Genomic DNA, 461373 nt, shown 5'->3' with positions numbered 1-461373 from the left:
AATGCCGACTGAGGCTCGCTCATTCATGAAAGTATCGGTGGTCTCTCCGAAGGAGCGCTCGCAGTCGTCATGCCGGCAGTTGCGATTGCGAATCTCACGTTGGGGTGAATCTCCTTATCGATAATTTGCCGGGCCGTTGGCCCTCGAGCGGAAAACATTGAGCGATCGCCGCATTGTAAGAGTCGATAGCCTACGCATGACTACGCGCGATGATCGCGGGCGCGAATCCGCAATCGTCCAGGACGTAAGCTTCGAGGTACACCGGGTGAAGTCGTTGCCTTGATCGGTTAAACTGGTTCCGGCAAGACCACGATCGCGCTGTCACTGATGGGCTATGCCCGTACGGGCACCAAGATTGCCAGTGGCCACGTCTCCCTTGACCGACGTGACCTCGTTCAGCGTGAACTCTCATCTCTTCGCGGTCGCGACGTCGCCTATGCCGCAGAGCGCCGCCTCTTCGTGTAGTCCCGCGCATTTACTTTTGAAACAGGTGATCGAGAGCTCGCAGATCTCAGGTAGTGCCGATTGTTGAGGCCGAAGCGAAGGCGCTCTCGCTATTCCGTGAGCTCGTGTTGCCCAATCACGAGCATATTGGTGACGGCCTAGCCTCACCAAGTCTCGGGCGGTCAGCTGCAGCGCCTGCTCGCCGCAATGGCGCTCGTTAATGATCCGAAGCTCGTCATCTTCGACGAGCCGAGTACGGCGTTCGACGTCACGACGCAGATTGAGGTGCTCCGAATCGTCAAAAAAGGCGATCAGGGAGCGTGGTAAAACCGCCATCCACGTTTCGCACGATCTTGCCGTCGTCGCGCAGATGGCCGATCGGATCATCGTGCTGCGCGACGGCGTCATCCGCGAGGTCGACTCGACCAGGCGTATCCTTCAGAGCCGAAGAACGAGTAAACGAAGAGCCTCATTGCAGCCGGCGAACCGCACGATCGATTGACGATGAGCAAGCCCTCGCAGGGGACTTCCGCCCCGCCGGTGCTGGAGGTCAGGACTGTTGTTGCTGGCTACGGTGTCGCCGATCGCGATGGCGTCCCCTCCTTCCCGGTGCTGCGCGATGTCGCATTTACTATTATGGCCGGAACGACGCTTGGTGTCGTCGGGGAATCTGGATGCGGCAAGGGCACGCTTGCGCGTCGTCGCTGAGCTTCTTCCGCCTGCGTGTCGGCGAGATTCTGCTCGATGGCGCGAAGCTGCCGCGCATGGCTGCGGAGCGCTCGCGTGATCAGCTGCGCCGCATTCAGCTCATGTCCCAGATGGCAGACACCGCGTTCAACCCGGAAGGGCATCAGCCGCATACTCCGTCGCGCGCTCGAGTCCTACCACTCCCTTTCCGGTGACAAGCGGAACCGGCGCGTTGCGAACTCCTGGACATGGTCCGCCAGCCTGCAAGGATGGCCGAGCGCTTTCCAAGCGAGCTCTCGGGCGGGCAGGACGTGCGCTCGCTGTCGAGCTTCAGTCATCGTATGCGACGAGGTAACCTCTGCACTCGACACATTGGCCAGCGCGGCCATCCTCGATCTCTGCCGAATTGCAGCGCGAACTGGGCGTCGCCTACTTGTGTATCAGCCATGACCTCTCCACTGTCAAAGCCGTATGCGACGTCTGATGATCCTCTACGCGAGCCAGATCATGGAGTACGGCAGCCGGAGCGCTCTGCGCCAGCTCCGATGCATCCCTATTCGGACCTCCTCTATTCCTCGGTGCCCGAACTGCGCCAAGGTTGGCTCGATGGAATCGGCGGAGCGGTGCTAAGGGAAGCTGGTTCCGCGCTAGCCAATGAGGGGCGCGGGAAAGCCTGCAGTTTTTTCGAGCGCTGCGCGTTCCGCATCGCTGGTCGCTGCGATATCGTGCCGACGCCAGTACGTCGACTGTCCAAGGGGGCCGATATTCGTTGCCAGCGCTCCGAAATGGAGCTGACCGAGCTGAGTGCGCAGCGATACGGTGTAACAGAGTATCCGATGAAGGCCAGGATGAGGCGAGCGTTCCAATTCGTCTCATCCGGAACATCGACAGGCTTTAGGTGAGGACCTGCTCGATCTCAGCAGCTCCATCTCTTTAAGCGTTTGGAAACAGGCTGAGGGCCGAGCTGAATCCTGAGTGATCATTACTTCTGCTAGTGTGCGTTCTTGTGCGCCACTATCTCTCGCTTGAGGCCGGTTAAAGGAGTCGGATACTCCCTGCCCAGGGATGAACACTTACCAAAGTCGGTATCTGCAGCCACACTGTCCAACTCGATAGGAAGATCGCATGACCATCGCGAACGTCGGCACCTTTACAAGGGACCCAATTATACGTGGTCTGAAAGAGGACGTGCAAGCCGGGTTTGTTAACGGACAGTTCAACGCCGAGGATCTTGCGAAGGTCTGCCTCGAATATGTCCCGGGGCCGGCCTTGAAGAATAGGCAAGAGTCTGCGGTGGACCGATGAAGTGGTGATCGAGGCGGCCCGGATTAGCATGGCGGTGTCGCGGCTTATGGCACCATTCGTGGGCGGGTGATCATCGCCAATTCGTTGCAGATGAAGGCGATCGCCCAGGCTCACGTCAAGACCAACAAGATCGATGCCGGCACGTTTACCAGTCTGCAGGCGGCGGGGTACCTGCCGCAAATCTGGACGCATGACGTGAAGACCGAACGCAAGCGCAGGCCGGTGGCGCGACGCTACCTGGTCGTGCGGGATCGCACGCGGCTCAAGAACGAAGTGCATTCGATCCTGCACGCGCACCTGATACCGAAGTGCCCGCATGCTGACCTTTTCAGCGGCCGCGGGCGGGCGTGGTTGGCCGCTCAATTGTTGCCGGACGATGAACGAGCGGCCATCGATCGGCACGTCCGTGGGCTTGATCGGCTGGTGGAAGACCTAGCCCTGCTCGACCGCGAGATCACGCAGGACGCAATCGACGACTCCGCGGTCAGCACGGCGACTGCCAGATTCACGCCGGTGATCGTCATCAATCTGCGCCGGGATCGTGGCGGCGATCGGTTGCGGCAGTCGGGACTGGGAGCGGCCCCGTCAGGGTCGCATCAGTAAGATCGGCCGCAGTCACGCGCGCGCTATGCTGGTCGAGGCGGCCTGGGCAGCGGCCAAGGCGCCGTTCCACTGCATGCTTGTTTCGTGCGCATCCGCGCCCGGCGGCCATCAGATCGGTCGAGGCGTGCTTGGAGATGGATGCCATCGGCCCAGATGTAGACGCAGTGCTTCGCCGACAGATCGCCCCTCTGCCACGCGGTGTGTTCGTCAAGCCAACCGTCCTTCAGATGGCCGATGGCAGATGCCGACAGCCGGCAGCATCCTTGCCGAGCAGCGCCGCCAGGGCCTCGGAGAAGTCGCCGGTGGAGATACCCTTCAGGTAAAGATCGGCAGCAGCGTCTCGATCGATTTTGAGCGGCGCATGTAGGTTGGCAGAATCGACGGAGAGAACCGGATACGGTTGGGATCGGTAGCGAGCGCCTTGCGATCGCGTACACGCGGCCGGCGGACGGTGACCGGACCGTCATCACCTCGCGTTCCGGCAGGTGACTGTGGCGCACGACCCGCTGGTTGCCGTCCGCGGTCTTCAAATCGGTATGCTTGCCGAGAAAGTGCGCGACCTCGGCCTCGACCGCCTAGCCCAACAAAGTATCCGCCCCATTGCGCAAGATCTCGGTGATTCGGTCGTCGACCTTTCCTAGCTGAATCAGCTTGATGATGTTATCTTTGGAGACAAGCATATCGCTCCTTCGGTGGAGAAGTGGAGGCGTCAAGCACCCCCACGATATGCCGCCCTCCCGATTCTCGCCGTCACCAACTTTCAGCGATAGCTCAGGGTCATCTTGGCGCTCCTCACCAGGAGCAGGAGCTATCGAACTACTGGCGCGGCAAGCGGCGCAGCACGGGCCTGACGACCAGAACAGATTGCCCGGCGCGTAGCCGGACAAAGGCGAGGTGCATAACTAGACGATGACCCCACGGGACGAAATCCCGAGGCGAGAGAGGCCGGCGCTACAATATGCTTAGCGCGTCAGATTGATCAGCCCTCGCATCGCGAATTTCATCAACGCCAGCGGTCCACGACCGCGCTGAAGGGCCGGACACATGACCGCACCGTTCCCCGAGGACGAAATGGCAAAAAAGCACTTGCCCGCGCGGCCGTTACACATATGTCGCGCTATACTCTATGTTCACAGTGTGCGGAGATCAATGCATTGCTTGCGGCGGCGCTGGCCCTGCCGCCTGTAAACGGACTGTGGCGATGGACATACCTCCTTCCGACACCTCGTGGCTCTCCGTGTCCTACTGGAGGTCCATCAATTCGGAGGAGGTTCAGCTTGAGGAGCTTGAGGCGGCTGCAGTGAGGGTGAGCGGGTCTTGCCTACTACCGCTAGGATCTCTCGGCCGTAACTTCCTGATCTATATTCCTGTAAACAGAATGTACATTTTCAGTTTAGGGGATGCTTGCGTTCACTTAATCGATATGCGCCAATGTGCGTCCACCCGAGATGTCGGGACAGCCTTCGACCAAAAGATCCCCTAGCGAGAGGAGATCGATCGAGCAAACCACAATCGATATTATACAGGTCCAATTCTCCCTCTATTGTTAACCCCAACTGGTAACACAACTGATCCAACGCAGCCGCGCTCCGGCACTGACGGGCCGTTCGGAAATCGACGCAACTACCGGATAAAAGTCCCGTTCGTACCAAGTTTGCAAGCACCGAAAACCAGGCCCGATCCGGCCGAAACGACAGCGCATGCCTAGTTATCGCCGTGAACGTAAAGAGGCTTCGCGGATTCGTGCACGAAACAACGAATAGGCCGGTCGGCTTCAGTAAGGACAGCGAGCGCTGGATAAAAGCAGAGTGATCCTCGACATATGGCAAGACGCCGATCGCGGCAATGAGATCGAAGCGTCCTCCAAACGGCACAGATTGAGGTGCGCACACCCGGAACCGTTCTTCCGGACGATCGAGGACTCCGCGCGCGGCTTGGACCGCCATTCTGATTTGTAGAGAAGACAAATCAGCTCCGTGTACATCAAATCCGCGTCTCGCAAGATGAAAGCACAGCTGCCCTGCTCCGCACCCGATATCCAGCATTCGACCGGCTGACACATGACGGGATACGAGTTCGGCAACCAGAGCAGCTCGTCGAGCAGAAAAGGAATTCGGGTCGAGGGCACTCCTAGCAAATTGCTCGGCCCGATCATTCCAGAATTGGATGGGGTCGCTCATCTTGATGTTCCTGCTCCTCAAAAAGGCGAGTCGACTTGCTGCGGCCGGTCGACGTGGTCATTGAAAGAAATGAATGGCGACCATCTGCATTTGTCCAGGAATCGAGTTCGACTCACAGCTTTGAGCACTTGTCACTCAGGTTACCAGAGATGGTTCACTCGCACCTCGACCCGCGTCATAGCCCAACTGCCAATCGGCTGACGATGCTTTGACCGCCTCCTGAGCCCAGCCTGCAGCCGGCTGGTGATATCGGCTTGGTATGCTGGCAAACTGGTCGCGACTTTCTGACCCATCTCGGCCAGTGCGTCTAATGTCAGCGTTGGGAGCCAGACTCTCGACTCGCCCCTTGCCAAGAGGCATTTGTCTCGGTGACGCATACTATGACTCACTAAGACCGATTGCCAAAGTTTTATGGCATGCTCGTTTTTCTTTCATAGGCAGGAGCAGCGCTAAGCTCTCTGCCTCCTCGGTATCGCCTTCAATCCCGATAGCAACGATCGTGCCATCGCTTTCAATAATGTCACACTTCGGAGTTTCTCTAGAGAAAGCGTCGGGCGCAGCAAAATGCGACAATGCTTCCAACCGACAGGCTGGTGCACTGTCAGAAACGAGGCAAACTTGAGTGGTCCGTTTGCGCGCAAAAGGCCACAAGTTGTCGCGGCTGGTTCGGAAGCGGAAGCTGCTGAGCTCTTTTCCGTGGGCTGTCGACATCAGAGCGGCTCCGGAAATCTCGACAGGGCAATAAGTGGAGTTTCTGCCTGACGGCGGGCAAGATTGTCCCGCGAATCAGGAGAGACGATGAGCAGACTAGCGGCGTGAACTTTGCTTCTCGTTAGCGGATTGACGCAAAGCAGTCGGCTTTGCGGCTCATTGACCCGGTGATATTGGCGGCTGATAAGTCCCGATGATAGCCCTGTGAGGCGTCATGGGCGGATTCAAACGGTCGTCGTGACACCTGAACGAAGGAGCTCGCGGATGGACGTTCGAAAGCGGCGATCACATCGTCTGGACGAGCGCCGCTGCCGTCACTGGGACGGCCACTAGTAGAGGGACGAATTGAACTCCAGCGATTCTGGTTGGGGATCGCCCAGACAATGACAAGCGAGGATGCTTCGTTGACGGCTGGTATCTCGTAGCCTGTCAGAACCAGATTGCTCCGACAGGCGGGCGGCATGGCACCTGCGATGTTCAGATATTCGACCGAGCCGCCATCCTGCTGGTATCTTTCATTTGCGAAGCGTGAGGAGATCGCACTGCTTCGTGTGTAGGGCCTTTCGAGACGCGAGATCATGGCCGTCCGCCTCGACCATCTCCCGACAGCTACGACGCAATGCCGCGACGCGCAGCGGTGGCCTGGAGTATCGTGCATCGACAGCCCACTCGCATGCAGAGCAAACGGCCCGTCGGCCCAAGCTTGCGCTCAAGGCAACTTGCTCAGTTATGTGTAGCAGCGGCCGGCCGGCGTAGTCATGACCCCAGTGGGGCTGCCGTTCCTGGCCCTCGGTTCCATGGAGGGGCCCTCGGCTTGGCCCGCGAATGGATCGGCAATGGGGCAGGGCTTGGAGCCGGAGCAGATTGCCCGACCATTGCCGAGACGACAAGACGCGCACCAGCCACGTAGCCATTCAAGCCCGACTCGTTCAAGGTCGGGGTGCGCTACGCCTGCTTGCGAAGCGGCGCGTGTTGCAGGTTCCCAGGGTGCGCGCACGCTGGCGAGCCAAGAGCTTTGCCTCGCCAGAGATTATGATCAGTCAACTGCCCGGCTAAGCGGTCGATCGCGGAGTGCCGGGGCACTGGGAGGGAGACCTCATCCTTGGTCTTGGCAACTCGAAGATCGGCACGCGATTGAGCGTACGACACGCTTCACGATGTTGCTGCATCTTCGCCGGCTTGCAGGACATGGCGAAGCTCCGCGCATGAAGAATCGTCTCGCAGGATACGGAGCTGAGGCCGTGCGCGACGCGATTACGCGCACCATAACCACCTTGCCCGAAGAGTTTGCATCGTTCGCTGACTTAGGATCGGGGAGCCGCAATGGCTCAGCATGATTACCTCAAAATCGACGCGAGTGTCCAAGTATACTTCTGCGATCACAAAGCCACGGCAGCGTGGCATCAACGAGAACACCAATGGACTGCTGCGTCAGTACTTCCCGAAAGGCACCGACATAAGCGTTGACAGCGCCGGCTAGATCGCCGCCGTGGCCGCGTCCCTCGATCCTGACCGAGAAAGAACTATGGGCTGGAAAACGCCGGCAGAGGCGCTTGACGAATTGTTGCCGTGAGAACAATCGGTGTTGCGACGGGCGCTTGGATCGGCCGCGCCGCGATCCTCTTCCTCCCGGCCTGCGTCCGCTATCGCGACTGCGTCTCTCGGCTTGGCCATATCGATTCTGACGAATGCTTGCTTATAATCTGCCACGGCTAGTTCTCCTGAGGATCGGCTCGGTCCGCCCGCGCAAGCCACGGACGCGCAGGTAGGGCGAGCCACCTCATCAGGAGACGAACATGCGGTCTTACCCGAGAGGCACTCACCTCGGCGTTCTCGTAGACCATCGTGCACCCTCGAGAACAGCTTCGGCGTTGCATGCTGTAAGCACCGCGATACGTTTTCTGTCGGGATTCGTCTACATGGCGAAGAGGCTAAATGGGTAAGCAGTATGCGCCGATCGAAGTGGCTTAGCGATCAGCCGTACGCCGTGCCTTCGCGCCTTGGCTCCAGGGAAGCGCAAGATGATGGACACCACGGATACGGTTGAGCGCTGCAACAATCATCAAGACATATTGTCGTCGCACCTCGAAAGGACCTCTGTGATGCCCCAGTTCGCTATGCAGTCGCGAGCGCTCGCCAGGGACGCGATGATAAATCGCATACGGCGGCGGCAGTCATCACCGACCCTCGCTCCGCGACCAACGAAAGTAGTCCGCCATACAAGCTGACTTCTTGTCGTTTACTCGAAAATCCAATTTGTCCTTCACAGGGACGCCTCCGGCGGCCTGAACCATCTAAGTGTGCCTTCGTTCTGATCTCATCAAGAATCATCTGTTTGCACCGTCCTTTGGAAACGTTGAGCGTTGGAACTGCCAAAGTTGACAGTTGATATCGCTGCTTAGGATTGCATCATTGCTGATCGAGTGAACTGCGCACGAAACTGCACAGAAATCAGGCTCTGCCCGCTCAACTGGTTCGAACCTTTGCCTGCGAGAACCATTCCAAGCGTAGGTCTGATGCCACCGAGATTAATGGAGCGAATTTATGGTCATTGCCGCGTTCTCAGCAAGTCGTCGGGCCGGCGTTCCATTTCCGAGATCTGAGTACAAGCGTCGACAGCAGCAGGTGCTTCAGGCGGTCGACTGCGCAGAACTCGATGCACTCTTAGTCACTGCCCACGGGCACCTCAGGTATCTCACCGGATACCACGGGTTTGGTGGTTACTTCGCGCCCTTCGCGCTGATTCTCGTGCCGGGGCGGGCGCCGACATTTGTAGTCCGAGAGTACGACGTTGATGCAGTTCGCGCGGAGGGATGCGTAGAAGAGATCGTCCCATACACCCACGAGCACGAGTTTGCCAACGTGTGTGCCGATCTCCTCAGGCGGCTTGGACTGCAAGCCCGCAGGGTAGGTTTTGAGCTCGGTTGCTGGAACGTGGCGCCAGCCGATGTAAGTGCACTTCAGATTCTACTTCCCGGCTTGAAAATCGTCGATGCGACTCGTCTGGTCGCGTCGGTGGCGGCGGTGAAAAGCGAGTTGGAGCTCAAGATGATGCGCGAAGCGATGGCGCTAACCGATCTTGCCGTGCGCACCTTCCAGAAATCGGTGCGCGAAGAAGTCACCGAGACGGAAGTGTATGCGGCCATCCTCGAAGAAGTGAGCAAAGCGGGCGGTGAGCTTTGGCGATCTTCTACCCTGGTATTCGGTGAGCGAACTAAGGTTCCCCATGGCAGTGCGATACCTCATCAGATCCGAAAGGACGAACCTGCCATGATAGAAATTGGCGGCGTGAAACACGGGTATGCCGCAGGGTTGGTCCGAAGCGTTGTTCTTGGTCGGCATCCAGAGACAGAATCCTTGCATACCTTGTCGGTGAAGGCCCTCGAGGCTGCGATCACCGCTATCAGGCCGGGTGTAACCGCGAACGAGGTGGACGCGGCCGCTCGGAACGCGATCGCTCGATCTCGGCGTCCGCGGGTCTTTCGGCACCGAACCGGGTACCAAACCGGCATCCATTGGACGGAACGCGGTAACCTCAGCTTAGAGCCAGGTGCCGCCGACATGCTCCGGGTCGGTATGACCTTCCACATCCCGATTATTCTGTTCAGTGAAGGAGGCTATTTGTTTGGATGCAGCGAGCACGTCCTGGTAACAGACCGCGGTGCGGAAATACTCAGCAGTACACCACACACCCTCTATCGTGCGTGATTCATAACCTGGGCACAAATCTGCACACTATTGCAAGTTCTTGAAGTTTTGCAGCGCGAGGCAGCGAGTGGCGCCGCTACCCGGACTCTTTATAATGTTTTCAGCTACCGGAAGAGATAGACTCGGCGGCCAAAGAATGGTGAAGAAAGAATCATGGACATTGTCGACGTCGTCGTTTAACTTCGTCACGGAGACAAGGGGTGAGTTTAGCCGATTGGCGTTCCGCGGGATCGACCAAACTCTGCAACGCCGCCGCTGTGACGGTGTGATCGATGCAGCGGCTTAGCCGCATGACCGCGCTGCCACTTCACGAGGAGGTCGAACTCGTAAACGGTGGCCAAAACCGGGATACGCTTAATGCCAAACCGGTCAATCTCCATGCCCGCATTCTACATTTAAACACTTTAGAAGTTTCCTAGATGCTTGAGTCGTGGCTCCGGCGCTTTCAGTCTTCTTGGCAAGGGCTCGACGGGAGGCCTTGGACCACCCGAATTACGATTTCAGCGATGACGCCCTGATCTATGGTATCGGCATTGGATGAACCTGGTCGAGGCGCTCGCTGCGCGAGAGTCTCGTCCGGGGGTGCCAAATGCGTGACTCCTGCCAATTGCGCAAGGAGTGGTGCAGATAATCGGTGGTCCCCACTTGCAATCGTTTGCCAGCTTGGAGACTAGCGAGATCGCGCCTGCGCTCCCGTTGGCAAGCTCAACCGCGGGCACCTTGCGGGAGGCTGCCGAATCGATACCGATCGCGATCAGCACCGCGCGGCGCCAGCTGCGAGGAACTGGACCGAACCGTTCTCCGGGCGCATTTCAGCCGCACAGCGCTTCAGGAGGCGCCTTCGTGCGATCCGCAACTCAAATACGATTTCCCAACAAGCTTGAAATGGGCGTCTGCACCTCACTTCCCCGGGGGTTGCTCCGATGAGGGGGGCGATGGCATCCTCGTTGGGGAAGATGCTGACCACCTCGGTCCGCCGCTTGATCTCATCGTTGAGGCGTTCGATTGGGTTAGTAACCGGTATGAGAATTCTCGGTGCCAACGTTCTGCTGCGGTGTTCTTCACCGTGGCGTATGGTGCGACCACCGGGACAGAGTCTCCGGGAACACGAGTGCGGGCAGGCCGATACACACTGAGCCGAGAGCACGTGTTAGTAGCTGGCCGCCTCTGCGAATCGCCCGGTTGCGCCGAGCACGAATCCGTAGTTGTCGTGTCGCCCGCCGCTCCCACTATAATCAACGGAAGGGGGGGACGCGCAGATACGACGCGTGATTGGTACTGATGTTCACTGAACCTTCGGCGGCGTGGTAGGAACACGGCATCCTTCGACATGCGGGCCAGGTCGACATGACCTGGGCCGACCTTGAAGAATAGGCAAGAGTCTGCGGTCGACCGATGAAGTGGTGATCGAGGCGGCCCGGATTAGCATGGCGGTGTCGCGGCTTATGGCACCATTCGTGGGCGGGTGATCATCGCCAATTCGTTGCAGATGAAGGCGATCGCCCAGGCTCACGTCAAGACCAACAAGATCGATGCCGGCACGTTTACCAGTCTGCAGGCGGCGGGGTACCTGCCGCAAATCTGGACGCATGACGTGAAGACCGAACGCAAGCGCAGGCCGGTGGCGCGACGCTACCTGGTCGTGCGGGATCGCACGCGGCTCAAGAACGAAGTGCATTCGATCCTGCACGCGCACCTGATACCGAAGTGCCCGCATGCTGATCTTTTCAGCGGCCGCGGGCGGGCGTGGTTGGCCGCTCAATTGTTGCCGGACGATGAACGAGCGGCCATCGATCGGCACGTCCGTGAGCTTGATCGGCTGGTGGAAGACCTGGCCCTGCTCGACCGCGAGATCGCGCAGGACGCAATCGACGGCTCCGCGGGCAGCAGATTGATGACGATCACCGGACTACAAGCGACAATCGAAGGGAGAACAAATGCAAGAACAGTGGCCGCGAGCTGCTTAAGGTTTAAGGCGGCTGCCGTCAGGTAGGCTTAAATTTTCATGTTGGCAAGCGATGCCGCACTGCGCGCGCAAGCCCGTGCCAGGTTTTGGCCTCGCCGTGAAAGCCTTCGGAAAGCCAACGACGGCGTTGGTAGAGCCGTCGATCCTCATTGCTCCATAGCTCGCGCCGGCGGCGGGCACGGAGCAACGCAGGGTAGTCATTGCGAAGAGTGGTTACTTTGTTGACCCGAAACGGCCGGCGCCGTGCGCAAGAGACATCCTCGCGGGCACCTCAAGATTCATGCTTAACGTCGTACCGAAAAAGTTTAAGCGGTACGCAGCTCTTGACCGGCTCGGCCTTGGGCGAGATCAGAGCATCGATCAAAAGCGCCATAGACTTTGGCATAGCCGGCATCCGGCTTGACCGTTTTGATATCGATTCCAGTCACGGCTTTGACTCCGTCCACTTGGGCCTCGATCATTTCGCCCTCGTTCGTTTGGGGATCCGTAGTGCAGATCCTCATACCTGCCGCTTTGCCGGCCGTTCTTCTCGAACTCAGTCTTCTCCTCCGGCTGATTCTCGTTCTTCACATTCTCGACGTGCCGCTAGGCGACGTTCTCCCAGCTAGCTCACATTGGCGCGGATCAGCGAAGCATCGATGTGGTCCACTTCGGCCGTCGCGAACTTGGCCTTCAGGCAGGCCTCGGCTCTCCGCTTGAAGATCCGGCGGAACCGCTCTTCGTCCCAGCGCTGACGAACGCGCGCCAGACGCGAACGGTGCGGTAACTGCTCATGCAGTCGACCATTATGCCTCGGCGGACTACCGCAAGCTGATGCAATTCGCTGGCCCCTAGCCTCAGTGAGCAGCAACGGCGACTGCTAAGAGACGATGCTGCGATCGAGACTTCTTTCACACGCTCAGAAACTGCGCTCGTCCACCACTGTGCAACAGGCGTAGAGCCACATGGGAAAGATTCCCCATATCGAGGGCTTGTTATAATCGACGTCGTTTACTCAGCCAGGGGCTATATCCGCCCGATCGATAGGAGCTAATGCAGCTCGATCATTTCATTTTTGGGAAGATCACGAAGGCCATTGGGCTGCCCCTTTCGTTGAGTGGCAGCTTGCTTTAGATTGACTTTGAATAGGGGCATCGGATCGTCGGCTTGTCCGAGCACGGCCACTGGCCCCGATCAATTTCTGGCCGTTTTCGCCAAAAAATCCGGTATTCAGTTCATCCAACACGAGCTTTGAAAGACAGACGGAGATCTAGAGACAATTGTCCTCCGAAAGAGAGGCTTTATCATAAATGCTATCTCATCCGAGTAGGACCTAGCTCGTGGCGTTGCAATCCAGCGCGCATCGTCGACACGCAACGAAGCTCACAGAAAAGCGCCGCTCAACATGCTTTCTGGTGTGGCGGCCAGAGCAACAGGATCTGTCGGCCCTAGTCTTCGGCCGCATGAAAATGGGCAACGAACTGAAGCTGAACGATTTTTCGCTTGCTGTCCGTTGAGACGCCCTCAGTAAGTCTTTATCAGACGGAATAACTCGGCACGACTCCTTGTTTGGTAATCATCAGTTTCCCATGAAACTCTACGCCGTTCGCGCTGCTACGGCGCATTGTTAGCTCTCTTCTTGGCAGGTACCGAGTCGCAAGCTCCCTTCTTAGGTAGGTACCATGGGCTTGAGGACCCCGCTATGACTTGGAAAGGGGCTGATTCCTCATCCGAAAGACCCGAGCATGTCCGCCGAACTGCTTTACCTTTCGAACGCCGACATCCGGCAGCTGAAAATTTCGCCTCGTGAGGCGCGTGAAGTGGTCCTTGCTGGCTTTCGCGACAATGCGTCTGGCCGGAACATTGGCTTGCCGAAATCGGTCATCACCGCCGGCCCAAGTTCATGGTTTATCACGATGAGTGCTGCATCCGAGACTAACAGCCTGGCTGCAATGAAATGGGTGGCGGTTGCTCCAGTCGAGAAGAATCAGAGGCAGGCGACAGTAAACGGTCTAGTTTGTGTGAGCGACTACAAGACGAGCCTGCCTATCGCTGTTCTCGATGGAAATTCCATCACGTTAATAAGGACAGCGGCAATTTCAGCGGCGGCAGCCCTTTATCTCGCACCTAAGGCCCCTGCTAGCATTGGCTTGATCGGCTGCGGATTGCAGGCGCTTAGCCATCTTGACGCGTTTGTCGATTTGTTTCCGTCGCTACGCAGGATCTATCTCTTCAGTCGGAACGTCGGTTCTGCCGAGAGAACCGCAACTGTAGCATCAGAAAAAGGACTCGATCCAATCATCCCCAATGATCCCGATACGCTGTTGAGCGAAAGCGAGATCGTGGTCACCATGGTTCCGCCTTCGCCCGGATTGAAATCGTTTTTGGACGCTCGATTGTTGCCGCCTTCGTCCTTCGTTTCGGCCGTCGATGCGGGCAGGAGTTGGCGGCCGGAAACGCTGACGGCTTTCGACAAACTTGTCACAGATACTTTGGAGCATTATTCCTCACCGGTGGATGGATCAGGTCGATACGTCGAATCCGTAAGATTCCAGGATGACCTCGTACATCTTGTTTCTGATTCATCTCAGGCTACCGCCCCAACTAGGGCCTTGTTCAGCTTCCGAGGGTTTGTCATCGCAGATCTGGCATTGGCGGATTTGGCGATCCGAAAAGCTCGAGCGCTTGGGATCGGAACGACTTTGCCGCGATGAGGCGAGCCGGAGGCGCGCGTATGTATCGTATGCTGCTTATGAAGATTTGCCTGATCGTCTCCCGACGGATCCAACGGTTCTGACAGAGGTGGTGCTCGCGCCCCGGCGCCACCGCGAACACAAAACCGCATGCAGTACGACCTTGGCGACAATATATGGATGTCGTTTGGCCGTGAAGCGTACGATAGCAGAATCGAAATCACACTGATCGCGCGTCCTATTCCTCAGTCGAACATTGAAGGAGATGCGATCCACTCGACGCGGAGGGTCAAACCATGTGGAATGTCCTGCGCCGAGCTTATCCAAGATCAGAGGCAATATCTCACCGCCGACGGCAGCCCGCGCAGAAATCCGAAAGCCAGCCGCAACCCCCTTAATTATGTGGATTGCGGTATCTGGCAATGAGTCCAAGCAGGGTAAGCTTCTATCTGCTCAATCAATGCCTGTGCACAAAGCGGTAGCGGAATGTGCGGCGTCTACAGGGATCAACGCTGTTTTGTTCGCCCATATGGCTGCCAGTGGTGTATGTCTCGTGATCGGCTCTGAGCTCTTTCCCGAATGCAGCACTAGCCTGTCGCAACCTTCGTCATTGTTCCCTCGGACCAAGCCAATCCTAGGGAGGCGCACGCTCGGCACACTTTGCTTTGATCTTGTCGTCCGGGACAATATTCTGATAGCCGGTTGGCTTATGAACGACAACGGGTTTCAGTTGGACAAGTGATAGAGATCGTCGCGCCGCAACTGCGGACTGGTGCCTACGACACAAACGACAAAGCCGAATTAGAGTTTCTTGGGTCCGCGACCCAGGAAACGAGACCTTTGCATCTCCAATCAAAGATGGCGCGGAATTTTTGGCTTACAGCCTTGGTTTCTCGAACTAAAGGTCCGGCGTCGGGGAACATCAACCCGACGAGTACCGCCAAAGTGTCCTGACCGGCCGACTTGGCAAGGACCAACGCGGCAAGCGGTATGGCATCGGGGTCGCAGCGCACACTAGCCGGCCATCACGACTACTTGCGCCTCGCGGCTTGCTGCGGCGCTAAGCTTTCCAACGGCCTGAATCTCTTCAATATCCTCGATTGCAAGCTAGAACTGCTCGAAGGCAGCCCGATGCGTCAGAACATTGTCCGAACTGATCGCGCCGTCCCTCGACCAGCATCAGCTTCAGCCGTTCGGTTTCCAGCGGGCCGTCGGTGACTTCGCTCTTCACCAGTGTCGGCTGCTCGCGCTACGCCAGAATCAGCGGATACGTGGCGGCAAGGTCGGCGGGAAGCGGATCGGAGGGCGTAGTCACGATGACTTCTCCGCCAAGATCGCGCCAGATGCGCTTCACGAGTCAAGCAACCACAGCTTAGAAGACTGCGGATGTTGGGCTTCCGGCGGCATCTGCCAGTCACTTCCGGAGGGGAGATAGGACACTTGCGCAACACTGATCGTGAAAACGCCATCCGCCAGTGATGGCCACAGAAAGCGGCTCGAGAACAGAGACGCGCCTGCCAAATAAACTTGATCAGGTCTGCACCGCGCCTTCTAGGAACGTATAAGTCACCAGCGGATCCCGCTTCAAGCTCTCCTGAACGAACGCGGGATCATTCAGTGGACTCGCCGAATGATTCGTCGATCAAATGAATGCGGCTTGAATGCGCCCGATGCCGGCGCCCGGAAAACTCCGAATGATGAAATGGCCTGAGGCCGCCTTATCCAAGCAGTCGCGCAGGCTCGGCAGAGAGACGACCGGAATTACGGACTCCATTTCCCGATGCCAGCGCTGTCCGGTTAAATACGGCAATGTCCGAAATTTGACGACCAGCTGCGTCATTCTAAGAGCGGGCCATTAGATACACGTGCTTTCTCTCGCCAGGAAAACCCCGCGGGCAATTTAGCGAACGGCACGCCGCTTGCGGGTATCAGCACTGCCGCAGCCGAGGCTTGGCCTTATGGCGAGAAGCGCTCGCCTAATTCTAGCTAATGGGCTGACGTCGTTTGGCTTTCCAAAAAAGAGAACACGCCAAACGGATAAACATCAGGAGACGAAGTTGTCACAGTCGGACCATGCGTTGTCGTGGTAGCTGCAGCGAGAGGAGAAGGTGGAATGATTTCCCGAGGTGATTTATCACCTGTGGATCACAGGAGGTGGAGAGGCGCCGAGGCAGAAGAATGTCCACAGTGACCCCGGCGCAAATCGCAGACTCTGCGACGAGGCGGCGCGAGCGGGGGCCACCGTCGTGCACATCCAATGCGTGATCTCAAGTCGCGGCAGAGCTCCCGGGACCCGGTGCTATATCGAGAAGTGGTGCAACGCATTCGGAAGTCGGACGTGAATCCGGCAATTAACCGGATGCGGGGCCGGGCTGCGCCATCGTACTGGGTGGGCCGGAGTCTCCGCTGCCGCCATTACCGACTGAATGCCTGGCGCGCTTGAGCGACTCGTACATGTGGTCGACAACCTGTACGTTCCAACGGGCGGCTGGCAACGAACGCCAAGCTCGTGCAGCGGGCCGTAGTGATTCTCGAGAGGATCGGGTGCGGGTAATGCACCCAGATGACGTGCGCGAGAAGCTCATGCCGCAAAGTTTACGTCGGGCGGATAAAAGCTAAAGCTAACGGTTGAGAGTTCGGCAGGTCTGATTGACGCTACCAGGAGGATTGGCATTAGGAGCAGGCGAGCGACCCGGCTTGTTCTCAACAGAGCGGACGTGCGGCTGTACGACCGGCAGACGTGCGCAAGGTTGTGGCAGGCGCGCAAGCATGGACGCTGATCGGCTTCTCGACTCCCAGGGCCGCTGGCCTTTGTCGCAGGAGCACTTTGATAGCCGGAGAGCCTGCTGGTCGCGGATTTCGTTCCAACCGGGGTACATGCTTCAGCGCACGCGGGCGCGCGGGTGGTCGGCTAAGAGCCAGCGATTCACGTCGAGGCCGGCAACAAAGCAGGAGTAAGCAATGGAATCTGCCGGGCGATGTGGCCAACCGGCGTGCGTCTTGAATGCTCAAGAGAGGGAACAATGTCGAAGGATGTTTTGCGCGTGATCTTGACGGGGGCGGCGTCCGGCGTTGGAGCGGCCACCGCGGCACTATTGGCCAAAGGTAGGGCGTGCATCGTGTTTAACTATTCTAATAGCCAGAAGGAAGCTGAGGTCCCTCACTGCCCGGATCGTGTCCCGGCACGAAGGACTATGAAAACTTTCTCTCTGTCGTTGCTCGGGGATCTGGCATAACTCGTTTCACGGTGCCGGGCGTACCCGATTGCGGCTATTTGCGCACCAGCCGTGATGGCAGCTTCGAAGGATGTCCGTACACTTAAGCGACCGTGGTTGCGGTTGTGTTAGCCGTGTCGGTTCAAAGACCTTCATTATGTTCGGAGTGCAACGTGAAAGCCAAACTGTACCGCGGGGCTCGGCATGCAGCGGTTGGACTGACATTCTCGAAGCTGGCCCGCTGCGTTTTTGGGGCGGCACGCCGATTGCTGAGGACGGTGACGGATCGACTGTTATTGCTCGCTCCGTTCCTCTCTCGAAGTTCAAATGAACGTCTGGGTTATCCACTTCAGTGCCGTAGCTGTAGCAGCTTTGAGGCGGTTCATGAATTGAAGCTGGCTGCGTTCCGTGACGCCGATACCGAACAAATGGCCATTGCGGTGATTCGGGCGCTCAATAGAAGCGAGCCCCGTCTCAAGATGTGGGTCATAGTTGTGCCATTCGGCGGTGAAACCGACAAACTGAAGACATGTCAATGTCCAAAAGCCTGATCGACTTACTCGACATCCTCGACTTGCAATCAATCGAAGAGAACCTTTTTCGAGGCGATAGCCCTAACATCGGCTCGCAACGGGTGTTCGGAGGCCAGATCATCGGACAGGCGATGGTCGCGGCGTGCCGCACGCTGGAGAACCGGCTGCCGCACTCGCTGCATTGCTATTTCTTGCTGCCCGGCGATCCCGAGGTGCCGATCATCTACCGGGTCAAGCCCCTGCGCGATGGGAGGAGCTATTCGACGCGGCGCGTTACCGCGATCCAACGCGGCAAGGCGATTTTCTGCATCATGGTGTCGTTCCATGCGGAGGAGCAGGGTACCTTTAACCATCAGGAAAAAATCCCTGACGTGCCGCCGCCAGAAAAGATCACGGCCGAGGAGCTGCCCAAGCACCTGATGCTTGACGAAACTCCGCAATTCATCCGCCGCTATTATGCTCTGGAGTTGTACTCAGTTGAAATCGACCGTTATGTCGGCCAGGCAATCGATGATGGCCGCGTTCATTTCTGGATGAAGACCGCCGCGAGACTGCCTGATAATCCGGCGCTCCATATGTGTGCGCTGGCCTATGCCTCAGATTATTCGCTACTCGATGCGGCGATGGCACGCTATGGTCGTACGCCATTCGACAAGCGGATGATGCCCGCAAGTCTCGACCACGCGATGTGGTTTCACCGGCCGTTCCGTGCGGACGACTGGCTGCTTTACGCGCATGATTCACCGAGCGCGCAAGGCGGACGCTGTCTCACGCGCGGGATGATCTTCAAGGCCGACGGCACGCTGGTCGCCTCCGTCGCCCAAGAAGGCTCAGTGCGCGACCGGCGCTGAGCTATGATCCGCGCTTCGACCTTGCGCATCAGATGACCGCGGCACTCCAGCGAACGTCGCAGTTGCAACGCTTGACAAAGCCGAGGATCTGTCATTGTCGTCGCCCGGTGCGCCAGATCGTATCAACACTCTCGAACCGAGCCGATCGTGAAAATGGGACCGGTATGGCAAGGCCATCATGACCTAGCATGTGAACTGGGACGTCGCTGCCCACGTTCCCAGCTTGTCCGACGCGGTGACCATGAGTAGCTGCTGCGGGTGGTACTGTACAGAATCGACAATCCTCGTCATTGCGGCCCGATGTCCTTGAGCGCGGCGAACGGATCACGAGCAAGATGCGCTAGATCGCGTTTGGTCGGTTCGGCGCTTTCGCGACCGCGGCGCGGCGAGGGACGGCTGCAAATTTTGCTTGCTTAGCTTTACTTGTTACTGCGGGCGGACCCGAGAGCCGGCTCCGAGTTCGAGCCCTGACGAATGCTATCGCTTGCCAACTCCACGCATTACCCGCGAGTGGGCGCAGCCGGATAACGCGCGTTATCGTCGGAATAGCTGAGTGCGGGAAAGCCACCCGGATCTGTGCGGGCAAAGCCAATTGGCCGAGCTACTCGATTATGTAAATTTCCTAATAGAACTTACCAAAGTCTGTTCCGGCAGCTTCTGCCAGCAGCGTGAAGAACGTCGCGGCACGCTTCCGCTGTCCGGTTTGTGACAACGGGAACACCGATGTCGGGTTCAAAACAGCGGCCACTTCTTGCCGCGCCGGACCTCATCGAGCCGAATCATAGGCTTAGCGTGATGGCGCTCTGGCACGGCCGTTGCTACCTGTATCCACGACAATAGGTAGTACAGAGCAACATCCCTCCAGCGCGACAAGTCTCCTTATGGCAACAATGGCATCGGAATCTCCGCATCATTTGTCCCCGCAAGCTGCTGCCAATAGGCTTCTGGTAGACGGCATTCATCCCAAGCGCATTGGCATCATCCGACCGGTTCACGGCTGCTCCACTCCCGCGAGGGATCTCGATTCGCTACTCAGTTCCGTAGGGGACTCTGATGGATCTTGCATTCACAAATGAGGAGCAGCCATAGGCGGGATGCCAGGGTGTGCGGGCCGCCAACTTGCTACCAAGTTTGCCACACCGTTTCCGGTGCTCACCTGGCTGAACTCGAGGGACCAAGGGCGACGAAAACGCCAATTGAGATGCCATTACAACGTTATTCGATAACTCCAGAATGGCCCCAGAGTCAGACGGGTGCGCGCGCGCCACATCGGATGGAAAAAATATGTCATTGGAAATCGATTCAGGAACTGGTGAGTTGTTGACGGAGATACGCGATCGTGTCGCTATCCTGACGCTCAATCGACCGCAAACACGGAACGCTCTTTCTAAGAGGCTATTCCCTGCATTGCGCAGGTTAATAAAACGTTTTGGTGACGATCCGCAAGTTGGTTCGATCCTTGTTACCGGGGCAGGAAGAGCTTTCTGCGCGGGTGCCGACGTGAAGGGCTTTGGGCAGAATTCGGCAGAGCCAGAGCTATCATTCGATGACCGCGTCGCCGACCTGCGCTCCCAACAGCGAGCGCTTACCGGCGCTCTGGTCGCGGTGAGAAAGCCGACCGTTGCGGCTATCCCGGGGCCGGCCGCAGGCGCAGGCTTGGCGCTCGCGCTCGCCTGCGATATCCGCATTGCTGCACGATCAGCCATTCTGACAACTGCATATGCGCGGCTCGGTTTATCCGGCGACTACGGAATTGCGTGGCTGTTGACAAGGTTGGCAGGAGTTTCTCGCGCGCGCGAACTGATGTTGCTGTCTGAACGCATCGATGCGGAGAAGGCGGAAGCGATCGGCCTAGTGAACCGCGTGGTACCCGACACAGAACTACTCGAGGTCGCATTCTCGTTAGCGGCCTCGCTCGCAGCGGGGCCGTCAATCGCATTCGGCTTTATGAAGGACAATTTGGATAACGCTGTAAACTCAACATTGTTCGAGTCCTTGGACTATGAGGCCGAGAACGTGGTCAAGACAGAAGAGACGTTCGATCACAAGGAAGGTGTGCGTGCGTTCGAGGAGAAGCGAAAACCCGCTTTCAAGGGACATTGAAGCGCTGATCTCTCTGAATAATGTTAAGGGGTGCCAGAACGATCGAATAACTTGCGCACACACGGCACTCCCAGAACAGACGGGGTTAAGTTCCGCTTCGGCGAGCCGCAGTGCCTTAAAATGGCTCCTGAGCCAATCGAGAGAAGGGCCTGAGTGGGGTCGCCTAGGTTCACCTCATGCGGAAGAGGCTGAGCTGTAAACAGCTTCCCATTTGCGCTCCTAGGGGAGCCAATGAGAATCACTATGTCATGATGAACTTTGGCATTGAACTGTGTTGCGGCTAGGCTAGTTCGAGCGGTGGCGACGACGATCGCATCCAAATTGTCGATGGCTTGGTACCGAGGATTGATGCCTCGCTTCACACGCTCGATGCAAAACGTTGCCGTGACGCTTTCGCTCGCGAACTATCATGCGAGCTTGCCGGTGGCTTATCGGCTCTATTTATCAAACCGTGCACGTCGGCGCAAAGCCGGTGTCCCCAACGAAATCACCTTCAAGACCAAGCCGGAAATTGTACTTGATCATTTGCGCTGGGCCTGAGCAATGTGGCCGGCATCTTGCCACAGACCTCGGTACGGGCGCCAGGACCCGGACCGCGGCCGCCGAAGAAGCGGTCGGGGGAACGGACGAGGTCCAAACTGCTACGGCGTGATAGCAAACACCGACCGAAGAAGTCCGATCGGTCTAGCAGCGCATACTTGCTTCAAGATTACGTGGCGTGAAGGTGCATAACGCTTGTCTTCGCTCTTTGCTCGTGTGCGCGTCCGTCCGGCACATCTAGATTACTGGCTCGCCCAGGACCGGCCGGAGGAATGGCTGCTGGTCGAATACCTAGAGGGCGAGGCAGCACCGACCAAATATTGGATTTTCTACGCTTCTGGCCAACATTGGGTAAATTCGATCCTGTCCGGCCGGATGGACCTCTGCGCTACGCTTCACTTGGACGATTAAGGCAGTGGTGACACGCGAGCAGCCGCAACGACAGCGCCGTTCGGAGCTTGTTATCAGATGTCGGAGCGGCCGAGAGTGCAACCGACACACCGGTCCAAATGCGTGCTCCTTAGCGCGCCCACAAGCTACCAGCATCAGTAGGTTCGCTGGTCCGTGCTCTCGGGTAAGAGAACTGAGCCACGAGCGATTTGAGAGATGTTTTCTCTCTTGCCGCGGGCAGCTCAGTCCTTGAACCTGAATGCGGTCATTGGCCAAACGGTTGGTGAAAACTGATTTCTCGCGGACACTTCTAGTGAACCCAAATCTGTTGTCGCTAAACAGCGGCGCTGTTGAGTATGTTCTCGGCAACTGGCGCTCACCACTTCGGCGGTTGACGCGACGCTTCTATGGTAAAGACAATTGGCTATTCGAGACGTGCACAATGAGAGAGTTCTTTGCCAAGCCGATTCTTCACGTCGAAACTGTGTCTGCTAAAGCCACCACATCAGGTCGTGTAGGATGTGTAGAATGTGACCGTCACAAAGAGCGCAGAGCGAATGACCATCACCAAGGGGCCGCAAGGCTTTCCCAAGAGCGAGTATTTGCGGCGGCTCGCTGCAGTCAAATCGGAGATGGCGCGGCTCGACATCGAGACGCTCTTCGTGGTTGATGTCGCGAACCTTACATATCTGACGGGTCACTGGGGTGCGCCAACCACCATTCCGCAGGGGCTTATCGTTTCGCTTCGCGAGGAGGAGCCGGCCTTTATCGTGCGCAAGATGGATGTGCCGGCGGCCCACCATCAGACCTTCCTTCAGCGCGGCAGCGTCATTGGCTATCCGGAGAACCTCGTCGCCAATCCTGACAAGGACGGCTACGACGCGGTTATTGATTCTATCAATGAACTCGGTGTTTCAAACCGCTGCTTGGGAATTGAGCAGAGTGCTCTTCCGACGCCGACGATAGAGAAGTTCAAGGCGCGGCTGCCGAATGCGAAAATCCTCGATTGCTCAAACCTGGTCGCTTGGGTTCGCATCGTTAAGTCTGACCTAGAAATTTCAATCATGAAGGAAGCTGCCGCAATCACGGACGCGGCAATCGCGCGGGCAGTTGAAGTGATCCGTCCGGGTATGCGCGAAGCCGACGCCGCTGCGGAGATCGTGGGCACTCTCATTCGCGGCGCCAATGGCAAGGCAGGAACCGGACTGCAGCATTTCTATTTGTGTGCCTCGCCGCGGACTTCTACGGCGCATGTTTGGTGGACCGACGATGTCTTTCGTCAGGGCTCGCAGATCAATCTCGAACTTGGCGGCAAGCGTCTGGGTTACTGTGCCGCAATCATGCGCACATTCTCGATTGGCCAGCCCTCAGATCGTTTGCGTCGCATGCACGAGGCGGAGGTGGCTGGCCTCGAAGCTGCTCTTGCCACGGTTCGGCCCGGCGCAACCTGCAGCGATGTCGCAAATGCCTTCTATCGTACCATGGAGAAGCACGGCCTCGCGAAGGAGTCGCGCTGTGGCTACTCTCTCGGAATCAATTGGCTCGAGAAAACCGCAAGTCTCAGAGACGGAGACATGACGGAGCTAAAGCCGAATATGACCTTCCATCTGATGCTGGGTAACTGGGTGGACGAAGATTTCGGCTACGTCATCGGCGAATCATTCCGGGTGACTGAGACCGGGTCTGAAGTGCTTACGAGCACGCCTCGGAAGCTGTTCGAACTCTAGTTAAGTGACCTTGCCCCAAGTGTTATCCAATGCCGAGTGCGCCCTTGCGCGGCTTAATTGTCCATGACGAGGTGAAAGTCGAGCCCAGACAGCACGCTTGCTTCGATCTCGTCGAGGAACTTGCGGAACTCGGCGGCGCGATGGCGCCTGTAGCATCTGCCAACGATGCGTCCGGTGGCAATATCGAGGGCGGCGAACAGAAATGTGGTGCCATGCCTTTTGTAGTCATTTCTCCTACGGGCCGCTTGGCCGGGGCGCATTCGGCGGCGTCGGCTGGCTGCGGTCCAGCGCTTGGATTTGCGACTTCTCGGCCGCCGATATGTGAAGACGCGGATGCGGCGGATGGGGATAGGGGCGCTTTATCGCCGCCGCGCACCACCAGACCCAAGCCCGGCCACAAGATCCATCCATTACCTGCTGCGCGGCATGGCGATCACACGACCGAACTAGGTCTGGGCGATGGACATCACCTACATCCAGATGGCGAGCGGCTTCGTCTATCTCGCGGTAGTGCTGGACTAGCAACACGTCGTGTTCTGTCGTGGCGGTTATCGATCACGATGGAAGCGGTCTTCTACGTCGAGACGCTGAAGGATGCCTTGTCTCGTCACGACAAGCCGGACATCTTCAACACGGGGACCAGGGCTCGCAGTTCACCAGCTAGGCTCTTACCGACGTGCTCGCGGACAACGGCATCGCGATCAGCATGGACGAGGAGGTACACCTGCGGGCCTATGACAGCGCGAGTGAGGCCGGCAGCTCGATCGGCCGATATCTCGACTTTTAATAACAACAGGCGTCCTCATTCGAGTCTCGACGGCAGCACGCCGGGAACAAGCCTACTTCATCCCGCTGTCACTCCGCATGACAGCTTAACCCGGCGGAGGCTCACCTATCGACGCGGAAACTCTGTTCAGACAACCTGGACCAGCTCTCTTTATGCTTTGCGCGGGCAGCCATGATTCGAAGTCTTTCTTGCTTCTCAAATTGATTTCAACCAGGCTTGGGCACGACACGCGGCGGCGCTGATCTATCTGCTGTCGAGGAAGGCTTTGCGAAATCAGGTGACGGCCGCGGATTTGGCCACTCACGGCATGAGCGGATTTGACGTGGAAAAGGTGCACCGTACTCAGCGTACCCGAGGGTTTTGCGGCGGAGATCGCGGTCACGGTTGGGCGCAAGAGCAAGGTCGGACCTACCGCCGGCCTATTGCAGCGTGAACAGCCAAGCGACCGTTTACCGTTAGGAAATTTGTCGCCCGTGGTGATAGGCCAAGATATCGGCTGGACCTCGATACGGCGTTGAGAAATCATTGCGGCCTCCTCGGCGACAAATGGCAGACCATCATGTCGGCCTAGTTGTTAGTTTTCAGGAGTTTGTTCATCCGGTCCTGAACGAGGAAGCTGAAGTTGTCGAAGTTTTAGCCGATCCCCGGAGGAGGACCGAATGGAACACCCATAAGAATGCGCCTCCAACGCCGAAAGGTCGAGAGGCCATGGTGCGGAGCATGATCGAAGGCGGCTTGATGAAGGCCGCAGTGGCGCTCCAATTTCATGTTTCAGCCAAGACCTCGCCAAGTAGGTCAAGTGCTTCAGCGCGGAAGGCGTTAATGGCTTGCGCGATCGCTCCTCCACTGCCCGCCCCGTGTGCCGAAGCCGAGGCTTTGCGCCGGCAGCGCCACACAGGCAAGCAGATCGCAACCGGAGTTGGCATTTCACCGGCGACCGTCAGTCGTATCTTGCGGCGGCTGGGATTGAACCGATTGCGCAACCTGGAACCGGCCGAGCCGGCGCCGCGCTACGAGCGCGAACATCCCGGCAAGCTGATCCACATCGACATCAAAAAAGCTCGGCAAGCTCAACCGGTGTAGGCCATCGCATCACGGGTGACCGGACTGAACGGAGCAGCCTGCGTGCTCGCGGCGAAGGATCCGGCTGGGAATACGTCCACGTCTGCATCGACGATGCCTCCCGGCGCGCGCGCCGAATTGCCTTCAGCAAGGTGATGAAGAGCGAGCGACAGAGCTGCGCCGTGGCCTTCCTCAAGGCTGCGATCACCTATTACGCAATCCTCGGCATCAAGGTCGAGCGAGTGATGACTGACAACGGATCCTGCTACAAATCCTTCCTTCCGCAAAGCCTGCAACCGCCTCGGCCTCAAGCACATCCGCACCACGCAGTACACGCCGAAGACCAACGGCAAGGCCGAGCGCTTTATCCAGACAAGCCTGCGCGAATGGGCGGATGCCCGCCCTACAGCACTTCAAAAGAACGACCTGCCGAGCTGCCCAGATGGCTCCGCCGCTACAATTGGCATCGGCCGCATCCAGTATCGACTCGACGCCGCCCATCATTAGACTGGCTCTAGCCAGGAACAACCCGTTGAGACTCCTCAGCCTGCTTACGCGAACTGGTTCGGTGGCCGCATAAGTCCAAGGTTTTCCCTTAGTGTCTGCCCGGAATATCTCGATCTGAATTTGCCCCGTCGGCGCAATTCGGGCACAACGAGTTCAACGAAATCCTTGAGTTCGCCGGGAACGGTCACTGGCAGTAGGTTGAACCCGTCAGCTGCGCGTTGATCAAATGTATCCACCATGACGTCGGCAATTTCGTCGGGTGTTCCAACGACGAATAGATGACCGCGGCTGTCCGACACCAAGCGGATCAGTTGTCTCCAGGTGAACTTCTGGCGTGCGGCCAAGTCGAGCAGCAGCTTCTGACGACTCTGGATAAAATTCGTTTGCGGTAAAGTCTGGGGTACCAATGAGTCGAGATCTAATGAGCGCAAGTCGGTGACAAGCCCCAGCCAACGATCGGCTTCCGCAATTAAAACGTCGATGTGCGTATAGGATTGTAATCTTTGAAGCTTCTCAGATGCTTCCTTTTTGGTCCTTCCAACTATCGGAACAATGCCCGGCATTACCAGCACATGATCTTCCTCCCGCCCACATGCGCGCGCTTTCTCTTTGAGAGTTGTGTAGTATTGCTTACCGTGCTCTAATGAAGGTGTGGCGGTGAACACGACCTCGGCGAATTCTGCGGCGAAGGCTATTCCGGCATCGGATGCGCCGGCCTGAACCAACACTGGATACCCTTGCGGCGGCCTTGCAATGTTCAGCGGGCCTCTGACTGATAGGTAGTTCCCCCGGTGGTTAAGCCGATGCAGCTTCCTAATGTCGGCGAAGATCCCACTTTGCTTGTCACGAACGAAAGCGTCATCTTCCCACGTGTCCCAAAGACCCTTCACGACCTTAACGAACTCCCTCGCGCGAATATAGCGCGTGTCATGGTCTGGAAGTTGCTCGTCGCCGAAATTTGGGGCTTCGAACTTATTTCCCGAGGTGACAATGTTCCAGGCCGATCGCCCCCGTGATAGGTGATCAAGTGATGCGAACATGCGTGCAAGATTGTAAGGCTGCTGATATGTCGTTGTTGCTGTTCCGACAAGGCCGACATGTTGTGTTCTCGATGAAAGCGCCGACAAAAGCGTGATCGGCTCGAATCCATCGTTTCGGCTTACACGGGCTAAGCTGGTGAGATCTTGTTCTACCACGCTTGGGCTATCGGGGAGAAATACGAAGTGAAACGCTGCACTTTCGGCCAGTGCTGCAAGATTGGTATAATGCTCAATATCAACTCCGCCATTCACCGGAACGCTCGGATCACGCCATGCGGCTTCATTATATCCCGCCTGAACGAGGAATAGTCCGAGTGTCATTTCACCACTGCGCCGCATGCCGCACCTCCTTTGAACGCTCCAGACGTCCATCAATTTGATGGGGTGACATACTTCTGCTATCTAGATCAATTACCAGCATCGACAGTTGACCGGGACGCAGTATTGGATCTCAGTAGCCATTAAGTGCAATCATAACGTGGGATTCAGAAATTCGAAAATTGCGCGCTCGACCAGTCAATGCGTTTAGCGAATCGATGGCGTTGATCAACATTTATCTTGCCGTTTTCGCAGCGTTGTTGAGCCCCAATAATAAGCGCTGCGTTCCCGACCTCGGAGGGGCCTCTTCGAAGATTTTATACATGGTCGCGCAATTAAGTGCTCTGCCCGCGAGTGCGCTTCTTGCTGGATCGCAGGAGCCAGTAGGCGGGTCATTGTGGTTTCGTTTCTTGCTCAGCGGATGGTGCACTCCTGTACCTGCGTGTGGCGGCAAGCGCTGCTGTACCATTTTTAGCGGATCACACGCAAAAGCCTGCGCATCGGTCTGACCAAGCGCCTCGATCAGCAAGCAGCCGGCGCGATGTCGCCCGGAGAAAGTTCGCTTATGGCGTCGCGACGATCAGCTGCAGTTGGCCAACTAGTGCCGTGCCGTCGCTATAATGGACCACTGGATGCAGACTGATGCAATCATAGATGACTGGCTAGAACCTACTCAAGCTAGAGTCGATCGACGGTGAAAGCCTAGAAATGAAAGATGATTCTTGCTGGCGGCAATCCGGAAGCACGAGGAACACATTTCTAATGGACGACCGGCTCGAAGCCTGTTGCGACGCGCCGGATTCTGGATGCGCTTCTGTGAATTGTGAAGACGGGTGCTCAGTGGCACGTGCTGCTGCAAAGCTATCCAAATATAAGCCGCGGATTTGCGCTACTGTGATGTCGATAGTTGCGCCGTGATAAAACCCGCCATCCGCGACGCGCCAAAGGCTGCCATTTGTGCCACCTCTTCAGCCGTTGCAAACCGGCCGATGGAATTTGGCTGAGAGCAAAGCGGTTGACCGTAGAGCCCGTTGCCCTGACATCTCGCTGGGAACCCACCCAGCGCGATGCAATTGACATGATACCGTGCGTTGTCAGCTGCCGTGCAGCAGCGCGCGTTGAGACGACTAGCCGCGCCTTTCGCGGGGCATAGTGCGCTCTCCGATGAGGGGAATGGCGCGGCTCGCGAGCGCCCCGACACTGATGATGCTCCATAGCGTCTCGCAATCGTTGCTGGCCCCAGTCGTATAATGGAAGGGCCGTTGAGATTGACATTAGGCGCCTTGAGCGATCCGACTTCGATGGTCTACGAACATGTACTCGACCTCTCGCGAGTGGCGGTTGCAGCCAGGCATGATGGAATCAGCACACCGCGTTCCCAGATTGCTAATCGGGCACTGGCCCGTTTTCGGCGAAGGGCTTACGCGGCGCCGATCAACTGTCTTCTCATCACCACCTCGAACCTCGCAGTCTGCTGCCGGAGTTATGGGAACGCGGGAAGGCGACGCCCGTAACTCGAGCCGGGCCGCGTGAGGATGAGCCAGGCGACCCGCTCTACTTTTGCGGCCAGCGCCACGGTGACCTTGTTGACATGCATGGGCTTTCAAGGCCAGTCAACACGATCCCAGACGATCGGAAGTACGGTTTAGATGGTAGTTTGCAGCGAAACCTTTTGGTCTCTGATGCGGTGCAACGCCTGAGAATCAACCCGGGCTTCTGACTTATGCCGAGTGGATTCGAAGAACTGCAAAAGTGTATCGCGGCGAAACGTTGCTTTCTGAATGACGTGGCCGCCTGTGTCGATCCCGACGACATCAAAGACGTTCTTTCCGATGTCGATGCCAAAGACGGCGGCGGAATTGAGTCTTGTTGCGCAACATCGTTGTGATCCTTTCTCGGTCGTAAACCACGGCGCGGTGTGCGCGGGTTCGTCGAGGCAGACCATGCCATCAGCTATGAAGCCTAGCCGGAAGCGCAGGCTGGTCGACGAAGTCCGCAGCGAGTGGCAGGTCTCGATCCGCCGGACCTGTGCGGCGCTCGAGTTTGATAGAACGACCTGCCATTACAAATCGCGTCGCTCGGCTCGGCTGCCCTCGAACATCAGATTAAGGAGATCTGTCATGCCCGCGTACGCTACGGCTATCGCCGTGTCCAGTTTCTGCTCCGCCGCGAAGGATGGTGCCACGGTCATGTCAAGACGCGGCGAATCTATCGCGAGTTGGGCCTGCAATTTCCTGACATCCAATAGCCCTTAGCATCGCGCGTTGCACTAACAGTACACGCTGAAGACGCATTGCATGCACTCGTGCAAGTAGTATTTCCAGACCAATTTTCTCGGCGCAACGGTGTATCTTTGATTACGGCGGGGCAGAAGGTGCGTCCCCGTGCCGCTGGACGGTTGATACCTCATGATCGATTTCTAAGCGTTGTTAAAGAGCGCACCGCGCCAACGATGGGAGGACGCGCCGCGATGTCAACAGACATCGTGTGTCGTTCCGATGATATCGTCAGGCCAAGGCCAGCTCGGCTTCGTCAGGACGATCAACAAGACTCTTCAGCTCGTCGCCAGTTAGCCAGACAAGCAAATCGTCGTCCAGAATATCCTCTTCCACCAATTGTAATAATGACCCACCGGGTTCATGATGCGCATGTCCGTATTGTGCAAGGACGCCCTTATCCAATAACCAGCGTTCTGCAAGGCCAACTACGAACGTCGGAGCCCACATGGCAAACGATACACCTCGTAATGTCGCAGCCATAATCTTGGGCAAACCTTTTCCTCTGAAGTCTTCTCGCAACCAGAAATCACCATGGTAGGCGACTTTACCGGTAATTTGTTTTGCACTTGGAGCGACGCACGTACAACGATCCATAGGATGAGCATGGACTGCTGGGTCAGCGTAAAACGCCTTTAAGGATTCAAGGTGCTCTGCAAAATTGCCGTTTGAAAGATCGTACAGTCGAGCGGCTTCCACGAGCGCGACCTCGTTATCCTGGTCGCGACCTATCATCCAATATCCTTCACCGGATTTGATTGGCGAGCGGTCTGGACGGAAGTTTGGATATGTCGGCTTCTTTGTCGGAAGGTCCCGCGTGATCGAGACATACTCGTGGAAATTGAAGCCTATCGAAAGTTGGATGCCTTTGCTGACGGCGGCGTCATCATATACTCGAAGGAAGCGTGAGACTTGCAGCGGATTAACCGGGTTCGTCATTTTCGCACCGTGATCCTATCGTAACGAGCTGCGCCAGAGGGAGCTTTATGTGATGCTATAGCATCATGACTGAGTGGAAACTACCTACTCTGGTGAGGAAATCATTGGTGTGCAAAAGGGCAGTGTCGAACTAGACAGCGTTCAACGTGCTGAACTGTAGTGGATCAATCGCCACTGCGCTTGCGGATAATGCTGTCCAATTGATCCGACGAGCTTGTACTAGGTGTTTAGTCCCTTCCTCCGAAGCGTGCCATAAGGACGGACCATCAAAGTCCGGGACTAAACAATGGCAAAGCTGCGAGGCCGGTTGCGCGAATCGCCAACGAGCGGTGGCGTTTCGCCTACCACCGGCTGTTCGTCCTGCTGCGGCGGGAGGGCGACTACTCTAAGGCCGGCAAACGGGACCATTTTGGCTAGAGTTTTTCACACCGATTGCCGGCAGTGGAAGCGAAGAACGATGAAGGCCTCCAACTTTTCGGACGCTCAGAAGGCGTTTATTCTCAAGCGGGGCCATGACGGGGTCCCGGTCGCGGACATCTGCCCAAGGCCGGGATCAGCCAGGTGACCTACTTAACTGGACGAAGAGTATGACGGGCTGCTGCCGACCGAGATGTGGCGCGGCTAAAGCAGCTCGATGACAAGAACGTCAAGCTGAAGAAGCTCGTGGCGGATTTGTCGCTCGACAAGGAGATGCTCTAGGATGTGATCCGCCGAAGGCTGTGAAGCCTGGCCGGAAGCGCAAGCTGGTCGACGAAGTCCGCAGCGAGTGGCAGGTCTCGATCTACCTGACCTGTGCGGCGCTCGAGTTCGACAGATCGGCCTACCATTACAAATCGCGTCGTTCCGTCCAGGCTGCCCTCGAACATCGGATCAGGGAGATCTCTCAGTCATGCACGCGTTCGCTACGGCTGTCGCCGTGTCCACGTTCTGCTCCGCCGCGAGGGATGGCGCCACGGCCAGAATATGACGCGGCGCGTCTATCGCGAGTTGGGCCTGCAACTGCGCAACAAAACGCCGAAGCGCCGGATCAAGGCCAAGCTACGCGATGATCGCCGGCCGGCGACACGGTCGAACGAGATCTGGGCGATGGATTTTCTCCACGATCAGTTGGCAGCGGGACATAAGCTCGCGCGTGCTCACGATCATCGATATTTTCTCCCGCTTCTCACCGGCGCTGGCGCCGCGGTTCACCTTCCGCGGCAGCGACGTCGCGGTGATCCTGGAAACGGTTCCCGGCAACGATCCGCGTCAATCGGGACAGCGAATTCGTGTCGCGCGATCTTGCACCGAATATTGGGTCAAACCAACCATTACCAACACTACCGCACCGAGCCTTCTCTCCTATAGTAACACATCGGTAAACACTGACCTGCGGGCGCTACAAATTTGGGTAGGTTCGTAATGCCTGATCTTCGGGTAAGTAAAGGAGCCATTCTGAGAAACAAACCTCGTAGCCAGAAATAGGCGTACTTGCTTATGAACACTTACCTCTAGAGGAGACCACATGGGTGGCGCGATTCGTGGATCACGTAAGATGCAGGCTTTCCAAGGCCTCGAATCGAACGTCCGTTCCTACTCACGTTCCTTTCCGGTGATTTTCAGTCGAGCGCGTGGTTCTATTATGCTAACTGAGGATGGTCATAAGGTTATCGACTTCCTCTCTGGTGCGGGAACTCTGAACTACGGCCACAACAATCACGAGATCAAAGCTGCTATTATTGACTACCTAGCGTCGGACGCAGTAGTTCATGGGCTTGACATGGCCACTCCTGCGAAGCTCGAATTTATGGAGACCTTTAGGTCCATCATACTTCGCGACCGGGGACTGGAATACCGTTTCCAATTCACAGGACCAACTGGCGCGAATGCTATCGAGGCAGCGTTAAAACTCGCGCGCAAGGTCACGGGACGTCAAGCTATCATCTCGTTCACGCGTGGATATCACGGCATGAGTTTGGGAGCGATTGCAGCGAGCGGCAATCGGTTCTATCGCTCAGCCAGCGGCGTTTCTTTGTCGGGTGCAACTTTTATGCCGTATGATGGCTATCTTGGCCCAACTGTAGACACGGCCGATTACCTGCGAAAGGCATTAATGGACGAGAGCAGCGGCACAGATCGTCCAGCAGCGATTCTTGTCGAAACCGTGCAGGGAGAAGGAGGGATAAACATCGCCAGCAAGCAATGGTTGCAATCAGTTCAGAAGATAGCAAACAGTGTTGGCGCCCTTTTCATAGTCGACGATATCCAGATGGGCTGTGGTCGCACTGGCGAATTTTTTAGTTTCGAGTTCGCTGCCTTATCTCCAGATATCGTTGTACTATCGAAATCCCTAAGTGGGTACGGTCTGCCCTTATCAATGTTGTTGATCAAGGAGCAGCTCGACGCGTGGCGTCCAGGCGAGCACACGGGCACGTTTCGCGGGAACAATCTTGCGCTTGTCTCTGCGACGGCGGCTATAAATCTTTATTGGCGCTGCTCGACTTTCTCGCAAGGGGTGCACCACATGGGCAAACTTATACGGTGCCGACTAGAGGGCATTGCGTCTAAATATGCGAACGGTATGACTGTTCGGGGGAGGGGCATGGCGTTTGGCTTTGATTGCCGAGCACCCGAAATCGCGGCGACTGCCGCTCGCAAGGCATTCGAGAAGGGATTGATTGTCGAACGATGCGGACCAGGTGATGAGGTCGTGAAAGTTCTGCCTGCACTCACTATCGACCTTGAGACGCTGAATCAGGGCCTTGAGATACTCGAGGAGTCTTTGACCGAAACTGTGGAACAAATCAGGCCGCACTGAGCCGACCAATTTCTGTGTACCTTCTGAAAACGAGCAAAAAATATGGTTTACGAAACCATCAAATATGAGGTCGTCGAGCAGATCCTCACCATAACCTTGAACCGGCCGGAGAAGCTCAATGCGTGCACCGTAACGATGGAGCGCGAACTCATAAACGCCTTCGAGCGCGCCGACAAGGATAATGACGTTCGCGCCATTATCGTGACCGGCGAAGGCCGCGCTTTCTGCGCTGGAGCCGATCTCTCCCTGGGCGCCGACACATTTGACCGCGACCTGCGGCGCGGGCCGGTGAAGCGGCTATCCGATGGCAAAGTAGATTACGGCGACCCGAAGGTCAGTGACAGCGGGGGGCAGATCACGTTGCGGATCTTCAAATGCCTCAAACCCGTAATTGCCGCTGTGAACGGCCCTGCCGTCGGCATGGGCGTGACCATGCAGCTAGCGATGGATATCCGCATTGCGTCTGAGGCTGCACGCTTCGGTTTTGTATTCTCGCAGCGTGGGCTGGTATTGGAAGGGGCCTCGAGCTGGTTCCTGCCGCGCATCGTTGGGATCGCGCAGGCACTGGATTGGTGTTACAGCGGACGAGTATTTCCGGCGCACGAAGCGCTCGCCGGCCGCTTGGTCAGCAAGGTTGTGCCGCCGGATCAACTGCTGCGCACGGCGCGTGCTTTGGCGCGCGAGATCGCCGAAAAGACGGCGCCCGTATCGATCGCGCTGATCCGGCAGATGATGTGGCGGATGCTCGGCGCTGACGATCCGATGGAAGCCCAGAAGATCGAAAGCCGTGGTATGTATACGCGCGGCCGTTCCGCCGATGCTAAGGAAGGTGTGGCGGCGTTCCTGGAGAAGCGATCCCCGGTATTCAAAAGCAAAGTGCCGGCTGACATGCCGGATTACTTTCCGTGGTGGAAAGAGAGAGAGTACAAATAGTTCGTAAGTCGTCCCGGGCAACCGAAGTGCAAAGGTCGTCCGTTGTGGAGCCGATTTGAGTGCGGCCAGAGAGGACAAGACGGAGATTGTGGCACGGCGGCGAGGACGATGTTGGCGGCGTCGCTATCCGGGCTGCCGCTGCTCGTGGGAGAATCTGCGCGGTGCGGGAAAGCGGCTGCTCGAAGAAAGCCTCACTCGCCACGCACCAGACGCCGGCGAGCAGCACCAGCGCGAACACACTGTCCTTCACTTCCAGGACGAACGGCGTGTAGGTCGCCGCGATCAGCAGATAGATCGCGGAATGATCGAACCGCCGCAGCAGCCACCTGGGCTCATGGTTCCCGGCTTTGACGGCGGACGCCGCCGGCGAGCTTGGCCATGCGGGGGTCGAGGTTGACGGGGTTCTCTTCCTTGCCGTCCTCGGGCAGGCGCAGCACCTCGCCGATCTGGCCGATCAGGAGGCCGTAGGATTCGCCGCGCAGGTCAAATGGACAAGTTCGCCCCTGGACCGAGAGCCACCGCTCCGGCTTCGAGTATTGAGTTACCATGTCGCTATTTGAAGTGTTCCCTGTATGTTGCGGCAACTATTCGCCGCTGGACAAGAGCGAGCCGTGCTTCTTGGCGCTTCGCAAAAGTGCAAGGAATGCACCGAGAGACGCCGGCAGAAGACCAGCGTTTATGGCGAGCGCGTCGAGCATCAGGTCGGTCCGGAAGGTGTGGTCGATCAACAGGACCCGCATTCCCTCGAACACATAGGTCGGCGGCAGCGCCCAGCCGACAACTTGCAGCCAGATCGGCAGCACACTGATGGGGTAGTAGACGCAGGCCAGCGGCATGATCGCGAACATGAGCGTCCAAGCGATGCTTTGCGCTCCGAGCCCGTTCCGCAGGACCAGGCCGGAGACGAAGATGCCGACCGCCCAGCTCGTCAAGATCAGGTTGCAGAAGAAGGCGATCAGGGGCAGGCCGAGGCTGTAGATGTTGAATTGAAACAGAAACAGCGCGAGTAGCGTCATCGGGATCACGCCGATCGCGAGCCGGATCAGGCTCATGACCATGAGCGCGAGCAGGAACTCGATCGGCTTGAGTGGGCTCATCATGAGATTGCCGAGGTTTCGCGCCCACATCTCCTCCAGAAACGAGATGGAGAAGCCGAGCTGGCCCCGGAACAGCATGTCCCAAAGGATGACGGCGCCGATCAGCGTGCCGCCGGTCCGCGCGAAGAAATCGACGTTTTGCGCGATATGGAGCTGGATGAAACCCCAGGTTATGACCTGGAGCGCCGGCCAGTACAGCAGCTCCAGAAGCCGCGGCCAGGACGACATCAGCAAATACCAACAACGCAGGATCATCGCATTGATGCGATGCACCGACAGACCCGGATGCGGCGCGAGCTCGCTCATCGCACCGTCTTCCGCGTGATTCCGTTCACCCGGCCTCGTGCGACGTCCAGAAACACCTCTTCCAGCGTAGTCCTGTTGTAGCCGGCCATGATCGCGTCGGGCGTGTCGTCGTCCTCGATCCGGCCGCGCTTCATGATGATGAGACGGTCGCAGAGCCGCTCGACCTCGAGCATGTTGTGCGAGGCGAGCAAGATGGTCGCATTGTGCGCTTTCCGGTATGTCGCGAGATGCGCCCGCACCCAATCAGCCGTGTCAGGGTCGAGCGACGCCGTCGGCTCGTCCAGTAGCAGCAGCTCGGGCTGGTTGAGCAGTGCTTTCGCGAGTGCAACACGGGTTCTCTGCCCGGCGGAGAGCTTTCCGTTGGGCCGGTCGAGGAAATCATTAAGATCGAGATCGCTGGCTAGCTTCGCGATGCGCTCCGCGACCCACTTCACCGCATAGAGCTTGCCGAAGATGGTGAGATTCTGCCGTACCGTGAGCCGCATCGGCATGTCGACATAGGGGCTCTCGAAGTTCATCCGCCCGAGCACATCGGCGCTCTCTTCGGGCATCCGATGCCCGAACACCCGGACGCAACCGGATGTCGGCAGCACGAGGCCCATGATCATCGCGATCGTGGTGGTCTTCCCTGCGCCATTGGCGCCAAGCAGGCCCGTGATGCTGCCGTGCCGAATCGAGAAAGAGATATCGTCGACCGCGCGGGTCTGCTTGTAGATCTTGACGAGGCGGTCGACCTCGATCGCCGCGGAGTGAGTGCGGTGCGCGGCAGTAGGCCGGCTCTTGTCATTCTGGTTCATGCGATCCATTTTTGTTTGCTCTAGACAGACGATTGCTCGAAAGCGCTTATTGGTCGCCGGATCCGCGGTCTCAATGTGCGCACCAGTCACTGAGAGAGCGCTGTCAGGGGCGAACGAAATCGGCCGCCACGAAACGCCAGAGCCCGACTTCGGCGCGAGCGGCCGTTTGAGCTCCAGCCTCTGAAAGCAGCGAACACGCGATAGAGCAGAACTTGCATCAGCGGAGTTTCCCTGAATTTGAACGCTCTAGGCCACCTCCATGTGCGCGGCTTGGTGGCTTTGAGGCATCTTACAATGCTCCGGCCATGGACGCCGACGGGCGCGTCTATGTCATTGGTGGCCGCAACAGACGACGCGATGCTGGTGGTCATAATCATTGACCAAATAATGGTGCGTGGCGCAGTTGTCCCATAGCGATATCGACCTCCTTCCAGTCCCAGTGCACGGCGGTTTCGGGCCGGGTGACATGAGACAGGAATATATCAAACAGTATCCGGTCGACAAATTTGGAGATGCCACCGATACGCTGCACCAAAGCGCCGAGTAGTAGCGTCCGCTCGCCGGTCTTCGGGTGGACGCTCACCGCGGGATGCCTGGTCTCTAAGATCATTAAATGCTTCTTATCGACGTCGCGAACACCGGCCAATCCGGAGGATTCGAAGATGTTGCTGTGAACGACCCAGACCTCGTCTGCAAACCCTTGGGAGCGGTGGCGGCAGGTCGAGATACGGCCACGGGGCTCGACCAGGCCGTATCGCCGCCAAATCGTGGTGTCACGACGGCTCGCACCATCAATATCTTGGGACGGACATCGACGGCTCCATCGGCGTGCCACACTTGGACCCGGCAACCGCCGCGGGCGGAGTCAAGCCCGAGGATCGATGCTGTTCCCTTGGTAACGCCGAACATCGGATGCGGCGCCAGCTTCGTGAAGCGGACAGCAAATCGCTCCTGCTCAGATTTATCGAGACGACTCTGGTCGCGGAAGAGCATCACCTTGTGCTTGAGCAGCAAGCTTTTGATTGAAGCGGCGGACTGATCCGGCAAATCGCTTGAGAGCTTGATATTTCTGATTTCGGCGCTGATGCGCGCTGCGCCTTTGACGACGCCCGTACCTGGTGTGACTTTATCGATCAAAGCCGTCTCACTCATGATTGCATTTTCCAAGCCCTGCAGTGTCTTCGTCAAACAAACGAGTTTAGCTGCGAAACCACTCGAAAACGCGAGTTTGAGCATCAAAATTCACCGCGATCGGCCAGTAAGGCGCTTTCAGGCAAGTTCGGCATGGCTGAGCCGTGCTATTTATTCAACTGAAGCTCGCCGGTGTTCCTTGCGCGGTGCGCATCATATTGAATTGATAAGGTCGATGATCCGGCAGGTTTGACTTTGAAGACGTTCATGAGGCTGGCTCTGATCTTTGCTTTGAGCTTTCTTGGAGATCGCAGACGCGATTTCGGTCCGCCTAAGGATTTCGCTCCTCCTAAGAAGGTGCGAAGCGCTGGGGCGCCGGCGCGGCGACGTTTTGTGGCCTTTCATGCTCACTCGTGTCGCGGGAGATCTCTAGCAAACACCGTGCCAGCTGCGAAGTCCGCGCGTTGAGCGGTAGCTTCCGTCAGGTGCTAAAGAGATCGGGAAGCTCGGCGGATCGACGCCGGATCACTTCGATAAGTTAGACAGCCGGGCATCTGGATGGCGGCTGCATCTTCCAATAAGGAAGCAGAGGCCAACGAAAAGCGGGCTAGGCAGTTCTGACACGGCCGTAGCTTTTGAGATGCGGCAATGCTGAGGAAAGGTTAGGTGCATGTCGATGAGCAAGGTGAACGGCGCTCATATATCTTAGAGTCCGGGCCGAAGAAGTAGGACACATGAAGCGAGCAACACGGAAGAGCAGATTATCGCGATATTGAAGGAGCATTAGACTGTGGCGAAGACGGCTGAATTGGCTCGCAAGCGTGCGATCCTCCGAAGCGACAATCACAATTCGAAGGCCAAATTTGGTGGCATGGGTGAACGCGATTCGGAAGATGATCTGCTATCTACCCAGCCCCCCTCCGGGCAGCGCTCGGCGGCCGGTTGCAGGATCTCGCCAATGAACGGCGGCGTTTTCTGTCACCGCCGGCGCTTCGTCCTGCTGTAGCGGGAGGGCTAGCCATCAGGAATCAGCCGGATCTACCGGCTTTATCGCGAGGAAGGGCTCGCCGCCCGCAACCGCCGCGCGCCCGCCGCAAGGCTGTGGGGACCCGTGCTCTGATCCTGGTCGAGAGCCAAGCCCCAACGCGCGCTGGTCGCTGGACTTCGTTCATGGTTATTGCCAGCAGCCGGCGCTTCCGGATCCCCAACATCGTCGACGGCGTGTCCAAGGAGGGCCTAGCGGCGATCGCGGAGACGTCGATTTCCGGGCGCGTTGCTCGCGAACTCGCGAAACCGTCGAGCGGCGTGCCAAGCGGCAATGATCGTATCCGAGCACGACGGTTCACTTGCAATCCATGCTCGTCTGCAGCAAGGATACAGTCATCGATTGGCACTTCATCGCACCGCGAAAGCCCAAGCAGAACGGCTTCATTGAGAGCTTTAATGGCCGGACGTGCGATGAGCTGCTCAACGAAACCCTGTTCTTCGATCTCGATGACGCCCGCGCCAAGATCGCTGCCTGGATCGCCGACTACAATCTCCGGTGACCCCACCCGTCACTAAGATATCTGATCCCCCACTCCCTATGCCACCCACCTCAACGCAACGAACGATACGCTGCGCACCCCGACCAGCTCGGCCGATCGTCCGTTCCTACACCCGTACGACTTGCCGTACAAAGCTGCGCGCCTCAAACCCTGCGGGATGAAACTCAGTGGCAAGTTGGCTCGATTTAGAAGTCCTCACTGTAGGCCGATATTCTCCTTTGCTCTTCTAGGCTTCGGCCTCGGATCGCCTGCGGCATGGCGGGATATGAAATGCAGGACGCGATTCATCTCGGCTGAAAGTACCGCCGCATCGGCAGTAGTCGTGAGTCCGACGAAAGTGTTCGAATCTGCGCGCGCACGTGTCCGAATTAGTACCACCCGGTAGCATGATGCCGTGCTTACCCCCTTGGACTTGATCCAGTTCGAACTTCGTTCTGGCCGAGTCCAGGACCAGAGAATGAAGCGCTGCCGGTAGCGCAGAACGTTGCATATCGTCTCTCCGTTGTGAGAGCGGAATCACGACTTACGATTCAACGGAGTGTTGGTCGGTCAGGTCGGGAGCCAAAGGCGAGCCGCTATCTCTAGAGTCAGCCCGACCGGTCTCGATGCAGGTGATGCCGGCCAGCCTAAATCTGGTTCGGAGCAGTGGCGATGAAGTTGCGGTCGAGCAGATTGGGCGCGATCGTCCGGTCGTGGCGGCTGTCGGTGGTCCGCACCCGACGTGGCCGGGCCATGATGGCCCTGACATCATCATGCCGAATCAATCGCTCGGATGCGACCACGGCTCGCCCCCGACCCAGAGCCTTCAACTCGACATGGATGCGCGGGCTGCTATAACGGCCGCGGGTGTCGCGATGGACTCGTTTGATTTCGTTGACGAGGTCTCGGTTGGCAGCAGATCGTCGGCTCTCCGGGCGCGAGCGCAGGCATAATAGCCGGCCGGCGAGACGCCGACCACCTCGCACAGGAGCATCACCGGATAATGCGCGCGGCGATCTTCGATGAAACGGAATCTCATGTTCGTATTCAGGAAAGATCGCGATCGAATTCCTACGAACCGCCAATTGGCCGCCCGGATCTACTTGCAGAACGAAGCCGAGTGACTTGGCGCGTCGTCTCAGTTGGCGACGACACGGCGGCGATGTTGTTCCTCGTAGTGTCGGCACCCGGGTCCCTGTAAGTCATTCCGCGGCCTGGGCGTGTTGTAGAACAGAACCGCAATTTTCCGGCCGGTCGCCGTCAAGGCCTTTGCCAGCACGCAAAGCCATCCGTCGATAGAATGCGCAAAAGCACCGTGTCGCTCCGCTCGAACCGTCGGGGCTGCGGGCCGCAGCAGTACCGCGGCTCGACTGGACGATCGCTGCGTGCGCGAGGATACCTTGTCACCGGAGATCTTGTTGCCTGGCGCAAGGCACAGCCAGTGCTGGCTGCACTTGCCCGCCGACTGCCCACATGCACCCAACCAGCTCACGGGTGATGGAAGTGCAGACCACCGTCGTTCGTTTGCCGCGCCCAGCTTCCAATAGGGGGGCCGTCAGGCGGCTCTGAGCTTTCTACGCGCGATCTCTCCCACAGTTGGCGATGCCTAATCGAGCCAGTATAGCTTTGTCTTCGATTTTCGGCGGGTGTCGATATGTCCAGGCGCTCTCGACCAATATGTGGCGAACACGGCCGTTTCCGGCCTTGGTGATACCGCCTGCCTAACGGATTCTCGCAAGATCGTTTGCTTTTCACGAGGTCGAGAAAACCGATAAGTTGCCGTGGCCTCGCAAAACGGCTCACGTCACCAACCTCGGTCACGAACGTGACCGCGACGATCAGATCGACGTTTGAAGCGCCCGCACGAGCGGCTCCAGAGGCCAGCCCGCGACAAATTCTTCGATCCGCGCGCTCGAGCCGGTCGGCCCGCTTCCTGCCGACGCGAATTGCTTCAACCATCTCTTGTAGTGCGATTTGATGTGCCGGGTGATCGAACTGCTGTTCCTGCAGCCAACGCAAATACCGCATCGTCTAGCCCTTCTTGCGGGGATAGGTGCGGCCATGTTTGAGCATGAGGAGCGCTAACCTGCCCTCGGTAGATTCGCAGCGTTTCAACCGCTGCCGATCGCGGCGACAAGGTCGCGCATCGCCTCGTGAACCTTCATCAGGCTCCAACGCAGGCGTCAGTTCGCCAGCGCGGAGCAGCCGCGCAAGAGAAAGGGGTCCCGACGATCTCTCTTCACCCGCTCGCCCGGCTTCTTGGGATCAGCGATGGGGCCAGCACCGTGGATTCATGGTCCAGAGACCGCATCAGGCGATAGGGGCCATAACCGGTCAGGCCGGCCTCGTAACAGAAATGCACACGCCCGAACCGGTTGGCGATCCACGGTATGATGTGACGCATCTTGGTTCTCGATGCGTTGACCTCCCCAAAGAAGCGAACTTCTCCCTCCCGGCCTGTCTCCGCAATCTCGAGGGCTTTTTTGGCTTGGCCGCATCCGACAAATGCTTCCCTATAATCTGCCACGGATTGTCCTCTGCTGAGGCTCGGTCCGTCCGAGCAACCCTCGGACGACGCAGTGTAGGGCAAGCCACCTCATCGTCTGAGGCGGACATACGCACTTACGTTCAGAACGGCCAAGCGACTGCGCGTTCTGGAGCGCCCGAGCTCGCGGGCAACCCGAGCTTTCTTAAGAACAACGGCCGCGTCATCTCTATGTCCCGCGCACGCAATACACGTCTCGTAGCGATCGGGCTGCTGCCTCACCCTACTTGAGCGAAGTCACGATGGAGATGGGTGGGCTGCCTTCGGTCCAACCCGCCAATGAATGACTTCTAAACGTCTCGGCCGGAGCCCCGCTCGCGATCGGCGAGTGCCCGTCAGCTCGCGGTCGAGTCAGTTCGCGCATTCCTGACGACCTGCTAGTTGACGGCGACGGCAGGTCCCTCCGGCCCAAGCTCAGGTCATAGTTCTGTACTAACTCGCTCAGCGCGCCCAATGGCATTTTCAATCAGCCTCTGTATCAAGACCTTATATGGGAAGCCCAATTCTCTCATCATTTTCGGAAACATACTGAACGGCTTAAGGCTGGGGAAAGTGCCCACCTCGTTAATGAGAACGTCCCCGTTGGGTCGCATGAAAAAATCTACCCGTCCAAATGCCTCACAGCCGATCGCCCTGAACGCCTCGCAAGCTAAACCTCGCAGTAGATCAGCTACTGTTTCGTCCAGCTCTGCTTTTATCTTCACTATTAGTCCCTTTCCATCAATTTTCGTCCGGTGCGTGAAGAAGGCGTCCTGACCTGTAGGAATGATTTCGTTTGGCCATGAACAAAGTAATTTACTCGGCTTGATGGCATCCTCTAAAACGGCACACGCAAGCTCTCGCGCTTGCACGTACTCCTCGATTATAACCTTCCTTCCGTAGGAAAACGCGAGATCGATGGCAGCCTCAAATTCTGCTTCACAACTAACCTTACTGACGCCGATAGAAGAATGAAAGCTCGCCGGCTTTACAAATAGCGAACGGCTGCCGAGGGTTTTTTGGGCGAACTGAAAGTCTACCTCTTCTCGATCCGACGAAGCGAGAAACCGCGCGACAGAGAAGCCAGCGTCGCGCAATATCCGTTTGGTAATATGCTTATCCATACAGATCGCCGGCGCAGGAAACCGGGATCCTACAAAGGGTACCTGAGCTCTTTCCAGGAGGCCTTCTAAAATGCCTTCCTGGAACAATGGGAATACTACATCAACCTGACATGTTCTAGCACACCCGTTATCGGTATATACAAGCGCCTTGCCTCCCCCTCCGGCAAGGAACGTTATCTGCGCACCTGACGAATCCACGTGTAAGGGAAACTCCCTCGCATTCTCCTGTAGCCACCACTTGCCATCATGCGCGACACCTACCAGTATCGGGTTATAGCGTTGCCGGTCTAAGGCTTCATAGATATAGCGAGCAGACCTCATTGATATATCGCGATCGGCAGATCGGCCGCCAAATATGAGCGCCACGTTTAGCATAGTCATGACCAACATCTCTGTTTGGTTCGAACGAACTTATGTGCGAGCGTCAATGGGAAAAATCCGCAACGCGAAAAGACCACTAATAACGGCCCCCTGCAACTACCAAGAAAAAGGGGCTCACGAATATGGTGGCTGACCTAGGGCTCACCGAACCCGCCGTAGCATCCGGCAAGAAGTCGAGCGTGACCGCTGCCTCGCGTTCGCAACCAAGTTGTCGAAAAGCGTGCCTGGAGACTCTTTATTTGCCGCCGATACGCACCTTCCTCGATCGTACCATCAGAGTCGCAAGCCGCTGAAATTTGAAAGGAAGAATGTGATCCACTGCGTCCGTGCAAGAGCTCGTAACAGCGAATTGACCAGTTGCATAAATGCATCCAGGCTTCGCGAGTGATCCGTAGTGCAGCCAAGCCACGATAATCCGCACACGTTCCCGATAACTGGCTAATGCACAAACCCGCTTTTTGCACAGGAATGACTGCAGCATGTTGATGCATGTTTCGTCGTCACTGTTCTCGAGTCTTGCAATCGCTCATGGATCAAAGCGGGACTCTGCCTTCGTAGAGTGCTCTGGCTTGTTCAAGACTAGCGAGGACGCCTTGTGTGCGTAATTTTTGAAGCGATAGCCAAGCCCGGCAAAGATGCCGTCGCGCTGTCGCTCGTCTCGACCTCGATCAAAGCTCACCGGTGTGCCTCCGGCGACTCAGAGAGGAGGTCGCCGATCGCTATTGCGCCAACGACGGCCCACTCGGGACCGATGCCAAAGCTGCGGTGCGGCTGATGGTCGCCGATCTAATCGCCGGATTTGTCCACGATCGCAGACTGATCCGCGAAGCCCAGGTCAAAATCGCTATTCGTGGTTTGCTTTTACGGGCTGCAAGAGCAATTGCCGCACCATTTGAGCCTGACGGGCATTCGTCAGCGCCGGGGCGAAGAGCGGTTCCGCCGGACCTTCAAGCACAGTCGAGGATGATCCGCGTCAATGTGAGTTGGGAGAGCCTAGCCGAGCGGCGCGTGGAGAATCGAGGACGAGAATCAGCCGGAGGAGGAGACTGAGGTCGAGAAAAAGGCCGGCAAAGCGGCAAGTATAAGAACGTCTGCACGACCAATCCCGATGCAACGATGGCTACGAATGCCCGGACCCGACGACTGGAGCCTGCCTACAAGCGGCACACTATAGCCGATGACAGGGTCGGGGTCCATCCTGGACGTGGCGGTCACGACTAGACAAACGAAGGAGGGCGAGATAACCGAGCCTCAAGTGGGCGAAATCGAAGCCGTGACTGGAATCGATATCAAGACGTCACGGCGGATGCTGGCTATGCCTATGCCAAGGTCTATGACGCTCTTGAGTGGCGAGGCATCGATGCTCTGATCTCGGCCAAGGCTGAGCCGATCAAGAGCCCGCGTACCGCTCAGAAGCTTTCGGTACGAGACCAAGCACGAATTTGAGGGGCCCCGAGCGCGTATCTTGCACCCGGCGCGGCCCATCAAACACGGCCGTTTCTTTTATTCGGCGAAGGATTGTGCCCGGTGTCCGCTCAAGGGCGACTGCCTGTCGAAGGGGCGGGTCAATAGGCAGTCGTTCTCGGCAACGACTAATCCTGCGTTGCTCCGTGCCCGCCACCGGCGCCATCGTTGGCGTTCCGAAGTCATCCACGGCTAGGCCACGCAAAAAGCGTCGGTTGCATTTTATGAAGTGAATGAAGACTGGTTTGCCCAGATGGAGATATTTGGGGAGGTTAGAGGCGTAGTCGTCGCGCTCCTTCGTCGCGGTGATGGCATCTTACGGCGCACTGCGCTATCAACAGCACCAGGCTGTCCTTTCGGCGCAAGCGTTTGCCCCACTTCTCTGCGAGGCACGGCGTTAGCCCAAGTGATCGGGCATGGAATTAGTCCCGCATGCAGTGGGGCACATAAGTCCGCGTTGATGCCACCACTACCTGATTTCATAGCTGCCCGTCCGACGTAGTCATGGTCTAGTTCGGGTGAACATGGCGGCTGACGATTGAGCAACCCCCGTCCAGTTTGGCAGCCTCCCAAGATGCGCTGTCGTATCGACTCATCCGGGCGGTCGGACGCGTGTGTGTCGGAATGGAGAAAAAATGCAACATCGGCTCGCGCACAGTGCTGGCTCGCCCGGACACGTTCTGAATGCTGAGGTCTGGGAGGCTGCGTCATCGCAGGGGAGCACGCGTCGATCAGCATGGGGGCCCAACCACTTCGCCGGGATTCGTGACAAGGCTGAAAGCGTGGCTCACGTCTTCCGAATGCTTCGTTATCCGCAGGAGACTAGCGGTGCTGCTCTTCAGTATTGTTCAAGGGCCACGGCCTATGTGCGCGCTCAACAATCGCGGCGGAGTTTTCGTCTCCATCGTTTACCGCGGCGTGCAGGGAGGTTCCGTAGGTCTATGGCAGCGGCGTCGCCGTATCGACTGTCTCCTTGTTTGAGAGCGATCGGAGACGAGGTGTTGAGTCAAAGCACTCTGCGCTCGCTCCCTATATTGTCTCCCGAAAGCTGCAAAGCACTCGTGTATCAATGTTTGGTAGACAGCGCCACCACCATAGCGGCCCATTACATCGGGTGGCCCAGCATGTTTCGGAGTGTGCCTAAGAAATGGAGCCACTGATGGGAGTATTATCGCATCTGCGGGTCGTTGAGATCGGCAGTTCGGCCGCAACTAGCTTCTGCGCGCGGTTGTTTGCCGATTTCGGTGCCGATGTTCAGAAGGTCGAGCCGCCAGCAGGCGATCCACTTCGTCGAAGCGCGCCACTAACCTCTGGGGGGCAGAGCGCGTGGTTCGCGTTCCTGAACTTCAACAAGTCAAGCATCCTCATGGACGCTGCCGACCCGGACGCGATCACGCGGTTGACGGCACTGATTGAGGATTGCGACATTCTGCTCGATGGCCGCGATGTTGATTCTGCGGAATGCCCGTCCGTTGATCTCACCGCGATCCGACAGCGACGTCCTGGGTTGATCTTCCTCGAAGCAAGCTGGTTCAGCCCAAAGGGGCCCTATGCGGGATTCGCGGCAACGGATTCAACCGTCCGCGCGCTCGCCGGCCTTGTCAAGCTGGTTGGGCCGGTCGAGGGCCCACCGTTGCACGCGCCAGACTTCCAAACTGGTATCCTTGCTGGCCTGTGGGGATTCATCGCCGCGGCTTCTTCGACCGTCGCGCGAATGGAAGGTGCGCCGGGGCGGTCGTGGTCGCTCAGCATTTTCGAATCGAGCCTCGCTCTTAGCGAGGAATCGATGTTTGAGGCGTTTGCGCGCGGCAACGCGGTGCGTCGTATCGGCATCAACCGCTTCTGGTTGACCTTTCCGGCCGGCATTTACGAAACCAAGGAAGGTTGGCTTGGCGTTACTACAATTACGCCGGCACAATGGCGGTCGTTCTGTGATATGCTCGGCCTAACCGAGTTACGTGATGATCCAACTCTAGTCCTTAGCGCCGATCGTATGCAACATATCGAGCAGATCGAACGAAAGTTCATGCCGAGGCTGAAGACGCGTACCGCGCGGGAATGGTTTGCGGAGGGCCTGAAGCGCAAGATTCCGATCGTGCCGGTGCCCGAAATATCAGATCTGCTCCAAGACGCAGAGAAAAAGGTTCGCGGCGCAATCGTTCCGGTCCTGCTTGGCGAAGAAGAAGCACTGACGGCTGGCTCGATGCAGCGGCTAACATTGACGCCGCCGCTCCGGGGCGGCAAGGTTCCGACTCCCGGCGAACAGCAGGCTCTCGCGGGTAAGCGAAGACCTCTGACTCGCAGTGCTTCGGCATCGTCGGGCTGCCTTGAGGCCGGTCGGCGCCCATTGCAGGGAGTTCAAGTCGTCGACTTCTCGATGGGCTGGGCCGGCCCGTTGTGTACCCGCACACTGGCTGATCTCGGTGCGGACGTCATCAAGATCGAGGCCATCCAGTATCCGGACTGGTGGCGCGGCGTTGACCGGCGCCGTGCTTACGTCGAAGACCAGATGTACGAAAAGACAGTGCGCTTCTGCATCATGAACCGCAACAAGCGCGGTCTCACCCTGGACCTGGCGCGGCCGCAGGGTGTTGCTCTTGCCAAACGGCTGATAACGGGAGCCGATATTGTCGTCAACAACTATTCGGTCGATGTGCTGCCGAAGCTCGGGCTCGGCTACGATGTGCTCCGAACGCTCAACCCCCGGCTCGTCATGTTATCGATGTCAGCCTTTGGTGCGGACAGCATTCATCGCGATTGCCGGGCCTACGGCTCGACTCTCGAGCAGGGCTCGGGGTTGCCGAGCGTGATCGGAAGTACTGATGGGCCGCCGGTGATGAGCCACATCGCGTTCGGTGATGCGGTCGGCGGCTTGAACGGCTGCGCTGCAGTTCTGGTTGCACTGATTCACGCTCGCAATACGGGGCAGGGACAGTTCATTGACCTTGCACAGATCGAATGCATGATGCCGTTCGCGGCTCCATGGATCACCATTCGCTCGATCGACAGTATGCCACCGCCAAGGTATGGGAATCGCCATCCGCAATTCGTGCCGCATGGCTGCTTCCGGTGTGCGGCTGAGGACGAATGGATTGTTGTAGCCGCGACCGATACGGACATGTGGCAGAGGCTTGCCATTCTTATTGGCCGGCCTAACTGGGCCGCGGACGTATCACTTAAATCTGCGGGAGCTCGCCGCGGCATTGAGGAAGAGATAGAGCGAGGTATCGAAGCTTGGACGATCAACCGCGATGCGGATCAGGCCATGGCCGAGTTACAAGCCGAGGGGATTGCGGCCGGCGTGGCCCGCTCGCCAATTGACCTACTGAAGGATTCGCATCTGCGATCACGCGCATTTGTGCAGGAAGTCGAACGCACTTTCATCGGCTTGCATCCGCAACCCTCAATGCCGATTCGAGAAGGTGCGCGGCCCCATGCGATCCACACAGCGGCGCCCACTCTGGGGCAACACAACAGAGAGATCCTGTCGGGTTGTCTCGGGCTCTCCGACGCCGAAATCACGCATTTGATGAGGCAAGGCATCATCGGCACGAAAATGCTCTCGGAAGAAGAGCTTGCTAGACAAAGAGAAGTTCGTGATGCAGAGAAGTCAGCGCGGTGACCGTCACGGCGCCGCCTTTGAAGCTGTGCCAGAGTGGGCCGCATGGCATCAGTCGCTGCAATCGTCGCGATCGGCGTTGACGGGGAGGCCCGGTATGAAGGCCAACGGCCTGAGCCGCATCGCGGCGTAGAATCCCTGACACCAGGGTCGCGGTTCGACGCCACCATTGGCTTTCCGCCGATGCATCGGCGCAAACCGGTCGGGCGCGGTCGTAAGGATTTTGCTGATCTCGTTATAGCGCAGCGCGAGGGCGGAGATCGCGGCAAGCTCCGAAAGCACCGGCATCCGCGAGCAGCGGGCAGATCCAGAGTGGGCTTATCGACACCCGGTCTCGCCACGATCACCGCAACGTAGCTGTCGAGCACGGGGAGACTGGTGGCGGGCTGCTGATCAATGCAAGCCCGAAGCCATTGCTCGAGCTCAGCAAGCGGCATCGTGGCTGCCGCCCTCGACGATGAAGCTTTAGGGAGACGTAGGCTCATACTGCAGCCTGTGCGATGTGCTTAGGACAGCCTTCCAGTTCCAGCCAGCAGCTCGTGGAGCTGATGGCTCTTGGTTCGGCCGGACACGGTGCGTTCCATCACGTCAGTCGGATAGGCCTGCGGATCGACGTCGTGGAAATGTCGTGTTCACGATGGACGCCAGGATCGCCCAGCTCCCGGCACCGCCTTCGCTGCCGCTGAACAATGAGTTGCGCCTTCAGCGGTGCGCTCCTGGTGCGCCGGACGGCAAGCCACTGCTCGGCACTAGTGTCGCGGATCTCCGTCTCGATAGCGTAGACCGCCTGCAAGCGTTCGATACGTCACACGCGAATGGCGAGTGGGTCGCCTTGTAGAGCTCGACGAATTTTGAGGCGGGCATGTGCGAGACAAAAAACAAGCGGATCGCGCCGTCATGACCGCGGGCAAGCGCGCGCCTTGTAGGCAGCAGAACCATTCACCTGCAGAATGCCGGAAAACCCTTCAGTTGTCCGGCGATCTCCTCGGTGCCGCGGCCGTCAGCAACCGCCGGCGGCGGGCGCCGCCCCATGGCCGGTAATCCATGTCATGAGACCAGAATTGGCAGCTGCGGGGGCGATTTGATCCGGGATCGAGCACCGGCATTGATGTCTCGCCGCAGAACACGCGCGGCGAGGCCTGGATCGTGCGCAGCTAGAGCTCATAGAGGATCTTAAGCCACTAGGCCGCACGCTTCGCCCACTCGGCCAGCATCAAAGCGGCAGATACCAGGCGAACTTCGAAATCACCACGTGGCTCCCGAATGCTGTCGATGCCATGCCGCTCTCGATCAGGCGCGGCAACGCTTTCTGCTGGCAGCTGCGGCAGCCATACTTGGGACGAATCGTGCGTAGCATTCGTAAGATCGCCGGCATAATGTCCAGCACCTCGCTGACGTCCTCACCGATCTTGTGGAGCTGACCCTGGCAGCACGGGCAGGCCGTCGCATCCCGCTCCAGCACCTGCTCGCAGCGCGGCAGGTGCTTTGGGAGTGTGCCGATATTGCGGCGGACCTTCTTTGCGCGGCTTGTCGGACGGGCTCGGCGCGGACGTATCGTGTTGGCCTGCGCGGTGGCGTCGGTGTCGAGATGGCCCAGCTCGAGCCGCCAACTGGGCCATGACAATCACCGCAAGCCATTCTGAGCGCTCCCCGAAGATCATCTCCTTGATCGTTTGCATGGTAGCTTTTCGCTCTCGGCGTCAAGCGGCTGCTTCACGGGCTCGCGAGAAAACGCGTCACTCAAGTCCGTCAAGCAGCATCGCGAGCTGTGTCGCACTGAGATACACCACGCCGTCCGCGGATCGGCGGCCAAGCGAAGTGCCCCTCGTGCAGCCATTTCGTAACCAGCACGATGCCGCTGCCGTCCCGGGCTGAAACTTCGCTCTGTCCATGGGCTTGCTGCGGAACACGAAGACGTTGCCGCAATATGGGTTCGCACTCGGCACTTCGCTCACCTTCACCGAGCGCGTATGCATCGACTTGCGAAAATCGATCGGCTGTGCCGCCAGCACCACCTTGAGGTCAGACCGCAGTGCAATCTCCGGATGCCTCAGAGCGCCAAAGCACCGTTCAAAGCGTCGCCACCTTAGCTCCCAGCTCGATCTGGATACGTGCCCCACCCATCTCGATCTCGATTACCCCGGAGAGCTTCGTGGCCGGTGCAGCGATCTCCAATGGCTTCGTCTGTGTCGACGAAACAGGCTCGGACTCGCCAGCTATCCCACGACTGCTCTCGGCACAAATTTGGATTGGCATGAAGCTCGGCGCCTTGCCAGCTACCGCCGCCGTAACCTGGTGTCGCACACCGTGATTAGCCCGCGGGCGAAGCCATTGCGCCGCGCCACCTCGGAGATGTTCACCCCCTCCGCCGCGACTCGGCCCTTCTCCTCGCCCGTCCATCGCCGCCGTCGGCGCTGCCCGGGGATCACCTCAACACGACGATAGGACTGCCCAGCAACAGCATGGCATTTACCATCGTTGCACCTCCTCAGTCAGCTCATGCCAGGCGTATCGCAGGCGAATCTCGCAATGCCGAGGCGGGGGATGTCGTTTACCTTCATCGTGCCAGGAAGCCGATGCAGAACGGCTTCATCGAGAGTTTCCGGACGGATGCGCGATGAGCTGCTCAATGACCTCTTCGATCTAGACGACACCTGCACCCCAAAATCGCTAACTGGTTGCGGTTGATCAAGAATCAGTTTTGCGAGCAAGACGGGCCTTGAGATTGCCGGCTCTCGTGCTTTAAAGGGGCCAAGGGTTGCAGTCGGATTGAACGAAGCCGCTAGCGCGCCGACGACCCAACGATCGAATCTCAACCGATTTCCAAAGTTCAGCCGATATTCTGGCCGATCGCCCGACTAATTGGGCTTGGAGGACGTTCACGCGTTCCAGGTTCATCTGGTGGCGGCGGCGATGTCGTGGCCTGCACTTAACCAGATCGTCTGTGCGTCTACGGGGGTGAGACGCCGTAACGCCCCGCCAAAGCGGACTTCAATTTTCCTTGCGCGTCGCCATACTCAATCGCCTCACCGCTGCCCCCTGCGCTGGGAAGCAATTTACGTGGGGCAACAACTCAGCATTCAGTAACATTTCTGGCGATGCAATGCGCTTCCCAGCCAGCTTGTCGGGCTATACCCGAGCGCGTGGCGCAGCGCAATGGCTACCGCGACCGGATCTGTGAGATCCGCGCCTTCGCAGTCGAACTGCGCACTTCCAAGCTGCACTTCCTGGAGCCGCGCCGGATGGCCGAGAAAGCCGCTTCTCGACTTCGATGAGGACTTCGTACAAGAGCATTCCAGCCTGTATTTCTGCTGGTTAGGCCCGCTTTCCAGGTAGTCGTAAGGCGGACGCCAAACGCAAGCAAGCGACCGCTCCCTTTTTGACGTCGCATGCGAGCGGTAGATCAGTGCCTTCAAGTTCGTCTCGCCCAGAAATCGTATGATCGCATCAGGAAGCTTCTGGGTGCGCGCGGTCGAGAGTGGCAACCCTTTCGCCTCGGAGCGGGTTGATGAGAACGGATGCCTGACATGTAGTGGCAATGACGAGCGTAGTGGATCCGCTGCAGGTCTCGCGTTTCCTTCAACTATATGACGCCGCTGGAGTTCAGAAGGGCATGAAGCTCTCGAGATTCCGGCCGTGGGCCTGCTCAGGAACAACGAGGTCGTGCTTGAGAGGCTGCTCGATTGTACGATCTTTCGCAGAGCAGTATTGCAGGACACCTTTTTATCCATCGTCACGACAGAAGCGAACTCGCTTCAGCTTGGTGAGTTTCGTCGGCAGCCTTGAGGTAGCAAAATCCTGCTTTATTCGAGAAGCGGCTACGATGTGGTAGGATGGAAGCATGCGGCGGCGCCGCGATTACGCGCTGTCGCAGCTCTCGGTCATGAAGTAAGGCTCATTCCGCCGTCTAATGTCGAACACTTCGTCAATCTGTTCAAAAACGGATGGAGCGGAAACAGAGGCCATCCACGAGCCGGTAATCCGAAAGGACCGTGCGCTTCGTCCCGATCTAGACGGCCGAGCAGCAGGTCTGTTACGACGGCGCCGACGAGCCGCGCCGTTCTGCTTCGCAGCGGAGACCTCAATGGCCAGCGTGCGCATCCACCCGAGTTCGGCTCAACTTCGCCACGGCATTGATGGGATTGCTGCGTCGCCGGTGACAGATGGCGGACCGTAATGTCATCAATCAAGCGCGGCGAAGTGGGCTAATCTCAGCCATCGGAAACCTCCTGTCCAAAGGATTGGGCTTCGAAAACCGGCAATTCTCTACAGATAGGAGGCCATCCTTGCTATGCCTCCCCGCTGATCACTCGGCGGTCGAGTACCCGCTCCTCGCCGCGCACTCTGTCGGCAAATAAGGCGCGATCTGCCGCCAATGATCGTCGTTTAGTCAGAATAAGATGCTCGCATCGCTGTTGCCCCCGAATGGCACAGCAAAGGAAATCAGTAAGCGATTCAATCGGCAATGATTTTATTGGGTGTCGGCCCTAGCCTATCGTACTTGGTAGCTGCCCAAGCGAACTCGCCAATGGTTAAGTCGCTTTTGAAGTAGGGAGGCGGCTGAGCTGCGCAAAAAAGTCCAATGCGAGCGGCCGTCGAAGTACCTGCAGTGCTACTCAGCCTACTCGTCGGATCTGCATGTAACGGGGTATCAGATGCCACAGCGGAGCCCGCTCTCTGAAGATGGTCGGCCGGCCGGACAGTTTCGGAACACCACTTATATGATCAATAAGAGCCGTCCCTATTTCGATGCAGCGCATGAGGCTGGTCTCATGGCCGTCCATGGACGTTCGACGACTGGACGTGCCTTTGCTTTGGGCTCGGGGCCGCTTGAAGGTCGGCCGGAAAAAATTGATTTCGTGCGATGTTCCTATCTTGGCTTGGACAATCACCCCGTGATTGTCGCTGGTGCGATCGACGCGATCGAGGCGCATCGGTCATTGCACTGGTCATGCGCGCGAACGCGACTCAATTTCGATCTCCTGGCAGAACTTGAAACGATTCTGTCGCAGATGTTCTGCGCGCGCGTGATTGCGTTTTCCACTGTCATGCTCGCCAATCTAGGTGCAATGCCCCTCCTTGCATCGGGCGAACTGACGGGGGGGAGGAAGCCGCTTGTCGTGTTCGACCGCCTTGCGCACTTATCGCTGGCCTATCACAAGCCGGTTCTGGCCGATGAAACGAGCGTGGAAACAATTGCGCACAACGACCTCGACGCTCTCGAACGCTTGTGCCGCAACCATCCAACGATCGCCTATGTATGCGATGGTGTTTATTCCATGGGAGGAAATGCCCCGCTCAAGGAGCTGCGTCAACTCCAGGAACGGTACGGGCTTTTTCTCTATATCGACGATGCTCACGGCATATCAATCTTCGGACGCCAGGGTGAAGGATTTGCTCGCTCTCAGTTTCCGGAAGTTCTGGGCGATCGCACGATCATCGTAGCATCCCTGGCCAAGGGATTTGGCGCATCAGGCGGCATGGTGATGCTCGGAGCGGCCGATCAAGAAGCTCTCTTTCGAAGGTACTGCATTCCCTACGCGTTTTCGGTACCACCCAATCTGGCGGCAGTTGGGGCGGCGCTTGGATCGTGCAAGATTCACCGCTCGACCGAACTCGGCGATCGGCAGAGCCGGTTAGCGCAACGTATCAAGGTCTTCGATCATCATGTTGCAACCGCTCAGCAAGGCAATCCATTTCCAATTAGAATGATTGCAATAGGAGCGGAAACCAAGGCCATTGCCATTGCAAAAGCAATCCTCGATGCCGGCTTCTACACCTCGGTGACGTTCTTTCCGACGGTCTCGCAAGGAAAGGCAGGGATCCGAGTGTGTATCACGGCCGATCATGAAAGCAACGATATTGAGGGATTGTGCGAATGCATCCTTGAAGCAGTGGCCGAAACGACGGGAAAGCCGTACCATCAGGTGACGTGATGTGTCAGCCGACGAATTCATCGAGCAGCCCGGTACGGTTGCTAATACCTTGTGTCGAAAAGGATGATGGAAGCTTGTCCCGTCGCGAGCCAATATCCGTTGCCGAAGGCGCTTTTGGTCAGCTTAGGCCGATTTCTTTGTCCGGACTGCACTCGCTACCTACGCCGTTTGCGACCGTCTGATTATGCTGAACCCAGCCAAACTCGGGAGCCAAAGCGATCAGCGCGTTGCGCTTGTGACTGGAGGAGCGCGCGGAATTGGTCTGGAGATCGTCCGCCGGTTCTTGGTCGACGGCTATCGCGTCGCCTTTGTGGCGACGAAAGCAGATCATGTGGACCGCGCGCTCACTCTTCTCGGCTGCCCTGAAGAACAGGTCTATGCTGAGAGGATTGACGTAACTCGACACAATGATGTGCAGGGATTTGTTGAACACGTCCGGGAACGCTGGGGTGAGATCGAGATCTTGGTGAACAATGCTGGCATCTCCCCTAAGCGCGTGGACCAAAACGCACCTTGGCTTTCGCAGACATCGCTCGATGAATGGGCGCGGGTCATTGATGTCAATCTCAGCGGTGCCTTCATTCTCATAAGGCTCTTGGCGCCAGCAATGATCGCGAAAGGGAATGGGCGCATCATTAATGTCGGGTCACTCGCGGGGCGTGCCGTGCCCTTGATCGCAGGGCCACATTATGCGGCCTCGAAGGCGGGACTGGTCGGATTAACCCGCGCTGCCGCTCGGGATCTCGCGCCATACGGTATCACAGTCAACTGCATCGCTCCTGGACGGATTCTCAGCGATCTGACTGGACCACCCGAAGCCGCGGTCAACCTCGCGGCTCTCAGCAGGATTCCGGTCGGCCGTTTTGGAACTGCTGAAGAGGTGGCGCACGTCATAAGCTTTCTAGCCTCGCCGATGGCAGGGTTTATCACCGGCGCAACCATCGACATCACAGGCGGCGAGTTCGCCGCGTAAGCCGATGCAAATCGCATTTGACCGGCGATAATAGAAATGTGGTCACGCTCAATTTTATCGCAGCGCAAACGGCATCCAGTCCCGCGGGAGCGTGAAGAACATGGATCGATTGGAGCGGATAGGCCTAACGAATGGGGATCTTCTCCTGGCGGCTTTCATACTTCTTACGCGCTGTTCAGTATCGACCAGTCCACCGTTTCCGGGAAGATGCTAAGATTTGCTTGTATGCCTTGGCTCGCAGGCCGGGCACCTCCGCTATAGCCTGGTAAACCGCGCCACGCTCGGCTCGTCAGCAGGCAGGCTGATGCGAGCAAGTAACATTTGCGGAGTGTCAGATAGCGGGAAAAATGGAGACCCCAATGGAGGTGTTTTCGCATCTTCGCGTCGTCGAGATCGGTAGCTCGGCGGCGACCAGCTATTGCGCTCGGTTGTTTGCTGACTTCGGTGCCGATGTTCAGAAGGTCGAGCCGCCAGGTGGAGATCCACTCCGCGGTAGCGCGCCGCTCACGCCTTCTGGCCACAGCGCGTGGTTTGCATTCCTGAACTTCGGCAAGTCGAGCCTTATCATCGATGCCACAAACCCGGATGCGGTTGCGCAGCTGACGGCTGTGATAGAAGACTGCAACATTCTGATCGATGGCCGCGATATTGATCCCGCAGAGTGCCCTTCCATTAATATCGCCGCGATCCGGCAGAAATGCCCCGCGTTGATTTACCTCGAAGCAAGCTGGTTTGGTCGCGAAGGGCCTTATTCAGGATTCGCCGCAACCGATTCGACTGTTCGCGCGCTCGCCGGCCTCATCAAGCTGGCTGGACCGGCCGAGGGCCCGCCATCGCACGCACCGGATTTCCAAACTGGTATCCTGGCTGGCCTGTGGGGCTTTATCGCGGCGGCTTCTTCGTCGGTTCCGGGAATAAGGCGCGGTGGGTCGTGGTCGCTCAGCGTTTTTGAATCGAGCCTCGCCCTCAGCGAGTATCAAATGTTCGAGGCGTATGAGCACGGGGATGTAATGCGCCGAATTGGCATAAACCGCTTCTGGCCGAACTTTCCGATTGGCATTTACCAAACAAGAGATGGCTGGCTCGGCATTACAACAATCACTCCAGCGCAATGGCGCGCGTTCTGCGATATGCTTGGGCTGTCTGAACTGCGCGACGATCCGTCTTTCGTCATGGGGGCCGATCGTCTGCAACACGTGCAACGGATCGAACGGCAGTTCATTCCGAGGCTGAAAACGCAGACCACAAACGAGTGGTTTGTGGAAGGACTGAAACGCAAGATCCCGATCGTACCAGTGCCCGAAATGTCCGATCTGCTGCAGGACGCGGAGAAGAGCGAGCGAGGCGCAATCGTGCCTGTCCTGATGGGCGAAGAAGAGGGCCAGACGGCTGGCTCGATGCAGAGGCTGACACTGACACCACCGCGCCGGGGCGGCAAGGTTCCGGCGCCAGCCGAGCAGCAAAGTTTAGCGCATATGGGAAGGCGTTTAACCGGCACTATGTCATCATCGCCCGACCGCATCGATGCAGGACGGCCACCATTGCAGGGAATTCGGGTTCTCGACTTCTCGATGGGCTGGGCGGGACCCTTGTGTACGCGTACACTGGCTGACCTTGGTGCGGACGTCATCAAGATAGAGGCCATCCAGTATCCGGATTGGTGGCGTGGTGTTGACCGACGACCTGCCTATATCGAGGACCGGCTGTATGAAAAGAGGGCGCGCTTCTGCATGGCAAACCGGAACAAGCGCGGTGTCACCCTTGATCTGACGCGACAGCAGGGCCTCACTCTTGCAAAGCGGCTTGCTGCGGGAGCTGATATTGTCGTCGACAACTATTCGGTCGATGTGCTGCCCAAGCTCGGGCTTGGCTATGACGTCCTCGGAAAACTCAATCCTCGCCTTGTCATGATGTCGATGTCAGCCTTTGGCACGAACAGCAGCAGGCGCGCTTGCCGGGCTTATGGTTCAACGCTCGAGCAGGGCTCCGGGTTGCCGGGTCTGATCGGCAAAGCCGGCGCGCCACCCGTGATGAGTCACATCGCGTTTGGAGATGCCGTCGGTGGCTTGAACGGCTGCGCTGCAGTTCTGGTTGCGGCGATCCACGCTCGTACCACCGGGCGGGGGCAGTTCATTGATCTTGCGCAGATCGAATGCATGATCCCCTTTGCAGCTCCATGGATGACCCTCCATTCGATCGACGGTGCGTCGCCAGTAAAATACGGCAATCGACATCCGCAGTTCGTGCCACATGGCTGCTTCCGATGTGCCGGTGAGGACAATTGGGTCATGGTAGCCGCGACCGACCAACACATGTGGCAGAGTCTCGCCAGACTCATCGGGCGGCCAGACTGGGCCACGGACGTTTCGCTGGAATTTGCAGAAGCTCGCCGTGATAGCGAGGATTTGATTGAGCAAGCCATCGAAGCTTGGACGATCACGCGTGACGCGGACCAGGCGATGTCCGAGTTGCAGTCCGCAGGGATAGCGGCCGGCGTGGCCCGCCTGCCAATCGATCTGCTAAGGGATCGGCATCTCAGGGCGCGCGGCTATCTGCAAGAAGTCGATCGCGCTTTCATTGGCGGGCATCCACAGCCCTCCATGCCGATTCGGGAAGGTGAGAGGCCCAATGCGATCCGCTCAGCGGCACCGACACTTGGACAACATAATAGAGAGATTCTATCAGGACTTCTTGGGCTTTCCGACTCAGAGATCGCGCACTTGGCTAGAGAGGGTATTATCGGTGCGGTGATGCTTTCCGAAGTCGAGCTCGCGAGAACAAACAGGCTATAGTCAGTCTGATAAATCAACACTATGCCCCAGGTTGCTGCTCCTCTTGGCAATCCAAGCCCGTTCGGCTAGCAAGTCTTGATAGACTTTTCATTGTTCCGCACATGCTAAGGCGCAACTATGCTCTCTTGCTATTGCTGTGATCGCCTGACGGCATCAAACGCGGTGCGCTTATGATGCCTGATAGTATGTGTTCCGGAAAGGCCTGGCACAAGTCTCTTCCGACAAGGCCGATTTGCGATCACCCAGGCGTCAGCGAGAAGTGTGTTTGTCCTGCGCAGTAGCGCAGCTCAGGCCCGCAATCGTTATATTTAGCTCCGGATCAGTGTGGAGGCCTAAGCAGCCATTGGCGTGATGAGAGCTGGGGGTAAAACGTCGCGACGAGAAAAGAGACTGTCGCGTGTCCGAACTATCCACCCGGCCGCATAAAACCAGTCGGCGGACCCTTGTATGGCGCATCCTCAAATTGATGCACGCGAGACGGTTCTCAAAGGCGCACCTCTCATCAGAGTAGGTAGTATCGCAATCCAATATGAGTGCTACCGTCTATTAGCAACTCGCCGTCCCTTTTGATGCTGCTGATCTGAGGTATCAGCAGAGGCCGCCAAACGCGGCCGTCAATAATGACATCTCCGATCCTCAGGCGGTCGTTGCGGCGCATGCGCCACGCGCCTGCAAGCAAGCTCGTTACCGTGTGATCCCGAATACTAGCAAAAACCAAACCAGGAAAGTCGCCTGAGTCGGCAGCGGTTCGGCACGAGGGCAGCTAATCTAGTTCAAGTGTGTCGCTGCGATGCGCAACTGGCTTTCGACGGTACTCAAAAGCGCAGCAGCAGGACCGGCAAGTTGTGGCATTGAAGCGGCTGTTTGCGGCCTAGTCAGAAAACGAAGGCGATGAGGATGTTGTGAATCGAGAAAACGACGCAGGTTCAAATACGGCTGGATTCTCTCGCGCTGGCAGGCGGTCCAACGAAAGCTTCGCACGAGCTCAAGAAGTGTTCCCGGATGGCACCTCGCGAGTAACGATTGGGCGAGATCCAACTCCACTCTACATCGAGCGCGGGTTAGGCAGCTATCTTTTCGATGTCGACGGCCGCCGGTTTCTCGACCTCAATTGCAACTTCACGACATTGATCCATGGACATGCCTTCGGCCCCGTTGTGGAAGCACTAACCCATCAAATTCAGCGCGGCAGTTGCTTTGCAAATCCGACGGAGAGCGAGATTGAACTCGCTGAACTACTTTGCGAGCGCATTCCGCGGATTGACCGAGTTCGCTTCGTGAATACCGGGACCGAGGCCGTGCTCTTTGCGATCAAAGCTGCACGTGCCTTCACTGGACGTTCGAAAATTGCTAAGCTCGAGGGCGCCTATCATGGTGCCTATGATTGGGTGGAGGTCAGCCAAGCGGCGACACCGGAAAATTGGGGTGACGCCATCCGGCCCAATTCTACGGCCTTCTATCGCGGGATGCCTGCAAGCGTGCTCGACGAGGTGGTTGTGCTCCGCTTCAATGACGCTGAAGGCGCACGCCGCTTGATATCATCGAATGCGCACGATCTTGCCGCCGTCGTTCTGGATCCGATGCCGAGCCGCGGCGGGCTCGTTGCGCCGAAGCCTGAATTCTTGGCGGTGGTGCAGGAATCTGCCCGCAAGAACGGGATCCTAGTGATCGCCGATGAGGTCCTCAATCTCAGGCAGGGGTTTCAGGGCGCTTCTGCACGTTACGGCCTTGTTCCAGACGTCATCACGATGGGCAAGATCATCGGCGGAGGTTTGCCGATTGGAGCAATCGGCGGTCGCGAGGACGTGATGGAGGTATTCGATGCCTCAGGGGGACGGCCACTTCTGCCGCAGGGCGGTACGTTCTCTGCCAATCCCCTATCCATGACAGCGGGGCTGGCTGCGATGCGTCATCTCGATCATGCGGCTTTTGCACATCTGGAGATCCTTGGAGACATTGTCCGGGGCGGGATCGGCCGGGCCATCTCGAAGCTGGGAGCGCCGCTCTGTGTCACCGGTGCCGCCTCACTCTTCCGCATTCACGCGCGGGCAGAAAACCCGACTGACTATCGCGACATCTATCTAAGACCTGACGACGCAACTCTAATGAAGGAGCTCACACGCTTCTTCGCGGAGAACGGCATCATCGTGCCGTATGGTGCTGCCGCATCGATTCCGTCACCGATGACGCGTGCCGACGCTGAGTTCATCGTCGACGTGTTCGCAGGCTTTCTCGAGAGCCGTCAAGACATATTGGGCGCGATAAGGGTAGGCGAGTGAACGACACTGTGTCGGAGTTCGTTTCGGTCTCAAGCCGCTAAGATGACCTTCCAGAGCCTACCGTCCGCAATGACCCCGGTTTGGCGAGGAGGGCCGGCGATACTCAGCTGGGACAGTAGTCGTAATGACCTCTGTCCATCGGCCGGTGGTCGCTCCTCTACGCTCCGCTGCACAGGTTGAGCGTCCCGACCAGGACGTCGTTACGAGGCCTCCGTTCACAGGTCCGATTGCGTATCACACCTCAGCCCGCCCGCAACCTTTTCGTCCCCGGCCAACTGTGACGAGCAAGAGCGGTACCCTCGTGCCTTTGATTGCTCCGCAAATTGAGGGCCGATATTACCAATTGGGTTTAAGGTCGGAGGGCTCAATTTGGCGGGCCAAAAAGTGTTCAGAATGCCTGCCTAGATATAGCCATGGGTGAACTCGCCGCGCGCGGTCAACCAAGACCCGACTTGATTCTTGTCCTCTAAAGCGCGAGGATCCCCGTCCTTGTTTCGCTTCTCGTGATCGCCCTACAGCCAACCCGCATGTTCAGAGGGCTTGGCGGTCTACTTTCGTGGGCTGCAGCAAGCCAAATAACCACTCAATTAAGCCGATCGTTCCCCACGCGCCTCAGGATCGTGGGGGACATCGAGCTCGATCTCGCGGGAGACCTCGAGAATAGCCTCTGGATGTTGGCCATTCTGGCGGAGCGCGTATTTGAGCGCTTGTGCCCGGCTCGCGAACAGGCCGCCAAAAATACCGTTCTGTTCGCGGACGACCCAGTTTCCAAAACGGTTCTTGCCAACAAAGACGGTCGACCTGGTGGAGCTTCCGGATGGATATTCGACAAGCTTCATGACTAACGTCCATAAGTCTGCGGCTTACATTTGGGAATTCCGCATTATTTGATGCAATTGGCTCGCTCCGATGCATGCGCGGATCGACTACTGCCCATCCTGGTCGCGCGACGGCATCGCCGTCTTCGGCTGCGAGACATCGCCGGAAAGTCTTGCTAAGTGTGCCTGCCTTTGAGTTATCCGTTAGCGTCTTCGCTATGGTTCTGTTTCTTGTTTAGATCTCTGCACTTTCCTTGCGCGCATGAGGTGCGCGGCGAACTCCACATCGAGTGTTTACCGCCGAAGCGCTGCCAGGCGCAGGGTGGCTGTTGCGGTTGTGATTGTCATCCTAGCTCGCTTGGCGCTTCCAGGCGCGAACTGCACCGCTTCTGGGACGCAGCCGTACGTAGAATTTATGGGCGTTCGTGGGATAAGTGGATTACCTGTCGGGCTTGGCATCTACAGCTTCGTTCTTGGTTCGCGCTTCAGGAATGGCGCGGTCCATACCACGTTGAGAGAACTGTCACGATTTCAGCCATCTCGCATGATCGCGCAGATCGCGGCAACCATTTGCGAAGCTCGAGCGCGAATCGTTCGTCCTTTCCAACGGCCAAATCTACAGCAAACACCGGGCGAGTAATGCTACCAATTCTAGGGAAAGGCAGTCGCACGCCCAGAGAAAATCATTCTGCGTGATAGTTGTTTTTTTCTGCAGCTTGGCAAGCCTATGACTCTGAAACTTACCGTGCGTTCAACTCAGGCAAACTATCGCCAAGCCCGCGCCTATCACGCCTGACTCTTATAGGAGAGTGCTAGTTCTGTTTGCGCCGCGGATGCGCCGGCTTGGGACCTCTGCGCAAGGTCATGGGAGGCGTCGCGCCTTTAGGCGGCTGAACAAAGAATTCAGACAAATCAACATCAAGCGCTCCCGCAATACGGTCAAGAACATCAATTGTGGGGTTCGCCGATTGCTGCTCAATGCCGCCCATATAGGAGCGGTTTATCCTCGCATCGTGTGCCAATAGCTCTTGTGGGATACCGCGATTGACGCGGATCCGGCGCACATTCCAGGCGACAAGCGCACGAGCTTTCATGCGCTAAAGCAGCCATTCCACGGGCGATCAAACCACCTGATATAGACGTACAATTGTACAATTGCGGTGGGTTCGTCCAGAATGTGGATAAGCGGGCCCGTACCTAAAGCTGGCACGGTCCATATGTGGCCGATGTCGTGCAACAAACGCTGTTGCCCGCCAAGACGGCTCTCATCCCTCGCATAAAAAGGAAGTGAAGCTACCGCACGCTAGACGGCAGTTTGGCTGAACGAGCGCAACAGACTGCTATCAGATGCATTCTGGCGATGTTCGGGGCGGACGAGTTAAAGTAAATGACGAGAGTAGCCGCTGCCAGCCGGTCGTTGACTTGGGAAGGATTATTCCCGCAGGCCGCGACAATCGATTCTCTACGAAGAGGCGCTGAATAGGGCTGCCGCCGCTTAGACGACGTCTCTCGACAAGGTGGCGCTAAGTTATAAGACAACTCGTTTGATTATCGTGTTGTTTTTGATCAAAAGCCGACGGTCCACTGTGTTGATGCCGGTCGGACCCACTTCTGCGCAAGTAGCGTCTCATCCTATATATATCCGTAAGAATCACTCTTTTTGGAAATGGAGAAAATTGCAGACGTCATGATGCTCTGCGTTGTTTAGGCGCAAGCCATAAGCAGATATGCGATTTTCCAAAAAGAGCGGATTGAAAGCGAACGCTTGGAAGCCATTCGAGCAGTCTAAGCGGACATGATTATCCGTGCGGTCTACACTCCGAACCTCGATGCCGCAAAGATCATAGTACTTCAGACGCGCTGCGGTTGCCCGATCGCTGGTTGAAAAGAGGGACAGGGCGAGATCAAAGGGCGTCTGGCCGACCAGCGTGAGGAATTCCAGTGGCGCATCCATCGTACCAAGAAAATTGAATGGCAGTATGCAAAGTATCTTTCCTTGGTATCGCCTCTTGATCTCATTGATCAGTCGCTTCCTTGCGAAGAATTTGTTTGCATCACAGCGGATGATTGCTCCGTTCCAATTTTTCAACCGTCGTGCGCGAGGTGGGCTTATGTCGATGCCAAGGTAGTCATTGTCATCGTTCTTGATATCGATGAGTCGGTAGGAACTACAGCCAACCTCGATGATCAGCTCGTACGGGGTCGAGCGCAGGAGATCGTGAAGGAAGAATCTTTCCCGCTCATGGAAATAGCGTACTTCAGGCGTGAAGTAGTCCGGACGCATGAGGCGCATGCCCTCATCGGCCAAATAGACTGATCGATTGAATTGCTTGGATTGAGGGGAGGAGGAGGTCATCGGTCATCTCGTCAACACTGAACATAATGCCTGCGGCACCTAGGCCCGATCCCGGTGGTCAGTTCATCGCTCAGCATATTCGCGGCTGAAGCCAAATCCTCTACGGTTTGCTCTGGGCAGATCAGATCCACCAAGGTGCCGGGCAGAGTCCAGCTTGTGGGCAGCTCCGTTACGTCGATGGTCATAAGGTCCATGGACACGAATCCGACGATTGCCACACGAGTACCACGTATGAAGACATAGCCCCGATTGCCCAGAATACGTGGAAATCCATCGGCATAACCAAAAGATGCGGTAGCGACACGCATCCGCGTCTTCACCTTGTACGACATGTGGTACCCGATAGCTTCCCCATGCGTCAGTTCACGGCATTGAATGATCTGCGTTCGCAGACTGACGACTTGCGACGGCTTGAAGCAGGGGTGATCGGATGTGGAAAAGCCGAAAATTCCTCCCCCGAGTCTTATGAGGTCGAAATGAAATTGGCGTCCGGCGAATAGTCCGGCCGAGTTCGAGAGAGAAAGAATAGCTTTCGGAAACAAATGGGTCAGTGTGCGAAAACGACGTAATTGTTGACGACTGACCTCGTTTTTCCACTCTGCGCAAGCAAGCTGACTCATGAATAGCGCTGTGGTTAGTTCGGACAACCCCGTTTCTTTCTCGGCGAGTGTCTGCAACTCATCTATGGGAAAACCTAGTCGAGAAAGGCCAGTATCAACATGAATACCGGCTGGCAACGCTTGATTGCGACGTCGGCAATGCCGTAGCCATCCATCCAACTGTTCCCTGCTGTTCAAGATTGGCATCAAGTTGTGGTGCTCGGCAGCCTTTTCCATGCCGGGCATAGCGCCGTGAAGCACGTAGATTGTGGCAGACGATGGTAGCACTCCGCGCATGGCAATGCCTTCGTCAACATCGGTTACGAAGAATTGCGTACAGCCAAGGCGAGCAAGAAATGGCGCTATACGTGCCGCGCCAAGACCGTAGGCGTCTGCCTTGACGACAGCGCCGCAACTGCTGCGCGGCGCAAGCGCCTGAAGTGTCCGATAATTGGATTGAATGGCGCTTAGATCGACAATCATGGTCGATCTCGAGGTGTCGCCATAGACTGTGTCTACAAGATTATGGGAGAGGTTGGCGCCGATATTGATCGTATCAGGCATAGCCTTTCACCTCATGTCGTTGTGACGACACTGCGATCCGGCGAATACAGGGACCTTATTGCCTCTTCCGCACACGCAGGTCCAAAACGAAACCCATTGCCTGCACCACCCCCAATAACGTGCAGACCAGCGATAGTTTTAGCTGGGAGGGAGAACGGGACGCCATCGTCGGAATAGCAATCGCAGAACACACGCACCGACGCCACCGCCGGCACGTCGCACGAGAACCACTTTGCCAATATCGCGGTTGCGCGCGCTAGATCATCCGAACTGACATGCAGCTCATCGGTGTCCGCCCTCACATCCCATTCCTGCGAGGTAAAGCTGAATAGCCAATACCCTTCCTCGATCATGGGAATGAGAAAGGCGTAGTCATCGAACAAGCCGATCATTGGACAGTTGGGGGTAGGGCGCGCTGCGAGATGAAGCGAGACGACCTTCTTGACCCGCAATCGCGGTCTATCTGTGAGATGCGCTACCAATGGGGAATCTGGTAGCCATGGGCCAATTGCAAGGAGGGCCCGTCTCGTCAAATGTTCTCTAGCATCCGAAGTCTGCAGAAGAATATTGCTTGGCCCCCGCCGGATCCTTTCAACAGACGTCCGTTCGCATATGGAAATCCCAAGGGCCTTGAGCCTTTGGACCATATCCTGAACAATGGGAGCTACCGGACTGTAAGACCCCCGATCCAGTTCCACGGCCGTATCGCTGGGAATTAAGAAATGCGGCAGTGACGCAAGCCGCTCTGTCAGCGCGGAAGCGGTTGATGGGGTCGTGCCGCCCACGCTAGTCGCCCGCGCGAGATCTTTGGGATGACGTGTCAGCCAAAACACATCGCAGTCGCGGCCGACCGGCCAAAGCCCATGGGGATAGATCCTTCGCCAGAATGTCGAACTAGGATTGATGAGTTGTCTTTCCCTCTCGTTACGACAGATGTTGATCTGGATTCCGGGCGCAAACCGACTGGCGCCTGCCCCAACGATATCTCGTTCGAAGATGGCGATCTTGTCCCGCGGATGGTTGCTCGCTGCGATGAAGGCCGCACTAAGGCCCATGACGCCTGCGCCAACGATCGCGAGGTCATAAATCTGATCCGTCATCGCGTGTCCTTCCAGGAGATGGACAGGGCGCTCAGAACCTCATTGCCGAGATTTTCCAAATGATGGGTTCGATCTGGTCGCAGAAACACAAGGTCGCCCGCCGTGACTGGCAACGCACCATCGTCAGTTATGACCCGGCCGTGGCCGCTCGTGATGCGCCAGATCTCCGTGGCAGCATGAGAATGGGGTCTCGAGGCCGCGAACGGCTCTAGCCAGAATTCAATGAGGTCGACGGGGCAAGTAGACTTGGAGTCACCTATTCCTTTGACGTTCTGCATCAGTACACCGGGGCTGTAGAACGTTATTTCATCCAAGGCAATCAGCTGTGCATGCTTCATAGGTACTCTCAATCGACACAGGCGGGACCGGGGGGCGCCGCTGACTTCTTCTCCGATGAACGGGAGCCCTCAAAGCCCGAGCAATACCAGTCGACGGCGCCCCTTGCAGGCCCGCAATCGTAAGCTATGCGTCCGAGGATAGAATTGAGGACTGCCGAAGCGCGCCAAGGGGTCAAACTGAGATTTGTATCAGCGATGCCATGTTGAAAGCGTGCGCCGTTCTGTACGTACAAACGACATTCTTCCGGGCCGTCGAAACGAGCCGAGAAATCTTTCCCGACCACGATCTCTTGAGAGCCGCCAGGCGCACTCACAACCATGAGACGGTTTGCGATCGGTTCCAGGAAGGAGGGGACTTCGGTGCGGTAACCTGTGGCTAAGACGACAATGTCCGTAACATGTTCTGAACAGATGCCCGTCATCTGCTGACGCAAGCCCAAGAGGAAGGGAGACGCGCCGCTCAACTTGTATGCCGTGGTATCGACGCGTATGCCTACGTGAGCCGGGTGGGAGCCCTGATCAAGCTCGCGATTGTAAAGTGCGTTGTAGATTGCGCGAAGCGTCGAAGGGTTGACGCCATCGCTTGCCAACAACTGTCGTTCAAGAAGGTGCTTGCGAGCAGCTTTGCCTTGCTCAAAGAACCAGCCGCCATATTGCGGAAAGAACCACTCATTGACGAAAGGGCTATCCTCGAGCGCTAATATGTTTGCGCGTCGGGTTGCCCAGGTCAGCGATCGCAGCGCGCCGCATGCGCCACGCAGGAGATGAAGAAATACCTCGGCGCCGCTTTGGCCGCCGCCGACGACCACAACGCGCTTGCTCGAAAGTTCGCGGCGTTGAGCGAGAAGGGTGCTTGCGTGAAACACCTCATTCGGCGGTGCATTCCTGCCCCAATCAGGAATGAAGGGCATTCTACCCACACCAAGGACGGCCGTGGGCGTTTGATACTGGCGACAACTGGTTGTGATATTGAAGGACTTGCCCCGTAGTTCGACTGCAACGACCTGTTCGCCAAATTGAATGTTGGCCAACTTTTCCGCTACCCATCGCAAATAGTCGCCAAATTCACGCCGGCTAACATGCTCCAGTCCACGGGCGATTGCCTGATATAGGCGCCGCTTTTCATGCAAGTAGGCGAGAAAGCTGTATGCGCTCGTCGGGTCCGCCGGTGTGACCAGGTCCTTGAGGGGGCTGGTTTGCATAACGGCGCCTCCTACGAGCAGACCGGAATGCCAGTTAACCGACCCGGATCTTTCGAGTATGCGCAGAGAAAGTTCCGGTATCGGAGCCGAGAGCGCTGCCAAGCTTAGATTTGCAGGTCCTGCACCGATCGCGATGACGTCATGGCTATCGCTGTGAGCCAGCGTCGCATCATCCCTACAAGGAGCCACTCAATGCTTCCTGATGGTTGAGAACACTTGAATTGCAAGAAGGACACCGTTGGCTGTGATGAGCATGACCATGCTGATCAGCAGGCAATCGACACTGCTGACTTTCACGACTTGCCCAGCGATGTATGGAAAGCCGAACAGGCCGATAAAGTATGAGAGCGTAAAGACCTGAGAATAAATGGCAAAAGATGCCTCATCATTGCCTGCAATGTGAAGGACCATACTATTCAGAGTCGAATAGCTGAGACCGTATCCTAGCGCAAAGAAGGCTGTCCCGAGGATGTAGATCGTCGTACTGCCGACATTGACGAAGAGAATGACTAGCCCTGCAATAGTGCATGCAAAGAGAAGTGCGGCTACGCGTTCAAGGCGAAATCTTCCGATGATCGGCGCAACTGCGAACCGGAATAAGACGGCTGTCACCGTGAAGGCCAAAAAGAACGTATCGGGAGACAGCGCTCGCGAAGTGGCGTAGAGCGATTGAAACGTGGAAAGACCGGCGAAAACGCAGGCTCCGATGCCAATCATCATTATCGGGTATCGCGCGTTCGATTTGAAGGCTCTTAGCACGCCTTTAAAGGTCAAACGTACAGAAGGTACTTTGATCTGAGGAGCCTGCGCCAGTGCTCTCCCGGCGAACTCCAAAAGCATGGTACCAAGGACACATGCAACCGCAAAAAAAGAGTAAACTGCAATGTAGGATCCAATGGCCTCCGCGACGGTTCGGGCGAGGGGGGCTGCAAGCCCGATGCCCAGCATTTGAGACCCGGAAAGTAAGGTGAGATACTTGATCCGGGTCTCGGCTTGCACGTGATACAACACCTGAAGCGGCGCCAGTATATAGAATACCGACCATCCGATGCCAAGAAGCAGTCCGCCGACGTAGGCGAGTAGCGGCAAGATCGATGCTGATGCGAAACATATCATCGCCGCTGCAATCATTGCCGCGGCAGAGGTGATGGTTCGCATCAAGCCTAGTAGATCCGCGATGCGGCCAGCTACAAGAGAACTCAGGATTGTCGCGATCGTACCTGTCGAAATAACTGCCCCGGCGGTCGTGGCGCTTTGTCCAATGGACCGCAGAGCTTCAACGAGGAAGAAGCTTGACCCATAGGAAGCGGCCAAGCTGGCACTGCCAAGCATAAAGGGAATTGACACCTCCAAAGAGACTGCACTGGGCAGTTTGTCCACGAGGGCCGCTTCAGGGGAGGGGGGCATGCTACGATGTTTCCTGGAAAGCTGCGATCAGTTCTGCAGTCGCCAACCTGCGGCCCTCGATCTTTGGTACTGGTCCGCTTCGCTGGGAGGAGGGCGTGGAAGCGCATGCGGCAAGCGGATGCCCCTCATGACCGAGCCAGTGCCACAAGGCTCCTGTTATTCTGGGCATCAGTGGCCATGCCAGTACGCTGAACCCCATCAACCATGTATAAGCGGTCTGAAGGTCTGGTGTGGCCTCAAGATAATCGACCCATTCGATAACCGACCTTGAGGCTCGCGATACTCGCAGATGGTCTAGCGAAAGGACGGCGCATTGTTTGCCGTAGAGCCGATCCAACGTGATCATCATCGTGCCATCGATGGAGCACTCCGTGAGTGCCGGCATTGCGTTTATGCACGCGGTGCAACGATCGATGGCTGCAGATATCCTGTCGAGAAGTGCATTGTAACGGTCGACCAACTGGCTCGGCACTAAGTTGGTCTGGGTATCTTCTGGGCAAATTTCGGACAGATACACTCTAAGTACATCGACTGACATGTTTGGAGTGCGAGCGATTGCACCCGCCCAGATCACGTGGCCTCGACTGGTGGAGAACTTCGATCCGTCCAAAAGAAGGAAATGATTAAAGAAGACCCGATCAAACGGACGAAACGAGTTCTGGCCCAATGCGCAGCCGGCGACACCGACAAGCATCGGAAGCGTGTTATCGATACCGGTAGCACTAATGAGGAACACATCGGAGTCCCGGGAAAAGGGACTCGGATTCCCGGAGCCCTCTGCATCTTTATCGCCGCAATAGAGAGAATGCGCGTAGAGCAAAGAGGAGTAGCTAAACAATATCTGCCTTGTATCGAAATGCCGCGAGGACCAAGGCAGTCCATGCAGTCCCGGTACCGTCACCCGGATTTGCTGTCCTTTGTGGACGACATACCGCCTTCCTATCTCCAGAAAGCGGGATTCGACGGCCGCGTCGTACCACGACCGTAGAAGTCGATCCGTTCCCAAAATTGAAAGGTGGGCAGAAATGTTGTCCGCCCAGTCTACGATCCGCCCTCGCTTCGATACTGGTTTCAGCGCTTCATCGGGCTCGAAATGATGGCCGCATTGTTCGCAGAAGAAGCTACCCGCAGATGCCCCGCAGACAGGACAAGTTGCACCAAGCCAGGCGCCAATGCAAAATCGTTCTTCTTTTGGTGTGGCGGCAGAACCCGCATCGTCCATTGGCAAGCGCACTGCGCGGAACTGTAGGGAGCCAGCTGCATACAGCGCATCCATCAGGGCTTTGCTGACATTCGTAAAGCGCCGCAGATTATTGCCATGCGCTGGATCGTCGAAATGATCGAACACGATGCTTAGCGAGGCGAGATCATCAAGAATTTCGACATGGAAGCCATGTGCCATGTCCGACGGGTCAATGTTCTCACGAGCCGCTCGGACCAGAACATGGTTTTCGAAACCATCTGTCGTCAGCCCAGAACGGACATGATGCCCCGCGCGCTTCAGGTGCCTTTGTAAAACGTCCATTCTGAGAAATGGTCCAGCAGCGTGCCCCAGGTGTGCTCTGCCATTGGCCGTCAAGTTGACAGGGGAGATATACACATCAGCAGGATACGGATTGGCTACATCTAACCGTGGAATAGGTGGGCTTCTGTTCATGTCTATTCATCCATTCATCCCACAAATATCCACGAAGACATGATGACGCTCGCGAGCGGCGTGAGAGCCGTCCTGCACCCAACGTCAACTGTCTCGAGGCAGACCGTTGCTTCGTGTGGTAGTGGACGGCGTAACGGCGTAAATGGACCAGCGTTCACTTCGAGGATCAATTACCAGGATTGGTAGTTGATCGGAGCGTATCTGGTGATGAGGGTGCAGGAGGTGCGGCGGGTCCCCTTAACGGAATCTCTTATGGGCCGCTTCGAAACTTAAAAGCTGTCCATCGTATAGAGTCGGTCAACTCCAGTGTGTAGCTTGCAACGACTCGCGTCCTCCTGAGGTCGCGAGGGGGCATCCTACGAGCCCAACGTATGCTAAGAGCGTTTGACGGGGGACTACTCGCGCAACTGCCGCATCAACTCCTGCCCTTCGGCCCGTGTCGTTCGCAGATGCGCGGACACGCTGACCGGTCGCCGATCTCGAGCGGAGCGGATCTCCACGAAGACGAGGACCGTCTGTCAGACGTCACCTATGGAGTTGACCCGCGGTCGGCCTCATCTGGCTCTTTGATCTCGGGGACCATTCATCATGGCGTTCAGCGACTTCGGCATCGAAAAGCTGGTAGAGCTCATCAGGATGCACAAGGAAAACCCGGAACTCTTCAAGCGGTGAAATCGTTGGGTTCGCCGTAGGCCGCTAGCTCGTGATAATCTCGATCCGCGCTGGTCTTGTTGGGCATCCTCGGGAGTTGTGGCGGCCCTGCAATTCGGCTCCCAAATGGAAGACGAGGCGGGAGGAAGAGCTAAAATGGCACGGCTGAGGTGATCCGACCGCAAGAGCTTGTTACGGTTCACGGCTGGAGTTTTCTGAAGGGGGCAGCAACTTCTGTCAGGCCGATGAGGTTTGCGGCATTTGCGAAAGTGATGTGAGCCGCTTGGACAGCAAGTACAAAGATCGTGCCTGCGAAGTGTTATTTCTTTCTGCCACGTGGGGGCACGGGCTTGCGACCCTTACGCAGGGTCTTGGGAGCCGTGGCCCCTTTAGGTGGCTGAAGAAAGAATTCAGACAAATGAACCCCAAGCGTTTCCGCAATACGGTCGAGGAGATCGATTGTCGGGTTCTCCGATTGCTGCTCTATGCCGCCCATATAGGAGCGGTCGATCCTGGCATCGTATGCCAATCGCTCTTGCGAAATACCGTGTTCTACGCGTATCCGGCGCACATTCCAGGCGACAAGCGCACGAGCTTTCATGCGCTAAGGCAGCCATTCAGACGCCCATCAAACCACTGGCTATAGCCATACTATTGCGGTACGTTCGTCCAAATGCAGATGAGCAAAGGCCGCGCGTAAGCCGAATGAAACAGCCGGCAACGATCCAGATCTCGCGCCGAATGAGCCTGTGCTGACGAGCTTCTGCGCTCCGATGTCGATCTTTTGGTTCGGAGGCTGGACGCAGTCTGCGGATCGAGCGGAACGGACGGCGATCAAATGCATTCTGGGGATGGTAGGAGCGAAGGAATTGAAGGGAACGAACGAGGGCCGCCAGCGCCTTTAGGTATTCATTGACTATGGCCAGAATACTCCTGCAGGCCGCGACAATCGGTTCTCTACGAAGAGGCTGTGAATACGGCTACCGTCCCTGAAATCGAGGATTCTCAATCTGGTAGGACATTCAAGCAGTGCCGTCCGATCCCAAGATCGCAGATTTCGCGCCTGACGCGCCCCAGCTCACGCCATATGACGAGCAACATGCCGTCACGTATATGCGTCTCTTGGATGCCGAGGCCGATAACGCTGATTGGCGGGACGTTGCGCGCATTGTGCTGGGTATTGATGCTGCCCTGGATCCGGATCGCGCCCGCCGTACTTTTGAAAGTCATCTGGCTCGCGCCAAGTGGGCGGCGGCTCACGGATTTCGGCATCTGCTGCAACGCGGTTGGCCGAAAAGTGAGGAATAAGTGCGTCCGAAACGGACGTCACCTCTGGTGATCACCAATCGCAAAATTTGATCGTATCATCACGTAACTGCATCGATCGCGAAGTATCTGCATCCACGCAACCAGAAATAGTCATATTCGTCGGGCGCAATTCCCTTTAGTTGTGTTAAAACAGGGAAAGTGATGCGATGCCAAGTGCTGACTGGAGATCGGCGAAAGCCTATCCTGACGCTAAGGATGCCGAAGCTGTGGACATAGCCTGGGAGTGGCTGCGCCGCAATGGCGAGTACCAACGGGACTATATGGCCCTGGCTATGAGTGAACGATCCGGCGCGATGGCGGATCATTTCCGGCAGCAGTGGGGACTGTCTTTTCGCGGCTGATCCCCAAAAGACGTTCGACCAACAAGCCATTTTCTGGGCGCCCGAAGTGCTGGCGACCGTGCTGCCCGTGCGCGCGGCTGTCCGCTCGCCAGCGTGTTACGATCTGGACCTAAGAAAACTGGCGGGTAGCGAGCTTCGCCATGCGCCGGATGGATGGCATGCCATCGTGGCACTCGGAGGAGAAAAACATCGCCTGTGGCTAACAGAACTTCCGCCGAGCAGTTCATCTCTTGCCCTCGACCTGCCGTTCGACCGCAATTTCGAGGTTCGTTTGCGGGCAGCTCATCGATTTTGGCTGGCGCTCGAGCGGCGGCCCCTCGGACCACCCGCTCTGGCGCTACCAATCTCGAGCCGTCATCAGCTCATCCTCGCCATGCGTGCAGTCGATGGGTCCGTAGAAGGACACAGCTATCGAGAAATCGCACAAGGCTTGTTCGGCAAGCATCGCATTCCCGATCGCGGCTGGAAAACGCATGATCTGCGTAGCCGGACCATTCGCCTGGTCAAGTCCGGGCTGCGCCTCATGCGGGGCGGCTATCGCACACTGCTCCGTCGCAATCGTAAAGGCAGGGGAGATACGACCTGAGCTTTTGGTATCGGCTGGCCGGGGATCTCACAAACGAAGGGCAAGTTTGAAGGCGAAGGGTTGTGGCAGGGGGCCAACGTCTTGGACTGCGGGCTGACGGCGACGCTTGCTAACGACGAGCTCGTCCGCGATCGGAACAGTCTGCATGTGCAAATGGCACGCTAGGAGCCAAAAGATCCATCAGACATCTGCTATGACCCAATACGCGATTAGGTGGCGTCCGGAATGGCGGCCTTTTTACAGAGCCGCGCGACCCATCGGCAAAAGGCGCGAGCGACCTCGAGATTGTCGCTTCGATCCATCGCATAAGCTCGATACTGCATGCCGCTTGAAGTACGCGATCCCGGTATGACATGGAGCGCCCCTGTACGCACGAGATCACTGACAATGATTTCCGGCGCCACCAGCAGGCATTTCCCGGTTATGACCGCCGGCAAAGCAAGATAATTATGATCGTATCGCGCCCCCGATTTGATGTCCTTTGCAGTCAGGTTCATGGCCCTGAGCCAAGTGGGCAGTATGTCGGGCCGCGATGTGATGTTCAGAATCGGCATCGAACGGACAGTTGAGAGCGTTTTTCCCATGACGTGATTTGGAGACCCTACGCATACGAGCATCTCATTGTGGATTGCCCAATCGTCGGCTGGTTCAGCGACACAAAGATCGCGGGTAAGCAGAATATCGAAATTGTCGGAAGATCTCGGCGGAGACAATGAGCTGATCACGTCGACGACGACACCGCCCATCTCGGCAGAGAACGCCTGGAGATTCGGTATCAGGAAGGAGTAGGCGAAGGTGGAAAGAGACGTGTGGACTACGAGCCGATTGGCATCCGTTCGGTTCCCGCGCCGCATTCTCTTCGCAGTGAAACACACTGTATCAAGCGGTTCGGCCACGGCATTCGCAAACAGCCTTCCGAATTCTGTCAATTCACTCCGCCGGCCTCGACGTTGAACAAGATCGGTGCCAAAGTAGTCCTGTAACACAGCCAGATAACGACTGACCGAACTCTGTGTCGTTCCCAATGTGCTCGCCGCGCGCGTTACGCTTCCCTCGCGCGCGATGGTCACAAAGACCCGGATAGCATTGAGCGGCACTTCATTGTGTTCGGCAGCCATTGTGTGCTCCGGTAGCTTCTGGGGCGTCCGCTGATTGTCGCGGCAGGCAGGCCATTGCCAGAAGCTCCATCACATTATTCGATGTCTATCGCCGGATTGCCGCTTATAAGCGACGTCTGGTGCACAAAATCCGCCTTCTTGACGATTCGTGGGATCTGGCGCGCCGACTTCGATTTATCGCTGGCATCTTGAAAGGTATCTCCGGGAAGGAAGGCGACCGCTGATGTCGCAATCGACATCGAGGGTCGTCGAGCTGACAGGCCCCGGACCTTTAAAGATCTAAGGACCATGCTTGAGGAGAGCTCGGTTGAGTGCGGTTTCCCGTTAGCAGGTAGCAATCGCAGCGTTCAGCGAAGAAAGCGAGCTTCCGCCGCTTTGACCTCGTGCATGTTCTGAATTCTGAAAATCTCATCCACCGGCACAATATCCTTGTGGACATTCTGGACGCCGCCGTCAGCGATGATCCGGCGGAAGGTCTCCTGCATGGCGGTTGCAGCAGCACGAATACCGTAATTGCCATAAATCATCATGCGGATATTGCCAAGCATTTTGACCCGTTCGGCGTCGAGGTCAGGATAGGCGTTCGGCACGATCACCAGCGGCACCGTTCCGGTCCAGGCGCGCGAAAAGCTTTCGATCTCGCAAGGAGTCGTGCTTTTCGAATGGATCAGGATCATGTCCGCGCCAGCCTCCCTGTAAGCGTGTGCCCGATGCAAGGCTTCCGCTTCGCCGAGGCTGGCGATCAAGGCTTCCGTACGGGCGATGACGAGGAAATCCGGGTCCGATCTCGCCGTGATCGCTGCCTCGATCTTCCCCTGGAATTCTTCAGTGCGCAACAGATCCTGGCGGCCCCCGGCAAAAAGGCTCGTGACTTTTGGAAAGGTCTTGTCCTCAATGACAACGGCACTGGCGCCGGCCCGCTCATATTCGCTGATAGCGTGAATGACGTTAAGCGCATTGCCATAGCCTGTATCAATGTCCGCGACGATCGGCAGCTTCGTGCGTCCGGCGATCGCCCGCAGCATGTCGAGGTGCTGTGTCATCGAGATTAGGCTCATGTCGGCCAGCCCATAAAGCGCAGACAGCTCAAAACCGGAGGCCCACACTCCGTCGAATCCGGCTTCTTCAGCGAGAATCGCTGAGAATGGGCTGTGGGCTGCCATGATGTGGACAAGGCCAGTCTCGGCCATGCGCGCACGGAGGCGTTTAGCAGAGGACATCGAAGTATCCTTCAGGACAGGCTGGCGCAGGCAGCGATGATCCGGTCACAGGCGCGGGTGAGGTCCTCGGCCGAGGAAGCATAGGAGATGCGAATATAGGGCGAGACCATGAAGCCGCTGCCAGGCACGACGGCCACGGCGAAAGCGTCGAGCAGATACATGGCAAAATCACTGTCAGTCTCTAACATCTTGCCGTCCGGCGTTCGCTTTCCAATGACCCCCGCGCATGAAGGGAAAACATAAAAGGCACCGTCCGGCACACGGCAAGCAAGCCCCTTGGCCTGGTTTAGTTTGGCGATGACAAGATCGCGGCGCTTCAAAAACGCGCGCGCGAACTCCTTGATATGGTCCCGTCTCCCTGACAACGCCTCGAGCGCGGCATATTGAGAAACAGAGCTGGTGTGCGAAGTGGTCTGGCCCTGGATGAGGTTCATGGCCTTGATCAGCGCCAGAGGCCCGGCACCGTAGCCGACGCGCCAGCCGGTCATTGCGTCTGCCTTGGACACGCCGTTGACTGTTAAGGTGCGATCGTAGAGGTCCGGCGCGACTGCGGCCATCGTTGCAAAGCCACCGTCATAGGTGAGCTTTTCATAGATGTCGTCGGAAAGCACATGGACCTGGGCATGCTTGCGCAACACCACCGCGAGCGCGAGCAAATCACTTCGGCTGTAGACCGCACCGGTCGGATTACATGGCGAATTCAACATCAACCATTTGGTGCGCGGCGTGATCGCCTTCTCGAGCGCGTCGGGGCGCAGCTTGAAGCCATCGCGTTCACTGCAGGCGACGAGCAACGGCTTGCCGCCGGCCAGGGCCACCATGTCGGGATAGGAGACCCAGCATGGGGTCGGGATCACAACCTCGTCGCCCGGATCGAGGCTGGCAAACAGTGCATTGAATACGACCTGCTTGGCGCCGCAGCCCACCGTGATCTGATCAATTCCGTAGTCGAGCCCATGATCGCGGCGCAGGCTCTCGCCGATTGCGGCCCGCAGTGGCTTGATTCCGGCGACCGCCGTGTACCTCGTTTGCCCGGCACGGATGGCGCGGATGCCAGCTTCACAGATCATCGACGGCGTATCGAAATCGGGCTCGCCTTGGCTGAGCGTAATGACATCGGCGCCCTGATCTCGCAGCTCGGCGGCGCGAGCCGTCATGACCTTGGTTTGGGAGGGACGGACGACCTTGAGTCGTTCTGAAATGAGAGACAAGTCACGATTTCCTGCGCGTTCGGATGAACAGTTTCTTGCGATCTATCCGAACTCGAACGATCAAACGAACCAGGTGATCAAGGCTTTCGATAAAATCATCGAACATTACGATGATTGTATCGCTTTCCCCGTGCGGCGCTGTTGGGAGTCCGCATGAAGCGTTGCGGCTTGGTCTTTCCCTCTTCAGCCCACGACGCGAGTGCCAAACATCGCATCTTTGCAGGTTGGCATCGACTTATTCGATGGATGTCATCCTGCCGTAGCAGTTCAGGCTTTTAAGGTCGCGCACAATCGCAAATTGAACGACATAAGCGTTCAATTTCGTTGATTGGCGAAGGTCCGTGCCGGTCTAAGAATTCGCGGGCGTGGCATTGGTATGAATTGATGTGGAACCGGAGGCGGAGATGACTATCGATCTGACGCGGCGGCAAGCCATTGCAGCTAGTCTTGCCGCAGGCGTGCTCGCCAGCACAAGCGCCAGCGCTGTGGAGAGTGAGCCTAAGACCTTGACGCGTCGCCGCCTCAAAGTCGGCATGTCCGGATATCCGCGATCCTTCGACCCGGTCATCGCGACCGATACGGCCATTCGCCGCATCATGCCGCAGCTTTTCGATACGCTGATCACCTTCGACCACGCCCGCGACATGGCGCTGCGGCCCGGCTTGGCCGAGCGTTGGGAGCGGATCAACGCGCAGTCGCTGCGGCTATTCTTGCGCAAGGAAGTCGTTTTCCACGATGGGACGCCTTTGACGGCTCAAGATGTTGCCTTCAGCCTTGGTCCTGACCATCTGCTGGGACCTGGACGCAGCGGGATGTCCGATGCGCTTCAGTCGCTTGACCGGCTCGAGAAGGTCGAAATCGTTGATCCTCACACCGTCATCGTGCATGCAAAGGGCGGCGATGGGCTCCTCGAGCAGCGTTTGGCTGCTTGGGGTTCGGAGATCGTGGGCCAGCGCGCCTTCCTGGCGGCGGGTTCCTGGGAGCGCTGGTCCACGGCCCCTGTCGGAAGCGGTCCCTACAAGCTCGTCGATCACAAACTCGATATTCATGTCTCGTTGACCGCCCACGATGCGTATTGGGCCGGGCGGCCGCCATTCGATGGCATCGAATACCGCATCATTCCCGAACTTTCCGCGCGCGTGAACGGCCTGCTCGCCAGCGAGCTCGACATCGCCACTGACATTCCGCCGGACCAGTTCGCGGGCATCCAGAAGCGTGCTGATCTCGAGGTCGTGGGTGGTGCCGTGCAGAACATCCGCTCGCTCGCCCTCGATCAGACCGATCCCGTTCTGAAAGATGCGCGTGTTCGCCGTGCGATGAGCCTTGCGCTCGATCGCAAGCTGATCGTGCAAAGCTTGTGGGAGAACCGGGTCCCGATTCCGAACGGCTACCAGCTGCCGAGCTACGGGGAAGGCTACATCAACGAATTCCCCTCGCTTGCTTATGATCCCGGCAAAGCCAAGGAGTTGCTGGCTGATGCCGGCTATAAGGGAGAGCAGATCACCTATCGTCTGCTCAACAATTACTACCCCAATCAGGTCTCTGGCGCGCAAACGATGATCGAGATGTGGCGTGCGGTTGGCCTGAACGTCAAAATTCAGATGATGGAAAACTTCGCGCAAGTTCAGCGCCAGCCGGTCCGTGCCATCTTCGATACATCAAATACGGCGCTGTTCCTGGATCATCTTGGCCATCCCTGGCGTGAATTCGGTCCGAGCGGCACTCTGCCAAAGTCGATCGGAGTCTGGAGGAACGAGGAATATTTTGCGCTCGGCGCCAAGCTCCTGGACACCGTGCAGAGCGATCAGCGTCGGCCGATCATCCGTCGCATGCTCGAGATCATCAGCGAGGTCGATCCACCTTGCGTGGTCCTGCACGTCTCAGGCCAATTCTATGGCAAGCGCCGCGATGTGCCATGGCTGCCGGGACTGACGCTCGACCTCAATTTCGGCCCATTCAACAGAGCTCTGATCCGGACCTGATCGCGATGAGGCATACCTTGAATTGGCCTAAGCCGTTGCGGCCTCTCTGATGAGGGACGAGCAGGGATCTTGCAGGGAGGCGATTCTTCAGATCGCCGGTTTGCGTGTCGCGTTCGACGGTGTGCCGACGCTGCGCGGAATCAATCTCGCGCTCGCGCGCGGCGAGTCGCTGGGCATGGTCGGTGAAAGCGGTTGCGGCAAATCGGTGACTTGGCTTGCTGCGCTTGGACTGTTGACGCACCGCGCTAAAGTAACGGGCAGCGTACGCTTGGCCGGAGAGGAGTTGCTCCAAGCACCAGCCTCTCGCCTCGACAAGGTACGCGGCGGACAGATCGCCATGATCTTCCAGGACCCAGCGAGCGCGCTTAATCCTGTGCACAGGGTGGGCGATCAGATCATAGAGTCCTTGCGGCTTCATCGTGGTATGGATCACCGCACGGCCCTTGCCGAAGCGCGGCGTCTGCTCGACCAGGTCGGCATACCCGATGCAGCGCGCCGGCTTGGCACTTATCCGCACGAATTCTCCGGGGGACAGAACCAGCGCGTCATGATCGCCATGGCGCTCGCAGGACAGCCCGACATCTTGATCGCTGATGAACCCACCACCGCCCTGGACGTCACTATTCAAGCGCAGATCCTTGAGCTTCTGCGGCAAATCCAGCGCGAGACAGGCATGGCGCTGGTCTTGATCTCGCATGATCTCGGCGTCGTCAGCGAAATCTGTGAACGTGTCATGGTCCTTTATGGGGGGCACATCGTCGAAGAATTGCCCGCCTACCGTCTCTTCGACCAAGCTGCTCACCCATATACGAGAGGCCTTCTTGCGGCTCTTCCAAGTCTGGATGGACCGCGGCAACGCCTCTTCGCTATTCCCGGTGTCGTGCCAAACGCAGCCGCGTTTCCCTCAGGCTGTCCTTTCGCTCCTCGATGCGATCGGCGGATCGGACGCTGCACCGAATGGGCGATTGAGCTCGCCTCGCTGGATGGCGACATCAGACACAGGTCTGCCTGCTTGCATATCTCGAGTGAGCCGCCCGCGGCTGAGGTCGTGGCTGCATGACGAGGACTGCGCCGATCCTCCAAGCAGACGGGCTTGTCCGCAGCTATCGATTGCCCCAGGGTCTTTTCCACCCTCCAGCGATGGTCCACGCGGTCAACGGGCTTTCCCTTCAGCTGGCTCCAGGCGAAACCCTCGGACTGGTCGGCGAATCCGGCTGCGGCAAGTCGACTACGGGCCGTCTCCTGATCGGCCTGGATCGGCCGGATGCTGGCAAGGTGAGTTTCGGCGGAGAAGCTTTGCCTGCTATCGACGACAGTCGATGGCGCCGGCTCAGGATGCGAATCCAGATGGTGTTCCAGGATCCGCTAGCTGCGCTCGATCCCCGTCTGACGATCGGCGCGCAAATAGCCGAGCCGCTCGAAATTCATGGGCTTGGCAGCAAGTCGGAACGAGAGGGGCGGGTCAATGCGCTTCTTGCCGATGTGGGGCTCAGGACCGATCACCTCAGGCGCTTTCCGCATGAGCTTTCAGGCGGCCAGCGCCAGCGCGCCGTCCTGGCTCGGGCGCTGGCCACCGATCCAGATCTCATTGTCTGTGACGAGCCAGTATCGGCACTCGACGTCTCGATCCAGGCGCAAGTGATCAATCTTCTGCGGGACCTGCAGGAGCGGCGGCGCATGGCGATGATCTTCATCAGCCATGATTTGCGAGTGGTCCGGCTGATCAGCAATCGGATTGCTGTGATGTATCTCGGTAGCATCGTCGAGGAAGGGGCGTCCGAGGCGGTTCTTCTGGATCCCTTGCATCCATATTCGCGGGCGCTCGTTTCAGCGGTGCCAAGACCAGGCAGACATCGCTCTCGCGCCATCCTTCAAGGAGATCCGCCCGATCCGGCTGCGCGGCCGAGCGGCTGCGCATTTCATCCTCGCTGTCCGGTCGCTCTTCCGCTTTGCGCGCGGTTCGCCCCAGAGCTCAGATCCGCTCCTGGCGGGCGGCGCGTCGCCTGCCATCTGGTCGGCGATCGCAGTGCCGAATTCGACAAGGAGACATGATGGCTCGCTTCATATTGGTCCGCTTGGCACGCGCGCTCCTGACCATCGCAATCGTGGTCACATTCGCATTCGCGGTGCTTCGCGCCTCTGGCGATCCCGCCCTGGCCTTGTTGTCGCCGGAAACCCCGGCGGAAGCGATCGAGGCTTTCCGAAAGGCTTGGGGGCTCGATGCGCCACTCTGGGTGCAATACGTCAGATACATCTTTGCGGTGGTTCATGGAGATCTCGGCCAGTCGATGCGTGACGGGCGTGCCGCGATCACCGTCGTTGCCGAGCGCATTCCTGTCACGCTGACGCTGACTGCGCCTGCACTTATCCTCAACCTGATGATCGGCATTCCGGCAGGCATCTACGCCGCCCTCAAGCGGGATAGTCTCGCGGACCGATTGGTGATGCTGGCTGCCGTCTTGGGCTTCACGGTGCCATCTTTCGTGCTCGGCCTCGTGTTCGTACTCGCTTTCGCAGTCGAGCTCCCGTGGTTCCCCTCGGGCGGCGCGGGCACTTGGCGCCATTTGATTCTGCCCGTCATCACGCTCGGTCTGGGCGGCGCGGCCGTTTTGGCGCGCTTCAGCCGCAGCGCCATGCTCGAGGTGCTCGGACAGCCCTACATTCGTACCGCGAGCGCCAAGGGCGTGCCTTGGGCCAGGGTCGTGGCCGGTCACGCTCTGCCCAATGCCGCGATAGCCCTGTTGACCATCGTCGGCTTCATGGTCGGAAATCTCATTGCGGGAACGGTGCTCGTTGAAAGTGTATATTCGTGGCCAGGCCTTGGCAGCCTGCTGGTCGTCTCGGTCGCCAGTCGCGATTTGGCTGTCGTCCAATGCATCCTGCTCGTCGTGGCCGCCGCCATGATCACCACCAATCTTACGATCGATCTGCTTTACGGCATGCTCGATCCGCGTTTGCGCCAGTTGCGCTCTGGGAGACGATAATTGTCGAGCACTTCCGCAGACCAGGTTCTGCCGTCTTCAAAGACGCGAAAGGTGTGGTGGTGGTGGCGCGACCGAGCGATCGGAATGGCAGTTGCCTGGCTGGTTCTCATGCTTCTTGTCGCAATCTTTGCTGATCACCTCGCTCCTTATGACTATGCAGCCCTCGACCTTCATCATCGCCTCGCTGCACCTCTTGGCCTAGGCGGAACCATGGCGCATCCCTTCGGTTCAGATGAGCTCGGCCGGGACGTGCTGGCGCGCCTGCTCATATCCATCCGCATCAGCCTACTTATTGCTTTCGGGGCGACGTTGATCGGGGCCGTCCTTGGCATCACGCTTGGCTTTTTGGCCGCTCACTTCCGCGGCTGGGTAGAGCAGGTCATCCTCGGCTGTGTCGATTTCCAGGCAAGCATGCCCTTTCTCGTTTTGGCGCTCGCGGTGCTTGCTTTCTTCGGTAACTCGCTTCTCCTCTTCGTGGGGCTCATTGGCCTGCACGGATGGGAGCGCTACGCTCGCATCACCCGCGCGCTTGCGATGAGTGCGAACGAGCAAACCTATGTGATCGCCGTACGGCAGCTTGGTGCAAGTCCATGGCGCGTCTACCTGCGCCACATCATGCCGAACATCGCCTCGAGCTTGATCGTCACCATGACGCTCGCCTTTCCGGACATCATCCTGCTCGAGAGCGGCCTTAGCTTTCTTGGACTTGGGGTGCAGCCGCCGCTTACATCGCTTGGCAATATGGTCGGCTATGGTCGTGACTATCTGACCCGTGCTCCCTGGGTCCTTGTGCTCCCTTCGCTCGTCATCTCGCTCACGACTTTGTCGATTTCGCTCGTCGGCGATTGGCTGCGCGACCGGATCGACAAGACATTGTCGTGAGCTCCGGAGTCCCGGCGGCTGATCGCTTCGCACAGCAACATTGCCTTGCGACCAGCTGCACCGATCTGGCGCCTGTGGCAGTCGGACAGGGAAGGGCGCTTCGTTGACCCGGGGCAGGATCGGCAGCGGCCCGAGCGGCTGGGCTTAATGGACCGCCTCGGCATTTGAGCTATGCTGCCAGCGGCAAAGCCGTCTGCGCGCGTTTCGGAAACGTGGCGATATCGTTGATCGGGTGCATGATTAGTCATGAGATGGCATAAATGCGTACCATCGTCTTGAGCGTGAAGGCGAGACTTCAAAGCGGCCCGTAATCATCTGCCGGCGGCATACGGCGTCCACGATGAGCTCGGGACAACTTCACTAGGACGAGACCGCCGCGCGCGAGCATCATTCGTTAAGTTCCTGAACTTGAATCTCTAGCTCGCGGCACAACCGCGCTGTTCATCTCTTTGGTCGGAAACTAAGAGAGTTACGGATCGAGCTGGTCGCGGGATCGGGAAGTCAGCCCGACCATGCAGACCAATTCCAGCGGCGCGACATACATCGGTGCTCGTGGAAGGCAGTCTGTGTCTGATGTCGTGCGTGCAGTTTGCATTGAGCTTACGCCCGACTTGAGGCCTGGCCACCCGACGCCAACAGGTCGCGTTTGGCGGTCTGATCGAGCACATGCCTGTCTCAAGGGCATGACTGGCCGGAAGTCGGCAGGCGGAAGAAGCCGCATTTGACTTTCCGCATGTTTTTGGTGAGCCGATTTCCGGTGACCGCCGCCTTTGCCGCTCACTCTGCTCTCTTGATCACGATCGATTCAGCTTCGAGCTCGTTCGTTTGGCATTCAGCGCGACCGGCAATAACAGAGCTCCATGCCTTTCTCATCGTGCCCACGTTAAGCATCAGCCAACGCGGCTTTTAGCTTCGAATGAGCCTTCTCGGCACACAGGCGCAGCTTAACAGGACAAAGGCGGCTGAGAGTTTGGATGAAGGTGGCCATGTACTCTCCGCTCGCACCAAAAAAGCGCACCAGGAGAAGTCATGAAGCTCCGTCAAGCCATCAATGGAGTTTATTGGGTGAGTGTGGATATCGACCAAGGGGTCGATAGTGCGCCTGTTGTTCAAGCCGATCTGTTTTGTTTGGAATGCATCATCAAATCAGAACGCGCCATCGCATGATTTGATGTCCGTCACCAAAGGTTTGCGTGCCGCCGATACAGCCTCGCCCGCACAAGTTCTGACCTAGAGGATCGGGCAATGACATTCTCAAATTTGAGATCTCCATATCGAATGATCGAGCGGATTGGACTGACGTCGGCGGCAGGCCTATTTGCGTTGGGCGCTGCACAAGCAGCAGATCTTCCCGTTAAGTCCAAGGCGATCGAGTACGTGAAGGTTTGCGCGCTATATGGCGCCGGCTTCTACTATATTCCCGGCACTGACACATGCATCAAGCTCGGCGGCTACTTGCGCGCTGACTTGGTCTTGAATAGCAATAGCGACTTTGACCCAGCAGCGAATGGTGTGGCCGGAGCTCGAAACCGTCTGAGTAATTACTACACCTGGCGATCGCGGGAGAGCTTAAATATCGACACGCGTAGTGCGACCGAGTACGGCGCGGTTCGCACCTACTTCCAAGGCGTGTTCAGCTGGACATCGGGCGGCTACGTCGGTGCCGGTGCAGGCGACGGAGGAGGCGCAACCACCTATAACGCAGCTGTGTCCGGAGGACAGGGCAGTGGAGCGATCGCACAGGGATCGCTCGGCGTCTACTCCGCGTTCATCCAGTTCGCCGGTTTCACCGTAGGAAAGGCGGTCTCGCAGTTCTCCGCGCCTTGGACCAACTATCCCGCGAACGAATATGACGATCTACCCGGTGGTGGCGGCTGGGTCACGGGCGTGAACCAGTTGACCTATACCGCCGACTTTGGCCAAGGCATCACAGCGTCGCTATCAGCGCAGGACCAGGTCGTCTATGGTACAACCAACATCTGGAACGTGAGCGGTGCCACGGCCGCCGGCCTTGCGACCGGAGCCTACGGTGCCAACGACATCGGCGCTTCGCGCTCCCCCGACCTTATCGCGATGGCCCGCATCGATCAGGCCTGGGGCCTCTTTCAGGCGTCACTTGCTGCGCATGATAACCATGCGGCCTATTACGGCGTTGACGAAACAAGCGGCCATCCAAGCGACAAGTGGGGCTGGGCTGCTCAGGTGGCCTTATCACTCAAAAATATCCCGACAGGGATAGGTGACACGATCAACTTGTCCGCCGCGTATACGAATGGTGCGAGCCGTTACAACTTCAACGATCTGATGCCGACAACGTACGCGATGTACGGAGGTACGGGCTTGACGAGCGGCTACCAGAGCGTCGGCCTGGCTGGTCTGTCCGACTCCGTGTTCGTTTCCGGCGCTCGTCAGGAGTTGACCACGACCTACGGCTTCCGTGGTGGCTACACCCATAACTGGAATCCAATGTGGAATACCGCCATTTACGGCGGTTGGGCTGCCGTTCGGTATGGAAGTACTGCCAAGGGCTACATCTGCAATGCTTTCGTTGCAGGACTTGCGCTTTCGACCGGCATGGCCGGCTGTAATCCCGACTTCAACTTCGCGGCTGTTGGCGTCGTCAGCCGCTGGACTCCGGTCAGGAATCTGACTTTTACGGCCGACCTCGCCTACACCATGCTCGACCAAAAATACGCGAGCGGAAGCACGGCTACATTGCCGCTGCAGTCGGCCGTCGCCAAACCCGCTGCGACCTACGCGTTAAAAGACCAGAACACGCTGACGCTGCTGCTACGCGCTCAGCGCAACTGGTGAGTCTCAGCCAAACCCAGCAAAAGGAGATACGAAAAAGGCTCTGTGCATTGAAGCTAGCCTCCAAGGAGGCCTCCGGCATGCCCGCCGGGGGCCTTCCTCATCTATGGCCAAACTTTTGGTCAGTGCGGCGCCTCCGTCTTTTGCGCAGATAGCCACCCCGCCAGTTGCGTTGCGCTTGAGGCCCTAGGGCTGCCTCGCCCTTGGTGGTCGGTCGAGCCCCGATAGTAGGCGACAAATTTCCCCTTCGAGACCATGCCGGCGGACTCCGGGTTCGTTTCCGCGCGTGTGTATTAGAGCGTTGACATATGAAGTGTGCATTTATACGCCAAGGCAGTCCTGAAGGCAGCCACATTCAGTTCAAGCATTCGACCAAACCGGTCGCGTGACAGTCCCTCACCCTAAGAAAGACATTCCGATTGGAACGGTCCGGAGCATCGAAAAGCAGTCCGCACTGAAGCTGAGATAAGCGGGCGCTGGATACCGCCCGGGAGAGCCACTGGGGCTCACTGGAGAGCATCATGTGATACGACATCGCCCTAATTCACAAGGATGCAGATAGCGACTACGGCGTCTCGTTTCCTGATCTTCCGGGCGTGATCAGCGCAGGAAGTACTTTGGACGGAGCTCGCGCGATGGCGGGGGAAGCGTTGGCCCTTCATCTTCGGGGGTGGCTGAGCACGGTGAAGCCGTTCCAGAGCCCTCGTCTCTCGAACAGATCTTGGCCAATGCAGAGAACAGGGATGGCGTTGCCGTCTTGATCCCGGCCCCAGCCGAAGAGGTAAATAGCGTTCGCGTGAACATCACCCTCCCCGCCGACGTTTTGAACGAAATTGACCGGCGCGCGGAGCAGCAAGGCTTCGCGCGTTCTGGCTTCCTTGCTCAGGCAGCGAAGAAGGCGTTGGCAGCCTAAAGGCCGGTTGAACGTTGATGTTGATCGCTTCCTTTACCGGGGCGCGTAGAGGCTTCCTCGAAACTTACCGCAAGCGGCGCCTTCCGTTCGATCAACGCACGGCCGCACGGACGAGGATCTGCTCCGCCCTTGCTCGATTGCACGGCCGGCTGTATCGAGGAAGCACAGCTGTACGAGGAGCTATGCGGGGCTTTGAGCGGCATGCATGAGAGCTGGCGAGTTCTTTTCGCGATCGCGGCAACGGCGATCGTGGTCAGCGGCGCGTTCCTCGCTATCCGGTTCCTCATCGGATTTTACGGCTGATCTGCCGTCGCTTTCGCGACGCTGAATCCCTTGTCGGTTGGTGACGGCGAGCAGGAGGCGGCGGACGCCGCGTCTCGGCTCTGGAAATCACCCGCGCGTGCCGGTGGCGGGATAGACGTTAAGCATCACGGTTGATGGCAGCGGTAATCAGGGAAGTCTCTACAAACGGTTCAGGTGCGATCTTTGACGAAGACCACGAGGGCAGTCAGCCCGATGGCGGGAAGGAGCAAGAAGATCACGAGCCGTCGCTAGGATAGACGTCAGAAAGAACTGGGCGCGGAAGGTACGCCGGTTGTTTTGGGGCGCACGACCTTCAGGAGCAGTGCTAAGACGAAAGCGACTGAAGCGACACGGCGTCGGCGACACCGACGGACTGATGGAGCAGATCGGCAACGTCAACGGGCACGAAATCGCTGATTACGGCTCCAGCGGCTTCGCTCGTTCAGTCCTGTGACCGGACACTATTGCCATCGTAATCACAGGCTGAACAATTGGACTGTCGCGTGATCAGCGTCGTCACGCCGCCTTCCGGATTGCAGCCAATTTGCATCCCTGTTGTTTTGGCGGTCCTGCCAAAAGCCCCCGAGGATCCCGCACCGATCTGGCGCGTCCCCACCGCTGCTGCCGCCAGAGATAGTTATTCCGCCAAATGCAGATCGTTGCCCCATGCTCAATCAAAATGTGCTGAATGCACGGCATTTCAGACGTAAGTGCATCTTGTGGCAGAGGACCGAACTAGGCCGCGCGGCGCCTTCCGCGAGATTAGTGTAGCCGGCCTTCTCAACCGCGCTGATGTGTACGAAGGCGTCAGCTCCCCCGTCTTCCGTCCGGATGAAACGTATTCCTTTGTTGCGTTCAACCACTTCACAACCCCATTGCCACTGCATTATTTCCAAACGGAACTTTCAAAGAAATTATCGAAGAGTTGCGTGTAAGGACTTGCCGCGATAGGTACGTCTCACACTGAGCGTCCCTCACGCCTCCATAATCCTTTACGCGGAGGACGAATCCTGCGGGCGATCGATCGTGGCGGCGCAGCCGGCAAAGGTGGTCGCTCATCGCCGGCTGGCGGTTCGACCTGTGCCTCGGGCTGGCCCTGGGCAACAGATTGATCGAGCTTCTCAGAGGCATCAAGGACCTCAAGCATCTCCAGAATCTTCCGTCCCTGCGCAGTGATGATCCAATATCCTTCCTGCCGCTCGATCAGCTTTTGTCCGAAGATATCGAGGTTCGGCTCGCGGCTCGCGATGCGCTTCATGCGAGCCGGCCACTCGGGCCCGCTGGTGTAAAAGATCGCCAAGTGCTGTTTGATGAGTTCAAGCCTGGCTCGGCCGCCAGGTTGCCCGGCAAGTATCTTCAGTATGGATAGCTGAAAGCTCATGTGGGCGCGTAACGATTCAATGAAAGCACGACAATGCCGTAGCGCACATCATCGGTTTTAAAGCGGAAACCTTGCCGGAGCGGCTAATCAACAGACCAGAGTACCGCATTTCATATGCAGCTTTCGAGCTTTCATGTGCCCTTGCAGCTCGAAATCGTGCTGCCTGTCCGAGCCGAGCTGCGCGTCGCCTCACGAGACGGTCGATCCGAGGGGTCGATTGTTTGTTCTTATTACGTTCTCGCACTCGCTGACCCGCAAGCTGGCGGGTGCCATCCCCCGGAGGGCGCGAGATCGTCGGGGCGCTATGAAGCATGCGGCCATCGCAGCAAGCGCTACTTGGTTTCATGGAGCTGCTTCGCATCGAGCCGGACAGCGCCACCACCAAACTAATATCAACGGCGCGCATTGGAGGCGTTGACGAGGTCAGGAGCACCGGTATCTCGTGCAGTTCAACAGATTCCAGCCAGTAAGATGCGATTGGCGACGGGAAACCGCTGGTCCGGTTTGCTCCAGACAAGACCTGTCTATTGCTCGCCTTCGCTTGGGCGCAGACGAACGCGGCTAGCCGTGCGCAAAACCCAGGGAAGGGGAAGTCACCGTCCATTCTATGCCTTCTGACGTGCGTGCCCAATGCCGAGAGCTCCCTCATCTTTCAAGGTGCCAAGTCCGGAATCGAGTCCGCGTGGCTCATCAATGTGATTGCACATCGGTAAATCAAGTCGAGCAGGCGAGCTTTCAGCGTTCGTGATGATCTTCCCGCCCGGACTTCATAAACCATAAAATCGGCACTCATCGTGCGGTCGCATTGGCGTCCACTTGGGCTGAGCGTGCGATACCGATCGTCCTTTTTGCGACAGGCTGTCGATCCCCCGACAGGTCCGTTTCGGATGAAAGCAAGCATCCAGCTGTCGCAGTTGGCACGCGCCTTGAAGGGTGGGCCTCATCGATTGCGCAGCAATGCAGGGTTTGCTTACGGGATGATGAGCCTTCAGTTCGTGGCGTGGATCAGGTCCGAGTTTGGGTCGTCAAACCTGCAGCGTCAACGCAGTCTCACGCATGAACTCGACTCTTTGATCAGCCTCGCTCAGCGATGATGCGTCGCCATCATTGCGTGAATGATGATCGGCAATTTTGCGACGGCATCCGCGAGCTCTCCTCCACTTATTGCATGCGACAATCGCGGCCACACTCGTTGAAGCCCAGCTTTCAAGCCGTGGTCCATTTTGGAACTTATGCACTTGAGGCCGAACGAGGCTGCAGTTGAGCCAGTATCGCGGACCGACCACGAGTTCACGTCAGGACGGGGATGCTGTCGTGAAGAAGCAGTTCTTCGCTCGCCGAGGCCAGCGGCAGCATGATGACATGAACAAGACAGCAGCAAGCTGGCATCGAATTCGCGCCCAGAAGTGACGAGAAGGGCGGCTAAGCATTGTTTCGCTGTCGAGCTCGCCGAAATCGCGAAACTCGCGTTGCCAATGGTGCTGGCGCAGGTTGGGCAGATCGTGATGATCACAACTGATCTTGTCTTGATCGGGCGCATCAGCGCTGAGGCGCTCGCCGCGGCCGCGCTGGCAGGCCGGTTCTATTTCATTAGTCTCACTTTCGGCGTGGGGCTACTCAGTGCCATCGCGCCTATTACAGCGCGCGCGTTTGGGGCGAATAATCTAGCTGCCGTGCGGGGTGCGTTGCGCATGGGGTTCTGGGCGGCCCTGATCCTATCTTTCCCAATCATCTTTGTGACGCTGCGAGCAGAGCAAATACTGCTTGCGTTGGGCCAAGCCCCCGATGTGGCGCGGCTCGCCCAGCAATACCTCCTCGGATTAGGCTTCGGCGCGGCGCCGGCACTTTCGTTCTTGGCCATCCGCGGTTTCATGGGCGGGGTCAATCGGCCACAGCCCATCTTGTGGATTACGCTATCAGCAACTCCCCTGAATGCCTTGCTGGTCTATATGCTGGCTTACGGGCCGTTCGGGCTGCCTCGGCTGGAGCTTTTCGGGGCAGGTCTTGCGACCACGCTGGTGAACTGCAGCATGTGTTTGGCCGGCTTGTGGTTCGCTGCACTGCGTCGTCCTTTCCGTAACTATCATGTGCTTGCGCATCTCTCGCGTTTCGATTGCCGCGCAATGCGACAGCTCATCGCAATCGGCACGCCAATATCAATGGCTTCATTGATCGAGTCGGGACTATTTTGGGCCACGTCGCTCCTGGCGGGCTTGATCAGCACCAGTGCACTGGCCGCTCATCAGATCGCTGTACAGATCGCGGCGATCCTGTTCATGATATATTTGGGCGTTGGCACGGCCGCAGCCGTGCGCGTCGGCTATGCGGCCGGCCGCAACGACTGTGCAGGCGCCAAGCAGGCACATCTGGCGGCGATGCTGATCGGTATTGTCATAGCGGCATCGCTAACGCTCGCGCTAATCGCCGCGCGTTTTGAGATCGTCGAGCTCTTTCTGGGCAGATCGGCCGGTTCGGAGGCAACGATTAGTCTTGCTGCGGAGCTCCTCGTGGTCGGCGCAACGCTCTTTATCACTGACGCTGTCCAGTGCATTGCGGCAGGCAGCCTGCGCGGACTGAGGGACTCGCGGACGCCGCTTCTGTTTGCGGTCATTGGTTGGTGGCTGATCGGCTTTTCCCTCAGCTATTGGCTCGGACTGAAGGTCTGTCTTGGCGCCACTGGTATATGGATTGGCTTGTCGGCCGGAACGACAATCTATGCGGCACTTCTCGTCCTCAGGTTCCGCATCCTGACAAGCCGCACTCACTGATGCGCCCATCATCACTGATCCTAAACGGCCACGACAGGCGGGATACTTATCCGGGCCGCTGCGGGCGAGTCGAAACTCAAGTTTGACTGAAAATTGGACGATGCTCTACAAGCGTAGAGAGACGCTTAGCATCGTATTATTCGATCATTCCATTGTAAAAATCGGATAACCGAAGTGGTTAGCTCGTTCGTAAGCAGGTAGGACTCCTCAAGGCGTCTTTCGCAATTTTCGAGCTTTCCAACTTGTCATCCGCGGCAGAATGGCTCAACGGGTCCTTTCCCTTCGAAAGCGACGCTGTGACAGGTCGCGCGGCTCAGCCACATGCGAAACGCGCTGACGCGACGACTCTCAATCAGGCCATATCGAGTTTTCACCCGCGGACCGGTGTCTGCGAGCGCCCCAGCCGCGCTACTCTGGCCACGGGCCAGCGATATATCGGAATCAAGCCGCCACATGAACAGCAGCCACGGCTCCAGGCTCAACCGCAACGTCGATCAGATCAGGATCGGCTACTGCGCAGGGCAGGTTCAATCGGACCAAGCATTTGTTATTTTTGTTCGCGAGGCAAGGCTGCCCGTGGATCGCTGGATGTCTCACCTGACGTCGCTCAGAAGCCGCTAGCGCTGCAGTCGCGGTCCAATCTCGCCGGGCCTCGTCTGCGACCGGGGAGAGCTGCTGGCGCTCGCTCGCCAGTGATCCCGACACGGCATCAGTCGGTGTGCGGGCCAGGCTTTGGTGACTGGGGGCTCCTTCTCGGCATCACCCTCGCGCAAGCGATCAGCGTCCGTCCGCAAAGACAAGGCGTTGGGCTGCGTCAGGTCAGCCACGCCCCGGCCAATCCTGATCCACTACTTCCCAGTTAGACGAAAGCTTACGTTATGTTCAACCGACCGGACCGGTATCGGGCTCTCATCGTGCTATTTGATGGGCTTCGGCCCGATCTCGTCAAACCATCACTGACGCCGAATCTGGTCAGGCTTCAGCGCCGTGGTGCGGTGTTGACCCGGCAGCGCACCGTCTATCCCAGCGAAACACGAATAGCACTCACGAGCCTCATCACGGGAGCAACGCCGGATCGCCACGGCATTGTTGGAAATGAGTATCTCGACCGGCACCTTCCGGCAGCGCGCTTGGTCGACACCAGTGACGCGCGTCTGATCGAGGATCTCGATGCCGCGAGCGGCGGCCATCTACTCGGTGTGCCATCACTTGGCGAGATTCTCGCGGCGAACGGCATGACCTTGTCAGTCCTGGCCTCCAACTCGGCGGGGGCAACCCGCCTGCTGAACCATAAGGCGCGAAAGTTTGGCCAGGTGACCCTCTCCGGCCATTTTCCTTGCATTGCGACCTCGGCCGAGATGCTCAGACAGGTGGAGTGCCTGCTGGGGCCAACGCCTGCGCCGCCGCCTCCTGGCACCCCGGATCTCGCCTCTCAAGCCTTTCTGACTTCAGCGTTCCTGGACGTCGTCTGGCCTCAAATTCGGCCCGACGTCGCAATCCTCTCGTTCGGCGAGCCAGATAGTTCCTCCCACGATTGTGGAACCGGCGCGCTAAAAACTCTGGAAGCGATCAGCTTTGTCGATCGGCAGTTCGGCCGCGTGCTCGATTGGTGGGAAGCTGAAGGCGTGTGCCAAGGCGTGCACCTGATCGCAGCCTCCGATCATGGGCACGTGACGGTGCACGAGCGGGCCGATCTCTTCGAGACGCTTGAGGGTGCGGGGCTGCGTTGCGGCCCGGCACCGGCGGCCGGGATCGATGCCATCGTCATACCTGGGCAGGTCGGAGCAATTTACCTCGCCAAGCCATCGCAGTCCGTTATCCGCCGTGCCGTCGGGGCAATGATCGAAAGGGCCTGGTGCGGTCCAGTGTTCACTGCGGGCGGCGCAGTCGATGGCATTGCACCAGGCAGTTTCGCGCGCCGTTTGGTGTTCGCCGAAAATGTGCGATCGGCGGACATCCTCTTTTCTTTTCTTTCGGATGGCGGCCTCGATCCATTTGGTCTTATCGGTCGCAGTTGGAGTGCGGATGGGCCAGTCGGCTTCGGAGTGCATGGCGGGTTGCATGCCAAGGAGATGTCGTCTGTCGGCATTTTGGCAGGACCGCTCGTCAAAGGCGGCTTCGTCTCAAAAGTCCCTTCAAGCATTTGCGATTTTGCGCCGACAGTGCTCAGTCTTCTGGGAATCCCACGGCCAGCAACGATGACGGGTCGCGCCCTCACTGAGGTCTTCATCGACGAGGGAGGGGACGTGCATCGGACGATCGAAAGGGTATACGAGACCAGCAGCGGCGCGTATCGTCAGCAGCTTCGTCGTGTACAGATCGGTGAGGCGGTCTACCTTGATTCCGCTGACGTGGTGGGTCGTCCCAACAACCTGACATAAATCAAGCATCGATCCGCAGGCCTCATCAGGGGGATAAAACCGCAGAAGCTTCTCTTTTTGCTGATTGGTAGCCATGCGGCAAGCGTGGCGCGTAGGTGTCGCCATTCAAAGGCGCACAAGAAACTGACGTTGGGCACGCGTTGACCAGACAGATGCCTGCCTGAAGGGGCGGCCGCTTGGGACGGCAAGTAGGACGCCCGATCGCGCTGGGTCTCTCGTCGCGATGTCTCTTCAGCGCGACACGCAACGACCTCTTCTCCCGAAGGTGGGCGATCCGGTTTTTCCCGTTTTCAGATCTCCGGGGTCTGCTATCGCAGGCTGTGAAGAAGGTACCGTCCGTTCCGTACGAGCTAGGCGCTGCCGGGGCGGTGCCAAGCCTAGGGACCTCGAGCAAGAGAAGGGCCCTTATAAGAGCATTCCTTTATTTCAATCGGTCGACGCCGTGCAGCATGAGCTTCGCGTCCGATCCTAGACGCGCAGCCTGCTTCAAAGTTCACCGATCTTGTTGCGAAGACAACACCGCGATCGAAAACCGCAGGGAATGCGCATGGCGTCCGCTGGCCTAGATCCTGCAAACCACATCCGCCGTGGAAGCTGCGCCAACAACGTCGGCCCTTCGGTCTTCTTTGCAAGGTGGCGCGCGATCTGTGTTCGTGAGGCGAAATGCGATTCCAACTTCTTTTTTACAGCGTCACAACAGCTGCGCTCGCAGGCGGTGCCGTCAATTCGGCCGATCTTAAGCCGGCAGTGAAGGTCCCACCCGCCATCTGGAGCTGGACCGGAGGGTATATCGGCGGGCACATCGGCGGGGGCTACGGGGGAACATCATTCAGCGATCCCTATGGCCGGTCACTCTATGGGGACGTTGTCGACACCCCTGTGTTCTTGGCCGGAGGTCAGATCGGCTACAACTGGCAGAGGGAGCGCTGGGTTCTTGGCGTCGAACTGGATGCCAGTCGCGCTGTCTCCGACGGTAAAAACACCTGTCTTGCCGCCTCGAGCTCTGTCATCAGCGCAAACTGCAACGCCAGTCCAAGCGTGTTTGTCACCGGGACGGGTCGCCTTGGGTATGCGTTCGGCCCGCATGGCCAAACGCTTGTTTATCTCAAGGGGGGCTTGGCCTGGCAGCACAATAGCGGGGTTGTCGCCAACAACAACGAATTCGCTGGCCCAACTAGCCCATTTGGCTTGGCGCCACAGAATGCCACCCCTTTCGACTATGATCGTGTCGGTGGCACAATCGGCCTGGGCGTCGAGCAAGCCCTCACGAACGCATGGTCCTTGACGCTAGGGTACGACTATTTGAGGTTCAACGGACCAAGTGTCGCGACCCCTCCGACCCTGCAGGTTCCGCCGCTGGCAACCGTCCCCGCCAACACGACCAGCTTGTCCAGTAGCTATCACATCGGAAAGCTTGGACTGAACTACCATTTTGACGCAGACCCACGAGCACCAGTATCGTCGGATAGCCCGCTATACGCAACGAAACGGACGGTCAGCGCCTCGCCCAGTGGCTTTACTGACGGGTGGTCGCTGGAAGGCGGCACACGGCTGTGGCTAAGCCGAGGAAGGTTTCAATGGGACGTCGGAAGAAGTGATCTTATATCAAGGCTCACCTATCATAGGCTGGACGGGATTTCTGGTGAGTTGTTCGAACGGCTGGACAGCCCCTGGGGGATCTTCCTCAAGGGCAATATCGGCTTCGGGCGCTTCAACAACGGAAATATGAACGATGAAGATTGGGGCGTGGACCCGCTCGCTTATCGCAACACAAGATCGGGTCAGGCCAACGGAAGGTTCACGTACTACACCGCCGATGCCGGCTACGATTTCCTGCGCGGCAGCACCTTCAAGGTCGGTGGGTTCATGGGCTGGAGCTACTACGGCCAGAAGTCTGATACGATAGGCTGCGTTCAGATCGCCTCGCCCTACGCTGCATGTCTGGCGCCAGGTGATAAAAGGATAGTGGGCAGCCAGGACACTGATTGGAACGCGCTGCGTATTGGCCTTAGCGTTGAGACCATGTTGCTCGATCGTTGGCGAATGAGTGCCGATGTTGCTTACCTGCCTTGGACGGATTTCCAGGGGCGCGACAACCATCTGCTGCGCCATTTCACGACCTTCGCCGATCAACGCGCAAGTGGTGGCGGTGGTGTACAGGTCGAGGCAGTCTTATCCTACTTCATCACCAAGAACTTCAGCGTCGGCGTCGGTGGCCGTTACTGGGCCATGTGGACGTCAAACCAGCGAATGCAACTCTCCACCGAAGCCGAGGAAGGCGACTACTTTCCTGTTACCCACGGCCCCTTTCCCGCCGACTATCGCATGGAACGATGGGGCACGTTCTTACAGGGCTCCTACAAATTTGACTAAAACGGCTTGCTCCTCGCTCTAAGCTTCGAACGGCATTATGGCCCGGAAGATGTTGAGCGGGACCGGCGGATGGATGGGGCCGATCTCCATCACGATCGTCGTCTCGATACCGAACCAGATCAGGTCAAAGCCGGCGTCCTTCAGCGGCGGCAGGATAATCGGCGCTATAACCTTCTTAGCGAGCGCGAAGCCAGATGTTCCAGCAATCTTAATGGCGAATTTCGCAATTGAGCGCGCCGAGCGAAGGGCATGTGAGACTGCAGGTGGCGGACTTGGCCGCCACCGCACAGTCCACTGTCCCGGTAGCTGCGGGAAGGCGAGCTGAAATACCTAATCCACCCTGAGCATAGCGTTTCTGGCCTCTCGATGCCGACCGAATTGGGCTCTAGCTCGCGGAGCGAGTAGGGATGGTCACTATGGAGACGTGAAAACGGTGGGCCCAAAACATCTATCGCACCGCGTATCCTGCAACCCTGGTGTAGCAGCGTTTGTATATGGCTCAAACTCCATGTCCGTCTTTGAAGCACAACCCGCGAGTCCGTCGATGTGACATCGCTATTTCGTACGTCCTAGTGCTCTTAAGCTTCCATGTTTATCAATCATGGACGTTAGGTTGATGGCGCGGATGTCGCGAGCCCGACAAAGTGTAGCGGCCATTCGAGGATACATTCCAGCACGTAGGCATTTAAGCAAGCGGGCATCATATCTACGGGTGGCACGCCGATTGCTGCGATGATCAGTAAGAGCCGTCCCGGCAGACCAGTCCTGGCGGCCTTGCACCAAGATCCCACATTACATTGGAGGGTAAGCCTGCCCATGTTGTCCGAGTTTGAAAACAGGTCCATAAACCGAGAGATCGATAGGCTGAACATTCCGAACTCTCGGATCGAGCACTTCGCCCCGGTCAGCTACGCACAAGCCGGAGAAGACGTCATTGTTGAAGGAATCTTGGCTGCAAGACTCTACAAAAGCCAAAGAACTTGGGACAGCGTGTTCTATGTTGAGATTGGCGCAAATCATCCCGTTTCTACCTCGAGTACGTATCTTATGTACCAAAGAGGCGCGCGAGGCGTTCTAGTCGAACCCAATCCCGAACTGGGTGCGCTGATCAGGGCTGTGCGTCCGAAAGACGTTCTCGTGCCATCTATTGTCTTGCCAGCTCCGCAAGCGTCTGCCACGCTCTTCATCGGAAACGCGCATGAGCTTTCCTCAGTGGATGAAGCGCATGTCAAAAGTTTCGGCGATTTCGACGGCTTGGGAGGTGTCCGAGAACATATCGAGGTAAGCGCTCTCGGTATCAATGAGCTATTGACCCCCTATACCAACAAGATCGATTTCTTGTCGATCGATTGCGAAGGGCTTGATCACGATCTCGTCAAGGCCATCGACTACGAGCGCATCAGGCCGAGCGTCATCCAGTGCGAGCCGAGTGAGCATTTTCTAAAGGGCAACAGCGCTCGGATTATTAATCTGATGGAATGCAGATCATACCGGCTTGCTGCAATGACTGATATCAACGTCATCTTCGAGCGAGCGACCTAGAACAGCCGCCCAAATCAACGGCATGAGGCGCTCCCACTCGCCCGCTATGCCACTCTAATCGCCGCTTAGCGATTGCCTACTCGGCGTCGAAGTTCTTGGCTCCGAGCAGAGCGGCGTCGGCATTCTCGCCACGATAGGTCGCCTCGATCAAGGGGAGGATCGGCCTTGGTATCCTTTCAGGAAAGCTAGAGCCGTTCCTAACGAGACTACGGAGCGGGGCTGCGCCAACGTTTGCGACCGGGGCGCTTGCGCGGCACAGCTTCTTCGATCTCGATTTCGCTCCGGAGAGGTGGCCTCGCAAAATGCGTCCATCGCGATAGAGGCGGCCCATGCGCGCGCCAGCATCGGTGAGCTGCTTGCCATCGAGCGCGAGATCAATTGCTGACACCACAGGAGCGGATTTGCGTGCGCAGCGAACGCAGTCGTCCGCACATGCAACATAAGCGACCGCGTGAGCACCGTGCAAAGCTCGCTTAACCTGATAGGGCATTCTCGACGACGTGCGGCTGTTCATGAGCTGAGCGCGAGAACCGGCCTATTGCCGTCGGTCGCGGTAACTGGACGTTTTGCGGATTGCGAAGAAGGTTGCCGCACGTCTACACGTTTCACATCCCCCAGATCAATGACGTCGATCCTCAGCCTGGCGCGCCGGGCGTCCTCGCCCGCTTGCAGGACCCCCGCCAAGCGCCTCAACTAGCTTCTGCGCTGGAATTCGGAAGGCCGGCGCCGGTACAAGGCCGCTGCATAATCCTCGTCAGACCGGCCACCGTAATCCGATATGTCCGCGGCCTTCACCGGATGCGTGCCATCTTCGCGATGGTGCTCACACGAGTTGGCCTCGGCTCGGTCCAAATCTCAACCGATTACGAGTTGGAGACAGCGCGCAATCGAATGCCTCCTCTTGGCTGCCGCTTAAGCGCGTTTCGTCCGACTCCCTTCCAAACTCCCAAATACCAGGGCACATACTTGGCGGCGCTCCCGTCCATAGGACTTCCACGCTCGACATGCGGCTTGACGGACGCTTTCCGGATGATCTGGAGCCAAGAACGATGAGGCCGGCTCGGTGAAGCGAGCGTCGAAATATGTCGAGCGCGGCCGCCGCGGTGAGGCCTCCATAGCCGATTGCCATATTCCAGTGTCTTCGCGGCCCTGCGCCTCTCGGCAAAGTCGCTCCTTACGCTGGCGCGCTCGTTGAGACCTGCTCGATGGTGAGGATGCCGATTCGCCTCGCGTGCAATATCTTGATCGCCGGCCTCATCAATTGCCTTTGATGGATTTTGATCAGCACGGAACGGGATTGTAAGCAGCTGCTTCTGTATCACAAGAGTTGGCGCTTCCGATCTTCGGAAGAGCTGAAACGACTAAATACAAGAATGGGAGGGCAGACCACAGGCGTCCCTTTGCGGGGCCGATCGATGTTCGAGCGACGAGCCTCGCTCTCTATTCAACCCGATTGACTGCTGCGGATAGCTGCGAGACTGCGCGTCTTGGAGCCGGGGAAGTGCTGCGCCCGCCCGGACTGATGGCTGTCTGCAATTGTCGATTGCTCGGCTCGCAAGCCATCAACGCGCGACCTGGAGGAGGTCTGGAGATGAGTATTGAGCTTACGATAAACAAGAGATCGTACACGGTCGACGTGCCCTCGGATACGCCGCTGTTGTGGGTGCTTCGCGATGTGATCGGGCTCACGGGCACTAAATACGGGTGCGGCATTGCTCAGTGTGGCGCCTGCACGGTGCACGTAGGCGGCGATGCAATCCGGTCGTGCATTACGGCCGTAGGTGACGTTACGAAACCAGTCATCACCATCGAAGGATTGGATGCAGAGGGCAATCACCCCGTTCAGAGGGCATGGCGCGAGGAGCGCGTCCCGCAATGCGGTTATTGCCAGGCAGGACAAATCATGCAGGCCGCCGCACTCCTAGCCGAGATCAAGAACCCTTCCGATCAGCAGATCAGCGATGCAATGGCGGGGAATATTTGCCGCTGCGGCTGCTACCAGCGGATCCAGTCTGCGGTGCGCGTAGCCTCGAGGGGGGTCTAAGGATGACCATGCATGCGCTGAGGACCTCATCCGATCCTTGCATAAGAATCGAAAACGTTAGCCGCCGTCAATTCCTTCGCTCGACGGCTGCCGTGGCCGCCTTTGCTCTAGCCGTTGAGATTTTGGGCCTTGAGCCGGGTCAAGCTTATGAAACCGGGGCCGCGCAAATGCCGCACGGGGTTGTCACCGATCCGCATGTCTTCGTCTCAATTGATTCGTCGGGCATTGTATCGATTACTGCCCATCGGTCCGAAATGGGCACGGGAATTCGAACTTCACTTCCGATGGTGGTGGCAGACGAATTGGAGGCTGATTGGTCGAAGGTTCGTATAGTCCAAGCGCTTGCCGACGAGCCGCGGTACGGCAATCAAGACACCGACGGCTCTCGTAGCATGCGTCACTTCCTCCAGCCGATGAGACAAGTCGGCGCAGCGATGCGCCAGATGCTGGAGCAAGCGGCGGCGAAGAGGTGGGGAGTTTCCTCATCGGAAGTTCAAGCCACAAATCACGAGGTCATGCATCGACGGACCGGCCGCAAGCTTGGTTATGGTGAACTCGCAAAAGCCGCGATGGACTTGCCGACCCCGCCAGTAGAGTCCCTGAAGTTCAAGTCCGACGATGCTTTCCGGTATGTCGGCCATGGCAACGTTCCAATCTATGACCTGTTCGACATCACAGTCGGGAGGGCACAGTACGGATACGATGTTCGGCTGCCCGGCATGAAATACGCCGTGATTGCTCGCCCTCCCGTTGTTGGCGGGAGGATTAGATCCTTCGATGCAACCGATGCCCTCAAGATTCCAGGCGTCGAAAAGGTGCTTGAGCTCAAGGCCAGTTGGGCGCCGCCTGCCGCATTCTCACCTCTCGGAGGGATCGCTGTGGTGGCTACGAACACGTGGGCGGCTATTAAGGGTCGAGAAGCTTTGAAGCTCGACTGGGAAGAGGGCGAAAATGGCGGCTACGATTCTGCCGCATATCGACGGCAGATGGCTGAAGTCGCAAGTAAGACGGGTCGCGTTGAGCGCGATCAGGGAGATTTCGAGCGGGCGTTCGCCGCCGCATCAAAGATTCTATCCGCCGAATATTACGTGCCACACCTCGCTCAAGCCTCGATGGAACCGCCGGTTGCGACGGCCACGATTCGCGATGGGGAGTGCGAAGTCTGGGCTCCCTTGCAATATCCGTTTGGCGCGCGCGAAGCATTCGCCAAGCTGCTCGATCTTCCGATCGAGAGGGTGAAAGTGAACGTCACACTTCTTGGTGGTGGCTTTGGCAGAAAGTGCCAATCGGATTTCGCGCAGGAAGCCGTACTGCTTTCCAAGGCACTCGATGGTGCGCCGGTTAAGCTCGCCTGGACGCGAGAGGACGACCTGCATCATGGCTTCTATCATACGGTCACCTATTCGCGTTTGGACGCAGGCGTTGACTCATCGGGAAAAGTGATTGCATGGCGGCATCGCTCTGTCGCACCAACCTTGTTTGCGAATTTCAAGCCTGATCCAAAGCGCGAGCAGGTTGTTGAACTCGGGTTAGGACTTGCAGATGTCGCGCTGGACATCCCGAATGTCCGCGTCGAGACCGGCGAAGCGCCGGCACTGACGCGAATCGGCTGGTTTCGATCCGTCAACAACATACCTCATGCGTTCGCCGTACAATCCTTCATTGCCGAGATCGCGCAAGCCCTGGGGAAGGATCCCAAAGACTTCCTCCTCGAAATCATCGGACCTTCGCGAAAGCTTGAGCTTGAAACACTCGGTTTGACGGATCCGCTTTGGAACTACGGCGATCCGTATTCGACCTATCCCATCGATACTGAACGCCTCAGGAACGTGGTCAACTTGGCGGCCTCGCGCGCAAACTGGGGAAGATCGCTTCCGAAGGGAAGCGGCCTCGGAATCGCGGCACACCGAAGCTTCCTGTCCTACGTGGCGACAGTTGTTGAAGTTGGGGTGGATCGCCAAGGAAAGCTGATCATTCCGCGGGTGGAGACTGCGATCGACTGCGGTTTTGCCGTCAACCCGGAGCGGATTCGGTCCCAGATTGAGGGAGCAGCAGTCATGGGGCTGAGCAACTTCATCGGCGAGATCTCGTTCGCGAAGGGGCGCGCCGAACAGAGCAATTTTGATAACTATCCGGTGGCCCGCATCGACAATGCACCGATAAACGTGCGTGTTCACATCGTTCCGAACGGTTCTGACGTGCCCGCGGGCGGTGTCGGGGAGCCGGGAGTGCCGCCGTTTCTGCCGGCGCTGTGCAATGCGATCTTCGCCGCGACGGGGAAACGCATTCGTTCGCTTCCAGCAGGAGGCGATCAGATCCGCGTCTAGACGATCGCCCAGAGCCGCGACTGAGTTCGAGTACAATCACCAAAAAATTGGCCACTAGAGGAGTGAAGGGATGTCCAAGGTAAGCAGGACGCGAGTTGGAGTATGGCGGACCGTCAGCACGATCGTGGGGATTGGCCTAATGGCAGGCGTCCTCGGCAGTGCGGCGGCTACTGCCGATGAAACGACCCAAGCGCGGCTTCTCGATGCGACGCAGGAAACGAACAACTGGCTGCATCACCACCGCGATTACACGGCACAGCGTTACTCACCGCTCAGTCAGATCAACCTCAATAGCGTCAAGGGGCTGCACGTTGCCTGGACAATGGCGCTGGGCGGTATCGAGGGGGGCGGTATTTGGAGCCATGGCGGTCTCGAAGGAACTCCGATTGTCGAGAACGGATTCATGTATGTGACCGACGGGTGGGGATCCGTCTACAAAATCGATCTCCACGGCGGGAACGGGAATCTGGTCTGGAAGATGGACCCGAAGACCGACCACGACTGGGCAGGCGCGATTGCTTGTTGCGGCGTCAACAATCGAGGCGCTGCGCTATGGGGCAATTTTGTAATCTCCCACACCCTTGATGGGCGTTTGGTTGCCACCAATAAGGACGATGGCAAAGTCGCTTGGGAGCGCAGAGTGGCCGATCCCGACAAGGGCGAAGTGATCACTGGCGCGCCTTTAATCGTCAAGAACATGGCCATTACCGGCGTCGCGGGTGCCGAGTACGGTATCCGAGGTTGGATTGCTGCCACCGACTTGAAGTCTCAAAAGGAAGTGTGGCGCACCTACACGATTCCAGCAAAGGGTGAACCGGGGAACGAAACTTGGAAGGATGGTCACGACGCCTGGAAGACGGGCGGGGGATCAACCTGGGTGACTGGGTCGTACGACCCTCAAGCTCACTTGATTTATTGGGGCGTCGGAAATCCCGGGCCGGATTTTGATTCCGAATACCGTCAAGGCGATAACCTTTTTACTGATAGCACCCTCGCATTGGATCCGGACACCGGCAAGGTCAAATGGCACTTCCAGCACACACCAAATGATCCATTTGATTATGATAGTGTTGCCGAGAGAGTCCTCGTCGACCTTCCGTTCAAGGGAAAGACGCGCAAGGTTGTGCTTGAAGCCGATCGCAACGGCTTCGGCTATGCCCTCGATCGCACCGACGGCTCTTTTCTTTGGGCCACCCCGTTCGTGAAGAAGGTGACCTGGACCAAGGGCCTCAATCCTGAGACCGGAAAACCGATCGAGTATGATTCCAGCAAAGCGGTGCAGACTTACGATCCTCAGGCGACGCTGAACCGGAAGAATACGCATGTCACCATTTGTCCTGGACATAACGGTGGCAAGAACTGGCCGCCGACCGCCTACCATCCGGACTTGAAGACCTGGTACATCCCGGTCATCGAGAGCTGTGACGAGTTGGATAACAAGGAGACCAAGCCTGGCGATTGGAAGCCTCGTGAATTTTTCACAGGGGGCGGTCCAGTCGTGAAGATGCCCATAACAGGAAGCGTGACTGCTATTGATGTGACCACAGGTAAGGTCACAGGCAAGTATGAGACCAAGTATCCAATGCTGGGCGGGCTACTTGCAACACCCGAGTTGGTATTCGCTGGCCACCCCTCCGGAGAGCTCTACGCTCTCGATGCCAAGACCCTGAACAAGGTATGGGAGTTCAACACTGGCGGCGGCGTCAATGCTCCCCCCATGACGTTCTCGGTCGACGGAAAGCAATATATCGCGATCCTCGTGGGACTGGGCGGCGCATGGGACAAGTGGAACCTCGATTCCACAAAGGGCCTTGAGAAGGTGCCCCCGGGCTCCATGCTCTACGTTTTTTCATTGTGATCAGCTGGGCGGCGGAGTGGGGCGCCCAGCGCGCCCCACGTCGTCAACGTTCAAGAGGAAAGAATGGAATCGACGGTTGAGCGCGAGAACCAGAAGGCTAACAGCGCGCAGCGCCTTGGCGCAATAGGTTTGATTTTGATCGCAGGTAGCGGCTTGGCGCTTGTCGCGACGCCAAATTTGGCTCGAGGTGAAGGTGGCACACCCGTACCGGGGCCGGTAATCAACGGAGTGCACCGTGCGCTTGATGAAGGGCAGCGCATCTACGAAAAGGCAAATTGCGTCGGCTGCCACAAATGGCATGGCGGTGGAGGCGGCGGTTATGGTGGCGCAGCGCTCTCATTGCGAGCAACACAGCTCACCCGCGATGAAATCATCGAGGTCGTCCATTGCGGGCGGCCAGGAACCGGAATGCCGCGTTTTGATCGTGACGCCTACAAGGACTACCCATGCTATTCGGGCATCACGGCCCAAGATCTCGGCAAGGATCTGCCTCCGGATGCGGCTACATTTCTCCGGCCGATGGAGGTCGAGAAAGTCGTTGACTACGTTCTGGAACATATCAAGGGCAAGGGGCCAACAAGCTATCAAGACTGCACTGACTTTTACGGAGAGGGCTCAAGGGCCTGCGAAGTCTACAAGAACATCTCGATAAACTCGCAGGCAGCCGAGACGGAAAAGAAGCGATGACCCGAACACCATCGATCTGGGTGATGCCACTGTTACTTCTGTTAGCCGCTCGTGGCGCTGCCAACGCAGGCCAGGTGGCCGACTTTCGCGACCTGAGCCTTGGGATGTCGGTCGCCAGCATCCCGCCTGAAGAGTATATCAACCTTGCTTGTGCCGACAAAGAAGGAGCCAAGCTGGCTGGTTGGAACGACTTTCAGGCGTGTCCGGCTGATCAAATGGGTTTGCACGGACTCTCGTTTCGATTCAATGACGACCTCAATCCACTGGCGGCTCTAAGCGATAAATATCAGGGTACGAAGCTCGGCGGTCACCCCGTACTGCTGACGGGACTCGTCGACAGCAGCGGCGCGTTGCAAGGTATTCGGATCGACACGGATCCGAACGCACGTCCCTTCTGGCGTAAGAAAGCATATCTGTTGGCACTCATCGTGAGAGCTCGATATGGGGAAGGAGGGTGGACTTGTCGAGAGGCGGAGCCTCACGAAGGCGAAACTCCGGTGGGCGGTTTGCTTATCAAGGAGCGCTGCGAGAAGCGCTCAGAGCGCCGTCACTTGGTTTTAGATCGGGAAGTCTACCGCCGTGCCGGCCAGCCTCTGTCGGACTTTGTCAATGCGACACGATTCATCATTGAACAGACGACATACCGATGAAGAAGGATTGCGAAAGGCCAGATTAAACCTGCCAGGCGATCTGCGGTGCCTCCAGACCAAGATTTTTTGCGATGAGTGGTGAGCGGAATCCGTGATCAGCCGGCATCAGTGATCCGCTGGCAGACCGGGCTCGTCTGCTTCCTCCCTGCACCTTAGCCGCTGTTGGACAGTCCAGCAGCGGCTTTTTTTTGTTCTCCGGCCAGGGCGTACGACGCGCAAGCCTGCGGGCCGCACGACAGCCTCTCCTCTACGCGCGGAGCAAGTTCGTTGAAACGCTCAGATGCTGATCGAAAGATTCTGCGCGGTGATGGTGAGAAACTGAACAGGTGCGTTGCTCACATCGACTTCGATTAGCCCGAGGCGGCGAAGCACCGTATCAAGCGAGCGGCGCGCCTGGGTCTCCGGCGCACCATCGATGCAGATATCCATCAAACCAGACCGGAGACATTTTGCCGTGCTCTGACTGAGAGCGTGGCCAATCCAGAATACCTTAGCAGGATGCGCATGCAAAGCCGCCGCGATCCCGTCCCTGCCAGCGCCCACAGTGTATAGTCCGATAACGCGATTGTCGTCCCGCAATGCTTGCGCGAGCCTTTCTGCCGAAAGCAAATTGTCATCATGTCCGAAAATGACAAGGTAGAAATGGTGATCGCGCTTCGTGTGCTGCGTGAGATAGTCGGAGAAGCCGCGTATTCGCTCCCTATGTGCCCGGTAGGCTCCGCTGTGGCACATGGCGAGCAACGTGCCGCTGCGTCCTTGTAGCATGTGCGACATATAGTAGGCGGCGGTCCTTCCCGCTGCGTAGTTGTCGATACCGATATAGGGCACATCTTCGCCGGCACTTCCCGTCAGCAACTGCACAACTTCCACGCCCGACAGGCGGACTTGGCGGATGCTCTCTGTAATTTCCGGATGGTCTGGAGCCAGAACGATGAGACCGGCCCGGCGAACAGGAGGTTGTGCAATATGCCGGGCAATGGCGGCGATATCGTCCTCGCGAACGAACGTTCGGTGAACCAAAATTGCTGGATCCAGCGAGGCAGAAATTCGCTGGAAAGTAGTGTTGAGGTCGGCATAAAACATCTCGGCCTCCGGTTGGACCAGAAGCACCTCAATCCGGATGATGCCGCTGTGAGGCCTCAATCTCCGATCGCCATATTTCAGTTTCTTTGCAGCCTTGATAACTCTTTCGGCTAGCTCGGTCCTCACGCCACCGCGGTCGTTGAGGACCCGCTCGACGGTTGCAGTACCGACATTTGCTTCCCGCGCAATGTCTCTGATCGTCGGACTACTCAAGTGCCTGTCTCCGGCGTGACTTTGGTCAACTCGGATGGGAACCTGCCGCTTTGACACTTACATCTTCGAGTTGGCCTTGTGGACGTAAGGACCGTTGCCGTCGAAAGTGTAGGCCGTCTTCACAGTTGTATAGAATTCCTGCGCATAACGGCCTTGCTCGCGCGATCCATAACTCGAGCCTTTGCGGCCGCCGAATGGCACGTGATAGTCCACGCCGGCGGTCGGCAGATTGACCATCACCATGCCGGCTTCTGCGTTGCGCTTGAAATGACCGGAGTATTTTAAGCTCGTGGTGCAGATCCCCGACGAAAGGCCGAATGGTGTGTCATTGGCGAGTTCAAGCGCCTCGTCGTAGTCCTTGGCCCGGATCACGGTGGCGACTGGTCCGAAAATCTCCTCGCGCGCTACGCGCATTTGGTTGCTCACTTCCGTGAGCAGCGCCGGTGCGAGATAGAATCCGGGCGCCTCGCGTTTCAGGAGCTTGCCCCCGGCAACAAGCTTGGCGCCTTCCGCCTGGCCTATGCTGATATATTTCAGGTCCTGGTCGAGTTGGCCCTGGTCGACGACCGGGCCAACCTCCGTGCCGGCTTTCAAGGCATCGTCAATGACGAGCCCCTGCATCCGCTCCTGCATGGCGGCCACGAATCGATCGTGGATGCCATTTGTCACAATCAGCCGCGACGAGGCCGTGCAGCGCTGGCCAGTGGAGAAAAAGGCACTGTTCACCGCGCATTCCACTGCCAGCTTCAGATCGGCATCATCAAGGACCACCATAGGATTTTTGCCGCCCATCTCCAGCTGAAGCTTCTTCATCGGTTCAGAGGTGATGCAGGTCTGGGCGATGTTGCGACCCGTCGGCACTGAGCCGGTAAAGGAGATGGCGGAAACCTTCGAGCTGGTCAGCATGGCCTCGCCGACGACCGCTCCGCGGCCCATGACGAGATTGAACACACCTGCCGGCACTCCGGCGCGGACGATGATCTCGGCTAGCGCATGAGCCGACCCCGGCACGAGCTCGGCAGGCTTGAACACGACGGTGTTGCCGTAGGCAAGCGCCGGCGCGATCTTCCACGCTGGAATAGCGATTGGAAAGTTCCAGGGAGTGATGAGCCCGATGACCCCGACTGGCTCGCGGGTGATCTCCACCTCCACAGACGGCCGTACCGATGGCAGCTTCTCGCCCGCCATGCGGAGGCACTCGCCGGCGAAAAATTGGAAGATTTGTGCGGCGCGCGCGACCTCGCCGATGCCTTCCGGCAAGGTCTTTCCCTCCTCGCGGGAGAGTAGGTGGCCGAGCTCGTCCTTGCGAGCTTGGATCTCGTCGCCGACGGCCTTTAAGATGTCATGCCGGGCCTGTATGGTGGAGCGCGACCAAGCAGGAAAAGCATCAAAAGCGGCAGCAACCGCCCGCTCAGTCTCGATGGCCGAGGCGCGGGCATACTCGCCCACAACGTCGTTGGTGTTCGACGGGTTGATGTTTGGAGCGGCCTCCGCCGCAGCAAGCCACTCGCCGGCAATAAAGTTCTTTGTCATCGATAAGCTCTAAACTCGGGTTGGATTTTGTAGGTGGCACAAACGCTCGGCCTTGCAGATCGTGTCGCCGGGTGAGTTTCTCAGCAGAACGATTCAGCGTCCCCAGCGGAGGGCCAACGGGTTGACCCTGCGGGCAAGCTCAATCAGCCCTGCTTTCGTCTGGGGATGAATTTGCTCGAGAGGATGCCGCACAGCATCCCACTTGATGACGTTGCCTTCCCGCATTACGCTCTTGGCAGCGCGCAAGCCGCATTGACGGTTCTCGTAGTTGATCAACGGCAGCACTTTTGCATACGCAGCGGCCGCGTCCGCGCTCCGACCCGCCTTGTGATGATCGAAAACCGGGCGCAACAAATCGGGGCACAGCGCGCTCGACATCGTCCCGGTCGCGCCGGCTTCGAGGTCAGCCATCATGGTGATGGCTTCCTCTCCGTCAAACGGACCAGCTATGGCAGCCTCTCCGGCCTCAACTAGGTCCCGCAGCTTCGCTGCAGCGAACGGCACTTCGATCTTGAAATAACTAACGAGCGGCACCTCGCGTGCCAGCCGCACTAGAAACGGTACCGAAAGCGTTACGCCGCTGAGCGGAGCGTCCTGAACCATGATCGGGATTCTTGCCGCATCGGCCACACGAGCGAAATGCTCGATCATGTGCGCTTCGTCGGCCTTGAGTCCTGAGCCGTGGTAAGGCGGCATCAGCATGAGAAGGCTTGCGCCTCGTTCGGCCGCATAGCGCGCGCGCTCCACTGCGATACGAGTGCTGAAATGGCTGCATGTCACCATGACCGGCTTGCGGCCGGCCACATGTGATAGGCAGAGGTCAACGAGCAATCTGCGTTCTTCGTCTGACAAGAGAAACTGCTCGGAATAGTTTGCCAGAATGCAAATTCCGTCGACCTTCTGATCGATCATGCAATCCAGAACACGCCGTTGTCCCTCAACGTCGAGATCGCCAGAGTCCGTGAATGGCGTTGGCGCGACGGGAAACAGGCCGTTATAGAGCGCGCTTTTTTGGACTTGCATGAGTCAGGATCTCTTTTCGGGGACGAGGAGCATTGGCGGAGCAGTTGGTGTAGTGCGTATCGATCTGGTATCGCGAATGTTCTATGGCTCGAACAGTATGTGAGACATGTCCTCGGCCTTGCTCGCCGAGCAATCTGCCAGGCATCACTACGGCCGATGATTGGACAATGAGGTCAGCCCTCCTGCTGTTCGGCCGCGATGGGCCACGGATCGGCGCGAACGTCGATAAACGACTGTCGTTCGACGCGTGAGTTTAGTGGCAGGTGCATTCCGCTTCGGCTGGCCAGACAACAAGCGGATGCGTTTTTTGTCATTGCCTATCTCGCGCAGGCGCAGTTGATTCTCGAACGATTAGCCGCGTTTCGAGCTCCACTCTGGAATGTATATCCAGCGCATTTTGATCTGCCAAAAAGTAGTTAGCTGCCTGTTCGCCCATCAGTCGAGCCGGGACGTCAACCGTCGTAAGGCCGGGAGTGAGGTATTCGGCAATGTCGAGATTATCAAAACCAATCATCGATATGTCTTGAGGGACGCGTAATCCTGCATCCTTGCAGCCGCGCAAAGCTCCGACAGCAAGTAGGTCGCTGCCGCAAAATATTGCCGTTACATGCCTATTTTGATTGAGAATGATCTTAGCTGCGGCTCGGCCACGGCTGAATTCGTACGGCGATTCCACAACGACAATGTTGGAGCGGTCTATTCCACGACGTTCAGCCATGGCCAGAAAGCCCTCAAGACGACCAGATGCACGATCGTTCTCGCGAGTTACACCAGCTATGACTGCAAGATTCTTATGACCGAGATCTGCAAGGTAATTTGCTGCCAAAGCCCCGCCACTGCGATTGTCAAAACCCATGCTCGGAATCGAAACATCTTCCGAGAGGGCGTAGGTGATAGCAAATCTTACCTTGTGTTCGCGCAGCAGCTTGAGGGTTTCCTTTCGATGGCAAGAGCCCACGAGAACAATGCCGTCGACACCTTTTTCGATAAGGTTGCGGACAACGCGAATCTCTCGGTCCAGATCGTAACCTGTTGCAGAGTAGACCAGCGACGCACCCGCCGGCGCCAGGCGGCTCTCGAGGCCCTCCAGCATTCGCGTGAAGATCGCGCTGTCCAGTGTCGGAACGATCAAGCCGATCAGTCGGGAGCGCGAGGATCGCAGCGCGCGAGCTGATCCGTTGGGAACGTAGCCGAGCTCGTCAACGATCCGCAGGATGCGCTCTCTCAAATCGATCGCGACGGTTTCCGGTCGATTCAAAACACGCGAAACAGTGGCGATAGAACAGCCGGCCCGCTCAGCTATTTCGACGACGGTCGTTGATTGCCTTTGGTCCCCACGGGCCCTTTTTTCCAAAGCCATGAGCCTATTTCTTCCCCACCGGCAGCCCTGAGAGGCTACGTCAGATCAATTTGTGAAATCGTTACCATACAAGATCAAGGAATGGAAATCGAAAAGCGACGCAAAATGCAGAGAAAACCGGCAAAAGTGAGCTGAATTTGTCGTCACTGACTTTTTCACTTGCGAAGCTAAGGAGTATAATGTAAACCTTTTCATAGATCGAGATCCTCGCGCGGCCCTTGCGTTCCGCAAGGGCATTCGGTGCGAAGCAAATGATTGGTGGTCAGACGAATGAGCCGGCTGTTGGGCAGTGGAGAAGTCATGCAAGCGAAGGACAAGCGGACAGGCGAGGTGCCAATCATAACGGCAAGGCAGGCCGTATCGCTGATCTCCGATGGCGATTGCGTCTATTTCGGCGGTTCAGCCGGAGTTGCCATTCCCGAGTTGATCATTGACGCGCTCCGCGACGTTCATTCCGAGCAGGCGTCTCCTAAGAACTTGATGCTGGTGGGTACGGTGGCCATTGGCGATTGGGCCGCGACCGGATTCAACAAATTGGCTGCCCCGGGGCTGGTTCGCCGAGTTGTGGCGAGCGGTTTGAACAATTGCCCTGCGCTTGGACGGCGGGCGCTGGCCAATGAAATAGAAGCCTACACCATTCCCCAGGGGGTTTTGGCGCAGCTTGCTCGTGAAAACGCAGCCGGGCGCCCCGGCGTGATTACGAAAGTTGGGCTCCGCACATTCGCCGATCCTCGCATCGGCGGCTGCAGGCAGAGCGAGTGCAGCAAAGAGGATATGGTCTCTGTTGTCGATATCGAAGGAGAGGAGCACCTCCTCTATAAGACCTTCCCAATCCAGGTCGCGATCCTGAGAGGCAGCATTGCCGACGAGAAGGGAAATATCTCGCTTGAGGACGAGGCGTATGTTGGCGAAAGCATGTCGATCGCGGCTGCAGCGCGCCGCTCGGGTGGAATAGTCATCGTCCAGGTCAAGCGGGTCGCCGCCTCCAACACGCTAAACCAACGAGAAGTAAGAATACCCGGCGTTCTGGTCGACTACCTCGTCGTCGATCCTAATCAGCGACAGACTTATGCCACGGAGTATAGCCCGGCCTATGCGGGAAAAATGCGCGTGCCGGATGGCAAAATCGCCTCTCTGCCGTTCGATGTGAGAAAGGTAATTGCACGCCGCGCGGCACTTGAATTGACCCCCGGAGCGACCGTCAACATCGGCTATGGTATTTCGAACGGAATTGCGGTCGTGGCCGCTGAAGAAGGCATATATCGCGCAGTCACGCTGACGGCTGAGCAAGGGGTGATTGGCGGCATTCCTGCGCCCGGACAGGATGCTGGCGCCGGTACAAACTACGACATGATAGCGCCGCAACCGGATCAATTCGATTTCTACGATGGCGGCGGGCTTGATGTCGCATTCCTGTCTTCTGCGGAAGTCGATCGGCACGGCAACGTCAATGTGAGTCGCTTCGGCGACAAGATCATAGGGCCTGGCGGGTTCATAAACATCAGTCAGGGCGCTCGAAAAGTCGTCTTCTCCGGCACCCTCACGGCATCGGGACTGAAGGCCTTCCCGGACAGCGGTTCTCTCGTCATTGCGAATGAGGGAACGGTCAGAAAATGGGTGAAGGATGTCTACCAGATCACATTCAGTGGCGCTTTTGCAAAAGAACGTCGGCAAGAGGTCGTATTCATTACCGAGCGAGCTGTGTTCAAGCTTACACCGAACGGCCTGATGCTGATCGAAGTCGCGCCCGGCATATCGGTCGAAAAGCACGTGCTGCCGAACATTGAATTCGAGATAGCCATCTCGCCCGAGCTGAAGCTGATGGATGCAAGAATTTTCAAGAATGAGCCGATGAATTTGGCAGTGCGGTTTCACGATAGCGCCGGACAGTTGTAAGGGAGGGGCCGACGTGAAGTTCGTTGCAAGAGATTACGTGGACAAGGTCGAGATCCTCGCAATGAATAGGCCAGAGCGACGCAACGCTCTGGGCCAAGAAATCCTGAAAGATCTGCTTGAATCGGTGGGCAGGGCGGCCAACGATAAAAACGTCAATGTGATATTGCTCGCTGGGAACGGCCCTGGTTTCTCAGCCGGTGCGGACCTTAAGGATTTTTCAGCCGGCGACACCAACGACACCTTTGATCTGAATAGCCGACTGGGCGCCTTTGTACGCTCCCTTGCTCTTGTCAGAAAACCTGTCGTGTGTGCTGTCGATGGGTTTGCGTTGGGCGGTGGCTTCATGCTCGCAGCGTCGTGCGACGTTGTGGTAACGGCTCCAGTGACGCGCTGGCATTTGCCGGAGGTTTCTCTAGGTTGGTTGCCGGGTTTCGGGCTGGACACCTTAGCTGCCCGCGTTGGACCGTTTGCAGCTCGCTCCTTGAGCTGGAGCCCGACTGCGATCGATGGCGTCGAGGCTCATAGGTTGCGGCTTGCTGACATTCTGTCGCCTCCGACTGAAACTGCTCGCGAGGCGGCGCTCCGCTATGCCAAAGGCCTGGCGGCAATGCCGCCTCACGCCGTGCTGACCACGAAACAGTTTTTTTCAACATCGGTAACCGCGAGGGCAGAAGTCATGGATGACTTGGCAAATCGCTACTTTGCTCAGGATATCCTGCACGAGACCGCACGAGCGAATATGCAACGCTTTCTTCCGAAGAAGACCGCCCGCGCCTAAATTGTTTGCAAGGAATGAAATGAACCACCTTACCCAGTCCCTCATCTTCGCCGAGCGGCCTGACCCAACCATACTGCTGCTGCGCCTCAATCGCCCAAGGCAAAGAAATGCACTGAGTGCGGTTCTCCTGGGCCAGCTTGCGGATGCCCTTCGTGCGGCTCGTTCGGATGAGTCTGTGCGATGCGTAGTTCTCAGTGGTGATGAACGTGCTTTCTCCGCTGGTGCTGACATCAAGGAGATGCAGCAGGACGGCTTCGCGGCGCTGAGCGATCCCTCACGGCAGGTTGCATGGGATATCATCGCCGGCTTCCCCAAGCCGCTCATTGCGGCCGTTCGAGGCGTGTGCCTGGGTGGCGGCCTAGAGCTCGCAATGCTCGCTGACATCCTGCTGGTCGCGGAAGACAGCGTGCTCGCGCAACCGGAAATCACGATCGGGATCATTCCTGGTGATGGCGCTACGCAGCGGTTGACGCGGATAGTCGGCAAGTCGCTCGCCATGCAGATGGTGTTGACAGGTGAGCCAATCAGCGCGCAACAGGCGGTGGCTGCGGGGCTCGCGTCCGAAATGCTGCCAGCATCCGAGTTGCTCGGACGCGCGCTCGCGATAGCGCGTGTCATCTCCAATCGTGCGCCGATCGCCGCCCGTTTAGCCAAGGAATCGATTCAAGCAGCCTACGAAACCCCGCTGTCGGCCGGCTTGGCGATCGAGCGGCGCGCAGTCCGATATGCATTCACCACCGATGATCAAAAGGAGGGCATGGCTGCCTTCGTCGAAAAGCGGCCACCACTATTCTCCGGGCGTTGACCACGAGCAGTCCTCAGATCGCCCCTGACTTAGCAATCGTCCGTGCGGCAACACTCAACGCGGGTTGTTCGCACCAAAATGTAAACGTTTTCATCATAAAAGGAGGGAATGAATGACCACTATCGTTGAGCAGATAGGTCCAGCCACGCAGCAGGCGATGGCGCCGGGCGCCTCGCAGGAAAAACAAGTTGCTACCAGGAGCATGACCATTGCTCTGGGCGGTGGCGTAGCCCTGGAGTGGTACGACTGGACCGTCTACGGAATGATGGCATCTTTTCTGTCGCCTCTCTTCTTTCCCTCCAGCGATCCCACGACTTCGCTGCTCGCCGCACTTGCCGTATACGGCGCAGGCTTCTTCGCGCGACCGGTGGGAGCAGCGATACTCGGTCCCATTGCCGACCGCATCAGCCATAAGCGGGTGATGATGATCTCCATCACCGCAATGGCGTTGTGCTCGCTCCTGATTTCCGTCTTGCCCGGCTATAATGAGCTTGGTGTCGCAGCGGCGGTGATATTGCTGCTCGTCCGGCTCATCCAAGGACTGGCCACCGGAGCTGAAGCGGGCGTAGCCAACTCCATTGCGATCGAACTTGCACCGCCGGGCAGGGAGGGACGGTATCTTGGTCTGATCAGTGGCACATTTATCCAGCTCGGCGTCTTCGCCTCCAGCTTGGTCGCCTTTCTCGTGAGTGCCTCTGTAGCTCCCGAGACCATGCACGAATGGGCTTGGCGGCTGCCCTTTGCGTTCGGTGGAGCACTCGGCCTGCTGATCATCTATTTGCGTAGCAAACTGCCGGAGACCTTGATCAAGCACGTCATGCATCGAGATGAACTGTCGCGCACTCAGGAGACCACAGGCGACGTGTGGAAGACGCTCTGGAGCGTACGGCTTTCGCTGCTCGCTGTCGTCCTGGTCGTTGGAGCGGTGCAGATCGCGAATTATGCCTGGAATGCCGGTTTGCCGAACCTGGCCAACGGAGTGTTCAAGGAGAACAGCACCTGGGTGTACGGCATCACGACTCTCATGGGCTTGATCTGGATCATCACAGCGCCGTTCGTGGGCGCCTTTGCAGACAAGATCAGACCCTCGCGCGCATTCACGCTGCTCCGGCTGCTGCTCGTCGCGTGCTTCTTCCTCACCTTAGCTTACTCGGAGAAGAGCATTTCGACGTTCTTCTTCGTCATGGTGTTTGGCGGCGCAGTCGTCGGCTTCAACATGGCCCTCTACAATTTCATCGCCACTACATTGATGCCACGCGCGGTGCGTACGACCGGCATCGCTGTCGGGTATGCGCTCGGGGTGTCGCTGTTTGGCGGAACGTCACCCTATTTGCTGGTGTGGTTGCAGCATGCGCAGATGGCCTGGATGTTTCCCGTCTATGGATCAGTGATCGCGGTGCTGAGCGTGGTCGTTTATCACATCGCGAAGAAACGCGGCCACGTCTACATCGGCGACTGATATGAGAGTCCTGTGTCCACAGTTCGGACTCCACGAGGAGTCCAACAGTTTTCTCGCGAGGAGCCATGTCGAGAAGCGATTTCTTATCCGCGCGTGAGCGCATGTTGAGGCGCATCGCGCAAACGCGGGATGCTTCCACAGCGGGCCTGCCGCATTGGGCCCGCACCGAAGATGGAAAATGGACGTTTACGTCCGATGGTGATTGGACCGGAGGAGCCTTCGTCGGCCAACTCTGGCTCGCCCATCTGGCAGATCCGCTGGGCTTCCCGATATCTGATGCCGATGCTGCGCTGGCCCGGATGCTGCCTCGCGCCGAGCGCCGGACGGCATTCAAGGGCTTTGGTTTCTACCACGGTGCGGCACTTGGAAGTATCCTCTTCGGGGATGAAAGGGCCCGTGACGCCGCGCTCACGGCAGCTAGATCTCTAGCGCAGATGTTCGACTCGAAACTGGGCTTGATCCCGCTGGGCCAGGATGCTGAGGAGGCCAGTGCCGTGGGGATAGCCGAAAGCAGCATCGACTCCCTCCAGGCCACCGGCCTGCTTTACTGGGCCGCGGACCAGTTGGGTGACTCGCACTTGGAAGAAGTCGCCAATGCCCACATGCGGAGGGTATTAGAGATCCATGTGCGCTCCGATAATTCGGTGATCCAATCGTCAACGCTCGATCCGCAAACGGGCAAGGTGCTGAGAACCCATACGCATAAGGGATATAGCGATGATAGCACCTGGGGACGAGCCCAGGGTTGGGCGATGCTCTATACCGCTCATGCTGCCATGGTTCGTCCAAAGGAGTCTTTGTGGCGCGAATATGCCGTGCGCGTGCTGAACTGGTGGATTGACCACGCTCCCGCGGACCTCGTTGCGTACTGGGACTTTGATGACCCTGCAATTCCGATGACCAGCAGGGACACCGCGGCCACTGCTATCGCCGCGGCAGCGTCCTTGCGGCTTGCGTCCGCACTCGGACCGGTTGATGGCGCCAAGTACCGAGACTTCGCGGAACGTACCGTGGCTCAGTTGGTCTGCGGATATCTGACGCCCATAGGCCCTGGCGACCAGCGGCCGCTTGGAATGCTTACTGGGGGGTGCTTCACCCGAAAAGCCCACGCACGCGATATTGACGCAGCGCCGGACGCAGAACTGATTTTTGGCAGTTACTTCCTGTTTGAGTCTCTTGTGATCCTCACCGGCCTCGTCTCTGCGGGCCGGATCTAATGGGAAGGACTAGCTATGTCAAAAGCGAGGGCGATCTCCCGGGTGCGGTCGAGGCCATCGCAGCCCAACACGAACCCATCCTGAGCAGTACATGCCTCCCGGTCGGTTGCTTTGCGGTCTCGGTTCGCTGGGCTGTCGAGCCTCGAATCGATGCGACGAAGCGACCCACCCCTTCCGCCACGCGACACGCTGGACGTCTTGCCAATCCGAAAGGAACCGCACTTTCATCGGTCTTTATGCGGTTTCGATACCGACGGGACCGCTCCCCGAACGAACTACTCGATCAACTGCTGTAATCAAGAGAGATCGGTGCCGACGATTCCTACAAGTTGACGTCCAAAACAGCGCTTCAGCGGCCAATTCAATCTATGACAGGTCGTTCGACGCAAGCCGGCCAGGGCATTCAGGCACACGGTCGACCCGACTGGTTAGTCGCCGCGCGCTAAGAGTTGAGCCTTTCAATCCGCCGGTGCGCGGATTGTCAGCTGAATAGTACATTCGTAGAGGTGCTCGGGAGGAGGTTTTGAATTGGCAGGCTCGCACAACGGAACGATGTCGCACGCTTTAACCAGGCGCTCGCACTCCATGGTCCACCATGCAGCCATGGAAATCGACAAAATCGATGCTCGTCTTCTTGATCTCGTTCAACAGAACAATCGCCTAAGCAGTGAAGAACTCGGCGCGAAGGTAGGCTTATCTGCATCCGGAGTTCAGCGCCGACTGAAGCGGCTACGAAGGGAAGGCGTGATAGAGTCTGACGTCTCAATCATTTCGCCGAAAGCGATCGGTCGAAACGTAAGTATGCTGGTCGTCATTTTCTTCGAGCGCGATCGCGCGGACATCATTGATCGCTTTAAGCGGGCAGTCCGCAAGATGACTGAGGTCATGAGCGGATTCTACGTCACCGGCCAAGCCGATTTCATCCTTCTAGTAACTGCAAACAATATGGAGGAATACGAGCAGTTCACCCGACGCTTGATAAGCGAAAATCCAGATATAAAGCGCCTTGAGACTGTCGTCGTCCTGGACCGGATCAAAGCCGGTTTCACGTTACCAATGGGATGCCTGGCATGCTGGTGACCTATCTTGCCGTGCCCGCGGCGGTTTGGTCTCGCATCAAGCATGAATATTATAGCGCTCTCGGATCGGTCTAACGACGATCTCGGACGCTCGGTCCGATGCGCATGCAGCCTAATTGGAATGAGATCTTGTTCCTGCATACCTGGCTCGACGCATGCTCCTCAACATCAATGCGCGGAACTGACCCCAAGGCCCTTGCGTGCTGCGCGACTTTCATCATCTGCGGCTACAGAGGGCGAGCCGTTTGTGGTCGTGGAAATCAAACAATTGCGTGACAGCACGCATCCATGACTGCTGCGTGTCCATATTTACGACGATATCGACAGGGCCGCGTCACATGACGCGCAAGATCCATGTCCGGCCGCTCACCTTTCTTGCTCGGAAGCCGCAAGAAGGTATTGATGCAAACGGACGCGCCGCATTTGCATACATCATCGCGCAACCGCGTATCTAGATTGCGTCTTGCATGCCGCACGGGCGCTAATGCGCTGGCCCAGCGTCAATCCGGGCCGGCTTTCAATTTCCTTGAAAGCGACTGCGAAGGAATTTCGCTGCGAAGTCGTGCGCCAATTCGCTATGCTTTCTTTGCACGACTGGCCGCGCGTTCACTCGGTCCTTCGTGCCTCAAACGGAAAGGAAAGCGTCATGAAAAAGAAGATCGCTGAAATCGGGACCACCATCCGCACGACCACTCCTTACATTGGCTGGTGATGGGTGCCTTGAAGGCATCTACCTGATGAGAGCATAGCGGCATCGGAGGGTGGTTCTTTCGACCACCCTCCTTTGTACAGGTTTGCGGAGAGTAGAATGGTTGATTTGATCCAGCAGCGCATTGCTCCGGCCATATCATCGTCCGTCGAGATCAGTCCGATCACGATCTTGAAAGCAGAAGCCGGCATGGCACCCGTGCCGACGATCAAGTCGGCGCTCGCGGGCTCTAGTTCCCACCTTTCAGTCACTGACGGCGACTGGCGGGCCGGCGGTTATCTTGCCGGCCTGCAAAAGCTGATCGACGCCGAAGTGAGGTGGGCTGCTGAAAACGTGCCAAAACTGGTTGAGGCGGCACAACAATCCTTGAAGCGGCTGTTTCCTCTCCTGGTCTGCGATGCGTTTACCGTGCCGAAGGATCTGACCAATACCTCGAGCAGGGAGGAACGTACACGCTTCTATCATCATGAATACCAAAACAAGCTCCTGGTCGGGCTAGCCGAATTCTTGCTGAAGTGTGCCCGGGAGCGCGACGAACGTCACATCATCGTCATCGACCGGGGGGCTGCTCTGTCCAATCCGACCAGGAATCTGATCAAGCTGCTCGTCAGGCTGGACGACGATGCGCGTCTGTTTCGGTTCGTCCTCATCGATTACGAACAACGCCTCTATTTCTCCGACGCCAACGAAGTCCATTTCGGCAGATATAGCTCGCAGGAATTGGCGCCGATCCTTGACCGGGATCTCACTGTGGAGAAGCAACGGCAGATCTATGAGGCAAGCGGCGGAAATCCGCTGATCGCGCAAGCGCTAAGCAAATGTGATGCAGCCGGATTGCCGGTCATCGGCTATCTCGACCCGACTGCGACCGCGGACCTCTATCTAGCCAGCCTCAACATCGGTGAAAGACGCAGTCTTCTCAAGTCGTACATCGAGTCAGATTGCACGACGCCTGATCTGATTGCGCAACGAAACTACGCAGTCTTTGAGCACGCGACTGCGGATCATCTGCACGAGCAGCTGCACCGTGCTTGCCTGGACCGCTATAAGGCGGGCGAAGCGCCGCTCGTCATGCTTCATGCGCTCGCGGTACGAGACAAATACAAGCGGCTGGAATTGCTCGCAGAACCGAGTGAGATCCTCCAGAGCATCGGGCTCTATGATTTGTGGTTTGGCTACTTCGGCGAAATTGTTGCCGATCCTGCGCTTCGCACCTACGGGTCGGGAGATGCTCCGGTAAACGCCGCCTTCATCAGCGCGGCTTTTGTGCTGTACTCGCTGGGCTGCGGGCGGGTGTCGGTTCCCTATCTGGATGAATTCTACAAGACATTCCCAAAGAGCCAATACACACCGACCGTTCTCTACGCCCAATCGATGACGTACGGACGGTATCAGCAGCCGGTCAACCTCACGGTGGCGGAAGAGTATGCTGTGCGCAATCTTGAGACCATCGAACGAGATTTCAAAGCGCACGACAAATATCATTATATTAAGGTGTTTGCAGAGAACGCGTATGCCTACATCAAAGCCAAGCAGCAGAAGTATGACGAAGCGCTAACTCTTTGCGCGGAAGGCCATGGCAAGATGCTGGAAGTCTATGGCAGCGAGCGCTTCAAGCTGCACCAATCGATTCTTATCTACAATACCAGTCAAATCTATGAGCTCGTCGGTGATCTCCATCGTGCCGAGAAGCAGTTGGGCGAGGCTATCGCCTACGATCCCTATTACGGAGAGTATTATAATGACCTGGGGAACCTGCTTTCGAAGGTGCCGGGAAGGGAAGCTGACGCTCTAAAGGCATATGCTCGCGCCATTGAGCTTTGCCCACCCTATTACGAGGCCCATCTTAACAGGGCCGCCCTGCGCAACAGAATGGGAGATGCCGCTTGGGCTTTGGACGATCTCGACAGAACGCTTGTTATCAAGCCAAAGGAATGGCGAGCTCACTTCGAGAAGGGCAACATCTTCATGCGGCAAGACAGGCCTAACGCAGCTTTGGAGTCCTATCTAGCTGCAGCCGAGATCAATTCCAAGAACCCCGATTTGCAAAGTAATCTTGGTCTCGCCTATTCTGACCTCGGGAAGGCGAACGAAAGCATTGTACACTATCTTCGAGCCCTTGAAATAAACCCCCGGCACGCCCTCACGCATAACAATCTGGCCATAGAGTACTTCAACCTTGGCCAACCAGATATATCGCTGAACCACGCGACGGTCGCCGTGGAGATCGGTGGCGATCCAGACTACCTCCTCACCCGTGAGCATATACAGACGAGTCTGAAAGCTGATCTGGCTTCACGGCGAAACATAGCGCCCGGCTCCTCCCATTGAGCCGGCATCAACAAGCGGTTCAATAGCGCTAATTGCCGGCTCACTAAGGCGGTTTGCAACACGGCTCGACAGGAATGGTAAATACAAGTCAAAACCTCATGGGTATGTCTGGCGGACCCGATAGAGCGCTCGTCGTGCTCTCGCGAGATCGCACCGGAGGGCGGGGCACAATGACCTGGTCATCTTCGCTCCCGGATCAAGCAATATCCACCCGCGAGCGTGCTCGGTGAGCCAGGTCATAATGAGCGAGACGAGCACACGGCAGCTGGTCTATCTTTCGCATCTGATAATTCAGATCGGCAGCTGGGCGTTCAGAATCGGCATCCTGATCGGCCTCGTTCAATCCGGTATGAGCGCCGCGGGTCTTGGCGTCGCGGTCATTTTTGCTCCCATCATATTCGGAAGCCTCTTCTTGTCCCCACTCGTCGACAGAAGTGATCCGATCACCGCGATGATGATCATCAATGCGATTCGAATATGCGCGCTACTCGCGATCTTCTACACGGACGGAGCCGATGCCGTTTTGAGCTATACTGCAATCGCCGTCCTGAGCTTGGTCCAGCCCGTCTACGTCTCCGCAGAAGTAGCTTTCTTCCGTCGTATCACATCTAAAGATGGCATGATCTCGGTGCTGCGCAACATTGCCAATATCGACTGGGTCACCTATCTGCTTGGAATGTTTGCAGGTGCCGTGCTCTCCGATAGATTGCACTTGCCAGGCGTTCTAGCGCTCAACATATCGGCGGTCTGGCTATCCCTGATGATGCTCTTTGGCATCAAGCAGCGCTCCAAAACAGTTTGGTCAACCCCTGAACCGCCGTCCTCCGGAACCATTCTGGATTTGACACCGCTCTATCCCACGTTCTTTGCGGTCTTTCTTCTCAATCTCGGCGCGGGAATCATCAATGTTTACCCTGCAATACGTGCCACAGCTCGAGGGGTTCTGGACAAAGATGTTTTATTGACGATCGTCATGATCAATGGCCTTTTGGCCCTGCTGGGGGCCCTGGCTGCAAAGCCGGTTTTCAACTGGTTGGGGGCCTTGGTAACCATCGCAGGGGCCGCAGTGCTGCTTGCCGCATGCCTTGGCGTCATGTCGCTCGATGCCGGCCTGCCTATGGTGATCGCGTCAAGCAGCGCAATGCTTGGCTTCGGCCAAATATTTTCGGCTGCCGCTCAGACGCACATGGTTTCGTCAGTGGCCCCGGATCGAGCCGCTCGCCTTTCCGGGCTATTTCAATGTTGTACCTGTAGCGGCGTGGCGGGAAATGGCATTGCATTCTTGCTTTTGGGTGATCGGCTCCCATTCGGCATGATCGTGCTGATATGTGCGGCGAGCGCATTTCTCGCTTTTGCGGTTGCGACCTTCGCCGTGGTCAGATCAGGTCATTCTCAAGTTTCGGGTCCTGTCGATCACTAACTTCGAGATCAACATGACGCCAAAAGATCGGCTGTTCCTTCTCGAACGACCCTTTTTGGATCCGGCGTTTCCGGGACAGAAATTCTATTGCTGGCAATGTTCGCTGCTGGAGGGTGTCCTGTCCGGGTTTCCCAGCTGCGCTGCGAGACTGGACGTTCATCGAATTGCGTGGGGCAAGCCACGAGCGGCACTCATCGAGAGGCTCGGCCAGGATCATCAGTCAGCGCCCGTTCTCATTTTCGACAAGGGAGGCCCGTCGCCGGAAAACGCGAAGTACGCTAACGGGTTCGCCTATGTGGACGATCTGTTTGCGATCCTCGATCTCTTAGCTGTACGCCACGGATTTCCGGCCGCTCATCCATGAAGAGTCTGCCTTTTAACCCGTGATGGCGATGAACGGGCTGACTCCAGCCCCGGCGGGAACTTCACTTGACTGGGCTGCTCGGCCTTTCGTGTTGCGCCTTGAAAATGCGATAGCGGATCATCCCGGGTGAGTAGTTCTGACAGTACCCAGTGTTGAAACGTTTTGACAGCTGCCAAATTTCGAGCGCGCTCATTGACGAACATGTAAATTGAGCGATCGACAGGTACAAAACCAAACGGAGCCACAAGCTCTCCCTTCTCAAGGTTGCCTCTGACCAGAAGTCGCGAGGATATCGCCGCTCCAAGTCCACTTTTTGTGGCCTCGATAGCGAGGGAAAATGTATCGAACACGACGTGGCGCGATCCCTGCAAGCATATCGCAGCTGCGCCCGCCCATTCGTTCCAAGCATCCAATTTGGCGGACTCGTGCAGCAGAGGAATAGACAAGAGATCTTCCGGGCGTTTTATCGCCTCGAGCGTGGCGGGCGCACACACAGGCCCAATCATCTCGTTTGATACGTGTACCTCACGGAAGGGAAGCGGTCGCTTCAGCAGACCAGAAACGAACAACACATCGACCGAACCAACAGACAGCAAGTCTAGATCGGAAGCGGTCTCAAAGACAAAATCAATATCCGAATGGCGTTGACGGAACGCACCAATGCGGGGCAAGAGACCGTGTGACAGAAATGTAGTTGAGCACCCCACCACCAATGATCGTCCCGCATCGCGCTTTCGTAGCGCGTAGCATTCTTTCTCGAGCATTGTGAACGCGCTCGCGCAGCTGTGCTTCAGCTGTGCGCCGTCGGATGTCAGCCGCACACCCGAGCTGTGGCGAACGAACAGTCTCTTCCCAAACCAGTCCTCAAGGAGGCGCATCTGGTAACTTACCGCTCCGGTCGATATGTTTAATCGCTCAGACGCCTTTGAAAAGCTCGAAAATTCGCTCACCGCCTCAAACAAATGAAGGCTTTTCAAAATCGGTAGCTTGCGCATCTGACTTATTTCTTTCTCTACTCTAGCTACAATGGTTGTTGTTGGGTCATGCCATGTGCCACGCCTGTCCCCAGCACCGACATTGATGACTGGCGGGAACGCTGACCGGGACCTCTTTCGGCGCCGGCTCGTCACTGGCCGGCCCGGCTCCCTGCCGCGGTTTCGACCAAATCTCGGTTGAGGCGCCGCAGGCGCTTCGGATCTTGCGGCCTCTGAGGCAGGTCGGCGTTGCCAAACGCCCGCCCAGCAGCGCGATCTCTTCGATGAAACGTGGTCGAGGTTGGAGTAGCAATTCCTGGGCCAACGAGGCTTTGCGAACGTCGGCGACCGACGAGATGCCGGCCGGCTAGCCATACTGCGTGATGAGCAGAGCTTGGGAGGGCTGTGTTCGAACGCTTGGGTAAAGCGGTGCGAATTCCTAAAGCCTCCGTCAAGATCCGGCGCCGCATCTTGCCCGCCGGTCGGTTGGCTCGGCGACCTAGCATTGGGTGCCTGAACAAAGTCGGCTAACGAACGTGTGACATGTGCTCCATATAATGCCGCATGTCGGTGTGGCCGGTGGCGACCACGCTCACACGCCCGATGAATAACTTCGATGCGCAGCACGTTTTGGTCGAGACGGCACGCAAAAGGTCATGTTCGCCGAAGTTGGACATGCGACATCGCTGTTCTGGCTGCCTCCTCGTATTTAAACCCTTTCTTTGGCGCGACCAATGCTCTGGGTTCTGCCCAACGAACTGCTATGGAAGTCTTAGAAGACCGTGCCGATCAAGCAGCTGACGAACCTTATCGATGACACGCCGGGGTCTATGCCCGATGCCCTATCGCGCTTTCTTTCGTGACGTTTGGGTCCCGGCCTCTACAAGGATTACGATGTCTTCATCCTGGTCGCGGCTCGCCTTGTTTGCGCGCTGCTTACAACTTGCGCGCGCCGTCGCGCAGTTTGTCAGGACGTCATTTCAAGTTGAACGTTCAACACCGCGATTTTCAGGGTTGAGTGACAATAGCTGCCATTTCGCCGTTGGTGCTCGAAACAGAATGCACCCACGAAAAAGCTCTCTTAAACTTTAAAAGAGAACCGTCACCTTGTCCGCCGCGGGCTCTTGCCGAAGAGAGCAGACAGCTTGAGAAGGCGTTTTCAGGAGTTTGGCTCATGCGGACAAAATAATAGGGCGAGTGAGCATCTTGCACAATCGCGGGCTGCTGGAGGCCGCTCCCCTGGCTATGCCGAATTGATCGAAGCTTACGACCTGTCCGATCCACTTCACGCGCGCTGCCCGCCATCGGAACAAAGCATCGAATCATCGAGGGAGGAGGATGGCGTATCTATACGCCGCGCCATGGACCCCGCCACTCGAAGGCGGTTCACTGTCGCGCTCAAGAGGGAGGGACCCGACGTCGCAATCCTGAAACGACTTATCCTCGCGGGCCATACGCTCGAGCCAGTTACAAGCCGTGCGTCGTATCCGTCGTCATTCGTGTAGCAGCCTATATTGGCTCGACCAGGCTGATCGACAATGTCGTTTTTGACGAGCTCGGAACCAGCATAATCTCGCTCTGAGCAGCGCACGCGTAGATCAAAGTCGCGCGCATTTCCATCGGCCCGTCACTGAGATGATGAGGATGGTCGCTCCGATTTTGCGGTTTGAGCGCACGACCCTTCATCGTGGCTGAGTTTCTTTGTGCTTGATCGACGGGACGCTTTAGTGGCGGGGCTTCCGGGGCTTGATGGTTGCCCCGTCCCGGTCTGCTTCATGACATTCCCCTTTGAATTTTTATCGACGACCTGGGGCAAGCCGGGGCAACTAACGCCTGGAGCAAAGCCGCTCGTAGGGGTGGCGCGGTATGGCGAACCGCTCAGCAGCAAAAACAGTGCCCGGTTCGCTTCATAAATGGCGGCCGCCCGACGGCGTTTGGAACCTGCCATCACCAGGGAGCCGGTGTGCGTAGAGAGAGCCCACGACCAGCTCCGTCCGCGGCGCTCAAGCAAAATCTGATAGTATGAGAAACGGTCCAACATCGACAATCATCGAATTTCTATGCGCGGCCAGGCGGGCTCGTCTCCTCTGCTCAGCAGGCGGGGTGTATAGTAGAGTGTGGTGTGAGGCTGCTGAGCAGCTCTATTGACAGTTTTGCATATCGACAGCGGTGAAAATCATCAAAATGTGTCAGACAGCGCTGGATTTCCGCAGGGCCGCCGCTCTGTAGCGCTGGCGTTCTGGGAAGAGCAGCGCGTTCACCGGGGAAGAGGCGTCGGAGATCGAGCGACCAACTCACAGCACAATCTCCGCTGGGCTGTACGCTCAGCTTGGACTTCTCAGCTAAACGCTCGTATTCAGAAGTATTCGGTGCCTTCTCCTCCGATTGTGAACTCTTTGTAGTCGCAGAGTGTTGGACCCAGCCACGAGCCCTTCTGCTATCCTCGATGAGATCTGCGAGGTCGTATCCCGCAACGAAATTGGCCTTCGCGCCCATGTCGGCATCCAAGATGCTGGGCGCCGCCAGAAATTGTGAAACGACCGCGGAGCGGCTGAAACAGTTGGCCATGGAGGCACTTCGCTCTAACGAGGTGGCGCTGGGCCTCGGCCGCACCTGAAGTGAAACTCAAGCTTACGATCTTACTCATCAGAGCCGGGTAGATTCGCATCCCTGGCCGACCTCAGCGACATCGCCGTGCCGGCTGCGGGCGGACCCGATAGGGCTGAGCGTACGAAGAGGATGGGTGTGCGGGTCGTCCCATCCACGGAGCAAGGCCAAACGAGTTGCTCTAATCAGCGATCCCTTTCAGTGCTTCCACCAAAAGCTTATTGTCTGCTTCGGTGCGGCATGCGATGCGCAAGAACCGTTTGCCATTGCGAAGTGTCTTGCCGCCATTATGCCTGATCAATATACGTCGATCATTCAAAAGTGTAGAGGCGATCACGTCCCCATCCGACCAGTGGGGCGGCAGTTCGCAGAACACGAAATTCGCGTCAGGCTTTAGAACTCTCATTCCGTCGATGCTGCGCAGGTCTGCGTATAGTTTGTCTCTGTCGATGCGCACCCTCGTCCAACTCTGTTGTGCCGCGTCCGCGAGGTGAGGGAGCTTGCTGAGAAAAAACTCGCCAAACGTATTGACATTCCACGTGGGGATGGCCGCCCTAATTTCCGTCATTATCTGTTCGTTGGCTGATGCCGCATACCCGATCCGCAAACCGCATGCCCCGTAAATCTTCCCTAAGCTTTTAAGAACGATCACATTGGGAAACTCGAGCAAGTGATTCTCGAAGCTCGCACTTCGTCCGAGTTCACTAAACTCGATGAATGACTCGTCTATCAGTAGAAGTTGCCGTTGAGCTCGAAGCGCGGAGGCGAGATATAGCAAATCCGGATAAGGTACCATCCGCGAAGTAGGATTATTCGGTGATATTACGATGGCCGCATCGACACCGTTTGCGCGCGCAAATGCTGCATAAGCGTGCACATCGAGTTCAAAATCGGGCGATGACAGGAAAAAGCGCGATAACCGCCCGGGCAAGGCAGTGGTTTCATAGGGATTGAAGGTTGGGACCGGGACAGCAATCCTCATGCCCAGTCGACCAAGGAGGATGGGGATTAGCTCAGCCACGCCATTGCAGATGACGAGGTTGTTCGCTGGAGTCTTCACCGCATCCGCAAGAAGTTGGACCATTTGCGCATTAGGGGAGGGATAGCAGGTGATAAGCCGCGGCAGAGCCTCCTTCAATTCGTCAAGGAACGCTTGCGGAGGAAAATAAGGATTTACCAGAAGGACGAAGTCCGTAATGTCATATTTCCAATAACCGCCTGGGAATCTGTTGACGAGGTCAGAGATATTGTCATGCCCAAGGGCAGCGTCGATTTGTGCTGAGCTGTTCATCAGTGCGCGGAAGAGGCAAATTTCGGAACAATCGTGATTTCTCGGCGATGAAGCATCGAGCAGTGCCGATCCGTGGATAAAGTTACCTGACGACGAGTATGGTACATACTGAAGTTGACGAGATTCCACGTCATCAGATGACCTGCATGGTGTCGAAGACTGCAACACGAAGCTGCGTACGCTGGGTCATAGTTCCGTCCGTAGTTAAAGAGAACGACTGACTAAAGCTACCGATGATGCGACGGCGAAGATGCTGATTGCCGTATACATTGTTGCGCTGGGTGGTGGCACACGAACAGGCGCGACATGCGCGATAGCGAGCAGCAGGAAGCCGATATTCACGACGTCGGGAAATGCTTGAGCAGGAATGACGTGCTTAAAAAGAAATAGGAGCGCCAGGAGCGGCACGTCGTATGACAGGGGAAGGCCCAAGAATCGTCCATCGTGCGATCTGCCGAAGTTCGCAAAGTAGCTAAGCCTCAATGCTCCAGCCAGCAATAGCGAGGTTGCGGTCGCAAGGGCGAGAATTGAGGCTTCGCTGACCTGTACCACAATTACCGCGGGCAGAACGGCCCCATAGACGATATCGGAAAACCCGTCGAGGCTCGCTCCCATCTTTGCAACATCTGGATCTCGACCTTTCGTGCGACCTGCCACAAACCCGTCGAGATGGTCCGCTAGAACAGCCCAAAGCGCTACTGCCACAGATAGCTCGAGGCGCTCCGAGAGCGCAAGAAACAGGCTGGTGGAAGAAAAGAGTAGACCCGCGATGGTTATAGCATTCGCTGGATCCCAAAGGTATCTTAGCATGGACTCTTACCTCTTTTGCAGATCACGTCTCGGCGTATAGGCGTTCGTTCGGCCCCTGAAAATGCGTTCGGCAATTTGCAAATCCTCAGCATTGTCAATTTCGTACCAGCTGAGACCATCGCATCGCGCCGCTGAGAGGCGCAGATCTCGTTTTTTTATCAGATACCCAAAAAGTTCTTCGGTATAGGTCTGTCTGGCTCCGGCGGAGATGATATCGTTCAGGGTGGGCACGATCGTAGCCGTGAGTGTTGGTGCCGAAAGACGTAGCAGGTTCATCGTCTTGAAAAGTCTTGGTCCATCCGCAACCAGATCTGATGCAGTTTGATTCATTCGAAAGCCTGTGATGAAGCCGTCTTGCGACAGCAGAACGGCTGACCCTTCCATTGAATCATCGAAGGGAACGACTGCAGCTACGTCAGTCCCGCCGCATCGTATCAAAGAGTGTAGCGCATCCTCTTCGAAGAAGACGTCGCCCTCCAGAAGGAAGCAATCTCCGCAAAGAAGGGCGTCGCGAGCCAGCCACAAGGAATAGGCGCTTCCTGTGCTCTCAAAGGCGGTCGACTCGACATACTTGATGTTGATTTGGCCAAATCGGCGGCCGCAGGCATATTGAATGGCGTCTTTGCGGTAACCCACTACGATCGTGACATCGCCCACGCCGACAGCTTCCAGACTGCGCAGAGCGTTGTGAAGGATCGAAGTGCCGTTGACCTCAACCAGTGGCTTCGGTCGCAGATCGGTCAAAGGACGCAGGCGAGAGCCGCAGCCAGCGGCGAGAATCACGGCGTTCTTGGGAGCAATGGTCACCATTTAGTTCCTTTTTCATCGCCGCTAAGTCGAAACACCGACGAGCTATTTGGCCGCTGCGTACGGTTGATGAAGCGACTTCTGGCTCGCTAGAGCCATTGAAAGGAAGCCCAAGCGTGACACCAGGCAAACACTCCTGCGCCGGTCCTAGATGGAGGCCCGGATCCGATGCCTCAACCTGCCCAAGATGCCGAAATCCGTAGTTCGAGTAAGGCGTGCTACGTCATCTGAGGACATCTCGGGCAATGACAGACATTCGAGATCGCAGTGGGACCTTGCCAACTAAAACGAAAGTCAAGGACGTGAGGTCTTTGAAAAGGAGATAGGATCCTGTTTTGACTCCCTGTTTGCGCGGTTCAGCATCGTGCCGCAGTATTCCGCTTCGGCCCTGGCGAGCTCGTCGTATTTGAACAATTCAAAGACGTCCTCGAGCGTGGCAATATCCGGTTCAATATTCACGGTGCTTTCCTCCGCCATAATGCGACGGCAGACCTCACGCATTGCCGCTATTGCCGCTCGCATGGAGTGGTTGGCCCAAATGACCGTGGAGACGCGAGCTTTGCGGTATACGGAGATCGGTGTTCGGTAGTATTTTGTTGGAACGATCACGACGGGCAATCTGTTCTGCCATGCGCGAGTGAACGAAAGGATTTCGTCCGCGGTGCTCCTTCGCGAATGAATAAGGATCGCATCGGCGCCCGCGTCCGCATAGGCGTGAGCGCGCGAGAGTGCTTCATCCATCCCATGCCCGGCGATCAATGCTTCGGTCCTTGCCACGAGCACCAAGTCGTCCGCGACCGTATCCTTCACCGCCCGAAGGCGGCCAGAGAACTCGTGGATATCGGCAAGGGGATGCCGATCCCCAACAAATGAGTTCATTTTCGGAAAACAGCTGTCCTCGATTGCGACTCCGGCGGCGCCACGCTGGCGGAGCTTGCGGGTCACAAGGCGCGCATTGTTGAAGTTACCGAAGCCGCCATCTCCGTCAAAGAGCACGGGCAATTCGCTCGCGTCCACGATCCGCTCGACCACGTCTACGAGTTGGCTCCATGACGCTTCGTTGGCATCGCGATAACCCAGGGAGCAGGCAATAGACAGGCCCGACGCCCAGAGGCCTGTGAAGCGAGCGCGTTTCGCGATCGCGGCAGAGAGACCATCATGCGCCTCCATGAGAAACGATAGTTCTCTTCTGTTGCAGATTTCACCACGCAAGATCTCAGCAAGAGAGGAACAGGCGGGTTGTTCGGCGATGACATATGCGGATTGATCTTGCATGCCGCTTCCTTGGGACGACTGACCGACTTGTATCTGCGGGCTATTTCATCAGGCGATAGGTGACATGCTGCGTCATCTAGATCAATTGCGAGGGTTGGTAGTTGACTTGGCCTTAGACCTACTTTGTCCCGGAGTGCCTTGGGAACGTTGGCCGCGCTCGTGCCTCATTGAGAGGCTCAACTCGATAACGTACCGATCTCCGGGTGGATGCGCGATAGAACACTTGAATAATCGATCATGCATTTGGCTGCGCACGTCGCGACGGGTGGCATACCGACAAGAGTGGTGTCTCGTTGCCACCTGTAGAACCGAGCTCGTCAGCCATCCGAGTTTCGAATAATGTTTCCGCTGGACCTATTGTTTGCGCCTACTCGCGAAGTGTGTTGTGGCGGCTTAAAACCTCGGAGCTGCTTACGGACTCGCGACGGATGACAATCGCAGAAAAATGTCAGCAGCAGACCAGGGGCAAGACCTGATCGAAAGATGTCCTTTGATGTACACCGGTGCGTTGACAAAGCGATGAAAGTGGAGGCGCCATCCATCATGTCCACTCGGCGTCTTCCTCTGGGTGGTAAACCCGCGCCGAGCTTCAAGATCGCTGGTTCCCGCGCCGGGCTGAGGCGATTTTGACCCATGAACTGAAATTGGCGGCAACGCGACCATGCGCTAGGTCAAGCGAGGCGCTGGGTGTCACGCGCCGCCAATTTCATGGCCAGCCTTACTGCCCTGAAAGCAAAGTTGACCAGCCACTCCCCGAGCGTTGAGATAGCGGGGGTGGTGCTGAGTTGTATCTTTGAAGCAGCCTGCGGAGCACCTACCAAAACTGGTCGTCAATCAGCGCGTGTGTGCGAGGCCGAATGATAGCTTCGAGAAGCCACTAGCCGCAATTTGCGAGGAGCGGGTCGAGGCCGGGTATCGCTCACGGTCTCACGCCTTGCCCGCAAAAAGATTTGCGCAATTGCTGACTCGCGGCTTTGGTCCATTGTGGCTGAGGAATCAATCTGTGATCCACCAATCCAATGATCGGATGTTGCTCGGCATAGGGCACCATGAGAAAGATGGAGTTATCGATCTTACGGCAACAGTCCGTCGAAAGCAGGCGGCGGAAAGCGGACGGGACCAACTCCATTGATGGTCGACTGCGTGAAAACGGAGGACGACCATGTCGAGAAGATCCTGATCGACGCGTCCATGACGACGTCTTGTTCATCTTCCGCAAATTGGTGGAGCTCAAGTCATCCGGCGTGTGCTGCTTTGGTTCGGGCATGAGGCCGTTGCAGTCCGCCCAAGGTCGCGGTAAACGCGCGATCCAATGGAAGGCACCAGCATGTCACTGCACGACAGGCGACGCTTCGCTTTTCGCTCAATAATCACGCGGCTGGCTGACGCCTTACTGCCGAGTGTTTCTTCTCCAGCGGGAATTCGCCGACCTTGACATGCAGCGACTTGATCGTTGGCACGGCGATCCGACTTCCTGCTTGGGCCGAACGCATGACAGCGCCGCCTTCGAGTTGCGCCTTTCATGATGTTGATCTGAAGAGGAACGCTGCATTATTCGCCCGCGAAGGCTAACGTGCGATCAACGTTGACTGCAGCCAGCGCCGCTTTCGACTTGAGTTCCGGTGCGTGGTTCGGACGCGCTCGTCTCCTCATCTTCTTTCCAAATCGCGGTCAAGCTTGCCCTCCGTCAGGCACGAGCCCGACTGATCGCGCTGTTCAAATTTGTGAGGCAGGCTCTGCTTAAACCATTTCCTTGGTAGGCCAATGTAGTAGCCGCGCCTGCGAAGCTCTGGCTCGGACCTGTTGAGCGTTTCGCAGATGGATTTCACAGGCGCGCCTGCATCAACAAGCTCGCGCAGCAGTTCGTCTTCTCGCTTGGTCCAGCGAGAGGAGCGGGGAGTTAAGCTCAAGCTAGCTCCTTAGCTTCGATTTATAGTATTCTGGAGAAGAGTTATCCTGAGGCCAGGCCCTGGCCAGGGCCGTGCTAATCGCGCTGCCAAGCTTTATCTGCGATCTACGTGTTCGTGTTCTGGAATGCGCAGTGCAGTCCCAACTTGGATGGAAAACTTCGCGACTCGCAATAGTGTTTGTGCGGATTGCGGAAGACCCTGATATGTGTGGCGTGTTTGATAGGCTCGCTGGCCGTGCCGCGATTGGAGGCGCACACGTATCGTTGCGTCGCATCAGGTCGTCGAGCAACCATTTGAGCCACAAGACTATGGTCCAGTGCTTCGCACGACTTCTGTGGGGGACGCTTCGCAAACGATGCTCACGGGGGAGAAACAGCCGGTCCTATCTCATAAACCGAAGTCCCAAAGCTGCTCCTCGCCTGTCCTGGTCATCGCGTCGATCCGAAAAGGAATGCCAGGGAAGCCGTTCCTTGAATAGCTATACGTTGGCATAGTCGGCGTTCCGCAGGTCTTCTGCCAACGAGATCTTGAGCCACTAGGACTCAGCCGTCCTGGCGGGTGACCTGCGAGACGGTGCTGCGGACCCGGGGCGGTTCGAAACACGGAAAGTAAGTGACCAAATTGAGAAGGAGCCGTCCTGGTTGACGAAGAACCCAGACGTCGCCTACCACTCGCGCATTTCGCCTACCAAGAACCCGCAATCACCTTCGCAAAAGCCGGACGGTCCGCCGACGGAGCAGGCGCACAACCGCATCTTGAGGCTCCATGCTTGATCACGCTACGCTTTCAACCAGGCAGTGCTCGCAGTCAGCCGAAGCGGTTAGCCGAGACCTGAGGTTCGATTTTGCCAAGGGCTTGCTCATCATCTTCGTTGTAATCGGACATTTAGCCCAGTACGTCATCTACGGAGATAACGACTATTGGAATTCGCCGTACTACAAGTCGATCTACATGTTTCATATGCCGCTTTTTATGGCGATAAGCGGATATTTGTCTTCCGGAGCCCTCCTGCGAAAATCGCTCGCGCGCAGCGTCAGCGATCGTGCAATGCAATTATTGCTGCCAACACTATTTTGGTGCACGTTTATGGAGATTATCAAGTTGGCCGCGCTCAAGTTGGCCGGAGCCTTATCTTTGAACAGCGTAAGTGGCGGAGTGTCGGACTTTGCCGCTGATCTCATTGGCTCATATTGGTTCGTATGGGCAGCATTTGCTTCCTTCCTGGCCATTAGGCTTCTTCTGGCGGTCTGCGGGCGCCTATCGATGTGGATCATATGCATTTCAGTCATCGTGGTTGCAATCGTGCCCATAACATTTTCGATAGTGCCTTTGCTAAGATACACTTATCCGTTCTTCTGCCTGGGATTCGTTTTCGCTCAGGCGAGCAAATGGCGTACGCGCATAAACTCACGTTACAAACCTCTCTTGATCTTCTTACTCGCCGCGATTACTTGCGCGTGCTATCTTAGCTGGCGCAAAGAGACCTATGTCTACAACAATCTTGTTCTAATTCACGATATAGCGTCCGCTAGGCAAGTATTGCTCATGTTCCTCGGCTCTGCGGCGGCCTCTGCGGTCGTGATGAAGTTAGTGCTGCAGTTGTGGAACGTTAGCTGTCCAAATCGTGTGGCTGGCTTTGTTGCCGTGGAGCTTGGCCAGAGCACTCTACTTCTCTATCTGATCCAGGGTACCGTGTTTCGCCTTATGGATCTGGTCCCGTTAGAAGAAACTTGGGATTTGTCGACCAGAGTTGCAGTCGCCGGCATGATCGGAGTGGGGATTGTTGTAGTCGCCATGGCAATTCGGCGGATTGTGCACGACCTTGGATGGGTGTCTCGGATTGTTCTCGGAACGCCGCAGTGAAACGATAATTGTAACTGAACAGGGACCGGATGCTTGGCGACCTTCTCGACCGCTTCGAAGCCGGTGCCGCGAGTCCGATCGCGCATCCAGACTATGCGGCGTTCCCGTCCGTCGTCGCCGCCGACGTTTTCCTGAAACAGATCCAGGAGGCCGAAACTGCTGGCGCGGTCTCCCTCGGGTGGGGCCGCGGCGCCAAGCGGGACCAGGTCGCACACGTGCGGCTGGTCTCGGCGGAGACCCTGTACCGATACCTCGGTCGCACCCCGGCGCCACAGATGGCCGAGGACGCCGCTGCGCGGCTGGTCGCCGGATCGGCGCTGCACGACTCGCTGAAAGTCAGCGCCTCTCAGATCGCCGAAGTGTGGGGGCGCGGGAAGACGTGGCATGGGTTCGCTTCGTCCGACGTCGACACACTTCGTCACGCTTTCGATCTCGCCCAGGCGATCCTGGACAAGAAGCATCTCGACGTCGACTACAAGACGTTCTCGCGACGGACGGTGAAGCACAGCAAGACGCTGGAACGCCTTGAGGGCGTCGTGGTCCGGCTGCTGAGCGGCATTATGGAGTTTCCTCCGGGCGCGCGGCCCCGCGAGGCACTGCGGGCGATCGGACTGGAGCGTTTTGCGCCGCCGCTGCTGATCGCGGGCAAGATCGACCTTCAAGGAGCCGACCTCTCCGGAGCGGCTCCGCTTTATCTCGGGATCGCGCCCAAGGAGGCTGATCGTGTCCGCTTCCGGGAACCGCCGGCCTACCTTTTGACGATCGAAAACTTCGCAAGCTTCAACAGGCACATCGCCGAGGCTGACCCCGGTCGGCTGGGAACGACGATGTATGTTGGCGGATATCCCTCGCTCGCCACCCAACACGCCCTGCGCACGATCTCGGGTTTGGTGTCCGAACAAACCCCGATCTTCCACTGGTCGGACATCGATCCGGACGGCACCTGGATATTCCACACAATCGAGCGCGCGGTCGGCCGTCCGATACTTCCGCATCTCATGAGCATCGAAATCGCCGAACGATCCGGTGAGGTGCCGTCGAAAAAGTCTGCTCCGGCGCGATGCCCGCCGGAGTCCGGAATTGCAGCTCTGGCAGCGTACCTGGCCGAAGACGGCGCCAAGATACTGGAGCAGGAGGAGTTGGATCCAGTGCTGCCGTCCGCGAAGCCTGGTCTCCCGGTGGTCAGATGATCTCATTGCTATGAGCCTTGATCCGGGCGGACGTCGTCGAAGGTGTAGGCTTGGTGGCCGAGCGGGTCCTTCCGGAAACTCCGTGAGGTAGCTCTTTGCCACGATTTATGGCTTTTGACTCGGGCTCGGCGATGGTGCGGGCGGCGGGACCGCTTGTGGTGAGGGTGTAGCGGGTTGAATGTCTAGAGACGTAATGGGCTGGTCCGTCCCTGTGTGCGGTACGCAGGTTCCAGCGTTGGTCGGTCTCCTTCTCTCGGCTTCCCGGGCGCGGCGATAGTCGCGACGGCTACGCCTTTCCGATTGATCCCCATCAGCCCTAAAGCTTCGGTTCAAAGCGCCGTAGGCTTCGGCATACGTCTGCTGCAGCTGCTCCTCGGCAGTCAGACAGTCCGAGAGCTTCTCGAACACAAGATCGGTCTGAACCGGTGCCACGCCGCCAACCAGCACCACCAGAATCCATTTCATGTCTTTTCGATCCCAATATTTTCGAGCCGAAGAACGCAGGGGGATCGCAGAGTTTCGGTTGGCTTGGGTCGTCGCAGCGTCGAAGTTCGCCCGCAGCATGCTCTTTCGCTCCATCGCGGAGCGAAAAAAATCGGGGCGGGGTGCCTTAGGTAAATCAATGACTTATGAGCGGCGACCCAATCCTATTGTCAAACGTGCCCGATCGCCCCGTTCCTAGAGTCAACGTCGACTCGTTCTGTCGGAGCGGCATCAAGCGATTTCAGATGCTTAGCAGCCCCGTTCTTAATGTGGTGGCATACAGACGCGCGATCGCCCAATCGAATCGCCCGGCAAGGGGTTGAAGATTGAATCGATTGTCACACCTCATTCCTGAATGCTGCCTCCAAAGATCGAGGCTGACCATGGAGGCTTCGGGCAAGATCAGCAAAATCAATTGTTTCGATGGAACGCATTCAAGCGGCGGATAGGCCTAGCGTGCGGCGCCGCTTGCCATGGCTAATGCCGAGTCTACTGGGCGGCTTGGTGATGCGACCGCATGTAGCGCTCTTGACAAGTATGGCCAGCCTGAGACCGAGCCAGCCATGAGTGGAAGCGGCTGTCTGGGTCTCGTGCCACCGAGCCCCTGACGAATTGACTGAGGCGATCGAAGGGATGCTAAGCAGTTCGCCAGAAAAGTCGTTCGCGTACACTTCAGGGAGTGGCGCAGCCTCTCGATCTTACCAACGCTGTTGGACGAGGCGACCGTTGCCATTGGGCTTCTAGGTCGCCCGCGCTCGATCAATGCTCGGGCGACGGTGCACTGGAAAAACTGGCTTAGCCAAAACGGACCTAGTTGTTGAGGTCGGATCAGCCCTCGCGACCACTTGCGCGTTGTGACAAGTTGTTGTTGTCGCAAACACGACCGCGCTTGATGTCTGGAATCAGCCAATCGGCTTGCGAAGACGTCATCATGCGAGTTTCAGCTTGTCCGATCTGTGGTTCTTATGGGGGAGAAGAGCATATGAAGTGTACTGGCAAAAACGTGGCGATCCTGTGGTCCCTGTTTTAGGTGGCAAGCGTGAGCACGAACGCCAGAGCCAATGAGCCCTCGCCGATATACACCGAGGTGCTCAGTGCCCTCCAGACCGGCAAGAATGTGAAGCTCATACTGGACGTGAGCCGCTACCCCCCGCGGAGGGTGCAAGCCCGCGTCGGCGACGCAAGCCGGTCTGGGCCTTAGTGCCTTCAGGGTCACCGCCCAGAACGGCATCAGCTTCGCTAATGTGAACCAAACGGTGGATAGCACAGGACATGCCGTGATCAAATCATTCGCCATAGTCTCAGCCGCGAAGGTAACCTCACGGTGCGCGCCTCCAAGCTTGTCGTCGGGACGACTGAACTCGCGAACCAGGGCGAATTCATCTGCGACCATCCCTGATGGCGCAAAGTTCATCTGGCAAACGAAGAGCACCGCATGTGCTTCGAAACCTCGATCCCTTAACCGTGTGGATCGGCTTCGCAAGCCATGACACATGGTCTCGCTCGTGACGTCGGCCAGATTGTTTCTGGCCATTTAAGGCTCGCAGCTCTTTTCGCGGTGGTTCGTGCGAGAATGCTCGTGGATAAACCAGTTCATGGAAAGCCTTGCCGCGCAAGACCTCCGAGCAGGAACTGGCCGGTACGCTGAAGTGTTCCCACATTCAAAGCCGCATGCTGAGCAACGGATTTATGGCGCCATTTGAGCGCCTCGTTCCACAGCTACCTCGGTAGCCTCATAGAAAAAAGACCGCTCGGAGCGCAGTTTGGCTTCGGTCTGGCCGTCTCCAGTTGGATGTAGCAACGCTCTCCATCACGGGCGCTCCAGTGATCGAGGGACGGCTCTTGCTCGTCGCGATCACGTCGTCCAGCGCGGAGCGCGCAATACCAATGCCAACGACCGCATGCACCTGGGCGGCGAAGGCCACTGACGGAAAACGGTAGATCGGCCGGTCGAGTGTCGGAGAACCGCCGCGGATCAGGGTCTATTCCTCCGGCACAATGACATCTTCGAAAGCCACGTCGTGGCTGCCGGCTCCCTGCAGGCCAATGACATCCCATTTGGGGCGGATGGTTGCCTTTTCGGCCGGCAGCCGATCAAAGCCGCGTCGCGCGAGCGGCGTTAGGCGGCGTCTGTGTAGCGATGATGGCCCATCGATCCTCTGGAGCAGCTCGAGTTGGAAAGTCAAATGCGATCCTTGCCTGTCGGAACTGGTAGGGGGGGCAGCCCGCGCTTTGGGATACTCTGTTGGGGCGACGACCCGCTCGCAACCAAAACGCCACGGCAGCTCGAAACTATGGATCGCTACCTGTGGATCCCTTAGCTCTCGAGAGAGCAAAATCTGCGGAGACGATCATGAAACCACGATTGGCAGACTATAGAGCCGACGATTTGCGCGGTATCCCGCTATGCAATCTGGATGTAAGCGAAGCCCAACGCTTCCAGGATGACAGCATATGGGGCTGCTTCGAGCGGCTGCGAAGGGAAGACCCCGTTCACTACTGTCAAGACAGCCCCTATGGTCCATATTGGTCCGTAACGAAATACCGAGATATCGTAGAGGTAGATACTAATCACAAAACATTCTCGTCGCAGCAGGGTGTCACCATTGTCGATGTGCCCGACAAGCACTGGACTCAAAGCTTCATCAAGATGGGTCCTCCTAAGCATCGCGAGCAGCGTGATACGGTAAGTCCGATCGTGGCGCCGGAAAACCTGGCGAAGCTCGAGAGCTTGATCCGCCGTCGGGTCACGACGATTCTGAACGACTTGCCGCGCAATGATGCCTTCAATTGGGTGGATAGGGTCTCCATCGAGTTGACGACGCAGATGCTTGCGACGCTATTCGACTTTCCATTTGAGGATCGGCGGCTCTTGACCTACTGGTCGGATGTAGCTGTGGCAATCCCGAAAGCTGGCCAGCCCATCGACAGCTGGGACAAGCGAAGTGCGATCTTGTCCGAGTGTTTGGCGTATTTCGCGCGGCTTTGGAACGAGCGCATCAATGCGGAGCCGCATCTCGACCTGATTTCCATGATGGCGCACTCGCCTGCAACTCGACACATGGAGCCGAGTGAGTTTCTCGGCAATCTGATTCTGCTGATAGTAGGTGGGAATGACACCACCCGCAATTCGATTACCGGGGGGCTCCTGTTCATGAATCGGCATCCCTCGGAGCTGCGAAAACTACGCGATAATCCCAAGCTGGTCTCGAGCGCCGTGTCGGAGATTATTCGGTATCAGACGCCCATCTCACATATGCGGCGCAACGCCGCGGCCGATGTCGTGTTAGGCGGGAAACAAATCAGGAAGGGCGACAAGGTCGTCATGTGGTACATCTCTGGTAACCGGGACGAAGAGGTCATCGACAACGCTAACAGCTTCGTCATCGACCGCAAGCACGTGCGGCAGCATCTTTCGTTTGGATTCGGGATCCATCGCTGCGTCGGACGGCATCTTGCGGAGCTACAATTGAAGATCCTCTGGGAAGAAATCTTGAAGTCGCGGCTGGAGATCAAGCTTGTCGGCGAACCCGAGCGAATTGCGTCCAACTTTGTGCGCGGCTATTCCGCTCTTCCTGTGCAGATTGCAGCTTAGGCTGTGATGCTCCGGCTTGGCAGGCGCCAAGAGCTACGCGGTTTCGTCTTGCTCTTTGATCTCTCGTCGGGGGACAGCACAGGGTTGATCGGCGTGAGGAATGTCTTCATCGCGGGAACTGGACAGCGTTCAGCAGGCGTTGAAGCGCCTGCGAGGAGCGATGACCAGTGGTGCCCGACCAAAAGCCTTTGCATTTCCAGCTGTCAACGGCAGCCGAGAGATGAGTCCAGTACTGGAAGTTTCCTTTGACCTAGCGTTTTCGATACGTCGGCGATGAGCTTAACATTGAAGATTGTAGCGGTCGGAGCGATTTTCTTTGGAGAAACGCTTTCGATCATCGCAGAGTTGATTGCCTCAAAGCAGTTTGGAAAGGCCGGCGGAGACCTGGCAACGCTCCTGCCGATGTTCCTGCTGATATCCTTCGGCGGCGTTCTGCTCGTCTTCGGATATGCACTGGGATACATGCATCTCGAGAATATCTGGATAATTATCGCGATATCGGTGGGAGCAATTTTAGTGGTGGAGCCGGTTCTCACGCTTCTGCTGTTTCGAGACGTGCCGACGGCAGGTTCGCTGATCGGGTTGACGCTCGGTGTGCTCGGCACGATCGCTGCGGTATTTTTATGATCGTATTCTGCGTACACTTAAATGGACGGCATCTTCAGCACACAATTTCGAAATGAGTTGCGCAACAATCGGTTCCGCTAGATCATTTTGGCGGGCGCTCCACATCGAGCCAGGATCCGCGGATCGTTGGATTCGCAAACTCTCAGTATCTTCTTCCCGGACAACAAGACGCTTGCGGCTCACGAAAGTCTGCAAATCGACATCCGCCAGTACGTTCCTTCACCACAATCCTGCAGTCCGCTCCAAGATGGAGGCCTCCTTGTGGCGGCTCTCCGTACTCGGAACGGCCCTCGGCAAACCTATTCGATAGATAAAGCTGCCAGCATCGGCCGAGTTCTTAAGGATCGCCGGCACGATCGATACAGGCGCAGCCCGCCAGCGCAAATCTCCATGGTGGTTACGGCGAGGCAGCGCCAGGCTGCGGTCATGCAGTGCGCTGACTATCCTGCAGCTGTCGCGGTCTTTCCAGCGTCGGTCTCCAGCACGACAGCAACTTCTATGGAATTGGAACCCCGGCGACTTGGGTTTTCTTTTGCGTCCGGAGACCGCGCTTCGTCAGCAGGCGGTCTATTCAGTGAGGCTGCGTATTGTCGACTCTATGGGAGACGGAACATGGCGTGGATTTGTCGACCTGGCGAACTGCACGTTGGAGCTGCAGAAGCCGATAGCACGTCGGACGAGCAGTTTGCGCGCGGAACCCGGCCTCATCCCATCGGAAGGCAGCCAGTTCTTCGACCCCGTCGTGGAGCGGCTGCGCTCTGCGTCTGAAGATAGAATGGCGATGCTCGCGCGCCAACCGTCAGGTTCGCGTGTGGCAGTCCTCTTTTACTGAAGCGGTGAGGGGATCAACACAGCAAAGCGAAAGATGAACAGCCGGCTTGAGGAACTTGATGCCTGGCTTATGCGCCTTCAATCGCCGGAAGCCCTTGTTGGCCTCGATCATACCGGCAGCGACTCATCGTAAGGCCGTATCGAATCCCGCCAGCCTCCGACGTTCTGCGGACGCGCCGAATGTTGCGCATGATATTCTCGGCGATATTGGCACAGGTGAGCGATCGACGAACCTCCCGGCATCTTCAGCCGGACTACAGTATGGATTTCGTCGAGACCTTCGAGGATGCCGGCCACTATGCCGAGCCATTACTCGTCGGGCGACGGGCGAGCTTGCGGATCAATTTGGCAGCCTTGTCAGCATCATAAAGCTCCCAGGGCTAGCCCAGCACTAGACGTGTCGCGGTATGATGCTCTTTGCGCAAACGTTTCATGATGTTGCGCGCCTCGCGGATCTGGCAGCGCTGGATCGCAACCGCCGAACCGAAAGTGCGGCGGATCACCTTCGACAACGCTTTCACGCCGTCGGCGATGACCAGGGTTGTGTAGCAGGGCCTGAACCGTTGCAGCATTCTCGGTGCACTCCCACGCAGAGCCAGCGGATGCTTGTTGCCTTCATCCGAGCCGACTGGCTCAAGGTGGCCTATGCCGATCTCTCCAGGAATTCACACAACCCGGGTACATCCAGGCATTCAAGATGCAACAGATCATGTTTTGCCAGGCGTGGTACGTCGGAAGAAACCGAAAGTGTTGGCGATTGCGGTCAGGCAGGAACACAGAGTTTCATCGGCGTGATCGGGCCTTCAATCGAACTCGTAGTGAACGATGAAGCCGGTTGATCCGGTCATGACAACGCCTTGCGACGACGTCGGAGGAAGATTCATCTCTATTCCCGTGCACAAAGTGCTGCTGCCGATCGCAACTTCAACGGCTTTGCCGTCTTATAAATGTCATCTTGCACGAGCCAGTGAGGCGACGGCCGATCTGGCCAACGTTCAGCTCCATACAAAACAGCTCAAAGATGGTGCGCAGTAAGCACGAGGAGATCGATGATAGGGTGTTTCCGCCATTGGGCGCGGGTGTTCATAATTGCCTCGGTGGCGCTTTGTCCGGCCGCCAAAGCACAGGACCGCCGCATTGTTGTCGAACCCGTTGCGCCTCGTACTGTCTGCGATCGTCCCGTGGCGTCCGGGAAGAACGATACGGCCAACCTACAGGACGCCATCGACCATTGCCCCGTAGGCGACGCGGTGTATTTGACACGCGGCGAGTTCCTGTCGGGACCACTCGAGATGAAATCAGGCGTGACCTTATGGATCGGACGCAGTGCCACGCTAACGGCGATTCCTGAACCAACGGCTTATGACAAGGGGTGGGGACATTGCGGTCGCATCGCTGGCAAAGGCGACGGTTGCCGGCCCTTTATTAGCTTTTCCAAAACGCGCGGCGGCGGCATTTATGGCGAGGGCACTATCGATGGCCATGGCGGAGAGCCTATGGCCCGCAGCGCCGAATCTTGGTGGCACCTGGCGCGCCGCGCACAGGTTGAGGGCGGCAACCAGAACGCGCCGCGTTTGATCCAGCTCGACCACGCGCAGGACATTACCCTGTACGGCGTGACCTTGCGCAATGCGCCAAATTTCCATGTGGCGATGAACCAAGTCCAGGGAGCCACCCTTTGGGGCCTCACTATCGATGCACCAGCCGATGCCCGCAACACGGATGGAATTGACCCGGGCGCTAGTCAAGACGTCACCATCGCCCACAGCGTGATCCGCACTGGAGACGACAATGTCGCGATCAAGGCCGGCAATAATGGTGCGACCCGCCATATCTCCATCACTGATAACTATTTTGGCTGGGGACATGGGCTTTCGATTGGCAGCGAGGTGAACTCCGGTGTCAGCGACATCCTGGTGCGCGGCCTTACCTTGGACGGCACCACCTCAGGGCTGCGCATCAAGAGCGATGTCAGCCGAGGCGGTCTGGTGGAGCGGGTGACCTATGAGGATGTTTGTCTGCGCGGAAACCGATGGCCGATCATGTTTGATACAAGCTACGATTCCCGCGCCCGGGGCGATAACATTCCACTCTATCGCCAAATCGTTCTGCGTCATGTCCGCGGCGATACGGGGATGCTGCTGATGCGCGGGCTCGACCGATCGCACGCTCTCGCGATTAGCCTGGACGATCTTAGATTTGACGATTCCGCGATCTGGTACATTGAGAATGCAAATCTGACAGTGGGACCTTCCGGCGTGTCGCCGCCGCTGCCGGGTCGTCGAGCTGAGGGTCCTCTGCCCCGCGGATGGGGGAGGTGTGCAAAAGCCTTCCCCAGCCGGTAGAGAGAATCAGAACATACTGGCCCCGAGCACTATCTCGAATTTCTGAGCCATGATCGTAGAAGTCAGAACTCGGTAGCATTGAACTGAAACTGCTGCGCAGCAGGTCGACGAGGTTCCACCGTTGATCGCTGCAGACCGCGGTACGATGCCGCGTAATCAGCTGCGCGTTCCATCACGTCAAAGCTGCCCTGGGTTCGATGAAAGTATAACCATGATGAAAGCATGCGTATTTTCCGCTGCCGTTATCGCCGCTTGTTTTCGTTTTCCGCAATCGCACGCTCAGCCCTTATTGGTCTCACAATCTAACGACATGGCCTATCACTCTCTACAGGCAGCCATAGATGCACTATCCGCCCAAGGCGGCGATATTCTAATCGCGCCGGGCATCTATCGCGAGAAAGTCAGAGTCGTCAAACCTGGTGTTCACATCAAAGGCACTGGCAAGAGGCCGGATGAAACGGTAGTCGTCTACGGCGATGGCGCGATCTATGTGGGGGGAACAACCCGTTCCGCGACGCTGGAGGCGTCGGGAGACGATTTCCAGCTCGACAATCTAACGATTCAAAACGATTACTCGCTCGATCCGGCTCATCCGCCTTCGCAGGCCGTGGCACTGTCCATTACTGGAGACAAGGACGTTCTCACTCGGGTCCGCCTTCTCGGTGCACAGGACACACTGTTCGCCAATAAGGGACCGAACGGACGCTTGTCGCGACAATACTTCGCGGACTGCTACATTGAGGGACATGTCGATTTCATATTTGGCGACGCCAAAGCCTATTTCCGGCAATGTGAGTTGCATGGTCTCGCCCATCAAACGGTTGTGTATACAGCACAAGGCAAAGCGGCGCCGGACGAGGACAGCGCCTTTGTGTTCGATCATTGCACCTTGACTGCCAATCCTGGAATAGGCGAGATTGCCCTCGGCCGCGCTTGGCGCCCTTTCGCTGCAGTGGTTTTCTTGTCGTCAAAAATGGATGCGCCGGTGATCGCGGAAGGGTGGCGCGAATGGATTCCGGGCAAGACCGACACGCTGAGGACGGCGTACTATGCTGAGTACAAATCCACGGGCCGGGGGGGCGATTCGACGCGACGCGAGCCTTACTCCCATCAACTGTCCGATAGTGAGACCAGGCAGTGGTCACTGAAAATGTTCTTCGGAAACACGAGCTGGCTGCCGCATGAAACGTCACATAAATAAAATGTGCATTCGTGAAACGAAGTTTGTGGCATCAAATGCGCCGTTCTTGATGATAACGGCTGCAAGGTAGGTCAGCAGCGTCGGCTTTGGTCGGACGACACGGTCTGTTTCATTCTCGGACCTTGCGGAAGCTTCCTGCCGCGCGGTAACTCAGCCAGGAGGTTTTACGCAGAATCGTCTCCCCTTGTGTCCCGCACATGCGGAAGGTCCACGTGTCTGCCGGATACCCCATGCTACCGCGCCTGCTCCAACGCGGCCAGGTACTGAAGACTGTTTGAGAATGGTTCGAAGCTCCATGTTTCGCGAACGTCGCCTTTCGGCCCATTGCGATATACTGCGCTGTGGCAAGAACTATGTCGCTGTAGGAGCCAAGCGGACGTCATCACCCGTCACATGACGCTGCCGAGATTATAGATACACGGCTAAGTTCTCGCTCTCCCTGAGCTGGCAGGTCAACCTGCGCTCAATCATCCGCAGCGCGACCAAAATCGAATCTCCGCAAGGATTAGAAAAATATCGACGTCGACACTAGTAAATTCAAAGCATGGTCTGTCTCCCGAGTGTGTGTGACGCTTGTTGGCTTGTTGATGTATGTTAGTCCCAGGCTTGCATAGACTCCAGGTGCCAGATGCGCAGTGTAGGTTCCGGAAATCGCTGTAGTGTTGTGATGCGCGAGATGTCCTTTAACCAAGGCAGCGTCTACCGCAAAGTTACTCCAGACTGCGTTAGTCGCAACGATAGCAATTTGGTCACTGGGCCGGCTATCGAACAGCCCTTTCGCATAAAGACGAAGCTCGTAATACTGACTGACGTTGTTCAGGTCGGGCGGCGCGTACATTACAGAGAAGCCGCCATAGATTCCCCGAGATGCCAAGCCGTCAACGTCAGACTGCCAGAGTTGCCTGTCGGCAGCAACGTAGTAGACGCTGTTCCCATTGGTTAGCTGGTGATTCGGATACGCCAAACTCTTAAAGTTGCTGGTGTTGTAACCGATGCCTCCCCGCAGCCAGGTCTCGGGTACGCCCGGAGCAGCTTTGTTCTTGTAGCCGGTCTCATTTAGCCAAAGGATGCGTGCGTTAGTCGTACTCCAATTTAGGCCAGTGGGATTCTCGGTGATCTGCGCATACTGCCCGTCTGGACTGAGGGAGCGCTGGATCGATACCCGATTATACAGGCGATCATCGAGATTGTACTTTAGGTTGAGAGCTGGCGTGGGTGCAGCATTGTTACTCATGCCTGCCTGATATAAAATGTTTGATGAGGGTCCCAAAACGGTTGCTGCTGCACTGCCGCCGACCAAAGTCCCCGCGAACTCATTTTGATTTCTAAGATAACCCATTTTGAGCTCGAGCTTACCGCCGAAAAGCGTCTGGTAGTAGGCAATGATGTTGATTCCTAGCCTGTCTGGCCCGCCGGCTTCCCATGACCAGTATTGCTGCTCGGCTCCCACGATAATCTGACCGTCGGGCACTCCGAAGCGGCTCAAATCGTATGTCACGATCAGAAAATTCACAGTCCCAAATGTCGGATTCTGTCCCATATAGAGTTGATTGGCGACTCGGGTTCTGCCCGCATTTGGCAATTGATTGTTTATGAGGCTATTTACTGTTCCTCCCACATAACCAATCCCGACGTCTGCCAAGGCCGATCTAACGCCGCCCCTATCTAGATCTATCGTATCGGCGGGGCCAGGTATAATGAGCCACATGCCTTTTTCACGAAGAGTCTCGAACTTTGTGAACGGTGTGACCTTCTTTTGAGTTCGTATCCGGGCAACCTCGTTCGCCCTGACGCGCTTTGCCAATTCCATAGTGCTAGAAGTCGTTGCGCTATTGTTGAATCGCGCTGCTCGCGGAGCGGCTTCTTGATGTATCCACCCTCCGGTAAGCTCATTCGGGATGCCGGTCTTCTTAAGTACGTCGTGACTTTGTGCCAGCGCCGAACCAGGCATGAGGATCGCTGCGAGGAAGAGAGCGATTGCAAGTCCTCGTTTCGTCGAACGTTGACGAAAGCTCGAAACGAGGGCCGCAGTCGATCGTGACCAAACCGACATCGCTACAGTGGTGCAACTGCGCATAGTGAACTCCGCATCCAGATCGCTGGCCTTGATTGCGCTCCAGCCTGACTGGTCTTGAGCCGATCTGTCGTTTTGGTGTGTGTGAAGGGTCTGGGTGACGCCGCTTGAGGGAAGATCGACTTAGCCCGGCGAGGCGTTTGGCTTGACGGGCATCGTCGAACCCGCGATCGCCCGCGTGGGCGACGTGCGTGCCGCTCCTTTCTGTGTGGTCCTCGTTCTATCGAGCCAATGGTGGTGCGCGCTACTTGCCGCCTTCGCTACCAATACGCCGCGAACAATCCCATTGCCTTCCTCCAATTGAGTAAGGATCTCGGGCGATGCCGAGCATCCTTGCCGGAGAAGGGCACTTGTTCGAGAAGGTGGTAACCTTCACAAAAGAAAGGCACTTGTTCGAGAGGGTGGTTACCTTCATAAGAATACCCTCGCCACGTACCTTGCATTGCTTTAGGCGTAGGTGGCGATTTCAGGGTTGGCAACCTAGCCCTAAGCGAGCGACATTTAAGCCGCGCAACATCTGACAATTGGATGCCGCGCAATCGTGCTAGAACGAAAGCCGCGGACTTCCATGAGAGAGTCGAGATCGCACTTCCAGCCGATTTGATAGCTCCAAGCCAAAAGTTGGCCAATCCATTAGATCCGATGACGCGGCACAATCTATATTGCATCTTGATTCCTTGGCGTGTGATCGGCGCGGCGATTGTTGGCAATCAATGCCATTTGCCAATCGCCGTCGCCAATCACCAAGATAAGTAGTTGACTGGATCGGGGCGGCTGTCTGCGGGGATCAAGACATTGGCATCGCTCGGGAGCCCCCCCGGTCAAACGTATGGGGGTAATACTACAATCACCCGAACAGCTCCGGTGAGTGCTGCTGCCGCCCAGTTTACGTCGCAGCCGCATGCGCCGAAAATCTCGCCAATTTGCTGCATATACCCTCACCCCGGCACGCTAGCGAGCGCAGCGGGTGGGGCTGTCGATGGCCTTACACCAAAGCCCAGCGGAATGAGGTGGTCGATGTCACTGCCACCGGATGGTTTTCTGAGAGGGCGGCTGTGCTAATAAGGTGAGCGGTCAAGATAAGCGTCGAAGGCGGCTGCAACAGCGCGCATTACAAACCGATGTTCCCGCCTTACGCGGATTGTTCCCTGGTTGATGTCCACTATTCCGTCTTCGGCCAGCATCGGCAAGCTTTCAGCCGAATCAAGAAAAGGAATTGGATCAAATCCGTGGGCGGTGCAAATTGCCGAAACATCTACCTCCAAATCGCACATCAGGCGCTCAATGATTGCCGCTCGCAGGCGGTCTTCGTCGCTCAGACAATAACCCTTCGAGGTCGGCAGACGGCCGGCGCTGACATGCTCGCTGTAGGCGCTTATTACGACTTCGTTCTGGACGTAACCGAGACCGAGACGTCCGATCGCCGAAGTGCCGAAGCCGATCACGGTGCTACAAGTGTCAGCCGAGTAACCCAAGGAATTGCGCCGCAAGCGACCAGCTTTCTGCGCCAGTGCGAGCTCGTCGTCTGGCAAGGAGAAATGGTCGAGCCCGATTTGCAGGTAGCCAGCGGCGGCCAGAGTATTGGCGATAGCCGAAGCCTGTTCAGCGCGAGCAGCAACGTCTGGCAGCGCCGTCTCATCAATCATGCGCTGACGCTTCATATACGAAGGAACATGCGAATAGGCGAAAACCGCAAGTCTGTTGGGGCGCATGGCCACTGCCGTCATAGCGCTCTCAACGCAGGACCGCACCGTCTGGTTCGGAAGACCGAAGATGAGGTCGAAGTTGATACGGCTGATTCCATGCTGGCGAAGGGTTTCAACCGCCATGGTCGTCTGCGCCTCGGTCTGGATCCGATTGATCGACCTTTGAACGTCGGGATCGAAACTTTGCACGCCGATGCTCGCGCGGTTGACGCCGGCTTCTCCAAGGGCTTCGGCTATTCGGATCGTGAACGTGCGTGGGTCGATCTCGATAGCGAGTGTTGCCGCCTTCGTGAACGCGAAGCAGCGGCGTAAGTATGTCATCAAGGCCAGGAACTGCGCTGGCTCGATAAGCGTCGGCGTGCCGCCGCCAAAGTGTACGTCGCTGACAGGCAGCGCTTGCGGTGTTTTTTCAGCAACCAGGTCGATCTCCTTGCGCAGGACCTCTAAGTATCCAAGAACAGGGGCATCCCCGTGGCAGAGGGCTGTACTGAAGCCGCAATACCAGCAGATCGATCGGCAGAATGGAATGTGAAGATAGAGCGATACGGGCTCGTCCGGCAGCCGGCTCAACCAGTTGTTACAAGTGTTCGCGCCGACTGTCTCCGAGAAGTCGGGTACAGTTGGATAGATAGTATACCAAGGTAGCCGGGCATTGCCATACGTGCTCAGGAGTGAAGTTTTCAACGTTTCAGTCCCATGCTGCTGGAAGGCTCATCTTAGTCGCGGCCACGCTCGTATCTTTGCGCTAAGTCAATCAACCGGCTTTAGCCCTTCGCTCCTTCGACAGTACAAGGGCAGTTGGGGGAGGAGAAGGCTCATGATTAGCGAAGAAGCGGCGGGTGTAAAAGACGGGTCTTCGTTGTCGACCGCAATCACGAGAGTTGGCTCACGGATTCGGCGACGCTGATAGAAGAAGCTCGGCAACGCGATCGGCGAACGTTGACGGAGAAAGATGCGGGCATGCTTCTGAAGCCTCAGCGGCTGCGCCAGGAACGAGAGCACGACGGCGAGCGAATGAGAGCTAAAGACCATGTGACCCAAGGGTTGGCAGCTTAGTAAAGCGAGCTGCTCGACTGCAAGCGAAGAACGCTCAGGAATCTGCGGAGATGATTGATGTCCTCCCTCCGAGACCGATCGCTGTCCTGCTCGCGCTGCAAGTCCGTGTCGCAACCTGCGCCACATCTGGCTGCGCCACGAGGGGGGAAGCGCGATCATACAATCTGACGTAACGTTCGTTTCAAGGCTCTTCTGTGCTGCGCGTGAAATACTTCAATCGTGATCCGATGAAGTGATGAGCCTCAATTCCGCCACGCTGGTTGTTTCATTCTGCGAGAGCGTCATCACGGATGTACTGATGATGTTGGGGTAGACCCGGCGCACTTTTAACCCCCCGGTCAAGTGCGTCGGGGCACCTTGGTTCGGGCGTCAGATCTTGGACATCCAACAATCATGTCACTTGGGACGCTCTTATGACGCGAGCCGGCTCTTCAGGCTGCACCACTTGCACGGAGCTCGCGTGCGCTTGCATTCCTGACGGCGTCTTCTTGCACCGAAATGCTCGCGTGTCGATTAGCGCACTCACCTCCAAGCAATAGACAACGTACCGTGGCTAATGATGAGACGGTTATAGCGACGCGGCAATCTGGGACTGATTATCCTTTGTCAGCCAGGCATGAAGGTTGGCGAGTACGAGCGATACCGATAAAGAAACCTGCGATCGATTGATGAGGTTGGCCGAGGAAAATAGCTCCGGACAAGTTATGTTCAGGTTCGGTTGCGTGGTCGCGATATCGATATATCAACGTCGATAAAGTTGTTTTGGAAAAGTCAGCTTGCTGCGACGAAGGGGGCCGGCAAATAGTCGCAACATCATGGCGCCAGAAGTGGTCTCTGGAATGAGGAGCGGGTTCTCCGCTCATCCAGCCTGTTGGCTTCGGCGGCGCGCTGCTCGGTCGACCAAATTGTCCATGAACAAACAATCCTCTCCTTCGGCTCGTGCGCAAAGAATGCCGGTCAGCTTGTTCGAAGTATCGAGTGCTGGAATGACGCGCGCCACAAAACGTCTTGGTTTCGCTTCGCAGCGCAGTCCAATCTCGCGGGAGAATTCTAAACTCCAGAGACTTGCTCAGCTGTTCGGCCGCGGCAGAAGCGTACGAAGGAGGAGCGCTCGCAAGTGCAGCGTCTAGTTAGGGGTCCGCTGATCCCGCGCATTCAGGTCGTTCTGGACGCAGAGGTGGGTTGTCTCAAGAGGCATATAAAGCCTCCCTGCCATGCAGTTAGCGGTTCTGTTGTCGTTGCTTCCGTTGTCTCTACCGTCAACCGGGTAATCACGGCGCTGCGATGCGATCGAGCAATGGCATCTGTGGTGTTTAGCTCCAGCGGCCGACTATCAAAAGTCTCGGTCTGACTGACTTCGAGCACTCGTATCCCAATACACAGCCGAACGGATAGCGACTTGGACACACAGCCGATAGTGGGAGGGGCCTTTCACGACTCTGAACTTCCGGATCACCGTTCCGTTCCCGAACTCGAGGTCGATGAATCGACTATCTTAGAGAGAGGTGCGAAATAGAAAGCGAGTGCACTTCGGAATATACACCACACTCGCGCTGGCAAATCTTTGACGATGCCGCGAAGAACCTTTGTTGATTAACGCGAGTCTAAATGAGTTTTATGAGTTTCTTCCTGAATTGCCACCAGAACAGGGAGGGCGACACCATGCTTGGTGTTCAGCAAATATGCTTCCAGCATTCGTCAAGCAATCCACTCAAGGGAGGACATTCAGATGATTACGCCTATTCGACGGAACTGGGATCCAAGAGATTTTTTCGATGAGTTGAAACCTGCGATGTTCACTGCCGGACCGGCCACTTTGCGCGCGCGCCGGAACAAGCTGTGGCCAGAGTTGTATACCGAATACGACGCGAGGCATTTGAAGCAAGAGCTGTTTAAGCGAAATCTGATCGCCAGCAGCGAAGCTGAGGCGTTCTTCGGTGCCTGGTCCGCGGATGAAGAGCGTCACACCGATAGTTTCATCCAGATCATGGAGCTTGTCGCTGGCGAATCCGAAAGGGATCTTCGAGACAGATTGGAGGCTCGATCGCATGATTTCTCTGCAATCGATGAATACTTAGAAGACGAATTCTCTTTGCTAGTTATGATCGCGTTTGACGAGATGTGTACTTGCCGCGCCTATGCTGCGGATCGAGAGTTCTACGCCGGCCTCGGGACCAATTTCCTTCGCTGGCTGAGAGAGGTGGTTGCCGACGAGGCCGTTCACTCGATAAACGCCGTTAACGTTATCCGGACCCGGCACTGCGATCGCATCCCCGAAGCCGGCACAATTCTCGATAACTTGATCGGCGGCGTGGGCGAGGATCCGGAGTATACCGGCACCTTCGTATTGGATTACTTCGACAAAAATTATACCAAGAAGATGTTCGCGAACTGCCGCGCCACAGTCTTGAGAAACGTCGCTAAACCGCTCACAGCCGCACCGGCGGATTGAACGCTTGGGTGCGCAGGCGAAGACGAGCTTTGGCGCGTCATCGACTATCGGCGCCTCACAATTTGATGTGTTGAGGCTCAGGCCGGAGTCCGCGGGGGGGGTCCAAAATCTAAGATGCGCCGGCCTTGACTTCGTTCCACGTGACCAATCAGTGATGGCCTGCAAACAGGGTGTACGGATCGCGGCTTCAATTAGAAGGAACCAACCTAGGGATTAAGAAGAACAATTGAGCCAAATGGCACTGTCGGCTTTCCTCCTGATGTCTCGAGTCCTTAATTCCCGCATCAACTATCTCAAGTCGCTCATCCCATTTGTCGTATGCCCGATTTTGAGAGCGACCGGAGAATTGGTACGACAATTGCTGTGCTGATCCGACAGGTTTTCACTTGCGGAGCTGCGCATGCAAAGTGCCCGCTGCACCAAAAAGATCCCCCGACTGCGGGCATATCGGGGGCGCCCTCTGACGACCATCCTCGTGGGCCACGAGGATCGATCAGCCTCAACGCTCAAGAACTGTTCGCGTCGGAGATACCCGACCCAAGCACTTAGACGCCATGCACTGTTTATGCATGGACTAAGAATTGCGCGAAGAGCGTGCCGGGCTGCTCATCGACCACGTTCTCGCCGCCGGCGATGCGGTGAGAACCAGTTGCGGACTGACGATGCAGATTCGTAGGACCATGCAAGATCGTGACCTACCTCATTTCATGCTCGCCGCCAAACCGGACGTCGACGGTGACACCGCGCTCGTTGAGCTCGGCATCACGGAGGGCTCGGCGACGGATGGGAACTTGCCTCCGCTTGATACAAGCTCAATCGAGCGGCGCAATACCGACCTTTTGAGCCAGCCTGCTGAGGCGCCTCAAATGGATCTTTTCAGCTTCACCGAATGCGCGACGCGAACGCAATCCCTCAGAGCGGTTTTCGAGCTTCTTGTGAGCTGTGCAAGTGACGAAGGCTTCAGCGAAGTGTCTTACGGAGCACTCAATTTCGCGGAGCCACTTCGCTTACCGGAGTATCCACCGCCGGCGGTTGCCGTAAAGTGGCCGCCTGACTGGTGTGAACGCTATTTTAAGCACAAATACCACCAGATTGATCCCGTGGTCCGACGGACACCGATGCTTGCACGGCCATTTCTGTGGGATCAACTCGCCGAGCAATATCAACTACAGCCTAACGAAAGGCGCGTACTTGATGAGGCCAGGGAGGCTGGTCTGAAGCACGGCATGAGTGTGCCTTTGTTTGGGCCATTGGGCCGAATATCTGTCATATCGTTTGCGTCTCGGTTCGACGATGCCGATCCTCAACATTCTAAAGGCCACCTCAACGCATTAGCCTGGCACTTTCATACCGCTTGTGTAGAGATCACACGTCCAGTGGAAGAAAACTGCATTAAGAGAGTTGCGCTATCGGAGCGCGAACTAGATTGTATCCGGTGGGTGGCAGAGGGTAAATCGTCGTGGGAAATCGGCAAGATATTGCAAATTAGCGAAAATACGGTCAACTTTCATCTGAAGAACGCGATGCGGAAGTTGGGCGCAACCAGCCGAATCCAAGCCGCCATTGTGGCGATCCGCCTCAATCTTATCTTTGATGTCCATGTCGAGTGAGACATTCTGCGGGCTTCGGATGGTCGGGTCGAAGCAATTGGCGGCTGGAAGTTGTTGAGGACAGAAAGTCGCTTTTAGGGGCAATCGTTCGAGGAGGACATCGTAAAATCGACCTACTATGTGACCGCACCAATTGCTGCTGGGAGTGAGCAATTGTCACCCAGCATCCATTCGCTCCGACACACGTCTTCTCACAAGATTACTCTGAAAAGGACGAGAAAGACGCGCTCGCCAATTTCTGTCGACGGCTGCAGCGCGTCGGGGCTCCGCGGCTGGGTCCGCTGTAGGTTACCTCAAATGAGCTTGTCGACGGCGACGCTATGACACAGGAAGACAATTTTGATGATCAGTCTACGCCACGCGTGGCGGCGACAGATTTGCGGCGCGGATGAATCCCATCGCTAGCAAGCCCGAGAGAGCATAGCCGAGGCCTGGCAGGATCAGTGTGACTCTGTAGCCGAATTTCGCCGCGATCAACCCGCTCGCCGCGAAGCCCGTCAATGCGAACGCCGACATCACCGAAGTCAGGAACGTGACATCTGTTCCCGCCTTGCCTAGCCGGGCGAGCGCGAGAAACCAGTTTGTGAATGTAACGTGCTGGACTGCGAGGGCCGCGAACACGATCCCGACGCTCGCGACGGCGCTCACACGATCGGTGACATAGCAATCAATAATCGCAAACGCTCCAAAACCGATGGCCAGGACTGCACAGCCCAACATCACGCCTCGATTCGGCGCCATTCGCCCCAGGATCGCGGTGGTCAGCGGCGCAACGATAGTATACGTTAATACGTTCGAGATCGCTCCGATCCATCCAATGTCTGCCGCAGCAAAGCCGAGATCAACGAGTCGCAACTGCACCATTGCGAACGCCAGTGCGATTCCGGCAACGCCGGGCGCTATCAATGCGGCGGTTGTCCACAGACCATTGTTGCGCAGGAAGATCGACTGTCGCTGCGGTGAACGCGACTTGTTCTTGGAATGGAGCGGTTCAGGAATCGCGAACACCCATCCAGCGAAAACGGCTAGCAGTAGCGCTAATCCCAACAAGGCCGTACGCCAACCGACAATCTCGATCAGCTGGAGGCAGACCGCGCCGCCGATCACGTGGCCAATGACCCGCCCCCAGCCTAGCAGCGTGGCCCCGAGCGGACGCTCGCTGGAATCGAGGGCTTCGGCTATGTAGCCCAATGTTGCGATCCGCTGTGTGGCAGCAACGCTCGCAAGGGCGACAGAAACAAGAAAGACCTGCATGAAATCGGTCTTTGGATTCAAGAATGCCATCACTGTCAGCACAGCGGTCGTGGCGACTTGGGTCAACAGGATCCATGATCGCCTAAGCCCTAGACGATTGAGACTCCATCGATCCACGATGGGGGCCCAAAGAATGCTAACCGTGAAGGCAAAGAATGCCGTGCTGTACAATCCAACCAGTTGCAAGCTGGCGCCGTTGGCGCGGAGAATCACCGGAATGGCCGAATAGATCAACGCGATCGACAGATACTGCTGACTGGCCAACGCAACCATTCCGATATGTGACAGGTAGCGAATTGCGATCAGCCTCTTCTGTTTAGGGAGCAGTTTCGCGCCTTCCTCAAGAGATGGTTTGAACAAGAAGCGGATCTGTCCAGCGCAACAGCGCGCCTAAACGGGGAAGGGGGATAAGAAGGTTTTGACAAATGTGGAGTAGGCGCTGGGGCGGCAAATAGCTCATCCATTCAATTGTTCTTTGAGGTCACCTTGCAACGTCTTCCGTTTCAAGCACCCGCTATGTGGTTGAGGAGGAGCAGGAGGTTGACCCATAGCGAACTCATGGCGCGAGAATCATAACTGCACACTCCAAGATTGGAGCAGCTGTTGAGCAATATGGTTGTTCCCCTCGGCCGCGTTCAGAGCCGTCGCCGTTGCGGTCACGGACTAGCTCCGTGGAGACGAGCATCGGCGGCACCAAGCCGCCTGGGCGCCAAGTTATCCTCTGACCAGCTCCACAGAGCGGGCATCAGCTTAATTTGCTGGGCTAAAGGCTGCCGAATTGACATCGCAGGTGCTGTCCTCGCGGCTCCCCTAGGCCAAACTCCAGATCGCATCGAACACTCCGCTGCGCTCATCGGCTTTCGCCAAGCGCTGTCAAACTGGCATCGTTGGCGACGGTTCGAGTGAAGCAAGCAGCGTGCCGCCTGATAATTGAGGTTATCGCGTCGCCTTATTTGCTCGGGCGCGACAGTTCTGAGACATCGTTGTCCTTAATCCGACAATCGCGTCGTCAGCCTAGAAGGTGCGCATTGCGCCAGACTACGCGCAGTCCAGAGGCGAAAAGCTGGTATCTGGAACGCGCACCCGGTGGGCTGGTTCCGACAGGGCGCCGGCGCGTGTGCAGCGGGAGGTGGCGCTTAAGAAAAATGGGCCAGTAAGGTGGGGAGAGTACTCCGACGAAAAAACCCCGACCCTAAGGTCGGGGCTCCTCGATCCGCCGCAAGAGCGTCGAAATCGCTATTTTGCGGTCCCCGGAAACAATTTGTAGTTAAGCCGAAGGGTTACCATATCGACATCCTGGTGAATCCGATCCGACCCGTTTGCAGGAAAGGTTACGTTGCTCTCCGGCATGAATAGGTGGTCATACTCGATGCCAGCTGACCAGCTAGGGGCGAAGTTGACTTCCAGGCCAGCGCCTACGACACCACCCCAACGGACATTGTCGCTTTTGACCTCAACGCCAGTGGCGGTCGAGTTGATCTGGTATGTGTTGCTCGTCACCGCAGCACCGCCCTTGGCGTAAAGCAGCACGGTATTGAAAGCGTAGCCGATCTGGCCGGTGAGCAAGCCGAACGCATCCGTTCTGGTGCGATTGATGTTCGACGGGAGGACGGCGCTGACATTGGAGCCGCTGAAATCTGCCCAATTGCCCTGGCCTTCAACGCCGTAGACCATGTTGAAGATCTGCCAGCGATAGCCAATCTGTCCGCCGACCGTGCCGCCGGCCCTACCATGACATCCTTCTGGGGTCCTTCCTGCCAAATCCCAGCAGTTATGGCTCGAGCCCCAGCCGCCGTTAACGCCCAAATAGTAGCCGGTCCAGTCATAGAGCGGGGGAGCGATCGGCTGCTGCGGCGCCTTGGTTAGGACAGGCTGCGGAGCGAGATCCGCGCCAAAAGCGGGCACCGCCGCGTTGATTGCGGCGATGCTTGCAGTCAGAAGCAGAAAATTCTTCATTGGAGTGTTGTTCCTTTCTTGACCCCGGCTCTGCGCGTCTTAGCAACATCAATGTGAATTGCTGTAACTTCAGGACAACATTCCTCAGGAAGAAATCGCTCAAATCTCACGGTGCGTTAGGTGCTGGAGCCAAAGATCCCGTCATGTCCAGAGATTGGCTTGATGCGTGTATTGGCTCAGATTCGCGCGAACTCGCATCACAAGCGGGGTAGGCGGCTCGGACCAAGATTCTCGGCTAATGCGGATCTTCGCAAAGCACCCGAGAGCTAAACTGGGCCTCTATGATCCGTGAGATTGGCGTTCCGGTCTTGCATCGACTAACATCTAATCGCCTTGCAAGCGTCATACGCTTATGAAGCGTGGTTGTGGGAGGCCACCGAGTGGAGCAATCGTGATCGTGGCGCTCCGATGGATGATCACCGGTCGGATACAGACTGCGCAAATAGTGCCCCGGGATACGCCGCGGCGAGTTGCAGAGGAAAAATAGCCAATCGATCTTCTAGGAAAATCTCGGCGCCGGTCGGTAAGAAGGTCCTCGTTTCGGACGGACCGGGTTAAGAACCAAAAGAGCCTAGCAAAATGCCTGGCTTCGTCGGTCTCAACAGCGACATGGAGTGGCTTCTGCTGTGTCAACCACGGTGCCAACACCACACTGCAATGAAATTGAGGAAGTCTGTGCTCCTTCATGGAAGCCAACACAACCAGGGCCTCGCCGCTGCCAGCAAGCCACAAGGTCGTATCTTGTGGAACTTGCCAGCCAGCACCGATTATGCGCCGCAGCATGGAGTGGAAGTCCGCCTCATCAGTTCGCAAAAGTATAGCGCATCATTAACTGCATGAAAGGCGTCTGGGCGGCCATTGGTGGCGACCGCCCGAGCCAGAATAAGCTTGGCGATTATCGCCCGGTTGTCAGGTGTCTGCATCGCTGACGGCAGGGCCGCGACTGCTTGATCAAAAAGCCCGCCCAAAACCTGAAGGTCCTCTGGATAGAAAATACCAGCTTCTATGTCAGGCAGTCGGGTGCTCTGCCGTTGGACGGCTGCGGTCCCGTCGCTCGTGTTGCTGCGGTCGCTGTCCACTTGCGCTGACATCAAAGAGCGCGTGATGTTGCCGAGCAATTGAATCGGGTCGAGCGGTTTTTTCTCTTCGCAGATCAGGCCTGCAACAGCCCCGACCTGCTGCTTGAATCCATGTTGAGGGTGCGGCACACTCGAATTGCAATGATCACAGTCCACAGCGCTTTCTCTCTCGATTACATAACGATAAGTAAGAATGACGTGATGTCACCCCGTTGGTGGTTCCTTGCCTTGCCCCTAGCCAAACTACGGCGCCGCCACTGTCGCTGTTTGCGACCAAGACGTGAGGCACGTGTCGCTCTCTGGCGTGCTGATTTGTCAACCGAAATGCCATGAGGTGCACGGATGACGCGTAGAGCGATGGCGAATGAGCAGCAGTCCCGCTTGCTTGCGTCTCAGGCGCCGATCGTCATTGACGGCACCTGGAGCGTGTCCGCAGACCAGCAAAGTGCGAAGCGGCCCATCCTGAACGATGAGTTCGTCTTACCTTCGGGCAACATGCGGTCGCCAAGGGTGAATTCGCATGCATCGCTTCCGACGAGAGAGAAATCCATTGTCATACGACCTTTCTGATCGCTGATTCCAAATCCGGCGATTGAATATGGGGATTGAGGCAGATCCGGTAAAATCGATTGTTTTTATGATAACCATCCAGGCCGCCGATTGGCCACGTTGGATGCGACCGTCGGCAACATAAGACTAGGCTCGACCATCGTGATGCGCGCGACCTGAGCCGCACGAAGAGCTTGATCGGCGCCCTACCGAGTAACGCTAGAGAGTTGAGAGCAGAAGTCTCTGGCGGCAAGCTGCCAAAGCGGGTAGTTGGCACTAGCCTCATCGATGTGGTCAAGTGGAGCTGTTGCACTGGGGTTGGCATTCAGACGATGCGCAATTCGCCATCAAGTAGCGGATCGAACCGTCAGACGCAGTTAAGCGGTGTCGAAACGGCGTTAAGTTCGTAGCAAAATTGTGTTGAGCTATTAAACGTAATCCATTTACGAATGTCGAATGGGCCTGTTGGTGAGACCGCTCGATCACTACAATGCGGAGCAATCACAGGAACGCTTCGCGATCTTCAACGTGACGCAGCCGGCTCGATGGCGCTGAAGACATCCAGATTGTTTGAGGGAGGGGCGAAGGACAGGAGGTTTGCGCCGTCGGCGGCGGCCATACCTGCCACTCGGTCGATTGCATAGCGATCCATGTCGGCGGATGGACGTTGAGTTGGCAGGTACCCTCGGTCGTTTGTCGAGGGCCGAAGCTCGACATGGTCATTGCGAGGCGTGGTGTGGTGAGTAATCAGGCCGTCTGACCTCAGGGGCGCAGATGTCAGCGTGCGCCAAGAAGCATTCGCCGACGGAACCATGGACGTGCGGAGCGGCCATGCGACCTGGGTCAATGCGGTTGAGGCCCGAGCGCGACAAGAGCGCTGTCGAGATACTGCATGAGATGCGGGTCCCACCCTGCCAGGCTGCGAGGATCGCTCAATCGTGCCAGGACCTTCAAGATGGTTGAACCGGTCGAATCATTTCCGGCAATCTCGCCGATCAGCAAGCGTGCCTCAAGCGCCACGGCTTTTGTGCGGTCGCTGTGCGGACGCTCGTTCTGGTCCATACAATCGCGCAAGTCGTTGCGGATCCGCCGCCACCGCTCTTCCCGTTCCGCTGCAAGAGCGCATGTGCATGGACGAGCCTGAGGACGTCTCTCAACCCTCGACATCGCATCAAGCGCGGCGGGCAGCTCATCAACGCTCACTCGTGCGTCACCGTCGGTCGTCATATTGCGCAAACGATCTCGCAACTGAGTTGCACGAGCGACTTGATCCTCAATCCGCTGCAGGTGCTTGCGTAGAAGGTCGGTGAGAGAGGTGCGACCGTCCATCGCTTTGCGGATCTCCTGAAGTGAAAAGCCGAGCTCGCGGAGGGCTCGAATCTGATGCACTCGTTGAATGCTTTCGCGGTCGTACATCCGGTGACCGCCCCCGGTGCGCTCCGACGCGGCAAGCAGTCCCGTGTGCTCATAGTGATGCAGAGTGCGTACCGTTACTCCGGTCGCCCCTGCAAGTTCGCCTATGCGCCATCGACGCCTTCGTGGTGTAGCTTTGGTCATGATTTCCATTTCAAAGCCTACAACCTGACGCCACGTGAGATTCAAGCCATTTCAGTGGTCTAGCTGAATCATATTGCACTTCGGCGCACGCGCGGGGCTTATCGTGAGTGGCGCTTAATCAAACGGCGGAGGAAATGGCGTCCATCAGAATTAGTAGGGAAGCCAGCTCGGTTGCGCTTGCAGATCCGAGGTGCAGGACGAGCTGCGCGATTGCTGAGCGATTTTCCGGAGTGCGCATTGCTACGGGCAAGACCGCAATTGCCCCGTCAAAAATCCTTCCCAAGGTTGAAAGCTCCTCCGATTCAAAGATGCGATGCTTTCGTTGCAACGTTCAGCTCCTTGAGTAGTTCGAGCGCGCGTGAGGTCGCAGGCGCAGCTCCAATCGCGACTTGAGGCCGTTGCCGACGCGGCTCGGCTCGATAGCAATTTGCAATCGTCGGCACAATAGTGTCAGGAGCGATCGAAGAGGGCTACAAACCGCCGCGAGTCCGCAGTACCGGATTGCTCGAGGCGGTAGATCTAGGCTGGAACACAGGTAAAATGCTTTACTCATTCCGCAGATATGGGTGTGGCATCGTTGCCGATATGACGAACGAGGCTCGGCTAGTCGCGATGCTTCGATGGTGAGCGCATCGCTCTAAGATTGGATGACGAACGTTTTTGATCGAAATTGGGGCGCCTGGAATCGTTCTTTTCCTCACCCTGAGAGCCGATGCGGGAGGACTCCTGCAATAGTATCTCCCGCATCCATATGCTTGCCGGGTCGGTGTTGTGAAAGGCAGGCCATTGCACGGCTTCGGTAAAGGCTGGAAGTGACAATGGTAGGTCAACGGTCTGCAGCGGGATCGTTTCCTCGAAGTGTTTAACTAGCCTTAACGGCATTAGGCCGATTCGATCAGTGCCTGATAGCATGGGCGGGATCATGCAAAAGCTCTGCACGACAAGATCGATGCGCCGCTTAAGCCCATGTTGAAGCAGGAACTGTTCCTCAATTGACGGGTTGTGTGCAAGATTCCACCTGACTGCAACTTGTCCTAGGGACATATATTCCTCGAATGTCAGCCGACGCGGCATTCGTTTGTTCGTGCGGCAGCCTGCACACACAAGCCTTTCACCGAAAAGTGCCGCCTTTGGATGAGCGCTCGACATGAATGGCTCCGGCATGATTAGAAAGTCGATTTCACCTCGCCGGAGAAGCTCATCGTGGTTCTCGCTGAGCGGTAGCAGTTCGAACCTGACTGCTGGAGCGTCTCGCGCCACACGATCTACGATCTGTCGAAAAAAGATCAGTGTAACGCAATCGGAAATACTGACTCGGAAACGACGACGCGATTCGGCGGGATTGAACACGTCCCGGGCAATAATGGTGAGTTGTATGTCGAGTAGCGCCTTGCGTACGGGGGAGGCGAGGCTTTCAGCACGCGATGTCGGGACAAGCGTCCGGCCTCTCATCGTAAACAACTCATCGCCGAAATAGGCGCGCAGCCGGGCGACGGCGGCGCTCATGGCCGGCTGACTGAGGTTGATGCTGCGAGCTGCGGCGGTCAGGTTGCGCGCGGTCATCAGGGAATCGAGTACGACCAGAAGATTCAGATCAAGGCCCTTGAAGCGCATACTTATCCTACTGAAGGCGCTTGGGTGGGTCTAAACACCCGCGGCTCTATGATATCCTCCACCTGAGATCGCTCCATCCGAGTGTTGACGGTATAAATCCGTCAGGATGCGGCTCGCTGCGAGCAGATGATCGCAGCGTAGAACTCGTCGGCGGTGCGGAGTCGACCATGATGGCGATCCAGCAATCACTCGCAGCATCGCATCGATCTTCTAGAGACCACAGCAGCCCAGCCTCAGCACGGCGCCGTCGATGCGAAAGTCTGCGAGGCGTTGCCGATAACTGCGTATGTTACCCTGGGTCCACCGGGTGCGACCCTACAACCTGACGCAGTGTGAGATTCAAGCGAATTGTATTCCGGGGGCAGGCTCTTGGGACTGTATCGACTGGGTCGCCCCAACTTCTGGCATTCCTTCGCGGCGATTGCAGTGCGAAATCGTTCGTGGCTGCCAGCGTGACGATTGAGACGTGGCATTATCCGTAACGAAGCGCCATCGATCTTTGAGGTGCCTTTCAGTCCTTAAAGCACCTGCGGAAGAGCTGCGGGCGAATTGGAGGCAGTTGAGAGCGTCATGCTCTGCGTGAGGTACCTTAGCAATGCCTACGACGTCGGGCCGCCTCCTGCGCAGGAGCCATGTTGGCGGCCTCCTGCAACATAATCCGCCTCATCCAAACACTTGCTGGATCAGTATTCTTGGCGGCAGGCCATTGGATGGCTTCGGTAAAAGACGGAAGTGCGAGCGGTGGCTCGACGATCTTCAGGAGCATCTGCTTCTCGAAATGCTTAGCCAATCTTAACGGCATAGTCCCAATGCGGCCAGTGTCAACGATGACGGTCGGAATCATACCAAAGCCCTGTACAACGACCTCGATGCGTCTCTTCAGGCCGTGTTCAAGCAAGAACCACTCTTCAATGTTAGGCCTCAATGCTCGTCCAAACTTGGCCGCGACGTGTCCCATTGACATGTATCTCTCAACCGTAAGCTGACGTGATAGCTGCTTGTTTGTGCGGCAGCCTACGCATACAAGCGTCTCCTCGAACAGCGTCGCCTTGGGGTGCGCGCTCGACATGAATATCTCCGGAAAAACAAGAAAGTCGACGTCGCCGCGCCTGAGAAGCTCGTCGTGCTCATCAGAGAAGGGCAGCAACTCGAAGCGCACGGCGGGAGCTTCACGCGCGACTCGATCAATGATTCGTCGAAAGAAGACGATCGTCATGAAATCGGAGAGGATGATCCTGAAGCGGCGGCTCGACTGAGCCGGGTCGAAGGCATCCCGGGAGATAATGGAGAGTTGAATGTGCAGCAGAGCCTCACGAATCGGCGCCGCTAGCCCTTCGGCTCGAGGTGTTGGGACGAGTTCGCGGCCCTTCATCGTAAATAGGTCATCACCGAAATAGGTGCGTAGCCGGGCAATGGCGGCGCTCATGGCCGGCTGGCTCAGGTGGATTTTGCGTGCCGCCGCGGTGAGATTGCGTTCGGTCATCAGAGCATCGAGCGCAACAAGAAGATTTAGATCAAGGCCCTTGAACCGCATAGCTTTGGTCAATCCATCGTGTGGATGTGTTCTATCGAAACAATCGATTTTACCTAACTGTGGAATATTGGATAGCAAACTTCAGTTTGGAAAATTGAAACAGGCATATCACCATGGCTGCCATTTGTAGCGTCAGCCCCCAAATGAAGTGGACGTTCGATGCCCATGTTCGCTCGCAGCATCAGCCAAGCCACATCGGGGCGCGGCTCCCTGCGGTTCGAAGCGAGCTGCAGTGCTTGGGGCTTGCGCGGCGAGTGCGCGATAGAACTTGTTGGACCTCGCTAGCGATAAACCTTTGTATAGGTCTGCCAATCCTTTCAATATCGGGCGCTTACCCGCGTACAATTGAGGCATTGCGCGAGGTTGCATTAGTTTCACGACGAAACGGCAGATGTGGATTGCCGGTGCCAAAGCTGGCGGCGACTTACTAGAGGCGTCGCGCGGCATCGCATTGAGAGGTCAATCGAAGATGCAAGAGACGCTGGTAGACCCAATGCAGGTGTTTCGCGCCTTACAGGTGATGGCCGCCCTCAATCGCTGCGCGTTGAGCGAGAGGGGCGAACTCATGCGATACACATCCCGTCGCGTTGAGCATCCCATTCCAGTCAGTGAGCAGCCATCGAGTGAGCGAGTGTCTCCGGAGGCCAGGCCGCTCAATCAGGTTGGTGGTTTGCCATGAACATTGCCGTGTCCACAGCTGCAGAAGGTCTCTCGATGCGTCCGCAGGTTCAGTGGAGGGTGCGCTGGGAGAGTGAGCTGTGCCTCACCGACCATGTCGAACTGTCCGAGTTCTTCCGGAAGAGCTACGGACCAACTGGCGCCTTCAATGCGCAGCCGTTCCAGAATAATCGCAGTTGGGCCGGTGCGAGGCCCGAGGTCCGCGCGATCGGTTATGATGCTCGCGGTATAGCCGCTCATATTGGTCTACTGCGCCGGTTCATCAAGGTCGGCGAAGTCGATCTACTCGTAGGCGAATTGGGATTGTACGCGGTACGCCCTGATCTTGAGGGCCTCGGGATTACCCATTCGATGCGCGTTATGTACCCGGTTCTGCATGAGCTTGGTGTTCCCTTTGGCTTTGGTACAGTTCGGCCCGCGCTGGAGAAACATATCACAAGATTGCTTGGCCGGCAGGGGCTCGCGACACTCATTCACGGTATACGACTGCGATCGACCCTTCCAGATGTGTATCTGAATCTTTCGACTACCCGCATCGACGATGCTCTCGTTTTGGTGTTGCCGATTGCGCGATCAATCGGCGAGTGGCCAACCGGTGCGACTATCGATCGGAACGGGCCAGAGCTGTGAGGCATGCCGATAACCAGCCATCGGTGCGTACTGAGTACGCTGCAGCGGACGGAAGTCGCTGTGTTTATCTGACGTTTGACGACGGTCCAAATCCACTCTGCACACCAGATGTCCTGGACCTGCTGGCAGAACGTAAGATCCAGGCGACGTTTTTTGTCATCGGTGCCTACGCGGCGCAGCAGCCGGCGCTAATACGGCGGATGATCGCTGACGGGCATGAGGTCGGAAATCACACGATGACCCATCCGGACCTGTCCAGTTGCGAACCGGCCGAAGTGCAAAGTGAAATACTAGGAGCCAGCGATGTCATTCGTGCAGCCTGCCCGCAAGCCTCGCTGCGGCACGTGCGAGCCCCCTACGGGCGGTGGACCGAAGAGGTGCTCGCGACAGCCGCGATGGCCGGACTTGGCATGGTGCACTGGTCGGTGGATCCACGAGATTGGTCGCGCCCTGGCGTCGATGCGATTGTGAACTCGGTGCTGGCCTCCATCCGACCGGGGGCAATCGTGCTCTTGCACGACGGATGTCCTCCTAGCGAGCTGGGACAGAGCGCCAATGCTGGTCTGCGCGACCAGACGCTCAGGGCGCTTTCACAGCTGATTCCCGCACTGCAAGAGCGGGGCTTCGCAATCTCTTCCCTTCCTCAAATTCACTGAAAATTGGCTCCTATGGATTTGCTTGCGACCACCAGCACCGTCGCCGTCTCGTGTTATGCGCTGCTCTCGACTGTCTACAAGAGCTTACAGGCGCTCTATGCTACACCGCCGAATGCGCCGACGCCATCGGGCGAGCCGACCTACACTGCTGCCACTCTTCCGAGCGTGGATGTCATCGTCCCGTGTTTCAACGAGGATCCGGACACGCTCGCGGCTTGTCTACAATCCATCTCTACCCAGGACTACAGTGGTGAATTGCGGGTCTATGTGATCGATGACGGTTCGGCAAATCGTGCCCTTCTGGAGCCCGTTCACACCATCTTCGCGACCGACGCTCGGTTTAGCTTCATTCTGCTCGGCAAGAACGTTGGGAAGCGCAAGGCGCAGATAGCCGCAATACGGCGCTCAACCGGAGATCTGGTGCTCAACGTCGACTCCGACACGATGCTCGCCGCCGGCGTGGTCACAAAGCTCGCGCTGAAGATGCAGAATCCGGAAGTCGGGGCGGCCATGGGGCAACTGACTGCCAGCAACCGAAACGACACCTGGCTGACCAGATTGATCGATATGGAATATTGGTTGGCTTGCAATGAAGAACGCGCGGCACAGGCGCGCTTCGGCGCCGTCATGTGTTGCTGCGGCCCGTGCGCCATGTATCGCAGGTCTGCACTTCTGTTGCTGCTAGATCAATACGAATCGCAGTTCTTTCGCGGTAAGCCGAGTGACTTCGGTGAGGATCGTCATCTTACGATGCTCATGCTGAAGGCAGGCTTTCGAACCGAGTACGTCCCGGACGCCATTGCGGCAACAGTGGTCCCGGACAAGATGGGCCCTTATTTGCGTCAACAATTGCGTTGGGCGCGCAGCACCTTCCGCGACACCTTCGTCGGCCTGCGCCTGCTGCGAGACCTTGATAGCTATCTGACGCTCGACGTAGTTGGACAGAATATCGGTCCCTTGCTTCTCGCCCTGTCGTCCATAATGGCGTTCGCTCAGCTCGCTATAACGGGCACAGTGCCGTGGTGGACGATCGTGACGATCGCATCAATGACCATCATTCGCTGCGGTGTTGCAGCGTTTCGTGCTCGCCAACTGCGATTCATCGGCTTTTCGTTGCACACACCAATCAACATTGCTCTTTTGCTGCCCTTGAAAGCTTATGCACTGTGTACGTTGAGCAATAGCGATTGGCTATCGCGCAAGGTCGCGAGCGTACCGGCTGCAGAAGAGGAACAGGCTGCTGTCAAGAACCCGAGCGTTCGGCGGAGCGCTGCAGAAGGTGCGCACTTTGCTCCGGCGGTTCGCGCTGCCGATCTTTCGCGCAGGGCCGGGAGGCTGGCCGCGACCGACAGCGCATGCGGCGGCGAGTGAGCGGATACATCAAATAGAGGCTGCGTACAGCAATGCCGGACAAGAAGTACGAGTTGTTAGAGCGCGAGTTGGCCGCCGGGGACCCGTGGCGCCTTGACAGTAATCCGTTCGAACAGGAGCGATACGCCAAGATGCTCCGAATGTCACGTTCCAAAGAGGCCATTCGGAATGCGCTCGAAGTGGGATGCGCGGCCGGCACGTTCACGGAAAGGCTCGCCCCCCATTGCCAACGCCTCATGGTGGTCGATGTCATGCGGCGGGCGATAAATCGGGCCCACCAACGGACGAATGGGGCGTCGCACATCACCTGGATCGTCGCGGACATTCAACGGTTTTGGACCGCGGAGCCGTTCGATCTGATCGTGGTGACGGAAGTTCTCTACTACCTCGCGGATATGGCCGAACTGCGTGCGGCGATCCGGAACCTCATCGACATGCTAGCGCCAGACGGGCGCCTGGTTTTCGGATCGGCGCTTGATGAGACATGCAGGCGCTGGGGACACCCTGCCGGTGCTGAGACAGCCATCGACATCTTGAAAGAGGCGTTGACCGAGGTCGAACGCATGCAATGCCGGGCGGACTCGGGTGACGAAGAGTGCCTCCTCGTTCTCTTCCGAAAACCGGTTCAATCGTCAGGAAATTGAATTTCCGCCATAGGCAAGGAGAAAGTATGCGCATCTGCGGTATCAAGCTAACCCATGACGGTTCGATCGCTGTTGTCGATGACGGGCGACTTGTTTTCTGCACCGAGCAGGAGAAGCGCGGCAATAATCCCCGGTACCAAGCCATCGACAATCTCGATGCAATCGTCGCCGCGCTGGCGGAGCATGGTCTGGATCCTCAGGATATTGATCAGTTTGTTATTGATGGTTGGGACGGAGAGGTCGAGTCGCATTTCCAGGTTCTGAGCGGGATGGTACCTATCGTTCTCAAAGGCGCCCCGTATGTTGAACGCCGTGCCGAGGGTCTTCTCGATGCCGTTGAGGGCTTTGGCCTGATTCTCGGCAGTAAGGCGTTCTCGTATCGCAGCTATCCGCACGTCACGGGACACGTCGCATCGGCATACTGCACCAGCCCCTTCGCCCACGCCGGGCAACCCGCGTTATGCCTGGTATGGGACGGCTCCATCTTTCCACGATTGTACTATGTTGAACGCCAAAGCGTGCGGTTCATTGAATGCTTATTTCCAATGGTCGGTCACGCTTATGCTGCCGCCGGCCACCATTTCGGACCTTATCGGCAGGCCAACCGTACCAGTTGGGACCTGGGCGTGGCCGGCAAGCTGATGGCCTACATCGCGCTCGGATCTGTTGATGAAGACATCGTTGCAGTGTTTCAGGAGGTCTATGAAAGGCGCTTCGCAGCAGATACGGAGCAGGCTCGCCGTTATCGCGCCGATATCTATAATGCGGACTCGTCGCTTCGCGCTTTGCACGACTTCTTTGACGCGAGCGCGATGCGACTGAACTCCAAGCGGCCGGAAGACGTGCTCGCATCGTTTCATGTGTTTCTGGAGCGACTCCTCGTCAAGGAAATCGCATTGGTGCTGCTGCGGCATTCCTCGCTTCCGGGAGCGCGGAACCTATGTGTAGCCGGCGGTTGCGGCCTCAATATCAAATGGAACAGCGCACTACGCGCGTCTGGTTTGTTCGACCATGTATGGGTGCCGCCCTTTCCGAACGACAGCGGATCCGCGATTGGTGCCGCTTGCTCCGCCATCGCGGCGGAGAAAGGATTCGTTCCGCTTGAGTGGTCCATCTACAGCGGTCCGCCCCTGCAAGATAGCGAGATCCCGAAAGAATGGTGGGCCGAACCATGCAGTTTGCGCGAGCTTGCGGCGATTCTCGCCAGCAACAAGCCCGTCATCTTTCTGGCCGGACGGGCTGAGCTCGGTCCGCGTGCGTTGGGCGGCAGGAGTATTCTTGCAGCCGCGACGTCGCCAGAGATGAAGGATCTTCTCAACGACATCAAACGCCGCGAGCACTTCCGACCGGTGGCACCGATATGCTTGGAAGATCGAGCGCCGACCATTTTCAGCCCTGGAACGCCCGATCCTTACATGCTCTTCGATCACCAGACACGGGAGGAATGGCGAGACAAAATACCGGCTGTTGTCCATCTGGACGGCTCTGCGCGATTGCAGACAATCCCCAGAACGTCTCAGCACAAGGTCGCCGAGCTCCTGGTCGAGTATGAACGGATCACGGGAATTCCACTGCTGTGCAATACAAGCGCCAACCACCACGGACGCGGGTTCTTCCCGGATGCCGCTGCAGCGTGCCATTGGGCGCGCGTTGACCATGTATGGTGCGACGGCCTGCTCTGGACCAAAACGGCCGTAAAGGAGCCATCGTCGGCCGAACAACTTCTTCCAGCCTAGTATAGACATGTCCACCGCAGCAATCGACCTTGCCGGCATAAGAAAGTCGTTTGGTGGCAAGCTTGTTGTCAACGAGCTGTCGTTCACCGTGGCTCGTGGAGAGTGCTTCGGCTTGCTGGGGCCGAACGGCGCCGGCAAGAGCACAACCGCGCGTATGATTCTCGGCATGATGTCGCCCGATGCAGGAGAGATAAGGGTACTTGGTGAGCCTGTGCCGACTCGAGCTCGCTGGGCACGTAAGCGCCTCGGCGTGGTCCCGCAGTTCGATAATCTCGAACTCGAGTTTACCGTCCGAGAGAACCTGCTGGTTTTCGGCCGATACTTCGGAATGGGCGCGCGCAAGATCGAGAGTATGATCCCGTCACTGCTTGATTTCGCTCGCCTCGAGAGCAAGGCGGGCACCCGCGTCTCCGAACTGTCGGGCGGGATGAAGCGGCGGCTGACTCTGGCGCGTGCCCTCATCAACGATCCCGATCTCCTGGTCATGGACGAGCCGACCACTGGCCTCGATCCGCACGCGCGGCACTTGATCTGGGAGCGCCTGCGATTGCTGCTGGCGCGCGGAAAAACGATTCTTTTGACCACGCACTTCATGGAAGAGGCGGAGCGGTTATGCGATCGGCTGTGCGTGCTTGAGAATGGAATCAAGATCGCCGAAGGCAAGCCTCACGCGCTGATCGAAGAGCAGATTGGCTGTAACGTAATCGAGATCTACGGGGGCAATCCTCAGGAGCTGTGTGCTTTGATCAGGCCCTTTGCGCGGCACCTGGAAATAAGCGGCGAGACTGTATTTTGTTATACGCCCGAACCAGAGCAGGTCCTCATGCAATTGCGCGGGCGCGCCGCCCTTCGCCTTATGCAGCGCCCTCCAAATCTCGAGGACGTCTTTTTGCGACTGACCGGGCGCGAAATGGAGAAATGAGCGATGGGTGAGGGTTATGCAGCGACCATGCCCGTCAATGCGTACAACTGGATCGCGGTGTGGCTTCGCAATTTCTTGGCGTGGAGGAAAATTGCGCTTGCATCGATTCTCGGCAATCTCGCCGATCCGATAACCAATATGTTTGGCCTCGGGTTCGGTCTCGGGATCATCGTCGGGCGCGTTGACGGTACTTCATACATCTCGTTTGTGGCGGCCGGCATGGTCGCAACGAGCGCCATGACGGCTGCGACCTTTGAAACCATGTACGCGGCTTTTGCCCGCATGGAAACAAAGCGCACCTGGGAAGCAATCCTGTCCACACAGCTCACGTTGGGAGATATCATCCTAGGTGAATTGGTCTGGGCAGCCAGCAAGGCTGTTTTGGCCGGGACGGCGATCGGGGTTGTCGCCGCCGTGCTGGGCTATGCGCCATGGACGTCCATTCTCTATGCGATGCCAATAATTGCTCTGACTGGCCTCGCTTTCGCCAGCCTGGCAATGGTCGTCATATCGCTTGCGCCCACGTATGACTATTTCGTGTTTTACCAAATGCTTGTTGTCACACCCATGGTGTTTCTATGCGGCGCAGTCTTCCCGGTGAGCCAAATGCCGAGCTCATTTCAGCATTTGGCGGCCTTGTTGCCGCTGGCTCATTCGGTCGACCTCATCCGTCCAACGATGCTCGGCCGCCCGACGCTCGACATCGGCGTACATATAGGTGCGCTCTGCATTTACGCGGTATTGCCGTTTTTTGTGTCGACGGCACTGTTTCGTCGACGTCTGATGCGTTGACGCATCATTACGAACAACAAGAGACAAATGATGCAATACCCGAAGGTAACGGCTCGACACGAGGGGGCATCCGGCGATCGGTTCGAGGCGGTCCTCGGCAGGACCAAGTCAGGCAACAGTAGCGCGGCGCAATTCGAGTTATCGCGTTTAAGTGCCAACACCACTTTAGCTGATCGCATGTCATCGATCCAGACCGACCTCAAATAATCTCAATTGAATATCCGACCCGCGCTCTCAGGAAGGAGCAAAAGTATGGCTTCGAATGGCACTTGGGTCGTCCTGTCATGACGAAATGGAGAACGAAATGCTGTGTCTAGGATTGAGCGGTGGGCTGGATAAGGTCTATGAAAATCCACTGGAGCTGCCTAAGACGTTTCTGCACGACGGCGCTGCGGTGCTTGTCCGGGACGGGCGCGTCATAGCAGCCGTCGAGGAGGAACGCCTCAATCGGATCAAGCACTCCAACAAGTTCCCAAGCAGCGCGATCCGATACTGCCTTGCAACTGCCGGAGTGCAGCTCCACGACATCGATCGGATCGCGTTCTACGCTACCGAGGGCTATTGCAATACCATGCTGGAGCGGCTGCTCGTGTCTCAGCCGAATGTCTCCATTCCATTGGATGCCAGACTGTTGCTGAGGACGTTGCTGGCGCAGGAGTTCGGCGCTGAGGTCGAAGAATCTCGGCTCTCGTTCGTGCACCACCATCATGCGCACGCCGCGAGCGCATTTGCGATGTCAGGCTTCGAGCAAAGTCTGATTTTTGCCGTCGATGGCGGTGGCGATTTTCTCTCGGGGGTATTGGCTGTAGGGTCGGGCACGGAAATGGCGGAACTCGCAAGTTTCCCGGAGCGTAACTCTTTAGGGCTATTTTATCTCGAGGCCATCCGATATCTCGGATATGATTTGTTCGACGAGTATAAGATTATGGGACTTGCTCCCTACGGAGACCCTGCACCCTTTCGCGAGCTCTTCGAACAGTTCTACGAACTCTTGGACAATGGTGACTATCGTGTTCACCTAGATCGAATCGGGCCGACGTTGCTCCGCAGCATCCAGGTTCGAACAAAGGGAATGCCATTCACACAGCAGCATCGAGATGTGAGTGCTTCCTTGCAGGAAGCGCTAGAGCGGATCGTGTTTCACATCCTGCGGCACTATCGGAAGACGACTGGAATGAAGCGTTTGTGCCTGGCTGGAGGGGTAGCCCACAACTGCACCGTGAATGGTAAGCTGCTCTACTCCGGATTGTTCGAAGACATATTCGTCCAACCTGCTGCGCATGACGCCGGCTGCGCATTAGGCGCGGCTTTAATGGTGTCCGGCGATTTGGGCATGCCGGCCCCAGTTGAGCGACTTCAAGATGTCTATTGGGGCCCCGACATCGGAAGCGAGCGAGCCGTAGAGCGCGAGCTGAGTGCATGGGCGGGGCACCTCGACGTTGAACGTCATGATGACATAGCAGCGAGTGCAGCCGGTTGGATGGCTGATGGTGCTGTGATCGGCTGGGTCCAGGGGCGTTCCGAGTTCGGGCCACGTGCGCTTGGCAATCGCAGCATTCTTGCTGATCCTCGACCGGCTTCAAACAAGGGCCGGATCAACGCGATGGTAAAAAAGCGCGAGGGCTATCGGCCGTTCGCGCCGTCAGTGCTGGAGGAGGACGCGAACGAATTTTTCGAGCTCCCAGAAGGCAAACGCGAATTCCCATTCATGAATTTCGTGGTTCGCGTGCGCGATTCCAAACGTAGTGTGCTCGGCGCAATCACGCATGTCGATGGTACTGCTCGGCTGCAGACCGTGTCGCGCAAATCAAACCCGGTTTACTGGGAGGTGATCAGTGCCTTCAAAGAGCGGACAGGCATTCCGGTGCTGCTCAATACGTCGTTCAACAACAATGCCGAGCCGATCGTGGATTCCGTTTCTGACGCGATCACCACATTCTTGACGACCGATCTGGATGGACTTGTGGTTGGGCCGTTCCTCGTCAAAAAGCGGACTACAGGGCTGGACGACTGGACCGCGCTCACCGTTTCATTACCCGCTTATGCGTCTCTTCATCGAGTCCGCGCCTTTACTGCAGAAGATCGTCAGGAGACTGCATGCGAGATCCGCAGGGGACATTCGAACCGTGACGGCGTGCGTATTTCGCATGGCTTGTTCGATCTTCTGATGCAGATCGAGGGAGAGACGGTGCTTGGAGCGCTTCTCAATACGATTACTCTAGACCGATCCAAACACGAAGCTCTTGTGAACGAATTGTTGGGATTGTGGGAGCAGCGTTGTGTTCGGCTGCATCCGCCTCGCGCTACCCGCACGGCCAATGGTGGCAGTGCAGGGCACCCCGCAGCAGAACCGGAAAACGTCAATATAGACTTTGTCTAGAGTCCCGCCGGCGGGCGCGGCAAAGGAGAGACGGCGCAACGATCAGGATGCCAGCCGCACTGACACAAGTGTTGGGTTGGCAACTTCCTGATCCGGCGCGTGAATGTCCGGAGGTTCATGCGTCCAGGCGCACGGAGCTATGAAGCTCTTTCACCGCGAGCTTCCGCAGATCCGGATCCTCAGTTTGCCATCGGGCGGCACCTTAGATCGGCGTTCTGTAGTAAGTTCTCCTATCCAACCTCTTACTGAGACAGGCAACGCAAAAATGCTCGTCAGTGACTCGATGAATGATCGGTTCGTGGTTTCTCGACGACGAACCGGATTCGGTGACTGCTTATGGTCGTTGGCATCAGCTTGGCATTACGCAAAGCGGACCGGGCGGACGTTGGCGATCGATTGGCGTGGCTCATGTTATATCGATCAACCATTCACTAACGCCTTTCCAGTGTTCTTCGAGCCAATTCAAGCGATCGACGGAGTACCAGTCATTTGCGATGACCAGATCAATCAGGTATCATTTCCAGGGCCGTTCTTCCCACGCTGGTGGAATAGGGCGCCGATAGATTGCGTTTATCGGCCAGATGAACAGATTTTCCAAGAGCGTGACGAACTGGATCGACTCTTCCAAAGCCCGGAAGATGTTGACGCTAACACTGTGGTGTGCGACGCCTGCTTAATGTGGCGCTGCGATCCGGATGCCGAACGGCAGATATTTCGGACGATCAGACCCCAACCCGAAATTCGGGCTCGAATTGATGCCATTTACCAGGAGCACTTTCAGGGACACAGCATAATCGGAGTGCATGTTCGTCACGGCAACGGCGAAGATATCATGGGACATAAGCCCTATTGGGCGGATCCAGAATTGGCGTTTCGGCAGGTATGTACTGCCATCCATAAGGCGAAAGCGATACCGCATAGAAGCCCGATAAAGGTGTTCTTGTGTACGGACAGCGCGCTGATTGTCGAAAAGCTATCTGGAGTATTCCCCGATCTCTTCGTTATCCCAAAGCATTTCCAAGCACCTCATGCTGGACCTTTACACAATGGAGAACTTGGCGCCGAAGGCGGGTTTTCTGCTCTGATTGAGATGTATCTCCTCGGCCGATGCGATACCGTCATTCGGTTTCCACCGACGAGCGCTTTCACGCGCTATGCTCGCCTCGTCGCGCCACGGGTTATGGAGTTCGATTTGAATAACCCATCGCGGTTGATTTTGATTGAAGGGTCGTCTGAACGGCTCGTGACGTCATGAACGCCCAGAGAGCTGCTCAATCTCATCGAAACATCATCTGCTATTAGCTACGGGGATTAACGGCATCCATTCAGATGCCAGTCCGCTGGCGACTGCAAGACGTCGAACGTCTCTGAGGCACACAAGAGTGGAAACGGCGGGGGACGTCGTTTGCGATTGAAGTGGCTTCGAGAGGCTGCGTTGGGCGTGGTGATCACGTGGTCGATGAGTGTTGCGCCTGGATGGGTGCGCAACTCAATGTAGAAGTTAAGACATATTCACACATCGAACCGAAGGGCTTGAATCGCACGTAGCGTTAGATTGTACGATCGTCGCAATTGGTGCCTACAGCGGTTCTGAGACGTCCTCAAAGTCGTCGCTTTGGTTGAGCGGTTTTCTGCCCAGAGCTCTCGGCGAATGAGGAGAAGCTAACACGTGCATCAGTGTAGGAAGAACGAATGCCATGAGACAATCGTTGCTCGAATGCAACACTGCCTATCGCAGATCACATGTTAATGCTCCGCAGCCCCGGAGAGTCTGCAACAACGGGCTGATTGCAGCGCTTCTATACAATGCGCTGCTCTGGGCTGGAATATGGTGGACAGTCGCGATGCTCTTTCACTGAATTGCACTCGTCAAAGCATGCATCCCTGCATGTTCGTGAAGCTGTCAACGTGGCAGCCGGAGGCCGTCGAGGCGTCGCCCTTCCGCATGCCGGGGCTTCATTCCTTTTTCTGCAGCGGTGCCGTAGGCCAAAGATGCCCTGTAGAGGTTCAGACATCTTCACACATCGAACTACGAAAGGGCTTGAAGCGCACGTTACGTTAGATTGTACGATCCTCCTCGAAAGTGGTGCCTCACCGACACTGAAAACTCCTAAAAAATTGGGCGCTTTTCACCTACAGCTCTACGCGAGTGAGGCGAAGCCAACAGGGGTGTGTCAGTGTAGGAAGGCGCAAACTCGGACGACGACATTTCGCTACGCCAGTTGTGATTGTCGTCTAATGGAGCCTTTGTTTCACATGTACAAGACAGGCGCTTGCCTCCGCCATTAACGGCTTCGAACGTTTCAGCCTTCTTCTCTGGGCTACAAGCTGGATCACGCCTGCGTAGGATCACCAATTACCGCCAACGTACTCTTGAAGGGGATATCGTGACTCGCACCCAAACAATGCACTGGTATTTGCTATCCAAGACGATCTGCTATGCAACCGTCTTTACTGTCAGCGTTGCAGCCGCATCTCTATGCCCCGAACTGGCTGCTGCGGGAGATCAACCGCCGACCGACGCGGAAAAGGACGCTTGCATAAATGACGTGTTTCGCCTGTGTAGCAACCACATCCCGGATCCCGCTGCGATTACAGCGTGTCTCAGAGCCAGGCAGGCGAGCTTGAGTCATCAATGTCGCTACGTGATCTCCGCTCGCGATGGTGCCAGAGCAAAACCAAACTCGAAGTGAGATATGGCGAACCGCCATGCACGCCCAATTGGCTCCCATATGGTGCCTCTCGTAACCCGAGGTGCACGACCGCCGTCCTGCGGATCTCACATGCAAGCACGGACGAGTGTAGCAATAGAGAGCCAGCCGAACCAACCCCGCTCGCAGACCAATCTGTTTCAGATGCGTGCCTCTCGGTACAGTCCCGATCGCCAAGGCGCGTGAGATGGCCGCCTGCATCATCAAGGCATTGCGCAAGCGGTGTATTCGTCTGTTTGTTTGCCATCAGTCATCCGCGAGCCCTGGCCGTCTGTGTGGCCGACAGCTTCTAGACTATGATCTACCTGCGTGTGGGTTGGCACACTCCGGCAGTTGGCCTCAATGAACAAAGGGCTTTATCGATCATCGATGACAACACTCCTCAACAGAGGGCATGCAACCCGTCACGGCGAGCACAGTGAAGCTATCGGCGCCGTGCGGCATGTAGCGGAAGTGGGAGTGGCCGATTGGAGGAAACTGTACGCACGCACTGCAGTCAAAACCGCTGAATTGAGTCGAGCAGAGACATCTTCTTGGCATGAGAATGCCATGGAGGCCTTGAATCTGACGTAGCGTCAGGTTGTAAGATCGCAAAGTGAAGCTGGCGCCGCGCAGACATCACGACTAACAGGGGCCGAGCGGATAGCGGTGAATCTACTGATAGCCCTCCAATCGATCATTGGCAAAGCTGCCACTGAGGTCAAGCTGACGCGCGAGGAACCCGCGACAGCCTTCGACAGTATAGCGTCGGCCCGGGCGCCCTCCAGATGGTGGGATTATCGATGACGATGCGCGTGCGTGGCGAAACCGTCGAAGAAGTCGTTGGCGCGGTCTGCGCGATGTGGGGGTCGTCTCAGTGAGCCACCCGATCTCGTTGACATCGTTGGCACAAGCGCGAGACGCGTGCGGCTCGCTCAACGTTTCGGCATGCCTCCTCCATCGGAGCCGGGGCTGGCGTGCCTGTGGCCAAACAAGGTGGCCGCGGTTTCCTCAGGACCGGGCGCCGCGGGAGTCTTGGCGCCCGAGATGGTCGGCAAAAGGATGGCCGAAGCTTAGGCTCTCAACATACTTTTCGCTCCGCGTCGAGGAATAGGCCATGACTACGTCACGAATGGAAGAAGCACTCGCGTCGGTGGCAAAAATAGAAAACATCATTCGGAAATTTCGGGTGGTGATCGACACAGACAGCTCGATCCCTCCAGATCTGCGGGATACGCTTCACGCAACGCTCGATAAGCATCTTCTCGCTGCGAAAAGGCGGGCGCTCAACCATTTATGATGGGGATGTCTGATCGCGGCTGAGACGCCAAGTATTCAATCTTGTTGAGGAGGCCGCCGGGTGAATGGTTGTCTTCGATCGACATGAACCGCTGCTGCTTTCACCTTGGGAGAAGCCCTGCCTTCAATCGCCAATATTCCAGGTGGATCGCATTGATTTCCGCTCCTGAGTTCAGCATCCGGAAATTTTGGGTCTTTGTAAGTCCTTATCCATGTCATGCCAGCTTCATGTCTGATTTTGCGTCCACCTCCTGAACATCGAGACGTTCGCGAGGTGAGCGGGACGATTTCAGCAACAGATAGCTGAGCGCTGCGTCCGCGCATGAGCGCCTCCCATTGCCAGAGCATGCTCCTGGCCGCGACCTGTTCTGCTCAGGAGGGCACGTCCCCCTGTCGCTGAATCTTCAATTGATTGTCGTGATAGCCAGTCACCCTCAAACTTCCTCCTTCTGCGCGTAGCTTTGCGGCGGCAAGCTCACTTCGGGCAGCTCGCCACCTTATTCTGAGAGGCGACTGACAGACTGATGCGCGCTCCTGTCGCCCCGTGGCGTGACGATCGGCAGTCTCGTGATTGCAAATCCTGGGTTCCTCTCTAGTGAGCACGAGACTGCGCTTGACGAGGTGTCTCGCCAGAAGGAATGTGGATTCATACGGATACAGCCGCCGTTCCGTTCCGCTGAAACGCGTTTGAAGGGCAACCGTGAGTACCTCACGCCAGTTAGTTGAAAAACGGCACGTCGTGGCAATCGTGCCGGCTTGATCGAAGCTCAGAAGCCGAATGCCGGTCAAACGGGCTGCAGGCTGAGCATGACGACACCCGGCATCGTCTGGTTGGATATAATCGGGTAGAGGCGGTGAAGCCGACATTTTTCGGTAGGCGCGGCACTCAACTAGCAGCCGAACCCCAGGGCGCCTTCCTGGAAATCCACGCGCCCTCATTGCACAACCTTCCGGCGGGCTCCATGCTCGTGATGGCAACCTTGTCTGTCATTGATTGGAACGACTCACCTTTTGCGAAACTTGCGCAATATTCATAAGACCGCATCTGCGCAGGTTTCCCTAGCGATGGTGATGATCGATCCGTTCGTTTGCTCGCGAGATTGTGTCGACGCACTGAACGATGCTGGCATATCTGGCGTCATAAACGTCCCACCAGCGGCAATCGTCGAATGCTGGATAGCCGCATGAGGCCAGACAGGAGCTCGAGCATGGTCGTATGTGGAATGGTTGGGCAGCCTGGGCGTAAGGACAGTGTTCGCGGCTACATGCACTTGTGAGACGACGGCCGTGGAGAGCCGCCTGGAGTCCTGTTCCGGCAGAATTCCATATTTGCCGCCAGAAGCCCTGACCGCGATGGTCGGCTCCGACATGGAGTCGGTGCACATCAGTGGCCGCCACGGATTGTCGGTGCCGAAGCCGACGCTCTCGATCTAGCTGTAGTGTGATCTGTTATACCTGCTTTCCTTCGCCAAGGCCTCGAGTGCCCGTAGTCTTCGGCCGCCGTCAATTTCGTTTTCGCCCACTAGCGCTCCGACAACGGACCGCCGGGAGTTGACGTCGCGCTCAGCATTGGCCTCTCTATTTCCGCGTAAAGACGTCCTCAAGGCTGTTCTTCCGTTCTTGGCTCGCACCGGCCGCAAATAGCACAGCAGTTATGTTAGCGCTTGCAGCGCTCCAGGCTGGACGTCACGGGCGTAACGTATCAAAACCTGCCCATCGCGACGAAAATCCTGCGACCACACACCGTCGCCCGAGCTCGCTAGTCCAGATAAGCATAACGCGCCATAAGGGCCTTGGTACGAGCCTTGCTTGTTGAGGTGCAAGACGATGCGTTTCGCGCCGGCCGAGCGGCTTACCTCCGCTCGGTGTCTAGTTCGACACATGGATGTCTGCGACCAAACAGCGGTGAAATCAATAAGACCCGACGCATGCATCACTCATAGTCTAGGAGACAAAGTATGTCCGGTGTTGCAGGCGCGTTTGTGTTGCCTTCAAGCCGCTCAAAAAAGACCGCTTATGATCAACTCAAGCACATGGTGCCGAAGCTAGAGAACCGAGGGCAGGCCGGGTTCGGCGTTGCCGCGTTTATGCATGAAGGAGGCTTTCAATATACGAAGTCATGTCGGCCGCCAGGCAAACTGGCAAGGATTGGTCATGATGAGCAGGATGCGCGTTTCAGAGCGAATGTAGCGATTGCACACGTTCGTACGCCATCTTTTACAGTAAAGAGCTACGCTGACTTGCAGCCGCTTGACAATCACAAGGCCGGATTGCGCCATTTGGCGGTTTGTTTGAACGGGGCGTTGGTCAACGCTGATGAACTAAGGGAAGAGCTGCGCACCGAAGGTCATCCGTTCAGCAGCAAGTTGGATGCGGAGGTCTTGCTCAGGCTGACCGATCGCATTTGCCAGAGAGATTACTGGCAGCACGCTTTGCCTGTTGACTACGAGAAAGTCTTTCAAGAAATCGACCGCCTCGTTGACGGTGCTGTCAGCGCACTCATGCTGGACGGCCTCGGAAATCTCACCGCCTTCCGCAATCGCAGTGGTTTGCGACCTTTGGAATTTATGCAAACCGAGGACGGCTTTCTACTTTTTGCCTCGGAGAACAGTGCGTTTTATGGACTAAAAGGCCAAATCGACGAAATCCGACCAAGTCACATTAAGCATGTGAACGGCAGAACGGGTGATTGCCTTGACCGCTTTGTGGGCCGCGATCGCCATAGTCCCAAGCTTTGCGCCTACGAAACGCTCTATTTGGCAAACGCAAGAACGATGGTACGTGGACAATCTAATCTGACAACCCGTCGTAATATAGGCTTGAACTTGGGGCGCGTTCTCTGGCCGCAATTGCCAGTCGAAACAAGCTCCGCGCCGATAATCGTAGCGTCCATGCCGCGTACCGGGGCGCCATATGCTGACGGCTTATTTTCATCTCTGCTCAAACAGAAGGCTGTCCTGGTCGAACGAGATGAAGTCGTCGCGATAGGCTGTCATCAGCGGACGCTTATCGGTGTGCTTGGTGAGCGCAAATCACTTATTTCGCAAAAGTACCGTCTCAACGGAAGGAACGTGCGAAATAGAAACATCATCGTAGCCGACGAAGCTCTCATTCGTGGCGATACAAGCCGGGCAATCACGAAAATGCTCCTTGGCGCCGGTGCCAAAGCTGTGCATTGGGCAATCGGTTCGCCGCCAATCGTTGCGCCGAATTACTACGGTATGGGTATAGAGACCATAGATGAGTTAGCGTTCTGGCGCATCTGGAAAACTCTACCAACCGAAATGCGGCAGGAAAGCTTGCGCTTTCATAGGATCGCGCCGCAAACCCTAGAGGTGATTCAGCGCAAAATAGCTCTATCGATCAACGCTGCCACTGTCACGTATCTGCCCTTTCAAACTTTCCTTACATTGCTGCCGCAGGGACATGATGGAATCGATCTATCTGCGTTTACGTTCGAGATGCCGACTCCTGCTGGGCAAAAGCGCGCAAACGAAAACTTGAGCAGGTTCATTTCTGATCAGCTCGAAAAGAAGTCTAGTGAATGAGGCCACGATGAAACCTGCTCTTGTATTCGATTGGAATGGAACACTCCTCGACGACTCCGACGCATTGCTGCAAACCGCGAACATCATACTTGGCCGCCTCGGCCGCGCTGCTATCGATGTAAAGACGTTTCGCGACAGCTTCGACGTCCCACTTTCCGCGTTCTTTCGTAACCTAGGAATGTCGGACAGGGATATCGAGACTGTCGACCGAGATGATTGTGCTATGTTTCACGACACCTATGAACCCTTGGCGGACAAGGCCGTTATGCGCGGTGGCGCGCGATGCATTTTGGAAACAGCACGAGAACAGGGCGTTTCTAGCATTATCGTCAGTAACCATATCCTCGATCCCCTTCGCAACCAATTACGAAGACATGGCATCGATGATTGCATCACGGAAGTGCTGGCATTTGAAAGCCGCGCTACTCAATTCAAGAGCATGAGCAAAGGGGAGCGGCTTCGTCGATATATGCAGGCATACAATCTGAACCCAAGCTCAACTGTCATCGTCGGGGACATGCCTGTCGAAACGGATATTGCACGCGATCTTGGCTTGATCAGCATAGCCATTACCGGCGGATGTGTGTCCGCGTCACGTTTGCAAGCGGCGCAACCAGATTATCTCATTGAGGACCATCATACACTAATGACCATTTTGCAGGACCGCGGTCTTTTTGAAGCCTCATAATGGCGTATGGTATGACTCGTTTATCAGCAGCAACGCCAGGGACGGCACGACAAAGAATTGGCTTGATCGGCGCAGGACGCATGGGAACGGGGATGGGAATCAGCCTTTTGCGTCATGGCGCCGAGCTGCATATCAAAGCCAACAAAAGCCGTGTTGGCGCGGAACGCCTGATTGGCATGGGTGCCTACGAGCACACCGCAATTTCCGAATTGGCTCGGCATGTAAGTGCCGTCGTTTTATCCCTGCCCTCAAGCTGCGAGGTTGAGGCAGTCTGCCTTGGGCAACATGGGCTATTTGCACATTTGGCTCGACAGAGCTTGATACTTGACTGCACAACATCCTATCCCGCTTCAACACTTGCTTTGGCAGAGCAGGCTCTAAAGCGTGACTTACACTTCGTTGATGCTCCCGTAACACGAAGCCCCGAACAAGCAGAGGAAGGACATCTCAACGCCATCGTTGGGTCGAGTGAAAACACCTTTGCCGCCGCTGCTCGTGTTCTTACCGCATTTTGCGAGAACATTGTCCATGTGGGTGATGTTGGGCAAGGCCATAAGCTCAAGCTTGTCTACAATAGCATGACGATGGGCATTGCGGCAGTGGCTGCCGAAGCTTGCCAGTTTGCCGAAGCCATTGATGTTGACCTTGCAACCTTACGCTGTTTGGTCAGTCGCGGTGCCACCAACAGCGGGATATTTCAAAATTTCGCAGCCTTTTTGTTGGGCGAAAAGCGGAATGCTTTGGCGATATCGATTGCAAATGCCAGGAAGGATATCGACTGCGGCGTGCGATTGGCAAACGAGACGGCGTTGAGGGTCCCGGTTCTGACTGCCGCCGCGCAAAAGCTCCACACTTCTGTTGCAGAAGGCAAAGGTGAATTGACGTTGCCCCATCTCGCGCTATCCGAAGAACATAGATCTTAGCCCAATGGCCCGAAAGGGCCTTGATTTAACTGTGCCGTCCATGTCTTCCCGCCGCCTGCGAAACTGCGGATGGCGGTACCATCACCGTCTTTTCTGCACTACCGGTTCGGCGCTCGGGCTCGCAGATTGCACATGGCAACATCATTGGACCTTGCGGTCACTCGAGTGCCACCGCGATATCGGGACATGGAGTTGCGCTCGATGATCACGAAGCGCCCCGGGAATTGGCTTTGTCGGTGCGAATTCCAAATTGACCTGAGACTTGACTACGTGGTTCAATCGATGATGCTTTAGGAAAACATCGATCTTTCTCTGGATAGGCCTTCCGCTGTCGTTCATAGCGCCACGGTCCGCCCGGCGGGGATTTCGTGTAACACGGGCTCGGACAATGCGTCTTCCCCCGCTTTGACCGACAAATTGGCGTCTTCTTACCGGCGACCGTCGATGTACATCGACAGCCTAACGTCATGTCGCTACTCAGGAGCGCTGACGGCCCGAGGGCGTTTACGTCGTGCTTGCACTGGCATCGCCTGCTTGGGCTGCGGCCCGCGTTCGACCTGAAATGCGGGTGCTGTGGCCGCCCAGTTCATCGCAGAACGCTCTAGATTCCTCGCGGATCAGTGCGGCAAGGTCCGCTTCGAGCTTGGGTTGATGCTCGAAAATCGCCTCGATCAAGGCTTGCGCCGGCTGCTCGGGAGCCTCCACCAGCGTCGCTCTCCCCGTGCGCCCCGGGGGAGCGAACACCCGCTTGACAACTGTCGGTGAGCCTTTGAGACCGCATTTGGAGAGATCCTCGACGCCGGCGTCCTGCGCGTTCCATTTCAAGATTGGCGCGCGGGCGGCCCGCAGCGCATCCGCCATGCCGCCGCGGCGAATCTCGTTGGTGGCCTCGAGCATGGTAACAAGACACGGCAGTCTAGTGAGCAGAACCTGGACGCCGCCTTCAGCCCGCCGTTCCGCTTTAAGCGTGCGCGCGGTAAGGTCTAGCGCTCTAATCTTTGCGACGTAGGTCAGTTGCAGAATGCCAAGCCGCTTTGCGATGCCCGGTCCCACCTGCGCTGTGTCACCGTCGATGGTTTGCTTGCCGGTAAAGATGAGATCTGGCGGCCCATATTCCTCGGCGACTTTTCGGATCGCGGCTGCCAACGCATAGGTTGTTGCCAGTGTATCGGAGCCTGCGAAGTAGCGGTCGGTGAGCAAAACGGCTCGGTCGGCTCCAAATGTAAGCGCCTTACGTAAGGAGTCTTCGGCCGACATTGGTCCCATTGTAAGCACTGTTATCTCGCCGCCAAACTTGTCGCGCAGCTCCAGCGCTGCCTCGAGCGCGAAGAGATCGTATGGATTGATGATCGTCGGCACGCCCTGACGCATGATGGTGTTGGTCACCGGATGCACACGAATCTGTGCGGAGTCAGGAACCTGTTTGATGCAGACGACGATGTGCATATTCTTCTCCATGTGGTGCAACGGTTGGCAAAGCTATCAGCAAGTGTCGTACCATGGCGTCAGCGTTCTAAAGGCACCCGACCGGTACAAGGGCTGGGTACGGCGTTGGTGATGCTATCCTGACGTTTGGCAGGCGACAGAACTCCGACATTGTCGTGGGTGTGACAGCGCGCTAGAGTTGTCGTTGATCTGATCCTGAGAGCGGCATGGTATAGACCAGATACGCTTTTCTTGGGTTGCCGGCTGCGGATCGAATTTTCTGCAGCGAGGATAGCAAAGTCCATGCTCCTGCTACCGGCCGATTTACATTAGATCTCGTTCGCAGCATCGAAAACAAATCGATCTCTCTTAGGGCAGCTATTGTCTCTCTCTTGCGGCAGCAGGTCTGTGATTGACCGCGGTAAGTTAAGGCAATGTACTGTCGTCGATCATGATGACAGTGAAGCCGGCGGACTGCATTGCAGTCGATCGTATTCAGGTTCGGCGGAAGCCCAATGTCTGGCGTCTGTTCTTGCAAAGTTTTGCCGGTCCGCTTCCCGGTGAGTGCCAGCTTGGCCAGGCCATAGACATAGTTCGAGGCGCATCCGCGATTAGCTACGCCGACGCCGGTGACACGCATCGGCGTCCTGCTGTTCTGATTCTTAGCGATACTGCTTTAGAAGCGCTTGATCTCGATCCCGTATTTTCTCAGTGCGTACCCGATTTGACGCGGCGTCAATCCAAGCAGGCGCGCCGCCTTTGCCTGTACCCAGCCGGACCTTTCCATTGCCGCAATGACGCGCTCGCGATCGGCAATCCTCGGGCCACCTGCGAGAGCTGCGCCGGCAGGTGTGAGCGGAGCCAGCGCGCCGCCGTAGGGCGGCACCGGATCGGCAGCGTCAGTCGCCTCTGTGGAGGGATTAACAGGCAGCGGTACATCCAGCCCCCGCAGAAGTCCTGTCTCGTGCGGCTTGCTCTTCCATAGCTTCGAGGAAAGGCACTGACCTTGCCAGCACGCAAAATCACTTTTGACGATTGACGGTCCGGGCGCCAACGTTGCCGTCCGTTGGACACAGTTTTCAAGCTCGCGCACATTGCCGGGAAATTCACAGTTCATCAGGGTCTCAACCGCACTCGGATCGAAAGCCAACGAACGGCCATTTTCGCTGTTGAAACTTCTAAGAAACTGAGTAGCCAGCAGCGCAATATCATCCCGCCTTTCGCGCAAGGGCGGAAGCAGCAAGGGAACCACGCTAATGCGGTAGTACAGGTCGGCGCGGAACTCATTTCGTGCCACAGCGTCTTCAAGGTTCTTGTTCGTCGCGGCAATTACACGAACGTCGACCTTGATTGTTTGGTTGCTACCAACACGCTCGAACTCCTGTTCTTGCAAGACGCGCAGCAACTTCGCCTGAAACGAGGGCGATATTTCTCCGATTTCATCGAGAAAGAGAGTTCCTTTGTCAGCCAGTTCGAAGCGCCCCTTGCGCGAGCTGAAGGCGCCGGTGAAGGCACCCTTCTCATGACCGAACAACTCCGATTCCAGAACCGTCTCGGAGAGCGCAGCGCAATTCAGCTTTATAAAGGGCCTCTTTGCGCGTGATGACAGCTCGTGAATGGCTTTTGCAACCAGCTCCTTGCCGGTGCCTGATTCGCCGCGCAGCAACACTGAGCTGTTCGATTTGGAGACCACAGCGATCTTCTCCAACATGGCGCGCAATGGCGGGCTATCACCAATGATCCCCGGGATCCGAACTGTCTTCCGCTCCCTCGCAGGCTGCTTGAGCTCGACTGATTGCTTTTCCTGCGTGTCCTTCTCAGCCATCCGCCGGTTGCGGTCAAACGTCAACAGGCGATGCAGCTTGATGGTCTGGCCAATCAGATTGGCGATCATGGTCAGAAGCCGCACGTCATGATCGAGTCGAACACTCGACCTGTGGTCGACGACGCGATCGATAGTTAGCGTGCCAGCGACTTTCGCATCAATGCGAATGGGAACGCCGATGAACGACACTACGACATCATTCGACGCGCCGAGCATATCCATTTCCGCGGCAGTAAAGGCGGGCTCAATTGCTACATTTTCGGCAATGAGCGGGCTGTCCGTCGCCACGATCTGGTCAATTGCCTTGAGCGGTAGACGCATCCGGTAACGCTCGTCACTGCCCTCGCTCCAGCCGGGGCCGACGGTAATGTCCGGCATTCCATCATCGTCGAAGAGCGAGACGATGCCGTGTCGCATGTGCACAAACGATTGCAGAAGGTCGACGACGTTCGCCAATGTGACCTCTAGGTCGCATGGGGACGTAATTACTTTCGTAATTTCAAGGATGCCGGTCAGCGCACTCTCGCGCAACGGCTCTATGAACACCCGTGGGGCCGCCTCCGATTCCGAGTGAAGTCTTTCGCGTGCGGAAACAACATGCAGCATAAGGAGGTCTTCCTTGTCAAGATCGCCCTCCCTGGCACCTTGTTCGGTTTTACGAGATTCGTGTTGCATGTCGTCTCGCTCTAAGCGCCATATTGACGAGATGACATAGAAGAATAGCAGGTTTTCATTGCATAACGGCGCTTACGGCACCGTTTCTTGTTCTTGTGGCGGAGTTACCCGGGCCCTGACGCGAGTGAGACAGGAGTCAGGTTGATAGGGCCCCAACTGCGGATTGTCATAACCAACTATAGATGTTGGCCTCCGTTGATCGGCACCTCGGTGCCCGTGACATAACTCGCAGCATCCGAGCATAGGAAGAAGAGAACCTTCGCGACCTCTTCGGTGTTGCCCAACCGGCTCAATGGGATGCTCGGCAAGAGACGCGCTTCCGTTTCTGGTGACAACATGTCCGTCTTGATTTCTCCCGGCGCGATTGCGTTCACGCGTATTCCATGCGGAGCGTAATCATGCGCCATTTCACGTGTCAGACAGGCGAGCGCCGCCTTCGAAGTCGCGTAGGCACTGCCAGCAAACGGGTGCACCCTCGAGCCTGCGATTGAGGTCACATTGACAATTGATCCTGATGCGGCTTTTAGCTCGTCAAAAAACCCCTGCGCAAGCAGGATCGGAGCCACCATGTTAAGGTGAAACACCTTCATCCAGGTTTCGAGTGACGTCGTCAACGACGTCAACCGCGCGCCATTCTGCCCTTTTGGCGAAACGCCGGCATTGTTGATTAATGCGTGTAAGGGTCCACCTGCGAGGCGCTTCTTCACCTCGGCAATTGCACGCGGCAGCATGCGATGGTTACTGAGATCCACCTGGATATGGTCGCCCGGTCGTGAGTCCCATGGGCACCGCTCGTCATCAAATGGCTGGCGCGCGCAAGATATGATGCGCCAGCCAGCTTCCGAAAACAGCTTTGCGGTAGCGTGACCAATGCCACGCGTCGCCCCAGTCAGCAACAGCGTCCTCCGTTCTCCCCGCTGGGAACCGGCTTCAACGCCTGAAAGCGGGATGTCCACGTCCGACGCCGCATCGCCATTTAGTAGATCAAGACTCAACCGCGCCTCCTATCCTCTCGCCTCGCCCGAGAAACCGTTGCAGGATTTGGGCCACACCAACGAAGCGGGCGGTCCAAGTGGGGTGAGCGATCCAGCGGCAGGTCCGGAGACAGTTTCGCAGCTTTCAAACATTGCGCGTATGCTTTCTGACAACAACGCATGTTCATTACAAGGCCAATTAGAGGACCTGCGCATGTGGTCGGCCTCCTGTTCAGGGTTCACACGATCCGCAACGGCTAATAGAATCCTGAAGACTCTGGGCGTGCGGACAGACGATGAGCCGCGTCATGATCCTGATCGAATTGGCCCCCGCCTAATTGAGGCCGATCCACAGCGATGCGCCTCATTGACGCTGCAAGAATACTCTCAGAACGCCTTCCGGGAAGCCCAGCCCGCGCTTGAACGATCGCAAATCAGACGTAACCCGCCTCGTACGTTAGGTTCATCTACGATTTGCGTTGGACACCATGTCCGTTCTGCCTGGCCGATCAAGCATAGGCACTTGGCGCATCATGCATCATGACGCAATCAAACAGTTGGGCTGTTTGTAGGCGTCGGCGTCGCGCGGAATGATGATCCTGCGGGTGCGGCTTGATGGGATCACCGCCGTGGCGCCGCTCTCCGCGATGGTCGCGCGCAGGGCGTTGCAGTCATAGTCTTTGTCGGCGAGCACGGCATCGCCGCTCTGGCCATCGAGCAGTGCGGGCGCCTGGGTGATGTTATTAACCTGTCCAACCGTGACGATGAAGCGCAGCGGATGGCCGAGCGCATCGGCCAGCATGTGGATCTTGGTCAGTCCGCCTCGGGAGCGCCCCAGCGCCCGATCTTTGGCCCCCTTTTCCGCTCGTCGCCTGCTGATGGGCACGAACGATGGTGCTGTCGATCATCAGATACTGGTTGTCATGACCGGGGGACAGAGCAGAGAACACGCGCTCCCAGACACCAGCATGGCACCAGCGGTTGAAGCGCTGATGCACCGTTCTCCACTTGCCGTACCGCTCCGGCAGGTCGCACCAGTGGGCGCCCGACCGCAAAACCCACAAACATCCGTTGACGAACGGACGGTTCTCCGCAGCTGACCGTCTCGATCGCCAGCTTCCCCAGGCAGAAGCGGCGAAATCCTCGCCCATTGCGCCTTGGTCAGCTCATATCGCCTCCATCATCCGCACCGTGTCGAATCACGGTGCTCTATGAATCAGCTATCAACCGATTGGGAATCCTGAATGTCGATCGGCCCTAGGCGGGAGCATCGTTGCCAGTGATGCGCAGCCGGCTAGCTATGATCCGACGGTCACCCTCAATGACGAGCGTCGCGTGTTCGTCAAAATCGGCGCCAGCGAGGAATTGCCGTCGCCGAGTTCGCGCCTCTGGTGTGCCGCGGCATTTGTAGTGCGAGACCAGCGTCGACCGCCGTCCTACCGCACGCCGCGGAAGGAGCTCGATGTCCGCCCCGTGACAAGATCCCGTTCACGTGAAGGCGTAGTGCTTTTCAGTCGGTCTAATGATCGCGAAGCGCCGGGTTTTTCTCGTGAACGGAAGGGTAAAGTTCGATCCGCAGAGATCAGGTTGCCGCTCGTAGCTCCCGGGCAGCTGCGACCATGTTAACCAAGGCCGGACGCACTTCCTCCCACTTTCGGGTTTTCAGGCCGCAATCGGGATTAATCCATAGTTGAGAGTCGGAGAGCTGTTGGCGCGCGAGCGTCAGGAGGTGTTTCATCTCGGCCGTATCAGGAACGCGCGGCGAATGGATGTCATAGACGCCCGGACCGATCTGATTTGGGTACTTGTAGCTCCTGAAGGCGTCCAGCAGTTCCATCTTCGATCGCGACGTCTCGATCGAAATGACGTCGGCATCCATATCCGCGATAGCATCAATGATGTCGTTAAATTCGGAATAACACATATGAGTATGAATCTGCGTTTCGTCTGCAACGACTGAAGAGCAAATGCGAAAGCTGTCTACGGCCCAATCGAGATAGCTTTTCCACTGTGACTTGCGCAGCGGCAATCCTTCACGCAACGCCGCCTCGTCTATCTGAATGATTTTTGCTCCGGCGTTCTGAAGGTCGGCCACCTCGTCCCGGATCGCGAGCGCGATCTGTACGCAAGCCTTGCTCCGGGGGATATCATCACGAACAAACGACCAGTTCAGAATGGTCACCGGCCCAGTTAACATTGCCTTCACCGGCTTCTCGGTCATCGACTGCGCATAGCGCCACCAGTCGACCGTCATCGGCCTCGGACGGGAGACGTCTCCAAACAGAATCGGCGGACGGACGTAGCGTGAGCCATAGGACTGAACCCAGCCGTGTTTCGTGAAGGCGAAGCCCGATAGCTTCTCACCGAAATACTGCACCATGTCATTTCGCTCGAACTCGCCATGCACGAGCACATCGAGCCCTATGTCGTCCTGCCATCTCACTGCACGCGCCGTTTCCGCTTTGAGAAACTGCTCGTACTGCGCGTCACTCAACGTTCCCTGCGCGTGGGACGCACGGGCACGACGAATCTCCGCAGTCTGCGGGAATGATCCAATCGTCGTCGTTGGGTACGCTGGGAAGGCGAATCGCGCGCGCTGAAGCTCGACACGCTCAGCGTACGGCCTGTCGCGGCGACGCATTGTTTGGCCAATCGTCGTCATACGTCGGGTGACATCGGCGTTGTGAATCTTAGACGACTTCTCGCGAGCCACGGCCGCCCGTTTGGAAGCCGCAAGGCGGCGAGATACATGGGCATGATTGCCGGCGAGCGCACTTCCCAATGTGGCCAGTTCCTTGATTTTCTGGACCGAGAACGACAGCCAACTCTTTACATCGAAATCGAGATCGCTTTCGAGCTCCAGGTCGACTGGGACATGAAGCAGCGAACATGAAGGAGCGATCTCGACGCGGTCATGACCCAGCTTTGCGATAGTGGGCGCCAGCTTGTTGAACAAGTCCGGCAGATTGGAGCGCCAGACATTTCGCCCATCAATGACTCCAAGTGAGAGAACGAGATCGCTCCGGGCTATGGCGGCGATGAGGCTCAACTGATCTGAGCCCCGAACCAGGTCGACGTGAACGCCAGCCACGGGCAAGGCCAAGGCTGTATCGAGATTGTCGCCGAGGCTCCCGAAATAGGTAGCCAGCATGATTTTGAGGCCGGGTACCTGCTTTGCGAAATGGGTATATGCCCGCCGCAATGAGCCGCGTGATGCTTCGTCTAGGTCAAGGACTAGGCAGGGCTCGTCGAGCTGAACCCATTCCGCACCTCGCGCGGCTAGTTCACGAAGGACATCGACATAGACCGGTAGAAGCTGGTCCAGCAGCAACAGTGGATTGAACGCTGGATCTGCGCTCTTGCCGAGTTTCAGGAAGGTGACGGGTCCAACCAGCACGGAGCGCGTCTGGTATCCAAGGCTCTTTGCCTCCTCGTATTCCTCAATCGGCTTACGCGAGGAAAGCTTGAAGGTTTGGTCCTTGCGAAGTTCCGGGACCATGTAATGGTAGTTGGTGTCGAACCACTTTGTCATTTCCTGCGCTGCCGCGCCGTGTCGATGATCGGCATGCCCACGATCTGCATATTCTTCTGCGCCGCGCGCCATGGCGAAGTAGGTCTTGAGTGACACCGGCCCTGCCACCCAACCGTAAACGTCGGGAATCGCGCCGACCATCACGCTGGTATCGAGCACATGGTCATAGAGCGAGAAGTCGTTCGAAGGAATGACGGTCGCGCCGAGCGACTTTTGCCGGGCCCAGTTGGCGAGACGAAGTCCGGCCGCAGCCTCCAAGAGCTGCGCTTCGCTTGACTTACCGGCCCAGTAGCTCTCAACCGCGAATTTGAGTTCGCGGCGCGGACCGATGCGCGGCATACCCAGCGTTGCAACGCGAACTGAAATGTTGGACATCGCTTCAACCCCATGTTTGGAGGCGAGGCGAAGGTGGATGCGCGCAGGTACAGGCCGCCGCAGTGGCAACTGCTTGACGCACCACCGGGACACCCCGCCCGTGGACGAAATCGTTGCCGGGGCAGGTCTCCTGGCTCGCGGATCATCGCTGCTGTCCGGCCTTCCCGAAGCCAACCGGCCTCAGTGACAATATTGGACAGCGGCTCGCCGCTTACAGTTGCGGGGGCAGCGCCGGCATCACACCGGCTTCCCTCTTAGCTCCGGATCAAGCGAGACCCAGAGAACCTCGGACGGAATCAACTTCCTGCAAAACAATCGTTTCGTCAACCCTTCAACATCGCGGCCGCATCCTCCTGGCCGATTGGACACACGCCAAATGGGGAGACATCTGATCCGAGCCGCAACGCATGGCCAAGCCTCGTGACGTCCGCCCGAGTGGATTGTAAATATCTGCCGACCATTTGTGCGCGCGCGGGCTTCACACGTCTCCGGTACCGTTTGCCATCGGCTGGCTGCTGGCGACCGCCAGATCATGGTCGCGAAGTGTGGTCATCGGAAACAGTGGGTGCGCAGGCAGAGGCGTCTGGTCTTCGACTTCGGAGTCTCGATCAATTCGGGGCGTCGCGACGCGGCTTATCCGACGAAGCCGTGGAGGACCTTTTAAAAGAGCGTTCCGGCGCGAATCTGAGGCGGCATGTGCCTGCTGGGCGATTTCATCTCACTTTGACGGAACGGCAATGAAGCCTGGCGCGCTCTGTCGGACTGGGGGCAGGGCGTTGTGGCGATCTCGTGTCGAAAAGCCGTGATGCTATCGAGAGCGTCGCGAAGTACACATAGCATTTGATCAGAACGCGACGGAATGTTGCGATCACTACGAGGGAGAGTGTTTGCGCCGAGCGCATCTCGGACGGAGTCGCGTTGCGGCAAACCAGATTATGTAAAGGTACGGAGCACCGGCGTCGCATTTGTTGCATGCACAGCGCCATAAAGAGTAAGTTGTAAATCGCGATCATTGGCGCGGCCGTGCGGAAGCAACGCGAACTGATGGCATCTTTGTTGGGAGCGAAGATCGAGAGTGGCTGTTCAAGTTCGCCAAAGAGTATGACGTGCTAGTGCGGCCGCCCAAAACTGGTAGCGTGCATGAAGTGGCGCGAGCCAGACCTAAGCCCAGAGTTCTAGTGCTCCGCAGCTTCCCGACAGAGCCTCGAGCGGGTCGCCGACGACGGCGAGGTTGGCGCCCTGGCTCACGACCGCGGAACTGACCGGTGATCAGACTTCCGCCGCTAGCTGGTCGCGCCCTCGGTTTGTGCCCTCCGACCGGAATTGGATGGTGAACCAGTCGCTTAATCGACCGTTTGCTGGCTACGTACGCACCTTCTTCCAAGAGGCGTGAAGCCTTGGCATCCGGAAAAGCGGCGCGTCGACCAACTCGGGCCTTGAGGCCGCTAGCAGTTTGGCAGCTTCACGGACATCCGGGCTGCAAGTTTTGAAGAGCATTTCAGTGAAAGAGCATCGCGACTGCCCGCCATATCCCAGCCCAGAGCAGCGCATTAAAAAGGAGCGCTGCAATCAGCCCGTAGTTCCAAACCCTCCTCGGTCGCGAATCATTGCCATGTGATCTGCAATAGGCGGTGTTGCGTTTGAGCGTCGGTTGTCTCATGGGGCAGCGTTCTTCCTACACTGATCAAGAGCCATGGCGACATATGCTGCTGAGTTGGCTCCAGCGAGACCTGCGTCGCATTGGCGGCTACGGTCATCATCGGCAATCGGCATGCCATGCGAAGAACGTCACAGCGCTGAGAAAAGCGGCGTCTGAGCCGGCCGGCAGAGTGATTTAGCTACGCCATTGTCGGGTTATCGACATAGACGTCCTAAGCCGGACATCACCGACACGAGAAGGCGTCCTTTCAAACAGAAGTATGCCTGCACGGCTTAGCTTCTCCTCATTCGCTGGGAGCTATCGGCCGAAAGGCGCTCAAGCAATGCGGCAATGTTTAAGGATGTTCTCGCAGCTTGATGGCGGCTGGGCGAGAAGTCTGCTGGTGAGACATTCCAGGAAGGTGTCCTCGAGCGCCAAAGGCTGCAGGACATTCTTGGTCAAGGCTCCGTAGCACGGCGCACTTGTTCAGCATCACATCAGTTGTCCCCCGTCAGGTATTCGAGCATCCTATTGCAAGCCCCCTCAGCCGTGGCGAACGTTCGGAAGGGCGAACCACCGATTTTTATGGCGCCACGGCTATCGCCAAGCGGTCGCCACGACGCCACATAGCCGGAACGTCCGTGAAAGCCGGGGCCGGTCGGGGTCGCATAGGTGATCACAAATGAGAAACTACGGCCAGTTGCGCTCCATACTTCCAGGTGCTCGACGGCTCGGTGAAATTGAAGGGTCATCGCCAGTCGTTCACCTGTAGTTGGGAGCTCCACGCCAGAATGAAATGGACCGTGTTGTGGGGCCGTAGAGATCGCCACTGCCGCCTCGGATATATCGGTAAGTGACGCTTGCGTCGTGCATCGGCGATCGCTGCAGGATAAGTCAACGTTCGAACTCAATCACACTCGACAGGTTAGTCGACGCTCCTGCGAGAATCGGGCCAGTTGCAGTATTGCCCCTCAAAGATATAGCCGCGCTCAATTTGAGCATGCCAAGCAAGTTACAGTCTGAGGCCGGGCGAACGCATCAACAGCCGGCTATACCCGGCCGAGCGTTGGCTATTAGAGCGATCAGTTGCGGTTAAACACTTCTTGTGAATACTCAACGCGCGGTCTTGTCACACTGCAGCGCGGTGCCGAAATCCAACGGCTTTACTACTGATCTGCGCGCAATCTTGCGCCACATTACTCTGGACACGGTTGGCGATCGGAGACGATAAACTTGGAGGGATGCGTTTCCAGAGCGACTCATGAGTTACTGCGCGGGGTCGCGACGAGTCGGTCGGACAAGAAGTTAAAGCTGAGGCGATCCTCCCTATCCTGGAAAGTCTCGCGTCAAGGCAGAGCAAATCTTCAAGGAGCTAGTGACTGTCTGCACAGACGATGGAAGCGCTCGTCGGCACCAAGCGTAAAATATTCGTGGCGCCACACAGATGACTTATTGTCACTGTTTCAGGCTCGGGGGGGCAGCGAGGGCATTCGAACGACCAACTTACATTGGGAGGCACGATCGATGAGCTATCATCGTGTTTGCGACCAAACTGGGTGAGGGGACCAGATAGGAGTTCCGTTGCTACCAATTACGTTGCCAGGTCTTGAATGGACCAGGGATGGTTAGCGACATAATGTAGCGTCTCTCTCTACTACTGAACCGGTAGGCGCTCGTCGGTCACGCTCATTGTATGACAAAAGCCCCATCAAGCTCACGCTGTCGTGCAGCAACTGGCACCTGACAGCAGGCGATGTGGCGCAAACGTGCAAGCACCGTCTCGGTGTGACGATGAGAGGCTTCGTGGAATGTGGAGAGAAGCCATCAGAGTTCGATAGACGTCATTGGAGTGGGTGATGATCGACATCAACCACTCTTAGCTGGTGGTTTAAGATGCGTCGGTATCCCGGGCGATAGTGCCTGAGTTTGGGGCTGAGGCGCAGCCGGAGCCTCTTGGTAAGATGGCGAATAACGTCATCTATGCGGGATTCAACGATATGCGCCGACCAAAGGAGCGAGTGTGCGATCGCAGATCATAGAAAAGCTTGAGACGGGGCGCATACGATCTGGCCGACTTGCGAGTGCTCCTGGATCAGGTCCTTGTGGCCATTTTCTTGTGCAAGGGCCCTGTGGCTGTAAGCTCAACATCACCGCACTGGTCCGCCCAGGCTGGGAGCATGTCTCCGTCTCGACGCCACGGCGTTGTCCAAATTGGGACGAGATGTGTTTCGTTAAGGACCTGTTTTGGGACGAAGAGGAATGTGTGATGCAGCTGCATCCGCCCCATTCGCAATACGTGAATAACAGTCGGTACTGCCTGCATCTTTGGAAGCCCATTAATCGGGATATTCCGATGCCGCCACCCGGCTTCGTAGGCATCGTTGGGTTGGGACCTTCCGAGGCAGCTATCTTGCTTGCACAGATGCAGGCGCGATCGTGATGTGCTGGAGAGATAATCCAGTGCGCAATTCTGCTTCGCGTAACACCTCCGCCAATCCATACGCAAAGCAAACGCTTTTGATGGAAGTACAGGCAGGCGTCGATTGGCTCGATGTCGCCGATTAGTCGGCACGTCGCCTTGCAATTGTGGCATTGCATTGGCCGCGGTTGGGCTGGCCTCACGTTCACGCGCCACTGACACATCATGCCTGTCGAGCTGCGGCTTCAGCATGCCGGTGATTGACCTTGATCGGGATAGATGGGGTGGATCGACCATTTGAGTTGCGCGCTGGCGGGTATCGTCGATAACGCCGCGCGGCCGTAGGAACAAATCGCCTTCTTGCGCGGCATCCGCGCCGGTGGGCAGGTTATGATGGCCTTTGTCGTACTGAGCACAGGCCTTCTGGTCAATGCGGTTGTCCGGCGCGTGAAATCGGTGCTGTCAATGACTTGATGTCACGATAGATAAATCGCCAGCGCGCAACTCGACCTTGGCTTCTCGAAAACAGGTGACGTAGCTACAAGGACCATGCTGGGCTGTCAGGCCGACATTGCGATCATATACGTTGATATAGACTATATACGTTGATATGCGTTGCATCGTGGCGCATCGCGTGTGATTCCGCTTTAGAAGAGGGAAGCTTCAGTGGATCACCGCGCCAATGGAAAAAGTCGACGAACATCAGCATATCCTTTCGCTGCTTCAGAAGCCAAATCCGGTTATCCTGGACATCGGTTGCAACGATGGAACGGACGCGAAACAGTTTCTCGAACTGTGTTCAGGCGCCCAACTATACTGCTTTGAGCCGGATCCCCGAGCGAGCGCTCGATTCAAGAAGAACATGGGTCCGTATCTCGACAAGGTCAATCTCTTCGAAATCGCGGTCAGCCATCGAAATGGGAAGGTGGATTTCCATCCAAGTAATGGAGAAGGAGATGCAAAAGAATGGGACCTCTCTGGCTCAATTCGCCGACCCAAAAACCATCTCACTGAATATGATTGGGTCCGCTTCGACAACCCCATCTCAGTTGAAACGCGAAGGCTGGACGACTGGTGCAGCGAAGCCGGGCTGCACAATATTGATTTGATCTGGATGGATGTGCAAGGAGCCGAGTCTGATGTCATCGCTGGAGGGACGCAGACGTTGAGCAACACGCGCTTCCTCTACACGGAATACAGCGACCGGGAGCTCTACGAAGGGCAGTTGTCCTTGCGAGCCATTCTCGATCTATTACCTCTCTTCGAAGTGGCGACTCACTATCCACGCGAAGTTGAGGGCGACGTCTTGCTCAAGAATAAGCGTTTTTGAGCGAAATTCCATCTCTGAATTGGTGCAGAAGTTTCGTCCTCTAACGTCTCGAGGCGTGACAGAAGGGCTGAAACTTGCTTGAGGCTGCCTTCTCTGATGGCGGCTTTATCGTGCTAGTGAAACGTTGCGCGGAACAATGACGACCCGCTCCAGCCATGGTGATAGCCCTTGCGCGGGCTTGCTAGACTGCTCCGACAGAGGTTCGATGATGCGCTCCCCTGGCGGTTTACTGCTGAGGGCGAAGGGATGGGTGGTACAGCCAAGCTGGCAATAGCCGGGCTGCTCAGCTGCGTCCTTTAACTCTTGCGGGAGTCTTTTGCGGCGCCGTAAGCCAACGAAGCGGAGCGACCCTTTCGCGAACTCGCCGCTGTAAGCCCAACCTGGAGAGCAGTTGCGGCGTCGACATAGGAAGCATCGTACCGCCAGTAAGCAAAAAAGGCCCGGCCTCATTTTCTGAGGCCGGGCTAAAGTCAGTCTGGAACGGAGCGATGCTGCTACACATCGCACCAAGCGTCGGCAAAGAGAGGGCTGCCAACGGCTTATTTGCGGTCAGGAGGTGCCGCAAATTCTAATGCCAAATCGACATTCGACTTAAATTTGGTATCGCCTCCATCGCTGCTGAAGACGAGAATAGCCTTCGCAATCGGCACACGCGACAAGGCGGGCAACTTGGTCAGTATTCGCTCGCGTGTCTGGCGCCGCGCAGACTACTCCTTAGCGTCAGGGCATGGCATGCTTCGCTGAGGATTTTCAGTTTTTGCGTCATATGCTTTCGAGTTCCGTCCAACGCCATCTCGCTTCGCATAGCCCGCTCTCCTCGATGTTCGCGACTTCGTTCAAGATTGTACAATGTGACGTTACGTGTGATTCAAGGCCTTTCGCGAGCGGCTGCACAAAATTACTAAACGTACTGGCGCTCAGAGTCGCCAAGATCGTCTGTAACTTCCTAGCTAATCTGTTCTGGAAGCTCGCGCGGTTTGCTTAGTCGACATGAACCTTCACACTATATCGAACCTTCTCGTTTGCTATACCAATGCCAGGTATATTCGGCGATCTTGAGCGAGACAGGGCCCTTTTGGCCAAGAACGGCATCAGATGGTCCGAGCGAACAGGCGACTTACCGGCAAGGTCTCCGATTGAAGAATTGTCGTGAGGGGCATGACGAGCTCTGCTCATCTGGATGGTACATCACGAGAACGGTCGTGCCGCGCTGACGACTGGCTGGCCCGTGCTCTAGGAAGCGGCCAGCCCTTCGTAACATTCTCGTCTAAAGCGATTTGTCAGGTCAATCCAATGGACGCTGCGCTATACATTGATTTCAGTTGGCTCGATATCTTGGCCACCTGCGGCGGCTCGACTTGCACGACCGTCAGCTCAGCAGATCGACTCTGCCGGTCTCGAGCCGATAAAGACCCCCGACCACCTTCAGCCTGTTCTGTTCGATTGCCATCTTCAGAAGCGGGGCTGCTGACATGAGCTTATAGACGTTCTCAGCCACATTTTGCCGGATCGCATTGGCGAGTGCATCCCCGCTCTCCTGCGAAGAAGCCTTTACCGCGGGCGCAAGTGCAGCAACGAGCGATGGAATGTGCCCGGGCAGAATAGTGTCATCCTCTAAGGATTCGATGGCGGCACCGATGGCGCCGCAGCGATCATGGCCGAGGACCAGGATTAGCGGCGTCTTCAGCACGTGCACCGCATATTCCATGCTGGCGATGGTCTCATCGTTGGCGCAATTGCCAGCCACGCGGCAAACGAACAGATCGCCAAGCCCGCTATTGAAAACATACTCAGGGACAATTCGTGAATCGGCGCAGGTTAGGACTGCCGCATATGGATTTTGACCGCCGACCAGAGCTTTGCGTTCGTGCCTGAAGTCGCCGCCACGCGCCACGCCTCGAACATAGCGCGTATTGCCTTCCATTAGTCGCTTCAGCGCAGCCTTTGGCGAGAGCAAGTTGCATGGTTTGGGCGGCGCTGTTGGGTCCGCCGCGCTCGCAATCTTGCCGCCAAGCAGTATGCCCGCCGCCGAAGCAGCGAACAGCATTAGAGAACGGCGGGATGGCGCCGTCGGACGACGCAGGAAGGGGAGGCAGTCTTCGCACATGTATTTCCTCTCAGCGCGCTTCGCAAGCGCGTTGCGTGACCTTCGGGCTCCGCCTCGCTGCAGAACCAGCGACTAACAAAATTGCGCTGCGCCAACCGAGTGACACAGGTAAGTGATCGAAGCGCTCGCCCTCGGACCAGTAGCACTCTCATCGAGCGTGGTTCCGAAACGGCTCCGATCAGAATCTGAAGGGTGGCCGCGACCTTCATCACGAATTTCAGACTACGTCCTGACGCAGCGTCAGGTTCAAGCGCTTTGTTCCCATTCGGGTCTTGCGCCGTATGCCAGGACACCGGTAGCCTCTCTCCAATGCAGTATTTGGCGGCATATTCGCAGCGCAGTTTCTGCCGAGTGCGGAACGAAGTTGGATAGCCAGAATGTATTCCGCCGATTCCCTTGACGAGCAGGACCTCACGACCACTGTCGCGGCGCGAGAGGCCCCCGGGGCAAGACCAATCTGGCCTAGGCACGCCGCATCATCCGCCAAGGTCAGTGAATAGCGAGCCCACAATAGGGCTCCGCTCCTGGTGAATAGCTAAAGCACGTTGGCCCTGATGCGGGAGAGAGAATGCACCCGCGAGATTGCACGAAATGATCATTGAGCCGGCGGAGTGCGAGCTTTTACCCGGAAATGTTTGCGACTGTATGGATGGCTGTTTCTGAATATGAGCCGTTCAACTGGGACAAGCCGAGAGTCCATTTGGCGCAATCACGGGCGAATTTGTAAAACAGAGCGGACAAACGTTGCCAAGTTCGGCAGAAGCGTAGAACTTGCGACAATACTGTCGGAGCCAACACCGCAGTGTCAGGTCTAAGCCGACCTGCTACAGCTGAGCTACGGGGGACCTTCAAATCTCTTACGGCACGCCGCTTGCTTCGATGCGGCCGGGCACGGTCCGGCGCGCATCTGTTGTCGTGACCGAATGCACATTGTCCGTTCGCTCTGGCCAGCTTCAAATTGCGCCAGCCGCACCGCTCAAGCAGTTCAGGATACGTTCTATGAAGCAGTCACTCCTCGCCGCCGCGTTGCTCTCAATGGCATGTTTGGGCGCTCCGGCGTTGCCCCAGAAGCGGGTCCCTACCACTGAGGTGGAGGATCCGTTCCTTTGGCTCGAGGAGATCGACGGACCACGCGCACTCGCTTGGGCGCGCGCCGAGAACGATAAAACGCTCGCAGCGCTCCAATCAGATCCCCGGTATCACCGATTCTATGAAGAGGCGCTGGGCATCCTTCAAGCCAAGGACCGGATCCCGTATGTTTCGTTGGAGCGGCAGGGGCTCGACAATTTTTGGCAGGACGAAAGCCACGTGCGAGGCATCTGGCGGCATACCACATTCAACAGCTATCGCAGCCCGGAGCCACACTGGGAGACTATTCTCAGCATTGACGAGCTGGCCGTCACGGAGAAGAAGAACTGGGTCTTCAAGGGCGTTAGCTGCCTGCCGCCCGAAGAGCGCCTCTGCCTCGTGGAGCTTTCTGACGGCGGAAAAGACGCCGTGTTCATTCGCGAGTTCGATCGGTATGCCAAGGCCTTCGTACCAACGGGGTTCGATCTTCCGGAGGGAAAGCAGAGCGTCAGCTGGGTCGACCGCGACACCATACTCATTGCGCGAGATTGGGGCGAAGGGACCATGACGCCGGGGGGCTATCCCTTCATCGTGAAGGAGCTCAAGCGCGCTCAGCCGCTCGTTCAAGCGCGCGAGGTGTTTCGTGGGGAGCCGAACGATGCGATGACGGCGCCATTCGTGCTGCGGGACAGTGAAGGCAAGATTCATGCGATCGGCGCCATGCGCGCCATCAGCTTCTTCGAGCAGGAGTATGTGCTCTTCGGGCCCGACGGACCGATCAAGCTTAACTTGCCAAAAAGGGCGAACATCGTTGGCATCGCCAGTGACCGCCTGATAGTGACGCTCGACGAAGACTGGGCGCCGTCCGGCAGCACCGACTTTGCTGCCGGATCGATTGTCTCGTATGACCTGGCCGAGTGGAAGCAGGATCCGCTGCGCGCGACGCCGTCGGTGGTCTTCCAGCCCGAGGCTCGGCATGCGCTCAGCGGGCTCGCGGTCACCAAGAACGTTTTGATCCTAACGATCCTTGACAATGTTCAAAGCAAGGCTTTCACCTATAGCTACGACCAGGGAACGTGGCGGGCCGCGCCGATCCCGCTCTCTGTCAACAAAAACGTCAGCCTGTCAGCCGCTCGCGCTGAAACGGACGAGGTGCTGTTCACGGTCTCCAGCTATCTCGTGCCGACTTCCCTCTGGCACTTTGACGCGGCAACCAAACGTCTCGAGATTCTGAAGACGACACCTCCTCGGTTCAACGCGTCCAGCCACGTTGTGGAGCAGTTCGAGGCAGCTTCGCTCGATGGGACTCGGATTCCCTACTTTCTGGTGCGTCCAAAGAACGCAACGCTCGGGGAGCCGATCCCAACCCTTCTCACCGGTTATGGTGGGTTTCAAGCTTCGCTCCTGCCATCGTATGCCGGAGCGATGGGGCGCCTCTGGCTTGAGCAGGGCAATGCATATGTTGTTGCAAACCTGCGCGGCGGCGGCGAGTTTGGACCGCGATGGCACAAGGCCGCCCAGGGGGCAACAAAGCAGCGGACGTGGGATGATTTCATCGCTGTTGCCGAGGACCTGATTCGCCGGAAGATCACCTCTCCGGGCCGGTTGGGCGTGATCGGCGGCAGCCAGGGAGGTCTGCTGGTAGGCACCGCAATTACTCAGCGACCCGACCTTTTCAACGCTGCGATCGTGGAGGTGCCGCTGCTCGACATGCTTCGGTTTACAAAGTTGGGCGCGGGCGCCTCCTACATCGGTGAATATGGTGATCCCGCCGTGACCGAGCAGCGCGGATGGCTGGAGGCCTACTCGCCTTATCAGAAACTGGCCCAGGGCAAAAACTACCCGGTACCTTTCATTCTCACCTCCACAAAGGATGATCGCGTGCACCCGGCGCACGGCCGCAAGGCAGCCGCCAGGCTTGCTGCCCTCGGCCAGCCGTATTTCTACTTTGAGAATTTCGAGGGCGGACACAGCGCGGGCGCCAATCTCTTGGAACAGGCTCGCCGGCTGGCACTCGAATACACTTATGCATCCAAGAGGCTTGTGGATTGAGTAATGTCGGCGGGGCAGTTCGTTCAGGCCGCGCAGCTGGTGGCCTGTCAGCATCAGCGCGTTTGAGCGGGGCAGATCACGGAGCGGTCCTGCTTGTACCCTAAAGAATGACGAAACTTGAAGCGAGCGAGGTTCACGTAACGGCAGATTATCGCGATTTCATTTTCGCAGTGATAGCCCCATCTCGGGCTAACTTGCGCTCTATGACTCCATCCAGTTATTCGCAAGTCCGCGTGAGCTCTGACGGCGGCAAGAGCTCTCCTCAAAGGAGCTTTCGCGGGATTCGGGACGACATGGAGCGGAAATCGGCTAGCCTTCAGTGGTGAAGACGCAGCCTGAGGCATGAAGCTGGCGCTTTCCCAGCAGCAAGGCTCTGAGGGTAAACGCGATCTCCCGCCGATCCACCAACGCTGGTTCCGAATACGGCTGCTTGTAGGAGCCGTGTTCCGCATCATCAGCCGCAAAGAATGCGTGCGCCTTGCGCTCCCATTGAGGGGAAAGAAAATGGCAGAGCAGATTCAATCGCACGCGGTAGTGTGGATCGAGAACCCTATCGCCAAGATATTCTTCATAGGACTAACAGGCGTTGGCGCCGCGACCGTGCGCGCTCATAAAGTGTGTACGATTGGAGCTTCCGGCGTGAATGACGATTCAACTTTTCTCGTCAGGGTAGGTAGCGCCCTGAGTAGCTGTACCGATCTGCTGATCGTCGGACCGGAGACCGAAAAGACCAAGCTGACGCACTTTCTGAGAACGAACAGGCGCGACCTCACCATCCGCCTTGAGACAAGCCATCCCTCGACCGACCGGGAAATCGTAGCGCTTGGGCGAAAGCGCTTCCGGCTCGATTGAGCTCTTCTGATTGTCGACCGTGCAACAGATCGGCTCAAATAGAAGAGATGAGGATCGTTTTCACGAAAGACCACCACCCAGTACATGCGCATCCGTTTAGCTCGGTCAGTAAGCGCCGGTGCAGATGGTGATTCTGCAGTTGGCGGACGATCGCTGGCTTGCTTTGCTCCTAGCGCCGTCCAACCTCTGGCCAATAGTGCTGTTAGCCGGCTCCGCGTACGGTTGCCGATTGCGCAGAGGCGATAGGACGATGCGACATTTTCGCTTGGCGGTTCTCATTGCGCCTGGATACGCTCAGTTCGTAATCATTCCAGTGAGATTCGCATTGCCTGCGATGCTGCTTGTTCCACGACCGCAAGCCCGGGATCTCTTAGGGCGCTCGGGTTGATCCGAGGTTCCAGCGCCACGGCAGCTGCTGATCGTCATATCCGGGAGCACTAGCGCACCAGAACCGCGATGTGGACAAGAGCTCTGCGCCGAAGAGAAGACCCCGGCATTTGCTGCCGGGGTCCCATTTTGAGATAGCTGGTCAGAAGTCCATGCCGCCCATGCCCCCCATGCCGCCGCCCGGCGGCATGGCGGGGATGGCCCCGTTCTTCTTCGGCAGCTCGGCGACCATGGCTTCCGTGGTGATCAGGAGCGCGGCAACCGAGGCAGCGTTCTGGATCGCGGTGCGCACGACCTTAGTCGGATCAATGATGCCCTTCGTAACCAAATTGCCATACTCGCCGGTTTGCGAGTCGAAACCGTAGGCGTATTGCTCTTTCTCCAGGATCTTGCCAACGATCACCGAGCCGTCTTCACCGGCGTTGATCGCGATCTGGCGAGCGGGAGCCGACAGCGCCTTGCGCACGATCTCGACGCCGGTCTTCTGGTCCTCGTTCTTGGTGCGCAGGCCCTTGAGCTGCTCGGAGGCACGGAGCAGGGCGACGCCGCCGCCCGGGACAATGCCTTCTTCCACGGCCGCGCGGGTCGCATGCATCGCGTCATCAACGCGATCCTTGCGCTCCTTCACCTCGACCTCGGTCGCGCCGCCGACGCGGATCACCGCGACGCCGCCCGCGAGCTTGGCGAGACGCTCCTGGAGCTTCTCACGGTCGTAGTCCGAGGTGGTTTCCTCGATCTGCGCCTTGATCTGGGCCACGCGCGCCTCGATGTCGGCCTTCTTGCCGGCGCCGTTGACGATCGTGGTGTTCTCCTTGTCGATCATCACCTTCTTGGCGCGGCCGAGCATGTTGAGCGTGACGTTCTCGAGCTTGATGCCGAGATCTTCCGAGATCGCCTGGCCGCCGGTCAGGATCGCGATGTCCTGCAGCATGGCCTTGCGGCGATCGCCGAAGCCCGGAGCCTTGACGGCCGCAACCTTGAGGCCGCCGCGCAGACGGTTCACGACGAGGGTCGCGAGGGCTTCGCCTTCGACGTCCTCGGCGACGATGACCAGCGGCTTGCCGGTTTGCACCACGGCCTCGAGCAACGGCAGCAGCTCGTTCAGCGAGGAGAGCTTCTTCTCGTTGATGAGGATGTAGGCGTCCTCCATCTCAACGCGCATCTTGTCGGCGTTGGTGACGAAGTACGGCGAGATGTAGCCGCGGTCGAACTGCATGCCCTCGACGACGTCGAGCTCGGTCTCGAGCGACTTGGCTTCCTCGACGGTGATGACACCCTCGTTGCCGACCTTCTTCATGGCGTCGGAGAGGAACTTGCCGATCTCGGCGTCGCCATTGGCGGAGATGGTGCCGACCTGGGCGATCTCGTCGTTGGACGTGACCTTCTTGGAGTTATTCTGGAGGTCCGCAACCACGGCCTCGACAGCGAGGTCGATACCGCGCTTGAGGTCCATCGGGTTCATGCCGGCGGCGACCGACTTGGCGCCCTCGCGGACAATCGCAGCAGCGAGCACCGTGGCGGTGGTGGTGCCGTCACCAGCCGCGTCAGCGGACTTGGAAGCGACTTCGCGCACCATCTGGGCGCCCATGTTCTCGAACTTGTCGTCGAGCTCGATCTCCTTGGCGACGGTGACGCCGTCCTTGGTGATGCGGGGAGCGCCGAACGACTTGTCGAGCACGACGTTGCGGCCCTTCGGGCCGAGGGTGACCTTCACGGCATTGGCGAGGATGTCCACGCCGCGCAGCATCTTGTCGCGGGCGTCCACGCCGAACTTAACTTCTTTGGCAGACATGTGAGTTTTCCTGAGTGTTTTACTTGGTCTCACCCATGTCGGCGCGCGGCATGCGCTCCTCAGGATGAGTCCTGCGAGCGGTGATTTAGGCGGCCTTCTTCTTGGCGAACGGATCCGTGAGAACGCCCAAGATGTCGCTCTCCTTCATGATCAACAGCTCCTCACCGTCGATCTTGACCTCAGTGCCTGACCACTTCCCGAACAGGATGCGATCGCCGACCTGGACGTCGATCGGGACCAGCTTGCCGGACTCATCGCGGCCACCCGGGCCCACGGCGATGACTTCGCCCTGTGAAGGCTTTTCCTTCGCAGTGTCCGGAATGATAATGCCGCCAGCGGTCTTTTCTTCTGCGTCGATGCGCTTGACCACGACGCGGTCGTGAAGCGGACGGAATTCCATGCAGATCTCTCCTAAGCATTTACACAAATTGAGGATTTCCCGATTGTTAGCAATCGGAGCCAGTGAGTGCCAATCTTGGCGCACCTGAGATAGGACTGATTTGTTGGGGAACAAGTGCTTGTAGGAGGAAAATCCTGACTCACCGCGATGCTGTAGTCCGCTCCGGGCCAGATCACCTCGCGAGCTTGCGGCCGAGTGCCCGACGCTATTCTCAGTGAGCTCTGTCTCTCGACCCAATATCGCTTTCCAATTCGAACTCTTTCCGCCTTGCCTTGCAACCATGATCTCAAAGCGAATGGTAAAGCAGTGCCGGTCTGGCGTAGTTTCGAATGATCAGGTGAGTCGCCCTGGCGCGAGCGAGCGGTTTGGGCATTCTGCGCCGAGATTGGGGTTGCCCTTCTTGGATCGATGATCCGCTAGCCCTCGCACCCGATCCGCTAGGTTCGCGCCAGAATGCCTCTGCCCGCATTGCGGCGGACTGGCGCTGGAGCAAATCGACAGCAGCGTATTTCCTCTCACAATAGCCCCCTTCATACGATCGCGCCGGGTAGCGCCCACAAGCGGAAAGCGGCTCCCCTTGAGTTGCCGTCGCGCCGCCCGTGCGGATTCGGCCTCGGAATAAATCGGCTGAAAACCTTCTTGGATTGCTACCTCGATCAGAGGCGCGAAGATCGCAGCGGCAACTCGGAGGTCGTACTTGACGGAGAGATAGTGGGGCTTGGCATCGCAAGCGCTGTTCTGCCAAGCTACGCCCATCTGAATGGTGCCGCAAAAATGCGACAGGGTGTGCTCGAGCTTGCCAAGTTGAGCGAGCGCCACGTCTCAGCGCTTAGGTCACGGCGACGAGAAAGCCGAATGTCGGGCCAAGTTCGCCCTCGGCCTTCGCCGAGCTGTATGCCCGCATCAAAACGCGGCAATGTTCTTTCAGCGCCTCCTGCTCGGCATTGGAGGCGACTTCCTTCTGCTGCCAGCTTGGGCGTAGCGCTTGAAGTAAACTGCGCTTCGCCGCGTGCGAATGATGCCCTCTGCTCGAAAGGGGAGCGATGGGAAACTCTCGGCAAAAGGGCGCAAAGTTTTAAGCCCAAGGCGGATTGGCCGGTCCATTCCAGCTTTGGCTTCCGCCTCCTTAGCCCAGCCGAGCACGACGACGAGACTTCTACGAGGGTGGCGCAGGTCCAGCGCAAAGCTGAGCGAGACCACATCACGTTTCTTCCAGCTACGGTCAATCACCGCATATCATTGCCGGCACGGAAGGTGAGGGCACACGCGCTGAGCGCATCGCGTTGGACTGTTGACCGGCCGGGCATGCGCAGACCGCCAATGAGCCTGTTCCGCTTCATGGCATCGAGACGTGACCTGCCGTTCGACCGGAATAAGTATTCGGCATCAGGCATGGGTGCGAAGCTCTTGGCTCTCCACTGTGGATACAACTTAGAAATTTGACAAAGAGCTGCGCCCCAGACGCGATAAGTGCCTCGCCTGGCGATAAACGTTAGTATAGTCTTTTCAACCCTTCCCATATCAGCTGTTTATCTTCGTACGATTGAGCTCACCTTCGACTTTGTCTCACGTCTGCTAGGGGCCGCGGGGGGCCAATTGGAGTGTTAAAAGCTCCGGATCCTGTCATATGGATCGAATTCGATAGGTCTTAGACGATGAGCAAGCGACATCCTTCCCACAAGATGCTGCGCAAGGGGTCAATGCTGATAGAACCGCAGCGCTGCCGTTACTTTGTTCGAGCGACGACGACGCCGATGGCCGCTCAGCTTGTGCACGCTTAGGAGGACACATGGTCGACATTACTAATCATTCGCCCGCAGTATGCTTTCTCCTCGGCCTTCCGCGCTCCGGGACGACACTCCTCGCCCATTTGCTGCAGCAACATCCGGATATCACAGCTCCCCCTGAGCCCTGGCTGATGCTGGCACTAAACGAATTGGGCAGGGTAGACCACCGTCACCCGGCAGGCGCATCAATGATCAAGACCGCGACCTCTGAATTCTTGGCTCGTATAGATCGTACGATCGTCAGCCGCGCTTTTGCCAATGCGGCGTACGGCCAATACTTGGCAGCGGCGCGCAAGCGTATCGTCATAGATAAGACGCCGCGCTATTGGATGGTACTTGAGTTTCTGGAAACTCTCTATCCAAAGGCACCACACATCCTTCTGATGCGCAATCCCTATGCTATTGCCGCCTCCCTGAAATCGACGTGGGGGATCCCTCTCCAAGCAGAACCCTCCTATTCCATCAGCATATCGTCTCTCGCCGATCTCCTGATCCGTTTACCCGACAGCATTGCATCTGCGCTTGCTGATCTGGTCCTGGGTCTTCCTAAACTTGCAGCGCACCGGGCTCGACCGCACACCCAGCTAGTGCAGTACGAGCGCCTTGTCGCGCAACCCGAGGCGGAAGTCTGCCGCGTGATCGCCGGCCTCGGTTGTGATCCAACAATCTCCGCGCCAGCCACGACTGAGGAAACCGAGTATCTTCAATCAAGTAGCTTCGGAGATCGGAAGATCCTGGATAGACAGGCGGTTGATGAACGCTCTGTCCAAACCTGGCAAAAACAACTGAGCATCGAAGAGATGCAAACAGTTACCGATCTAATCGGCGCCGATCTGTTGGTGGAGCTCGGATATGAGCAAGAACTACGACAGGCACAGCAAGCTGGAGTTGTGGACAAAGGGCGAGAGGTAACCGAACTTTATCGTCGGATCTTTGAAATTTGGTGGAATTTGCGCTGCTCTGACGGAGGAGCAACGCGCCTGGACTCATCCAGCGCTGCGGCACCAACCCATAGTGTCCGCCAGCCGACTGAGAGCTCTTACCGCAGCTCTGAGCTCCCGAAAAATGCGGAGGCGCAACATTTGTCCGGGTCCGAAACTGAGGACGGTGTGCCATTGGCAACGCGGGCTCTATTGAGCCAAGCGCTGTTGGCCTCGGAGGATGATCGTGCCGCGCAGCTGGACGCTATGCGTGATCGCGATGCCGTTATTGAGACGCTGCGAAAAGAGATCGCGCGGCTTGAGGTCGCTCTCAACGATGGCGTGCCATGACTTGCAGTGTGGAGCAAAAGCCCTGCTCTCACTGTACTAGTCTGCTATTGAACAGAATCAGGGTAGCAGAAGCTTTCGAGCCTAGCTGCGCGACCAGCCTTCGAGTGGCATATGACTCTGTGCATTGCTGCTCGCCGCACGTTTGCGCCGACGGAAACGCTATTCAGCCGCCTGGTAACCGGCCGAATCAAGGCGGCACCCTTAGTCGATAGAGAGCCTTCATCGGAAAGAACTTATGCTGCCGATACATCTGCGCCGCCTCGAAGCTGAATCAATCGAAATCATGCGAGAAGTAGTCGCCGAGTTCAATAAGCCGGTCATGCTCTATTCGATCGGAAAAGACTCGAGCGTTATGCTTCACATTGCAATCAAGGCCTTCTTTCCCGCTAGGTTGCCGTTCCCATTGCTGCACGTGGACACAACCTGGAAGTTTCGCGAGATGATCGCATTTCGGGATCAGACGGCCAAGCGGCTTGGCGTGGAGCTGATCGTGCACGTGAATAACGAAGGCATCGAACGGGGGGTGAACCCGGTCGATTCGGGGGCAACACTTCACACTCAAGTGATGAAGACAGACGCCCTGAAGCAAGCGCTCGATTTCCATCAGTTTGATGCGGCCTTCGGCGGAGCGCGACGTGACGAGGAAAAGAGTCGCGCGAAAGAACGGATCTTCTCCCTTCGTTCGACCGGGCATGCCTGGGATCCCCGTAACCAGCGGCCGGAGCTTTGGAATCTTTTCAACACCCGAATTCGGCAGGGCGAAACTATGCGTGTGTTCGCAATGTCGAATTGGACCGAGCTCGACATCTGGGAATACGCCATGATCGAGCAGATCCCGGTTGTGCCTCTGTACTTTGCAAAACAAAGACCCGTCGTACGACGAAGCGGCGCAACGATCATGGTGGACGACGAAAGATTTCCGCTTGAGCCCAATGAAACACCTCAGATGAGGATGGTCCGCTTCCGCACTCTGGGATGCTATCCTCTGAGCGGAGCCATCGATTCCAACGCGACCACGATCCAGGAAGTCGTAGAGGAAATGCGGAATGCGACGGTATCTGAGCGCCAAGGACGCTTGATTGATACCGATGAAGCCGCTTCGATGGAGAAGAAAAAGCGAGAAGGTTACTTTTAATGACTTTCATAGCGACGAATCTGGTTGGGGCCGGAACAAAGGACCAGATGCGATTCATCACCTGCGGCTCCGTGGATGACGGGAAGTCGACACTGATCGGCCGGCTGTTGCATGACAGCAAGATGATCTGCGAAGATCAGCTCACGACGCTGGAACGGGACAGCGCTAGACACGGCACCACGGGCACCGACATTGATTTCGCGCTGCTCGTCGATGGGCTTGAAGCTGAACGAGAACAGGGTATCACGATCGATGTGGCCTACCGGTTCTTTAGCACCGGGCGACGCTCGTTCATTGTGGCCGACACTCCCGGCCACGAGCAATACACTCGTAACATGGCAACTGGTGCCTCGAAGGCCGAGCTCGCCATCATCCTGATCGATGCTCGAAAGGGCGTGCTGGTCCAAACCAAGCGCCACTCCTTCATCTGTTCCCTGCTGGGCATTCGTCATGTCGTGCTAGCTGTGAACAAGATCGATCTCGTCGATTACCAGAAGAAGAGTTTTGATCAGACAGTTGACCAATATTTGACCTTTGCGGCCGGTCTCGGCTTCGCCTCTATCGTTCCGATCCCGATCTCCGCCCGTTACGGCGACAATCTTGTCAGCCGTTCAGATCATACCGGGTGGTATACTGGTCCTTGCCTGCTCGACCATTTGAACAACATCGATATCCGACCCGACGCGGCTACTGCGTTCCGTTTTCCGGTCCAGTGGGTGAACCGGCCCAACCAGGATTTCCGCGGTTATGCCGGCTCTGTGGCTTCTGGAAGCATCTCGGCAGGCGAGGAGATCGTTGTCGCGGCCTCCGGGCAAACTACACGAATCAAGCGGATCGTGACCCAAAAGGCTGATCTTCCCAGCGCCGAGGCTGGCGATGCTGTCACCATCACCTTGGAGGACGAGATCGACATCAGTCGCGGCGATCTTCTGGCGCGCCCGAACGAGCGTCCGAAGGTCGCCACCCAGTTCACCGCCCATCTAATCTGGATGGACAAGGACCCACTCGTTCCCGGCCGCAATTATATCCTGCGTGTTGGATCACAGACCAAAACCGGCAGCATCACCGCAATCGAGCACCGGATCGACGTCAACACACGTAAGCACGTGGCGGCGAGAAGGCTTAATCTAAACGAGATCGGTTTTTGCAACGTGGCGACCGCACTGCCCGTGGCGTTCGATCCTTTCGATATCAATCCGAAGACGGGATCACTTATCGTTATCGATCCCTATACGAATCGCACGGTCGGAGCCGGCATGATCGCCTTTGGGCTGCGGCGGACGACCAACATCGCTTTGCAATCGCTGTTGGTAGATAAAAGGCAACGTGCCGCACTCAAGAACCAGAGGCCTTGCGTCATCTGGTTCACCGGGCTGTCTGGCGCGGGCAAATCAACCATTGCCAACATCGTCGATCAAAAGCTGTTTGCAATGTCGTGCCACACCATGATGTTGGACGGAGATAACCTCCGGCACGGACTAAATCGGGATCTTGGTTTCTCCGAGGCCGACCGCGCTGAAAATATTCGGCGTGTCGGCGAGGTCGCCAAGTTGATGGCGGACAGCGGGTTGATCGTAATTTGCTCGTTCATCGCGCCCTACAGGGCTGAACGCGACCTGATACGCAATCTGTTTGATGAGGGGGAGTTCATCGAAGTGTTTGTCGACACGCCACTCGAAGAATGCGCCCGGCGGGATCCCAAGGGTCTATATTCCAAGGTGAATTCCGGTGGGATCAAGGGCTTCACCGGAATCGATGCGCCATACGAAAGGCCGATAAGGCCTGAACTGCAACTCAGGACTGTGGGACAAGAGCCCGAGCAGCTAGCGGATACGGTTCTCGATCTCTTGGTGGCGCGCGGGGTCGTTGGCGATCACTAGCGTGCCCTTCTCCCATGCCTCATTGCAGCTGCGTTCCAGTGAAAGGCGATCGGCAGACGCTTAGCGGAGCAGGGGCGCATTGAAGTCTCTGGGGTCGATACAGGGCAGCCAACATGACGGCTGGCAGTGCGACGCGCCGCCAACAGTGCCGATGCGGGATTGCCGCCGAATCTCTCTCGCGCTGAATTGTCACGCCTCCGTTCAATCAGGCGACGTGAGCCAGATCCAAGCCGCTTCGGGAAGGAAAGACAACGCGGGGTTTCATGTGCGACGCGCAGCAAACCCTTCCAAACGGAAGCCAGATGCGACCAGCATGTGCTGCAAGGGAGCCAGCCGCGAGCGGAACGGCTCAGAGGTGCCATCCGTCGCCACAGCGCGCAGACTCATGAGATCCGGTCGTTCCGAAACGCGCGACCCGAATCTACAGTTAGCCATATAAGCCCGCTTGGGGCCTCGTTGCAGAACCGTTTCGCGCGAAACCAGATTGGGACTGCGGATTGTTCAGCGTGAGATGGACGCGGTGATGTGGCCGATAGGCGAGCCACGCTTTCAAGCTGATTCGTGCGTGGCGCCGGTATCATTGGCGATGGGGATGTCCAGGCGTTCAGAAGCTGGGGTCGACTATTCGGAAGCTTCAAGAGCTCAAATGTCGGTAGCGCCTGTAGCCTTTGGCGCGGCAGAGCGAGAGCATGCCGCAGATGAAATTCTCGTATGCCGGGCACCATCGGGCAGATGGGCTGCTCGCGATCGTGCCGAACCTGACGTTTCTCATCGATACCGATCACAAGTGCTAGGTTTGGCTGGATAGTAGGGCCGCCGATAGCGCGTATCCAATCGATAAACAGCGGTTCGCTCGACGCCTTGAATGCTACGGTGCGGCTGCAAGTCGAACGGCGCCCACATTCGGTATATCATGGTGGAAGAACCGCTTTCCGTCGAGCGGACCGAGCAGTGTTTCGCGTCGGCTAGCGTCGTTCGTTGTCCGCCGGGCAGCCTGATCGTCGTCGATGGTGCAAGGCCGGACAGGGCGGGTCGTCAAGCAGGCCATCACAGCGATCCTTTAAGAATTGCCGGCGCCATTGTCTACGGCGTGTTCATCGAAGGCAGGTTCGCCAGCCGCGGGCTTGTTTGGCAGCTTCCGTACACAGCAAAGTCGCGCTGCACCGCTCGGGTAGCCGCTAAGCCCGCTCGTCGATCGCATTCCGCCACAAGCTTTCTCTTCAGAGGCCCGATGTCATTTGTCCTCTAGACGCTTGGGGTCGTCTTACCTTTGGAGTTTCATGACAGTCATCTTGGAAATCGTACACAGACGGAAGCCGCCCCGAATTAAATGCGACACAGCTGCGTTGTCCGAAAAAAATATCTCGGCTAGCGATCTGAGAGGGTTGAATCGAACCTTACGTCAAGTTGTAAGATATCAAAATAGGAGGTGACGGGCTTCGGCACTAGAAGCCTTCCAAACGAGTGACAAAGAGTGCGAACGTCCGAGGCGCAAGCGCCATGACTCCGGTCATCAGCGACTATCGTGAAGTTGGATGTGTCTGGGGCGCTATCAATGCGCGTCCGACAGACGCCCTTCTCACTGTGGATGGTTGATTACACGTAAGCAGACTGGCGGACTGCCGACGACGCGAGTGCTGACCCTCGACCCGCATCTCATGCGAAAAGAGACTGATGCGCCGCTGCAACGGTGCGAGCGCCAATGCGATTGGGCCAAGTCCTCCGAGAGCTGAATGACTTAGGTGCGCGCTACGGAGACAGGTCTGAATCGGCGAGAGGCTCGAGCGTGCCGTTTACCGGTGCTTGGCCAACGTCAGGCGAAACACATCGTGTGCGTCTGCCGAATCTTAATGAGTGCAACATAAAGGGGATGGTGTGACGAGAGAACGTTCTTTGCTGACGCCTGGCCCAATGTCGTTATCACCGGCAGTGAAGGCCGAGATGCAGCTCGACCTTGCATCGCGCGATTGCGAGTTCAAGGAAGTGACCGCGCGCATGAGGCGGCTTATGCTCAATGTGTCGGGCAATGCGGAAGGCTATTCGGTCGTTCCTATCCAGGGGGGCGGCTCCTTTGGAATGGAGGCCGCTCTCTCTTCCTTCCTCACCCGGGCCGATCGGCCGCTCGTTTGCATAAACGGCATTTATGGAGAGCGCATTCTCAAAATTCTTCGGCTATGGGGCGTCGAGGCGGTGAAGCTTATCAAGCGAGCCACCGATCCCTTGGACCCTGAGGAAATCGCCGAGCGCTTGAGCCGAGAGTCAGGTATCACGCACGTATGCGTCGTCCATTGCGAGACGACGACCGGAATTGTGAATCCGCTCGAGCCGATCATGGAAGTGACTAGGCGACGTGGCGTGAAGACTATCGTTGACGCGATGAGTTCTTTCGGCGGCGTCAACATCGATCTGAGTCGTGGCGGACCAGACGTCATTGTTACGTCGAGCAACAAGTGCATCGAAGGTCCACCGGGATTGGCTTTTGTCATTGCCTCCCGCGAGCTCCTTGAGAATGCTCTCCAAGAGCCACGATCGTTTGTTCTCGACGTCAGAGATCAATGGCGGTCGCTTGAACGCACAGGTGAATGGCGATCAACCCCTCCAACACACATCGTTCAGGCAGTTACAAAGGCATTGGAGATCCTGAGCATCGAAGGCACTGATGCCAGGCGCAGCAGGTATGAGAAGATAAAGGACAGCATCATCCGAGAGCTGGAAGGGGTGGTGCCCCCATTGCTTGCGGAGCACCTGCAGTCGCCGGTTTGCGTGGCGTTCACCGCTCCAGCTGGAATCTCTGACCAGGTGGCGTTTGATGGGCTATACCGCCATCTGGCAGCCCATAATCTCTACATCTACTCTAAGCTGCACCTTCCTACCCGCAGTTTTAGGATCGGCTGTATTGGCGAGATTCGATACGATTGGATCGAGCGGTTGGGCTGTGCCTTTCGCACTTACTTCCGGTCCGGTCGGCCTAGGTCTGTGGGGCAAGCGTCAGCCCAGGAGACTCGCGACAGCAGCGCAGAGATCTCGGGCCCAACGGCAGCCATCGCGCAGCTTCCATATTCAACCGAAACTGCTGCTCTCCACGCAGGATACCGCCGTGATCCGGCGACGAAAGCTGTGGCAGTGCCGATCTATCAGAGCACGGCCTATGAGCTCGATGGCGATTTGAACCATATTGCTGACGTCTACAACGTAAAGGCTGATGGTTTCACCTATACCAGGATCATCAATCCGACGACCCGCGCACTGGAAAAAAGGTATGCCGCCGTCGACATGGGAAGCGACTCGCTGGCTGTTGCATCGGGCCAAGCGGCGACGTTTCTCGCGATCGTAAACTTATCAAGCGGTGAGGTGGGAGATAACGTCGTCGCTTCTCCGTATCTATACGGAAATACATGGAATCTGCTCCACAACACCTTGAAGCGTCTTGGGATCAGCGTAAGGACGGCCGACCCTCGAGACCCCGAGACCTTCGAACGTGCCATTGACGATCGGACAATATGTCTGTTCGGGGAGGTGATCTCGAATCCCTGTCTGATTCCGCTTCCTGTACGACAGCTAGCGGAGATCGGCAGAAGGCACGGCGTCCCCCTGGTCGTGGACAATACGACAACCCCCCTGGTATGCCGGCCGTCAGCTCTCGGCGCTGCGATTACGACGTACTCTGCCACGAAGTACATTTGCGGTCATGGGACGACGCTCGGCGGACTGATCGTCGACAATTGTGAGTTCGACTATCGGGGAAGGTCTCGCTTTCCGCTGTTCAACGGTCCGGACGATGCGCACGGCGGAATCATCTGGCGCAATGCGTTGGTGGAGGTCGATGACCTCGGAAAGAGCGAGTTTCTTCTCAAGGCGCGCATGACTTGGTTGCGCGATACTGGCGCGGCCATTTCGCCATTTGCAAGCTTCCAGCTCATTCAAGGATTGGAAACCCTGCATCTTCGCATGAAGGAGCACTGCGAGAACGCCAGAATTGTAGCCAACTTTCTGAATGAACATCCAAAAGTGCGTCGGGTCTACTACCCGAGCTTGTTTGAAGGAGCTGACCGGGAAATCATCGATCAGACGCTCGATAGCGGGTACGGGCATGGAGCGATGATCATGTTTGAGGTGGAGAACGAGCAAGCCGGCCGCAAGTTCATCCAGAACGTCAGCTTGATGTATCACGTATCGAATGTGGGGGATGCCCGCACGCTAGTAACCCATCCTGTCTCTACGACCCACACCACTGTCCCGCGGGAAAAGCGCGAGGCTGCCGGCATATTCGGCGGCTCCATCCGGCTTTGCGTCGGCATCGAAGATATTACCGACATCATCAAGGACTTGGAAAAGGCGCTTTCCGCAATCTGACAACCTGAAAGCCGATCCAGGAAGGGGTTCTCATGAAACAGGCAGATGCTTGGAAACTGAGGTCGTCGCGTTTTGAGCCGGTTCAATTTGATCGCGAGATCAACCAGCAGCTCTCCGCGCTGAGACCTGATAACATCACGGGGGCCGTTTACATCGTGAAAGACTACGCTGTGATCGCAGCTTGCGTCCTTACGACGGTCCATGTCTCCTATTGGCTCTATCCAATCGCAGTTCTCTTGATTGGGGCCTACCAGCGCGGATTGACGACGATCGCTCACGATGCCGCGCACCGCACGCTCGCGAAGAATACGACCTGGAACTACATCCTGGGCATCTTGTTCGCGGCATATCCCTTGTTCCAGCGCCACTGGGCCTACCGCATTTCACACGTATATCTGCATCACCCATATCTCGGCGATCCGGAGAAGGATCCCGACTTGAAATTCTTCCTGTCCAGCGGCGTTTACGATGTCCTGCCCCCTAAGCAGTACGCTTTCAACATGATCTGGAAGCCGATATTGGGCGGCGCGACAGTCGTGTATCTGAAGTACCTATGGACCAATCGGTTCTCGATAAGTGTCGAGGACCAGAGCCGGTCGGGGATCCTCGTCGACAAATATGGCTTTTATCTCTTCTGGATACTCATACTCGGTGGGGCATATCTCGTTGGACTGCTCCACATCGTCGTCCTGTTTTGGATCGTGCCCTACCTCACAACGTTTCAGGTTCTCGGCTGGTTCATCGAGCTCGCCGAGCACTCACCAATGTGCGAGACCGAGACAAAGAATGTCTACCTGACCCGGAATAGAAAGGGAAATTTTATCGAGCGCGCCATTTTGGGTCAGAATTTGGACGAATACCACCTTGAGCACCACCTATCCCCCGGTATTCCTTTCTGGCTCTTGCACAAAGCTCAGAAAATTCGAATGCAGGATCCTCACTACGCAAGTGTTGCCGCAACGTGGGGAGGGCTCTTCGTCAAGGGACCTCAAGGTCAACCTAGCGTCATTGCCCAGTTGATGGACCGAAATCGGCGCTTGTATCAACAGTCTCTGGCGTGTCGCGATGCGAAGGAGCGGTCGGCTTGATATCGCAACGGACAGAAGCACGAGCCGTGGTGGGCGTAACCTCAAACCGTCTTTTGGCAGATGGCGTGCACCGGGACTGGTTGCGGCGCAAATACGTCCAAGCTCTCGTCCGCTATGCGGGCGTGGCTTGCGCGATATTGCCGACAATCGATGCTGAGGATGCCGAACTCGACAATGATCTGACGATCATGAACAGGCTCGACGGTTTGATGTTGACGGGGGATGAATCGAATATTGATCCAGTCATCCTCACCTCGTCCGCTTCGGGCAGGCTGAGGGCGACAAGTCAGCACGACATTCAAGCTGGCGTGAGAGATCGTCCTCGTGACAGACTGTCGGCGGCAGCCATTGAGAAGGCCGTTGCCCTTGGGATGCCGATACTGGGCATTTGCCGCGGCCTTCAGGAGCTTAACGTCTATTTTGGCGGCACACTTTACCCATCCCTGTCCGAATGGGGGCTGCAAAGCGGACAAATGCATGCTGAGAAGGCCGGTTTGCCGAGGGATCGCCAGTACGATACAGCGCACACCGTGAAATTTTGTCCGGACGGCGTTCTCCTTCCTATCGCTGGCGCGGCCGAAGCACACGTTAACTCCTTGCATAATCAGGGCATAGAAAGGCTTGCGGCTGCGCTAAAGCCTGAAGCCTGGGCGTCCGACGGTCTGATCGAGGCGGCCTCGGTAACAGGCGGGCCGACGCTGCAGATTGGGGTGCAGTGGCACCCCGAATGGCACGTCGAAACTGATCCCCTGAGCAAGCAGCTTTTCAGCGCATTTGGAGCGGCGTGCGTCACGTACCGCTCAGAAAGTGGCAGAGGCCGCTTGTGAAACTCCAATCGAAAAGGGACCCTTTAGGATCGAAAGAGCGAGATCCATCTAAAACGTCCGCGACATCACGGTTCTGGTTTCGCGCAGTTCTGCAGCCTTTGCACAGGCCGAGCGGGCAATTCGCTGCAGGAGTGCTCCTTGTTGCGCTCTATGTTCTCGTTAGCGCCGCAGGTGACGTCTATGCAGCAGCGTATTTCCAGCAAGCAAATGTATGGATCACTCTCCTGCTATCCTTTGCTATTGTAAGCGTGACATTCAACGTCTTGGCTCACCGCGAAGGCGTTGCAGTGAGAGTGGGGAAGTCATCGAGTCTTGCCTTTGTGTCGCTCAATTGTGTCACCGCGATAAGCTGGATCGGCTTGTTTGTCGGACTGAAATATGCCGAGCCCGCTATCGTCGTCACGTTCATGGTGGCATTAGGACCCACTGCAACAGCATGGTTGAATGCACTGATCAGGGGGCAGGGACGTCTCCCCAAATCAGATGTCGTCGCGAGCGTTCTGATTGCGGCTGTCGGTAGTTACATGGTCTGGATCGCGGCCAGCGGCAACGCTGGAATCGAATGGGGCCCACGATCATCCCTTGGGATCTTCCTGGCAATCGTAGCTGGGCTGTCGCTTTCGCTGACCAGTATCCTCGTGAAACTGCTGTTTGATCGTGGATTATCTAGCCGACAAGTACTGGCTCATCGTTTCTACGGAGCAATCCTCTTGTTGCTGGGATTGAGCGATCATTCCAGTATCTTACAAGAACTCTCACAGCATTGGCTTGCAATCGTCATGATTGCCCTTTCAACGATCGTTGTTCCCTTGCTCCTGGTGCAAGAGGGCATTCGCCGCGTAGAGCCATTCACCGTCAACATGGTCTTGTCCACGGCACCTATCATTACGTTTCTGTTCCAGTACTTCGATTCTCGCATCGTGCCGTCATTTTATACGCTCGTGGGAAATGTTCTCATTTCGGCTATCGCCGTGGGTAACCTCTACTTCCAGTACCGGAGATCCGCATGAAGGAACGTGTTTGTGTCATAGTCGACGCATACTCAACAGGCCGATACCTCCCGGAAGAGTTCAAAGGTTATGGAATAAAGACTGTGCACGCGATGTCGAGTGCGCAGATTCCGCCAATCTTTCAGTCGCACTTCAACGCCGACGTCTATGATGAAGTCCTTAGGCCGGGCGAGCGCATGAGTGACGAGGAGGTCGTGCAGTTTCATCTGGAGGCCCTTCGAGGTAGAGAGCTGGAATTCATCATAGCCGGATGCGAATCAGGAGTTGAGCTTGCCGATTCGTTATCCGAACGGATCGGGCTGCCTTCGAATGGGACCGCGTTGTCAGCTGCAAGGCGCGACAAGTCACGCTTGTCTGACGCGTTGACGTCTGCAGGGGTGCGATCGATCAGACAAGTTGTATCCGACAACGCCGAAAACGTCACAACCTGGATGCGTCAACAGCGCTTCGACGAAATCGTGATAAAGCCCTTGAACAGCGCTGGTACGGAGGACGTGTTCTTTTGCTCGACCGATGCTGATGTTCGCAGGGCTGTGAATGCTATTGTCGGGAAAACAAATTGCCTCGGAGTGATGAATCGCTTTGCACTTGGCCAAGAGAAGATAAACGGTCAACAGTACACCGTGAACGCTGTATCGATCGATGGCGAAACGTTCATCACGGAGGTGTGGACTTATGACACTGTTCTCGTCAAGGGCGCGGCATCCGTCTGCTCGCTTGAGCAGCTGCTGGAAGGCGAGGAGCCGGTTGTTCAAGAGCTGTCGGACTATTTGGTGCAGGCATTAAAGGCGCTTGAGATCGTCAACGGACCTGCTCATGCCGAGATCATCGTAGATCGCATGGGGCCGGTTCTGGTGGACTGTGGAGCGCGGCTTCAAGGGACAATGTCCGCAAAAGCCCGGACCATGGCTTTGGGCCACAATCATATAACATCGACGGCGTGGCGCTACGCAGATCCCATCGGCTTCACTGAGTATATGAGGCGACGCGGCCCTTACAGGCGGAAGGCTCACGCACTGTGCGTCTCACTCGTCTCCGATATGGATGGTGTTGTCAACGGCTATCCCGGACTCGAATCAATCCGCAAGCTGCCCAGCTTCGCCGATGCGATAGCATTTGTTCCGATAGGTCAAAACCTGGTCCGGACGACCGACTTAGCATCTACTCCGGGAATCGTGTATCTCGTGAGCAATGACTTGACTGAGCTTGATAACGACTATCGCAAGCTGAGAGCAATGCGTATGGACCAGGTGTTCGAGTTGAGGGCGCAGGGTCAGAGTTGATGGCAAGCGAACGACAGGTGGGTCCCTTGCATGAGTCGCGTAAGGCCTTGATTGGCGTATGCGACTTTGATGGTGTTCTTCGAGGCAAGCTTGTTCTGTCCGACGATGTCTCGGCTGGTGACAGGATAATCAAGTTCTCCGAAGCCGTGCTGGCGTGGGATTGCTCGGACCGAGTGATACAAGCCAATTCTGCGCAAGAGCTGCCTTCAGTATTCGGAGACGCCGATCTGCGTGTTTTGTCGGCCACCGCGCGCGCGGTACCTACTTGCCATGACCGTTTTCTTTACCTCGCGGAGTTTGCAGGTGCGCATGAGAGCATCTGCCCACGTGGTGTTTTGCGGAAGGTTTTACGCAGAGCTGCTGACCACGGATACAGTTGCACTGCTGGATTCGAGTTTGAGTTCACGCTGTTTAATGAGAGCGCGGAGACAATTCATAAGAAACCATATGATCAATGGGTCCCCCTAACGCGAGGCCCATTCGGCTACTCAGTAGCGCGCACCCTCGCCAGCAATGAGCTGTTCGACGAGATTTTGGCCTTTTGTGATGATGCTAGACTACCCCTCAGCGGGCTCCACTTTGAAACCGGCCCTGGCGCGATTGAGGCTTCGCTTCGTCATTGCGATGCCCTCGAGGCTGCGGATCGGGCAGTCTTACTCAAATCGATTGTGAAATCCTGGGCTCAGACTCGGGGCATGATGGCAACGTTTATGGCCAAGGTTTCGGAGAATTGGCCAGGACAGTCGGGACATATTCACATTTCAATGTCGTCGAATGGTCAGAATGCATTCTACGACGGCAAGGCGAGCCGCAACATCTCGGGAACTATGAACCAATTCGTCGGCGGACAGCTGAAATACATGAACGACTTTTGTGTCCTCGCTGCGCCCAACGTGAATAGCTATAAGAGGCTGCTGCCCGGCTTTTGGGCTCCAACCTGTCCGAGTTGGGGAGTTGATAATCGCTCTTGTGCAGTACGGGTCATTCCGGGCAACGAGTCCGCGCACCGTCTTGAATACAGATTGAGCGGCGCAGATATAAACCCCTATCTCGCGCTCGCCGGTGCCATCGGCTCCGGTATTCTGGGCGTTGAAGAGAATGCTGTGTTGGCAACTCCAATTGCTGGTGATGCAAGCGAAGAAAGACACGCTGCCTATGAGCCGCTTCCTCAGAACTTGGCTGAGGCCACATCCCGGTTTGCGCAGTCTCAAGAAGCGATTGACGTTTTCGGCGACAGGTTTGTTGAAGCGTTTTCCCGCTCCCGGCGGTGGGAGTGGGATGCTGTTCAACATCGAGTGTCCGACTGTGAACGAGAGCGGTACTTTGAGGTCATTTAGCCGCGATCGGCCGTTCGGATGCGGTGCATCTGGATGATCACAGAAGGCGGACTGTCACTTTGGTCCGGCTCCCATTATCGGTAGAAGCTGTCGTAGACACATAGCAGGCGCGATCACCGCCTCGTTCACGTAGAGGAAGAGCTCCGCTTCGCCCGCCTTGTATGTTGTTTTATATGTTTGTGGCGTTGGCGCCCATCAGAGTACAGTCAGGGCAAAACTGGGAGAGGACGCAGTCAGCCTCTCTTCCTCGATGACGCGTTAGCGGCACATTGACATGGCTCGAGGCTTCGCAATCTACCTAATGTTGGACCGATGGTTTTGTTGAACCCTACGCTACCAGCTTCAATCTTGAAGCCCAGCTGGCGTGGGCCATCTCCGAGGATTGCACTCAGGACTCCATGGCGATTCTCAAGCGAGCTCTCTCCGGCCCTACGCGTAATCAGGGACTGCACGCTGGAGCTTAGTCAGGCCTGTCAACCCTAGCCTCGCACAAACGCTGTAGTGAATTTAGTCGAAAACGGCTGCGCACTAACGTGGAATTCAGGCGCTACATCGGTGTCTGCCGCTTCCGATTGTCGATAGTCGGCTTCCTTGTGGCTGGAGAACACAGGAGATGTGCCCGTTTGCGCCAATCGCCGGCAGGGACGCAAACACCTTACGCGGACTTGCCCCTAGTGCTGCGATTGGAGGGCAGCAACGCGCAGCTTGGAATTATCAGACACAAGAGAGACGAATATCGGGCAAAGCTTGTTACCAGCTGCGGTTTCACTCACTGAATGTCGGCCTGCGCGGCTCTATGCTTCAAGTTCGCGCGGGGGCTGCGTGCAAGTGATGTAGGCCCAATCACCGAAGGGGGCCTCCGCCTTTCGACACGGAATCTTAAATAGGGACACGTGCGACAACTCCGCCGGACAACCATCAATGGGACGTTCGAACGAAACTCGGGAAAGGGGCGCGCCAGGCAACTTCAATGGGGCAGCTGCTTGTTGATCTCCAGGCTCTTTACACTGCAGCGCCCGTCGACACCGACGGGCACGTCCCCCTGGATCGTGGCGCGACGAACGATGCGATGCTGGTCCCCGTAATCATTTACGGCATAGTGATGTGTTGCGCGGTTGTCCCAGATCGCAACATCACCTTCCTTCCAGCTCCAGCGGACGGTATTTTCAGGCGCGATGATGTGGGATTGAAATAAATCGAACAGCTTCTGGCCATCGAATTTCGGAATATCGACGAAGCGCTGCACCAAACAGCCGAGCATCAGTGCACGCTCGCCGGTTTCGGGATGAACTCGCACGACTGGATGCTCGGTCTCAAAGATCGTTTTGGTGAAGACCTCGTCAAAATGCTTCTTATCGACTGCACGAACGCGAGCCATTCCAGCATAATCGAAGGCGTTGCTGTGGACTGCCCGTAGCTGTTCGGCAAGCCGCTGCAGCGGCGTCGGCAGGTCGAGATAAGCGGCTGCGGTATTTGACCAGATCGTATCGCCGCCGAATTGTGGAATCACAACAGCCCGAAGCACCAGAATTTTAGGATAAGCATCAAGGAACGTTCCATCTGCGTGCCACACATCGGCCCGGCCACCGCCGCGGGAAGAATCGAGCTCGAGAAGCGACGTCATTGCCCCGGTCGTAGCGAGCGTTGGATGCGGAACAAGCTGTCCCAAGCGCGCGGCAAAGCGCTCCTGCTCGGCGTCATCGAGATGAAACTGATCACGGAAGAAGATCGCCTTATGCTCAAGCAGCAATCGATTGATTGCTGCGATCGACTGGTCCGGTAAATCGCCCGAGAGTTTGATTTTTCTGATTTCAGCGCCGATGCGAGCTGCGCGTTTGGCGACGGCGTTATCCGGAATGCCATCGCCAACCAAAGTCGTTTCGCTCATGCGGCATCCTCCAAATTATGCGGTTCTTCACCGATCAACTCAGTCCCCCGCGACAGGCGACAAAGGAGACTAAAAATGCGCAGCACTCGGGCAACTGGTCTCCCTGAACAAGACAAATAGGCTGCGCAGATCGCTGCTTATCCGGGAAATCTCCGATGAGATGTCGCTTGAAGGGCGTCTGTCCTCTTGTGAAGAATCGTATCGATTCGTGCCCTGGAAGGGTTTCGTAAGATGCCTAGCGGTGTTTGCCTTTGCGAAGGGCCTCAGTGATTGTAATGCAATTGCGATCATTCAAGAAGGTGTGGACGGTTGATGCATGCTGATGCAGGCATCGCACTGTCTTCATAGGAGGCCCCTCATTTTGACTAGCAAACGTCGAGCAATCTTCGTGCCAGCTGCGAAAGCGCCTCTTGGGTGGGTTCATTGAGTAGTCACGCTCAAGGATCAGAGAATCCGCGCGAGGCGATCACCGGATCGGCCGCTAGCTCGGCCGAATAGCATAGCGATGTTCTCAAGGCTTCAGTCGTACTTTGCCTCTCACATAGCTACTCGAGAGAGCCGGGAGCGATCATTACGCTGCCCAGGCTTGAAGACTCGCGGCCTCTCGTACCTTGTTGTTTCGAAAGCGACGAGACATTTGTAAGTTGTCAGGCATAGACAAGTTCTGGATGCGCGGTAGTCCCTGACAAGAGGCTGCCAGATGCGCGCGGGGCTAACTGACCTTGCCTGCGAAGTGAGTCGTTTCGTACATCATCAAGGTTTGGGACCTCCCGCTGCGACCGGCAACGCCATCATCGCTCAACGGGTGCGCATCTCGGCTTGCGAAGCTCTGTTTGAGCGAGATAACGAATCCCCGGGGGCGACAGCCGCCACCCAGAACTTCAAGAGGCGACTATTCCCGAGAATCATAGACCGAGAGGATCCGCAATTGCGGCTGGACGGCACGTTCCAAAGTCAAGCGTCGTCCAGAAGACTAGCTCGCCTCGCCAAAATGTCTCGATTCCCTTGTTGGACAGAGTAAGCTCGATCGACCTGGCTATCGAATTCATGACGTGAAAAGACTAGGGAAGGTTGACTGGTGGCATGGACGCGGTCAGCCGGGGCACAAAGCCATCTTGATGTCGGCCGCGTGCTGCCAACATAATCGTAAACGCTACAAAGAGGATCAGAAGTCCACGCATTCCCGAACACTTCCTCCGATCGCAAATATGAAGCGGCTGGCAGGTGATCCGTTCGCTCTAGGCGTCACCGGGAGCATGCCGTCGCTTTGACGCAGGTTAACGGGTATGTAAACCTCGCACTGAGGTCCCAAACTTCAATATCGCCTTTGTTTCCCGGCAAGACTGCGAACAGTCGGGTGCTCGCGCTTGAAAAATGCACTCCTGCCCAGACTGCAGCAGGAATCGTGCGGCGCATCCGACTGCGCGATTAATCACCTCTGATCCTTATCCAGTTCGGGCGTTTATCAGGTCAGCGTATCGCGTTTCGACCATTGTGGTTGCCGGGCGTACACGATCAGTCGCCATCGAATCGATCGTTGCGCCTCTCTGTGCGAATGATGTTCCTGCGGCGGCAAGACGTGGTCCGATTGCGATGTCAATCTCGCGATGAGGCCCCACGCATTGGTAAGTTCCGCATGAGTGGTCACGAATCCTGGCTCCTCATCCTGGTCAAAAGCCTCGCGGTCAGACTCTTGCACAATGCCGGTTTATGGAGATCGCAACGCGTCATCTCTGGATCGATCAGCTGATAAGCCACGATTCAGGGCACAGAGTTAATCAGCTGAGCCTGCCTTCTGCGAGTGTGCTAATTTCCATCTTAAAGCGCGACCTCGCAGATCGCCGCCGGCGCGCAGGAGCGCCCCTCCATCGCGAGCGACCTTGGAGCGTCGCAATCGTATCGCGCTTTTCCTGTGCAGCGTTACTGCGCGGAGTGGCCGGTTGGCGCGGAAAAACGTCGGTTCGTGAGGCTAGATACATCGACGCTGAGGCCGGCGTGATCTTCCCGACATCTTCGGCGCATGACCCATTCGTTTCGTGCGGGTGGCTCACTGAAAGTCTTGACCCTCATCGACTATCGCGCCAACGAGAGCCATTGTAGGTCGAGGTGCAGAACAAGGGATGATGGATGTGATCGATCAAGCTCGCGGCTCGGAGTTGCCTCCCGTCTTGCGCAAGTCATCAGGACGCCTTGCGTGGGCTTTTGGACTTGTCGTCGTCTTCACCGGTCTAGGCGTTGGTGGAGCCTTTTACTGGCCTCATATCGACAGATTCTTGGAGGCGTCAGCGGCACCTGAAATCCTCCCGATGGCGGCGTTGTCATCTGAAGACAAAGCGCTCCTTTCGGAGATTCGGGTGGGGCAACGGGAGGCAAGCGAGGAGATTGCAGCCCTCAATCGAAACATCAGTGCGCAGCAAGCCGATTTGCAGCGGATGTCGGAGCAAATCGCAATCCTGACTTCAAGAACTGAATCTCTGCAGAGCCCAACCACTGCTGCGCCTCCTCCTGCGGATCCACGTCCGCCAGCAGCCAATGCCGCTTCGAAGCCGACGACAAGAGCCAGTCGCCCATCTAAACCGGAAGGTCCGGTTTCAGTCGGGGGCGCGCCGCTGCTCTCCGAGCCGGAGGCGAACCGCCAGTAATCCAATGATGAAGCCCTCCTTCCTGTCGGGCATGGCTCGTTGAAAATCCATATCGATCCAGTAGCGAGGATCGCGGTGATTACATCAGGCCTTCCAGGACGTGCTCGGTGAGGAGACGAGAATGCGGCTCCGCCCTCAAGCCCGAGATCGCCTCTATGGCTCGGGACTGCCACGGCAGTCATGGCCCCCGGCAGGCCCGCTACGGAGGATGGGGGCGCCTGGCATGGTCGGGGAGCAGGCGAACAGCATCCACCGGTTCCGCCTTGGACATGGTGATGGCCCTTGCGCCGTGCCGCCTGGCCCCGCAACGGCGGACGCGCTTGCCCGGCCGCCGGAGAACATCTCCGCCGACGCGCGGAGATCGCACTTCACCCGATCGGCCGGCCGGCCGTGAGCGTGGGCAGGCCTAGGCGAAGCGTTCGCTCGAGATGCCTTTCATGACATTCCGACCTTTGAAACTTAAGCGCCCAATAGCATGATCGCCGGCAGCCTCGAAGACTGAGGATCGATCAGACCAGCCCCTCTATGTAGATCGCTCATGTAACCTGGCTTTGACACTCACGATCCGCTCCCGCAAAGTTTAGTTTCCGGATCTTGGCAACGATCTCCGTATCTCATGGGCAGCAAGTCTGTGCGAGCCGTAAGAAGTTAGAGAGCAGCACGTGTCCTCGCTGGGTAAGTATTGATTCGGGGTGAAACTGCAGCCCATAAGTTGGTTGATAACGATGTGCAAGGGCCATGACCTCGCCATCCTCCGAACGGGCTGTCACCATGAGATGCTGCGAGCAAACCTCGCCGAACTCAACAACAAGAGAATGGTAGCGGCCGACGCAGAGTGGGGACGGCAGTTCCGTAAAGAGCCCACGGCCGTCATGTGCTATATGCGAGGCACGCCCGTGCATGGGACGATGTGCGCGCACGACACGTCCGCCGAAAACGCTCCCGATGCACTGGTGTCCAAGGCAGATGCCGAGAATTGGGACGTGCCCCGTAAGCTCGCGTATGACGGCGGTAGATATTCCGGCCTCACTTGGCGTACAGGGACCGGGGGAGATGACGATTGCCCGCGGCTTGAGCGCAACAAGATCACCGATGCTGACCACATCGTTGCGAACGACCTCGGTTGGTTCTCCAAGCGCCTTGAAATGCCGGGCGATGTTGAAGACGAAGGAATCGTAATTGTCGATGATCGCAATCATGGCGAACCGGATGTTTCGGCCCGGAATGCATCAAATATTCGCTGTGCCTTGGCGAGTGTCTCCTCGTATTCTGCCTCTGGGTTCGACATCGCCGTCACACCGCCACCCGCATAAAACACGGCCAAGTCGTCGCTGATCGTGACGGTGCGGATCGCGATGTTCGTGTCCATATGACCGTCAAAGCCGATAAAGCCGATCGCCCCGCAATAGACCTCGCGCGCCACACGCTCAATTTCCGAGATAATTTCCATTGCTCGCACCTTCGGTGCCCCGGTAATGGAGCCGCCGGGAAAGCAAGCGCGCAACAGGCTAACGGCGTCTTGGTCTGCTGCAAGTTCACCCGAGACGGCCGACACGAGGTGGTGCACCGAGGCATAGGATTCGAGTTGGCAGAGCGTTGGGACCTCCACCGAATGCGCAGTGCACACGCGAGACAGATCATTACGCAGAAGGTCGACGATCATGGTGTTCTCAGCGCGATCCTTCTCAGACGCAACAAGGATTTCAGCACGGCGCCGGTCCTCCCCGGGGTCAGCGGAGCGAGCCATCGTGCCCTTGATGGGGCGCGTTTCAACTTGTCGTCCGTCAAGCTTCAGGAATCGCTCTGGCGAGCTCGATGCAATAGCCAGCTTGCCGTAACGAAGGAGGGCCGCAAAGGGGGCGGGGTTCAATGACCGCAGCCGGCAGTAGAAGCCCAGCGGATCGAATGAGGTCGGCAGCCGGGCACTGAAGCGCTGCGCAACGTTGGCTTGGAAGATGTCTCCAGCAAAGATCAAGTCGATGACGCGCTGTACTGCCGCAATGTACCCCTCTCGGCTAAAGTTCGAGCGCCATTCTCCCAACGTACCGGGAAAGCCGTTCCACAGCCGCCCTGGCCCGGCAAGATGTGCGGCAAACTCATCGGCGCGACGGCCGGCACGGGCCCTACGGGATACGGGATCCTGCTCCGGCCATCCCGTAGAAACGATCCAGCATCTGTCGTCACGATGATCATGGGCGAGGATCACGTCATAAAAATGCAGGATGGATTGGGGCAAGCGCTGACCGGGAAATGCCGGCGCTGGCAATCGCTCCAACGTCCGGTTCAGATCATAGGCAAGGAAGCCAGCCGCGCCGCACTGGAAGGGCGGAAGACCAGGGCGATGCTCCTGGGGATACTTCGCGAGAAGGGCGCGGAGCATTTCCCATGGATCGCCCTTTATCGCTCTTCCGTCCCAACTCGCCTGTCCGTCCATGACCATATAGGTGCTGAAGGGGTCGCAAGCCAGATATGAATAGCGTCCCAGCGACTCATGCCTTGCGGCGCTGTCGAGAAACGTGAGGTGAGGTCGATGCGCGAGACGGAGCATCGCCGTGACAGGATCGATCCATGGCAGCTCACGGACCTGCATCTGGCTGTCGCTCTCCGGCCGGTTAGAGTGCAAAGACTTAGGGATCTTACCCTAGCAGAAGCGATGTTTTTTCTAGACCCGGACTCTTGAGATGGTTTGTCAGGCTAATACGCCCGGAGCGCTGGGTAACTAGCCGGTTTCTGACCCGGAGATGAACCGCTCAGCCGACACATCGTAGTCGGCCGCGAACCGCAGTTCTCGCAGCGGTCGCACACGCCTGATCGATTCCTGGTAGAGAGCGTGCTCCTTGTAGGCTGTGAGTTCCGCCTCGCTGTCGAACTCGCCATAGACGACAACGTCGACGTCGTTGCCGAGCTGGTCGGTCTTGCGGTTGCGGGAGACCTCCAGCCGGCGTGCATGCGGAATCGCCGTGAGAACCGACAGGCCGTCGATCATTTGTTCAATGTGGGCCTTGTCCTTGGCAGTGAAGAAGACGATGTGACGAATCATGATTGACCGTACGAATATCGAAGTTGAAGCGCCTGACTATCTTGAAACGCAGCCCGCCGCAATGCGGAGCGCTACGTACCAACGGTCATCCTTTGTCGGGACGTAGGCAGGCAAGGCGCTCGATCGTCTGAATGTGGCGCGTGAGCAGGTTGCAGGCTTGATCGACGTTGCGCGCGCGCAGTGATTGCAGAATCAGGCGGTGATCCTGATTGGGCCGAGGTCGCCAGCCAGCGCTGCGCGCCATCGCGAACACCAGCCTAGAATTTGCAAGCTGCAGGCCGCCAAGGCTCGCCAGCAGTCGCGGCATCGCACAGGGCGCCACCAATGCGTGGTGAAAGGCGCGGTTGGCCGTTTCAAAATCCTGGAGCGTCTCGGCATTGTCTCCTTCAATCAAAGCGAGCTCGATCCGTGCCAAATGGGCCGATGTGAGCCTTGGAGCAGCATTACGTAACGCGACCACCTCTAGCGCGGCACGCATCTCGGCGATCTCCTTCACCGAATTGATATCGAGCGGAGCAACTCGAACGCCACGACGAGGCGCGGCAACGACAAGATGTCGAGCCTCGAGCTGCCGAAATGCCTCGCGCACCGGAACGTGACTTGAATGGAATTCTCGCGCGACATGATCCTGGCGGAGTGGGGCGTCCGGCTGCAGGGCGCCGGTGATAATGCGTTCGCCGATCGACTCGGCAATGCGGCCAGCTGTCGTCAAGTTCTCGCCATCAGTCATCATAGATTATCTATCGGAAAAACCAGTGCGCTCGTGGGCGACCTCAGTTAGCATCAATCCAGAACAATAGTCATAGATAATTTTACGGACTATCTATGATTTTGCGAGCAAGCTTATGGTGGATGTCTTGAAAGAAGAGAGCGGGAGCGGCAACAGCGCGCCGGTTCGCAGTGATTGGAAGCGCGCCGATGCCGCGGCGCTCTACAGCCTGCCTTTTGCCGATCTGATGTTTCAGGCGCAGGGCGTTCATCGCGCCAACTTCGATCCAAACCACATTGAAACCGCAAGCCTGCTCAGCATCAAGACCGGCGGTTGTCCTGAAGATTGTGGCTATTGCTCGCAGAGCGCGCATTACGACACCGGGCTGAAAGCCACGCGCCTCATCGATCGCGCCGAGGTCATCGCCACAGCGCAGCGCGCCAAGGACGCCGGGGCGACCCGATTCTGCATGGCCGCAGCCTGGCGCAGCCCTAAGGGACGCGATCTCGATCGGGTCTGCGACATGGTCAGCGCGGTCAAGGAGCTTGGCATGGAAACTTGCGTCACGCTCGGCATGCTGACGCCGAACCAGGCTATACGGCTCGCTGAAGCAGGGCTCGATTTCTACAATCATAACGTCGATACCTCGCCGGAGTTCTACGGCAAGATCATCACCACCCGCACCTTGCAGGACCGCATCGACACACTCGCGCAGGTGCGCGATGCGGGCATCAAGGTATGCTGCGGCGGCATTCTGGGCATGGGCGAGGACGTCGAGGACCGCCTTGCGATGCTTGTTCTGCTCGCCAACTTTGCGGCGCATCCGGAGAGCGTGCCGATCAATGTGTGGAACGAAGTTCGGGGCGTGCCGGTGAATGAGACTGCGGAGCGTCCCGATTCGATGCGATGGTGCGCCTGGTGGCCACGGCCCGGATCATGATGCCGAGGAGCGTGGTGCGGCTATCCGCGGGACGGCAGTACATGACTGATGAGCTGCAGGCGCTTTGCTTTTTGGCCGGTGCGAATTCGATCTTCATCGGCGATGTGTTACTGACTACAAAGAATCCGCAGCGTGACCGCGATGCGAACTTGTTGAGTCGGCTGGGCGTCACTTCTGCGCTTGCCTGAGTGAGACAGGGAAGCCGGTTTATTCTTCGCAAACTGCAGTGTTAGGTAACAAATGCAGATTACCTTGATGAAGGGCAAAATTCATCGCGCCTCGGTGACTGAGGCCGATTTGCACTATGAAGGCTCAGTCTCAATCGATCGTGCACTGCTGGACGCTGCAGGATTTTTCGTCAATGAACGCGTGGAGATCTACAACATCGAAACCGGAGCGCGTTTCGCAACCGATGTCGTCGAGGCGCCCCGAGGCTCTGGCATCATAAGCTTGAGCGGCTCGGCGGCGCGGCTCGCATTGCCTGGCGATAAAGTTATCGTTGTTGCATATGCCTCATTCGACGAGGTCGAAGCAAAAACGTTCAAGCCGCGCATTGTGCTGGTGGACCGAGAAAATCGCATTTTGCCGGGCTGAAATCGACCACCCTCAAGTTCGTTCCCGTAACCCTCAACATCGCTTGGCACGTCTTGGGCTTGCCATGGTGAGCGATAGGTCCAATCCTCCTCATGACGCTTCATGCTTATGTCACCGCGTTGCATGACCTGAAAGAAGCCGGCCGGCTGCGTGGCCTCAAACCGCGCGCAGGCGTCGATTTTGCTTCGAACGATTACCTCGCCCTCGCAAGCGCGCCGCGGATGAAAAAGGCTCTCTTGGCTGGGCTCGAGGCTGGCACGCCGATCGGAGCCGGCGGGTCGCGGCTTTTGCACGGCAACTGTGAAGAGCATGAACATCTCGAGGCAGAAGCTGCCAGATTCTTTAAGGCAGATGCGGCACTCTTCTTTGGCGGCGGTTATGTCGCAAACTTCGCTATCCTGACAACGCTGCCGCAGCGAGGCGACTTGCTCGTCTTGGATTCTTTGGTGCACGCAAGCGTTCACGAAGGTGCGCGTGCCAGTCGGGCCGAGTTTCGAGTGAGCGCCCATAATGAGCCCCAGTCTGTCGAAAACACAATTTGTGACTGGCGGGCCAAGGGCGGAGTCGGCCGCGTCTGGATCGTGGTCGAAAGTCTTTACAGTATGGATGGCGATTTCGCGCCGCTCGAAGACTTGGTCGGGATCGCTGATCGCTACGATGCATTTCTCATCGTGGACGAGGCGCATGCCACAGGCGTCTACGGCGAGCAGGGGCGGGGGCTTACCGCCCCTTATGAGGGGCGCGAGAATCTTCTGGTGGTTCATACGTGCGGCAAGGCACTCGGTGCCGCCGGCGCTCTTGTCACTACGGCAGCGGTGCTGCGTGATTTCATGGTCAATCGCTGCCGCCCCTTCATCTTCGCGACCGCCCCATCACCCTTGATGGCCCTCGCCGTGCGGGAAGCAGTGCTAATCCTGCAGCAGGAGCCCGAGCGACAGCAGCGCCTGGCGAGGCTTGTCGCGTTCACGCATCGGCAGATGGAAATCCGTGGCTGGCGAAATCTTTCGCGCTCGCAGATTGTGCCATTTGTCGTCGGCGATAATGCACGAGCAATGCGGATTGCCTCTGCGCTGCAGGCCCGCGGCTTCGACGTCCGCGGAATCCGTCCACCAACCGTGCCGGCAGGCACAGCTCGTCTTCGCATCTCACTGACGCTCAACGTCGCCGAGGAGGATGTGCGTGCTATGCTCGATGCTCTTGTCGAGGAGGCAGCATGTCAGCCTCCATGACCCGGCAAAATCGTGCCGCTACGGCTGTTTTCACAAGGGATGACCGAGCTCCTGCGAGCTATCGGGAACCGGGTCGTTTCTGGTCTCGAAGGAGAGATCGGCATCGAGCTCGTCGCATGGCCTGGCGATGTCAAACCGTACTGGGTTGCAAACCTCGGATCACTCATCGTGGTCTGCTCGAGCAAACTCGCAGATCCGATGCGTGATGGCATGAAAAGCTTTGTATTGGCCTCATCGGATGCCGAAATTCGGCAACAAGGGGCTCAATATTGGGCACGTTAGGCTCACGATTCAGGCAATAAGAATGCGAATACGAAAACCCTCAGTCGAGGGTAGGGCATTCGATGCGCGATGCGCGCACGAGAGGACGAGGGGAGTAGCTTGATGGGTCAGCAGATCGTGGTGACCGGTACGGATACTGGTGTCGGGAAAACGGTTTTTTCCGCGGGGCTCGTCGATCTCCTCGGCGCCAGCTATTGGAAGCCGATCCAGGCCGGCCTTGAAGGGGAGACCGATACCGAGATCGTCACACGACTGGGCGGTCTGGCCCCCGATCGCATTGTGCCGGAGCATTACCGCCTCACGACGCCTGCCTCGCCCCATCATTCTGCCGAAGTTGACGGAGTTCGCATCGACCCAGACTCGCTGAATGTGCCGGAGACCGCGGACCGGCCGCTCGTGATCGAAGGCGCCGGCGGGCTGATGGTGCCGCTGAGGGGCGATACGCTCTACATTGATGTCATTGAGCGATGGCGCCTTCCAGTCGTTCTTTGCGCGCGTACGGCGCTTGGCACTATCAACCACTCGCTGTTGGCAATAGAGGCTCTGCGAAAGCGCGAGATCCGCATTCTTGGGATTGCCTTCATTGGCGAAAGAAATGCTGAAGCTCAGACTGCAATTCGCGAGATTGGGCGGGTACGTTGGCTGGGTCGCTTGCCCTGGCTCTCTTGCCTGACGACCGACACGCTGCAGTCCACGTTCAAAGCCTCATTCCGCCGCGACGACTTCAATCTGTAATGCTGAAGTCAATGTCGCCGATCTGGCATCCTTTCACACAACATGCGCTTCAACACGAGATGACAAAGGTGGTGCGTGCTGATGGTGCCTACCTCTACACCGCAGATGGCCGCCGTATCGTAGATGCAATTTCATCCTGGTGGGTGGTGACGCACGGTCATTGCCATCCGCACATTGTGCGCGCCATTCAGGACCAGGCAAGCAAGCTCAACCAGGTGGTGTTTGCCGGCCATACTCACGAGACCGCTGAGGATGTTGCTGCGCTACTCTTGAAGCTCGCACCTCCAGGCCTTGACTATGTTTTCTTCTCTGACAGTGGATCAACCAGTGTCGAGGTGGCCCTGAAGATGGCCCTCGGCTATTGGCACAATATCGGTGAACAGAGAATCCGTATCATCGTAATGCAGCATTCCTATCACGGCGATACGGTTGGAGCGATGTCGGTTGGTGCCCGAGGTGTGTTCAATGCGTCATATGGACCCCTACTATTCGACGTCAGATCAATCCCGTTCCCAGCGAAAGGTCGCGAGCAGGCGACGCTCGATGCGCTAGAATCCGCTTGTCGAAACGAAATTCCGGCCGCCTTTATCGTGGAGCCTCTGATATCGGGGGCGGGTGGAATGCTGATGTACCCAGCCTGGGTGCTGAGGGAGATGAAGCGGATCTGCGAAGCCATGGATGTCCTCTTCATTGCGGACGAAGTCATGACGGGCTGGGGCCGCACCGGAACAATATTCGCCTGCGAGCAGGCCAATGTCACGCCCGACATCGTTTGCTATTCCAAGGGAATTACCGGAGGGGCGCTTCCACTTGCGGTGACACTCTGCCGCGCAGATATTTTCGATGCTCATTATTCGAAAGATCGCACGCGCACGTTCTTCCATTCGAGTTCATATACTGCGAACCCGGTGGCCTGCGCCGCTGCGAGGGCCAATCTGGAGCTCTGGCAGGATCCGGAAAATCGTCAGCGCGTCGCGTCGGTCTCCATCATGCAAGAGCAGGCAATTGGGGCATTCCGCGCAGACGACCGGTTTAGGAACGTTCGACGCCTCGGCACGATTACCGCACTCGATCTGATAACGAGCGATGCGGGTTATCTCTCCGAGATCGCTCCCAAGCTTCAAGCATTCTTTAGAGACCGAAATTTGCTGTTGCGACCGCTCGGCGATACGATTTACGTAATGCCGCCCTATTGCGTCACTGCGGCAGATCTTGATGAAATCTACGCCGGCATCAGGGAGGCCGCCGATGTGCTGACCTCGAGGTGCGTCTACCGTGCGTCGGGAGCCGGAGCCCTCTAGTGCAGATTAGGCTAAGATTACAGCCGGTGCTGCAGTTAGGCGCACCGCTTAGGATATTCATTGCGTCGCCGATCCCCCTCGTGAGGAGGCAGCCTAACCCTCACGAAGCTCGCGCAGCGCCATGCGCAAAACCGCAAGAGTGGACCAACGTGCCGCCCTCCTGCGCGGCCGTGACCGTCTGCATCGTGGACGGGAGGCGCCAGCCAAATGCGGTGTAACGGCTACCCGCCTAAAAGTCATGATCACTCTTGGTGAGAACGAATCCTGCGCCGTTTGGCCGAAATTCGCCGAACTTGTGCGTCGATTTTCCGGTCTGATCAGTTTACGGCGAGAAAGCGGTGATAGGCTTTTTAAACGTTGCTCGGGAGGTTCCCACGTGTTGTGCTCCAACGCACTCCTAAGCCGCACCCGGCACATTTTGCAGGTGGCCAAGTTCAGTCCACTTAACTCATCGCCACTAACGGGCAAGCGAACGATCGGCAGGTCTCGCGAAATCAGTTCTTGAGCGCGCTGATCAAATGGCACGCGAATATGTTCGCGCAGGCAGTGATTGGGAATGTGATGTCCGCCTCGACGACTGCGAAGTGTATACAGGCAGATCTACTGGCGCGCTCTATGCGACGATCGGAGGGCTCCGCGGGTAATGATGATCGTCGATTTGACCTGATAGGGCGCGAAGTGAAGCCGCTGCCAACGATGGCTGCGAAGGCGAACTCACGGCAGCCGCGGCCGAGCAAATGCTCAGCTCTATCGCCAAGGTCAGCGATCAGTCTCTTAGGATCTCACAGAATCTATCGCTGAGTGCCGTTGTAATCGAAGCGCAGGGCCGCGACAACCAAGCCTTTGGCAGGATACGCATCGTGCACCTCGGCGCTAGGTAGTGACACTCGAACTCGTTCTCGCGCACGCTCACGTCTGCGGATGCGCCTCGCCAAAGCCAGCCATCGTTGAAAAGTCGATGTCGAAATTGTTCGCCGCCGTCAGGTCGTGATTACTTGAAGGTGTGCTTAGGGGGTCTGGAATGCCTAACTATCTTGCGTCGTATGATCTGAAGGAAACGAGTCCTGATCCCCATCCCATATTTCTGAAGCGGGCCATAGCCTACGGCTGGAGTTGTTGGATTCTTGCCTCCAACAATCTGTGGTATCGGCTTCCGAACACGACCCTGGTCGGCGCCTTTGATAACTTGGTCGTTGCCGGAAATAAACTCGAAGCAGCCCGGGTGGCAACACAGAACGAGTTGGGTCGCGCGGTCACTATGAGCAAATGGATCGTCGTCGACTACGGATTCGCTCGGTTCGATTCTGACCAGCGGCAGAGCGCTTGACATGGAAACCCCGGCTTTTGCCGACGGCCCAAAGCTCACCATACGTTCCGGTGATGGCGCCAGCGATCATGCCGGGCCGCGTCAGCTTTCCCATCCGGGAGCTCAAGGTTGAGCTCGGTCGAATCCACCGTTCAGGTTTGCGGAGGATCGGTTGCTAAGGATCGAGGAGTGTTGGGAAACTGCGATGTGCTCTCCCCGGTGTGTAGTCACTGCGCCACCAAGTTGACGCGCAAGTTTCTTTGTTTGCCACCATTGACAGTTTCCTGTCGCTTTCTTTAGGAAGCGATGAAACGAGGGATGCGGGCCAGCCGTTCGGGATCTGAGATGAGTCACAATTCGGAATCGCCTATTGAACGTACCACGATTCCAATCCTGCTGCGCTGGAAAAGCGAGGGCCGGCGTGTCGTAATGACTACCGCTTACGACGCCGTCACTGCACGCATTGCCGACCGCGTCGTAGATATCATCCTAGTCGGCGACAGCGTCGGCAATGTCTGCCTCGGCTTCGAAAACACGCTATCGGTCAGCGTGGCGATGATGAACCATCATCTTGAGGCGGTCGCGCGCACAAGGCCGCGTGGCTTGCTCGTGGCCGATATGCCCTATCTTAGCTTTCATCTCAGCCGAGAAGAGGCGATACGCAGCGCCGGCGGCTTCCTGCAGCGTGGGGCGGATGCCGTCAAATTGGAGGGCGGAGCCAAGCGTGCCGAAATGGTGCGCGCCCTGGTCGATTGCGAGATTCCTGTAATGGGCCATCTCGGCCTCACCCCTCAAAGTGTCAACATAATGGGTGGATTCAAAGTTCAGGGGCGTACAGCCGATGACGCTTTGCGCCTACTCGATGATGCGCAGCGACTGCAGGAGGCCGGATGCTTTGCTCTGGTCCTGGAAGGAATCCCGGCCGAACTCGCCGCGCGAGTGACCGAATTCCTGACGATTCCGACCATTGGAATCGGAGCAGGTCCTGATTGTTCAGGCCAGGTACTCGTTCTCCACGATGTGCTGGGCTTGACTGAAGGTCGCCGCCCCAAATTCGTTCGCGCCTATGCGGAGGGCTTCCAGCTGTTAAAGGAGGCGCTGTCTCGCTGGGCTGCGGATGTCCGCAACGGTGCCTTCCCGGCACCCGGAGAATCATATCGACTTCCTGAGGGTCTACGCGAAACGATCGCAAATTGGACGCCTTCCAACCCAACCAAATAAAAGCTCAACATGCAAACAATCACCACGGTCCTTGAGCTGCGTCAGGTTCTCGCAGAGGCTGTCAATGCTGACAAGCGCATCGGACTAGTACCGACAATGGGCTATCTGCACGAGGGACATCTGGCGCTGATCGAGGCGAGCCGGGCGCAAAGCGATGTTACGGTCGTAAGTATCTTCGTTAACCCGACCCAATTCGGACCAAGCGAGGATCTCGCCACTTATCCGCGCGACTTAGTGCGCGATGAAAGACTGTGCCGCGAAGCTGGCGTTGCGATCGTCTTTGCGCCAAATGTACAGGAGCTCTATCCGACCCACTTTGAGACTTTCGTCGAGCCGGGTGAGCTCGCAAATTCGCTATGTGGAGTTTTCAGACCCGGGCACTTTCGTGGTGTTGCGACTATCGTCTGCAAGCTGTTCAATTTGGTGCGGCCGGACGTCGCGTTTTTCGGGCAGAAGGACTTTCAGCAATGCGCGATCGTGCGCCGAGTGGTAGCTGATCTCAATCTTCCGGTCGAGGTTATTACCGTGCCAACCGTGCGGGAACCGGACGGGCTCGCGATGAGCAGCCGTAACCGGTATCTCGGCGAGGAGGAGCGTCGGCGTGCTCTTGCCATCAGCCGAGGGCTGTTCGCTGCAGGGGCAGAGTTTCAGATAGGTGAGCGCAATGTTGAGGCACTCGTAGCAATCGTCAGGCGGCAATTGGATGAAATCGATCGCGTGCAGTACGTCGAACTCGTCGATACCGACACACTCAAGCCGGCCACGAGACCGTTGAGTCGTCCTGCAGCTCTTTGCGCCGCGGCCTATGTCGGCTCGACCCGCTTGATCGACAACATCATCCTGAAGCCAAAAGTGTGACGTGTAATGCGAGCATGGATTGAGGTGGACTCGCTGGCGTCACCGACGCACGCTCGTCTCGCGCTTTGATCTTCTCGCAGTTTTCGAGGGAAACTGTTTGAAGGACACAGCCACCTGAATGGCTTTCGGCTTATCACTCGCAATTCAACGCGATCGTCGATCTCAAGCCCGTGACATCCGTTCGGCTGGGCCGATCGCAAGCTCGTCCATTCTATCCTCTCTTCGAACGCAAGCGAGAATGCGCCCGGCGCGGCATTAGATCTCTCCGCACGCTTTTCTAAAGAATAGGAGGCAGCGCCGTCTCGCCAAAATAGCCGTAAAATGGATTATCTCACACTCATACCGGCATGAAGCATGCGTTAAGTAGAAGGATGGATATCGCTCTCGTTAAACGAGCTTGCACCCACGGCTTCAATGCGACGCAGCTGAACGTACTCCGGCCAGCCCGATCTGTTGATTCTCGTCGAGAATGTGCGGCGCGCCGCAGGATTTCACAGTGGACGCGCTATTCATTGCATGATTCGAGATTGAAGAATCGTTAGTGTTGGCTGGTCTCGGCGAGGCACTAACGTGCGTTTTCGCCAAGGAAAAGACATCGGTTCGCAATGCTTGCGGCAGCCGTACGTCGCGAGATTTGGCATCGTCGAACCAAGTCCGGTGACGCAGTGGAGGAAGTGGAAGGGCATCCAGGTAACGCCGACGGGAGGCGAGAATGAACGTTAGACCCTATAGTTCCCAGCAATCCTCGGTGAAATGCTGCGCAATGTGTGATCGAAGATTTGGGCTCGTCCGCTATTATCACTGGCGAACGGCCCTGTGCTCCAAGAAATGCGTGGTCCGTTTCAAAGAGCGGCAGAAGGCCGACCATAACTGGCTCCGTGCGTTTGCGAGCGGCTAAAGGCGAGATCAAGCCGATGTATCCAATCGGCTAAGCAGGCTCCCTCGCAATCCAGGAGATCGGGGACCTCATCAGCTGGATCTCCAACACCTCCACCGAAGCTGCCGGTCAATGTCGCTGTTTGGAGCAATTGACGCGGAGCTACCGCAGCGTCGTTACCCAGACCACACGCGCCGCCTGCTGGGTCGGATTGTCGAACATGTGCGGCACGATGCTCGGAAAGCGAAAGCTGTCGCCGGCTTCCAGCACATGGGCCTGGTTGTCGAGCCACAGCCGTAGGCTGCCCGAAACGATGTAGCCGGCCTTCTCGCCGGTGTGTTGCAGGAAGTCGGTGCCGGACGAGGCGCCGGGATTGAGCGTGAGTTCGTAAAGTTCGAGCTGACCCTTGCCGTCGGGCATGAGCGCTTCCTTGACCACGCCGCTGGCGGTGAGCCGCAGCAGCCGGCGGTTACTCCTGCGTACGACGTAGGGCTGCACGTCGGCGGGATCTCTGGTTTCGAAGAAGTAGGAGATGGGCACATCGAGCGCGATGCTGAGCAAGCGCAGCGTGCGGATCGACGGCGTGACACGCGCGCGTTCGAGCTGGCTGATCATGCCGATAGAGAGACCGGTCTTGTTGGCGACGTCCTGGATCGAGAAGCCGGCTCGCTGACGCAGCAGCCGCACGGTCTCGCCGAGGCGCAGATCAACAGCATCGTCAGCCTCGATCGCCGGATCGTCCTTCCTGCCTTTTGTCGCGACGCGACCATCCATGTCGATCTCCCCTGCATCATTTCAGGCCCGGACCACGGCGGTCCGAGGTTTCATTCGGAGTGAAAGGTTGCGCTTCTTAGCATGTGACTACCGGCTGTATTTAGTCATGCCGAAATTTGGGCTGGAGGATCTTATAAGGAAAGCCAACTCCTGTCCCTCTGCCGGTTTTTAGGGGGCGCGGGAGGCGGTGCCGCGTGCCATAAAGAAGACTGAGTCATGGTAGGCGGCGGCCAAGTCCTGCGTGGGACACTGCAGCTTCCGCACGGCCGGCAATTCTTCCAGCTCGGCGCGCGCGCCGCGGCGAGATGGACCCTTTTGGTCACCTGCCTTTGCCCAGGCGACCATCATCTCATGCCGAAGACCAAATCCTAACTATCGCGGCTGCATTCCGCTCCTCGACCAATTGGGATCCCAGCTTCGACAGCCCACACTTTGAATTGCTGGCGAGCCGTTCTATGTCACTGACAAGCTGTGGCCGGACAGATCGAGCAGACATCGCTTGCAAAATAAACGTCTCTTCGATGCCGCCGTTTTTCCGGCGCTGGCTCCATGCATCCAGGTTTAGCAATGCCTCCTCGCCAGCAGAGCTTTCTCGGGGCCCGCAGTTCCTGTTTGCATCATCGGCTTTTAGGCGTCACCCAATCTTACCCGACCTTCGTGCGAAAGCCTGTTAGGGCGTAAGAAATGAGGGCTAGCCTTCTCGCCACTGCGGTCTTTCGGAAGAGGATTGGCACGTGGTTTACGGGCCCAAGCGCCCATCGGAGGAAATCATGCCAAGGAAGCTCGCCGCTGATCGCGGCCTCGTGGACCGCGATACCAAGTCAAATTCCCACTTGCGACGAGGTGTGTGTCAGCTTGCCGTCAGCTAGGCCCACTATCGAGGACCATAGGCTGACGGCGCCGCGAAAAGTAGCAGACAGAATGGTCATCGCATGTGGAATCAAAGCAGTGTTTCGCCCATCGTCTCTGTGGCTGAGCGATCAGAGGTAAAACGTTGCAGGCCGTTTAGAAACACGGGCCTGTCGCTTGCTGTGTCCTTGATTGCGGCCGCAAGCGTGAGCACCCTCGTGAGGGCAGATGAACCTTCGCCGAAATACATCGAGGTGCTGAACGCCCTTCAGGCGGGAAAGAACGTGAGAGTCGTGATGGATCTGAGTCGCTGTACAGTTGCCGATGGTGGAAAGCCAGGCCCGGCGACGCAGGGTGGATTGGTCATCAATGCTTTCCGGGTGACCCCCAAGAATGGCATCAGCTTCGCCAATACACATCAAACCCTCGATAGTTCGGGGCAAGCGGTGACGGAATACATTCGGCACAACCTCAGCCGCGAGGGCAAGCTCACCGTGCGCGCATCTAAACTTGTGGTCGGCACAGTCGATGTCGTGAATCAGGGCGAGTTTGTCTGCGAGCTGCCGGAGGGCGCAAAGTTCATCTGGTAACCGGTTGGTCTCGCCCGTTGAAGCAAGTTGGTAATCATTGCGCCAGTGAATTATGGCGTGACAAGCCTGCCCATGAATCCTATACGCGGCGCTTGGCCGGATGTCGTCGTGCGAGCAGGTCGACCATCTTTACTGAGCTCGTGAGGTATTAGAGCGTAAGCGTAGTTCCCTTCCAAACTTCTCGCGGCACATGGGATACGCGAGCTCCAGGATCTTTTCGAACGATCTATGCTTGACCACACGCTTAAGTCTGACATGACGGCGCGGGGGCCGGAAGTGATCATGAAGTTGGAGCATCGTCAAGTGATCATGAAGTCTCGGGCGACAGCTTAATCGAGGGCCGAAGCTTCGGCAGCAGATCTTAGAGGATATTCAGGACGGCGAGCCGACGTGGCGGAGGACGCCTAATTGTCCGATGATTGCTCACCGCGTGACGATAATCCTACCGGATGTGGCGCCGTCGCCGCGATCGAGAGACTCATCTCGCCTGATCAGGCGATAGGTGAGAAGAGTGGCCTACGGCGCATCTTGCTTGCATGCTGCTCAGTGAAGATTCAGGACATCTCCACGCACCAGGTGCCGATAGCCCTTATCAGCCACCCATTTGGCTCGCGCCAAACGACAGTCATGCGTTCGCTCGTACCTTGCGCGGTCATCGAAACCCGACCAATTGGCACGCCAATTGCTGGAACATGGTTGAGGAAGAACGCCACCATCTCGATGTTTGAGAGAATACCAATCTCAAACCCTAATCGGTTTTCTGGTTGAGTTTTAGTGAAGTCGAAGTCGCCGAAGCGTTCATGGCTGTCAGGCAACATACATTATATGGGCATCCTCGTTCCCAAGATTCGAATGGAGTCGACGAAGCGAGCGTGTTTGATGTGCCACGGAACTGCGCTGAACTCGGTACTGTCGTCCGTAAGGACGATGGGCTTTTCATCTCGACCGGAACGGATCGTGGGTTCGGCGGCAATCAACGGACTCCCCAAGAAACCTTGTTGACTGCGACGCCAACGCGGCAATCGGGTTCACTGGCGAATCGTGATCGGAGAGGGACTCTGTAAGCGAACGCTGAGAACCATGGATCATGAGATGAAGAGGGCGAATTGAATTCCCCGCAGGCCCCATTGTGGTCGGTCGGATCGAGCAATCACTTCCAGAGAATGTGCTCTTCATTCGCCTGGCCAGGTCGGATCGCAGCCGGCCGGGGAGTTTTCGCGTGATTGTGGATCAGCCAATGGTTTGGTCGAGCAAGTCCGATAGATTCATGCCGTTGTCAGTTGCTGTGTAGTACCGACTGTACTCCTGCAGAACATTCTGGATCCGCTGAACCACCGGCTTGTCGAAAGTGAGAAGGCCGACAGGGATGAGAAAGTCCTGCACGCTGTCGACGGGACAGTGTACGGAGATGGCCGCGATCAGGCCTCGCATGAGCAATAACTCGAGGCTCGGCGGGATTTCTGCGACCTCAGTTCCGGCGACAATCAAGTCGAATGCTTGGCGAGATGGCCAGCCAGCTTTCCAGCAACGAGCCCGATGGAATTGTGAAAGCCCCCGCAGGACTGGTTCTGACGTTGCCCGCAGTGCTGAAAGGTCAGGGCAAACGTTTGAGAAAAGATAAATTCTTGAAGTTCGCCGCGTCCGGTGCGGCATGGGGTAGCCGAATTCATTATTTGGCGGCGGCTAAGGCGGAGCCGAGGGCTGGCCGGCCCCCGTGTCCTCTATCTCCGCAAACGCGGGGCATAGTTCTCTACGTTGCGTACTGACCTAGGCCTAACGCAGCTTGTGCGCGACATCTCGCCGCTTTCCAGCACCATGTCCGATAGAACGAAGCAATTCTGCGGCTTCAACGCAAGAAGCGCACGATACGAGCGCAAAGGCAGGTCTAATATCGACAAGGCCATAGAGGTAATGGGTAGGCACAACAATATCCTCATCCCGGTAGCCGGTGTCCCATTCCCGAGACCTAAGTAGGGGCGCTCGCGGCAAAAGGCGCTTGATGCGGTGGCGGGGCTGTTGCGCCAAGGCGGGGCTGCCCCCGCTCCTGCGGAGCAATCGTGGGGGTTTCATGCACAATCGTGACTTTGTCTCCGACAGCTTCCTGACACTGACCGCGGTCGGCTTGGTGATGCTCTGCTCGAGCCTGCTCGCCTTTGTGTTCGCTTGAAGTGAATGCGCTAGTTGCGTTTTTGCGCCTTGACCAAGCTAAAAGTGCCTGTCGGCTAGCAACGACGGTGCCTAACACTGAGCGACGAATCGATATCGACCAGCTTGCGGGCGGCGGCTTCCGTGGGCAAAGGGGCGGTCGGTGGTCACCGCCAGACCTTTTGGTTCAGATAAGATTTCATAGCCCCGAGCCTCGAAAGTTGTGGGAAGACAACGTAGATGAAACTGTCTTAGCTCACGTGCCATTGCAGGATGGCGGCGGTTGTTCATATCCCGTGCTCTTGCCGTCCGCCGCGGTAAGTCCGGTCGAGGTGTTTTCGAGACGAGCCCCGCAGAACAGGTCTAGCCCGCATCGATTTAAAGGACATTATCGAGGTTAACACTAACACCGCTCTGTCGGCGCGCCGGACAACGCCATTCTTGTTAGAACGATCCAGATGAGGGATTGCAGTGCGGCTCGCACTCAAACTGGAAGTGAAATGTGACGATTATCCTAGCCCTGCTAGGGAGCGCGATCATCGGACTGGCGACGGGTCTGTTCTTTCAGTCTGGGCCTTGGTGCTAGTGTCCTCGACGATCGCGGTCCTCGCCGCGATCGTTCTTCAGGTCTACGGCCTTGGCTTCTGCGCTGGCGTTTCGGTGGTCATCGGATGCCTCGTCGTCGGCCAGCTCGCCTACCTTCTGGCAGCGTTTCGTCTGCATAAGGGAGACATCTCAGTTCAGGACGAAGCTCGCGGTGACCCAGGCGAACACTGCCATCAGGATGTCCCCGACGAGCACCAGTAGCGCAAGGCCCGTCCAGGAGGGCAGCTTGCGGCGCAGCCGGAGGGTTTTTCGCCGTGTCAGCAGACGGCCCAGTGAGAACGGAGGTGCGTATCTGACACCAATGCCAGCCGCATTTTTTTGAAACACCATGGATTTCATTGCGGCACACGTTTCAATGTTAATGGTCGGTCCACCGTCTCATCAGCAAAACAAGTGCCAGTGCGGAGCATGCGTGCCAGCGGCGGCGGCCCGGAAACGACAGCGTTGGAAGTGCGGCATGGGGTCTGCGTGTCACGTGGCATGGGCGGCCTCCGTTAAGGCGAGTGGCACTGCGCGAGTCTGATCGGGCGGCATGGGGTGGGATCAGCATAGCCTCGATCGATTTCCCGCGTCGGCTCGCGAAAGAGGATGCAGCCGTTTATTGGGGCTGTTCTGAAGATGACTTCGATACTGGAGAAAAAGGGCACAGTGCAGGGGGCGATCCTCGACACGCAGCGCTGGGACCGTAAGGCTAGCTGCGGCGGAAACCCGGAGGTGAGGCAGGAGGAGGAGTGCCGACACAGGCTCAAGCAGGCGCAAATTGATCGCCTCCTCGACACTTCGGCAGGCCACCGACATTCGCGCCGAGGCGCTTCGGCGCATCGACGATCGCGACTTGTGGGCGCTTCAGGCGATCCGCCAAAGCGACGAATTTGACATGCGGACGAAGTCGACGCGGTGTCCCTGGCTCTTGCCTTGGTCAAGCCCATTCTTGCTTGTCCTCCACCAATGGCCTGCTGCCCCCGGGCCAGTGCTAGGACGCTCCCAAGTTAAAGGTTCTCAACACGCGGAAAAAGCTAACGACGGACCTGTCGGGGAGCCTAACAGTGGGTATCAATAAGGCGCGCAAGCCCGCTGCAAACCGGCGGGGTCATCGATCTTAGGCCCGCTGCACCGGGAAACAGGAAGATGGCTGGTGGCCGTAAACTTAGTGCGGCACGAGAACTCAAGCGGGTAACATTGAGCCGTTACCACGACGTTGCTGCTCCCGACAGAACCCGCAATCTAGATGGCGCTGGCCGTCTGACGAAATTGCCGCCGGAATTTCAAATGCTAGCACGAGCCGCCGGCGATATTGGCTGGAAAGGCCGGCGCTCGCCCTGACGGCAGCACCGCCACAACGCCCTCCGCCGTGGGTGAACCGCGCATCGGCGACGATGCTACCGGAACTGTGCTGAAGCCGGATTTCCGGCGCGTTCCTCAACACGCGCGATGATTCACAGCGGGGGCAACCGAGATTTCGCCGACTACGCGCAGTGCGCGTGCGATATGATCATTCTGAGCGTGCTTACGTGAATTATGGAGTTCAGTAATTCCTGTGTATTTGGTCACTGGAATTTGAACAAACATAAGGCGAATTACGCGCAGGCTCGATAGAATCTGATGATCTTGTTTAACGCTACATCACATCAAAGATGAGGGCCTGGATTCCGTATGGTTCATCCAAGCGGCGTCGACAGCTGAGGCGCTAGACGCATGCTACGACCCATGGAGAGACCGATAGGATCATTGTCACGAGACTGGTGAACGGTCAGCGTAAAGGCTGCTTGTCTGATGCAAAGCAAAGCAAGAAAATGAGTTCATGGGACGGACTTAGCCCTGGCCAGTTCTTGGCTCGAGTCGGATTTTCAGTCGCTATCACGGCAGCGGTTGTCGTTGGGACTTTCGTCGCAATCCGCTATATGGCGGCCTTTTTTGGATGATCAGAGTCAGGTGCAGTGCCCGAGCATTCCAGCCCGCGAGCTCTTTCCGTGCCCAGAAAATTTCGTAGCGACCTAAGACGGGACCTCCATTATACCAGTGCCGGGGGGCGCATGGAGAGTGTAGCAATGGCAAAGGACCCTGACGACCTAGGCGTATCGCAGAGATCGAAACCGACGGGTCGGCTGCGATCATAGTTGAGCAGATCGAGGACGAGATCACCGTCGCTATCGTGAGCGTTGTGGACGTTCATTTTCAGGTAACGGCCGATCAGGCGCTCAAGCTCTCTCAGGCCCTAGCAGTTGCCGCGGAGAATGCGGAAAAATTCCGTTGGTCAACCGAATGGTGACACCCTGCGCCCGGCGAAAATGACCCAAGTACGGTTTCGACCGTGCGGTGCAAGAAGAGTTCGACGATCCGGTAGATGCGGTCGTGCATCGATGTATCCGGCCTCTGCTTGGAGCGCAGTGCTCCGGGCCATCATGGATATCAGCGCGCAATGCGATCTGGTTAGCGGACAGGCCTGGGACGGGCCATTTGGGTCACCGGTGTTCGCATGCGCCGGGAAGACCGATCCTTCATCGCCGTCTCATCCTCTCGCAGACCTCGGCGGGTAATGTATCTTACGTCATCGATAGCTCCTCACTTCGCGCGTTCCTTTGTTCGTGCCTGGCGGTCGATCCTTCGTCCGGGCCTGCGCGCGTAAGGGGCAGGTATTTGGATTGCCAAGGCGTGTCGAGGAAGCCGCGGCACAACTGGCGTATTTGAAGAAGCCCGCGATGGCCGAGGGCGCCGATAGGTTGCTGGCCGACAAGGGGCTGGCTGCCGCAGGTGCGGCGGATGTCGCAACACGTGTCGGAGCCAGCTGGACGCATAATCGACTCTGGCGAGTAGGCCGGGCCGCGCAGGCGGCCCGGCTCTGTTGTGTCCGAAATTTTGCGCACCACATGCGCGCGTCGTCGTATTGCGTCTCAGAAATAAGGATCGAGATTCTTGACAGGGATGACAGACATCTTGCCCATGGCCCATCGGGTCCGTTTGTGCCGCTACCGAGATTCGGAGGGTTTGGATAGTCCCGGCGAGCGGGGACCCGAGGGCCCGCGCCATCCATTCCTTCCCGCGCCGGAGCCGCCGCTTCCGGGAGTAACCGGCGCTCCACCTCGGCCACCGACCCCACCCCGGCCGCCTACGCCTCCATCAAGTCCGCGCACAAGAACGGCGAGATTCAGAATGCCGGGCGGTATCTCTTTTACTTTGTCATCGAGGAGCTTCTCCGCAATCACGCGAGCCGCGGTCATACCGAAGGCCCAAGCGAAAGAGCGGCGAGCCTATATTTGTCGCGCAGATGCTCCAACGTATCAACAGCAACCCTCGTTACAATGCGAACGTACCAATGCCAAATCTCCATGAGCAAAACCCATACGAGAATGCTCGCCGCCTGGACGAAACCCCAAGGAAGCTCCATTCGGCCAACCTCAATGGAGGTTTCTGGCGACATCACGAGAGCGAGCGCCAACATGACAAAAATCCCAATAACCCCCACCAGCCCACGCCACCATTTCCAACCGCCGCACACTTGGTTCTCGACCAAATGCAGCTGCTCCAACCCAATTGCGTCCCCCGCGTATCCTTCACGTGCTCTTTGAATCATCGGCTGGAGAAAGCCCACCAGGTAACGCCATGCGGCGTGATCGACAGCCGTAAACAGCGCCAGGGCGCCAACGAACTGAACGAATGTGTCCACCCACACCAGGACGGCACCGAAAACAGAGATGGCGGCCGCGAACCCAATCGCCTGCCAAGGCATCCTGCCTTTATTCGGGGCCTCCAGATAAACCCGCTCCTGCAATCCAACATCCCAGAGCGTGCCCCACACCCACGCGAAGAAATAGATGATCAGAGCGGTCTTCCAGATAACGTCGCTGGCAGACGCATCAGTGATTAGCTGTGCGATGTCGGCTGAAGATAAGTTGCGAAGCTTTAGCCATGTGAAAATGAGTGGCAGCAGAAAAAATATCGAGCGGACCATGAGCCGAGCAGCAGCCGCGAGGTTCGTTCGAGAGACTATGCTTGTCGACTTTACAATTGGATCGGTCACAGCGCCCGCCCCCGGTCACTACCTTTCCTATAGAGTGCCGGAGAGCTTAATCGGAGCGTGTCCCTAGCGCAACTTCCGTCCACACAGGGGCTGCTGCGACGCGGGCCGCCTACTTCAAGAAATTCACTCGCTGCTTCTCACCGGAGTTTCTAAATGAAGAGCAGGTATGAGGACACCTTAAGAAGCCGCCACCACCCATTTCCTCTCGCGGTTCACGATCTGACAAGTCAACTCGCCGCAGAGATGCGCCAACCCCCCCCCCAAAGAAATCTTTGAAAATCCGTCGCCTCGCATCCATCCTTAAAACCTTCAAACCCATCGCTTCGCACATTTCATAGACCGAAATGACTTCAGCCGATTTTCCGCCGATCAAAAACTGCGCTTTCGCCTGGATTTTTTCTTGTAGCTGATTCGGAGAGCATAACTCGCGAGGAGAGCTGATAGCAGCGCGAGGAGGGCCGAGTTCAGCCCGCGCGTGCTCCTCCACTCTAGTGCACGTTCCCTTGTTGCGCGCGGTTGCACAGCCGAGCAGGTCCTTCGAAATCATCGTGTACCCGCCGCCGCGGCAGCCGCACTTCACGAGGCCGGCGAAAAGGTATCTGGGCCGGCGGCAATCGTAAAGCTTGTTCTCGCCAGGCGCTGACGACTCGTAGGCGAGCGCCTGCTGTTGCGCCTTGACTGCATCCCATGTTTCCTGATCGACAATGCGCAGCTCGGGGACTTCCTGGATCACCCATTGGGTTTCAGGATTCAGACGAGAAACGCGCTTTCCAGTATCCGGGTCCTTGAAGCGGAGCCGATTCCACACGGGCGGCCCACATAGATCTCGTTGTTGAGGATGCCAACGCCGCGCTTTGGGTTGCCGTGAACGGTTGATGACCCCCCTTTAGCCTCTTGCGGTCCAGGCCCACCTTCGCGGTTCAGCTCGAAAGCGATCGTGCGCGAGGACTTGCCGGCGAGGTAGTCTGCGAAGATGCGGCGGACGACAGCCGATTCGGCCTCGTTGATGGTACGGTCACCTCGGATCGCTCGCCATCACCCGCGAATTGCTTGGCGACCTAATAACCGAAGCACAGCCCGCCGCCCGACTTGCCGTCCGCGGCGCGGCCATGCAGACTCGCCGCGTCTTGTCCGCGAGGTCCTTCAGGAACAAGGCGTTCATCGTGCCCTCCAGCCCGACGTGCATTATCGCCGCCGTCGCCAGTGCGAACGACTGCGTCGTGGTAACGGACAACGAGAAAGACTTTGCCGGTGTCCAGACCATCAATCCGATGCGTGGACCGGTGTGAAGTCAAGCCAGACGGCGGCTTCCGCTTACGGCCGCTTTTTCGGTCGCGCCGATAATTCGATGCGCCCGCGATCGCGCCTTCGAAGCTCGGCCCGGTACGAGCGCCGTCCTCCTCTCAGGTCTCGGACCATCCTGGCGCAGAGGCGGCCGAAGTTTCCCGGTTCCGCGTATAGGTACGAATGCCCCTGCGGCTTGAACATTTTCTCGGGCGGCGTATCAGCTTCAGATGGAAGACAAGATTGGAGGCATCGAGGTCGGCAAACTCGCCAATTTCGTCATGCTTGGGAGGGATCCAATGACGTGCCCGAGCGACCCAATCTTGAATACTCCTGTCTTGCGAACGATCGTTGGTGGAATTGACACTGATGCTTACATCAAATCCGCTTCGTTGACTTGATCCGTTAAGGAAAAGGCAGCCCCGCATGAAAGCGGGGCTGCAGCTAAAGAGAGCCTGATTTCTCTCCTTGTCCGGCCGGGAAGCGGCCGAAGCGCAATAAGTGGCGGTGAGCCGCTGGTCATTAGCTCATGGTCGGCATCACGAACTCCGCACCGGTGCGAATTCCCGTCGGCCATCGGGTCGTTATAGTTTTCAGCTTGGTGTAGAAGCGAACCCCTTCTGGACCATGCATGTGATGATCGCCGAACAGTGAAGCTTTCCAGCCGCCGAACGAGTGGAATGCCATCGGAACGGGAATGGGTACATTAATGCCGACCATTCCAACCTGAATCTGATGGGCAAACTCGCGGGCCGCGTCGCCGTCTCTAGTGAAGATCGCGGTGCCGTTGCCGAATTCGTGTTCGTTTATCATCTCGGCAGCCTCGTCGTACGATTTGGCGCGGGCGACTGCGAGCACCGGCCCGAAGATTTCCTCTTTGTAAATCTTCATGTCGGTCGTGACGTCGTCGAACAGAGTTCCGCCGATGAAATATCCTCCTTCATATCCCTGACGTCGGAAGTCGCGTCCGTCGACGACCAGTTTTGCGCCTTCCTCGACGCCGGCATCAATATAAGCCCGAACCTTTTCGAGATGCTGCTTTGTGACCAGCGGACCCATCTCCGCGTCGGGATCTGTGCCTGGTCCGATGTTCAGTGCACGCACCTTCGGTGCCAGCTTTTCGATCAGTCTTTCTGCCGTCGTGTCCCCAACGGGCACAGCGACCGAGATTGCCATACAACGCTCGCCGGCGGAGCCGTATGCGGCGCCCATCAGCGCATCGACCGCCTGATCCATATCGGCGTCGGGCATCACAATCATGTGGTTCTTGGCGCCCCCAAGCGCCTGGCAGCGCTTGCCATTCCGCGTTGCCGCCTCGTAAATGTAGCGGGCAATAGGGGTTGAGCCGACGAAGCTGACGGCGACGATATCGGGTTCAGTGAGAATTGCGTCCACCGCCTCCTTGTCGCCCTGGACGACGTTGAAGACCCCGTCAGGCAACCCCGCTTCCTTTAGCCATTGCGCAAGCAGGAGCGGGGCGGATGGATCGCGCTCCGACGGCTTGAGGATGAAAGTGTTTCCGCAGGCAAGAGCGACCGGAAACATCCACATCGGCACCATAGCCGGAAAGTTGAACGGCGTGATTCCGGCCACGACGCCAAGTGGCTGGCGCAGCGAATAACTGTCCACGCGTGTGCCGACGTTTTCCGTGACTTCCCCCTTTAAAAGTTGGGGCGCGCCGGTCGCAAACTCCACCACTTCCATGCCGCGCTGGATTTCGCCCTTCGCGTCGGAGAACACTTTGCCATGCTCGGAGGAGATCACCTGAGCGAGCTCGTCGATCCGACCTTCGATCATTCGCAGGAATTGGTTGAGTACCCGCGCACGGCGAAGAGGAGGAGCGCTCGCCCAGATCGGAAACGCTTTCCTAGCCGCGGTCACGGCCGATTTCACGTCGAGGGCCGATGCTAGGCCCAGCGTTCCTGTCTGCACTCCAGTGGCTGGGTTGTAGACGGGTGATGTGCGCGTGCTTCGACTCGCTACCAATGCGCCGTCGATGAAATTTGGTATGGACGCGGTCACAGGTACTCCCCCACAAGCTTGATTGCCTACAATATGAAGTGCATAAAAATGCGTAACAATCGCCGAATTTGCGGTCCCGTTGTGCAGAAAGTGTAGTTATGGACTGGGAACGAGTTCGCATATTTCTCGAGGTCGCGCGCGCTGGGCAGATATTAAGAGCGTCAAAGCGCCTGAAGTTGAATCACGCCACGGTGGCCCGCCAGCTCACCGCTTTGGAGCGGAGCCTGAATGCCACGCTACTTGAACGACACACGTCAGGCTGCACGCTGACGGCAGCGGGGGAGGCCTTGATTGCCGCTGCCGAGCGAGCGGAGAGCGAATTTCTCAAGGTCGGATCGAGCATTGCCGGTTCGGCGGAGGCAGTTACCGGCACGGTGCGAGTGGGTGCACCCGATGGGCTCGGCAACTATTTCCTTGCTGATCGTTTGGGAGCGTTGGCGGCGAGACATCCAGGCCTCGTGATCCAGTTGGTTCCCTTGCCGCGGACGTTCTCACTGTCTCGAAGGGAGGCAGACATCGCAGTCACTTTGGATCGACCGAAGCAGGGGCGTCTGATCCTGTCGAAGCTCACTGGCTACACTCTCAGCGTCTACGCTTCCGAAAGATATCTTGCGCGCGAGGGCGTCATCAAGGATCAGGCCGATCTTGCCGGCCGCCTCTTCGTTACCCACGTAGAAGACTTCGTATACAGCCGGGCGCTGGATTATGCATCTGCTCTTGGCCGTTTGATGTCGCGCCGATACGAATGCGGGAGTGTTGTTGCGCAACTAGAAGCTGTTCGAAGCGGACATGGCATTGGAATTCTCCACGATTATGCTGCACAGCGCTATCCGGAATTGATCCGCCTTCTTCCCGATGTGCGGTTCGTCCGGAATTACTGGCTCACTTCTCATCCCGACTCACACGAGACCAGGAGAGTTCAGGAGGTGCATCGTTTTCTCACCGCTTCCGTCAAGGCAGCGAGAGCCTCATTCGAGATGAAGTGAACCGGTTAACGCGCTGAAAAAGCTCATTCGGTGGACGTTAAGCTGATGCGATGTGGTCGCTGGTACTTTGTCAGGGGCGAGGAGCGGGTTGTTCAACTGGACTCGATCAGGAGACTATCAAGGTACTTTAGCGCTCTCCAGCACTCGTCACCTGTACTGCCGCGCGCAGTTGCCCGATTGGGCAGGACCCGTCTCTTCGAGATTGTACCGGCCCTGTTGTCCGAGCGAAGACACAGCCGCGAAGTCTCGGTACCGAGATATCTTAGCGGATATCGATCGTAGGCGCGAGACACATCATTGCCAAGGCGCGCGCGCAACTCGATGCGGCGAAGTCGAAGAGGAATCTTTCGACGAAGGGGGTTCTAGCGCATATCTGGGCGGCCATGTTGACGGAGAACCTTCCCGGGGCGCAACAAATCCTTCGATAGGGGCGAAGATCAGCAGGAGGCCCATCATGAACATGTTCGTATCGGCAGCTACTGCCGTCGCCGCAGTACCCTCCGCCGCGCAAGCGCTCGCAGGCAATCAGTCCAATGGCACAATCGCCTCGTCGCGATGTTGGCACACGCAGAAGCGGTCGTAGACCTACTGCGCACCCGCGACGCACCAGAGGGGTGGAAGATCGATGAGGTGGCTGCCGAGCGGGCGCTGCATACTTTCGGAAATCGGCAACCGACGGGTCGGATGATGAAGAATTGCGCGAAGCTGCAATAGAGTTTCTCAGCAGCTACGGTCAGTCGCTAGATCGGGTTTTTGATGGAAACTCTGCGGCTCCACACTCCGGCCTCCCAAGCCGGATCTCCATCGTCAGCGACGCGCGGGCAGAAGGCGGCGAACAGGAATGGGAGCGCGCTGTAAGCAGTGCGTCTCGTGCAGCCAAGCGCGTACTGGCTGAGCCCGCGCTCACGGGCAATGGTCCTCTTGATGAAAATCCACGTCGCCGGCTTCGAGCTCGATAGCCCCGCGGCACATCCACGATGCCATACCGGGGACTGAGCACCGCTGCTTGGGAGCCGGGGCGCTTCTCAGCAGAAGGTACTGAATTTGCCGCGGGATTGGCGCAGGCTCGAGGTGCGCAAAAATGGCGCTGAGCTAATAGCCAGCGGCCCGCAGGCCGACGCTGGCGGGCCATCACACGCAACTACCGTCAGCAGTAGGATCGCAAGCATCGCTGGCGGCCCGAGACGACGAGATGCAGCCCATTTTGACTAAATAGGGGGTTGTGCTCGCCGAAAGGTTGCATGATGCTCACGTCCATAGTTTTGGGGACGAATCATGGCGAAACTCTCAACGAAAGTCGCTACGCGCATCACCGCTCAACTCAAGAGATACCAAAGCGTCTTAGCGGGGCTCCTGAAGCGCGATGTCAGCGAGGCCGACACGGTCACTGTCGTCAACGATATGCTTTCTGACATCTGCGGCTATGACAAGTATCTACATGTCACCAGTCAATACGCGATCCGCGGCACTTATGTTGATCTTGCAGTGAAGGTTGACGATGACATCCGGTTCATTATCGAAGTAAAGGCCATCGGGATCGATCTCAAGGATGCCCACGTCAAGCAAGCCATCGATTACGCTGCCAACGAGGGAATCGAGTGGGTAGTGCTCACGAACGGCGCTCATTGGCGAATCTATAAGGTGCATTTCGGCCAGCCGATAGAGAAAATCCTCGTTTGCGAACTGGACGCGATCGAGGAAAGCGCCAAGAGTCCTGAGGCGCTTGAATGTTTTGGGAATTTGAGCCGTGAAGGCTTCTCAAAGAGCACGATGGCCGAGTTCCTTCTGCACAAGCAGGTCACGAACAAGTTTACTGTCGCAGCCGTTCTGCAGACCGACTTCATCCTGGAGGTTCTGCGTCGAGAGATTCGTCGGATGAGTTCCGGCGTGAAGGTGGAAGTCGACTATCTGAAGACCTTATTGCGCGAGGACGTCATTAAGCGCGATTTGGTGGATAGCGATGAAGCGAAAGCGGCTCTCCAGAACATCAGGCGTTTGCAACGGGCTGCCACCCGGAAGAAAACCGCGCCGAAAACCGCTGATGAAGAAGCGCCAATAATTGCCCCGGTTGAGGATGCATCCGCTTCCCTCCCACGAGCAGTCGCTACTCCTTGATCATGGATCGCGGACGCGCAGCCTAGTAGGGGAAGTCGAATGAGCCTTGATCCGGAGACTTACAGGAGACAGGCTGAAGCTGCGTATCAGCTCAGCTTCGAATTGTGGAAAAGCGTCGCTAGGGCAGCACAGATCGAATACGGTCGTTGGCTGGTCAATACCTGTGGCTCATACACTAGGCGCTAGGTCGGGGTTCTTTTCAAAGCGCATGCCCTAGAACATCCTCCATCCTAATCAGTCGCTTTATTTTGGTTTGGGGCTGGCATCGTGTCGGCGTTCATCGCCGCATTCGCCGCTTGGTGGAATTTCATCTTCGCGGCGGTGCTGTTTCATAGTTGAATGGCGGCCCGAGCTCAACGCCGCCGTTCTGACGAAAGCTGGCGCGCCGGCCGAGGCCTTTCTGGGCTATGCGGTGTTCGTGGATGGCGAAGGACACCGCATTTTTGACAGCACACACGACGTCCGCGGCTGCCGGGCGGATAGCTTAATCAGACGCAATGTAGCCCATCCCGACTCGTCCATTGAGGGTTGTAAGGCCTCGATTGCGGCTTCTGATGCGGGAACAACACTAACGCTGCTTCTTCACCACATCGGGTGCTCACTGTTGCCACTTAAACTGCCCGACGTCACCGTTAAGCTGCCTCGGACGGCAAAGTTGCCGACTTTCGGTTTCGCGTCACGTTCAAGCGCCCGTGCATCTCCTTGCTGGCCTTAAAGTGCGGCAAGCGCTTCTCATTAACTCGCACGAGCTCACCCGTTCGCGGATTTTTACTCATGCGAGCCCGCCGTAGCCTGGTAGAAAAGATTCCGAAGCCACGAAGCTCAACCCGATCTCCGCGCTCGAGCGCAGCGACGATCTCGCCGAGAATTGCATCTACAATGTTCTCGACGTCGCGCCGGTAAAGGCGCGGGTTTCGGCGGGCGATACGCTCCACGAGTTCGGACCTAATCATTGACGCTAACATCCATAGCATTCATGAACGATCATTTCCTCGAAAGCGCCTGCCCATGTCAAGCTGCAGCTGGGTCGATCGACTGACCCGGCCGAACGCAAGTCGGTTGAATAGACGAAGCATTCTGAAATTTCGCATTACCAAGGTAGCGCTGGTATTATGATCTACCAAACGCGCAACTACTCTGCTAGAGCTGTGCCGCTTTTGCGCTCCCGTGGCTGTGGCGTTTGCGTTGATCCTCAAACTTTGAATGACCACTCAATCTATTATCGCGCCATCCCATTCACGAGCGACAGCTGGTGCTGTTGAGATCCCGGAATGAGAGCGGACGGTCTGATGTCTGGCGTTGCGAAGCCAGCATGCCGCTTGTCTCGGCGACGACGGGCTCTGTCTTGATCGTGCCGATGGATCCATTGAAATCAACAAATCAGACAGGAGCGCCGGAATTTCCGACGATTTGAGCGACGTCTCAAGGCTACTTCATCGTGTTGAATCGGAACGCAGCCAGCGTTGCCGCCGAAGAGCGCCGCTTTCGCATTTTCTCATCGGAGCACGCTTTGACGGACTCGATTGCCACCACTTTGGGGCACGAAGCGCAGGAATTCAGAAGGGCAATTTCCAAAGCAAATAGAGAAGCGAAGCGATAGCGCCCCAGAAAACGATCCCCCGGATTATGAAAGCGAGTGTCATGGCCGAGCCGAAACGTTTGATCCGCCTAAATACGCACGTCGCTGAGCCATAGCGATTTCATCGATCGCGTCCGCCAGTCCTCCTAGGAAGACTTGATGCCACCCATCATCATCAGGAAGCTCCCAGTCCCGCAGACTGGCGACGTATCGGGTGAGAGCGATAACGCCAGCGATCGTGGTTGGCGTCGATCGGATGAGCACATTTGCATGCTCCGTGAGAGCCAAGTTCCGTTGGACGCTGATTTCGTCGGCGGCATCAAATTCGGAGCCTCCCTCTAGCTTCGCCAATACCGACGCGGCCGCATCGTAGTGGGCGGACAGTTCGCGATGCTTCTCAATTACGACGAAGATCAGATCCCGCTCGGCAGCAGCGACCGGCGGCGTGGAAATTTTCTGGGATGACATGCTAGCCCCGGGTAAATAGCGACGCGATGTTACCATGGCAGCACGGCGATTATCAGCGTAGAGGGGCTGTCATCCGCTGTCTTTCTGCTTAATCGGCTTTAAAGGAACAGAGATGGTACTCACGAACATTGGGCGAGAAAGGAGCGCCGGGCGCGTCAGAATTACCCAACTCAAGGCTGCAAATAAACAGGGAATCAGGATGAAGCAGATTGCCCTTCGGGGCAGCTGAAGTGACGCGAGCTTGACGTAAAGCAGTGTACGCAACGACAGCGACCGTAGATCAGTCGTAAACCCGATGAGAAACGGCCGATGGCTACATCGGGTTTGCCGCGATCGGAGAAAGAACTTTTCCAAACACTCTTCCATGCCGCTCAAGTCCTAACGCAGTGAGGCCACGTTGCTTGGTGCACCTGCACCTCCTCGATATAACCAAGCGCAGCGTCGCCATGGAGCTGCTTCTAGATCAGATGGCTTTCGCGGTAGCTGCCGATCCTAATCGAGCAGTTCGCGCAAGGCGGCCTCAATTCGCGGACCTTGAACGGCTTTTGCAAGGCGCGAGCGCCGCCGCGCACCGAATCGAGGCCGCCGTTTCGGAATAGCGGCTGGCGAATATGATTGGCCCCTCGGGGGGTCTTGAACGATCTTCGCGACCGCGGCACCGTTCATGCCGGGCATCGCAAAATCCAAGATCATCGCGTCTGGCACAATCCTCTCGAGCGTCGGTAGGCTGGCGGGACCGTCTTCGGCGAAGAGATCGGCTGATACGGCGTCGGGAGCCTCGGGAGCTTTGGTCGCGCTGCGTGCGGCATCCGGCCTACGGAGATAAAGCCGAACGGTAGTACCCGCTCCCGGCGAACTCTCGATCCGCGCCGACCCGCCCGACTGATGGAGGGTGCCGTAGACCTGACGGAGACCGAGCCCCGCGCCCTTGCCCGTTTCCTTGGTCGTGAAGAAAGGCTCGAAGGCGCGGTCGACCATCTCGGCCGCCATGCCGGATCCCGAATCCTTGATGAAGAGTGCGATATATTCGCCATCGGTGGTGATGATCAGTTCGTCGCCATCCGGCATGGCGTCTCTTGCATGCGAGCGACGTTGAGTAGGGTCAGACCTTCGATGGCGCGTCGTTCGTGCTCATCTGCAATTTGAGCGAGGCGCAAGAGGACTTTCCCGTAATGCTTGGCCTGTAGGATCGCGGCTGCGTCTCCTTGCGAATGGCGCCCGTCCATGCCGGCCGTCGGCGCGGCTGCGAAGGCCTCGAACCTGACGCCGAATTCGCGTCCGACGAGATCCCGAGCCAGATCCTCGAAGTCGCCGCGGAAAGGTTTCCAAAATGTAGGTCACTGCTCAGAGTTCGTTGTAAATCGGGATCGAAGCGGCGTGCTTGTCGACCACTTCGACGACTTTCTTTTCCAGGGGGAGATCTGCCTTGCGCTCCGTCCACATCTTCTTGAAGCGTTGGACGGTTTCCGCGGCCGTGTCGACGGCGAGCTTCTCCGAGATCCTTGCCTTCGCTGCCAGATGCTTCAGCTCGTCTTTGGAGAATTCGGCCATCTTCTTCGTGCGCGAATAATTCAGCGCCATCTTGTCGTCCGCGATGTACGGTATGGTCGACAGCAGATCGTAGGCGGGCGACAGAACCGGCGTCCGGCGGTCGGGATAGATCACCGACCAGTTCTTCAGGTGCATGTCGGCGTTGCCGATCAGTGTGCTGAACACGAGACGTCGGACAAACTCAGCGATGCCGGCCTCGCCGGTCTCTAGGCCCAGGACGCGCGCGATGCTCCGATAGTTGGCCTTGTCATATTTCTCGTCCGGGAACACGCCGAATATCTGCGCAAAATCCTCCATGTGGACCGGCCCGTCGGCGGTGCGGTCGAACCGCTTAACGGCCAGCGCCCGTCCCTTCAGCTCGCCGATACCTTCCGGGAGTCCGTTGATCGCCTCGACGTCGATAAGTTGAAGCTCGGGCACTTCCATGCCCATGTCCTTCGCTAAGGTCATCATTGAGTATTCGTTCTCGGGCACGCCCGTGTACTGATGGGAGGGCAGCTTGACGATCCACGAACCGCCGACGCCCTCGACTGGAATGGTTAGTCCGCCTCTCTTTGGATCGTTCTTGAGCGCGGAGAATTTCAGCTGCACGCCCGCGAGCGAGAAGCGCAGCATGTTCTGCCGTTCGTCTGGTGTGAGATCCTCCTCAACCTGAGGCGGCAATGCTTCTCCGTCCGCCGGTTGGACCGACAGGGCGCCTGGAAGGTCTCGGCCCAGCATCCATAGAAGAAAAAACTCACGCTTTTCCTTCACGCCCGCACGTTCCGCGAGGTAGCGGCGCAGCGGCCCCTCCGGCAGAAGATTGGAGAAGAAAGGTGGAAGGACCTGCTGATACGGTTTGAACGAGGTGAGCAGGTTTCCGAACGAGTCCTTGAAGGACAGGCTCAATGTCGGACGTGCGAGGTTATCGATATAGTTCTGGTTGAAGGCAAGCAGCGATCGGTCGCCCTGCACCAGCGTGAGGGTCGCGATAGGGGCGTCGTGTAGGCGTACGTCTAGGACCGATACGTCAGGCATCGTCGTCCTCGTCGTCGAGAGCGTAGGCGGGACGGGGGGTTTCTACGGGATGTGCGATCCGGTTGCGCAGACCCTGCAATACGCCTGCTGAAGTTTCCAGTACTGAGTTGGGGATCGGTTCGGCGCGATAGCCTCGCAGTGTGTCGACGACGTCGTTGACAACCGTCAGGTCAGCTTTCGAAAGGTGGACCTGTTTCAGAAAGCGTAAGTATTCGGCGATGCGGTCGAGCGCGGCGGAGCTACCGTGGCGTTTCCTTTGTCCGGAAACGATGCGTTCGGCCTTGGCGAAGAGGTTTGAGGGTCCTTCCTCGAGGGAGAAATCGTTGGTGTTCGAGCGCAGAACGGCTTCTACCGCGGGAAGCAGCTTCTTAGGCACGAGTACAATCTCAAGGTCGAGTGCCCGGACCATCTGGATGAAGCTGGACAGGCCTGGTTCGAGGCGGCCGGTCTCTATCTGGGAGATATGCGCTTGGGTCAGACCCGATCTGACGGCCAACGCACGCTGGCTCATGCGCTCTTGCGTGCGTTTCGCCTGAACGCTCCGGATAAGGTCTTGGCTGGGATATCCCATGATGTAAAATCCTAATCAAATGACCATTTAGACAACGATAATATATCAAATTCCTGGATTCAATCGATAAGTATTCTTATCAAGCTCAAGATATGATAAGAAAAATATATCAAAATGATGGAATCCCCAACGAAATCAGCGACGCGCGACCACGTGATGCCGCGGGCCGTGGTGAGCCGCTTTCCGGCTGTCTCCCGGGAAACGACCACCTTCGGGATTTTTGCGCAAAAACCCAGGCGTCGGCGCCCCCACCAAAGTGCGTCGGGCAGAACCGGGAGGTAGAAGATATGGACGCCGAAATGGAGGCTTTTCGGGCAGGCAAGCGAGATATTACGAACTTCCAAGACAAAGGATGAGGTCCTCGCGCGAGGGAATCCGGCTCTCGCGAAAGCTCGAATGTGATGCATCCGTGATGTGATGCATCCGTGATGGCCTATTCGCTCAACTCCGCGACCATGACGACGGTCGATTTGGCCGGAAGCACCTTGGCTGGCGATCACGATGCCCGGCAAGGGTTCGCTGTCCTTCCAGACTATCTTCGACTTGCATGACCGCGCACGTCCGGGTTCAGTCGGCGGAACAGCTAGACAAACCGGACGCCGAACGAAACGTCACGGAGCTTCGCCGGAAGCGACCGCTCGACGCCGGATGGCACCACTCCAGAGCCGCCGGCATCACCAAGACGATGATGGGCGAGATCGCGAGAACCCGCGCATGACCTATCGAAGGTTACGAAGTGCAGTTGCCGCCAGGGAAGCATTCCATTTTCACGTCGGACAGGCCGATCATTACAGGTAGCGGGCGAACATCAGCAAGACCTCATGCTCATCCCGCTCTCGCCAACCTGATTCGTCGCAACCAGTCGCCAAAGATAGCCAAGCGGCTGCACGAACTGGACATGGATAAGCTCGTTGCACCGGTCAACGATCGCCTTTCAAAGCAGGTAGTCAATTGCGTTTACTGCGCCGATGACCGCCATCTGCGCTTCACTCGTAAGCGCTTCGCCTGCAGCGGAAAGCTTCGCCGGGCGAGTAAAATCCTCCAGAAGGCATGCAACGTCAGGCCATTCGTTCGCTCTAAATTCCGCGATAGTTCGGCAATCGTTTCTCGAAAAAAACGTTCATTCCTTCCTGCTGGTCAGCCGTGCTGAACGCGCACCGAATTGCCTTCCGCTCGAATTCGAGCCCAGCATCCAACGTGGTCTGAAAGGCGGCGAGGACGGCTGCCTTGGCGAGCTCAGTCGAGCGGGGAGGCTTCTGGGCGATCATTTCCGCGATTTCGAGCGCTCGCGCCTGTGCAATACCGGTTTCAACGACTTCAGCGACGAGGCCGGCCTGCATCGCAGCACGGGCAGAAATGGGTTGGCCGGTCAGTATCATCAGCATGGCCAGAGATTTCCCTGCCGCGCGCGTGAGACGCTGAGTTGGGCCGTCGGCCGGCAAAATCCCAATGCTAATCTCAGGCTGCGCGAACCGCGCTCCTTCGCCTGCAATGACAATGTCAGCGAGCATGGCCAGTTCGTGACCGCCACCGAAGCAAATGCCCTCAACCGCGGCGATCAGAGGCTTGGGGAAATTGGCGATGTCCCGCCACACAGAACGTCGCGCGGGATTGTCGATTGCCTCAAACCCGCGCTGCTGCATCTCGCTAATATCCGCCCCGGCAGAGAAAAACGCTTCACTCCCGCAGAGGACGACGCAACGAACATCCTGATCGGCCGCGGCACGCCGCAGGTCGCTGCAAGCTCCGCGATCAGATCGTTGCTCAAGGCATTTCGTTTCGGCGCCCTGTTCAACATCACAACGCGCACATGGGCCTTAGGAGTCGTCGAGTGGATGAGATCGGACTTCTCAGTCATTGAGGGTGCCTCCCGAAAGAAATGAGAAAGCTTGCGCTTAGACTGAAATCGATTTCTATGCAAATCACCCCGAAAAATGCTAACTCTTATCAATTTAGCTGCCGCGCGCTTTAACTCTTGTACGCCTGAAAGGCAGCCTCGTTACTGACGAGATAGCCTAGCTCCCGCAACTTCGCCAATCGGCTAGCTGGCTTGTTATCCGACTGAGCGAACGCGGGCGACATCCGCGGATTAAAAACTGAGATTCGCAAATAGCTCAATCAACGCCAAACAGCCGTGACCCTGCTAGTTCGCCAGCGGCGCGCCACCCTTGCCGCTGGTCAACTACCGGACCTAGTGATTGATCGAGGTGCACGGTACATGGCAAATGTTGATTAATGACCGTTAGACTCTGCCTAGGTGCACAGATCATCCGAATGATTGATCCACCGACGCTCCGGCCGCGGGATTCTGCGCGCGAAGGCGCGCTCCGGCAAGTTTTCGTTAAAAGGCGCGTTCGACTTTGCAAGCGACATGATCACTCGCGGCAGGAATATGGCAGCAGTTGCGACAGGCTTTGAGAGACCCCGAATCGAAAAATTCGAGTCATTTACATTCAACAACGCGCAGATGGTCGGTGAGGTGAATGGTAGAGATCCCATCATCTTTGATAAGCGTGCAATGGAGAGAAAACCGCAAGATCCCCCATGAACGCATTATCCTCTCGCCAAGGCCGGGCAACCCTCATACTCCGAGATATGCTGCGCGATGGATGTTCTGGCCGGCAGCACCGTTGCCGTCTTGGGAGTGTGCCTAGGGCATCAATCCATCGTCCATTTTCACGGCGCATCCGTCTCGCACGCGCCGTCAAGCCCATGAAGGGCACCGCGGCTCGACATGAGGTCCCAGCGGAAGATGAGCGGATCGCAGAAGAACTGCGCCTGGACGAAAAGAGCCGGGCCGAGAATCTCATGATCGTCGACCTGATGCGGAATGACCTCGGACGCTGCCGCACCAGAAGCATTCATGTGCCAATCCTTCTACACATCGAAAGCTACGAGGCAGTCCACCAACTGGTGAGCGTCATCCGCGGAGAACTGGCCTCGCCCGAGGAGATCATCCCCTGCATTTCTGCGTGTTGGTCAGTGACCGACGCGTTAAAGGTCCGCCCCCCGCAGATCACTAAGGAAAATTTCCTCGAACTTGCCTCGGGCTCGGACAACGCGATGATTGCGCGCCGCAGCGGATGCTTAGGTGCTGTCCTTAGCACACATCACAGGGGAGCCTGCGAACTCGAAGCCATGATCATAAACGAGCAAAAAGGACATCTCCTGATGGTCCGCATCTACACGCTCGGCCCAGCGAGAAGCTATCACCATCATGCGACCTTCAAGTATCTTGAGTTCCAGGGAATCTCGGCATGCGACATCATATTCCTAGACGATCTCGTGGCTGGAACGGCTGAGGCAGCAGGTCGCGGAGAACAGCTATGTCCTCTAATGTAGCGCGCCTAAATGTCCATCTCGGGACGGCGAAATATCGCGATCGTCTGTAGGTCGTCGACACATTCATACTGCACAGCAGCGCATCGCGGTCCTCAGACGCAAGGGCATAAAAGAGCCTCGAACGCTGCATCTTCCTGAACCAACAATGGGATATATCGACACGAATGCTTGGAATCAGATGATTTGCGAAACGACAAAGGCGGCTGTTGAGAACAAACTCATTGAAAGGCGAGTATAACGCCGGAGATCGCGAGGTGGTGACGACCGGGCTGCTATATGGCCCGAGGTCCCCGCTATTCCGATACCATGATCGCCACTCTCCCTCCTGAGTTGAATGAGGCGCTGCCCTGAACATATTACAAGAACGTGAGCGGGCACCATCATGATCTCACCCCCTCCCGATGCAAGAACAAAACTCATCCTTACTGCTCTAACCATTGGTGCCTTCGCTATTGGCCTGAACACTTTTGTCATCATCGGCGCGCTTGATGTGATCTCTCGTGACCTCTCGATTTCTACCAGCGCGGCGGGCTGGATCATCTCGATCTACGCAATCTGCTACGCCTTCTTCGCGCCGCTGAATGCCTGGACGTTCAAGACCATGAGCCGCCGCAATGTCCAGATCCTGTCTGTCTCGATTTTCATCGTCGGCAATCTGGTCTGCGCGATCGCACCGAATCTCCTAATCCTTGCGGCAGGTCGCGTCGTGTCGGCCTATGGCGCGGCGATGTTCACGCCGGCGGCTAACGCACTGGCTACCGAGCTCCTCCTGCCCGCCCGCAAGGGGATCGCGTTGTCCCTCATCTTCGGCGGTATGACCGTTTCACAGGTTGCTGGCGTTCCGGCCACCAGCTGGATCGCAGATGCAATCGGCTGGCGCTATGCCTTCGTCTTCGTTGTCATCGCCGGGCTCCTCGCATTGCTGATCTCCACCCCCATGATGTCTGGGATCGCTGCTAAGGCGCCCGAGCACGAAAAAGGTCTCGCCTCGAAAGACTTCCCCAAGATCATCTATGGTGTCCTTTCCGTGACACTGTTCGTTGTCGTTTCCGAATTCGTCGTCTATTCCTACGTCAGTGTCTTCATCACCGGTTCTCTGCTTGCCGGGGTGCCGCTGCTCTCGGCCGCACTCTTTGCTTATGGTCTCGGAGCCGTGACCGGGAACGCAGCCTGTGGCTTTCTGACCGACCGTTTCGGGCCCTACAAGGTCCTCATCGTGGCGGTCGGGGCACAACCACTCCTGCTGATAGGGCTTATTGCCTTCGGACAAGATGGTTTCCTCACCCTGCTCATCGCCTTCCTTTGGGGCAACGTAAGCTACATGTATCTCGTCCCCATCCAGCACCGGCTCCTCGGCGTAGCCGGGGGCAGGTCGAGGCTGGTCCTGGCGATGAACAGCTCGACTACCTTCGCGGGCATCGCCATTGGCGCTTTTCTCGGCGGAGTTATCCTCGAGAACAGCGGGGCCAAATCCCTGGCCGCGGCGTCCATCCTGATTGGCCTTGCCGGCGTCGGGCTTGCTGTTGCCTTCGTGCGCAATCCAGAACCGGTAGAAGCTGCGAGTGGGGCATGATCAAGACAGTACAAGACGGCTAGCGGACGCGTGTCGAGGCACTGCTGAAAACTGGAAGATATCGGAAGGCAGATAGCGGCGGCAAAGAGATGCCCAACAAGTCGGCGACGACATCGAGATGGAGAAGAATGCCGGCCGTATCAGATGTCTTTAGGCAGCTGGCCGCCGCCTCCACGTTGCCGATTGCTGAGAGTAGGCGTTCGAACTAATACGTGAAATCCACTACACGCGGATGACGCCGAGGTGATACCAGATCATAAGCGTCGAATATAGACCTCCTCTTCAACGCGCCGCAGACACCACGTTGGGCCCCTGTCGCCAATATGCAGGCGCAGGCTGAATCAATCACGTTTGGGGCCAGCGCGGGCAAAATTGGGATCTCTACGCGTTGCTCCCGCGCTGGCCTCATCGACTCGCGGGATCCACAAACATCCCGTCCTCCTGTCGCTAGCGTCCCGACCAAACGATTCGTTTGTTTAGCGTCTGGATTTCGTCGAGCGTCTCACGCCGAGGTTCAGTTGAGTGGATCTCGAAAACAGTCACTGAGGCGCGATGAATTCGGAATGGATCGCAGCTGCGCTATTGAGGGCTGCATCGACTGGCAGACTTCCAAATGCGAGCTGACAAAGCAGATAATTGGCGCCGGCTTCCTCCAGATGATTAAGAACGGTCTGCCGCACAGAAGCGCGCGTTCCTACGACGCACAGTTCACTTTCGATTGCGGCCTCGAAGGTGGGGGGAAGGTTGGAGGGCAGTGATATGTCCTTTAACTCGTACAGGAACTTAAAATTAGCGAGCCAGCGTTCGTAAGCAGGTGCGGCGAGCGAATGGGCCTCTGCCTCAGAACGTCCAATCACGATCATGCGGAGCAACGCAATAAAGCGGTCCCTTCCGTCAGCGGAGCGCTCGGTGTTTCCATGAGCCCGAAACACGTCGGTGACTTTTCGAACAACAGAAGACGGCCCCACACACGCAAGGTTTGCACCATTTGCTGCCGCCCAACTGGCTGACTCTGGCCGATTTGTGGCGACCCACGTTGGGGGGTGTGGACGCTGGTGGGGCGAAAGGGTCAAGGGAACATCGTCGAGCACAAAATGCTGCCCCCGATAGTTTAAAAGGCCACCATTCATCGCATTAGCAAGAATTTGGGAAGCTTCCTCGTAACGACTAGCAGCCACATCCGCATCGACCCCGAAATATGTCAGTTCCAACGGGAGGGAGCCGCGACCAATACCCACTTCAAGTCTGCCATTACTCAAGTGATCCAACATGCAGATCTCCTCGAACGCGCGCAGGGGGTGATAGAGGTTAAGCAGCATGACCAGTTGACCGACACGAAGCCGCCGGGTGCGCTGTATGACGCTGGACAGAAACAAGTTCGGCGAGGGGCTTCGTCCATGGGGGGTACAGTGATGCTCCGCCAGATGATACGCGTAGAATCCGAGGCGATCGTAGGCCTCTGCCAAGACCATGCGGTCCGCATATTGTTCGGTGATATTGCGCCCATTCTCATCAAAATGATCGAAGATGCCGCAAGTGAGAGTCGAAACAGGGATGTTAGTCACTCGATTATCTCCAACTAAGAGAAGTTGAGCTCTGCTGGCTGTCAAAGGCCGGAGGGCCTTGAACGGAATGCATTGCTTGTGATGCAGGGCGGTCTAATGCCCCGCGGCGATAACTCTTGGATTCCAGAGGTGCGTCCGACAGCGCTCAAAGAGGCCTAGCGAGGAGACTGGCCCGACGCCCAAAAACGTTCTGGCGCACATGCCGGTCCGCCGGATGAGTGTTGAATAGGAGGCCGTCAAGAAGCGCTGTCTGCTCCGTAACGAAGCTTGCGGACGGCGGTAAGAAACGCGTCCATCTGCTCCTTCGTACCGATGCTAACGCGGATGCAATCTTGCATGCCATCATCCGCAAAGAAGGCGACAAGAACCTTCTGACGTTCAAGAGCGCTCTGCCACCATCTGCCGTCCTGACCCGCAGGCACACGGGCGAGCAGAAAATTCGCATGCGAGGGCGTTACAGCGAACCCGAAGTGAGAGAGTGCGTCCGAGACTCGCTGCCGTTCATGCTTGATGTAGCTATGGTTCTCGTCATAAGCGCGGCGATGCGCAAGGATGCTCATGCCGACGGCATGCCCGATCACATTCATGTTGAAAACGTTCTGGATGTTGCGAAGCCTCCCGATCAACTCGGGGTGGCCGAACGCGAAGCCAACGCGAATGCCCGCAGCTGCGTAGCTCTTGGAGAACGTACGCAAAACAAGAAGATTCGAATACCGAGTCAGCAGATGCAGTCCGTTCTCGGGCGCGAAATCAATATATGCCTCGTCCAGCACGACCAATCGGTCATATCGCGCGACGAGGCGCTCGATCTCAGCGACCGGCACAAAGGCGCCCGTGGGATTGTTCGGATTAGCCAACAGAATGAACTTGGCGTGTCTTGCAGGGCCGAAGAGCAACTTATCGATCGGTAGGCTGTCATGTTCGTCGCAGGGGACTTCAAGAAGCTGCGCCCCTTGTAACATCGCTAGCTTACGGTTGAACGAAAACCCCGGCGACATCATTGCTATGCTGTCACCCGGCGCGAGAAAGGCTCTATAAACTAGACTAAGAAGTTCAGATGATCCATTACCAGCCATGACGCGATCCGCGGACATGCCATAGGCAGCGGCCGCTGCTTCCCTCAAGCTGACGTTGTCATTCTCCGGATACAGATATTGCCGCTCTAGAGCTGCAATTGCACTTCGCATCACGATGGTTGGCAACGGAAATGGATTCTCATTCGTATCTAGCTTCACATAACTATCATCTGGGGCTGGTCGGCCAGCCGGGAGAGCGTCCAATTCGCGAGCGATCGGAGTAAGCGACGATAGCAGATTCCGTAACTTTGCGTCCGTCATCATTATCTCCGGTTTCTTTGGTAGAGGAATTCTGCGCAAGAAGTTCGGCAAGCGCGCTGATAGCTGCGGACGGGCTGAGTGTTAGCAGTCTTTAATTCGGGCGAGCGTATCGGGTCAGTGCCCCCACGAAGGTCGGCTGAAGTCACCTAGGCCGGCGAGTTATCTCCAATGTTGTGAGCAGCGGCGACACTCTCAATTGATCCGATCGATCCACCGATACACCGTCATCTGAGCTCGGTAAGCACATCGAGCGAACTGAGTCTTCCGCATCAGACTTCCTTGTGAAAGGGTACGAGATCCAGTTCGTCAACGAGCGACGCACTTCAGTTGATTAGCTGGAAGCAATGCTGATCCGCGTCGCCTGCCTACGATTTCGTATGCGCTGCGCGGAATGATGCTGTCTGCTGATGGAATCGACAAGCGCGAAAGGTTGACATTTGTTGCTGCAGGTGTCGCGCCGACCTCGCATTCAACCGTGTCGTTGCTGCCGCGGCCAGCAGCAGTTCGGCACGATGATGCTTGAAACGAGGGTAGCTTAGTTTCAAGCAGGCGGAGCGTGTTGTTGGGCCTATGAATGAATAGCGGCCGCGAACGAACGGGGTCCACAGGGTTTGTCGCGCGAAGTTTTCGTCCAAAGACTGGAGCCATGTCGATCATCGTTCCGCTGTCCAGTACATTCCTCGGTCCTTTGCGATCGAGTGGTTTGTGGCCGCTTACCCTCGTAGGCGACGACAGTCGTCCGCTCCCTCGGAACCTCTTGTCGAGAAGTGCAGAAGTAGCGCTTCTGAGATCCAAGCCGCGGCTTAGCCGGATTGCGTCCGGTTGTACGTCACCGTCTCCTTGTCTTAGACGGTACAATTTGACGCTACGTGCGATTCAAGCCCCCCAGGGCTCTTTTCAATTGATTTACTAGAGTCCGCAGGCTCAAAAGCGATGGAGCGTATGCTGGCGCTTGTGCGACGCGTGCTTGGAGCAGAACCGCACCTAGCGTGAGCCGATGGTCTACTCATTGCTCGCGCCGGAGATGGAATACGTCAGAAAGAGCTGGGCACACGGACCTTGCGAGTCGGAGACAAGGTCTAGCTCGCCACCGAGTCGGCGCACGCCAGGGCGGGCAGTTCGTGGCCCGTGTGGAGGTGATGGCTGGAACGGTCATTACGGCCACACTTGCAACTGTCATCTTCCAGATGGGGGGCTGATCAAACACCATGTAGCGCGCGTTCCTTGTCAATGCTTATCGCGGTCACGTCCCGCCTCGTTCCAAGCTCGGGGTGTTCATCTCCGCAGCAAAATGGCGGGTGACGCCACAGATCAAAGCGAGCTCTGCGGGTTTGCACTGTCGCGCCGCTCATCGACAGGATCAGATCCAAGTACGGCATGGGTTAATTGCCTATGCCATCGAAGGAGACGCCATCGACGCCATCCGCGCCACTGTGGTTAATAACGTCCGCCATCTCCCAAGTTGGATCAGCTGTTGTCGTGCCAAATCCTCATCAGGTTCATGCGCTCCCGCTTCAGCTCGTCCGACTTCCGGATTCTTACGGGCGACTACCTATTGTGGCCCTCGCTCGAGAAGGTTTCCGCTCCAGTGCCACTGCGAACAAGAATGCCAAGCACGACTTCGAAACTCGTTCTCTGCCACGCGTCATCGACCCGCTGGCAATGTCGACCGCTGGGTGTCAATCGCACGCAAGTGACAACTCTGAACCGGCTACCGCGATCTTGTTCCACACGGTAGGGCCAGATGCGGTCTGGCTGTCATAAGGCTTGAGTTGCGTACGATCAGTTCGCAGGTAGATATGCCGTAGGTGTCAACCCTAGACGATCAATTTGCCTCGGTTTGATTGCTCGAGTGGGCATCGAGCTTCTTCAACTTGAAATGCTGGATTTTGCCCAACTCGTTTCGCGGCAACTCGTCTGTAAAGATGATTTCGCGTGGCGCCTTGAAGTGCGCGAGCTGCACCTTGACATATGCGATCAGAACATCCGCCTCAATCCGGGCTCCTGGCTGCTTGACCACGTAGGCGACCGGCACTTCGTCCCAACGAGGATCGGGCCGGCCGACAACGGCACATTCCGCGACATCCGGATGCTCCGTAAGCACACGCTCCACCTCCGCCGGGTAGATGTTTTCTCCACCGGAAATGATCAAATTCTTCTTGCGATCGAGAACCCAAAAATATCCGTCCGCATCGTGGCGTCCAATGTCGCCGGTATAGTACCAGCCGTCGCGCAAAACCTCTCGGGTTGCCTGTTGGTTGTTCCAATATTCACTGAAGAGATTGGGCCCGCGTACCGCAATCTCGCCTGCAGTGCCTGGCGGTAGCCTGTCGCCGGCATCATTCACGATTGCGGCCTCGCAGCATAGGCCGGGTAGTCCCGTCGAACCATCGCGTGTGAGATCGCCGCATAGCCTTGTATAGAGAGCAATGGGACTGGTTTCCGTTGAGCCGTACACCTGCAGCACCGTTATCCCGCGACCGGTCAATTGTTCGATAACGTGCCGTGGCACCATGGTCGAACCTGTGGAGATGGCCTTAAGGGAGCATACGTCGACCATAGGCCATCCGTGATGATCGGCCAGAGCTTGGATCGTAGCTGGCACCAATACGGTTAGCGTGGGCCGATCGCGCTCAAATGCTGCAAGGGTTGCCTCTGGCGTAAACCGCCTGTGGAGCGTAACGGTCGCGCCGTAATGCAAGGCTGGCGTGGTCAGAATGTTGAGGCCGCCGACGTGAAACAATGGCAACACGGATAGGATATGATCGGTCGCGCTGAGCCCATGCATGTGCCGACTCATGACGCCATTCCAAAGCAAGGCTTCTTGGCGCAGCACCGCGCCCTTGGGGCGTCCTGTGGTCCCCGACGTATAGACGATCAGGAGTGGGCAGGAGAGATCGACATGCGCGTTGCGATCATCGCCGCGCGCTTGCTCGAGCAGCTCATGCCAATTGCTTCCGCCGACGGGATCAAAGTCGAATCCGATAATGGCCGCAAAGGGCAACTCCTGCGCCAGCATCGGTAGGATTTCGTCGAAGGCCTGTTCAAGCACCAGGACTTTGATACCAGCATCGGACAGAATGAAGAGCTGCTCGGCGATCGCAAGCCGCCAGTTCAATGGCACGAGGATTGCGCCGAGTCGCGCGCAAGCATACAACAGAATGAGATAATCAGGCCGGTTGAGGCTGAGGATCGCAATGCGGTCCCCTCTCTCGATGCCGAGGCGGGTTTCCAAAGTACGCGCGGCCTGCTCGATACGACGGAGGAGAGCGGCATAGCTTAAAGTGGCCCCCTCGAAATGGATTGCCGCTTTATCGGGATCGAACGCCGCGCTTCGCTCAATCAGGGTGCTGAGATTAATCATCAGTCGCTCACTCTTTTGACATTGACCTCGTCTTCGTTCGGACGCGCTCAAAAGTGAGATTCCGATCGTGGTTCGAGGGGCTCGATTGGGCTGTTGTCGGTTGATTGACGAGCGGCTCCCCGGCGATCGCCGGGCCAGAACGGCGAGTCCATCCAAGATCCCGTTTGCATCCCGCAGGCCGCTCTCTTTGCTCCTCAATGACCGTTGCGAGAATACCTGCGGGCAACGGAGGGATGACGTCAGCCTCGTTACGGAAATCGGTCGTCCATGATCAGAACGTCCTTTCGATGTGCACGCGAATTGCGTTTGCATCGGCATCGATCCAGTCGAGCGCGCGGGCCGCTGCAATCATCTTTCGGTAGCCTGTTTCCCAGGAGCTGTCGTCATCCGGCCGGCCTGGCAAAATCCGAATAAGATCAATAGGCACCAGCGCATTATCCCGATCCACGAGCGCAATTCCTCTTAAGGCAGGCGATCCCATAGTGGGTTCGACCTTGCACACGAGCTTAAGCTTACGAAACTCCAAGGGATCCAGCAGGTGTAGGCCACGTTCAGGTGAGTATTCGATGATCATTGCGACATGTATGGAAGATGGCTCGTTGATTGGAGTGATTCTGTGCGATACTCAGCCCTAGGTCGTGCCCTGATGCTTACCAGCGGTTTCGCATTGCCGAAATTCGATTTGCGTCGACGGACTGGATGTCACCTCGGTATGGTCCTAGTGATCGCAGATCGACTTGCCGCCGCCTCTATGCGCGAAGGCACGTGACAAGTCTTGGCTCGCCTATGGTGTCATTCTTCATCCTCTTCAATTGAGCCGCGGCAGATTGCATCGGCACGCTAGCGATCTCACACACGGCCCCATTCGCCCTCGGCAGCCGCGAGGCAGTTGCGATCGGTTCGGTCAGTTTGCGGCCACAACTCGACTTTAAAGAACCCACTATTGACGCGTACACCAACCTTGCTAGGCGGGGTTGCTGGTTAATGGTGTGAACCATGGTGAGCCGTGACGTGGGGTGGACGATACATATCGGCCAAGAGGCGTCGCGGTCATAGCGTCAGCAGGCAAACCGAGTGCGCCACGGTCGAGCGGATTGCTGCCACCAAAGGGATAGGCTGATGATGGTCTTGCCGAACGCAAACCCGCGATAATCGAGCCGGACGAAAGAGTCTGCACCATCAATGCGTTCCGAGCTCAACGTTAGGCTGACGTGATAGCAGCGCAAGGGTTGCTGCCGTGACATCGGACTGCCGCATCAGACTCTCGCCGACGAGGAAGGTTGAGACGCCAGCCCGTGAGAGTCTGTGCAGATCGGCATTCGCAAAGATGCCGCTTTCGCAGACGGTTACACGGTCTTTTGGAACCAGCGGCGCTAGCGTTTCGGTGGTCGCTAGCGTTGTCACGAAAGAACGCAAATTTCGGTTGTTGATGCCAATCATTGGCGAACGAAGTGTTAGTGCGCGCTCGAGCTCATCGTGATCATGGATCTCAATTAAAACGTCCATACCATATGAGTGTGCGGCGGCTTCGATCTCGCGGGCAGCGCCGTCGTCGAGAGCCGCCATGATGATCAGGATACAATCAGATCCGTAGGCGCGTGCTTCGGTTACCTGATAGGTATCGAAGATGAAGTCCTTACGCAGTATCGGTAGGTTTGTTGCAGCTCGGGCCGCCGTCATGAAATCGAGGTGTCCCTGAAAGGACTTTCCATCCGTTAGGACTGAGAGGCAGGCCGCTCCGCCGGCCTCAAAGGCCTTGGCCAGCAAGGACGGATCGAAGTCAGCGCGAATGAGGCCTCTGGAGGGGGAGGCCCTCTTTATCTCGGCAAGAAGTGCGTACTCGCCCGCAATATGCTTGTTGCGAATCGCGCTGACAAATCCGCGCGGCGCCGGAGCATGCCGTGCGAGGGCCTCGACCTCTGATAGCGGCACCGCTCCCTTCGCGTAGACGATCTCTTCGCGCTTGTAGGCCTCGATCCTGCTCAGAAAGTCGTACATTCGCTAGCCCACTGTCAAGCGTTTGACACTTCGATCAGACGTTTCAGTCGTGCCGCTGCCGCGCCCGTATCGATTGATTGCTTTCCGATGGCAACGCCGTCCTTTAAGGACTTGGCGTGTCCGGCGACCACCAGTCCTGCGGCGGCGTTGAAGATCGCTATGTCGCGATACGAGCTTGGTATTCCGTCCAGCACGCTTTGTAGCGCGACTGCGCCGGCGTGGGCGTCGCCGCCCTTTAGACTTTCTCCGCTACAGCGAGTGAGGCCCGCTTCCTCCGGCGTCACCTCAAATGTTCGGATACAGCCCTCGCTAAGTGCGGCGACAAGAGTCGAGCCAGTAAGAGTGATCTCGTCAAGGCCGTCCGAACCATGCACTACCCACGCCGAGTTAGCGCCAAGAGTCTGCAGCACTTGCGCGAAAGGCTGCACCCAGCCGCGCGAAAAAACCCCCACCACCAGCCGCGTGATCCCTGCCGGATTGGCCAGCGGGCCAAGCATATTGAAGATGGTGCGGGTCGCTAGCTCGACCCGTGTCGTGCGGACGTGCTTCATCGCCGGATGATGGACGGGCGCATACATAAATCCGATACCAGCTTCGTGCACACAACGACCAACGTGATCAGGATCGAGATCGAGCTTCACCCCGAGCGATGCTAGGACGTCGGCGGCGCCTGAGCGGGAGGAGGCCGCGCTATTGCAATGTTTTGCAACCGGAATGCCGGCGCCTGCGACAATGAAAGCGGCACATGTCGACACGTTCACCGAACCGGAACCGTCCCCGCCGGTGCCCACAATGTCGATCGCCTCAGCGGGCACGCTCACCCGCAGCATCTTGCTGCGCATGGCCGAAACCGCTCCGGTGATCTCCTCTACGGTTTCGCCCCGCACCCGCAGCGCCATCAGGAACCCGCCGACTTGTGAAGGCGTGGCCTCGCCTGAAATGATTAGTTCGAACGCCGATGCCGCTTCTTCGCGGGTCAGCCCGGCTCCGGTGGCGACTTTCCCAATAAGAGACTTGAGGGAATCCATGGTAATTGCGAGCCGTATCTTGGTTGCTGCGATTGCAGAAGCTGCGTTATCTAGCCAATCGGGTGTACGCAGACGGTTGTCAGCATTTCATCTCGGCGGCCAAGGACGAGCTTCCGCTCGCAAAATCAGGCTGGGTATATCTGTTCGCGGCGTTCCTTGGCGCTTCGCGCAGGCAGTCGAAACCGCAAAGCAAAGCGGCGTTTCGGATGCCGCCGTTCGGTCTTGCGCCGCGTACGGCCTGGTGCCTGGCTCATGAGAGTGCGCCGGCGCTCGCGGTCTGTCCGCTTCACAAGTTATAAGTCGATGCACGCGGACCTTCCCCTATGCTGCCCTTTCTCCACTCAATTGCGCTAGCAGCGTCAGCGCTAAATGGTTCGAGGTCAGTGTCACTCACTGCAGGCTACAACCTGACGCAACGTACGCTTCAAGTCCTCCGATGCCGTTCCAACGGTTTATTTTACCGGATGGACGTTTTACAGACGCTAACCGCGAACGGGTAGCTAGATTACCTGCATTGGCAGTCGGGAGAGCTAAGCGGCCTCGCTGTATTGAAGAATGGTCGTTCCCTGCCGATCACTCCGATCAGCCGACCTCGGGCATAGCACCGGAACGAACAATGCTTGCGCTTTGCGTCGAGGTCAGAACGAGAAGCGATGAGCACCTGCGGCGGAGATGAACCTGGTTTCCACTTGGGAGGCGGTGCGATCGATTCGTTCACCGACCCAGGCTGAAGATTCGAGTTGGCATTGGCGCTGCGTTTGAAGTGACCGCGAATAAGCTGTGCCGAGCCGCGAGATCCCACCATCGCCTTTGAGTTTCACTTGGCGGTAGTAGCTCGGCTCGCCTAACGACGATCTTAGTCTGGTCTCGGCAAGAGCCATCATGCGGCGGCGCGCTGCCGATGGCGGACAGAGGGACCTAATCGCGCCATAGGCGCGTCAATATTGTCTCAGTGCGAGTGATTGTAAGGCCGGCCTTTTCGAGAGCATCCAAGATCTTGCCTGCAACCACTCGCGGGCTGCCCCGGCACTCTTTGCTCAGGTCAACCGATAGTGCGCCGGCGATGAGCGCAAGCGCTTTGTCGTGCAACGCGCAGTCGTAATCGGTATACTCGCCGCAAGCGCTACAGGCGATCACCGGCCGGCCAGTCCAAGGGTCGTGCAAGGCAGTCTGATGCCATTTATCTGCGTGGCATTTCGGGCACAGCATAGACGTGGTTTCCCCGGCGGCTGAGCTCGCCCGATGTGGCAATCAGCTGGACGACTGCTTAGCGGCGCTACGTCCGCTGAAGCATTGAGATTGAAAAAGAATCTTTCAGGCTCTAGAACGAGCAACGATCGCGACGAGCGCGGTAGAAGCCCAAGGACGTAAAAAGCCGTTTCTCCCATTGAGATGCTCGTGAGCAACCAGCGCGAGCTAGACAAGTACGGTGGATCAGAACGCGCGCTCGATGAAAAAGTCCATCGACGCTCAGTTGGATTATTGTCATTGAACCGGATCTGCCGCTTCACCGCCCCTCCGTGTCAAAGTGGTCGCACAAAGCCAACTCAAGTTCCCCGCTGAGAAATTCGAGCGGGCGCTCGCTCTTGTCGTCGAGCAGAGCGCAACGCTATGCTTGCCCCCGTGATGAGGGCAGCTCGCGAACCAAGTCCTCGGATTATAGCGCGACGGTGTTTTGAACTTTCGATGACGTGAGGTCTACATTCGTGAGTACCGGAGCGCAGCGCTTTGGCTGCGCGCGTTTCGGAACGAGAATGCCAGTCCGGCTCTGATGTAGCGGAGAAACATCGTTCCTTCATCTGATCTTGATCTCTGGTGCCCACCGCTACATTCTAAAGACGCCGTAATGAGGTGCCTCGATCGGCGCATTGAGTGAGGCGCTAAGAACCATAGCAAGAGCGTTCCTTGTGTCCACTGGATCAAGAATTCCGTCATCCCATATTTCGGATGTCGCATAGTAGGCGTTCGACCGCTCTCGATACTCTTCCACTATCGGCTCGCGAATGGCCGCCAGCTGCTCTTCCGAAAGGCGCCGACCGTGGCGCGCTAATTGCTTTGCCTTGACATGTGTTAGCACGCCCACCGCCTGTTCAGCGCCCATTGCTGAGATCTGTGACTGCGGCCAAGAAAATAGAAAGCGTGGATCGAAAGCTCGTCCTGCCATAGCGTAGGTACCGGCTCCGTGGGAACTGTTACAAACGAGCGTGAATTTGGGCACAGACGCTCCAGCGACGGCCATGATCAATTTAGCGCCGTCCTTGGTTATGCCGCGTCTTTCGTAATCGCGGCCAACCATGAAGCCGGTGACGTTCTGCAGGAAGAGGAGGGGTGTTCGGTTCTTGTCGCACAACTGAATGAAATGAGCACCTTTCAGTGCGCTTTCACTCAGGAGCACACCATTGTTCGCCAGGACACCAATTTGATAGCCATGCAGCTGTGCAAAGCCGCACACCAGAGTGTCGCCATAGCACGCCTTGTATTCGTGGAATCGACTGCCATCGACCAGGCGAGCGATGACCTCTCGCATCTCGAGTTGCAGGCGTGGATCCCTTGGAAGGATGCCATAGAGTTCTGACGCGTCATAGGCGGGGGCCTCCGGAGCGGCCCGATTGATCAGGGTCTTTGCAGGCTGATCGAAACGAGCAACGATATCCCGCGTGATAGCAATCGCATGTGCCTCGCACGTTGCGGAATAGTCGCAGGTCCCGGACACGCTGGTGTGTACGTGACCGCCGCCAAGCTCTTCGGCAGAAACTACCGCGCCAGTGGCAGCCTTGACGACTGGAGGGCCGCCGAGAAAAATCGCTCCCGTACCCTCGACGATGATGTTGTAGTCACTGAGTGCCGGAACGTACGCGCCGCCTGCGGTGCAATGACCCATTGCGATAGCGACCTGCGGCACTCCCATTTTGGACAGTATGGACTGGTTCCGAAAGATTCGCCCGGCATGATACTTATCTGCAAAGAACTCCGCTTGCATCGGTAGGAAGCCGCCGGCGCAATCGCACAAATGAATCACGGGCAGACGATTTTCAATCGCTATATCCAAAGCTCGCACGATCTTCTTGACCGAATGCGGATACCAGGCCCCGCCTTTCACACTGGGGTCATCCGCGTGAACAATGACCTCACGGCCCGCAACGATTCCTAGGCCGACGACTTGGGCCGCACCCGGCACCTCACCGTCGTATGCCCTGTTGCCAGCCAATGTCGAAAGTTCCAGGAACGGCGTATCAGGATCGAGCAATGTCTCAATGCGATCGCGAACGAACATCTTTTTCTGCTGATGCAGCCGCTCGATCTCTCGCGCCGGCCGGTCGAAGCGGATGGCATGCTGGAGTGCCTTCAACTCGGATGCAAGACGCATATTGTGAAGTTCGTTGAGCCTAAACTCCTCCGATCGTGGGTCTACCTGAGAGGCGATCCGCTGCATTCTAGAGTCCTTCCTCTAAAAGGCTAACCAGTACGGCGTCACGCTCGAAGCTTTCACCTTCTTTGAAGTGAATGCGGCTGACAACGCCGTCCTTTGGAGCGCGTATGGTGGTTTCCAACTTCATGCTCTCGATGGTCATCAACGCCGTGCCGGCCGACACGGATTGCCCCGGCGAAACGGCGATCGTAAGCACGATCCCAGGAATTGGCGCCCGGGCCATCAGATGATTGGCTTCCCGGCTTGCCGAAGCGAAAGCTCGCATCGGATCACGATAACGCAAACTGCGCGCCAGCCCGCGCATATGCAAATGGATTGTCTCACCATCGATGACGAACCTGACTGGCTCGCGTTCGCCGGCGATAGTGAGAGTACCGCGACGCTCCGATTGGCGGGAGAATCTCAGTGAGGCAAGCACCCCATTATCCATGCTAAGGCGATATCCCTCTGCGCAGCGTACGAGCCACAATGGATAGTCTATTCCATCGACCTCAAAGTGGTGTTTCAACTCAATTTCTCCAGCTGCCTAGCGCTGCGTGAAGCTCTGGCACGGCATCTGCCGAGTCACGGACCGGTCTTGTCAGCAGCGCGGCCGCCGCCAAGAAGGCCGGTAGTGCGGATTCGGCGTCGCCCTCGGCAAGAAAAGGATTTTCGTCCAGATATCCGGTATGAACTTGGCCGCGCAGAAATCCGTCGTCCGCTAGGATGCGCGCCAGGGTGCTCGCGTTCGTTTCGCAACCAAGAAGAATCAGTTCGCGCATAGCGCGACATGCCTTCTGCGCAGCTTCGATGCGCGTGGGCGAATGCACGATAATCTTCGCCAGCATAGGATCGAACGCTGTCGTAATTCGTTGGCCTTCCAAGATGCCACTGTCGATCCGCACGTCGTCGCCATCCGGGTATTCGAGCATAAGTATCCTGCCGGTTGTGGGGGCATACGCGCGTTGCGGCGCTTCCGCACACAGTCGGACCTCGATCGCATGCCCATTTTGCAAGATGTCGGATTGCGTAAATCCGAGTTGACAACCAGCGGCAGCATAGATCTGTTCTGCAACAAGATCGATGCCGGTGGTCATCTCGGTCACTGCATGCTCGACCTGTAGGCGGGTGTTCATCTCTAGAAAATAGAAATTTGCTCCATCGAAAATAAACTCGACAGTTCCGGCATTACGATAATTGGCGGCACGCGCGATTCCGACGGCGGCGTCGCATAATCGTTGACGCATCTCTAAAGACAGTGCCGGCGATGGCGTCTCCTCGATGAGTTTTTGGAATCGCCGCTGGATCGAGCACTCGCGCTCGAAAAGATGAACCACGTGTCCAAACTCGTCGCCGAGCACCTGAATTTCAAGATGACGTGGGTGTTCGACATATCGTTCGACGTAGAGTCGACCGTCTCCGAAGTAACGCTGAGCCTCACTGCGAGCTTGTGCAATCGCGTCCTCCAGCGAATTGAGATCGCGCACAATCCGCATGCCCTTGCCTCCGCCGCCTGCCGAAGGCTTGACGAGCAAAGGGGCTCCAACTGCTCGTGCCCGGGATAAGAATGTCCCGGGGTCGTCCTCTTCTACGGTGCTAGGAGCGACCGGGAATCCGTTCCGCTGGACAAAGTTGCGAGCTCGAATCTTATCGCCCATCAGTTCCATGCTATCGGGAGTCGGACCGACAAACGTAATGCCGGCCCGGATCACCGCGCGGGCGAACTCTGCATTCTCCGATAAAAAGCCGTAGCCAGGATGAAGGGCGCCAGCACGCGCTTTGTGAGTAGCAGCGATGATCTGCGCGATATCGAGATAGGCCGCAATGGGGGTAAGCCCGCTAATGCGGATAGCGGTGTCGGCCATGGACACGGCGAGAGTGTCCGCATCGATCTCGTGGTATACGAGTGCAGAGCGAAGCCCGAGCTTGCGCAAGGTCTTGATGATACGTACAGCAATCTCGCCCCGATTGGCGATCAAGACTGTATCAAAGGGCAATCGCTTCATTTTCCAGATCGTTTGTCAAAACAATGTTCATCAGCGCCTCGTTCGTGAGCCTGCAAGGCTGTCGTAAGGCGTGACGGCGCGAGCCCAGGGGGCACAGACTTGGCAGAGTTAGATTGTTTCGGCGCTGATGTGACTTGGGGTACTCCGGCTGACCGACTTGACCGGCGCTATTGCAAGTCGTCGCATGGCGAAGCTCGCTCGAACTGCCGATAGCCATCGAAGTCCGATTACAGGTCGGTGCGTCTGGCCACATGGTGAAACCATCTGGGCAAGCGCGCGCTTCTGTTCTGTGTTTCATTGGCATGGTGATGCTTCCTCTGTAATCAGCAGGATAGATTGCTGAAAGATGGTCTCTTCTCACCATCGCCAAAACTGTGGGGGACAAGCGAACCCTGATTGCCAAAGTTGGAATTGTGCCATGCGTGTCGGAGAAGGGTCCTGGGCGATAGCAACTGGCGATAGCCTTGCCCGACCGCGGGCTGAAGCATTTGACGAGACTCGCTCGTTCCGGGCGCGTGAAACCAGAGTGCCGATGGGAATCGAGGGTGCGACGGAGTTTCTATTAGCGTGTTCGAGGACACACCGGGGGGGCGCAATGTGAGCGCAAGATCGTGAGACATTCCCAATTCTCGTTGGCCGTAAGCGCTTGATCGCTAGACACCGTCGTCACCTGCGTTAGGACCCTACAATCTGACGCCACGTGCGATTCAAGCTTTATGTCGAGACTCGCACATTTTGGGAACGATGGGGTGAAGGCGGACAGACCAGGCTCATCTTGGTTGCCGCTGAGAGGCGTCGGGCTCGAGCCCTTGCTACGCGGCTTCCTGAATGCCTCGCCATCGCGGGAAGTCATCGACACACGACGACAAATGAGGCTGCATTGTGAAAGTCGGCCTACGTGATCGTACGTAGTGCATGTGTCGCATTTTCTTGATCTATCAGAAGCATGTTCGTCTGCATGAAAGAGAAAAAAACATTCTGCGACGCCCAACACTGGCGACGTCGTGCGGAAGCGACGCGGACCAAAGCTGCTTCCCTTGACAGCGAAAGATCCAGAGACAGGCTCATGAGGGTCGCCGAGGAATACGAGAGGCTGGCCCGATTAGCGGAGGGGCGGCAGGGGAGTGATGACGACGTAGAGTGTTGATCGCTGCGTTTGGCATGGCGTTCGAGAAAAGTCCTATTCGGCCGAACGCCATGTCCCGGCCCATTTGCGAACGAATGCACCGCGGCGATCTAAAGTGTTCCGATGAGTGATGGGTTAATCAAGCCATATTGTCATGGTTGGTACAGCCTCGCGTTTTCCGTTGCGGTGGAGCGAGCGTGGCTGTACCAAGTGAGCGTCGGCGTTTAGTCATCGGCTCGCCGTCACGCCGAGCGAACAATCATGTTCGCCGCAGCGAAGTGTTTTGAGGAGCGACTGAAGTGGCGATGGGAACTGTGAAGTGGTTCAACGCGATCAAGGGCTATGGATTCATTAAGCCCGACGAAGACGGTCCTGACGTGTTCGTGCACATGTCTGCGCTCAAGAAAGCGGGACTGACCGAGCTGCCGGAAGGACGCAAGATCAGCTACGAACCAGTGACCGGACGCTCTGGCAAAACATCAGCCGAAGACCTGCGCATTAGTTAAGCTCTGCTGTCGTGCTGCCTCGATAGGGACGCGCGCATGGGGGCATGCGCCCGCGCTGCGGTGGCAAGCCGTAGCTAGGATTCAACTGCCATCCCCGTGCGGCGCCGCGTGATTGGCGCCGAAGACGTGAAGACTATCCCTCTGAGACGGTTGCCGGAAAACCTGAGCCTGATCACGATCGGCGCGAAGGTACAGCGCCCGTCAAGCGTGGCGCCGGCGAGCGCGGCTTGAACGCCCAACTCCTCTGTAAGTTTGAACAGCTGCCGCTGGTCGCGGACCACCGCTTGCTAGCTTGACCGGCGGGGCCTACAGAGAGAAGAACGCCGAGCGCCTCGCCCTCAGCGATGGCGACCGCGACAGGGCCTCCGAGACGCGCGCCGGCGCGGGCAAGCTGCGCATCCCCAAGCCGCGCAAGGGAAGCGACTTCCCGGGTTTCCTGGAGCTGTGCCGAATCTCCGAGACGGCGCTGACCGCCGGGATCCAGGAAGCCTAGTCGTAGGGTGGCGCGCGACCCGCTCTTAGACGATCTGATGCTGACGATGAGAATGAGCGGGATCTCCAAGAGCCAGGTGAGTCGGCTAGAAGAGATCGAGAAGATGAAAACCTTCCTAGCGCCGCGCGATCGAGCGCGACCGGCCCTATTTATGGCTCGATGCCAGCTACGTGAAGGTACGCCAAAATGGCCATATCGTTTCGGTTGCGATTATCATCGCGGCCGGCGAGAACAGGATGCCCGGCACGATAATCTGCTCGGGGACATGGCCTCCTCCAAGGCCTAGATGTTCTGGACGGCACTCTTGCGCAAGCTCGCCTGCCGCGGCCTGCGCGGCATCAAGCTCAAAATCTCGGTTGCTCACGAAGGTAACAAGGTGGCGGTCGCCAAGGTGCTCAACGCCAGCTGGGAGCGCTGCCGCGGGGGCCGTTGAAGAAGTGGTTGCGCAACCCATTGGGCATGACGGCAAAGTTGGGCGGCGTGTCGTCCGGCCTTCATCGCGACGCGCCATAACTCAGGACGGTACGGACGTGGCGCAGCCGCAATGGCGGCGTATCGCCAACCAGCTGCGTCCCCGAAGCTCGCGGCGTTCCTCTCGATGAGGCTGAGTCCGACGCCCTGGCCTACATGAGCTTCCCGGCCGCGCACCGGCCAAGCTGCCCTCGGCCAATCCGCTCGAACGGGTCAACGGCGAGATCAAGCAGCGGACCGACCTGGTCGGCATCCTTCGTAACGAGGACGCCATCGCCCGCCTGGTCGGCGGCATCCTACTCGAAAAGAACGATGAATGAGCGGTCCAGCGTGGCTGCTACATGACGGTGGAAACGGTCGCGCCGTCGAGCGATGATCCCGCCGTCAGATTGCTGCCAATCGCCAGCTGACCGATTTGGCCCATGCCGGATGAACCGTGGCGACCGAAACTCAGCTACACCACGCCACGGGGCACGATCTCCATTGCAACTGGCTTCGAGCTTTCTGCCGGCTCCGCGGCAATCCGGACTGACCGGCGTTGCCATCGAGGAGAAAGGCGCTCAAACCGCGAGACCAGGGTTTGATTTTCGATATGAGCATTCGATGTTAGTGTTTTAAAACAACTATACGAAGGTATGGAATACGACATTTTGCGACTGTGCTCAGTTCAGCAACCGATCTCCAAACCGCTCACGAGTGCCTGTCGGAGTCGAACAAATTGCTGTATTTTGTCTGAATTGATGATCACTCTCGCTATAAGGCCAGAAGGCGACAAGCATGTTTTACCAGCTCGCCACGTTGGGACGTTCAGCCACTCAGTTTGTCTTCGGTGGTATTACGCTTGCGGTGGTGACGCTGGCTTCCATGTACATTCACAGTCCGTTCGCAGCCACGGCGTTCGCCTGCCTGGTGGTGATCTTGTTGTTTTCGCTGATGGGCAGCTTCATCGCATCATTGGCGCTTTCCATCGCCTCCGTCGCTGCTTTAGTCTACGTGTTCACGTTGCCCACGATCAGTCTCCGGATCGATGACCACCCGGACCTTTTGGTGGTTGTCGCATTCTTTAGTGCCTCAATTGTCGGAACGCACCTGATCGGAAGTGTCCGCCACGAACTGGAAGCTGCGCGTGAGATCGCAGCCAAGTTACGGCACAGCGTGGCCGATCTGCATAATCGAGAGAAACTGTGGCGCGCAATCTTTGAGCATAATCCGGCTATGTACTTCATGGTCGATGAAGCTGGTACGGTCCTGAACGTCAATACTTTCGGCGCGAGTCAACTCGGCTATACGCCTGCAGAACTAGTTGGCCGATCCGTGCTGAATGTCTTCCTGGGAGACGATCGTGAGGTCGCCCGCGAACGCATCGGGGAGTGTCTTACAGATATCGCGCAATTGCGTACCTGGGACATCCAGAAGGTCAGAAAAGACGGCTCGGTGTTGTGGGTGCGCGAAAGCGCCAAGGCCATGCTGGGCGCCGACGACAAGCCACTCGTCCTGATCGCCTGCGAAGATATCACCGAGCAAAAGCGAACCGAACTTGCTCTGCAGCGGAGCGAAGCTCATTTGGCTCAGGCACAGGAATTAAGCCGCACTGGCAGCTTCGGCTGGAACCTCGCTGGCGAGGTCTTTTGGTCGAAGGAGACGTTTCGGATTTTCCAGTACGATCCGGAAACGAAACCGACACCGCAGCACGTCCTTGATCGCACTCACCCAGAAGATAGAGCATCCGTCCAGGATACTCTGGATCGAGCGTCTCGAGGCGAGGATTTCGAACACGAATACCGATTGCTGATGCCGGATGGGTCGGTAAAGCACATTCACGCGCTGGCACGGGCCACGAGAAACGCGTCTGGTGTTATGGAATTTGTCGGGGCGGCGACGGACATCACGGCAGCAAAGCAGACGGAACAGCAACTGCGTCGCAGCGAAGCATATCTGGCCGACGCGCAGCAGCTCAGTCGCACAGGCACTTGGTCCTGGGACTGTCAGGGTCGCTGTTTTGCTTATCGCTCCGCCGAGGTCAGTCGTCTCTTTGGCTTTGATCCGGACGAGCTCGTGTCGCTTGAGGCCATCCGAGCGCGCATCCATCCGGATGACCTGCCGCTGCAGCAGGAAGTGCAGCGTCAGGCTATCGAACAGAAAAAAGGGAACTTCGAGTACGATTTCCGAATCCGTCTTCCCGATGGCACGATAAGGCACATACACTCAGTTGCGCACGCTGTGGTGGGAAGCGACGGCTCGACCGTCGAACTCATCGGAACGCATATGGATGTCACCGAGCAACACGCAGCCAGGGAACGGTTGGAAAACACTCTTGCTGCGCTACGTGAGAGCGAGCAGCGCTTTCGTGACTATGCCGAAACTGCTTCCGACGGGCTCTGGGAGACCGGGCCGGACCACGTGGTCACCCTCATATCAGAACACGCAAGCGCTGCGGGCGACTTGGCCACAGGGCATCATCTCGGCCTGCCTCGCTGGGAAATTGCGTGCGACGTCGAAGAAGAACCCGAGAAATGGCAGCAGCATCGGGCCATTCTAGATGCACACCTCCCATTTCGCGATCTGATCTATCGCGCCGTGAACAGCAGCGGATCTGCGATCTACGTCCGGACGAGCGGCAAGCCGTTTTTTGATGTAAGCGGCAAGTTTCTCGGCTACCGCGGCGTCAGCAGCGACATTACCGCGAAGATACGAGCAGATCAGGCCGAACAAGAACTGCGGAAGGCACAGGCGGATCTTGCACATGTGACGCGCGTGACGACGCTGGGAGAACTAGCAGCCTCCATCGCCCACGAAGTAAACCAGCCGCTCGCGGCCATTGTCAATAACGCGGATGCCTGCCTCGGCTGGATTGGGCGCGAAACTCCCGATGTGTCCGCCGCGCGCAGATCGCTGGGGTGGATCATCGACGACGCTATACGGGCAAGCGACGTGATCCGCCGGGTCCGCACACTTGCGAAGAAAGGTGATGTCGAGATGGTACCGCTCGATATCAATGACGTCATTAACGAGGCCATCGCGCTGTTGACACGTGAGCTGTTGAATCACCACGTGACTATGCGTACCGAGATGGCGCCGGCACTTCCCACGATCCTCGGCGACCGGGTTCAGCTGCAACAAGTGATCATTAATCTGGTGATGAATGGAATCGAGGCCATGCAAGCAGTTAATGACAGGACGCGCGAACTGGTGATTCAGTCATCCCGGGACAATATGGGGCGCGTGGAGCTCAGCGTGACTGATTGCGGCGTCGGGATTGGTGAGGATGTTAGTGTCCGGATCTTAGATCCCTTTTTCACCACCAAATCGAGCGGCCTTGGCATGGGTCTCGCGATCTGTCGTTCGATCGTAGAAGCTCATGGAGGTTGCCTATCAATCGACCGCAAGCAAGTGCCGGGCGCGACTTTTCGATTTGCCCTGCCGGTGGTGTCGTGATCGGAAAATCAGACGTGCGTGAACCTTCAAGTCCTTATCTGAGACCTTAAGCCCGCGCGAGCAGGCAGTGTTAAAGCTGGTCGGCTGCCGGTCCAATGGACAGGTAATCAGCCGCGAGTTCGGACTCGCGGAGCTGGGCATCACAACAAATTCAGGGGCGTTCCGGGCATCCCTGAAGGCTTCGCCCGGCTCTATGTTTCTGCAGTTGCGCAGTAGCCGGTTCACAGAGGCCGCTCGGCAGCGCTCTGCACGATTTTCCAGCCATATGAGCGCTGGCCTGTCTAACCTGCATTGTGAGAAGGTCGACATTCGCGACAGCAAAGGCCTCGGACCACTTAAACTTATAAAGCAGCGGCCGGGAGACGCGTCGCCAATCAACTTGCAACAGGTGGGGGACTTCTACTCTGGAATTGTCCTCGTCGGCGCGCGATCAAACTCGCTCGCGCTCCAGACGCCCACAGAGCCTCTCAAATGTCCCCGGCATCTCGCTTGCCGCCGATCGCGAATCGCACAAGAACGGAACGAGTCAATTCGGACTGTTTCAAGGGCCCCGCGTCCACTTCATGCGGAACCCGGCGCATGCCGGCAAAGGCGGAAGGTGCCTCGTCTCCGCTTTCATCGCCACTGGAATCGCCAGGATGATGCCGAAGCGGGCAGGACACAGTGGCGCAAGAGTCGCCGACCAGCTCCGTCCAAACTACCAAAACTTGCCGCCTTCCTGGATGAAGCCGAGGCTGATGTGCTCGCCTACATGAGCTTCTCTGCTCCGCTCGCTGAAGCTGTACTAGATTCCCGACCGAATATATTCCGCGTGCTTGAGGTCTGTTGGGAAATGCGATCTTCCTGAGAAGCCGGGTTTTGGGCGAACGGACCACTCATTGCTTGACGCAGCGATCAGTTCGCATGCCAAGTGTTGCTTGTTGTTGCCCCGTGAGCTTTGACATAGGTCAATCTCGTTGCCGCAAAGTATGCTAGAATTTTACCTAGAACGAAAGCGGCGGCGGGGCCGGAACCGAGGCGTAGGCCGTGTACAAGTTCGTCGAGAAAATAGTTGGCGATTATATGACACGTAGGCCGAGGACGGTCAGGCGCGACACGACGATGCGCGAGCTCGGCGAGCTTTTCAAAACCGAAGACTTCAACGCTTATCCGGCCACGGATGGCAGGCAGGTGCTCGGCGTAGTCTCAAAGCTCGACTACCTGTCCTGCTTTGACTTCTCAGCCACGCGCATGATTCCGCGATACCCCGATCTGATGCAGCGCACGGTAGCCGATCTACTGACCTCCGAATTCATCTATGTTGCCCCGGACACTCGGCTGACGCGGGTACTTGGCTTGATGGTCAATCATCGTCTTAGGAGCATGCCGGTGCTCGATGCTAATCAGCGGCTCGCCGGCATTATTTCCCGCGAAAACGTCATGCACGCCGTACGGGATTGCGCGTAAGCGGCGAAGTCCTGATCAAAGCCGTCTGAACGTCGGGGTTAGCTCACCTTCATCCGGTGAAAACTCAATTGCGGCAAGTCAAATTCAGCCATTCACCAAACCTCGATGCGTTCAGATAGGATCTATCATTCCGGCTGCGGCCGACGTCCCATCAACGAGTTTCAAATTGCGCTAGCGGGATCATGCGATTCGGGCGCACCATCGTTCAGTACGCAACGGCATACTGCCGGGCAGTGCAACGCCCTATTCGGCAAAGAAAAGCCCGGGAAGTCGAGCAGCAAGCGTAGGCGGGTGGTCTGCCTGGTCGCAGGTCGGTAAAGCGTTGCCATCCTCTCTTGAAAGGTCAAGACCAGCAAGATGCGTCCAAGTAACAGTTGCTTAGCGCCAGCTTCGCCGGTGGTTCGGATGTACAAGCATTGCTTCGTCCGTCCAAAGCGATACCTGAGGCTCGACTTGCGTCTTCGCGGAAAGTCCAGCGCAGAGGACGCGATCGAGTTCGAGATCGCAATCATCTGAGGAACGCGCGATCGGAAGCCCCCGTTGCGGCGCCGGGCGACACCGCATATTCGCCAGAGTCTAGCTACTGACACTCTCCTCTTGGCCCCAAAGACTGGCAGCTCCGTTCGTCAGGGACTGAAGGGCATACACGAGAATAGTTCTTTACATTCTACGTTCCTATATCCAGTTGCAGATGGGCGGTTTGATCCGAACTCCATGTCCCGGAGCCGCTCGCCCTGAGAAAGCACGTGATTGTCAACCGTGTTGCAGCAATCTCTCCTGCCTGGTGCGGATCACTTTGAGGTATCGGCTTCCTTCCGATCAGCAACAATTTCACTCCCGCAGCTCGATGCGAGATATGAGGCGCAAGTGCTTATACGGCGCCGAAGACCTGACCAGCCATAAAGCCCGCGGCTCACGCGGTAAATCGCTTCGCGGCAATGGCGCTTGTCAGCGCGTACAGCTCGCCGCCGCCTCTCCGCAGCTACTTCGCACGTGCGGGCGCAGCCTCGAAAGTCGCATCGTTCTCCGGGTTGGACGCGGCGTCGCCTGCCGCAGCAGTTGCCGATGTCCTCCACAAAACATCACAAACAACCGTAATAAGACGCTGGCGAGCGCGCCAAACGGCAGGGCCATTCATGAACCCTTCGTCGAGCTGGAGCAGAGGCCCTGTGATGGGATCCGCGCCTTTTGCGTACCGAATTCTGTTACGATAGCACATGCCGAGCGGCGAAATGGACCCGCGCGTGCAGAGCTCCAAATCTAATGCGCTTAGGTCTGGAACTTGCTCATCCACAGGTTACAGAATCTTAGACGTTGATCGCAATGACGAACTCGTTGGTTGAAAATTCCGCTCGCTGTGCTAACAGCGCCGCCTAATGAAGAGTAAGGAGCTAACAAGTTGAAACAACCTGCCAAAAAGAAGCCAACGCGACGCGAGTGGACGCCCGCTGATCTGCGGGTTCTCAAGAGACATTCGAAGGATCGAACACCCGTTTCGAAAATATCGAAGGAGATGAAGCGAACCGTTGGTTCACTGCGTCAAAAAGCCCTCGGGTTGGGCATCGGCCTGGGTCATCAGCGCTAACAAAGCTGAGGAGTTGCAGGAGGAAATGGCAAATAGGTCTGCCTTCGAAGAAAGGTGTCCGGCTTTGGTAGTTTCAACACACGCCGGTCCCTCCGAGGAACCGCTGCGCAACTTTTTGGTCGACCTGGCAGCCGGACTAGCGAGGGAACACGATCATGGACCGCGAACATGTGAAGGGGCGCTGCTGACAAGGCAGAAGGCGTCCTCAAAGAAGGTGCCGGGAAGCTGAGTGGCGACAAAGACATGGAAGCCGAAGGCAAGATCGACAAAGCGAAGGGGGCCGCCCACAACTCCGCGGGAGATGTGAAGGATGCGGCGCGCGACGCCGGTGACGCCCTGAAAAAGTAGTAAGATGGTAAGACCAAGAACTAGCCGCCTTCCGGGCGGCCATTTTTTTATCCTTCACTATTGGAGAGGCTGGCTCAGGCCTCTCAGCGAAGGCAGCGCCGCAGCTGGCTGATGGCGAGCGCCTCGTCGTTCTCTCTCCGAGGGGAACGGCGATCGCGAGGCCCGGTTAGGAATTCGCTTCTGTTTCCGGCCTCGCATCCACGTAATTTCAACCGCCACAAAACCGACTGTACGGCCGTAAAAAAGGTGACATGAGATCCGACTGAGCTCTCGCTCCCGGGCATCCAGGTATGCGATCGGTAAGTCATTAACTATCCTTGACCCGGCGAATGGCTGTGACGACCAAAGCAGCAAGCGGGATGGGAGCACTCCCTCGCGTAAAAGCTCTATCCACCATCTCGCCTTTGCAGCGACCGATCCATTTTCTCTTCCTACGCTATCCTGTTCGTTTGCGCGAGGACGGCCGCAATCATGCGATGAAGGAGAGTCGATACTTTATGCGAATGTAACTCTCTGCAATGATCTACTCGTATGAGCTCCACCACAGCTGAAAAGCGTCGATGTCTGATCGAACGCAATCTGAAATTACACCTGATACCCCTCTTCGCCTTGCCGATGCCGCGAAGATAGCATTTCCTTTAGGAGGAATGACTGTCGCGGGACTGCGCCGTGAGCGCGATCGTAGCCGGTTAGTGATCGAAAAGATTGCCGGCAAGGAATTTACCACGCTGGCGCATATCGAACGGATGCGAAAGCTATGCCGCGAAGAAGCAAGGGCGCCAGACTCCAGCTCAAGGCCGCCCGCCGAGATAAAAACCGAAAGGTCACTCACCAAGCGACATGGATCATCAGAGACAGCGGACGGGATGTCAGCACAGGCTGCGCTCCAGATGAGATTGCGCTCGCGGAAGAAAGACTAAGGGACTACATAACTTCCAAGCACATTCCGAAGCGACGAGTTCGTCACATAGACGATATCGCTATTGCGGATGTCCTCTCGATTTATTTGGATGCCCAGCTAGACAAGCTTCGCAGTCGCTTCAGTGTCGATAGCGAAAACGAAGATAACATCCCAAATATCCGCAAGTTCAAAAAACGAATTGAACGATTGAATGTGTGGTGGGGGGCAAAAATGCTCGGCGAGGTCAATGGTGAAGCATGTCGTTCCTACACCAGAAAACGTTGCAAAAGGGGCGGTGCACGCCGAGCTCTTGAAGATCTCCGCGCCGCCATCGGTCACCATGCACACGAAGGGTATCATCGGGAAATCGTGAAGGTCTCTCTGCCTGAGAAGAGCCGAGAGACAAGTGGTTGACGCGCAGCGATGCAGCCAAACTGATCTGGACCTGCTGGCGTCATCGCGAAATGCAGAAGGGTTCGCGTCGGCGGTCGGATGAGATAAAGGTCGCAACGAGCAAACGGCCACTGCGACATCTTGCTCGCTTCATCTTATTGGGAATTTACAGCGGCACCCGTGCCGGGGCCATCGCAGCCGCATCTCCCATTCCAGCGCTTGGTCGATCGTACGTAGATCTGGAGCGAGGTCGCTACTACCGTCTGAAGCAGGGGGCGGCGAAGACCAACAAGCGACAGCCGACTGTGCCGATCCCCTTGCGCTTGCTTGCTCACCTGCGGCGCTGGCATCGGATCGATCCAGAGGCAAAGCATTTTGTCGAGTACAACGGAAAGCCTGTGAGCTCGGTCAAAACGGCGTTCAGGACTGCCGTTAGGCTTGCGGAACTTGGTCCGGGAATCTCCCCCCACACTTTGCGACACACCGCAGCGACGTGGCTCATGCAGAGAGGTGCGGATCCTTGGCAGGCCGCAGGTTATCTCGGAATGTCGCTACAGGTGCTGCTCAACACGTACGGCCATCACCATCCCGACTATTTATCCGATGCGGTCGAGAAAATAGGCAAGCGCGGAACAGCCGGCGAACGAAGGACGCACGTTTCTGGTGCGGTGATTCCGATCAAGCGAAGCGGCTCATTGTAAGTACTTGATTTCGTTGGTGGGCTCGGCAAGGCCTTTCGAGACGTTATGCCGAGGTGGGCGACGATCTCGCTTCAGGCGTTTTCAAGGACTTTCGGGGCCCTGTTACCCACTCTTTTGGCGGTTTTCCGAGCTACGGTCTTGCGGTTGAGAAGGTGAAGGCAGCGTATCGCACCGCATATTCCATATTCGACAAAGATCGCTTTATTTCTCAATAGCTGTGCGGGCTCGGCATCAAGGCGCGCGACGTTCGTCCTTCAAAACAGTCTGGTTTGAGAACCCGCACAAGAAGCCACGCCATCCGCCACGGATTTATCCGCGTCAAGGAACTGGCCCTTGCGCGGGCTCTACTGGCTTTCAAAAGACCTGTTCGATCCAGAGCTTCAGGGTGTTATGAGAGGCGCAAGAGCTCTTGAACAAGCTGGAGCACAGCTATCTCAAGGTCCACGAGATGCTGCTGCCTCGATCCGGCGGCGACCCAATCTCGGACATGTTTGCGGACGCCTTGCCTATTCCATCGCCCGCGACGATCTTCAGGCCAAGACGATCCACCTCTACCGGCTCGCGCGCGCGGCCCTGATCTATCTCTCGCTCGGCATCCACCGCGAGGAGGAACGGCGCAGAGCTGGCAAAACGCCAGGTCTCATCGCTCCCATGATGCTCTATCCGTGGCGCGATCAGCACAAGCTGTAGTGACCTCGTTTCATCGCTCCCAGCAGGCGGCACCACCGGCCGTGACAGCGAGAAACTCGGCGCTGAACTCCATCGGCTCTTCTCCGTTGCCAGCGTACCCGTCGTTTCGGTAGCGAAGCGATCAGATCTCGAGCACAAGAGGATTGGCTTTCAGCGCTTTCACCTTGAGCTTGCCGCCGCTCTCGGCCTTCGCTTCTGTCAGCGCCTCCTCGACCCGCAGAAAATGCTCGAGCGATTTCTCCAGCTTCGCGGTCGACTTGCCGGCTTCCTCCTTGGCTTCGATCTGCTTCTTGAGATATTGGCTCGAGCAGTTAAGCCAGACCGTAAAAGACTGGCCGGCCTCGGGATTGGGCGAGAGCTCGCCATCCCCTCCGAGACGGGATTTCAACAGCACCTCGATGATCCGCAGGTCGGGATTCTCGTGCTCGCCATTGGCACAGAAAACGTAGTGATCGGCGGTGATACGCTTGACGAAATCCCGGTCCAGGTTGTGCTCCGAGCCGTGATGCTGGATCTTCAGCAGGTCCACATGAAGTCCCTTGCCGTCTGCGAGAAGGCCGTGATGCTCCAGCCCGGCCAAGATGTCCTCGTGGTGGCCGTCGCCGGTCATGATGGCGCGCGTGACGCCGCCGCCGGCCTTTGTTTCCTCCAGCAGCAACATGAGCGAGGCGAGATTCGGCTCCGTGACCTTCGCGCGCCGGCCAATCTCGTCGTCGATTGACAGGTCGAGGGTTCCGGCGGGAAGACCCGCGCGGTTATTTTCAAGCCACTCCTTCAGGCTTCTCACCGCATTGGCATTCTTCACGTCCATGAGCCATGCATTCCAATAGTCGCGGAGTATCTCCAAATCCTTCTCGAATGGCCCGATGACGCGGATCGACAGCTTGCTTCCGGGTTTGAGCCTAATGGCGTTGTTGCCGCGCACCATGGCAAGCAGGTGGTTGAACTCGCCGTTTAAGGGGATGTCGAGCTGATCGGCCGCAATGCGCCGCGAGACCTTGATCGCCTCCGGAATGGAGTTAGCGATGTTGCTATAGGCGGCCGCGAGCTTGATCGCGGCGGGATTGCCCGAACTCGACAGAGTGTTGGCCCGCGCCGCCAGCATGGTGCCGATTTCGCCTGCATTCTGCGGAACCAGGGCCTTGAAGGAATTGTGCCAGATGCGTTTGACGACCGGCGGCTCATCAAACTTGGGCTTGGTCGAAGGCCGATTGTTCGCGACCTTGTGCTTGTGAACGCGCCACTGGACCTTGTCTTCGAGGAGCTGCAGGACGCCGGCGATGTGATCCTGGTCGACATGCGAGACGTACACGAGATCGAGCTCGCCACCGGCCGCAGCGAAGCGTCCGAGGAAGGGCCGTACCTCGGCCGCGTATGAGCCGGGCATGCCGCCATCCGCGAGGATTGCGACGTCGTCGGATTCGATCAGCAAGCAATCGCCCTTCTCCGAGGGCAGCAACGTGATCTTCATGACACGCGCCCCTTGAAACGATCCTTCGCGTCGAGCCGGGCCGTGACGTGTCCCGCCTCCCCGAGGCAGGCCTCCGGCATGATCACCCCGAAACCGCAATCGTTCACCCATTCGAACGTGCCGCCCGGCAACGGTTGCGCGGTCGCTTTCAGAATGCCGAGGATCTGCGCCGCCGTGAGAGTCTTCTCGACTGCGAGCATCAATCCGATCACGCCCGCCACATACGGGCTTGCCATGCTGGTGCCGGTCATGGGTATCCACGGCTCGGCCGGATCGCCGAAACCGTTCGCGGCGACGATGTCTGTGCCGGGTGCCAAGATGTCGGGCTTGGGCCGGCCGTCGCGTGTCGGCCCCTGGCTCGATGTGATATGCGCGCTGCGGCGCGCCTCGTGGAGATTCGCCACCGAGACGACGCGCTGGCCGCAAGCAAGCGCGCTCACTGAGGAGGCGTCGACGTTTGATCGCGCCGAGAAGAACGAAGGCCAGTATCGCGCACCGTCGCCGATATCGACCGGATCGTCGCGTTCGATCCAGGCGTGGAAGCGGCCGTCGCGGATGACAAGACCATGGAGCTTCACGAGCCAGGTTCCGGCCTTCACGCCGACCACGACGTCGCCCATGAAGGGCGTCAAGTAGACCGCGATGTAGTTGGCGCCGTTCGCGGGATGATGCAGCTCGTTGTAGATGCTGAGCATGGTGCGGTCGGCGAGCTGGAAGTTCTCCAGAAATTCGCCCGGCGCGATCGGTCCGATCCATTGCCCATCCGGCGGACGGATGCTGATCGCGAAGCGGTCCTGCGGTTCGTACCAAAGCTCCATCTCGTTTTCGGAAGCGTCCTTAATGCGGTCTCCGATCACTTCCCACTCAAGGTCGTGATCGAGCCCCTGCGCCGCGATGCGCGAGCCCGCGTGAATGCGGCCCAGCATGTATCCGAGATCGTTCGGAGCTTCGGGTCGTTCCTGGCCCGCATTGCCGGCCGCAATGCAAATCGATCGGCCAGGTTCTGCGAGCAGGACATCGAGCCACCGATCGAGCGCGCTTGAGCCGTCATGCGCATGCCCGTTAGTTCCGAGGCTGATATTGATCGAGATCGGTCGGTCGGCGGCAAGATCAAGCAGGTAGATCACGGCATCGAGCAGCCGCGTCGAATCGTAGAATGAGGTTCTGCGCTCGAGGTCTTCGTCCGGAAGCGAAATGAGGACTGCGGCGATGTCGGCCTTGCTGCAAACGCCGCTATTGCCGGCCGCAATGCTGGCCACATGGGTCCCGTGCGCGCCGACGACCATCTGCGATTGCGGCTCGAGATCATGTGGCGACACATGCACCTGCTTGGCCTCGGCAACCGCCTGAGCCATGTCGGCAGAAGTAATGACGCGGCCGTAATCGAACCCAATCGGTCGTGTGCCGTCTTTCGCGCCCTGATCCCAGATGCTCACGAATCTCGATTTGCCGGCCTGGTTCAGGAAATCGGGATGGGCCCAATCGAATCCCTCAACGTCAATGACCCCGATGATGACGCCGGCACCGTCGCCATGCTTCTTGCGTTCGTTGCCGACCACGCGAGCCGTCGGGGTACTGGTCGTCGCGCTGCCCTTGAGCGGCCGCGGCGGCTTCAAATTCTCCGCCGGCTCGATGATGACGATATTGGCATCGCCAGCGAGGTTCTCGATCTCCTCAAGCCCGAGACGCATTGCGGCGAGCCGGCGGCCTTGAGCGCGATCATGCGGTCCGAGCCTCACCGGTTCAGTCGACTGAACGAAAACATTCACTTCGACATTTTCGCGCCGATCGGCGGTATTCAGGTCCTTGACCGCGGTTTTACGTTTGGAAATCTCCCCGGGAGCAACCGCGGCGCCGAGCCGCGGGGCTTGTGTGGCGAGGGCGGAAGTCACTTTGAGGCAGCCCTGTACCTCAGCTTTGGCAGCGTTGACCCGCGCGTCGCTGTTGGCCAAGACCCGGAGCTTCGGATGCATGCGCCGTCGCGCAAGCGACTCATATCTTTCGGTCATGGTTGTGAGCCTCCCCTTATGGCAACCATGACACGAAGTTGTTCCAGTTTCTACCGTTTGGAACCAGCTGCGTCTCTTTGCCAGAGGGGGGGCGTCGATAGCTGGGCGCCTCATGTTCCCGCCAAGTTCCGCCCGATTTCGCCTCGTGGATAGTGTCGGAAAACGAAGGCCTGGTCTGGATTGGACGGAATACAGGGCGACCGCAGCACTAAGTCAAAACTGGTGCCTAGTCCGCATCTGGTCTACGGATTCCTGACCACCGCGTCGAACGCGGTCGCGGAGTCGATTCACCCCAAAGCAAAGCCAGCAATCCTTAATACTGACGAGGAGCGCAATGTCCCCCTTTGCCCGACGATGGGCTGAAGATCGTCATGCGCGTCGTCAACAAGGAGGACGGTCTCATCGCGTCGCCGTCGCATGATGCGCAGCGCGATCGCCCAGCGCTCACGCGACCCCAATTGACGTCAACTCCTGCAGACTGGTTGACGGCGATACTATTGACATCGTGCCCGATCGCAACCGGATGGTCGGCTATGACACTCCAGAAGTCAGAACGTTGCGACGCAAGGTGTCAGCGGACGAGCAGGCTTTGCCAACCATTGCCAAGGAGCGCTTTGCCGAGCTGCTACGAAGCGGGCCGCTGGATCTCACCGAAGTCGCCTGTTAGCGAGTACCATCGGCACCGATAGATGCAACGGCGGCCAGAAGTGCGGAATCCTTTTGCTCAATGGCCGGAACCGGCGGCGACGCTCCAGGCGACGATACCGATGTAAGCTATTGATCATGTTGGTGGGCCCGGCAGGGCCCTCATTTTCTCTAATTTCCAATGGCTTGGAGGGAAGTGGGCAACATTATCCCTTTGAGTGATTTCAAGGGTTTCTGGAGCTGTGTTGCCCACTTTTAGCGACAGGGCCGTGGTTGCGACTGCAGCGATTTGACGACTTCCGCGTGCATTGGGCATACTTTTTGCGGGCTCGATTCGGCGCACGGGGGAGAACTGAAATGCAGCCGTTTTCTTTTTGGCCTATGTCGCCATCTTCATTGCCCAAGTGTCTGCGGGAATGGAAGGGATGCAACTCTACTTGGGCGTCGGTTCATTTGTAAGCTTCATCCTCTTCCTTCTCGCTGCTGCGCTTCCTGTTGTTGGGTCATTCCTAGCCGCGGCGGCTGTCTATTACGGCGCCCACGGCGGTTGGCAGTGGGAGTGGTGGCAAGCTTTAGCGCTCGCGGTCCCAGGCATAGTCCTTTGGCTCGGTGTCATGGCCATGGGCGGCCTGGCGCCCTATTTGGAAGACGCGCGTAGGTGAACAGGTTACCTAAGCTGCTTTGGCTGGTTGCGGTTGCCCTGTTGCTGGCTGGGACCCTGAACATGCCGTACGGCTATTACACGCTCCTCCGGATCGTGATTTGTGGCTTTTGCGCCGTGGTCGCTGCATTTGGCTTCGCGGAGAGATCGAACATTTGGGCGACCGCCTTTGCGTTGCTGGCTGTCCTCTTCAATCCGTTCATCCCTGTTTATCTGAAACGGCAGGATTGGCTTTGGCTGGACGTCGGTGCCGCGGCGATCATCGCTGCGCACCTGGGATGCCGGATCTTTGTTGAGCGAAAGCCAAACGGCTGAGGGATGTTTCATTTAACGAGCGTCCCTGGCGGTACGCCCAACGAGTGGGCTCAGGCAGCAAATACCGCGATGGCTCGCCTTCAGGCGCGCAAGGTTAGTCAAATTTCCTACGAGGCGCCTACACAACTCGGATTTTGCTGTCGGTGGATAGGGTGGGGCGATGAACCTTCTCGCACGAATGAATGACGGGCCGGCCGTACGGTCAATTTCGCCGCGCCGGGAGTTAGGTGCTTACGAGGCGTTGTGGCTCGAGAAGGGGGCTACCTTCAAAACAATCGCGGAGAAGTTCGCGTTGGACCGGACTGCCGTGCCCTCCGACTTCGTTTCAGGTGCTGTGGCGGACACTCGTGCATCAAAAGTCTTGGCTGCGCTCAAGAAGGCCGGCGTCTCCAGGTTTGGTACCCGGCTCAATCTTACCGGCAACTATCCTGCGAAGCTTCGAGATGCGCGGCATCCGGTGGAGATGCTTTACTTCCAATGCGTCTGGGAACTCGTCGAGACGCGGAGCGTTGCGCGCGCCACAGACGCGCGTGATCGGTCTTTTCGTCGCCAGGCGCGCGATTTCAAATCCGTTTGGCGAGGTTTCGATCGATGAGTTGTTGAGATAGAGATATTTGCCGGGGTAAATGGCGTCTAAGCTGATCGTCGACAGCCCAACCTAACCCATTAGAACAAGTGATCGCCGACACCCCCGTCGCGTCAACGGTGGGCCTTATAGCGCCGCGGGTACTGAGGAGGCTGGGCTCATGACGGGTCAGCGCGCACGACACGAACTGATCTGCTGCTACGACTGCGGCAGAGGTGTCTCGTTTTCGGCCTTGGCTTGTCCGCACTGCGGTTCGCGTGAGCCAGCCGGGCCCTATGTGGAGGGATCCAAGGAGCCACGCCTGCACCGGATCGAAGAGAAGAACGATCAGACCTTGATTGGCATGACGGTCCTGTGCTCCGGGATAGGCTTCTTCTACGGCGCGGTGATGATCGGCGCGTTCGGCGCCCTTGGTTACGGCTTGCTCGGCGCCATCATCGGTGCGCCCGTTGGCTTCATCATCAATGTCAGCCGGCGGTTTTTGGGCTGATGCGGCGGACGTTGCGAGAGGTCACGCACGATCTCCGCCATCCTTCCCTGCGAAGAGAAGAAAGCCCGTCTGTTACCCACCAAAACAGAAGTTCTAAACGGAAGGTAACTGAGGGGTGTTTCCGTGAGCAAATTCAAGCCCCGTTTTGAGGCTTGGCGATCCCGGGAGGACTGATTGAATTAAGCTACTTCAAGAGCTTAAGGGCCGGGTTAGGCAATTTCGGTGCGATTGAATCGCATAGAGATTTTTGGCGATTGCCTAACGTCTGTCCGGGCAGGGAAGTTTAGCTGACCGCGACACAACCGCACAACAAAAAAACGCTTTTAGGTTGTCAAAGGAACAAAGGAAGGCCGCGGCGCGGTGTTTTCTCCCGGGCAACTTTATGCCGGCCAGTTCTAGGTGCGCCAACTGTCTTGTCCCGGCCCTCGTTTTTTGAGGGTGGCGCCCTGTGTCTGCGCGTCGCCAATCGTATCTGGTCTTACTACCAGCCCTAACCAAGCCCCGGCCTTAATCTTCAAAGACCTCTTTACCAGGCGCGCGGTGGATTCCTAGCTCCAGCGTTTAGTGGCGGGCCGCGGGAGCCGCACTAGTCATTATTGGTCCCAACCTCGGAGGCCTCCGTGACCACAGGACAGCAGATCGTTGCCGACTGGAAGCGCCGATATCTGCCCGACGACCCGCCGCGAGAACGCATGGTCATCCATGACGACAGTGTAGCGTTCTACGCGACGGACGGCGAGCGAACCATTTGCGCCCGCCTAACGCGGCGCACTGAAGAGAGGATTTGCACTTGAGGGTATTGTCCGCCCGGCCAGGGCGAGAGCCGATAATTGGGCATGTCGATATCGAGCTAGATCCCGGCATCAGACTCTACGGCCTCCGCGTGTCCCGGCCACAGATGGCTCGTTCCGAGTCTTCGGACTCAGCAACGGCCACGGCCGGATATGCGCTTTTGACCGTGATGCGGTTGACGCAATCGCTAAACAAACTCTTCAGATTATGACCATGAATGGACTTCTCCGGAATGACTCTGACGCCACCGGGACAAGCACTCTCACCGAAGATTCGGCAGCGGGTGTCTTCCCGCTTCGCTACACAATTCAAATTGTTGTTAACAACATGACTGCGGTCACAACCGCGCAAACCGCCGACTCGTCTGTTAGCAATGCACGTGTGTTGCTCGAATTCGATAACGGCTTCGCGAACCCGACGCTGAACACGGATTTGACCGTTGACGTCACGTGTAACGGGGGCACCAACTGGACCGCCGCGACCCTCTCAGTTGTGACAAATTACGGGCAGGGCGGGCGCAAAGTTGTTGAGACGGCCGACACGGCAGGAACGTCGTTCGCGGCACGGATCAAGACGCTGAACAACAAATATGTGCCGATCTATGGACTTTCGACGAGCGTGCATTGAGGGCTGGGTCGAAATGTCAGTTGGTCGCCCGAGGGGAGGGCTCGCCGACGGGGCTGCCGGGACCGCGAGGCCTCGACCTCGGGCAAGTGCAGGGCCGCCGCCATCGCACAATCGATAGTCTGCACCCGATCTCGTCAGACCGTTGCCAAATCAATATCGAAATCTGGCAGCCGGATGCAATCGGTGGAGTTTTCAATTACCGCTGATGTCCGAGCCCAATCCTCAGTACGATTGCCTTCTGACGTAGCGCTCCCTCTGTTCGCTTGGTCAACTTCGCGATTTTGACGACAGGCGTGCGTGCTTTGGAGTGCGCCTTCAGGTCCTTGATGTCGTCCTTCGTCCACTCGCGGCGAACTGCTTTTGTCTTTTTAGCCAACGCGGCGCTCCTTTAAATTTGAGAGCGCGGTCTAACAACATGGCGCCTGGTGCGCAACCCCGGGAGAAACTTTGCCGAACGACGACTTCAACAAACAAATTGGCCAGCTACCGACAAACGACAGCTTGCCACTGCCATCGCACAAGAAGGAGACAGGCGCCACGGCGATCAAAACTGCGAGGCTCCGCACGGTCAATTCCCTTCAGGAAGGTGGTTGCCTTCCGCGCTGTACGAACTTCTTGATCCCAGCGACGGTTCGGGCGAGCGAAGCAGGTAAATGTCTTCCCTTGCGGGGCAGGATCACGATAAAAACATAGAGCAGGTTGAGCAGCGCCCAGCTGCCGAGGCAAACAAAATGTACTTCATCGCATACCCGGGAAAATCCGGCGGCAATAACCAATCTAAGTAGCAGGAAAAGCGAAGCGAACTAGTGGGCTGACGCAAGTGCAATGTTTGCTCAAACGAAAATGCTTTCGTCGAGTCCTCCGTCGCGCGGTGCGTTCCCTTCAGGCCCCGGGAAACGCGACCTTTAGGTCATCCGGTCCATCGCCCGGGCACGGGCTTCCATCCGGTCCGCGAAGATTTGCAAAATCCGAGTAGTTTCCGGAGGCAGTTCGCGGACTAGCCGCCTAAGCTCCGCAAGATCGGCTTGGATCTCGATTAGCATCGACAGTGAGGTTGGTGTCACTTTGGCGGCTGCAAGCCTGGAGACTGAATCCAATCGACCAGATGCGCGCCTGTCTCGGCAACCCTGGCCCGCTTGAGCAGGCTCTCACGCTCCGCTCCAGCGGGCAACTGACTGGCTTTGTCCTTCAGCTTGTCTGCCTGTTCGGCCATTCGTTCTTCGAGGGAACGCGTCTGCTTTATTCTTCGGCGGTGCAGCGTCATTACATCGCGCTCCGATCTATTTAGGATGTCCCCCTAAACGGCCGAGGGAATGTTCAGTTCCTAAAAGTGGAACCGCGCAAGAGCCTTGAATCTCAAATTATTCACGTGTGAATAATTTGCCCCATGGTGCGGCCGGTGCGGGTGGCTGCCTGACTGTCGCACGGACCCTGTCGTTTTCGACAGGTGCGGCCCGTTCCGGGATGGGCGCATGATCGCCCCCGCTAAAGGACGGAGAAATTGCTGTGCAGCGCTACTACTTCCCGATCATTCACTATGGTCAAATACGGGCGGACGAGGAGGGAGAGCTATTTGGCTCCGCTGAACTAGCGGTCCAGTACGGCGCCCGCGTCGCACGGGATATCGCCAGCGATCCAGAATATGACCGTGGTGCGGGCACGGTTGTAATGGTGGTTGACGGCTCCGGTGCACAGATCGCGCGGCACAGAGTTAGTAGTGTTGGCGGAGCACAACCGCGTCCGGCGCTGTGAGGCGATGGGCGACGGGTGCGGGTGACGAAGAGGGCGAGGGCGCAGTTACGAATCTCACCACTTTCTTGTGATTTTCTGGATTCCTGAAGGGATCTTCCATGGCTGAAACCTCGATCGAATGGACCGAGCACCTGCGACGCGCGCCCTGTGGCGTCAACCAGGTTTGCCGCCCCACTGTTTGAAGAAACATGCGGTGCCGTAGCGACGACAGGCGGCCTCGATTTCCCGAACCCACTCAGCATCCGCGGGTCCATGGCCGGCGCGCGATCAGCACATCGGCCAGTACACCGGTAGCGACCTCCCGCTCGAATTCCTCGATGATGCGTTCGTAATTGCCGACCGGTATGACATCGTCGGGCCGCACAGCAGGCCACCAGTGATCCCGGCACTCGTAAAAGTCGGCTTGCCAGGGCAGCGCCATCCATTTCGTCAGATCGCCTGCCACCAAAGCGTCCGCTACCCGGAAAGCTTCGCTATAGAAGCTCCTGTGCCGGACCACGGACGTCAGCTCTATCCCGGGATAGAAGGCGCCGCCCTGCGTGAATTCCAGCGCGGCGAAGGTCAGCGCAGCCGGCTGTTGGGCAACCGGGAATATCCGCGAGCCAGCCGGGAGCCGCGTTGCCGCCCAGTCTTCGGCGAAGTGACCGTCCTTCCACTGCGCAAACTTGGCATATTGCATCGGCGTAAGCGTCAGCCACGTTTCAGGCACTTCGTGTTCGACATCTCCCTCGTCACCCGCAAGGGCCGGCATGTAGTAGAGCGTGGCCTGCTGCCGGGCAACGATGGACTCGCCGCTTACGACGGGCCAGCGCTGCGTCGGCTGATCGTCGTCATAGGGTGGCGTTGCGACGGGATGGCGAAGGCGCGCAAAGAAGCCCTTGTGACGCGAATTGGGCTTTGCCGCTTCCGCCGCCGACGCAAGGAGCTTCATCTTCTCTTCATCCGGAAGGGCGCCGCGCTTTCCTGGCGCGTGGCCGCGCTGGCTTCTTCGCGAGACCCATTGGAACCCGCTCATCGCCGTCAGCGACGGATAGATGTCGCGCGCGAACGAGACATCGTCGCTCGGCCTTGGGCCAAGCTCGCGTGACAAGAGCTGCGGCTGCGGTCGGCGCCGCCGTCTATGACAGGGACAGGCAGGCGATCTCCGCTCGGAGATTCAGCCGCGGCATGAAATGCGCGAGCAGCAGCACATAGCGGCAAACCAGAACAACAGCGGCAGCGTCAGCCGCCAGTCGGCCTCGCCCAACAGGAAGATGCTGGCTCCGCGGTACATTGCCAAATACCAGACCGAGCGAATGGCGGCCCCCTGCGGTTTCGCGCGGCGACCCGGCCGTGTGCATCACGCAGTGCCCGAGGCCTCCGGGATAATCTGTCTTGAAGAATTGCCAGCTCTGCCGCACGACATGCCAGTGGCTGATCCAGCGGATGCGGGACGTCACCGCGGGTACAACAAGGCTGGGATAGCTCAGAGATCCGCATCCAGGCCCCAGCCGCAAACTCGCTAACTCGGAGACGGCGGCGCAGCCAGAAATTCCACACGCGCGTGCTGCGCACAGGGGTATTGAGGTATCAAGGGGCGGCCTGCAACGGACCGATGGCGGACGGTAATCTCTTGACGATGTGGAACGGGTGCCTTTCACTCAAGCCGTTTCACTGCAATTGCGGAAAGTAATGCTGCCGGGCTACGAGTGCTATGAGCGTTAGCGCGGTGCGTGTTAGAGTGTGTCCATAAGTCTAGCCAGCAGTTTCGCCCCGACGCATGACAGACCTCCACGCTACCGGAGGGGGCAAGGCCACCGCCAGTGGTATGCTCTTTCAGCAACGTTTGGGCGCTATGGTCGCAACGTGGATACTTGCGGACGTTTGCGTTGACCACCGCCTTGGGTTAGGAGGCGCAAAACCGGTCTGGCTTCGCTTCGAGACGAGCGCTCCTGTAGACGACCTGTTGGTGGCGACGTTAGACGGCGGCTTTATTGCGTTTCAGGCGAAAACGACTTTATCGTTGTCGGCTAACATCGATAGCCCGTTTGGCAAGACTATCAATCAGTTGGTTCGCCATTGGCAGGCATCGCGGCTTGGTAACGGCGACCTCGGCTGGAATCGACCGTTAGACACCGCCCGCGATCGCCTCGTAGTTGCCGTTGGTCCGACCGCACCAGCCTCCGTCCGGATCGACTTGCCAGCTGCCCTCAACGCAGCTGTGCAGCCAGGCGCCATTATAATGACCGATAAAGAGAAGAAGGCATTCGTTGCTTTCAGCTCCTGTGTTTCCCAGTCTTGGGCGCTCATGAGCCGCGAGCCGTGCCCGACGGACCTCGTGGCGCAGATTGCCCGCCTTTGCGCAGTCGTCGAGTTTGACCCGGAAGGAAATGACAGGGCCGGTTTGATCGCGACTCTCGGGACGATTCTTCCAAACCACAATGACGCATCTGCGTCCTGGAATCTCCTGGTTCAGATCGCAGGCGATCTTATGACGAAGAGAGCCGGCGCAGATTTTAACGCCCTAGAGGCGGCTCTGGCGACCGCAGGGGCGAAGATACGCCATGTGAAAGACCCGACTGTCGCGACTTTAGAGCGGATATTGAAGCGCTTTGGCGTTTTTTTGGTGATTCCAAGCGTCCTGTCAGTGGCCGCATCGTTGCAAACTATTTACTCATTTACAAATGTGATCGCTGATGTTCTGCGAAATTGGGACATTTTCGAACAGGCGCTTTGGACAGCGATCCTCCAGCCTTTGTTCAATGTGTTTCGTATAGAAATACAATCACAACTTGTTAGCGGCCTTACGATACCAGTTGTTTGGTCGATTATCGGACTCAGGCTCTATCTATTCCAATCATCACCCAATCAAACTGTTCGGCAAAGCATCCCGGCCACCGCACCGGAGCCACTAGCCCTGGCAATCGTTGTGGCCTTGGTTTATTTGCCCGCATGCTTTTATATTTCTCTGAAGCTCCAGGGTATGTTCGAGGGATATCTTGCACCGGATCCTCTCATGCGGATCGGCGATACACTTCCTTCGATCCTCCTAGTACTAGGATCGCTGGCACTTGCGTTTGGTATCATTTCCCGTGCATTTGACGCGGCCAACCGTAGTCTTTTTCTTAGCTGGCCAAGTTTCCTGTATGCAGGCTACCTGCTGGTCTTGATTTCGTTCTTTATCGACCGTGAGGTTTCTCTCAATCGCGGAAATTACTCGGTCAAATTCCTCGGCGTTCATAACTTCTTTGAAGCACCCGCGTTGCACAATGTCCCCGCGGCAGTCCTGCTTGTCCTGTACGCGTTGTTCGGTCTCCCCATTTATCTTGTTGGACGTCACACGAGTCGACCAGTGGCTATCGTCACATTGGGCGTGCTTGGAGTTTTGGCATTGGATGGGTTGTTCAAGGCGTGGTCGACGGCGCTCTCGGCCGTGAGGTGACTTGTCTTGGCCGCATCAAGGCATAGCCAACCAGCCGCGGAAAATGAAGCCTATATGGAGCAGGCTTACGTTCGAGAGGCTCGCCTCACGCAGGATCGCTTCGTCCTGGTCCGGCGCGATGGCTATCAGCTCCCTGTGTATTGCTGCGCGGGGCGTTCGCCACCTTGTTGGAGCCGATGCCGGAGGCGATCACGAAGCGGCGTATCATGACAGCCAAGGCGCGCTCGCCTTCACTCTGCGGAACGCTAAGCGAAGGAGGCCGCAAGGCTTGAGCCGACGGCGGGCTTCGGCCGTCGTCCGTCGCCCCTTTCGCAAGCCAAGAAGTGTACAAATGCAGCTGCATCGGCGATTGGATGCGAAATTGCCGGCTGAATGCGAGGTCTGGATCGACGGGCAGGTCCTTGGCGTCGCCAAGCGATACGCAGCACGCTTGCGAGCTCGTCGGCGACCTCGTCGGCTCGCGTGATGGCGCTGGGGATTGCGCTCTTGCCGGCAGGCCACGGCAAGCCGCGCCCTGATCGCCGATGCTCATCACCGGCACGATGCAGGTAGCTTGTTCGCCGTCGATGCCGCGCTCGGCCTGGATGACCTCGGTGCTCTCTCCGGTCTGGCGGGCGGCGGTCGTGGTGCGGCTCGCTGTCGCACTCCGCGCTTGGCTGTCGAAAATAAGAACTGCGCCGACCGAATTTCCAAGGTCTGACATCCCCTAAGCATCTGGGACTTAAGCAATAAGCACAACCGTCCAACGCCGTTGATCGCCTTGTTGACAATCCGATTCGCGGCATTCAACCTAACGTCGGCCACTGGAAGTGGATACACTTGCCTAGCCGGGTTTTGAGAGCTTCAAATATTTTGACTGTTGAACGCGTGATACGTGGAGATAATTGCCGTGACCAATCTGCTTGGTACTCCAGCAGTCAGCGCTGCTTAGCTGCGCTGAGCACATCGCAATTTCCCCGTAGGGCGGCAAGTGCCGAGAGCGAATAGTCGCGCTTTTGGCGCACGGCGAACGCCTGCGTGACTCCGTTGTGTTGTAACAACCGCTGAGAGCCAGAGGGTCCGGATGTCAGTCATCGTCTGCCGACCAAAGATTCTTCAGCCCGAAATGCTCGCGAACGCGGAGCGGAGAGCGCTGATAATCAATCCAGCCAACGAGACCGAGCGGCACACAATCGAACGCACGCCTGTTGGTCGTCGAGGTGGCCCGCGGCGCATCGCCGTGGTGGTCGGTCGCAAGTGGCCGGTCAAGGGAGTGCAATTGAGCGTCTCTTTCATGGATAGCCCAAAGAGTGACTTGAGAAAGCGCATCCTCCTCCACATGAACGCCTGGGGAGAGAAAGCCAACGTAAAATTTGCCGAAACCTCCGGGGTCGGTCAGGTCCGAATTGCGCGGCTCGATTCTCCCGAAGATCAGGCTGGCTACTGGTCATATGTCGGTACCGAGATTCTGGAAGTACCCAAGAATCAGCCGACCATGAACCTCGAAGGCTTCACGATGCGAAAGTCGGAAGCCGAATTCAAGCGCGTTGTCCGCCATGAAGCCGGACATACCCTGGGGTTCGACCACGAGCATATGCGCAGCGAGATCGTCAAGCTCATCGATCGTGACAAGGCTATAAGTTTCTTCGACGAGGACCAGGGCTGGACTCCCGAAGAAGTGGAAGAGCAGGTTCTGACGCCGCTGGCGAAGAAATCGATCATGGGCACCGAAGAGGCCGATCCGATCTCGATCATGTGCTATCAGTTGCCCGGCGCCATCATGAAGAACGGCAAGCCCATCAAGGGCGGCAAGGACATCAATCCGAGGGACCATGCGTTCGCGGCGTCGATCTACCCGAAAAAGAGCAGGACCGCCACACCGCCGCCATTTGACTTCGAAGACAGCTCGCCGGAATCGGCGGAGCCCGGATCCCGGGAGCAGCCGGACGCCGCGACACCGCCGGAGCCCGCAATCGGAACCCCGTCCTACAGCGGTCCGGGAAACGTATTCGAGCTCGTGGTCATGGACGAGTTTCGGTCGAACCGCGATACGCCGCGCAGCGGTGAGACACCGGAATTCGCCCAGGTGCTTGCGAGCTACGGCGGCGCCCGCGTCACATCGTTGATGCGGCTACGTGCCGGCGAGGACGGCGAGAAGACCCAGTTCGGGAAAATCATCGGAACGCACGAGCGCATCAAGAAATACACCAACCGGGAAGAAGGCTCGCTTCCCGGCGACAAGGAAATGATCGCCTTCGGCGAACAGCTTTTCAATACGCTGTTTCAGGGCGACGTCCGCCGCTTGTATGACGAAGCGCGCACGCGGCAGGGCCGCAAGCTCGATTTCATTTTCACCTCGATGATTCCCTGGATCGCCGAAAAGCCCTGGGAGTTCGCCTACGACCCGGGGCGGAAGTGTTTCCTTGCGACCGAAGAGATGCGCTTCACGCGCAATGTTCTGACCAGTATTCCCGCCGACCAGATCAAACCTAGGGCCGGACCGTTGCGGATCCTGGTCGCGTCGGCTCAGCCCCTCGGATACGCCCTTTTGTCTATCGAGCAGGAAGAGGCGGTGATCCGGCGCGGCTTCGAGCCGCTCATCGCGGCCGGGCTCGTGACCGTCGAGCCGCTGGCGCGAGCAACGGCCGAAAAGCTGCACGGCCATCTCTCGAACGGTAAATATGACATCGTGCATTTCATCGGCCACGGGACGTATGATGAGGAGCGCGGCGAGGGGCGCCTCGTCTTTGTGAATGAGCAAGGAGAAGAGCATAGCCTCGGCGAACGTTCGGTGCGCGAGATTTTCTGCAGCCGAAACCTGAGCCTGGTGTTTCTCAATGCCTGCGAAACCGGCGCCGCAGGGCGCGCAGAGTTCAACAAGGGGGTCGCGCAGTCGCTGGTCGCGCACGGGCTGCCGGCGGTGGTCGCAAACCAGTACAGCGTCCTGGACTCGTCTGCCACCTCGTTCGCGCAGCACTTCTATTGGTCGCTCGCCCAAGGTAATTCTCTCGGCGAGTCGGCGCGTGAAGCGCGCATCGCGGTCAACTATTCTTTGCACGGCGAACCGATCGACTGGGCCGTTCCGGTGCTGTATGCGCGAGATTCAAGCCAGGTGCTGTGCAAGCCGCCAGCAAGGCGCAGCTTCGTTCCCGAAACCCGTGTGCGTCCCGATGCACGGCGCGCGACTGCCGCGCACAGCGTTCGCGTCGCCGTCTGGGACATGGACAATGTCTTTCCGGCATTGGATCGCACGCTCGCGCAGATGAATGCCGCCCAGAAGGAGTTTGGCTTCGAGCTCGTTCGCCTGTCGGTTCCACTCGATGTCTGGGACCTGCGGGAAGGCAAGCCGATGTTTCTATGGGCAGAACGTCTTGCAAAGCGATTGCGCGGGATGACGGTCGAGCTGGAGGTGGACATCCTGGCCTGTATTACGCGTCACTGGATGCGGGATGATGAATGCGAGAATACCTACGGTTGGTGGCCGAAGAATCGTAAGCCGCCGATCGTGATCCAGTCCGTGGCCGGATTCGACCAGCTCGCGCCGGAAGGACGCGAAACCGATCGCGTCATCGCCAATGAGATGGTTGGGAACCTCGCGGGGTTCTATGGCGATCTGGACGGCCACGAAAGGGGAAGCAAGGATTGCCCGCTGTTCTTCAACCGGGAACGCAAATTCGAACATCTCGCCGCCCGGAAGCGGTTCGACAAGGATTGCCGGGAAAAACTAAAGCATCTCGGCGCAAAGCTCGATGCGCTCGATGCACTGCTCAATGTCTTTCCATAAATGGAGATGCGTGATGGCGAAGAAGGTACGCAAGTCAAGACGGCGAGCGCCCGTTACTTCCGGCGTGAGCGCCGCAATAAGGAGCGGCCAGGCGATGGCGGAGGATGTCATCGCGTTCCGGACCACACGGAATCGCAAGCGGGCAGCGACGGTCAGACGAATGGCTCGTGCGCCCAAACCACGGCGAGCGCCGGCGCCGCCACAGATTCCCGCCCGGACGCGAGCCCTGCTCGGAAGTCCGGTGAGCGCGGGCGTCCTGATCGCCGAGGGCGATTCTTGGTTTGACTATCCCTTTCACGATGTCCTTCAGGTGCTCGAGGACGACTATCTTTACGACGTCGAATCCGTTGCTCACAAAGGCGATACTGTCGACGACATGGCGCACTCAGGTGGCCAGTTCGAGGAGTTTGCGAGGCGGCTGGAGAAGTTGTTGCGCGCCAACAAAGTCCCGCGCGCGATTCTGCTGTCCGGCGGCGGCAATGACATTGCCGGAGACGAATTCGCGATTTTGCTGAACCACGCGGCATCGTCCCTTCCGGCCATCAATGACGATATTGTTCGCGGGTTGATCGATGTGCGCCTGCGAGCGGCCTATGAACGGATCATCAGCGGTCTGACCAGGATCGCGCAGACCTATCTCGGTCGACCGATTCCCATCGTGACACACGGCTACGACTACGCGCTTCCCGATGGCCGGGGCTTCTGGGGCGGATTCTGGCTGCTTCCCGGCCCCTGGCTGGAGCCCGGATTCCGGAGGAAGGGCCACGTTGACTTCGGCAAGAACTCCACCGTAGTCATCAAGCTCATCGATCAGTTCAACGCGATGTTGAAGGACGTGAGCGCCATCCCTAGCTTTGGACATGTCCACTATCTGAATCTTCGCAACACACTTAAGCGCGACGGGACCTACAAGAAGCATTGGGAAAACGAGCTGCATCCGACAGAGGAGGGCTTTAGGCTGGTCAGCAAGAAGTTTGCTGACCTTGTTGCGAGACTATAGAACATCGCCTCTGTCAAACCAGGCGAGCCAATTCGGTTGCGGCCCGTCTTTTTGTATGTTCGCCGGCTGGTGCGGACTCCGAGAATTTCCTTTCTAAGAGCAAATCAGACTCAAGACTTCCGTTGGAGCGGCGGTCCTTAGGTGCGACGGAGCAGTTGGCTTTTTGAACGACGGGGCGTAGGAGCGAATACCCCGCAGATCATAGGCCGATCTGATCAGAAGGGCTCCTACTGGGCACGACAGCATGTTTGTGGAAGATGTGACGTAGATCGTAGGTACGGCTCTCCTTGGCGTGATCTTTCGGAAGCGCTTGGGGATTGGTGAAGCGTTGCTCTTCGGTCGATGGAATATCAATGGTGATGGTGGCGGATCTACAAGGCGACTCAAGTCATGCGGATTGACCCGAGTCAGGAAATCCGCCCCGGGCTCAAGAAGAAGGCGTCCCGCTATCAAGCTTGACCACCCCTATCTTGTGGTCCTCAACGCGCTGTCGGCGCATCACAGTGAGCAGGCGGTGATCGATGCCTTGCTTGGCAGTATGTGCGCCTCTCCAGAGGTCCAAACGGCGAGGGATTGTCGAGGAGCTGCGCAAGCCTGACGGCGTCTGGTATGGGCCGCCAGATGGTCAGCCCCAGAATACGCGTGTGAGCGGCGTGCTCGCCTTTGCCGACTGATCCGTGGATTTTTGCGAGCAAGATCGGCTTGCTCATCCCTCATCCTTGGGCTGAGTAACCGCTCCCCGAACTTGAGCTCGGCACGTCAGAATTCACGCTCGTCGGCAACCAGCACGAGCGCAAAGAAGGGAAGCCCATGCACGAACCGGTCGGCCTGAAGTGGCTGCGGATGATGGACTACGCATCGCTCATTCCTGCATTGATCGACCTCAGCGCAGGCGGCTACGAGAAGTTCATGGGGCAATTTTACATGGCCATCATGAACGGCGATAACAAGGCCGCTGTCGATTATGAACAAGCGCGCTCGGGAGGCAGCTGGTTTGAGGAAAACCGCGCAAGAGTGTCTCTTTCACTTTACACCACACTTCGACACCGCCTTCTCTGAGGCGATCGAGATGGTGAATAAGATTGATCCCTCAGAGTTTGAAAGGAAGCGGCTAGAAAGAGGGCGGGATGATTTGCGGCGTCTCGTCAGTGGAGGAATACGCCGGTATGCAGCCTTCAAAGTCGTCGTGGGATGGTTGCGGGTGGCCAGCCTGACATCGCCACTGCACTTTCGTCACGACAGGATCCCGACAGTATGCCATCACGCTGCCGCAAGTGCTCGTTCCCAAACGAGCCCTCCCAGTCCCCTCCGCAAGCGAAACGCGATGCACATCTTGCTCGAACGTTTTGAAAATCGGCCGGAGCGCCGTGCAGACAACGGACCGGTCGAGACTGCTACAACGACAAAGATATATGCTGTGTCAGGGGTCTGATCCTTATGGCATCTCCCTTCGGATCGGGCTGTTGGCTGCGCTGAAGCCCTGCTTCGCAGGTCTTCACCCTTCGGGCTTCCATCCCTGACGCCGCGCGCTCGCGGAACCGGTCAGCGCCTTTCGGCCAGCCTGTGCGCTATGAACGGCCGCGATATTAGAGTGAGAGTGCCGGCCGGGTTGGCCGTGACGGGTTGGAAGTCGCGGGAGAGGCTCGCGTCGCCCGTCGCGGAGACTCGCTATGTCGAGACATGCTGTTCGAGCGCGCGCCAGCGAGAGTCGAGCAAACCTCTATGACGAAATCACCGAGAAGATCATCGGCGAGCTGGAGGCCGGCCGTGTGCCCTGGGTTCGACCTTGGGCAACGGCTGCGGCGAAGGCGCCGCTCGCCATGCCGAAGAACGCCGCCACTGGCCGGCAATATTCGGGGATCAACATTCTGATCCTCTGGGGCGCCGTCGTGGCCCATGGCTATCCCGGCCAGAGCTGGCTTACGTTTCGCCAGGCGCTCTCGCTCGGCGGCAATGTTCGTAAGGGTGAGCACGGCACGACCGTCGTCTATGCCGACCGCTTCGTGCCGGACGACGAGAAGAAGCGCGCGCGTGAGACCGGCGAAGAAGCCGCCACGATTCCGTTCCTGAAACGGTTCACCGTCTTCAATGCAGCGCAGTGCGAGGGCCTGCCCGAGGACGTGGCGATCGTTGCGCCGCCGCCCCCGCCGGGCCTGATCGAGCCGCAGGTCGAGGCGCTGATCCAAGCCACCGGCATCGACTTTCGGATCGGCGGCAATCGCGCCTACTACGCGCCGGACGCCGACTTCGTCACGGTACCGCCACCGAACGTCTACTTCGAGCCGATCAACTGGCATCGCACGGCTCTGCACGAGTTAGGTCACGCCACCGGCCATGCCTCCCGACTTGGTCGCGATCTTACCGGCAGCTTCGGTACCAGGAAATATGCGTTCGAAGAGTTGGTCGCTGAAATGAATGCGGCCTTCTGCTGCGCCTCGCTCGGCATCGTGCCGACCGTCCGGCACGCCGACTACATCGGCTCCTGGCTCCAGGTGCTACGCGAGGACAACCGCGCCGTCGTCCGCGCCGCGTCGCAGGCTAGCAAGGCGGCTGATTGGATTCTCGGTTTCCTGCCGGCCGATGACCAGGCTCAGCCCGTCATTGACGTGAGGGCGGCATGATCCTCCTGACTCTCAAGATACGCGAGCGCCTGCTCGCCAATGGCCGTGAGCCCGACGTCGACCACGTTCCCGTGGTCAAATTCTTCAACCCGCTCGGTGCGGGATTCTGGCTTGCGACCGAGCTCGACTCCGACGGCGACACGCTGTTCTGTCTGGCCGATCTCGGCGAACTCGAACTGGGGTCGTTCAGCCTGGCAGAGATGATGGAGCAGTCCGTCTGCCATTCGATATGGGAATCGAGCGCGACACTCTCTTCGAGGGCATAGTCCCGATTTCGGCCTGGGTCGAGGCCGCGCGGCGGACCGGCGGCATCCGGGAGGCGGAGCGGGTCCGCTATGCCGCGGCGTGGGCCAAGCGGGAGGGCAAGTGACGCGCCTGTCCATCATTACGTTGTGATGTCGCCGAAAGAAGAGAGGCAGAGGGCCGCAAACTACCATACGCGCGTGAATATATCTGTGCCCTTCAACTTGCTAGGCTTACCGTTCTTATCAACGTAGAACAGCGTCCATGACGTGGGCATTTGAGCGCCGTTAGTTTTTCCGACCCAACGAGTAAAGGAATTGCATTGGGCAAAAGTAACAACAAAATACAAGCCAGTTGGACCAACAGCTCCCGATGCAGGATAAGGAATGCCCTGGCACGCAAACCCTTGAGCATGATTTGTGAAAGTCCCTTGTATTGCCCCGTTATTAGCAGACCAAATAAACAGTTCCGAGCCCCGTTCGTTCTTCCAGTATGAGGGAGCAGGAAGCCCCTGCGCCAGGACCTCGCCGGAAAGAAACAAGAATTGAGCGATAAGCAAAAGTCCGAGAAATCTCTTCATATTGAAGCCCCAAAAGAGTTCGCTTAAAGGTAGCAACTTAGATCATGTGCTCGGCTGGCACAACGACTTGCGCAGCTTTTTCTATTTCTAAACCTCCTTCGTATGAACCGTACATGAGCTCGCTCTCCCCAATCCTTCTGTTCTCTTGCAGCGAATTTTTGGTGAAGCTCGGGCTGACGTTCTTCACTCTTATCTTACGTTCGGCGCCGGGATGCGGCTTGTATGCGCCAAATCGCGCCGGATCGCGGCGAAGTCGGATATATCAAGCGCCCGCGGCGCTTGGTATCCGAGCAGATTCTCGGCTATTGTGATGTGAGGCTTCTGCCCATGACCGCCATCGTCGGCCGGAATGCTGAGAGCAGAGGACCCAGCGACAAGCCTGACGACTCGCATCAGGTCCAAGGAATCAGGTCTCCCGCCTCACATCGACATTGTGCCGCCTCCAGCGGCTGGCGGGGTATGGACCATACCGCACATTATTGCCGGGTAGATGGACGCTCGCGCGCTTGCCTCTCGGCTGGTCACATTAGCAGATTGCTGATCAGGTACTGAAGCTCTTGCGGACGATTGTTGATGGTTGTAGGCCAGCGATCCGCGCTATTAATGGTGGTAGCTGCGCGACTCTGAGCGTCGAACTTGACCGTCGTATCGGGGGGACGAACATGGCAAAGCCGGAGGACGACGCCCGCAAAGCGCTGCTGGACCGGGCGCAAGCGCTTCTCTCCAACGATGCTTCTCCGACTGTCAAGAAAAGCCTCAAAAGCAATCTTGAGCCGCTGGCCGCGGCGTTGTTGCTCGAATGGATCGTGGGCGACAAACGCTTCGAGAGTCAGAGTCAGCAGACCGAATATTGGCTCTCCCGATTCTATGAGGGAATATTCGTCGACGAGCAGCCCGATGCAACGCGGATCTACGAACGATTCGGGATCAATCTGGCGCGCGCCGGATATCTGGCCCGCCTGCTGCGCGCCCGGCGAGCTTCTCAATGGCGCCAAGCGGCGCGAGCCGAATTGAAGACGCAGCTCGAACGGTACAAGGCCCGTGCCGAGGAAGCCAGGAAAGAAGGCCAAGGTCACGTCACCGAGTTCGACGTAAGCCTGTCACCTGGCGCCGCCGACGAGATGCGTGTCGTCTACGACCGGCTAGCGGCCTTCATGGCCGAGCGCGAACGGCCGAAACCTCCAAAAGCGAAGCCGGGCTTCGGAAATTCCAGATGGTTCGGCGTGCCGGCTGAAACGCTCCTTTCGATCCTTGAGGCAATTGCGACCGGAGATGGCATATGAATGCAAATCCCTTGGCGACTGTTGGCTTGATGCTGACGCTGGCCGGCCTTGTCGGCAGTTTCTTTAATATTCAGCTCAGCCAATGGCTTCGTGACCTCGTTGCGCTCGCGCAGAAGGTGAAGCTCAACAAGGCGCAAGGCAACGACAACCAGCAGAAGGCGATCGTCGAGTGCAAGATCGAGATCGAGAAACTCGCCAATGTCCAAAGCTATGTGATCAACGGACTGGTTCTAGCATTTGTCGTTTTCGTCCTCGTCAACGGTCTTGTCATGATCGAGGCAGCATCCGCCGACCCATTATATCCGCATGTCCATCGCGCTCTCTGGGTTTTTCTTTCGTTCTTCATCGCTGTGTCGCTGTGGTTGAGTTTTGACGGTTGGCGCATCGCCAGGGGCATTCGGACGACGCTTGCGCAAAAGCCATAAACCCATCAAACGTTCGCGTTCACAGGCGTCGAAATCCAACCCAACGCTTTGGGACATCGCCAAGGCGCTGTTTGCAAACGACGTTGCGCGTGATCGTGCCTATACGTTGCGGCGTTATCAGGTCGAGACCGCGATCCGCGCAGTTGAAATCGCGCTCGCGGGCCGGAATGCCGGAATTGAACTTCCAACCGGAACCGGCAAAACGCTGATCGCGTGCCTTGTGGCAGCGCTCTGGAAGAAAATGCGCCCCCCCAGCCGCGTGCTGCTGATCGTGCCGTCACGCACCCTGGTCGTTCAGCACTTCGATGTGGCGCTCTGGATTGCGAAGAGCCTGATGGTGGACCGGCTGACCGACGACCAGTCCGGCGATCCCGGAGCGCTGCGACGGACGATTCTGCGAAGTGACCTTCTTGTTTCGACGCCCGGAATCCTCGCCGGGGCCGTCGCGCGGGGCATCGCCGATGACGTGATTGCATCTTTCGATCTCGTGATTGTGGACGAGTTCGATCAGTTCGTTGTCGTTGACGAGACCGATCGAGAAAGCGCCGTGCGGTATGCCGAGCTCTGGCAACGGCTGGTGCGGGAGCTTCCGGCCGCGGCGCGATATCTCGTCAAGGCGGCAACCCTCGGACTTGCCTCGCAGGAGCCAAAGCGTCGAGTCCTGACCAAGGCCCCAGCGACGTTCAGCGTTGATTGGCAGGCTGCTCAACCCGGTGGCGATCACGGTTCCCGAACAGAGCTATGCCGCGGTAATTCTGTTCCAACCAATCCGGATGTCCCGGGTGCGCGATCGCAATGTCGCTGTACTGCTTGAGGCTGTCGACGTCTCGAAAGGCAAAACCCAACTCCGGCTCCATGAGGCGATTGGTCCGGTGGACTACAAAGACGTCGAGCGGCGCGCGCGGCAGTTGTGCGAAGGCGCGCCGAATCGTTCGGTTCAGCTCCGTTCGGGAGCGGGCGCGATGCGCTCGATCTTCCTCACCAACCGGTACGTCAGGCGTTCTGCGGCATCACCAAACTGATGATGATGCCACAACATATCCTCGAAGACCTGACGAGGGGTCTGGGAGCAGACTTCGGTGACTGCAAAATTAGAACCCGGCGCAACGAGATCGCATATCTGGACAGATCCGCCGCATGCTGACCGAGAAGACGTCACCTATGACGAAATGAAAGCGGCTTTTGAGGATAGCTGCTTCAAGATCGTCCTCGACAACAACGCGCTGATTTGCACAGCGAACCCGCTGCGCGTCTCGATTGCCTGCACCACCTTCTGCGGGATGCACGATCATCTTGATGCTCCCCGAGCGAATGCAGGCGTAATCACCCCAGGCAGCCCGTCGATACCGCAAGCCAAGCATCGGCAGGGCAGGCGCATGGGCTGGTTATTGCGTTTGCCAGCATAGGATATTTGCACCTCGAAGGGGCTTGAAGCTTACGCAGCGTCAAGTTGTATATTGCCAGCCTTCGTGATGTCTAAGGGAGCAAAACGGCCGGGAATGGTAACCAGCGCTGGTGATTGACGACGAGACTCACCGCATATGATGCTCAGCTGCGCCACCGAGTTCGGTCCGCTGATCGTCTTCTATGCTGTGAATGCGAAATTCCAGTTGATGGCGGAGGCTCAATTCTCAGGGGTGGGAGCAAGGAGTATCGCGGAGAAAGACTGCACCGCACCTACCTGGATTGGTGGCCGCCGAATCCAACCGTTGGTCTATGCTGGTCCGTCAGGATTTGCAGATTTAGGAGAGATTAGGAGAGACGAGAATGGCTAAACGCGCACGCATTCGCTACGTCAACAAGACGGACAGAAAGAACCCTCACGAAAGAATCACACATGTTTGGGAGCTAACCCCGACGGAACGCCGTGGAAGCGATTCATTGATCAGGCTATCAAAGATATCGAGATAATCATGGTTTGCAATCGCACTGCGTGGGTTATGGACCGGAGCAATCCGTCCGACGCACAACGAGATGCCGGGCATGATCCTGTCGGCGGTCGATATCGTGCGCCGTCATGGTGATCTGCTCGATGAAGCCATCGTCCGCCGCGAGCTCGAAGGCAACATCTGTCGCTGTACCGGCATCACAACATCGTCAAGGCGGTGCTGGATGCGGCCGGCCGCATGAAGGTTTCGCAGGCCGCCGAATAAGCGGCGCGGCTCCGCCGATCGAGAGTCGCTGCGCTTTCAAACGTAAGTGCGCAAATAAAGTTGCTCGGGAAGACGGACATGGGCCTGGATGGGATTGGCGCCAGCGTTGTGCGCAAGGAAGGCAAGGGGTTCATTACTGGCACGGGCCGGTCCGTGGACGACATCAAATTGCCAAGCATGACCTATGCCCATTTCATCCGCAGCCCGCATGCACACGCCAAGGTAAAGAACATCGATGCCTCCGCCGCGTTGGTGATGCCTGGCGTGGTTGCGGTGCTCAATGGCAAGCAGATCGTCGACGACAAGGTCGGAAACCTGATCTGCGACTGGGCCATCGCCTTCAAGGACGACAGCCCGATGAAGATGGGCGCATGGCCTGCGATGGCGCCGGCGACGGTGCGCTTCGTCGGACAGGCAGTTGCGGTCGTGATCGCCGAAAGCGAGAATCTGGCGCGCGATGCGGCGGAGGCTGTGGTCGTCGACTACGAAGAGTTGGCGGCGGTTGCCGACCTGCACGCCACGATCAAGGCCGGCGCGCCGCAACTTCTCCCCAAAGCTCCCGGTAACCAGGTCTATGACTGGGTCATCGGCGACGAAACTTCAGTGAACGGCGCCTTCGCGAAGGCCGTGAACGTGTTGAAGATGGATGTCACCAACAACCGCCTCGCGCCCAATCCGATGGAGCCACGCTCGGCGATCGCCGACGATGACGCGGCCGAGGAGCACTACACGATCGCCGCGCATGCGCTGGAGGCTTCGGAGGCCGACATCGTCATCGAGAACGACGAGTTCAAGGTCACCGGCACCGACAAGTCGATCGCGCTGCCGATGGTCGCGCCCGTCGCCTACACCGCGTACAATCTGCCCGAGGGCATGGAGCCGGGCCTGAAGGAAAGCGCTTTCTACGACCCGACCAACTTCACCTTCCGGGCCGGCGCCTATATCTGCGAGCTCAAGGTCGACCCGGGCACCAGCAAGACCTCCTTCGTCAACTTCGTCGCGGCCGACGATTTCGGCCGCCTCAAGGAGGTAACCAGAAAGCTGGGAGCTTGAAGACAGATCATATCCTTGCGGTCAACGATCGGAGTAAGCACCTCCCTCGTAAACAACATCATACCTTAGGCAATCTTAAGGAGGAGACAAGATGTCGATCACGATGACTCATAACGCCAAGTCTGCCGCTGAGGACCGTACTCAGCCGATGGGGAATTTCAAACTTGCGGCAGGAGTCACTCTGGCGGTGCTAGCGCTGATGGTGTTCTGGCGCATCTTTCAGCAGGTCTATGCTTGGAGTGCCGGCCTGGATTCGACTGAGCCCGCGTTCGATGCCGCCTGGATGACGTTGCTGAAGGTTGAGCTTAGCGTCATCCCTTTGCTCTGGGTGGTGACCTGGGCGTATCTATGGTTCACGCGAGACCGCAATCTTGGCGTGCTCAAACCGCGGGAAGAGCTCCGGCGCTACTTCAATCTGGTCCTATTCATCTTCGTCTATGCCTTTTGCGTCTGGTTCGCTACCAGCTTCTTTGCCGAGCAGGACGCCTCATGGCATCAGGTTGTGGTCCGGGATACAAGCTTCACGCCAAGTCACATCGTGCTGTTCTACGGCACCATGCCACTCTACGTGCTGTTTGGCGTGGGATCATTTCTGTACGCGATGACGAGGCTGCCGAAGTTCGCAACGCAGATCTCAATTCCATTCGTGCTCGCGGTTGTAGGTCCGTTTCTAATATTGCCGAACTTGGGCTACAACGAGTGGGGCCATGCCTTCTTCCTGATGGAAGAGGTGTTCTCCTATCCCTTGCACTGGGGTTTTGTCGTGATGGGCTGGAGTGTGCTGGCCATGGGTGGGCTCCTGATCCAGATCGCGATGCACATGCTTGAAGTGATCGGGCGGCTTTCTCAAGAGGACGAAGTTTCGGTCGCCACCCAGCGCTGAAACCGCTTATGAACCATTAATCGCTGACAGCCCGGCATGTGCAAAGCATGCGTAATCATGTCGGGCGTCGGCTTCCAGGAAGTCGATCTCAACTCGGTAAAAGAATTAGGAGGAAGCCATGCAAGGAGGAACGTCTGTGAGACTGTATGGCCTCGAATGGCCTAAAGAGTCAGCAAGAATCTCAAGAGTGTTTGACCTTCTCCTCGCCGCCATCCTTTTTCTGGCCGTCTCCGGCGCATTCCACCTGCATTACATGCTGACCGCAGGGGACTGGGATATGTGGATCGATTGGAAAGACAGACAGTGGTGGGTCACCCTGACTCCAATTATGGCCATAACATTCCCTGCAGCTTTGCAGTATGTGTTTTGGACGAAATTTAGACTTCCAATCGCCGCTACATTTGCGGTCGTTTGTCTCCTGTTCGGTCAGTGGATAAATCGATATTTCGGTTTCCACCTGTGGTCGTACTTTCCGATGAGCGAGGTCATTCCAGCGCTGCTGATACCTGGCGCACTAGTCCTCGATGTCGCTCTTTTGCTGACCGGGAATTTTTTGTTCACGGCGATGTCCGGCGCCTTTGCATTCGCACTGCTTTTCTACCCGACTAACTGGTTTTGGCTGGCGCCATATCGGCTACCCGTAGAAGTGATGGGGCAGCTCGTTTCCGTGGGCGATTACATCAGCTATGCCTTCACCCGCACCGCACTGCCTGAGTATATCCGGCTGATAGAGCGAGGCACGCTTCGAACTTTTGGTGGCCACTCAGCCATTATCGCGTCCTTTTTCTCGGCGTTCGTATCCATACTGATGTATTTGGCGTGGTGGCATATCGGAATGCTCCTCGCTCGTGTGGTAACGACGCCAAACACCCTGAAAAATTTCATGGGGCTCACCGATAAGGATGAGGCCAGCTGAGACAGCCCAAAAAGCGATAGACGGTACCAGCCTGCAAGGGCGCTTCGTCGCAGCCGAATGATTCTGCTGGGACTGTGGAGGACTCCAAATGAGAACATTCTGTTTCCACGAAAGCTCATGCGTGCGTGTAGTTTTATCGGCAGCGGCGGCGATCATGCAGATCGGAATACTGACCTTCGTCCCAGATGCTGCTCTGGCGCATGGTGAGCGCAATCAGGAGCCGTTTCTGCGGATGCGAACGGCTCATTTTTACGATGTGAAGTGGAGCACGAACGAAATTCCCGTGAACGGTGAAATCGTTGTCACCGGCAAGTTCCGACTCTTCCCGATCTGGCCAGTCAACCTACCCCTTCCCGAAGCGGCCTTTCTGGGAAACGGGACGCCGGGCCCGGTGCTAGCCCGAACCGAGAGCTACATTAATGGCGTCCCAGCAATTCAGTCCACCAAACTGGAGTTGAACCGGGACTATGAATTCAAAACAGTGCTCAAAGGACGAGTGCCAGGCCACCATCACGTCCATCCGATGATCAACGTGATGGGAGCCGGGCCGCTGCTCGGTCCGGGAAACTGGCTGACGGTGACGGGGAACGAAGGCGACTTCAAGCTTTCAATCAAAACTCTCAGTGGCGAGACTATCGACAATCTCGAAACCTGGGGCCTTGACAGGGTGTTCGTCTGGCATGGCTTGTGGGTTGCGGTCGCCATCGTGTGGCTTGTCTGGTGGTTGCGCCGGCCGCTTCTGCTGCCTCGTTTTCGCGCGTTGACGGAAAAAGGCGGCGATCGATCTCAGCTCGTTACCAGCACCGATCGCCTATTCGGGGCCGGTTTGCTCGTGGCGACGATTCTCATCGTATTCTTCGGCTTTCAGGCGACCGACACCGCTTATCCAAGGACGGTGCCGCTGCAGGGGTCCCGCGCAACCGTCGAGCCCCTACCGGAAGTGCCTGAGCAGGTCAAAGTTGTGGTCAACAAGTCAAACTATGACGTCCCTGGCCGCTCGCTTCGTATGAACGTGACACTGACGAACAATGGGAGCTCGTCAGAACAGCTTGGCGAGTTCTTAACTTCCAATCAGCGCTTCATCAACCATGAGGTTAGCCAGGCAATGGCGACGGTGGATCCGAATTACCCCAAGGAATTGCTTCCTCCGAATGGGCTTAAGGTGAGCGACAGCCGACCGCTCAAGCCGGGTGAAACGAAGACAGTCGATATCGAAGCGGCCGACGCGGCATGGGAAACGGAGCGCTTGAGTAGCCTGATCAACGATCCGGACAACACGTTGGGAGGACTGTTGTTCTTCTATGACGAGCACGGCAAGCGGACAATCTCAAACGTCAGCGGCCCCATGGTCCCTGTATTCACCGATCCCGACAACCGCACGGCTGAGAATCCGAAAGGAGGTGCGGGTTGAACATCGTAAAAGCCGCGGTGCTTGGAATTCCACCTTTGCTCCTCATCCTAGATTGCGGCGGGGCGCGGCCAGCGATTGCACACGGGGGAGTATCGATGGAGAAAGACGTGTGCAAGCTTCGCGCCGGGCCCTATATGATGCATTTTACCGGATACCAGCCGGCCAAGCAGGGGAATCAGGAATTTTGCGAGGACATTCCGGAAATTGGCCGCACGGTCATCGTCTTGGATGCCGTCGGCGATGTGCTACGTGATCTGCCCATCGAGGTGCGGTTGTTGCGAGACGCCGGCAACGACGTAGACGGCGAGGCCGTCCTTCGAATCCCGCCAAAAAAATATCCGACAGGCTCACTATCGTTTCAGTACACGTTCCCCGAATCCGGGCGCTTTGTGGGCCTCGTGACAGTCGGCGACGGACCGAAATACGTATCGAGATTTCCGTTTTCGGTTGGTTACGGCAACGGAATTTGGGTCCGATATAGGGACAGTTTCGCAATCGTTCTAGGAACGCTGGCAGCCGGAGCCGCCCTGTTTTGGTACTCCACGTTGCGCAAGGAAAGCTAGGCTAGCATTTTGCCGGCCGCTGTCCGGCAATAAGGGTCACACTCATGTCTCACGAAAAACACGGAAACAAGAGCGATTGCATCCGAGTAGCGACGGGGCCATCACTTGATCGGGCTGGCACGCCAAACTTGACCGCCGGCACCGGCAGGGCGCGAACTAGGCTGATTCAAGAGACGGTAAAAGAACTCTCGTCCGCAAGCAGGCGTCCGGTATCAGCGCTTGGCATCACGTTGCTGTGCGTTGGCCTCGTGTGCCTGCCGACGGCTGTCTCTGCACATGCCGCTCTCGTGAAGTCCGATCCCGCGAGCCGGGCAGTGTTAGCTCATTCGCCGCAGCAGATCGAACTGTGCTTCAACGAACGCATAGAGCTCAAGTTTTCGAAAGTGGAGCTCAAGAACGCCAACGGTCAGTCGCTAACGCTCGGCGATTTGAAAGCAGGCAATGATCCGAAGTGCATGGTAACGGCAGTATCTGACATTAGACCGGGCAGCTATTCGGTTCATTACCGCGTGCTCTCGCAAGACGGGCATGTGGTGGACTACGGCTATCAGTTCACCGTCGAGGAACGTTAGGCATGCGGAATGACGGTATTGTTTTCAGCTCTGTGCAAGGCCATCGCTGACATTGCGCTTGCATGGGTCATAGGCGGTGTACTCTTTCTGTTGTTGGCAGGGCCGTCTTCCGATCCGTTCCTTGCCGCTTGGCAAAGACGAGTGAAGGAGAGCTTTCTCTGGGCGGCCAGCATTTCCCTCTTCGGCACCGCTGGGCTATTTATCGCTCAAGTCGCGATTGCGACGGATATGGCACTACCGGAGATAGTAGCGTCTGGCCAGGCGCTGGAAAGCTTCGGATTTGACACACATTACGGTCGGATCACGCTTGCAAGGTTAGCGCTCTCTCTTCTTTTGCTGCTGTCGACAGCGATCCTAATTCGCGGCTGGTCGAGGGAGCAGAAACGTTCAGCTTCAATCGTGACAGCCGGGACAGCAGCACTGATCGCGCTGATTGGTCCACTTGCTGGACACGCCGCCGGGGAAGACGACAGCCGTTGGCTCGTTCCGACCTATCAACTTCATGTGCTCGCGGTTTCTGCTTGGCTTGGGGCCTTACCGGCTTGGATCTGGCTGGTGGCTTCGGTCGCTGTCACCCCCACGGAGACTCGGCGCGTCTATGTCGCAGCGACGCTGCGACGTTTCTCCCAACTAGCAATCGGTTTCGTGGTCGTCGTCGTCACATCAGGTTTGGTGCTCGCGTTTAGCTCCGCTAGTTCGGCTGGCGAGTGGCTTGGCACGACCTACGGTCAACTAATTATGACGAAGCTTGCTCTACTTGCATGCATCCTGTTGGTGGCCAATCGGATTCGCACGCGCTTCCTACCCGTCATGGAAACCGTAGGAGCAAAACCCGCGGCTTTTCTTGCAGGAGCTGGATGGGCAGCAACTGAATTATTTTGCGGTATTCTGATCGTCGGCTGCGCAGCCGCGCTCTCTTCAGTCATACCAGCACGACATGATCAGCCCATCTGGTGGCTGCCGTTTCGCTTTTCGATCGAAGCCACGTGGCCGGCGTGGCCGACGCCCGTTATCGCGTCGGGCGCCTTCTCACTAGCACTATTGTCACTGTTCTGGGGCCTGCTCGTTTGTTTGAGAAAGCCGCAAAAGGTAAAAGCAGTTGCAGCAAGCGCCGCCGCCGTTATTTCGGTCGTAGGCGGTCTGTCGCAGATATCCGTGCAAGCCTATCCCGATACGTACCGTCGCCCGTCGGTTGCCTATTCGACGATATCAATAACCAATGGAAAGCGTCTATTTGCCCAGAATTGTGCGGATTGCCACGGCAGCGGAGGGCTTGGCGATGGTCCGGCGGCGTCGACCCTTCCCAAGCCGGCCGCGAATTTGAGCGAACCGCATACTGCGCTGCACACGGCCGGTGACATGTTTTGGTGGCTTAGCCATGGAATTCCAAAAAGCGGCATGCCCGGATTTGCTGATGTATTGGACGAACAGGCCCGCTGGGATGTGATCAACTTCCTGCGGACGTTTTCAGAGGGATTTCAGGCGCGCCTCCTTTCGCCTGAAATCGTACCGGATCATCCGTGGCTGGGGGCTCCCAATTTTTTCTTAGAGGACGAAAATGGGGCGGAGAGGGAGCTGAAGGACTTCCGTGAGCAGAGCAATGTGCTGCTCGTGTTTCCCGAAAAGTCCGACGCAATGCGCGTCGAACAGCTACGCCTTGAGCAGAAAAGATTCCGGAAAGAACGATTGTGGGCGATTATCGTGTCGCCGGACGCAAAGCTGGCGGCGGGCGTCCCGAATGTCCGGCATGGAGCACAAGAGGTTAGAGAAACTTACGATCTGCTCTCCCGGAGCACCACAAATCGTGGAGATCCCAAGCGTTTGGAAATGGGAAGACATTCCATGGAATTCCTAATCGACAGGTTCGGATACATCCGTGCGCGCTGGTTGCACGAGGAGGACGAATGTGGTTGGGAAAATTCCGACGAGCTGATCTCGCGCGTCCGAGTTCTCAATAGAGAGTCCAAAAATCTCCCGCCACCCGCTCAACATGTGCACTGAACTAGTGGAAATCTTTCAGGGCTCGCAAACAAAGGAGGAAAGCATGCAAATATCATCGCGTCCCAGCCGGTTTGGCGATCGATTCGAACAGTTCATTTGGTGCATGATTCTTGTGGCTGGCGCTCTGGTCGCGGCTCCAGCCCACGCACAACACCATGAGCCGGGCATGCACCATATGCACGGGTCTGACGGTGCGCCCGTTGCGAGATCGGGAAATACCGGCGAGCTGCCCGCATTGAAGATCCTCCTGCCGCAATCGGGTAATACCATCGGCGAGCGTGTTGCTTTCGTTTTCCAAGCCGACGATAACATCGCAGAAATGACCATGAGCTCTGCCAATCCGAGCGTTCATCTGCATGTTGCGATGGACGAAACCGAGCTAATGCCAATGGCAGACCAACTGATTCAGCTTGGTGATGGCCGCTATCTCTATGTTTTCGATCTACCTGCCAAGCCTGGTCGGCACACAATAAGACTCTATTGGGCGGATCTGCAGCATCACACAATCTCCGAGACGGTACAGACCCTCAACGTCGTTGTGAAGGAATCAAAATGAGCAAGCCGTCAATCATTGGGGGCTTAGGTGTGAGCCATTATCAGGAAAGTCATGCGAGTGCGCTAGCTGATCCGGGAGGATTTTGGGCGGACGCTGCGAACGAGGCTTTAACCATCGCTGACTCTGGCCGGCTAAAGCCTGCGGTTTTGTGACTTAGTCAGACTGGTCGTCCTTCGACATCACGTGATCGCAATAACTACAGAGTTCGTGCGAGTCCCAAGAGGCATTATTCGGGGCGAGCGAAGTGCTGCACCGCAAGCACTCGTCGAGTTCGAGCTGACACCAAGCGCAGCAACCCTGAGATTATCAGGTAATGACTTGATGGCCTTATCGTTCAGTAGACCTCACGAGATCTGTCGTCGCAAGCAGCTTACCGTCATCATCGATAATGAGCCCAATAGTGACTTCTATCTTCTGCATACTTCTCCAAAGCAGGCCTCCGTAACGCCCGGAGGCATCAACGGAAGCCGAATGCCTTGGGCAAACGGCGAACGAGATGAGACGATTATTGGGCAGGAGAATTGATTTTCAACCGCTCGGGCGAAATTGCGCGCTGCGCCTCTCGGTGTTGCATAGATCAACGCATATGCAACCCGGATCGACTGCCTTTGTCGCGATGGCTGGCGTAGGCAGTCGGAGCTGGTCTGCAACAGGCGGCGGTACTTGAACCGTCAACCAGTGAACCCGCTTGTCCAGCAGGCCCACGCGGCCAAGTTCGTCAGGCCATGTTCAAGATATCGCAACAACAGCATATCCTGCGGACATCAGGTCGCCCGCGATACGGCCGCAATGTCACCTTTCAGGAGACTTCACGAATTCCACAGCGAGTGGGGCCGGCGCCGGAGTTGGTTGAGGCCGTGGTAGCGGCGGCAGCTTCTTCCAGCGGGCTTCTTCGAGGGCGCTGACGACCCCTTGCAGAAGGATGTCTGCGTAATTCGTGATAAGGCGGGCGCAAACCGTCGATACAATTCCGCCGTTGGATGCAGTGTAGAAAATCAGCCGGGGACGCTCCGGTGACATGTAGACAGATGAAGTGTCCTTGTCGGACGCGAGCGCCTCGGCAAACGCGAAACCCATTGGCGGGGAACGGTTCTGTGCCGCGCTAAATTCGGCCGGCGAGCCCGGCCAGGAAGTGTCTCGCGGAATCCCCGTATACACGACCGGACATTTCTGCAGTGGGCCCGAGCCCGGCAGAGAGCTGACATTGCTGATGATCAGGTCGTAGGGCTCATCATCGAGCGCCGCCTGCCGTGCAAGCTTCAGCGCATCCTCCGGCGACAGGGCTCGCTGAACGCTGACGTTCATCGCCGCCAACGCTTGTCGTTCGACAACGTTGTTGGGCAGGTTGGTGTCCAGCCATAACACCCGCGCGCCTGAAACGGCACCACCAACCCTTGCCGCACGCGCGAGAGCGCCTTCCAAGAACTCGCCGTTTCCTTGAAGTAGCGGAGCGCTACCCTTTAGATCGGCGAATTTCTTTTCTGCGGCTTCCCGGTCAAACTTGACGCCAAATGCTTCACCGTGCGTGATCGTCGAAAGCCAGTCGAACAATCTTTCGCGGTTCGCGTAGGCATAAACCACCACGACGATCGTGACTATGATCCTCAGGAAAGTGCTGATCTGTCGGAGCAGGCTGTCAATAATAGACTCAGAAGGGGCAGGTGCTTCTTCAACTTTCATTTGCGGACCCCGTAGATCAAAGCTGAATCGCCTCGACGGTCTGGCGAGCCGACGCTTCATCTTGAAATTTGGCGACTTACCGCGCGTTGTCATGCGTCTGTGCGAAACCGTTGGAAGCGCCTCTCCTCATGTCACAGAGGCGCCGCAATGAACAAACAAAAATTGTGGCGTTGCAAGCGGAATTCGAGCGTCTTAAGGGCGATGGTCCTCGCTCCCGAACCTCACGAAACGTCTTGGTAAGCCATGCCGCATGGGCCAACCCATTGAGGTTGATATGTCTTGAAGCCTTTCAAGCGCACCGATTTCTCAAGACGTACCGCAACAAGACGGACAAGAACGATGCCCGCGACCTCGCGCAGCTCGTGCGTATGGGAGGAGAATTTATCCGGCCCGTCACTGTCCGCGCTCGCAGACCAGGAGGATCGGACGCTGTCCGTCTCCTCGATGGGACGCTTTATTATGCGGCTGCCGCCGCAAAGACCCTAAGGGCTTCGCCCTCGCGCGTGCAAGCCCCTTCCGCCCAGAACGCAAGAAAACTGCCGCCAAGCGAAGGGCGTCAATTTTCTTGCGTTCTGGTTCCCAGCGAAGGGGCTTTCCGCTTGCCACCCCATGCGCCGCGCCGACCGCATCCTGTCGAGCTTTCGGCGGAAGATCAGGCTGCTCTTGATGTGGCTCAAGGCGAGTTCGACCGGCTGACCGAGCAGCATCAAACGGCCGAGGAACTGCCCGATGAGGTGGATGCACGGTTCGGTGAACTGGGGGTCAAGGTCGAGCAGCTGGAAGCGAAACGGCAGGCCTATGATCCGGTGATGTCGCGCGCGGCGGCGCTTTCGTCATCCTCAATCATGACGGCACCGTCAGGATCGAACGCGGTTTCATCCGCCCTGAGGATGACAAATCCCGCAATGAGACCGGGCTGGACGGCGACGGCCAAGCACCAGATGAGGAGGGTAAAGGGGACGATGCAGCCATGCGCGACGGTGATCGGGAGTCCTCGGATTGTTTGATCGATTTGCCTTGAGGTACTGAAACAGTCGCAATTTTTGGTGCTGCCAAGAATCCCCCGCCGGCGCGAACGACTTTAGACTTAGCCAGCTTCCGGAATCTGCGCCACGAGCGTGCGAACGGTGTCGAGGCAAGTCTCCTGCTCATGTTCCCATCCAGGCTGGATGTCGAGTTCAGCAAGGTCAGCCTTGAGGTAGTCGACGCGGATGCTATTGACGCGTTGAAGAAGGTCTTTCTTCTTCGAAGCGACTGCGCCCAGGTTTGTGGAGAGGGTGTCGCCGTAATCCTTCTTGATGACCGCAATATCGAAAATGTCACGCGGCTTCAGCATCGTTGAACGATGGTACATCTTCTTGAGCGCGATCTCAGCCGGTGGCTCGACCACAATTGTTGGCTTCCAGCCCGCTCGAATTGATGTCAGATCAATTTCTTTCTCGATCGGATCAAGATCCGAGAGATTGCCGCTGACGATGAAGTCGATCTCTCCCTCGGGATATCTGAGCTTGAGATAGTGCGCGGCCTTGTCCCAACCGGTGCAATTCCACACGTCTGTGGTGTCGGGAGACAACAAGGCAAGGTCTTGAGGATCATCGATGAACGCATCGATGTCCCGGCTCAGCCGGTGGTTGGTGTAGATCATCAGGGCTGTGCCACCACCCAGGACCCAATCGGGGACCGGCTGCCCCTGTTGTTTGAGCTCCGAAAGCCCGTCTAGCGTTCGGCCAAGAAGTTTACGCCAGCCGCTCAAGTGCCTTCTCCAATGCTGGATTGCTTTCGCCGGTCGTTGACTTCATCGATTCATAGGAAGCCGCCAAGTCTTGAATGGGAATGGCGTGGCGTTGTGCAAATTCCAGAACAAGCTCGGGGCGTACTTCCGTGAAGAACGTTGCGACATGTGCAATCCAATTTCGCCAATCTCTCGAGGTTATACGAGCCACGAGGTCGGTCGAACTCATCGTTCGGCGATACGGAGCGTTCGTGGTACCGAGAACGAGTTGATCGATATCACTTGATCCGAATGCGCGGCTGGAAGAGGGCAGGCTGTTATTTTCAGCGTTTGTCGCAGGACCTGTCGTTTTTTCTGTATCGAGCTCAAACGCATCCGCCAAGCCGCGACGGCGATCCTCGAGGCGCTTCAGTGTCATGACATCGTCGACGAGAACCCGTCGATGCCGTCCGACCAGCCGGAAAGGAAGCTTGCCTGAGTCCATCCGTTGGTAAACCAGCGGCCGAGAGATGCCGAGAATTTCGGCCGCCTTCTCGGGAGAGATCTCGGGATCAGACTTGAGAAGGAAAACCTCACCTGTTTCAGCCAGTGCCGTGAGAATGCTTTTCATGGCATGGAGCAGAGACGGCGGCATTTCTGCTGCGACTATCTCACCATCAGCCTGGGTGACGAAGAGACCGGCGTTCTCGAGCATCGCGGCGCGGTCGAGAAATTTAGCTCCCTTTCGCGCTTCGTCACGTTCGCTACTTTCAATCTTCAGCCGGGTCAGATCTTCGGCCAAATCGGCCTCCATCTGTAATAAGTGAAGTAAGTGTAATATCTGAAAGGCTTCTTAACAAGCCGTTAGTCGTGCGCTCTACGCATTTACGAATTTAGCAAATCATCAACCGCCGCTAACAATTGAATAAATTGCATTCTTCGTTTTGGAGCGAGTCTCTCCAATTTTGTCGCGATCGTCTCAAGGGCCAGCGAGTTCTGAGTTCGCGCCTCGCTGGGCGCGGTAAGCCATAGTTCCAGTCTTGCCGCCGTCTTCTTCGCAAGTTTTATCTTTCGATTCAATACCTTGCTGAGGTGAGGTTGCGACAACTCGCACGCCTGCGCCACGGTTGACTGGGTTGCTCCTGTCTCACGCATTCTGGCTTCGATACGGGTCAACAAGTCAGCTGTGGGCATTGACCAATTCTATGTAATACATAAAACTGGCTATTCATTGCATAAGAGAGTGTCCCATGCAACGAGTCGTCGGAAGGTTTGGCGACAAGTTTGAGTTTTTGGATCTGCCAGAGCCGGATGCGCCATTGCTGGGTGATCTGCGTTGGGGCGCGTTCGAGCACCCTCTCACGCCGGCGTTCTGGGTTGCTCAGGCATGGCTGACGGGAAAGCCGTCAGAAGGCGGCTTCCAGCTCGGACGCACGCTTGAAGAAGAAGTCGTGTATTGCGTCCTTGGTGGTTACGGCATCCCGGCTGAGGTCGGTGTCGCTGCCGCGCAGAGGGTGTGCCGTGCCCTTCCGCAGCTATCAACCTCATTGGATCAGCGCTCGTTACTACGTGACCTCCTGTCACGTCCGCTCGAGATTGCCGGCCGCAACGTGAAATATCGCTTCGCTTCGCAACGTGCGGCGTACCTGGCGCGCGCGCTTGCGATGTTGACCGCCGTGGATGAGCCCGAACTGTCGGACGTCGCGCTTCGAAATGCACTCTTGGAGCTGCCCGGCATTGGGCCGAAGACGGCTTCGTGGATTGTTCGCAATCGCCGCACAAGCAACGACGTCGCGATCCTGGATGTTCACATCGTCAGGGCTTGCAAGATCATGAGGGTCTTTCCCCAAACAGCCGATCCGGCACGGCGCTACTTCGAACTGGAAGAGCGATTTCTCGCGTTCTGTCGGGCGACCGGCTCGGCAGCATCAAGCATGGACGCCGTCATGTGGAGCACCATGAGAGCGCTAGGTCAAAAGTTTATGCAACAACTGGTTGACGGCGTGATGTGCGTAGGAAACTCTTCGGATCGACAATATTCGGAGGGCGCAAATGACAGGGTCGAACGGCTCGCGTGATAGCGATGACAGCTTCAGCGGCGGGAGCGGGGGAAGCAGTGATCAGTGCACGCGAAGCCGGCGTGGGCCGATAAACAGCCCAAAATCCGCGGTACTGGCGCCACTTGGCGTTAATTCTGTCTTGGGTGTCGAGGTGAGGCGGCTCGGTCCTTCGCCAATCCTGACAGTCGTTGACGCCGCCGGTAGCCCCGCCGGTTCACTGACGTTCGTTGGCTATCTCGAGCTGATCGATTGCATCGAGAACCGCAATTTTACGTATAAAGCGACCATCACCAACATTACGGGTGGATCCTACGAGGTCCAAGTCGATCCGGTATGACGCGGGATCTTACGATCGTTGGCGGCATCTATCTCGAACGATGCATTCAGCCGCTATGGGATGCCGTCTACGGCTCTGCCGGCAGAGCGGCGCATGCCGCGCGCAACCTGATCCCAGGCCACATAACCCTGCACTCGTACGTAGAACCTGCAAACAAGCCGCAGGCAGAGCATCTGGCCGAAGATTGCGGCGCCACGTTGGTATCGTCTCCTGCGGCGCATGGCGTAAGTTTCAGCTACCTTCATCCCCTGTCGGTTCCGATCATTCGACCTTCGCTCGAACGAATGAAGACGCATGCGGCAATACCAGTGAAGGGTGACGTCGTTCTGCGGTTCGGCATGCTTGAGGGCGATGCGGTCGTTGACGCCGACATTGCCGTCTACGATCCCCAATCCGCATTCGGAGCGCCGTCGTTCGATGCGAATGGATCGCGCGCTCGTCGCCTCGCGGTCGTGATGAATCGTCAGGAGGCAGAGCATGTCACCGGTCACGCCGACCCGGCCCACGCGGCAAACAGTCTTATCACCAGCGGCTCGGCAGAGGTCGTCATCGTCAAGATGGGAAGCAGCGGAGCAACGGTGACCACGCGCAGTGGGGCATCCGTAATTCCAGCCTACCGCTCGACATACGTTTGGAAGATCGGATCTGGCGATGTTTTTTCCGCGACCTTTGCGGCGTTGTGGGGGTGTCACGGCATGGATGCGCCGCACGCGGCCGATCTCGCCTCGCGCGCAGTTGCCCTTTACTGCGATACGCGAACGCTGCCAGTTCCAGCCATCGCCGATTTGCAGGCTCTGACGTACGAGCCCGTTGTGCTAACGAAAGGCACGGTCTACCTCGCGGGGCCGTTCTTCGATCTTGCTCAGAGGTGGCTTGTCGAGGAATCGCGCGATCAACTGCGTGCTTTGGGCGCTTCTGTTTTTTCGCCGCTTCACGAAATTGGCCCTGGGCCGGCGTCGATTGTCGGACCGGCGGACATCGCCGGGCTTGAACGCTCAGACGCGGTATTTGCGATCTTGAATGGGCTTGATGCGGGGACGATCTTCGAGGTTGGCTACGCCGTGAAGAAGGGAATCCCGGTCGTTTGTTTTGCCCAGAACGTCAGCAGTGAAAGTCTCAAGATGATCGAGGGGACGGACTGCGAAGTGGTCGATGAATTTGTTTCGGCGTTGTATCGTACGATTTGGAGGCTGCCGAAGGCATGAGGGCCGTTCTGATGTCTGGAGGTATGGACTCCATCTGTATCGCTTGGTGGAAGCGGCCGGAGATCGCTATTTTTGTCGATTATGGGCAGAAACCAGCGCCAGCGGAGCGTGATGCGGGCTTTGCGGCGTGTCGCGCGATGAATATTCGCTACGAGCAAGTGAAGGCTGATTGCAGCGCACTCGGATCTGGCGATATGGCCGGCACGGCTCCCAGTCCTCACGCTCCGGTCTCGGAATGGTGGCCCTTTCGAAACCAGTTGATCCTTACGCTTGCTGGTGCTGCGGCATTGCGTCTTGGCGTCACCGAGTTGCTGATTGGCACGTTGAGAACTGACGGTCAGCATGCCGACGGTCTTCCAGCTTTTGTTGAGAAAATTTCCGATCTGATGTCAATGCAAGAGGGCGGCCTGATTGTGAGTGCGCCGGCAATCGCACTTTCCGCGTCCGAGCTGGTCGTCGCGTCTGGCATAGACAAACAAATCTTGGCGTGGGCGCACTCCTGCCATACCGGCGAACTGGCGTGTGGGCGGTGTCGCGGTTGCGTTAAGCATTACGAGACCTGGAAGGCGCTCGGTTGGGATGCGCACTGACGAACCAAAGCCACGCAACGTGCCGTTGGTGTGGTCACCCTACGATTTCGAGGTTGTTACCTCGGAGGTGCTGACGCGTCCCGATTCTTCACCATCGCGGAGCTTTGCAGATGTGATCGCAAAGCGACGCTCGGCCGTTGGCAATCCAGTTGATTTGAATTCCGTCGCTGAATTGCTGTGGTGGGCAGTTGGCTGGAAAGGCTACGCCTCAGGCGGACGCGCCGGCTTGCCGATTGCCTGGGCTACGAGCCCTTCATCTGGAGGGCTTCAGTCAGTCAACGTCGTTTGCATCGCCGATGATGGTTCAGCACCAAGACTGTATGATCCCGTCCATCATGTCTTTCTGACTTTGCGAGCCGACAATGAGCTCGTGCAAGCGGAGAATCGTCAATCCGTTTTGTCAGTCACGGGCCTGCAAAGCGGATGCACGCTACGCTTGGTCAGCGATTGCTCGAAAATTTCGGCTGCTTACGAGAACTTTGATTCTCTCGTGTTTCGCGACGCGGGCGCAGTCCTGGCAACCATCTGTCTGTGTGCCGAATGGCTCGGCCTTGCGGCGTGCCCTCTAGGATTTCTCGGAAGTGCGATGTTGCCACTGCTCGGCCTACCCCAGGATCGTTTCCAGGCGGTCGGAGGTGTCCAGGTATCGCGCCCGAGAGACGCAAAAGGCTGACAAGTTAGCCGTTACGGAGCGGTCTGGAGCTCGGCCACGCCGTTCTCGTGCTAGCCGCTCGATTGCAGGCGCGCAGGCCTTCGAGCTTTCCTCAAGAGGTCGGCGACGTGGCTCGTCAATCCAACGTCCCCTCGGATGTGTAGGCCGATATGTGCCGGGAGTTGCCCGAGCAGTCGGCGGAGTTCTTCCAGCCCGTTGGATACGTCGAAGACTTCCCATTGATCCGCATCGCCAGGCACTAGCGTGGAAGCTGAGCTGTCGGTCGCGCCTTTGTGCAATTGCACGATCCAGACCCGCGAGCCGTCATGCACCCACTCAAACCTCACCGGCCCCAACTTCGCTTGCGTGAAGCGGTATGTCTCTTGGATGTCGCGAAGCACGGCGTCCGGCAAACGTTCCGGCAGGCGTTCGCCCACCATGAACCTATCGCCTTCACCAGGCGTTCCCTCGATGACGATCTGTTGGTCAGCATCCATGATTGCCGCCCCGGCAAACGCGGCGGGTACGGCTTGTTGGCAGAGGACGGCCGAAATCGCTTCACCCGTTGGATCCTCCTCGGCCAGAAGGCGGAACGGATCGAGCCAGCCTTTCGCCGTGGTGAACTTGCCAGGTTCTTGCTCGCGCGGGCAGGTGCGGATCCACACCTCGTTCGCTGGCGTCGGTTGCCCGAAAGCGAATGGCGCAATGCGTCGAGAGATGCACGTTGTTCGCGGAACGGGCAGTCCGATGAGATTGGCGATAAGCAGGCCGAATGTCTTGTCACCGATAAGCCGGCTGAACCGATTGGGCCATTTCAGCGCCGCCATCGCCGGCGCGCTGTCTGACGCCTCATACTCCCACATCAGCGTATGGCCGCGGCGCCAGCCCCGCGGTTTTGGATGAATGCTGAACTCCAGTCTTCCGCGACCGGCGTCAACCGTTGCGACCGGAAAACCGTAAACCGTCTCGAGCAGCGAAAGTCCCCAATCCAGAGGCAGGGAAGCGGTGCCGCCTTTCTCAACGCAACGAGGTGTGTCGTCGGGGGAAAATTCGATGACGCCCCCCTGGATCACGCCCGAGACGCCGCCGTCCGAGACGTCGACGGTTTCATTGGCAATGATGTAGAGGCCTTCAGCGGACATCTTCCGCACCAGCGCTTCTATCTGGGCGAGGTCTGACAGTCCGTAACGAAAGTCGCGGCTTCGCGGGCTATCTGGCGTGAAGCTCCGTAGATTGATGGTTCCTTCCGGGCAGCGCTCGAGAAGGGAGCGTAAGCTTTCCTCGAGACTAGCGAATGTGTGGTTGGCATCGAAGCCGGCAACGCAGCTGAACTCCTGCTGGGGCTCAGCCGCGCTCGGGGAGTAACTTATGAACTGCGCGACGTTTCCGACCCGGGCAAGCTCGTCGAGAGACTTGTCTTTCCTGAACAGCATCAACCGGGTCCTTGTACGGGAAGCCTTTGGGGCGGACCAGCGGTATGGAGCCCGGTCCAGCTGCTTCCGCGGAGCGCTACTGCCTGTCACCTGCCAGCCGAGCTGGCCTCAAGCTGCCGGATCTCCTAGGAACTCCAGCAGCGGCATTTTCCCACTTTTAGTGCCGCTAGCCAGCCGTCAGGGCAAGCCTTCAGGACGCCAAAATATGTGGACGGCAGACGGTTCGGTCAGTCGGTCCAGGCGTTCCACTTTGGGCCAGCATGCCTCTGGCCGACGCTCGGATCAGTTGGCAGAATTGATCTCGTGGGCCTGCCAAATAGCGGAATATTAAGCGTGCCGGGCCAAACTGAGTGGACCTTCTGCTGCGGTCTAGCGTAATGTCACACAAAGAGGGACCGAATCATGACCGCCTACGCTGCTGTACTCGAGGCAAGAGATCTGGCTGAAAAGGAAGTCACCATCCTGAGGCGGGTGCTGCTGAAGAAGGGCGCTTCCGTAAAGACAGCGGGTACCGTGGCTGCTTCGCAAAATACGAAGCGGGTGAAGCTTGGTCGCAAGAAAAAAGCCTAGCCTTTACTCTGCCAACGACTGGAAGCGTGAAGTCGTTGAGAGGAGCTCCCCCGACCCGTGGCGCCTTCCGGTAGGACGTGACTACGGCAGGATTATCCACAGCGCGAGCTTTAGACGACTGCAGGGGAAGACGCAGGTCTTCCCGGGCCATGAGTCTGATTTTTTCCGAAATCGCCTCACGCACTCGCTTGAAGTAGCACAGATCGCCAGCGGCATCGCCGAGCGGCTGAACCACGTCGACCCTTACTTTCGCGACTTCCCTCTTGATCTTCGTTTGTGCGAAGCGGCGGCGCTTCTCCACGACATCGGTCATCCCCCGTTTGGTCACAACGGTGAGCGCGCGCTCGACGATCTGATGCGCGGGGCTGGAGGCTTTGAGGGAAATGCGCAGACGCTGCGCATAATATCGAGACTCGAGAAAAAGATCCTCAGAGCCGAAGATTCCAGGGGAGATGACCGCGCGGGATTGAATCTGACCTACCGCCTGATGGCGGCCGTTTTGAAGTACGATCGCGTCATTCCCGCACGCCGAACGCAAGGAAGCAAGTTTGTAAAAGGGTACTACCAATCGGAAGCGGATGTTGTTCGTAACATTAAGTTGCACACGACGGGGCGACCTCCTCGAGGAAAGTTCAAGACAATCGAATGTTCGATCATGGACGTCGCGGATGATATTGCATATTCGACGTACGATCTCGAAGACTCACTGAAGGCCGGTTTCCTCAGCCCTGCGTCGATTCTCGCGTCAAAGGACGGTTTGCTGGTAAAGGTTGCGAAGAAGACGTCGGAGGAGCTCGGCCGCAAGGTTTCTGCGGATGACGTCCTTGACATCTTCAGTGATATTTTCGCCGATATGGTTCCGGCTTCAGCCAACTCAAATGAACCGTTCCTAATCCCATTCGTGCAGACGTTTCGGACTTCGCAAGCCTTGAGCGACTCCGGCTACCTTCGCACCAAGCTGTCGTCCGAATTGGTTCACAAAGCCCTAAACTCGGTCGAAGTCGAGCCCGATCCTAAATATCCGATGTTGAGCACAGCCTACCTCAACGATGAGGCGCGCTTACGGGTCGAAGTCTTGAAGCAATACACCTTCGAAAGCACGATTTACTCTTCGCGTGTCAAGTTGCCCGAGTTTCGCGGATACGAGGTCGTGAAGAGCATTTTTAAGGCGCTCGCCAGCAAGAGGGGCTATCTGATGATGCCTGACGATGTGCGCGAAAATCATGCGAATGCCTCGAGCAGGCCAGAGCAGCTCCGCATCATTTGTGATTTTGTTGCCGGCATGACCGATCGTTACGCGACCGAGTTTTTCGATCGACTGCATTCGAACGCCGGTCACAGCATGTTCAAGCCAGTCTGATTTTCTGCAAACTGTAGGCCGAGGTCTCAACCAAAGTGCGCGCTAGCAATGACTAGCGCCCGGTAGCGCGAGCTTCTTCAGCTCGTCGCCATAGCCTTGGGAGTAGGCTTTGCTTTTCCAGACAATGAAAGGCTCATGCACGCAGTAAAGACGTGTCGCGTACGGCTGAAAGTACTTCTTCGCCACATGCGCATCGCATAATTGCGCATCGAGGCAGACCTGGAGCTCGGCAAAGAATCCCACCAGGAGATCGAGATCGGGAACCAAGCCCCTCTGGGTGACGGACGATGACAGCGGAATGACCGATTTGTCGACCACCGACATGACGAGCTGGCGCTTTCGGTTCGCGAACTCCTCCGGTGACGCGACTGGCGTCTCTTCCAAGGTCCGAAGGACGTCCTTGACCGAGTACCACGCCATCCCGATATGGGTCTGCGCCGCCTGAAGCGGATCAGTCGAGAATCTGCGTACATAACCCAGTGTTTCGGCAACGCGCGCGTCGTGTTGCTTGTCGAAATATTCGCGGACGGCCCAGAGCCCGCCAGCCAATGTGCCGAGGATGAGCAAAATCTTCGAGATAGCTTCAAGTCTGTCCAGGATGACCTTCATTGGCCGCTCATCAGTTGCATTTCATGCGAGGACGTAAGAGTCCGCGTCCGGGAATCCGGGAGCGGCTGCGGCAGATTTCAGGCAGCGTAGCGCGGCCTTAGACAACGAGATGCTTTTCGTGGCCTTTCCGTCTGTCTTGGGCTTGCCGATGCTCGGCAAGTCCGCTCGAACGGTGCCGGCCACCTGGCCTTTCAATCGGTCTGAGGGGAGGCAAATGTCTAGGTAGATCATGACTGGGTCACTCAGATCATCCAGGAAGGTGTCGACATTGTCGGCGATGCATCTGGCCTCGGCTTTTGAGACGGTCGTCTGTTGTGCAGGCGCGGGTCGGACGAAACCGCAAAGCGCCAGGAGAGTGATCGTGAAGCAGAAGCAGAATCGCCGCATGGATGGCATCCTCTAAGGTTTGAAGCCGGTATATACGAATCCCGCCCATGCCCAAGGCTCAGCATAGGGGCGGCTATCCCGGAAGCGAATTCGAAGGATCTGCTCCAATTTGGCCGCATCGCTGCCTGGGGCGGGCCCAAGTGTGCGCAACACGTCGGCGAGTTGCGAGCCGGTACTGTTGGACAGCCACACCTGGGCATCTTGGAGCGCGCGTGAAGGAAGCTTGCCTGAATACAGCTCACGCATCAGCCGTGTCATCAGAAACAGAGTTGGCCCGTCGCTCGCCGGCCAGAGAGAGGATACAGCTCCTTTCGCCCCAATGCTCATGAAAGCCGCGGGCAGTCCGACGAATTCATTTGCCATCGTGGCCGTCTCGACGCGGCCGGTCTCGCATGCGGACAATACGATCAGATCGGGAGATTTGCGGATTTGGGCCGTTTCGATGTCACGCACCTCAAGACGATCCTTGCTGCTGAGACGTATGCTCGACCGTTCCGGGGCGTCGGCGTCGAAACGAGCGTGCCCAACAAAGTGCAGTATGTCGGCCTGTTCGAGGGCCTGGAGGAATTGGCCCTTGTCGACCGGACCTGCAAGCGTCACGCCGCCTAGAACGGCCGACACCTGAGCTTCGGTGGGCGCGTAAGGCAGTCCGGAGTCATCGGACGGGTCCGCAATCGAGTAGAGCTTCGGAGGAGTGCTCGCCTCGGCGGTTCGTGGCTGCCAGAGCACCAGGCTCGGCAAGTACAATACGCTGGCGGCGTTCATGAGGCGCTTTCCCGATGGCTCCTTCCCCACATGAAGGGGCAGAAGCGCCAGTTCGCCTTGCACGACGAGAATCACGTCATCGCGCGGCCATAAGCCCTCGCCCTCAAGTGTGCGAAGAAGCGGGTCAAAGAAGCTCGCTCCTAGCCAGTCACCGGCCTCGTTGATCGTTGCGTTCCAGCGGTCACCGGCAGAGTCAGGCTGTTCGGCTTCGAAGATGCTGCGGTAAGTCTGGAGCCAGCGATCCTCCAGGAAGTGGGCGACTCGATCGCCATCAAACTCGTCGAGAAATACCTGCTGGAGCACGAGCTGACCATCTTTCAACGCGGCGGCGAATACGACGCAGCCAGCCGTTGTCACGATCGGCATGAGCACGATGGTCCGCCCGGTCAGGCGCTTTTCGAAACTCACTTCCCTCAGTTCGCCGGGCTTGGGATCAGGTAGCGAGCTCAGCCGTTGCTTAAGGAAGCGCAACCGGCCTTCATCGGCGAGTATGATTGCATCCAATATCTTACCGGTGCGTGCCAGAGCGTAGGCGGCGCGTTCGAACCAGCGATCTGATCTTGCAGCATCGAACCGAAGCACGTCCTGTCCCAGCGTTGGGTCGAAGGATGTGCGGCTTAGCTCCGCGGCCTGCCCGTAAAGATCGGAGGCGCCCGGCCAATTCCTCTGACTGAACTGCAGATTGGCTAGGTTGACGAGCGTATCGGCATGCTCGCGGGGCATCTTGGCAGCGGTGCGTTCAGTGAGAGCTTGAGAGTAAGCCTGTTCTGCGCAGCTGCCCAGTTCGGGCCGCTTGCGGTCGTTGCAGCGATTGCCGAGATTGTTTTGAAATGTGGCCCATAAGCGGGGTGCTAGCCGCCGGTCCGTCAACTCGATCGCTTGACGCAGATCCTGGATCGACTTGTCCAAAGCGGCAGGATCGCCATCCTTCGCCCTGACGCTGAAATAATCGGAGGAGAGTGCGAACAGTCGGGCTCTTGTTAGGGGCGGCGCGCCAGCGGAAGCGTTCTGAGCGCGTGTCAGTTGGGCCCCGATAGCGTCGAGGTCTTCATCCTTCCCGAACGCCAGACGGTGTAGCCGAACGCTTACCAGTGTTTCGAGAATCTCAGCTGCCACGCCGGTGGAATCCGCCGCGGCCAGCAGCTCCTCGAGCAGCTTCTTGGCTCGTTCCAGATTGGCGGGGACACCAATTCCGGATGCCTCTAGCGTCAGTGCCAGACTGATCCCGGTCTTGATCCAAGTGGTCTTGTTGCGCGGCGAAACGCTTGAATATGCAGCGTCGAGGACCGTAATGGCCTCTGAGAGGTTCGTCTGGTGATTTCCCGTCTGTTTCTTGAACAGAATACTTCCCAGATTACGCTGGACGTTGAAAGCGTAGATTGGGCCAAGCTTCTGCGCGAGAAGGCCACGGAGAAGAGTCTCGGCTTCGTCCAACGAGTTCGTTCGGTCGGATCTATGGGTTCCGAGAAACGCGGCGAGATTGAGTTGTGCTAATTGCTGGCGGTCGCCGCGAAAGACTTCGGCTGCCTCGCGCAGCGCGGTTTCAGCTTCGTCGGCCTGATCCGGAGGTAAGGCACCTTCCGGGGCTTGAGCAATCAAGGTGCCCTTGTCGAGTAGAGCGCTGGCGCGGTCGGGGCCATGCACCTTACCGGCATCTGTGCTGAGATATCGCCGGAATGCATCGATGGAGGCCTGCGCACGTGGAAGTCCGCGGCTCGACAGATCCCTCTCGACCTCACCCAAAAGCTTAAGGCTCTCGGCGCAATGCTCGTCAAGAGGTGGGACTGCGCAATTAGTAGTGTAATACTGCCCAAGCGATCGGGTGACTTGTCGAAGCTCGGCAGTTGTCGAAGCACCATAATAGTCCAGGCGGATAGCGGCTAAAGCCGTGCCGTTCCTGAGCTTCGGCTCGTTCGCGGTCTTCAAATACTCTGCGGATTTGCGCGCCCAACGCGCAGCTGTGCGGAAGTCAGCAGGCCGGCCACCATTGGCTCCGGCAAAACTCAACGCGATCTGGTATGCAGCTTGAGCGGCCAACAGGCGGTCGGCCTTCCGCCCGAGACATTCCAGCATCTGCTCCAATCCGACAGGGGGCGGGGCCGCCAAGGCCAGGATCTCCCTCAGAGAGCTGTTGCTGCACCTGGAGCTCACTTTTGGCGTGTGTGACTTGGGGGAGTCTTTGGCGTGGCTCACCGCAAAGGTGGTGGTGAGAAGCAATGTGACCGCGACGCATAAAAAGCGCATGTGCAGGCTCTCTCTAACGCCAACATAAGGCCTGAATGCGCTCAGGAACAATTTCGCAGATAGCAGTCATTTCTTGCTCGCCGACGTTAGGCTTCGTCGTCATCACCAACTGCTCGGATCAAAAGCGCCAAGAACCTTGCGGAATTCCGAGTTGCTGCCTCCCGCGATCTGATTGAAGACGGAGTTGTCGCCGCCCCAGATCTGGCTGGGATTATTGATCATACTGCTCGAGCCGCCGAGCAATTGACGCGGATTGTTGATCACGGAGTTGGGCCCGCCGGTGATCTCGCCGACGGCGCGGATGGCCTTCACGATCTCGTTGTTGGGTCCCGGGCCTTTCGTAAGATCGTTGAATGCGTTCGTCAGAGTTAGGACGATCGTATTGTTCTGGCCGAAGCAACTGGTGCCGATGCTGCCTTTGAAGCATTTGGTCAGTTCGTTGATGGTGAGTTGAGTGGCTGTGCAGCCGGCAAAGCCGATAGGATTTCCACCAGTCTCGACGGCACATTCGGCTGCGATCCGCCATTCCTCATTCATCGCGGGACCTGCGGCGCAAAGAGCGAATGACGTAGCCCCGGAACTGGTCGTGGCGCAACTGACGACCCGGGCGGCGTCTGGTGGAAGTACCGCGCCTGCGGCACAGCCTGCCAACTGAGCCTTATCGCCGTTGGCGTTGGAGACGCAGGAAAGAACCTGGCTTGTCTTGGCGTCTAGAATGCCGTCGGCACAATTTGCAATGAGCGAACTAGCGCTCCGGCCGGAGGAGATGCAGGTCCGCACGTGCTGGGCGGTTCGTACCTCAGGCTTGTCGCCGAGCAGGCAAAGTGCGACGTCGGTGGACGATTTGCTGCCATCGCCAACGCAATTGGCAGCTCGTGCGGCGTCGCCGCCGGCGGCTGTTGCAGCGCAATTGGTCCAGGTCCCCTTGCCACCTGAGCTCATGCAATCGAACAGCTGCTTGGCTTTTGCGTAATCGGGGGAAAGGTTGCCCAGGCAGTCAGCGGAGCCGGTTGCGGAGTTGGTCTTTGTCAGGCACTCGGCTAATTTCTTCTGAGCGTCGGGCAGATCTGCCGTGACGCAACCTGCCGCGGTCGCATAACCGCCGGCCTGCTTGACGCAGTCGCGGATCTTGTCCGCCTTGGCCTTAATCTCGGCGCTGGGGTTGCAGGCCAGGACGCTCTCGGCCGACGGCGTTCCCCGGATGGCGCAACCGACTTGGAGCGCGAGATTGGGATCGTTGACCTTGTCGGTAAAGCAGAGCAGCCGTTCGCCCTCGGTCTTTTTGCTGAAACAATCGATCAGCGGTTTCTTATCGGCACCAATCGTCGGCATGACGCAATCAGTAAAGGCGCCTTGAGAACTGGCGGCGGCGTTGCATCGCTCGATGTCGGCTTTAGCCGGCATTGCGGGAATATCGACTTCCGACAGCATCAGGGCGCTGGTTCGGTTCAGACCTCGGGCAACAAGAGCAGAATCCAGCGCCGCTCGTCCGCTGACAGTGTCGGGGTAGGCGGGGCACTGCTGACCGAGTGCACAGCGCAACAACGCTTTGGGAGTGAGCCACACGCCGGAGCAGTAAAACATCTGCTCGACAGTGACGGTCTCGTTATTCGTAGCACGCTCATTGTAGCAGGACAGCACCTTCTTTGCGGTTGCGACCTGGTCGAGTGAGCGCCGGTTCGGACCTGCGACCTTGCGATCCGGTTGCCGCACGTTGGGTTCATCTAGCGGTCCGGACGCAATTGGCCTCCAATCGCCGATATCGACGTTGTCGGGTATTTTCCAGATAGCCGGGGTCAAAGTGATGGCGATAGCACGGGCGAGCGCGGCCGTCTGAGTTGCTCGAACATGACTGACATAGGACGCCAGCACAATTGTCCAATTGCGCTGATCAGTGTTTGGGGGATACAGGGCGAAGGCTTCGAACGGGAACGAGCTTCTCAGACGTTCGAATTGGGTCCGGGCCTCAGGCTCGGTCGTGCTGCTCGCCACGATTGTGAAGTATGATCTGGCGGTTGCCATTTGTTGTGGACGATCATTGAGGCGGCTCAACGTGGCGGTCTTGACCGTCGTCAATTGCGCGAACCGATCCCGATATTGATCCAACAGGCAGGATCGCGCCACCAGCGCGTCCTTTGGCAAGAGAAAGCCAATGTCCGGAATGGCGCACTTTGCTTCGAGACCGCCGGCCCAACGATTGTGCTCACGCGTCAGCGATGACCGTTCTGGTCCTGCCAGGCTTTCCAGCTGGGCGGCGTAGAGCCTGCTTTCTTCTTCCTTGAGAGCCGCGATTTCAGCGTCGAAGCAGCTGAACATGGCGATCGGCCTCATCAGACCATCGCAGCTCTGGGCCGAAGCCGACTTGCCAAATATCGAAATCGCAACGAGAAAAATACAAATAAAAAAGCCTGCGCGCATCGGTCAACCTCCGAGCTTCACGCGGCTTGCATGAAACGTCGAAAGCATCCAAAAGTAAAGTGCCTCGTTGAGATCCGATATTTCAATCGCGGTCGCTTGCGCGGATCACGCGAGCTGAGCCGGTTCTGTCTGCGCTATGATGTCTAGGCTCCGAACGTGTCGAATGCTGAAAGCGCCTTCGCGCCGTAGACGGTTGAAGGGCCGCCGCCCATTTCGATCGCGACAGTGATCGTCTCGACGACCTCCTGTCGGTTCGCGCCGTGCCGCATCGCATTGTTGACGTGAAAGACGATGCATCCCTCGCATCTTGTGCTGATGGCGATTGCCAGGGCCATCAGCTCCTTCGTCTTGACCGATAATGCGCCTTCCTTGCCAACGGCACTCATCAGGCCTTGGAACGAGCGCATCACCTCTGGCGCCGCCTTGTAGAGCTCGAGCGCCTCTTTCCTCGCGTCATCGGCAATCTGTTGGTAGTCCATGCTTGGGGCGCTCCTGCGATGGGCATGATGAGATACTCGTTTTACATCGCGCATCCGCCGGGGTCACGTTCCTCAAACGCGGTCGCAGCCCGTGCCAAAACAGGAAGGATTCAAATTCCGGATCGCAAACGAGACCGTTTGGCCGAGCAGCTCGTCTGTTCCGCCGCATTGCCATCCCGTCGGGACGTCCGCGGCCCCTCGTGGGAAGCGCGACACCGTGAGCTCGCGCGATGGTGTTTGTCGCCGAGCGGCCGGCCAACGCGCGTGGCTGCCCTGATTTGGTCGGAGGCGTCGCGGTGCAACCCAACGGCGATGAACGCTTCAAGTGTGCCGATGCGCCGGGCGAGAGGGGCGGTGTCGACGAGGTCATCGGCGCCGGCCTGATGTGCGCGATAGCTGGTCCAGGGCCAGAGTTCTGCCTTGCTCGTCAGCCGCGCGCGCACCGGGTTGAGCAGGACATAGCGGGCCGCTTTCAGAAAATGCCGCTCGTCGAGCGCCACCGAGGAGAACCGGCTTTGCCAGAGGGCGCCCTGGCGGGACGGTCGCTGGTTGCTGGTGCGCGCAAACCGACGTGCCGCTTCAGCAACTGACCGGCTGAGACCTCCGGCGGTGGAGGGGGTGAGTATCAGGTGCACATGATCGGGCATCAGGCAGTACGCCCACATCGCGGTTCTGTCCGGCGGGTCTCTTCGCCGAGAAAGCGCAGATAGTCCCGGTAGTCCTGATCCTCGTGAAAGACGAGCTGACGATCGACACCCCGATGGGTGACATGGTGGGGGTGCCCCGGGGCGACGAGGCGAGCCGAACGCGGCACGATGAACACTCCTGGTTAAGGTGCCCCAATTTTCGGCTTTCGAGGTTCGCGCGAGGCCAGCAGCTCGGACCCGCAAGCCGCTCGCTCGCTACGGCGCTTTGTGGAGGCGCGCTGCGCGAGCGGCTTGCTTCGCAAAAGTGCAGCGGATGGCGATGAGCAGCCGCCCTTTCGGACGTTCTCATTTGTCCTGTTCGCGTCCTGATCCCGGCATTTTTTCTCCACTGTAACGCCGATCATTCTGGTCAAGGGCTTGATCTATCTCGAAAAGATCGGAAATCGGTTCGACATGAACCGTGGCTTTTTGCGCGAGATTCCTGAAGATATTCACCGTCAGGAACCGGCTGGCGAAACGTGACCGAGCATTCCGGGTACGTTATCGCGCCTTCCCTTCTTTTCCACACCAGCCTGCGATCACAGGAACCAGGCGTAGCTGGCAATGAGCTGGACGCACTATCGGCTCGAACGATCTGTGCTTTGGTCGCCAATCAGCCCGGTTCGGATAGCGGGCTTGGGGCTGCTGATCCTGAATTGCCTGGTTAGGTCTGTTTCCCGATGTTTCGCGGCCGCTCAGATCCTGCCAGAGTTTTGTTGGACTGTTGTTGCGCCCGTCGCGCGCCCAAGTGTCGCGGTCGATTTGCGACTGCGTCGATAAAAATCATTAGACAAATTCCAAATCACAATTTAGGATTGTAGTCGTATGCCGGACGGCTAACTCCTTTGTTTTGCTCCTGCGTTGAAAGTCTTTGAGCGTTGCTAGCTGGTCGCTACGCGCGCTGATACTGAATTGCTTCGCTTCCGAATGGACAGTGCGACGCCGAATGATTTGATCGCTGATCAGCGATAACGGCGTCCGATCTTACTGACAAAAATATTCGGCGGTTGATCCGTGAGTGATATTTTAAACCTTCGGTACGGCAGCGGCTCGCTCGCTCTGAGCAAGAGCAGTACCCTCGCAGCTGTCCATTCCGGCCCGTTGTTTCAGCCCGCTGCAGAAAATCAAATCGCTTCTCGCTCCGGTTCGTATCAAATCCGGAATCGTAGCGACCTTGGAAACATAAAAACGCTCGGAGCCGGAACGCGGAGGGATTCCAAGAGCCTTGAAAGTACGATCGACAGGCTGTCACGTCCCGCGGAAATTACCAATGTCTATCACAGCTCTCCCGACATGGTGCCTTTCGTTCCGACCGGAACAGTCTACCTCGAATTTCATAAAATGGCCGATGAGCAGACGAGGAACGATCTGATCACCCGGCACCACTTAAAGCTGGTGAGACGGGAATTCGATGGCGGGTTGACGCTTCATGTGGACGATCATCGACGGGACGCCGTCGAAGTCTGTGCCGCCTTGCAGCAGGAGCCTTCGATCAGGATCGCCGAGCCCGATCTGTCGACAGAGGGTGAGGTGAAGGGCTTTGCCGTCCCGAACGATGCTTTGATGGATCACGAGTGGTACCTCGAAAATACCGGTCGTAACGGCGGCGACGCAAGCGACCTGAAAGCAGGCGCAGATGCGCGGGTGATTGCAGCATGGCGTCTGCTTCAAGGCTTCGGTTCTCCCGACGTGGTGATTGGAATTATCGATGACGGCTTCGACTTGAGTCATCCCGATCTTGCGGATCGATCGGTGCATCCTTGGGACTTTACACGCAATGCGGCCAACGTCGCTCCCGAACCCAACCTCACATCGCCACAGTTGGGAAACTGGCATGGCACGGCGTGTGCGGGGATTGCCATTGGGGCTACTGGCACCGGCAAGATCGTCGGTGCGGCTCCGGGATGTTCCTGGATACCGGTGCGCTGGTCGAGCCTGGAGCCGATAGAGATCGCGAAATGGTTTGACTATATGCACGAGCGTGGTGCATCGATCGTCAGTTGTAGCTGGGGCGCTCGAGCGACCAACTACCCACTATCGACGCGGGTTGCCAAAGCGATCAGCCGTTTTGCCACCGAGGGGCGTGAAGGCAAGGGCAGCATCATCGTCTTTGCCGCCGGCAATGAAGGCCGTGACGTCAATGATCCGGCCCACGACAGCGTAAACGGATTCGCCATCCATCCGGATGTCATAGCAGTCGGAGCTTCCGACAGCCTTGATGAACATGCTTCCTATTCAAACACCGGCAAGGAAATCTGGATATGCGCGCCCTCGAGCAGTGACAGCGGTCGTGGTGTTACGACTGCCGACGTGACCGGAGAATTCATCGACTCGATCGGAGCGACGCGTCCCTTGGGCTATGTGCCGGGTGATTACAACGAACATTTCGGCAAGACATCGAGCTCCTGTCCGCTGGTCGCCGGAATCTGCGGGTTGGTGCTGAGCGCCAATCCAGGACTGACCGCGGCGGAGTGCCGCGAGATCCTCAAGCAGACCGCACGTCGGATCGGCGATCCTGGTTCCTACGATGCTGACGACCATTCACGACTCTTTGGATACGGATGCGTTCACGCCGAGGCGGCGGTTGCCGAGGCGAAGGCCCGTTTGTTGCAGGCTTAAGCGAATCCGCCGTCTGCAGGTCAAATGTTTGCCCCGGAGGGCGCGAGTTGTAACGCAGGAGGAGGCTATGTGGGCATTCCGGGCTTTCGCGATGATGATCGCCGTCAACGCGAGCTTGCATTCGGCCAGCTCGATGGCACAGGAGGCATGGAAGGAACCTCAAGATACCGCCGCTGCGATCACCGAACCGGACCGGTACGCCTGGCGGCTTTTCGTAGCCCTCAACTGGCCGGCAAACGTCAAGCAGAGGGCACCGGATTCAACCAAGAAGTTTGGAGATGCCGCACCGGGACCGGTCGTTTGGGAAACCTGGCGGAGCGCGCATAACAGTGCAGCCGACACGGCTTATCCCATCGACGGTTCTGACCCTGGCGCCTGGCTCGACAAGGAAACGCCCGCCGACAAACCTATTGCTGGCCTGGACCGTGGCGCGGTGCAGCAACGAATCCTGCTGGAGTCGATGAAACTGGGGAACACGCCGTTGCCGGCATTCGAAGAGAACATCGCAGAGGCGTTGGAGAACGAGGATACCGTCAACGAGACGAGATTGAATCAGGCAACATTCGAATTCGTGAGATCGAAGAAGCTCTACAACGTCGACGAACAGATCAAGCTGTTTACGAACCGGGTCCAGACCATCGCCTTTCCGCTCGCGGCCAAGGAAGTGAAAGCGCAATGGCGCGAGATCTCGGAGGCCGACAAGCCGCGTTATCACTGGGTCAAGTCCGATAACGGCAAGATATATGGACTGACGGCACTCCATATCACGACAAAGGATTTACCGAATTGGCTCTGGGCGACCTTCGAGCATATTGACAACAAGATTCCGGAATCCCAGGGCGGGCGCAAATTCAATATCGGCTGGAATCTGAAGTCGGTGGATCGCTTTGCTTGCCCCCAGGGGCCGCATGATTGCGAACAGGCGCCGGCCAATATCGGTCTCGAAGGCACCAAATGGGCAAACTACCGGCTTCGCGGAACACAGGTCGATTTCGTTGACAGCCGCGGCAACATCACGTTGCTTGCGAATTCGCAGCCCGAAGGCGGCTTCCAGAACACGTCGTCATGCATCACGTGCCATGCCCGGTCAACGATCGGCGCGACGGCACGCATGTCGGTCTTCAAATGTCGGGGGCAGGGTTCGACGGGTATGCCCAATCCGGCGTGGTTCGTCGACTCGGCCAACAATCTCAGGTTCGTGCAACTCGACTTTGTCTGGTCTCTTTCCAGAGCCCGACGGGCAAATCAAAGCGAGGCTCGCCCGGCTCAGGATCCGCTCTGCTCGAATTAGATCGTCCTGCCGAGGGAGAATGTGATGACAACCAACATTCCCGGTTTTGTACAAACCATCAAGGTCAACGATTTCCTGCCGGGTGATCCACCAATCGATATAACTGACATCGTTCGTCAGGCGGATAGCGGCGCAACTCCGCGGATACTTGCGCGGTTAGAGACGGATAAGCCAGATGGAGAGCAACCGCCGTCACTGCCAAAGTTCTTTTCGATTGCACGGCGATGCACGCATGCCGGCTGCAATATCCTCAAGGGTAGTCCGAACTGGGCGACGGCTGACCGGCCCATTGTGTTCAGCATGCTTGGGGAGGGGGCTACGGTTTATCCGGTCATCCAGTGTCCGTGTCATGGCAGCAGATTCGATCTGACCAGTGGCAAGCGCTTGCTGGGGCCGGCGCCGCCCGGTGCCAATCTGGCTCAATTTGAAACCAGGATTGAGACGGTGGGCGAAGATGCCTATGTGTTCGTGGCACTAGCTGCCACGGCCTGACGCGCACAGATCCACTTTAACGAGCGGAGGCTGACAATGGCAGCAGCGGCACTGAAATGGACGCCGACCGGTGCAACACCCAGCCAGCGTTACGACGATGTCTGGTTTTTCAACCCCACTGTCGGATGGGCGGTCAACAGCTCGGGACACGTCCAGAAGACGACCAACGGCGGACAGACATGGGACACCAAGTTCAAGACACCCATTCTCCCCGGTACTAATCGGCCGGTCTACCTTCGCTGCATGGCTTGGCCGAGCGAGCAGGTGGGGTGCGTCGGAACGCTGACGACCGAGCTCCGGCTCTATCGCACCACGGATGGTGGCGAACAGTGGAATCCGGTCACTCTGCCGGCCGCCGCGCCAAAGAAGGTCTGTGGATTATATGCGGTAGACCAGTCAGTCATCTACGGTTCGGGGACCAACGATCCCAGCGATGGAGCTGCGATCATCAAGAGCAGCGACGGAGGAAATAGCTGGACCGCGATCGACATGTCGGCGCACGCGTCCAATTTGATCGACATCTTCTTCCAGACCAGGGAGCGCGGCTGGGTTGTCGGCGGCTTCTCCGACAAGGCGCATCCCACATATGATGACGTCAAGCCGGTGATCCTCTTTACCGAGGACGGGGGGACGACGTGGGTCGATCGTCTGAAAGACATACGCTCCCAATTTGTGGAGGGCACCTGGGGATGGAAGATTCAGTTCCTGAATGACCAGCTCGGATTCGTCTCGCTGGAGAACATGACCCAGGCCTTCATTCTCAAGACCGAGGATGGCGGCAAGACATGGTCGAAGTTTTCGGTGCCCGGTAATGCCAACATTGAAGGCATTGGTTTTCTCGATTCATCGAATGGTTGGGTCGGGGGATGGGGCGATGAAGATTTTGCCTCGGGCAAGAGTAGCGTCACGAGCGATGGTGGGCAGAACTGGCAGAATGCAGATTCGATCGGAAGGTTCATCAATCGATTTCGCTTCTTCGGCAACCCCGTCAATCTCGGATACGCCGCGGGACGGACCATTTACAAATATGCACCGGACGTCGCGATCGAAGGCGTCGCACCGGTTGCCGTTGCCGCCGCCGCCCGCGCGGAAACCGAAAGCACTCCGTCCTACGACAAGCAGGTGCCGATCAGGTTCCAGGTACCCGCCGGGAGCCAGCGCGCAACGCTCCATATCTGGAATCGCTTCGGCAAGGAGATGCGAACGCTGATCGATGAAAAGAAGCCCGAAGCAGGGTCTCGGGAAATGGTATGGGACCGCAAGGACGACCGCGGACAGGCGGTTCGCCATGGCGTCTACATCTATCGAGTGACGGTCGACGGGAATGCAGAGAGTGGCGTCTTCGCGTTGCGCTAGCCGAGATGCTACGCGGAAGGCGTAACCTGTGTCGGACGATTGTGTAGTGATGACCCTAGGGAGGGACACGTGATGCAAACGCGCTTTATTGCTGCTGGAGCTCTCCTTGCCACAATTCTCATGAGTGCTCACGCCGCATCGGCGCAGGGAGTGCCGGATGTAACGCCCAAGGTGCTGCCCGACCGGATCGACGATGTACCGGATGCTGACGGGAGCCCGTTTCGGCGCTTCGACAATTTCAGTTGGCGGGCGTTCATCGCGCTGAATTGGCCTGCACTTGAGGGGCCTGAAAATCGCGGGATGCCGGACAAGACCAGGAAGCCGGGTGATAGCGGACCGCGCGTGTGGGAGACCTACAAGGCGCGCTACGAAGTTTTCGCACCGGGCGCGCCAGAACCGAAGGACTGGACTAGCTACGCTGGCGCGAATCCGTGCGGCGGGGTCGACAATAAGACGAAGACGCTCAGCGCATTCAGTCATTTTGCGGACTACAATCAGGCATCATTCGTGCTGGAGAGGCTGGCTAATCCGCTGATCGACCAGAGCAAGATGTATACGCGTTATGAGGTCCGCTTTAGCCGCGAACAGTTTGAGTCGATCGTGGATCCCAATAACAAATGGTACATCAAGCAGAATTTGCCGACGGCGGCGAAGCCGGGAACGTTCAAGGATGGCTCGGTAGAGATCAAGGCCGCCTGGCGCGTGCTCAATCCTGGTGATGGCACCGTTCGCAGCCGCTTCTACATCAACAAGGCGATGGTGTTCGATCCGGTTGCGACGGATCAGCAGGGGACAGTCGTCTGCAATGAGCATGAAATTGCGCTGGTCGGATTTCATATCGTCATCAAGACGAAGTTGCGGCCGCAATGGATCTGGAGTTCTTTCGAGCACGTCGACAATGTGCCGCCCAGGACTGACGAACCCGATGCCAAGGCCGTGCCTGTCCCATACTCATTCAATTCCGGATTGCCGCCGCAGGTAGTGGCGCCGATGCCGGCGCCAGGGATGATTTCCGAGACCAACCGGCCTGACCCGAATTTGAAGATGCAGGTTATCCGCGCGCAGCCGATCCGGCCGGAAACGATGCAGATGAATCGGGATTACTGGAATCTCCCTGACATCAAGGAGACCGTTTGGGCCAACTACATGCTGGTCATGACGCAGTGGCCGAGAGTGCCGGGCACGCCCGGCATCGGCAACGCGGGAACGCCATTTCCGACCGGTGTCTCATCCACGCTCGCGAACACGACGATGGAGACCTATCAACAGAGAAACGGCAGAAGCTGCATCGAGTGCCATCAAGAGGTTTCCAACTCGCTGGGCAGGGATTTCGTTGCCTTCATGGGCTTCGACGCCACAGATCCTGTGCAGCAGGCGATTGCCGCGGCAGCATTCCGGGCCAGTTCCATCCGCGCTGCGAATGCGAACAGGAACTCGCCGAGCCTGGACTCTATAAGGAGTCCGTCGCGAACTGCACTGGATGATGATCCATCGGTGCAGGCTTTGGTCCGGATCCTTCAGGAGCCGTGAGATAGAACGCCGTGATGTGCTGAACAGGAGGGCGAAGAATGGCGGGCAAGATTAATACATACGGCGAGTTTCAGGACTTCATGGACGCCTGCTGCGTTAAGGTCCAGGCCGATCCGGACCTCTCGGGGCATGGGCGATGGTGGCGGCAGATGGATCACAATGAATTTGTCACCACCGGCGAGGTCAAACATCGGCGCGTAGTGGTGGTTGGCGATCCCGACAATTCAGTTGTGATCCAGGCGTTGCGAGGCGTCCCGCCGGACTTTGCCGACGATCCCGGCGCATTGTTCGGCCGTATGCCGCAAAATGCTGCGGCATTTTTCGACGTGGCCGATATCGACGAAATCGCAGACTGGATCAAACGCGGATGCCCAAACGGCGGGGGGGCCGTACCGGCTTCCTGACATGGTGACATTTATCGGGAAGGGCTGCTCCGGGCGAGTTCGTTCGAAGGACAAAAAAATCAGGTAAGTGAACTAGCGCGGCCGGATATCACGTGATTATTGATAAACCTCTTTAGCTGGAGGTTGTCATGCTCAAAATGGATGTGCTTCAGTACCTTATTGAGCGCGGTCCAGGCCGGACGGAGGTCGAGCTGGCCAGGGCAATTCATGGTGACAAAGGATATCAGCAACAGGTCAACAAGGACTTGGCGTTGTTGCTGGGAAAAGCAACAGTCACGCGGCGCGGTGAACCATGGCGATACTATCCCGCCTGACTTCTTCCTCTTCGGAATGCTTCAAGGCCAAGGTAGCTGTACGCTTCCCCAGCCGCAATATCTCACGCCGAGGCAAGCTGATGTTCCAGCTCGAGATGCTGCCTGCGAAGGCGATTGCGTAATCCTCTGTTGGGGCGACACAGAAAGGCCCTATCGCCTGCTGATCGATGCAGGGCGTGAGTCGACTGCTGAAGCTGTGCAAGCCTATGCCAACCAGCATGGCCGCGCGAACGACATGTTCGAGCTCTTCATCATCACCCATATTGATCGCAATCACATCGAAGGTGCCGTAAAGTTGCTAGGCGATGCGGCCTTTCGGCCGCTCGTCAAGCAGGTCTGGTTCAACGATCGTGGTGACCTCAACTATGCCCCACCGGCCTCGGAGTTCGAGACCTTCGGCGCGCTCGACGGCGAGCGCTTGTCTGCACTCATCGCCGGCTATGGGATCGCGTCCAATTCGGGTTTCAAGCCCCCGCCGGTCGCCGTCGAAATTACCGACGGTGCAGCTTCAGGGCGGTTTGGTTCTCACGGTGCTCTCGCCTGACCAGGAGCAACTGGCCAATCTGGCAAAGCCTTGGGACGATACGCTGCGCGGGGCTTGACGAGAGTGGAGAGGTTCGGAACGCCGACAGGCTTTCGATGCTTGCAATCGATGACGCCATCAGGAAGCTGGCGAACCGGGAGCGGAACCAGGTGGCCGGATGTATGCACGCCCACGATGAGCTGGTTGTGCTCAACCGGCTTCTGATGTTCTCCCTCAACGACATTGGCGAGGGCGAGCTTCACAATCATGCGCAGGGCGTCCAGATGTGGACCGTGATGCAGTTGCTCACAGGCAAGCTGTTCGAAACATGGAATATGCTCGTTGAACGCTTTCTAAAATCCAACCCAGAAGATCCCGCGATTGCGGCCTTGAGTGACGCACACAAGAAAGACCTTGCATGGCTGAAGGATTACTTCGGCACCATCCCGCTGAAGGACAGCGCGCTTCGCACGATCCGCGACAAGACCGGGTTTCACTATGACAAACTGAACCTCGATCAGGCGACGAATGCCCTGACCGAACAGGAAAGCATGATCTACGTGGCCGAGCATCCGGCCAATGCCTGCTGCTATCTCGGCTCGTCATTGATCTTTAGCGCAGCTTTTGCGGCAATCGCTGACAAGCACGCTGATACGTCAGCCATGAATCAGAGCGAGCGGATGGCGGCAGGCGTGGATATTGCCCTTGCCGATCTGAACGAAGTCAACCTCCGCATGCACAATGTCCTGTACAGTCTGATCGAACATGGGCTCACCCGCGCGGCGGGTGGATCGTTCGATAATCTCGTCCGCTTGGACGTCCCGGTCGTTGGCGCACCTATGTCGTCGGCCGTGGCACTGCCGATGTTTTTGGACATCGAGCAACCACGAAAGCGGCCATAGCGTCGGCTCAGCGCATATCCTCTTGAGGGGGCGTTCTAATCGTCGCGCGCAAGTGTATTGGCTGGGCAGGCTGATTTCGTCGTTGCGAACAGATCGACTTAAGCGCCGAGCAGAATACTTGCCTCATATGTCGCAACCGCATCAATGATGTCCGAGCGCCGCGTATGTTTGTAATGTGCGAACCTCTGCACGAACGAAGGGTGGACGTATCTGGTGCGGTTTCTGGTGCGGCGGCCGCGCTGCGGGCAACGAGAACTAAGTAAGCCATTGATCACGTTGGTGGGCCCGGCAGGACTCGAACCTGCAACCAGACCGTTATGAGCGCGGGGCATCGATCAGCTTGGTCGATGCGGAAACGAAAAGACGCCACAACGACCGCGTATCGAACATACTGCGGGCTTCGTCGAATGACCTGACGATAGCGATGGTAGTCGCGATACGTCGAGTTAACGCGAATCGCCAACGCCAATGATCCTTGCTGCTTGGTGACCGTGCGGATGCGGATCTCGTCGTGAGAGATCAGCTTAAGCCTCTTTATCGGCCGTTGAGGTGGGAGCGGCAGGTGACGTAGGCGGGATGATCTTTTGGCAGTGTGCCCCTGTTGTGCCCCGGACTTTTGGGGGCACGCTTTGGGGGAAGCACGCTAGTAAGTAATTGCAGATAGGAGAATAATGGTGGGCGCACAAGGGATCGAACCTTGGACCTCTCCCGTGTGAAGGGAACGCTCTCCCGCTGAGCTATGCGCCCGGGACCATCATGCAGGCGGCCGGACCTTTCGGCCGGCCGGCACATTGGAGCCCGCGATTTAGAAGTGCGGGCCGAAGGTGTCAAGTTTCCAGGCGCGGCGGGGCCGGAAAACCTTCCGCCCGCCACGCAATTCGCAGGTGAGGCCGGGTTTCCGCCCCCTTACGCGCCCTGCTGGCGGGCGCGGGAGGCATGGGCCTGGAGCGCGCGGATGCGCTCGGCGAGCGTTCCGCCGCCCTCGGGCAGGGTGGCTGCGGCCGCGCCATTGGTCGCGGCGTCGTTGGCCGGGCGCGGCGCCGGCTTCATCGGCTGGCTAGCATCTGCCGCGAGCAGGGCCTCGATCGGCGAGTTCGGGCCTTCGAGCTGCATGGCGAGCTTGGCGACCTCGGCGGCGATGTCGTTGATGCGCTCGCGCAGCAGCGCATTCTCCATGCGCTCGGTCGCCCAGGAGCTTTCCGCCTGCTGCTGGATCGCGTTGATGTCGCGCTGGAGCTTGGCGCGCTCGTCGCGCGCGGTACGGAGCTGCTCCTCCAGCGCGGCCTTCTCCGCGCGCAGCGCTTCGAACGCAGCCGACGATTTGCCGCCGCTCAAGGCGGCGATCTCGACGCGCAGCTCCTTGACGGTGCGTTCGGCGCTTTCATTGGCCTGGCGCAGCTGGTTGTTCTCATAGTCGCGCTCGGCGAGCAGCTTGCCCTGCGTGGCGAGGCGTCCCTCGAGGTCGGCAACGCGGCCCGACAGCATCTCGGCCTCCTTGACCTGCACGATGAGCTGGCGATCGAGTTCCGTGACGCGCTGGCTCAGATTCTCGACGCGGCCGCGGGCGTCGCCGAGCTCGCGCGAGGCGGTCTCGGATTCGGTGCGCTCCTGCGCGAGGCGCGCCTGCGTCGCAGCAAACTCTTTCTCGGCATCGCCGACGCGGTTCTTCAGTTCCTCGATCTGCGTGCGCACGGCGACCAGCTCGACCTGGCGGCTCTCCGCCATCATCGAGCGGTCGGAGAGTTCGGAATTGATTTTTGCCAGTTCGCCCTGCTTGTCGGTCAGCGCATTCTCGGCAGCACGCAAGGCTTCGGTCTTGGCGCTGAACTCCTCTTCGGTGGCGCGGAGCTGCTCCTTCACCGCCTTCTCGCGCGCCTCCAGCGCGAAGATCGTGGCGTTCTTCTCACCAAGCTCGATCTTCATGCGGTTGATGGCGTCGCTCTTCTTGCCGAGTTCGGCGAGCTGGCTCGTGGTCTTGTTCTTGAGCTGCTCGACGCTCATCTCCAGCCGCCGCGCCGACATGGCGAATTCGGCGCGGAGCTGGTCCTTGTCGGCCTGGATCTCGGCCATCGACAGCGGGGTGGCGGCCTCGAGCCGGCGCGTGGTCAGGCGCACCGCGCGATTATGCACCAGCGGCACGAGGGCAAGCCCGCACAACATCGAAAGCAGGAAACCGATCGCCAGGTACATGATCGGTTCGACCATGGGCCAGAACTCCCAGAGCTAAGGAAAAATTTACCAACGACAATGGCATGGGGGGCCGGCAAAAAGCCAGCCCCGCTCTGTCGTTAACCTTGATCTGTACCCAGACGGGAGAGGGCCTAGAACGGGTTCCAGGTCGCGCGCGGCGTATATTTGAGATAGCCGATATTGGCGCCCAACCGCAGGCCGAGGCCGGAGCGGATCGGCACCAGCACGATGTTGTTGGCGGTGAGCGCCGTCATGCCGAAGCCGCCGATGATGTAGGCCGAGCCGTCGAGGCCGGCGAAGCGCTGGTAGATCGCGTTGGTGGCAGGCAGATTGTAGACCAGCGTCATGGTGCGCGCGCCGTCGCCGCCCCAGTCGAAGCCGAGCGAGGGGCCTTGCCAGTAGACGCGCAGGTCACCGGCGTTCTTGGTGTAGAGCGTGCCTTCGCCGTAGCGCAGGCCGGCGACGAAGGCGCCGGAACCCTCCTCACCCAGGATGTAGCCGTTCGGCAGACCCCATTGGCTGACCGCCTTCTCGATGATCGAGGCGAGCCCGCGCGAGACGTTGCCGAAGAAGCGGTGACCGGCGGTCACGAGCTCGTCCGGCCCATAGGTGGAGGGCGACGGGGTCCGCTGCGGCGGCGGCAGGTTCGGCGGCGGCGCCTGCTGGGCGGAGGCCGGCACGATCCAGCCTACCATCGCGACGAGCGCGAGCGCAGCAAGGCGTGATGCGAAAGTCATAAAAGAACCCCTGGTATCGAAACCGGTCGCTTCCTTAACCTGACGCCAACAGGCACGGCTCTAGGTTGCGCCGGATGTCCCCTCGACTCGGATGTTATCCGCAGCAACTATGACGGCACAACGGCAGGAAGATAGCCCTTTGCGCCCCGGAATTGCCTTGATCGGCCGTCTGGTTTGCCTGCTGGCGGGCATTTGGATCATCGGCCTGGGGTTGCCGGCACAGGCCGCCACCACCGAGCGGATCGTCGTCAACCGTTTCAGCGGCGTCGCCATCGAGGGTTTCGATCCCGTTGCCTATTTCGTCGATGGCGCGGCCGCGCGAGGCAAGGCGCAGTTCGAGGCCAACCTCTGGGGCGCGGTCTGGCGTTTCCGGAACGAGGGCAACCGGGCCTCCTTCCTGGCCCATCCCGAGATCTACGGACCGCAGTTCGGCGGCTATGATCCGGCCGATATTGCCCGCGGCGTCACCGTCGCCGGCAATCCCCGCTTCTTCGTGATCACGGCGCAGCGGCTCTATCTGTTCAGCCGGGAAGCCAATCGCGACGCCTTCGCCGCCGATCCCGAGCGCTTCCTCTACGAGGTCGGCAAGCGCTGGCCGCCGCTTCAGGACAAGCTCGGTCAGTAGCCGCCTGCCGCCTGCGGGTCGCCCCAGGCGATGAACTCCGGGATGATGAAACCGCTGCCGCTGCGCTGGCCGAACCGGAGCTCGCCGCCCTGGCCGTCGGTCACCTTGCCGCCGGCCGCGGTCACGACCGCGCAGCCGGCCCCGACATCCCATTCCGAGGTCGGCCCGAAGCGGGGATAGATGTCGGCGCTGCCTTCCGCGATCCGGCCGAATTTCACGGCCGAGCCGGCCGTCCGCCGCACCGCATTGGGCCTGCGATCGATGAACGCCTCGCTCCTGGGATCGCCATGGGAGCGGCTCACCGTCGCAATCCAGGGCTCGCCCTGCGCTGGCAGCTTGCGGGTGCGGATCGGTTCGGCTGCGCCGATGGTCGCGCCGTCAAAGCTGACACGCTCGGCGCCGCGGTCGACGATGCCGCGCCAGAGCAGGCCGAGCGCGGGCGCGGAGACGATGCCGAGCAGCGGCACGCCTTCGGTCACCAAAGCGAGGTTGACCGTGAACTCGTCGCGGCCGGCGACGAATTCCTTGGTGCCGTCGAGCGGATCGATCAGGAAGAAGCTGTCGCGAAACGGCGGCGAAGCGAGCTGGGTCCGCTCTTCCGACAGCGTCGGCACGTCGCCGGCGAGTTGCGCGAGGCCCTCCGCGAGGATCCGGTCGGCGGCAAGGTCCGCTTCGGTCACCGGCGAGCCGTCCTGCTTGCCATCGACCCGCATCGCCGCGCGGTTGACGCCGAGAATCGCTTCGCCCGCCTTCACCACCAGCGCGGTAAGAGGCTCGATCAATTGGAATGCGGCCTCGGCGTCGATGATCCTCACTTGCATGCCTCATTCATCGGCGAGTCTCGCCCCCTCGGTTGATTCGCGGCAGTCCTTTATGGCCGCTTCGAACCTATCGCAAGCTAGCTGCCATAGGCTTGCGAATGTTAGAACCCGCAGCATCCGTCAAGCATGCGTGATTCGCGGCGTCCAGCGCCGTGCAATTCCAGGAACCCTCCAGGACCCCATTATATGTCTGACGCCTCGTCGCCCGCGACCGCTACTGCTCCCGATATGCTCGAACTCGCAGCGCTGCTGTGCTCGCGGGTCTGCCACGATCTCATCAGCCCCGTCGGCGCCATCGTCAACGGGCTCGAAGTGCTCGACGACGATCCCAAGCCCGAGGATCGCGAGTTCGCGCTCGACCTGATTCGCAAGAGCGCCAAGACGGCCTCCGCCCGGCTCCAGTTCTGCCGCCTTGCCTTCGGCGCCGCCGGCTCCTCCGGCGCGCAGATCGATCTCGGTGATGCCCAGACCATGGCGCGCGGCCACATCGAGGACGGCAAGTGCTCGATCACCTGGAATCTGCCGCGACTGCTGCTGCCGAAGAATCGCGTCAAGCTGCTGCTCAACATGCTGGTCGTTGCCCAGCACACCATTCCGCGCGGCGGCATGCTGACGATCGATCCGATCGGCGAGGGCGAGACGATGAGCTTTCGCATCACCGCGACCGGGCACAATGCGCGCCTGCCGCAGAACATCTCCGAGCTCCTGAGCGGCGAGCGCGGGCCTGCCGCCGATGCGCATGCGATCCAGCCTTATTATACGCGACTGCTGGCGCAGGCCTGCGGACTCATTGTGACGCTCAAACCGGAAGGCGAAGCCATCATCGTTAGCGCTTCGTAAACGCGCGCATCGCTCTCGCACAGTTAATCGAATCTTTACGAGGCGCTTCGGCTTGTCCGGAGCGCCTTATCTCTTTGTTGGTTCCGTTCTTTTGCACTTACTCAACCAATATTAAACGCTTTGCGGTGAAGCTGGCCTCATTCCGAAATGGCGCATCACGCCTCGTGCGCGCCCTCCCTGTATGAAGGCCTGTTTTCATGGATGATCTGTTGCGGGAGTTTTTGACGGAGACCAGCGAGAGCCTGGACACCGTCGACAATCAGCTGGTGAAGTTCGAGCAGGAGCCGAACAACGCCAAGATCCTGGATAACATCTTCCGCCTCGTCCACACCATCAAGGGTACCTGCGGCTTCCTCGGCCTGCCCCGACTGGAAGCGCTGGCGCATGCCGGCGAGACCTTGATGGGCAAATTCCGTGACGGCATGCCGGTGACGGGGCAGGCGGTGACGGTGATTCTGTCCTCGATCGACCGCATCAAGGAGATTCTGGCCGGCCTCGAGGCGACCGAAGCCGAGCCTGAAGGCAACGACCGCGATCTCATCGACAAGCTGGAAGCGATGGTCGAGCAGGGCATGGCGGCAATGGCGGCTGGAAGTGCCGCTGCTCCCGTTGCAGAAGCCCCGCCGCTCGTGCCGGAAGCCCCGGCCGCTGCGCCGGCAAAAGATATGACCACGGGCACGCTGATCGAGCAGACCCTGGAGCGTCCCTTGCGTCCGGGCGAGGTCTCGCTCGACGAGCTCGAGCGCGCCTTCCGCGAGACCGCGATCGAAGCGCCGGCCCCGGCCCCCGTTGCCAAAGCCGAGCCCGCGCCTGAAGCTCCGGCCGCCAAGGAAGCTGCAAAACCCGCCAGGGAAAAGGCCGCGCCGAAGAAGTCGATGGCCGACGAGGCCTCCGGCGAGGGCGACCGCATCGCCAACCAGTCGATCCGCGTCAACGTGGATACGCTGGAGCATCTGATGACCATGGTCTCCGAGCTGGTCTTGACCCGCAACCAGCTTTTGGAGATCTCCCGCCGCAACGAGGACACCGAGTTCAAGGTGCCGCTGCAGCGCCTGTCCAACGTCACCGCCGAGCTGCAGGAGGGCGTCATGAAGACGCGCATGCAGCCGATCGGCAATGCCTGGCAGAAGCTGCCCCGCATCGTCCGGGATCTGTCGAGCGAACTCGGCAAGCAGATCGAGCTGGAGATGCACGGCGCCGACACCGAGCTCGACCGCCAGGTGCTCGACCTGATCAAGGACCCGCTCACCCACATGGTGCGCAACTCCGCCGATCATGGCCTGGAGACCCCCGCCGAGCGCCTCGCCTCCGGCAAGGGCGAGCAGGGCACCATTCGCCTGTCCGCCTATCACGAGGGCGGCCACATCATCATCTGCATCGCCGACAACGGCAGAGGCCTCAACACCGAGAAGATCAAGGCCAAGGCCATCTCTAGCGGTCTCGTCACCGAGGCCGAGCTGGAGAAGATGAGCGAAGCCCAGATCCACAAGTTCATCTTCGCGCCGGGCTTCTCGACCGCGGCCGCCATCACCTCGGTCTCCGGCCGCGGCGTCGGCATGGACGTGGTCCGCACCAATATCGACCAGATCGGCGGCACCATCGACATCAAGAGCGTGGCCGGCGAGGGCTCGTCCGTCACCATCAAGATCCCGCTGACCCTGGCCATCGTCTCGGCCCTGATCGTCGAAGCCGCCGGCGACCGCTTTGCCATCCCGCAGCTCTCGGTGGTCGAGCTGGTGCGCGCCCGCGCCAATTCCGAGCACCGCATCGAGCGCATCAAGGACACCGCGGTCCTCAGGTTGCGCAACAAGCTCTTGCCGCTGATCCATCTGAAGAAGCTCCTGAAGATCGACGACGGCGCCGCGTCCGATCCCGAGAACGGTTTTATCGTGGTGACGCAAGTCGGCAGCCAGACCTTTGGCATCGTCGTCGACGGCGTGTTCCACACCGAAGAAATCGTCGTGAAGCCGATGTCGACAAAGCTGCGTCACATCGACATGTTCTCCGGCAACACCATTTTGGGCGATGGCGCGGTCATCATGATCATCGACCCCAACGGCATTGCCAAGGCGCTCGGCGCCGCCGGCTCCTCGGCCCATGACATGGGCGACGAGAACGGGGCGCATCATATCGGCGCGGGCGAGCAGACCACTTCGCTTCTCGTCTTCCGCGCCGGCTCGTCGCAGCCCAAGGCGGTTCCGCTCGGGCTTGTCACGCGCCTCGAAGAGCTCCCCGCCGACAAGATCGAGTTCAGTAACGGCCGCTACATGGTGCAGTACCGCGAGCAGCTGATGCCGCTGGTCGCCATGGAGAGCGTCACCATTGCGAGCCAGGGCGCCCAGCCGATCCTGGTGTTCGCCGATGACGGCCGCTCCATGGGCCTCGTCGTCGACGAGATCATCGACATCGTCGAGGAGCGGCTCAACATCGAGGTCGGCGGCTCCAGCCAGGGCATTTTGGGCTCGGCCGTGATCAAGGGCCAGGCCACCGAGGTGATCGACGTCGGCCACTTCCTCCCCATGGCGTTCGCCGACTGGTTCACCCGCAAGGAGATGAAGCCGTCGATGCACTCGCAGTCGGTGCTGCTGGTCGACGACAGCGCGTTCTTCCGCAACATGCTGGCGCCGGTGCTGAAAGCGGCCGGCTACCGCGTCCGCACCGCGCCGACCGCGCAGGAGGGCCTCGCCGCGCTGCGCGCGCAGAGCTTCGACGTGGTGCTGACCGACATCGAGATGCCCGACATGAACGGGTTCGAGTTCGCGGAAGTGATCCGCTCCGACAACAATCTGGGCGCGATGCCGATCATCGGCCTGTCCGCCCTGGTGTCGCCGGCGGCGATCGAGCGCGGCCGTCAGGCCGGCTTCCACGACTACGTCGCCAAGTTCGATCGTCCCGGTCTGATCGCGGCGCTGAAGGAGCAGACCGCGGGCGCCGCCGGCGCCTCCGAGCTGAGCCGCGCGGCAGCCTAAGCAGGACCTGAGGAGAGACGAGATGAGCAAGAAGACGCAAGTGGGCGAGGGCGCCATGGTCGAGTACGTCACCGCGATGATCGGCGGCCAGCTGTTCGGCCTGCCGATCTCGCGCGTCCAGGACGTGTTCATGCCCGAGCGCGTCACCCGCGTGCCCTTGTCCTCGCGCGAGATCGCGGGCGTCCTCAATCTGCGCGGCCGCATCGTCACCGTGGTCGACATGCGCGCCCGGCTCGGCCTGCCCAAGGCCGAGGACGGCAAGGTGCCGATGGCGGTCGGCGTCGACCTGCGCGGCGAATCCTACGGCCTCTTGATCGACCAGATCGGCGAGGTGCTGCGCCTGCCCGAGGACGGCAAGGAAGACAACCCCGTCAACCTCGACCCCCGCATGGCCAAGCTCGCCGGCGGCGTCCACCGTCTCGACGGTCAGCTCATGGTCGTCCTCGACGTCGATCGCGTCCTCGAGCTCGCGCCCGAGATGATGGCGGCCTGATACGGCGGCATTGCCGCCGACGGCCTTGCAATTGGAAGTGCCCCGCAAAGGGGAGGAAGCAGAGGTTCACATGCGAACTTGTCTCGTCGTTGATGATTCCAGCGTCATACGCAAGGTTGCGCGCCGGATCCTGGAGGGTCTCGACTTCCAGATCCTCGAAGCTGAGGACGGTGAGAAGGCGTTGGAGGCCTGCAAGCGCGGCCTGCCCGACGCGGTGCTGCTCGACTGGAACATGCCCGTGATGGATGGTTACGAGTTCCTTGGCCATCTCCGGCGCATGCCCGGTGGCGACCAGCCCAAGGTCGTGTTCTGCACCACAGAAAACGACGTCGCGCACATCGCGCGTGCGCTGCACGCCGGCGCCAACGAGTACATCATGAAGCCCTTCGACAAGGACATCGTGACGGCGAAATTCCAGGAAGTCGGCCTAATCTGAGCGATCGCCCGGAGGCTGAACGGATCCTTCGGCGCTTGTTTTCAACTGAACCGTTTCAGTCTGAGTTGGTGAGTAATGAGTGTTGCGTTCGCAGGTAATTCGACCACGGGCTCGTCGCGCGAAGCCGGGCCGCTGCGGGTGATGATCGTCGACGACTCCGTCGTCATTCGCGGTCTGATCTCGCGCTGGGTCGGTGCCGAGCACGACATGGAGGTTGCGGCCTCGCTGCGCACCGGGCTCGAGGCGGTCAACCAGATCGAACGCATCAATCCCGATGTCGCCGTGCTCGACATCGAAATGCCCGAGCTCGACGGCCTGTCGGCACTGCCGAAGCTGCTGGCGAAGAAGCGCGATCTCGTCATCATCATGGCCTCGACATTGACCCGCCGCAACGCGGAGATCAGCTTCAAGGCGTTGTCGCTCGGCGCGGCCGACTACATTCCGAAGCCGGAATCGACGCGCGAGGTGTCGGCTGCGGACATCTTCCACCACGATCTGATCCAGAAGATTCGCCATCTCGGCGCGCGCCTGCGCAGGAAGCCCGCGGTTGCGAGCCCGCCGCTGGCGCCTGCCGGCCCCGCACCGGCCACCGCACGTGCACCGGTTGTCGCGCGGCCCGCCGCGCCCGCACCGGCCGTGCATGCGTCGTCGGGAGCGCTGGCCCTGCGCCCGTTCTCGACCCAGACACCGAAGGTGCTGCTGATCGGCTCCTCGACCGGAGGTCCCCAGGCGCTGATGGCGCTCGTTACCGAGCTCGGCCCGGTGATCGACCGCGTCCCCGTGCTGATCACCCAGCACATGCCGCCGACCTTCACGACCATTCTCGCCGAGCATCTGGCGCGTTCGAGCCGCAAGCCGGCGGCCGAGGCGGTCGACGGCGAGCCGGTGAAGCCGGGACGAATCTATCTTGCGCCCGGCGGCAAGCATATGCGCGTCGTGCGCAGCGGCGCGGACGTCGCGATCTCGCTCGACGACGGCCCCGCCGTCAATTTCTGCAAGCCCGCGGTCGATCCGCTCTTCACGTCCGCCATCGACATCTGGCATGGCGGCATCCTCTCCGTGATCCTGACGGGCATGGGCTCGGACGGCATGCGCGGCGGAAAGGATATCGTCGCAGCCGGCGGCAGCGTCATCGCGCAGGACGAAGCCTCCAGCGTGGTCTGGGGCATGCCCGGCGCGGCCGCCAATGCCGGCATTTGCGCGGCGATCCTGCCGCTCAACCAGATCGGCGCCAAGGTCAGTCGCCTGTTCGCGGGGGACCGCTCGTGACGCCGGTTGACTACGAGTATCTGCGCAAATTCCTGAAAGAACGCTCCGGCCTCGATCTCTCCGCCGACAAGCAATATCTGGTCGAGAGCCGGCTGCTGCCGCTCGCGCGCAAGGCAAGTCTGTCAGGCATTCCCGATCTCGTGCTGAAAATCAGGAACGGCGACGGCCGGCTTGCGACCGACGTGGTCGAGGCGATGACCACCAACGAGACCTTCTTCTACCGCGACAAGATTCCGTTCGATCATCTGCGCGAGTCGATCCTGCCGAGCCTGATCCAGGCGCGCGCGGCGCGCAAGTCGCTGCGCATCTGGTCGGCGGCGTCGTCGACCGGTCAGGAGCCCTATTCGATCGCGATGTGCGTGAAGGAGATGGGTCCGGCGTTCGCCGGCTGGCGCATCGAGATCGTCGCCACCGATCTGTCGCAGGAGGTGCTGGAGAAATCCAAGGCTGGCATCTACAGCCAGTTCGAGGTGCAGCGTGGCCTGCCGATCCAGCACCTGATGAAGTACTTCACGCAAATTGGTGAAGTCTGGCAGCTCAATGCCGACGTTCGCGCGATGGTGCAGTTCCGCCAACTCAATCTGCTGCAGGACTTCTCCCATCTCGGCACGTTCGACGTGATCTTCTGCCGCAACGTGCTGATCTATTTCGACCAGAACACCAAGGCGGTGATCTTCGAGCGGATTGCGAAGGGGATGGAAGCCGACGGCACGCTGCTGCTTGGCGCCGCCGAATCCGTCGTCGGCATCACCGATGCGTTCCGCCCGATCACTGAGCGCCGCGGTCTCTACCAGCTCAACCCCGTGCGCTCCGGCCGTCCGATGGGCGGATTGATGCCTCCGTCAATGAAGATCGCCGCGGCGAGGTGATTTTCTTCCTTCTCCCCTTGTGGGAGAAGGTGGCGCGAAGCGCCGGATGAGGGGTTGCTTCAGCAAACTCCAATGCGAGATGTGTGTGAGGATAGAGACCCCTCACCCGTCTCGCCGCTATCGCGGCGAGCCACCCTCTTCCACAAGGGGAGAGGGAAAGAACGCGCCTCACAAAATCGCATGCGGCAGAAATCGCGAGCGGTTGCCCGTGATCGGGCTCTCGTCCTCGCGGATCGACAGGCCGCAGGGTTCGTGGCTCACCAGCCAGCTTCCAATCACCGGATAGAAGCCCGAGAAATTCGGCAGCGGTGACAGTGCCTGCCGCACGAAACCTTCGGCGCCGTAGGGACCCGTTTGCTCGTCGACCGGCGTGCCGCCCGACACCAGCGTGACGTTGGCGCCCTCGCGCGACAGCAGCGGCTTGCGCACATAGGAGGTTCCGAGTTCAGCGGCGCGCGGATCGTCTTCGAAGAAGGCCGGCAGCAGATTGGGATGGTTCGGAAACATCTCCCACAGCAGCGGCAGGATGCCCTTGTTGGAGAGCACCGCCTTCCACGGCGGCTCGATCCAGAGCGTCGGCGCGTCCTTGAGCTTTGCGCCGAAGGCGTCGTGAAACATCCACTCCCAGGGATAGAGCTTGAAGGCGAGTGCGATATCGCGATCGTCGAGATCGACGAACCCGCCACCCTCATCGCGCCAGCCGACCTCCTCGATGTCGAGCAGCGTGGTTGAGAGCCCCGCCTGGCGCGCGGTGTCTTCGAGATAAGCGAGCGTGCCGGCGTCTTCCTCATTGCCGGTGATGCCGGCGAGGTGGATGTGGCGGCCGCTAGCAATCTCCTTCCACGCCGCGATCAGCCGCTCGTGGATGGAGTTGAATTGATCGGAACGCGACGGGATGATGCGCCGTTCGATCGCTTGTTCGAGCCAGGTCCATTGGAATACCGCAGCCTCGAAGATCGATGTCGGCGTATCCGCGTTGTATTCGAGCAGCTTTGCCGGACCTTTGCCGTCGAACTTCAGATCGAGCCGGCCGTAGAGGCTGCGGTCGCCGCGCGCCCAGCTCTCTGCGATCAGGCTCCAGAACGCTTCCGGTATCTTCAAGCGCCGCAAGTAGCGCTCGTCGCCGATGACGCGGCCGGCAAGCTCCAGGCACATCGCGTCGATCTCGCCGGTCGGCGTCTCGATGCCGTGTTCGATCTCGTCGAGGGTAAAGCCGTAATAGGCGCGCTCGTCCCAATAGCGTTCGCCGTCGATGGTGTGGAAGACGAAACCGCATTGCGCTGCGGTTTCTCGCCAGTCGTCGCGCTCGAGACAGGTGATGCGCTGCATGTTATTTCCTGCGCATGATCTCCGCGCAAACGCGTTCCGCGCTTGTCGCGAGGGAAACCCGGTGCCCGCTTTTCCGGATCATGCGCTAGCCGCCGCCCGAGAAGCCGTGGCCGAACGAGCCGAAGCCGCCGCGGCTCACGCTGCTGTGGCCGGAATCGGACGACGTTCCCGACGAGGAATGGCTCGAGGAATCGCTGCTGAAGAAGCTCGATCGCGACGACCAGCGCGAGCTGCTGCCGCCTGACGAACTGCTGCTGCTACTGCTGCACGTCGTGGTCGTCTGCCCCGGCGCGGCGCCAGGAGAGGTCTCGCAGGTCTGACGCGGCATCAGCGTGTAGGCGGTGGTGCCGACCGCGATCGTGCCCATCACCAGCAGAGCGACATGGCCGGAGCGCTTCACCGGCGGCCGCATGGCCGGTGGCTCGGCCACCGGTCCGCGCTTGCCGAACTCTTTTCTGGAAGGTTTGTCGGGCATTTTAATAGATCATGCTGGCGGCGTTCAGCAGGCCCGCGGCGAGCGAGGACAGACCGAGCCAGATTGCCGGTGCAAGCTCGCCGGCGGCGATCCGCGCAGACAGGTTCGGCACCGGCACTCTCACCAGAAAGAACACGATGACCTGAACGATCAGCGCGATCGTCGCCCAGATCAGGCAGTCCAGCACGTTGGCCGAATGTGCGATGGCGCTGACCAGCGGCGACACGAAGCCGAGCAGGCTGAGGCCGAGCGCAATCGCGGCGGCCGGCTCGTTGTCGCGGATGAGCTGGAACTCGTTATGCGCCGTGATGCGAGTGTAGACGAACAGATAGGCCACGATCGCGATCAGCCCGGTGCAGAAATAGACCAGGAAGGCGGGCAGGCCGGCGAGTGATTGCAGGATCATCATTCCCCCATCGTGCAGCGACCATTCGTCGGCGGGAGGAGGATAGCGGTTCAACGGCTGGAGGGTGATGAAACCTCCTGCGTGTCCCCAAAAACAAAACCCCGCCATTTGCGGCGGGGTCCAGGCTGGGAGGAGCGAGCCCCGGGGGCTCGCGACGTAAACTTAAGGTCAGGCGGGAATGCGCTCTTCGTGCTCGTGCGGCTCGCGTAGCACGTAGCCGCGGCCCCACACGGTCTCGATGAAGTTGCGTCCCTCGGAAGCGTTGGCGAGCTTCTTGCGGAGCTTGCAGATGAAGACGTCGATGATCTTCAGCTCCGGCTCGTCCATGCCGCCATAGAGATGGTTGAGGAACATTTCCTTGGTGAGGGTCGTGCCCTTCCGCAAGCTGAGCAGCTCCAGCATCTGATATTCCTTGCCGGTCAGATGCACGCGCTGGCCGCCGACTTCCACCGTCTTGGTGTCGAGGTTGACGACGAGGTCGCCGGTCTGGATGACCGACTGGGCATGGCCCTTGGAGCGGCGCACGATCGCGTGGATGCGGGCCACCAACTCGTCCTTGTGGAAGGGCTTGGTCATGTAGTCGTCGGCGCCGACGCCGAGACCCTTGACCTTGTCCTCGATGCCGGCGAGGCCGGAGAGGATCAGAATCGGTGTCTTGATCTTGGAGACCCGGAGCTGCTTGAGCACGTCGTAGCCGGACATGTCGGGCAGGTTGAGGTCGAGGAGAATAATGTCGTAATCGTATAGTTTACCGAGATCGACGCCTTCTTCCCCCAAATCGGTCGTGTAGACGTTGAAGCTTTCCGACTTCAACATCAGCTCGATCGACTGCGCGACGGCGCTGTCATCTTCAATCAGCAAAACGCGCATGCCAGTTCCCCATAGTCGCCGCTCCTGGGCGTCAGGTCGGCCGCATTCGCGGCACTCAACAAAACGCCTTTGAACAACTGATTCGGATCCTGACAACAGATGGTTAACAAACTCTGATTCTGGAACGCAAGTCCTCCCGGTGCAATTTTTGTCGAATCGCCCTAAGGTCTTGCGAGTGAAGCAGCTTTCGTCACCCGATTCCGTTCAAGTTCCACTTTAAGAGACGGGCCTAACCGACTCCCGCGACTCAGCCTTCTTCTGAAGGGGAGTCACGCTCAGTCTCAAAGACAGTGACGCAATGATTAATGATGCGGGTAAACACGAAGTTAAGCGCCGTTCAGAAATATGGCGAAACTTAAGGTTTTCACCGTGAAGCCCCGGATCGCGAAGGCGCGCCCCTTATGAAGGCTCATCTATGAAGGCGTTGGCCGAACAGATCGGCGACATCGACGGCGTCAACATCTATGGCCGCGTGGTCGGCGTGCGCGGCCTGATGGTCGAGGTCGCCGGTCCTATTCACGCCATGTCGGTCGGCGCGCGACTGGTGATCGAGACCGGCGCCAATCGCTCCATCCCCTGCGAGGTGATCGGCTTCTCCGGCAACAATGCTGTCGTGATGCCGTTCGCCGGCCTCGACGGCGTGCGCCGCGGCTGCAAGGCGGTCATCGCCAATGCTGCCAATCAAGTGCGGCCGTCAGCGGCCTGGTTCGGCCGCGTGGTCAATGCGCTGGGCGAGCCGATCGATGGCAAGGGGCCGTTGCCGCAAGGTTCCTCGCCGATGCCGTTCCGCAATACGCCGCCACCGGCGCATTCGCGCAAGCGCGTCGGCGCGCCGCTCGATCTTGGTGTGCGCGCGATGAACACCTTTCTCACCTGCTGCCGCGGCCAGCGCATGGGTATCTTCGCAGGCTCCGGCGTCGGCAAGTCGGTGCTGCTGTCGATGCTGGCGCGCAACGTCGATGCCGCGGTCAGCGTCATCGGGCTGATTGGCGAACGCGGCCGCGAGGTGCAGGAGTTCTTGCAGGACGATCTCGGCGAGGAGGGTCTTGCGCGTTCCGTCGTGGTGGTCGCGACCTCGGACGAGCCGGCGCTGATGCGCCGCCAAGCCGCGTATCTCACGCTCGCGGTCGCGGAGTATTTTCGCGACGAGGACAAGGACGTGCTCTGCCTGATGGACTCGGTGACGCGCTTCGCCATGGCCCAGCGCGAGATCGGTCTGTCCGCCGGCGAGCCGCCGACCGCCAAGGGCTACACGCCGACCGTGTTCACCGAGCTGCCGAAGCTCTTGGAGCGCGCAGGGCCGGGCCTGGGGGAGGGCGCCATCACCGCGATCTTCACGGTGCTGGTCGACGGCGACGACCATAACGAGCCGATTGCGGATGCCGTCCGCGGTATCCTCGACGGCCATATCGTGATGCAGCGCTCGATCGCCGAGCGCGGCCGCTACCCCGCCATCAACATCCTCAAATCCGTCTCCCGCACCATGCCGAAATCGGCCGATCCGCAATTCTGGCCGACCATCCAGCGGGCACGGCAGGTGATGGCGACCTATGCCGACATGGAGGAGTTGATCCGGCTCGGTGCCTACCGGGCCGGCTCCAGCCCCGAGGTCGACGAGGCGATCCGCCTGCACGAGCCGCTGGAGACCTTCCTGCGCCAGCGCAAAGACGAAAATGCATCACTCGCGGACGGCTACCGCCAGTTGGCGCAAATCCTCGGTAATTTGGAAACGGAACGCTAACTTTGTCAGGTCATCATCCCATCACACAGAGTAGCAGCGCCGGTCTTGGCCCAGTCGGGCCTGTGGGGAGACCGGTGACGTCCCACGTGCAGCGAGGGGACTTCTGGGGAGTACGAGTCGATGAAGTCACGTGATACCCTCATCCGCCTGAAGAAGTTTCAGGTCGACGAGAAGCGCCGCCGGGTCACCCAGATCGAGACCATGATCGCCGACTTCCAGCGGATGTCGGTCGATCTCGAGCGCGAGATCCAGACCGAGCAGGAGCGTGCCGGGATCAACGATCCCTCGCACTTCGCCTATCCGACCTATGCCAAGGCCGCGATCCAGCGCCGCGAGAACCTGACCCGCTCGGCCGACGAGCTCAAGGGCCAGCTCGACGAAGCCAAGGCCGCGTTGGCCGAGGCCTTCGAGGAGCTCAAGAAGGTCGAGCTGCTCGACGAGCGCGACCAGGCCCGCGAACGCGCCGAGGAAAACGCCCGCGAGCAGGCCGACCTCGACAGCATCGGCCTGATGCGCGCCCGCATCGGCGCCGTCGCCTGACGGCGCCGACAGCCAGACCACCGAGAAATCCGCGAAACCCGGACCGCAAGGTCCGGGTTTTCGTATGTGCTGTCCACAGTGTGGCGCCGCGCCCCTTGGTGGTCGGCTTTGTCGCGCGCTATGGTGGTGCGGTGCCAGGGCTTGCGCGGGACGCGACGGGCCGCGTGTCGGGGGACTGAATGCTGACGCCAGCAGAGCTGGTCGGGCTGATTGAGGCGGTGGCGAAGGGCGATCAGGCCGCGTTCGAGCGCCTCTACGTCGCCACGCGCGCGAAACTCTATGGCGTCGTGCTCCGTATCTTGCGCCGTCAGGATCTTTCAGAGGAGGTCATCCAGGAGACCTACGTCAAGATCTGGAACGGCGCCGGCCAGTTCAATCCGGCTCTGTCCTCGCCGATCACGTGGATGGCGTCGATCGCGCGCAACCGTGCGATCGACGTGGTGCGCAAGAAATCGGAAGCCTCCATCGAGGAAGAGCCTCAGGCGATGGAGGTGGCCGCCGACAGTCCCGATCCGCTGGCGCGCCGGGAAATGACCGAGGAGTTGAAGCGGCTCCTGGAATGTATCGGCCGGCTCGAGCCGGACCGTCAAAAGCTCGTGCTTCTCGCCTATTACAACGGCTGGAGCCGCGAGCAACTGGCGGAGAAGTTCGCCGCGCCCGTCAACACGGTGAAGACATGGCTCCGGCGCAGCATGCTGGATATCCGGGAGTGCCTCGGACTGTGATGGCTTGGACGATGAAAGTGGTTCTGGACTGCAATTGATGGCCTACACGGAGGACCATATCGCGCTCGCCGCGGAATATGCGCTCGGTACGCTCGACGCCGACGAGCGCGCGCAGGTCGAGACCATGATGGCGGTGGATGAGGCGTTCGCCGATATCGTGCAGGCCTGGGCCTTCCGGCTCGGCGTCCTCAACCAGATGGTCGGCTCGGTCGAGCCGCGTCCGATCGTGTGGGAGAATATCAGGTCCGAGATCGCGCGCACGGCCCTTGCGCAGGAGCCGCCTGCGCTTGCCGAGGCTTCGCCGTCGCCACCTCCGCCCATCCCGGAATTGTCCTCGCCGGAATTGTCCTCGCCAGAGACTGCGTCGTCGGATTCCTCGACGGAGGGCGTGCCGTCCCCGGAGCCGCAGCCTCCCGAAGTCGAGCAGGCGGAGACGTCGCCTCCCAAGCCTGATGCTCTTCCGGACGTCGCGCCGCAGTTCATGCCGCAAGTCCATGCCCCGGATCTCAACGTCGTCCGGGCGCCGCCGGCGCCGGTCGTCGACGATGGCAATGTCATCTGTCTCGAGGGGCGCGTGAAGCGCTGGCGCAATATTGCATCCGCCGTCGGCGCACTTGCCGCCGCGCTGCTCGTGACGCTGTCGCTTCAGATCTTCCTGCCTGATGCACTGCCGGGCCCCTTGCGTCCTGCGCCGCGCATCCAGACGGTGGAGGTGAAGACACCAGCCGCGCCGCTCACCGCCTCGGCGCAATATGTTGCCCTGCTACAGGACCAGGGTGGTGGTCCCGCCTTCATCCTCACCATCGACGGTGCGACGCGGAATTTCACGGTCCGCAAGGTCGGTGCGACCCCGGAGCCCGGCAAGAGTTTCGAGCTCTGGCTGATCTCCGACAAGCTGCCGCGACCACGCTCGCTCGGTGTGATCGGTGCAAGCGATTTCACCGCGCGTCCGCTGCTCGCTTCCTACGATTCCGACGTCGTCAACGGCGCGACCTACGCGGTCACCGTCGAGCAGGCCGGCGGCTCGCCCAATGGCCAGCCGACCTCGGCACCGGTGTTTTCCGGCAAGCTGATCGAGACCGTGCCGCCGGCGCAGCCACAGCAACAGCCGCCGGCGAAGAAGTAGCTCTCTCCATCGTCGTCCTGGCGAAGGCCAGGACCCATTACCCCGACTGAACGTTGTGGCGCTGCATTGGAACCACATCATCGTACGCCGATTGGCGGCGGTGGCTATGGGCACTGGCTTTCGGCATTGCCAGTCCCAAACGGTTGCCGACCGCTCGGCAAAAGTGTCGTCACCGTCCATCCCGCCGTCGCATTCCGACAAGTCGCGCCGAATCCGTCCCCGATTTGAACCTCCCCGCAATCCGCCGCGTCAAATCCCCGGAATTTGAAGTCGGCGAGGCCGATGCCGGAACCGGAAAAGGGGCGAGAAATTCAGATGGATGTAGTGAAGGCTCCCGGCATCTTCATTCACCAATATGCGGGGTTGCCGCACGGCCCGGCGTTCGAGCACTGGCGCGAGCGGGCCTTCGGGTCCTGCGGCCTCGACGTCGGGCCGAGCCAGGGCGACAGCATCGACTGCCGGCTCCAGGTCAGCATCGTCGACAACATCGCACTGGCGATTCCCGAAGGCGCCTCCGCACAATATTCTCGCACGCAGAGCCACCTTGCCGACGGCAGCGACGACCTCGTGCTGATTGCAGCACATGCGGGCCGCGTCCGTGTCGGGCAGAACGGCCATACTGTGGAGCTCGCGCCTGCGCAGATGGTGCTTGTCGACATGAGCATCACCGGCACCGTCGGCCACACCGACGAGGACCGCTTCACCACCATTCGCATGCCGCGCCGCGCGCTGCTCGACATCAATCCGCGCGCCGAGGAGAAGCTGTCGCAGGTGCTCTCCGATGGTGCGGTCGCCGAGACCATCTTCCGCTACCACGCACTTGCCGCCAATCAGGCGCCGCATCTCGATGCCGTCGGCCAGCGCCTGACCGCGCAGCACATGGTCGATCTCGTCGGCCTCCTGCTTGGGACCGACGTGGAGCATGCCAGCCTTGCGCGCGGACGCGGGCATGCGGCGGCGCGTCTCGATCTCATGCGCGCCGACGTGATGGCCGCACTCGGCCGCAACGACCTCTGCCTGTCCGAGGTCGCAACGCGCTCGGGCCTCAGCCCGCGGCAGGCGCAGCGCCTGTTCGAGCAGGCCGGCACGACCTTCACCGAATTCGTGCTGGAGCAGCGCTTGCTCCAGGCGCGCAAGCTGCTCGGCGATCCCCGGGCCAGGACGCGCAAGATCAGCGACATCGCACACTCCTCGGGCTTCGCTGATCTGTCTTATTTTAATCGCGCCTTCCGCAAGCGCTTCGGCGCGACGCCGTCGGAGCTGCGCGAGGCGTAAGTCGCGATTTTGTGCAGCGGCAGCATTGCTGCCGCAGTTGGTCGCTGCGGGCGGTTGAGCTATATCTGCCTGCGCGGGCAGACCGCGGGATTCGTTGGAAGGTACAGTAGGCGGACATGGCGCGTATTGTCGTGCTCGGCGCCGGGTTTGCGGGCCTGTGGGCGGCCATCGGCGCTGCGCGCAAGCGTGACGAGATCGGCGCGAACAGCGACATCGAGATCCATCTCGTCGACCGCAATCCCTATCACAATATCCGCGTGCGCAATTACGAGGCCGACCTCGGCGAGGTCGCGCTGCCGCTGCCGCAACTCCTCGATCCGATCGGTGTCAGTCATGGCATCGGTGAGGTCGAAGCCATCGATCCGGCACGCCGCGAAATCTCGCTGGTCACGAGCGGCGGCGAGGAGACGCTGGACTATGACCGCCTTGTGCTGGCGCTCGGCAGCGAGGTGATGCGTCCCGACATTCCCGGCCTTGCCGAGCACGCCTTCGACGTCGACACCTATGCCGCAGCGCTCCGCCTCGAGGATCATCTCGTCTCGCTCGGACGCAGCGCGCCGTCGCCGGGGCGTTCGACCGTGGTCGTGGTCGGCGCCGGCTTCACCGGCATCGAGGTCGCGGCCGAGATGCCGGCGAGGCTGGCGCGTGCAGGCATCAATGGCAGCCGCCGCATCATTCTCGTCGATCCCAATCCAGCGGTCGGCACCACCATCGGCGCGCAGTCGCGTCCCGTCATCGAGACGGCGTTGGCCTCGCTCGACGTCGAGCTGCGGCTCGGCGCGCGCGTCGTGTCGGTCGAGGCCGCCGGCATGCACCTCAGCTCGGGCGAATTCATTCCGGCGCAGACGGTGATCTGGTGTGCGGGCATGCGTGCAAGCCCCTTGGCGGCGAGCTTTCCAGACGCGCGCGATCGCCTCGGGCGCCTCCTGGTCGACCCTTTCATGCGGGTTGCGGGTGTCGGCGGCGTATTCGCGGCCGGCGACGTTGCCTCGAGCGTGATCGACGGGCTGCATCCGACCGTGATGTCCTGTCAATTTGCGCGCCCCATGGGCCGCTTCGCCGGCCACAACGTGGTAGCCGATCTTGCCGGCCTGCCGATGCTGCCGCTGCGGATCGACTGGTACGTGACCGTGCTCGATCTCGGCGGCTGGGGCGCGCTCTATACCGAAGGCTGGGATCGCGAGGTACGCGCGACAGGCGCGGCCGCAAAGGCGACCAAAGAGACCATCAATCGCAAGCGCATCTATCCGCCGCTGACGGGTAGCAAGGACGAGCTGTTCGCTGCGGCCGCGCCGACTGTGCAGGCACCGCCGCCGACCTATGGGGCGCGGTAGTATCGGGTGACGCTTCTGGCAGGGAGCTGGTTGGAGGATCGCGGCTGTGCGCCTTGCTCCGTCATTGCGAGCGCAGCGAAGCAATCCCGAATCTTTCCCCGGAGCGAGTCTGGATTGCTTCGCTCCGCTCGCAATGACGGGAACCCCAGACAGGCGAAAGCGCCCGTGGGGGGCGGGCGCTTTCAGTAGTCGACTTGGGGTTGGGGTCGTCTACATATCCACGTGGCGACTTTGGGGGGCTGGTAAAGAGCCGCGTGAATTCACAAAACTTGTCAGATCTCCTTAGCGAACGAGGGATGCGTTCGAGCTGGTGATAACGACCGGCTTGCCGGCCTTGATGACGCGAGCCGTCTGGGTCAGACCTTCATCCGAACCCGTGCGGGCCGTGATGCCGAGGCCTGCCACCGCGATCCCTGCGACGAGGGCCACGACCACGATTTTCAAGTGGGTCGAGCGATCTGCGCTGTAGATCGAGTGGTTCACGGAAGCCTCCTGCCGCCATCTACCCGAAGTAGTCGCCAGCCTTTTCAGACAGGTTCATGCTTCCGGTGTCCAACAACCTAGTATCGAGTGGATTCGTTCCCAAGAGGCTATCACAAGAGCGTGAAAGGACGTGAAAGGTCGCGATCGAAAGCGACCCTAGATCGTTCGATTATATAATTATTTCAAAGATGTAATGTGCCTGGACAGCACTTTTTCGGGTTGTGGTCGACAAGGCGCCAGGAACTCAAAAACCATTTGCCTGTGGCCGAAAAACACACGGCTTCTCAAGGCAAATCAGATGCTTCCGACTGTTTTCAACCTCGCCCTGGGGTGGATTTCGGCTTGCGACAGCACGGTCGTCTGGGCCCGGAACCGCTCCACCAGGGAGCGGACGAAGGGACGAATTGCCGCGGAGGTAACCAGCACCGGGGCCTCACCTTCGCGCGCGGCGCGCTCGAAGGCCTCGCGCACGGCGGTCATGAACTCCGACAGTTTCGAGGGCTGCATCGCGAGGCTGCGCTCCTCGCCCTGGCCGATGATCGACTCGGCAAAGGCCTGCTCCCAGCGCGCCGACAGCGCGATCAGCGGCAGGTAGCCGTTGTAGGAGGTGTTCTGCGCGCAGATCTGGCGCGCCAGCCGGGCGCGGACATGCTCGACCATGGTCGCGGGATTGCGCGAGAAGGCGAGCGAGTCGGCGATGCCTTCGAGGATGGTCGAGAGGTCGCGGATCGAGATGCGCTCGGCCAGCAGCAATTGCAGCACGCGCTGGATGCCAGAGACCGTGACCTGCCCCGGCACGATGTCCTTGACCAGCTCGCTCTGCTCCTTTGGCAGCTCCTTGAGCAGCTTCTGCACCTCGCCATAGGAGAGCAGGTCCGACATATTGGCCTTGAGCAGCTCGGTGAGATGGGTCGAGAGCACGGTCGCGGCGTCGACGACGGTGTAGCCTTTGAGCGAGGCCTCTTCCTTGAGGCTGGCGTCGACCCAGGTCGCGGGCAGGCCGAAGGTTGGCTCGGTGGTGTGGATGCCGGGCACCTGCACCTGGCTGCCGCCGGGGTCCATGACCATAAACTGGTTCGGCCAGATCTTGCCGCTGCCGGCGTCGACCTCCTTGATCTTGATGATGTAAGTGTTGGCCTCGAGCTGGACGTTGTCGAGGATGCGCACCGCCGGCATCACGAAACCCATCTCGATCGCGAGCGAGCGGCGCAGCGCCTTGATCTGCTCGGTGAGGCGGTCGGTACCGTCGGGGCCGTTGACCAGGGGCAGCAGCGCATAGCCGAGCTCGATCTTGAGGTCGTCGATCTTGAGCGCGGCGGAGATCGGTTCTTCGGCCGCGGCAGCGCCCGGCGCACCCGGCGTGCCCGGAGCGGGCGCGGCCTTGGCGGCTTCTTCGGCCTTGGCCGTTACCCGGTTGCGGTTGCGGGCGTTCCAGGCCAGCGCGCCGGCGCCGGCGCCGAGCGCCAGGAAGGGGAGGGTCGGAATGCCCGGCAGGGCGGCCAGCACCAGCATGACCGCTGATGACATCGCCAACGCCTGCGGATAGCCGGAGAACTGCTTCATCAGCGCCTTGTCGGCGGCACCGGAGACGCCGGCCTTGGAGACGAGCAGGCCGGCCGCGGTCGAGACGATCAGCGCTGGCACCTGGGTGACGAGGCCGTCACCGACGGTCAGCAGCGTGTAGCTGCGTCCGGCGTCGGCGAAGGAGAGGCCCTGCTGCGCCACGCCGATGATCATGCCGCCGACGATGTTGATGAAGACGATCAAGAGGCCGGCGATGGCGTCGCCGCGCACGAATTTGGAGGCACCGTCCATGGCGCCGAAGAATCCGCTTTCGTCCTCCAGCTCTTTGCGCCGCTCCTTGGCGACCTTCTCGTCGATCAGGCCGGCGGAGAGGTCGGCATCGATCGCCATCTGCTTGCCGGGCATGGCGTCGAGGTGGAAGCGGGCGGCGACTTCGGCGATACGGCCCGAACCCTTGGTGATGACGACGAAATTGACGATGATCAGGATGGCGAAGACGATGATGCCGATGACGAAATTGCCGCCCATCACGAAGCTGCCGAAGGCTTCGATGACGTGACCCGCGGCGGCCGTGCCCTCGTGCCCGTGCGACAGGATCAGGCGGGTCGAGGCCATGTTGAGCGACAGGCGCAGCATGGTCGAGATCAGCAGGACGGTCGGGAAGGCCGAGAATTCCAGCGGCGCCTGGATGAACAGCGAGGTCATCAGGATCAGGATCGAGAGCGTGATCGAGATCGCCAGGAACAGATCCAGCACGATCGCGGGCAGGGGGAGGATCAGCACCACCAGGATGGTGAGGACGCCGAGCGCCAGCGCGATGTCGCCGCGCTTGAGGATGGTGACGATCTCGTTGAGGGAGGGGATCGAGGGCCTTGCTGCGCCTACGCCCTGTCCTGCGGTGACGTCGACCATGGTAGCTGCCTCCCCGCGCGACTGCCTTCCGCGCGCCCCAAACGTCTGCGCAGCGGCCGAGGGGCCGCCGTTCCGAAAGTGAGGCACCGCACTGGCGTCCACGGGAGCTCCCGTTCTACGCGGCTGACGACACTCGACTTCACTCGGCAATTCTTGCCGGGTGTATGGTTAGCAAAGGGTTAACGGAGGGTGCGGCACGAAGATCAGACCGGGGTGTTTCGGGGCCCGAAAGGCGTCATTCCGGGCTCGCGCCAAGGGGCGCGCCCGGAATGACGGCTTGGCTGGCATGCAACCCCTACTTCGCCTTCTCCATCTTGGTCACCGTGTAGCCCGAAGCCGCTTCCTCGGCCTCGAAGGTCACCTTGTCGCCGACCTTCACCTGCTTGAGCATCGTGGCGTCCTTGACGCGGTAGACCATGGTCATGGGCTCCTCCATGCCGAGGCTCTTCGCCGGCCCGTGCTTGAGCGTGATCTTGCCGGTGCCCTCGTCGATCTTCTTGACCTCGCCGCTGATTGAGGCAGCCCCGGCCGCCAGGGCTCCAGTGGCAATGGCTCCAGTGGTAGCGCTCAACGTCAGCGCCAGCGCAGCAGTGATACCGATGATGCGGTTCATGGGAGTTCCTTCGCTTACTTCACGGTGACGTGGCCGACCATGCCGTAGTCGCGGTGGTCGGGGATTAGGCAGGAAAATTCGAACGTGCCGGCCTTGCTGAACTTCCAGAGGATCTCGGCGGACTTGTTCGGAGCGAGCCTGACACCGTTGGGATCGTCATGCTCCATGTGCGGATGCTTCTTCATCTCCGCCGCATGCGCGAGATTCTCCTTAGGCGTGGCGAGCAGGAATTCGTGGTCCTCCTTGCCGACATTGCGCAGCACGAAGCGGATCTGCTCGCCGCGTTTGACCTCGATCCTGGCCGGTGCGTAGTCCATCTCGTTCATCAGAATCTCGATGGTGCGAGCGGGCTTCTTGGGATTGCCGGGCTCGCCGGCGGAAAAGGTCGCGTGCCCGTGCTTGTCGTGGGCCAACGCCGGCACGGTCGATAGCGCGGTCAGCGCGAGGCCGAGCCCGATGGTCTTCTTCATTGCAGTCTCCTGTTGGTTCATCGAAACGCTCACATCTTCATGTTCTTCATCGGCGCGGCGCCCGGTTGTCGCCGCGCCGGCTCCGTGGCCGGTGCGGTCACTTCGTAGGCGACGGTCCCCTTCGGGAAGCGATACGGCCCGGGATCGCGATAATCGTCGCGCGCGAGGTCCTCGCGGATCTTCATCACCGTGAACATGCCGCCCATCTCGATCGGCCCGAACTGGCCGGTGCCGGTCATCATCGGCAGCGTGTTGTCGGGCGCGGGCATCTCCATGTTGCCCATCGCCATGCCGGTCGAGCCCATGGCCATGCTGTCAGGCGCGAGCTTGCCGACGGCCTTGGCGAGATCCTTGCGCGACACGCCGATGAGGTTGCGCACCTCGTGCCCCATCGCATTCATGGTGTGATGCGACTTGTGGCAGTGGAACGCCCAGTCGCCGGGATTGTCGGCGAGCACGTCGAAAACGCGCACCGCGCCGACCGGAACGTCCGTGGTCGTCTCCGGATATTGCGCGCTCTCCGGAATCCAGCCGCCGTCGGTGCAGGTCACCGCGAAGCTGTGGCCGTGCAGATGGATCGGATGGTTGGTCATGCTGAGATTGCCGATGCGCACGCGGACCTTGTCGCCGAGTCTGACCGGGAGCGGATCGATGCCGGGAAACACCCGCGCATTCCAGGTCCACATGTTGAAGTCGGTCATCTCGTTGACCAGCGGCAGATATGTGCCGGGGTCGACCCGATAGGTGCTCATCACGAAGACGAAGTCGCGATCGACGGGCCGGAAGCTCGGATCGCGCGGATGCACGACGACCATACCCATCATGCCCATCGCCATCTGCACCATCTCGTCGGAATGCGGGTGGTACATGAAGGTCCCGCTCTTCTTCATCTCGAACTCGTAGACGAAGGTTTTTCCCGGCTGGATGTGCGGCTGGGTCAGCCCGCCGACGCCGTCCATGCCGCTGGGAATGATCATGCCGTGCCAGTGCACGGTGGTGTATTCGGGCAGTCTGTTGGTGACGAAGATGCGGACCTTGTCGCCTTCGACGGCCTCGATGGTCGGGCCCGGCGACTGGCCGTTGTAGCCCCACAGATTCACCTTCATGCCCTCAGCGAATTCGCGCACCACGGGCTCGGCGACGAGATGGAACTCCTTCCAGTCGCCGTTCATGCGGAACGGCAGTGACCAGCCGTTCAGCGTAACGACGGGGCGATAGTCGGGACCGCTGATCGGATGCAGCGGCGGCTGCATCACCACCTTGTCCATGTGCGGGGCCTCCGGAATCGAAGCGGCCTGCACGCGGCCGCTGATCGCCGACGCGCTGGCAAGCGCGGCGGTGCCCAAAAATCCTCGGCGGGAAAACATGTCGGCCTCCATGTCAGTGTCCGCCATCGGCTGGTGCTGCCGCGGCGATGGTGGTTGGATTGTCACCGCTGGCCGCAGGTGCCCCGCCGCCATTGACGGCGGTCTGCAGGTCGGACTGCGCAAGGAAGAATCTTTGTCTGGCATCGATGGCGCCGCGCAGTGAGGCCAGACGCTGCCGCGCCTCGGTGAGCAGCGCGAAGATGTCGACCTGCATGCTGGAGAAGCGCAGCTGCATCTCTTCGGTGATGATTTTTCGCAAGGGGATGATCTCGCGCTGGTAATGACTGGCGATGTCGTAGCTGGAGCGATAGACCCGATAGGCATCGCGCGCTTCGGAGCGGATGTTGACGGCGCGCTCGGTCAGGCGGTTGAAGGCGAAATTGTAGGTCTCGGCCGCCTGGCGCACGCGCACCTCGCCGCCGTCGAAGATCGGGATCTGGAATTGCACGTCGAAGCCGCGTTCGCGGAACGGTGCGCCTTCCGGATCCTGGGTGCGGCGGGAGATGCCGGCGAGATCGAGCAGCGTGACGAAGCGTGTCGCTTCGGTGAGGTTCAGCGATTTCGCCAGCGCCGCCAGCTCCAGTCGCGCGATCTGCAAATCGATGCGATGGGCGACCGCGTCGGCCTCGATCGTGGGCAAGGCCAGCGGCCGGCGTGGCAGCGGCGGTAACGCGTTCGGCAGGCGGAAGTCGAGGCCGCCGTCCCACAGTCCCATCAGGCGCGCAAGCCTTTCGCGTGCGCTCGCTGCCGTCTGTCGTGCGGTAGCGAGGTCGGCGGTGGTCTCGGCGTAAAACACCTGTTCGCGGGCCTGGTCGAGCTTGTTGAGCGAGCCGGTCTCGCCGAGCTTGACCGCGAACTGTGCGGTCGATTCCGCCGTCGCCTTCGCATCCGTCAGCAGCACAACCATCTCGTTGCCGGCAACCGTGCGCCAATAAGCGCGGCGGACGTCGGTGGCGAGCCGCAGTGTCGCCAGCGCCGCGCGCAACTGGGCCTGACGGAAGCGGTCGCGGGCGATGTCGGAGCGGAACGGCAGGGTGGCGAGCGCGAGGATGTCGCCGACCACCTGCCGCTCGATCTCGCTGGCGCCATTGCCTGAGATCCGCGAGATCGAGAACACGGGATTGGGCGGCAGGCTCTGCTCGACCAGATCGGTCTCGGCGAGCGCCAGCTCGTTGTAGGCCGCTTGCAGTCCCTTGTTGTTGAGCAATGCAATCTGCACGGCGGTCTCGACGCTCAGCGTCAGCGACAGCAGCCGGCGCACGCGCCCGTCGACCGCGTCGGCTCCCTCGCTCGTTCGCACGAAAGCGACGTCCTTGTTGATGCTCTGGCTCGCCAGCTCCGAGACGGCATTCATGCCGCCATCGGGCGAGAACGCGGCGCAGCCGGACAGACTGAGCGCAGCGAGAAGGAGCAGGCTTCGCGCGAGATGGTGTGTCATGGCGCGGTCCTACCGGTCTTGCTTCGGCTGTGGCGCGACGTTCTCGTTGCGCTCGCGCCATGGCGCCGGTGTTGCAGGCCGAAGGCTGCTGTAGGGTGCGATCGTCGATCGATAGCCGACAGGCGCGACCTTGGCCGCGGGATCGGCAGGATCCGCGGCAGCGATTTGTGTCGTTGTCGGCATGCAGCCGGCCAACGCCAGCGCAATCACGGCCAGCAGCGGCCAACTAAATGGAAAGTGTCGTCCACGCGCCGCGGATGCGGCGGCGGACTTCGCCCCGGAAAGCGTAAGCATGATTCATCCCTGATCTGTCCTTGGAGACCACAGGTTCGCGCGCGCTGACGCGCGTTCGGCCTGACGTCGTCGCGTCAGATCAGGCGATGGGAGGACGGTAGTGCGGGGGCGGCGTCGCGCTGTGCAGGCTGGCCACGATCTCGGGCGCGCAGGCGGAGACGGGCCGAAGCGGCTTGGCGACGCTGGGCAGATCGGCCGGCAGCGCGCTCACGCACATCATCGCGCAGCATGGTCCGGCCGCACCCTTGCCGCCATGATGATGCGGAGCGGGCGTGTCCTGCGCGGCGGTCTGGTGATGCACATGTGCGCCCGCGTGGTCATGCGAGGAATCGCCATGCACATGGCTTGCCTGCATATGGTGGTGCGCCGGCACCTGATCGGCGATCTCAGCCTCGTCCGCAAGGCACGGCGCGGGGCCGCTGCCCCAGGCGAGGGCTGCTGCCGGCGCGAGCACGCAAAACAGATAGGCGAGGGCAACGAGGCGCCCCACCCTGATCCGCATCGATCGCGTCAATCGCAACAGCATTCCGCCGATAGGCTCCTCGCGCGGCAATGTTGCACACGCTGATCGCAAATTAATGGCAAAACGCGCGCTCGCCAAGCGCCTTCTTACCGCAGTGCACCGCGCATGCCCAATATCGCGCCACGATGCTTGACCCCCTGGCAATCCGCGGGTCATGGTCCGACCCGTGCACGCGCCAAATCACTCAGGACAAACGCCTGATTCATTCAGCCCTGATTCCCGTCAGGCCTGGATGCGGCTCGTCATTGCGCTCCTGATCGGCTCGGTCGGCGCCGTCGGCATGTGGGCGGTCGTGGTTGTGATTCCCGTGGTGCAGGCGGAATTTGGTGCCACACGCGGCGCGGTGTCGCTGGCCTTCACGCTGATGATGTTCGGTTTCGGGCTGGGCGGCGTGATCGCCGGCAAGATCACCGACCGTTTCGGCATCGTGCCCGCGATGGCGATCAGCATCGCCTTTCTCGGCGTCGCCAATGTGCTCGCGGGACTGTCAACTCAGCTCTGGCAGTTCGTGGCTGCGTATTTCCTCATCGGCCTCGGTACCTCCGCGACTTTCGCGCCGCTGATGGCGGAGGCCTCGCATTGGTTCGAGCGCTATCGCGGACTTGCCGTGACCATCGTCGCCAGCGGCAATTACGTCGCCGGCACGATATGGCCGCCGATCGTGAGCTGGGGCGCGCAGACCGCCGGCTGGCGCTACACCCATATCGGGATCGGGCTCGTCTGCGTGGGCCTGATGACGGTGCTGGTGTTGGTCCTGCGCGCGCAGATGGGCGACGATCACATCCGCGATCATGCCAACGCACCTCCGCCGCGGGTCGACCTCAAGCTGTCGACCAACACGCTGACGGTGCTGCTCTCGATCGCCAGTATCTCCTGCTGCGTCGCGATGGCGATGCCGCAGGTGCATATCGTCGCCTATTGCGGCGACCTTGGTTATGGCGTTGCGCGTGGCGCCGAGATGCTGTCGCTGATGATGGCCTGCGGCATCATCAGCCGGATCGGTTCGGGCTTCCTCGCCGACAAGATCGGCGGCATCCGCACGCTGCTGGTCGGGTCGTTGGCGCAAGGTTTTGCGCTGGTGTTCTATTTGTTCTTCGACAGCCTCACCTCGCTCTATCTCATTTCTGCGATGTTCGGCCTGTTCCAGGGCGGCATCGTGCCGAGCTACGCCATCATCGTGCGCGAGGCGATGCCGGCGAGCGAAGCCGCAACCCGCGTCGGCATCGTGATCTTCGCCTCGGTGTTCGGCATGTCCTTCGGCGGCTGGGTGTCGGGCCTGATCTTCGATGCGACGGGTTCCTATGCCGCGGCGTTCGCCAATGGCGTGGCGTGGAACGCGCTCAATATCGGCATCGTCGTGCTGCTGCTGATCCGCTCGCGCATGAACGCGGTCAAGGCGGGGCCCGGTTTTGCGACCTAGGACCGATGCCCCCGATGCCGTCAGGTGTGAGCCTCCGCTGGATCGGGTTGATCCTCGCTATCGTCCTGCTGGATCAGGGGACGAAGCAACTCGTCGTCAGTTTGTTGGAGCCAGGCCGTCCGATGGTCGTTCTGGCGTCGGACACGTTGCCGTCAGTCGATTTCATCCTGTCCTACAACAAGGGCATCTCGTTCAGCTTCCTCAGGTTCGCGGATGACGCCCAGCGTTGGCCGCTGGTTGCTCTATCTCTTCTGGCCTGCGGCCTGTTGGGCTGGTGGCTCAGCCGCGTGCTGACGAGCCAGCCGATACAGGCATTCGGACTCGCGCTGATCATTGGCGGAGCGCTCGGTAACATGCTGGACCGCGTTCGGATCGGCTCGGTGATCGACTTCGTCCACGTGTCTTACAAGGCGTGGTCTTTTGCCGTTTTCAATCTCGCCGACACCGCCATCACGTTGGGCGCCCTCGCGACGTTGGCATCCACATTTCTGGTGCCCCAAGGCGTTGGCACCGAGAGCCAGGAGCCGCCACGTCACGGCCGATGAGAAGAGGGTCTAGACCGCCTGTCTCGCCTTCAGCAGCGAGCAGCCGGTGATCTTGTAGCTGCCGTCAGCCTGCTGCTCGAGCGTGTACAGCGCCTCCCAGGCCTCGCCATTGGCATCGACGATGTGGACGCGCTGGGCGATCCAGTTGCCGTCGCTCTTGCTCTCGCCGAACTCGAAGCTCTTGTGGCGATAGACCGGCGCGTAACCGTTCTGCACCATCGACATGAAGATGTCCGGGGCGGGAAAAATCTCCTTGATCGCCGGCGCGGCATGGGAATAAGCCGCGGCCGCATCGTCGCGCGCAAAAGCCTGTTCCTGGGCGCGGATGACGCTCTGTGCGGCCGTGACATCGCCGGCGAGCGCTGGGACGGCGCGGAGGGCAATCGTGAGAGCGACGAGCAAAGCGGACGTGCGCATGACAAGGCTCCGCGTTGAAATCCTGGCGATGCTGATCCTAGCATGACCTCTCAGGAAGTACGGGCGTGCTATCGCTTTCGTTTCACTGCCGGCTTCGCGGGCCTGGCGGCGCGCGCCTTTGCGTTGGCGGCTGGTTGCACCCGCAAGCCGTCCACGAACACGTCGAGCATCCGCAGCACCGAGGACTGCCATCCGGGCTGGTCGTGCATGTAGCACATGCCGACCAACGCCCTGAGCAAATCCTCCGGGCTGATATCGCCGCGCATTTGACCGGCTGCGACCGCGCGATCGAGTAGCGAGCCGATCGCCTTGGTCAGCCGGTCCATCGAGAACGCGGCAAGTTCCGACGAACTCTGGAACGTCAGCGCCAGCGCGGCTGACATGCCTTTCTTGGTGGCGACGAATTCGACGTTGGAACGCAGCCAGCGCCGCAGCGCGTCGACCGGGTCTTTTGCATTCTTCAGTTGCTCGGCAAGCTCGCTGAGCTGTTCGACCTCGCGCCGGTACACCGCCTCGAACAAATCCTCGCGCGCCGGAAAATGCCGATAGAGCGTGCCGATGCCGACGCCGGCACGTTTTGCAACGGCCTCGAGGCTCGCCTCCGGTCCGCCGGCGTTGAACACCACCTTTGCAGCTTCGAGCACGCGCTCGCGATTGCGCACGGCATCGGCGCGGGGCTTTCGAATCTGGTCGGTGTGGTCGTCCATCCCCGGCAATGTAGATCACGAATTGGTTAGATTGAACCCTTGTTGAACCCTTGCGGGGCTGCATCGCGTTGGTGGCGCACGGGCTTTTGACGAATTCCAAATATTTTCCGCCAGCCCTTGTTAAGCGGAGGGTACCTCCGTATTTTCGCTCAAGTGTCGGTCCGGATTATGTTCGGGCCAGCGCATATCGACGGCGGCCACGGAGGTGGCGCGCTGCGCGACGACTCATGTCCATTTCTGATCGGAGCCTTGTATGAACCACTCCATCAGCCTCACCGTGAACGGTGCGCGGCGCGACTTCGTCCTCGACGATCCGCGCGTCACGCTGCTCGATCTGCTGCGTGAGCGCCTCCATCTCACCGGAACCAAGAAGGGATGCGACCGCGGCCAGTGCGGCGCCTGCACCATTCTGGTTGACGGCAAGCGCATCAACTCCTGCCTCGCGCTCGCCATCAGCCATGACGGCGCCGACATTCTCACCATCGAGGGCGTTGCGCGCGGCGACCAGCTTCACCCGATGCAGGCCGCCTTCATCGCCCATGACGGCTTTCAGTGCGGCTTCTGCACCCCCGGCCAGATCATGAGCGCGATCGGCATGATGCGCGAAGCGCAAGCCGGCAACGATCCCGAGCGCATCCGCGAATGCATGAGCGGCAACCTGTGCCGCTGCGGCGCCTATGTCGGCATCGTCGATGCCGTGCTCGACGCACAAGAACGCATGGACGAATCCAATCAGAGGCGCTCCGCATGAAGCCGTTCGATTATGTCAGGCCCGGCACGGTCACTGAAGCCGTTGCCGCCGCGGCCCAGCCGGGCGCCGTCTATCTTGCCGCCGGCACCAATCTGCTCGATCTGATGAAAGGCGGCGTCAGCCGTCCGGATCGTCTCGTCGACGTCACGCATCTCGACGGACTCGACGGGATCGAGCGCCTCGCCGATGGGTCGTTGCGCATCGGCGCGCTCGTCAGCAACGCCGATCTCGCGCATGACGCTGAATTCGCGAGGTCGTATCCCGCGGTGGCCGAAGCGTTGCTCTCCGGTGCCTCCGCGCAACTGCGCAACGCCGCGACCGTCGGCGGCAATCTCCTGCAACGGACGCGCTGCGCCTATTTCTACGACACCGCCAGCCGCTGCAACAAGCGCGAGGCCGGCAGCGGCTGCGATGCCCGTGACGGCGAGAACCGCACCCACGCCGTGCTCGGCTGGAGCGAGAGCTGCATCGCCACGCATCCCTCCGACTTCTGCGTCCCGCTGGTTGCACTCGACGCAATCGTCGAGATCGAGGGCAGAAACGGCCGGCGCGAGATCGCGCTCGACGAGCTGCACCGCTTGCCCGGCGATACGCCCGAGCGCGAGTCCGTGCTCGAGCCCGGCGATCTCATCGTCGCAGTGCGCCTGCCGCCTGCCGCGCGCGGCTTTGCCGCGCATGCGCGCTATCTCAAGGTCCGCGAGCGCACGTCCTACGCCTTCGCCGTCGTCTCGGCGGCGGCTGCGCTGCGGATCGAGAATGGCAGGATCGCGGAGGCGCGTCTCGCGTTCGGCGGCGTCGCCGCAAAACCCTGGCGGGCCCGCGCCGCGGAGGACGTTCTCAGGAACGTCGCGCCCACGGCCGACGCGTTCAAGGAAGCCGCCTGGCGTGCGCTCACCGATGCAAAGCCGTCCGGCGACAACGCCTTCAAGATCGAGCTCGCGCGCCGCATCGTCGTGCGCGCACTGACCCTTGCCGCGGCCGGCACGCCCGCGCGTATCCCCGCGCTGCCGGCCTCTCCCTTTGCTTCGATGTCTGGAGCCATCCATGCCTGAGCTCAACCTGACCAGCGCGCCCGCCCATCTGCGCCACGGCTCGAATATCGGCCAGCCGCTGACCCGCCGCGACGGGCTCCTCAAGGTGAAGGGGCAGGCAACCTACGCCGCCGACAATCATCCGTCCGGCATGCTGTTCGCGGTAATGGCGGTCGCCAGCATCGCGCGTGGCCGCGTGACATCGCTCGATGTCGAGGCAGCAAAGCGCCATTCCGGCGTCGTCGACGTCATGACGCCCGACCACAAGCCGCAGCTCGCGATCGATCCGGAGATCAAGACCAATCCGTTCGTGTTTCGGATGGAGGTGCTGCAAAGCCACGAGGTGCGCTACGCCAATCAGCCGATTGCGGTGGTGATCGCCGAGACGCTCGAGGCTGCCACGGAAGGCGCGACGCTGCTGGCACCGCGCTACGAGGCGCTGCCTGCGCTGGTCGGCCTCGATGCCGGCGAAAGCTTCGTGCCGCCGGTCGTTGGTGTCGGCAACCCCGCGGCGCATCACCACGGCGATATCGAGGCGGGCCTTGCCTCGGCCGACAAGCAGATCGATGCGATCTACGAGACGCCGCCGCAATATCACAACGCCATGGAGCCGCATGCGATCGTGGCTCACTGGGATGGTGACAGACTGTCGGTCGACATGCCGACCCAGGGCCTGATGATGTCCCTGGCGCGTATCGCCGAATTGTTCGGCATCGCCCACGACAGGATCCACATCCGCAGCCCGTTCCTCGGCGGCGGCTTCGGCTCCAAGGGGCTGATGGCGGGACCGCAGACGCTCGGCATCATGGCCGCCAAGCTGGTCGGCAAGCCGGTCAAGCTCGTGCTGCGCCGTGAGCAGATGTATGGCCCGGTCGGCCATCGCGCGCCGACGCGTCAGCGGCTGCGCATCGGCGCGGATGGCGAGGGGCGTCTGACCGCGCTTGATCATCACGCCAGGACCGTGTCGAGCACGTTCGACGACTTCTACGAGCCCGCCGCCGATGCCTCGCACACGCTCTATGCGGCGCCTGCGATCCGCACCTCGCATGATGCCGTGCGCGTCAACACCGGCACGCCGCTGTTCATGCGCGCGCCGGGCGAGGCGACCGGCTCGATTGCGCTCGAGAGTGCGATCGACGAGATGGCCTGGGCTTGCGGCATCGATCCGCTCGCCTTCCGCCTGAAGAACTATGCCGAGGTCGAGCCGATCACCGGAAAACCGTTCTCGTCCAAGGCGCTGCGCGCCTGCTACGAACAGGGTGCAGCCCGCTTCGGCTGGGCGAAGCGCCCGCTCCAGCCGCGGCAGATGCGCGACGATGCCGGCCTTCTGGTCGGCTGGGGCATGGGCACCGCGACCTTCCCGGCACTGATGTTCCAGGCCGAGGCGCGCGCGGCCATCCGCCGTGACGGCTCCGGCGTCATGGAGATCGGCGCGCATGACATGGGGCAGGGCGCCTGGACGGCCCTTGCGCAGATCGCGGCCGATGCCGTCGGTCTCGATATCGACCGCGTCGAGTTCAAGGCCGGCACCTCCGATCTGCCCGACGCGGGCATCGCCGGCGGCTCGGCGCACACTGCGACCGCGGGTGCGGCGATCTACAGCGCCGGCGCGGCCGTGATTGCAAAGCTCGCCGATCTCGCCACCAATGACGAGCGCTCGCCGCTGTTTGGCGCCGGCAATGCCGGCGTGATCGCGCGCGACGGCAGGCTGCTCCGACGTGACGACGAAAGCCGCGGTGAGAGCTACGCGGAGATCCTGGCGCGCGCAGGCGTCGCCGAGGTCGAGGCCCGCGGCACCGGCGCGGCGAACCCTGCGGCGATGGAGGAATATGCGATGCACGCCCACGGCGCGGTGTTCGCGGAGGTGAAGGTCGATCCCGAGCTCGGCCAGATCCGCGTCACACGCATGGTCGGCGCGTTTGCGGCGGGACGCATCGTCAATCCGCATCTGGTGAAGAGCCAGCTGTTCGGCGGCATGATCTGGGGCCTGTCCTTTGCGCTGCACGAGGAGGCGGTCACCGATCGCCGCACCGGCCGCATCATGAATGCCAATCTCGGCGAGTACCACATCCCTGTGAATGCCGACGTGCCACCGCTCGACGTGATCACGGTCGAGGAGCATGACCCGCATGTGAATGCGCTCGGCATCAAGGGCGTCGGCGAGATCGGCATCACCGGCAGCGCTGGCGCCGTCGCCAACGCGGTCTGGCACGCGACCGGCGTGCGGGTCCGTCGCTTTCCGATCAGGATCGAGGAATTGCTGACGCAGCGTTGAAGCGGGCAGGCGGGGCGAGACTTGCTCGCTCCGCGCGGCCGGTCAGTTGATCATCCTGCGCAGGACCTTGATCTGCTTTCGCTGCGCCTCGATGTATTTCGCGATGGCGTCACGCAGCTCGCGCGAATGAAGCTTGTCGGTGTCGCGCTGAACTTCCTCGAGCGCAGCTTCTGCATAAGCGAGAGCGGTCTTCATCTGCGAGCCCTGTTACAAAGCGGCCCCGGAGTGCCCAAGGAGGTGCTTAAATGTCCGGAGCCTTACGCCACGACTGCTCGGCTACCGTTCGCATCATATAGAGGTTCGGCTCGAGGAAATTGAGGTGACTCAAGCTCCGTAAGATACCGGTGGCTCCGTAAGATCACGGATAACAGACACGTGTCAAAACGTCGGCGGCGTGCACGCAGAGATCACTTCGCACGGCTTGCCGCCGACGCAGCGGAAGCGATGTGGTCGGCGGCTCTCGAAGTAATAGGCATCGCCCGGATTGAGGATGCGCCGCTCGTCCTCGACGGTCACTTCGAGCTTGCCCGAGATCACGATACCGCCTTCCTCGCCGTCATGGACGAGGTGGACGCGACCGGTATCGCTGCCGGGCTCGTAGTGCTCCTTCAGGATCTGGAGACTGCGGCCAAACAGATTGTCGCCGATCTGGCGGTAGGAGATCGGCTTCTTGCCGACCTCGGTGAGCTCCTCGGCGCGGTAGAAGATCTTGCGCCGGCTCTCCGGCTCCAGCGCGAAGAACTCGGCGAGCCCCATCGGGATGCCGTCCAAGATGCGCTTGAGCGCGCCGACCGACGGGTTCATCTGGTTGGATTCGATCAGCGAGATCGTCGAATTGGTGACGCCGGCACGCTTTGCCAGCTCACGCTGTGACAGCTTGTGGCGCGCCCGGATGAATCGCAGACGTCCACCGATGTCGACACTCATGGTCTGGTCCTTGCCTGATCCGGTGTTGCAGGTGTTGCGGATCGCGCAAATATGGACCGGCGGCCTCAGTAAAATCAATGGCTTGCAGGCCACAAGAAAAGGACTTGTTGCGCTTTGGAAGCCGTGGCTCTGCTAGCCCGTCAGCAAAGGAGCGCGGCCGTGACCCTTCATCAGATTCCGAACACTATCAAGACCGACTCGTTCTGGATGCCGTTCACGGCCAACCGGCAGTTCAAGAAGGCGCCGCGCCTGTTTTCCTCGGCCGAAGGCATGCACTACACCACCGTCGACGGTCGTAAGGTGATCGACGGCTCCGCCGGCCTCTGGTGCGTCAATGCCGGTCATGGCCGCAAGCAGATCGCAGCGGCGGTCGAGCGGCAGCTCATGACGCTGGACTTCGCGCCGACATTCCAGATGGGCCATCCGTTGGCCTTCGACTTCGCCGAGCGCCTTGCCGAGATAGCGCCGAAGGGTCTCGATCGCGTCTTCTTCACCAACTCGGGCTCCGAGTCGGTCGATACCGCGCTCAAGATCGCGCTCGCCTATCACCGCGCCAATGGCCAGTCGAGCCGGACCCGCCTGATCGGCCGCGAGCGCGGCTATCACGGCGTCGGCTTCGGCGGTACGTCGGTCGGCGGGATGGTCGCCAACCGCCGCGCCTTCGCCACCCTGCTGCCGGGCGTCGACCACATCCGGCACACACACGATCTCACCCGCAACGCCTTCGCCAAGGACCAGCCCGAGCATGGCGCCGAGCTCGCCGACGATCTCGAGCGTCTGGTCGGCCTCCACGGTGCCGAGACCATCGCCGCCGTTATCGTCGAGCCGGTGCCGGGGTCGACCGCGGTGCTGCCGCCGCCGAAGGGCTACCTCCAGCGCCTGCGCGAGATCTGCGACAAGCACGGCATCCTCCTGATCTTCGACGAGGTCATCACTGGCTTCGGTCGGCTCGGCACGCCGTTCGCCGCCAACTTCTTCGGCGTCACGCCGGACTTGATGACGACGGCCAAGGGCATCACCAACGGCACCATTCCCTGCGGTGCGGTGTTCGCGAGCCGCAAGGTGCATGACGGGATGATGGTCGGCCCGGAGAGCCAGATGGAGCTGTTCCACGGCTACACTTATTCGGCGCATCCGACCGCCTGCGCCGCCGGCATCGCGACGCTCGACATCTACAAGGACGAAGGCCTGCTCACGCGTGGTGCGTCGATCGCCGAATACTGGCGCGATGCGCTGCATTCGCTGAAGGGCCTGCCGAACGTCGTCGACATCCGCAATTGCGGCCTGATGGGTGCGGTCGAACTGGCGCCGCGCGGCGGCGTCGTCGGTGCGCGAGGCTACGACGTCATGGTCGATTGCTTCAACACCGGCCTTTATTTGCGCATGAGCGGCGACTCATTCGCGATGTCGCCCCCGCTCATCGTCGAGAAGAGCCACATCGACCAGATGGTTTCGATTCTCGGCGACGCCATCAAGAAGGTGGCCTGATAATTGCTCTCGCCGTTGCGGAGAGTTTTCTTGCAGCGGCGAGCGTGATGCCGCGGGAGTTTGACGAAGCGTGAAAGTCCTGATCCTCGGCAGCGGTGTCATCGGTGTCACCTCTGCCTACTACCTCGCGCGTGCCGGGCATGAGGTGACGGTCGTCGACCGTCAACCGGAGCCGGCGCTGGAGACCTCCTTTGCCAATGCCGGCGAGGTCTCGCCCGGCTATTCCTCGCCCTGGGCCGGCCCCGGCGTGCCGGTGAAGGCAGTCAAGTGGCTCTTGATGAAGCATGGCCCGCTGGTGGTGCGGCCGAAGCTCGATCCCGTGATGTGGGTCTGGCTGCTGAAGATGCTGCGCAACTGCACCAGCGCGCGTTACGCGGTCAACAAGAGCCGGATGATCCCGATCGCGGAATACAGCCGCGACTCCTTGCGCGATCTGCGCCGTGACATCGGCATTCAATATGACGAGCGTGCGCAGGGCACGCTTCAGCTGTTCCGGTACCAGGCCCAGCTCGACGGCACGGCTGAGGACATCGCCGTGCTCAAGCAGTACGGCGTACCTTTCGAGGTGCTGAGCCGCGAGGGCTGCATTGCGGTCGAGCCGGCCCTCGGTGGCGTGAAGGAGAAGTTCGTCGGTGGGCTTCGCTTGCCGCAGGACGAGACCGGCGACTGCCACATGTTCACGCAGGCGCTGGCCAAGCATGCCGAAGCGCTCGGCGTGCGCTTCATGTTCAACAACGGCATCGACCGCATCGTCATCGACGGTGCGCGCGTCAGCGGCGTTGCGACCAGTGCCGGCCTGTTGCAGGCGGACGCCTACGTCCTCGCGCTCGGAAGCTGGTCGTCGCGGCTGGTTGCGCCACTCGGCATCTCGCTGCCGGTCTACCCAGTGAAGGGCTATTCGATCACGGTGCCGATCAAGGACGCCTCCGGCGCGCCGGAATCCACCGTGATGGACGAGAGCTACAAGGTCGCGATCACGCGCCTCGGCGATCGCATTCGCGTCGGCGGCACCGCGGAAATCTCGGGCTATTCGAGCAAGCTCTACGATGCACGCCGCGCCACGCTCGATCATTCGCTGACCGATCTGTTCCCGCGCGGTGGCGATCTCGCCAAGGCGACGTTCTGGAGCGGCCTGCGCCCGATGACGCCGGACGGCCCGCCCGTGATCGGCCCGACGCAATACGCCAACCTCCACCTCAATACCGGCCATGGCACGCTGGGCTGGACCATGTCCTGCGGCTCAGGCCGCGTGCTCGCGGACATGCTGTCCGGCAAGAAGCCGGACATCGACGTCAGTGCGCTGACGGTGGATCGGTACAAGCACAGGTTTGGGTAGCGGTCTCTCCGATCGTCATTGCGAGCGCAGCGAAGCAATCCAGTATCCTTCTGCGGAGACAATCTGGATTGCTTCGTCGCAAGGGCTCCTCGCAATGACGATGTGGAGGCAGCGTGCGTCGTTCAAGTCCATCTCCGTTACCCCGAGGTGGCCGCTCCTGCAGCGGCCCTCGAAGGGCGACGGCCCGGCTCTATCGGGGCCGTGCATCCTTCGAGGCTCCCCGTGGGACGCGTTGCGTCCACGCCTCGCACCTCAGGATGACGGGCTGAGAGTGTGCGCTCGGAAGGAGGGAGGCTTACGCCCCCGTCACGCAATTCACCCACAGCACCACGGCCTTTGCATCCTGCGCCGGATTGGAAAACCGGTGCGGCCGCCGGCTCGCAAATCTGAAACTGTCGCCCGTTTTCAGCGACCATGTCTCGCTGTCCACCGTCAACATCATCTCGCCGTCGAGCACGAGACCGGCTTCTTCGCCATCATGGGTATAGAGCTCGTCGCCGGTCGAGCCGCCGGGCTCCAGGTGCACCAGGAACAGGTTGAGCTTGTTGTCGGTGCTCGCGGGGCTGAGCAACTGTTTCGATACACCGGTTCGCCAGAGCTTGAGTTCGGGCCGTTGAAGTCCACGCGTCACCACCTGGTCGGATCCGCCATCGGCACTCGGGCTCGCGCCGAACAAAGCGGCGATGCCGACGCCCAGCACGTCGGCCAGTGTCGCCAGTACCCGCAGCGACGGTGAAGACAGGCCTCGCTCGATCTGGCTGAGGAAACCGATCGATAGGTCCGTGCGCGCCGCGACCGTTTCCAGCGAGAACTGCCTGACGCGCCTGAGATCCCTGATGCGGCGACCGACCGCGACGTCCATCGCGGGCTCGGCGGGTTTGGTGACAGCCTTGGTTCTGGCCCTGGTCCCGGCCTTGGCCTTCAGCTTCTTCGCCGGCTTTGCGCCGGCCGGTTTGCGCATTCTTTTGCCACCGCTCACGTCAAACCGCTTCCTTCATGTGCATGAAAACCGCTTGCATCGGTCGTGAAAGTGTGACCAAATTTTCATATTGGTGAAAATAGGCCGAAACGGCTTGGCCCGCAACGTCTGATCACGACATGCGGCGAGCGCCGTCATCGGCCAAGCCCAAAAGGGGGATGCGATGAAGCGTTTTGGTCTGGCCGCAGTGGCGGCACTCGCACTGGCAGCGATGGCGCCGGCTTCGGCGCAGCAGGTGTTGAAGGTTGGCTCGACACCAACGGGCATTCCCTTCACCTTCCTCGACACCAAGACCAACACCATCCAGGGCATCATGGTCGATCTCGTGACTGAAGTGGGCAAGGATGCCGGCTTCAACGTGCAGATCGAGCCGATGCAGTTCTCGGCGCTGATCCCGTCGCTGACCTCGAGCAAGATCGACATCATCGCGGCCGCAATGTTCATCACGGCGCCGCGCAAGGAAGTCGTCGACTTCTCCGACCCGATCTACACTTATGGCGAAGGCTTGGTGGTGCCGAAGAGCGACACCAAGGCCTATGCCACGCAGGATGATCTCAAGGGCCAGACGGTCGGCGCCCAGGTCGGCACCGCCTTCGTCGACGCGCTGAAGAAGACCGGCCTGTTCGCCGAGGTCAAGGCGTACGACACCATCCCCGACATCCTGCGCGACGTGAACACCGGCCGCCTCAAGGCCGGCTACGCCGACTATCCGATCCTCGCCTACAATTTGAAGCAGGGCGGCTTCCCCGAGGTGCGTCTCGTCGACGGCTACAAGCCCGTCACCGTCGGCTCGGTTGGCATCGGCGTGCGCAAGGGCGAAGCTGCGCTGCTCGGCAAGATCAACGCCTCGCTCGCGAAGCTGAAGGCCAACGGCACCATTGACAAGATCCTCGACAAATGGGGCCTGAAGGCACAGGGTTGATCGGTAGAGACTAGGCTTTCCGATGAAAGGCTTCTGGCACGACACCGTCGAGTTCTTCCCGATCCTGATGAACGGCGTCGCGCTGACGATCATCGTCACCATCGGCTCGCTGCTGCTCTCGACGGTGCTCGGCCTGATCTGGGCGATGATGCGGGTCTCCGGCATCAAGGCGCTGTCGATGCTCAGCGCCAGCCTGGTCAACGTGATCCGCGGCATCCCGATCATCGTGCTGCTGTTCTACCTCTATTTCGTGATGCCGGATCTCGGCGTCACACTCACAGCGTTGCAAGCCGCAATCCTCGGGCTCGGCATCGCCTATTCGGCCTACCAGGCGGAAAACTTCCGCGCCGGCATCGAGGCGATCGACAAGGGGCAGATCGAGGCGGCGCAGTCCATCGGCATGGGCTGGTGGCTGACCATGCGCCGCGTGGTGCTGCCGCAGGCGGTGCGCATCGTGCTGCCACCCTACGGCAACGTCATGATCATGATGCTGAAGGATTCCTCGCAGGCCTCCACCATCACGGTCGCCGAGCTTGCCCTGCAAGGCAAGCTGATCGCGTCCTCCACCTTCAAGAACACCAGCGTTTTCACGCTCGTGGCGCTGATGTACCTCACCATGAGCATTCCGTTGATCCTGCTGGTTCGTCACTTCGAGAAGCGGGCCGGCAAGCGATGATCGAGCTCAGCGACGTCCACAAGAGCTTTGGCAAGGTCGAGGTGCTCAAGGGCATCACGGCCGCCGTTCAGAAGGGCGAGGTGGTCTGCATCATCGGCCCCTCCGGCTCCGGCAAGTCGACCATCCTGCGCTGCATCAACGGGCTCGAAAGCTACGACCGCGGCGAGATCAGCGTCGAAGGTCTCAAGGTCGACCGCGACGCGCCGTCGATCGTGGCCGTCCGCACCCAGGTCTCGATGGTGTTCCAGCGCTTCAACCTGTTTCCGCATCGCACGGCGCTGGAGAATGTGATCGAGGGGCCGCTCTTCGTGAAGAAGGAGCCGCGTGCGCAGGCCCTGGAGCGCGGCCGCGCGCTGCTCGCCCAGGTCGGGCTCGCGGAGAAGGCCGATGCGCATCCGCCGCAGCTCTCCGGCGGCCAGCAGCAGCGCGTTGCCATCGCGCGGGCGCTAGCGATGCAGCCGAAGGCGATCCTGTTCGACGAGCCGACCTCGGCGCTCGACCCCGAACTGGTCGGCGACGTCCTCGGCGTCATGCGCAAGCTCGCTGACGACGGCATGACCATGGTGGTCGTCACCCACGAGATGGGCTTTGCCCGCGACGTCGCCGACCGCGTGCTGTTCATCGATGGCGGCGTCATCGTCGAGCAGGGGCCGGCCAGGGCGCTGCTCAATCAACCGCAGCATCCGCGCACGCAGGATTTTTTGCGCCGCGTGCTGCATCCGCTCTGACCGGAACTTGCCATGACGACGCGCCTGCCTTTGCCGCCCTCGCTCTATGCCGACACTGCCGTCGCGCCGGTCGCAACGCCGCCACTCGATGTCGACAAGACCGTTTCCGTCGCGATCGTTGGCGGCGGCTACACCGGCCTGTCCACGGCGCTGCATCTGGCAGAGCAGGGCGTCGAGGCGCTGGTGCTGGAAGCGCAGGAGCCGGGCTGGGGCGCGTCGGGCAATAATGGCGGCCACACCAATCCGGGCCTGAAGCACGACCCCGATCAGATCGAGGCCGATTTCGGCGCTGAGTTCGGTCGCCGCATGATCGACTTTTCCTACGGCACCACGAATTTCACCCACAACCTGATCCGTCGCTACCAGATCCCGTGTGAGGCGCGGCAGAACGGCACGCTGCGCGCGGCCTATAATGAGGCCAGCGCTGCCGCGATCGAGAAGACCGCGCAGCAATGCATCCGGCGCGGCATGCCGGTGAGGTACCTGAACCGCGAGCAGCTGCGCGAGATGACCGGCACGGATCGCTATATCGGCGCCATGCTGGACGCGCGCGGCGGCGATCTGCACCCCCTCAGCTACGCCCGCGGCCTCGCGCGCGCCGCGATCTCCGCCGGCGCCAAGGTTTTTGGTGAGACGCCGGCCTTGTCACTGCGCCGCGAGGGCAGCCGCTGGCGCATCGAGACGCCACGCGCCGTGGTTCGTGCTGAGAAAGTCCTGCTCGCCACCAACGGTTTTACCAACGATCTCTGGCCCGCGCTCCGGCGTACCGTCGTGCCGGTGTTCTCCTCGATCGCCGCCACTGCGCCACTCTCCGAGGAGGTTGCGCGTGCGATCATGCCGACGCGCTCCGTCCTCTACGAGAGCGGACACATCACGGTCTATTACCGTATCGATCAGCAGAATCGCCTGTTGATGGGCGGACGCGGCCCGATGCGCTGGATCAACTCGCCGTCCGACGTCGCTTATCTCATGCGCTATGCCGAGAGGCTATGGCCGCAGCTGAGGGGCGTCGCCTGGACGCATGGCTGGAACAGCAGGCTTGCCATCACCAAGGACCATTATCCGCATGTGCATGAGCCCGCGGAGAACATCCTGATCTCGCTCGGCTGCAACGGCCGCGGCGTCGCGCTCTCGACCGCGATGGGCGCGCAGCTCGCACGCCGATTGATTGGCGGCCCCAAGGCCGAGATCGACATGCCGGTCACCGGCATCAAGCCGATCCCGATGCACGCGTTCTGGCCGGTCGGGGTGACGACCGCGGTGATCGCGGGCCGCGTGCGCGACCGGCTCGGCATATGAGAAGGCGCCGCCCCCTCAGGAGGGCGACGCCTTTCATTGGAAGATATTGAGCGTCAGCAGCGGCCTTGCTTCCACAGGCCGGGCGGGCAGCCGTGACCGCGCCAGCCGACCTTGCGCCCATGGTACCATCCCGGCGGGGTGCCATGGTGGTAATGGCTCATCTTGTGGCCATGGCCATGACCATGGCCATGACCGCCCCCATGGCCACCCTTGGCCAGTGCAGGGCTTGTCAATGTGAAGCCGGCCGCAATGATCAGCGACGCGGCGAGCGCAAGTTTCTTCATCATGTCCTCCACGGAGCGAGCGCACTTGTCCGTTCAGCGAACGAACCGTGGGAGCGTTAGTTCCCTGCGAATGTGGAGGAGTCGTGACGCTCGTGCAGATGCGTAATAGCCCGAGGGCTCAAAGCGCGCTGGCATCATCTCCCGCGCGAGCTCAGTCTTCCGCCACCGCGTCAGCCCAGGGCTGGAAGATCTCGACCGCGCCGAAATTCGTGTCGCCCTCGCGCATCACCACGCTGGGGCAGGCGAATTTCTGCGGCAAGGCCTGCACCTGGCTTTCTTCGTAGTCGAAGCGTGCAGCCAGCGTCTTGCGTACGTCTTCCGGCAGTCGGGCGTCTCCGATCACGATCGCGCCTTCGCTGGCGTCGATGCGCGGCTGATGGATGGCGGCATCGAGATCCATGCCGAAATCCATCGCAAAGGACACGAGCTGCATCACCGAGGGGAGAATGCGACGGCCGCCGGAGGCGCCGACGGCGAGGCGCTTGCCGTCCTTGGTCTCGGCGATAACAGGCGTGTAGTTGCAAAGGCAGCGCTTGCCTGATGCGAGCGAGTTGGTGGTGCCCGGCGTCGGATCGAACCACATGATGCCGTTGTTCATGGTGATACCGCTGTGCGGCGTCACATATTTCGAACCGAAGGACGAGAGCAGCGTCTGCGTCACCGCCGCGATGTTGCCGTGACGGTCGACCACGGAAAAATGCGTGGTGCAGGCGGGCGCAAGATATTCGGCGCCGAGCGAGCGCTTGCCGTCGGCATCGCCCATGTCCTTCAGCCGCTCGCGGAAGGCTGCCTGCAAGGCGAGTGCATATTCGACATAGGCGGTGGCATCCGGCGCGCCTGCGGGCGTCAAGCTCTGCTGCAACAGGCGCAGCGCATGTGCCATCGTCGGCCCTGCCGTGAGCTCCGGCGTCGCAAACACCTTGCCCTCGCGATAAGGGATCGCCAGCGGTTCGCGCAGATGGGCGCGGAATGCGGCGAGATCCTCCACCGACAGCGAGCCGCCGTCGGCCTTGACGTCCGAGGCGATACTCCTGGCGAGATCGCCCTGGTAGAAATCACGGGGGCCGGCCTCGGCAAGATGTGACAGCGTCGCCTTGAGCGTGTCCTGCGGCAGCCGCGTCTCGGACTTGACGCCCCATGGCGCGCTCGGTGGCAGGCCGTCCTTCAGGTATGCGGCCGCGCTTGCGGGATAGCGCCTGAGATCGGCGGCCGAGCCCGAGATCGTCAGCGTGGTCCACCAATCGACCAGCAGGCCTTCACCGGCGAGCGCGGCAGACGGCGCGACCAGATCCTTCCACGGCATTCTTGCGTAGCGGCGATGCGCCTCTTCCATTCCGGCGACGACGCCGGGCACGGCGATCGAACCGGGGCCATGGATGTTGCGATCGTTCTTCACCCGCGACCAGGGGAAGAGGTCGGAGGCGGCGCCTTCGCCACTGAGCGGATAGTCGGCGGCGCGCAGGCTCTGCGGCGCGCACATGCCATAATCGATCACTTCGTAGCGATTTTCCTTGGCGCGGTAGAGCACCATCGCGCCGCCGCCGCCGATACCGCTGTTCCAGGGCTCCAGCACGTTCAGGGCAAAGGTGGTCGCGACGATCGCGTCCACGCAGTCGCCGCCCTCGGCCAGCACCTGCGCCCCGACTTCAGCCGCCCGCCGCGATTGCGAGGCGACAATGCCGCCTTTGGATGCGACGGCGGGTTTGCGGACGGCTTGGTTGAGGCTGAACTGATGAGGCATGATGTCGTCTTGATCTCCGGCTTCAGTTGTCTTGCTTCAATCGTCTTGCGTCGTTGTGCTGGCGTTGAAGCTCCGCGATTGGTCGGGCGCGCGAAGAATGGCACATTGCGACCAACGAGAACATCGAAAGGGAGGCGCGACATGGCTGGTGTGAAACAGGCGCGGGATGGCGCGGTCGGGATCTTGACGCTCGACGAGCCGGCCAGCTTGAACGCCATGACGCCGGACCTGCTCGGCGCACTTGCCACTGCCGTCGCCGAGATGACGCGGGATGAAGGCATCCGCGCCCTGATCCTCACCGGCGCCGGACGCGGTTTTTGCTCAGGACAGAATTTGAAGGCATCGGAGGCGCTCGGCGAGGATATCGCGGCCGGCGTCATGCGCTTCTACTGGCCGGCCTTCAAGGCGCTACGCGAATGCCGCGTGCCCGTCATCGTCGCCGTCAACGGGGTGGCGGCCGGCGGCGGCTTCAGCCTCGCCATGGCGGGCGACATCATTGTTGCGGCGCGGTCGGCGAGCTTCATCCAGGTCTTCAGCCGCATCGCTCTGGTGCCCGATCTCGGTTCGACCTGGCTGCTGCCGCGCCTGATCGGTCGGCAGCGCGCGCTCGAATTGATGCTGCTGAATGAACCGCTCACGGCCGAACGTGCCGAAGAGATCGGCCTGGTGCGGCAGGTGGTCGACGATGCCAAGCTGATGGAGGAGGCGCTCATCCTGGCGCGGAGCCTCGCCGATGGGCCGACACGCGCTTTGGTCGCGACGCGCCTGCTCGTCGAGGAAAGCGAGCATGCGACCTATGAAGCGCAATTCCGCCGCGAGATCGAGCTTCAGGCCACGATCCGCAAGAGTGCCGACGCCATCGAAGGCCGCAATGCCTTCGTCGAGAAGCGCAAGGCGAGGTTCACTGGGCATTGAGGGGGCCAAGACGCAAATGCCCGGGACAAGCCCGGGCATGACGAGTTTGGAGCAGTGGTTCGCCGAAAGGGGCGGCCCCCGGTCTCAGAGCGAGCGGTCCAGCCGGCTGGCCTGGTACTTGGCGCGCCATTTCGGGCCCGGTCCGCGCATGTAGTGAAGCTCGGGGCGGTACGGGTTGCCTGCGACCCTCATCAGGGTCTGCCATCTGGTGGCGACGAAGCTCAGGGGCTGGCGGAGCAGGCTCAGGGAAGCGATCAACATGGCATCACCTCAATGCGGCTTGCCGAGCATGGCGGTGAAGGGAAGATCGAAAATCTCCTCGCCGTCGTCGTCGCTGACATGGATCACCCAGTCGCGCCAATCCTCGTTGCTCGGCGTCAGGATCATCGACCGCATGATCTGGGCGGCGCGGTCGCGTGCCTCGGTGAGATTGGAGACGGCGGCGCCGTAGCGATCGATCAGGGTGCCCTCGGTATTCGAGCAGTGAAAGTAGACCTGGACCATTTACCCCTCCTGTAGGGGAGCGATTGGGATGGCAAACTGATACCACCCGAGGCATTCGCGAAACATTCGGGTCGAACCCGGTAAGGGAATTTACGGAGATTGGTCGGTGCGAACGCCGTTTCAGGTTTGATCACAGGCGGGTGAGCATCAACTGGACGGCGCTTCGGCGGCATGGAACAAGCTTACCGGGAATCCGGGGGAGCTGCCGTGAACTACCTTACATTCTGGCGTGGCGGCCGACGCCTCCGCCTGCTTGCGGCTGTCGTCGCCGGGACGCTGCTCGGCATTGGAGCGGAAGCGTCGTCCGAAGCGGTGAGGAAGAGCGGTTATGCGATCGGCACGGCCACCTGCGGCAGCGGCGATCTGGCCTTTCCCAGGATTCAGCTCGACATGAAGGCGGGATTTTGCGCCGGCCTCGTCGCCAGCGAACAGGATGGCCTCAAATTCCCCCGCTCGATCATCCAGGTGCCGGGCCGCGACCTGTTCGTCGTGGCCGACATTGGCGGCTGGGGCCACACCGATGGACGGCTGCTGCTGCTCGATCCACACGCGCCCCAGGGCCGGCGGTTCAGGGAGCTATTGACCGGCGTCGAGTATCCGTTCGGCCTTGTGATCGGCCCCGACAGGAAGCTCTATGCCTCGACCGCAGAGACGATCTTCCGGTTCGACCCGCTCGCCGACAATCCGCGCGGCACGGTCGAGACCGTCATCCGTCACCTGCCCGGTCGGCGGATCAGTCTGCCCGACGGCACCAGGCTCGACGAGAGCGCGCATCCGTTCAAGCAGTTCGCCTTTGACCGGAAGGGGCGGCTGTTCGTCAATATCGGCTCGCACAGCGACGATTGCGTCACGCCGGCGCCAATCACGAGGCCTTGTGCGGCCGCCGAGGGCGCTTCGGCGATGGCATCGATCTGGCTGTTCACGCCGCCTGCAGGCGGCGTCTTCCCGGCGTTGACGCCGAAGGATCCCGACCCGCCGCACATCGTCTATGCGCGTGGCTTGCGCAACTCGATGGCGCTGGCGCTGCACCCGAATTTTCCCGAAGCCGGCTACGCCTTCCTGCAAGCCGAGAACGGCCGCGACCTGCCCGACATCTTCAAGCCGAACGAGGAGATCAACGCGATCGAGCAGGGCAGACACTATGGCTGGCCCTATTGCTACGATGTGTCGACGCCGAGTCCGGAATTCAGGAGCGTCCTGCAATCGGGCCAGTACAAATCGTTCTGCACGGCCAATGCGCTCTATAAGCCGCCGCTCTCGCTGATGCCACCGCACGGCGCGCCGCTTGCGATGCTCTATTATCACGGCGCCAGATTTCCGGAGCTGGACGGCAAGCTGCTGGTTGGCCTGCACGGCTATCGCCCGACCGGCAGCCGCGTCCTCGTTTACGATGTCGACGACCACGGCTTCCCCAAGACAAGCCCGGGGCCGGTGCACTACCACGTCAGTTGCGCCGCCGACCCGACCCGCAGCTTTCAGACCGAGCGCGGCGACGTCGCTGCCGCACCGTTCGAGGAGCTGATCGCAGGCTGGCACCGCGTCAACGGCGCACGACCGCAAGGCGCCCCGGTCGGCATGACGGTGGCGGAAGACGGCGCAATCTGGCTGGTCGAGGACAAGAACAAGACCGTGATCCGCATCGATCGCGCGGCGGGCGATGCGCCGCCGCCGCTGCCCTGCGACATGCGCAGCCAGGCGATGATCGATCAGCTGGCGGCGTTCGTGGCGCGAGACGCACAGAACAGCGTCCGGCTCACCACCCTGCGCAAGGGCCTGGTCGAGAAGCATTGCGTCGGCTGCCACTCGGAATTCGGCCTGAAGCCGGGCCAATCGGAGGCGGACAAGGACGGAGCTGCTCTCCGTTTCATGCTGTCGCAGGACGGGTGGATCTATCCCGGCGACCCTGATGCCGGCAAATTGCGTACGCGGCTGCGCGGTCTCGGCGCGGAGAAGCTGATGCCGCCGGGCGGCGAAAGCCTGCCGAAGGCCGAGCCGGGTTACACGCGGCTGCTCGACACCGCTGACCTGCTCGTTGCGAAAATGGTCCCGGGCACGCGAATGCGGATCAAGTCCGGCCCGCCGCAGCGCAAGTTTTTTGGCAGGACCAACAAGGAATGCGGCGAAATACCGGCCGCCAAGGTCGTGGTCGTGACACAAAGGAGCGCTGTAGACAAACCCGGCTTCAGCCGGTTCTTCCGGCCGGCCGATCCCTATCTGAACGGCGAGTGCACCGACGACGATGGCTATTACATCCGGCAGGAATTTCTGGTGCCTGTGCAGTAGCATCCTTCTCGTCGTCGCGACTTCGTCCGCCCAGGCGGAAACGAAGCTGTTCGAAAGCGCACAGGTGACGCCCGCGGGTGAATATACCTTCGGCATCGAAGGACCCGCCGGCGACCTCGACGGCAACCTCTTCGTGGTCAATCTCGGCAAGCCCGGCACCATCGGCAGGCTGCCAGTCGGCGGCGCGGCGTCCGAGCCATTCACGGTGCTGCCCGAAGGCAGCGTCGGTAACGCCATCCGTTTCGATCGGAACGGCACCATGTTCATTGCCGATTACAAGAAGCACAACATCTTTGCGATTCCGAAGGGAGCGACAGAGCCGGCCGTCTGGTTTCACTCCGACGAGATGAACCAGCCCAACGACATCACGATCGCACGCGACGGCACGATCTATGCGAGCGATCCGAACTGGAAGGGTCGGCAGGGCCACATCTGGCGCGTTGCGAAGGGCGCCGACGGCACGGTGCAGGGGCAGATCATGTCGGCGCCGCGCGCGATGGGCACCACCAACGGCATCGATCTCAGCCCGGATGGCAAGACGCTCTATGTCGGCGAATCCAGCAGTGGCCAGCTTTGGTCCTATGGCATCCGGGGCAACGACCTCGTCGACGCAAAGCTCGTCAAGTCGTTCCAGCCCGACACGATTGACGGCCTGCGCACCGATGTCACCGGCCGCCTCTATGTGGCGCGCATTCTCAAAGGCGCGATCGTACTGATGAAGCCCAACGGCGTGGTCGAGCGCGAGATCGCGCTGAGGGCCAAGGAGCCGACCAATCTCGCTTTCGGCGGCGGCGACGGCAAGACCGTCTTCGTCACCCAGCGTCAGGGCGGCTTCATCGAATCCTTCCGCACCGATCAGCCCGGCCGCGAGCATTGTCTTCAGCGCGGCCGCTGCTAGGGCATGATCGGCCGATCTGCTTCTCGCGCAGGGCCGCGCGACAGGTGCGGCGTTCTTCTTGCTTGCATCTGGCCGCCGCGGGGATCAAGACATCTGTGGCACTATTGAAGCGTTTTCGAGCGAAGTGGATACCGGTTCGCGTAAAGAAAACGCGTTAAAACTAGAGTCTAATGCAGGCGACCACGGAGTGTTGGAGTGAAAGCCGTCCATACCGAGCTGCACCGCAGTCATGATCCGCAATTCTTCCTGGTTCGCGGTGTCGTCAAGCGCACCACCGAGCAGCCCGAGCGCGCCGACCGTCTGCTCAAGGGATTGAAGGACGGCAAGCATCAGCTCGTCGAGCCGACCACATTCGGGCAGGGCCCCCGCGCGCGCATTCACAGCCCGGAATATCTGTCGTTTCTGAGCGAAGCCTGGGACGCCTGGACGGCGCTCGGCGATTCCGGCCCGGAGATGATCGGCAACATCCACCCGGTGCGCCACGCTGCGACCTATCCGACGCACATCGTCGGCAAGCTCGGCTGGCACACCGCCGACACCGCCGCGCCGATCGGCCCGGGCACCTGGGCCGCCGCCTGTGCCGCGACCGACGTCGCAGTCACGGCGGCGCAGATGGTGATGGACGGCGAGGATGCGACCTATGCGCTCTGCCGTCCGCCCGGCCATCACGCCTATCGCGACATGGCCGGCGGCTTCTGCTTCCTCAACAACAGCGCGATCGCGGCGGCGCATCTGCGCCAGAAGCACGAGCGCGTCGTCATCCTCGACGTCGACGTCCATCACGGCAACGGCACCCAGGGAATCTTCTACGCGCGGCCGGACGTCTACACGATCTCGATCCATGCCGATCCAGTTGCCTATTATCCATACGTGTGGGGCTATGCCCATGAGCGCGGCGAGGGGCCTGGCCTCGGCGCCAATCTCAACATCCCGCTGGCCATTGGCACCGGCGATGATGCCTACATGCTGGCGCTGGACGTCGCGCGCAGGGCGATCGAGTCGTTTGCGCCGGGCGCGCTCGTCATCGCGCTCGGCTTAGACGCCTCCGAGCACGATCCACTGAAGGGATTGGCGGTCACCACGCCGGGCTTCCGTCGCATCGGCCAGGCCATCGCGAAGATAGGCTTGCCGACCGTGTTCGTGCAGGAGGGCGGCTATCTCTCGGATATTTTGGGCGCGAACCTGACCTCGGTGCTGGCAGGATTTGAAGAGGCGCGGTGATTTTCGCTGAATTGATCGTCATTCTCCGTCATTGCGAGCGAAGCGAAGCAATCCAGAATCTTTCCCCGGCATCAGTCTGGATTGCTTCGTCGCATTAGCGCAAAATTTCTTCGCAATTTTGTCGCGAGCTCCTCGCAATGACGATGTCGATGCAGTGCGATCAGTAGTTAAAACATCCCGCTCGCCGCGAGCGCCTTGCAGACGTGCTGCATCTCGGTCTCGTCGGCGACCATGTCGAGCATGATCGTGGTCAGGCCTTTCGCCGCGAACTGCTTCAGCTTCGCTCCGATCTCGGCGTAGCTGCCGACGAGATAGGGGCAGTCGGCCTGGAAGGTCAGGAACGGCAGCAGCCAGTAGCCGTTGTCGTGAAGTTCGCCGCTTTGCCCCTCATACAGCCGCCGCTTCCACACGGAGTCGCTGTTCTCCACGGTCAGCGCGAGCAGCTCGCGATCGTCGACATTGTCGCGAAAGCGGGCCCTCGCGGCCTGCCGCGCCTCGTCGCGTTTCTCGCGGGCGAAAATCCCAAAATTCATGCCTGGCGCATCGAGCCCGCGATCGAGGTTGGGCGGCAGCATCTGCATCTTGATGCAGCCGGTTTCCCTTGCCACGCGCTGCGCCGCTTCCGACTGGCCCGCGATCAGGAATTCCGGCATCAGCTCGGGCGGTAGGCGCGGTCGCAGTTGCAGATTTCTGGCGTGATAGAATCGGCCCTGGAAATTGACCGGACGCGGGCTTGCGAGCAGCTGGCGCACCAGCACCACGAATTCGCCGAGACGCACGTAGCGGTCGGCATGGGAGGCGTCATCGCCCAACCCCTGCAGATCGCTGACCGCCGTTCCCGTGATCATGTTGAGATAGACCTTGCGGCCGTAGAGCTGCGCGAAGGACGAGACGAACTTCGCCGCGGTGAACGGATGCATGTAGACCGGATTGACGGCGATCAGCGGCGAAGATCGCGCCGTCTCCGCCATGATGTGCTGGGCCATCGCCCAGGGTTCGACGAACACGTCGTTGCCTTCGAACAGCAGGATGCCTTCGAAGCCGTTGTGGTCGGCGAACCGGGCCACCCGCATCAGCTCGCCGACATATGTCTTGGGATCGCGGTTGCGTGAAATCGCCGGAAAGACGCGCAGCCGCGAGGTCGTCATTCCGCCGCTTCCCGGAGCGGCCAGGTATTGCGGCTGATGGGAAGGCCGCCGTCCGCACGGGAGCCGTCGGCGATGGCGAGGCGGTGCGAGGGGGATGGCGAGCACAGCGAGAAGCGCCATCCTTGCGGATCGTCGGCGATATCAGGCTTGAAGCTGATCTCGATCGCTTCGTGCGACACCTGCATGGCGAATGCATCGAGCGGCAGATTGAGCCCAAAACCCCTGGCCTTCAGATAGGCCTCCTTGAGCGTCCAATAGTCGAAGAAGCGCTCGATCGCGGCGGGCTCCGGCAGTCCGCGCAAGGTTTCGACTTCCTCCGGCGCAAAGAAGCGAAGCGCCGTGGATAACGGCGCGATGCGCCGGGACACGGTTTCGACGTCGACACCGACGGCCTCATGCCTTGACACGACGCAGGCGACGCAGCCGTCGGCATGCGACAGGCTGAAATGCAGTGCGGCCGAAGTCTTGGGCGCCGCGATAAACGGCCGACCGTAACGGCCGGCCGCAAAGGACCAGTCGGTAGGCGCAACGTTGGAGGCGACCTGCGACAGCGCCATGCGCAGCATGGCGTGCGCGAAAATGTACTGCCGTCGATGCCGCTCGAACATGAAACGGTCGGCCCGGATCCGTTCGTCGACCGAGAGCAGACGCCGGCACGCATCGACCGCGCCCGGCGCGTCGACGGTTTCGATCAGTCCGACGAAGAGTTCAATTCTGTCGTCTGCCATCAAATGGGCCTTTGGCGTCGGACGAGGCCAAATCCCCGATCCCGACGGAAGAATCAAAGTGAGCAAGAAGCAGCCTGAGCGGACCGCTCCTAGCGGTACACCCGGGCAAATTCTTGTCGATTTGCAGGCCGGTTTACAGGCGCAAGCTTGCGCGAGACCCAAACTCGACGCGCAAGCGGCCTAGCTCCGAAAACCAGAGTCCAAGATTCGTACGGGGTCCCGGCCGACGAGCCTTACGTTTTCTTCTTCTTCTTGGCTTTCTTCGATCCGCTCAGCATCGAAAGGCTGGCGTCGACGTCCTTCAGCGCGGATTGAAGCTTCTTCTTCTCGGCGGTGAGCAGCTTCTGGAGGGCCTTGCGGTCCTTGTCGCTCAACGAGGTACCCTTGGCAAATTTGATGAAACCCATAACACTCCCCCGGTTGAAAATAATCGTCCAAATCCAAAACGCGGGAATAATCTTGCGCGGCGGCGCCAAAATAATCAAGATGCAACTTGCTCATTCACAGCTTTGACGAGTGAACCCATATGGGCCCGTCCGGCACGGCCGGTCATGCCGCCCTGCGAGCGAGCAATCGGCCGAGCGGCATGTTGGGTTGGGCGACGGCGGCCTCCAGCAGCGCGACGAGATCCTTCATCCACGCGCCGACCATGCGGCCGTCGAGCAGCTCGTCCTTGTAATTGCATGAGCCTGTGATTCCGGTCGGGCGCTCCTTGAGCATCAGCGACAGCCAAGTCTGGTCGATCGGCAGCACCGGCTGGCCCTCGCGCGCGATGTTGCCGATCGACTCTGTGGCGAGATCGGGCAGATCGAGCGGCTGGCGCAGCGGATTTTGCAGGGTGAAATAGACTTGGAGCAGCGAGGCCGGATCGATTCCCTCCCGTTCCAGATGGTCGGCCAGAATGTTGAACGGCAGCTCCTGCCGCGCATGCGCATCCAGCACGCTCTGGCGCACCCGCGCCAAGGCTTGCGCGAACGACAGCTCCGGCGTGATTTGCGTGCGGATGATCACCGTGTTCTCGAACGGGCCGACGATTCGGTCGATGTCCGGCTGGGCGCGATTGGCCATGGCGGTGGCGACCACGATGTCGGTGCGGCCCGTTCGCGCCAGCAGCAGCGCCTTCAGGCCGGTGAGGAGGCACATGAATTGGGTGGCGTTATACCGGCCGGCGAAAGCCGTGAGCCTGCCGATCAGCTCGCGCTCGAGGCTCACCGGGTGATGTCCGCTGGATGCGCCCGGGCTTGCTTCGCCGTCGAAGATGGGGCCTGCGCCGCGCAAATTCTCGCTCCAGTCGACGGCCTGGCGGCGGGCCGCGTCGGTGCCGCACCACCAGCGTTGCCAGCGCGCGACGTCCGAAAAGGCCGGCGGCAATGTCGGCAGCGGCGCCGACGGATATCCGGCCAGCGCCGCATATCGATTGGACAATTCCTCGAACAGTACGCCGATCGACCAGCCGTCGACGATGGCGTGATGCAGCGTCAGCAGCAGCACATGGTCATCGTCGTGGAGTCGCAACAAGCGGGCGCGGAGCAGCGGCGCGCGCGTGGTGTCGATCGGGGTAAAGGTCTCCTGCTCGATCAGGAGATCGATCTTCCTGAGCTCGAGCGCCCTGCGCCGCTTGTTGTTATGGGGATGACCGCCGCCGATGGTCTCGACGGTCAGGACACGGCCGATTGTGTCGGCCGCGACGATGTGGCCGGCGGCCTCCTCGCCGTTCCAGCCGAATGCGGTTCGCAGCGATTCGTGCCGGCTGACGACATCGTCGATCGCCTGCGCCAGGGCGGCCGGATCGAGCGGTCCCTGGAGGCGGAAGGCGAAGGGCAGGTTGAAGAGCGGCAACCCCGGCAGGTTCTGTTCGATCCGCAGCATCTGATCCTGCGCGATCGAGAGCGCCGGAGGACCGCCTTCGGCCAGCCTCGTTGCAACCTGCCTTGTTTCAGCCGCCCATTTTTCACCCAGCCTTGGGCCGCTTGCGCCAGGCTTGTGCGGCTTCGCCGCCACGGCCTCGTCGACCCGACGGGCAAGCTCTTCGATCGTGGGGGCCTCGAAGATGGTCTTGATCGGCAGCGATACCCCGAGCGCGCGGCTGAGGCGCGCCATTGCCTGTCCCGCGAGCAGCGAGTGGCCGCCGAGATCGAAGAAATTGTCGGTGACGCTGATGCTCTCGACCTTTAGCAGGTCGGTCCAGATGTCGGAGAGCACCTTTTCTGTAAAGCGCCGTGCCGGCACGGCCGCGTCCGGTCCGGATGCCTCCTGCTGCGCCGGCGCCAGAAGCGCGGATCGGTCGATCTTGCCATGGGCGTTGAGCGGCACCTGATCCAGGAACAGGAAGGCGGACGGGATGGCATGGCCCGGCAGTCGGCCCTTCAGGAAGTCGCGTAGCGCGCTGGCGCTGCTCGTGCTGCCGGGCCTTGCGACGATATGGGCGACCAGCCTGACATCGCCGCTCGTCTCGCGGCGCGGCTCGACGATGCCGGCGCGCACGCTGGGATGCTCGACCAGTGCGGTCTCGATCTCCTTGAGCTCGATGCGGTAGCCACGGATCTTGACCTGATGGTCGGCGCGGCCGAGGCATTCGATCGTGCCATCGGCGCGGCGGCGGGCGAGGTCGCCGGTCCGGTACAGCCGGCTGCCTGCACGGCGCGAGAACGGATCGGGCAGAAAGCGCTGCCGGCTCTGCGCGGGATCGTTGATATAGCCACGGCCGACGCCGGCGCCGCCGATGCAGAGCTCGCCGGTTACGCCGACCGGCAGCGGCTGGAGGTTTGCATCGAGCACGTAGAGCTGGGTGTTTGGCAGCGGCGCGCCGACCGGAACGTTGCTCGTCGTGGCCGCCGGCGTTCTAGTCAGGCGATGCAGGGAGACGTCGTCAGAACATTCCGACGCGCCATAGGCATTGATCAGCGGCACTTTCGGGCAGCGGGCGAACCAGGCGTTGCAGAGGTCGACGGGCAGAGGCTCTCCAGTCGAGATCAGCAATCGCAATTTGGAGAACGCGCGCTGGACCTTTGCCTCGTTCATCCGTTCGACGACGACACGCAAAAGCGATGGGACGATCTCGAGCACCGTGACGCCTTCGCGTTCGATCTCCTGCGCCAGCAGGATCGGATCCTGCACAATCGCGTGGCCGAAGACATGCACGCGCGCGCCGACCATGGGCCCGGCGAGGAATTGCCAGACGGATATGACGAAGCTCTGCGGCGCAGTCTGCGCGATCACGTCCCTTGTGGAGAGACCGAGCTCGGAGATGAGCGAGGCCAGATGGTTCGACAGGCCGCGCTGCTCGATCATGACGCCTTTCGGCGCGCCGGAGGAGCCGGACGTATAGACGAGATAGCCGAGGCTCGAGGCGGTGCGCCGGACGGTGCGGACCGGCTCTGTCGCCGCCGGCGCAATCACGTCTTCGAGCTCGGCGACATGGATCCGCTCGACCAGCGGATCGAGCAGCGTCCCGACCATGGCGGACTGGGCCCGTCCGGTCAGCAGCACGCGGGCACAGCTCGATCCGAGGATGGTTGCAAGCCGCGCCGGCGGTTGGTCGGGATCGAGATTGAGGAACGCCGAGCCCACGCGCTGCACGGCGATCATTGCGGCGAGCAGGTCGGGCCCGCGCGCCGCAAGCAGGGCGACCACGCTCTCGGCACCAACGCCCTCGCGGGCCAGCCATCGAGCGATCGCCTGGCTGCGGCGCGCCAGTTCGCGATAGCTTAGGGACGTGCGGCCGTCCGACACCGCAGCAGCGTTCGGCGTCCGCTTGACCTGACGATCGAAGCGTTCGCACAAATTGCCGCGCGTGGTGAATTCGACGCCCCGGCCTTTCGCCAGCAACTGCCGGCGTTCGGCCTCGGTCAGCAGCGGCAGGCGGGAGATGCGCTGCTCCGGATTGGCGACGACGGCCTTGAGCAGGGTCTTGAACTGGGTCGCCATGCCTTCGATCGTCCCGGCGTCGAACAGATCGGTGGCGTATTCGAAGAACCCGGTGAAGCGGCCGTCGGCCTCGACCAGTTCGAGCGTGATGTCGAAGCGCGCCACCTTGGGATCGACTTCCAGCCGGCGCGTCGAAAGGCCCGGGAAGCGCGCCGCCTCGATCGAGGCGTTCTGGAGGATGAACATGATCCGGAACAGCGGATTGCCGTCGGTTCGGCGGGCGATCTGGAGCGCGCGCAGCACCTCCTCGATCGGCAGGTCCTGGTTGCGGTAGGCGTCCAATGTGACCTGCCGCACCCGCCGCAACATGTCGCCGAAGCTTGGATCGCCGCTAAAATCGTTGCGCAGGATCAGCGTGTTGGCGAACAGCCCGATCAGGCGCTCGCTTTCGATCTGGTTGCGGTTGGCGATCAGCGATCCCGTGGCGACATCCTCATGCGAGGTATGGCGGAACAGCAGGCACTGGAAGGCCGCGAGCAGCGTCATGAACGGGGTGACGCCCTGGTTCTGGCTCAGCGCGCGCAGATCGGCCGACAGAGTGCTGGAGAATTCGAGATAGTGGCGGGCGCCATGACCGCTCCAGACCTCCGGCCGTGGCCGGTCGGTCCGTAACGGCAGCGTGGTGACGCCGTCGAGCTGGGTCCGCCAATAGTCGAGCTGTTCCTTGGCCGCCGGCGTCTGCGCCCAGCTCTGCTGCCAGAGCGCAAAGTCGCGATACTGGTAGGTAGGCGAGGGTAGCGCGGCGGCGCTCCGCTTGCGCGCGACCACGTAATGGGCGGCAAGCTCCTCCCAGAACAACCGTTGCGACCAGCCATCTGTGACGAGGTGATGGACGTTGACCACCAGCGCGTGGCTCGTGCTGTCGAACGACAGCAGCGTGACCTTCAGTGGCGGCTCGCGGGCGAGGTCGAAGGGATATTGCGCGAGCTTGAGCGCCTCGCGCCTGATGATTACGGCGCGCTTGTCGGCCGGGCACGGCCTGAGCTTGATCCGCTCGAACCGCGGCGGCGATTGCAGCATAAGCTGTGCCGGTTCGCCCTGCCGTTCGACGACGATCGAGCGCAGCGCCTCGTGGCGCGCGCAGAGCGCGGTGACGCTCGCGGAAAGTGCGGCGACGTCGAGTTGGCCCTTGAGAACGGCGACTTCGACGACATTGTAATTGTAGCGGGTCGGATCGAGCCGCGAGAGCACATACATCCGCTGCTGCTGGAACGACAGCGGCGCGTCTGCGGCCGACGCCCGACGCCAGGCCGGTTGTCCCGCCTCGCGGCGGCTTGCGGCGGTCCCGAGCCGTGCGGCGAGCGCGGCCACGGTGGGGCAATCGAAAATGTCCTCGAACGAGAAGTCGACGTTGAAGCGTTCGCGCAGGCGCGAGCGCATCTGCGTCACCGCGAGCGAATCCGCGCCGAGCGCGAAGACGTCCTGGTCGGTGCCGACCCGCGGCAGCTCCAACAGACCGGCCCAGATCGCAGCGAGCTGGGTCTCCAGCGCGTTGCGCGGCAACCGGGCCTCGTCGTCGCCGTCCATCGTTGCGATCAGCTCGGCCAGCGCATTGCGCTTAACCTTGCCGCTGGCGCCTTTCGGCAGCGCGGTAACACTGCGGATCAGGCTCGGCACCTTGTAGGCCGCGAGCCGCTTTCGGGCGAACTGGCGCAACTGGTCCGAGCCCGCCGCGGAGTCCGGCCGCAACACCACGACGGCGGCAACGTTCTCGCCGAGCTTCTCGTGCGGGACGGCGAACACGCCGGCCTCAAGCACCGCCGGATGGCCGAGCAGGACCTCTTCCACCTCCAGCGGTGAGATCTTCTGCCCGCCGCGGTTGATGACGTCCTTGATACGGCCGACGATGAAGAGGTAGCCGTCGGCATCGAGATAGCCGAGGTCGCCGGTCCGGAACCAGCCGTTGCGGAATGCGGCCTCTGTCGCCGCATCGTCATTATAGTAACCGCGGCTCATGTTCGGCCCGCGCAGCATGATCTCGCCATGCGCGCCGCTCGCAAGTGCGCGGCCGGCCTCGTCCATGATTGCGATCTCCGGGCCCGCGGCGCGGCCGACCGATCCGACCTTGCGCAGCTCGAACGGGTTGGCCGCGATCTGCGAGGCCGCCTCGGTCATGCCGTAGGTCTCCAGCACGGGTACGCCGAAATTTGCTTCCAATCCTTCGAGGATCGCCGGCGCAAGCGAGGCCGAGGCCGAACGGATCACGCGCAGGGACGACGACCGGACGCGGTCCGGATCAGCTTCGGCCGCGGTCAGCAGCGCGCGATGAATGGTCGGCACCGCCGTGTACCAAGTGGGTTGCAGCTCCCGCATCCAGCCGAAGAAGGAGGATGCGTCGAAGCCGTCGGTGCAAATCACGCTGGAGCCGGCGGCCAGTGCCGTCAGCAGGCCCGAAATCAGACCATGGGCGTGAAACAGCGGCAGGACGTTGAGGAGGCGATCGTGCGAGGTGAGCGACAGCACGCGGCCGGCATTATAGGCGGACAGGCACACATTGCGATGGGTCAGCGGCACCATTTTCGGCCGCGCCGCCGTGCCTGACGTCAGCAGGATGAACGCATCGTCGTCGCCGCGGGAGGCGACGTCGGCAGTCGCCGGCCCGACCGTCGGACCGATGAACGCGCAGCCGCCGAGATCGTTCGCCGGCCCCGGCACGAAATCGATCACCGCGATGTCGAGCGCCCTGGCGACGTCACGACTTGGTGAGTTCATGTCGGCCCGGGTCACGAGCGCCGTCAGCTTCAATTCGCTGAAATAGCGTTGCAGCTCGTCCGCAGTCAGATCGGGATTGACGGGGACGCAGGCACCGCTGGAGGCGACCGCGATCAGTGCCAGCGCGCTGTCGGCGCCGCGCGGCAGCGCAACGGCGATGCGGTCTGCGGGGCCGATGCCAAGCCCACGCAGGGTACGGACCAGTTGCTGGATCAATTCGCCCAGTGCGCCGAAGCTGAGGGGCGGCCGGCCCGGGGCGAGCAGCGCGGGTGCCGCCGGCATCTTCCGCGCATGGAAGTCGAGCAGGCCGCTGATATGGGCAAAGGACTTGGTTTCGGGGCCTGCGCCTTCCGATCCCTCTCCCGCTCCGGATGCAATGTCCGACAACGCCATTCCCTTTTGATCTGATTGAGCTATTCTTCCCAAGACTTAGGGAACGCGTCCAGTCTGAGGTGAAGTTCGGCCCCCAAAATCTGTGATTGAGGGGTCCAAAGCCCTTCGACGGAGTGATGGTCGGGCAGAAATCACCATGCTGGAGAATGAGCCGGGCACGGGAACGGAGGGCGGGCTGAAGCGCTGGCTCGAGGGCATCGGTCTCGGCCACTACACCGATCTCTTCGCGCAGCACCGACTCGATCTCGACGTCATGGCGGACCTGACGGAGTCGGATCTGGTCGAGCTCGGATTGCCGCTCGGTGATCGCAAGCGGCTTCAGCGAGCCATGTCGGCGCTGTTCCAGGCCGAAACGGCCGATCCGCCGGCAGTGGTGGCGCCTCCGCAAACGCGGGCGGAGGTCGGCGCGGAGCGGCGTCAGCTCACGACCATGTTCTGCGACATGGTGGATTCCACCTCGCTCTCGGTGCAGTTCGATCCCGAAGACGTGCGCGACATGATCGCGAGCTTCCGCGAAACCTGTGTCCGCGTCGTCAAGCATTACGAGGGCTTCGCCGCCCGCTTCGTCGGCGACGGTATCCTGGTTTATTTCGGCTATCCGACCGCACATGAGGACGACGCCGAGCGCGCGGTGCGCGCCGGGCTCGAGATCGTGCGGGTGCTGTCGAGCGCGCGCGCGATCGAGCCGCGTGGTGCGCTCAGCCACTCGCCAGCCGTCCGCATCGGGATCGCGACCGGTCTCGTCGTGGTCGGCGATCTCGTCGGACAGGGCACCGAAGAGCGCGACTCCGCGGTCGGCGAGACCGTCAACCTTGCCGCGCGCCTGCAAGGCCTGGCGTCGCCCAACGGCGTGGTGATTTCCGCCTCGACCCAGTCGCTGCTGAAGGGGAAGTTCGACTACCGCGATCTCGGCGCCCATGACTTGAAGGGCATCTCCGAGAAGGCGCAGGCCTGGCACGTGATGCGCGCCTCGCGGGTGGAGACCCGCTTTGCCGCCGCCATGGGCACGCGGCTGACGCCGCTCGTCAACCGCGAGGAGGAGATCGCGCTGCTGATGGGGCGCTGGCAGCAGGCCAGGGACGGCGACGGCCAGGTCGTCGTCAAGTTCGGCGAGCCCGGCATCGGCAAGTCGCGCATCATTCAGGAAATCTTCGAGCGGATATCCGGTGATCGCCATGGACAGGTCTCGCTGCAGTGCTCGCCTTACCACACGTCCACGGCGTTCTATCCGTTCGCCGAGCAGCTCAAATTCTCGCTCGGCCTCGACCGCGAGGATGCCTCGGCGCTGTCGCTGACGAGCCTAGAGACCGCGATCGCCACCGCGCATGGCGACATCGAGCAGGTCACGTCGCTGTTTGCCGCGCTGCTGTCCATACCGACCGGCGACCGCTATCCGCGGCTCGACCTTTCGCCGCAACAGCAGAAGGATGCGACCGTCGCGGCACTGGTCAATCACCTCCTGGGCCTTGCGCGCGAGATGCCACTGGTGATCGTGTTCGAGGATCTGCATTGGATCGACCCGACCTCGCGCGAGGTGATCGACCTCCTGGTCGACCGGGTGCAGAACCGGCCGATCCTGGTCATCATCACCGCGCGTTCCGAATTCCAGCCGAGCTGGAATGCGCATTCGCACATCACCACCCTGGTTCTGAACCGCCTGAGCCGGCAGCTCCGCACGACGCTGGTCGAGCGCGTCGCGGGGCGAGAGCTGCCCAGGGAAGTCGTCGAGGAGATCATCGTCAAGACCGACGGCGTGCCGCTGTTTCTGGAAGAGCTCACCAAGACCGTTCTCGAATCCAACCTCCTGACCGAGCGGCACGGGCGCTACGTGCTGTCGGGGCCGTGGCGGCAACTGGCGATACCGGCGACCCTGACCGACTCGCTGATGGCGCGGCTAGACCGGATGGGGCCGTTCAAGCGGATCGCACAGATCGGCGCCACCATCGGCCGCGAGTTTTCCTACGAGACGCTCCATGCGGTCGCCAACACGCCCGCCGAACAGATCGAGGCCGCGCTCAATCATCTGGAGGAGGCGGGGCTGATCATGCGCCGCGGCCATCCGCCCGAGGCGCTCTACTCCTTCAAGCACGTGATGATCCAGAACGCCGCGCATGCGAGCCTCCTGCACAGCGAGCGCCGCAAGCTGCATTCCCGGATCGCCCAGGTGCTCGCGGAAATGTATCCGGAAAAGACCGAGCGCGAACCGGAGATGCTCGCCCATCACCTGACCGAATCCGGACAGAGCGAGGGCGCCGCCAGCTTCTGGCTCAAGGCCGGCAAGCAGGCGGCCAAGAGCGGCGCCAATCTGGAAGCGATCGGTCATCTGCGTCGCGGCCTCAGCGTCGTGCAGGCCAATGCGCGCATGCAGGGCGCCGACGAGATGGAGCTCGAGCTGCGGATCGCACTCGGCAATGCGCTGATTGCCGCCAAAGGCTATGCCGTGCAGGAGGTCGAGGAGAACTACATCCGCGCGCTCGAGCTCGGCCAGCAGCTCGACGACGACGAAAAGGCGTTTGCCGCCACGCGCGGGCTCTGGGTATGCCATTTCATCCGCGCCGATCTCACGCGCGCGCACGATCTCAGCGTCGAGCTGTTGAGATTCGCCAAGCGCGAGCGCTTGAACCAGCGGGCGCACCCGGCGCAGCAGACCGGATATCTGATCGAGGCGCACCGCTCGATCGCCATGACCATGCTCTATCGCGGCCGCTTCGCTGCCTCGCAGCATCATCTGCATCGCTGCATCAACCTCTACAGCCCCGATCTGCACTCCGATCTGATGGAGCGCCACGGCACGGATCCCGGCGTCGTCTCGCTGTCCTATCTCGGCTATCTCCTGTGGTTCCTCGGCCGGCCCGACGCGGCGCGGCAGCACAGCGAGCAGGCGATCGCGAATGCCGAGAAGATCCGCCATCCCTTCACGCTTGCCTTCGCGCTCGTGTTCGGCGCCTATCTCTGCCAGCATTTGCGCGACGTAGAGGGCACGCGCGACCACGCCAACCGCGCCATGATCATCGCCACCGAGCACAATTTCCTGCACTGGAAGCAGCAGGCGGCGATCCTGCGCGGCTGGGCGCTGGCTCAGCTCGGCGAAGCCGACGAAGGCCTCAGCCAGATGCGCTTCGGCCTCGACGAGTACGAGGCGATGGATTCCTGGCTCGCCGGATGCTGGTTCCGCTGTCTGCTCGCGGAAGCCTATGCCAAGGTCGGGATGCGCGATGCCGCCTTGCGCGCCTTGGACGGCGCGCTCGCGACCGCAAGACGGACCGGCGATCACTCCTACCTCGCCGAAGTCTATCGCCTGCAAGGCGAGATCACGCTGTCGGACGGCGACCCGGCGTCAGCGGGGGAGGCCGAGGATCTGTTCGGCCTGTCGCTGGAGATCGCGCGCAAGCAGGGCGCGCTGTCGTGGGAGCTTCGCACCGCCGTCAGTCTCGCGCGGCTGTGGCACCAGGCCGGCAGGCGCGAACCTGCAAGCCTCCTGCTCGCGCCCATCGTCGGCAGGTTCAGCGAGGGTTTCTACACGCCGGACCTGAAGCAGGCGATGCAGCTGGTCAGGGAGCTCGGCGCGGACGCGCTCATCCGTGAGCAGGCCCATCCCTGACATGAGTGATCTTGCCGCCGTGCGTGCGCGCTATGTCGAGCGGATTGCCAGGCGCGAGCGGATCTCCTCGCCGCGCCTGCTCGAAGCGCTCGCCACTGTCCCCCGTGAGGATTTTCTGGCCAGAGGACCCTGGCGCATCAAGGGCGAGGCGGCGCGCAGTTATCGGCTGAGCCCCGACGCCGATCCCGTGCATCTCTACGACAATGTTCTGGTCGCGATCGATGCGCGCCGCAGGCTCGACACCGGGCTGCCGAGCCTATGGGCACATTTCATCGACGTGCTCGACGTCAAGGAGAAGGACCGTGTCGTGCAAATCGGCTGCGGGCTCGGCTATTTCTCCGCGGTGCTGTCGAAGATCGTCGGCCCGAAGGGCAGGGTGACTGCAGTCGAATGCGACGAGCGGCTTGCGGAGCGCGCTGCGGGCTACCTTCGCGCCTATCGCAATGTCGAGGTGGTCCATGGCGATGGGTGTGAGAAGGTCGGCGATGCCGCCGACGTCGTCATCGTGCATGCCGGCTTCGCGCATCCGCACCCGCTCTGGCTCCAATCGCTCCGTCCGCGCGGCCGCCTTCTGGTGCCGCTGACGCAGCGGGACCGTGAGGGCGCCGCTCTCAAGATCACGCGGAGAGACCGGGGTTTTGAGGCCGAGGCGGTGCAGCAGATCCGGATCTTTCCGGGCCGGGGCCGAGGTGTGACCGCGCTCGACGACCGCGTCGCCGACTGGTGGCAGCGCGCTTCCGCACTGGCGCCGCTGCGCTTTCGCAGGCTCGAGCAGGGGTTGCCGGCGGATGGCTAATGCTTCGTTTCGTTTTACCTTGATTGCGAATGTAAGTTTCCAACGCTTCCCGCCGCCGCTATGACTACCGGCTTGATGGCCATTTGAGCGCGCCCCATGCATTCCGTTGCCCTGCTGTCCGCCAGCTATGCCAAGGATATCGAGCGCTTTTCGCTGCTCAGCGAGAGCATCGACACCTGGCTCTCGGGATATACGCGGCATTATGTTCTCGTTAACGATGAGGACGTGCCGCTATTCGAACGGTTCGCGTCCGACAAGCGCGTCATCGTTCCGGCCTCGCGCTATCTGCCGAAATGGCTCTTCGCGCTGCCGCCGGCGCTCCAGTTCATCAGCAAGCGGCGCGTCTGGCTCTCGCTGCTGTCGTCGCCGGTGCACGGCTGGCATATCCAGCAGATCCTGAAGATCGCCGGCGTCCTCAATGCGCCGGAGCAGCGCGTCTGCATCCTGGACTCGGACAATCTGTTCTTCCGCGAATTCGACGTCGGCCAATATGCCGGCGGTGAGAAGACGCCGCTCTTCGTCACGCGCAAGGGGATCGACGCCGATCATCCCTTGCATGTGCTGTGGCTGCGCACCGTCGATCAACTTCTCGGTGTCAAACAGCGCTCGTTCCCCGCTGACGACTATGTCGGCAACGCGCTGGTCTGGGACAAGGACGCCGCGCGCGCGATGACCGACGCCATCAAGTCGGCGACGGGCCTGAGCTGGGCTCTGGCCCTGTGCCGGAAGAAGAAATTTTCCGAGTATCTGCTTTACGGAAACTTCGTCGCGAACTCGCCGGAACATCTGGCGGCGCATCGGGTCACGGAAGACAGCATCGCGGCCTCGCACTGGGACGACACGCGCCTCGATCGTCCGGCGATCGAAGCAATGATGCGGGCCGCCTCGCCCGAGCAGGTCGCGCTCTGCATCCAGTCCTATTCGTCGACCTCGATCGACGACATCCGCGACGTGTTCCGCCTCTCCTCGCGCGACCGTCGCAGCCCGAGCCTGTCGCCCGACCATATGGGCGACGAGAACCAATTCGAGACGCCGAAGACTCGCTAGAGCGGGATCCGGACCCCAAGGGCCGCGTTAGCGCAAAAAGTGCAGCAGTTTTCCGAAGAGATCATGCGCGAACAATAGCGGTTACGCGTCCTTCGTGAACTTGCTGATCACGTCCATGAACGGTTTTGGCTTGAACTCCCCGTCGAGCGGCAGCGGACGGTTCGGCTGCTTGTCCTTGCGGGCGAAGGTGCCGTTGATCCAGCTGTAGCGGTCCGAGATGCCCCAGGTCAGGATCGAACGCACCGGGCCGCTGGCTGAAATCGCCGTCAGCAGATCGTCGACGCGCTTGGCGACGATGGCATCGCGCTCCGCCGGACTCCCCGTCAGCTTCTGATCGTCGACGTCAAGCTCGGTGACGAGCACGTCGAGCCCCCAGGAACGCAGCTCGGTGACGAATTCGCCGAGGCCATGGGTGTCGATCTCGAGCTCGGCATGCAGATGCGATTGCAAGCCCACGGCGTGGAGCGGAACACCCTGGTCGAGCAGGTCCATGATGAGATTGCGGTAGGCCGCGCGCTTGGCGATGAAGGAGTCCTTGACCGACTCGATGTCATATTCGTTAATCGCCAGCTTGACGAAGGGATCAGCTGCGGCGGCCGTGCGGAAGGCCCGCGGAATCCAGCTGTGACCGAGATGCTGCGTCCAGAACGTGTCGCGCCGGTCGGTGACCTTCTTCGGATTGTCCGGGATCGGTTCGTTGACGACGTCCCACGACGTCAGCTTGTCCTTGTAGTAGGAGACGACGGTGCCGATGTGATCGACGAAGGCGCGCTCGACGCCTTTGGAATCCTTGATCTGCTTGGTCCAGTCCGGAATGTCGTGATACCAGGCGAGCGCGTGGCCGCGCATCGTCAGGTCGTTCGCCCGCGCAAAATCCAGGATCGCATCGGCGCGCTCGAACGCGAAAGTGTGCGCGTCCGGCCGCAGCATCGGCCATTTCAGCTCGAGCACCGGCACCACCTGCGTGCAATAGGTGCTGATGGCGTCGCCCAGCCGCGGATCGGCTTGGAGGTCCCAGAGCGTCGCCGCAGCGCCATAGCCCGGACGGCGCTGGGCGAGCTTCGGCGCAGGCGCAGCGGACACGGATGCGCCTGCCGCGAGCGTTGCGGCACTGCCGAGGAGAAATTCGCGTCTGTCGAGCCTGGTCACGGCATTCCTTGCAACGCCGGGGGTGTTCTTGTCGAGCTGGCTGGCCGAAAGCCTTCGTCAGCCAGCGTGACGCTGCATCGCCGCTTCGGCGATCTCGTAATAGTGGAGCGCGCCCTTCTCGAGCGTCAGGTTGTCCAACACATAGTCACGCGGCGCGAAGTCCCCCGCGCTGACCTGCGACCAGAAGCGGCCCCAGCCGGACGTGAAGCCGTCCGCATCGGTGAAGGTCATGCCGCAGCGCGCGTCGAAATAGGGCACCGAGGACACGCCGCCCTCGAACCTCACCTTGTCCGGGAAATATTTTGGATCCTGCCACGGTCCGCCGCGATCCCAGGCAAAGACAGGAACGCCGCTCGACAGCGCTTGCTGGCAGGCGATGCCCTGGCTCTCGTGCTCGCAGAGGAAGATCATGCTGCGGCAACGCGCCAGCGCGGCCTTGTAATCGTCTTCCTTGTAATGGCCGTAGCGGATCACCTCGACGGTGCGGCCGTTTGCTTCGAGATGCCTGCGGATCGGCTCGATCAGCTCCGGCTCGTACCGCCCGTAATCCCAGCGGACCTTGTCGTAGAGCAACACGTCGACGCTTTTCTGATCCGCCGGTGCTGGCGTCCACAAATCGGTCTCGATGCCGACCGGCCAGGCGTCGACATGGGGCCAGTGCGGACGGAACATGTCGGCGTACCAGGCGCAAGGCACCAGGACGCGTCTCACGTCGAGGTCCTTCAGACGCTCCGGCGCATCGATCGGGTGGTCATACATGGCGACGCCGAGCAGGAGCGGGTTCTTCCATTTGAACCAGTCGAGCACGAACGGCCGGCCGATGATGCAGGCGAGTTCCTCGGGGTGCTTCTGGATGTAGCGATAGTCGTTGACGCGATAGCGGATGCCGAGCCGGTCGAGGCCCGCGCACAGATTGAGCAGGACGCGCCGCTGTCCGCTGATGAAGGACTTGCCCACCAGCAGGCGTCGCAGCAGCGGTCGGAAGTGGCGGTCACCGGGGAACCAGCGGTCGTCCCGTTCCTCGAAGAAAAGGTTGAGAATCATCCTGTCGCGGCCTCCCGCGCTGCGACCCGCCGGATGCATGGGCGCGTCGGCACCGCGATGCGGCAGGGAGGCCGGTTTCGCCCGTGTTCGTTCGGCAACGTCCATGTCGGTCACATCAGTGCATCGGAGGAGTCGGGCGACGTTTCGATATCATTGCTTCTTTTCTGTGATCCCGCCGGCCCCTTCAAGGACAGGGCAAATTTAACGCTAACGCGCGATAACCGCGCGATGGCTCCATTCGCGGTCCGGTTTGCAGACTTATGCGGCTATCCTTGCCGATGCGGGCGGCGCAGTCCGATTGCCACACCGAAGTCCAACTGTCTTAACGATCCGTTAACTCCATGGCCGCCAACGGTCCCGTGCTCGCATGCTGAACCGCCATTTCTCGATCTATCTGGTCGCCTACATCCTGCCTGCGGCGGTGGGGTTCTTCGCGGTCACGGCCTATACGCGGCTGCTGACGCCGGCGGAATACGGCGTCTATGTCGTCGGCATCAGCCTGGCGGGCATTCTGGGTGCGATCTTCTTTGCCTGGATCAAGCTGTCGGTGTCCCGCTATCAGGCGATGTCGGCAGAGGTCGATTTTCGTGGCACGGCGATCGTCGCCTTCGCCCTGACGGTCGCTGTCCTCTGCGCGATGACCCCTTTGGCCTTCCTGTTCCGCAGCGACGTCAGCGTCGAGCTGCTGCTCGCCAGCATGTTCGTCGCGGTCATGGCCAATGCAGTCGATGTCGGCCAGGAGTTCGAGCGTGCCAAATTGCGGCCCTATCGGTTCGCGGCGATCTCGATCGTGCGCAGCGTGGCGAGCGTCGGCTTCGGCCTGCTCGGCATCTGGCTCGGTTGGGGCGGCATCGGCTTGCTCCTGGCATTCGGGCTGGGCTCGCTCACTGGGATCGTGCTCAACCTCGCGGGCGACCGCACCAAGATCGCGCGATTTCAGCGCAGCCAGTTCCTGCAGCTCGCGCGCTACGGCCTTCCCTTGACGCTGGCCGGATTGTCCGTCGCGCTCTATTCGACCTGTGACCGGCTCATTGTCGCCTATTTGCTTGGCAAGGACGCCGCCGGCATCTTCGGCGTCGCCGCCGATCTGCCGCGCCAGTTCATGGTCATGATCGCTTCCAGCGTCGCCGCCGCGACCGTGCCGCTGGTGTTCCGCTCCCTGTCCGAGAACAACGAGGCGGTGACGCGCGAGCGGCTGACCGAAAGCCTCGATCTGCTGCTCGTCGTCGTCGCGCCCGTTGCCGTCTGGCTCGCGCTGGCCGCGGACCAGGTCGCGGGCACGCTCGTTGGCGTCGATTTCCGCGCCGGTGTGTCCGCGCTGCTGCCGACTTTGGTGCTCGCCCGGTTCTTCGGTATCGCCAATCAGTTCTATGTCCAGATCAGCTTCCAGCTCGCCGAACGGCCTTTCATGCTCGCCGCGCAATCCTTCTTCACGCTGCTCGTCAGCGTGATCCTGATGTTCGCACTGGTCGCCTTCTATGGCCTCTACGGTGCGGCGCTGGCGACCTTCGTGACGGAGGCGATCGGTTTCCTTGTTGCCGTGGTCCTGATGCATCGCGCTCATCCGGTCCCGTTCGACCTCAACCGCCTCGCCGCTGTTGCCGCTTCCGCTGCGGCAATGGCGGCCGCGATCCTGATTGCGCGATCGCAAGCCGGCGGCACCGGTCTCGTGTCGCTCATCATCGTCAGCCTCGCCGGCGGCCTCGCTTACGCCGCCGCGGCCTGGCTGCTGAATGTTGCGAACGTGCGAACGTTGTCGCTGCGCGTCCTCCGAACGTTCAACCGCAAGGCGCTGGGCGTTTAGTGAGCATCGGTGGGCGTGGCCGCCGCCGCCCCGGGTAGTTGATTGGACATTCTGCCGCAGCGATCGAGGCCAGCTTCGGGCCAGCCTCGGCCTGCGGCCGCCTTCCGCCTGTGCGAACCGTCGTATATGAGAGATTGTTGCCGGAACGTGCCGAATCTCGCCACAGACGGAACGTAAGGCGGCTTCGATTTCTTAATCCAGAGCTCGCAATTTGACATTTGAACGACACCAGCGGACTGGCAGTTCGACCGAGGATGGCATGAAAAACCGACTGACGACGGCGCAATCCACCAGGGCGATGCGGCGTCGGGGGCCTGCCGGGATCATTGCGCTTGCGACGGTGGCCATATTTGCGGCGGTGGCCCCGGCGACTGCGGCCAAGCAGGCCCGTCAGTCGGTCGAGGCGGTGGCGCCGCGTGTGGCCGGCGAGCCGATCATGGCGATCGTGTCGATCAAGAGCCAGCAGGTCACCTTCTACGACGCCGACGGCTGGATCATGCGCGCGCCGGTGTCGACCGGCACCACGGGACGCGAGACGCCGGCCGGCGTCTTCGCCATCCTCGAGAAGGACAAGGACCACCGCTCGACCATGTATGACGATGCCTGGATGCCGAACATGCAGCGCATCACCTGGAACGGCATTGCGCTGCATGGCGGCCCGCTGCCCGGCTATGCCGCCTCGCATGGCTGCGTGCGGATGCCGTTCGGCTTTGCCGAGAACCTGTTCGACAAGACCTATATCGGGATGCGGGTGATCATCTCGCCGGAGGATACGGTCCCGACTGAAATCTCTCACCCCTCGCTGTTCATGCCGAAGCAGGACGCCATTGCGGCGGCACCAGGCCGTGTTGGCAAGCTCTCCGCCGAGGCCGAGGAGGCCACAAGGGCCGCCGACGAAACCAAGAAGGCTGCATCGGCAGCCGCAAAGGAAGCGGCTTCGCTTCCGGCGTCGCTGCGCAAGCTGGAACAGCAGAAGGCCCGCGCCGACGCCGAGCTCGCCTTTGCCGACAAGACGCTCGCGAATGCAAAGACCGATCAGGCCCGCGCCAAGGCCGAGGAGCTGAAGCAGAAGGTTGCCACCAAGGCTGCGGATGCAGCGACGCAGCTCGACGCCGCCAAGGCCGCCGCGCAACCGAAGCGCGACGCCGCCGCCGCCACGAAGGAAGCCGCCAAGGCGGCGGCGACCAGGAAGGCCGACGCGGTGAAGGCGTCGACCGATGCAAAGCTCGCGCTCGAGCCGGTCTCGGTCTACATCAGCCGTTCGACGCAGAAGCTCTATGTGCGGCGAAACACCCACAAGCCGGCGCCCGACGGCGGCGGCGAGGTGTTCGACACCAGCATCGAGGTCCCCGTCACGATCCGTAATCCCGACCTGCCGCTCGGCACGCACATCTTCACGGCGATGGCGAAGGCCGATACGGGCCTGCGCTGGAGCGTGGTCACGATCGAGAACGGCGACGAGGCCAGGCATGCGCTCGACCGGATCACGATTCCGCAGGAGGTGCTGGACCGCATCGCGCCGACCGCGTTGCCGCGCTCGTCGATAGTCATCTCCGACGAGCCCTTGAGCAGTGAGACCAACTACCGTACCGAATTCGTCGCGGTGCTCAGCAATCAGCCGCAGGGCGGCTTCATCACGCGCAAGCCGACTGCGCCGCCGGCCATGATCGCGAGCGATGACGGCTGGGACAATGGCGGCAACGGGTTCGGCTTCTTCTTCCAGCAACGCGATCCGTATGTGCAACCGGCCAATCCGCGCCGGCGAGGCCAGTATCAGTATTATCAATCGACGCAGCCGGTACAGCGGGGCTTTTGGTAGGCACGCAGGGTGTTGCTTGCGGCGCGGGCTTACGGCCGCGCCGTGATCACCAGGGCCTGAATCTTGGCTTCGACCGGTCCGGATCCATGGCGCGCGCGGATCGCATCGGTGGCCGCGTCGGTCGCGGCCTGAAGATCGCCGCCACTTCTGGCCTCGATTTCGCCGCGCAGCGGCGTGCCTTGGCAATAGGCGAACGCCACGAGGTCGGGCGTCGGTGCACGGCTGACGGCGGCGCGTGTTTCGATCGAGATGTTACCAAATCCTGCGCGTTCGAGATCGGCCCGGATGGTTGCCTGGTCGAAGTAGCCGTGCGGCGTCCGCGCCATGAAGCGGGGCGGATCATCGGGAAATACCTTGCCCAAGGCCGTCGTGACGTCGTCGGCGAACACGTTCTCCTCGATGCGATCCCAGACATTGAAGAGGAACGTGCCGCTCGGCTTCAGGACGCGCCTTGCTTCTGAATAGCCCTTGACGCGGTCCGGAAAGAACATGGCGCCGAACTGGCAGCAGACCACGTCGAACTCGGCGTCGTCGAAGGGCAGGGCGGTCGCATCCGCCTGGCGCCATGAAACGCGGGAGTCCTCACCCTGGCGCTGCGCCGCGATCGCCAGCATCGGCTCGTTGAGGTCGGTCGCAACATAACGGATGCCGGGGGGCAGCGCCGCCGTCACGGCGCGGGTGACGGCGCCGGTGCCTGCGGCAGTTTCGAGCAGAACCGAGGGCGAAAGTGCGGCGACACGTCTTGCGATGTCGTCGGCATAAACGGCGAAGATCATCGGGACGAGATGCTCGTCGTAGAGCTTTGGGACCGAGCCGGCGAAAACCTTGTCAGTATCGGACATGCTTGCCTCGCTGAAGGTTACGAGGTTCACGTTACCACGGATCGCCGTCTACCGCGCGCCAGCAAAGAGATGACCTCGCAGATGGCGGTCTACGATTCCTCCAAGGCCGCGCTCGGCGGTCTCATGCTCGCAAATTTCAGATTGCACCCGCTAGCCATTCCCTCTAATTGTCTTGGACAATTGACCAAATAGAATGGTCGTGCGTTGAAGACGCGTGACAGGGATGGAAGCATGCCGCAGGCGGATGGATTTGGATTGGCGGGGATCATCGGCATGCCCGTTGCGCATTCGCGCTCGCCCGTCATTCATAATTACTGGCTGAAGGCGCACGGCATCCGCGGCTCCTACGTGCCGCTCGCGGTCAAGCCGGAACGGCTGGAGGATGCGCTTCGTGGACTCGTCGCACTCGGCTTTCGCGGCTGCAACGTCACCATGCCGCACAAGTTGACGGCAATGCAAAAGCTCGGCCGCGTCAACGAGACCGCGCGGCGCATCGGCGCCGTCAACACCATCGTCGTCGAGGACGACGGCACGCTCTCCGGCTTCAACAATGACGGCAATGGTTTTGTGCAGAGCCTGCGCGACGCCAGGGCCGACTGGCGCGGCGATGCCGGGCCGATCCTGCTGCTGGGCGCGGGCGGGGCCACGCGCGCGGTGGTCGTGGCCCTTCTGGAGAATGGTGCACGTGAGATCCGCATCGCCAATCGTACGCCTGAAAAGGCGCAGGCGCTCGCAAGCGACTTCGGCGCCGCCGTCAGCACTGTGGCATGGGAGGATCGCGGCACCGCGCTCGGCGATGTCGCTCTCCTCGTCAACTGCACCGATCGCGGCATGGTCGGCAAAGCGCCGCTGGAGATCGACCTCTCGCGCCTGAAGCCCGAAACGCTCACCGCCGATCTCATCTATACGCCGCTCGAAACAGCGTTCCTCGCCGAAGCCCGCGCGCGTGGCTGCGTCACCGTGAACGGGCTCGGCCTCGTGCTCAACCAGGCGCGGATCGCCTTCAAGGCCTGGTTCGGTGTCATGCCCGACGTGACCCCGGAGCTGATCAAAGCCATTGAGGCCACGTTCTGACTCGCCGCGGGGAGTTCTGCGCCATGACACTGCCGGCGTCTCCCAGGATCGACTGCCACATCCACGCGATCGATCCCGTCCGCTTTCCATACGGCGCCGACACACCGTATCGGCCGAGCGGGCAGGAGATCGCGCCCGCGGCGCAACTGATCCGCGTGTTCGATGCCTTCGATATCAGGCACGCGCTCGTGGTCGCCACCAACACTGGCTATGGCAGCGACAGCCGCATCCTGCTCGACACATTGAAGCAGGGCGGCGGCCGCTTCAAAGGCGTCGCCGTCGTCGAGAATGACGTCGATATCAAGGAGCTCGAAAGGTTGAAGGCGGCCGGTGTGATCGGCGTCGCCTTCAACGTGCCGTTTCACGGCACTGACTACTATCGCCACACGGCGCCGCTGCTGGAGAAGCTGGTTAGCCTCGGCCTTTTCCTCCAGATCCAGGTCGAGCAGGACCAGCTGCTAGATCTGCTGCCGCTGATCGAGAGATCGGCCGTGCGCCTGGTGATCGACCATTGTGGCCGTCCCTCGGTCGCGCGGGGTGTCAAGGGTGAGGCCTTCCAGGCGCTGCTGGCGCTCGGCCGCGAACGCGACGCGCATGTAAAACTGTCCGGCTACTACAAATTCTCGCAGCAGCCGCACCCCTATGAAGACACCTGGCCGTTCATCGCCGCCCTCGTCGAGGCCTTCACGCTCGATCGCTGCGTTTGGGGATCGGACTATCCGTTCCTGCGCGCCCCCGAACGGCTCGACTACGGCCCGCTGCTCGCGGTGCTGACAAAACTGTTTCCGGACGCGAGCGATCAGCACCGCCTGCTGTGGCGAACGCCGGCAAGGCTGCTTGGCGTCGAGGGATCATAACAAGAAAGCAACGGGGAGGAGGACATCATGAGGCATCTTGCAGGGGCGCTCGGCATCGTCGTCGTAGCATCGCTCCCGACGGGGGCAGCCAGCGCGCAGAGCACGGTCTATATCCCCGACGTCATCGAGCTGTCCGGGCCCGGCGCCGTCTCCGGCACCAACTGGCGCGATGGCGTTGCGCTCGCGGTCGACGAGATCAACAATGCCGGCGGCATTCTCGGGCGAAAAATCCAGACCGAGCATCTCGACACCCAGAGCAATCCCGGCATTTCGCGCGCGCAAGTGCAGAAGGTCCTGGACAAGGATCCTTACGTCGTGCTCGGGCCGATCTATTCCGGCTCGGTCAAGGTCAACATGGCGCTGACGCAAGCGGCCGAGATCCCGCAGATCGTCGGCGCAGAGGCTGCCGACATCACCACGCAGGGCAACCCTTTCGTGTTCCGCACCGCCTTCGGCCAGCAATTCTCGATGCCGAAGATCGCCAACTATCTGCACGACAGGCTCAAGGTGAAAAATGTTGCGGTTCTCTGGGTCAACAATGACTTCGGCAAGGGCGGCCACGACAATTTCCTGAAGGAGATGAAGGCGCGCAATATCGAGGTCGCCGCCGACATCTCCACCGAGCAGGGCCAGGTCGATTTCGGTTCTGACGTCATCAAGCTCAAGGGCGCCAAGGCGGATGCCGTCTTCGTCTACACCAACGAGGAGGAGAGCGCCCGCTTCCTGATCGAGGCGAAGCGGCAGGGCCTGTCGACGCCGCTGTTCGGCGAGACCACGCTGCTCAGCCACAAGGTGGTCGAGCTCGCCGGGTCCGCCGCCAACGGCGCGCGCGGCCACGTCGGGCTCAGTGCGGATGCACCGGTCCCGGCGATCGAGGCGTTCACGAAGAAATTCAGCGACCGCTACAAGTACCGGCCCGACCACAACGGCATCAAGGGCTACACTGCCGTCTACCTCGTGAAATACGTCACCGAAAAGATCGGCAAGTTCGACAGCAAGGCCTTTGGCGCCGCGATGAAGGGCCTGACCCTGACGCCCGACAACGCACCCGGCATGCTCATGGAAGCGAGCTGGGACCAGAACGGCGACATCGACCGTGCCAGTTTCCTGGCCGAGATCATCGACGGCAAGCAGAAGATCGTCGAGACGCTGCCGAAGCTCAAGGGGGGCAAGGGAAACTGAAGCGCGCCCGCTCCGCGCTCAGAGCTCATCGAGTGCGGCCCATTGCGGCACGTGGGCGGCGAGCTTGTCGAGCAGGCGCTCGAATTCGCTGCGCTCGGCGCGCGTGAGGCAGGCCAGCATGGCGCGCTCCCGATCGCGCAAGACCGGGATGTATTTTGCGTAGAGTGCACGGCCGGCCGCCGTCATGAACAATTGCTGGCGGCGGCTGTCGCTCTCGTCGGCGGCGCGCCGTATCAGCTTCTTCTTCTCCAGCGCGATGATGCCGCGGCTGATATTGGCCTTGAGATGGCCTGAGAACTGGCAGATCTCGCTCGCCGTCACGCCTTCGCGAAAGTTCAGGAAGATCAGGGTGACGATCTCCGGCCGCGTCAGGCCGAGCTCCATCTCGATCCGCCGAAACGACGGCTCGCGGTAGAAGTTCAGCACGTAGCCCATCCTGTAGGCAATCTGGAGCTCGGTGCCGCCGATCACCGCGGCGAGCGGCTCCCGCTCCGGTGCAACGATCTTGTCGCTTTTGTCGCTCCGCGGCGCGGCGCGCGTCGATTTTCGAGATGGTCTCATATGAGACTTTCTGGTTGATTTCCGGTTCGGCATGATCTTAACATCGCCGCGCGGCTCGCAAGAACGGCCGTCGTCGATAGTTGTGGAGGATCGGATGGAGGCGGCCGGGCAGAAGGCTGTGGACCCCTCGCGCGAGCGCGAGGTTCGGTGCTTCTATGCGGGGACGGCCGCGCATCCGGTCTATGTCGACCATTTGCAATCGCCGCGCGCGGCCACGGGCAGGGCGCCCGTCGTCATGGTCCACGGCGCCGGCCACACCGGCACCTGCTATCTGGCAACGCCGGACGGGCGGCCCGGCTGGGCCGAGCTTTTCGCGGCGGCGGGCCGGGACGTGTTCGTGCCGGACTGGCCCGGCCACGGCCGCTCGCCGCAACCGGCGGATTTCCCACGGCTCGGGACCGCCGACGTCGCGACGTCGCTGTTGGCGCTGATCGAGCAGATCGGTCCTTCCGTGCTGTTGGTGCATTCGGCGAGCGGGCCGATGGCGTGGTGGATGGCGGAACGGCGTCCCGATCTCGTTCGCGCCGTCATCGGCATCGCGCCGGGGCCACCGGCCAATCTGCTGCGTGATCTGCCCGATGACGGCACAGCGATCCTCGCCCTGCGCGATGACGCGAGCGCCGGTCATCCGGTCTATTCGGACGAGACCAGACCGGTGCGGCTGACGGCTGAATTTGCCGTCGCCTATTGGGCCAACGGGCCGCGCTTTCCGCAGCACGCGTTCGAAAACTACTGCCGCTCTTTCGCGCCGGAGAGTGCGCGCATCCTGAACGAACGCTTCAACATCGGCGGACGCGGGCTCAAGATCGATGATCCCGAGTGTCTGCGTAACAGGCCGATCATGATCGTGACCGGCGACCGCGACCCGCGCCATCCACGCGAGGTCGACGCGGCGACGGCCAGCTATCTCGGCGCGGAGTTCGTCTGGCTTCCGGATCGCGGCATGGATGGAAACGGTCACATGATGATGATCGAGGACAACAGCGACGACCTCGCCGCAATGATCCTGGCCTGGCTCGACGCCATCCAATGCTGAGACGTGGCATCGAAAGGGATGACAGATGAAATGGATCGTTCGCGCTCTCCTGCTGTTTGCGCTCCCCGCCGGCGCGCAGGCGCAAGTCAGCGCCGAAATCGTCAAGCTCGGTGTCTTGACCGACATGGCTGGCGTCACCGCCGACATTACCGGCAAGGGCTCCCTGGTCGCTGCGCAGATGGCGGCGGATGAGATCGGCGGCAAGGTCCTGGGCAAGCCGATCGAGATCGTCTCCGCCGATCACCAGCACAAGGCCGATGTTGGCACGGCGATCGCCCGCCGCTGGTTCGACGTCGAGGACGTCGATGCGATCGTGGACGTGCCGAATTCGGGCGTCGCGCTCGCGGTCCAGGGTCTTGCCCGCGAGAAGAAGCGGATCGTGCTCTTTTCCGGGTCCGGCACCACCGCGCTCACCAATGAGCAGTGCTCGCCCTATGGCATCCACTGGACGTACGACACCTATGCCGTCTCGCACGGCACCGCGTCTGCGGTGGTCAAGGCCGGCGGCAGCAGCTGGTTCATCCTGGCCTCGGACTATGCCTTCGGCCATCAGCTCCAGCAGGATGCCACCAGCGTGATCAATGCCGCGGGCGGCAAGGTGCTGGGCGCCGCGCGCCATCCGCTCAACACGCCGGATTTCTCTTCCTTCCTGGTCAGCGCGCAGGCGTCGGGCGCCAAGGTGATCGGCCTCGCCAATGCCGGCAATGACACCGTGAACGCGATGCGGCAGGCGGGCGAGTTCGGCCTGGTGCAGGGGGGCCAGAATCTCGCCGCGCTCATTCTCTTCCTTCAGGACGTGCACGCCCTTGGCCTTAGGGATGCGCAAGGTACTTACCTCACCACTGCGTCCTATTGGGACATGAACGAGGCAACGCGCGCCTGGTCGAAGGCATTCTTTGCGAAGACCGGTATGATGCCGTCGATGCTGCATGCCGGCGTCTATGGCGCGGTGCGCCACTATCTCAAGGCCGTCGCCAGCGCCGGCACCGACGAGGCCGACAAGGTTGCGGCCGCGATGAAGGCCCTTCCGGTCGAGGACATCTTCTCGGAGGACGCACACGTCCGTGCCGACGGGCGCGTCACGCGCACCATGTATCTGGTTCGCGTCAAGAAGCCGTCGGATTCGAAATATCCCTGGGACTATTTCGAGATCGTGCGCAAGATTCCGCCCGAAGAGACGGTCTGGCCACTCGCGGACAGCAAATGCCCGCTGGTCAGGGCCTCCAGCCGCTGAAGCGGAAACAGGTTGGCAAAGCCGGCCCGACACGGGCATGATGTGGACATGAAAACGACATTGCTCAAACCCGAACACTACACCCGCTCGCCCTGGAAAAACGGCGGCGGTGTCTTCACCGATATCGCGGATGCCCATCGTGCAGGTAGTCCGGCAAAGGATTGGGACAGTCTGCTCTGGCGTTTTGCCTCGACGCCCATCGTGACATCAGGTCCGTTCTCCTACATGCCCGGCATCGATCGCCTCCAGATGGTCGTGGCCGGACGCGGGCTGGTGCTGAAATCGCCCAAGCGGGAATTCGATGAACGTGAACCTTTCATGACCGTGCGCTTCGCCGGCGAGCTCGAGATCGTGACCGAGCTCGAAGCCGGCCCGGTCGAGGTCGTGAACTTGATGGCGCGGCGCGGGGTGGCCGAGATCGAGCTCGAAGCGCTCAGGGGGAGTGGCGATCGATCGTTGACTGCCGGCACGCACCTCGTTTACGCAGCTCGCGGCGATTGCAGCATCCGCTTCGACGGCGGGGATCTGGTCATCCCGAGCAACGGCACGCTAAAGGTCGAGCTGGCCGAGCCATCGAAGCTCGCGCTGGTTTCGGGCTTGGCGGTGCTGGGATCGATCCGGATGGTCGGCTAGAACCTCGCCAGGCCGCTGCGCGCAAACCGGGCAACTGGCCAGGTTGACGCGGCAAGGCCGGAGCACGATATCATCAGCAAGATGCAGACCGCCGCTTGAGGGCAGGATATGAACGCGCCGCCGGACAACCCCACCACGCAAGCCGACAGCGTCGTCGACTGGCTGATCAACGGCACGCGCGATGAGCGCTTCGTCGACAATATCTTCGCGCAGATGTGCATCCGCCTGCAGCAGGCGGGTATCCCGCTCAAGCGCGCGACGCTTCACATCCTCATCCATCACCCGCAATGGCTGGGAGCCCGGATGATGTGGTCCGACGGGATGCGAGAGGCGGAGATCGCACTGGTCGACTACGACGTTCGCGAGCGGTCCGAATATATCGGCAGCGCGGCCAACGAACTCCAAAACGGTGCCGCCGAGGTGCGAGAGCGGCTCGAACGGGATCCGTCGCTCGGCCGCAAGCACGCCCTCTATGACGAGATGCGGGCGCGAGGCCTGACCGACTACGTGGCCTGGCCGCTCTACCACACGCTCGGCAAGCGCCACCTCGTCACCTTCGCCACCGATCGTCCCGGCGGGTTCGATGATGCGCATATCGCGGGCCTGAAGAAGCTCTTGCCGGTGCTGGCGCTGGTCAGCGAGATCCGCGTCAAGAACCGGCTGGCGCGCACGCTGCTCGAGACCTATGTCGGCTCCCATGCCGGCGAGCTGATCCTGGCCGGCGCCACCCGGCGCGGCACCGGCACCACCGTGCGCGCCGCGATCATGATCTGCGACCTCAGGGATTTCACGAAAATCTCCGACAACTGGCCGCGCGACGATGTCATCGATCTCCTCAACGACTATTTCGATGCGATGTCCGAGCCGATCGCGCGCCACGGCGGGGAGATCCTCAAATTCATCGGCGATGGCCTGCTCGCAATCTTTCCGCTTCATGAGCCCGATGCCTGCGCCAACCTGCTCCATGCCGTGACCGAAGCCCGCAAGGCCATGGCCGCGCTGAACGAGCGGAATAACGGCACCGGCCGCGCGCCGCTGAACTACGGCATCGGCGTTCATGTCGGCGACGTCATGTACGGCAATATCGGATCATCAAGCCGGCTCGATTTCACCGTGATCGGCCCCGCTGTCAACATGGCCTCCCGCCTCGAGGCGCTCACCAAGCAGCTGGGGCGAACGGTGCTGCTGTCGCGCGCGTTCGCCGAGCAGGTAGAGCCGAAGTTCGAGCTGGAGCATGTCGGCCAATACGAGGTGCGCGGCTTCAGCGATCCGATCGAGCTGTTCGCGTATCCGGGCTGACACGGGCGAGACCGGCGCGGTGGTCGTCATTGATCTCCTCCGGTCCGTGCCGGCCTGAACGGCCGCGGCCGTGACGGCCGTGACCGTGATTACGCCTGCCTCCTCGTCACTTTTCCGAGATCGAACGAGAATCCGGGCCCGGCGAGCGGGCGCGTTCCAGCTCACCGATTGCGCAAACGCACGTTTGCAGGCTCACTCCTCATGCGCGGAGCCACGTGTCGTGCGGATGGGCAAATGAGGACGCCTTGTTGAAAGAGATCGTTGCCTAGGACTCGTAGACTGGTTTTGTTGGCGGCTCAGACCACGCATGCCGCCCGCTTCATCGGGCTGCAAGGCAGGTTCGGTGCAACAGAACAGGTGATCGGCGATACCGGGCGCGACAACCAGAGGAGACGTCCATGCCAATTTGCTCCGGAAATCTTCATGGTCGAACCGGGCGCTGTGCAGTCTGCGATGCCAGGTTCGGTCTCATCAGGTACTACGCGTGGCGCAAGCCGCTTTGTTCGAAGAGGTGCGTCGAACGTTTCGTGACGCGCCGCCGGGACGACCGCGACTGGATGGGTCGTTTCCCGATCGCCTTTGACGTGTCTCCAGAGAACCGTGCGAGGATTCCATGACGCTGCAGATGTCACCACGAGGCAAGCAATATATGGAGACGGCGCAGAGCCTGCTCCGCGCGGCCCGAAGCATGACCGACGAAGTGGTCGCGACGCGGCTGAAGCTGCTGGCCGATGACTATCAGCGGCGCGCCGAGAAGGCCTCGAGCGTCGATGCAGCCAGGCCGGCGGCGCGCCGGACCGCCAGAACCGAATACGACTGGCCGACGGAGCTCGCGTGAGATGATCAAGATCATTGCCGTGCTCTGTCGTCTCGCCTCTCCGACGGACTGTCATGAACAGATCGTCACGACCTCGGACTTCGCCGACGTCACGATGCAGTCGTGCCTGATGGGTGCGCCGCAGCTCGCCGAATGGATGGCGCAGCATCCGGCTGAGCGTCTGGCCGCATGGCGGTGCATGATCGGCAAGCAGGGCGGCGGCAGGGGAATTTAGGATCCGGAGATCGCAGTAGCGAGCCGGGAAGCACCGTTGCCAACGCAGGAATGTCCGACTACCTTTTGGCCAGGTCCGCCCACTCGTTCCTGCGATCGGCCGCGCGTACATGCCAAAATTCCTTCGCATCGGAGTCCTTCAGTCGAACGTATCAGGCTACACCTCGAAGGCGTGGTGCATCAGGCGCGCCGGTTCGACCATCTTCCTCAAGTGGGGTGCCGTGGAGGTCCATGGCACTGGTGCCGGGCGAAGGGTCTGCTGGGCGCGCCTGCCGCAGGAGAAGACGATCCGCTGTCGTACCGAGCAGCGTGCCCAGGACTATGCCAAGGCCGCGATCGCGAGACGACGCAGCCACCGCTATGAACCGCTGACGGGGCCGATTGCGAATCCGCGCCGATCTGCGGTGCCCAGCACTGAGCTTAAGCAGGCGCTCGCCACCATCCTGATCGTCGATATCGTCGGCTCCACCGCGAAGGCTGCCAAGCTTGGCGATGCGCGCTGGACCAAGGTCATGGGCCACTATTACGCCGCGGTCCGCAAGGAGCTGAAGACCGCGCGCGGCAAGGAAGTCGTGACCACCGGCGACGGCGTGCTGGCGACGTTCAAGGCGCCGGCCGCCGGCATCAATTGCGCGACCGCGATCCAGAAAGCCGTGCGTACGCTGGGCCTCGAGATCAGGGTGGGGCTGCACACGGGCGAGTACACGATCAGCGGCGGCGAAATGGTGGGCCTCGCCTTCCACATTGGCACCCGCGTCGCCGCGAAGGCGCGCGCCGGCGAGGTTTTGGTGTCGAGCGCGGTGAAGGAGCTGATGAAGGCGCAGTCTGCGATCAGCTTCCGGGATCACGGCATGCATCAGCACAAGGGCGTGCCGGAGCGGTGGAGGCTGTATCGGGTGGAGGGGTGAGGCACACTGCCGGAATGAACCGGGAGCGTTGGTCGCTCCGTTTTCTCCATTCACTCGCACTCGTCCCGCCTCGACTATTCAAACTTCCTTTCGCTCCGATCGTTGCGGCCTTGGCGGGGCTTGCCTCGTTGAACACGACGGCAGTTCGTCGCGATAACGGCCCCTTTGCACAGGTATCTGGCTTGGTGCCGCCCGGCGAACTAAGCTAAGGGTTGTGCGCCGCAAAGTTTCGTGCACCAATATAGGCATTCTTAAAGCGCTATTTGGGGGCATCCATGATTCACACAGCGTTAGGCCGGCGTTTCATCATTGCAGTCATGTCTTTGACATCCTTGGCGCCGTGGGCGGCTTTTGCCGAACCGGGAGATTCGGACGCGCAGGAAGCTTTCGCGACGATGCTTGGGCGCATAACGAAATGCAGTATGATCCTGCCGACTGCAACTCAGACAATTAAAAGCGCAAACAGGATCGGGGCCGTCTCCGAACTAAGCTTAGTCTATAGCGCAACGGTCAACAGCAACTTCCCGAAAGAGATTGTCACGAAAAACGACAACAAGCCTTGGTGTACGCCAAAGGCAGCCTTCAAGCTTCCCGATGCCGCGGACTATCAACAACATGGCAATGTGCCCTTTCGGCAGAAAAAGCTCGATATCGGCGGATCCGCAAAAGTTGAGCTCGAAAAGATTTTCAAGCTGGTTGACGCTTCCTGGTCTTACGTTGATGCCGTCGCATTTGGAATCTCGGACATCCAGTCGGTTGATTTGGACACAGGAGATCAAAAGGCATCCATCGGCGCCATGCTTGATAGGGGGGCAGAATGTAGCGACAGTTTGAAATCTACTCAGTCTCAGATGATTTGGCGGATATGCACTGGCCAAGTCAAACTCGGCGTCTATTTCAACCGCGAGGTTCGCGGATCCATTGTTAATGCAAACTTGGGAGCGCTCCAGGCAAATTTCGAAGCGCACTATCAGAGTGAGTTAAGTGGCGTAGCGGAAACCCCTTGCAAAGGGGACAGCCCGGTTGCAGCTGGCGCTGGCGCGCCTGGAGCAAGGTCAACCGGATCGTCTCCAGCTGTCGCTCCAAGTCCGGCACGGGCTGCTACGCCCGTGGCCAACTCACCATCGGCGGCTACCTCACCGTCGACCAATCAAGCGATCGCGGCTGCAGCCGGTGCCGCCGCTGCAGCCGCGGTCGTGGCCGTTCTGGGAGGGAGTGGAACGCAACCCGGCGCGGCGGCGGCGGCGGCTGCGGCAGCACCGGCGGAGTCAAAACCCAAGAACGATACCGCTGATCCAGACAAATGCTACAAGTATGCAATCTATGAATCAGCTCCAAACGCCGTTGTGGGGGTCAATCTGACGCCGAAAGGGAGCGGCAGTCTTTCTGTGGTCGGTCTTACCAAGGCGGTAAAAAGCGAGCGGCAAGCGAGGGCCCGATGATCGCTTACCGCTATTGCAGGGCCCTCGCTGCGATTCTTGTGGCAGCGTTTGTTGGAAACTGCACCCGACAACCCACTCTGCGGTCTATCGCCTTCCGTGAGTTCGGCCCACGGTCAACCGTTCTCGATCCCGTAGCTTCATTGCCGGGTGATGGCAGAAGGTACGCGCGCAACAACTACGCGTATGTCCCTGGCACTTTGGTCGCACCTCTTGTTGAGAATGATCGCGATCTGGTTCGAGGACTTGCCGATCGTTGGAATACCGTTCACCAAGATATTCGGTTTTGTCCGCAGCATCGCTTCAAGCTCCGCCAAATTGCATTGGAGAAGCACAAGGACATCATTGACGATTACATAATGGATCAGACGCTTTCGTTCGATCCGCAAACATGGGCCAATCGATCTGCATTGCGCCAATCCTATTCAATGTTGGCTGAAAATGAGATTGGGCGACTCAAGCGCGTAACGTTTCGATTGAAGAACATACGATCGTACACGCTTGATCAGTCCCAATTATATGATGCGAAGGAGGAAATAAAACGCAATGGCTGTTTCGCACTCCTGGGCGGTCGATCGAATTTGAAGCAGGTCGCGCGAGCCTATGTCGGAGATATTGATCTCGATATTGAATACGCCTCAGGCGGCAGATTGGGTACGGACGCCGCTCGATTCCATATCGAGAGGTCGAACAGCTTTCGTAGAAATGCGAAATCTGTCTTGCTTGCCGTCATAGCAAATGAAATTTAGTCGATGTCAAAGCTGACGCAGTGGTCTATCCTTCTTGCCGCTGCGATGCATTTTATATCGTCGCCGGCGCATGCTCAGTCCAAAACTATTGCTCAAGACATCGCGCGACGATTTGCAGTAAGCCATGTTCTTCTACCGTTTCGTCCTCTGCGGTGCGAGAATTCCTTCCCTGCTTGTCGATCAACGAATGATTGGGGAGCTGCATCTTCGCCGATCCTCATTGCAGTGAATTCTGCCCCCGGCTCAGAAGGAAGTAAGCTTGCTCCCCAACTCCTGACGATTGAGCAAGCGGATCTTTGCATTCGGCCTGCAGAAGTCGTGAGGAAGCAAGTCTCGCATTTTGATGTCGCTGATCTCGGTAAACTCGAATATCCCCTATCAAAGGCTCGTGGAAGAGAGACGTTGCAGGAACTGCTTGGCTTTGAGGTCACTCCTCAATCAGAACCAAGCAGAGTGCTGTTGACCAACATAAAAAAGCAGGGTGACTTTGAGGGAGTTAGGTATAAGGAAAGCGCATCGGTTCTTTGCTCCGGCGCTGGATCGGCGCGATCGCGACGACTGATCGTCGCTGATGCTATTGTTGGCAAAATTGAGATTGAATTTCCTCTGCGGTCCGCCGCCGCAGTGCAGCACTCATCAGCGTCACTTCTGAATAGCGGCTTTGACGAAACGGCAAGGACGCACGATGCAATCGCCTATGTCAGCAGATACTACTACGTCCTTGGATTTTCGGGATCCCATCTTGAATAGCCGTAGATCTCGACACCTGAGTAGCAGGATGGCACGACTATAGCCGCAATTGACGTCATCCGTTTGCGGTGCGCGTATTCCGCTTCAATTGTCCATCGGCCAGAGGTTGCGCGGCCGGTGTCGGTATTCCAGCTCCTTCCAGTTCATGCTGGCGCCCCCGGGCGAGTCGACGAAGAGCACCTTGGCTGCGGATGGCGCATAGGCCGCATAGAAATGGTTCGCCGATTTCACCACGACGATCTTGCGCGACCTCCAATCGAGCCCCATCGGGGTGAAGAGGTCACCGAGCGCCTGGATGCGCTTCTCTACCAGCACGACCTCGATGCCGGCGACGTCGATGTTGACCGCGCGGCCCATCGGAGTTTTGCCTCCGGAACCGAAGCAGTTCAGCATGTCCGGCGACGATGCACAGCTCAGCACGCGGGCTTCGACGTCGAGTGGCTGGCCCGATGCCGGCGAGTGTTTTCCGCCGAGGCGCAGCGGAAGTCTGGCGCCGACGCCTGCCGAATAGCAGATCGCGAGAGCTCCAGGATCGTAGAATGGGCCGATGCAGGCGTCCGTGACGCCGCGCCTCAGCATCGCCGCGAGGACGAACGTGGAATCGCCGGCCGCCCCGCCGCCCGTGTTGTCGGCGACATCGGCGAGCACGATCGGATGGGCTGAACTCCCTGTCGCCTCGTCGAGCGCGGCCTCGATGCCCAGATACTGCGCGAAGCACCGGTCGCGAATGCCGAACAGCTCGTCGCGGAGCTGTGCGGCCAGTGCATCGCCCAGGCTCTTTCGTCCGTCCGTGATGACCAGCATCTTCGATCCGAGTTCGGAGCAGTCGCCCCAGGCGAAGCCGTGGACGAACGAGATCGAGAGGACGCCGTCCGTGCCTTCGAGCTCTTTCATGCGCCGTACGAACGAGCTCATCGGCTCGCGCAACGTCATGAACTGCGCGATCATGTTGCAGGGGACGATGGACATCACCGGCTTGATCTCCCTGCGCGCCGCGTGCAGGCAGAGATCGACCAATTCCCTGGCACGATCGAGGATATCCAGATGAGGATACTCCTTGAAGAAGATCAGGATGTCGGCGTTCTCGTACTTCCTGCGTGACAGGAAGCCATGCAGGTCGAGCTCGACGCCGATGATCACGTCGGGCCCGACGATCCGGCGAACCTCGTCGATCAGATCGCCTTCGGCATCCTCGTAGCCGTCGGCGATCATCGCCCCGTGCATGGCGAGCGCGACGACATCCACCGGCATCGCGGCGCGCAGATCCTCCAGCAGGCGGTCCCGCAGCGTCTCGTAGGCCGTCCTGGTCGTCATGCCGTTGGGCTCGGCGAAGCCGCCTCGCCCCTGCACGATGTCCAGGGGCTCGACCAGCGCGCGTTCGCGGAGAGCGCGAAGCACCATGCCGAACAGATGATACTCGAAAGGCTTGCCGTCGCTCGCCGGCAGTTCGTTTGGCATGAACTGGTCGATCGAGGTCGGAAGCGGCGAGAACGTGTTTGTTTCCGTGCCGAACAAGGCCGTGAATATTCGCATGGTCATCCACCGAAGGCGCTCGAGAGAGGCCGTAGCTGATCGATCGGGGAGTTGGAAGCGATCGGCTGCCAACTCGCGTTTGTGTTTCGTCTCGTCGGACTAGGCTTCCGCGCTTGCCTCGGCCTCGGTCTGAAACTGAGGCACATCGGCCGGCGCGGGACGCAGCGCGACCAGCATCACGACGCCGGCCAGCGCGAAGAGCCCCGCGACGAAGTACATCGACATCGCGACATCGCCGGTGCGACTGTTGATCTGCGCCATCATGACCGGGCTCACGACGCCTCCCAAGAGCGCAAGGCTGTTGATGAAGGCGATGCCCGTGGCGGCGACAGGCTTTGCCAGATACTCGGTGACGACGGTCAGGAACAGGGGGAGCGCCGACGCAAGACCGAGCATGGTCACGCAGAGGCCGGCGAGAGAGCCCACGAAATTGCCCTGCGTGAGAATGCAGATCCCGAGCCCTGCCGCTGCGACAAAGGCGCTGGCAGCGTAGTGCCACCGGCGTTCGCGCGTCCGGTCGGAATGCCGGCCCACGAAGATCATTGCGGTGATGCCGACGGCTTGCGGGATCGCCGCGCAAACCCCCACCAAGAATAGGTCCTCGACGCCCCAGCCCTTGATCAGGCTGGGAATCCAGAACACCAGTGCATAGTTCGCCGCGATGAGGAGAAAGTCCGACAACGCGAGCGCATAGACGCGCCAGTCGCGGAACAATGCCTTGAGCGCGCCGCTCGAAGCCGTCGTGGTCGGCCGGTGATGTTCGATGTCCGCCTTGAGGCGCTGCTTCTCCTCGCTCGTCAGCCAGTGGGCGTCTTCCGGGCGATCCTGCAGCCAGAGATAGGCAGTGATGCCGAGGAGGCTGGCGGGCAGGCCCTGGGTCAGAAACAGCCATTGCCAGCCGGACAGGCCGCCGACGCCGTTCAAATATTTCATGATGGCGCCGGATGCCGGTCCCGCGATGACGCCGGCGCCGACCACGGCGGCCATGAGGATCGCCAGCACCTGTCCCCGGCGCGGCTCGGGATACCAATAGGTCAGATAGAGCACGACGCCAGGCAGGAAGCCGGCTTCGAAAACGCCGAGCAGGAAACGCATGACGTAGAATTGCATGGGCGTCTGGACGAACATCATCCCGGCCGCGACGAGGCCCCATATGAACATGATGCGCAGCAGAGTCTTGCGGGCTCCGATTCGCTGCATCAGCATGTTGCTGGGCACCTCGAACATGACGTATCCGACGAAGAACAGTCCGGCTCCGAAACCGTACACGGCGTCGTCGAACGACGGGAGCTCGGCCATCTGAAGCTTGGCATAGCCGATATTGACACGATCGACATAGGCGACCATGTAGGACACCATCAGCAGGGGAAGCAGCCGCCATCCCACCTTCTTGTACAATGCATCGTTAGCGGGATGCGTGGCTTGCGAGGGATGCGTGGCTTGGAAAGCACTTGAATGAGATTGCTTGGTCATGGCGCGCCCTGATCTTTGATCGGAGGTGCCAGATACTGAGCAGGGGTCTCGGAGCGCGCAATTTTGCAAGTGGTTGACGAATGGTGCAACCTGACGCGACCAATGCGCCAATTGGCAAGAGACGGGGTCGGGGCATCAGATGCACACCAATGCAAACTTTCCTGGCAATCTGAAGTTGCTCTGCAACCACTACCGGTCCATTGCCGAGGTCTGTCGCCGGCTCAAGATCAATCGCGCGCAGTTCAATAAATATCTCAGCGGCCAGACCGCGCCGACCGCGCACAATCTCAAGCGCATCTGCGACTTCTTTGGGATCGACGAGAGCGAGATCGTGCGGCCCCATGAGGAGTTCGCCCGCATCATCGGCGTGCGTCCCGGCTCGTCGAGCCAGGCCGTCCCGGCCGCGCCGCCACTCAAGCATATGGAGGAGTTGCGCCGCCGCTCGTCGGACGCATTGAAGAAGTATGTGGGCTACTACTTCGAATATTACCATTCCATGTCCTCGCCCGGACGCATCCTGCGGTCGCTGGTGCATCTGCGCGACGAGGGCGGGCATGTCGTCTGCGAACGGATCGAGAGATTGCACGATCCCAGCGCGCCGACCCGGCACGTGCAGTGCCGCTATCTGGGCACGGCGTTCTACCTGCAGGAACGCATCTTCGTGCTCGACTACGAATCGCTCACCTCCAACGAAATCACGCAAACGGTCCTGATTCCGAGCTTCAAGAACCGGATCGTCCGCCTGAACGGATTGAAGCTCGGCGTCAGCGCGGCCGATCAGCGCGCTCCCTGTTGTACGCGCGTCGTCTGGGAGTATTTGGGGGTGCAGGTGCCCCGCATCAGGTGCTACCGCCAGCTCGGTCTGTTTGCCCCCGATGACGATCAGATCAATGCGGATGTCAGGCGGCGTCTACAGGAAACCCGGTTCGATCAAGGTCTGTTCTTCGTGCCCTGAGCGCGAGCGACAGATTGCGCCAGTTGCTCCGGGCAAGTCGCGCCATCGAGGCGCGACTTGCGAAATTGCACGGCGGTTGAGCGCGCGGCAAAACCGGCCGCGTCTTCAACGGTGCCTGTCGTCATGAACTCGTTCGCTTCGCAGAATCCGGATTCTCATCCCAAGGCTTCGAACATCGCTCTTGCGGGCTATGTTGCCAGGCCCCGAATCGGGATCATCACCGGCTCGGGCCCCGAAGCCGGGCTGGACCTGTGGACGAAGGTGCTCCGGGAGAATCGCCGCCGGATGGGCTCGCAGTTTCGTCACGACACCGACGCGCCGGCGGTCGACATCATCTCCGATCCCGAGCTTGGCCTGTCCATGGAGCTCGATCGCACCGAGCCGGAGGTGTGGACCGCGCTGCGGGCGGATGCCGAGGCGCTCGAGGGGCGGGTTGCCGCCTACGCCATCGCCTGCAACACGCTGAATGTGTTCGCTCCGCGCCTGAACGAGCTCGGCCTGACGGCGCGCCTGATCTCGTTCGCGGACGTGCTCGGCACTCATCTCCGCCGACGTGGCGAGACGCGGGTGTGCCTGCTGGGCGCACGCACGGTCGCCGAGCTGGGAGCGTGGTCACCCTATCGGTCCTTGCGCAGCGTGGTTGATTTCGAGCCGCTGGACGAGGACGGGCGCATGGCGCTCCACCAGCTCATCTATGACGTCAAGCAATACGGCGCCGAACATCCGCCGTTGCGCGTTCGATTTGCGCGCCTGCTCGAGCGGGTCCGATCGGACACCGTGCTGCTCGCCTGCACCGAACTGCCGCTGATCGCGGACGTGGCGACGACCAAGCACCTGGTCGACGTGACCCAGCTCGTTGCCGAGGCGCTGGTGGATTGCACCGGACTTGCGGCGGCGTCGGACGGCTCATGAAGCCGAGCGGCAGGCCAAATGGCAGGCTTGGGGTCGTGATCACCGGCGGCACGATCGGCATGCACGGCGGCGATGACGGACTGGCACCGGCGTCCGGCCTTGCGATGCGCCTGCGCGAAGCGTTGTGCGCACAGGGGCGGCATGATGTCGGGCCGTTCGTCGAGCTGGCGCCGCTGATCGACAGCGCCAATGCGGAGCCCGAGTTCTGGGTGCGCATTGCGGCCGCGGTGGTATCGCTCGTCGAGGATGACGATTGCAGCGGTGTCTTGATTCTCCATGGCACCGACACAATGGCCTATACGGCGGCTGGTCTCGCGTTCCTGCTGTTCGGCTTGCCCGTGCCGGTCGTACTGACCGGCGCCATGCATCCGATCGGCGACGTCGGCAGCGATGGTTGGGACAATCTATCGGGCGCGTTGGACCTGCTGACAAGCGGTCCGCCGGCAGGGACCACCGTCTACTTTGCGGGCCGGCAGATCCCGGCCGTCCACTGCAGCAAATGGCGGACGCAGACCGCCGATGCATTCACGCGAACTCTGCGGCCGACGATGGATCGGTCCGCGCCCGCTCTGCCGCCCTGGAGCTATCGCGAACTGGTCGCGCCGGCCCGCGTCGCCGTGTTGCCGCTCCATCCCGGCTTCGAGCCAACGGCTCTCGCGGCGCTCGCGGCTGCCGGTGTGCCCGGCTGCGTGCTGGAGTGTTACGGGTCGGGAACGGCTCCGGTCGCGGACCCGCGTTTCATCGCCGCTCTCGAATTGGCGCGTTCTCGCAACATGGTCGTCGTTGCGATCAGCCAGTGTCCCGAGGGCGCGGTGGCGTTCGGCCACTATGCGACGGACCACCGGCTGAAGACGGCCGGCGTCGTGAGCGGCGGCGGCATGACGCGCGAGGTCGCCTTGGCAAAGCTCGGGATCCTGCTGGGCGCCGGCCTGCCGCCCGCGGCCTGCCGGGACTGGATGCGCGTGAGCGTGTTCGGCGAGCTATAGAAGTTCGGGTGCGCGGAGGACGGCGGGCGCGCGAGACTTCCGTGTCCCAAGCTTTCCGGTTTCAGGACAGCTACTTCGTCACGATCCGTCGCGTTGGCGTCACGGTGCTGGCAGGCGCCATCGGTGAGAGCGAGAACGTCAGCCACGTATTCCAGCCTGCCGGCCGATTCTCGGCAGCGAATTCGCCGTATCCCTTCAGGTTCAGATAACCCTGCATATCGCCGACCGGAAACAAATATCCGATCTGCGGACCGACGCCGATGACACGCGACCGGAAACCACCCAGGATGGGGTTCTGTCCGGAATCGTCTGTAATCTGCTGATACGCGTAGCCGACGAGGCCGACAAAGAGCTGCTTCGAGAGGAACTGCGAAGCACCCCAGTCGACATGGAAGTCGACGCCGCTCCGATATTGCGTGTCCGGATTCCTGAAATTGTAGGTGAAGCCCGCGACCGCCGAAAATTCGTGTCCCGCCTGTGGGTCGAAATAGGTGTAGCCGCCGCCGCCATCGATCGCGCCGTGACCGATGCCGAGATTGGCCAGGCGGTTTGGATCGTAGGCCCCGACGGGAATGTCTCCCGTCGCATAGGTCATGAAATTATGGACGCCTTGATTCCATTTCAGCGTCACCTGCGGATAGAGGTCGCCCACGGAAGTGACGGAGTCGCCAATGCTTCCCATGCGAGTCACTGCAAATGGTCCAAACCCCGTTGTGAGCGTCCCGCTCAGATCGGCGGCCGATCGCCCGAACAGTCCAGTGACGCCAATGGCCAATTGTCCGCCCAGCACCGGCGTCGCGAAGGTGTAGGTGGGGTTGAGCAGCACCAAATCGGCCTGCGCATTCAGATGCAGATTCAGGTCGACGTTCACGCTCGCGGGAAACCGGCCGATTTGAATTTCTCTTGCGGCGGCCGCGGTGCCGAATGCCGATACGGAGGTGTGATAGTAAACCTCCGCCATCGACCATCCCGGGACCGCGGGCGTTGCGGCAAGACTGCTGAAGCGTCCGGGAAGCCAATAGGAGACGCCGCTTTCGTCGGCGTAGGCGGCGTTGGATAAGGCCGCGGACATCGCCATGATTGTGACGATGGCCGAGCAGATCAGTCGACGACGAGACTTGCGTTCGGGTATGCAGCGCTTCATGTGCTCCCCCAATGTCCGTTCACGACAGTATGCCAGCGAGATTGTGAATGTCTCGCCTTAATGGAACGAACCGTGAGATCGCCTCGCCGTGTTGCGCCGGGGGCACGCTTCCTTGATCTATATCAAGGCATTCGCCCGACTCCTTGCGCCATTACTGCTTGTCGATGCAGTGCGTCGAGCACCGTCGCTCTCAAAAAGACAGGCGTCGCGCTTGCGGTGTCCCAGTATGGATTCATTCCCTTCGCGCATTGCGCGCGGGACAGCGTCGTGGAGGGGCGCTGACTATTTCAACGGCTGCACCTTCGCCGCCATATCCGGAGCGCGGCTGACCCTGTAGGTGGCGTTGCTGCATTTCAGGACCCAGACGGCATGATCGGCCCTGGATCGCTTTGCATCTCTCGTCGCGCCGAGCGCCTTCTCACAGACAAAGCCCTGCGTGCGGATCTGCGCCGCAAGCATCTGCTTCGGCATCTCCTCCGCGGCTTGGGCGGCGGATGCCGTCAGGCCGGTATGAGACACAGGTCCGGTCAGGAGCGATGCTGAGAGGAAAACTGCACCAGCAAACAGACGAATGGGCGTAACAACGTTGCGATCATCGCACTGCATGTAACTTTCCTCCTCCTTGAACCGATCGGTGGCTAGAGATAGGCCGTGTAGGAGCTCACCCATACCAGGATCGAGGCGAGCAGACCGATTACCCCGGCCTTGTCGGAAAAGGCGGTGGCGCTGCCGGACATGCCCAGCCGAAGCCGGTCGCGATCCATCCCATCGGGGATCGAGATTTCCGCCGGAAACACCGTCGCACCGCCGAACGTGTTGGTGCGGGCCAGCGTCCCGGATACGGCGATCTGACCTTGCCCGATGCCCTTGGGAATGCCGATGATTTTGGCGTGATAGATGTGGCCCGGCACATTGTCGAACACGATGTCGACAGCGGTGCCTTCCTTGATGGTCTGAAACCCGTTCTGCGAGAACATGCCGACCAGCGCGATCTCCTTCTCCACAATGAAGGACATCGCCGATCGCAACTGAAATGCGCGGTCGCCGACAGTCAGGGCTACGACGGTGACATACCCGTCTTCAGGCGCGCGAACGGAAGTCTGCGACAATTCCCAATTGGCGCTGTCGAGCTGCGCCTGAAGCTGCGCAACTGAGGTGTTCACCCCGCCAATCTCGGAATCCAGAGCGAGTTTGGCGCTTTGCTGAGCCGCCTTGGCCGCCGCGAGCTGGGCCGAAACTGTCTCGTATTGTACCTGCTTGTCCTGCGCCTGAAATTGCGTATTGGCATCGTCGGCGGCCAGCGTCTCGATGTCGGCGAGACGCTTCTTGTTGTAGGCGGCCTGCGCGACCAGGCCCGCCACAGTGGCCGTCGCCTGCTCGTAATTCGCCTTCAGGATTTCAGTCTGCTGCTTTGCCGCCGCAAGCGATGCCTGCAATTGATTGACCTTGTATTGAAAGGGCGCCGCATCAATCTGAAACAGCACATCGTCCTTCTTCACCGGCACGTTCGGTTTGGCTGGTATTGCGACAATTTGTCCCGTCACATTCGGCGTCACCTCGACGACGCGGCCGGTCACCGTCACGCGGCCTGACGGCGTGAGGTAATTAAAAAGCGCGAGAAACGTCGCGAGAATGAATCCGCCGATCAGCAGCGAAATCGTCCCCGACACCCAGCCCCACCGCACGAGTCTGAATTTGGAGAATACGAGCCAAAGCGCAACGAGGTAGAGGCACAGAATAATGACCATGGCTGGTCCTCATTCTCTGATTGTGCTAAGGTGATGCTCGTGGAGGTAGCTGAAGCATCACCTTTTGAATGCTACTAGACTACAAGTCCCTAAATTCTAATTCCAGCGCGCGTTTTTGAGTCTGCGGACGCCATGCGGCGTTAACTGCAGCCGATGTTGCACGACCTCTCGCTCGGAAGCGGGAGCGTTACGCCAACGATTTTTTCAGCGAGGGAATCCATTGTCATGCGCACTACAAACTTGAATCAGATTTTCGGATTACTGGCTCTGACCGCCGCGATCGGCGTGACCAACGTAGCGCTTGCCCAGCACGCGGCAACGACGCCCACCATGAAGACCATTGGAACGCCGTCAACGTCGGCCAAACCGGAGATCGTGCCCTCGCTGTTCGTGCTCAACTCCCGTGGTGCGACCTTGCAGGGTGACACCCTCGTTCTGACCGGCGTGTCGCCGAACTCGATCATCTTTGCCGACCGCCCGGTGCGGGCTGCGGGCCACCAGGCCACCGCCGACGTGATCGCGGACTGGGGATCGGGCGAGGACAGTTTTGCCAAGAACGCTCCGAACGCGACCATCTCCGTGCTCGGCCGAGATGGCGCGGTGAAGGACGCCGTCGTGGTCCTCAAGAATCCGAAGCTCGAGGGCGACAAGCTCACCTTCAATGTGCAGATGCTTGAAGGCGATCTTGCAGGCGCAGATGGCGGAGCGGCGCTCTTCATCGACATCATCGGCCGGCCGTTCACGCCGCTCTCGTTCGCCGGCGTCGCGCGGCGCAGCGCATTCCGCGGCGCGATGTATGCCGGCGCGCTGGGTGCGGCGGCGTACGGGGCGGCTGCGTACTACCATCCATACTACCGTCCGGCTTGCGGCTACTATCCATACCCGCCTTGCTATTGAGGCAAGACAGCCGCATTGGCGCTCGAAAGGCGAGCTGCGCGCCCTGGATCGCGAACAGCGCGCCCCTTGATTTAGGTCAACGAATGCGCCCGGTGCGGGCCGTCCAATGGATGAAAGTCATGCGAAGACGCCATTGAGGCAGGAACATTCGTCATGCTGACGAAATGCGATCTTCTCCGTTGGCCCGCCCTGGCGGCACTGGCAGTTGCAGCGGGGCCGATCGCTGCGCTGGTGCAGACCTACGACCAAACGCAACAACACACAAGAATACAGGAGAATTCGACATGCATCGGGGCATTTTGACACTGACGCTATCACTCTGCATTGGCACCCTGAGTGCGTCCTCAGCGCTCGCGCAGAGCGCGGCGCCGGCAATCACGGAGCAGGAGGCGCACGCAATCGCAGTTGATGCCTATGTCTATTTCTATTCGCTGCTATCGATGGACGTCACACGGAAGCAGTTCACCAACATCGGGCCCGGCAAGGAAATGGCGAAGGGGCCGCCGAACATGTTCAGCAACGTACCTGAATATCCACCCGCGGACTTCAAGGGCGTCGTTCGCTCGAACTTCGACACCTTATATTCCAGCGCATGGCTCGACATGACGAAAGAGCCGGTCGTCATCACGGTACCGGATACAAACGGACGCTACTATCTGCTGCCGATGCTCGACATGTGGACCGACGTGTTTGCGTCGCCCGGCTGGCGGACGACCGGCACCAAGGCCGGGACGTTCTTGGTAACGCCCCCGGGCTGGCGGCCCGATCTGCGCGAGAAGTTCGTCGAAGAGTTCAAGCTTCCGGCGGACACCCAGCGAATCGATGCGCCGACGCCGTACGTCTGGGTCATCGGCCGCACCAAGACGGACGGCCCGCACGACTACGATGCCGTCCACAAGATCCAGGCCGGCTACAAGGTCGCGCTGCTTTCCGAGTACGGCAAAACGCCGAAGCCGGTCGAATTCAGGCCGGATCCGAGCGTCGACATGAAAACGCCCCCAAAGATCCAGGTCGATACCATGTCGGCCGGCGTCTACTTTGCCAATGCCGCGGAGTTGCTCAAGCTGCATCCGCCGCACATCACCGACGAGCCTATCATCGCCCAGATGAAGAAAATCGGCATCGAGCCGGGCAAGAGCTTTGACATCGGCAAGCTCGACCCGGTGCTGCAGCGGGCAATGGAGACCGCACCGCAGGACGGCCAGAAACTGATGGCCTGGAAGGTGCCGACGCTGGCGCGGGTTGCAAACAACTGGTCGATGAACACCGACACCATGGGCGTCTATGGCAACTATTATTTGAAGCGCGCGATCGTCTCGCAAGTGGGCCTCGGCGCCAATCTGCCCGAGGACGCCATCTATCCCCTCAACCTCGGCGACGAATCCGGCAAACCGCTTGACGGCGCGAACAAGTACACCATCACTTTCGAGAAGGGCGCTGCCCCGCCGGTCAATGCGTTCTGGTCGGTCACGCTTTACGATCCGGAAGGCTTCCAGGTCGGCAACGTGCTGAATCGCTTTGCCGTCAGCAGTTGGATGCCGTTCAAATACAATGCGGACGGATCGCTCGATCTGTACTTCCAGAACGAGTCGCCGGGCAAGGACAAGGAAGCCAACTGGCTGCCGGCCCCGAAAGGACCGTTCAATCTCACGATGCGCCTTTACGCGCCGAAGTCCGACGCGCTGACCGGAAAATGGAGTCCGCCGACGGTGACGCGGACGCCGACAACGGTCGGGCTGTCGGCTCAATAACGCGCCGCGATGAGCGTCGGCGCTTTGGCGCCGGCGCTCATGCCCGACAACAGCCACGATGGAGAGGGGAGGCATGGCAGGCGTGACCTTCGCCGATCCAGGTGTAGGCCAGGAACAGCTGCAGCAGCAGTCTGCCGACGGCACCATGCTCTACGTTCCCGGCGGCACGTTCCGAATGGGTTCGGATCGACACTATCCCGAGGAAGCGCCTGTTCATCGGGTGACGGTCGATGGCTTCTGGATGGACCGCGTACCCGTGACCAACCGGCAATTCCGGCAGTTCGTCGAAGCAACCGGCCATGTCACGTTGGCCGAAACGGCGCCGGATCCAAAGGACTATCCGGGCGCGCTGCCGCATATGCTCAAAGCCGGTTCTCTCGCATTTGCGCCGCCCAAGCGGCGCGTCGATCTGCGCAATTGGGGCGAATGGTGGACATTCAAGTTCGGCGCCAACTGGCGACGGCCTTACGGTCCCGGCAGCTCGATCCGCGGACTGGACGAGCACCCGGTCGTGCATGTCGCCTTTAGGGATGCCGAGGCTTATGCCAAGTGGGCGGGCAAGGAGCTGCCGACCGAGGCCGAGTGGGAATTCGCGGCACGTGGCGGCCTTGACGGAGCCGAGTTCGCTTGGGGCGACACGTTCGCGCCCGGCGGGCGTCAGTTGGCCAACACCTGGCAGGGCGAGTTTCCGCACGAGAATCTGGCGACCGACGGCTATGCGGGCACTTCGCCGGTGACGGCGTTTCCGCGGAACGGTTATGGCCTTCACGACATGATCGGCAATGTCTGGGAATGGACGACGGATTGGTACGCGGCGAAGCACGAAGCCGATGCGCCAAAAGCCTGTTGTATCCCGGAGAATCCGCGCGGCGGTCGCGAAGACCAGAGCTACGACCCATGCATGCCCAGCATCAAGATTCCGCGCAAGGTGCTCAAGGGTGGATCGCATCTGTGCGCCCCCAACTATTGCCGCCGCTACCGGCCAGCGGCGCGCCATGCCGAGCCGGTTGATACATCGACCTGTCACGTTGGCTTCCGCTGCATCAAACGGGAGAAATTGACACCATGAACGATGAACAGAGCCGTTTACGACAGAAACAAAAATTGCTGTTGGCCTCCGGCCTTGCGACGTTGCTTGTCGTTTTGCCAGGTCCTCTCACTGCGCTGGCGGTGGCGCAGCAGATCACCGGCACACCGGGCACGCCCAGCGCCACCATCACGCTCGATGGCAAGCAGCTTCCGCCCGAACCTCCAAAGTTCGGCGGCGTGATCAAGGAAGAGGCCAAGGACTCAAGTCCGTATTGGCCACCGTCCGTCGCGCCGCCTAAGGGCGCGCCGAACGTGCTGCTGATCATGACCGACGACCAGGGGTATGGCGTATCAGGCACTTTCGGCGGTGTCGTTCCGACCCCGGCAATGGACCGCGTCGCCAAGGCCGGCCTGCGCTATACGCAGTTTCACTCGACCGCGCTGTGCTCGCCGACAAGGGCTGCGCTGATCACCGGCCGCAACCACCATTCGGTCGGGTATGGCGTCATCGGCGAAATGTCGACCGGCTATCCCGGCTACAACTCCGTCATCGGCCAGGAAAGTGCTACGGTCGGGACCATCCTGCGGGACAACGGATTTGCCACCTCGTGGTTCGGCAAGAACCACAATACGCCGACTTATCTCTACAGCGCCGCCGGACCATTCGACCAATGGCCGATCGGCATGGGCTTTGAATATTTCTACGGCTTCATGGGCGGCGAGACCGACCAGTGGACACCCTATCTGTACCGCAACACGACCCAGATTTACCCCTGGATCGGCAAGACCGGCTACAACCTCACTACCGACATGGCGGATGAGGCCATCAACTACATGAACGGGCTGAACGCGGCAGCTCCCGACAAGCCGTTCTTTGTTTACTACGTGCCCGGCGGCACCCATTCGCCGCACCAGCCGAAGAAGGAATGGATCGAGAAGTTTAAGGGCAAGTTCGACATGGGCTGGGAGAAGCTGCGCGAGCAGATCTTCGCCAACCAGAAGCGCCTCGGCGTTGTCCCCGCGAACACGCAGCTCACCCCCTGGCCGGATACCCTGCCGAAATGGGACTCGCTCTCTCTCATCCAGAAGAAGCTGTATGCGCGCGAAGCCGAGGTGTTTGCCGGCTATGCGGCCTATACCGACCATGAAATCGGCCGCGTTATCCAGGCAGTCGAGGATATGGGCAAGCTCGACAACACGCTGATCATCTATATCAGCGGCGACAACGGCACCAGCGCGGAAGGCACGCTGGAGGGCACTCCGAACCAGATGACAGCCTATAACGGCGTTCTGAAACTGCCGGAAGCCGAGCTGATGCTGCACTACGAGAATTGGGGCTCCGACAAGACCTACCCGCATATGTCGGTGGCGTGGTCATGGGCCTTCGATACCCCGTTCAAGTGGACCAAGCAGGTGGCGTCGCATTTCGGTGGCACAAGGCAAGGCATGGCGATCTCATGGCCCGGCCACATCAAGGACGTCGGCGGCATTCGATCCCAGTTCCATCACATCGTCGATATCGTGCCGACGATCCTTGAGGCCACAGGCATCGCAGCGCCCGCGACGGTGAATGGAATCGCGCAAAAGCCCATCGAGGGCGTGAGCATGGCCTATACGTTCGACCAGTCGAACGCGAACGCACCGTCAAAGCGCACCACGCAGTATTTCGAGATGTTCGCGAACCGCGGCATCTACCACGAGGGTTGGTATGCATGCACGACGCCGCCCGCGCCGCCATGGCTATTGGGAACGGCAAAGCTGCCTGATGTCACCAATTACAAATGGGAGCTTTACAACATCACCGAGGATTTCTCGCAAGCCAACGACCTCGCAGCCAACAATCCCGACAAGCTGAAGGAGCTTCAGGCGCTGTTCCTGGGTGAGGCGGAGAGATATCAGGTCTTGCCGCTGGACAATTCGGTCCTGCCACGTCTGACGACGCCGCGTCCGAGTGCGACTGCGGGACGAACTGAATTCACATACAAGGGCATCAATCCCGGAATTCCCGACGGCAACGCACCCAGCATCATGAACAAGGACTACAAGATCACTGCCGACATCACCGTCCCGCAGGGCGGGGCTGAGGGAATGATCGTGACGCTCGGCGGACGCTTCAGCGGCTATGGCCTCTATCTGCTGAAAGGCAAGCCGGTCTTTGTCTACAACATGCTGGATTTGAAGCGATACCGTTGGGAATCGGGGGTAGGCGCGCGGGACTGGCTGGGCTCGGCGCTCAAGCCGGGCAAGCACACCATCGTGTTCGATTTCAAGTATAACGGACCGGGCTACGGCAAAGGCGGCACCGGCGTGCTGTCAGTCGATGGCAAGGAGGTTTCCCGCCAGTCGATCCCGCACTCGATCTCGTTTATCATGGCGATCGACGAGTCGTTTGACGTTGGCGTCGATACACGCACCGGAGTGGATGACAGCTACAAGCTGCCGTTCCAGTTCACCGGCAAAATCGACAAGCTGACATTCAAGCTTGGACCGACGCAGGTATCGAGCGACGAGCATCGGATCATCCAGCACGCCCGCGCCAAGGCAAACGACTAGATCGAGCGCCATTGAGTCTGCGGGCGTTGAAGGGTGCCCGCAGACTCGTCCCTGCACGACTCCAGGACATCGCCGCGCTGATTGATCCTGTCCTTGCGGCCGCGGCCTGTCGCGACTGGATGCGCGTGAGCGTCTTCGGCGAGCCGTAGCCGTGAAATGGTCGAAGCCCCCCGAACCGAGGCGCCCCCCGCCGCCAATTCTTTGCTCGGGAAAATTTTCGAGCGGCCCTTTTGCACTGGATTATGAGCGGCAGAGCATTGGTCAGCTTCGCTGATCTTTTCCGCCTTGGTTCGAGTCCAATTGCCTTCGTTCCGATTCGCTAGTGCGGTTTCTGGCGCGAAACTGGTGCAGTGCTCCGAAGCTGGCCGGCGCGGGTCCAGGCCCGATCTGATTCACCCCTCCAGGCACGGGCCGGGCAACCGCGTGCGCTTAATGAGGGTTTAACGCTTTTGCGCAACAGATAGATCACCAGCGCGGAATGTCCTAGTTGCAAGTGCGAACCGAGCTCCCGAGGAGGGGAATCGGATGGGACTGCTTTTTGTTGGCGTGCTGGCAGGGGTCCTGATCGGCTTTGGCTTTTTCGCGCCTTCCCGAGGGTATTTCCTTGGCTGCGCGTCGCCGCCCTGTTTCGACAGGGTCGCGGTCGCACGACCCGCGCAGCTAATGCCGACGGCATTGGCGCCGGATCCTCCGGTCGTCAAATCGAATTCTGCAACGCCGGCAAGGCCCGGCAAGAAATCATCTCCAGAGAAACGCGGCTCGGCCGACCTCGCCAAAGCGGCGTCTCCGCGGACGAAAATCAGCGTCCCGGCATCCGAACGGCCCGCGGACGTATCAGACCCTGTCCTGGAAAAGGCGAAGGTCACCATCGCGGCGAAGATCGAGGATCCAGGATCGGCCGAATTCACCGATATGAAGCGGACAATGCGAAAGAACACGCTTGGACGCCCCGTGGATACGATTTGCGGGCGTGTGAAAGGAAGAACCGTATCAGGCGGCGAGACCGGAGAGAGACCGTTTCTTTATCTCGTGAAGGAGGATGAAGCCTATGTCGTCGACGGCAAGTCGGGGTCGGCGGCGTCAACGGCGTATCGAAATATTTGCAATTAGGAAATGCGTCGACTGCGTCACCGCGGTACGCGCCCGAATGATTTGAGCGGAAAGAATTTCCACCCACGCGCCGAGTGATCCCGCAGCGGATACGGCACTAACGGCGGCACTGCGCCGCTCTCGTGCTGCTGCATTCAGGATGAATGCAGCAGCAGGGGAGACGCAACACGAAATGGGAATATCGCGGAAGTTCTTTTATCTCGAGGAAATCATGGACGACATAACCAACTCCTCAAGGCGACTCGATGGATCGCTTCACTTGCCGGTTCTGGTGATCGTCGAACCGCTCCTGTTGCCCCGCACGTGTATTCTGACCGTCCTCAGGCGGGAATTGGCGGAAGTCGAGATCCTCGACATGGCAACGGTCGAAACCCTGGACTGCACGTCAACCCGCGATGTTCGTCTGGTGGTGCTGAGTATCGCCGACAAGTCCATCGACGATCCCTCGGTTGAGGGCAATCTCGCCTTCGTTGCGGAGTGCTGTCCCAACGCCGCCGTTGCGATCCTGTCAAACCATGACGACGAGCCGACCGCGCAGGCCGCGATGCAGCGGGGCGTGCGCGGCTTTCTTCCCACCTCGCTCCCAATCGAGGTCGTCATAGCCGGCCTCCGCCTTGTTCTTGTCGGCGGCGTCTACAGGCCATTGCCGGTCGGCGGGATGAACAGGATGCCGGATTTCGAGCCGCCGGATGCGCGCGGGCTTGCGCCCGCATACCTTATGAACGAGGGAGCCAGAGCGGCTATCGACAGGAGCATGACCGGTCTCACGCCTCGAGAGCAACATGTTCTGGCGGAATTGGAGCTCGGCCTGCCCAACAAGCTGATCGCCGCCAAATTGAATCTCTCGGAAAGCACGGTCAAGATGCACATCCAGCACATCATGAGGAAGTGCGCTGCGCACAATCGGACGGAAGCCGTGCTCCGCTGGCGCGGCCGGTTGCCCGCGCAGAGGCGCGATCACGACCCCGGCGCAGCGCCAATGCTGGAGAGCTAGTCCTCTCTGAATGCACCACGGAAGCTGTCGAGCAGGGGCCTCAGTGCGTAGAGAGCCACGGTACCGCGTCCCGTCGTGATGAACACTTGAACCGGCATGCCGGGGACGATCTGGATGTCGTTTGCGACGATCTGCGCGTCGTCGATCCGGATCTTGGTCGCGTAGTATGGCTGGTCGGTACGCTTGTCGAGGAGCCGGTCTGCGGACACGTGCACGACGGTTCCTTTCAGGCGGGGCACGCGACGCTGATTGTACGGTACGAGGTGAACCTCGGCATTGAGGCCGGGATGAACCACATCGATATCCTCAGGCCGCAGGCGCGCGGTCACGATGAGGCGGTCTTGCCGTGGCACCAGGTCCATGAGCGGGGCACCCGCTCCGATGACGCCGCCGGCTGTATGGATCCGCAAATCGGTTATCACGCCGTCCTCGGGCGCCTTGACCTCCGTTCGCGATAGCTGATCCCTGGCCGCAAGCAACCGCTCGCGGAGCTGAAATATCTGGTTCTGTGCTTCGCGAAGCGACTGTGCGATCTCGTTCTGTCTCTCGCTCTCGAGCTTGAACAACGTGGCCTGTTGTTCGCTGATGACCTGCCCGGCGCGGGAAATCTGCGCGGTGATCTCGCCGCGGCGGCCCTCGACGTCGGCCAGCTCCCGCTGCAGGTTCAGAAGTCGCGGCCGCCGTTCGAGCCCCTTGTTGACGAGGGTCGCGACCATGTCCAGCTCCTCCCGGACGATGCTGATCCGCTGCCCGGTGGCGCTCTCCTGCGCCGTGAGACCTTCGATCTCCTTCTCGACTTGACGCCTTCGTTCGCGAATGACCGCGAGCTGCGACTCGTGAACCTGCAGGCGTGCCTGAAAGATGAACTGCTGCGCCGACACCGCAGCGGCGGCCACGCCGTTCTGCTTGCTGTCCTGGCCCAGCGCGTCCGGGATTGCGATCGTTTCAAATCTCTGCTGCTCGGCTTCAAGCCGAGCGGCACGCGCAGCTGCATCCCACAATTGGCCTTGAAGGCTTTGCATCTCCGAGCTGGCCCGGGTGTCGTCCAGCGCGATCAGCGTTTGGCCGCTTCGCACGATATCGCCATCCGAAACCAGGATCTTCCTGACGATACCGCCTTCCAGATGCTGAATCGTTTTGCGGCTCGATTCCGATTCCACGACGCCGGAGGCGATCGCGGCGCTTTCGAGCGGCGCGAGGCTCGCCCATGTCCCAAGCCCCAGCATGAAGCAGAGCACCAGCAGATTGCCCGCGACGGTGATACCGCGAAGCCTTCCGCGTGGAGAGGTCGGCGTGGGCGTCGAGCACCATGGAAATTCCAGCGGCGCGAAATCGTCGATTGCGGTCACCACGACTCCAGACCGTCGGGCGGGCGGAGGGCTTGCCGGCGCTCGCATGAGCCGGTCCCAGATCATGGGAAGTCTCGATACGGCGGCGTGCTTCCAGATGGTGAGAGAATTCCAGATCATGGCACAATCTGCGAAGTAACTTGGGGGCGGCTCAGGTGCCGTTCAAAGATGTCCTCGCTGTCGCCGAACGCGGCGACCGCACCGTCTTCCATGATGGCGATCTTGTCCGTGGCGGCGAGGAGACCCATCCTGTGAGTGACGACAACGAGGATGACACCTTCGAGCTTCATGCGCTCGATGGCATCCAGCAGCATTCGCTCGCCGCCGTAGTCGAGGCTGGCATTGGGTTCGTCGAGAACGATCAGGCGCGGGTTGCCAAAAAAGGCGCGGGCAAGACCGAGGCGCTGCCGATACCCGCGTGAGAAGGCTGCTTCACTGTGAACCGGCGTGTCGTAACCCTCGGGCAGGCGCATGATCGCCCCATGGATTCCGACGAGCTTGGCCGCTTCCACGACCTTCTGCCGGTCGGCATCTTCAAGGCGTGCGATGATGTCGTTGATGGTGTCGCCGAAAAGGTTGATATCCTGGGGGAGATAACCGAGGCTGTCGCCGCTGCGGCCCTCGCGGAGCAGCGAAACGTCGGTATTGTCGAGCAGGACACGGCCATGCGTCGGCATCGACAGCCCGGCGATCACCTGGCCGAGCAGGGACTTGCCTGATCCGGACGGACCGATAATGCCAAGGCATTCTCCGGGCATGAGGCTGAACGAGACCCCGTTCAGCAGGAGATGGTTGCTCCCCGCAAGCCACACGCTGACATTGTCGACGACGAGGCCACTTCGCGCCTGCGGCGGGAAGACCGACGCGCTCTCCTGCCGGACGACGGGGAATGCGGCGAGAAGTGCGCCGAGCCGCTGGCAGGCGGTCACGGCCGTCACGAGTGATTTCCAGCCTGCGACCGCACTTTCGACCGGCGCGAGCGCCCGGCTGAACATCAGCATCGCAGCAAAGATGATGGCTGGATTCTTGCCGTGATCGAGGACGAGCCATGCGGCAGCCCCCATGATCAAGACCTGCGACAGCGCGCGAACCGGCTTGGCCGCCAGTGAGACGATCTCGCCTCGCCGGAGTGCCACATCGTGCTCTCTGCGCGCTTGCTGCGCGTCACGGTGGATCATGCGCGCAGCGCTATCGAACATTCCCATGGCACGGATCATGTGGATGTTGCCCGCGGCGGTCTGAAGGCGACCGTAGCTTCTGGAGAGCGCGGCGCCGGATCTGAGCAGAACGTCTTCCGTGACCAGCTCTCCGGCAACCGTGAGAGCGAACAGGAAGGCGACGCAGCAGGCGCCCACCATGCCGAGCAGGGGATGGATCAGGAAGAGGACAAGGAGGAACAGGGGCGCCCAGAGCGCGTCGAACAGCATCGTACATGCGCCGGACTCGACGAACTGGCGCAGCACGGTGAGATCCCGATATGCGCCCGACGCTTGCGTCCCATCGCCGCGAAATGCCGATTCGAGACCGGCCGAAAGCACGCAAGGACGAAGGCGATCGTCGAGCCAGCCGCCGAGGCGTCCGAGGACGGCGCGCCGCAATGCATCGAACACGCCGCCGACAACCACTGTGATCGCGACAATGAGCGTGAGCAGGAACAACGTGTCGCCGCTCCGGCTCGACAGCACCCGGTCGTAGATCTGAAGAAGATAGATGGAGGGCGCAAACAGAAGCAGGTTGTAGCTGCAGCTATATGCGAAGACGAGAGCTAACGGTCCCACGCAGGACCAGAGGGCCGCGTGCAGTGGCGTTCGGATCTGCGGCAGGATGGGCAACCGAAGGGGCGGCATCAGCATGATCATCACCGCCTGAAATCGAGGTCCGGCGCACCTGACCGATGGCCAACGCAATCCGGCAACGGCATCGGTACATCATTGGCGTGAAATCCAGGACCGGCGGCCGCGGCCGTCGGTCCCTCCAGTCGGACGAGCGGCTGGTCAGAGCGTATCGAGATCGAAGCTCACTCCGCCACCCCATGCGAAGTTGCCGTCTCCGCCATCGCCGCCGATGCCGGCCGCAACTTCCTGGTGCTGGTCCACCATGACCTTGTTGATCTGGGTGGCATCCGTATTGGCGTGGACCTTGGACGTATCGTAGCCGCTGTAGGATTTCTGGCTTCCGTTCGACTCGGCGTCTCCGCCATGGGCCTTGGAGAGCACCGAGGCCTTGGCGTTTGCGCCGCCGGCATCCCAATCCGCCGACTGTTTGACGTGATCGCCGGTGCTCACGTGCACGTCAGCACCTTCCGCCTTGTTGGTCGGATCGTAGTTGACAGTCGGCTTGCTGATGATGGCTCCCTTGAAAACACCGTCGCCGCCATTTCCGGCACTTTGACCACCGGTGTCGATCGATTTGACCTTGATCGTATCCGAGACGTTGATTGCCTTTGGCAACATTTGAGGCCTCCGTCGTTGTGTTGGCTGTCGTGCAACATCCTCCCCATCAGGCGGACGCGCGCGCCAAGTCTGATCCGCTCGTGCGCGAGGGCGATAGATGTCAAATCGGACACCACCCGGTTTGGTGGGCCTACGTACGAAAGTACGAGTTTTCGTCAGGGGAGGCCGCCTCTGCGTGGGCTTTGCATGCGGAGAGTGGCGACGGTGCGCGTCGCGATGCGATCGGCCATGCGAGCGATGCAATTTTCGCTATGCCAGCAGGTGAAGATCCGACAAGAGATGCGCGAAATCGCCGCCCAGCGCGAGGTTGCCGGTGCCGCCGTCCCCGCCAACTCCGGCGATCTGGATCGCACTCTGGTCGATGTGCACGTTGTTGACTTGATCGGCGACGGCCGTCGAATGTGGACCTGCGATTGCTATGTTGATGGGGGCGTAGATCGCGACGCTGACGTCGATCAGGCTGCCTGCAAAATAGCCGTTGCCGCCATTGCCTGCGCTGTTCGAACCGGTTGCGATCGTATCTGAGCCGCCCCACAGATGGGAGAGAAGGCTTGCATGGCCGCCCGCCGCGGCGTTGTCGCTGCCGCCGTGGCCGCCAATACCGGCGATCTGAATCGCGGATTGATCCACGGAGACATCATTTATCTGGACCGCGTAAGCGCTGGAGCCATAGCCCGCGATTGCGATGTTGATCGGGTTGTACACGACAACCGAGGTATGGACGAGTTCCCCGTAGAACACGCCGTCACCGCCATTGCCGGCCTCGGTTCCGCCCGTGTGAACGCCAAAGACGCTCCCTCCGTTGCTTGATCCCCAACTGGGGTCGAGCGTGATGACGCTGCCGCCGGCGGCCACATTGCCATGTCCGCCACTTCCGCCGACGCCCGCGATCTGCGTAGCCGATTGGTCGATGTCGACCGTGTTCGACTGACTTGCATGCGCAGAGCCGCCCGGGCTCGCCAATGCAATATTGATCGGATGATAAATCACCACGGGAGCGTCCACGATCGCACCCGAGAAATAGCCGCTGCCGCCGTTCCCGGCGCTGTTGTCGCCGCTGGCGATCACGCCGGAGCCTGAGGACGACGTGACGTTTCCTCCCGATGCAAGGTTGTCGTTGCCGCCATCACCGCCGACGCCGGCCATCTGAAAAGCGGACTGATCGACATTCAGATTGTTGGACTGGCTGGCCAGGGCGACCGCGCCGTATCCCGCGCTCACTGAGATGTTGATCGGCTCGTAGATCAGCAGGGACGCGTGAATGATACCTCCGTAGAAGTGGCCATCCCCGCCGTTCCCGGCCGTATTCGCCCCACTCTCGATCGAAGCAATGCCCATCCCGGCATGGGATGCGCCGGAAGCAGGCTTCGTGGACGAAACATCCGGGCCCGCCTCGGTGTGGTTGCCGGCGTGGCCGCCGGTGTCGACCCCCGATGTGGGATGTTTGTACTGAACCGGGTCGCGGTCATGATGCCAGGCATGCGCGCTCGTGGCGTGCGCTTCAGTCGGGCCGGGACGATGGACCGGGGCGCCACCGCCGACCGCCTCAGTCACGAACGGGGCCCTCGGCGCAGGACCCGGTCCGCCCTCGCCGTCGTACCCATCGTGGTGATGAGAGGCGTGATGCAGCCGGATTCCATCCGACATTCGCGAAAAATCCATCGTAGCCTCCCTCGTCGCAATCGCTCGGCGCGATCGGACGGGTTCTGCACTCCGGGCAGAATGTCATCCCGGGAAGGTCGAATGCCCAGCCCTCAGTTCGGATATGGCGTTTCGTCTGGCAGCCGTAACATCGGCTACATCCGTTCGGGTGCGGCTACAGACTTTGCATTGCGGGGTGCGCGTCACGCAGCGGTGAGCATGCCGGTTCGCCGTTCGCGCAGCCGTGACTTTTCACTGCGTGTCTTTTCTCGATCGCATCCCTACATAACCCTTGTCCAAAAGAATTCGAAGGAAACGCTTTCAACAGAGCAGCCGATTCCAGTCAGCGCGAATGCTCCGCACGAGAACAAAAATCCTTCGGAGAACGAGTATGATTGGATTCAGGACTTCCATTATTGCGGCGATGATGTCGATTGGCGTGATCAGCTCTGCAAGCGCACAGTGCCCGCTCTGGGCGACTCAAGATCCGGATTCGTTTCAGGCGCAATATCCCGACAGGGATGTATTGAACGGCTGCGAGCTGACGCCAGCAGGCAGAGCGGGTCTGGAGCTCCCTGGCGGCGCGGCTCCCTGGTTCGGGCCCAACAGGGCTTATGGGGCCATGCCTGGCGTTGCTCAACATCACCGCGTGCAGCACCGGCCGCGGTGAGCTTCTGGAGATAAGCCCGAATGGCGGATTCCGGCCCTCGTTGATGGCGCTATTCGCGATCGGAATTTCGCAGAGATGAGCTTTCGGAAGCCGTGACGCCGTCGTGGAAAAGCCATGGGGCGCTGCAGAGATCGACGAGTGCTGGCCTCCGCGTGATGATGCTTGCCGGGTGCGGTCGCGGCCCATCTGGCCGACAGCCCGGCAGCCCTCGGGGGCGTGTTCTCGGTTCGAACACCTCGAGCGAGCCGCCTCGCTCACGGTATGATTCGCTTCTCTCGCAGAGTCGTGAACAGGTCGAAGAAACTTTCGTCCGTCGCCTGATAGTCAAGGAACCCCAGCCGACGACTCTTGCCCATGTCGGTGACAACCTCGATTGGCCGACCGAGGTCTCCATCGGTGTGCCACGCAGACGCCAGCCGGTTGAGATCCGGTTCTGCCAAATGATGCTTCCGGGCGATGTCCGACCAGATCGGGCGGGCGTCGCTCATCTGTTGCTCAAGCGGAAGGCGCTCGCTCGGAAACGCTGCTGGCTGCAGTCCGAACCAAGCTGCCAAGCGCCCCCACATCCACTTCCAACGGAACACGTCCCCGTTGACAACATTGAAAGCCTGATTGCGGGCGGCATCTGTCGTGGCCGCCCATTCCAGATGTCTGGCCAACAGTCTGGCGTCCGTCATATCCGTTAGTGCGTTCCACTGAGTTGCAGAGCCTGGAAACAGAAAAGGCCGTCCGATCTCGCGGCAGATCGTGGCATACGCAGCGAGCGTTGTGCCCATGTTCATGGCATTCCCGACGGCATAGCCTATGATCGTATGTGGCCGGTGAATGCTCCAGCTGAAGCCGTCTCGTTTCGCCGCCGCGAACACCTCATCTTCCTGGGCATAATAGAAATTCTCAGTATCGAGCCGAGGCTGGTCCTCTCGAAACGGCGTGGCGATCAAGCTGCTTTGACCATAGGATTCGAACGGCCCGAGATAGTGCTTAAGGCCAGTTACGAGTGCGACGTGCCTGACCGACGCGGCAGATGACAATGCATCCAGCAAGTTGCGCACCATCGCAGAGTTGATCAGGATATTCTCTGCCTCTGTTTTCTGTCCAAGCC

General features: G+C 59.1%; 346 protein-coding genes, 1 tRNA gene, 32 pseudogenes and 1 riboswitch (2 of these 380 cut by a window edge). Of the genes and pseudogenes, 224 read left to right on the top strand and 155 right to left on the bottom strand.

Annotated features, from left to right (window positions below; genetic code table 11):
• From NLM27_RS44080 to NLM27_RS26095, 4 genes and pseudogenes are all read left to right on the top strand, one after another.
• Positions 1-161: pseudogene (locus NLM27_RS44080) on the top strand (ABC transporter permease) (it extends 702 nt beyond the left edge of the window).
• Positions 162-196: 35 nt separating this feature from the next.
• Positions 197-2033 (top strand): annotated as a pseudogene (locus NLM27_RS44075) (ABC transporter ATP-binding protein).
• A gap of 223 nt (positions 2034-2256) precedes the next feature.
• Positions 2257-2436: a hypothetical protein gene (locus NLM27_RS26100; RefSeq protein WP_254146037.1), complete on the top strand. Its 180-nt coding sequence runs from the start codon at positions 2257-2259 to the stop codon at positions 2434-2436.
• Positions 2408-3144 (top strand): annotated as a pseudogene (locus tag NLM27_RS26095) (transposase); the annotation flags it as partial. The gene NLM27_RS26100 and the pseudogene NLM27_RS26095, both read left to right, overlap by 29 nt.
• Positions 3145-3155: 11 nt before the next feature.
• Here the strand turns inward: NLM27_RS26095 and NLM27_RS26090 are convergent.
• The 3 genes and pseudogenes from NLM27_RS26090 to NLM27_RS26085 all read right to left on the bottom strand — a co-directional run.
• Positions 3156-3719: pseudogene (locus NLM27_RS26090) on the bottom strand (transposase); the annotation flags it as partial.
• A 708-nt stretch (positions 3720-4427) separates the two neighbouring features.
• Complete coding sequence (locus NLM27_RS44070) at positions 4428-5219, bottom strand: class I SAM-dependent methyltransferase (protein ID WP_375142274.1); 792 nt, start codon at positions 5217-5219, stop codon at positions 4428-4430.
• A gap of 378 nt (positions 5220-5597) precedes the next feature.
• Positions 5598-5930 carry a hypothetical protein gene (locus NLM27_RS26085; RefSeq protein WP_254146036.1) on the bottom strand — a complete coding sequence of 111 codons (333 nt, stop codon included), beginning with the start codon at positions 5928-5930 and terminating at the stop codon, positions 5598-5600.
• Between the two features lie 284 nt (positions 5931-6214).
• Between NLM27_RS26085 and NLM27_RS26080 the strand changes: the two are divergent.
• A pseudogene (locus NLM27_RS26080) lies at positions 6215-7503 on the top strand (IS30 family transposase).
• Positions 7504-8474: 971 nt separating this feature from the next.
• Complete coding sequence (locus NLM27_RS26075) at positions 8475-9638, top strand: Xaa-Pro peptidase family protein (protein ID WP_254146035.1); 1164 nt, start codon at positions 8475-8477, stop codon at positions 9636-9638.
• A 916-nt stretch (positions 9639-10554) separates the two neighbouring features.
• Here the strand turns inward: NLM27_RS26075 and NLM27_RS26070 are convergent.
• A pseudogene (locus tag NLM27_RS26070) lies at positions 10555-10653 on the bottom strand (transposase); the annotation flags it as partial.
• Between the two features lie 450 nt (positions 10654-11103).
• Here NLM27_RS26070 and NLM27_RS26065 point away from each other — a divergent pair.
• Entirely contained in the window at positions 11104-11631 is a 528-nt protein-coding gene (locus NLM27_RS26065; RefSeq protein WP_254146034.1) for a hypothetical protein, read from the top strand.
• Between the two features lie 278 nt (positions 11632-11909).
• Here the strand turns inward: NLM27_RS26065 and NLM27_RS26060 are convergent, their stop codons facing one another.
• Positions 11910-12065, bottom strand: a complete 156-nt coding sequence (locus tag NLM27_RS26060) for a hypothetical protein (RefSeq protein WP_254146033.1) — start codon at positions 12063-12065, stop codon at positions 11910-11912.
• An 858-nt stretch (positions 12066-12923) separates the two neighbouring features.
• Here NLM27_RS26060 and NLM27_RS26055 point away from each other — a divergent pair.
• From NLM27_RS26055 to NLM27_RS26045, 3 genes are all read left to right on the top strand, one after another.
• A complete protein-coding gene (locus NLM27_RS26055; RefSeq protein WP_254146032.1) occupies positions 12924-13100 on the top strand; it encodes a hypothetical protein in 177 nt (58 codons plus the stop codon).
• A gap of 228 nt (positions 13101-13328) precedes the next feature.
• The gene (locus tag NLM27_RS26050) at positions 13329-14297 is read left to right on the top strand and encodes a hypothetical protein (protein ID WP_254146031.1); all 969 of its coding nucleotides are present in this window, start codon (positions 13329-13331) and stop codon (positions 14295-14297) included.
• A gap of 129 nt (positions 14298-14426) precedes the next feature.
• Positions 14427-14702, top strand: coding sequence for a hypothetical protein (locus NLM27_RS26045; protein ID WP_254146030.1), 276 nt, complete (start codon positions 14427-14429; stop codon positions 14700-14702).
• 1216 nt (positions 14703-15918) lie between these two features.
• Here the strand turns inward: NLM27_RS26045 and NLM27_RS26040 are convergent.
• Positions 15919-16116, bottom strand: coding sequence for a hypothetical protein (locus tag NLM27_RS26040; RefSeq protein WP_254146029.1), 198 nt, complete (start codon positions 16114-16116; stop codon positions 15919-15921).
• A 1548-nt stretch (positions 16117-17664) separates the two neighbouring features.
• Here NLM27_RS26040 and NLM27_RS26030 point away from each other — a divergent pair.
• From NLM27_RS26030 to NLM27_RS26010, 5 genes are all read left to right on the top strand, one after another.
• The gene (locus NLM27_RS26030; RefSeq protein ID WP_254146028.1) at positions 17665-18042 is read left to right on the top strand and encodes a hypothetical protein; all 378 of its coding nucleotides are present in this window, start codon (positions 17665-17667) and stop codon (positions 18040-18042) included.
• Positions 18027-18875: an acyl-CoA thioesterase II gene (locus NLM27_RS26025; RefSeq protein ID WP_254146027.1), complete on the top strand. Its 849-nt coding sequence runs from the start codon at positions 18027-18029 to the stop codon at positions 18873-18875. Before NLM27_RS26030 ends, NLM27_RS26025 begins: the two co-directional genes overlap by 16 nt.
• Positions 18876-20159: 1284 nt before the next feature.
• The gene (locus NLM27_RS26020) at positions 20160-20978 is read left to right on the top strand and encodes an enoyl-CoA hydratase-related protein (RefSeq protein ID WP_254146026.1); all 819 of its coding nucleotides are present in this window, start codon (positions 20160-20162) and stop codon (positions 20976-20978) included.
• 297 nt (positions 20979-21275) lie between these two features.
• Positions 21276-21518, top strand: a complete 243-nt coding sequence (locus tag NLM27_RS26015; protein ID WP_254146025.1) for a transposase — start codon at positions 21276-21278, stop codon at positions 21516-21518.
• Positions 21519-22465: 947 nt separating this feature from the next.
• Complete coding sequence (locus tag NLM27_RS26010; protein WP_254146024.1) at positions 22466-23635, top strand: Xaa-Pro peptidase family protein; 1170 nt, start codon at positions 22466-22468, stop codon at positions 23633-23635.
• A gap of 53 nt (positions 23636-23688) precedes the next feature.
• On the opposite strand, the gene NLM27_RS26005 is transcribed toward NLM27_RS26010, so the two are convergent.
• The gene (locus NLM27_RS26005) at positions 23689-23895 is read right to left on the bottom strand and encodes a transposase (protein ID WP_254146023.1); all 207 of its coding nucleotides are present in this window, start codon (positions 23893-23895) and stop codon (positions 23689-23691) included.
• A gap of 7 nt (positions 23896-23902) precedes the next feature.
• Between NLM27_RS26005 and NLM27_RS26000 the strand changes: the two are divergent.
• Positions 23903-24511 (top strand): annotated as a pseudogene (locus NLM27_RS26000) (DDE-type integrase/transposase/recombinase); the annotation flags it as partial.
• A gap of 619 nt (positions 24512-25130) precedes the next feature.
• Positions 25131-26064, top strand: a pseudogene (locus NLM27_RS25995) (IS481 family transposase).
• On the opposite strand, the gene NLM27_RS25990 reads toward NLM27_RS25995, so the two are convergent.
• Together NLM27_RS25990 and NLM27_RS25985 are read right to left on the bottom strand one after the other, a co-directional pair.
• Complete coding sequence (locus NLM27_RS25990) at positions 26036-27370, bottom strand: LLM class flavin-dependent oxidoreductase (RefSeq protein ID WP_254146022.1); 1335 nt, start codon at positions 27368-27370, stop codon at positions 26036-26038. The pseudogene NLM27_RS25995 and the gene NLM27_RS25990 overlap by 29 nt on opposite strands.
• Positions 27371-28994: 1624 nt before the next feature.
• Positions 28995-29294 (bottom strand): hypothetical protein, encoded by a 300-nt coding sequence (locus NLM27_RS25985; protein ID WP_254149068.1) that lies wholly within the window; start codon positions 29292-29294, stop codon positions 28995-28997.
• A gap of 10 nt (positions 29295-29304) precedes the next feature.
• Between NLM27_RS25985 and NLM27_RS25980 the strand changes: the two are divergent.
• Positions 29305-29579 (top strand): annotated as a pseudogene (locus tag NLM27_RS25980) (IS3 family transposase); the annotation flags it as partial.
• 277 nt (positions 29580-29856) lie between these two features.
• Here the strand turns inward: NLM27_RS25980 and NLM27_RS25975 are convergent.
• A complete protein-coding gene (locus NLM27_RS25975) occupies positions 29857-30564 on the bottom strand; it encodes a hypothetical protein (protein ID WP_254146021.1) in 708 nt (235 codons plus the stop codon).
• Between the two features lie 457 nt (positions 30565-31021).
• Here NLM27_RS25975 and NLM27_RS25970 point away from each other — a divergent pair.
• The 3 genes and pseudogenes from NLM27_RS25970 to NLM27_RS25960 all read left to right on the top strand — a co-directional run.
• A pseudogene (locus NLM27_RS25970) lies at positions 31022-31847 on the top strand (transposase); the annotation flags it as partial.
• Between the two features lie 221 nt (positions 31848-32068).
• Positions 32069-33361, top strand: a complete 1293-nt coding sequence (ectB, locus tag NLM27_RS25965; protein ID WP_375142273.1) for a diaminobutyrate--2-oxoglutarate transaminase — start codon at positions 32069-32071, stop codon at positions 33359-33361.
• Between the two features lie 42 nt (positions 33362-33403).
• On the top strand, positions 33404-34294 hold the full coding sequence (locus NLM27_RS25960; RefSeq protein WP_254146020.1) for a crotonase/enoyl-CoA hydratase family protein: 891 nt from the start codon (positions 33404-33406) through the stop codon (positions 34292-34294).
• A gap of 196 nt (positions 34295-34490) precedes the next feature.
• Here the strand turns inward: NLM27_RS25960 and NLM27_RS25955 are convergent.
• From NLM27_RS25955 to NLM27_RS43820, 6 genes and pseudogenes are all read right to left on the bottom strand, one after another.
• Positions 34491-34673, bottom strand: a pseudogene (locus NLM27_RS25955) (hypothetical protein); the annotation flags it as partial.
• Positions 34645-34779: pseudogene (locus NLM27_RS25950) on the bottom strand (chemotaxis protein CheW); the annotation flags it as partial. The pseudogenes NLM27_RS25950 and NLM27_RS25955, both read right to left, overlap by 29 nt.
• Before the next feature lie 99 nt (positions 34780-34878).
• Entirely contained in the window at positions 34879-35697 is an 819-nt protein-coding gene (locus NLM27_RS25945; RefSeq protein WP_254146019.1) for an ABC transporter permease, read from the bottom strand.
• Positions 35694-36494 carry an ABC transporter ATP-binding protein gene (locus tag NLM27_RS25940; RefSeq protein ID WP_254146018.1) on the bottom strand — a complete coding sequence of 267 codons (801 nt, stop codon included), beginning with the start codon at positions 36492-36494 and terminating at the stop codon, positions 35694-35696. Before NLM27_RS25940 ends, NLM27_RS25945 begins: the two co-directional genes overlap by 4 nt.
• A gap of 373 nt (positions 36495-36867) precedes the next feature.
• Positions 36868-37104: a TauD/TfdA family dioxygenase gene (locus NLM27_RS43825; RefSeq protein WP_309144761.1), complete on the bottom strand. Its 237-nt coding sequence runs from the start codon at positions 37102-37104 to the stop codon at positions 36868-36870.
• Positions 37104-37730 carry a TauD/TfdA family dioxygenase gene (locus NLM27_RS43820; RefSeq protein WP_309144760.1) on the bottom strand — a complete coding sequence of 209 codons (627 nt, stop codon included), beginning with the start codon at positions 37728-37730 and terminating at the stop codon, positions 37104-37106. Before NLM27_RS43820 ends, NLM27_RS43825 begins: the two co-directional genes overlap by 1 nt.
• Before the next feature lie 810 nt (positions 37731-38540).
• Between NLM27_RS43820 and NLM27_RS25930 the strand changes: the two are divergent.
• Positions 38541-39169, top strand: a pseudogene (locus NLM27_RS25930) (integrase core domain-containing protein); the annotation flags it as partial.
• Between the two features lie 808 nt (positions 39170-39977).
• Here the strand turns inward: NLM27_RS25930 and NLM27_RS25925 are convergent.
• The 3 genes and pseudogenes from NLM27_RS25925 to NLM27_RS25915 form a co-directional block, all read right to left on the bottom strand.
• A complete protein-coding gene (locus NLM27_RS25925) occupies positions 39978-40190 on the bottom strand; it encodes a hypothetical protein (RefSeq protein WP_254146017.1) in 213 nt (70 codons plus the stop codon).
• Between the two features lie 364 nt (positions 40191-40554).
• A pseudogene (locus NLM27_RS25920) lies at positions 40555-41678 on the bottom strand (IS110 family transposase).
• Positions 41679-42115: 437 nt separating this feature from the next.
• Positions 42116-43180 carry a D-alanine--D-alanine ligase family protein gene (locus tag NLM27_RS25915; protein WP_254146016.1) on the bottom strand — a complete coding sequence of 355 codons (1065 nt, stop codon included), beginning with the start codon at positions 43178-43180 and terminating at the stop codon, positions 42116-42118.
• A gap of 583 nt (positions 43181-43763) precedes the next feature.
• Between NLM27_RS25915 and NLM27_RS25910 the strand changes: the two are divergent.
• Both NLM27_RS25910 and NLM27_RS25905 read left to right on the top strand, forming a co-directional pair.
• Positions 43764-43874: pseudogene (locus NLM27_RS25910) on the top strand (IS5/IS1182 family transposase); the annotation flags it as partial.
• Positions 43875-45803: 1929 nt separating this feature from the next.
• Positions 45804-48266, top strand: coding sequence for a CoA transferase (locus NLM27_RS25905; protein ID WP_254146015.1), 2463 nt, complete (start codon positions 45804-45806; stop codon positions 48264-48266).
• 48 nt (positions 48267-48314) lie between these two features.
• Here the strand turns inward: NLM27_RS25905 and NLM27_RS25900 are convergent, their stop codons facing one another.
• From NLM27_RS25900 to tnpB, 3 genes are all read right to left on the bottom strand, one after another.
• On the bottom strand, positions 48315-48551 hold the full coding sequence (locus NLM27_RS25900; protein ID WP_254146014.1) for a hypothetical protein: 237 nt from the start codon (positions 48549-48551) through the stop codon (positions 48315-48317).
• A 925-nt stretch (positions 48552-49476) separates the two neighbouring features.
• Positions 49477-49887: an IS66 family transposase zinc-finger binding domain-containing protein gene (locus NLM27_RS25895; RefSeq protein ID WP_254146013.1), complete on the bottom strand. Its 411-nt coding sequence runs from the start codon at positions 49885-49887 to the stop codon at positions 49477-49479.
• Between the two features lie 112 nt (positions 49888-49999).
• Positions 50000-50275, bottom strand: a complete 276-nt coding sequence (gene tnpB, locus NLM27_RS44065) for an IS66 family insertion sequence element accessory protein TnpB (protein ID WP_375142325.1) — start codon at positions 50273-50275, stop codon at positions 50000-50002.
• A 757-nt stretch (positions 50276-51032) separates the two neighbouring features.
• Here tnpB and NLM27_RS25890 point away from each other — a divergent pair.
• The 6 genes and pseudogenes from NLM27_RS25890 to NLM27_RS25865 all read left to right on the top strand — a co-directional run.
• A pseudogene (locus tag NLM27_RS25890) lies at positions 51033-51212 on the top strand (integrase); the annotation flags it as partial.
• 188 nt (positions 51213-51400) lie between these two features.
• Positions 51401-51520, top strand: a pseudogene (locus NLM27_RS25885) (IS256 family transposase); the annotation flags it as partial.
• Positions 51521-52918: 1398 nt separating this feature from the next.
• A complete protein-coding gene (locus NLM27_RS25880) occupies positions 52919-54199 on the top strand; it encodes an aminotransferase class I/II-fold pyridoxal phosphate-dependent enzyme (protein ID WP_256570025.1) in 1281 nt (426 codons plus the stop codon).
• 184 nt (positions 54200-54383) lie between these two features.
• The gene (locus NLM27_RS25875) at positions 54384-55172 is read left to right on the top strand and encodes an SDR family NAD(P)-dependent oxidoreductase (protein ID WP_254146011.1); all 789 of its coding nucleotides are present in this window, start codon (positions 54384-54386) and stop codon (positions 55170-55172) included.
• A gap of 359 nt (positions 55173-55531) precedes the next feature.
• Positions 55532-57964 (top strand): CoA transferase, encoded by a 2433-nt coding sequence (locus NLM27_RS25870; RefSeq protein ID WP_254146010.1) that lies wholly within the window; start codon positions 55532-55534, stop codon positions 57962-57964.
• Positions 57965-58866: 902 nt separating this feature from the next.
• Complete coding sequence (locus NLM27_RS25865) at positions 58867-60243, top strand: aspartate aminotransferase family protein (protein WP_254146009.1); 1377 nt, start codon at positions 58867-58869, stop codon at positions 60241-60243.
• 587 nt (positions 60244-60830) lie between these two features.
• Here NLM27_RS25865 and NLM27_RS25860 read toward each other — a convergent pair.
• From NLM27_RS25860 to NLM27_RS25815, 10 genes are all read right to left on the bottom strand, one after another.
• The gene (locus NLM27_RS25860; protein ID WP_254146008.1) at positions 60831-61082 is read right to left on the bottom strand and encodes a hypothetical protein; all 252 of its coding nucleotides are present in this window, start codon (positions 61080-61082) and stop codon (positions 60831-60833) included.
• Between the two features lie 791 nt (positions 61083-61873).
• Positions 61874-62155, bottom strand: a complete 282-nt coding sequence (locus NLM27_RS25855) for a helix-turn-helix domain-containing protein (RefSeq protein WP_254146007.1) — start codon at positions 62153-62155, stop codon at positions 61874-61876.
• Between the two features lie 557 nt (positions 62156-62712).
• Positions 62713-63417 carry a hypothetical protein gene (locus NLM27_RS25850; RefSeq protein WP_254146006.1) on the bottom strand — a complete coding sequence of 235 codons (705 nt, stop codon included), beginning with the start codon at positions 63415-63417 and terminating at the stop codon, positions 62713-62715.
• A gap of 11 nt (positions 63418-63428) precedes the next feature.
• The gene (alr, locus tag NLM27_RS25845) at positions 63429-64580 is read right to left on the bottom strand and encodes an alanine racemase (protein ID WP_254146005.1); all 1152 of its coding nucleotides are present in this window, start codon (positions 64578-64580) and stop codon (positions 63429-63431) included.
• Between the two features lie 11 nt (positions 64581-64591).
• On the bottom strand, positions 64592-65680 hold the full coding sequence (locus tag NLM27_RS25840) for an FAD-binding oxidoreductase (protein WP_254146004.1): 1089 nt from the start codon (positions 65678-65680) through the stop codon (positions 64592-64594).
• Positions 65677-66018, bottom strand: a complete 342-nt coding sequence (locus NLM27_RS25835) for a cupin domain-containing protein (RefSeq protein ID WP_254146003.1) — start codon at positions 66016-66018, stop codon at positions 65677-65679. Before NLM27_RS25835 ends, NLM27_RS25840 begins: the two co-directional genes overlap by 4 nt.
• A gap of 8 nt (positions 66019-66026) precedes the next feature.
• Complete coding sequence (locus NLM27_RS25830) at positions 66027-67409, bottom strand: lysine N(6)-hydroxylase/L-ornithine N(5)-oxygenase family protein (protein ID WP_254146002.1); 1383 nt, start codon at positions 67407-67409, stop codon at positions 66027-66029.
• Positions 67410-68600, bottom strand: a complete 1191-nt coding sequence (locus tag NLM27_RS25825) for an MFS transporter (protein ID WP_254146001.1) — start codon at positions 68598-68600, stop codon at positions 67410-67412. It abuts the gene before it with no gap.
• A 28-nt stretch (positions 68601-68628) separates the two neighbouring features.
• Positions 68629-70284 (bottom strand): class I tRNA ligase family protein, encoded by a 1656-nt coding sequence (locus tag NLM27_RS25820; RefSeq protein ID WP_254146000.1) that lies wholly within the window; start codon positions 70282-70284, stop codon positions 68629-68631.
• A gap of 970 nt (positions 70285-71254) precedes the next feature.
• Positions 71255-71536 carry a helix-turn-helix domain-containing protein gene (locus tag NLM27_RS25815; protein ID WP_254145999.1) on the bottom strand — a complete coding sequence of 94 codons (282 nt, stop codon included), beginning with the start codon at positions 71534-71536 and terminating at the stop codon, positions 71255-71257.
• 419 nt (positions 71537-71955) lie between these two features.
• Between NLM27_RS25815 and NLM27_RS25810 the strand changes: the two genes are divergently transcribed.
• The 3 genes from NLM27_RS25810 (at position 71956) to NLM27_RS25805 (ending at position 73191) form a co-directional block, all read left to right on the top strand.
• Positions 71956-72243: a DNA -binding domain-containing protein gene (locus NLM27_RS25810; RefSeq protein ID WP_254148926.1), complete on the top strand. Its 288-nt coding sequence runs from the start codon at positions 71956-71958 to the stop codon at positions 72241-72243.
• Positions 72244-72410: 167 nt separating this feature from the next.
• Entirely contained in the window at positions 72411-72605 is a 195-nt protein-coding gene (locus NLM27_RS44060) for a transcriptional regulator domain-containing protein (RefSeq protein WP_375142272.1), read from the top strand.
• Complete coding sequence (locus NLM27_RS25805) at positions 72541-73191, top strand: DUF2285 domain-containing protein (RefSeq protein WP_254145998.1); 651 nt, start codon at positions 72541-72543, stop codon at positions 73189-73191. The genes NLM27_RS44060 and NLM27_RS25805 overlap by 65 nt, the downstream gene beginning before the upstream one ends.
• A gap of 209 nt (positions 73192-73400) precedes the next feature.
• Here NLM27_RS25805 and NLM27_RS25800 read toward each other — a convergent pair whose 3' ends face one another.
• The 4 genes from NLM27_RS25800 to NLM27_RS25785 form a co-directional block, all read right to left on the bottom strand.
• Positions 73401-74309: a LysR family transcriptional regulator gene (locus NLM27_RS25800; RefSeq protein WP_254145997.1), complete on the bottom strand. Its 909-nt coding sequence runs from the start codon at positions 74307-74309 to the stop codon at positions 73401-73403.
• Positions 74310-74383: 74 nt separating this feature from the next.
• Positions 74384-74548 carry a hypothetical protein gene (locus NLM27_RS25795; RefSeq protein WP_254145996.1) on the bottom strand — a complete coding sequence of 55 codons (165 nt, stop codon included), beginning with the start codon at positions 74546-74548 and terminating at the stop codon, positions 74384-74386.
• Between the two features lie 108 nt (positions 74549-74656).
• Positions 74657-75529, bottom strand: coding sequence for an isocitrate lyase/phosphoenolpyruvate mutase family protein (locus NLM27_RS25790; protein WP_254145995.1), 873 nt, complete (start codon positions 75527-75529; stop codon positions 74657-74659).
• An 11-nt stretch (positions 75530-75540) separates the two neighbouring features.
• Positions 75541-76740: a pyridoxal phosphate-dependent aminotransferase gene (locus tag NLM27_RS25785; protein WP_254145994.1), complete on the bottom strand. Its 1200-nt coding sequence runs from the start codon at positions 76738-76740 to the stop codon at positions 75541-75543.
• Positions 76741-77144: 404 nt separating this feature from the next.
• On the opposite strand from NLM27_RS25785, the gene NLM27_RS25780 reads away from it, so the two are divergent.
• The 11 genes and pseudogenes from NLM27_RS25780 (at position 77145) to NLM27_RS25735 (ending at position 86615) form a co-directional block, all read left to right on the top strand.
• The gene (locus NLM27_RS25780) at positions 77145-78722 is read left to right on the top strand and encodes an ABC transporter substrate-binding protein (RefSeq protein WP_254145993.1); all 1578 of its coding nucleotides are present in this window, start codon (positions 77145-77147) and stop codon (positions 78720-78722) included.
• Between the two features lie 49 nt (positions 78723-78771).
• The gene (locus tag NLM27_RS25775; protein ID WP_254145992.1) at positions 78772-79782 is read left to right on the top strand and encodes an ABC transporter ATP-binding protein; all 1011 of its coding nucleotides are present in this window, start codon (positions 78772-78774) and stop codon (positions 79780-79782) included.
• On the top strand, positions 79779-80774 hold the full coding sequence (locus NLM27_RS25770; RefSeq protein ID WP_254145991.1) for an ABC transporter ATP-binding protein: 996 nt from the start codon (positions 79779-79781) through the stop codon (positions 80772-80774). Before NLM27_RS25775 ends, NLM27_RS25770 begins: the two co-directional genes overlap by 4 nt.
• Positions 80774-81706, top strand: coding sequence for an ABC transporter permease (locus NLM27_RS25765; protein ID WP_254148925.1), 933 nt, complete (start codon positions 80774-80776; stop codon positions 81704-81706). Before NLM27_RS25770 ends, NLM27_RS25765 begins: the two co-directional genes overlap by 1 nt.
• A gap of 84 nt (positions 81707-81790) precedes the next feature.
• Positions 81791-82588 carry an ABC transporter permease gene (locus NLM27_RS25760; protein ID WP_254145990.1) on the top strand — a complete coding sequence of 266 codons (798 nt, stop codon included), beginning with the start codon at positions 81791-81793 and terminating at the stop codon, positions 82586-82588.
• Positions 82589-83617: 1029 nt separating this feature from the next.
• Complete coding sequence (locus NLM27_RS25755) at positions 83618-83755, top strand: hypothetical protein (RefSeq protein WP_254145989.1); 138 nt, start codon at positions 83618-83620, stop codon at positions 83753-83755.
• A gap of 111 nt (positions 83756-83866) precedes the next feature.
• Positions 83867-85402 (top strand): porin, encoded by a 1536-nt coding sequence (locus NLM27_RS25750; RefSeq protein ID WP_254145988.1) that lies wholly within the window; start codon positions 83867-83869, stop codon positions 85400-85402.
• A gap of 305 nt (positions 85403-85707) precedes the next feature.
• A pseudogene (locus NLM27_RS25745) lies at positions 85708-85868 on the top strand (type II toxin-antitoxin system HicA family toxin).
• A 127-nt stretch (positions 85869-85995) separates the two neighbouring features.
• A pseudogene (locus tag NLM27_RS44055) lies at positions 85996-86231 on the top strand (type II toxin-antitoxin system HicB family antitoxin); the annotation flags it as partial.
• A complete protein-coding gene (locus NLM27_RS44050; protein WP_375142324.1) occupies positions 86223-86312 on the top strand; it encodes a hypothetical protein in 90 nt (29 codons plus the stop codon). The pseudogene NLM27_RS44055 and the gene NLM27_RS44050, both read left to right, overlap by 9 nt.
• A gap of 129 nt (positions 86313-86441) precedes the next feature.
• The gene (locus NLM27_RS25735) at positions 86442-86615 is read left to right on the top strand and encodes a hypothetical protein (RefSeq protein ID WP_254145987.1); all 174 of its coding nucleotides are present in this window, start codon (positions 86442-86444) and stop codon (positions 86613-86615) included.
• Positions 86616-87361: 746 nt separating this feature from the next.
• Here the strand turns inward: NLM27_RS25735 and NLM27_RS25730 are convergent.
• A pseudogene (locus tag NLM27_RS25730) lies at positions 87362-87483 on the bottom strand (cold-shock protein); the annotation flags it as partial.
• Positions 87484-87573: 90 nt separating this feature from the next.
• A complete protein-coding gene (locus NLM27_RS25725; protein ID WP_254145986.1) occupies positions 87574-87996 on the bottom strand; it encodes a hypothetical protein in 423 nt (140 codons plus the stop codon).
• Between the two features lie 1475 nt (positions 87997-89471).
• On the opposite strand from NLM27_RS25725, the gene NLM27_RS25720 reads away from it, so the two are divergent.
• The 3 genes from NLM27_RS25720 (at position 89472) to NLM27_RS25710 (ending at position 95518) form a co-directional block, all read left to right on the top strand.
• A complete protein-coding gene (locus NLM27_RS25720) occupies positions 89472-90764 on the top strand; it encodes an MATE family efflux transporter (protein ID WP_254145985.1) in 1293 nt (430 codons plus the stop codon).
• Positions 90765-91642: 878 nt separating this feature from the next.
• Positions 91643-93145 (top strand): alkaline phosphatase family protein, encoded by a 1503-nt coding sequence (locus tag NLM27_RS25715; protein ID WP_254145984.1) that lies wholly within the window; start codon positions 91643-91645, stop codon positions 93143-93145.
• A gap of 663 nt (positions 93146-93808) precedes the next feature.
• On the top strand, positions 93809-95518 hold the full coding sequence (locus NLM27_RS25710) for an outer membrane beta-barrel protein (protein WP_254145983.1): 1710 nt from the start codon (positions 93809-93811) through the stop codon (positions 95516-95518).
• 45 nt (positions 95519-95563) lie between these two features.
• On the opposite strand, the pseudogene NLM27_RS25705 reads toward NLM27_RS25710, so the two are convergent.
• Positions 95564-95683 (bottom strand): annotated as a pseudogene (locus tag NLM27_RS25705) (TRAP transporter large permease subunit); the annotation flags it as partial.
• A 651-nt stretch (positions 95684-96334) separates the two neighbouring features.
• On the opposite strand from NLM27_RS25705, the gene NLM27_RS25700 reads away from it, so the two are divergent.
• From NLM27_RS25700 to NLM27_RS25675, 6 genes are all read left to right on the top strand, one after another.
• Positions 96335-97060: an FkbM family methyltransferase gene (locus NLM27_RS25700; RefSeq protein WP_254145982.1), complete on the top strand. Its 726-nt coding sequence runs from the start codon at positions 96335-96337 to the stop codon at positions 97058-97060.
• A gap of 1591 nt (positions 97061-98651) precedes the next feature.
• Entirely contained in the window at positions 98652-99104 is a 453-nt protein-coding gene (locus NLM27_RS25695; RefSeq protein WP_254145981.1) for a (2Fe-2S)-binding protein, read from the top strand.
• Between the two features lie 2 nt (positions 99105-99106).
• Positions 99107-101431 (top strand): xanthine dehydrogenase family protein molybdopterin-binding subunit, encoded by a 2325-nt coding sequence (locus tag NLM27_RS25690; RefSeq protein WP_254145980.1) that lies wholly within the window; start codon positions 99107-99109, stop codon positions 101429-101431.
• Positions 101432-101570: 139 nt separating this feature from the next.
• Positions 101571-103289, top strand: coding sequence for a PQQ-dependent dehydrogenase, methanol/ethanol family (locus NLM27_RS25685; RefSeq protein WP_254145979.1), 1719 nt, complete (start codon positions 101571-101573; stop codon positions 103287-103289).
• 63 nt (positions 103290-103352) lie between these two features.
• On the top strand, positions 103353-103976 hold the full coding sequence (locus NLM27_RS25680; protein WP_254145978.1) for a cytochrome c: 624 nt from the start codon (positions 103353-103355) through the stop codon (positions 103974-103976).
• On the top strand, positions 103973-104626 hold the full coding sequence (locus NLM27_RS25675) for a hypothetical protein (RefSeq protein ID WP_254145977.1): 654 nt from the start codon (positions 103973-103975) through the stop codon (positions 104624-104626). The genes NLM27_RS25680 and NLM27_RS25675 overlap by 4 nt, the downstream gene beginning before the upstream one ends.
• Positions 104627-104902: 276 nt before the next feature.
• Here the strand turns inward: NLM27_RS25675 and NLM27_RS25670 are convergent, their stop codons facing one another.
• From NLM27_RS25670 to NLM27_RS25655, 4 genes are all read right to left on the bottom strand, one after another.
• On the bottom strand, positions 104903-105922 hold the full coding sequence (locus NLM27_RS25670) for a LacI family DNA-binding transcriptional regulator (RefSeq protein WP_254145976.1): 1020 nt from the start codon (positions 105920-105922) through the stop codon (positions 104903-104905).
• 57 nt (positions 105923-105979) lie between these two features.
• Complete coding sequence (locus tag NLM27_RS25665; protein WP_254145975.1) at positions 105980-107455, bottom strand: aldehyde dehydrogenase family protein; 1476 nt, start codon at positions 107453-107455, stop codon at positions 105980-105982.
• 93 nt (positions 107456-107548) lie between these two features.
• Positions 107549-108478, bottom strand: coding sequence for a dihydrodipicolinate synthase family protein (locus NLM27_RS25660; RefSeq protein WP_254145974.1), 930 nt, complete (start codon positions 108476-108478; stop codon positions 107549-107551).
• Positions 108479-108788: 310 nt separating this feature from the next.
• Positions 108789-109838, bottom strand: a complete 1050-nt coding sequence (locus NLM27_RS25655; protein WP_254145973.1) for a LacI family DNA-binding transcriptional regulator — start codon at positions 109836-109838, stop codon at positions 108789-108791.
• Between the two features lie 300 nt (positions 109839-110138).
• Here NLM27_RS25655 and NLM27_RS25650 point away from each other — a divergent pair, with 300 nt between their 5' ends.
• From NLM27_RS25650 to NLM27_RS25610, 9 genes are all read left to right on the top strand, one after another.
• Entirely contained in the window at positions 110139-111734 is a 1596-nt protein-coding gene (locus NLM27_RS25650) for an acyl CoA:acetate/3-ketoacid CoA transferase (protein ID WP_254145972.1), read from the top strand.
• A gap of 13 nt (positions 111735-111747) precedes the next feature.
• A complete protein-coding gene (locus tag NLM27_RS25645; protein ID WP_254145971.1) occupies positions 111748-112512 on the top strand; it encodes an enoyl-CoA hydratase/isomerase family protein in 765 nt (254 codons plus the stop codon).
• A gap of 19 nt (positions 112513-112531) precedes the next feature.
• Positions 112532-113317, top strand: a complete 786-nt coding sequence (locus NLM27_RS25640) for an enoyl-CoA hydratase-related protein (protein WP_254145970.1) — start codon at positions 112532-112534, stop codon at positions 113315-113317.
• A 112-nt stretch (positions 113318-113429) separates the two neighbouring features.
• Entirely contained in the window at positions 113430-114776 is a 1347-nt protein-coding gene (locus NLM27_RS25635; protein WP_254145969.1) for an MFS transporter, read from the top strand.
• Positions 114777-114841: 65 nt separating this feature from the next.
• Positions 114842-115993, top strand: a complete 1152-nt coding sequence (locus tag NLM27_RS25630) for a glycoside hydrolase family 88 protein (RefSeq protein ID WP_254145968.1) — start codon at positions 114842-114844, stop codon at positions 115991-115993.
• Between the two features lie 603 nt (positions 115994-116596).
• Positions 116597-117073 carry an Lrp/AsnC family transcriptional regulator gene (locus NLM27_RS25625; RefSeq protein ID WP_254148924.1) on the top strand — a complete coding sequence of 159 codons (477 nt, stop codon included), beginning with the start codon at positions 116597-116599 and terminating at the stop codon, positions 117071-117073.
• Positions 117074-117880: 807 nt separating this feature from the next.
• Positions 117881-120112, top strand: a complete 2232-nt coding sequence (locus tag NLM27_RS25620; protein WP_254145967.1) for a tetratricopeptide repeat protein — start codon at positions 117881-117883, stop codon at positions 120110-120112.
• A gap of 241 nt (positions 120113-120353) precedes the next feature.
• Complete coding sequence (locus NLM27_RS25615; RefSeq protein ID WP_254145966.1) at positions 120354-121532, top strand: MFS transporter; 1179 nt, start codon at positions 120354-120356, stop codon at positions 121530-121532.
• Between the two features lie 13 nt (positions 121533-121545).
• The gene (locus NLM27_RS25610; RefSeq protein WP_254145965.1) at positions 121546-121896 is read left to right on the top strand and encodes a DUF3088 domain-containing protein; all 351 of its coding nucleotides are present in this window, start codon (positions 121546-121548) and stop codon (positions 121894-121896) included.
• Here NLM27_RS25610 and NLM27_RS25605 read toward each other — a convergent pair.
• From NLM27_RS25605 to NLM27_RS25580, 6 genes are all read right to left on the bottom strand, one after another.
• On the bottom strand, positions 121887-122891 hold the full coding sequence (locus NLM27_RS25605; protein WP_254145964.1) for a LysR substrate-binding domain-containing protein: 1005 nt from the start codon (positions 122889-122891) through the stop codon (positions 121887-121889). The genes NLM27_RS25610 and NLM27_RS25605 overlap by 10 nt on opposite strands.
• A 2767-nt stretch (positions 122892-125658) precedes the next feature.
• A complete protein-coding gene (locus NLM27_RS25600; protein ID WP_254145963.1) occupies positions 125659-126768 on the bottom strand; it encodes a histidinol-phosphate transaminase in 1110 nt (369 codons plus the stop codon).
• A gap of 204 nt (positions 126769-126972) precedes the next feature.
• Entirely contained in the window at positions 126973-127578 is a 606-nt protein-coding gene (locus NLM27_RS25595) for a CDP-alcohol phosphatidyltransferase family protein (protein ID WP_254145962.1), read from the bottom strand.
• A gap of 6 nt (positions 127579-127584) precedes the next feature.
• Positions 127585-128388: a phosphocholine cytidylyltransferase family protein gene (locus tag NLM27_RS25590; RefSeq protein ID WP_254145961.1), complete on the bottom strand. Its 804-nt coding sequence runs from the start codon at positions 128386-128388 to the stop codon at positions 127585-127587.
• A gap of 291 nt (positions 128389-128679) precedes the next feature.
• A complete protein-coding gene (aepX, locus tag NLM27_RS25585) occupies positions 128680-129660 on the bottom strand; it encodes a phosphoenolpyruvate mutase (protein ID WP_254145960.1) in 981 nt (326 codons plus the stop codon).
• Between the two features lie 1649 nt (positions 129661-131309).
• Complete coding sequence (locus tag NLM27_RS25580; RefSeq protein ID WP_254145959.1) at positions 131310-131570, bottom strand: hypothetical protein; 261 nt, start codon at positions 131568-131570, stop codon at positions 131310-131312.
• 765 nt (positions 131571-132335) lie between these two features.
• On the opposite strand from NLM27_RS25580, the gene nolL reads away from it, so the two are divergent.
• The 5 genes from nolL to NLM27_RS25555 all read left to right on the top strand — a co-directional run bounded on the left by nolL (position 132336) and on the right by NLM27_RS25555 (position 139328).
• Positions 132336-133433 (top strand): nodulation factor fucose acetyltransferase NolL, encoded by a 1098-nt coding sequence (gene nolL, locus NLM27_RS25575; protein WP_254145958.1) that lies wholly within the window; start codon positions 132336-132338, stop codon positions 133431-133433.
• A gap of 29 nt (positions 133434-133462) precedes the next feature.
• Entirely contained in the window at positions 133463-134623 is a 1161-nt protein-coding gene (locus NLM27_RS25570) for a Wadjet anti-phage system protein JetD domain-containing protein (protein ID WP_254145957.1), read from the top strand.
• A 1673-nt stretch (positions 134624-136296) separates the two neighbouring features.
• Positions 136297-136596, top strand: a complete 300-nt coding sequence (locus NLM27_RS25565; RefSeq protein ID WP_254148923.1) for a VirK family protein — start codon at positions 136297-136299, stop codon at positions 136594-136596.
• 863 nt (positions 136597-137459) lie between these two features.
• A complete protein-coding gene (locus NLM27_RS25560; protein ID WP_254145956.1) occupies positions 137460-138701 on the top strand; it encodes a cytochrome P450 in 1242 nt (413 codons plus the stop codon).
• Between the two features lie 285 nt (positions 138702-138986).
• Positions 138987-139328, top strand: coding sequence for a hypothetical protein (locus tag NLM27_RS25555; RefSeq protein ID WP_254145955.1), 342 nt, complete (start codon positions 138987-138989; stop codon positions 139326-139328).
• 898 nt (positions 139329-140226) lie between these two features.
• Here NLM27_RS25555 and NLM27_RS25550 read toward each other — a convergent pair.
• Positions 140227-140788, bottom strand: a pseudogene (locus tag NLM27_RS25550) (transposase); the annotation flags it as partial.
• A gap of 196 nt (positions 140789-140984) precedes the next feature.
• Here NLM27_RS25550 and NLM27_RS25545 point away from each other — a divergent pair.
• The 3 genes from NLM27_RS25545 (at position 140985) to NLM27_RS25535 (ending at position 143705) form a co-directional block, all read left to right on the top strand.
• Positions 140985-141194, top strand: a complete 210-nt coding sequence (locus NLM27_RS25545) for a hypothetical protein (RefSeq protein ID WP_254145954.1) — start codon at positions 140985-140987, stop codon at positions 141192-141194.
• A gap of 14 nt (positions 141195-141208) precedes the next feature.
• Entirely contained in the window at positions 141209-142504 is a 1296-nt protein-coding gene (locus NLM27_RS25540; RefSeq protein ID WP_254145953.1) for a glycoside hydrolase family 28 protein, read from the top strand.
• 121 nt (positions 142505-142625) lie between these two features.
• Positions 142626-143705, top strand: a complete 1080-nt coding sequence (locus NLM27_RS25535; protein WP_254145952.1) for a pectinesterase family protein — start codon at positions 142626-142628, stop codon at positions 143703-143705.
• A gap of 505 nt (positions 143706-144210) precedes the next feature.
• On the opposite strand, the gene NLM27_RS25530 is transcribed toward NLM27_RS25535, so the two are convergent.
• On the bottom strand, positions 144211-145782 hold the full coding sequence (locus tag NLM27_RS25530; RefSeq protein ID WP_254145951.1) for a carbohydrate porin: 1572 nt from the start codon (positions 145780-145782) through the stop codon (positions 144211-144213).
• A gap of 1055 nt (positions 145783-146837) precedes the next feature.
• Positions 146838-148169: an oxygen-independent coproporphyrinogen III oxidase gene (hemN, locus tag NLM27_RS25525; RefSeq protein ID WP_254145950.1), complete on the bottom strand. Its 1332-nt coding sequence runs from the start codon at positions 148167-148169 to the stop codon at positions 146838-146840.
• A gap of 2101 nt (positions 148170-150270) precedes the next feature.
• Here hemN and NLM27_RS25520 point away from each other — a divergent pair.
• On the top strand, positions 150271-150993 hold the full coding sequence (locus NLM27_RS25520) for a hypothetical protein (protein WP_254145949.1): 723 nt from the start codon (positions 150271-150273) through the stop codon (positions 150991-150993).
• An 866-nt stretch (positions 150994-151859) separates the two neighbouring features.
• Positions 151860-152603, top strand: a complete 744-nt coding sequence (locus NLM27_RS25515) for a LuxR family transcriptional regulator (protein ID WP_254148922.1) — start codon at positions 151860-151862, stop codon at positions 152601-152603.
• Positions 152604-152954: 351 nt separating this feature from the next.
• On the opposite strand, the gene NLM27_RS25510 is transcribed toward NLM27_RS25515, so the two are convergent.
• The 6 genes from NLM27_RS25510 to nodD1 form a co-directional block, all read right to left on the bottom strand.
• Entirely contained in the window at positions 152955-154217 is a 1263-nt protein-coding gene (locus NLM27_RS25510; protein ID WP_254145948.1) for an MFS transporter, read from the bottom strand.
• An 876-nt stretch (positions 154218-155093) separates the two neighbouring features.
• Positions 155094-155813 carry an outer membrane protein gene (locus NLM27_RS25505; protein ID WP_254145947.1) on the bottom strand — a complete coding sequence of 240 codons (720 nt, stop codon included), beginning with the start codon at positions 155811-155813 and terminating at the stop codon, positions 155094-155096.
• A 767-nt stretch (positions 155814-156580) separates the two neighbouring features.
• Positions 156581-157048 carry a NolY gene (locus tag NLM27_RS25500; protein WP_254145946.1) on the bottom strand — a complete coding sequence of 156 codons (468 nt, stop codon included), beginning with the start codon at positions 157046-157048 and terminating at the stop codon, positions 156581-156583.
• 1236 nt (positions 157049-158284) lie between these two features.
• A complete protein-coding gene (locus NLM27_RS25495; protein ID WP_254148921.1) occupies positions 158285-158998 on the bottom strand; it encodes a MerR family transcriptional regulator in 714 nt (237 codons plus the stop codon).
• A gap of 603 nt (positions 158999-159601) precedes the next feature.
• Positions 159602-160612, bottom strand: coding sequence for a LysR family transcriptional regulator (locus tag NLM27_RS25490; RefSeq protein ID WP_254145945.1), 1011 nt, complete (start codon positions 160610-160612; stop codon positions 159602-159604).
• 589 nt (positions 160613-161201) lie between these two features.
• Positions 161202-162146 carry a transcriptional regulator NodD1 gene (nodD1, locus tag NLM27_RS25485; protein ID WP_254145944.1) on the bottom strand — a complete coding sequence of 315 codons (945 nt, stop codon included), beginning with the start codon at positions 162144-162146 and terminating at the stop codon, positions 161202-161204.
• A gap of 675 nt (positions 162147-162821) precedes the next feature.
• Here nodD1 and NLM27_RS25480 point away from each other — a divergent pair.
• From NLM27_RS25480 to NLM27_RS25420, 13 genes are all read left to right on the top strand, one after another.
• Positions 162822-163454, top strand: a complete 633-nt coding sequence (locus NLM27_RS25480; RefSeq protein ID WP_305887600.1) for a NodA family N-acyltransferase — start codon at positions 162822-162824, stop codon at positions 163452-163454.
• Positions 163451-164110 (top strand): chitooligosaccharide deacetylase NodB, encoded by a 660-nt coding sequence (gene nodB / locus NLM27_RS25475; protein ID WP_254145943.1) that lies wholly within the window; start codon positions 163451-163453, stop codon positions 164108-164110. The genes NLM27_RS25480 and nodB overlap by 4 nt, the downstream gene beginning before the upstream one ends.
• Before the next feature lie 12 nt (positions 164111-164122).
• A complete protein-coding gene (nodC, locus tag NLM27_RS25470; protein ID WP_254145942.1) occupies positions 164123-165481 on the top strand; it encodes a chitooligosaccharide synthase NodC in 1359 nt (452 codons plus the stop codon).
• A gap of 32 nt (positions 165482-165513) precedes the next feature.
• Positions 165514-166125 (top strand): nodulation methyltransferase NodS, encoded by a 612-nt coding sequence (gene nodS / locus NLM27_RS25465; RefSeq protein ID WP_254145941.1) that lies wholly within the window; start codon positions 165514-165516, stop codon positions 166123-166125.
• A 26-nt stretch (positions 166126-166151) separates the two neighbouring features.
• Entirely contained in the window at positions 166152-167861 is a 1710-nt protein-coding gene (gene nodU, locus NLM27_RS25460) for a nodulation protein NodU (RefSeq protein WP_254145940.1), read from the top strand.
• Positions 167862-167868: 7 nt separating this feature from the next.
• On the top strand, positions 167869-168783 hold the full coding sequence (nodI, locus tag NLM27_RS25455; RefSeq protein ID WP_254145939.1) for a nodulation factor ABC transporter ATP-binding protein NodI: 915 nt from the start codon (positions 167869-167871) through the stop codon (positions 168781-168783).
• Between the two features lie 3 nt (positions 168784-168786).
• A complete protein-coding gene (locus NLM27_RS25450) occupies positions 168787-169575 on the top strand; it encodes an ABC transporter permease (RefSeq protein ID WP_254145938.1) in 789 nt (262 codons plus the stop codon).
• Positions 169576-169879: 304 nt separating this feature from the next.
• Positions 169880-171955, top strand: coding sequence for a carbamoyltransferase (locus NLM27_RS25445; protein WP_254145937.1), 2076 nt, complete (start codon positions 169880-169882; stop codon positions 171953-171955).
• A gap of 139 nt (positions 171956-172094) precedes the next feature.
• Positions 172095-173210 carry a nodulation protein NodZ gene (locus NLM27_RS25440; RefSeq protein WP_375142271.1) on the top strand — a complete coding sequence of 372 codons (1116 nt, stop codon included), beginning with the start codon at positions 172095-172097 and terminating at the stop codon, positions 173208-173210.
• Between the two features lie 2552 nt (positions 173211-175762).
• Positions 175763-175945: a hypothetical protein gene (locus NLM27_RS25435; RefSeq protein WP_254145936.1), complete on the top strand. Its 183-nt coding sequence runs from the start codon at positions 175763-175765 to the stop codon at positions 175943-175945.
• A 1957-nt stretch (positions 175946-177902) separates the two neighbouring features.
• Positions 177903-179492: a hypothetical protein gene (locus NLM27_RS25430; protein ID WP_254145935.1), complete on the top strand. Its 1590-nt coding sequence runs from the start codon at positions 177903-177905 to the stop codon at positions 179490-179492.
• Between the two features lie 7 nt (positions 179493-179499).
• Positions 179500-180180 carry an HAD family hydrolase gene (locus tag NLM27_RS25425; protein ID WP_254145934.1) on the top strand — a complete coding sequence of 227 codons (681 nt, stop codon included), beginning with the start codon at positions 179500-179502 and terminating at the stop codon, positions 180178-180180.
• The gene (locus tag NLM27_RS25420) at positions 180180-181103 is read left to right on the top strand and encodes an NAD(P)-dependent oxidoreductase (protein ID WP_254145933.1); all 924 of its coding nucleotides are present in this window, start codon (positions 180180-180182) and stop codon (positions 181101-181103) included. The genes NLM27_RS25425 and NLM27_RS25420 overlap by 1 nt, the downstream gene beginning before the upstream one ends.
• Positions 181104-181712: 609 nt before the next feature.
• Here the strand turns inward: NLM27_RS25420 and NLM27_RS25415 are convergent.
• The 6 genes and pseudogenes from NLM27_RS25415 to metE form a co-directional block, all read right to left on the bottom strand.
• Positions 181713-182549, bottom strand: a pseudogene (locus tag NLM27_RS25415) (electron transfer flavoprotein subunit beta/FixA family protein); the annotation flags it as partial.
• A 655-nt stretch (positions 182550-183204) separates the two neighbouring features.
• Positions 183205-185028 carry a nif-specific transcriptional activator NifA gene (nifA, locus tag NLM27_RS25410; protein WP_254145932.1) on the bottom strand — a complete coding sequence of 608 codons (1824 nt, stop codon included), beginning with the start codon at positions 185026-185028 and terminating at the stop codon, positions 183205-183207.
• 176 nt (positions 185029-185204) lie between these two features.
• Positions 185205-185984 carry an SDR family oxidoreductase gene (locus NLM27_RS25405; RefSeq protein ID WP_254148918.1) on the bottom strand — a complete coding sequence of 260 codons (780 nt, stop codon included), beginning with the start codon at positions 185982-185984 and terminating at the stop codon, positions 185205-185207.
• A gap of 556 nt (positions 185985-186540) precedes the next feature.
• Positions 186541-186840, bottom strand: a complete 300-nt coding sequence (locus NLM27_RS44045; RefSeq protein WP_375142323.1) for a transposase — start codon at positions 186838-186840, stop codon at positions 186541-186543.
• Positions 186746-187153 carry a transposase gene (locus NLM27_RS44040; RefSeq protein WP_375142270.1) on the bottom strand — a complete coding sequence of 136 codons (408 nt, stop codon included), beginning with the start codon at positions 187151-187153 and terminating at the stop codon, positions 186746-186748. The genes NLM27_RS44045 and NLM27_RS44040 overlap by 95 nt, the downstream gene beginning before the upstream one ends.
• A 431-nt stretch (positions 187154-187584) precedes the next feature.
• On the bottom strand, positions 187585-189909 hold the full coding sequence (metE, locus tag NLM27_RS25395) for a 5-methyltetrahydropteroyltriglutamate--homocysteine S-methyltransferase (protein ID WP_254145931.1): 2325 nt from the start codon (positions 189907-189909) through the stop codon (positions 187585-187587).
• 102 nt (positions 189910-190011) lie between these two features.
• Positions 190012-190204: riboswitch (cobalamin riboswitch) on the bottom strand.
• A gap of 4445 nt (positions 190205-194649) precedes the next feature.
• On the opposite strand from metE, the gene NLM27_RS25385 reads away from it, so the two are divergent.
• The gene (locus tag NLM27_RS25385; RefSeq protein ID WP_254145929.1) at positions 194650-195297 is read left to right on the top strand and encodes an FkbM family methyltransferase; all 648 of its coding nucleotides are present in this window, start codon (positions 194650-194652) and stop codon (positions 195295-195297) included.
• 1369 nt (positions 195298-196666) lie between these two features.
• Here NLM27_RS25385 and NLM27_RS25380 read toward each other — a convergent pair.
• Complete coding sequence (locus NLM27_RS25380) at positions 196667-197404, bottom strand: carbonic anhydrase (RefSeq protein WP_254145928.1); 738 nt, start codon at positions 197402-197404, stop codon at positions 196667-196669.
• 999 nt (positions 197405-198403) lie between these two features.
• On the opposite strand from NLM27_RS25380, the gene NLM27_RS25375 reads away from it, so the two are divergent.
• Positions 198404-200524 (top strand): prolyl oligopeptidase family protein, encoded by a 2121-nt coding sequence (locus tag NLM27_RS25375; protein WP_254145927.1) that lies wholly within the window; start codon positions 198404-198406, stop codon positions 200522-200524.
• A gap of 342 nt (positions 200525-200866) precedes the next feature.
• A complete protein-coding gene (locus NLM27_RS25370; protein ID WP_254145926.1) occupies positions 200867-201376 on the top strand; it encodes a hypothetical protein in 510 nt (169 codons plus the stop codon).
• 529 nt (positions 201377-201905) lie between these two features.
• Here the strand turns inward: NLM27_RS25370 and groL are convergent.
• Positions 201906-203555 (bottom strand): chaperonin GroEL, encoded by a 1650-nt coding sequence (gene groL, locus NLM27_RS25365; protein WP_254145925.1) that lies wholly within the window; start codon positions 203553-203555, stop codon positions 201906-201908.
• 85 nt (positions 203556-203640) lie between these two features.
• The gene (groES, locus tag NLM27_RS25360; RefSeq protein ID WP_254145924.1) at positions 203641-203955 is read right to left on the bottom strand and encodes a co-chaperone GroES; all 315 of its coding nucleotides are present in this window, start codon (positions 203953-203955) and stop codon (positions 203641-203643) included.
• A 1789-nt stretch (positions 203956-205744) separates the two neighbouring features.
• Here groES and NLM27_RS25355 point away from each other — a divergent pair.
• The 9 genes from NLM27_RS25355 (at position 205745) to NLM27_RS25305 (ending at position 219926) form a co-directional block, all read left to right on the top strand.
• On the top strand, positions 205745-207013 hold the full coding sequence (locus NLM27_RS25355) for a sulfotransferase (protein WP_254145923.1): 1269 nt from the start codon (positions 205745-205747) through the stop codon (positions 207011-207013).
• Positions 207014-207248: 235 nt separating this feature from the next.
• On the top strand, positions 207249-208148 hold the full coding sequence (cysD, locus tag NLM27_RS25350; RefSeq protein ID WP_254145922.1) for a sulfate adenylyltransferase subunit CysD: 900 nt from the start codon (positions 207249-207251) through the stop codon (positions 208146-208148).
• Positions 208148-210028: a sulfate adenylyltransferase subunit CysN gene (cysN, locus tag NLM27_RS25345; RefSeq protein ID WP_254145921.1), complete on the top strand. Its 1881-nt coding sequence runs from the start codon at positions 208148-208150 to the stop codon at positions 210026-210028. The genes cysD and cysN overlap by 1 nt, the downstream gene beginning before the upstream one ends.
• A 1941-nt stretch (positions 210029-211969) precedes the next feature.
• A complete protein-coding gene (locus NLM27_RS43625; protein ID WP_375142269.1) occupies positions 211970-214381 on the top strand; it encodes a 2-aminoethylphosphonate--pyruvate transaminase in 2412 nt (803 codons plus the stop codon).
• 32 nt (positions 214382-214413) lie between these two features.
• Positions 214414-215469 (top strand): dhydrorhizobitoxine desaturase, encoded by a 1056-nt coding sequence (rtxC, locus tag NLM27_RS25325; RefSeq protein ID WP_254145920.1) that lies wholly within the window; start codon positions 214414-214416, stop codon positions 215467-215469.
• Positions 215466-216296, top strand: coding sequence for a gamma-glutamyl-gamma-aminobutyrate hydrolase family protein (locus tag NLM27_RS25320; protein ID WP_254145919.1), 831 nt, complete (start codon positions 215466-215468; stop codon positions 216294-216296). Before rtxC ends, NLM27_RS25320 begins: the two co-directional genes overlap by 4 nt.
• A 131-nt stretch (positions 216297-216427) precedes the next feature.
• Complete coding sequence (locus tag NLM27_RS25315; RefSeq protein WP_254145918.1) at positions 216428-217306, top strand: DMT family transporter; 879 nt, start codon at positions 216428-216430, stop codon at positions 217304-217306.
• Complete coding sequence (locus NLM27_RS25310; RefSeq protein WP_254145917.1) at positions 217303-218589, top strand: ATP-grasp domain-containing protein; 1287 nt, start codon at positions 217303-217305, stop codon at positions 218587-218589. The genes NLM27_RS25315 and NLM27_RS25310 overlap by 4 nt, the downstream gene beginning before the upstream one ends.
• A 17-nt stretch (positions 218590-218606) precedes the next feature.
• Positions 218607-219926: a glutamine synthetase family protein gene (locus NLM27_RS25305; RefSeq protein WP_254148916.1), complete on the top strand. Its 1320-nt coding sequence runs from the start codon at positions 218607-218609 to the stop codon at positions 219924-219926.
• Between the two features lie 967 nt (positions 219927-220893).
• On the opposite strand, the gene NLM27_RS25300 is transcribed toward NLM27_RS25305, so the two are convergent.
• Positions 220894-221814, bottom strand: coding sequence for a TauD/TfdA family dioxygenase (locus tag NLM27_RS25300; protein ID WP_254145916.1), 921 nt, complete (start codon positions 221812-221814; stop codon positions 220894-220896).
• Between the two features lie 2120 nt (positions 221815-223934).
• On the opposite strand from NLM27_RS25300, the gene NLM27_RS25295 reads away from it, so the two are divergent.
• Positions 223935-224456, top strand: coding sequence for a hypothetical protein (locus tag NLM27_RS25295; RefSeq protein ID WP_254145915.1), 522 nt, complete (start codon positions 223935-223937; stop codon positions 224454-224456).
• 614 nt (positions 224457-225070) lie between these two features.
• Here NLM27_RS25295 and NLM27_RS25290 read toward each other — a convergent pair.
• The 4 genes from NLM27_RS25290 to NLM27_RS25275 all read right to left on the bottom strand — a co-directional run bounded on the left by NLM27_RS25290 (position 225071) and on the right by NLM27_RS25275 (position 228229).
• Positions 225071-225655, bottom strand: coding sequence for an aminodeoxychorismate/anthranilate synthase component II (locus NLM27_RS25290; RefSeq protein ID WP_254145914.1), 585 nt, complete (start codon positions 225653-225655; stop codon positions 225071-225073).
• On the bottom strand, positions 225652-227046 hold the full coding sequence (gene pabB, locus NLM27_RS25285) for an aminodeoxychorismate synthase component I (protein ID WP_254145913.1): 1395 nt from the start codon (positions 227044-227046) through the stop codon (positions 225652-225654). Before pabB ends, NLM27_RS25290 begins: the two co-directional genes overlap by 4 nt.
• 129 nt (positions 227047-227175) lie before the next feature.
• Positions 227176-227496 (bottom strand): Dabb family protein, encoded by a 321-nt coding sequence (locus NLM27_RS25280; RefSeq protein WP_254145912.1) that lies wholly within the window; start codon positions 227494-227496, stop codon positions 227176-227178.
• An 85-nt stretch (positions 227497-227581) separates the two neighbouring features.
• Positions 227582-228229 (bottom strand): GntR family transcriptional regulator, encoded by a 648-nt coding sequence (locus tag NLM27_RS25275; RefSeq protein ID WP_254145911.1) that lies wholly within the window; start codon positions 228227-228229, stop codon positions 227582-227584.
• Positions 228230-228341: 112 nt separating this feature from the next.
• Between NLM27_RS25275 and bioB the strand changes: the two are divergent.
• From bioB to panC, 9 genes and pseudogenes are all read left to right on the top strand, one after another.
• A pseudogene (gene bioB / locus NLM27_RS25270) lies at positions 228342-229333 on the top strand (biotin synthase BioB).
• Between the two features lie 52 nt (positions 229334-229385).
• Positions 229386-229739: an aspartate 1-decarboxylase gene (panD, locus tag NLM27_RS25265; RefSeq protein ID WP_254145910.1), complete on the top strand. Its 354-nt coding sequence runs from the start codon at positions 229386-229388 to the stop codon at positions 229737-229739.
• 92 nt (positions 229740-229831) lie between these two features.
• Positions 229832-230968: an 8-amino-7-oxononanoate synthase gene (locus NLM27_RS25260; protein WP_254145909.1), complete on the top strand. Its 1137-nt coding sequence runs from the start codon at positions 229832-229834 to the stop codon at positions 230966-230968.
• A gap of 39 nt (positions 230969-231007) precedes the next feature.
• The gene (locus NLM27_RS25255; RefSeq protein ID WP_254145908.1) at positions 231008-231250 is read left to right on the top strand and encodes a hypothetical protein; all 243 of its coding nucleotides are present in this window, start codon (positions 231008-231010) and stop codon (positions 231248-231250) included.
• A 102-nt stretch (positions 231251-231352) separates the two neighbouring features.
• The gene (bioD, locus tag NLM27_RS25250; RefSeq protein ID WP_254145907.1) at positions 231353-231985 is read left to right on the top strand and encodes a dethiobiotin synthase; all 633 of its coding nucleotides are present in this window, start codon (positions 231353-231355) and stop codon (positions 231983-231985) included.
• Positions 231985-233286: an adenosylmethionine--8-amino-7-oxononanoate transaminase gene (locus tag NLM27_RS25245; RefSeq protein ID WP_254145906.1), complete on the top strand. Its 1302-nt coding sequence runs from the start codon at positions 231985-231987 to the stop codon at positions 233284-233286. The genes bioD and NLM27_RS25245 overlap by 1 nt, the downstream gene beginning before the upstream one ends.
• A gap of 1021 nt (positions 233287-234307) precedes the next feature.
• Entirely contained in the window at positions 234308-234613 is a 306-nt protein-coding gene (locus NLM27_RS25240) for a hypothetical protein (protein WP_254145905.1), read from the top strand.
• A gap of 324 nt (positions 234614-234937) precedes the next feature.
• Positions 234938-235813: a 3-methyl-2-oxobutanoate hydroxymethyltransferase gene (gene panB / locus NLM27_RS25235; RefSeq protein ID WP_254145904.1), complete on the top strand. Its 876-nt coding sequence runs from the start codon at positions 234938-234940 to the stop codon at positions 235811-235813.
• A gap of 9 nt (positions 235814-235822) precedes the next feature.
• Entirely contained in the window at positions 235823-236671 is an 849-nt protein-coding gene (gene panC, locus NLM27_RS25230; RefSeq protein ID WP_254145903.1) for a pantoate--beta-alanine ligase, read from the top strand.
• A 1039-nt stretch (positions 236672-237710) separates the two neighbouring features.
• Here the strand turns inward: panC and NLM27_RS25225 are convergent.
• Positions 237711-238322 (bottom strand): cupin domain-containing protein, encoded by a 612-nt coding sequence (locus NLM27_RS25225; protein WP_254145902.1) that lies wholly within the window; start codon positions 238320-238322, stop codon positions 237711-237713.
• A 932-nt stretch (positions 238323-239254) separates the two neighbouring features.
• Between NLM27_RS25225 and NLM27_RS25220 the strand changes: the two genes are divergently transcribed.
• Positions 239255-239761 (top strand): VirK family protein, encoded by a 507-nt coding sequence (locus tag NLM27_RS25220; protein WP_254145901.1) that lies wholly within the window; start codon positions 239255-239257, stop codon positions 239759-239761.
• A 554-nt stretch (positions 239762-240315) separates the two neighbouring features.
• Here the strand turns inward: NLM27_RS25220 and NLM27_RS25215 are convergent.
• From NLM27_RS25215 to NLM27_RS25190, 6 genes are all read right to left on the bottom strand, one after another.
• On the bottom strand, positions 240316-240579 hold the full coding sequence (locus NLM27_RS25215; RefSeq protein ID WP_254145900.1) for a hypothetical protein: 264 nt from the start codon (positions 240577-240579) through the stop codon (positions 240316-240318).
• Between the two features lie 412 nt (positions 240580-240991).
• On the bottom strand, positions 240992-241192 hold the full coding sequence (locus NLM27_RS25210; protein ID WP_254145899.1) for a hypothetical protein: 201 nt from the start codon (positions 241190-241192) through the stop codon (positions 240992-240994).
• 1449 nt (positions 241193-242641) lie between these two features.
• Entirely contained in the window at positions 242642-242842 is a 201-nt protein-coding gene (locus NLM27_RS25205; protein ID WP_254145898.1) for a hypothetical protein, read from the bottom strand.
• Between the two features lie 2884 nt (positions 242843-245726).
• Complete coding sequence (locus NLM27_RS25200; RefSeq protein WP_254145897.1) at positions 245727-246530, bottom strand: hypothetical protein; 804 nt, start codon at positions 246528-246530, stop codon at positions 245727-245729.
• A gap of 109 nt (positions 246531-246639) precedes the next feature.
• The gene (locus NLM27_RS25195; protein ID WP_254145896.1) at positions 246640-247338 is read right to left on the bottom strand and encodes a recombinase family protein; all 699 of its coding nucleotides are present in this window, start codon (positions 247336-247338) and stop codon (positions 246640-246642) included.
• Positions 247281-247505, bottom strand: coding sequence for a recombinase family protein (locus NLM27_RS25190; RefSeq protein ID WP_254148915.1), 225 nt, complete (start codon positions 247503-247505; stop codon positions 247281-247283). Before NLM27_RS25190 ends, NLM27_RS25195 begins: the two co-directional genes overlap by 58 nt.
• A 209-nt stretch (positions 247506-247714) precedes the next feature.
• On the opposite strand from NLM27_RS25190, the pseudogene NLM27_RS25185 reads away from it, so the two are divergent.
• Positions 247715-247819, top strand: a pseudogene (locus tag NLM27_RS25185) (VapC toxin family PIN domain ribonuclease); the annotation flags it as partial.
• Positions 247820-248035: 216 nt separating this feature from the next.
• A pseudogene (locus NLM27_RS44035) lies at positions 248036-248215 on the top strand (amidohydrolase family protein); the annotation flags it as partial.
• 121 nt (positions 248216-248336) lie between these two features.
• Here NLM27_RS44035 and NLM27_RS25180 read toward each other — a convergent pair.
• A complete protein-coding gene (locus NLM27_RS25180) occupies positions 248337-249836 on the bottom strand; it encodes a CoA-acylating methylmalonate-semialdehyde dehydrogenase (protein ID WP_254145895.1) in 1500 nt (499 codons plus the stop codon).
• Positions 249837-249934: 98 nt separating this feature from the next.
• Between NLM27_RS25180 and NLM27_RS25175 the strand changes: the two genes are divergently transcribed.
• Both NLM27_RS25175 and NLM27_RS25170 read left to right on the top strand, forming a co-directional pair.
• Positions 249935-250822: a LysR family transcriptional regulator gene (locus NLM27_RS25175; RefSeq protein ID WP_254145894.1), complete on the top strand. Its 888-nt coding sequence runs from the start codon at positions 249935-249937 to the stop codon at positions 250820-250822.
• 1275 nt (positions 250823-252097) lie between these two features.
• Entirely contained in the window at positions 252098-252937 is an 840-nt protein-coding gene (locus NLM27_RS25170) for a type I restriction enzyme HsdR N-terminal domain-containing protein (protein ID WP_254145893.1), read from the top strand.
• Between the two features lie 632 nt (positions 252938-253569).
• Here the strand turns inward: NLM27_RS25170 and NLM27_RS25165 are convergent.
• From NLM27_RS25165 to NLM27_RS25140, 6 genes and pseudogenes are all read right to left on the bottom strand, one after another.
• On the bottom strand, positions 253570-253890 hold the full coding sequence (locus tag NLM27_RS25165) for an integration host factor subunit beta (RefSeq protein ID WP_254145892.1): 321 nt from the start codon (positions 253888-253890) through the stop codon (positions 253570-253572).
• A gap of 686 nt (positions 253891-254576) precedes the next feature.
• Entirely contained in the window at positions 254577-254984 is a 408-nt protein-coding gene (locus tag NLM27_RS25160; RefSeq protein ID WP_254145891.1) for a hypothetical protein, read from the bottom strand.
• A 492-nt stretch (positions 254985-255476) separates the two neighbouring features.
• A pseudogene (locus NLM27_RS25155) lies at positions 255477-256055 on the bottom strand (ATP-binding protein); the annotation flags it as partial.
• Between the two features lie 273 nt (positions 256056-256328).
• Positions 256329-257552 carry a type II toxin-antitoxin system HipA family toxin gene (locus NLM27_RS25150; protein ID WP_254145889.1) on the bottom strand — a complete coding sequence of 408 codons (1224 nt, stop codon included), beginning with the start codon at positions 257550-257552 and terminating at the stop codon, positions 256329-256331.
• Positions 257545-258123, bottom strand: a complete 579-nt coding sequence (locus NLM27_RS25145; RefSeq protein WP_254145888.1) for a helix-turn-helix domain-containing protein — start codon at positions 258121-258123, stop codon at positions 257545-257547. Before NLM27_RS25145 ends, NLM27_RS25150 begins: the two co-directional genes overlap by 8 nt.
• 1076 nt (positions 258124-259199) lie before the next feature.
• Positions 259200-259856 carry an enoyl-CoA hydratase-related protein gene (locus tag NLM27_RS25140; RefSeq protein WP_254148914.1) on the bottom strand — a complete coding sequence of 219 codons (657 nt, stop codon included), beginning with the start codon at positions 259854-259856 and terminating at the stop codon, positions 259200-259202.
• 872 nt (positions 259857-260728) lie between these two features.
• On the opposite strand from NLM27_RS25140, the gene NLM27_RS44030 reads away from it, so the two are divergent.
• The 3 genes from NLM27_RS44030 (at position 260729) to NLM27_RS25130 (ending at position 263038) form a co-directional block, all read left to right on the top strand.
• Complete coding sequence (locus NLM27_RS44030; protein ID WP_375142268.1) at positions 260729-260839, top strand: hypothetical protein; 111 nt, start codon at positions 260729-260731, stop codon at positions 260837-260839.
• Entirely contained in the window at positions 260836-261465 is a 630-nt protein-coding gene (locus NLM27_RS25135; protein WP_254145887.1) for a chorismate-binding protein, read from the top strand. The genes NLM27_RS44030 and NLM27_RS25135 overlap by 4 nt, the downstream gene beginning before the upstream one ends.
• Before the next feature lie 382 nt (positions 261466-261847).
• The gene (locus tag NLM27_RS25130; RefSeq protein WP_254145886.1) at positions 261848-263038 is read left to right on the top strand and encodes an MFS transporter; all 1191 of its coding nucleotides are present in this window, start codon (positions 261848-261850) and stop codon (positions 263036-263038) included.
• Between the two features lie 539 nt (positions 263039-263577).
• Here NLM27_RS25130 and NLM27_RS25125 read toward each other — a convergent pair.
• From NLM27_RS25125 to NLM27_RS25085, 9 genes are all read right to left on the bottom strand, one after another.
• A complete protein-coding gene (locus NLM27_RS25125) occupies positions 263578-264603 on the bottom strand; it encodes an LLM class flavin-dependent oxidoreductase (RefSeq protein WP_254145885.1) in 1026 nt (341 codons plus the stop codon).
• Between the two features lie 236 nt (positions 264604-264839).
• Positions 264840-265940 carry a histidinol-phosphate transaminase gene (gene hisC / locus NLM27_RS25120; RefSeq protein ID WP_254145884.1) on the bottom strand — a complete coding sequence of 367 codons (1101 nt, stop codon included), beginning with the start codon at positions 265938-265940 and terminating at the stop codon, positions 264840-264842.
• A gap of 1825 nt (positions 265941-267765) precedes the next feature.
• On the bottom strand, positions 267766-269301 hold the full coding sequence (locus tag NLM27_RS25115) for a class I adenylate-forming enzyme family protein (protein WP_254148913.1): 1536 nt from the start codon (positions 269299-269301) through the stop codon (positions 267766-267768).
• 274 nt (positions 269302-269575) lie between these two features.
• Positions 269576-269878 carry a hypothetical protein gene (locus NLM27_RS25110; RefSeq protein WP_254145883.1) on the bottom strand — a complete coding sequence of 101 codons (303 nt, stop codon included), beginning with the start codon at positions 269876-269878 and terminating at the stop codon, positions 269576-269578.
• 605 nt (positions 269879-270483) lie between these two features.
• The gene (gene trpC, locus NLM27_RS25105; protein ID WP_254145882.1) at positions 270484-271302 is read right to left on the bottom strand and encodes an indole-3-glycerol phosphate synthase TrpC; all 819 of its coding nucleotides are present in this window, start codon (positions 271300-271302) and stop codon (positions 270484-270486) included.
• 14 nt (positions 271303-271316) lie between these two features.
• Positions 271317-272330 (bottom strand): anthranilate phosphoribosyltransferase, encoded by a 1014-nt coding sequence (gene trpD, locus NLM27_RS25100; protein WP_254145881.1) that lies wholly within the window; start codon positions 272328-272330, stop codon positions 271317-271319.
• A gap of 1825 nt (positions 272331-274155) precedes the next feature.
• Positions 274156-275763, bottom strand: a complete 1608-nt coding sequence (locus NLM27_RS25095) for an acyl-CoA carboxylase subunit beta (RefSeq protein ID WP_254145880.1) — start codon at positions 275761-275763, stop codon at positions 274156-274158.
• A gap of 1 nt (position 275764) precedes the next feature.
• Positions 275765-276268, bottom strand: coding sequence for a biotin/lipoyl-containing protein (locus tag NLM27_RS25090; protein WP_254145879.1), 504 nt, complete (start codon positions 276266-276268; stop codon positions 275765-275767).
• A 1-nt stretch (position 276269) separates the two neighbouring features.
• Complete coding sequence (locus NLM27_RS25085; protein WP_254145878.1) at positions 276270-277745, bottom strand: acetyl/propionyl/methylcrotonyl-CoA carboxylase subunit alpha; 1476 nt, start codon at positions 277743-277745, stop codon at positions 276270-276272.
• 1425 nt (positions 277746-279170) lie between these two features.
• On the opposite strand from NLM27_RS25085, the gene NLM27_RS25080 reads away from it, so the two are divergent.
• The 13 genes and pseudogenes from NLM27_RS25080 to NLM27_RS25030 form a co-directional block, all read left to right on the top strand.
• A complete protein-coding gene (locus NLM27_RS25080; RefSeq protein ID WP_254145877.1) occupies positions 279171-279377 on the top strand; it encodes a cold-shock protein in 207 nt (68 codons plus the stop codon).
• A gap of 292 nt (positions 279378-279669) precedes the next feature.
• Positions 279670-279870, top strand: a complete 201-nt coding sequence (locus tag NLM27_RS25075; RefSeq protein WP_254145876.1) for a transposase — start codon at positions 279670-279672, stop codon at positions 279868-279870.
• Between the two features lie 286 nt (positions 279871-280156).
• The gene (locus NLM27_RS25070) at positions 280157-280303 is read left to right on the top strand and encodes a transposase (protein ID WP_254145875.1); all 147 of its coding nucleotides are present in this window, start codon (positions 280157-280159) and stop codon (positions 280301-280303) included.
• A gap of 223 nt (positions 280304-280526) precedes the next feature.
• Entirely contained in the window at positions 280527-280661 is a 135-nt protein-coding gene (locus NLM27_RS25065) for a transposase (RefSeq protein WP_256570330.1), read from the top strand.
• 457 nt (positions 280662-281118) lie between these two features.
• Complete coding sequence (locus NLM27_RS25060; RefSeq protein ID WP_254145874.1) at positions 281119-283776, top strand: PAS domain S-box protein; 2658 nt, start codon at positions 281119-281121, stop codon at positions 283774-283776.
• Positions 283777-284315: 539 nt separating this feature from the next.
• Positions 284316-284536 (top strand): annotated as a pseudogene (locus NLM27_RS25055) (IS256 family transposase); the annotation flags it as partial.
• Positions 284537-284802: 266 nt separating this feature from the next.
• A complete protein-coding gene (locus tag NLM27_RS25050; protein WP_254145873.1) occupies positions 284803-285222 on the top strand; it encodes an HPP family protein in 420 nt (139 codons plus the stop codon).
• A 1399-nt stretch (positions 285223-286621) separates the two neighbouring features.
• Positions 286622-286807 (top strand): hypothetical protein, encoded by a 186-nt coding sequence (locus tag NLM27_RS43815; RefSeq protein WP_309144758.1) that lies wholly within the window; start codon positions 286622-286624, stop codon positions 286805-286807.
• Between the two features lie 225 nt (positions 286808-287032).
• The gene (locus tag NLM27_RS43810) at positions 287033-287155 is read left to right on the top strand and encodes a hypothetical protein (RefSeq protein WP_309144803.1); all 123 of its coding nucleotides are present in this window, start codon (positions 287033-287035) and stop codon (positions 287153-287155) included.
• A 757-nt stretch (positions 287156-287912) separates the two neighbouring features.
• Positions 287913-288470, top strand: a complete 558-nt coding sequence (locus NLM27_RS25040) for a hypothetical protein (RefSeq protein WP_254145872.1) — start codon at positions 287913-287915, stop codon at positions 288468-288470.
• Positions 288467-289150: a tyrosine-type recombinase/integrase gene (locus NLM27_RS25035; protein WP_254145871.1), complete on the top strand. Its 684-nt coding sequence runs from the start codon at positions 288467-288469 to the stop codon at positions 289148-289150. The genes NLM27_RS25040 and NLM27_RS25035 overlap by 4 nt, the downstream gene beginning before the upstream one ends.
• A 53-nt stretch (positions 289151-289203) precedes the next feature.
• The gene (locus tag NLM27_RS44025; protein WP_375142267.1) at positions 289204-289365 is read left to right on the top strand and encodes an LA2681 family HEPN domain-containing protein; all 162 of its coding nucleotides are present in this window, start codon (positions 289204-289206) and stop codon (positions 289363-289365) included.
• A gap of 82 nt (positions 289366-289447) precedes the next feature.
• Positions 289448-289840: pseudogene (locus NLM27_RS25030) on the top strand (LA2681 family HEPN domain-containing protein); the annotation flags it as partial.
• A gap of 121 nt (positions 289841-289961) precedes the next feature.
• Here NLM27_RS25030 and NLM27_RS25025 read toward each other — a convergent pair.
• Entirely contained in the window at positions 289962-291311 is a 1350-nt protein-coding gene (locus tag NLM27_RS25025; RefSeq protein ID WP_254145869.1) for an MBL fold metallo-hydrolase, read from the bottom strand.
• A complete protein-coding gene (locus NLM27_RS25020) occupies positions 291308-293080 on the bottom strand; it encodes a S8 family serine peptidase (RefSeq protein WP_254145868.1) in 1773 nt (590 codons plus the stop codon). The genes NLM27_RS25025 and NLM27_RS25020 overlap by 4 nt, the downstream gene beginning before the upstream one ends.
• A gap of 745 nt (positions 293081-293825) precedes the next feature.
• On the opposite strand from NLM27_RS25020, the gene NLM27_RS25010 reads away from it, so the two are divergent.
• The 5 genes from NLM27_RS25010 to NLM27_RS24990 all read left to right on the top strand — a co-directional run bounded on the left by NLM27_RS25010 (position 293826) and on the right by NLM27_RS24990 (position 297436).
• Positions 293826-293987: a hypothetical protein gene (locus NLM27_RS25010; protein ID WP_254149067.1), complete on the top strand. Its 162-nt coding sequence runs from the start codon at positions 293826-293828 to the stop codon at positions 293985-293987.
• A 636-nt stretch (positions 293988-294623) separates the two neighbouring features.
• The gene (locus NLM27_RS25005) at positions 294624-294941 is read left to right on the top strand and encodes a DUF6804 family protein (RefSeq protein WP_309144757.1); all 318 of its coding nucleotides are present in this window, start codon (positions 294624-294626) and stop codon (positions 294939-294941) included.
• A gap of 160 nt (positions 294942-295101) precedes the next feature.
• Entirely contained in the window at positions 295102-295536 is a 435-nt protein-coding gene (locus NLM27_RS25000) for a hypothetical protein (protein ID WP_254145866.1), read from the top strand.
• A 151-nt stretch (positions 295537-295687) separates the two neighbouring features.
• Positions 295688-296017 (top strand): hypothetical protein, encoded by a 330-nt coding sequence (locus NLM27_RS24995; RefSeq protein WP_254145865.1) that lies wholly within the window; start codon positions 295688-295690, stop codon positions 296015-296017.
• A 1005-nt stretch (positions 296018-297022) separates the two neighbouring features.
• Positions 297023-297436 carry a hypothetical protein gene (locus tag NLM27_RS24990; protein WP_254145864.1) on the top strand — a complete coding sequence of 138 codons (414 nt, stop codon included), beginning with the start codon at positions 297023-297025 and terminating at the stop codon, positions 297434-297436.
• A 196-nt stretch (positions 297437-297632) separates the two neighbouring features.
• Here the strand turns inward: NLM27_RS24990 and NLM27_RS44020 are convergent, their stop codons facing one another.
• On the bottom strand, positions 297633-297812 hold the full coding sequence (locus NLM27_RS44020) for a hypothetical protein (protein ID WP_375142266.1): 180 nt from the start codon (positions 297810-297812) through the stop codon (positions 297633-297635).
• 684 nt (positions 297813-298496) lie between these two features.
• Positions 298497-298700 carry a hypothetical protein gene (locus NLM27_RS24985; RefSeq protein WP_254145863.1) on the bottom strand — a complete coding sequence of 68 codons (204 nt, stop codon included), beginning with the start codon at positions 298698-298700 and terminating at the stop codon, positions 298497-298499.
• 242 nt (positions 298701-298942) lie between these two features.
• Between NLM27_RS24985 and NLM27_RS24980 the strand changes: the two genes are divergently transcribed.
• Positions 298943-299188 (top strand): DUF6894 family protein, encoded by a 246-nt coding sequence (locus NLM27_RS24980; RefSeq protein WP_254145862.1) that lies wholly within the window; start codon positions 298943-298945, stop codon positions 299186-299188.
• 235 nt (positions 299189-299423) lie between these two features.
• Here NLM27_RS24980 and NLM27_RS24975 read toward each other — a convergent pair whose 3' ends face one another.
• The gene (locus NLM27_RS24975; protein ID WP_254145861.1) at positions 299424-300119 is read right to left on the bottom strand and encodes a LodA/GoxA family CTQ-dependent oxidase; all 696 of its coding nucleotides are present in this window, start codon (positions 300117-300119) and stop codon (positions 299424-299426) included.
• An 828-nt stretch (positions 300120-300947) separates the two neighbouring features.
• Between NLM27_RS24975 and NLM27_RS24970 the strand changes: the two genes are divergently transcribed.
• From NLM27_RS24970 to NLM27_RS24945, 6 genes and pseudogenes are all read left to right on the top strand, one after another.
• Positions 300948-302609: a hypothetical protein gene (locus tag NLM27_RS24970; protein ID WP_254145860.1), complete on the top strand. Its 1662-nt coding sequence runs from the start codon at positions 300948-300950 to the stop codon at positions 302607-302609.
• A gap of 1063 nt (positions 302610-303672) precedes the next feature.
• Positions 303673-306372 carry a CHAT domain-containing protein gene (locus NLM27_RS24965; protein ID WP_254145859.1) on the top strand — a complete coding sequence of 900 codons (2700 nt, stop codon included), beginning with the start codon at positions 303673-303675 and terminating at the stop codon, positions 306370-306372.
• A 13-nt stretch (positions 306373-306385) separates the two neighbouring features.
• Positions 306386-307372, top strand: coding sequence for a GDSL-type esterase/lipase family protein (locus tag NLM27_RS24960; protein ID WP_254145858.1), 987 nt, complete (start codon positions 306386-306388; stop codon positions 307370-307372).
• 810 nt (positions 307373-308182) lie between these two features.
• Entirely contained in the window at positions 308183-308431 is a 249-nt protein-coding gene (locus NLM27_RS24955) for a hypothetical protein (protein ID WP_254145857.1), read from the top strand.
• A gap of 611 nt (positions 308432-309042) precedes the next feature.
• The gene (locus tag NLM27_RS24950; RefSeq protein ID WP_254145856.1) at positions 309043-309993 is read left to right on the top strand and encodes an ArdC family protein; all 951 of its coding nucleotides are present in this window, start codon (positions 309043-309045) and stop codon (positions 309991-309993) included.
• Positions 309990-310363 (top strand): annotated as a pseudogene (locus NLM27_RS24945) (DUF2958 domain-containing protein). Before NLM27_RS24950 ends, NLM27_RS24945 begins: the two are co-directional and overlap by 4 nt.
• Positions 310364-310423: 60 nt before the next feature.
• On the opposite strand, the gene NLM27_RS24940 reads toward NLM27_RS24945, so the two are convergent.
• A complete protein-coding gene (locus NLM27_RS24940; RefSeq protein ID WP_254145855.1) occupies positions 310424-310816 on the bottom strand; it encodes an avidin/streptavidin family protein in 393 nt (130 codons plus the stop codon).
• Positions 310817-311478: 662 nt separating this feature from the next.
• Here NLM27_RS24940 and NLM27_RS24935 point away from each other — a divergent pair.
• The 14 genes and pseudogenes from NLM27_RS24935 to NLM27_RS24870 all read left to right on the top strand — a co-directional run bounded on the left by NLM27_RS24935 (position 311479) and on the right by NLM27_RS24870 (position 322632).
• Positions 311479-312099, top strand: coding sequence for a hypothetical protein (locus tag NLM27_RS24935; protein ID WP_254145854.1), 621 nt, complete (start codon positions 311479-311481; stop codon positions 312097-312099).
• Between the two features lie 29 nt (positions 312100-312128).
• Entirely contained in the window at positions 312129-312524 is a 396-nt protein-coding gene (locus NLM27_RS24930) for a hypothetical protein (RefSeq protein WP_254145853.1), read from the top strand.
• Entirely contained in the window at positions 312508-313338 is an 831-nt protein-coding gene (locus NLM27_RS24925) for a DEAD/DEAH box helicase (protein WP_254145852.1), read from the top strand. Before NLM27_RS24930 ends, NLM27_RS24925 begins: the two co-directional genes overlap by 17 nt.
• Positions 313307-313546, top strand: a complete 240-nt coding sequence (locus NLM27_RS24920) for a hypothetical protein (protein ID WP_254145851.1) — start codon at positions 313307-313309, stop codon at positions 313544-313546. The genes NLM27_RS24925 and NLM27_RS24920 overlap by 32 nt, the downstream gene beginning before the upstream one ends.
• Before the next feature lie 57 nt (positions 313547-313603).
• Positions 313604-313930 (top strand): hypothetical protein, encoded by a 327-nt coding sequence (locus NLM27_RS24915; RefSeq protein WP_254145850.1) that lies wholly within the window; start codon positions 313604-313606, stop codon positions 313928-313930.
• A gap of 494 nt (positions 313931-314424) precedes the next feature.
• A pseudogene (locus tag NLM27_RS24910) lies at positions 314425-314677 on the top strand (2Fe-2S iron-sulfur cluster-binding protein); the annotation flags it as partial.
• 78 nt (positions 314678-314755) lie between these two features.
• Positions 314756-315700, top strand: a pseudogene (locus NLM27_RS24905) (molybdopterin cofactor-binding domain-containing protein); the annotation flags it as partial.
• A gap of 121 nt (positions 315701-315821) precedes the next feature.
• Complete coding sequence (amoC, locus tag NLM27_RS24900) at positions 315822-316613, top strand: bacterial ammonia monooxygenase, subunit AmoC (protein WP_254145849.1); 792 nt, start codon at positions 315822-315824, stop codon at positions 316611-316613.
• 118 nt (positions 316614-316731) lie between these two features.
• Positions 316732-317529, top strand: coding sequence for a bacterial ammonia monooxygenase, subunit AmoA (gene amoA, locus NLM27_RS24895; protein ID WP_254145848.1), 798 nt, complete (start codon positions 316732-316734; stop codon positions 317527-317529).
• A gap of 88 nt (positions 317530-317617) precedes the next feature.
• Positions 317618-318940 carry a bacterial ammonia monooxygenase, subunit AmoB gene (amoB, locus tag NLM27_RS24890; protein ID WP_254145847.1) on the top strand — a complete coding sequence of 441 codons (1323 nt, stop codon included), beginning with the start codon at positions 317618-317620 and terminating at the stop codon, positions 318938-318940.
• Positions 318941-319035: 95 nt separating this feature from the next.
• Complete coding sequence (locus NLM27_RS24885) at positions 319036-319503, top strand: hypothetical protein (protein ID WP_254145846.1); 468 nt, start codon at positions 319036-319038, stop codon at positions 319501-319503.
• 128 nt (positions 319504-319631) lie between these two features.
• Positions 319632-320075: a copper resistance CopC family protein gene (locus NLM27_RS24880; protein ID WP_254145845.1), complete on the top strand. Its 444-nt coding sequence runs from the start codon at positions 319632-319634 to the stop codon at positions 320073-320075.
• 9 nt (positions 320076-320084) lie between these two features.
• The gene (locus NLM27_RS24875) at positions 320085-322076 is read left to right on the top strand and encodes a c-type cytochrome (protein WP_254145844.1); all 1992 of its coding nucleotides are present in this window, start codon (positions 320085-320087) and stop codon (positions 322074-322076) included.
• Positions 322077-322119: 43 nt separating this feature from the next.
• Complete coding sequence (locus tag NLM27_RS24870) at positions 322120-322632, top strand: hypothetical protein (protein WP_254145843.1); 513 nt, start codon at positions 322120-322122, stop codon at positions 322630-322632.
• Positions 322633-323424: 792 nt separating this feature from the next.
• Here the strand turns inward: NLM27_RS24870 and NLM27_RS24865 are convergent.
• On the bottom strand, positions 323425-324312 hold the full coding sequence (locus NLM27_RS24865; protein ID WP_254145842.1) for a response regulator receiver protein: 888 nt from the start codon (positions 324310-324312) through the stop codon (positions 323425-323427).
• Between the two features lie 128 nt (positions 324313-324440).
• Between NLM27_RS24865 and NLM27_RS44015 the strand changes: the two genes are divergently transcribed.
• Positions 324441-325319, top strand: a complete 879-nt coding sequence (locus tag NLM27_RS44015) for a hypothetical protein (protein WP_375142265.1) — start codon at positions 324441-324443, stop codon at positions 325317-325319.
• A gap of 80 nt (positions 325320-325399) precedes the next feature.
• On the opposite strand, the gene NLM27_RS24855 is transcribed toward NLM27_RS44015, so the two are convergent.
• The 3 genes from NLM27_RS24855 to NLM27_RS24845 all read right to left on the bottom strand — a co-directional run bounded on the left by NLM27_RS24855 (position 325400) and on the right by NLM27_RS24845 (position 327217).
• Positions 325400-326065 carry a nucleotidyl transferase AbiEii/AbiGii toxin family protein gene (locus tag NLM27_RS24855; protein ID WP_254145841.1) on the bottom strand — a complete coding sequence of 222 codons (666 nt, stop codon included), beginning with the start codon at positions 326063-326065 and terminating at the stop codon, positions 325400-325402.
• Positions 326049-326825: a helix-turn-helix domain-containing protein gene (locus NLM27_RS24850; protein ID WP_254145840.1), complete on the bottom strand. Its 777-nt coding sequence runs from the start codon at positions 326823-326825 to the stop codon at positions 326049-326051. The genes NLM27_RS24855 and NLM27_RS24850 overlap by 17 nt, the downstream gene beginning before the upstream one ends.
• Before the next feature lie 83 nt (positions 326826-326908).
• Complete coding sequence (locus NLM27_RS24845; RefSeq protein WP_254145839.1) at positions 326909-327217, bottom strand: hypothetical protein; 309 nt, start codon at positions 327215-327217, stop codon at positions 326909-326911.
• Positions 327218-327273: 56 nt separating this feature from the next.
• Between NLM27_RS24845 and NLM27_RS24840 the strand changes: the two genes are divergently transcribed.
• From NLM27_RS24840 to NLM27_RS24825, 4 genes are all read left to right on the top strand, one after another.
• Positions 327274-328101, top strand: a complete 828-nt coding sequence (locus NLM27_RS24840) for an endonuclease III domain-containing protein (RefSeq protein ID WP_254145838.1) — start codon at positions 327274-327276, stop codon at positions 328099-328101.
• A gap of 315 nt (positions 328102-328416) precedes the next feature.
• Complete coding sequence (locus tag NLM27_RS24835; RefSeq protein ID WP_254145837.1) at positions 328417-329625, top strand: PfkB family carbohydrate kinase; 1209 nt, start codon at positions 328417-328419, stop codon at positions 329623-329625.
• The gene (locus tag NLM27_RS24830; protein WP_254145836.1) at positions 329622-330215 is read left to right on the top strand and encodes a 7-cyano-7-deazaguanine synthase; all 594 of its coding nucleotides are present in this window, start codon (positions 329622-329624) and stop codon (positions 330213-330215) included. The genes NLM27_RS24835 and NLM27_RS24830 overlap by 4 nt, the downstream gene beginning before the upstream one ends.
• The gene (locus tag NLM27_RS24825) at positions 330205-330888 is read left to right on the top strand and encodes a nitroreductase family protein (protein ID WP_254145835.1); all 684 of its coding nucleotides are present in this window, start codon (positions 330205-330207) and stop codon (positions 330886-330888) included. Before NLM27_RS24830 ends, NLM27_RS24825 begins: the two co-directional genes overlap by 11 nt.
• Before the next feature lie 50 nt (positions 330889-330938).
• Here NLM27_RS24825 and NLM27_RS24820 read toward each other — a convergent pair whose 3' ends face one another.
• A complete protein-coding gene (locus NLM27_RS24820; RefSeq protein WP_254145834.1) occupies positions 330939-332300 on the bottom strand; it encodes a hypothetical protein in 1362 nt (453 codons plus the stop codon).
• Positions 332301-332702: 402 nt separating this feature from the next.
• Between NLM27_RS24820 and NLM27_RS24815 the strand changes: the two genes are divergently transcribed.
• On the top strand, positions 332703-332870 hold the full coding sequence (locus NLM27_RS24815; RefSeq protein ID WP_254145833.1) for a hypothetical protein: 168 nt from the start codon (positions 332703-332705) through the stop codon (positions 332868-332870).
• Positions 332848-334230: a dGTP triphosphohydrolase gene (gene dgt / locus NLM27_RS24810; RefSeq protein WP_254145832.1), complete on the top strand. Its 1383-nt coding sequence runs from the start codon at positions 332848-332850 to the stop codon at positions 334228-334230. Before NLM27_RS24815 ends, dgt begins: the two co-directional genes overlap by 23 nt.
• A gap of 42 nt (positions 334231-334272) precedes the next feature.
• Here the strand turns inward: dgt and NLM27_RS24805 are convergent, their stop codons facing one another.
• The 6 genes from NLM27_RS24805 to NLM27_RS24780 form a co-directional block, all read right to left on the bottom strand.
• Positions 334273-334839 (bottom strand): hypothetical protein, encoded by a 567-nt coding sequence (locus tag NLM27_RS24805; protein WP_254145831.1) that lies wholly within the window; start codon positions 334837-334839, stop codon positions 334273-334275.
• A 21-nt stretch (positions 334840-334860) separates the two neighbouring features.
• Positions 334861-335226, bottom strand: coding sequence for a hypothetical protein (locus NLM27_RS24800; RefSeq protein WP_254145830.1), 366 nt, complete (start codon positions 335224-335226; stop codon positions 334861-334863).
• A 12-nt stretch (positions 335227-335238) separates the two neighbouring features.
• On the bottom strand, positions 335239-338097 hold the full coding sequence (locus NLM27_RS24795) for a CHAT domain-containing protein (RefSeq protein WP_254145829.1): 2859 nt from the start codon (positions 338095-338097) through the stop codon (positions 335239-335241).
• A gap of 240 nt (positions 338098-338337) precedes the next feature.
• Positions 338338-340653, bottom strand: coding sequence for a hypothetical protein (locus NLM27_RS24790; protein WP_254145828.1), 2316 nt, complete (start codon positions 340651-340653; stop codon positions 338338-338340).
• 143 nt (positions 340654-340796) lie between these two features.
• Positions 340797-341186: a carboxymuconolactone decarboxylase family protein gene (locus tag NLM27_RS24785; RefSeq protein ID WP_254145827.1), complete on the bottom strand. Its 390-nt coding sequence runs from the start codon at positions 341184-341186 to the stop codon at positions 340797-340799.
• Positions 341187-341242: 56 nt separating this feature from the next.
• Positions 341243-341797 (bottom strand): transposase, encoded by a 555-nt coding sequence (locus NLM27_RS24780; protein WP_256570020.1) that lies wholly within the window; start codon positions 341795-341797, stop codon positions 341243-341245.
• Between the two features lie 1035 nt (positions 341798-342832).
• On the opposite strand from NLM27_RS24780, the gene NLM27_RS24775 reads away from it, so the two are divergent.
• The 8 genes from NLM27_RS24775 (at position 342833) to NLM27_RS24740 (ending at position 351249) form a co-directional block, all read left to right on the top strand.
• Positions 342833-344437, top strand: coding sequence for a S8 family serine peptidase (locus NLM27_RS24775; protein ID WP_254145825.1), 1605 nt, complete (start codon positions 342833-342835; stop codon positions 344435-344437).
• Positions 344438-344504: 67 nt separating this feature from the next.
• Positions 344505-345728, top strand: a complete 1224-nt coding sequence (locus tag NLM27_RS24770) for a hypothetical protein (RefSeq protein WP_254145824.1) — start codon at positions 344505-344507, stop codon at positions 345726-345728.
• Between the two features lie 24 nt (positions 345729-345752).
• Positions 345753-346220 (top strand): Rieske (2Fe-2S) protein, encoded by a 468-nt coding sequence (locus tag NLM27_RS24765; protein ID WP_254145823.1) that lies wholly within the window; start codon positions 345753-345755, stop codon positions 346218-346220.
• Between the two features lie 36 nt (positions 346221-346256).
• Positions 346257-347576, top strand: coding sequence for a YCF48-related protein (locus NLM27_RS24760; protein ID WP_254145822.1), 1320 nt, complete (start codon positions 346257-346259; stop codon positions 347574-347576).
• A 72-nt stretch (positions 347577-347648) separates the two neighbouring features.
• Positions 347649-349106, top strand: coding sequence for a hypothetical protein (locus NLM27_RS24755; RefSeq protein ID WP_254145821.1), 1458 nt, complete (start codon positions 347649-347651; stop codon positions 349104-349106).
• Between the two features lie 38 nt (positions 349107-349144).
• Positions 349145-349510: a hypothetical protein gene (locus NLM27_RS24750; RefSeq protein WP_254145820.1), complete on the top strand. Its 366-nt coding sequence runs from the start codon at positions 349145-349147 to the stop codon at positions 349508-349510.
• A 207-nt stretch (positions 349511-349717) separates the two neighbouring features.
• Complete coding sequence (locus NLM27_RS24745) at positions 349718-350368, top strand: hypothetical protein (RefSeq protein ID WP_254145819.1); 651 nt, start codon at positions 349718-349720, stop codon at positions 350366-350368.
• A 95-nt stretch (positions 350369-350463) separates the two neighbouring features.
• Positions 350464-351249, top strand: coding sequence for a hypothetical protein (locus NLM27_RS24740; RefSeq protein ID WP_254145818.1), 786 nt, complete (start codon positions 350464-350466; stop codon positions 351247-351249).
• A gap of 672 nt (positions 351250-351921) precedes the next feature.
• Here NLM27_RS24740 and NLM27_RS24735 read toward each other — a convergent pair.
• The 3 genes from NLM27_RS24735 to NLM27_RS24725 all read right to left on the bottom strand — a co-directional run bounded on the left by NLM27_RS24735 (position 351922) and on the right by NLM27_RS24725 (position 354176).
• Positions 351922-351996: transfer RNA gene (locus NLM27_RS24735), tRNA-Val, on the bottom strand.
• 159 nt (positions 351997-352155) lie between these two features.
• Positions 352156-353454: a hypothetical protein gene (locus NLM27_RS24730; protein ID WP_254145817.1), complete on the bottom strand. Its 1299-nt coding sequence runs from the start codon at positions 353452-353454 to the stop codon at positions 352156-352158.
• 116 nt (positions 353455-353570) lie between these two features.
• Positions 353571-354176, bottom strand: coding sequence for a DUF1134 domain-containing protein (locus NLM27_RS24725; RefSeq protein ID WP_254145816.1), 606 nt, complete (start codon positions 354174-354176; stop codon positions 353571-353573).
• Between the two features lie 139 nt (positions 354177-354315).
• On the opposite strand from NLM27_RS24725, the gene NLM27_RS24720 reads away from it, so the two are divergent.
• On the top strand, positions 354316-354801 hold the full coding sequence (locus NLM27_RS24720; RefSeq protein ID WP_254145815.1) for a YHS domain-containing (seleno)protein: 486 nt from the start codon (positions 354316-354318) through the stop codon (positions 354799-354801).
• Here NLM27_RS24720 and NLM27_RS24715 read toward each other — a convergent pair.
• On the bottom strand, positions 354795-355622 hold the full coding sequence (locus NLM27_RS24715) for a 3'(2'),5'-bisphosphate nucleotidase CysQ (protein ID WP_254145814.1): 828 nt from the start codon (positions 355620-355622) through the stop codon (positions 354795-354797). The two genes, NLM27_RS24720 and NLM27_RS24715, sit on opposite strands and share 7 nt — an antisense overlap.
• Before the next feature lie 186 nt (positions 355623-355808).
• Here NLM27_RS24715 and chpT point away from each other — a divergent pair, with 186 nt between their 5' ends.
• From chpT to NLM27_RS24685, 6 genes are all read left to right on the top strand, one after another.
• A complete protein-coding gene (chpT, locus tag NLM27_RS24710) occupies positions 355809-356462 on the top strand; it encodes a histidine phosphotransferase ChpT (protein ID WP_254145813.1) in 654 nt (217 codons plus the stop codon).
• Positions 356463-356659: 197 nt separating this feature from the next.
• Positions 356660-359431, top strand: coding sequence for a hybrid sensor histidine kinase/response regulator (locus NLM27_RS24705; protein WP_254145812.1), 2772 nt, complete (start codon positions 356660-356662; stop codon positions 359429-359431).
• A 22-nt stretch (positions 359432-359453) separates the two neighbouring features.
• Positions 359454-359924, top strand: coding sequence for a chemotaxis protein CheW (locus NLM27_RS24700; protein ID WP_254145811.1), 471 nt, complete (start codon positions 359454-359456; stop codon positions 359922-359924).
• Between the two features lie 70 nt (positions 359925-359994).
• Positions 359995-360360 (top strand): PleD family two-component system response regulator, encoded by a 366-nt coding sequence (locus NLM27_RS24695; RefSeq protein ID WP_007600538.1) that lies wholly within the window; start codon positions 359995-359997, stop codon positions 360358-360360.
• Between the two features lie 75 nt (positions 360361-360435).
• Complete coding sequence (locus NLM27_RS24690) at positions 360436-361629, top strand: chemotaxis response regulator protein-glutamate methylesterase (protein WP_254145810.1); 1194 nt, start codon at positions 360436-360438, stop codon at positions 361627-361629.
• On the top strand, positions 361626-362498 hold the full coding sequence (locus NLM27_RS24685; protein WP_254145809.1) for a protein-glutamate O-methyltransferase CheR: 873 nt from the start codon (positions 361626-361628) through the stop codon (positions 362496-362498). The genes NLM27_RS24690 and NLM27_RS24685 overlap by 4 nt, the downstream gene beginning before the upstream one ends.
• A gap of 168 nt (positions 362499-362666) precedes the next feature.
• Here the strand turns inward: NLM27_RS24685 and NLM27_RS24680 are convergent, their stop codons facing one another.
• The 4 genes from NLM27_RS24680 to ctrA all read right to left on the bottom strand — a co-directional run bounded on the left by NLM27_RS24680 (position 362667) and on the right by ctrA (position 365578).
• Positions 362667-363827 (bottom strand): glutathionylspermidine synthase family protein, encoded by a 1161-nt coding sequence (locus NLM27_RS24680; RefSeq protein WP_254145808.1) that lies wholly within the window; start codon positions 363825-363827, stop codon positions 362667-362669.
• Between the two features lie 85 nt (positions 363828-363912).
• Positions 363913-364302, bottom strand: coding sequence for a hypothetical protein (locus tag NLM27_RS24675; RefSeq protein ID WP_254145807.1), 390 nt, complete (start codon positions 364300-364302; stop codon positions 363913-363915).
• Between the two features lies 1 nt (position 364303).
• Positions 364304-364708: a DUF350 domain-containing protein gene (locus NLM27_RS24670; protein ID WP_166819577.1), complete on the bottom strand. Its 405-nt coding sequence runs from the start codon at positions 364706-364708 to the stop codon at positions 364304-364306.
• Between the two features lie 168 nt (positions 364709-364876).
• Positions 364877-365578: a response regulator transcription factor CtrA gene (gene ctrA / locus NLM27_RS24665; protein ID WP_008138878.1), complete on the bottom strand. Its 702-nt coding sequence runs from the start codon at positions 365576-365578 to the stop codon at positions 364877-364879.
• A 415-nt stretch (positions 365579-365993) separates the two neighbouring features.
• Between ctrA and fliI the strand changes: the two genes are divergently transcribed.
• The 6 genes from fliI to NLM27_RS24635 all read left to right on the top strand — a co-directional run bounded on the left by fliI (position 365994) and on the right by NLM27_RS24635 (position 372319).
• Positions 365994-367319 carry a flagellar protein export ATPase FliI gene (gene fliI, locus NLM27_RS24660; RefSeq protein WP_254145806.1) on the top strand — a complete coding sequence of 442 codons (1326 nt, stop codon included), beginning with the start codon at positions 365994-365996 and terminating at the stop codon, positions 367317-367319.
• 120 nt (positions 367320-367439) lie between these two features.
• Positions 367440-367859, top strand: a complete 420-nt coding sequence (fliJ, locus tag NLM27_RS24655) for a flagellar export protein FliJ (RefSeq protein WP_011084990.1) — start codon at positions 367440-367442, stop codon at positions 367857-367859.
• Positions 367860-368038: 179 nt separating this feature from the next.
• Complete coding sequence (locus tag NLM27_RS24650) at positions 368039-368584, top strand: sigma-70 family RNA polymerase sigma factor (RefSeq protein ID WP_254145805.1); 546 nt, start codon at positions 368039-368041, stop codon at positions 368582-368584.
• A gap of 37 nt (positions 368585-368621) precedes the next feature.
• Positions 368622-369710 carry an anti-sigma factor domain-containing protein gene (locus tag NLM27_RS24645; RefSeq protein ID WP_254145804.1) on the top strand — a complete coding sequence of 363 codons (1089 nt, stop codon included), beginning with the start codon at positions 368622-368624 and terminating at the stop codon, positions 369708-369710.
• Positions 369711-370025: 315 nt separating this feature from the next.
• Positions 370026-370985, top strand: a complete 960-nt coding sequence (locus NLM27_RS24640; RefSeq protein ID WP_254145803.1) for an AraC family transcriptional regulator — start codon at positions 370026-370028, stop codon at positions 370983-370985.
• 116 nt (positions 370986-371101) lie between these two features.
• Positions 371102-372319, top strand: a complete 1218-nt coding sequence (locus NLM27_RS24635) for an NAD(P)/FAD-dependent oxidoreductase (protein ID WP_254145802.1) — start codon at positions 371102-371104, stop codon at positions 372317-372319.
• Positions 372320-372601: 282 nt separating this feature from the next.
• Here the strand turns inward: NLM27_RS24635 and NLM27_RS24630 are convergent, their stop codons facing one another.
• The 8 genes from NLM27_RS24630 to NLM27_RS24595 form a co-directional block, all read right to left on the bottom strand.
• On the bottom strand, positions 372602-372802 hold the full coding sequence (locus NLM27_RS24630) for a hypothetical protein (protein WP_254145801.1): 201 nt from the start codon (positions 372800-372802) through the stop codon (positions 372602-372604).
• 294 nt (positions 372803-373096) lie between these two features.
• On the bottom strand, positions 373097-375238 hold the full coding sequence (gene flhA / locus NLM27_RS24625) for a flagellar biosynthesis protein FlhA (RefSeq protein WP_254145800.1): 2142 nt from the start codon (positions 375236-375238) through the stop codon (positions 373097-373099).
• A gap of 295 nt (positions 375239-375533) precedes the next feature.
• A complete protein-coding gene (locus NLM27_RS24620; protein WP_254145799.1) occupies positions 375534-375851 on the bottom strand; it encodes a copper-binding protein in 318 nt (105 codons plus the stop codon).
• Between the two features lie 14 nt (positions 375852-375865).
• Positions 375866-376321: a cupredoxin domain-containing protein gene (locus tag NLM27_RS24615; RefSeq protein WP_254145798.1), complete on the bottom strand. Its 456-nt coding sequence runs from the start codon at positions 376319-376321 to the stop codon at positions 375866-375868.
• Positions 376322-376350: 29 nt separating this feature from the next.
• On the bottom strand, positions 376351-377688 hold the full coding sequence (locus tag NLM27_RS24610) for a copper oxidase (protein WP_254145797.1): 1338 nt from the start codon (positions 377686-377688) through the stop codon (positions 376351-376353).
• Positions 377689-377701: 13 nt separating this feature from the next.
• Positions 377702-379126 (bottom strand): TolC family protein, encoded by a 1425-nt coding sequence (locus NLM27_RS24605; RefSeq protein ID WP_254145796.1) that lies wholly within the window; start codon positions 379124-379126, stop codon positions 377702-377704.
• Between the two features lie 9 nt (positions 379127-379135).
• Complete coding sequence (locus NLM27_RS24600; RefSeq protein ID WP_254145795.1) at positions 379136-379420, bottom strand: hypothetical protein; 285 nt, start codon at positions 379418-379420, stop codon at positions 379136-379138.
• 79 nt (positions 379421-379499) lie between these two features.
• Positions 379500-379946: a hypothetical protein gene (locus NLM27_RS24595; protein WP_254145794.1), complete on the bottom strand. Its 447-nt coding sequence runs from the start codon at positions 379944-379946 to the stop codon at positions 379500-379502.
• Positions 379947-380097: 151 nt separating this feature from the next.
• Between NLM27_RS24595 and NLM27_RS24590 the strand changes: the two genes are divergently transcribed.
• Complete coding sequence (locus NLM27_RS24590) at positions 380098-381363, top strand: MFS transporter (protein ID WP_254145793.1); 1266 nt, start codon at positions 380098-380100, stop codon at positions 381361-381363.
• A gap of 14 nt (positions 381364-381377) precedes the next feature.
• A complete protein-coding gene (gene lspA, locus NLM27_RS24585; RefSeq protein ID WP_254145792.1) occupies positions 381378-381908 on the top strand; it encodes a signal peptidase II in 531 nt (176 codons plus the stop codon).
• Positions 381909-381917: 9 nt separating this feature from the next.
• On the opposite strand, the gene NLM27_RS24580 is transcribed toward lspA, so the two are convergent.
• Together NLM27_RS24580 and NLM27_RS24575 are read right to left on the bottom strand one after the other, a co-directional pair.
• Positions 381918-382325, bottom strand: coding sequence for a DUF4864 domain-containing protein (locus NLM27_RS24580; RefSeq protein ID WP_254145791.1), 408 nt, complete (start codon positions 382323-382325; stop codon positions 381918-381920).
• 68 nt (positions 382326-382393) lie between these two features.
• Positions 382394-383032 carry a TetR/AcrR family transcriptional regulator gene (locus tag NLM27_RS24575; protein WP_254145790.1) on the bottom strand — a complete coding sequence of 213 codons (639 nt, stop codon included), beginning with the start codon at positions 383030-383032 and terminating at the stop codon, positions 382394-382396.
• A 253-nt stretch (positions 383033-383285) separates the two neighbouring features.
• On the opposite strand from NLM27_RS24575, the gene NLM27_RS24570 reads away from it, so the two are divergent.
• The 3 genes from NLM27_RS24570 to NLM27_RS24560 are packed head-to-tail and all read left to right on the top strand — an operon-like array spanning position 383286 to position 387089.
• Positions 383286-383783, top strand: a complete 498-nt coding sequence (locus NLM27_RS24570; RefSeq protein ID WP_254145789.1) for a (2Fe-2S)-binding protein — start codon at positions 383286-383288, stop codon at positions 383781-383783.
• Positions 383780-384835, top strand: coding sequence for a xanthine dehydrogenase family protein subunit M (locus NLM27_RS24565; protein ID WP_254145788.1), 1056 nt, complete (start codon positions 383780-383782; stop codon positions 384833-384835). Before NLM27_RS24570 ends, NLM27_RS24565 begins: the two co-directional genes overlap by 4 nt.
• A complete protein-coding gene (locus NLM27_RS24560; protein WP_254145787.1) occupies positions 384828-387089 on the top strand; it encodes a xanthine dehydrogenase family protein molybdopterin-binding subunit in 2262 nt (753 codons plus the stop codon). Before NLM27_RS24565 ends, NLM27_RS24560 begins: the two co-directional genes overlap by 8 nt.
• A 42-nt stretch (positions 387090-387131) precedes the next feature.
• Here NLM27_RS24560 and NLM27_RS24555 read toward each other — a convergent pair whose 3' ends face one another.
• Positions 387132-387284 carry a hypothetical protein gene (locus tag NLM27_RS24555; protein WP_254145786.1) on the bottom strand — a complete coding sequence of 51 codons (153 nt, stop codon included), beginning with the start codon at positions 387282-387284 and terminating at the stop codon, positions 387132-387134.
• A gap of 183 nt (positions 387285-387467) precedes the next feature.
• Positions 387468-388016: a cupin domain-containing protein gene (locus tag NLM27_RS24550; RefSeq protein ID WP_254145785.1), complete on the bottom strand. Its 549-nt coding sequence runs from the start codon at positions 388014-388016 to the stop codon at positions 387468-387470.
• 159 nt (positions 388017-388175) lie between these two features.
• Here NLM27_RS24550 and NLM27_RS24545 point away from each other — a divergent pair, with 159 nt between their 5' ends.
• Positions 388176-389504 carry an aspartate aminotransferase family protein gene (locus NLM27_RS24545; RefSeq protein ID WP_254145784.1) on the top strand — a complete coding sequence of 443 codons (1329 nt, stop codon included), beginning with the start codon at positions 388176-388178 and terminating at the stop codon, positions 389502-389504.
• A 70-nt stretch (positions 389505-389574) separates the two neighbouring features.
• Positions 389575-390840 carry a D-amino acid dehydrogenase gene (locus tag NLM27_RS24540; RefSeq protein ID WP_254145783.1) on the top strand — a complete coding sequence of 422 codons (1266 nt, stop codon included), beginning with the start codon at positions 389575-389577 and terminating at the stop codon, positions 390838-390840.
• Between the two features lie 295 nt (positions 390841-391135).
• On the opposite strand, the gene NLM27_RS24535 is transcribed toward NLM27_RS24540, so the two are convergent.
• Positions 391136-391801 carry a helix-turn-helix domain-containing protein gene (locus tag NLM27_RS24535; protein WP_254145782.1) on the bottom strand — a complete coding sequence of 222 codons (666 nt, stop codon included), beginning with the start codon at positions 391799-391801 and terminating at the stop codon, positions 391136-391138.
• 181 nt (positions 391802-391982) lie between these two features.
• On the opposite strand from NLM27_RS24535, the gene NLM27_RS24530 reads away from it, so the two are divergent.
• From NLM27_RS24530 to NLM27_RS24515, 4 genes are read left to right on the top strand one after another with little or no spacing between them, the layout of a single operon-like run.
• The gene (locus NLM27_RS24530) at positions 391983-392741 is read left to right on the top strand and encodes an ABC transporter substrate-binding protein (RefSeq protein WP_254145781.1); all 759 of its coding nucleotides are present in this window, start codon (positions 391983-391985) and stop codon (positions 392739-392741) included.
• Between the two features lie 22 nt (positions 392742-392763).
• Positions 392764-393417: an amino acid ABC transporter permease gene (locus NLM27_RS24525; protein ID WP_254145780.1), complete on the top strand. Its 654-nt coding sequence runs from the start codon at positions 392764-392766 to the stop codon at positions 393415-393417.
• Positions 393414-394145, top strand: a complete 732-nt coding sequence (locus NLM27_RS24520) for an amino acid ABC transporter ATP-binding protein (protein WP_254145779.1) — start codon at positions 393414-393416, stop codon at positions 394143-394145. Before NLM27_RS24525 ends, NLM27_RS24520 begins: the two co-directional genes overlap by 4 nt.
• A gap of 12 nt (positions 394146-394157) precedes the next feature.
• Positions 394158-395444: an FAD-binding oxidoreductase gene (locus tag NLM27_RS24515; RefSeq protein ID WP_254145778.1), complete on the top strand. Its 1287-nt coding sequence runs from the start codon at positions 394158-394160 to the stop codon at positions 395442-395444.
• A gap of 53 nt (positions 395445-395497) precedes the next feature.
• On the opposite strand, the gene NLM27_RS24510 is transcribed toward NLM27_RS24515, so the two are convergent.
• Both NLM27_RS24510 and NLM27_RS24505 read right to left on the bottom strand, forming a co-directional pair.
• The gene (locus tag NLM27_RS24510) at positions 395498-395731 is read right to left on the bottom strand and encodes a hypothetical protein (protein ID WP_254145777.1); all 234 of its coding nucleotides are present in this window, start codon (positions 395729-395731) and stop codon (positions 395498-395500) included.
• Between the two features lie 148 nt (positions 395732-395879).
• Positions 395880-397469: a gamma-glutamyltransferase family protein gene (locus NLM27_RS24505; protein WP_254145776.1), complete on the bottom strand. Its 1590-nt coding sequence runs from the start codon at positions 397467-397469 to the stop codon at positions 395880-395882.
• A gap of 141 nt (positions 397470-397610) precedes the next feature.
• On the opposite strand from NLM27_RS24505, the gene NLM27_RS24500 reads away from it, so the two are divergent.
• Positions 397611-398384, top strand: a complete 774-nt coding sequence (locus NLM27_RS24500) for an enoyl-CoA hydratase-related protein (protein WP_254145775.1) — start codon at positions 397611-397613, stop codon at positions 398382-398384.
• 84 nt (positions 398385-398468) lie between these two features.
• On the opposite strand, the gene NLM27_RS24495 is transcribed toward NLM27_RS24500, so the two are convergent.
• Positions 398469-398645: a hypothetical protein gene (locus NLM27_RS24495; RefSeq protein ID WP_254145774.1), complete on the bottom strand. Its 177-nt coding sequence runs from the start codon at positions 398643-398645 to the stop codon at positions 398469-398471.
• A 9-nt stretch (positions 398646-398654) separates the two neighbouring features.
• Positions 398655-398888 carry a DUF6894 family protein gene (locus NLM27_RS24490; RefSeq protein ID WP_091884042.1) on the bottom strand — a complete coding sequence of 78 codons (234 nt, stop codon included), beginning with the start codon at positions 398886-398888 and terminating at the stop codon, positions 398655-398657.
• Positions 398889-399095: 207 nt separating this feature from the next.
• Here NLM27_RS24490 and NLM27_RS24485 point away from each other — a divergent pair, with 207 nt between their 5' ends.
• The 3 genes from NLM27_RS24485 (at position 399096) to NLM27_RS24475 (ending at position 403290) form a co-directional block, all read left to right on the top strand.
• Positions 399096-401171 carry a PQQ-dependent sugar dehydrogenase gene (locus NLM27_RS24485; protein WP_254145773.1) on the top strand — a complete coding sequence of 692 codons (2076 nt, stop codon included), beginning with the start codon at positions 399096-399098 and terminating at the stop codon, positions 401169-401171.
• Complete coding sequence (locus NLM27_RS24480; RefSeq protein WP_254145772.1) at positions 401128-402069, top strand: SMP-30/gluconolactonase/LRE family protein; 942 nt, start codon at positions 401128-401130, stop codon at positions 402067-402069. The genes NLM27_RS24485 and NLM27_RS24480 overlap by 44 nt, the downstream gene beginning before the upstream one ends.
• 195 nt (positions 402070-402264) lie before the next feature.
• Positions 402265-403290: a histone deacetylase family protein gene (locus NLM27_RS24475; RefSeq protein ID WP_254145771.1), complete on the top strand. Its 1026-nt coding sequence runs from the start codon at positions 402265-402267 to the stop codon at positions 403288-403290.
• Positions 403291-403457: 167 nt separating this feature from the next.
• Here NLM27_RS24475 and NLM27_RS24470 read toward each other — a convergent pair whose 3' ends face one another.
• From NLM27_RS24470 to NLM27_RS24455, 4 genes are all read right to left on the bottom strand, one after another.
• Positions 403458-404438: an LLM class flavin-dependent oxidoreductase gene (locus NLM27_RS24470; protein ID WP_254145770.1), complete on the bottom strand. Its 981-nt coding sequence runs from the start codon at positions 404436-404438 to the stop codon at positions 403458-403460.
• A complete protein-coding gene (locus NLM27_RS24465; protein ID WP_254145769.1) occupies positions 404435-405166 on the bottom strand; it encodes a 4'-phosphopantetheinyl transferase superfamily protein in 732 nt (243 codons plus the stop codon). Before NLM27_RS24465 ends, NLM27_RS24470 begins: the two co-directional genes overlap by 4 nt.
• 233 nt (positions 405167-405399) lie before the next feature.
• Positions 405400-405573, bottom strand: a complete 174-nt coding sequence (locus NLM27_RS24460; RefSeq protein ID WP_254145768.1) for a hypothetical protein — start codon at positions 405571-405573, stop codon at positions 405400-405402.
• Positions 405574-405715: 142 nt separating this feature from the next.
• Positions 405716-412198 (bottom strand): non-ribosomal peptide synthetase, encoded by a 6483-nt coding sequence (locus NLM27_RS24455; RefSeq protein WP_254145767.1) that lies wholly within the window; start codon positions 412196-412198, stop codon positions 405716-405718.
• Between the two features lie 136 nt (positions 412199-412334).
• Between NLM27_RS24455 and NLM27_RS24450 the strand changes: the two genes are divergently transcribed.
• From NLM27_RS24450 to NLM27_RS24440, 3 genes are all read left to right on the top strand, one after another.
• Complete coding sequence (locus NLM27_RS24450; protein WP_254145766.1) at positions 412335-415799, top strand: AAA family ATPase; 3465 nt, start codon at positions 412335-412337, stop codon at positions 415797-415799.
• 1 nt (position 415800) lies between these two features.
• Entirely contained in the window at positions 415801-416595 is a 795-nt protein-coding gene (locus tag NLM27_RS24445) for a protein-L-isoaspartate O-methyltransferase (protein ID WP_254145765.1), read from the top strand.
• Positions 416596-416691: 96 nt separating this feature from the next.
• Positions 416692-417642 (top strand): DUF6492 family protein, encoded by a 951-nt coding sequence (locus tag NLM27_RS24440; protein ID WP_254145764.1) that lies wholly within the window; start codon positions 416692-416694, stop codon positions 417640-417642.
• A gap of 81 nt (positions 417643-417723) precedes the next feature.
• Here the strand turns inward: NLM27_RS24440 and NLM27_RS24435 are convergent, their stop codons facing one another.
• Both NLM27_RS24435 and NLM27_RS24430 read right to left on the bottom strand, forming a co-directional pair.
• A complete protein-coding gene (locus NLM27_RS24435; protein ID WP_254145763.1) occupies positions 417724-418791 on the bottom strand; it encodes an endo-1,4-beta-xylanase in 1068 nt (355 codons plus the stop codon).
• Positions 418792-418848: 57 nt separating this feature from the next.
• Complete coding sequence (locus NLM27_RS24430) at positions 418849-419940, bottom strand: glycosyltransferase family 1 protein (protein WP_254148911.1); 1092 nt, start codon at positions 419938-419940, stop codon at positions 418849-418851.
• A 262-nt stretch (positions 419941-420202) separates the two neighbouring features.
• On the opposite strand from NLM27_RS24430, the gene NLM27_RS24425 reads away from it, so the two are divergent.
• Together NLM27_RS24425 and NLM27_RS24420 are read left to right on the top strand one after the other, a co-directional pair.
• On the top strand, positions 420203-421639 hold the full coding sequence (locus NLM27_RS24425) for a lipopolysaccharide biosynthesis protein (RefSeq protein ID WP_254145762.1): 1437 nt from the start codon (positions 420203-420205) through the stop codon (positions 421637-421639).
• 259 nt (positions 421640-421898) lie between these two features.
• The gene (locus NLM27_RS24420) at positions 421899-423458 is read left to right on the top strand and encodes a L,D-transpeptidase (protein WP_254145761.1); all 1560 of its coding nucleotides are present in this window, start codon (positions 421899-421901) and stop codon (positions 423456-423458) included.
• A 29-nt stretch (positions 423459-423487) separates the two neighbouring features.
• Here the strand turns inward: NLM27_RS24420 and NLM27_RS24415 are convergent, their stop codons facing one another.
• Positions 423488-424300, bottom strand: a complete 813-nt coding sequence (locus tag NLM27_RS24415) for a class I SAM-dependent methyltransferase (RefSeq protein WP_254145760.1) — start codon at positions 424298-424300, stop codon at positions 423488-423490.
• A 231-nt stretch (positions 424301-424531) separates the two neighbouring features.
• On the opposite strand from NLM27_RS24415, the gene NLM27_RS24410 reads away from it, so the two are divergent.
• Genes NLM27_RS24410 through NLM27_RS24400 form a run of 3 tightly spaced genes read left to right on the top strand, consistent with a single transcriptional unit; the run spans position 424532 to position 427413 of the window.
• Positions 424532-425374, top strand: a complete 843-nt coding sequence (locus NLM27_RS24410) for a shikimate dehydrogenase (protein ID WP_254145759.1) — start codon at positions 424532-424534, stop codon at positions 425372-425374.
• Positions 425375-425397: 23 nt separating this feature from the next.
• Positions 425398-426231: an amidohydrolase gene (locus tag NLM27_RS24405; protein WP_254145758.1), complete on the top strand. Its 834-nt coding sequence runs from the start codon at positions 425398-425400 to the stop codon at positions 426229-426231.
• Between the two features lie 27 nt (positions 426232-426258).
• The gene (locus tag NLM27_RS24400) at positions 426259-427413 is read left to right on the top strand and encodes an ABC transporter substrate-binding protein (protein ID WP_254145757.1); all 1155 of its coding nucleotides are present in this window, start codon (positions 426259-426261) and stop codon (positions 427411-427413) included.
• Between the two features lie 18 nt (positions 427414-427431).
• On the opposite strand, the gene NLM27_RS24395 is transcribed toward NLM27_RS24400, so the two are convergent.
• Positions 427432-427974, bottom strand: coding sequence for a MarR family winged helix-turn-helix transcriptional regulator (locus NLM27_RS24395; RefSeq protein WP_254145756.1), 543 nt, complete (start codon positions 427972-427974; stop codon positions 427432-427434).
• Between the two features lie 94 nt (positions 427975-428068).
• Between NLM27_RS24395 and NLM27_RS24390 the strand changes: the two genes are divergently transcribed.
• The 10 genes from NLM27_RS24390 to NLM27_RS24345 all read left to right on the top strand — a co-directional run bounded on the left by NLM27_RS24390 (position 428069) and on the right by NLM27_RS24345 (position 437073).
• Complete coding sequence (locus NLM27_RS24390; protein ID WP_254145755.1) at positions 428069-429010, top strand: alpha/beta fold hydrolase; 942 nt, start codon at positions 428069-428071, stop codon at positions 429008-429010.
• Positions 429011-429035: 25 nt separating this feature from the next.
• Positions 429036-430244 (top strand): ABC transporter substrate-binding protein, encoded by a 1209-nt coding sequence (locus NLM27_RS24385; RefSeq protein WP_254145754.1) that lies wholly within the window; start codon positions 429036-429038, stop codon positions 430242-430244.
• 48 nt (positions 430245-430292) lie between these two features.
• Positions 430293-430877 (top strand): HutD family protein, encoded by a 585-nt coding sequence (locus NLM27_RS24380; RefSeq protein WP_254145753.1) that lies wholly within the window; start codon positions 430293-430295, stop codon positions 430875-430877.
• 108 nt (positions 430878-430985) lie between these two features.
• On the top strand, positions 430986-432176 hold the full coding sequence (locus NLM27_RS24375) for an adenylate/guanylate cyclase domain-containing protein (RefSeq protein ID WP_254145752.1): 1191 nt from the start codon (positions 430986-430988) through the stop codon (positions 432174-432176).
• Positions 432177-432789: 613 nt separating this feature from the next.
• The gene (locus NLM27_RS24370) at positions 432790-433014 is read left to right on the top strand and encodes a hypothetical protein (RefSeq protein WP_254145751.1); all 225 of its coding nucleotides are present in this window, start codon (positions 432790-432792) and stop codon (positions 433012-433014) included.
• Position 433015: 1 nt separating this feature from the next.
• Positions 433016-433228 carry a hypothetical protein gene (locus NLM27_RS24365; protein WP_254145750.1) on the top strand — a complete coding sequence of 71 codons (213 nt, stop codon included), beginning with the start codon at positions 433016-433018 and terminating at the stop codon, positions 433226-433228.
• A gap of 109 nt (positions 433229-433337) precedes the next feature.
• A complete protein-coding gene (locus NLM27_RS24360; RefSeq protein WP_254145749.1) occupies positions 433338-434135 on the top strand; it encodes an adenylate/guanylate cyclase domain-containing protein in 798 nt (265 codons plus the stop codon).
• Between the two features lie 275 nt (positions 434136-434410).
• Positions 434411-435577 (top strand): hypothetical protein, encoded by a 1167-nt coding sequence (locus tag NLM27_RS24355; protein ID WP_254145748.1) that lies wholly within the window; start codon positions 434411-434413, stop codon positions 435575-435577.
• Complete coding sequence (locus NLM27_RS24350) at positions 435574-436323, top strand: hypothetical protein (protein ID WP_254145747.1); 750 nt, start codon at positions 435574-435576, stop codon at positions 436321-436323. The genes NLM27_RS24355 and NLM27_RS24350 overlap by 4 nt, the downstream gene beginning before the upstream one ends.
• Positions 436324-436326: 3 nt before the next feature.
• Positions 436327-437073, top strand: a complete 747-nt coding sequence (locus NLM27_RS24345) for a hypothetical protein (RefSeq protein ID WP_254145746.1) — start codon at positions 436327-436329, stop codon at positions 437071-437073.
• A gap of 84 nt (positions 437074-437157) precedes the next feature.
• Here NLM27_RS24345 and NLM27_RS24340 read toward each other — a convergent pair whose 3' ends face one another.
• Complete coding sequence (locus NLM27_RS24340) at positions 437158-438606, bottom strand: M81 family metallopeptidase (protein ID WP_254145745.1); 1449 nt, start codon at positions 438604-438606, stop codon at positions 437158-437160.
• A gap of 99 nt (positions 438607-438705) precedes the next feature.
• Positions 438706-440079, bottom strand: a complete 1374-nt coding sequence (locus NLM27_RS24335) for an MFS transporter (RefSeq protein ID WP_254145744.1) — start codon at positions 440077-440079, stop codon at positions 438706-438708.
• 139 nt (positions 440080-440218) lie between these two features.
• Here NLM27_RS24335 and NLM27_RS24330 point away from each other — a divergent pair, with 139 nt between their 5' ends.
• From NLM27_RS24330 to NLM27_RS24320, 3 genes are all read left to right on the top strand, one after another.
• On the top strand, positions 440219-441034 hold the full coding sequence (locus NLM27_RS24330; RefSeq protein WP_254145743.1) for a helix-turn-helix transcriptional regulator: 816 nt from the start codon (positions 440219-440221) through the stop codon (positions 441032-441034).
• Positions 441035-441157: 123 nt separating this feature from the next.
• Positions 441158-441946 (top strand): aspartate/glutamate racemase family protein, encoded by a 789-nt coding sequence (locus tag NLM27_RS24325; RefSeq protein WP_254145742.1) that lies wholly within the window; start codon positions 441158-441160, stop codon positions 441944-441946.
• Entirely contained in the window at positions 441943-442932 is a 990-nt protein-coding gene (locus NLM27_RS24320) for an asparaginase (RefSeq protein WP_254145741.1), read from the top strand. The genes NLM27_RS24325 and NLM27_RS24320 overlap by 4 nt, the downstream gene beginning before the upstream one ends.
• A 70-nt stretch (positions 442933-443002) precedes the next feature.
• Here NLM27_RS24320 and NLM27_RS24315 read toward each other — a convergent pair whose 3' ends face one another.
• The 3 genes from NLM27_RS24315 to NLM27_RS24305 all read right to left on the bottom strand — a co-directional run bounded on the left by NLM27_RS24315 (position 443003) and on the right by NLM27_RS24305 (position 445824).
• Positions 443003-444004 (bottom strand): transporter, encoded by a 1002-nt coding sequence (locus NLM27_RS24315; protein ID WP_254148910.1) that lies wholly within the window; start codon positions 444002-444004, stop codon positions 443003-443005.
• 354 nt (positions 444005-444358) lie between these two features.
• A complete protein-coding gene (locus tag NLM27_RS24310; RefSeq protein ID WP_254145740.1) occupies positions 444359-444682 on the bottom strand; it encodes a hypothetical protein in 324 nt (107 codons plus the stop codon).
• Positions 444683-444714: 32 nt separating this feature from the next.
• On the bottom strand, positions 444715-445824 hold the full coding sequence (locus tag NLM27_RS24305) for an HlyD family secretion protein (protein ID WP_254145739.1): 1110 nt from the start codon (positions 445822-445824) through the stop codon (positions 444715-444717).
• A 225-nt stretch (positions 445825-446049) separates the two neighbouring features.
• Here NLM27_RS24305 and NLM27_RS24300 point away from each other — a divergent pair, with 225 nt between their 5' ends.
• From NLM27_RS24300 to NLM27_RS24275, 6 genes are all read left to right on the top strand, one after another.
• A complete protein-coding gene (locus NLM27_RS24300) occupies positions 446050-446721 on the top strand; it encodes a hypothetical protein (RefSeq protein ID WP_254145738.1) in 672 nt (223 codons plus the stop codon).
• 284 nt (positions 446722-447005) lie between these two features.
• Positions 447006-448472 carry a DUF1254 domain-containing protein gene (locus NLM27_RS24295; RefSeq protein ID WP_254145737.1) on the top strand — a complete coding sequence of 489 codons (1467 nt, stop codon included), beginning with the start codon at positions 447006-447008 and terminating at the stop codon, positions 448470-448472.
• 145 nt (positions 448473-448617) lie between these two features.
• Positions 448618-449541, top strand: coding sequence for a formylglycine-generating enzyme family protein (locus tag NLM27_RS24290; RefSeq protein WP_254148909.1), 924 nt, complete (start codon positions 448618-448620; stop codon positions 449539-449541).
• Positions 449538-452054 carry an arylsulfatase gene (locus tag NLM27_RS24285; RefSeq protein ID WP_254145736.1) on the top strand — a complete coding sequence of 839 codons (2517 nt, stop codon included), beginning with the start codon at positions 449538-449540 and terminating at the stop codon, positions 452052-452054. The genes NLM27_RS24290 and NLM27_RS24285 overlap by 4 nt, the downstream gene beginning before the upstream one ends.
• A 525-nt stretch (positions 452055-452579) precedes the next feature.
• On the top strand, positions 452580-453164 hold the full coding sequence (locus NLM27_RS24280; RefSeq protein ID WP_254145735.1) for a hypothetical protein: 585 nt from the start codon (positions 452580-452582) through the stop codon (positions 453162-453164).
• Positions 453165-453303: 139 nt separating this feature from the next.
• Positions 453304-454158, top strand: coding sequence for a response regulator transcription factor (locus tag NLM27_RS24275; protein ID WP_254145734.1), 855 nt, complete (start codon positions 453304-453306; stop codon positions 454156-454158).
• On the opposite strand, the gene NLM27_RS24270 is transcribed toward NLM27_RS24275, so the two are convergent.
• The 5 genes from NLM27_RS24270 to NLM27_RS24250 all read right to left on the bottom strand — a co-directional run.
• A complete protein-coding gene (locus NLM27_RS24270; protein ID WP_254145733.1) occupies positions 454155-455507 on the bottom strand; it encodes an HlyD family type I secretion periplasmic adaptor subunit in 1353 nt (450 codons plus the stop codon). The two genes, NLM27_RS24275 and NLM27_RS24270, sit on opposite strands and share 4 nt — an antisense overlap.
• Before the next feature lie 116 nt (positions 455508-455623).
• Positions 455624-457360, bottom strand: a complete 1737-nt coding sequence (locus tag NLM27_RS24265; RefSeq protein ID WP_254148908.1) for a type I secretion system permease/ATPase — start codon at positions 457358-457360, stop codon at positions 455624-455626.
• 141 nt (positions 457361-457501) lie between these two features.
• Positions 457502-457960, bottom strand: coding sequence for a hypothetical protein (locus NLM27_RS24260; RefSeq protein ID WP_254145732.1), 459 nt, complete (start codon positions 457958-457960; stop codon positions 457502-457504).
• Positions 457961-458209: 249 nt separating this feature from the next.
• Complete coding sequence (locus NLM27_RS24255; RefSeq protein WP_254145731.1) at positions 458210-459298, bottom strand: hypothetical protein; 1089 nt, start codon at positions 459296-459298, stop codon at positions 458210-458212.
• 1227 nt (positions 459299-460525) lie between these two features.
• On the bottom strand, positions 460526-461373 hold the 3' portion of the coding sequence (locus tag NLM27_RS24250; RefSeq protein ID WP_254145730.1) for an SDR family oxidoreductase. The gene runs 217 nt beyond the window's last position; the window shows 848 of its 1065 coding nt (coding positions 218-1065); its start codon lies beyond the right edge, outside the window; it ends in the stop codon at positions 460526-460528.

The organism is Bradyrhizobium sp. CCGB12 (genome assembly GCF_024199845.1).
GTDB lineage: Bacteria > Pseudomonadota > Alphaproteobacteria > Rhizobiales > Xanthobacteraceae > Bradyrhizobium.
Note: the sequence above shows the minus strand (reverse complement) of the source record. Positions and strands in the feature narration are given on the sequence as shown.

Bases quoted from the DNA above. Each gene is read 5' to 3' on its own strand.
- NLM27_RS26100 (WP_254146037.1), top strand. From the start codon at position 2,257: ATGACCATCGCGAACGTCGGCACCTTTACAAGGGACCCAATTATACGT.
- NLM27_RS44070 (WP_375142274.1), bottom strand. From the start codon at position 5,219: ATGAGCGACCCCATCCAATTCTGGAATGATCGGGCCGAGCAATTTGCT.
- NLM27_RS26085 (WP_254146036.1), bottom strand. From the start codon at position 5,930: ATGTCGACAGCCCACGGAAAAGAGCTCAGCAGCTTCCGCTTCCGAACC.
- NLM27_RS26075 (WP_254146035.1), top strand. From the start codon at position 8,475: ATGGTCATTGCCGCGTTCTCAGCAAGTCGTCGGGCCGGCGTTCCATTT.
- NLM27_RS26060 (WP_254146033.1), bottom strand. From the start codon at position 12,065: ATGATCGAGGCCCAAGTGGACGGAGTCAAAGCCGTGACTGGAATCGAT.
- NLM27_RS26050 (WP_254146031.1), top strand. From the start codon at position 13,329: ATGTCCGCCGAACTGCTTTACCTTTCGAACGCCGACATCCGGCAGCTG.
- NLM27_RS26045 (WP_254146030.1), top strand. From the start codon at position 14,427: ATGCAGTACGACCTTGGCGACAATATATGGATGTCGTTTGGCCGTGAA.
- NLM27_RS26040 (WP_254146029.1), bottom strand. From the start codon at position 16,116: ATGACGCAGCTGGTCGTCAAATTTCGGACATTGCCGTATTTAACCGGA.
- NLM27_RS26025 (WP_254146027.1), top strand. From the start codon at position 18,027: ATGTCCAAAAGCCTGATCGACTTACTCGACATCCTCGACTTGCAATCA.
- NLM27_RS26020 (WP_254146026.1), top strand. From the start codon at position 20,160: ATGTCATTGGAAATCGATTCAGGAACTGGTGAGTTGTTGACGGAGATA.
- NLM27_RS26010 (WP_254146024.1), top strand. From the start codon at position 22,466: ATGACCATCACCAAGGGGCCGCAAGGCTTTCCCAAGAGCGAGTATTTG.
- NLM27_RS26005 (WP_254146023.1), bottom strand. From the start codon at position 23,895: ATGCGCCCCGGCCAAGCGGCCCGTAGGAGAAATGACTACAAAAGGCAT.
- NLM27_RS25990 (WP_254146022.1), bottom strand. From the start codon at position 27,370: ATGCGGCGCAGTGGTGAAATGACACTCGGACTATTCCTCGTTCAGGCG.
- NLM27_RS25985 (WP_254149068.1), bottom strand. From the start codon at position 29,294: ATGGTCTGCCTCGACGAACCCGCGCACACCGCGCCGTGGTTTACGACC.
- NLM27_RS25975 (WP_254146021.1), bottom strand. From the start codon at position 30,564: ATGACGAACCCGGTTAATCCGCTGCAAGTCTCACGCTTCCTTCGAGTA.
- ectB (WP_375142273.1), top strand. From the start codon at position 32,069: ATGGGTGGCGCGATTCGTGGATCACGTAAGATGCAGGCTTTCCAAGGC.
- NLM27_RS25960 (WP_254146020.1), top strand. From the start codon at position 33,404: ATGGTTTACGAAACCATCAAATATGAGGTCGTCGAGCAGATCCTCACC.
- NLM27_RS25945 (WP_254146019.1), bottom strand. From the start codon at position 35,697: ATGAGCGAGCTCGCGCCGCATCCGGGTCTGTCGGTGCATCGCATCAAT.
- NLM27_RS25940 (WP_254146018.1), bottom strand. From the start codon at position 36,494: ATGAACCAGAATGACAAGAGCCGGCCTACTGCCGCGCACCGCACTCAC.
- NLM27_RS43825 (WP_309144761.1), bottom strand. From the start codon at position 37,104: ATGATCTTAGAGACCAGGCATCCCGCGGTGAGCGTCCACCCGAAGACC.
- NLM27_RS43820 (WP_309144760.1), bottom strand. From the start codon at position 37,730: ATGCTCAAACTCGCGTTTTCGAGTGGTTTCGCAGCTAAACTCGTTTGT.
- NLM27_RS25925 (WP_254146017.1), bottom strand. From the start codon at position 40,190: ATGAGATTCCGTTTCATCGAAGATCGCCGCGCGCATTATCCGGTGATG.
- NLM27_RS25915 (WP_254146016.1), bottom strand. From the start codon at position 43,180: ATGACTATGCTAAACGTGGCGCTCATATTTGGCGGCCGATCTGCCGAT.
- NLM27_RS25905 (WP_254146015.1), top strand. From the start codon at position 45,804: ATGGGAGTATTATCGCATCTGCGGGTCGTTGAGATCGGCAGTTCGGCC.
- NLM27_RS25900 (WP_254146014.1), bottom strand. From the start codon at position 48,551: ATGCCGGTGCTTTCGGAGCTTGCCGCGATCTCCGCCCTCGCGCTGCGC.
- NLM27_RS25880 (WP_256570025.1), top strand. From the start codon at position 52,919: ATGCCACAGCGGAGCCCGCTCTCTGAAGATGGTCGGCCGGCCGGACAG.
- NLM27_RS25875 (WP_254146011.1), top strand. From the start codon at position 54,384: ATGCTGAACCCAGCCAAACTCGGGAGCCAAAGCGATCAGCGCGTTGCG.
- NLM27_RS25870 (WP_254146010.1), top strand. From the start codon at position 55,532: ATGGAGGTGTTTTCGCATCTTCGCGTCGTCGAGATCGGTAGCTCGGCG.
- NLM27_RS25860 (WP_254146008.1), bottom strand. From the start codon at position 61,082: ATGAAGCTTGTCGAATATCCATCCGGAAGCTCCACCAGGTCGACCGTC.
- NLM27_RS25855 (WP_254146007.1), bottom strand. From the start codon at position 62,155: ATGAAAGCTCGTGCGCTTGTCGCCTGGAATGTGCGCCGGATCCGCGTC.
- NLM27_RS25850 (WP_254146006.1), bottom strand. From the start codon at position 63,417: ATGACCTCCTCCTCCCCTCAATCCAAGCAATTCAATCGATCAGTCTAT.
- alr (WP_254146005.1), bottom strand. From the start codon at position 64,580: ATGCCTGATACGATCAATATCGGCGCCAACCTCTCCCATAATCTTGTA.
- NLM27_RS25840 (WP_254146004.1), bottom strand. From the start codon at position 65,680: ATGACGGATCAGATTTATGACCTCGCGATCGTTGGCGCAGGCGTCATG.
- NLM27_RS25835 (WP_254146003.1), bottom strand. From the start codon at position 66,018: ATGAAGCATGCACAGCTGATTGCCTTGGATGAAATAACGTTCTACAGC.
- NLM27_RS25820 (WP_254146000.1), bottom strand. From the start codon at position 70,284: ATGAACAGAAGCCCACCTATTCCACGGTTAGATGTAGCCAATCCGTAT.
- NLM27_RS25815 (WP_254145999.1), bottom strand. From the start codon at position 71,536: ATGAAAGCTCGTGCGCTTGTCGCCTGGAATGTGCGCCGGATACGCGTA.
- NLM27_RS44060 (WP_375142272.1), top strand. From the start codon at position 72,411: ATGCCAAGTGCTGACTGGAGATCGGCGAAAGCCTATCCTGACGCTAAG.
- NLM27_RS25800 (WP_254145997.1), bottom strand. From the start codon at position 74,309: ATGGCTGCCGAACACAATGAAGTGCCGCTCAATGCTATCCGGGTCTTT.
- NLM27_RS25795 (WP_254145996.1), bottom strand. From the start codon at position 74,548: ATGTCGATTGCGACATCAGCGGTCGCCTTCCTTCCCGGAGATACCTTT.
- NLM27_RS25790 (WP_254145995.1), bottom strand. From the start codon at position 75,529: ATGTCCTCTGCTAAACGCCTCCGTGCGCGCATGGCCGAGACTGGCCTT.
- NLM27_RS25780 (WP_254145993.1), top strand. From the start codon at position 77,145: ATGACTATCGATCTGACGCGGCGGCAAGCCATTGCAGCTAGTCTTGCC.
- NLM27_RS25775 (WP_254145992.1), top strand. From the start codon at position 78,772: ATGAGGGACGAGCAGGGATCTTGCAGGGAGGCGATTCTTCAGATCGCC.
- NLM27_RS25770 (WP_254145991.1), top strand. From the start codon at position 79,779: ATGACGAGGACTGCGCCGATCCTCCAAGCAGACGGGCTTGTCCGCAGC.
- NLM27_RS25765 (WP_254148925.1), top strand. From the start codon at position 80,774: ATGGCTCGCTTCATATTGGTCCGCTTGGCACGCGCGCTCCTGACCATC.
- NLM27_RS25760 (WP_254145990.1), top strand. From the start codon at position 81,791: ATGGCAGTTGCCTGGCTGGTTCTCATGCTTCTTGTCGCAATCTTTGCT.
- NLM27_RS25755 (WP_254145989.1), top strand. From the start codon at position 83,618: ATGAAGCTCCGTCAAGCCATCAATGGAGTTTATTGGGTGAGTGTGGAT.
- NLM27_RS25750 (WP_254145988.1), top strand. From the start codon at position 83,867: ATGATCGAGCGGATTGGACTGACGTCGGCGGCAGGCCTATTTGCGTTG.
- NLM27_RS25725 (WP_254145986.1), bottom strand. From the start codon at position 87,996: ATGAGCTTTCAGCTATCCATACTGAAGATACTTGCCGGGCAACCTGGC.
- NLM27_RS25720 (WP_254145985.1), top strand. From the start codon at position 89,472: ATGGTGCTGGCGCAGGTTGGGCAGATCGTGATGATCACAACTGATCTT.
- NLM27_RS25715 (WP_254145984.1), top strand. From the start codon at position 91,643: ATGTTCAACCGACCGGACCGGTATCGGGCTCTCATCGTGCTATTTGAT.
- NLM27_RS25710 (WP_254145983.1), top strand. From the start codon at position 93,809: ATGCGATTCCAACTTCTTTTTTACAGCGTCACAACAGCTGCGCTCGCA.
- NLM27_RS25700 (WP_254145982.1), top strand. From the start codon at position 96,335: ATGTTGTCCGAGTTTGAAAACAGGTCCATAAACCGAGAGATCGATAGG.
- NLM27_RS25695 (WP_254145981.1), top strand. From the start codon at position 98,652: ATGAGTATTGAGCTTACGATAAACAAGAGATCGTACACGGTCGACGTG.
- NLM27_RS25690 (WP_254145980.1), top strand. From the start codon at position 99,107: ATGACCATGCATGCGCTGAGGACCTCATCCGATCCTTGCATAAGAATC.
- NLM27_RS25685 (WP_254145979.1), top strand. From the start codon at position 101,571: ATGGCAGGCGTCCTCGGCAGTGCGGCGGCTACTGCCGATGAAACGACC.
- NLM27_RS25680 (WP_254145978.1), top strand. From the start codon at position 103,353: ATGGAATCGACGGTTGAGCGCGAGAACCAGAAGGCTAACAGCGCGCAG.
- NLM27_RS25675 (WP_254145977.1), top strand. From the start codon at position 103,973: ATGACCCGAACACCATCGATCTGGGTGATGCCACTGTTACTTCTGTTA.
- NLM27_RS25665 (WP_254145975.1), bottom strand. From the start codon at position 107,455: ATGACAAAGAACTTTATTGCCGGCGAGTGGCTTGCTGCGGCGGAGGCC.
- NLM27_RS25660 (WP_254145974.1), bottom strand. From the start codon at position 108,478: ATGCAAGTCCAAAAAAGCGCGCTCTATAACGGCCTGTTTCCCGTCGCG.
- NLM27_RS25655 (WP_254145973.1), bottom strand. From the start codon at position 109,838: ATGGCTTTGGAAAAAAGGGCCCGTGGGGACCAAAGGCAATCAACGACC.
- NLM27_RS25650 (WP_254145972.1), top strand. From the start codon at position 110,139: ATGCAAGCGAAGGACAAGCGGACAGGCGAGGTGCCAATCATAACGGCA.
- NLM27_RS25640 (WP_254145970.1), top strand. From the start codon at position 112,532: ATGAACCACCTTACCCAGTCCCTCATCTTCGCCGAGCGGCCTGACCCA.
- NLM27_RS25635 (WP_254145969.1), top strand. From the start codon at position 113,430: ATGACCACTATCGTTGAGCAGATAGGTCCAGCCACGCAGCAGGCGATG.
- NLM27_RS25630 (WP_254145968.1), top strand. From the start codon at position 114,842: ATGTCGAGAAGCGATTTCTTATCCGCGCGTGAGCGCATGTTGAGGCGC.
- NLM27_RS25625 (WP_254148924.1), top strand. From the start codon at position 116,597: ATGGAAATCGACAAAATCGATGCTCGTCTTCTTGATCTCGTTCAACAG.
- NLM27_RS25620 (WP_254145967.1), top strand. From the start codon at position 117,881: ATGGTTGATTTGATCCAGCAGCGCATTGCTCCGGCCATATCATCGTCC.
- NLM27_RS25615 (WP_254145966.1), top strand. From the start codon at position 120,354: ATGAGCGAGACGAGCACACGGCAGCTGGTCTATCTTTCGCATCTGATA.
- NLM27_RS25610 (WP_254145965.1), top strand. From the start codon at position 121,546: ATGACGCCAAAAGATCGGCTGTTCCTTCTCGAACGACCCTTTTTGGAT.
- NLM27_RS25605 (WP_254145964.1), bottom strand. From the start codon at position 122,891: ATGCGCAAGCTACCGATTTTGAAAAGCCTTCATTTGTTTGAGGCGGTG.
- NLM27_RS25600 (WP_254145963.1), bottom strand. From the start codon at position 126,768: ATGAACAGCTCAGCACAAATCGACGCTGCCCTTGGGCATGACAATATC.
- NLM27_RS25595 (WP_254145962.1), bottom strand. From the start codon at position 127,578: ATGCTAAGATACCTTTGGGATCCAGCGAATGCTATAACCATCGCGGGT.
- NLM27_RS25590 (WP_254145961.1), bottom strand. From the start codon at position 128,388: ATGGTGACCATTGCTCCCAAGAACGCCGTGATTCTCGCCGCTGGCTGC.
- aepX (WP_254145960.1), bottom strand. From the start codon at position 129,660: ATGCAAGATCAATCCGCATATGTCATCGCCGAACAACCCGCCTGTTCC.
- nolL (WP_254145958.1), top strand. From the start codon at position 132,336: ATGCTTGATCACGCTACGCTTTCAACCAGGCAGTGCTCGCAGTCAGCC.
- NLM27_RS25570 (WP_254145957.1), top strand. From the start codon at position 133,463: ATGCTTGGCGACCTTCTCGACCGCTTCGAAGCCGGTGCCGCGAGTCCG.
- NLM27_RS25560 (WP_254145956.1), top strand. From the start codon at position 137,460: ATGAAACCACGATTGGCAGACTATAGAGCCGACGATTTGCGCGGTATC.
- NLM27_RS25545 (WP_254145954.1), top strand. From the start codon at position 140,985: ATGAAGCCGGTTGATCCGGTCATGACAACGCCTTGCGACGACGTCGGA.
- NLM27_RS25540 (WP_254145953.1), top strand. From the start codon at position 141,209: ATGATAGGGTGTTTCCGCCATTGGGCGCGGGTGTTCATAATTGCCTCG.
- NLM27_RS25530 (WP_254145951.1), bottom strand. From the start codon at position 145,782: ATGCGCAGTTGCACCACTGTAGCGATGTCGGTTTGGTCACGATCGACT.
- NLM27_RS25520 (WP_254145949.1), top strand. From the start codon at position 150,271: ATGATTACGCCTATTCGACGGAACTGGGATCCAAGAGATTTTTTCGAT.
- NLM27_RS25515 (WP_254148922.1), top strand. From the start codon at position 151,860: ATGGATCTTTTCAGCTTCACCGAATGCGCGACGCGAACGCAATCCCTC.
- NLM27_RS25505 (WP_254145947.1), bottom strand. From the start codon at position 155,813: ATGAAGAATTTTCTGCTTCTGACTGCAAGCATCGCCGCAATCAACGCG.
- NLM27_RS25495 (WP_254148921.1), bottom strand. From the start codon at position 158,998: ATGACCAAAGCTACACCACGAAGGCGTCGATGGCGCATAGGCGAACTT.
- NLM27_RS25490 (WP_254145945.1), bottom strand. From the start codon at position 160,612: ATGCGCTTCAAGGGCCTTGATCTGAATCTTCTGGTCGTACTCGATTCC.
- nodD1 (WP_254145944.1), bottom strand. From the start codon at position 162,146: ATGCGGTTCAAGGGCCTTGATCTAAATCTTCTTGTTGCGCTCGATGCT.
- NLM27_RS25480 (WP_305887600.1), top strand. From the start codon at position 162,822: ATGAACATTGCCGTGTCCACAGCTGCAGAAGGTCTCTCGATGCGTCCG.
- nodC (WP_254145942.1), top strand. From the start codon at position 164,123: ATGGATTTGCTTGCGACCACCAGCACCGTCGCCGTCTCGTGTTATGCG.
- nodS (WP_254145941.1), top strand. From the start codon at position 165,514: ATGCCGGACAAGAAGTACGAGTTGTTAGAGCGCGAGTTGGCCGCCGGG.
- nodU (WP_254145940.1), top strand. From the start codon at position 166,152: ATGCGCATCTGCGGTATCAAGCTAACCCATGACGGTTCGATCGCTGTT.
- nodI (WP_254145939.1), top strand. From the start codon at position 167,869: ATGTCCACCGCAGCAATCGACCTTGCCGGCATAAGAAAGTCGTTTGGT.
- NLM27_RS25450 (WP_254145938.1), top strand. From the start codon at position 168,787: ATGGGTGAGGGTTATGCAGCGACCATGCCCGTCAATGCGTACAACTGG.
- NLM27_RS25445 (WP_254145937.1), top strand. From the start codon at position 169,880: ATGCTGTGTCTAGGATTGAGCGGTGGGCTGGATAAGGTCTATGAAAAT.
- NLM27_RS25440 (WP_375142271.1), top strand. From the start codon at position 172,095: ATGAAGCTCTTTCACCGCGAGCTTCCGCAGATCCGGATCCTCAGTTTG.
- NLM27_RS25435 (WP_254145936.1), top strand. From the start codon at position 175,763: ATGACTACGTCACGAATGGAAGAAGCACTCGCGTCGGTGGCAAAAATA.
- NLM27_RS25430 (WP_254145935.1), top strand. From the start codon at position 177,903: ATGTCCGGTGTTGCAGGCGCGTTTGTGTTGCCTTCAAGCCGCTCAAAA.
- NLM27_RS25425 (WP_254145934.1), top strand. From the start codon at position 179,500: ATGAAACCTGCTCTTGTATTCGATTGGAATGGAACACTCCTCGACGAC.
- NLM27_RS25420 (WP_254145933.1), top strand. From the start codon at position 180,180: ATGGCGTATGGTATGACTCGTTTATCAGCAGCAACGCCAGGGACGGCA.
- nifA (WP_254145932.1), bottom strand. From the start codon at position 185,028: ATGCAACACGAATCTCGTAAAACCGAACAAGGTGCCAGGGAGGGCGAT.
- NLM27_RS44040 (WP_375142270.1), bottom strand. From the start codon at position 187,153: ATGGGCGAGGATTTCGCCGCTTCTGCCTGGGGAAGCTGGCGATCGAGA.
- metE (WP_254145931.1), bottom strand. From the start codon at position 189,909: ATGTCCAACATTTCAGTTCGCGTTGCAACGCTGGGTATGCCGCGCATC.
- NLM27_RS25385 (WP_254145929.1), top strand. From the start codon at position 194,650: ATGGAAAAAGTCGACGAACATCAGCATATCCTTTCGCTGCTTCAGAAG.
- NLM27_RS25380 (WP_254145928.1), bottom strand. From the start codon at position 197,404: ATGTGCGAAGACTGCCTCCCCTTCCTGCGTCGTCCGACGGCGCCATCC.
- NLM27_RS25375 (WP_254145927.1), top strand. From the start codon at position 198,404: ATGAAGCAGTCACTCCTCGCCGCCGCGTTGCTCTCAATGGCATGTTTG.
- NLM27_RS25370 (WP_254145926.1), top strand. From the start codon at position 200,867: ATGAAGCTGGCGCTTTCCCAGCAGCAAGGCTCTGAGGGTAAACGCGAT.
- groL (WP_254145925.1), bottom strand. From the start codon at position 203,555: ATGTCTGCCAAAGAAGTTAAGTTCGGCGTGGACGCCCGCGACAAGATG.
- groES (WP_254145924.1), bottom strand. From the start codon at position 203,955: ATGGAATTCCGTCCGCTTCACGACCGCGTCGTGGTCAAGCGCATCGAC.
- NLM27_RS25355 (WP_254145923.1), top strand. From the start codon at position 205,745: ATGGTCGACATTACTAATCATTCGCCCGCAGTATGCTTTCTCCTCGGC.
- cysD (WP_254145922.1), top strand. From the start codon at position 207,249: ATGCTGCCGATACATCTGCGCCGCCTCGAAGCTGAATCAATCGAAATC.
- cysN (WP_254145921.1), top strand. From the start codon at position 208,148: ATGACTTTCATAGCGACGAATCTGGTTGGGGCCGGAACAAAGGACCAG.
- NLM27_RS43625 (WP_375142269.1), top strand. From the start codon at position 211,970: ATGCAGCTCGACCTTGCATCGCGCGATTGCGAGTTCAAGGAAGTGACC.
- rtxC (WP_254145920.1), top strand. From the start codon at position 214,414: ATGAAACAGGCAGATGCTTGGAAACTGAGGTCGTCGCGTTTTGAGCCG.
- NLM27_RS25310 (WP_254145917.1), top strand. From the start codon at position 217,303: ATGAAGGAACGTGTTTGTGTCATAGTCGACGCATACTCAACAGGCCGA.
- NLM27_RS25300 (WP_254145916.1), bottom strand. From the start codon at position 221,814: ATGAGCGAAACGACTTTGGTTGGCGATGGCATTCCGGATAACGCCGTC.
- NLM27_RS25295 (WP_254145915.1), top strand. From the start codon at position 223,935: ATGATGGATGTGATCGATCAAGCTCGCGGCTCGGAGTTGCCTCCCGTC.
- NLM27_RS25290 (WP_254145914.1), bottom strand. From the start codon at position 225,655: ATGATTGCGATCATCGACAATTACGATTCCTTCGTCTTCAACATCGCC.
- pabB (WP_254145913.1), bottom strand. From the start codon at position 227,046: ATGCAGGTCCGTGAGCTGCCATGGATCGATCCTGTCACGGCGATGCTC.
- NLM27_RS25280 (WP_254145912.1), bottom strand. From the start codon at position 227,496: ATGATTCGTCACATCGTCTTCTTCACTGCCAAGGACAAGGCCCACATT.
- NLM27_RS25275 (WP_254145911.1), bottom strand. From the start codon at position 228,229: ATGATGACTGATGGCGAGAACTTGACGACAGCTGGCCGCATTGCCGAG.
- panD (WP_254145910.1), top strand. From the start codon at position 229,386: ATGCAGATTACCTTGATGAAGGGCAAAATTCATCGCGCCTCGGTGACT.
- NLM27_RS25260 (WP_254145909.1), top strand. From the start codon at position 229,832: ATGACGCTTCATGCTTATGTCACCGCGTTGCATGACCTGAAAGAAGCC.
- NLM27_RS25255 (WP_254145908.1), top strand. From the start codon at position 231,008: ATGACCGAGCTCCTGCGAGCTATCGGGAACCGGGTCGTTTCTGGTCTC.
- bioD (WP_254145907.1), top strand. From the start codon at position 231,353: ATGGGTCAGCAGATCGTGGTGACCGGTACGGATACTGGTGTCGGGAAA.
- NLM27_RS25245 (WP_254145906.1), top strand. From the start codon at position 231,985: ATGCTGAAGTCAATGTCGCCGATCTGGCATCCTTTCACACAACATGCG.
- NLM27_RS25240 (WP_254145905.1), top strand. From the start codon at position 234,308: ATGCCTAACTATCTTGCGTCGTATGATCTGAAGGAAACGAGTCCTGAT.
- panB (WP_254145904.1), top strand. From the start codon at position 234,938: ATGAGTCACAATTCGGAATCGCCTATTGAACGTACCACGATTCCAATC.
- panC (WP_254145903.1), top strand. From the start codon at position 235,823: ATGCAAACAATCACCACGGTCCTTGAGCTGCGTCAGGTTCTCGCAGAG.
- NLM27_RS25225 (WP_254145902.1), bottom strand. From the start codon at position 238,322: ATGGATGGTCGCGTCGCGACAAAAGGCAGGAAGGACGATCCGGCGATC.
- NLM27_RS25220 (WP_254145901.1), top strand. From the start codon at position 239,255: ATGTGGAATCAAAGCAGTGTTTCGCCCATCGTCTCTGTGGCTGAGCGA.
- NLM27_RS25215 (WP_254145900.1), bottom strand. From the start codon at position 240,579: ATGTTGCCTGACAGCCATGAACGCTTCGGCGACTTCGACTTCACTAAA.
- NLM27_RS25210 (WP_254145899.1), bottom strand. From the start codon at position 241,192: ATGCGAGGCCTGATCGCGGCCATCTCCGTACACTGTCCCGTCGACAGC.
- NLM27_RS25205 (WP_254145898.1), bottom strand. From the start codon at position 242,842: ATGGTGTTTCAAAAAAATGCGGCTGGCATTGGTGTCAGATACGCACCT.
- NLM27_RS25175 (WP_254145894.1), top strand. From the start codon at position 249,935: ATGGACTGGGAACGAGTTCGCATATTTCTCGAGGTCGCGCGCGCTGGG.
- NLM27_RS25170 (WP_254145893.1), top strand. From the start codon at position 252,098: ATGGCGAAACTCTCAACGAAAGTCGCTACGCGCATCACCGCTCAACTC.
- NLM27_RS25165 (WP_254145892.1), bottom strand. From the start codon at position 253,890: ATGATTAGGTCCGAACTCGTGGAGCGTATCGCCCGCCGAAACCCGCGC.
- NLM27_RS25160 (WP_254145891.1), bottom strand. From the start codon at position 254,984: ATGTCATCCCAGAAAATTTCCACGCCGCCGGTCGCTGCTGCCGAGCGG.
- NLM27_RS25150 (WP_254145889.1), bottom strand. From the start codon at position 257,552: ATGCCTGACGTATCGGTCCTAGACGTACGCCTACACGACGCCCCTATC.
- NLM27_RS25145 (WP_254145888.1), bottom strand. From the start codon at position 258,123: ATGGGATATCCCAGCCAAGACCTTATCCGGAGCGTTCAGGCGAAACGC.
- NLM27_RS44030 (WP_375142268.1), top strand. From the start codon at position 260,729: ATGGATGTTCTGGCCGGCAGCACCGTTGCCGTCTTGGGAGTGTGCCTA.
- NLM27_RS25135 (WP_254145887.1), top strand. From the start codon at position 260,836: ATGAAGGGCACCGCGGCTCGACATGAGGTCCCAGCGGAAGATGAGCGG.
- NLM27_RS25130 (WP_254145886.1), top strand. From the start codon at position 261,848: ATGATCTCACCCCCTCCCGATGCAAGAACAAAACTCATCCTTACTGCT.
- hisC (WP_254145884.1), bottom strand. From the start codon at position 265,940: ATGACGGACGCAAAGTTACGGAATCTGCTATCGTCGCTTACTCCGATC.
- NLM27_RS25110 (WP_254145883.1), bottom strand. From the start codon at position 269,878: ATGATCATCGAATACTCACCTGAACGTGGCCTACACCTGCTGGATCCC.
- trpC (WP_254145882.1), bottom strand. From the start codon at position 271,302: ATGTACGACTTTCTGAGCAGGATCGAGGCCTACAAGCGCGAAGAGATC.
- trpD (WP_254145881.1), bottom strand. From the start codon at position 272,330: ATGGATTCCCTCAAGTCTCTTATTGGGAAAGTCGCCACCGGAGCCGGG.
- NLM27_RS25095 (WP_254145880.1), bottom strand. From the start codon at position 275,763: ATGCAGCGGATCGCCTCTCAGGTAGACCCACGATCGGAGGAGTTTAGG.
- NLM27_RS25085 (WP_254145878.1), bottom strand. From the start codon at position 277,745: ATGAAGCGATTGCCCTTTGATACAGTCTTGATCGCCAATCGGGGCGAG.
- NLM27_RS25070 (WP_254145875.1), top strand. From the start codon at position 280,157: ATGTTCTGGACGGCACTCTTGCGCAAGCTCGCCTGCCGCGGCCTGCGC.
- NLM27_RS25060 (WP_254145874.1), top strand. From the start codon at position 281,119: ATGTTTTACCAGCTCGCCACGTTGGGACGTTCAGCCACTCAGTTTGTC.
- NLM27_RS25040 (WP_254145872.1), top strand. From the start codon at position 287,913: ATGCCGCGAAGAAGCAAGGGCGCCAGACTCCAGCTCAAGGCCGCCCGC.
- NLM27_RS25025 (WP_254145869.1), bottom strand. From the start codon at position 291,311: ATGAAGATCACGTTGCTGCCCTCGGAGAAGGGCGATTGCTTGCTGATC.
- NLM27_RS25000 (WP_254145866.1), top strand. From the start codon at position 295,102: ATGAACCTTCTCGCACGAATGAATGACGGGCCGGCCGTACGGTCAATT.
- NLM27_RS24995 (WP_254145865.1), top strand. From the start codon at position 295,688: ATGACGGGTCAGCGCGCACGACACGAACTGATCTGCTGCTACGACTGC.
- NLM27_RS24990 (WP_254145864.1), top strand. From the start codon at position 297,023: ATGAATGGACTTCTCCGGAATGACTCTGACGCCACCGGGACAAGCACT.
- NLM27_RS24985 (WP_254145863.1), bottom strand. From the start codon at position 298,700: ATGACGCTGCACCGCCGAAGAATAAAGCAGACGCGTTCCCTCGAAGAA.
- NLM27_RS24975 (WP_254145861.1), bottom strand. From the start codon at position 300,119: ATGAAGCTCCTTGCGTCGGCGGCGGAAGCGGCAAAGCCCAATTCGCGT.
- NLM27_RS24970 (WP_254145860.1), top strand. From the start codon at position 300,948: ATGACAGACCTCCACGCTACCGGAGGGGGCAAGGCCACCGCCAGTGGT.
- NLM27_RS24965 (WP_254145859.1), top strand. From the start codon at position 303,673: ATGTCAGTCATCGTCTGCCGACCAAAGATTCTTCAGCCCGAAATGCTC.
- NLM27_RS24960 (WP_254145858.1), top strand. From the start codon at position 306,386: ATGGCGAAGAAGGTACGCAAGTCAAGACGGCGAGCGCCCGTTACTTCC.
- NLM27_RS24955 (WP_254145857.1), top strand. From the start codon at position 308,183: ATGCACGAACCGGTCGGCCTGAAGTGGCTGCGGATGATGGACTACGCA.
- NLM27_RS24950 (WP_254145856.1), top strand. From the start codon at position 309,043: ATGTCGAGACATGCTGTTCGAGCGCGCGCCAGCGAGAGTCGAGCAAAC.
- NLM27_RS24940 (WP_254145855.1), bottom strand. From the start codon at position 310,816: ATGAAGAGATTTCTCGGACTTTTGCTTATCGCTCAATTCTTGTTTCTT.
- NLM27_RS24935 (WP_254145854.1), top strand. From the start codon at position 311,479: ATGGCAAAGCCGGAGGACGACGCCCGCAAAGCGCTGCTGGACCGGGCG.
- NLM27_RS24930 (WP_254145853.1), top strand. From the start codon at position 312,129: ATGCTGACGCTGGCCGGCCTTGTCGGCAGTTTCTTTAATATTCAGCTC.
- amoC (WP_254145849.1), top strand. From the start codon at position 315,822: ATGTCGATCACGATGACTCATAACGCCAAGTCTGCCGCTGAGGACCGT.
- amoA (WP_254145848.1), top strand. From the start codon at position 316,732: ATGCAAGGAGGAACGTCTGTGAGACTGTATGGCCTCGAATGGCCTAAA.
- amoB (WP_254145847.1), top strand. From the start codon at position 317,618: ATGAGAACATTCTGTTTCCACGAAAGCTCATGCGTGCGTGTAGTTTTA.
- NLM27_RS24885 (WP_254145846.1), top strand. From the start codon at position 319,036: ATGGAGAAAGACGTGTGCAAGCTTCGCGCCGGGCCCTATATGATGCAT.
- NLM27_RS24875 (WP_254145844.1), top strand. From the start codon at position 320,085: ATGACGGTATTGTTTTCAGCTCTGTGCAAGGCCATCGCTGACATTGCG.
- NLM27_RS24870 (WP_254145843.1), top strand. From the start codon at position 322,120: ATGCAAATATCATCGCGTCCCAGCCGGTTTGGCGATCGATTCGAACAG.
- NLM27_RS24865 (WP_254145842.1), bottom strand. From the start codon at position 324,312: ATGAAAGTTGAAGAAGCACCTGCCCCTTCTGAGTCTATTATTGACAGC.
- NLM27_RS44015 (WP_375142265.1), top strand. From the start codon at position 324,441: ATGTCACAGAGGCGCCGCAATGAACAAACAAAAATTGTGGCGTTGCAA.
- NLM27_RS24845 (WP_254145839.1), bottom strand. From the start codon at position 327,217: ATGCCCACAGCTGACTTGTTGACCCGTATCGAAGCCAGAATGCGTGAG.
- NLM27_RS24840 (WP_254145838.1), top strand. From the start codon at position 327,274: ATGCAACGAGTCGTCGGAAGGTTTGGCGACAAGTTTGAGTTTTTGGAT.
- NLM27_RS24835 (WP_254145837.1), top strand. From the start codon at position 328,417: ATGACGCGGGATCTTACGATCGTTGGCGGCATCTATCTCGAACGATGC.
- NLM27_RS24830 (WP_254145836.1), top strand. From the start codon at position 329,622: ATGAGGGCCGTTCTGATGTCTGGAGGTATGGACTCCATCTGTATCGCT.
- NLM27_RS24825 (WP_254145835.1), top strand. From the start codon at position 330,205: ATGCGCACTGACGAACCAAAGCCACGCAACGTGCCGTTGGTGTGGTCA.
- NLM27_RS24820 (WP_254145834.1), bottom strand. From the start codon at position 332,300: ATGCTGTTCAGGAAAGACAAGTCTCTCGACGAGCTTGCCCGGGTCGGA.
- NLM27_RS24815 (WP_254145833.1), top strand. From the start codon at position 332,703: ATGACCGCCTACGCTGCTGTACTCGAGGCAAGAGATCTGGCTGAAAAG.
- NLM27_RS24805 (WP_254145831.1), bottom strand. From the start codon at position 334,839: ATGAAGGTCATCCTGGACAGACTTGAAGCTATCTCGAAGATTTTGCTC.
- NLM27_RS24800 (WP_254145830.1), bottom strand. From the start codon at position 335,226: ATGCGGCGATTCTGCTTCTGCTTCACGATCACTCTCCTGGCGCTTTGC.
- NLM27_RS24790 (WP_254145828.1), bottom strand. From the start codon at position 340,653: ATGCGCGCAGGCTTTTTTATTTGTATTTTTCTCGTTGCGATTTCGATA.
- NLM27_RS24785 (WP_254145827.1), bottom strand. From the start codon at position 341,186: ATGCGCGATGTAAAACGAGTATCTCATCATGCCCATCGCAGGAGCGCC.
- NLM27_RS24780 (WP_256570020.1), bottom strand. From the start codon at position 341,797: ATGTGGGCGTACTGCCTGATGCCCGATCATGTGCACCTGATACTCACC.
- NLM27_RS24770 (WP_254145824.1), top strand. From the start codon at position 344,505: ATGTGGGCATTCCGGGCTTTCGCGATGATGATCGCCGTCAACGCGAGC.
- NLM27_RS24765 (WP_254145823.1), top strand. From the start codon at position 345,753: ATGACAACCAACATTCCCGGTTTTGTACAAACCATCAAGGTCAACGAT.
- NLM27_RS24760 (WP_254145822.1), top strand. From the start codon at position 346,257: ATGGCAGCAGCGGCACTGAAATGGACGCCGACCGGTGCAACACCCAGC.
- NLM27_RS24755 (WP_254145821.1), top strand. From the start codon at position 347,649: ATGCAAACGCGCTTTATTGCTGCTGGAGCTCTCCTTGCCACAATTCTC.
- NLM27_RS24750 (WP_254145820.1), top strand. From the start codon at position 349,145: ATGGCGGGCAAGATTAATACATACGGCGAGTTTCAGGACTTCATGGAC.
- NLM27_RS24745 (WP_254145819.1), top strand. From the start codon at position 349,718: ATGGTGACAAAGGATATCAGCAACAGGTCAACAAGGACTTGGCGTTGT.
- NLM27_RS24740 (WP_254145818.1), top strand. From the start codon at position 350,464: ATGCTTGCAATCGATGACGCCATCAGGAAGCTGGCGAACCGGGAGCGG.
- NLM27_RS24730 (WP_254145817.1), bottom strand. From the start codon at position 353,454: ATGGTCGAACCGATCATGTACCTGGCGATCGGTTTCCTGCTTTCGATG.
- NLM27_RS24725 (WP_254145816.1), bottom strand. From the start codon at position 354,176: ATGACTTTCGCATCACGCCTTGCTGCGCTCGCGCTCGTCGCGATGGTA.
- NLM27_RS24715 (WP_254145814.1), bottom strand. From the start codon at position 355,622: ATGCAAGTGAGGATCATCGACGCCGAGGCCGCATTCCAATTGATCGAG.
- chpT (WP_254145813.1), top strand. From the start codon at position 355,809: ATGTCTGACGCCTCGTCGCCCGCGACCGCTACTGCTCCCGATATGCTC.
- NLM27_RS24705 (WP_254145812.1), top strand. From the start codon at position 356,660: ATGGATGATCTGTTGCGGGAGTTTTTGACGGAGACCAGCGAGAGCCTG.
- NLM27_RS24700 (WP_254145811.1), top strand. From the start codon at position 359,454: ATGAGCAAGAAGACGCAAGTGGGCGAGGGCGCCATGGTCGAGTACGTC.
- NLM27_RS24695 (WP_007600538.1), top strand. From the start codon at position 359,995: ATGCGAACTTGTCTCGTCGTTGATGATTCCAGCGTCATACGCAAGGTT.
- NLM27_RS24690 (WP_254145810.1), top strand. From the start codon at position 360,436: ATGAGTGTTGCGTTCGCAGGTAATTCGACCACGGGCTCGTCGCGCGAA.
- NLM27_RS24680 (WP_254145808.1), bottom strand. From the start codon at position 363,827: ATGCAGCGCATCACCTGTCTCGAGCGCGACGACTGGCGAGAAACCGCA.
- NLM27_RS24675 (WP_254145807.1), bottom strand. From the start codon at position 364,302: ATGCCCGACAAACCTTCCAGAAAAGAGTTCGGCAAGCGCGGACCGGTG.
- NLM27_RS24670 (WP_166819577.1), bottom strand. From the start codon at position 364,708: ATGATCCTGCAATCACTCGCCGGCCTGCCCGCCTTCCTGGTCTATTTC.
- ctrA (WP_008138878.1), bottom strand. From the start codon at position 365,578: ATGCGCGTTTTGCTGATTGAAGATGACAGCGCCGTCGCGCAGTCGATC.
- fliI (WP_254145806.1), top strand. From the start codon at position 365,994: ATGAAGGCGTTGGCCGAACAGATCGGCGACATCGACGGCGTCAACATC.
- fliJ (WP_011084990.1), top strand. From the start codon at position 367,440: ATGAAGTCACGTGATACCCTCATCCGCCTGAAGAAGTTTCAGGTCGAC.
- NLM27_RS24650 (WP_254145805.1), top strand. From the start codon at position 368,039: ATGCTGACGCCAGCAGAGCTGGTCGGGCTGATTGAGGCGGTGGCGAAG.
- NLM27_RS24645 (WP_254145804.1), top strand. From the start codon at position 368,622: ATGGCCTACACGGAGGACCATATCGCGCTCGCCGCGGAATATGCGCTC.
- NLM27_RS24640 (WP_254145803.1), top strand. From the start codon at position 370,026: ATGGATGTAGTGAAGGCTCCCGGCATCTTCATTCACCAATATGCGGGG.
- NLM27_RS24635 (WP_254145802.1), top strand. From the start codon at position 371,102: ATGGCGCGTATTGTCGTGCTCGGCGCCGGGTTTGCGGGCCTGTGGGCG.
- flhA (WP_254145800.1), bottom strand. From the start codon at position 375,238: ATGGTCGACGTCACCGCAGGACAGGGCGTAGGCGCAGCAAGGCCCTCG.
- NLM27_RS24620 (WP_254145799.1), bottom strand. From the start codon at position 375,851: ATGAACCGCATCATCGGTATCACTGCTGCGCTGGCGCTGACGTTGAGC.
- NLM27_RS24615 (WP_254145798.1), bottom strand. From the start codon at position 376,321: ATGAAGAAGACCATCGGGCTCGGCCTCGCGCTGACCGCGCTATCGACC.
- NLM27_RS24610 (WP_254145797.1), bottom strand. From the start codon at position 377,688: ATGTTTTCCCGCCGAGGATTTTTGGGCACCGCCGCGCTTGCCAGCGCG.
- NLM27_RS24605 (WP_254145796.1), bottom strand. From the start codon at position 379,126: ATGACACACCATCTCGCGCGAAGCCTGCTCCTTCTCGCTGCGCTCAGT.
- NLM27_RS24600 (WP_254145795.1), bottom strand. From the start codon at position 379,420: ATGCTTACGCTTTCCGGGGCGAAGTCCGCCGCCGCATCCGCGGCGCGT.
- NLM27_RS24595 (WP_254145794.1), bottom strand. From the start codon at position 379,946: ATGCTGTTGCGATTGACGCGATCGATGCGGATCAGGGTGGGGCGCCTC.
- NLM27_RS24590 (WP_254145793.1), top strand. From the start codon at position 380,098: ATGGTCCGACCCGTGCACGCGCCAAATCACTCAGGACAAACGCCTGAT.
- lspA (WP_254145792.1), top strand. From the start codon at position 381,378: ATGCCGTCAGGTGTGAGCCTCCGCTGGATCGGGTTGATCCTCGCTATC.
- NLM27_RS24580 (WP_254145791.1), bottom strand. From the start codon at position 382,325: ATGCGCACGTCCGCTTTGCTCGTCGCTCTCACGATTGCCCTCCGCGCC.
- NLM27_RS24575 (WP_254145790.1), bottom strand. From the start codon at position 383,032: ATGGACGACCACACCGACCAGATTCGAAAGCCCCGCGCCGATGCCGTG.
- NLM27_RS24570 (WP_254145789.1), top strand. From the start codon at position 383,286: ATGAACCACTCCATCAGCCTCACCGTGAACGGTGCGCGGCGCGACTTC.
- NLM27_RS24565 (WP_254145788.1), top strand. From the start codon at position 383,780: ATGAAGCCGTTCGATTATGTCAGGCCCGGCACGGTCACTGAAGCCGTT.
- NLM27_RS24560 (WP_254145787.1), top strand. From the start codon at position 384,828: ATGCCTGAGCTCAACCTGACCAGCGCGCCCGCCCATCTGCGCCACGGC.
- NLM27_RS24555 (WP_254145786.1), bottom strand. From the start codon at position 387,284: ATGAAGACCGCTCTCGCTTATGCAGAAGCTGCGCTCGAGGAAGTTCAG.
- NLM27_RS24550 (WP_254145785.1), bottom strand. From the start codon at position 388,016: ATGAGTGTCGACATCGGTGGACGTCTGCGATTCATCCGGGCGCGCCAC.
- NLM27_RS24535 (WP_254145782.1), bottom strand. From the start codon at position 391,801: ATGCGCAAACCGGCCGGCGCAAAGCCGGCGAAGAAGCTGAAGGCCAAG.
- NLM27_RS24530 (WP_254145781.1), top strand. From the start codon at position 391,983: ATGAAGCGTTTTGGTCTGGCCGCAGTGGCGGCACTCGCACTGGCAGCG.
- NLM27_RS24525 (WP_254145780.1), top strand. From the start codon at position 392,764: ATGAAAGGCTTCTGGCACGACACCGTCGAGTTCTTCCCGATCCTGATG.
- NLM27_RS24520 (WP_254145779.1), top strand. From the start codon at position 393,414: ATGATCGAGCTCAGCGACGTCCACAAGAGCTTTGGCAAGGTCGAGGTG.
- NLM27_RS24515 (WP_254145778.1), top strand. From the start codon at position 394,158: ATGACGACGCGCCTGCCTTTGCCGCCCTCGCTCTATGCCGACACTGCC.
- NLM27_RS24510 (WP_254145777.1), bottom strand. From the start codon at position 395,731: ATGATGAAGAAACTTGCGCTCGCCGCGTCGCTGATCATTGCGGCCGGC.
- NLM27_RS24505 (WP_254145776.1), bottom strand. From the start codon at position 397,469: ATGCCTCATCAGTTCAGCCTCAACCAAGCCGTCCGCAAACCCGCCGTC.
- NLM27_RS24500 (WP_254145775.1), top strand. From the start codon at position 397,611: ATGGCTGGTGTGAAACAGGCGCGGGATGGCGCGGTCGGGATCTTGACG.
- NLM27_RS24495 (WP_254145774.1), bottom strand. From the start codon at position 398,645: ATGTTGATCGCTTCCCTGAGCCTGCTCCGCCAGCCCCTGAGCTTCGTC.
- NLM27_RS24490 (WP_091884042.1), bottom strand. From the start codon at position 398,888: ATGGTCCAGGTCTACTTTCACTGCTCGAATACCGAGGGCACCCTGATC.
- NLM27_RS24480 (WP_254145772.1), top strand. From the start codon at position 401,128: ATGGCTATTACATCCGGCAGGAATTTCTGGTGCCTGTGCAGTAGCATC.
- NLM27_RS24470 (WP_254145770.1), bottom strand. From the start codon at position 404,438: ATGACGACCTCGCGGCTGCGCGTCTTTCCGGCGATTTCACGCAACCGC.
- NLM27_RS24465 (WP_254145769.1), bottom strand. From the start codon at position 405,166: ATGGCAGACGACAGAATTGAACTCTTCGTCGGACTGATCGAAACCGTC.
- NLM27_RS24460 (WP_254145768.1), bottom strand. From the start codon at position 405,573: ATGGGTTTCATCAAATTTGCCAAGGGTACCTCGTTGAGCGACAAGGAC.
- NLM27_RS24455 (WP_254145767.1), bottom strand. From the start codon at position 412,198: ATGGCGTTGTCGGACATTGCATCCGGAGCGGGAGAGGGATCGGAAGGC.
- NLM27_RS24450 (WP_254145766.1), top strand. From the start codon at position 412,335: ATGCTGGAGAATGAGCCGGGCACGGGAACGGAGGGCGGGCTGAAGCGC.
- NLM27_RS24445 (WP_254145765.1), top strand. From the start codon at position 415,801: ATGAGTGATCTTGCCGCCGTGCGTGCGCGCTATGTCGAGCGGATTGCC.
- NLM27_RS24440 (WP_254145764.1), top strand. From the start codon at position 416,692: ATGCATTCCGTTGCCCTGCTGTCCGCCAGCTATGCCAAGGATATCGAG.
- NLM27_RS24430 (WP_254148911.1), bottom strand. From the start codon at position 419,940: ATGGACGTTGCCGAACGAACACGGGCGAAACCGGCCTCCCTGCCGCAT.
- NLM27_RS24425 (WP_254145762.1), top strand. From the start codon at position 420,203: ATGCTGAACCGCCATTTCTCGATCTATCTGGTCGCCTACATCCTGCCT.
- NLM27_RS24420 (WP_254145761.1), top strand. From the start codon at position 421,899: ATGAAAAACCGACTGACGACGGCGCAATCCACCAGGGCGATGCGGCGT.
- NLM27_RS24415 (WP_254145760.1), bottom strand. From the start codon at position 424,300: ATGTCCGATACTGACAAGGTTTTCGCCGGCTCGGTCCCAAAGCTCTAC.
- NLM27_RS24410 (WP_254145759.1), top strand. From the start codon at position 424,532: ATGCCGCAGGCGGATGGATTTGGATTGGCGGGGATCATCGGCATGCCC.
- NLM27_RS24405 (WP_254145758.1), top strand. From the start codon at position 425,398: ATGACACTGCCGGCGTCTCCCAGGATCGACTGCCACATCCACGCGATC.
- NLM27_RS24400 (WP_254145757.1), top strand. From the start codon at position 426,259: ATGAGGCATCTTGCAGGGGCGCTCGGCATCGTCGTCGTAGCATCGCTC.
- NLM27_RS24395 (WP_254145756.1), bottom strand. From the start codon at position 427,974: ATGAGACCATCTCGAAAATCGACGCGCGCCGCGCCGCGGAGCGACAAA.
- NLM27_RS24390 (WP_254145755.1), top strand. From the start codon at position 428,069: ATGGAGGCGGCCGGGCAGAAGGCTGTGGACCCCTCGCGCGAGCGCGAG.
- NLM27_RS24385 (WP_254145754.1), top strand. From the start codon at position 429,036: ATGAAATGGATCGTTCGCGCTCTCCTGCTGTTTGCGCTCCCCGCCGGC.
- NLM27_RS24380 (WP_254145753.1), top strand. From the start codon at position 430,293: ATGAAAACGACATTGCTCAAACCCGAACACTACACCCGCTCGCCCTGG.
- NLM27_RS24375 (WP_254145752.1), top strand. From the start codon at position 430,986: ATGAACGCGCCGCCGGACAACCCCACCACGCAAGCCGACAGCGTCGTC.
- NLM27_RS24370 (WP_254145751.1), top strand. From the start codon at position 432,790: ATGACGCTGCAGATGTCACCACGAGGCAAGCAATATATGGAGACGGCG.
- NLM27_RS24365 (WP_254145750.1), top strand. From the start codon at position 433,016: ATGATCAAGATCATTGCCGTGCTCTGTCGTCTCGCCTCTCCGACGGAC.
- NLM27_RS24360 (WP_254145749.1), top strand. From the start codon at position 433,338: ATGCCAAAATTCCTTCGCATCGGAGTCCTTCAGTCGAACGTATCAGGC.
- NLM27_RS24355 (WP_254145748.1), top strand. From the start codon at position 434,411: ATGATTCACACAGCGTTAGGCCGGCGTTTCATCATTGCAGTCATGTCT.
- NLM27_RS24350 (WP_254145747.1), top strand. From the start codon at position 435,574: ATGATCGCTTACCGCTATTGCAGGGCCCTCGCTGCGATTCTTGTGGCA.
- NLM27_RS24345 (WP_254145746.1), top strand. From the start codon at position 436,327: ATGTCAAAGCTGACGCAGTGGTCTATCCTTCTTGCCGCTGCGATGCAT.
- NLM27_RS24340 (WP_254145745.1), bottom strand. From the start codon at position 438,606: ATGCGAATATTCACGGCCTTGTTCGGCACGGAAACAAACACGTTCTCG.
- NLM27_RS24335 (WP_254145744.1), bottom strand. From the start codon at position 440,079: ATGACCAAGCAATCTCATTCAAGTGCTTTCCAAGCCACGCATCCCTCG.
- NLM27_RS24330 (WP_254145743.1), top strand. From the start codon at position 440,219: ATGCACACCAATGCAAACTTTCCTGGCAATCTGAAGTTGCTCTGCAAC.
- NLM27_RS24325 (WP_254145742.1), top strand. From the start codon at position 441,158: ATGAACTCGTTCGCTTCGCAGAATCCGGATTCTCATCCCAAGGCTTCG.
- NLM27_RS24320 (WP_254145741.1), top strand. From the start codon at position 441,943: ATGAAGCCGAGCGGCAGGCCAAATGGCAGGCTTGGGGTCGTGATCACC.
- NLM27_RS24315 (WP_254148910.1), bottom strand. From the start codon at position 444,004: ATGTCCGCGGCCTTATCCAACGCCGCCTACGCCGACGAAAGCGGCGTC.
- NLM27_RS24310 (WP_254145740.1), bottom strand. From the start codon at position 444,682: ATGCAGTGCGATGATCGCAACGTTGTTACGCCCATTCGTCTGTTTGCT.
- NLM27_RS24305 (WP_254145739.1), bottom strand. From the start codon at position 445,824: ATGGTCATTATTCTGTGCCTCTACCTCGTTGCGCTTTGGCTCGTATTC.
- NLM27_RS24300 (WP_254145738.1), top strand. From the start codon at position 446,050: ATGCGCACTACAAACTTGAATCAGATTTTCGGATTACTGGCTCTGACC.
- NLM27_RS24295 (WP_254145737.1), top strand. From the start codon at position 447,006: ATGCATCGGGGCATTTTGACACTGACGCTATCACTCTGCATTGGCACC.
- NLM27_RS24290 (WP_254148909.1), top strand. From the start codon at position 448,618: ATGCTCTACGTTCCCGGCGGCACGTTCCGAATGGGTTCGGATCGACAC.
- NLM27_RS24285 (WP_254145736.1), top strand. From the start codon at position 449,538: ATGAACGATGAACAGAGCCGTTTACGACAGAAACAAAAATTGCTGTTG.
- NLM27_RS24280 (WP_254145735.1), top strand. From the start codon at position 452,580: ATGGGACTGCTTTTTGTTGGCGTGCTGGCAGGGGTCCTGATCGGCTTT.
- NLM27_RS24275 (WP_254145734.1), top strand. From the start codon at position 453,304: ATGAATGCAGCAGCAGGGGAGACGCAACACGAAATGGGAATATCGCGG.
- NLM27_RS24265 (WP_254148908.1), bottom strand. From the start codon at position 457,360: ATGCTGATGCCGCCCCTTCGGTTGCCCATCCTGCCGCAGATCCGAACG.
- NLM27_RS24260 (WP_254145732.1), bottom strand. From the start codon at position 457,960: ATGTTGCCAAAGGCAATCAACGTCTCGGATACGATCAAGGTCAAATCG.
- NLM27_RS24255 (WP_254145731.1), bottom strand. From the start codon at position 459,298: ATGGGCATTGCTTCGATCGAGAGTGGGGCGAATACGGCCGGGAACGGC.